Annotated in this window: 378 protein-coding genes, 3 tRNA genes, 1 other RNA gene, 1 pseudogene and 2 riboswitches (1 of these 385 running past the window's edge); of the genes and pseudogenes, 150 read left to right on the top strand and 233 right to left on the bottom strand. The window is 58.8% G+C overall.

All coding sequences use genetic code 11. The features are described 5' to 3' along the window. Positions 1–179 precede the first annotated feature (179 nt). The 8 genes from ACZ495_RS13115 to ACZ495_RS13080 all read right to left on the bottom strand — a co-directional run bounded on the left by ACZ495_RS13115 (position 180) and on the right by ACZ495_RS13080 (position 11796). Positions 180–755, bottom strand: coding sequence for a cytochrome b/b6 domain-containing protein (locus ACZ495_RS13115; RefSeq protein ID WP_296983221.1), 576 nt, complete (start codon positions 753–755; stop codon positions 180–182). Positions 756–1180: 425 nt separating this feature from the next. After that, a complete protein-coding gene (locus tag ACZ495_RS13110; RefSeq protein WP_015939141.1) occupies positions 1181–2395 on the bottom strand; it encodes a bifunctional 3,4-dihydroxy-2-butanone-4-phosphate synthase/GTP cyclohydrolase II in 1215 nt (404 codons plus the stop codon). Between the two features lie 267 nt (positions 2396–2662). Beyond that, the gene (locus ACZ495_RS13105; RefSeq protein WP_015939142.1) at positions 2663–3448 is read right to left on the bottom strand and encodes a YkgJ family cysteine cluster protein; all 786 of its coding nucleotides are present in this window, start codon (positions 3446–3448) and stop codon (positions 2663–2665) included. 146 nt (positions 3449–3594) lie between these two features. Beyond that, positions 3595–6738, bottom strand: a complete 3144-nt coding sequence (locus ACZ495_RS13100; protein ID WP_464262393.1) for an efflux RND transporter permease subunit — start codon at positions 6736–6738, stop codon at positions 3595–3597. A gap of 13 nt (positions 6739–6751) precedes the next feature. Then, positions 6752–7489 (bottom strand): sulfite exporter TauE/SafE family protein, encoded by a 738-nt coding sequence (locus tag ACZ495_RS13095; protein ID WP_015939144.1) that lies wholly within the window; start codon positions 7487–7489, stop codon positions 6752–6754. Positions 7490–7651: 162 nt separating this feature from the next. Next, positions 7652–8806 carry a CobD/CbiB family cobalamin biosynthesis protein gene (locus tag ACZ495_RS13090; protein WP_464262392.1) on the bottom strand — a complete coding sequence of 385 codons (1155 nt, stop codon included), beginning with the start codon at positions 8804–8806 and terminating at the stop codon, positions 7652–7654. Then, positions 8803–9285: a tRNA (cytidine(34)-2'-O)-methyltransferase gene (locus tag ACZ495_RS13085; RefSeq protein ID WP_015939146.1), complete on the bottom strand. Its 483-nt coding sequence runs from the start codon at positions 9283–9285 to the stop codon at positions 8803–8805. Before ACZ495_RS13085 ends, ACZ495_RS13090 begins: the two co-directional genes overlap by 4 nt. Positions 9286–9714: 429 nt before the next feature. Next, complete coding sequence (locus ACZ495_RS13080; protein WP_464262391.1) at positions 9715–11796, bottom strand: hydantoinase/oxoprolinase family protein; 2082 nt, start codon at positions 11794–11796, stop codon at positions 9715–9717. Between the two features lie 224 nt (positions 11797–12020). Between ACZ495_RS13080 and ACZ495_RS13075 the strand changes: the two genes are divergently transcribed. The 7 genes from ACZ495_RS13075 (at position 12021) to ACZ495_RS13045 (ending at position 20099) form a co-directional block, all read left to right on the top strand. Then, complete coding sequence (locus tag ACZ495_RS13075) at positions 12021–12941, top strand: branched-chain amino acid transaminase (RefSeq protein WP_464262390.1); 921 nt, start codon at positions 12021–12023, stop codon at positions 12939–12941. Between the two features lie 44 nt (positions 12942–12985). Then, entirely contained in the window at positions 12986–15241 is a 2256-nt protein-coding gene (dnaX, locus tag ACZ495_RS13070; RefSeq protein ID WP_296983207.1) for a DNA polymerase III subunit gamma/tau, read from the top strand. Positions 15242–15422: 181 nt separating this feature from the next. Further along, complete coding sequence (locus tag ACZ495_RS13065) at positions 15423–15644, top strand: DUF6485 family protein (RefSeq protein ID WP_015939150.1); 222 nt, start codon at positions 15423–15425, stop codon at positions 15642–15644. A 118-nt stretch (positions 15645–15762) separates the two neighbouring features. After that, complete coding sequence (locus ACZ495_RS13060) at positions 15763–16074, top strand: YbaB/EbfC family nucleoid-associated protein (RefSeq protein ID WP_015939151.1); 312 nt, start codon at positions 15763–15765, stop codon at positions 16072–16074. A gap of 4 nt (positions 16075–16078) precedes the next feature. Continuing rightward, positions 16079–16687 carry a recombination mediator RecR gene (recR, locus tag ACZ495_RS13055; protein WP_015939152.1) on the top strand — a complete coding sequence of 203 codons (609 nt, stop codon included), beginning with the start codon at positions 16079–16081 and terminating at the stop codon, positions 16685–16687. A 421-nt stretch (positions 16688–17108) separates the two neighbouring features. Next, entirely contained in the window at positions 17109–17939 is an 831-nt protein-coding gene (locus ACZ495_RS13050) for a ZIP family metal transporter (protein ID WP_296983203.1), read from the top strand. 576 nt (positions 17940–18515) lie between these two features. Continuing rightward, complete coding sequence (locus ACZ495_RS13045; protein ID WP_464262389.1) at positions 18516–20099, top strand: methyl-accepting chemotaxis protein; 1584 nt, start codon at positions 18516–18518, stop codon at positions 20097–20099. Between the two features lie 317 nt (positions 20100–20416). Here the strand turns inward: ACZ495_RS13045 and ACZ495_RS13040 are convergent, their stop codons facing one another. Further along, positions 20417–21256, bottom strand: a complete 840-nt coding sequence (locus tag ACZ495_RS13040; RefSeq protein WP_015939155.1) for a split-Soret cytochrome c — start codon at positions 21254–21256, stop codon at positions 20417–20419. Positions 21257–21560: 304 nt separating this feature from the next. Here ACZ495_RS13040 and dnaK point away from each other — a divergent pair, with 304 nt between their 5' ends. The 4 genes from dnaK (at position 21561) to gatA (ending at position 27307) form a co-directional block, all read left to right on the top strand. After that, positions 21561–23477: a molecular chaperone DnaK gene (gene dnaK, locus ACZ495_RS13035; RefSeq protein ID WP_015939156.1), complete on the top strand. Its 1917-nt coding sequence runs from the start codon at positions 21561–21563 to the stop codon at positions 23475–23477. Positions 23478–23740: 263 nt separating this feature from the next. Continuing rightward, positions 23741–25096 (top strand): type 1 periplasmic-binding domain-containing protein, encoded by a 1356-nt coding sequence (locus ACZ495_RS13030; RefSeq protein WP_015939157.1) that lies wholly within the window; start codon positions 23741–23743, stop codon positions 25094–25096. 229 nt (positions 25097–25325) lie between these two features. Continuing rightward, complete coding sequence (gene gatC / locus ACZ495_RS13025) at positions 25326–25622, top strand: Asp-tRNA(Asn)/Glu-tRNA(Gln) amidotransferase subunit GatC (protein WP_015939158.1); 297 nt, start codon at positions 25326–25328, stop codon at positions 25620–25622. A 224-nt stretch (positions 25623–25846) separates the two neighbouring features. Beyond that, entirely contained in the window at positions 25847–27307 is a 1461-nt protein-coding gene (gene gatA, locus ACZ495_RS13020) for an Asp-tRNA(Asn)/Glu-tRNA(Gln) amidotransferase subunit GatA (protein WP_407843954.1), read from the top strand. Positions 27308–27691: 384 nt separating this feature from the next. Here gatA and ACZ495_RS13015 read toward each other — a convergent pair whose 3' ends face one another. From ACZ495_RS13015 to ACZ495_RS12995, 5 genes are all read right to left on the bottom strand, one after another. Further along, positions 27692–28972, bottom strand: a complete 1281-nt coding sequence (locus ACZ495_RS13015; RefSeq protein WP_015939160.1) for an L-cysteine desulfidase family protein — start codon at positions 28970–28972, stop codon at positions 27692–27694. Then, a complete protein-coding gene (locus ACZ495_RS13010; RefSeq protein WP_015939161.1) occupies positions 28969–30174 on the bottom strand; it encodes a dicarboxylate/amino acid:cation symporter in 1206 nt (401 codons plus the stop codon). The genes ACZ495_RS13015 and ACZ495_RS13010 overlap by 4 nt, the downstream gene beginning before the upstream one ends. Positions 30175–30574: 400 nt before the next feature. Then, a complete protein-coding gene (locus tag ACZ495_RS13005; protein ID WP_015939163.1) occupies positions 30575–30889 on the bottom strand; it encodes a DMT family transporter in 315 nt (104 codons plus the stop codon). A gap of 225 nt (positions 30890–31114) precedes the next feature. Beyond that, entirely contained in the window at positions 31115–32014 is a 900-nt protein-coding gene (locus ACZ495_RS13000) for a M23 family metallopeptidase (RefSeq protein WP_015939164.1), read from the bottom strand. Positions 32015–32071: 57 nt separating this feature from the next. Beyond that, positions 32072–32866 carry a tRNA lysidine(34) synthetase gene (locus ACZ495_RS12995; RefSeq protein ID WP_015939165.1) on the bottom strand — a complete coding sequence of 265 codons (795 nt, stop codon included), beginning with the start codon at positions 32864–32866 and terminating at the stop codon, positions 32072–32074. A 231-nt stretch (positions 32867–33097) separates the two neighbouring features. Between ACZ495_RS12995 and rpoZ the strand changes: the two genes are divergently transcribed. Beyond that, a complete protein-coding gene (rpoZ, locus tag ACZ495_RS12990) occupies positions 33098–33334 on the top strand; it encodes a DNA-directed RNA polymerase subunit omega (RefSeq protein WP_015939166.1) in 237 nt (78 codons plus the stop codon). A gap of 247 nt (positions 33335–33581) precedes the next feature. Next, positions 33582–34688 (top strand): molecular chaperone DnaJ, encoded by a 1107-nt coding sequence (dnaJ, locus tag ACZ495_RS12985; protein ID WP_041724382.1) that lies wholly within the window; start codon positions 33582–33584, stop codon positions 34686–34688. Positions 34689–35675: 987 nt separating this feature from the next. On the opposite strand, the gene ACZ495_RS12980 is transcribed toward dnaJ, so the two are convergent. Both ACZ495_RS12980 and ACZ495_RS12975 read right to left on the bottom strand, forming a co-directional pair. Continuing rightward, on the bottom strand, positions 35676–37517 hold the full coding sequence (locus tag ACZ495_RS12980; protein WP_015939168.1) for a carbon starvation CstA family protein: 1842 nt from the start codon (positions 37515–37517) through the stop codon (positions 35676–35678). Positions 37518–37556: 39 nt separating this feature from the next. Continuing rightward, positions 37557–37727, bottom strand: coding sequence for a hypothetical protein (locus tag ACZ495_RS12975; protein ID WP_464262388.1), 171 nt, complete (start codon positions 37725–37727; stop codon positions 37557–37559). A gap of 607 nt (positions 37728–38334) precedes the next feature. Here ACZ495_RS12975 and thiS point away from each other — a divergent pair. The 4 genes from thiS to thiF all read left to right on the top strand — a co-directional run bounded on the left by thiS (position 38335) and on the right by thiF (position 41427). Continuing rightward, positions 38335–38535, top strand: a complete 201-nt coding sequence (thiS, locus tag ACZ495_RS12970) for a sulfur carrier protein ThiS (protein WP_015939170.1) — start codon at positions 38335–38337, stop codon at positions 38533–38535. Between the two features lie 307 nt (positions 38536–38842). Further along, on the top strand, positions 38843–39646 hold the full coding sequence (locus tag ACZ495_RS12965) for a thiazole synthase (protein WP_464262387.1): 804 nt from the start codon (positions 38843–38845) through the stop codon (positions 39644–39646). A 10-nt stretch (positions 39647–39656) separates the two neighbouring features. Next, entirely contained in the window at positions 39657–40781 is a 1125-nt protein-coding gene (thiH, locus tag ACZ495_RS12960) for a 2-iminoacetate synthase ThiH (RefSeq protein WP_015939172.1), read from the top strand. Position 40782: 1 nt separating this feature from the next. Next, positions 40783–41427: a sulfur carrier protein ThiS adenylyltransferase ThiF gene (gene thiF / locus ACZ495_RS12955; protein ID WP_015939173.1), complete on the top strand. Its 645-nt coding sequence runs from the start codon at positions 40783–40785 to the stop codon at positions 41425–41427. Between the two features lie 460 nt (positions 41428–41887). Here thiF and ACZ495_RS12950 read toward each other — a convergent pair whose 3' ends face one another. The 9 genes from ACZ495_RS12950 to ACZ495_RS12910 form a co-directional block, all read right to left on the bottom strand. Continuing rightward, on the bottom strand, positions 41888–43576 hold the full coding sequence (locus tag ACZ495_RS12950; RefSeq protein ID WP_015939174.1) for an L-lactate permease: 1689 nt from the start codon (positions 43574–43576) through the stop codon (positions 41888–41890). 479 nt (positions 43577–44055) lie between these two features. Further along, positions 44056–45693 carry an L-lactate permease gene (locus tag ACZ495_RS12945; RefSeq protein ID WP_015939175.1) on the bottom strand — a complete coding sequence of 546 codons (1638 nt, stop codon included), beginning with the start codon at positions 45691–45693 and terminating at the stop codon, positions 44056–44058. Positions 45694–45875: 182 nt separating this feature from the next. Beyond that, a complete protein-coding gene (locus ACZ495_RS12940) occupies positions 45876–46850 on the bottom strand; it encodes a glycosyltransferase family 2 protein (RefSeq protein ID WP_015939176.1) in 975 nt (324 codons plus the stop codon). Beyond that, positions 46847–47368, bottom strand: coding sequence for a GtrA family protein (locus ACZ495_RS12935; RefSeq protein ID WP_394027006.1), 522 nt, complete (start codon positions 47366–47368; stop codon positions 46847–46849). The genes ACZ495_RS12940 and ACZ495_RS12935 overlap by 4 nt, the downstream gene beginning before the upstream one ends. Further along, positions 47365–48321 (bottom strand): glycosyltransferase family 2 protein, encoded by a 957-nt coding sequence (locus ACZ495_RS12930; protein WP_464262386.1) that lies wholly within the window; start codon positions 48319–48321, stop codon positions 47365–47367. The genes ACZ495_RS12935 and ACZ495_RS12930 overlap by 4 nt, the downstream gene beginning before the upstream one ends. Positions 48322–48358: 37 nt before the next feature. Further along, entirely contained in the window at positions 48359–49498 is a 1140-nt protein-coding gene (locus ACZ495_RS12925) for a DegT/DnrJ/EryC1/StrS family aminotransferase (protein ID WP_015939179.1), read from the bottom strand. A 590-nt stretch (positions 49499–50088) separates the two neighbouring features. Further along, a complete protein-coding gene (locus ACZ495_RS12920) occupies positions 50089–50589 on the bottom strand; it encodes a chemotaxis protein CheW (protein WP_015939180.1) in 501 nt (166 codons plus the stop codon). Positions 50590–50736: 147 nt separating this feature from the next. Continuing rightward, a complete protein-coding gene (locus ACZ495_RS12915; protein WP_464262385.1) occupies positions 50737–53760 on the bottom strand; it encodes a response regulator in 3024 nt (1007 codons plus the stop codon). Between the two features lie 295 nt (positions 53761–54055). Then, positions 54056–55663 carry a cobyric acid synthase gene (locus ACZ495_RS12910; RefSeq protein ID WP_072311354.1) on the bottom strand — a complete coding sequence of 536 codons (1608 nt, stop codon included), beginning with the start codon at positions 55661–55663 and terminating at the stop codon, positions 54056–54058. Between the two features lie 319 nt (positions 55664–55982). Between ACZ495_RS12910 and ACZ495_RS12905 the strand changes: the two genes are divergently transcribed. The 12 genes from ACZ495_RS12905 to ACZ495_RS12850 all read left to right on the top strand — a co-directional run bounded on the left by ACZ495_RS12905 (position 55983) and on the right by ACZ495_RS12850 (position 68955). After that, a complete protein-coding gene (locus ACZ495_RS12905; RefSeq protein ID WP_464262384.1) occupies positions 55983–58070 on the top strand; it encodes an AsmA family protein in 2088 nt (695 codons plus the stop codon). 515 nt (positions 58071–58585) lie between these two features. After that, positions 58586–59434, top strand: coding sequence for a flagellar motor stator protein MotA (gene motA, locus ACZ495_RS12900; protein WP_015939184.1), 849 nt, complete (start codon positions 58586–58588; stop codon positions 59432–59434). Positions 59435–59870: 436 nt separating this feature from the next. Next, positions 59871–60578 carry an OmpA/MotB family protein gene (locus ACZ495_RS12895; protein WP_015939185.1) on the top strand — a complete coding sequence of 236 codons (708 nt, stop codon included), beginning with the start codon at positions 59871–59873 and terminating at the stop codon, positions 60576–60578. A gap of 366 nt (positions 60579–60944) precedes the next feature. Next, the gene (gene aroL, locus ACZ495_RS12890; RefSeq protein WP_015939186.1) at positions 60945–61553 is read left to right on the top strand and encodes a shikimate kinase AroL; all 609 of its coding nucleotides are present in this window, start codon (positions 60945–60947) and stop codon (positions 61551–61553) included. Next, entirely contained in the window at positions 61546–62616 is a 1071-nt protein-coding gene (locus ACZ495_RS12885) for a glycosyltransferase (protein ID WP_015939187.1), read from the top strand. Before aroL ends, ACZ495_RS12885 begins: the two co-directional genes overlap by 8 nt. 343 nt (positions 62617–62959) lie before the next feature. Then, positions 62960–63379 (top strand): ATP synthase F0 subunit B, encoded by a 420-nt coding sequence (locus tag ACZ495_RS12880; RefSeq protein WP_015939188.1) that lies wholly within the window; start codon positions 62960–62962, stop codon positions 63377–63379. Between the two features lie 101 nt (positions 63380–63480). Further along, on the top strand, positions 63481–64062 hold the full coding sequence (locus ACZ495_RS12875) for a F0F1 ATP synthase subunit B family protein (RefSeq protein ID WP_015939189.1): 582 nt from the start codon (positions 63481–63483) through the stop codon (positions 64060–64062). Continuing rightward, the gene (gene atpH / locus ACZ495_RS12870) at positions 64059–64610 is read left to right on the top strand and encodes an ATP synthase F1 subunit delta (RefSeq protein WP_015939190.1); all 552 of its coding nucleotides are present in this window, start codon (positions 64059–64061) and stop codon (positions 64608–64610) included. The genes ACZ495_RS12875 and atpH overlap by 4 nt, the downstream gene beginning before the upstream one ends. 3 nt (positions 64611–64613) lie before the next feature. Next, complete coding sequence (atpA, locus tag ACZ495_RS12865; RefSeq protein ID WP_015939191.1) at positions 64614–66122, top strand: F0F1 ATP synthase subunit alpha; 1509 nt, start codon at positions 64614–64616, stop codon at positions 66120–66122. 26 nt (positions 66123–66148) lie between these two features. Continuing rightward, positions 66149–67033 carry a F0F1 ATP synthase subunit gamma gene (locus ACZ495_RS12860; RefSeq protein ID WP_015939192.1) on the top strand — a complete coding sequence of 295 codons (885 nt, stop codon included), beginning with the start codon at positions 66149–66151 and terminating at the stop codon, positions 67031–67033. 11 nt (positions 67034–67044) lie between these two features. Beyond that, a complete protein-coding gene (gene atpD, locus ACZ495_RS12855; protein WP_015939193.1) occupies positions 67045–68466 on the top strand; it encodes a F0F1 ATP synthase subunit beta in 1422 nt (473 codons plus the stop codon). Positions 68467–68550: 84 nt separating this feature from the next. Beyond that, the gene (locus ACZ495_RS12850; RefSeq protein ID WP_464262383.1) at positions 68551–68955 is read left to right on the top strand and encodes a F0F1 ATP synthase subunit epsilon; all 405 of its coding nucleotides are present in this window, start codon (positions 68551–68553) and stop codon (positions 68953–68955) included. A gap of 236 nt (positions 68956–69191) precedes the next feature. Here the strand turns inward: ACZ495_RS12850 and ACZ495_RS12845 are convergent, their stop codons facing one another. Genes ACZ495_RS12845 through ACZ495_RS12835 form a run of 3 tightly spaced genes read right to left on the bottom strand, consistent with a single transcriptional unit; the run spans position 69192 to position 70396 of the window. Further along, a complete protein-coding gene (locus tag ACZ495_RS12845; protein WP_296983149.1) occupies positions 69192–69506 on the bottom strand; it encodes a DMT family transporter in 315 nt (104 codons plus the stop codon). Position 69507: 1 nt separating this feature from the next. Then, positions 69508–69819, bottom strand: a complete 312-nt coding sequence (locus ACZ495_RS12840; RefSeq protein WP_015939196.1) for a DMT family transporter — start codon at positions 69817–69819, stop codon at positions 69508–69510. Position 69820: 1 nt separating this feature from the next. Continuing rightward, positions 69821–70396, bottom strand: coding sequence for a TetR family transcriptional regulator (locus tag ACZ495_RS12835; RefSeq protein WP_015939197.1), 576 nt, complete (start codon positions 70394–70396; stop codon positions 69821–69823). Positions 70397–70639: 243 nt separating this feature from the next. On the opposite strand from ACZ495_RS12835, the gene lepA reads away from it, so the two are divergent. Beyond that, positions 70640–72445 carry a translation elongation factor 4 gene (lepA, locus tag ACZ495_RS12830; protein ID WP_015939198.1) on the top strand — a complete coding sequence of 602 codons (1806 nt, stop codon included), beginning with the start codon at positions 70640–70642 and terminating at the stop codon, positions 72443–72445. A gap of 270 nt (positions 72446–72715) precedes the next feature. Here the strand turns inward: lepA and ACZ495_RS12825 are convergent, their stop codons facing one another. From ACZ495_RS12825 to ACZ495_RS12815, 3 genes are all read right to left on the bottom strand, one after another. Beyond that, on the bottom strand, positions 72716–72967 hold the full coding sequence (locus ACZ495_RS12825; RefSeq protein WP_015939199.1) for a hypothetical protein: 252 nt from the start codon (positions 72965–72967) through the stop codon (positions 72716–72718). A gap of 263 nt (positions 72968–73230) precedes the next feature. After that, on the bottom strand, positions 73231–74256 hold the full coding sequence (gene cydB / locus ACZ495_RS12820; RefSeq protein ID WP_015939200.1) for a cytochrome d ubiquinol oxidase subunit II: 1026 nt from the start codon (positions 74254–74256) through the stop codon (positions 73231–73233). Between the two features lie 2 nt (positions 74257–74258). Continuing rightward, a complete protein-coding gene (locus ACZ495_RS12815) occupies positions 74259–75575 on the bottom strand; it encodes a cytochrome ubiquinol oxidase subunit I (protein WP_464262382.1) in 1317 nt (438 codons plus the stop codon). A gap of 241 nt (positions 75576–75816) precedes the next feature. On the opposite strand from ACZ495_RS12815, the gene htpG reads away from it, so the two are divergent. Beyond that, positions 75817–77799 (top strand): molecular chaperone HtpG, encoded by a 1983-nt coding sequence (gene htpG / locus ACZ495_RS12810; RefSeq protein ID WP_394026986.1) that lies wholly within the window; start codon positions 75817–75819, stop codon positions 77797–77799. Between the two features lie 299 nt (positions 77800–78098). On the opposite strand, the gene ACZ495_RS12805 is transcribed toward htpG, so the two are convergent. Beyond that, positions 78099–79172 (bottom strand): M24 family metallopeptidase, encoded by a 1074-nt coding sequence (locus tag ACZ495_RS12805; RefSeq protein WP_296983133.1) that lies wholly within the window; start codon positions 79170–79172, stop codon positions 78099–78101. Between the two features lie 225 nt (positions 79173–79397). Between ACZ495_RS12805 and ACZ495_RS12800 the strand changes: the two genes are divergently transcribed. The 6 genes from ACZ495_RS12800 to ACZ495_RS12775 all read left to right on the top strand — a co-directional run bounded on the left by ACZ495_RS12800 (position 79398) and on the right by ACZ495_RS12775 (position 86819). Then, a complete protein-coding gene (locus ACZ495_RS12800; RefSeq protein ID WP_015939204.1) occupies positions 79398–80207 on the top strand; it encodes an iron-sulfur cluster-binding protein in 810 nt (269 codons plus the stop codon). A 681-nt stretch (positions 80208–80888) separates the two neighbouring features. After that, complete coding sequence (locus tag ACZ495_RS12795) at positions 80889–81815, top strand: dihydroorotate dehydrogenase (protein ID WP_464262381.1); 927 nt, start codon at positions 80889–80891, stop codon at positions 81813–81815. Between the two features lie 3 nt (positions 81816–81818). Further along, positions 81819–82949 (top strand): hypothetical protein, encoded by a 1131-nt coding sequence (locus tag ACZ495_RS12790; RefSeq protein ID WP_072311330.1) that lies wholly within the window; start codon positions 81819–81821, stop codon positions 82947–82949. Positions 82950–82972: 23 nt separating this feature from the next. Next, positions 82973–84181, top strand: coding sequence for an NAD-dependent epimerase/dehydratase family protein (locus ACZ495_RS12785; RefSeq protein ID WP_394026981.1), 1209 nt, complete (start codon positions 82973–82975; stop codon positions 84179–84181). Next, the gene (locus tag ACZ495_RS12780) at positions 84178–86187 is read left to right on the top strand and encodes an ABC-F family ATP-binding cassette domain-containing protein (protein WP_464262380.1); all 2010 of its coding nucleotides are present in this window, start codon (positions 84178–84180) and stop codon (positions 86185–86187) included. Before ACZ495_RS12785 ends, ACZ495_RS12780 begins: the two co-directional genes overlap by 4 nt. Before the next feature lie 206 nt (positions 86188–86393). Continuing rightward, positions 86394–86819 carry a (deoxy)nucleoside triphosphate pyrophosphohydrolase gene (locus ACZ495_RS12775; protein WP_015939209.1) on the top strand — a complete coding sequence of 142 codons (426 nt, stop codon included), beginning with the start codon at positions 86394–86396 and terminating at the stop codon, positions 86817–86819. Between the two features lie 221 nt (positions 86820–87040). Here the strand turns inward: ACZ495_RS12775 and hemW are convergent, their stop codons facing one another. After that, on the bottom strand, positions 87041–88453 hold the full coding sequence (gene hemW / locus ACZ495_RS12770; RefSeq protein ID WP_464262379.1) for a radical SAM family heme chaperone HemW: 1413 nt from the start codon (positions 88451–88453) through the stop codon (positions 87041–87043). Positions 88454–88784: 331 nt separating this feature from the next. Here hemW and ACZ495_RS12765 point away from each other — a divergent pair, with 331 nt between their 5' ends. The 3 genes from ACZ495_RS12765 (at position 88785) to purN (ending at position 92668) form a co-directional block, all read left to right on the top strand. Beyond that, entirely contained in the window at positions 88785–90290 is a 1506-nt protein-coding gene (locus ACZ495_RS12765) for a leucyl aminopeptidase (protein WP_464262378.1), read from the top strand. A gap of 2 nt (positions 90291–90292) precedes the next feature. Then, positions 90293–91813 (top strand): uroporphyrinogen-III C-methyltransferase, encoded by a 1521-nt coding sequence (cobA, locus tag ACZ495_RS12760; RefSeq protein WP_041725061.1) that lies wholly within the window; start codon positions 90293–90295, stop codon positions 91811–91813. Positions 91814–91993: 180 nt separating this feature from the next. Further along, positions 91994–92668 carry a phosphoribosylglycinamide formyltransferase gene (gene purN / locus ACZ495_RS12755; protein ID WP_015939213.1) on the top strand — a complete coding sequence of 225 codons (675 nt, stop codon included), beginning with the start codon at positions 91994–91996 and terminating at the stop codon, positions 92666–92668. Positions 92669–92953: 285 nt separating this feature from the next. Here the strand turns inward: purN and ACZ495_RS12750 are convergent, their stop codons facing one another. From ACZ495_RS12750 to ACZ495_RS12690, 13 genes are all read right to left on the bottom strand, one after another. Further along, a complete protein-coding gene (locus ACZ495_RS12750; RefSeq protein WP_015939214.1) occupies positions 92954–93640 on the bottom strand; it encodes a cytidylyltransferase domain-containing protein in 687 nt (228 codons plus the stop codon). A gap of 300 nt (positions 93641–93940) precedes the next feature. Next, positions 93941–95572, bottom strand: a complete 1632-nt coding sequence (locus tag ACZ495_RS12745) for a cytidine 5'-phosphate N-acetylneuraminic acid synthetase (protein WP_296983114.1) — start codon at positions 95570–95572, stop codon at positions 93941–93943. Between the two features lie 200 nt (positions 95573–95772). Further along, positions 95773–96960, bottom strand: a complete 1188-nt coding sequence (locus ACZ495_RS12740; RefSeq protein WP_072311323.1) for a DegT/DnrJ/EryC1/StrS family aminotransferase — start codon at positions 96958–96960, stop codon at positions 95773–95775. Positions 96961–97286: 326 nt separating this feature from the next. Further along, positions 97287–98366 carry an iron-containing alcohol dehydrogenase family protein gene (locus ACZ495_RS12735; protein WP_015939218.1) on the bottom strand — a complete coding sequence of 360 codons (1080 nt, stop codon included), beginning with the start codon at positions 98364–98366 and terminating at the stop codon, positions 97287–97289. Positions 98367–98480: 114 nt separating this feature from the next. Continuing rightward, the gene (locus tag ACZ495_RS12730) at positions 98481–99128 is read right to left on the bottom strand and encodes a DUF805 domain-containing protein (RefSeq protein WP_394026969.1); all 648 of its coding nucleotides are present in this window, start codon (positions 99126–99128) and stop codon (positions 98481–98483) included. An 85-nt stretch (positions 99129–99213) separates the two neighbouring features. Next, positions 99214–100071, bottom strand: a complete 858-nt coding sequence (gene folD, locus ACZ495_RS12725; RefSeq protein ID WP_015939220.1) for a bifunctional methylenetetrahydrofolate dehydrogenase/methenyltetrahydrofolate cyclohydrolase FolD — start codon at positions 100069–100071, stop codon at positions 99214–99216. Between the two features lie 346 nt (positions 100072–100417). Further along, positions 100418–101716: a phosphopyruvate hydratase gene (eno, locus tag ACZ495_RS12720; RefSeq protein WP_464262377.1), complete on the bottom strand. Its 1299-nt coding sequence runs from the start codon at positions 101714–101716 to the stop codon at positions 100418–100420. Between the two features lie 276 nt (positions 101717–101992). Further along, positions 101993–102784 (bottom strand): type III pantothenate kinase, encoded by a 792-nt coding sequence (locus ACZ495_RS12715; RefSeq protein ID WP_015939222.1) that lies wholly within the window; start codon positions 102782–102784, stop codon positions 101993–101995. Positions 102785–103007: 223 nt separating this feature from the next. After that, on the bottom strand, positions 103008–104789 hold the full coding sequence (locus tag ACZ495_RS12710; protein ID WP_464262376.1) for a translation initiation factor 2: 1782 nt from the start codon (positions 104787–104789) through the stop codon (positions 103008–103010). Positions 104790–104917: 128 nt separating this feature from the next. Next, entirely contained in the window at positions 104918–105937 is a 1020-nt protein-coding gene (locus tag ACZ495_RS12705; protein ID WP_464262375.1) for a mechanosensitive ion channel family protein, read from the bottom strand. A 267-nt stretch (positions 105938–106204) separates the two neighbouring features. Further along, entirely contained in the window at positions 106205–106591 is a 387-nt protein-coding gene (locus ACZ495_RS12700) for a hypothetical protein (protein ID WP_464262374.1), read from the bottom strand. After that, entirely contained in the window at positions 106540–106839 is a 300-nt protein-coding gene (locus tag ACZ495_RS12695) for a phage holin family protein (RefSeq protein WP_015939226.1), read from the bottom strand. The genes ACZ495_RS12700 and ACZ495_RS12695 overlap by 52 nt, the downstream gene beginning before the upstream one ends. Positions 106840–106847: 8 nt before the next feature. Beyond that, positions 106848–107162 (bottom strand): ElaB/YgaM/YqjD family protein, encoded by a 315-nt coding sequence (locus ACZ495_RS12690; protein ID WP_015939227.1) that lies wholly within the window; start codon positions 107160–107162, stop codon positions 106848–106850. Between the two features lie 225 nt (positions 107163–107387). Here ACZ495_RS12690 and ACZ495_RS12685 point away from each other — a divergent pair, with 225 nt between their 5' ends. Beyond that, a complete protein-coding gene (locus ACZ495_RS12685) occupies positions 107388–107693 on the top strand; it encodes a hypothetical protein (protein WP_015939228.1) in 306 nt (101 codons plus the stop codon). Between the two features lie 188 nt (positions 107694–107881). Here ACZ495_RS12685 and ACZ495_RS12680 read toward each other — a convergent pair whose 3' ends face one another. The 3 genes from ACZ495_RS12680 to ACZ495_RS12670 form a co-directional block, all read right to left on the bottom strand. Next, positions 107882–109696, bottom strand: a complete 1815-nt coding sequence (locus ACZ495_RS12680; protein ID WP_015939229.1) for a KUP/HAK/KT family potassium transporter — start codon at positions 109694–109696, stop codon at positions 107882–107884. 337 nt (positions 109697–110033) lie between these two features. Further along, a complete protein-coding gene (locus ACZ495_RS12675) occupies positions 110034–110387 on the bottom strand; it encodes a DUF488 domain-containing protein (RefSeq protein WP_015939230.1) in 354 nt (117 codons plus the stop codon). A 205-nt stretch (positions 110388–110592) separates the two neighbouring features. Further along, entirely contained in the window at positions 110593–111783 is a 1191-nt protein-coding gene (locus ACZ495_RS12670; RefSeq protein WP_015939231.1) for a sugar transporter, read from the bottom strand. A 673-nt stretch (positions 111784–112456) separates the two neighbouring features. Between ACZ495_RS12670 and ACZ495_RS12665 the strand changes: the two genes are divergently transcribed. Continuing rightward, on the top strand, positions 112457–114277 hold the full coding sequence (locus tag ACZ495_RS12665; RefSeq protein WP_464262373.1) for a methyl-accepting chemotaxis protein: 1821 nt from the start codon (positions 112457–112459) through the stop codon (positions 114275–114277). 409 nt (positions 114278–114686) lie between these two features. On the opposite strand, the gene ACZ495_RS12660 is transcribed toward ACZ495_RS12665, so the two are convergent. From ACZ495_RS12660 to ACZ495_RS12645, 4 genes are all read right to left on the bottom strand, one after another. After that, a complete protein-coding gene (locus tag ACZ495_RS12660; protein WP_464262372.1) occupies positions 114687–115250 on the bottom strand; it encodes a hypothetical protein in 564 nt (187 codons plus the stop codon). A gap of 34 nt (positions 115251–115284) precedes the next feature. Next, a complete protein-coding gene (locus ACZ495_RS12655; RefSeq protein WP_464262371.1) occupies positions 115285–116151 on the bottom strand; it encodes a hypothetical protein in 867 nt (288 codons plus the stop codon). A 250-nt stretch (positions 116152–116401) separates the two neighbouring features. Next, a tRNA-Ala gene (locus ACZ495_RS12650) sits at positions 116402–116477 on the bottom strand. Positions 116478–116673: 196 nt separating this feature from the next. Continuing rightward, a complete protein-coding gene (locus ACZ495_RS12645) occupies positions 116674–117867 on the bottom strand; it encodes a pyridoxal phosphate-dependent aminotransferase (RefSeq protein ID WP_464262370.1) in 1194 nt (397 codons plus the stop codon). Positions 117868–118147: 280 nt separating this feature from the next. On the opposite strand from ACZ495_RS12645, the gene sfsA reads away from it, so the two are divergent. Further along, a complete protein-coding gene (sfsA, locus tag ACZ495_RS12640) occupies positions 118148–118954 on the top strand; it encodes a DNA/RNA nuclease SfsA (protein WP_015939247.1) in 807 nt (268 codons plus the stop codon). Between the two features lie 494 nt (positions 118955–119448). On the opposite strand, the gene proB is transcribed toward sfsA, so the two are convergent. The 4 genes from proB to rplU all read right to left on the bottom strand — a co-directional run bounded on the left by proB (position 119449) and on the right by rplU (position 122738). After that, positions 119449–120759: a glutamate 5-kinase gene (gene proB / locus ACZ495_RS12635; protein WP_096152769.1), complete on the bottom strand. Its 1311-nt coding sequence runs from the start codon at positions 120757–120759 to the stop codon at positions 119449–119451. A gap of 17 nt (positions 120760–120776) precedes the next feature. Then, entirely contained in the window at positions 120777–121877 is a 1101-nt protein-coding gene (gene obgE / locus ACZ495_RS12630) for a GTPase ObgE (protein WP_296985213.1), read from the bottom strand. Between the two features lie 137 nt (positions 121878–122014). Then, positions 122015–122284 carry a 50S ribosomal protein L27 gene (rpmA, locus tag ACZ495_RS12625; protein ID WP_015939250.1) on the bottom strand — a complete coding sequence of 90 codons (270 nt, stop codon included), beginning with the start codon at positions 122282–122284 and terminating at the stop codon, positions 122015–122017. Between the two features lie 145 nt (positions 122285–122429). Continuing rightward, entirely contained in the window at positions 122430–122738 is a 309-nt protein-coding gene (rplU, locus tag ACZ495_RS12620; RefSeq protein WP_015939251.1) for a 50S ribosomal protein L21, read from the bottom strand. Between the two features lie 267 nt (positions 122739–123005). Here rplU and ACZ495_RS12615 point away from each other — a divergent pair, with 267 nt between their 5' ends. The 8 genes from ACZ495_RS12615 (at position 123006) to ACZ495_RS12580 (ending at position 130554) form a co-directional block, all read left to right on the top strand. Further along, the gene (locus ACZ495_RS12615; protein ID WP_464262369.1) at positions 123006–124658 is read left to right on the top strand and encodes a class I SAM-dependent RNA methyltransferase; all 1653 of its coding nucleotides are present in this window, start codon (positions 123006–123008) and stop codon (positions 124656–124658) included. 158 nt (positions 124659–124816) lie between these two features. Continuing rightward, positions 124817–125173, top strand: a complete 357-nt coding sequence (locus tag ACZ495_RS12610) for an AtpZ/AtpI family protein (protein ID WP_015939253.1) — start codon at positions 124817–124819, stop codon at positions 125171–125173. Next, positions 125157–125576, top strand: a complete 420-nt coding sequence (locus ACZ495_RS12605; RefSeq protein ID WP_464262368.1) for a hypothetical protein — start codon at positions 125157–125159, stop codon at positions 125574–125576. The genes ACZ495_RS12610 and ACZ495_RS12605 overlap by 17 nt, the downstream gene beginning before the upstream one ends. Before the next feature lie 290 nt (positions 125577–125866). Beyond that, complete coding sequence (gene atpB, locus ACZ495_RS12600; RefSeq protein WP_015939255.1) at positions 125867–126571, top strand: F0F1 ATP synthase subunit A; 705 nt, start codon at positions 125867–125869, stop codon at positions 126569–126571. Between the two features lie 135 nt (positions 126572–126706). Further along, positions 126707–127030 carry an ATP synthase F0 subunit C gene (atpE, locus tag ACZ495_RS12595; RefSeq protein ID WP_015939256.1) on the top strand — a complete coding sequence of 108 codons (324 nt, stop codon included), beginning with the start codon at positions 126707–126709 and terminating at the stop codon, positions 127028–127030. 1317 nt (positions 127031–128347) lie between these two features. Beyond that, positions 128348–128989, top strand: coding sequence for a redox-sensing transcriptional repressor Rex (locus ACZ495_RS12590; RefSeq protein WP_015939258.1), 642 nt, complete (start codon positions 128348–128350; stop codon positions 128987–128989). A gap of 31 nt (positions 128990–129020) precedes the next feature. Further along, positions 129021–129797, top strand: a complete 777-nt coding sequence (locus ACZ495_RS12585) for an adenosylcobinamide-GDP ribazoletransferase (RefSeq protein WP_072311716.1) — start codon at positions 129021–129023, stop codon at positions 129795–129797. A gap of 178 nt (positions 129798–129975) precedes the next feature. Further along, positions 129976–130554, top strand: coding sequence for a nitroreductase family protein (locus ACZ495_RS12580; RefSeq protein ID WP_296985200.1), 579 nt, complete (start codon positions 129976–129978; stop codon positions 130552–130554). Positions 130555–131329: 775 nt separating this feature from the next. Here ACZ495_RS12580 and ACZ495_RS12575 read toward each other — a convergent pair. From ACZ495_RS12575 to ACZ495_RS12560, 4 genes are all read right to left on the bottom strand, one after another. Continuing rightward, complete coding sequence (locus tag ACZ495_RS12575) at positions 131330–132661, bottom strand: sensor domain-containing diguanylate cyclase (RefSeq protein WP_041724419.1); 1332 nt, start codon at positions 132659–132661, stop codon at positions 131330–131332. Between the two features lie 460 nt (positions 132662–133121). Then, on the bottom strand, positions 133122–134357 hold the full coding sequence (locus tag ACZ495_RS12570; RefSeq protein WP_394026947.1) for a glycosyltransferase: 1236 nt from the start codon (positions 134355–134357) through the stop codon (positions 133122–133124). Next, the gene (locus ACZ495_RS12565; protein WP_394027811.1) at positions 134350–136125 is read right to left on the bottom strand and encodes a cobyrinate/hydrogenobyrinate a,c-diamide synthase; all 1776 of its coding nucleotides are present in this window, start codon (positions 136123–136125) and stop codon (positions 134350–134352) included. The genes ACZ495_RS12570 and ACZ495_RS12565 overlap by 8 nt, the downstream gene beginning before the upstream one ends. Before the next feature lie 338 nt (positions 136126–136463). Continuing rightward, a complete protein-coding gene (locus ACZ495_RS12560; protein ID WP_015939265.1) occupies positions 136464–137741 on the bottom strand; it encodes a phosphoribosylaminoimidazolecarboxamide formyltransferase in 1278 nt (425 codons plus the stop codon). Positions 137742–137970: 229 nt separating this feature from the next. On the opposite strand from ACZ495_RS12560, the gene ACZ495_RS12555 reads away from it, so the two are divergent. The 4 genes from ACZ495_RS12555 to ACZ495_RS12540 all read left to right on the top strand — a co-directional run bounded on the left by ACZ495_RS12555 (position 137971) and on the right by ACZ495_RS12540 (position 143884). Beyond that, positions 137971–138321, top strand: a complete 351-nt coding sequence (locus ACZ495_RS12555) for a hypothetical protein (protein WP_015939266.1) — start codon at positions 137971–137973, stop codon at positions 138319–138321. A gap of 296 nt (positions 138322–138617) precedes the next feature. Continuing rightward, complete coding sequence (locus ACZ495_RS12550) at positions 138618–139895, top strand: adenylosuccinate synthase (RefSeq protein ID WP_015939267.1); 1278 nt, start codon at positions 138618–138620, stop codon at positions 139893–139895. A 14-nt stretch (positions 139896–139909) separates the two neighbouring features. Then, entirely contained in the window at positions 139910–140851 is a 942-nt protein-coding gene (locus ACZ495_RS12545; protein ID WP_015939268.1) for a DNA polymerase III subunit delta', read from the top strand. Between the two features lie 99 nt (positions 140852–140950). Further along, a complete protein-coding gene (locus ACZ495_RS12540; RefSeq protein WP_464262367.1) occupies positions 140951–143884 on the top strand; it encodes a diguanylate cyclase in 2934 nt (977 codons plus the stop codon). Positions 143885–144096: 212 nt separating this feature from the next. Here ACZ495_RS12540 and ACZ495_RS12535 read toward each other — a convergent pair whose 3' ends face one another. Further along, entirely contained in the window at positions 144097–144573 is a 477-nt protein-coding gene (locus ACZ495_RS12535) for a hypothetical protein (protein ID WP_015939270.1), read from the bottom strand. Positions 144574–144806: 233 nt separating this feature from the next. On the opposite strand from ACZ495_RS12535, the gene ACZ495_RS12530 reads away from it, so the two are divergent. Next, complete coding sequence (locus tag ACZ495_RS12530) at positions 144807–145598, top strand: class I SAM-dependent methyltransferase (RefSeq protein WP_464262366.1); 792 nt, start codon at positions 144807–144809, stop codon at positions 145596–145598. A 187-nt stretch (positions 145599–145785) separates the two neighbouring features. On the opposite strand, the gene ACZ495_RS12525 is transcribed toward ACZ495_RS12530, so the two are convergent. Both ACZ495_RS12525 and ACZ495_RS12520 read right to left on the bottom strand, forming a co-directional pair. Next, positions 145786–147225, bottom strand: a complete 1440-nt coding sequence (locus tag ACZ495_RS12525; protein ID WP_015939272.1) for an ATP-binding protein — start codon at positions 147223–147225, stop codon at positions 145786–145788. After that, the gene (locus tag ACZ495_RS12520; RefSeq protein ID WP_464262365.1) at positions 147222–147944 is read right to left on the bottom strand and encodes a response regulator; all 723 of its coding nucleotides are present in this window, start codon (positions 147942–147944) and stop codon (positions 147222–147224) included. Before ACZ495_RS12520 ends, ACZ495_RS12525 begins: the two co-directional genes overlap by 4 nt. Positions 147945–148144: 200 nt before the next feature. Between ACZ495_RS12520 and asnS the strand changes: the two genes are divergently transcribed. The 5 genes from asnS (at position 148145) to ACZ495_RS12495 (ending at position 154376) form a co-directional block, all read left to right on the top strand. After that, positions 148145–149509: an asparagine--tRNA ligase gene (gene asnS, locus ACZ495_RS12515; protein WP_394026936.1), complete on the top strand. Its 1365-nt coding sequence runs from the start codon at positions 148145–148147 to the stop codon at positions 149507–149509. Positions 149510–149986: 477 nt separating this feature from the next. Further along, the gene (locus ACZ495_RS12510; protein WP_015939275.1) at positions 149987–151033 is read left to right on the top strand and encodes an aspartate-semialdehyde dehydrogenase; all 1047 of its coding nucleotides are present in this window, start codon (positions 149987–149989) and stop codon (positions 151031–151033) included. Between the two features lie 65 nt (positions 151034–151098). Next, positions 151099–152061, top strand: coding sequence for an aminotransferase class IV (locus ACZ495_RS12505; RefSeq protein ID WP_015939276.1), 963 nt, complete (start codon positions 151099–151101; stop codon positions 152059–152061). Next, positions 152061–153404 (top strand): glycosyltransferase, encoded by a 1344-nt coding sequence (locus tag ACZ495_RS12500; protein WP_464262364.1) that lies wholly within the window; start codon positions 152061–152063, stop codon positions 153402–153404. The genes ACZ495_RS12505 and ACZ495_RS12500 overlap by 1 nt, the downstream gene beginning before the upstream one ends. Positions 153405–153464: 60 nt before the next feature. Continuing rightward, positions 153465–154376 (top strand): PP-loop family protein, encoded by a 912-nt coding sequence (locus tag ACZ495_RS12495; protein ID WP_015939278.1) that lies wholly within the window; start codon positions 153465–153467, stop codon positions 154374–154376. Positions 154377–154624: 248 nt separating this feature from the next. On the opposite strand, the gene ACZ495_RS12490 is transcribed toward ACZ495_RS12495, so the two are convergent. Next, the gene (locus ACZ495_RS12490) at positions 154625–154762 is read right to left on the bottom strand and encodes a hypothetical protein (RefSeq protein WP_464262363.1); all 138 of its coding nucleotides are present in this window, start codon (positions 154760–154762) and stop codon (positions 154625–154627) included. A gap of 108 nt (positions 154763–154870) precedes the next feature. On the opposite strand from ACZ495_RS12490, the gene ACZ495_RS12485 reads away from it, so the two are divergent. From ACZ495_RS12485 to traI, 4 genes are all read left to right on the top strand, one after another. Beyond that, complete coding sequence (locus ACZ495_RS12485; protein ID WP_407845226.1) at positions 154871–155758, top strand: tyrosine-type recombinase/integrase; 888 nt, start codon at positions 154871–154873, stop codon at positions 155756–155758. A gap of 252 nt (positions 155759–156010) precedes the next feature. Further along, a complete protein-coding gene (locus tag ACZ495_RS12480; RefSeq protein WP_464262362.1) occupies positions 156011–156877 on the top strand; it encodes a Rha family transcriptional regulator in 867 nt (288 codons plus the stop codon). Further along, positions 156877–157212 carry a plasmid mobilization protein gene (locus ACZ495_RS12475; protein ID WP_407845224.1) on the top strand — a complete coding sequence of 112 codons (336 nt, stop codon included), beginning with the start codon at positions 156877–156879 and terminating at the stop codon, positions 157210–157212. Before ACZ495_RS12480 ends, ACZ495_RS12475 begins: the two co-directional genes overlap by 1 nt. Next, the gene (gene traI / locus ACZ495_RS12470) at positions 157209–159035 is read left to right on the top strand and encodes a TraI/MobA(P) family conjugative relaxase (protein WP_464262361.1); all 1827 of its coding nucleotides are present in this window, start codon (positions 157209–157211) and stop codon (positions 159033–159035) included. Before ACZ495_RS12475 ends, traI begins: the two co-directional genes overlap by 4 nt. A gap of 64 nt (positions 159036–159099) precedes the next feature. Here traI and ACZ495_RS12465 read toward each other — a convergent pair whose 3' ends face one another. From ACZ495_RS12465 to ACZ495_RS12445, 5 genes are all read right to left on the bottom strand, one after another. Next, complete coding sequence (locus ACZ495_RS12465; RefSeq protein WP_143142630.1) at positions 159100–159663, bottom strand: hypothetical protein; 564 nt, start codon at positions 159661–159663, stop codon at positions 159100–159102. Continuing rightward, entirely contained in the window at positions 159638–159880 is a 243-nt protein-coding gene (locus ACZ495_RS12460; protein ID WP_072312122.1) for a hypothetical protein, read from the bottom strand. The genes ACZ495_RS12465 and ACZ495_RS12460 overlap by 26 nt, the downstream gene beginning before the upstream one ends. A gap of 410 nt (positions 159881–160290) precedes the next feature. Further along, a complete protein-coding gene (locus tag ACZ495_RS12455; protein ID WP_464262360.1) occupies positions 160291–161436 on the bottom strand; it encodes a glycosyltransferase family 2 protein in 1146 nt (381 codons plus the stop codon). Between the two features lie 34 nt (positions 161437–161470). After that, positions 161471–162385: an IS481 family transposase gene (locus ACZ495_RS12450; RefSeq protein ID WP_464262359.1), complete on the bottom strand. Its 915-nt coding sequence runs from the start codon at positions 162383–162385 to the stop codon at positions 161471–161473. Between the two features lie 97 nt (positions 162386–162482). Continuing rightward, the gene (locus tag ACZ495_RS12445; RefSeq protein WP_407845220.1) at positions 162483–162695 is read right to left on the bottom strand and encodes a transposase; all 213 of its coding nucleotides are present in this window, start codon (positions 162693–162695) and stop codon (positions 162483–162485) included. A gap of 211 nt (positions 162696–162906) precedes the next feature. On the opposite strand from ACZ495_RS12445, the gene ACZ495_RS12440 reads away from it, so the two are divergent. The 4 genes from ACZ495_RS12440 to ACZ495_RS12425 all read left to right on the top strand — a co-directional run bounded on the left by ACZ495_RS12440 (position 162907) and on the right by ACZ495_RS12425 (position 165203). Next, positions 162907–163482, top strand: a complete 576-nt coding sequence (locus ACZ495_RS12440; RefSeq protein ID WP_407845219.1) for an anthranilate synthase component II — start codon at positions 162907–162909, stop codon at positions 163480–163482. Beyond that, entirely contained in the window at positions 163479–164291 is an 813-nt protein-coding gene (locus tag ACZ495_RS12435) for a chorismate-binding protein (protein ID WP_464262358.1), read from the top strand. Before ACZ495_RS12440 ends, ACZ495_RS12435 begins: the two co-directional genes overlap by 4 nt. After that, on the top strand, positions 164252–164893 hold the full coding sequence (locus ACZ495_RS12430) for an aminotransferase class IV (RefSeq protein WP_464262357.1): 642 nt from the start codon (positions 164252–164254) through the stop codon (positions 164891–164893). Before ACZ495_RS12435 ends, ACZ495_RS12430 begins: the two co-directional genes overlap by 40 nt. An 85-nt stretch (positions 164894–164978) precedes the next feature. Next, a complete protein-coding gene (locus ACZ495_RS12425) occupies positions 164979–165203 on the top strand; it encodes a transposase (RefSeq protein WP_464262356.1) in 225 nt (74 codons plus the stop codon). A 281-nt stretch (positions 165204–165484) separates the two neighbouring features. Here ACZ495_RS12425 and ACZ495_RS12420 read toward each other — a convergent pair whose 3' ends face one another. The 15 genes from ACZ495_RS12420 to ACZ495_RS12350 form a co-directional block, all read right to left on the bottom strand. Continuing rightward, complete coding sequence (locus ACZ495_RS12420) at positions 165485–166720, bottom strand: EAL and HDOD domain-containing protein (protein ID WP_464262355.1); 1236 nt, start codon at positions 166718–166720, stop codon at positions 165485–165487. An 84-nt stretch (positions 166721–166804) separates the two neighbouring features. Then, a complete protein-coding gene (locus ACZ495_RS12415) occupies positions 166805–168568 on the bottom strand; it encodes a HAMP domain-containing methyl-accepting chemotaxis protein (protein WP_464262354.1) in 1764 nt (587 codons plus the stop codon). 439 nt (positions 168569–169007) lie between these two features. Next, on the bottom strand, positions 169008–169568 hold the full coding sequence (locus tag ACZ495_RS12410) for a phage tail protein (protein ID WP_407845213.1): 561 nt from the start codon (positions 169566–169568) through the stop codon (positions 169008–169010). Positions 169569–169616: 48 nt separating this feature from the next. Continuing rightward, positions 169617–170495: a recombination-associated protein RdgC gene (rdgC, locus tag ACZ495_RS12405; protein ID WP_072312426.1), complete on the bottom strand. Its 879-nt coding sequence runs from the start codon at positions 170493–170495 to the stop codon at positions 169617–169619. A 162-nt stretch (positions 170496–170657) separates the two neighbouring features. Further along, positions 170658–170843, bottom strand: coding sequence for a hypothetical protein (locus ACZ495_RS12400; RefSeq protein WP_464262353.1), 186 nt, complete (start codon positions 170841–170843; stop codon positions 170658–170660). Between the two features lie 2 nt (positions 170844–170845). Further along, positions 170846–171130, bottom strand: a complete 285-nt coding sequence (locus ACZ495_RS12395) for an XRE family transcriptional regulator (protein WP_464262352.1) — start codon at positions 171128–171130, stop codon at positions 170846–170848. Between the two features lie 9 nt (positions 171131–171139). Then, complete coding sequence (gene topA / locus ACZ495_RS12390) at positions 171140–173299, bottom strand: type I DNA topoisomerase (protein WP_464262351.1); 2160 nt, start codon at positions 173297–173299, stop codon at positions 171140–171142. Then, positions 173296–175431, bottom strand: a complete 2136-nt coding sequence (locus tag ACZ495_RS12385; RefSeq protein ID WP_464262350.1) for a zincin-like metallopeptidase domain-containing protein — start codon at positions 175429–175431, stop codon at positions 173296–173298. The genes topA and ACZ495_RS12385 overlap by 4 nt, the downstream gene beginning before the upstream one ends. Continuing rightward, on the bottom strand, positions 175418–175912 hold the full coding sequence (locus tag ACZ495_RS12380; RefSeq protein ID WP_464262349.1) for a hypothetical protein: 495 nt from the start codon (positions 175910–175912) through the stop codon (positions 175418–175420). Before ACZ495_RS12380 ends, ACZ495_RS12385 begins: the two co-directional genes overlap by 14 nt. Before the next feature lie 43 nt (positions 175913–175955). Next, on the bottom strand, positions 175956–176480 hold the full coding sequence (traF, locus tag ACZ495_RS12375) for a conjugative transfer signal peptidase TraF (protein WP_072312422.1): 525 nt from the start codon (positions 176478–176480) through the stop codon (positions 175956–175958). After that, the gene (locus tag ACZ495_RS12370) at positions 176477–178507 is read right to left on the bottom strand and encodes a type IV secretory system conjugative DNA transfer family protein (RefSeq protein WP_464262348.1); all 2031 of its coding nucleotides are present in this window, start codon (positions 178505–178507) and stop codon (positions 176477–176479) included. Before ACZ495_RS12370 ends, traF begins: the two co-directional genes overlap by 4 nt. 39 nt (positions 178508–178546) lie before the next feature. Next, positions 178547–179764, bottom strand: coding sequence for a TrbI/VirB10 family protein (locus ACZ495_RS12365; protein WP_407845207.1), 1218 nt, complete (start codon positions 179762–179764; stop codon positions 178547–178549). Continuing rightward, a complete protein-coding gene (gene trbG, locus ACZ495_RS12360; RefSeq protein ID WP_072312419.1) occupies positions 179764–180657 on the bottom strand; it encodes a P-type conjugative transfer protein TrbG in 894 nt (297 codons plus the stop codon). The genes ACZ495_RS12365 and trbG overlap by 1 nt, the downstream gene beginning before the upstream one ends. Positions 180658–180666: 9 nt before the next feature. Then, on the bottom strand, positions 180667–181410 hold the full coding sequence (locus ACZ495_RS12355) for a VirB8 family type IV secretion system protein (RefSeq protein WP_072312418.1): 744 nt from the start codon (positions 181408–181410) through the stop codon (positions 180667–180669). A 52-nt stretch (positions 181411–181462) separates the two neighbouring features. Further along, positions 181463–181849, bottom strand: a complete 387-nt coding sequence (locus tag ACZ495_RS12350) for a hypothetical protein (RefSeq protein ID WP_407845206.1) — start codon at positions 181847–181849, stop codon at positions 181463–181465. 82 nt (positions 181850–181931) lie between these two features. Between ACZ495_RS12350 and ACZ495_RS12345 the strand changes: the two genes are divergently transcribed. Then, on the top strand, positions 181932–182894 hold the full coding sequence (locus tag ACZ495_RS12345; RefSeq protein ID WP_464262347.1) for a hypothetical protein: 963 nt from the start codon (positions 181932–181934) through the stop codon (positions 182892–182894). On the opposite strand, the gene ACZ495_RS12340 is transcribed toward ACZ495_RS12345, so the two are convergent. Further along, entirely contained in the window at positions 182884–183501 is a 618-nt protein-coding gene (locus ACZ495_RS12340) for a hypothetical protein (protein ID WP_464262346.1), read from the bottom strand. The genes ACZ495_RS12345 and ACZ495_RS12340 overlap by 11 nt on opposite strands. 3 nt (positions 183502–183504) lie before the next feature. Beyond that, positions 183505–184629 (bottom strand): P-type conjugative transfer protein TrbL, encoded by a 1125-nt coding sequence (trbL, locus tag ACZ495_RS12335; protein WP_464262345.1) that lies wholly within the window; start codon positions 184627–184629, stop codon positions 183505–183507. Between trbL and ACZ495_RS12330 the strand changes: the two genes are divergently transcribed. Next, positions 184601–185005, top strand: a complete 405-nt coding sequence (locus ACZ495_RS12330; protein ID WP_464262344.1) for a hypothetical protein — start codon at positions 184601–184603, stop codon at positions 185003–185005. The genes trbL and ACZ495_RS12330 overlap by 29 nt on opposite strands. Before the next feature lie 7 nt (positions 185006–185012). Here the strand turns inward: ACZ495_RS12330 and trbJ are convergent, their stop codons facing one another. From trbJ to ACZ495_RS12270, 12 genes are all read right to left on the bottom strand, one after another. Then, positions 185013–185813, bottom strand: coding sequence for a P-type conjugative transfer protein TrbJ (gene trbJ, locus ACZ495_RS12325; RefSeq protein ID WP_072311986.1), 801 nt, complete (start codon positions 185811–185813; stop codon positions 185013–185015). 18 nt (positions 185814–185831) lie between these two features. Beyond that, positions 185832–188261 (bottom strand): VirB4 family type IV secretion/conjugal transfer ATPase, encoded by a 2430-nt coding sequence (locus ACZ495_RS12320; protein WP_464262343.1) that lies wholly within the window; start codon positions 188259–188261, stop codon positions 185832–185834. Between the two features lie 516 nt (positions 188262–188777). Further along, positions 188778–189353 (bottom strand): lytic transglycosylase domain-containing protein, encoded by a 576-nt coding sequence (locus ACZ495_RS12315; protein WP_464262342.1) that lies wholly within the window; start codon positions 189351–189353, stop codon positions 188778–188780. Positions 189354–189361: 8 nt separating this feature from the next. After that, complete coding sequence (pilV, locus tag ACZ495_RS12310) at positions 189362–190501, bottom strand: shufflon system plasmid conjugative transfer pilus tip adhesin PilV (RefSeq protein ID WP_072311990.1); 1140 nt, start codon at positions 190499–190501, stop codon at positions 189362–189364. Beyond that, entirely contained in the window at positions 190501–190923 is a 423-nt protein-coding gene (gene pilM, locus ACZ495_RS12305; protein ID WP_072311991.1) for a type IV pilus biogenesis protein PilM, read from the bottom strand. Before pilM ends, pilV begins: the two co-directional genes overlap by 1 nt. Next, positions 190920–191882, bottom strand: a complete 963-nt coding sequence (locus ACZ495_RS12300; RefSeq protein WP_072311992.1) for an ATPase, T2SS/T4P/T4SS family — start codon at positions 191880–191882, stop codon at positions 190920–190922. Before ACZ495_RS12300 ends, pilM begins: the two co-directional genes overlap by 4 nt. Positions 191883–191884: 2 nt before the next feature. Next, on the bottom strand, positions 191885–192358 hold the full coding sequence (locus tag ACZ495_RS12295; RefSeq protein ID WP_407845198.1) for a type 4 pilus major pilin: 474 nt from the start codon (positions 192356–192358) through the stop codon (positions 191885–191887). After that, the gene (locus ACZ495_RS12290) at positions 192355–193425 is read right to left on the bottom strand and encodes a type II secretion system F family protein (RefSeq protein WP_072311994.1); all 1071 of its coding nucleotides are present in this window, start codon (positions 193423–193425) and stop codon (positions 192355–192357) included. The genes ACZ495_RS12295 and ACZ495_RS12290 overlap by 4 nt, the downstream gene beginning before the upstream one ends. Position 193426: 1 nt before the next feature. Then, positions 193427–195037 carry an ATPase, T2SS/T4P/T4SS family gene (locus tag ACZ495_RS12285; RefSeq protein WP_407845196.1) on the bottom strand — a complete coding sequence of 537 codons (1611 nt, stop codon included), beginning with the start codon at positions 195035–195037 and terminating at the stop codon, positions 193427–193429. Between the two features lie 6 nt (positions 195038–195043). Then, positions 195044–195661, bottom strand: a complete 618-nt coding sequence (locus ACZ495_RS12280; protein WP_407845195.1) for a hypothetical protein — start codon at positions 195659–195661, stop codon at positions 195044–195046. Between the two features lie 67 nt (positions 195662–195728). Beyond that, positions 195729–196997, bottom strand: coding sequence for a type 4b pilus protein PilO2 (gene pilO2 / locus ACZ495_RS12275; protein ID WP_464262341.1), 1269 nt, complete (start codon positions 196995–196997; stop codon positions 195729–195731). A 2-nt stretch (positions 196998–196999) separates the two neighbouring features. Beyond that, positions 197000–198589 carry a pilus assembly protein gene (locus tag ACZ495_RS12270; protein ID WP_464262340.1) on the bottom strand — a complete coding sequence of 530 codons (1590 nt, stop codon included), beginning with the start codon at positions 198587–198589 and terminating at the stop codon, positions 197000–197002. 56 nt (positions 198590–198645) lie between these two features. Between ACZ495_RS12270 and ACZ495_RS12265 the strand changes: the two genes are divergently transcribed. Together ACZ495_RS12265 and ACZ495_RS12260 are read left to right on the top strand one after the other, a co-directional pair. Further along, positions 198646–198927: a type II toxin-antitoxin system RelE/ParE family toxin gene (locus ACZ495_RS12265; protein WP_407845192.1), complete on the top strand. Its 282-nt coding sequence runs from the start codon at positions 198646–198648 to the stop codon at positions 198925–198927. 9 nt (positions 198928–198936) lie between these two features. Next, complete coding sequence (locus tag ACZ495_RS12260; protein ID WP_407845191.1) at positions 198937–199260, top strand: HigA family addiction module antitoxin; 324 nt, start codon at positions 198937–198939, stop codon at positions 199258–199260. Here ACZ495_RS12260 and ACZ495_RS12255 read toward each other — a convergent pair. The 11 genes from ACZ495_RS12255 to ACZ495_RS12205 all read right to left on the bottom strand — a co-directional run bounded on the left by ACZ495_RS12255 (position 199238) and on the right by ACZ495_RS12205 (position 205619). Continuing rightward, complete coding sequence (locus tag ACZ495_RS12255; RefSeq protein WP_464262339.1) at positions 199238–200422, bottom strand: toxin co-regulated pilus biosynthesis Q family protein; 1185 nt, start codon at positions 200420–200422, stop codon at positions 199238–199240. The genes ACZ495_RS12260 and ACZ495_RS12255 overlap by 23 nt on opposite strands. Before the next feature lie 5 nt (positions 200423–200427). After that, entirely contained in the window at positions 200428–200727 is a 300-nt protein-coding gene (gene trbD / locus ACZ495_RS12250) for a conjugal transfer protein TrbD (protein WP_072312000.1), read from the bottom strand. Then, positions 200727–201038, bottom strand: coding sequence for a TrbC/VirB2 family type IV secretion system protein (locus tag ACZ495_RS12245; protein WP_072312001.1), 312 nt, complete (start codon positions 201036–201038; stop codon positions 200727–200729). Before ACZ495_RS12245 ends, trbD begins: the two co-directional genes overlap by 1 nt. Positions 201039–201049: 11 nt before the next feature. Further along, positions 201050–202006 carry a P-type conjugative transfer ATPase TrbB gene (trbB, locus tag ACZ495_RS12240; protein WP_072312002.1) on the bottom strand — a complete coding sequence of 319 codons (957 nt, stop codon included), beginning with the start codon at positions 202004–202006 and terminating at the stop codon, positions 201050–201052. Beyond that, the gene (locus tag ACZ495_RS12235) at positions 201999–202523 is read right to left on the bottom strand and encodes a hypothetical protein (RefSeq protein WP_072312003.1); all 525 of its coding nucleotides are present in this window, start codon (positions 202521–202523) and stop codon (positions 201999–202001) included. Before ACZ495_RS12235 ends, trbB begins: the two co-directional genes overlap by 8 nt. Continuing rightward, entirely contained in the window at positions 202520–202780 is a 261-nt protein-coding gene (locus ACZ495_RS12230; protein WP_464262338.1) for a hypothetical protein, read from the bottom strand. The genes ACZ495_RS12235 and ACZ495_RS12230 overlap by 4 nt, the downstream gene beginning before the upstream one ends. Positions 202781–202789: 9 nt before the next feature. Next, the gene (locus ACZ495_RS12225) at positions 202790–203518 is read right to left on the bottom strand and encodes a nucleotide-binding protein (protein ID WP_464262337.1); all 729 of its coding nucleotides are present in this window, start codon (positions 203516–203518) and stop codon (positions 202790–202792) included. A gap of 2 nt (positions 203519–203520) precedes the next feature. After that, the gene (locus tag ACZ495_RS12220; protein WP_407845189.1) at positions 203521–203973 is read right to left on the bottom strand and encodes a TraK family protein; all 453 of its coding nucleotides are present in this window, start codon (positions 203971–203973) and stop codon (positions 203521–203523) included. Next, complete coding sequence (locus ACZ495_RS12215) at positions 203974–204987, bottom strand: helix-turn-helix domain-containing protein (RefSeq protein WP_464262336.1); 1014 nt, start codon at positions 204985–204987, stop codon at positions 203974–203976. Between the two features lie 203 nt (positions 204988–205190). Beyond that, an RNA gene (locus tag ACZ495_RS12210) (hammerhead ribozyme type II) lies at positions 205191–205264 on the bottom strand. 278 nt (positions 205265–205542) lie between these two features. Further along, positions 205543–205619, bottom strand: a tRNA-Arg gene (locus ACZ495_RS12205). 223 nt (positions 205620–205842) lie between these two features. Here ACZ495_RS12205 and ACZ495_RS12200 point away from each other — a divergent pair. Both ACZ495_RS12200 and ACZ495_RS12195 read left to right on the top strand, forming a co-directional pair. Next, positions 205843–206499: a UbiX family flavin prenyltransferase gene (locus tag ACZ495_RS12200; protein WP_015939279.1), complete on the top strand. Its 657-nt coding sequence runs from the start codon at positions 205843–205845 to the stop codon at positions 206497–206499. Between the two features lie 185 nt (positions 206500–206684). Next, on the top strand, positions 206685–207377 hold the full coding sequence (locus ACZ495_RS12195; protein WP_394026927.1) for a metal-dependent hydrolase: 693 nt from the start codon (positions 206685–206687) through the stop codon (positions 207375–207377). Between the two features lie 140 nt (positions 207378–207517). Here the strand turns inward: ACZ495_RS12195 and ACZ495_RS12190 are convergent, their stop codons facing one another. Further along, complete coding sequence (locus tag ACZ495_RS12190) at positions 207518–208405, bottom strand: flagellin N-terminal helical domain-containing protein (RefSeq protein WP_394026925.1); 888 nt, start codon at positions 208403–208405, stop codon at positions 207518–207520. Positions 208406–208855: 450 nt separating this feature from the next. Beyond that, positions 208856–209377, bottom strand: a complete 522-nt coding sequence (locus ACZ495_RS12185; protein ID WP_394026923.1) for an Hsp20/alpha crystallin family protein — start codon at positions 209375–209377, stop codon at positions 208856–208858. A gap of 411 nt (positions 209378–209788) precedes the next feature. Here ACZ495_RS12185 and ACZ495_RS12180 point away from each other — a divergent pair, with 411 nt between their 5' ends. Beyond that, a complete protein-coding gene (locus ACZ495_RS12180) occupies positions 209789–210676 on the top strand; it encodes a flagellin N-terminal helical domain-containing protein (RefSeq protein WP_015939283.1) in 888 nt (295 codons plus the stop codon). A gap of 340 nt (positions 210677–211016) precedes the next feature. On the opposite strand, the gene rimO is transcribed toward ACZ495_RS12180, so the two are convergent. Then, positions 211017–212345 carry a 30S ribosomal protein S12 methylthiotransferase RimO gene (rimO, locus tag ACZ495_RS12175; RefSeq protein ID WP_296986522.1) on the bottom strand — a complete coding sequence of 443 codons (1329 nt, stop codon included), beginning with the start codon at positions 212343–212345 and terminating at the stop codon, positions 211017–211019. Between the two features lie 137 nt (positions 212346–212482). Between rimO and ACZ495_RS12170 the strand changes: the two genes are divergently transcribed. Beyond that, positions 212483–214732 carry an EAL domain-containing protein gene (locus ACZ495_RS12170; protein WP_015939285.1) on the top strand — a complete coding sequence of 750 codons (2250 nt, stop codon included), beginning with the start codon at positions 212483–212485 and terminating at the stop codon, positions 214730–214732. 229 nt (positions 214733–214961) lie between these two features. On the opposite strand, the gene ACZ495_RS12165 is transcribed toward ACZ495_RS12170, so the two are convergent. Then, positions 214962–215531, bottom strand: coding sequence for a hypothetical protein (locus ACZ495_RS12165; RefSeq protein ID WP_015939286.1), 570 nt, complete (start codon positions 215529–215531; stop codon positions 214962–214964). A 203-nt stretch (positions 215532–215734) separates the two neighbouring features. On the opposite strand from ACZ495_RS12165, the gene panC reads away from it, so the two are divergent. The 4 genes from panC to recD2 all read left to right on the top strand — a co-directional run bounded on the left by panC (position 215735) and on the right by recD2 (position 221551). Continuing rightward, positions 215735–216583 carry a pantoate--beta-alanine ligase gene (gene panC, locus ACZ495_RS12160; RefSeq protein ID WP_464262335.1) on the top strand — a complete coding sequence of 283 codons (849 nt, stop codon included), beginning with the start codon at positions 215735–215737 and terminating at the stop codon, positions 216581–216583. A 39-nt stretch (positions 216584–216622) separates the two neighbouring features. Beyond that, entirely contained in the window at positions 216623–217795 is a 1173-nt protein-coding gene (metK, locus tag ACZ495_RS12155) for a methionine adenosyltransferase (protein ID WP_015939288.1), read from the top strand. Between the two features lie 396 nt (positions 217796–218191). After that, positions 218192–219286 (top strand): chorismate synthase, encoded by a 1095-nt coding sequence (aroC, locus tag ACZ495_RS12150; protein WP_015939289.1) that lies wholly within the window; start codon positions 218192–218194, stop codon positions 219284–219286. Positions 219287–219301: 15 nt separating this feature from the next. After that, a complete protein-coding gene (gene recD2 / locus ACZ495_RS12145) occupies positions 219302–221551 on the top strand; it encodes an SF1B family DNA helicase RecD2 (RefSeq protein WP_464262334.1) in 2250 nt (749 codons plus the stop codon). Positions 221552–221712: 161 nt separating this feature from the next. Here the strand turns inward: recD2 and ribB are convergent, their stop codons facing one another. The 5 genes from ribB to dsrA form a co-directional block, all read right to left on the bottom strand. After that, positions 221713–222384 carry a 3,4-dihydroxy-2-butanone-4-phosphate synthase gene (gene ribB / locus ACZ495_RS12140; RefSeq protein WP_015939291.1) on the bottom strand — a complete coding sequence of 224 codons (672 nt, stop codon included), beginning with the start codon at positions 222382–222384 and terminating at the stop codon, positions 221713–221715. 154 nt (positions 222385–222538) lie between these two features. Continuing rightward, positions 222539–222687, bottom strand: a riboswitch (FMN riboswitch). 392 nt (positions 222688–223079) lie between these two features. Further along, positions 223080–223655 (bottom strand): AmmeMemoRadiSam system protein A, encoded by a 576-nt coding sequence (gene amrA / locus ACZ495_RS12135; protein ID WP_015939293.1) that lies wholly within the window; start codon positions 223653–223655, stop codon positions 223080–223082. Between the two features lie 271 nt (positions 223656–223926). Continuing rightward, positions 223927–224163 carry a dissimilatory sulfite reductase D family protein gene (locus ACZ495_RS12130; protein ID WP_015939294.1) on the bottom strand — a complete coding sequence of 79 codons (237 nt, stop codon included), beginning with the start codon at positions 224161–224163 and terminating at the stop codon, positions 223927–223929. Between the two features lie 56 nt (positions 224164–224219). Then, positions 224220–225365, bottom strand: a complete 1146-nt coding sequence (gene dsrB, locus ACZ495_RS12125; RefSeq protein ID WP_012624552.1) for a dissimilatory-type sulfite reductase subunit beta — start codon at positions 225363–225365, stop codon at positions 224220–224222. Between the two features lie 18 nt (positions 225366–225383). Continuing rightward, on the bottom strand, positions 225384–226697 hold the full coding sequence (gene dsrA / locus ACZ495_RS12120) for a dissimilatory-type sulfite reductase subunit alpha (RefSeq protein ID WP_015939295.1): 1314 nt from the start codon (positions 226695–226697) through the stop codon (positions 225384–225386). Positions 226698–227255: 558 nt separating this feature from the next. Here dsrA and ACZ495_RS12115 point away from each other — a divergent pair. Genes ACZ495_RS12115 through ACZ495_RS12105 form a run of 3 tightly spaced genes read left to right on the top strand, consistent with a single transcriptional unit; the run spans position 227256 to position 229251 of the window. After that, a complete protein-coding gene (locus ACZ495_RS12115; RefSeq protein ID WP_015939296.1) occupies positions 227256–227525 on the top strand; it encodes a hypothetical protein in 270 nt (89 codons plus the stop codon). Beyond that, on the top strand, positions 227522–228538 hold the full coding sequence (locus ACZ495_RS12110) for a hypothetical protein (protein ID WP_407845185.1): 1017 nt from the start codon (positions 227522–227524) through the stop codon (positions 228536–228538). The genes ACZ495_RS12115 and ACZ495_RS12110 overlap by 4 nt, the downstream gene beginning before the upstream one ends. Then, the gene (locus ACZ495_RS12105; RefSeq protein ID WP_015939298.1) at positions 228535–229251 is read left to right on the top strand and encodes a septal ring lytic transglycosylase RlpA family protein; all 717 of its coding nucleotides are present in this window, start codon (positions 228535–228537) and stop codon (positions 229249–229251) included. Before ACZ495_RS12110 ends, ACZ495_RS12105 begins: the two co-directional genes overlap by 4 nt. 230 nt (positions 229252–229481) lie before the next feature. Here ACZ495_RS12105 and prfA read toward each other — a convergent pair whose 3' ends face one another. From prfA to rpmE, 3 genes are all read right to left on the bottom strand, one after another. Further along, complete coding sequence (gene prfA / locus ACZ495_RS12100) at positions 229482–230552, bottom strand: peptide chain release factor 1 (protein WP_015939299.1); 1071 nt, start codon at positions 230550–230552, stop codon at positions 229482–229484. 213 nt (positions 230553–230765) lie between these two features. After that, positions 230766–231680 (bottom strand): DUF1385 domain-containing protein, encoded by a 915-nt coding sequence (locus ACZ495_RS12095; protein ID WP_464262904.1) that lies wholly within the window; start codon positions 231678–231680, stop codon positions 230766–230768. A 142-nt stretch (positions 231681–231822) separates the two neighbouring features. Beyond that, entirely contained in the window at positions 231823–232035 is a 213-nt protein-coding gene (gene rpmE, locus ACZ495_RS12090) for a 50S ribosomal protein L31 (protein WP_015939301.1), read from the bottom strand. Positions 232036–232430: 395 nt separating this feature from the next. Here rpmE and ACZ495_RS12085 point away from each other — a divergent pair, with 395 nt between their 5' ends. Further along, positions 232431–233240, top strand: a complete 810-nt coding sequence (locus tag ACZ495_RS12085) for a TlyA family RNA methyltransferase (protein ID WP_464262903.1) — start codon at positions 232431–232433, stop codon at positions 233238–233240. A gap of 228 nt (positions 233241–233468) precedes the next feature. Here the strand turns inward: ACZ495_RS12085 and ACZ495_RS12080 are convergent, their stop codons facing one another. From ACZ495_RS12080 to ACZ495_RS12070, 3 genes are all read right to left on the bottom strand, one after another. Then, positions 233469–233813, bottom strand: coding sequence for a hypothetical protein (locus tag ACZ495_RS12080; protein ID WP_464262333.1), 345 nt, complete (start codon positions 233811–233813; stop codon positions 233469–233471). A 4-nt stretch (positions 233814–233817) separates the two neighbouring features. After that, complete coding sequence (locus ACZ495_RS12075) at positions 233818–235530, bottom strand: tetratricopeptide repeat protein (protein WP_464262332.1); 1713 nt, start codon at positions 235528–235530, stop codon at positions 233818–233820. 67 nt (positions 235531–235597) lie between these two features. Next, a complete protein-coding gene (locus tag ACZ495_RS12070) occupies positions 235598–236185 on the bottom strand; it encodes an LPS assembly lipoprotein LptE (protein WP_015939306.1) in 588 nt (195 codons plus the stop codon). A 366-nt stretch (positions 236186–236551) separates the two neighbouring features. Between ACZ495_RS12070 and serS the strand changes: the two genes are divergently transcribed. Next, positions 236552–237826 carry a serine--tRNA ligase gene (gene serS, locus ACZ495_RS12065; RefSeq protein ID WP_015939307.1) on the top strand — a complete coding sequence of 425 codons (1275 nt, stop codon included), beginning with the start codon at positions 236552–236554 and terminating at the stop codon, positions 237824–237826. 203 nt (positions 237827–238029) lie between these two features. Here the strand turns inward: serS and ACZ495_RS12060 are convergent, their stop codons facing one another. Continuing rightward, positions 238030–238320 (bottom strand): putative quinol monooxygenase, encoded by a 291-nt coding sequence (locus ACZ495_RS12060; RefSeq protein ID WP_407845181.1) that lies wholly within the window; start codon positions 238318–238320, stop codon positions 238030–238032. Continuing rightward, positions 238317–239738, bottom strand: a complete 1422-nt coding sequence (locus tag ACZ495_RS12055; protein WP_015939309.1) for an L-serine ammonia-lyase — start codon at positions 239736–239738, stop codon at positions 238317–238319. The genes ACZ495_RS12060 and ACZ495_RS12055 overlap by 4 nt, the downstream gene beginning before the upstream one ends. A gap of 36 nt (positions 239739–239774) precedes the next feature. On the opposite strand from ACZ495_RS12055, the gene ACZ495_RS12050 reads away from it, so the two are divergent. Continuing rightward, positions 239775–240044: a hypothetical protein gene (locus ACZ495_RS12050; protein ID WP_464262331.1), complete on the top strand. Its 270-nt coding sequence runs from the start codon at positions 239775–239777 to the stop codon at positions 240042–240044. Between the two features lie 3 nt (positions 240045–240047). Here ACZ495_RS12050 and ACZ495_RS12045 read toward each other — a convergent pair whose 3' ends face one another. Genes ACZ495_RS12045 through mtnA form a run of 3 tightly spaced genes read right to left on the bottom strand, consistent with a single transcriptional unit; the run spans position 240048 to position 243653 of the window. Then, positions 240048–240473: a C-GCAxxG-C-C family protein gene (locus tag ACZ495_RS12045; protein WP_015939310.1), complete on the bottom strand. Its 426-nt coding sequence runs from the start codon at positions 240471–240473 to the stop codon at positions 240048–240050. A gap of 1 nt (position 240474) precedes the next feature. After that, positions 240475–242520 carry a TIGR04326 family surface carbohydrate biosynthesis protein gene (locus tag ACZ495_RS12040; protein WP_464262330.1) on the bottom strand — a complete coding sequence of 682 codons (2046 nt, stop codon included), beginning with the start codon at positions 242518–242520 and terminating at the stop codon, positions 240475–240477. Then, entirely contained in the window at positions 242517–243653 is a 1137-nt protein-coding gene (gene mtnA / locus ACZ495_RS12035) for an S-methyl-5-thioribose-1-phosphate isomerase (RefSeq protein ID WP_072311655.1), read from the bottom strand. The genes ACZ495_RS12040 and mtnA overlap by 4 nt, the downstream gene beginning before the upstream one ends. 362 nt (positions 243654–244015) lie before the next feature. Here mtnA and ACZ495_RS12030 point away from each other — a divergent pair, with 362 nt between their 5' ends. The 5 genes from ACZ495_RS12030 to ACZ495_RS12010 all read left to right on the top strand — a co-directional run bounded on the left by ACZ495_RS12030 (position 244016) and on the right by ACZ495_RS12010 (position 249945). Continuing rightward, positions 244016–245197 carry an aminotransferase class I/II-fold pyridoxal phosphate-dependent enzyme gene (locus tag ACZ495_RS12030; protein ID WP_015939313.1) on the top strand — a complete coding sequence of 394 codons (1182 nt, stop codon included), beginning with the start codon at positions 244016–244018 and terminating at the stop codon, positions 245195–245197. Between the two features lie 247 nt (positions 245198–245444). Continuing rightward, entirely contained in the window at positions 245445–246794 is a 1350-nt protein-coding gene (locus ACZ495_RS12025; protein ID WP_072311657.1) for a homoserine dehydrogenase, read from the top strand. Continuing rightward, positions 246791–247984 carry an ATP-grasp domain-containing protein gene (locus tag ACZ495_RS12020; RefSeq protein ID WP_464262329.1) on the top strand — a complete coding sequence of 398 codons (1194 nt, stop codon included), beginning with the start codon at positions 246791–246793 and terminating at the stop codon, positions 247982–247984. Before ACZ495_RS12025 ends, ACZ495_RS12020 begins: the two co-directional genes overlap by 4 nt. Positions 247985–248039: 55 nt before the next feature. Beyond that, a complete protein-coding gene (locus ACZ495_RS12015) occupies positions 248040–248417 on the top strand; it encodes a secondary thiamine-phosphate synthase enzyme YjbQ (protein WP_464262902.1) in 378 nt (125 codons plus the stop codon). A gap of 256 nt (positions 248418–248673) precedes the next feature. Continuing rightward, a complete protein-coding gene (locus ACZ495_RS12010; protein ID WP_464262328.1) occupies positions 248674–249945 on the top strand; it encodes a DNA polymerase IV in 1272 nt (423 codons plus the stop codon). A gap of 288 nt (positions 249946–250233) precedes the next feature. Here the strand turns inward: ACZ495_RS12010 and ACZ495_RS12005 are convergent, their stop codons facing one another. Next, on the bottom strand, positions 250234–250710 hold the full coding sequence (locus tag ACZ495_RS12005) for an EVE domain-containing protein (protein WP_015939318.1): 477 nt from the start codon (positions 250708–250710) through the stop codon (positions 250234–250236). 162 nt (positions 250711–250872) lie between these two features. Beyond that, positions 250873–253092 (bottom strand): DNA mismatch repair endonuclease MutL, encoded by a 2220-nt coding sequence (mutL, locus tag ACZ495_RS12000; RefSeq protein ID WP_464262327.1) that lies wholly within the window; start codon positions 253090–253092, stop codon positions 250873–250875. Between the two features lie 189 nt (positions 253093–253281). Here mutL and ACZ495_RS11995 point away from each other — a divergent pair, with 189 nt between their 5' ends. Further along, on the top strand, positions 253282–253587 hold the full coding sequence (locus ACZ495_RS11995) for a hypothetical protein (protein ID WP_015939320.1): 306 nt from the start codon (positions 253282–253284) through the stop codon (positions 253585–253587). 139 nt (positions 253588–253726) lie between these two features. Next, on the top strand, positions 253727–253888 hold the full coding sequence (locus ACZ495_RS11990; RefSeq protein ID WP_157735225.1) for a hypothetical protein: 162 nt from the start codon (positions 253727–253729) through the stop codon (positions 253886–253888). A 158-nt stretch (positions 253889–254046) separates the two neighbouring features. Here the strand turns inward: ACZ495_RS11990 and purE are convergent, their stop codons facing one another. The 3 genes from purE to ACZ495_RS11975 all read right to left on the bottom strand — a co-directional run bounded on the left by purE (position 254047) and on the right by ACZ495_RS11975 (position 257768). Next, positions 254047–254544, bottom strand: a complete 498-nt coding sequence (gene purE / locus ACZ495_RS11985) for a 5-(carboxyamino)imidazole ribonucleotide mutase (RefSeq protein WP_072311659.1) — start codon at positions 254542–254544, stop codon at positions 254047–254049. Positions 254545–254686: 142 nt separating this feature from the next. Further along, entirely contained in the window at positions 254687–255976 is a 1290-nt protein-coding gene (purD, locus tag ACZ495_RS11980; RefSeq protein WP_072311660.1) for a phosphoribosylamine--glycine ligase, read from the bottom strand. 106 nt (positions 255977–256082) lie between these two features. Beyond that, positions 256083–257768, bottom strand: coding sequence for an FG-GAP repeat domain-containing protein (locus tag ACZ495_RS11975; protein WP_015939323.1), 1686 nt, complete (start codon positions 257766–257768; stop codon positions 256083–256085). 379 nt (positions 257769–258147) lie between these two features. Here ACZ495_RS11975 and ACZ495_RS11970 point away from each other — a divergent pair, with 379 nt between their 5' ends. Next, positions 258148–259536, top strand: coding sequence for an NOL1/NOP2/SUN domain family protein (locus ACZ495_RS11970; protein WP_464262326.1), 1389 nt, complete (start codon positions 258148–258150; stop codon positions 259534–259536). 7 nt (positions 259537–259543) lie between these two features. Here the strand turns inward: ACZ495_RS11970 and ACZ495_RS11965 are convergent, their stop codons facing one another. Next, on the bottom strand, positions 259544–262264 hold the full coding sequence (locus ACZ495_RS11965; protein WP_464262901.1) for a carbamoyltransferase HypF: 2721 nt from the start codon (positions 262262–262264) through the stop codon (positions 259544–259546). Between the two features lie 521 nt (positions 262265–262785). Here ACZ495_RS11965 and ACZ495_RS11960 point away from each other — a divergent pair. From ACZ495_RS11960 to ACZ495_RS11940, 5 genes are all read left to right on the top strand, one after another. Next, complete coding sequence (locus ACZ495_RS11960) at positions 262786–263355, top strand: helix-turn-helix domain-containing protein (protein ID WP_015939326.1); 570 nt, start codon at positions 262786–262788, stop codon at positions 263353–263355. 237 nt (positions 263356–263592) lie between these two features. Beyond that, positions 263593–265278: an AMP-binding protein gene (locus ACZ495_RS11955; RefSeq protein WP_015939327.1), complete on the top strand. Its 1686-nt coding sequence runs from the start codon at positions 263593–263595 to the stop codon at positions 265276–265278. A 225-nt stretch (positions 265279–265503) separates the two neighbouring features. Next, the gene (sppA, locus tag ACZ495_RS11950; protein ID WP_407845174.1) at positions 265504–266655 is read left to right on the top strand and encodes a signal peptide peptidase SppA; all 1152 of its coding nucleotides are present in this window, start codon (positions 265504–265506) and stop codon (positions 266653–266655) included. A 382-nt stretch (positions 266656–267037) separates the two neighbouring features. Then, positions 267038–267517: a hypothetical protein gene (locus tag ACZ495_RS11945; protein ID WP_464262325.1), complete on the top strand. Its 480-nt coding sequence runs from the start codon at positions 267038–267040 to the stop codon at positions 267515–267517. Between the two features lie 99 nt (positions 267518–267616). Then, positions 267617–268102: a hypothetical protein gene (locus ACZ495_RS11940; protein WP_015939330.1), complete on the top strand. Its 486-nt coding sequence runs from the start codon at positions 267617–267619 to the stop codon at positions 268100–268102. 177 nt (positions 268103–268279) lie between these two features. Here ACZ495_RS11940 and ACZ495_RS11935 read toward each other — a convergent pair whose 3' ends face one another. Both ACZ495_RS11935 and ACZ495_RS11930 read right to left on the bottom strand, forming a co-directional pair. After that, a complete protein-coding gene (locus ACZ495_RS11935; protein WP_394026892.1) occupies positions 268280–269233 on the bottom strand; it encodes a sensor domain-containing diguanylate cyclase in 954 nt (317 codons plus the stop codon). Positions 269234–269501: 268 nt separating this feature from the next. Continuing rightward, a complete protein-coding gene (locus ACZ495_RS11930; RefSeq protein WP_015939332.1) occupies positions 269502–271214 on the bottom strand; it encodes a 30S ribosomal protein S1 in 1713 nt (570 codons plus the stop codon). A gap of 163 nt (positions 271215–271377) precedes the next feature. Further along, positions 271378–271600: riboswitch (cobalamin riboswitch) on the top strand. Between the two features lie 33 nt (positions 271601–271633). On the opposite strand from ACZ495_RS11930, the gene ACZ495_RS11925 reads away from it, so the two are divergent. After that, positions 271634–272548: a sirohydrochlorin cobaltochelatase gene (locus ACZ495_RS11925; RefSeq protein WP_464262324.1), complete on the top strand. Its 915-nt coding sequence runs from the start codon at positions 271634–271636 to the stop codon at positions 272546–272548. Positions 272549–272868: 320 nt separating this feature from the next. Next, positions 272869–273660: a PAS domain-containing protein gene (locus ACZ495_RS11920; protein WP_464262323.1), complete on the top strand. Its 792-nt coding sequence runs from the start codon at positions 272869–272871 to the stop codon at positions 273658–273660. A gap of 442 nt (positions 273661–274102) precedes the next feature. Here the strand turns inward: ACZ495_RS11920 and ACZ495_RS11915 are convergent, their stop codons facing one another. The 5 genes from ACZ495_RS11915 to ACZ495_RS11895 form a co-directional block, all read right to left on the bottom strand. Further along, positions 274103–274702: a hypothetical protein gene (locus ACZ495_RS11915; protein WP_394026889.1), complete on the bottom strand. Its 600-nt coding sequence runs from the start codon at positions 274700–274702 to the stop codon at positions 274103–274105. A gap of 205 nt (positions 274703–274907) precedes the next feature. Next, entirely contained in the window at positions 274908–278009 is a 3102-nt protein-coding gene (locus tag ACZ495_RS11910) for a hypothetical protein (RefSeq protein WP_464262322.1), read from the bottom strand. Positions 278010–278457: 448 nt separating this feature from the next. Continuing rightward, positions 278458–279738: a phenylacetate--CoA ligase family protein gene (locus ACZ495_RS11905; protein WP_015939337.1), complete on the bottom strand. Its 1281-nt coding sequence runs from the start codon at positions 279736–279738 to the stop codon at positions 278458–278460. A 371-nt stretch (positions 279739–280109) separates the two neighbouring features. Beyond that, a complete protein-coding gene (locus tag ACZ495_RS11900) occupies positions 280110–281168 on the bottom strand; it encodes an asparaginase (RefSeq protein ID WP_296984278.1) in 1059 nt (352 codons plus the stop codon). Between the two features lie 195 nt (positions 281169–281363). Further along, positions 281364–281870, bottom strand: a complete 507-nt coding sequence (locus ACZ495_RS11895) for a GNAT family N-acetyltransferase (RefSeq protein WP_464262321.1) — start codon at positions 281868–281870, stop codon at positions 281364–281366. Positions 281871–282053: 183 nt separating this feature from the next. On the opposite strand from ACZ495_RS11895, the gene ACZ495_RS11890 reads away from it, so the two are divergent. Then, positions 282054–283307 (top strand): MFS transporter, encoded by a 1254-nt coding sequence (locus ACZ495_RS11890; protein ID WP_296984282.1) that lies wholly within the window; start codon positions 282054–282056, stop codon positions 283305–283307. A 487-nt stretch (positions 283308–283794) separates the two neighbouring features. Here ACZ495_RS11890 and ACZ495_RS11885 read toward each other — a convergent pair whose 3' ends face one another. Beyond that, complete coding sequence (locus ACZ495_RS11885; protein WP_072312039.1) at positions 283795–285372, bottom strand: BCCT family transporter; 1578 nt, start codon at positions 285370–285372, stop codon at positions 283795–283797. A 401-nt stretch (positions 285373–285773) separates the two neighbouring features. Between ACZ495_RS11885 and ACZ495_RS11880 the strand changes: the two genes are divergently transcribed. Together ACZ495_RS11880 and ACZ495_RS11875 are read left to right on the top strand one after the other, a co-directional pair. Further along, positions 285774–287660, top strand: coding sequence for an alkaline phosphatase family protein (locus tag ACZ495_RS11880; protein WP_464262320.1), 1887 nt, complete (start codon positions 285774–285776; stop codon positions 287658–287660). A gap of 85 nt (positions 287661–287745) precedes the next feature. Continuing rightward, positions 287746–288297: a hypothetical protein gene (locus tag ACZ495_RS11875; protein ID WP_072312054.1), complete on the top strand. Its 552-nt coding sequence runs from the start codon at positions 287746–287748 to the stop codon at positions 288295–288297. A 140-nt stretch (positions 288298–288437) separates the two neighbouring features. On the opposite strand, the gene ACZ495_RS11870 is transcribed toward ACZ495_RS11875, so the two are convergent. Beyond that, on the bottom strand, positions 288438–289898 hold the full coding sequence (locus ACZ495_RS11870; RefSeq protein ID WP_015939344.1) for a sigma-54 interaction domain-containing protein: 1461 nt from the start codon (positions 289896–289898) through the stop codon (positions 288438–288440). A 181-nt stretch (positions 289899–290079) separates the two neighbouring features. Here ACZ495_RS11870 and ACZ495_RS11865 point away from each other — a divergent pair, with 181 nt between their 5' ends. The 6 genes from ACZ495_RS11865 to ACZ495_RS11840 all read left to right on the top strand — a co-directional run bounded on the left by ACZ495_RS11865 (position 290080) and on the right by ACZ495_RS11840 (position 294131). After that, positions 290080–290517 carry an osmotically inducible protein OsmC gene (locus ACZ495_RS11865; RefSeq protein WP_072312041.1) on the top strand — a complete coding sequence of 146 codons (438 nt, stop codon included), beginning with the start codon at positions 290080–290082 and terminating at the stop codon, positions 290515–290517. Positions 290518–290519: 2 nt separating this feature from the next. Further along, positions 290520–291947, top strand: a complete 1428-nt coding sequence (gene lpdA, locus ACZ495_RS11860) for a dihydrolipoyl dehydrogenase (protein WP_464262319.1) — start codon at positions 290520–290522, stop codon at positions 291945–291947. Between the two features lie 60 nt (positions 291948–292007). Then, positions 292008–292412: a glycine cleavage system protein GcvH gene (gene gcvH / locus ACZ495_RS11855; protein ID WP_464262318.1), complete on the top strand. Its 405-nt coding sequence runs from the start codon at positions 292008–292010 to the stop codon at positions 292410–292412. A gap of 19 nt (positions 292413–292431) precedes the next feature. After that, positions 292432–293460, top strand: a complete 1029-nt coding sequence (locus ACZ495_RS11850; RefSeq protein WP_394026873.1) for a DMT family transporter — start codon at positions 292432–292434, stop codon at positions 293458–293460. A gap of 34 nt (positions 293461–293494) precedes the next feature. Next, positions 293495–293770: a hypothetical protein gene (locus ACZ495_RS11845; protein WP_464262317.1), complete on the top strand. Its 276-nt coding sequence runs from the start codon at positions 293495–293497 to the stop codon at positions 293768–293770. 284 nt (positions 293771–294054) lie between these two features. Beyond that, positions 294055–294131: transfer RNA gene (locus ACZ495_RS11840), tRNA-Met, on the top strand. Between the two features lie 277 nt (positions 294132–294408). On the opposite strand, the gene ACZ495_RS11835 is transcribed toward ACZ495_RS11840, so the two are convergent. The 31 genes and pseudogenes from ACZ495_RS11835 to ACZ495_RS11685 all read right to left on the bottom strand — a co-directional run bounded on the left by ACZ495_RS11835 (position 294409) and on the right by ACZ495_RS11685 (position 335178). Further along, positions 294409–296172 (bottom strand): GmrSD restriction endonuclease domain-containing protein, encoded by a 1764-nt coding sequence (locus ACZ495_RS11835; protein ID WP_092153376.1) that lies wholly within the window; start codon positions 296170–296172, stop codon positions 294409–294411. An 11-nt stretch (positions 296173–296183) separates the two neighbouring features. Continuing rightward, positions 296184–296840: a hypothetical protein gene (locus ACZ495_RS11830; protein ID WP_464262316.1), complete on the bottom strand. Its 657-nt coding sequence runs from the start codon at positions 296838–296840 to the stop codon at positions 296184–296186. 1 nt (position 296841) lies between these two features. Further along, a complete protein-coding gene (locus tag ACZ495_RS11825; RefSeq protein WP_464262315.1) occupies positions 296842–299568 on the bottom strand; it encodes a DEAD/DEAH box helicase in 2727 nt (908 codons plus the stop codon). Then, a complete protein-coding gene (locus ACZ495_RS11820) occupies positions 299565–301259 on the bottom strand; it encodes a site-specific DNA-methyltransferase (protein WP_464262314.1) in 1695 nt (564 codons plus the stop codon). The genes ACZ495_RS11825 and ACZ495_RS11820 overlap by 4 nt, the downstream gene beginning before the upstream one ends. Before the next feature lie 15 nt (positions 301260–301274). Further along, positions 301275–301628 (bottom strand): DUF2513 domain-containing protein, encoded by a 354-nt coding sequence (locus tag ACZ495_RS11815; protein ID WP_464262313.1) that lies wholly within the window; start codon positions 301626–301628, stop codon positions 301275–301277. After that, the gene (locus ACZ495_RS11810) at positions 301625–302134 is read right to left on the bottom strand and encodes a hypothetical protein (RefSeq protein WP_464262312.1); all 510 of its coding nucleotides are present in this window, start codon (positions 302132–302134) and stop codon (positions 301625–301627) included. The genes ACZ495_RS11815 and ACZ495_RS11810 overlap by 4 nt, the downstream gene beginning before the upstream one ends. Further along, positions 302118–302651 (bottom strand): zeta toxin family protein, encoded by a 534-nt coding sequence (locus tag ACZ495_RS11805; protein ID WP_464262311.1) that lies wholly within the window; start codon positions 302649–302651, stop codon positions 302118–302120. The genes ACZ495_RS11810 and ACZ495_RS11805 overlap by 17 nt, the downstream gene beginning before the upstream one ends. Before the next feature lie 3 nt (positions 302652–302654). Next, the gene (locus tag ACZ495_RS11800; RefSeq protein WP_464262310.1) at positions 302655–303062 is read right to left on the bottom strand and encodes a DUF4160 domain-containing protein; all 408 of its coding nucleotides are present in this window, start codon (positions 303060–303062) and stop codon (positions 302655–302657) included. Positions 303063–303064: 2 nt separating this feature from the next. Continuing rightward, complete coding sequence (locus ACZ495_RS11795; protein ID WP_464262309.1) at positions 303065–305866, bottom strand: SNF2-related protein; 2802 nt, start codon at positions 305864–305866, stop codon at positions 303065–303067. A gap of 188 nt (positions 305867–306054) precedes the next feature. Further along, positions 306055–306303, bottom strand: coding sequence for a hypothetical protein (locus ACZ495_RS11790; RefSeq protein ID WP_464262908.1), 249 nt, complete (start codon positions 306301–306303; stop codon positions 306055–306057). A gap of 3 nt (positions 306304–306306) precedes the next feature. Then, complete coding sequence (locus tag ACZ495_RS11785; protein WP_464262907.1) at positions 306307–306843, bottom strand: hypothetical protein; 537 nt, start codon at positions 306841–306843, stop codon at positions 306307–306309. A 346-nt stretch (positions 306844–307189) separates the two neighbouring features. Continuing rightward, positions 307190–307576 (bottom strand): annotated as a pseudogene (locus ACZ495_RS11780) (relaxase/mobilization nuclease domain-containing protein); the annotation flags it as partial. After that, positions 307573–307923, bottom strand: a complete 351-nt coding sequence (locus ACZ495_RS11775) for a MobC family plasmid mobilization relaxosome protein (protein ID WP_464262308.1) — start codon at positions 307921–307923, stop codon at positions 307573–307575. The gene ACZ495_RS11775 and the pseudogene ACZ495_RS11780, both read right to left, overlap by 4 nt. Before the next feature lie 184 nt (positions 307924–308107). Continuing rightward, the gene (locus ACZ495_RS11770; protein ID WP_464262307.1) at positions 308108–310534 is read right to left on the bottom strand and encodes a hypothetical protein; all 2427 of its coding nucleotides are present in this window, start codon (positions 310532–310534) and stop codon (positions 308108–308110) included. Beyond that, a complete protein-coding gene (locus tag ACZ495_RS11765) occupies positions 310531–310743 on the bottom strand; it encodes a helix-turn-helix transcriptional regulator (RefSeq protein WP_464262306.1) in 213 nt (70 codons plus the stop codon). Before ACZ495_RS11765 ends, ACZ495_RS11770 begins: the two co-directional genes overlap by 4 nt. Positions 310744–310962: 219 nt before the next feature. Then, on the bottom strand, positions 310963–311877 hold the full coding sequence (locus tag ACZ495_RS11760) for a hypothetical protein (RefSeq protein WP_464262305.1): 915 nt from the start codon (positions 311875–311877) through the stop codon (positions 310963–310965). Beyond that, positions 311874–313286 (bottom strand): RNA-binding domain-containing protein, encoded by a 1413-nt coding sequence (locus tag ACZ495_RS11755; RefSeq protein ID WP_464262304.1) that lies wholly within the window; start codon positions 313284–313286, stop codon positions 311874–311876. Before ACZ495_RS11755 ends, ACZ495_RS11760 begins: the two co-directional genes overlap by 4 nt. 86 nt (positions 313287–313372) lie before the next feature. Then, positions 313373–314509, bottom strand: coding sequence for a tyrosine-type recombinase/integrase (locus ACZ495_RS11750; RefSeq protein ID WP_464262303.1), 1137 nt, complete (start codon positions 314507–314509; stop codon positions 313373–313375). A 627-nt stretch (positions 314510–315136) separates the two neighbouring features. Then, on the bottom strand, positions 315137–316555 hold the full coding sequence (locus ACZ495_RS11745) for a phospholipase D-like domain-containing protein (protein WP_072312045.1): 1419 nt from the start codon (positions 316553–316555) through the stop codon (positions 315137–315139). A gap of 60 nt (positions 316556–316615) precedes the next feature. Continuing rightward, positions 316616–321820, bottom strand: coding sequence for a 7TM-DISM domain-containing protein (locus tag ACZ495_RS11740; protein ID WP_464262302.1), 5205 nt, complete (start codon positions 321818–321820; stop codon positions 316616–316618). 223 nt (positions 321821–322043) lie between these two features. After that, complete coding sequence (locus ACZ495_RS11735; protein ID WP_015939359.1) at positions 322044–322814, bottom strand: tetratricopeptide repeat protein; 771 nt, start codon at positions 322812–322814, stop codon at positions 322044–322046. 532 nt (positions 322815–323346) lie between these two features. Then, positions 323347–323997, bottom strand: a complete 651-nt coding sequence (locus ACZ495_RS11730) for a tetratricopeptide repeat protein (protein WP_015939360.1) — start codon at positions 323995–323997, stop codon at positions 323347–323349. Further along, positions 323990–324127 (bottom strand): CcmD family protein, encoded by a 138-nt coding sequence (locus tag ACZ495_RS11725; RefSeq protein WP_015939361.1) that lies wholly within the window; start codon positions 324125–324127, stop codon positions 323990–323992. Before ACZ495_RS11725 ends, ACZ495_RS11730 begins: the two co-directional genes overlap by 8 nt. Before the next feature lie 64 nt (positions 324128–324191). Further along, entirely contained in the window at positions 324192–324884 is a 693-nt protein-coding gene (locus tag ACZ495_RS11720; RefSeq protein WP_015939362.1) for a cytochrome c biogenesis protein, read from the bottom strand. Next, entirely contained in the window at positions 324884–325561 is a 678-nt protein-coding gene (locus ACZ495_RS11715) for a heme exporter protein CcmB (protein WP_015939363.1), read from the bottom strand. Before ACZ495_RS11715 ends, ACZ495_RS11720 begins: the two co-directional genes overlap by 1 nt. After that, the gene (locus ACZ495_RS11710) at positions 325549–326259 is read right to left on the bottom strand and encodes an ABC transporter ATP-binding protein (RefSeq protein ID WP_015939364.1); all 711 of its coding nucleotides are present in this window, start codon (positions 326257–326259) and stop codon (positions 325549–325551) included. The genes ACZ495_RS11715 and ACZ495_RS11710 overlap by 13 nt, the downstream gene beginning before the upstream one ends. Before the next feature lie 18 nt (positions 326260–326277). Next, positions 326278–328257: a heme lyase CcmF/NrfE family subunit gene (locus ACZ495_RS11705; RefSeq protein ID WP_015939365.1), complete on the bottom strand. Its 1980-nt coding sequence runs from the start codon at positions 328255–328257 to the stop codon at positions 326278–326280. 125 nt (positions 328258–328382) lie between these two features. Then, positions 328383–328796, bottom strand: coding sequence for a cytochrome c maturation protein CcmE (locus ACZ495_RS11700; protein WP_015939366.1), 414 nt, complete (start codon positions 328794–328796; stop codon positions 328383–328385). 578 nt (positions 328797–329374) lie between these two features. Continuing rightward, the gene (locus tag ACZ495_RS11695) at positions 329375–331039 is read right to left on the bottom strand and encodes a diguanylate cyclase (RefSeq protein WP_015939367.1); all 1665 of its coding nucleotides are present in this window, start codon (positions 331037–331039) and stop codon (positions 329375–329377) included. A gap of 228 nt (positions 331040–331267) precedes the next feature. Then, entirely contained in the window at positions 331268–333094 is a 1827-nt protein-coding gene (glmS, locus tag ACZ495_RS11690) for a glutamine--fructose-6-phosphate transaminase (isomerizing) (RefSeq protein WP_015939368.1), read from the bottom strand. Between the two features lie 164 nt (positions 333095–333258). Then, positions 333259–335178 (bottom strand): peptidylprolyl isomerase, encoded by a 1920-nt coding sequence (locus tag ACZ495_RS11685; RefSeq protein ID WP_015939369.1) that lies wholly within the window; start codon positions 335176–335178, stop codon positions 333259–333261. A 77-nt stretch (positions 335179–335255) separates the two neighbouring features. Between ACZ495_RS11685 and ACZ495_RS11680 the strand changes: the two genes are divergently transcribed. After that, positions 335256–335417, top strand: coding sequence for a hypothetical protein (locus ACZ495_RS11680; protein WP_157735232.1), 162 nt, complete (start codon positions 335256–335258; stop codon positions 335415–335417). Here ACZ495_RS11680 and ACZ495_RS11675 read toward each other — a convergent pair. Further along, positions 335410–337044: a sigma-54-dependent Fis family transcriptional regulator gene (locus tag ACZ495_RS11675; protein ID WP_015939370.1), complete on the bottom strand. Its 1635-nt coding sequence runs from the start codon at positions 337042–337044 to the stop codon at positions 335410–335412. The genes ACZ495_RS11680 and ACZ495_RS11675 overlap by 8 nt on opposite strands. A gap of 338 nt (positions 337045–337382) precedes the next feature. On the opposite strand from ACZ495_RS11675, the gene ACZ495_RS11670 reads away from it, so the two are divergent. The 4 genes from ACZ495_RS11670 to ACZ495_RS11655 all read left to right on the top strand — a co-directional run bounded on the left by ACZ495_RS11670 (position 337383) and on the right by ACZ495_RS11655 (position 341076). Further along, positions 337383–337667, top strand: a complete 285-nt coding sequence (locus tag ACZ495_RS11670) for a UxaA family hydrolase (protein ID WP_015939371.1) — start codon at positions 337383–337385, stop codon at positions 337665–337667. A 4-nt stretch (positions 337668–337671) separates the two neighbouring features. Further along, entirely contained in the window at positions 337672–338832 is a 1161-nt protein-coding gene (locus ACZ495_RS11665; RefSeq protein ID WP_072311848.1) for a UxaA family hydrolase, read from the top strand. Positions 338833–338958: 126 nt separating this feature from the next. Further along, the gene (gene dctA / locus ACZ495_RS11660) at positions 338959–340308 is read left to right on the top strand and encodes a C4-dicarboxylate transporter DctA (protein WP_394026850.1); all 1350 of its coding nucleotides are present in this window, start codon (positions 338959–338961) and stop codon (positions 340306–340308) included. Positions 340309–340398: 90 nt separating this feature from the next. Continuing rightward, positions 340399–341076: an RraA family protein gene (locus tag ACZ495_RS11655; protein WP_394026848.1), complete on the top strand. Its 678-nt coding sequence runs from the start codon at positions 340399–340401 to the stop codon at positions 341074–341076. A gap of 417 nt (positions 341077–341493) precedes the next feature. On the opposite strand, the gene ACZ495_RS11650 is transcribed toward ACZ495_RS11655, so the two are convergent. The 3 genes from ACZ495_RS11650 to ACZ495_RS11640 form a co-directional block, all read right to left on the bottom strand. Further along, positions 341494–342294: a DUF169 domain-containing protein gene (locus tag ACZ495_RS11650; protein ID WP_394026846.1), complete on the bottom strand. Its 801-nt coding sequence runs from the start codon at positions 342292–342294 to the stop codon at positions 341494–341496. A gap of 96 nt (positions 342295–342390) precedes the next feature. Then, entirely contained in the window at positions 342391–344139 is a 1749-nt protein-coding gene (locus ACZ495_RS11645; RefSeq protein WP_394026844.1) for an NAD(P)-binding protein, read from the bottom strand. 860 nt (positions 344140–344999) lie between these two features. Beyond that, a complete protein-coding gene (locus tag ACZ495_RS11640) occupies positions 345000–346517 on the bottom strand; it encodes a sigma-54 dependent transcriptional regulator (protein WP_464262301.1) in 1518 nt (505 codons plus the stop codon). Positions 346518–346710: 193 nt separating this feature from the next. On the opposite strand from ACZ495_RS11640, the gene larB reads away from it, so the two are divergent. After that, positions 346711–347499, top strand: a complete 789-nt coding sequence (gene larB, locus ACZ495_RS11635) for a nickel pincer cofactor biosynthesis protein LarB (RefSeq protein ID WP_464262300.1) — start codon at positions 346711–346713, stop codon at positions 347497–347499. Between the two features lie 518 nt (positions 347500–348017). On the opposite strand, the gene ACZ495_RS11630 is transcribed toward larB, so the two are convergent. Both ACZ495_RS11630 and ACZ495_RS11625 read right to left on the bottom strand, forming a co-directional pair. Continuing rightward, the gene (locus tag ACZ495_RS11630; protein ID WP_012623653.1) at positions 348018–348242 is read right to left on the bottom strand and encodes a hypothetical protein; all 225 of its coding nucleotides are present in this window, start codon (positions 348240–348242) and stop codon (positions 348018–348020) included. 30 nt (positions 348243–348272) lie between these two features. Next, positions 348273–349778, bottom strand: a complete 1506-nt coding sequence (locus ACZ495_RS11625; protein WP_464262299.1) for a M23 family metallopeptidase — start codon at positions 349776–349778, stop codon at positions 348273–348275. A gap of 485 nt (positions 349779–350263) precedes the next feature. Here ACZ495_RS11625 and ACZ495_RS11620 point away from each other — a divergent pair, with 485 nt between their 5' ends. The 12 genes from ACZ495_RS11620 to ACZ495_RS11565 all read left to right on the top strand — a co-directional run bounded on the left by ACZ495_RS11620 (position 350264) and on the right by ACZ495_RS11565 (position 368270). Beyond that, positions 350264–351637, top strand: a complete 1374-nt coding sequence (locus tag ACZ495_RS11620; protein ID WP_464262298.1) for a helix-turn-helix domain-containing protein — start codon at positions 350264–350266, stop codon at positions 351635–351637. A 148-nt stretch (positions 351638–351785) separates the two neighbouring features. Next, positions 351786–352940, top strand: a complete 1155-nt coding sequence (dnaN, locus tag ACZ495_RS11615; RefSeq protein ID WP_012623656.1) for a DNA polymerase III subunit beta — start codon at positions 351786–351788, stop codon at positions 352938–352940. After that, positions 352940–355345 carry a DNA topoisomerase (ATP-hydrolyzing) subunit B gene (gene gyrB / locus ACZ495_RS11610; RefSeq protein WP_072311856.1) on the top strand — a complete coding sequence of 802 codons (2406 nt, stop codon included), beginning with the start codon at positions 352940–352942 and terminating at the stop codon, positions 355343–355345. Before dnaN ends, gyrB begins: the two co-directional genes overlap by 1 nt. A 273-nt stretch (positions 355346–355618) precedes the next feature. Continuing rightward, a complete protein-coding gene (gyrA, locus tag ACZ495_RS11605) occupies positions 355619–358177 on the top strand; it encodes a DNA gyrase subunit A (protein ID WP_464262297.1) in 2559 nt (852 codons plus the stop codon). 14 nt (positions 358178–358191) lie between these two features. Continuing rightward, positions 358192–359106, top strand: coding sequence for a tetratricopeptide repeat protein (locus ACZ495_RS11600; RefSeq protein WP_464262296.1), 915 nt, complete (start codon positions 358192–358194; stop codon positions 359104–359106). Positions 359107–359111: 5 nt separating this feature from the next. Beyond that, on the top strand, positions 359112–360515 hold the full coding sequence (gene purF / locus ACZ495_RS11595; RefSeq protein ID WP_012623660.1) for an amidophosphoribosyltransferase: 1404 nt from the start codon (positions 359112–359114) through the stop codon (positions 360513–360515). 244 nt (positions 360516–360759) lie between these two features. After that, positions 360760–362010 carry a histidine--tRNA ligase gene (hisS, locus tag ACZ495_RS11590; protein WP_464262295.1) on the top strand — a complete coding sequence of 417 codons (1251 nt, stop codon included), beginning with the start codon at positions 360760–360762 and terminating at the stop codon, positions 362008–362010. A 1-nt stretch (position 362011) separates the two neighbouring features. Further along, positions 362012–363913: an aspartate--tRNA ligase gene (gene aspS, locus ACZ495_RS11585; protein ID WP_394026827.1), complete on the top strand. Its 1902-nt coding sequence runs from the start codon at positions 362012–362014 to the stop codon at positions 363911–363913. A gap of 41 nt (positions 363914–363954) precedes the next feature. Next, on the top strand, positions 363955–364473 hold the full coding sequence (def, locus tag ACZ495_RS11580; protein ID WP_012623663.1) for a peptide deformylase: 519 nt from the start codon (positions 363955–363957) through the stop codon (positions 364471–364473). Continuing rightward, positions 364446–365459, top strand: a complete 1014-nt coding sequence (fmt, locus tag ACZ495_RS11575; protein WP_407845158.1) for a methionyl-tRNA formyltransferase — start codon at positions 364446–364448, stop codon at positions 365457–365459. The genes def and fmt overlap by 28 nt, the downstream gene beginning before the upstream one ends. Positions 365460–365829: 370 nt before the next feature. Then, positions 365830–366705, top strand: coding sequence for a DUF116 domain-containing protein (locus ACZ495_RS11570; RefSeq protein ID WP_012623665.1), 876 nt, complete (start codon positions 365830–365832; stop codon positions 366703–366705). Beyond that, positions 366702–368270: a transcription antitermination factor NusB gene (locus ACZ495_RS11565; RefSeq protein ID WP_464262294.1), complete on the top strand. Its 1569-nt coding sequence runs from the start codon at positions 366702–366704 to the stop codon at positions 368268–368270. The genes ACZ495_RS11570 and ACZ495_RS11565 overlap by 4 nt, the downstream gene beginning before the upstream one ends. Before the next feature lie 718 nt (positions 368271–368988). Here the strand turns inward: ACZ495_RS11565 and ACZ495_RS11560 are convergent. After that, the gene (locus ACZ495_RS11560) at positions 368989–369903 is read right to left on the bottom strand and encodes a ParB/RepB/Spo0J family partition protein (protein WP_012623667.1); all 915 of its coding nucleotides are present in this window, start codon (positions 369901–369903) and stop codon (positions 368989–368991) included. Positions 369904–370138: 235 nt separating this feature from the next. Between ACZ495_RS11560 and ACZ495_RS11555 the strand changes: the two genes are divergently transcribed. After that, positions 370139–370546 carry a hypothetical protein gene (locus tag ACZ495_RS11555; RefSeq protein ID WP_012623668.1) on the top strand — a complete coding sequence of 136 codons (408 nt, stop codon included), beginning with the start codon at positions 370139–370141 and terminating at the stop codon, positions 370544–370546. A gap of 114 nt (positions 370547–370660) precedes the next feature. Here the strand turns inward: ACZ495_RS11555 and ACZ495_RS11550 are convergent, their stop codons facing one another. Next, positions 370661–371449: a ParA family protein gene (locus ACZ495_RS11550; RefSeq protein ID WP_012623669.1), complete on the bottom strand. Its 789-nt coding sequence runs from the start codon at positions 371447–371449 to the stop codon at positions 370661–370663. A 296-nt stretch (positions 371450–371745) separates the two neighbouring features. Here ACZ495_RS11550 and ACZ495_RS11545 point away from each other — a divergent pair, with 296 nt between their 5' ends. Both ACZ495_RS11545 and ACZ495_RS11540 read left to right on the top strand, forming a co-directional pair. Beyond that, the gene (locus tag ACZ495_RS11545) at positions 371746–372153 is read left to right on the top strand and encodes a response regulator (protein ID WP_012623670.1); all 408 of its coding nucleotides are present in this window, start codon (positions 371746–371748) and stop codon (positions 372151–372153) included. 21 nt (positions 372154–372174) lie between these two features. Continuing rightward, positions 372175–373005, top strand: coding sequence for a DsbA family protein (locus ACZ495_RS11540; RefSeq protein ID WP_394026816.1), 831 nt, complete (start codon positions 372175–372177; stop codon positions 373003–373005). A 992-nt stretch (positions 373006–373997) separates the two neighbouring features. Here the strand turns inward: ACZ495_RS11540 and ACZ495_RS11535 are convergent. From ACZ495_RS11535 to ACZ495_RS11510, 6 genes are all read right to left on the bottom strand, one after another. After that, positions 373998–374645 carry a MerR family transcriptional regulator gene (locus tag ACZ495_RS11535; protein ID WP_072311950.1) on the bottom strand — a complete coding sequence of 216 codons (648 nt, stop codon included), beginning with the start codon at positions 374643–374645 and terminating at the stop codon, positions 373998–374000. 881 nt (positions 374646–375526) lie between these two features. Then, positions 375527–376024 (bottom strand): C40 family peptidase, encoded by a 498-nt coding sequence (locus tag ACZ495_RS11530; RefSeq protein ID WP_012623673.1) that lies wholly within the window; start codon positions 376022–376024, stop codon positions 375527–375529. A gap of 770 nt (positions 376025–376794) precedes the next feature. Continuing rightward, entirely contained in the window at positions 376795–380319 is a 3525-nt protein-coding gene (locus ACZ495_RS11525) for a UvrD-helicase domain-containing protein (protein WP_464262293.1), read from the bottom strand. Between the two features lie 13 nt (positions 380320–380332). Further along, complete coding sequence (locus tag ACZ495_RS11520; RefSeq protein ID WP_394027804.1) at positions 380333–381340, bottom strand: N-6 DNA methylase; 1008 nt, start codon at positions 381338–381340, stop codon at positions 380333–380335. Between the two features lie 89 nt (positions 381341–381429). Beyond that, positions 381430–383694 carry a peptidase U32 family protein gene (locus ACZ495_RS11515; protein WP_012623676.1) on the bottom strand — a complete coding sequence of 755 codons (2265 nt, stop codon included), beginning with the start codon at positions 383692–383694 and terminating at the stop codon, positions 381430–381432. Beyond that, positions 383691–384707, bottom strand: coding sequence for an NAD-dependent epimerase (locus tag ACZ495_RS11510; RefSeq protein WP_012623677.1), 1017 nt, complete (start codon positions 384705–384707; stop codon positions 383691–383693). Before ACZ495_RS11510 ends, ACZ495_RS11515 begins: the two co-directional genes overlap by 4 nt. Before the next feature lie 144 nt (positions 384708–384851). Between ACZ495_RS11510 and ACZ495_RS11505 the strand changes: the two genes are divergently transcribed. Continuing rightward, entirely contained in the window at positions 384852–385979 is a 1128-nt protein-coding gene (locus ACZ495_RS11505; protein WP_464262292.1) for a hypothetical protein, read from the top strand. A 24-nt stretch (positions 385980–386003) separates the two neighbouring features. Here the strand turns inward: ACZ495_RS11505 and ACZ495_RS11500 are convergent, their stop codons facing one another. From ACZ495_RS11500 to ACZ495_RS11435, 14 genes are all read right to left on the bottom strand, one after another. Then, complete coding sequence (locus tag ACZ495_RS11500; RefSeq protein ID WP_296983326.1) at positions 386004–386696, bottom strand: precorrin-8X methylmutase; 693 nt, start codon at positions 386694–386696, stop codon at positions 386004–386006. Between the two features lie 37 nt (positions 386697–386733). Then, positions 386734–388488 carry a cobyrinate a,c-diamide synthase gene (locus ACZ495_RS11495; RefSeq protein WP_464262291.1) on the bottom strand — a complete coding sequence of 585 codons (1755 nt, stop codon included), beginning with the start codon at positions 388486–388488 and terminating at the stop codon, positions 386734–386736. 311 nt (positions 388489–388799) lie between these two features. Further along, complete coding sequence (locus ACZ495_RS11490; protein WP_012623681.1) at positions 388800–389036, bottom strand: hypothetical protein; 237 nt, start codon at positions 389034–389036, stop codon at positions 388800–388802. 9 nt (positions 389037–389045) lie between these two features. Beyond that, the gene (gene mltG, locus ACZ495_RS11485; RefSeq protein ID WP_012623682.1) at positions 389046–390095 is read right to left on the bottom strand and encodes an endolytic transglycosylase MltG; all 1050 of its coding nucleotides are present in this window, start codon (positions 390093–390095) and stop codon (positions 389046–389048) included. Next, entirely contained in the window at positions 390092–390529 is a 438-nt protein-coding gene (gene ruvX, locus ACZ495_RS11480) for a Holliday junction resolvase RuvX (protein WP_296983318.1), read from the bottom strand. Before ruvX ends, mltG begins: the two co-directional genes overlap by 4 nt. After that, a complete protein-coding gene (trpS, locus tag ACZ495_RS11475; RefSeq protein WP_012623684.1) occupies positions 390530–391519 on the bottom strand; it encodes a tryptophan--tRNA ligase in 990 nt (329 codons plus the stop codon). A gap of 19 nt (positions 391520–391538) precedes the next feature. Further along, positions 391539–392213, bottom strand: coding sequence for a site-2 protease family protein (locus tag ACZ495_RS11470; RefSeq protein ID WP_012623685.1), 675 nt, complete (start codon positions 392211–392213; stop codon positions 391539–391541). Between the two features lie 65 nt (positions 392214–392278). Beyond that, positions 392279–392584 carry a ubiquitin family protein gene (locus ACZ495_RS11465; protein ID WP_012623686.1) on the bottom strand — a complete coding sequence of 102 codons (306 nt, stop codon included), beginning with the start codon at positions 392582–392584 and terminating at the stop codon, positions 392279–392281. A gap of 23 nt (positions 392585–392607) precedes the next feature. Next, positions 392608–393060 carry a C-GCAxxG-C-C family protein gene (locus tag ACZ495_RS11460; RefSeq protein WP_232088776.1) on the bottom strand — a complete coding sequence of 151 codons (453 nt, stop codon included), beginning with the start codon at positions 393058–393060 and terminating at the stop codon, positions 392608–392610. Between the two features lie 38 nt (positions 393061–393098). Further along, on the bottom strand, positions 393099–394088 hold the full coding sequence (locus tag ACZ495_RS11455; RefSeq protein WP_296983314.1) for a hypothetical protein: 990 nt from the start codon (positions 394086–394088) through the stop codon (positions 393099–393101). A 70-nt stretch (positions 394089–394158) separates the two neighbouring features. Continuing rightward, positions 394159–394629 carry a ribonuclease HI gene (rnhA, locus tag ACZ495_RS11450; protein WP_012623689.1) on the bottom strand — a complete coding sequence of 157 codons (471 nt, stop codon included), beginning with the start codon at positions 394627–394629 and terminating at the stop codon, positions 394159–394161. Positions 394630–394871: 242 nt separating this feature from the next. Further along, positions 394872–396617: a HAMP domain-containing methyl-accepting chemotaxis protein gene (locus tag ACZ495_RS11445; RefSeq protein WP_012623690.1), complete on the bottom strand. Its 1746-nt coding sequence runs from the start codon at positions 396615–396617 to the stop codon at positions 394872–394874. Between the two features lie 826 nt (positions 396618–397443). Next, entirely contained in the window at positions 397444–398865 is a 1422-nt protein-coding gene (gene ahcY / locus ACZ495_RS11440; protein ID WP_012623691.1) for an adenosylhomocysteinase, read from the bottom strand. A 102-nt stretch (positions 398866–398967) separates the two neighbouring features. Next, positions 398968–399891 carry an ArsR/SmtB family transcription factor gene (locus ACZ495_RS11435; protein WP_072311941.1) on the bottom strand — a complete coding sequence of 308 codons (924 nt, stop codon included), beginning with the start codon at positions 399889–399891 and terminating at the stop codon, positions 398968–398970. A 143-nt stretch (positions 399892–400034) separates the two neighbouring features. Here ACZ495_RS11435 and ACZ495_RS11430 point away from each other — a divergent pair, with 143 nt between their 5' ends. Beyond that, positions 400035–400565: a DciA family protein gene (locus tag ACZ495_RS11430; protein WP_464262290.1), complete on the top strand. Its 531-nt coding sequence runs from the start codon at positions 400035–400037 to the stop codon at positions 400563–400565. A 520-nt stretch (positions 400566–401085) separates the two neighbouring features. After that, a complete protein-coding gene (locus ACZ495_RS11425) occupies positions 401086–401463 on the top strand; it encodes a hypothetical protein (protein WP_012623694.1) in 378 nt (125 codons plus the stop codon). A gap of 511 nt (positions 401464–401974) precedes the next feature. On the opposite strand, the gene ACZ495_RS11420 is transcribed toward ACZ495_RS11425, so the two are convergent. Next, the gene (locus tag ACZ495_RS11420; RefSeq protein ID WP_012623695.1) at positions 401975–402880 is read right to left on the bottom strand and encodes a hypothetical protein; all 906 of its coding nucleotides are present in this window, start codon (positions 402878–402880) and stop codon (positions 401975–401977) included. 525 nt (positions 402881–403405) lie between these two features. On the opposite strand from ACZ495_RS11420, the gene ACZ495_RS11415 reads away from it, so the two are divergent. After that, positions 403406–406957 carry an FAD-binding and (Fe-S)-binding domain-containing protein gene (locus ACZ495_RS11415; protein ID WP_072311938.1) on the top strand — a complete coding sequence of 1184 codons (3552 nt, stop codon included), beginning with the start codon at positions 403406–403408 and terminating at the stop codon, positions 406955–406957. An 89-nt stretch (positions 406958–407046) separates the two neighbouring features. Here the strand turns inward: ACZ495_RS11415 and ACZ495_RS11410 are convergent, their stop codons facing one another. After that, on the bottom strand, positions 407047–408453 hold the full coding sequence (locus tag ACZ495_RS11410; protein WP_464262289.1) for a glutamate decarboxylase: 1407 nt from the start codon (positions 408451–408453) through the stop codon (positions 407047–407049). Positions 408454–408456: 3 nt separating this feature from the next. Then, positions 408457–409944, bottom strand: coding sequence for an amino acid permease (locus ACZ495_RS11405; RefSeq protein WP_012623698.1), 1488 nt, complete (start codon positions 409942–409944; stop codon positions 408457–408459). Between the two features lie 402 nt (positions 409945–410346). Between ACZ495_RS11405 and gadC the strand changes: the two genes are divergently transcribed. Then, positions 410347–411846, top strand: a complete 1500-nt coding sequence (gadC, locus tag ACZ495_RS11400) for a putative glutamine/gamma-aminobutyrate antiporter GadC (protein ID WP_012623699.1) — start codon at positions 410347–410349, stop codon at positions 411844–411846. 85 nt (positions 411847–411931) lie between these two features. Further along, complete coding sequence (glsA, locus tag ACZ495_RS11395) at positions 411932–412864, top strand: glutaminase A (RefSeq protein WP_012623700.1); 933 nt, start codon at positions 411932–411934, stop codon at positions 412862–412864. Positions 412865–413046: 182 nt separating this feature from the next. On the opposite strand, the gene ACZ495_RS11390 is transcribed toward glsA, so the two are convergent. Beyond that, positions 413047–414015 (bottom strand): GlxA family transcriptional regulator, encoded by a 969-nt coding sequence (locus ACZ495_RS11390; RefSeq protein ID WP_012623701.1) that lies wholly within the window; start codon positions 414013–414015, stop codon positions 413047–413049. Positions 414016–414195: 180 nt separating this feature from the next. Between ACZ495_RS11390 and ACZ495_RS11385 the strand changes: the two genes are divergently transcribed. Continuing rightward, positions 414196–415035: a DJ-1/PfpI family protein gene (locus ACZ495_RS11385; RefSeq protein ID WP_012623702.1), complete on the top strand. Its 840-nt coding sequence runs from the start codon at positions 414196–414198 to the stop codon at positions 415033–415035. A gap of 121 nt (positions 415036–415156) precedes the next feature. Here the strand turns inward: ACZ495_RS11385 and ACZ495_RS11380 are convergent, their stop codons facing one another. From ACZ495_RS11380 to ACZ495_RS11325, 12 genes are all read right to left on the bottom strand, one after another. Then, on the bottom strand, positions 415157–416110 hold the full coding sequence (locus tag ACZ495_RS11380; protein WP_012623703.1) for an SPFH domain-containing protein: 954 nt from the start codon (positions 416108–416110) through the stop codon (positions 415157–415159). A 177-nt stretch (positions 416111–416287) separates the two neighbouring features. Continuing rightward, a complete protein-coding gene (locus tag ACZ495_RS11375) occupies positions 416288–416764 on the bottom strand; it encodes an NfeD family protein (RefSeq protein ID WP_464262288.1) in 477 nt (158 codons plus the stop codon). A 125-nt stretch (positions 416765–416889) separates the two neighbouring features. Continuing rightward, complete coding sequence (locus ACZ495_RS11370; RefSeq protein WP_464262287.1) at positions 416890–417843, bottom strand: hypothetical protein; 954 nt, start codon at positions 417841–417843, stop codon at positions 416890–416892. Between the two features lie 102 nt (positions 417844–417945). After that, positions 417946–420177, bottom strand: a complete 2232-nt coding sequence (gene pnp, locus ACZ495_RS11365; RefSeq protein ID WP_394026798.1) for a polyribonucleotide nucleotidyltransferase — start codon at positions 420175–420177, stop codon at positions 417946–417948. A 168-nt stretch (positions 420178–420345) separates the two neighbouring features. Further along, on the bottom strand, positions 420346–420615 hold the full coding sequence (rpsO, locus tag ACZ495_RS11360; protein WP_012623707.1) for a 30S ribosomal protein S15: 270 nt from the start codon (positions 420613–420615) through the stop codon (positions 420346–420348). A 44-nt stretch (positions 420616–420659) separates the two neighbouring features. Then, positions 420660–421562 (bottom strand): tRNA pseudouridine(55) synthase TruB, encoded by a 903-nt coding sequence (truB, locus tag ACZ495_RS11355; RefSeq protein WP_041724517.1) that lies wholly within the window; start codon positions 421560–421562, stop codon positions 420660–420662. 728 nt (positions 421563–422290) lie between these two features. Next, entirely contained in the window at positions 422291–423400 is a 1110-nt protein-coding gene (locus tag ACZ495_RS11350; RefSeq protein ID WP_072311385.1) for a DHH family phosphoesterase, read from the bottom strand. Next, complete coding sequence (locus tag ACZ495_RS11345; protein ID WP_041724521.1) at positions 423387–423677, bottom strand: DUF503 domain-containing protein; 291 nt, start codon at positions 423675–423677, stop codon at positions 423387–423389. Before ACZ495_RS11345 ends, ACZ495_RS11350 begins: the two co-directional genes overlap by 14 nt. A 415-nt stretch (positions 423678–424092) precedes the next feature. Then, positions 424093–427086, bottom strand: coding sequence for a translation initiation factor IF-2 (infB, locus tag ACZ495_RS11340; RefSeq protein WP_464262286.1), 2994 nt, complete (start codon positions 427084–427086; stop codon positions 424093–424095). Further along, complete coding sequence (locus ACZ495_RS11335) at positions 427079–427324, bottom strand: YlxR family protein (protein ID WP_012623712.1); 246 nt, start codon at positions 427322–427324, stop codon at positions 427079–427081. The genes infB and ACZ495_RS11335 overlap by 8 nt, the downstream gene beginning before the upstream one ends. Before the next feature lie 10 nt (positions 427325–427334). Further along, positions 427335–428684, bottom strand: coding sequence for a transcription termination factor NusA (gene nusA / locus ACZ495_RS11330; protein WP_012623713.1), 1350 nt, complete (start codon positions 428682–428684; stop codon positions 427335–427337). A 108-nt stretch (positions 428685–428792) separates the two neighbouring features. Further along, positions 428793–429569, bottom strand: a complete 777-nt coding sequence (locus ACZ495_RS11325; protein ID WP_072311384.1) for a ribosome maturation factor RimP — start codon at positions 429567–429569, stop codon at positions 428793–428795. A 500-nt stretch (positions 429570–430069) separates the two neighbouring features. On the opposite strand from ACZ495_RS11325, the gene ACZ495_RS11320 reads away from it, so the two are divergent. After that, the gene (locus ACZ495_RS11320) at positions 430070–431638 is read left to right on the top strand and encodes a methyl-accepting chemotaxis protein (protein WP_012623715.1); all 1569 of its coding nucleotides are present in this window, start codon (positions 430070–430072) and stop codon (positions 431636–431638) included. A gap of 39 nt (positions 431639–431677) precedes the next feature. Here the strand turns inward: ACZ495_RS11320 and mutY are convergent, their stop codons facing one another. After that, positions 431678–432985: an A/G-specific adenine glycosylase gene (gene mutY, locus ACZ495_RS11315; RefSeq protein ID WP_407845148.1), complete on the bottom strand. Its 1308-nt coding sequence runs from the start codon at positions 432983–432985 to the stop codon at positions 431678–431680. 121 nt (positions 432986–433106) lie between these two features. Between mutY and ACZ495_RS11310 the strand changes: the two genes are divergently transcribed. The 3 genes from ACZ495_RS11310 (at position 433107) to ACZ495_RS11300 (ending at position 435420) form a co-directional block, all read left to right on the top strand. Next, positions 433107–433616, top strand: coding sequence for a peptidylprolyl isomerase (locus ACZ495_RS11310; RefSeq protein ID WP_012623717.1), 510 nt, complete (start codon positions 433107–433109; stop codon positions 433614–433616). A 330-nt stretch (positions 433617–433946) separates the two neighbouring features. Further along, the gene (locus tag ACZ495_RS11305) at positions 433947–434426 is read left to right on the top strand and encodes a DinB family protein (protein WP_012623718.1); all 480 of its coding nucleotides are present in this window, start codon (positions 433947–433949) and stop codon (positions 434424–434426) included. A 478-nt stretch (positions 434427–434904) separates the two neighbouring features. Then, on the top strand, positions 434905–435420 hold the full coding sequence (locus ACZ495_RS11300) for a YceI family protein (protein WP_012623719.1): 516 nt from the start codon (positions 434905–434907) through the stop codon (positions 435418–435420). A gap of 1079 nt (positions 435421–436499) precedes the next feature. Here the strand turns inward: ACZ495_RS11300 and ACZ495_RS11295 are convergent. The 4 genes from ACZ495_RS11295 to ACZ495_RS11280 are packed head-to-tail and all read right to left on the bottom strand — an operon-like array spanning position 436500 to position 441426. Next, entirely contained in the window at positions 436500–437141 is a 642-nt protein-coding gene (locus ACZ495_RS11295; RefSeq protein ID WP_464262285.1) for a class II aldolase/adducin family protein, read from the bottom strand. Beyond that, on the bottom strand, positions 437138–438046 hold the full coding sequence (locus ACZ495_RS11290; protein WP_012623721.1) for a glycosyltransferase family 2 protein: 909 nt from the start codon (positions 438044–438046) through the stop codon (positions 437138–437140). Before ACZ495_RS11290 ends, ACZ495_RS11295 begins: the two co-directional genes overlap by 4 nt. Position 438047: 1 nt before the next feature. Further along, positions 438048–439118, bottom strand: a complete 1071-nt coding sequence (gene thiL / locus ACZ495_RS11285) for a thiamine-phosphate kinase (protein WP_296983276.1) — start codon at positions 439116–439118, stop codon at positions 438048–438050. A 1-nt stretch (position 439119) separates the two neighbouring features. Continuing rightward, positions 439120–441426 (bottom strand): ATP-dependent helicase, encoded by a 2307-nt coding sequence (locus ACZ495_RS11280; RefSeq protein ID WP_012623723.1) that lies wholly within the window; start codon positions 441424–441426, stop codon positions 439120–439122. Positions 441427–442032: 606 nt separating this feature from the next. On the opposite strand from ACZ495_RS11280, the gene ACZ495_RS11275 reads away from it, so the two are divergent. The 4 genes from ACZ495_RS11275 (at position 442033) to panB (ending at position 445613) form a co-directional block, all read left to right on the top strand. Beyond that, positions 442033–442566: a hypothetical protein gene (locus tag ACZ495_RS11275; RefSeq protein ID WP_012623724.1), complete on the top strand. Its 534-nt coding sequence runs from the start codon at positions 442033–442035 to the stop codon at positions 442564–442566. Positions 442567–442700: 134 nt separating this feature from the next. Then, positions 442701–443363 (top strand): tRNA 5-(aminomethyl)-2-thiouridylate-methyltransferase MnmM, encoded by a 663-nt coding sequence (gene mnmM, locus ACZ495_RS11270; RefSeq protein ID WP_049757341.1) that lies wholly within the window; start codon positions 442701–442703, stop codon positions 443361–443363. 302 nt (positions 443364–443665) lie between these two features. Further along, entirely contained in the window at positions 443666–444550 is an 885-nt protein-coding gene (gene speB / locus ACZ495_RS11265; RefSeq protein WP_296983268.1) for an agmatinase, read from the top strand. Between the two features lie 229 nt (positions 444551–444779). After that, on the top strand, positions 444780–445613 hold the full coding sequence (gene panB / locus ACZ495_RS11260) for a 3-methyl-2-oxobutanoate hydroxymethyltransferase (protein ID WP_012623727.1): 834 nt from the start codon (positions 444780–444782) through the stop codon (positions 445611–445613). A 150-nt stretch (positions 445614–445763) separates the two neighbouring features. Here the strand turns inward: panB and ACZ495_RS11255 are convergent, their stop codons facing one another. The 7 genes from ACZ495_RS11255 to ACZ495_RS11225 all read right to left on the bottom strand — a co-directional run bounded on the left by ACZ495_RS11255 (position 445764) and on the right by ACZ495_RS11225 (position 454519). Further along, complete coding sequence (locus ACZ495_RS11255; protein ID WP_394026785.1) at positions 445764–446696, bottom strand: Dyp-type peroxidase; 933 nt, start codon at positions 446694–446696, stop codon at positions 445764–445766. A 107-nt stretch (positions 446697–446803) separates the two neighbouring features. Next, positions 446804–450064, bottom strand: a complete 3261-nt coding sequence (locus tag ACZ495_RS11250) for a DEAD/DEAH box helicase (protein WP_464262284.1) — start codon at positions 450062–450064, stop codon at positions 446804–446806. A gap of 14 nt (positions 450065–450078) precedes the next feature. Then, complete coding sequence (locus tag ACZ495_RS11245; RefSeq protein ID WP_072311376.1) at positions 450079–450813, bottom strand: acyltransferase; 735 nt, start codon at positions 450811–450813, stop codon at positions 450079–450081. Positions 450814–451002: 189 nt separating this feature from the next. Further along, positions 451003–451548, bottom strand: coding sequence for an NADPH-dependent FMN reductase (locus ACZ495_RS11240; RefSeq protein ID WP_012623731.1), 546 nt, complete (start codon positions 451546–451548; stop codon positions 451003–451005). Positions 451549–451772: 224 nt separating this feature from the next. Beyond that, on the bottom strand, positions 451773–452192 hold the full coding sequence (locus ACZ495_RS11235; protein ID WP_012623732.1) for a thioesterase family protein: 420 nt from the start codon (positions 452190–452192) through the stop codon (positions 451773–451775). Between the two features lie 283 nt (positions 452193–452475). After that, complete coding sequence (locus tag ACZ495_RS11230) at positions 452476–454059, bottom strand: ammonia-forming cytochrome c nitrite reductase subunit c552 (protein ID WP_012623733.1); 1584 nt, start codon at positions 454057–454059, stop codon at positions 452476–452478. Then, positions 454052–454519, bottom strand: coding sequence for a cytochrome c3 family protein (locus tag ACZ495_RS11225; protein WP_012623734.1), 468 nt, complete (start codon positions 454517–454519; stop codon positions 454052–454054). The genes ACZ495_RS11230 and ACZ495_RS11225 overlap by 8 nt, the downstream gene beginning before the upstream one ends. Positions 454520–454871: 352 nt before the next feature. On the opposite strand from ACZ495_RS11225, the gene ACZ495_RS11220 reads away from it, so the two are divergent. From ACZ495_RS11220 to ACZ495_RS11210, 3 genes are all read left to right on the top strand, one after another. Further along, entirely contained in the window at positions 454872–457496 is a 2625-nt protein-coding gene (locus tag ACZ495_RS11220) for an ATP-binding protein (RefSeq protein WP_464262283.1), read from the top strand. Next, positions 457496–458917 (top strand): sigma-54-dependent transcriptional regulator, encoded by a 1422-nt coding sequence (locus ACZ495_RS11215; protein WP_464262282.1) that lies wholly within the window; start codon positions 457496–457498, stop codon positions 458915–458917. Before ACZ495_RS11220 ends, ACZ495_RS11215 begins: the two co-directional genes overlap by 1 nt. A 427-nt stretch (positions 458918–459344) precedes the next feature. After that, positions 459345–459602 (top strand): hypothetical protein, encoded by a 258-nt coding sequence (locus ACZ495_RS11210; RefSeq protein WP_012623737.1) that lies wholly within the window; start codon positions 459345–459347, stop codon positions 459600–459602. Between the two features lie 225 nt (positions 459603–459827). On the opposite strand, the gene ACZ495_RS11205 is transcribed toward ACZ495_RS11210, so the two are convergent. After that, positions 459828–461373, bottom strand: partial view of a methyl-accepting chemotaxis protein gene (locus ACZ495_RS11205; RefSeq protein WP_012623738.1) — the 3' portion only. The gene runs 254 nt beyond the window's last position; the window shows 1546 of its 1800 coding nt (coding positions 255–1800); the start codon falls outside the window, past its right edge; it ends in the stop codon at positions 459828–459830.

Raw genomic sequence — 461373 nt, 5'->3', positions numbered from 1 at the left:
GGTTTTTCGTCTCAGGTCAGGCGCTACACTCTCGTGCAGCGTTAGGGGCAGATTACAACAGAAATAAATGCCTTAGGGGGTGGGGGCGTGGGGGAGGGAACCTTTTGTAAAAGGTTCCCTCCCCCACAAAGCATTTCACGCATAAAATGCGCTCTATTCTTGCCAACGTGCGCTAAGCGCTATTTCTTGGGCGCCGTCTTTTTCTGCCATATGGCAAAATGGGCCAGCGCCATGCCGCCGTGTCCTGCAAGATAGGCAACCATAGCCCAGGCAAAAAACTTGTGTACGCTCAGGGCGGTAAGACCAAGGCGGTCATTGCTCCAGTCGTCAAACCACCACAGGCCGGTAAACACAGCCAGCAGCAGCGCTCCCATGCCAAGGCCCTGGATACATGCGGGCAGGCCTTTGGGGCGGGGACCAACCATCTTGAACTGTGCCGCAGCGCGCATATCCTTGCCAAGCTGCTCCATATCGCCCCACAGGTAGGGGAAAAAGTTGCGCAAGCCGCGCTTTCTGATGCTGAGCGTCACAAGGGCGATACCCAGCAGGCACAGGGCCATGCCTGAGATGATGTGTATCCAGGCCAGGCCCGAGGGGCCTTCCACAGTCACCACCATGACCATGCTGGTCAGGAACTGCAAAAGTACAAATGCGATCACGGCGGCATGGATACAGCGCAACAGGGGCGGCTGGAAAAAACCCAGAAAACGCCACAACAGCGCGCCCTGAGCCACAATCTTTTCCTTTACGGTCATGCAGTACTCCCTGAAGTATGAACCGCTGCCCCGTGCCGGCCTGAGCATCAGGGCGGCACGCCGGGGTCAAAGGGCGGTCCTGTTTTTTTAGGGCAATTTCACGTTGGAATCGCCCTGACGGCTGCACACACAGCCGTCCGCCACAGAGGCGCAGGCACAGTGATCTGTGCGGATAAACGCCATAGTGAGCGTCTTGCAGCTTTGGGAACCCCTGTTCGCAAAGCCGACATGCTCAAAAAAGCAGTCTCCCACAATGCTGCCGGCAGCAGCACCCGAAAACCCTGCGGCTCCACACCGGGAAGCCTGGAATACAGCCGCGGCAGGCGGCATAGCCCCCTCGCAACTTACTGCCGCCAGGCCGCTTGCCTGGCCTGACGGCAATGAATCGTCCGGCATACCCAATGGCAAAACCGGAAAAGAAGCCCTTAACGGCAGCAGGAGCAGTGCAGCATATGCTGCATTTTTTCTTTCTTGGTGCGCAGGTAGTGCTCATTTTCAGGGCAGGCGTCCATTTCAATGGGCACTCTTTCGACAATTTCGATGCCGTAACCGGAAAGCCCCACAATTTTTTTGGGATTGTTGGTCAGCAGACGCACCTTGTGTATGCCCAGGTCAACCAGCATCTGCGCGCCGGTTCCGTAATCCCGCAGATCCGGGGGAAAGCCCAGCTTGCGGTTGGCTTCTACGGTGTCGTAGCCTTCGTCCTGAAGAGCATAGGCGCGTATTTTATTGGCAAGGCCTATGCCGCGTCCTTCCTGGCGCATATACAGCAGCGCGCCGCGCCCTTCTTTTTCTATCTGCCGCAGGGCCGCGCCGAGTTGACCACCGCAATCGCAACGCAGCGATCCCAGGGCATCGCCCGTGAGGCATTCGCTGTGTACGCGGGCAAGCACAGGCTCCGGCCCGGAGAGGTCGCCCTTGACCAGAGCCAGATGCGTACCCTGCTCGGTTTCGCTTTCATAGGCATATACCGTGAAATCACCGAACCTCGTGGGCAGATGGGCCTTGGCCACATTGCGCACAGATACCTGCCCCCGGTTGAGGCGGTGGCGGATGATATCCTTGACGGCCACAATCTTGAGACCGTGCTCTTCAGCAAAAGTTTCCAGATCGGGCATGCGGGCCATTGTTCCGTCATCCCGCATGATCTCGCAGATAACCGAGGCGGGCTTCAGCCCGGCCAGTTTCGACAGGTCCACGCCGCCTTCGGTCTGCCCTGCGCGCGAAAGTACACCCCCGGCTTTGGCGCGCAGGGGAAAAACATGCCCCGGCGTCACAAGGTCATCGGGGCGCACATCATCGCCAACGGCGGCCAGAATGGTGGTGGCACGGTCCGCAGCGGAAATACCCGTGGTAACGCCCTCGCGGGCCTCAATGGAAATGGTGAAGTTGGTGCCGAAACGCGAGCCGTTGCGCTGCGTCATAAGGGGCAGGTCAAGCCGGTCGATCATCTCCGGCGACATAGGCAGGCAGATAAGGCCCCGCCCGTATTTAGCCATAAAGTTGATGGCCTCGGGGGTGACAAATTCCGCGGCCATGGTCAGGTCGCCTTCATTCTCCCGGCCTTCGTCGTCCACAAGAATGACCATTTTGCCCTGTTTGATATCGGCAACGGCTTCCTCAATGCTGCACAATGGCATGATGCTTCCTTCGTTTGGCCCGTGGCGCGGGCTGTGAATATTATAATTTATGTAAGGTAGGACCGTGACGGCCTTCTGTCAACCAAGCGCGGCAGCTCCCAGGCCCTGTGCCGGAGGCTCCGGCATGCCCCGGCACAAGCGGTTACCGGCCGGAAAAGGCTTGACGCTCCGTCGCGCAGTAATCGCATGATCCGCCGCACAGAAAGCGGGTATACACCGGGCTGGCTGCTACGGTGAAACTCGCGCGACGCTGCCGCCGCATGCACCTTACAGCAGAGACCGCTCCGGGGTCGTAGCCGCCGGGCGCAGCCCGACCTCGGCCAGCAGATCGGCCATGGGCCGCCCCAAAAGAAAAGGCAGCATGGCGGCGGGTATGCCTGCGCGCTCCACACACAGATCGCGAAAAGCCGCCTCTGTGCGCACGGCCTTGCTGATACCGTCCAGCAGGTTTTGGCGTTCGCTCTCTTCCATCGTGGTCTCTTCCCCGGTTACGCCGCTCGCCCCCTTGGGCGCGAAGCCAAGACGCACCGCAGCCTCAAGTACGGGAGCCACGGGATTCTGCTCTTCGTGGGCGGTCACAAGGTCGGGCAGAAGGGCGCGGGTCCCATCGGGCATTCCGTAAAAACCTGGTATATGCGCCAGAGAGGCCAGCGCCTCCAGAGCCTTTGCGCGGTCAAGCAGAGGCTCGCGGGCCAGCAGGTCTTCCAGCGGGTCCGTATTCATGCAGAACAGAGCCGAGCACTGCACCGGGCGGTGGGCGTAAATGGCGCAGCCCGAAGCGTCGCGGTAAAAACGGCAACGCCAGGGGTGTGCCTGGCCGCCAAGCCCTGCCACCTTGATGCACTCCCGGTCAAGCGGGCGCAGCTCGCCCCGCGCATCGTCACGCGCCCACTCCCCCGCGCGCAGGCATATAAGCGTCTCAAGGGTAAGTACACCTCCTGTGAGGCGCGGCAGATCCGCCTGCATGAGGGTGGGGCCGCCACGCAGACAGCACATGCCGCAACGACGGCAGACAGGAGCTTCAAGGGGTGAGGACATATCTTGTGAAATCATGCGGTCTCCATTGCGGCATGCCGCCGGGCTTTCATGCCGCCGGTACACAATGCGCAAGGCGCGGGCGGATGCTGTTTTTACCGGACGCCGCGCGCTTGGAGCACGCAGCAAAAATTTCTATGGGCGCTTCGCGCTGTGTACCCGCTTCAGTCCTTTGCGGCAAGCTCCGGCGCGTCCGCCCTGGGCCGCCTGAAACGGCCGCCCCACCGCCTGCCCAGTGAGCGCGACATCTTTTCCATATAATAATAGTACACAGGAGTGATATAGAGCGTGACGATCTGCGAAAAGCAAAGTCCCCCGACCACAGCCAGCCCCAGAGGACGCCGTGCCTCGGCCCCGGCCCCGATGCCTATGGCAATGGGCAGCGCGCCCATAAGCGCCGCCACCGTGGTCATCATGATAGGCCTGAAACGCACATGGCAACCGCGCGTAATGGCCTCAAGCGGCTCCATGTCGGGATTATGGCGCTGCGCTTCAAGGGCGAAGTCCAGCATCATGATGGCGTTCTTCTTCACAATGCCCAACAGCATGATAACGCCCACAAAGCCATACAGGTTCAGGTCCATGCCGAACAGCCACAGGGTAGCCAGCGCGCCGAAACCCGCTGAAGGCAGGCCCGAAAGAATGGTCAGAGGATGGATGAAGCTTTCATACAGAATGCCCAGCACCAGGTAGATGACCACAATCGCCAGCACCAGCAGCCAGCCCATGCCCGTCAGCGAGCTTTGAAAGGCCTGCGCCGTGCCCTGCGATTCGGCAGTGACCGTATCCGGCAGCAGCGGCCTGGCAACGGCCTCCACGGCGGCCACGCCCTGCCCCAGAGATACCCCGGGCCGCAGGTTGTAAGAAATGGTCACTGCCGGAAACTGGCCGTTGTGGTTCACGGCAATGGGACCGACGCCCGGCTCCATTTTTACCAGGGTGTCCAGTGGCACAAGATTGCCGTCTGCCGCGCGCACGTACAGGCGTGACAGGGCCGAGCTGCCCTGCTGGAATTTCTTTTGCAGTTCCACAAAAACCGTATAGTCGTTGGTTGGCGCGTAGATTGTTGAAATTTCGCGCGACCCGTAGGCCGATTGCAGGGCCAGCTCTATCTGGTGCGGGCTTACGCCCAGCGCCGCCGCACGGTTACGGTCAATGGTAACGCGCAGTTCGGGATTTTTCAGTTGCAGGTCGCTGTTCACGTCCTGCACCTGCGGCAGGGCGCGCAGGGCCTCTTCCACTTCCTGGGCGCTGTCGTACAGGGCTTCCATATCCGGTCCGGAAAGCGTGTACTGGTAAAGAGCCTTTGAAGAACGCCCGCCGATATTGATGGCCGGCGGCACACGCACAAAAACCCTCAACGAGGGAGAAATATTCAGTTCACGCCGCAGCTGCTCGGCCACCTGCTCGATGCCGGGGCGCTGGTCGTGCGGCTTGAGCGGCATGAGCAGTATGCCGTTATTCATGCTCGGGCTGCCGCCCACAATGCCCACGATGGAGTTGTACACGGCCAGGTGGGAATTTTTTTCCAGCAGAGGGTCAAGGCTGCGCTGTGCGCTCACCATACCCTCGTATGACACGCCCTGCTCGGCCTCGGTGCTGGCCACCAGCATACCCATATCCTCCACGGGCAGAAAACCCTTGGGCATGACAGCCCCCAGCCACCCGGTGAGCGCCAGCAAGAACAGGGAGGCCATGAGCGTCTTCAGGCGGTGGCGCAGCACCACATCCAGCGAACGCGCGTACAGGCTGTTCAGGCGGTCAAAGCCGCGCTCAAGCAAGCCGTAAAAGCCCTGTCCGGCGGTGCGTCCCACGGCGTGCGCGCCCCGCGCCTTCAGAAAGTAGGCGCACAGCATGGGCGTGAGCGTAAGCGATACCACGCCCGACGCCAGAATGGCCGTAATGATGACTACAGCAAACTCTCTGAACAAACGGCCCACAATGCCGCCCATAAACAGCACGGGAATGAACACCGCCGCCAGCGAAACCGTCATGGACACGATGGTGAAGCCGATTTCCGCCGACCCATCATAGGCCGCCGTAAGCGGATCCTTGCCCATCTCCTGGTGGCGCACGATATTTTCGAGCATGACGATGGCGTCATCCACCACAAAGCCCACGGCCAGAGTCAGGGCCATGAGCGAAAGGTTGTCCAGGCTGTAGCCAAGCACCGCCATGACGGCAAACGTGGAAATGACCGACATGGGCAGGGCCAGGCTGGGAATTATGGTGGCGGGCAGGTTACGCAGAAAAACAAAAATGACCAGCACCACCAGAAAAACCGTAAGCACCAAAGTAAACTTAACATCCGCCACAGAGTGGCGGATGGAATCGGAGCGGTCGTAAAAAACTTCCAGCGCAACGGACGGCGGCAACTGACGCTCAAGGCCCGGCAAAAGCTTGCGGATGGAGTCCACCACCTGCACGGTATTGGTTCCCGGCTGGCGCTCCACAGCCAGGGTGATGCCGGGTGAGCCGCCGTTACCCCAGGTAAGCTGCTTGTCCTGCTTTACGCTGTCCACCACCTGCCCGAGGTCGCGCAGCCGTACCGGCGCGCCGTTGCGGTAGGCCACCACCGTATCCTGAAAGGCGCGGGCATTGAGCAGCTGGCCCGAGGACTTGATGGCACTGGCCCGCTGCGCGCCTTCCAGAGAGCCGGTGGGCAGCATGCTGTTGGCAGCGGCCACGGCATCGGCAACCTCGTCAATGCCAAGCCCGCGCGAGGCCAGCTCATCCGGGTCAAGCTGCACCCGCACGGCATATTTCTTTTGCCCGTACACCACCACCTGAGCCACGCCTTCCACCATGGAAAGACGCTGGCCGATAAGGGTATCGGCATATTCGTTAAGAGCATACAGCGGCAGAGTGGGCGACGACACACGCAGGTACAGGATAGGCATGTCGGCCGGGTTCACTTTGCGAAAGCTCGGCGGCGTGGTCATGTTGGCTGGCATGCGCCGCTGGGCAAGGCCAATGGCCGACTGCACGTCCAGAGCCGCCGCGTCAATATTGCGGTCCAGGGCGAACTGGATGGTAATGCGGGTACGGCCCGTGGAGTTGACCGATGAAATGGAGTCAATGCCCGCAATGGTAAAAAATTCCTTTTCCAGCGGCGTGGCTACGGAAGCGGCCATGGTTTCCGGGTCGGCTCCCGCAAGGTCGGCCATGACCTGGATGGTAGGAAAGTCCACATTGGGCAGATGGTTGACAGGCAGGTTTTTATAGCCCGTTATGCCGAAAAAAAGCATGCCGAGCATGAGCAGCACCGTGGCGACCGGGCGGCTGATAAACACGGAGGCGATATTCATGACATTTTTTACGTTAACTGCATATCAGGCGCAAGAACAAAAACAGTCCCAGCCCGCAGCACAGGCCGCCGATAAGCTTTCTTAGCAATTCCGTTGGAATACGCCTGGCAACAGCCACCCCGGCAAACAGACCCGCCAGGGCCATACCGCAGATATACGGCAAAATGGTAAAATCCACATGCCCGTCAGACATGTTGCCGATAGTGCCGAACAGGGCCGTGGTCACCTGATAGGGCATGGCAAGGCCCACAGCCGTCATGGGTGAAACACCCGCCATGATCATCCAGGGAATGGAAAGCACCGGGCCGCCCGCTCCTGTAAGCCCGGCCATAAGCCCCGTCACTGCGCCGATGCAGAAAAAGCCGCGCCTGCTCTGCCAGAATGCGCTGCCGCTGCCCGGCCGCGGCGGCCGCAGGGCGCACAGGCCCGCAAAAATGATGATGCCGGCCAAAAGGGCCACCAGCGGCCCGGCAGGCAGCCATGCGTTAAGCAGCGCGCCGGGCCAGGCAGCAAGACTGCCCAGCATGTAGGGCAGCGCCATATGCCAGTCCACATGTCCCAGACGGCGGTACATGATTGTGCCTACAAGCCCCACGGGCAGAAAAGAGGCCAGCGCCGTACCCATAGCCATATGGGTTTCCTGCCCGCTGAAAAGGATAAGCGCCGGAGGAATAAGAATGCCGCCCACTCCGGTTATTCCCACCAGAAAGCCCACCAGCAGACACGTGGCGTACAAAACCGCTATCATCATGACAATCGCCTCAGCAATTAAAGCATTGGAACTCTGAAAACAGGGCCTTTCAAGGTTGTTACGGCACCAGCTCCGCCGTTCAGCCGCGCAGATGCATCACGCGTGCGCTTCTGGCGGGAAAAGCATCACGCAGTCGCCCGGGCAATATCGCACAGGGTACTGTCACGCCCACACTGTGCCAGAAAGCAGCAAAAGAGCCGCAAGCCAGAGGGCCAGGCCACCACACAGGGCGCTCCACCACAGCAGGGAGCACAGGGCCGACAGGCGGGAAACATCCCATGCTGCCGAAAGGCCGCGACGTTCCTCATCCTCTGGCGACGGTCCAAGCCAGGGCTTGGGCGTCAGCACTCCAAAATAGACCGACGGCCCTGCCATGCGCGCCCAGCACAGCCAGGCGCAGGCCGTCATGGTCCAGCCGGAATTGGGACTGGGCATGCCCACGGCCTGACGGGCCACCACGCCAAGGCCGGGCCAGCGCCCCGGCCATGCCGGAAGCCTGGCCGCGCAACGGATGAGGCGCTGCAAAGGCTGGCGGGCCGCTACCCGCACGCACCGGCGGCCGAAAGCGCCGGCAAGCCGCGCGCACAGACAGGCCAGCACATGGGCCAGCGCCGTACTCAGCGCAGCCAGGCGGGCCGGAATAAAGGCCAGGGCATCGTCAGCCCGCGCTCCGGCCCAGCCGAGCCAGCGCCACTTGTCAGTGGTGTAGCCCCACATGGAATCCGTGGTGCTGACGGCCTTATAGCACCACAGGGCTACAGGGCCGCCAACCAGCAGCCAGAAAAAAGGCGCGGTAAAAGCGTCTGTGAGATTTTCAGAAAGGGTATCGGCCAGCGTCTTGCGCATGAGCGGTCGATCCATGCTGCCGGTCTCGCGACTGACGAGCCAGGAGAGTGCCTCACGGGCTTCAGGCACGGGCGCATGTTCCACACGTTCCAGCACAGTGCGCCCGGTTTGCAGCAGGCTGCCCATGGCAAGGCCGGACCAGCCCAGGTATACCGCCAGCGGCAGGGCCAACAACGGCAGCGATGTCAGGCTCCAGGCGGCCAGTCCCGTACAGAACGTCAGCACGGCCAGGGCCGCCGCCCCGGCAAGGCGGCCGCGCAAACGCTGTTTTTCTGCCGCGCCGGTCGCCATAAAGCACCGCGCAGGGCCTTCCAGAGCGTCCAGAAACCTGCCCACAATGCAGACAGGATGCCGCCAGGGCAAAGCAGGATCGCCAAGCCACAAATCCAGAACAAGGGCCAGAGGGGCCAGCCACCAGCATTCCCACACAGACCAGGGAAATACCAGGGAAAACCCGTGACCCAGGCTCACGCCCAGTCCTCCATAAGGCCAGTGCATGCCAGGGCCGCATAAAGCACAATACCCGCCGCTGTGGACAGGTTGATGCTGCGCACGCGCCCTTCCAGCATGGGAATGCGCACCCTGTGCGGCGAAAGTTCCAGAATTTCCTGCGGCAGGCCGCGCGTTTCCGGACCGAAAACCAGAAAGTCATCAGGATCAAAGGCAAAATGGTGTACCGGCACACTGCCCCCGGCGCTCTTTGCCGAGGTGAATACCAGCCGCCCCGCGCGCCCGTCCGCCAGAGCCTCCCGCGTAAAGTCACTCCAGCAGGGCCAGACCTGCAAGCGCACATTGGGCCAGTAGTCCAGCCCCGCGCGTTTGAGGTAGCGGTCTTCAAGCTTGAAGCCCAGCGGCTCTATAAGATTGAGCGTTACGCCCGTGGCTGCGCACAAGCGGGCCACATTGCCCGTATTGGGGGGTATTTCCGGCTCGTAAAGAACTATCTGCATGCTTTTTCCATTTCGGCGCATATGCCGCAGGCCGCCGAAATACGGCGGCGCTTCCGGCGGGCGAAAACCTCGGCGGTTTCCGCACTGTTTTTGCCCGGACCGCAAGGTGGCACCCCGGCATGGCGGCCCGGCCCCTCTGCTGTGCGGACGTTTTTTGGGGAGCATGATAGTAGGGCGTATGGCAATGCTTTTCAAGGGGCCATTACCACCGGCCATCGGCCACCACGCTGCGGCGCGCGGCGCCAGACACTGGAAACAGGCATCGTGAATCGGCATCAAAAGCAGACCGCGGGCAGCAGCAACCATCAGGGACGGACGGCGGCAGACAGCCGCAATGACAAGGCGGGCAGGGGTCAGCCAGGTGGCAAGCAGGTTCACCGCTGCCGTCCACTGGCGCACCAAACAGAGAGCATGAGCGCATTTCAGACATTAATGGCTCTGGACCACCCGGCCAGCCAGTCCCGGCACAGCCTGACAGACCACGCGCATGTCCCGGCTGCTGCGGCCGCTGTCGTCCAGCGTGGCGAACGATTCTGCTCCGGTGATCTCCACTGCGGCCCCGTGCGCTCCGCCCCGTTCGAGCTTTTCCAGCAGCAGATCACGGGCGCGTTCACCAAGGGCGTCCAGACTGTAGCCCCGGTGGATATTTTCCGTCAGGTCCAGAGCCGGAACGCGCAGAATGCCGCGGCCGGTATCTGCGTAAATTTCCAGCGAATCCGTGGGCAGGGTCAGGGCCGCGCCCACGGCATTGGCCACCGCGGCGTGGGGCGGGCATTTTACGGGCAGGCCCAGCGCAGCGGCCAGGTGCGTTCTCATGCAGTCTGCCGGGCCGCCCATGAGCCAGGCGTGCAGGGGCCGCGCCTGACGCAGCGCCTTCAGCCCCGCAAGGGTATAAATGGGACGGGCGTTGATGTCCTCTACCAGTTCATGGGCAGCTGCAACTATCCGGGCGAGGGCGTCGTCCACAGCCTTGCGGGCCAGAACCTGGGGTGCAAGGCCGTGCCGCCGAGCCAGATGCCCCATGCTCTCCACCGAAGCAGCCACATCCCCTGCTGTTTTTGCAAGTTGTGCGGTGGCCTGTGCCGCAGCGCCGCTTGCTGCCGGATTTTCTGCCGCGTTGGCCGCCGGGTTTTCCGTTAAATTTTCCAACCCGGAACAGGGTTGGCTGTGCAGTGTGTTGAGGGCATCCAGCAGGGTTGGCAGGCTGCCGCCAAAGGCCACGGCAGGTCCCTGCCGCAGCGGTCCCACGCGCACTACGGCCTCATGGCCGCTGCCCTCGACGCTGACAAGCGAATCACCACCCACGCCGATGGAAACCGAAGCCAGCGCGCGCACCAGCGTACGCCGTCCCTGAAGGACCATGCCGTCCCTGTCCACCACCGGGGAGCCGTCCGCCACAAGGGCCATGTCTGTGGTGGTGCCGCCCATATCCAGCAGCAGCCCGCAGCCCTGGCACGCGGCCGGACACAAAGCCAGCACGCCCATAACGCTGGCTGCCGGGCCGGAAAGGATGGACTGCACCGGCTCCTGCCGTGAAAGGCTCAGCGGCACGGCCCCGCCGTCAGCCTTGAGCAGGCGCACCGCGGCGGATACTCCGGCCCGGGCAAGGGCGCTCTCCGCGGCCTCCAGAAAACTGACGTGCAGGCGCTGCACGGCAGCGTTGAAATAGGCGGTGGCAATACGCCGCGGAAAGCTGAGACGGCCGGAAAGCCTGTGCCCCTCAGTAATGCCCGGCACGGCTGGTTCTGCCTCCGGTACGCGGTCCGAGGGTGCATCCCGGCGCAAGGAAGGGCCGTACGCGCGCGCCACAGCCCGGGCCATGGCCTGCTCGTGCGCCGGATTACGCGGCGAAAACTTGCTCACGCAAGCCACGGCGGTGATGCCTTCCTCTTTCCACAGGGCAGCCTGACGCTCCAGGCCCGCAACATCCAGCGGGCTGACTTCAACCCCCCTGTGATCAAGACCGCCGGGAACTACACATACATGCCGCCCCAGGGCAAAACGGCCGGGAGCAAGCCCCGGCCCGGCAGACAAGGCCAGTCCCACGGCATCAGCCTTGCCCTGCACAAGGGCGTTGACAGCCAGCGTAGCCCCAAGGGTGACCCGGCTCACCCGCCCGAGCAGCGCCGCGCCGCCAGAGGTGGCCAGGATCGGGTCACTGTCCAGCGCGGTTGTCAGGGCCGCCAGCACCTCGCCAATGGACGCGGGCATATCATCATGCCGCGTGGGCGTTTTGGCAGCGGCCAGAATACGCATACGGGGCAACGCCGCGCCCGGAACAGCCTGTTTTTCCGGCTGTTCCGATACATGGGGCGCGTATGCCACATGTATGTCGTCAGCGGCGTTCAGGGCAGCTGCGGCATGCCCTTCGGGTGACGCGTCCGCCCTGCCGGACGGATGCCCCCCGGGGTCCTCCATCAGCAAAACCGCATCGGTATGGGTTCCTCCGGCATCGATTCCCAGCAAATATACGGAAGTATCTGCCGTATTTTTCATGTCTGTGTATTTCATATCTGTCCTCATTGCGCAAAAAGGCAGGCCCAGCATACGGCATGCGCCGCCCCAGGGCCAGACCTTTGCCCGGAGGCGGCGCGCGCCGCTCAAGGCCCGCTGCCGCGCGGTCAGTGCGCTTGCCATATGGGGCGCTTTACAGTAAATTTTTTCTCTTGCGGACTCGACGGCCATGTGTGCCGCCAGTGATGCCGCCCTACTTATGAGTCTTGCGGAGGACAGTCATGCAAAAGATGAAGTACATCTGGGTTGACGGAAAAATGGTTCCCTGGGACGAAGCCCAGGTTCACGTGCTCACCCATGCCCTGCATTACGGCAGCGCCATTTTCGAGGGCATCCGGGCTTATGCCTGTGCCGACGGCACGTCCGCCATATTCCGCCTTGAAGACCACTGCAAGCGTATGCTCAACTCCGCCAAGATCCTACGCATGAACCTCACTCTTACCGTAGAAGAGCTGGTAAAAGCCTGCGTGGAAACGCTTGAAATCAACAAACTGGCCGAAGGCTATGTGCGTCCGCTTTCTTTCGTGGGCTATGGCGAAATGGGCGTCTACCCCGGCAACAATCCGGTGCAGACCATTGTAGCCGCCTGGCCCTGGGGGGCCTATCTTGGCGCCGAAGCTCTGGAAAAGGGCATTCGCGTCAAAACCAGCACCTTTGCCCGCAGCCATGTGAACACCAGCATGTCCAAGGCCAAGGCCGCAGGCAACTACATCAACTCCATCCTTGCCAAGGTGGAAGCCAAGGACGAAGGCTATGACGAGGCCGTCATGCTGGACACCAACGGCTATGTGTCTGAAGCCACTGGTGAAAATATCTTTATCGTGCGCGACGGCATCATCAAGACCACGCCCTGGACCTCCATCCTCGGCGGCATCACCCGTGACTCCGTCATGAAGCTGGCCCAGGACCTGGGCTACACGGTGGAAGAACAGCAGTTCACCCGTGACGAAATGTATATTGCCGACGAGGCGTTCTTTACCGGCACCGCGGCGGAAATAACCCCCATCCGCGAGATGGACCACCGCCAGATCGGCGCCGGACACGCCGGGCCTGTGACCAAGCACCTGCAAACCGAGTACTTCAAGATCGTCAAGGGCCAGAACCCCAAGTACGCCGGCTGGCTGCACCACTATAAAGTCTAGCTCAACAGGCGCGCCCGGCCCGCCGGGCGCGCCGTCAGAAAATCATGAAGCATCTCTCCCTCGCCTCGCGCTACCGCCCCCAGACCTTTGCCCAGGTGGCGGGACAGGATATGGTAAAAGCCGTCCTTTCCCGTGCCGCCGCCGAGGACAGGCCCGCTGCGGCCTATCTTTTGAGCGGTACGCGCGGCGTGGGCAAGACCACCATTGCCCGCATTTTCGCCAAGGCCCTCAATTGCGAGCATTCCCCCGGTCCCGAACCATGCAACGAATGTGCCCAGTGCCGCAAGATCACCCAGGGCGTGCACGTGGACGTAACGGAAATTGACGGCGCGTCCAACAACAGCGTGGAAGATGCCCGCTCGCTGCGCGAAACCATCGGCTACGCCGCCATGGAAGGCCGCTACAAGGTCTTCATCATCGACGAAGCCCACATGCTCACGCGCAACGCCTTCAACGCCCTGCTGAAAACTCTTGAAGAGCCGCCGGAGCGCGTGGTCTTCATCTTTGCCACCACCGAGGCGCACAAGTTCCCCGTGACCATTGTGAGCCGCTGCCAGCATTTCGTGTTCCGCCACCTGAGCGAAGACGCTCTGGTCGAGCACCTTTCCGGTGTGCTGCGCAAGGAAAATGTCACCTTTGAAGACAGCGCCGTACGCCTGCTGGCCCGCCGCGCGGCGGGCAGTGTACGCGACAGCATGTCCCTGCTGGACCAGACCCTGGCCCTGGGCGGCGAACAACTCACAGCCGCCGCCACGCGGCAAGTGCTGGGCCTGGCCGGACAGGAAATGTTCGCTGAACTTTTCGAGGCCCTGCACGCGCAGGACTGCCCCGCCGTGGCCGGACTCTGCCGTCAGATATTGCAGCAGGGCGTGGATATCGGCTTTTTCGTGCGAGAACTGGCCGGCAACCTGCGCAATCTTTTTCTTTTGCGGCAAGGCGGCGCGGCAGTGGCTTCCAGCCTGCAACTGCCCGCTGACGAGGCTGCCCTGTGGCAGGGCCTCGCACCGCGTTTTTCCACGGCCCACCTGCATGCCGCATGGCAGATGACGCTGGACGCCCAGCGCGGCATCGTGCAAAGCCCGGAACCGGCAGCCGCCCTGGAACTGCTGCTGCTTAACCTGGCCCTGCTGCCGCAACTGCTGCCCGTTGGGCAGGTAACGCCGGACCAGATGCCCGCGGGTCCCCCAGGCGCGGCCCCGGCCGACGCAAACCAACCGCCTTCCGGCTCCACGTCCGGTCCCGCTTCCAGCATGCCGCATGGCGGATACAGGTCGGGGCAGCCGCCACACGCAGGAGCAGAAGCGGCCCGCCACAACGCCGGAACGCCGGACGACGCCCCGGCCGCTTCGGGCATGGGCAAAAGCGCAGCCCGCCCACGGGCCACCACCACTGCCGCCCGCCCCACCACAGATGGCGAAGAGGCCGAAACACCCGACCCTGCTCCAGCCTGTGACCACAGCCGGAACCAGCCGTCCGGGCAGGACGAAAATCTCACCCGGGGCCAAAACAGTCCGCACAGCAATCAGGGGCGCCACCCGGACAAATCCCATACAAGTGACCAGCGTGACGTGCGGGCCGAAGGCCGGACAACGCCCCCGTACAGTGCTCACCGTCGCGCCCCAGGCAATGGCTTTTCCACCCCGCCGGACGCGCCCCAAGACGGAGCGCCAGCGCAGACACCCCATACGGAAGCCCCCGGCCCTGATATGGACGGCGCACCCTGGACAGGCCAGGACGAAGATTATGCGCCCTACGAAGATGACGCCCTGACGGAAAGCCCGGTTGCGCAAAACTGGCCGGGCCGCCGGAACGCCACAAGGCGGACGGACAGTTCCGGGCAGAATGCTTCGGACAGAAATGCCGCCGGGCAAAGTGCTACAGGCCAGGACCGCAGGGACAGGCAGACGCAACAAGACGCCCCGGCTGCAGCACCGGCCAGCCCCGGCGGGCGTAGCCGCAACTGGCAGAATTTTTACGATTTCTGCGTGGCGGAACAGGCTGCCTCGCGCCCCGTTCCGGCTCCTTACGTACTGCGCGGCATAGGGGTGGACTGGCAAGGCAGTACGCTGCGTTTGCAGCCCAGAACAGAAACGCAGCTGCATCAGCTTGAAAAACAGGCCAAAGCCCTGTATGCCGCACTGGCCGCCTATGGCGCGCCGGAAACGCAGGTAGAGATTATCGCCCCCAAGCCGCACCGGCCGGAGGCGGACCTTATTGCCGAGTTCAGCCGCAAGGAAGAGCTGCAGCCATGCTTTGAGGTGCTGAACGCCTCGCTGAAAGGCTGCCGCCCCATAGACTAGCCGCATCCCCACGGGGAGAGAAAAGACGACAGGGCATGCTCACAGCCGCGGGCAGCCCGGCGACCCGGGCTGCCCGCGGCAAGGCGGCCCGCAGCGGTTTTTTCTGAAAGCACTTGCGGGAAACGCCGTTTTCGGGGATATTCCGCCGCACCATGCGCCACATGACTTCGGGAGGCCTGCCGTGAACATATCAAGCGCGTTCTGTTCCTGTAAAAACACGGACTGTCCGCTGCATCCGGCCAGGCATGATAAAGGCTGTGCGCCGTGCATACAAAAAAATCTCAGGCTCAAAGAGATTCCCAACTGTTTTTTTGATTTGCTGGAAGGGGCGGAATCACGGGAGGGAGACTCCTTTGAACATTTCGCACAACAGGTTCTCGGCTCCGGAACCGCCTGCCGCTGAAGGCGGACTGTACGGCGCAGCAAGGCCACCGGACGAAAGAACTCCCACAACGGCCCGGCAATGAAAGACAAAAATCTTTCATTCTGATGCAACAATTTGAATATTCAAGGAGAAACATATGCGCAACATGAATGACATCCTGCGCCAGGCCCAGGTCATGCAGAACAAGATCGCCAAACTCCAGCAGGAAATGGGCGAACACAGTTACGAGGCCACCAGCGGCGGCGGTATGGTCAAGGCCGAAGTTTCCGGCAAGCAGGAACTGCGCAAGATCACCATTGACCCCAAGGCCCTGGAAGGCGGCGATGTGGAAATGCTGCAGGACCTCATCCTGGCTGCCGTCAATGAGGCGGGGCGTATCGCCCGTGAAACCATGGACCGCGAAATGAGCAACATTTCCGGCGGCATCAAGCTGCCCGGCCTCTTCTAGGTTCATGAACAAACGTATTCCCGAACCACTCAAGGCCCTGGTGGAGCAGCTCGCGCGCCTGCCGGGCCTTGGCCCCAAATCCGCCATGCGCGCGGCCATGGCCCTGCTCAAATGGCCGGAGGCCGAAACCCGCCGCCTGGGGCGCGGCATCCATGACCTGCGCGACAACCTGCACCTGTGCTCGCGCTGCGGCGGACTTGCGTCCACAGACCCCTGCCCGGTCTGTGCCGATGCCGAACGCGCGCGCGACACGCTCTGCCTGGTCACCGAGTGGGACAGCATGCTTACCCTGGACGAAGGCGGCTTTTACCGGGGGCAGTACATGATCCTCGGCGGTCTGCTGGCCCCCCTGGAACGGATGGACGCTGAAGGTCTCGATACAGACCGGCTGGTGCGCCGGCTGGATGAGGGAGAGGTGACCGAGCTTATCCTGGCTCTCGGGGCTACGCTGGAAGCGGAAAATACTGCTACGTTCATCCGCCGTCTGGTGGCCGGGCGTTTTCCGCATGTGCGCATTTCGCGGCTGGCGCAAGGCATTCCCCTGGGCGCAGAAGTCAAATATATGGACAAAGAAACCCTGCGACAGTCGCTTCAGTACCGGCAGGACCTCTAAAGCAGATCAACGTTGCGAATGCACATTCGCAACGTCACGGCGCTTGCGCCTGCACGCGAACGCCCGCTCGCATAGCCGCCAGGGCAATCTTTCTTTGAAATTGCCCGGAACAGCCGGTATTACGGATGTGCATACACAAGGTTACTGCGCCTTACCACGGCGCGGAACAGGCACATGCACGACGCTGCCGCCTTTGTGCGCAAACCCTGCGCCAAGGCCTCAAGCCGGCTGCCCCCTGATGGTGAAGATGGTGAAAATGTGTTCACACAGACACCAGGGGTGACAGCATAAACAGGCCCTGACACCACGCGCAGGTTTGCCGGACGGCTTGGCCCACGGCAGCACAGGCGCATGGCGCACCGGCGCACCGCGCACCGCGCACATTCAGACAATAGATATCCCCACATTGCAGGAGGTTCTGATGGACCCGGCCGTTTCTTCCGTTATCCAGCATCCCGTGGCACAAGCCACTGTGGCTGGTCTGCTGTCATGGCTTTCCGTCAGCCTCGGCGCGGCATTCATATTTACCCGGCGGGAATTTTCACGCAAAGCCATGGACTGTCTTCTGGGCGCAGCCGGGGGCATGATGCTGGGCGCGTCCTTCTTCGGCCTGCTGCAACCGGCCATGGAACTGACCTCTCACATGGGGCGTACGGGCTTCATCCCTGTAGTGTTCGGGCTGCTGCTGGGCGCGGGTTTTCTGCTAATGCTCGACCGTGTTCTGCCCCACCTGCACCTTGTACAGGATACCACCGAGGGCATCTCGACACGCTGGCGGCGCAGTGTTCTGCTTGTTACGGCCATGGCCCTGCACCATATTCCCGAAGGGCTGGCCATCGGGGTAGGTTATGGGGCAGCCGCTGCGGAAAGCGGCATGGCTACAGGCATTGAAAGCCTCGGCATGAGCACGGCCCTGGTGCTTACCGCGTCCATCATGCTGCAAAACCTGCCCGAGGGTATGGTAGTATCCACCGCCTTGCGGGCCGAAGGCTATTCAGCAAAAAAATCCTTCTTTTATGGTGTACTCTCCGGCGTGACCGCCCCCATCGGGGCCATACCGGGGGCCATGGCCGCAGGGGTAACTGCGGGCATTCTGCCCGTGGCTCTGGCCTTTGCCGCAGGGGCCATGATCTATGTGGTCTTTGAAGAGGTCATTCCTGAAGCCAACGCCTCGGGCAATGGCAATGCCGCTTCTCTCTCCTGTATTTTCGGGGTTTGTCTGGTTATTGCGCTCACCACCCTGCTGGGTTGACCGGCCTTTTCCCTTTAAAAAAACTAAGCAGCGATGTTGCAGCTCCTGCCTGAGCCGGGTTCTTCTGCGGAACCCGGCTCTGCCTTGTTCGCATGGGTTCGCACGATGAGCGCATGATGGCGGCATGATATCCGCCCGCTTTTCTTGCCTTAAAAAATGTAGATAATTTCACTCTTCGCGCTTTTTTTCATCTGCCATAAGCTTTTTTCCATATCATCCGAAGATATAAGCAAGGCGATTTGTTATTTTTTGAAAGTGTATTTCATCGCACTACTATTGATAGTTGCGAATATGGCTTTTTTTATTTACGACTAAAGAACTCGTATTTTTATATAAACAGGTAATGCCGTGATCATCTTTCGGGTGCACTTCATGCACAGGGGGGCGGATATGTCACACAGCATGCATTGACGGGCCGTCCGGAACAGCCCAACCCCGGCCATTGGACACACAAACACAGTCGGTCTGGAGCCGCGGACCAGAACCCGCGCGACACAGCACCGCAGCCATGGGTACACCTGAACGTATTTTCCGCCACCTGTGACTTCGGGAGCGGCTATCTAAGGAAGAACCCTTATGAATCTCACCCTCAGCTTTCGCATTACTGTATTTTTCATCATTGCCCTTGTGCTGGCCTGTGCGGCCATGCTGACCGGCTTCAAGCTTGCCCTGGGCGACGGCCTGAGCGCCGCAGCCATGTGGAAAGCCCTGCTGTTCGGCGCGGGGAGCATTGCGATTCTGGGCGTCGTCGGCGCAATATTCATTAACGGCAGGCTCGCGCCCATCCGCAAATGCGTTCTCTACGCCGAAGCCATCGCCGCCGGGCATCAAGAGGCCAGGCTTGACGTGTACCGCACCGACTGCCTGGGCCATCTGGCTGAGTCACTGCGCATCATGGTCGCCAAGCTGGAAAGCCAGGCACATTGGTACGAGGGCATACTGAACACCCTGCCCATGTCGGTTTCCGTTACGGACAACGACATGATCTGGACATTCTGCAATACCTATGCTCTCGAAACCATGAATAAAACATGTCAAAACGATGTGGTTGGCAAACATTGCTCGGAAAAGCAAGGCAATATCTGCAATACCCCCGAATGCGGCATCGAGCAGCTGCGCCTTGGCAATAAAAAGGTCATCAACCACATGCCCAACGGCAAGACCATGCAGATCATGCTGGACTACTTGAAGGATGCAGAAGGCAAAACCATTGGGCATGTGGAAATAGGCGAAGATATCACTGAAAAAGTCATGCTTGAAAAACAGGCCGCCGAGGCCGCGCACAAGGCAAGAGTGCACACCGTCACACAGCTTGAAGACGTGGTGGCGCACCTGCAGCATGCGGCCGACACGCTCAATGCTTCACTTGGTGACGTGCGTGACAAGGCGGGCGTTGCCGCCGGGCGCATGGCCGAAACCGCCACCGCCATGAACGAAATGAACGCCACCGTACTTGAGGTGGCCCATAATGCCGAAGGCGCCGCCAAGGCCGCAACATCCGTACAGGGACATGCCCAGGAAGGCGCGGGCATTGTGCTGCGCACCATCCAGAGCATGCAGAGCGTGCAGCAGCAGTCCAGCGGACTCATGGGTGACATGGGCGGTCTTGACAAACAGGCCAAGGATATCGGTGCGGTGCTCACCCTTATCCGCGACATTGCGGATCAGACCAACCTGCTCGCCCTCAACGCAGCCATTGAGGCCGCCCGCGCAGGCGAGGCAGGGCGTGGCTTTGCCGTAGTGGCCGACGAAGTGCGTAAACTGGCAGAAAAAACCATGAGTGCCACCCAGGAGGTGGAAACCGCCATTGCCGCCATTCAGGACGGCACTGGCAAAAGCGCCACCACGGTTAGCAATACCGTGTCAGCCATTGACGAGGTGAGTCGCATGGCCGAAGAGTCAGGACAGTCGCTGGAGCAGATTTCAGCTCTGGCCGGGGATTCCAGCTCGCGGGTTTCTGCCATTGCCGCCGCGGCTACGGAGCAGTCCGCCGCCTCGGAAGAAATCAACCGGCATATAGCCGAAGTCAACAGCCTGAGCGCCCACATTGCGGAAGCGATGGATATGGCGGCACGCCAGGTCAACGACATGGCCGGTCAGGTCAGCGTTGTCACAGGCATTCTTGACGCCATACGCAAGGAAGACCACACACAACAGTAAGGCTGCACGGGCGCGCACAGCGCGTACCCCATGCAAGCCTCGCAGCCCGACGCCCTTGACATCGGGCGCGGAAAAAGCCGCCGGACCACAATCCGGCGGCTTTTTCCGCGCCCGCACAGGACATTGAGCCATTTATAACAAACACGGCATAAAGAATCCTTCTCGCTCCATGTGAACTCTTACACCGCCATGCATGCCCGGCGCAAAACGCCATGAAAAAGCATCAGGCGGCCCACCTTTCCATAAAAAAGCAGGTCGCCTGAAACCGTCCGGGCCTTTGTTGCAACGGCCCGGGCAAAGAATAATATCACAATAACTTAGGGATGATTGACAAACTTGTTCTGCGTTGCCGCCGTGCCGCTGTGGCAGGGGGTGCAGTCCATGATGCCCTTGGCCCAGTTGGCGTCATTGCCCTTGGTCATATGGCACTCGCCGCAACTGCTGACGGACGCCTGCATGGGGAAGGTGCTCTTGAAGTCCTTGCCCTGATCGATCTTGGTATTGATTATTTCGGCAGCCTTGAAGGCAGCGTCTGCAGTAAGACGGCCACAACGCTCGCTGCGCTGCTTGCTGGTAGCCTCGATCTTGTTTTCATAACACCACTTGGACACGGAAATGTGGCACAGTACAGAGTCAGAAGCGCTCATGGGCAGATCGCCCTTGACGCCCTGGGCTGCATCACCGGGGTTGAAAATGGGCAGCTTGGTCACTTCGTACCAGCGGAACAGCTCGTTGACCATGGGGTGCACTTCCTTGCGGCCCCAGAACAGCGAAAATGTCGCAGCGGCACCGTAAAGAGCGCCACAGATGGTTCCCCAGTCAGAAATGCCGCCCTTGTTTGCTTCAAGCATGGCAAAGGGAAACTGGTTGTAAGGCGCGCCGTATTTTTCGCCCATCAGGCCGACAATACTGTAAAACGCGCCGAACCCACAGCCGAAGCCCTTGTACCAGTAACCGTCATAGGCCACCTGGGCGCATTCCTTGGGGTCAAGCTTGTGGGGCTTCCAGCCAAAGGCTCCGCCCACCTGGTCAAAGCGACCCGACGCAGGCTGCGCCTGCCCCGCAGCCCTGGCCTCAACACTACCAAGGCCGAGCATAGCTCCGCCCACCGCAAGCCCGCCAAGGCCGCAGATAAGATCACGTCTGCCGATGTTCATCTATCTCCTCCTGATAGTCTGTGTCTGCCGTGACACATTGTAGTTAAAAAAATCACTACCAAGTTTGGGAAAGAAAGGTCAATCTCAAAAACACCCAAAATACATTTTTTTTTCATTACAAAGAGTTTTTTGTCGTTTTTTTTCAGGCAGACTCTGGACGACCCGCGAGAAGGACTTACATATACGAGGCGGCTGGCAGGCCAGTCCGCAGAATTTGACGCGCGCGCCGCTCCGCAGACGCACAGCGTGGCAGGTCGCTGCGCGACCAAGCACAAGACAAGTTTTCCCCGAGGAGGATCACCATATGTCCAAGATTATAGGTATTGACCTGGGTACCACCAACTCCTGCGTGTATGTTATGGAGGGCAAGGACCCCAAGTGCATCACCAACCCCGAAGGCGGCCGCACCACCCCTTCCGTGGTGGCCTTTACTGACAAGGAACGCCTGGTGGGCGAAATCGCCAAGCGTCAGGCCGTGACCAACCCCACACGCACCATTTTTGCCATCAAGCGCCTTATGGGCCGCAAATTTGACAGCCCCGAAGTGGACCGCTGGAAGGAGCACAGCCCTTACGCCATCGTAAAGGCCCCCAACGGCGATGCCGGCGTTGAAGTGGATGGGCGCACCTACAGTTCTCCTGAAATTTCGGCCATGATACTGGCCAAGCTCAAGGCTGATGCCGAAGCCTACCTGGGCGAAACCGTCACCGAAGCCGTCATCACCGTGCCGGCCTACTTCAATGACGCACAGCGCCAGGCCACCAAGGACGCGGGCCGCATTGCCGGTCTTGAGGTCAAGCGCATCATCAACGAACCTACGGCCGCTTCGCTGGCTTATGGCGCCGACAAGAAGGCCAACGAAAAAATCGCCGTCTTCGACCTTGGCGGCGGCACGTTTGATATCTCCATTCTTGAAGTGGGCGATAACGTGGTTGAAGTGCGCGCCACCAACGGTGACACGTTCCTGGGCGGCGAAGACTTCGACCAGCGCGTTATCAACTTCCTGGTGGAAGAGTTCAAAAAGGAAAACGGCATTGACCTGTCCAAGGACAGCATGGCCCTGCAGCGCCTGAAAGAAGCCGCTGAAAAGGCCAAGAAAGACCTTTCCACCTCTATGGAAACCGAGGTCAATCTGCCCTTTATCACCGCTGACCAGAACGGTCCCAAGCACATGCTCGTCAAGATCAGCCGCGCCAAGCTGGAATCGCTGGTGGGCGACCTTGTGGAAAGCACCACCGAGCCGTGCAAGAAGGCGCTTGCCGACGCCGGCATGACCGCCGACCAGATCGATGAAGTCATCCTTGTGGGCGGCATGACCCGCATGCCCCTGGTGCAGCAGGTTGTGGGCAAGTTTTTCGGCAAGGAACCCAACCGCTCCGTCAACCCTGACGAAGTGGTGGCCATGGGCGCTGCCATTCAGGGCGGCATCCTCAGCGGCGACGTGAAGGACGTGCTGCTGCTCGACGTGACCCCGCTTTCCCTGGGCATTGAAACCATGGGCGGCGTATTCACCAGGCTTATTGAGCGCAACACCACCATTCCCACGCGCAAGAGTCAGGTGTTCACCACGGCCTCCGACAACCAGCCTTCGGTGTCCATCCACGTGCTCCAGGGCGAACGCCCCATGTCTGCGGACAACATGACACTGGCCCGCTTTGACCTGGCGGGCATTCCCCCGGCGCCCCGCGGCGTGCCGCAGATCGAGGTCTCTTTTGACATCGATGCCAACGGTATCGTCAACGTGTCCGCCAAGGATATGGGCACCGGCAAGGAACAGTCCATCAAGATCACCGCTTCGTCCGGCCTGTCTGAAGAAGACATCCAGAAGCTAGTGCGCGAGGCTGAAGCCCACGCCACCGATGACAAGAAAAAGCAGGAACTTATTGAGGCCCGCAACCATGCCGACAGCCTCATCTACGGCACTGAAAAATCTCTGGCCGATCTGGGCGACAAGGCTGACGCCGCCGTCAAGAGCGACATTGAAACCAAGATGGCCGACCTGCGCAAACTGATGGAAGGCGAAGACGCCGCTGCCATCAAGACCGCCACGGACGAGCTGGCCAAGGCCTCTCACAAGCTGGCCGAGCAGCTTTACCAGCAGCAGGCCCAGCAGACCGGCGCAGCCGGCGCACAGGCCGATGCGGGCGCCGCCGAAGGACAGCCCCAGGGCAATGCGGCCGATGATGTGGTCGACGCCGACTACACCGAAGTAAAAAAATAGGCGCACAGGGCAAGCCCCGCATGGCCGCGAAACCGCATCGGACTCAACAGTCTTCGCCGGTTGCGGGCCAGGGGCCGGCTCCCGAAGCAAACCGCCCGCCTTTCCAGTATGCAGCAGGCCGCACAACGGCCCGCATGCGGGTGAACTTGCCTCAATGCCTTCACTGTACTAAAAAGGTCTGGCTCCCTGTGAGCCAGACCTTTTGCTTTTTATGGGCAAGGGGCCATCCGGCCCGTGCCAAAACTCTCCTGCCGGAGGATACAGTGCGTACAGCCATAACGTGTCGCCATCCCCTTGCGCGCATGACGCTTGGCCTGCTGCTGCTCATGCTGCTCGGCTGCCTCAGTGCCTGCAAGATGCCTTTTGGCGGAGGCCAGCGCCCAGCGCCCGCGCCCGTTCAAAGCTCCAAGCCAGAAGCCTGCGTGGCTCTGGCCCTGCCCGCGTCCGGGCAATATGCGCCCATCGGCAACAAGATCCGCCAGGGCGCGCAGATCGCCCAGAAAGAAATGGCCGCCAACGGCGTCAACGTGCGCCTTGAAATAATCAACACCGAAGCCTCGGACTGGCTGCAGAAGATTAACGCCCTGCCCGCCGCCTGTGCTGTGGTGGGCGGCCCCCTGCAGGCATCCGGCTACGCCCAGGCCCGCAAGTCCGGCGCTACGGACAAGAAAGCTTTTTTCACCTTTCTGCCCTCGCTGGAACAGGGTGACGAAGGTACGCATGCATGGCGCTTTTTTCCCGGCCCGCAGGACCAGATTGATGCCCTTGTCGGCTTTGCCACCGACAGCCTGAACATCCACAGCTACGGAGCCTTCTACCCCAGCGATGCCTATGGAGTGCGCATGACCGGCCTGCTGGAACAAAGCCTGTACAAACGCAACATGCCTCTCCAGAAGGCCGGCTACAATCCGTCCGATCCCACATCGTGGAGTTCCGCCGCAGCGCCGCTCATCAACGCCCAGACACCTGAAGGCAGCCGCACCCCCGTTCCCCAGACCGCCTTTGAAGCGCTTTTTGTGCCGGATTCGTGGAAAAGTATGGACATGCTGACCACAAGTCTGCTCTATAACGGCGAAGACCGCCTGGTGCTGCTCGGTACGACCCTGTGGGAACAGGGCCTGTACGGCAAGGTGGTCAATTCTCCTGAAAAATTCGCCCTGGCGGTCTTTCCTGCCGCCTGGAATCCGACCCACGCCCCCCGCGCCCTCCAGTCCTCGAGTTCGGACTTCTGGACGGCCCTCGGGTACGATTTTGCCCGTTTCAGCGTCAGCCTCGGCCTGACCTCACGTCTGACCGCGCCGGAAATAACCGCCCGTGCGCAGCGCGCCTCACACATGGTCTGGGGTATGGCTCCCATCACCTGGGACAGCGCGGGCGTGGCGCATCAGAAGCTCTTTATCTTCGGCGTGTCCCCCACGGGCATGGTTCCCGTCAACGTAGACGAATTCCGGCAGACACGCAGCAATATCCTGCAGCAATCCGCCCTGCGCATGCAGGGTCTGCCGCCCGTGGATGCGGAGGGCAACCCCCTTGCGCCCGACGGGCAGCAGCCGACGCTGCAACCCATCGGCACGACTCCCAGGCCCTCGTACAAGCTGAGCCTGCCGTCGCGCCTGTAGGGCTGCCCTATCTTAAAAACTGCTCCCCGCGTGGGTATAGCCGCGCGGGGAGCAGCCGATAACAGCGTTTCGCCGGAACCTGTTACGGCAAAAAATTATCCGGAAACGGCACGGCAGCGGCACAGACGCCCGCTCCGGCAGCCCCGCAGCGCCATGCCGGAAAAATTTACAACATCCCTCCGGAATCGCCGCCCCGGTGCTTCCGGGACAAGGCAAAGGACCTCGTAACATGGCACAGAACAAAGGTATCGGCTTGAAAGAAGTGGCTCATATGGCCGAACTCTCACGCCTCACTGTCAGTGAGGAAGAGCAAACGCTTTTCGCCCGGCAACTGGATGACATCCTCGGCTATATGGATGTGCTCGCCAAGGTGGATACCAGCCGGGCGGAGCCGCTGTACAGCCCTGCGCAGCACCAGCCCGCCCCGCGCGAAGACGTGGCCGCCCATGTCTGCACACGCCAGGATGTGCTGGCAAACGCTCCCGAGGCAGACGGCGAATATTTTATGGTTCCGCGTATTGTCTAGAGCATCCGAGCTTTGAAATATCTATTTTCAAAGCCGTCAGAACGCTCCTTGCAGCGCGCAACAGCCAGGTACACAGCGGTGCTGCCTTCATTACCGGCACTTCCGGCCTTACGCCGCAGTAATATGCGAATGCGGCACAGGCGACGGGCAAAACAGTGCGAGGCAGATCCTGCGGGCAGGTTTCCGTTTACGCCAACACTACAAGCAGAACTTTCGAGAATACCATGACCGACATATGCTCCCTCTCTCTCACGGCTGTGGCCCAGGCCCTGCAAAAAAAAGAACTGAGCGCGGTGGATGTCACCACGGCCTGCCTTGACCGCATCACCGCCACAGAGCCGCATCTGGCCGCCCTGCTTTACGTGAATGCCGAAAACGCGCTGGCCCGTGCCACCACGCTGGACAGCGAAGGCCCCGATGCCGCACGGCCGCTGTGGGGTGTACCTGTCACGCTCAAGGACGCCTTTTCCACCAGGGGCATGCCCACCACGGCCGGTTCGCGCATGCTTGAAGGCTATACGCCCTTCTACGATGCCTTTGCCGTGCAAAAACTGCACGAAGCCGGGGCCGTCATTCTGGGCAAAACAAACCTGGACGAGTTCGCCATGGGCTCCAGCACGGAAAACTCGGCCTTCAAGGTCACACGTAATCCCTGGAACCTCAACAAGGTTCCGGGCGGGTCCAGCGGCGGCTCCGCCGCGTCGGTAACAGCCGGACAGTGCTTCGCTTCTCTGGGAACCGACACCGGCGGCTCCATACGCCAGCCTGCGTCCTTCTGCGGCTGCGTGGGCCTCAAGCCCACATATGGGCGGGTTTCGCGCTACGGGGTCATCGCCTATGGCTCGTCCCTTGATCAGGTCGGCCCCCTCACACGTAGTGTGGAAGACTGCGCCCGCGTACTGACGGCCATTGCCGGATATGATTCACGCGACAATACCTGCGATCCGCGCCCGGCAGAAGACTATGCCGCGACTCTGTCTTCGCGGCCCCTCAAGGGCGCGCGCCTGGGCATTCCCAGGGAATTTTACGGCCAGGGGCTGAGCGACGAGGTGCGGGCAGCCTGCGAGGCCGCCATACAGGCCGCCAGAAACCAGGGCGCGGAACTGGTGGAAGTAAGCCTGCCCCACACGGATGCGGCCATTGCCACCTACTACATTATCGCCATGGCCGAAGCCAGCTCAAACCTGGCCCGCTTTGACGGCGTACGCTTCGGCCACCGCTCGGCAGACATCAAAAACCTTGACGATCTCTATGTACACAGCCGCACCGAGGGCTTCGGGCCGGAAGTCAAGCGCCGCATCATGCTTGGGGCCTACGTGCTGTCATCCGGCTATTACGATGCCTACTACCGCAAGGCCGCCCAGGTGCGCCGTCTTATCCGTGATGAACTGCTCGCGGCTCTCGGCCAGTGCGATGCCCTGCTGGCTCCCGTATCGCCCGTGACCGCGCGCGACCTGGGCGGCAACACCGCTGATCCCCTGCAGATTTACCTTATGGACGCCTATACCCTGTCCCTGAACCTGGCCGGCCTGCCGGGCCTCTCCTTGCCTGTGGGCCTTGGGGCAAAAAGCGGCATGCCCGTGGGCATGCAGATCATTGGCAAGCCTTTTGAAGAAACGCAGGTGCTGGCCCTTGGGCACAGCCTGGAGCAGGCACTGCCCGGCATCGGCAGGCCTGCGCTGTAACAACAGTGCGGTCCGGCCTGGTCTGGCACGGCAGGCAGAAATGCTCACACACGGGCACAGCGAGACGCCTCTGGCAAAAACCCGTTTACGAACCTGCCGTAACGCAGGAAATACGAAAAAGAAGCGTACTCCGCACAAGCGGGGTACGCTTCTTTGTATACCGGAGCAAAACCTGTGCGGCCGGGCCATGCTTGCGTCAGGGCATCGCACAGACTGCATGCCTTGCAGTGCCGGAAACGTTTCAAACAGTCGCTTACGTTGCCAGGCAAAAGTTCATCTGTCCGGAAAGCACACCGGCACATGCATGCCGCAATGCTTTTACCCGTCTGATCGCGTCAAAGGTCCTTTTTCCTGTTTTGGACAGGATCATCTGTAAAAAAGCCCTCAGCTTTTGTGCAGCATAATATCCAGAATAACCTTGTCGGTCTCGCGCATGCCGGTGGACCCCAGACGTCCCAGATTGGCAATGCAGACTTCAATGTCATCATCCACAATACCTTCATTGCCCGGCACTGCGGACCCGCTCATGGCCAGCATGGCGGCCTGTATGCCCGCACCCACGGCCGAGGCTACCTTGAGCGCACAGGAGCTTTTTGCGCCATCACAAATCATGCCGGCCATATTGCCCACCATGTTGCGCACGGTCATTTCCATTTCTTTAAGGCCGCCGCCGAGCAGCATGGCTATACCGCACCCCGAAGCCGTGCCGGCCACCATGGCCCCGCAATGCGCGGACAGCCGCCCCAGATGATGCTTGACGTGAATGGACGTAAGGTGGCTCATGATAAGCGCGCGGGCAAGGGCTTCGTCGCGTATCTGCAGGCGGATGGCGCAAGCCACCACCGGCATCGTGCAGGTAATGCCCTGATTGCCGCTGCCGGAATTGCTCATGACAGGCATCATGATGCCCGCCATGCGCGCATCGGCTGCGGCCGCAGTGAGCTTGACGGCAAAAGAGGCCATGTCGTCCGCGAGAATACGCTGGCGGATCTGCGTATCCATACTTTTGCCCACAGCAAGGCCGTACTGGCTTTTCAGCCCTTCCTCGGCCACTGTGCGGTTCATACGCGCCGCTTCGAGGATAAACGATATATCCTCAATGGGAGCGCCCACGGCAAAGTCATAAATGCCCGCCAGGGTCAGGGGCCAGGGGCGGGCCTGGTCGTCCTGGCTCTCCGCCTGCTCTTTCTTGGCGAACACAAGCTTGCCGTCGTGCCATACCCGCGTGATGTTGGCATGGCTATCCACAAGCTCGGCCCTGGCGCTGTGCCCCTGCGCATGGGCCGTCACGGCGCAGTAAAGCAGCAGGTCATTGTCCGCCAGCTTCATTTCCACGCATCCGGCCTCCACAAGGGCCTTGGCTGCCGCCACCTGGGCCTCATCCATATGGCGCAGGCATTCAAGCCCCAGACTGCTGCGGCCGCCAAGCGCGCCGGCAGCCGCGGCAATGCTCAGTCCCATGCTTCCCGTACCGGGAACCATGACGCCCATGCCGTTCTTGAGCAGATTGGCGCTGACCTCGACTTCAAGCCTTTCCGGCGTAAGGCCCAGCGTTTCCGCCGCCTGTGCGGCGGTAAGGGCCACTGCCACAGGCTCTGTGCAGCCGAGCGCGGGTACTACTTCTTCATGCAACAAATCTATAAATGACTGCCAGTTCTGATTCATGAATGCTCCGTCATTGACGGTGCCTGCAACGCTCCCAGTTGCCCGTTGTCGTTGAAAACACCTTCAAGAATAAGGGCCAGCGCCCCGTCGCCGGTGACGTTGCAGGCCGTGCCGAAGCTGTCCTGCAAGGCAAAGATGGCGATAAGCAGGGCAACGCCCGTGGCGTCAAAACCAAGAACACCTGTAACAATGCCAAGCGAAGCCACAACCGTGCCGCCCGGAACGCCGGGAGCCCCCACAGCAAAAATGCCGAGCAGCACACAGAAAAGAATCATGGTCCCTACGGAGGGCAGGGTTCCGTAAAGTATAAGGCTGATGGTCATGACAAAGAACGTTTCTGTCAGAACAGAGCCGCACAGATGCACCGTAGCCCCCAGAGGAATCATGAATTCCACCATGGTGCGGCTGAGCACAGGCGAACGGCGGGCGCATTCCAGCGCCACGGGCAGGGTGGCCGCGCTGGACATGGTGCCCACAGCCGTGAGGTAGGCGGGCAGATAGTGCCGGAAAACCTGCGAGGGGTTCCGCCGGGAAACAAGGCCGCCAATGCCGTAAAGAACCGAAAGCCAGATAAACTGCCCCACGATGACCAGGGCCACCATAGACACAAATACAGGCAGATGCCTGGTAAGCGAGCCTTCATAGGCCAGCCCCATAAACGAAAGACCGACGAAAAAAGGCAGGATGGGAATCATGACCTTATTGATAAGCCAGCTGACGACCTTTTCAAGTTCGGCAAAAAGCCTGCTCATGGTTTCCGATTGTGTCAGGGCCACGCCCAGACCGAAAAGCAGGGCCAGGGTCAGGGCGCTCATAACACTGAAAAGCGGCGGAATATCAAGCTGAAACACCATCTGGGGCAGCGTGCGCAGCGTTTCTGTGGCAGAAGACACCGTGAGATGCGGGATAATCAGATAGCCTGAAAACGTGGAAAAAAGCGCCGCCCCCAAAGAAGATGAGTAGGCCAGCAGCACGGCCACCAGCAGGATTTTACTGGCCTGCTGCCCCAGGCGGATGATGGCAGGGGTGATAAAGCCCACAATAACCAGAGGCACGAGAAAGAAAATGATCTGCCCCAGAATGTGACGCACCGAAACCACCACGTTCATGACGCTCTCATTGGCTACAAAGCCAAGCAAGGCCCCCACAACCAGGCCAGCCAGCAGTTTGAGCACCAGCGCCATATCACCAATCTTGGCCATTACCTTCTCCCTCTCTGTTTTCGGGCGTACTCATGTCACAGCCCGGTATTCCAAGGTTGGGGAAATGCTGATCAGTAACCCTCTGCACGCTGACTCCAGAGGCGCAGGCCGCGCGAAACGAAATCTATGCCAGGCAGGCATTTCACACGGGGACTGGTCCGGCGCAGGCAAAGGGCAAAAGAGCGTTTATCAGCACGTCCTTAACTCCATAGACAGACCCGTTGACCATATTCCAGCGGAGGGCATTAGGCAACTGCGGCAGGTGCTTATCCGGCGTACTGCTGTCCGGTGCTTTTTCCTGCTGCGGTGGCAGGAAGGCGGCACCAAGGCAGGCAAGGGTGCCCCCCGGAGACGGAGCAGGACGTGGCAAACAGGCCCTGATTGCGGGCTGGACCCGGCCTCAGGAAGAAAGCTTCATGAGCACAAGGCCGGTCACAATAAGGGCAGCCGCGCCCACGCGCATGGCGCTTACAGGTTCGCCCAGCACCATGATGCCGAGCACAAAGGCTCCCACAGCACCGATGCCTGTCCAGATGGTGTAGGCCGTACCCAGAGGCAGACTTTTCATGGCTACGGCCAGCAGACCGAAGCTGGCAATCATGGCCACAATGGTGAGCACGGAAGGAAGCGGCTTGGTGAATCCGGCGGACAGCTTCATAGTGTATGCCCACACAACCTCAAGAAGACCGGCAAAAAACAAAAAAATCCAGGCCATTCGGCTCTCCTTTTTTTCAGAGCCGGGTCGTCCCGGATCAGATGCCCCTGATGGGGGGGAGGTCGTCCTCCCTGTATCTGGATATAAGGCCGCCGTTCCAGCTGTCCAGCCGGGGCGGCTTTTTTGCGACACAAACCTGCGTTACCTGCCTGCGAGCAGTGCGGGCAAAGCGCCCTGCCGGGCAGACCCGCGGGCTTGCCCCGCAAAAAGCCGGCACGGGGGCGATCAGTCCAGAATATAGCGCATGGGATTGACGGGAACCCCATTAAGGCGCACCTCGTAATGCAGGTGCGGCCCGGTGGTTCTTCCGCTCATGCCCACATAACCGATGACCTGCCCGCGCTTGACCCACACGCCCGCGGGTACGGCACAGCGCTGCATATGCCCGTACTTGGTGATAATGCCGCCGCCATGATTGATTTCGATACTCAGCCCGTAGGCCCCATCGTGACCGGACTGGATGACCAGCCCCTGGGCCGGAGCCACAATGGGCGTACCCACGCGGTTGGTGATGTCCAGCCCCTTGTGGAACTGCCCCCGCCCGCCAAAAGGCGACGAGCGCCTCCCGAAACTTGAAGACACAAAACCCACAACGGGCCAGATGGTCGGCATGGAAGAAAGCGCGTCACGATTTTCGCGCAGGGCCAGCAAAAGATCCTGCTGCCGCACTTCTTCAAGCCGGGCAGACTCCGAAAGGCGCTCGAGAAAATCCTGCATCTTGCGGGCTGCCAGCTCCTGCCGGTGCAGCGGCAGGTAGGAACGTGAAAAATCGCCCACAAGATCAAGCCCTCCGCCTGCATCAGCGGGATCTTTTTCCATATTCATCATGATACGAAGCTTGGAGTCAAACCCCTGCACCCGCTGCAGGTCGCGGCTCACCTGGGATATGCGCTCGGCCAGGCTCACAAGCTGGCGGCGCTGCTCGGTGATCACCCGCTGGGCGCTCTCAAGGTCATCGTCAAGATGGCGTGACTCAAGCCACGCCTGAAGCAGCCAGACATTGCAGGCCACCAGGGCCAGCACCAGCGCGCAGACCGAAAAGCCGAACCAGCCGCGCATCCGCAGATTACGGCTGCCGCTACGGCCCTCTTTGAATATGACTATATGGTATTTGCCGAAAAGCATGCGGAGCAACTTTAGGGGGCTGTGGCGGCCCTGTCAATGCGATTGGCGCGCACACCCTCAGCCGTCATCCTGCACACCTTCCCGCATGTCTGCCTGCGCGCGCTCACGCGCGGCCGCGCTGCTTTTATCGAGCTGCCAGCGGGTCAGGCCGTTGAGCACACAGCGACGGCCGTCTTTTGTGATGGCATAAAGATGTTCAAGGGTCTGGGCCATGTCGCTTCTGGCTGTCTTTCCGGCTGAGGGGCAGGCGTTGGCCCATATGGGCAGGCCCCATTGCCGCGCCGCCTGACGTATGTATTTTTTCTCCACCAGCATGAGCGGGCGGATAAGCCGTAACTTGCCGTCAAAAAAAGGCTCGTTCATGCTCATGCCGTCCACACGCCCGTTGCGGCAGATGTTCATGAAAAACGTTTCCACCAGATCCTCGGCATTATGTCCCAGGGCAAGATGGGTAAGCCCGTACTGCGAGCAAAGCTCGAACAGTCTTTTGCGACGCAGCCAGGCACAGCGGAAACAGGCCGAGCGGCGCAGGTTTTTTTCTGAATGGGCGTCAGGCCCGTGGCTTGTAACCTCAACATGAGCAGGAATGCCGTGCGCCGCCAGCCAGGGCAAAAGCGCCGCGTGACTCTGGCCGTCAAAGCCGGGATTAAGGTGCAGGGCCATGATTTCAAAGCGAAAAGGTACGATTCCCTGGCGTATTTTAAGCGTTTTCAGCAATACAAAGCTGTCCACCCCGCCGGAGGCCGCCACTCCCACCCGGCAGCCGGGCCAGAGCATGCCTGTCATCTGCATGGCCTTGCCCGCGCTTTTCACGCATACTTCCTGCGCGAAAGACCGTTTTTCTCTGCTCATGGCTGGCAATCTCCTTAACAATAGTCTATGCTGCGGGCCGCTTTCCCGGCTCTTGACAGGTACAGAGGCGGCCTATATCATATCTTATTTCAGCAGGCAAAGCCTGCAATCAGGCGTATTCCGCGCCCGGCCCCTTTACAAACGGGCGGGCGGTATTAATTCCAAAACGAACTGAGGCGAAGCACTTCGCCACAGACTGGCGGCTCCGGCCGCTCACACTACGGAGGCAGTATGGCCCGTATTACTGTTGAAGATTGCCAGGAGCGCGTGGATAACCGCTTTCTGCTGGTGCAGATGGCTATCAAACGTGTGCATCAATACCGCGAAGGTTACGAACCCCTTGTGGAATCGCGCAACAAGGAAGTGGTCACCGCCCTGCGTGAAATAGCTGCGGGCAAGGTGCTGCCCGATGACGACGCTCTTTACACGCCTCCTGCAGAACAGGCCGCGGCCGTTAACGAAGGCTAGGCGTCCGCCGGAATACACGCCGCAAGGCGGGCTGCACCGGACCGGCAAAGCGGAACGCCCGTGAACAATACGAGGCAGACCTTTTTTCGCCGAAAGCCGGATACAGAACATCAACCTTACGGCATCAGGCCCGGTTGCAGACTGGAAAAAAAGCTACATTTCCGCGCGGCGGTTGCCATAAGGCGGCCGCCGCGCCTGCGGATACAACCTCTAACCCAGGCGCACAAGCACGCAGCCACCGGAACCCATGATGGAGCTTGATTACTACGAGGTGCTGGGCGTCAGCCGCAGCGCCGGTGAAGATGAGATCAAAAAGGCCTACCGCAAGCTTGCCCTCAAATATCACCCGGACCACAACCCCGGCGATCAGGAGGCTGAACAAAAATTCAAGCAGGCGGCGGAAGCTTACGAAATCCTGCGTGACGCGGAAAAACGCGCCCGCTACGACCGCTTCGGCCATGCCGGAGTTCAGGGCGGGGCTGGCGGCTTCGGCAGCAACGAAGACATCTTCGCCCACTTCAGCGACATTTTCGGCGACCTGTTTGGTTTTTCCTCTGCCCGTGGGCCGCGGCCCATGGCCGGATCAGACCTGCGCTACAATCTCACCATTACTTTTTCCCAGGCCGCACGCGGTGATGAGATAACCCTCTCCCTGCCCAAGCACGTCACCTGTGGCGACTGCAAGGGCAGCGGCGCAGCCCCGGGCAGCAAGGCCGAGACCTGCCGACATTGCAACGGCTCCGGCCAGGTGCGCCGTTCACAGGGCTTTTTCCAGATCGCCATGCCCTGCCCGTCCTGCGAAGGCACCGGGCGCGTCATCAGCAAGCGTTGCCCCAAATGCAAGGGCGAAGGCATCGTTACCGACACTCGCGAACTGGTCGTGCGCGTGCCTGCCGGGGTTGACACGGGAACACGCCTGCGGGTGCGGGGCGAGGGCGAACCCGGTGTACACGGCGGCCCCCCCGGCGACCTGTATGTGGTTCTCACCGTAGAACAGGACAAACGCTGGCAGCGGCAAGGCCAGGACCTTATCTTTACCCAGGAGATCAGCTTTGTGCAGGCTGCCCTGGGGCACAGGGTGGAAATTCCGGGCCTGGACGGTCCCATGCCCCTGGACATTCCCAAGGGCGTACAAAGTGGCGCGCTGCTGCGCATGGCGGGCGAGGGCATGCCCTACCCCGGCCGCAAGCAGCGCGGCGACATGCTTGTGGAGGTCAAGGTGCTCACACCCACGCGCCTTTCGGCCCGGCAGGAAGAGCTGCTGCGCGAATTTGAAGCCGCAGGGGAGCAGACCCCGCTACAGAAAGTCAAAAAGGCCGCCAAAAAAATCGGCAAGGCCATGGGCCTGGACTAGGCGCAGTCTCCAGGTCAAACGTTTCGCGTCGGGCGCCCCTTCGGCCAGAACAAGGAAAAGAGGGTAGCCAGGGGGCATGCCCCTGCGACACAGGGCCGGAATAAAAAAGAACACCCGCCGCAACCGGTCGGGCCAAAAAATTCCACAGAGCTGCCCTGGGCATGCTCTGAACCGTGGCTGCACAGTGACGCCCTGACGGCATATTACTGCAGCCCCTGCACGGCAGGCTTGCAAAAGCCACCAGACACGGCACGCCACCTTACCAAACAAGAACCCCCGGCCAACAATTGACCGGGGGTTCTGGCGTCTGATCCAAGCCAGCAGTTGACGCCCAGGGTCTGCAAGGAACCTTGAGCTTCACCGGGGCTGTGCAGTCTGTACGGGAGTGTACGCCCTGCGGTCCGGCCATGCCGTCCCGGGATCCGTCCAGATGCGCCAGCATTTTGAAGGCGCTGTGGCGGCACAGGCCACCCAGGCGCTCGCGGGAATGCGGTCCCGCTCATCAAATCCGGCTCAGTTGCGCGGGCTTGCCCGCCTATGTCTTGCACCGACAGAAGCCGGCGCTTGTCATGTCATAAGCCGCCAGGCGGCTTTATGGTCGTGCCGCTGCGGAGTCCGGTGGGGTTGGGTCCGGTCTTCCGCTTTTTGTGGGAGCAATGCAGCACGGCTATACCGGCAGCACAAAAGCTGCCGGTAAAAACTGTTTGTGCGCTCAAGCTAGCAAACCTCGCACCCCTTGGCAAGTTATATTTTTCACAGAATTGCACATTTTTGAAAAATCCCTTCAGGGCACTGCCTGTCATTGTTCATCTAGCTTAAATTACTCATAATCATAAAACTGTAAAAGTTGTTTCCGCCTGGCATCTTGCCGATGCCAACCATTTTTCCACAGGCAGGCAGCTTTCACAGGCAAAGCGGCTGCTTCAAAAAAGGCCCCGCTGCGAGGCAGCGGAGCCTTGTTCACAGCCCGGGATCAGGAAACAGAAGCTATTCTTCTGCCAACTCGCGGACAGATTCTCCATAGGAATCCGTAACCAGCGTCTTGATGCCCATCAGCTCTGTCCAGCGGCGGAATGTTCCCACGAGGACAAAGACCATCAGCACCATGACAAGGGCAGCCAGGGCGGCCAGCAGGTACTTGCCGTTGGGGATGTAGTCGGTGGTCAACTGCAGGTAGCCTGCCCAGAATGTCACCACAGTCATGAAGATGCCGGGGATGGCCGTTACCAGGCAGTACTTGCCCCTGTTCATGCGCAAGAGCATGCTGGTGCAGACGATAAGGGCGCAGGCAGCCAGCAGCTGGTTGCTCATGCCGAAGAGCGGCCAGATATTGCTGATGTTGCCGGTGTAAACCAGGTAGCCCCACATGGAGGTGAAGGCCAGGCTGGTAATGACAATACCCGGAACCCAGTTCTTGTCGCCAAACGGGGCATAAACCTTGCCGAGCATTTCCTGCAGGAAGAAACGGCCCACGCGCGTACCGGAGTCGATGGCGGTAAGAATGAATACCGCTTCAAACATAACGGCAAAGTTGTACCAGTAGGCCATCAGGTGATCCATGTACGGGATCTTGTGGAAAATATGGGCCATGCCTACTGCCAGCGACACTGCACCGCCGGGCCGGGCATGAAGGTTCAGACCGATCTTTTCTTCAAAAAATGTCAGGTCCACGGTATGCAGGTTGGGGTGGGCGGCCAGCAGGGCATCGTACTTGGCCGGAGCAGCGTTGATGGCAAAATAGTCGCCGGGCATCAAGGTGCAGGCGGCGATCAGGGCCATCATGGCCACAAAGCCTTCGGTCAGCATGGCCCCGTAGCCCACAAAAAGAATGTCACGCTCGTTGCCGATCATCTTGGGGGTGGTTCCTGTGCCGATAATGGCGTGGAAGCCCGAAATGGCCCCGCAGGCGATGGTGATGAAGATGAAGGGCATGACGGGGCCGCCGATAACGGGGCCGCCACCGTTGATAAAGGGTGTAATGGTCGGCATGAGTATGGTGGGCTGCACAAAGATGATGCCCACGGTAAGCATGAGAATGGTGCCGATCTTCAGATAGGTAGAAAGGTAATCACGGGGCACCAGCAAAAACCATACGGGCAGCACCGAGGCAAAAAAGCCGTAAACGGCAATGGCGATGGCAACAGTGTTTCTGTCCCAGTCAAAAGCCCAGCCAAGCACATCCTGCTTCATCAGGTCATGCCCGCTCAAAATGCCCACAACCAGCAAGACCAGACCAAGAAGGCTGGCAAAGAGCACACTGTTCTTCTTGTAGCGCATGATGAGGCCCATAATCATGGCAATGGGCATGGTGATGACCACAATGAACAGCGACCAGGGCGCGTTGTGCATGGCGCTGATGCAGGCCAGAGAAAGACCGGCCAGGGTAAGAATAAGAATGCACAGAACCGCGACACCCGCCACCGTACCCGTGACAGGCCCGACTTCGCGGGTGGCGATGGCCGCAAGGCTCTGGCCTTTATGACGCACGGAGGCAAAAAGAACCACCATGTCATGAACCGCGCCGCCAAGCACACACCCCACCAGAATCCACAGGGCGCCCGGCAGATAACCAAACTGGGCGGCCAGCACAGGGCCTACAAGAGGCCCGGCCGCGGCAATGGCGGCAAAGTGGTGGCCGTACAGAACATATTCGTTGGTTTTCACATAGTCATGCCCGTCGGCAAAGCGTACCGAGGGCGTGCTGCGGCTTGCATCCAGCCGCAAAACCTTGTTTGCCAAAAAGATGCCGTAAATACGGTATGAAATGGCAAAGATGCACAATGCCGCAAACACGAGGGTTATGGCATTTATGTTTTCAAGAGCTTCCATTGCAAATTCTCCCGTCTGGGCTTGAATCGACTTTATCAATCAGGCAACAAGCCATATTCTGCGCAGTTTGATACGCATACGCAGACAATGGTGTTTCACACCAAAACAGTTGCTTATAAATCTGGCCTCCTCAAAGAAATATTCGCTGAAAAACACCAGCAATAAAACCAAAAACTGCATCCAAGCCATGAAATACATGTCTTCAGTCATACTCCTTGTTTTTCTGCTACACCCTTCAGACGCCTCTGTCCATGTCGGTCAGAGCACTTTTTACACACAGCCGACGCAGTGAATGTTGCCCGGCAGGCCAGCGGCAGGCTGCCTCCGATACGCATCACGCTATAACACGCTAAAATATTAATGATTCCTATTCGTGAACACATATATGTTTCAACGGGAGTGTCACGGTCTTTTCAAAATAAAAATTTTGTCCGGTGTACTTTTTTGCGCAAAAGCGAAGAACTGTTTTATCTTTCCGGTTCCGGCGCCGCCTGTATCGCTGGCCTGCCCGCCCCACGTGACACGCAGTCGCTCTTCCGGTGGGCTTGCATTCCTCCCGGCATGGGTCTATCTTCAAAAAACCGGCTGGGGGAGCCATCATGGCTGAGAAAGGGCTTACGCGCCCTGACCCCTAGAATTGCGCAAAAAAACGCGATTCTGCACCTGACGCGGATAGTGCCGACGAAGGGAAGCTGGCCAGCCTGGAAACAGGTTTGTGCTTGCCCGCAGCCGTATTGGTTCTGCGGGCTTTTTTGCGTCCTTGAAAGGCCACATGCCCGCAGCCCGAAACAGGCTCTGTAAGCTATGGAGGTTCTGCATGAACATTATGGTCAACGGGCAGACAGAAAGTTGTACTCCCAATGCCAGCGTGGCCCAGTTTCTGGCCGGACGCGGGCATGAGGCCAACACGGTGGTGGTGGAATGCAACGGACACATCCTCGCCAGAGAGGCATTTGCGCAAACCTTTCTGCAACAAGGTGACAAACTTGAGATTGTGCATTTTGTAGGCGGTGGCTAGGGCAACCTGCCATCAGAAATCTTTGACTGTCTGCGTGCATATTGTGAAAACCTGCCCGGCTAACCCGTAGTGCACAGCCGAACGGCCTGCTTGCGCAGCATGCTGCGCATACAACAGCCGTTGCGGCGAAACAGACGCAAACGTTTCTTCCCCGCCTGCAAAATATTGCCGCACTGACGAGCCGCTTTCAGCCCCGTGGAACAGCAAGGCCCATATGGGCACCCCGCGGTACGGCCTTTGAAAACAGCGGATCGCAATGTTTTGCAGCAGCCCCAATCTTCAGCAGCGCCTTTGCGCGGAGAATGTCATGAATAACAGCGACCCCTTTGTTCTGGGCGGCATCAGCCTTGGCAGCCGCCTTTTCGTCGGTACGGGCAAATACGGTTCCGACGGGCTTATCCCCGCAGTGGCCGAAGCCAGTGGAGCCGAGGTCATTACCGTGGCCATGCGCCGGGTGGACAAGCCCGCCCCCACAGCGCCGGACCACAACGCCTCTCAGGGCATCATGGGACACATTCCCGGCCACATGCGGCTTTTGCCCAATACCTCGGGCGCCCGCAACGCCGAAGAAGCCGTGCGCCTGGCCCGCCTGGCCCGCGCAGCCGGTTGTGGCGACTGGATAAAAATCGAAGTCATCTCCGACACACGCCACCTGCTGCCCGACGGCTACGAAACTGCGAAAGCCACAGAAGTTCTTGCCAAAGAAGGCTTTACTGTACTGCCCTATATCAATGCCGACCTGTACGTGGCCCGCGCCTGCGCCGAAGCGGGAGCAGCTGCCGTCATGCCGCTGGGATCACCCATCGGCACCAACAGGGGGCTGCGTACCAAGGAAATGATCGCCATACTTATTGAAGAAATAGACCTGCCCATCATTGTGGACGCAGGCATCGGCCGTCCTTCGCAAGCCTGCGAAGCCATGGAGATGGGGGCCGCCGCCTGCCTGGTGAATACTGCCATCGCTTCGGCCCATGATCCCGTGGGCATGGCGCGCGCGTTCGGTGAAGCCGTCCGGGCCGGACGCAACGCATGGCTTGCAGGGCTTGGAAATGTGCGCGGCATGGCCGCCGGAGCCGACGCCTCATCCCCTCTTACGGGCTTTTTGCGCTGAGGAGGCAATGATGGAAACTTTTCAGGACATCTTGCAGGCATGGCCCGCGCAACGCCGGACTGATGCGGTACAGGCGGCTACAGAGGAACACGTCTTTTCCGCCCTGCAGAAAAACATCCTTCAGCCCGAGGACTTCCTGGCCCTGCTCTCCCCTGCGGCCAGCCCACATCTGGAACTGATGGCCCGGCGCGCCCACGAGCTGACCCTGCGCTTTTTCGGCCGGGCGGTGCATATCTTCACGCCGCTCTACATTTCGGACGTCTGCACAAACCAGTGCCGCTACTGTGGCTTCAACGCCAAGAACAAGCAGGCCCGCCGCCACCTCAGCGTGGATGAAGCCGCTGCCGAGGCCAAAGCCGTGGCTGATCTCGGCTTTCAGCATATCCTGCTGCTTACCGGCGACGCGCGGCACCTGTCTTCGCCGGAATATATCGCCGCTGTGGCCCGGCGTATCAAGCCCTGGTTCGCCTCTGTAGGCATCGAGGTGTACTCTCTCACCACCGAAGAGTATGCCATGCTTGTGGATGCGGGCGTGGACAGCATGACCATGTTTCAGGAAACCTATGCTCCTGAGCTGTATGGATGGCTGCACCCTGCCGGTCCCAAACGCGACTACGCCTTTCGCCTCAACGCGCCCCAGCGCGCCGCACAGGCCGGCATGCGATCAATGGGTGTTGGTGCGCTGCTGGGCCTGGACTCTTTCGAACAGGACGCTTTTGCCACCGGCTTGCACGCATGGTGGCTGCAACGGCGCTACCCAGGCATGGACGTAAGCGTGTCCATACCGCGCATCTGCCCCCATGAGGGCAGCTTTGACGTGCCGCATGCCCTGGATGACCGCCACCTCGTACAATACGTAACAGCGCTGCGCTGTTTTCTGCCAAGGGCTGGCATCACCTGCTCCAGCCGCGAAAGCGCCTTTATGCGTGATCACCTGCTGCCGCTGGGTGTAACGCGGGTATCTGCGGGCGTGTCCACTGCCGTGGGTGGGCGTGTCACAGAAGACGCCCATAATCCCGGCCAGTTTGAAATCACCGACGGCCGCAGCCTGGAGCAGATGGTCTCGGCCCTCGCAGGCATGGGTTACCAGCCCGTGCTCAAGGATTGGGAAGACCCCGTGGGCGCATGGGCATGACATGAAAGAAAGAACATCCGTAACAAATCCCCTGTGCCAGGGGCTTGCCCGCTATATGGCCCCGGAGCAGCTGGCAATCTTGCAGCAGGCCCGCATTGGCATCGCCGGTGCGGGCGGTCTCGGTTCCAATGCGGCCCTTATGCTGACCCGCAGCGGCGTGGAGCACCTGACTCTGGTGGATGATGACGTGGTGGACGCTTCCAACCTGAACCGGCAGCAGTACTGGCCGCGTCATGTGGGCCGCTGCAAGGTGGACGCCCTGCATGAAATATTGCTGGAGCTGAACCCCCGGATGATGGTGGACTCCCGCAAAATGCGCATTACCAGCGCCAGCCTGCCGGGCCTGCTGCCTCTCTGCCCCATATGGGTGGAGGCCCTGGACAATCCTGAAGACAAAAGCCTTTTTGTTGAAAGCGCCCTGCTGGCCGGGCACCGGGTCGCCAGCGCCTCCGGCATGGGGGGCTTCGGCGGTGCTCCCATGGGGCGACGCAGGCTCGGCAACCTCGTGCTGGTGGGTGACTTTACTACAGATATTCTCATGGCTCCGCCGCTGGCACCCCGCGTAACAGAGGCGGCGGCCCTGCTGGCCGATGCCGTGCTGGAAATGCTGCTCGGCGGTCCACATATGCCGGAAACCGCGCTTTGAACCGGAACAAAAGACCATAGAAACAGGGCCCATCAGATCCAAAACTCCGGCTGCCGCATTCCGGCAGCCGGAGTACAGATCCTTCCCCACCCCTTGCCACGCCTGACACGCCCTGCCGCAATGCAGCGTTGAAGGCATCTGCCTCAAATCCACTCTTGCGAGCTGCAGCATCCAGAAAAGCCGTTCCTGCTTCCCATCAAAAAATTGACCCGTTTCAGCAAAGGCACAGTACTTTTGGTACAGACCTGATCTGAAACGGGTCAATTATGTATTCCCAAAGCTCGCAGGGCACTCGCTTCGGCCTTGCACCGTGCAGACAGGCTGCACGCATGCTTTCGCGTCAACGTATGCCCACCATCGCAAAGCGATGCCAATGCAAGGCGGGGTCGCACGTTCCGGGACGAGGGCGCCTGGGCCGCCGCCCCGGAACAGTAGGTTATAAAATAAACGCTTGAATACCTTAGAACACCGTGGGGTTGACGACCACCAGCACCCAGCAGATGATGCCCACCACAAGACCGTACAGCAGGAAGGGCCAGAACGTGCGGCGAAGCACTTCGCCTTCACGGCCGGAAAGCCCCACAACGGCGCAGGCGGCAACGATATTATGCACGCAGATCATGTTGCCCATAGCGCCGCCCACGGCCTGCGCAGCCACGATGATCTGGCGCGGCAGTTCCAGGGTTCCGGCCATGTTCCACTGGAATTCAGCAAACATAAGGTCAGAAACCGTATTGGAACCGGTGATAAAGGCTCCCAGGCCGCCCACAAAAGCCGCAAGCATGGGCCATACCGAACCGGCAAAAGCACCCACAGCTTCAGCCAGGGCAAGAGGCATGGAGGGAACTTCGGCAGGGTTGGTAGCCGAACCGCGGAAGATGGACACCATAGCCACAGCGAAGACCAGGGCAATGGTCGGCGACTTCATCTTGCGGAAGCTTTCCTTCCAGGCACGGGAAACAGCCTGGCCGGGCATTTTATGCAACATGATGGTCAGCAGCGACACCACGATAAAGAATGTTCCGGGCAGGTACAGGTAATCAATGCTGGCATTGACCCCGCTGAAACCCAGAATGCTGTTGAAGCTGATCTTCTGGCTGGTCAACCAGCCCTTGAGCCCCAAGGAGGGAATGCGCGAGATAACCAGCAGCAGGCAGATGATCACATACGGCAGCCACGCGCGCAGCTGGCTCATGCTGGCGTGAAACTCGGTCTTGGTGCTGGCGGGCACTGTGCCTGTCCAGGCTTTGTCCCACTGGCTGGAAGGGGCGAATTCCCACACGTCCTTGGGTACGCAAAAACCTTTCTTGGTTCCCCACACCACAACACCAAGGCCCAAAAGGCCGCCCAGCATGGCGGGAAATTCCGGTCCGAGCAGCCAGGCACACAAAAGGTACGGCACAAGAAAGCACACAGCGGCGAACACGCAGTATTTCCAGGCGCGGAAGCCCGCGGCCCAGGACTTTTCAGGACCGAAAAAGCGCGTCAGGAAGCCCAGCATAAAGATGGTGAGGATAATAGCCATGGGCGCGTGCATGATGGTAGCCCATTCGCCCACAGCCTTGCAAAAGGCGTCATAACTGTTGAAGGGCAGAGCGGGATTGGCGGCGACCGCCTCGGCAATATTACCCTTCAAAAAACCGAAGCCCACAATAACGGGGGTTCCCACAGCGCCGAAGGTTACAGGCACAGAGTTGAACACAAGGCAGATAACGGCGGCAGCCATGGCCGGAAAGCCAAGGGCCAGCAAAAGCGGGGCTGCCAGGGCCGCAGGCGTGCCGAAACCGGCCGCGCCTTCAATAAAGGCCGCGAACATGAAGCCGATGATGATGGCCTGGATACGCCGGTCCCGGCTGACGCCCTGCATGCCGTGCTGAATGGTTTCCATGCCGCCGCTCTCTTCCAGAGTATACAGGATGAGAATGGCACCAAAAACAATAATCAGAACACCAACTGCCACAACCACGCCCTGCAGCGAGAGGGCCGCAAGGTACAACAGGTCCAGTTTCCAGCCGATCACGCCACTGACGGCACAAACAAGCCACGCAAGCGGCATGGCCCGCGTGGCGGGCCAGCGCAGCCCCACCATCAGGACCAGTGCCACAAGAATCGGAATAACCGCCAGTAAGGCCAACATTCCAACAGACATGCCCACTCCTTTGTTAGCTCGGGTTTCTCATAACTCTAAAAAATCTATGTACACCCTGCTCTTTATTCACTCAACCAAATAAATGATCGAAGCTGCCCGGTAGCGGTTTTTCAGTCACCACAAACGGCGCGCTGCTCACGTAGCAAGAGCTATTGTTCAAAGGTGTACACGGTGCAATCGCGCTGTACCAAGTAAACTCTATACAGCGTTGCTATAGCCGGATCAGATCTGGCTGTATTCGCCGCAAAAACTGTTTTGCTTTACCCTGCGGTTACAAAGATACCGCCTGGAAAAACGCGTAGGGGTTGCACTGCTCTGGCTGACCAAAGTTTCGCCAGTGCCGCAAGGTCGATTACCGCAGTTTTCTGCCAGAAACCTTCGCGGTCGTGCCGGTCAGGTCCGCCCTGGTGATCATCTTGCGGGGTGTAGCCAGCCCCTGCCGCCGCCTGTCGGACAGGCGGCGGCAGGGAAACAAAACCCTAGGAGGGCAGCATCCAGTGCAGCACGCCGGCCTGCAGATAGGTCAGCGCGCAGATAAAGAGGGTCATTGCAATACTGTGACCCAGAGTGAAGCGGAAGAGGTCGCCTTCATGGCCCACCAGGTTGGTGGCAGCTGTGGCCACGCTGATGGACTGGGGCGAAATCATCTTACCGGTCACACCACCGGAGGAGTTGGCGGCCACGGCCAGGTTCGGGTCCATGCCCACCACTTCAGCGGTGGAGCGCTGCATACCGCAGAACAGGGCGTTGGAGGACGTATCCGAACCGGTCAGAAACACGCCGAGCCAGCCCAGAATGGGCGAGAACAGCGGGAACAGCGAGCCGGTCAGGGTAAAGGCAATACCCATTGTGGAACTCATGCCCGAGTAGTTCATGAGATAGGCCAGGCCAAGAATCATGGCGATGGTCAGGATGGGGAAGCGCAGCTGGTAAATGGTGCGGAAGAAGCAGTTTACAGCCTTGCTGAAAGAGTAGCCGGGCATGAAGGGCACGGCAATGAAACCGGCCAGCAGGATGGCGGTGCCGCCGGCAGACAGCCAGTTGAACGTAAACACGGCCGCGTAGTTGGTGTTCTGGGCCACGATGGGGGCGGTCTTTTCAACCATGCCGTCCAGGCCGGGCCAGGAAAACTTCATGATGGCGCCGGGAATGGCGTTCAGCATGTTCTTGAACTGCGGCAGGCCCCACAGGAAGACCATCACAGCCAGAATGATGTAGGGCAGCCATGCGCGGAACACCACACTGAAGGGCGGCGCAGATCCTTCGATCTTGCTTTCCTTTTCGCCTTCAAAGCGCCAGACGCGGGCAGGCTTCCACACGCGCAGCAGCAGCACCATGGCGATGATGGTGACCAGGGCCGACATGATGTCGGGCAGGGTCGGGCCGTGGAAGTTGGAGAACAGGAACTGCGAACCGGCAAAAGCCACACCGGCCACGATGATGGCGGGCAGCACTTCCAGCGAACGGCGGAAGCCGCACATGACGCAGCACAGCCACAGAGGCACTATGATGGACAGGAAGGGCAGCTGGCGACCCACAATCTGGCTCACGGTCATTTCGTTCAGGCCGGAAACCTGAGCGCCCACGATGATCGGAATGCCGATGGCGCCGAAGGCCACGGGAGCGGTGTTGGCGATAAGGCAGATACCGGCGGCGTACAGGGGCTTGAAGCCCAGGCCCACCAGCATTGCCGCGGTGATGGCCACGGGCGTACCGAAGCCGGCCGTGCCTTCAATGAACGAACCGAAAGCAAAGGCGATAAAGATGGCCTGCAGACGGCGGTCGTCTGTCAGGCGGGCGAGCGATTCCTTGATGTACTCAAATTCGCCCGATTCCACGGTCATGTTGTACACCCAGACCGCCGTGACCACGATCCAGATAATCGGAAAGAGGCCAAAGGCTGCCCCGTAGGTCAACGCGCTGAAGGCCGTGCCCACAGGCATGCCCCACACAAAGAGGGCGAGAACAAAAGACAGGCCCACGGCCAGAGCCGCGGCGTAATGTCCTTTGGCGCGGCGTACAGCCAGCATGTAAAAAAGACTGATGAGCGGAATCCCCGCCACCAGTGCGGACCATACGGCTCCGCCCATCGGATCGTAAACTTGCGTCCATGCCATAACAACTGCTCCCTTGCGCTATGGTTTGTATGGAGACACGGCCCCGCAAGCGATTGTGCACCCCACACGCGCTGCGGACCCGACTGTCCCCAAGAATAGCTCTTGGACGGATAACTGTTTCCCGAGTAAAAAACAATGCTTTTTTGAAAGTTGGGAGATGTATAAGTAAAAAAATGTTGCCTCTAGCGGCGAAAAGCCCCAGGCAGGGCAAAATACAGGCGCGCGGCAAGATCAAAGAACGAACCCGGCAGATAGCTGGCAAACCAGAATACTTTATATTTTCTACCGCTGTTTTTCCACGGAGCCACGGCCTTGCGGGCTTCGGCATTTTTTCCTTCACGCCACAAGGCCACCCCTTTCTGGAAAGCGGCCCGCCGCGTAAGCAGCAGCACAAGATCTGCGTGTTCCCGGTCATAGCCCGGGTAAAGCCTGCGGTGCTTTTCCAGTATGCGCAGGGTTTCGTCAGCGAACTGCCCGAACTTGCGGAACGTCGTATTGGTTCCGTGTACGCGCCAGACAGTAAGGGCCTCGTCCACATGGTCCAGCCTCCAGTCGTGGGCGATGCGATAAAAAACATCGGCCTCTTCGCAGACATTGAGGCTCTCGTCAAACCAGCCGCCATTGCTGCCCAGCCCTGTAGCCGTCCCTTCCGCAGAAAGCCCGGCAAGGGCCTCCGCCCTGACCACAGCGGAGGACATGGATATCCACTGCCGTTCCATCAAGGCTGCAAAAACCATCCCCCGCTCGGGCCGCGCTTCGCCAAAAACACGCTTGAGCACACGCCTGCCGTCAAAAATCTCCGTATCGGTGCTGACCAGCCCCACGCGGTCATCGGCTTCAAGCAGGGCTGTCTGAAGCTCCAGCTTGCGCGGGCGCCAGAGGTCATCACAATCCAGAAAAGCGATGTACCGGCCCCTGGCCTGCGCCAGAGCCAGATTGCGCGCCGCTCCCAGGGGAACCGTGGTTTCCCCCCTGAAATAGCGTACTTTTTCGCCGTAACTCCGGGCGATGGCCGGGCTTTCGTCTGTGGAGCCGTTGTCCCAGAACACTATCTCGAAGTCCGTAAATGTCTGGGCCATGACGCTGTCCATAGCTTCGCGCAGGTCGCGCGAACTGTTCAGACAGTTCATGATAACGGAAACAACGGGAGCGCTCATGGCTTTTCCTCACTGTTTGGGAGCTGAGCGGGCGGCGTCGGCCCGCGCGACGACACGGATGCTGCCATGGGGGGCCGCTGCCGGAACACCCAGTATTTACACAGAAAATAGACCAAGACAGGCACAAGCAGTACCGCAGCGGGCATGGCTAGTTCGTAGCCCAGCCCAAAGCGCATGAGCACCCAGATAATGGCGGAATTCAGCCCAAGACCGAGGGTCTGGGTCGCAGCAAAGCGCGGCAGCATGCCCCGATGCGAAAGTCCGCTGCCCGTGCCGCCCGCACGAAACGTCCAGAGGCACTGCCCAAGGTATGATACGGCAAAGCTCAGGGCGTAGGCCAGCGCATTGCCTGCCAGAACAGGAATCCCCGGAATACTGACAAAAAACAGCCCCAAAAGGGCATACGTCAGGGTTGCGGCGCCGCCCACCATGCCGAAACGCACCCAGCGGCGGGCCAGCAATGCCCGTACAAAGGCGGCAAGATCCGCCGGAACAGGCGGGCGCAAGCCTTTGCTCACAACACTTTTTCCACAATATAGCGTGGTTTTCTGCGAACCTCGGTAAAAATCTTGGCAAGATACTCACCCATGACGGCCAGGCAGAACAACTGCACAGAACCAAGCATGAGCACAACGATAATCATGGATGTCCAGCCCTGTATGGTCTCTCCGGCCATATACTTGTACAGGGAAACAAGGCTGTACCCTACGGCAGCCAGCATGCACAGAAAACTCATGATCCCGGCCAGCCGCAAGGGGGCCGCACTGCATGAGGTAATACCCTGCCAGGCGAAGGAGAGCATCTTCCAGAAAGGATACTTGGTCTCCCCGGCCCGACGTGAGAGCCGCGCGTAATAGACCGAGCCGCTGCGGAAGCCCATGGAGGGGAAAAGGCCGCGCAGAAAAAGCTTCTGCTCCTTGATGCCCGGCAGTACGCCGAGTACAGCGCGGGCCACCAGGCGGTAGTCCGCGTGATGGGGAACCAGGGGGACCTTCAGCCAGCGCATCATCCCGTAAAACATGGCTGCCGTCCGGCGCTTGAAAGCTGTGTCCGTGCGGCGGTCATTGCGCACGCCGTACACAATGTCACAACCCCGGGCATAGAGGTCCAGCATTTCCGGCACAACAGATATATCGTCCTGCAGGTCGGCATCCAGACTGATTATGCAGTCTACCCCCCATTGCCGGGCCATATCCATACCCGCCCACAGGGCGTTCTGATGCCCGGCATTGGCCGCAAAACTGACGGCACGGCAAAAAGGATCCACAGCATGCCGCGCCTCGAGCAGTTCCCAGGTGGTATCCCGGCTGCCGTCATCCACATACAGTGCATAGCTGTCGCTTCGGATGCGCCCGGCGGCCTTGAGCTTTTCAAGCAGTGCCGCCAGGGCAGCCAGAGTATCCGGCAAGGTTTCTTCCTCATTATAACAAGGAACCACCAGCGCGAGCAAAGGAACAGGACGGGACGACAAGACAGCCTCCTTCAGGACAGTGCGGGCTTCAGCTCGCTCAACGCGCAAGCGCCTGGGCCACGCCCTCGCATATGGCGTCCACATCTTCAGTGGTCAGGCCGGGATGCATGGGCAGGGTCACCAGTTCGGCATAGAGCTGTTCGGTAACGGGCAGGCTTTGCCCGGTGCTGAAGCAGCTCAGCAGATGATTGGGTTTATAGTGTACGCCCGTTGGCAGGTTCCTGGCCGCCAGGGCGTCTTTTACCTCGTCCTTGCGCCCATGCAGGATGCGCACGGGCATTATATGCGGCACGATAAAATCCTGCGGATCGGTATGCAGCAGGGCCACGCCCGGCACGGAGGCCAGCTTTTCGGCGTAGCGGGCCGCCAGCGCGCGCCGTGCGGGAATAAACTCCGCCTCCAGACGCGAGAGCTGCACACGCCCGATGGCGGCCATGATATTGCTCATGTGGTAGCGCCAGCCCTGCCTTTTCACGTCCGGATCCCAGGAGCGTGCTCCGGCAAAACGTTTCTGGGCGTCATTTTCTACCGAAAGCAGGCGGGCATCCGAGGCAAGGTGCGCCGCTTCGGCCTCAAAAGCCACGAGACAGCCACCTTCGCCGCAGGTTATATTCTTGATGCCGTCAAAGCTGAAGCAGACCATATCGCCGAAGCTGCCGATCTTGCGCCCGTGATGCTTGCAACCAAAGGCATGGGCCGCATCTTCAATCACGCGCAGCCCTTTGCGCCGGGCAAAATCGTACACTTCGTCCAGATGCCAGGGATTGCTGGCATAGTCCACAAACATGACCGCAACGGTATTGGGGGTAAGCCGCTTTTCCGCATCGGCCAGATCAAGCGTACCTGTCTCGGCCAGTACGTCGCAGGCTACAGGTACACAGCCCGCCGCAGTGATGGCCTGAAAAGAAGCCACAAATGTCAACGAGGGAACCAGCACCTCGGGTTTGCCGGGTACACGACTCAGGGCCGCCGCGGCGTCCACGGCCAGATGCAGGGCGGCTGTGCCCGTGTTGACGGTGATGACCTGATCAGGCCGCACACCAAGATACTGCGCCACTTCTTCTTCAAAAAGGCGCACCTCATTGCCCATGCCGAGATAGCCGTCTTCCAGAAGAACACGGCTCACTGCACGGGCTTCCGCTTCACCCACTATGGAACGGGAAAGACGCATGGACATGACAGCCTCCTGCTGCACGAGCATTGGCCCGGCCGGGCCTGACAGCCAGAAGGCATGAGGCACGGCGCAATGCGCCTGTAAGCCGGACGCGCTGCGGTGCCGGTTTCAAACAGGGCGAAAGACAATTTTTTACAGAACCTGCGCGGGCAGGCTTCCAGATACAGACCACCTGCAAGACACGGTTGTTGCCGCATTTGGCCTGACGGCAGACACACCTTGCCCGCATATGCTCACCAACAGGAATTTTCGTAACACATCCTGCGGAGCATGCACATACTTCAGAACAATATTACCTTAGCCACTGCTTCGACGACTGCGCGGGCAGGCGTTCACCACGGAAGCGTAGGCGCAGCATATCTGTGCAGGCAAACGCCACAGGATGCGCTTCAGACACGTTGCAAAACATGCCCTCCAAAACTACGCCGTTCTCTTGGCCGGATGCCCCGGGCTCATTCACGGGGCATACCCCCCCCCACCTCGCCGCGGGGCACAACAGAGCCACCCTGCGGGGACGTATGCAGACACATACGTTTTCAGGCGGTTCTGCCGCAACCGGTGCGGAAGACAGAGGATTCTTGGCGTAAAGCGCCCTAGCCGGCTTCGGCGTTCATGTCGCTCAATAATGTGTCGAGGTCAAGCAGAATGAGCAGACGGTCATCGAGCTTGCCCACCCCCCGAATATACTCCGATCCGATGCCGCACACAACAGGCGGCGCAGGTTCCACCGTGGAGGCGGGAATGCGCAGCACTTCCGAGACGCCGTCAACCAGAAAACCCACGATTTTCTGATTGAACTCCATCACCACAATGCGTGTTTCGGCATTGCGCTCCATCAGGGGCATGTTGAAGCGGGTACGCATGTTGACCACAGGAATAACCTTGCCGCGCAGGTTGATGACGCCCTCGATAAAGCGCGCCGCGTGCGGAACCATAGTTATCTGCATGGGCCGGATAATTTCCTGAACGGAAAGTATATCCACCCCGAATTCTTCTTCGGCAATACGAAACGTGACAAGCTGCAGCCTGTCACCCTCGTGTTCGTCTTCACCCGGGTGCTCAAGAAGGACGGCTTCCGGTGTGGCAGTGCTCATGATCTTACCTCCATACAGTGGCGGATAAACAACCTGCTATCCTTATCGGCAATGCCGCGCCGGACAAAAGGGCGCAGACAAAAGGGCGCATTCACGGCAGGCGGCGCAGGTTTCAGCCGCACCCGCCGGGCGGCGGATGAAGCTGTATTACGCCTTCGTGGCGGATTCTCGCAACAGGCTGTCGCGCAGGTTGTCGGCAAGACACCCCGCTCCGCCCATGTCAAAATCCTTGACTGCCGTCAATATGGCGGCCACTCCTTCGGCGTGGGGGGTGCCGTCGGCCAGCAAAGAAAAATTTTCCATCGCGCTTTCCATCGCGCCCCAATCCGTTTCCATGCGGCGGGGCAGATCCTCCAGAAAGGCCAGCAAGGCCGCGCGGTGTTCCTCTGCCAGTTGCCCGGAACCGCTGGCCGTACGGCAGGTATGCCGCCCCATGCTCCGCACATAGTCGAGCACCCGCCCCATTTCTACCTCAAAAGCCTCCAGCACAGCGTGCTCCGGCAGGTTGTGGGGCAAAAACTCTTCCATCGTGCGGGTAAGTTCGCAGATACGCTCCACGCCCAGGTTGGCGGCTACCCCTTTGACCGTATGCGCCATACGCGCGGCCCCCTTAAGGTTGCCGCTCTCAAGCATTTTGCGCAGACGGGCGGGACTGTCGCCATAGTGGTCAACGAAACGCTGAAGAAGCTCAAAATACAGCTTCCTGTTATCGCCCACAGTAGCAAGACCGGATTCCACATTGATAATGGAAACGGCCTGTGCCGCATCAGGTAAAGCCGCCGTAGCAGGGGCGACCATGCCCCTGCCCGCAGGTGTGCATGCGCCCTGGCTGCCGTTTTCGGGCAGTTCCGCTGCGCCGCCGTCCTCGTGAGCCTGCTTGACAGGGTTGCGCCCAAGACCGCCCACAAGCCATTTTTCCAGTGTGGCGTATAGCGTTTCAGGATTCACGGGCTTGGTAAGATAGTCATTCATGCCCACATCCTTGCCGTCCATACGCGAGGCCATATCTGTGTGGGCGGTCATGGCGACCACCGGCAGGTCAACAGGGCTGATACCCATGGCCCGGATGCGCCGCGTGGCCTCAAGGCCATCCATAACCGGCATCTGCACATCCATAAGCACAAGGCCCAGCGGCGGATGTACGGGATTGTCCAGCAAATCCAGCGCCTCCTGCCCGTTGGCGGCCAGCAGAACCTCAAGCCCGGCCTGCTCAAGCAGCTCACGCGCAATCTGCGCGTTTATCTCGTTGTCTTCCACCACCAGCACGGCAAAAGCCGTGGAAGGCGCCCCCACACTGTCGCCGGCCGGCGCTTCGGCTTGCGGTCCGGCCATGCCAGCCGGGCCGGGCAGAACTGGCATATGGGGCAAGGCAGCCGGGTATGCCGGCCCTGTCAGGCTGGGCGTCTCCGGTAAGCCGGACACGCCGGACACATCGGGCGGGGCAGACCGGATGGAGGATCTATTCCCTGCTGCCCCATCTGCTGGCTGCTCCGCGTCTTCACACCCGCCGGAAGCGTCCGGCTGCTCCATATCCACAGAAAAAGAAAAACGGCTGCCCTGCCCCGGCACGCTGCCCACTTTCAGTTCGCCACCCATAAGGCTGACCAGCTGCCGCGCCAGGGCAAGCCCCAGCCCCAGACCGCTGAAAGAGCGTGTCATGGATTCGTCGCCAAGGGTAAACGGCTCAAAAAGTTTTTTCCACTGCTCCTCGCCCAGGCCCGGCCCGGTATCCGAAACCACAAAGAGCAGTCGTATGGCCCCCTTGCGCATGGGCGGCTCACCCGAAGGCAGGATACGAAAATCCACACTGCCGCTGGCCGTATACTTGACGGCATTGTCCAGCAGAATGCGCAGCACTTCCTCCAGGTGACGCTCGTCGCCCGCCACCACAGCCGGGATGGAGGGATCAAGCACAAAATTGAGGCGCAGGCGCTTTTCAAGGGCCAGCCCCGCCACGCTCTGCCGCAGCAGGTCCATAAGGTCTGCAACGGCAAAAACCTTTCGCTCCGTACGGATGGAACCTTCACTGGCGCTGGAAAAATCCAGGATGCGGTTCACCATATCCAGCAATACACTGCCGGATTTGTTGATCTGCGCCAGGTAATCCCGCTGCACCCCATTAAGATCCGTCTGCAGGCTCAGGTAGCTCATGCCTATAATGGCGTTGAGCGGCGTACGTATTTCATGACTGATACGCCGCAGAAAATCATCCTGCACATGTGAGGCCCTCTGGGCCAGCTCCAGCGAGGTAAGCGCCTGCGACCGGGCCAGCACCGCCTGCTGGCGGCTTCTGCGTGCGCGCTGTTCCGCCTCTCTGAGCTCACGGATACGCGAATAGAGCGTTCCCTTCATGCGCTGCAACGAGGCGAACATGACCGCCAGTTCATCCCTGTGCCGCAGGTGCAGCGGCAGCGGATCCAGTCCGGCGGCGACGCTTTCGGCATACCTGCTTACCCGGTCCAGGGGATTGGCTATGCGGCTCTGGAAAATATAGGCATTGCCCAGCACACTGCTGCCGAGCAGCGCCAGCCCCGCCAGGGCGGCCACAAGCGTCCAGCGCAGCGGGGCCTCGCGTTCGCCAAGGCGGGCCAAAAATTCGGCGCGCTGCTTGTCGCCCAGCCTGCGCGCAGCTTCAGCTATGGAGTCCGGAATACGGGCCAGGCCGTTGTCGTGTACCCAAAGCAGGGCCGCTTGCCTGTCTTGCCGGGCCTGCGCCACGCTCGCCTCCGGCCCGCTTTTAAGGGCATTGCGCACAGCGGCTTCCGTCATTGATTCCAGCAGGACAAGCTGGGCCACAATAGACTGCACCTGGGCGCGTACGGGACCGGTCGTTTCCAGCCCGTCGACCAGCGAGGTCAACGAGCGGCGCTCACCGGGCGCAATCTGGGCCGTTGACGGGCGGGGGGCCTCGCCCCGCTCCATGCGCAGCAGATGCCGCCAGCGTTCTAGATGAAAAGTATCGCCGGTGCTGATGTAATCAAGGGCCGCTCGATAATTCTCGCGCGAAATGCCGCCTATTTCCGCCAGCAGGCTTTCAAGATGATGGTAATTATGCAGGAGGCCGTTGATCTCGTACAGACTGCGGCCAAGCCAGCCCGTGCACAGGCTGAGCAGAAGGACCAGGCACAGTTGCGCCATGTTGGAAGTTTTTATAAGCGCTCTTATACTCATGCCTTGTGTTCCCGTATCCGGGCGGTCCCGCAGGGCAGATTGCGGACGCGACGGCAGTGCGGTTCCAGAATGGTGAGGAGCAGACGGCCTGTTCCGGCGTGCGGCGCCCGGAAACATTTCCGAACAGAGCGGCCGGGGCTGTAGTAAATGTTGACGCTCAAAAACACTTTTCCGCCGGACGGGGCGTAACGTCCGCTCTGTGCCGGGCCATATACGCAGGGCGGCCGCCTTGATTGCTTGTGCTGCGTCGGAAGGAAAGGGCTTTTTGCAGCAGGCGATTACTTGAGAATGAACCCTAACACAGGCCAAGCAGGCCGTAAATGGCCTGCATGTCCAGGGACGCTTCCACAGTGTCGGCCAGGCGGTCCAGTTCCGGCCCAAGACCATAGGACGCTCCGGCAAGGGGGGCCAGACCGGCGTCCTGCCGGAGCGCCGCCAGAAATGCGTGCCTGAAGGCATCCGCATCAAAAAGCCCGTGCATGTAACTGCCCCACACCCGCGCCCGCCCCGCAGCGTCGCACAGCCCCCAGCCCAGAGGTCGGCCCGCCGTATCGGCCATAACCACACGCAGGCCGGGGCCGCCAGCGTCCGCCTCCTGTCCGGCAAGGGGCAGGGTACGGCCGTGGTGTATCTCATACCCGGCCACTTCCTGGGCAGGAAGCAGCGCCCCGGTTTCGCCGGGTATTTCTCCCTTCGGCAGGACCGCGGTCAGGCATCGGCAGGCCCGTCCGCTGACGCGGAGCAACTGCTTTGCTGCTTCCAGCCGGGTTGCCAGCGGCAGCAGGTCAAGACCCGGCTCCTGACCGCCCTCTTCAAGGCCAAGGGGGTCGGCTATGACCCGGCCGAGCATCTGCAGTCCCCCGCATATGCCGGCCAGAACCCCGCGCTGCCGCTCCATGGCGGTACGGGCGAAAAGAACTATGGCGTCCGCCAGCCCCGTTGCCCGCAAAAAACGCAGGTCTGCTGCCGTGTTGCGACTGCCCGGCAGGATTACGGCATGGGGCTGCCCCCAGTCTTCGGCCCGGCGCACGATGCGCACCCGCAGGCCATGCTCCTGGCGCAGGGCGTCAAGGTCCGTGGCGTTACTGATGTGCGGCAGGTCCGGCACAAGCACATCCAGTACGCCGCCAGCCGCGGCGGCCCCACCGTCCATGCCCTTCATACCCGCCATATCCAGGCCGGGAGTGATCCCCAGCTTGAAGCTGACGGAATCCTCTTCGGGCAGGCGCAGATTTTCCAGCATGGGCACGACGCCCCAGAAGGGCTTGCCCGTGCGCCGGGTGAGCATGTGCAGGGCCGGATCCAGTAGGCCCGGGTCACCACGAAACTTGTTGAGAATAAATCCCGCCACCCGCGCCCTTTCCGCCCGGGTCAGCAAGGTCATGGTTCCCGCCAGGGCCGCAAAAGCTCCGCCCCTGTCAATATCCGCCACAAGGGCCACATGTGCGCGCGCGTAACGGGCCATACGCATGTTGACGATATCATGGGCCTTGAGATTTATCTCCGCCGGGCTGCCCGCGCCCTCGAGCACCACCACATCAGCCCCGGACGCAAGGCTGCGGTAGGCACGGCGTACGGCCTTCCAGGCCTCCGGTTTATAGCGCAGGTAGGCCCCCACACGCATCTGCCCCACAGGCTCGCCCAGCACAATGACCTGCGACCCGGTGTGGGACGTGGGCTTGAGCAGCACCGGGTTCATGCGCACATCTGCGGGCAGGCCGCAGGCGGCGGCCTGGAGCGCCTGGGCGCGCCCCATCTCCTTGCCGTCGTGGGTGACAAAAGAATTGAGGGCCATGTTCTGCGCCTTGAAAGGCACGACCCTGAGGCCACGGCGGGCCAGAAGACGGCACAGAGCCGCCGTGAGCAGGCTTTTACCCGCGTTGGAGCAGGTTCCCTGCAGCATGAGGGCCGGGGGCAGATCATCCGGCCCCGCGACGGAACGCACGGCTGGCGGTGTGCCGGACGGCGCAGGCCCGGCCATATGTGGAGAGCGCAAAAAAGACATGCCCCTTCATACGCCCAAGAGGCGATCCGGGCAAGATACGGCACGGCCGCACAGCCCTGCCGGGAACGAACTTGCACAGAGGCTGCCCATTTCGTATAAAGACAGGAAGAAAAACAGGAGCGGCCACGCCCCCGGCCCCTGTGAGGCGGCGCGGAACGGCATGAGCGGCAACAGCGGGCATGCACGGCGGACCGGAATACTCTGGAGATAATAAATTATGAAACGCTTTCTGCTCTGGACAATGGGTATCGTGCTGGCAGCCGTTGCTGTTCTGGCCGTCATGCTCGGCCGGATGGACACGGACTTCGTGATCCGGCAGATCGCCGACGCCACGGCCGGGGCCACAGGCAAGCCCCTTGTGTTTGAAAGTTCGCCGAAAATATCCTTTTTTCCTCCCGGCGTCAGTTTTGGGCAGGCCCGGTGGGGACAGGCGGAGCAGGACGACAGTCTTGCCGTTTCCGTCAAGGGCGGCATGGCCGAACTTGAATTCATGCCGCTGCTGTCCGGCAATGTGGTCCTGCGCGAGGTCCGGCTGGACAACCCCACGGTCACTGTGCGGCAAAACGCGCAGGTCATAAAAAACGGCAAACAGCCGACAGATGCCGCAGCGGCTGAAAAGAATGCTGCGGCGGACAACGGGAGCGCCGGAGAGAACACCAGCCCCGCCAAAAGCGTAAAACCGGACGCCGCGCCCCGTGACGCCGCGCCGCCCGTCGAGCTTAAGCGTCTGGTCATACGCCAGGGGTCTCTGAATATTACCGATACGCAGGGGCAGGACATCAAGATCAGTGACCTGAATATTTCTGCAGAAAATCTGCGCCCGGAGCAGGAAACAACTGCCAGGTGCGACTTTACCATCGCCCTGGGCGACGCTCCGGGAACACCCGGGCATATCTCGGGCAACCTGGCCCTGTCGGCCAAGCTCCGCTATGCGCCACCCATGCTCACCCTGCGCCAGGCATCCCTGACGTTCAACCCGCTTTCCGGCCCGCTGCCCAGAGAAGCCGGTCCCCTGCAACTCAATATTGAAGGCAGCCTGGACCTGAACAGCATGCGGATGCGCGTGGACAAGGGCTGGCTTGCCACGCCCCAGGCGCGCCTGGGCATTCAGGGCGAGGCCGCGTTCAGTCCTCCGGCCTTCACCGGCAATGCCGAAATAGACGGCTCACCCCGCAAGCTTGCGGCCATGGTCGGGCTGAACCTCAAGCCCGTGGCGCAGGGCGTCACAGACGGGCTGAACCTCAAGGCCCGGCTGGCCTACGGCAATAACAGCCTCAATCTTTCAGATATTCACGCCCGCGTGGATGACATCACCCTGCGCGGCCAGTTCCGCCTGGGCCTTGAGCCGGGCGCGCCTCTGTCCATAACTGCCGATGTCCAGGTCGGCGCCATCAATCTGGATAATTACCTGCCCCTGCCTGCAGCCCCAGCAAAAAACAGCAAAACAGACGCAGCACCCGCAAACGCAAGCACCGTCGCCAGCAAAAAAGAAAAAGGCGAGGCAGGCAAAACGCCCATGCCGGACATCAATATCCGCCTGACCCTTGCGGGCCTGAACAAGGACAAACTTCAGTTCCGTGATATACAACTGGCGGCACAAGGCCTGCGGGGCAACTACACCATCACCGCCCTTAGCGCCATTCTCGGCAGCGGCGGCAAGGTGCGTGCCACAGGAGCCGCCCGGCTGGCCGACACCGCCAGCCCCGCCTATGCAGTCAAAGGCACGGCCTCGGATGTAAATCTGGGCAACCTGCTGGAAAGCCTTGGCAAAGGGCGCCCCCTGAGTGGTACGGCCCTGCTTGAGGCAGACCTGACCATGGCCGGAAAAGACGTCACCGCCCTGCAAAACAGCCTTTCCGGCAAAGGGCTGCTCGAAATCCGCCGGATGCGCCTGGAATCCGTACCAACCCTGCCCCAGAACATTCCCGGCCTTCAGGGGCGAGTACCCGACACTTTTGAACTGGTACGCGCGCCCTTCACAGCGCGGAGCGGCGAAATAGACGTCAATCCGTTCAGTGCCAGCGCACAGGGCCTCAATGCACGGGGACGCGCAGCCATAAACCTGCCGCGCCAGCACCTGGACGCCACGGTCAACGTGGAGACACTGGGCATGACCATACCGTTGATGATTCGCGGGCCGTTCGACAATATCTCGTATTCTGCGGATCCGCGCTTCGCTCTGGACGCCGCCAGCAAGCTGCCCGCCATCTTGCAGGGCAAAACCTCAAAAAGCGGCACAGACCCGCAGCGACAGGACGGCATGCGCGGCGCCGGGGACCTTATACGGGGCCTTTTCGGACGCTGATTTCCGGCGCGGACAGCCGAAAACCCTGCACCCCGGCAGGCCGGAGAGCCGTGCAGGATGAAAAGCAGCCAAGGGCGCACTGCCGCAGCCGGGCAAAACGGATGCCTTGCCACCTGTCTTGGTGTTGCGGCGGGAGCAGGTCTGGAGTACCCTTGTGGGAATGCGCGCAAAAAGCGGAGCCACAGGCCTTTCCGACCCGGCACACCGGACGGACGACGCCATACAGGCCGGAAGCGGCGCGGCGACTTTTTCATCCGGCAAGGCTTGCCTTTTCCGCCTGACAGGCTAAAGCTTTTGAGCAGGCGGGCGTTAAGAAATCATGAGGGCCATTTACGGCCCGCTCGCGCAAGAATATCTTGCGGCGCTGCAGGTCTGTCTGCGGCCCGTCACGGCATGTCCGCTGAGCAGAGCTACCGGCCTGTAACGCGGCCTGCGGCAGTTCTCCGGGCGATGGTTCGTCCCGGCACGGCAGGTAAAAAAACGACACAGGATGAATTGAGCCTACAGGCGGCACTATGTATTTATTAATTGGTCTGGCCATCGTCGCAGGTTCGGTGTTCACGGGCTACACCCTGGCCCACGGTGAATGGGGTATCCTTTTCCAGCCTGCGGAATTTATTATTATTCTGGGTTGCGGCCTGGGAGCTTTTTTTGGCTCGCAGACCAAGTATACCTTCGGGCTTATTCTCAAAAGCCTGAAACACCTCTTTGCGGACCCCGGTTCAAGCAAAGGGCGCTACCTGGAAACACTGGCCCTGCTCTATGCGCTTTTTTCCAAGATGCACCGCGAGGGCGTCATCAGTATTGAAAGTGATGTGGAAAAACCCGAATCCAGTCCCATTTTCAGCAAATATCCCAATGTTTCCAAAGATACCAAGGTTGTCAACTTCATAGGCGATACCCTGCGGGTCTACCTGACCACTGGCGACCCCGCAGACATCGACAGTCTTATGGATGTCGACATTACCACCATGCGCGAAGAAGGCATCCTGCCTGCGCATGCCGTGTCACACATGGCCGAATCACTGCCGGGCATGGGTATTGTGGCCTGCGTTCTCGGCGTGGTGCTTGCCATGGGCAAGATCAACGAGCCGCCGGAAGTGCTCGGGCACTATATCGGGGCGGCCCTTGTGGGTACGTTCTTCGGTATTCTCTGCTGCTACGGCCTGTTTGGCCCCATGGGTTCCAAGCTTGAAAACTATGTGGCCGAAGAGCATTTCTACTATCACTCTGTCAAAGAGGCCGTGGCTGCCGCCATTCGCGGCTCCACACCCCTTATTGCCGTGGAGTACGGACGCAGGGCCATCCCCTATCCTTTCCGCCCCAGCTTCGCGGAAATGGAAGACAAGCTGAAGAGCGGCTAGGCAATCGGCGCGGCCTTCGGGCTGCCTGCCATATCTTGCTGAACTTTACACCGCAGGGCGCCCTGCACACTCTGTGGCGCAGGCATTTCCGAGCGTCCGGATCCCGGGGCACAGGCGCATAACAGATGCGGGGCGACTTTTCCCGTCCGGGCATCCGGGACCACCAGGGCGCGGAAGATAAAGACGGGTGCAGCAAGGCCGCAGCCGGGCGCCTGCACCGTGCCGGGCAATGGCGCGGTATGACGGCCCCCTTTCTTCCGCCAGCAATCTGGTGTATCTTTTGTGTCACACAGGGGATGCGGCGCTTCCGGTGCCGGAGCTTTTCCGGCAGGCCGCCCCGAACCGGCAACGCCGCGCCTGCCGCAGGGCAGAACGCACAACGCGGCCGATCCGGCAGCCCGCACCGGGCACGGTATAAACCTGAGGAGTCTGCTTTATGGGCGGCGCATGGAAAGTCGCTTACGCCGACTTTGTTACGGCCATGATGGCCTTCTTTCTTCTGCTCTGGGTTCTCAGCATGGTTCCACCCGAAACACGGGCGGGCCTTGCCGCCTATTTCAGCGGTGACCGCAACTTTGACTCCAGCTCCACATCCCCCGTCTCCAACAATCCCTTTATCCAGAATACAGACAAGATTGACACGCGCGACATCAAGATCAGCGAAGTGGAAAAATCCCACTATGCCATTGCCCAGAAGATCAAGCAGCTGCTCATGGCCGATTCCGTTCCGCAGAGTGCTTCGGGCATCAGCGCTGATGACGTGGGTGTACAACTGCGGGTCAACTCCGACATCATGTTCAAGCCCGGCACTGTTGAACTGCTGCCCGAGGGCGACAAGGTGCTTTCGTCCGTGCTCAGCCTGATGGAAGAATATAATCTGTACCTGGTGGTCCGCGGCCATGCGGATTCCGTCGAAGCGGCTCCGCCCTACGCCTCTGCCTGGGAACTGTCGGGAGCGCGCGCCGCCGCCATGGTCAACTATCTGGCGCAGCGCGGCATCAAGGCCACCCGGATGCGCGCTGTCAGCTACGGCGATACCCGCCCGCTCAAGCCGGGCATTGACGAGCAAAGCCGCGCCATGAACCGGCGTGTAGAGTTTTTCTTCCATCGGCCCGAGGTCATGTCGTACAGCGTGGTTTACTAGGGGCGGATTACCAGACACGGCCTGCAACGGGCGCTCCCGCAGCAAAAACGGGGCAGCCCTGGTCAAGAGACCTGATGCTGCAGCATCCGTTGCCGGGCAGGACTCCCCGCCGGGACGTAAAACACAGCCCGGACACCGCCAGAACCCGGATACGGCCCCCCAGCCCTGCCGCAGACCCTCCGGCACAGTGCGCGCGGCATATCGCGCGCGTTTTTTGTGGCACAGTACAGCCGTGCGGGAACAGCCGGGAAAAGGCCACAGGGCGTCTGGCCCGGACCGCGACCAGTGACCGTCCGGCATACCGACCCGCGCGCGGTCCGATATTTTCTCACTGCGCCACGGGGCGCACAGCCACCAGGAACATTCATGCCGCTCATCTTTCTCGTAGGCCCCAGAGCCTGCGGCAAAACCACCGTAGGGCGCACCCTGGCCCGGCGGCTTGGCCTGCCCTTTGTGGATACGGACCATTTTCTCCATCACCAGACGGGGCGCACCGTGGCCCAGATAGTCGCAGCCGAGGGCTGGCCCGGCTTCCGCCGCCTCGAAAGCGAGGCCCTGCGCGCCACAGCCGGGCTGCATCAGACTTCCGGGGCCGTTATCGCCACCGGCGGCGGTATGGTCCTGGACGCACAAAACCGCGCCTTCATGCGTGAGCAGGGGTGCGTGTTCTATCTGTCGGCTTCTGCGGAAGCACTGGTCGCCCGTCTGTCGGGCAACCCTCTTGCTGCTCAAAGGCCCTCGCTCACCGGAACCGACATCAGGGAAGAAGTTGCCCAGGTCCTGCAGGAGCGGCTCCCCCTCTATGAACAGACCGCCCACCACCGGCTTGATGCGGCGCTTTCGCCCGGGCGCATCTGCGCACAGGCCCTGACCCTGCTGTGCGGGCCGGACGATCCAGCCGCACCGACTGTGCCGGAAAGCGGCAAGGACATCCCACAAGCCCCCGCTCCGGACGGAGGTGCCACGAGTGCATAGCCTCTTTCCGGATGCCTCCGCCCCCGGGCAGCCGCTGGTTACGGTGCTGTTGCCCGCCTACAACGCCGCCCACACCCTTGAAGCCGCCCTGCACAGCCTTTTTACGCAGCGCCCGGCGGAGAGCGCTCTCCTGCCACCCTTTGAAATACTCGTTGTTGACGACGGCTCCACCGATGGCACTCCTGCCCTGCTGCGGCGCCTGGGCCTCTCGCCCCTTGCCCAGGGGCGGTTGCGGGTTCTGCATGTGGCACATGAGGGCATTGCGGCGGCCCTCAACGCCGGACTTGCCTCGGCGCGCGGCAGCCTGATCGCCCGCATGGATGCCGACGATATGGCCCGGCCCGAGCGCCTGGCCCTGCAGACGGCCCATCTGTGGAACAATCCGGAGCTTGATCTTTCTGCCAGCCTGGTGGGCTTTGGCGGCGACCGCCGCCTTGCGCACGGGTTTGCCTGTTTTGTGGACTGGCAGAACAGTCTGCGTTCCCACGCAGAAATCAGCCGGGGGCGCTTCAGGGACACGCCGGTCTGTCACCCTTCTGTCATGTTCCGCCGCAGCGCGGTAGAAAAATGGGGAACCTACGCAGACGGAAATTTTGCGGAAGACTGGGAACTGTGGCTACGCTGGCTGCACAACGGCGCGCGCATGGAAAAACTGCCGCAGGAACTGCTCACCTGGAATGACGCGCCCACCCGCGCCACCAGAGCTGACCGCCGCTATGCGGCCACAGCCTGTGACAGGCTGCGCGCACTCTGGCTGGCTCGCCACCTTGAACAGCACAACCCTTTTCATCCTTACGTATGGGTCGTGGGCGGCGGCCGCGTGGCCCGCAGACGGCTCGCACCCCTGTGGGACCTGGGCGTGCGCCCGATGGCATACATTGATATTGATCCGAAAAAAATCGGCAACGTGGTAGGCGGCATTCCCGTACGCGGGCGCGATGCCCTGCCCGGTCCCGATGCCTGCTGCGTGCTCAACGCGCTTACGGCACATGGCGCGGCGGAAGAGGCCGCTGGCTGGCTGGCGGCACAAGGGTTCCGACGGGAGCAGTGGATACTTGTCTGATCAACCAATCAATTTGATTTATATTGCCATTTGACGCAAGTGTTTTCTTTCATGAGCAGACATGCGCCCAAACGGTGAAATGCGCCTTTCCGGGTGTTTTCTGTCGGCTCCACCGCCATTACGGTGCACGATTTCCAGCATTTCCCACATCCGCAAAAGTCAAAAAGGCTCAGAACTACCTTTTTTTCAACATAGTGTTTTATATATACTTTTTTAAAAATCTTATGGACCTTGCGAAATTTGTCACCAATACCCTTTGACAGAACATGCCCAAGCAGATATGTTGCAAGGGCTTAATGTTTTTTTCATTCCTTCAATCCGTCATCATTCGGGAGGATGCGGCATGCTGGACCTTAACATCACAATGGCCTTTCAGCTGGTAAACTTTCTGATCGCCATCTATGTGCTCAACATCCTCCTTATCCGACCCATCCGCGATATCATCAAAAAGCGCAACGGCATCATGGACGGCATGGCCGAAGAGGCCGAGTCCTTTGAGTATCAGGCGGCTGAACGCCTGACCGCCTACGAGGCTGAACTGACCCGCGCCCGCCAGGACGCCGGCCTTACCCGCGAGGAAGGCCGTGCAGCAGGCCTGGAGCAGCAGCAGACCCTTGTGGGTGAAGCCCAGAAAAACGCCCGCGACATTATTGCCGAAACCCGCGAATCACTGCGGGAACAGGCCGCCAAAACCCTTGACGATCTGCGCAATCAGGTGAGCGATTTTTCTTCCCGCCTGGCCGCCAAGCTCATCAAGGGCTAGTTTTTCGCGCTTTTTCGGTACCTGCCGAACGCCCCCGGGCGATTCGGTTTCTTTAGGCACAGTCTACGCTATTGCATATTCTCGAACAGAGGGGGTGGGCTTTGAGCAAATGGAAACACGCGGGTTATATCCTGCCGCTCGTTCTAGCCTTTGCCGCGATTGTTCTCATACCTGTGGGAGCATTCGCTTCCGAAGGGCATGAGGCGCCGCGCTGGGGCGACTTCGGCTGGCGCGTGCTCAACTTCGTGATCTTCGCGGGCATCCTCTGGTACTTTGTTGGTGGGCTTGCCAAGCGTTTCTTCAAGAATCGCCGCGAGACCATCGGCGGAGCACTGGACAACCTGGAAGAACGTCGCGCCAGGGCCAAAGAACAGCTGGCCGCTGTTGAGTCGCGCATTGCCCGCCTCAACGAAGAGCGCGAAGCCATTCTGGCCGAAAGCCGCAAACAGGCCGAAAACCTGAAAGCGGGCATTGTGGAAGAGGCGCACCGTCAGGCGGCGCAAATTGTGGAGCAGGCGCGCATGACCGCTGAAAATGAAGGCCGCACGGTACTTGCTGAAGTACGCGCCGTCATTGCCGACGAAATCGTGGATGCCGCCGAAAAGGCCCTGAGCGGCAAGCTCAATGCCGATGCCCACGACAAGCTTATCGCCAACTCCCTTAAAAAGGTGGTGCTCCATTGATCGACACCGTGGTTGCACGCAGGTACGCCAACGCCATCTTTGCGTTGGGCAAGAAGGATGGGGACGACGCCCTGAGCTCGCGCGGTGAATGCCTTGCCGCTCTCGGCGAAGCGCTTGCCGCCGCGCCCGGACTTGACATGACCCTTAAAAGTCCCGTGATCGGCGTGGAAGAAAAAAAAGCGGTTCTTGACAAACTGCTGGGCAAGCTCAAGGCCGACCAGACGATGCGCAGCTTCTGCTTTTTGCTGGCAGACAAGGAAAGGCTCGCCTTTCTGCGCGAAATTTCCGCCTGGTATGGCAAACTGCTTGACGAAGCCAAGGGCATTGTCCGGGGCGAACTCGTCACGGCAGTAAAACTTTCTGCCGACAAAAAGGCCAAGCTCAAAGAATCGCTGGAAAAGAAAACCGGCACCGCCCTTGAGCTTACCTTTGCCGTCGACAAAGACATACTAGGGGGGATGGTGCTCAAAATGGGTGACCGGGTGCTGGACGCAAGTCTGCGCGCGCAATTGGGTATCCTTCGGGAGACTTTCAAGAGGGGTGAATAGCACATGCAGATCAAAGCGGAAGAGATAAGCAAGATCATTGAGGATCAAATCCAGAACTACGAGCAGCGCGTAGAAATGAGCGAAACCGGCACCGTGCTTTATGTTGGTGACGGCATCGCCCGCGTCTACGGTGTGCAGAACGCCATGTCGATGGAACTGCTGGAATTTCCCGGCGGCATCATGGGCATGGTGCTCAACCTCGAAGAGGACAACGTGGGTGTCGCTCTGCTCGGTTCGGACGTGGGCATCAAAGAAGGCGACCCGGTCAAACGTACCGGCAAGATCTTCTCCGTGCCTGTTGGCGACGGCGTTATGGGCCGCGTGCTCAACCCTCTGGGTGAGCCGATCGACGGCCTCGGCCCCATCGATGCAGCCGAAGTGCGCCCGGTGGAAATCAAGGCCCCCGGCATCATTGCCCGCAAAAGCGTGCATGAGCCCATGCCCACGGGTCTGAAGGCCATTGACGCCATGACTCCTATTGGCCGCGGCCAGCGCGAGCTGATCATCGGCGACCGCCAGACCGGTAAAACCGCCGTTTGCCTCGACGCCATCCTGGCGCAGAAAGAAACGGGCATCCACTGCTTCTACGTGGCCATCGGCCAGAAGAAGTCTTCGGTGGCCCTGGTGGCCGACACGCTGCGCCGTCACGGTGCGCTTGAGTACACCACCATCATTTCCGCCACCGCGTCCGATCCCGCGCCGCTGCAGTACATTGCGGCCTACACGGGCTGCACCATGGCGGAATACTACCGCGACAGCGGCAAACACGCGCTCATCATTTATGACGACCTTTCCAAGCAGGCCGTGGCCTATCGCCAGATGTCCCTGCTACTCCGCCGTCCTCCGGGACGTGAAGCCTTCCCCGGCGACGTCTTCTACCTGCACTCGCGCCTGCTCGAACGCGCGGCCAAGGTAAACGACAGCCTCGGTGCGGGTTCACTGACGGCTCTGCCCATCATTGAAACCCAGGCTGGCGACGTGTCCGCGTACATCCCCACCAACGTGATCTCCATCACCGACGGTCAGGTGTACCTTGAGCCCAACCTTTTCAACGCCGGTGTGCGCCCGGCCATTAACGTGGGTCTTTCCGTGTCCCGCGTAGGTGGCGCGGCGCAGATCAAGGCCATGAAGCAGGTGGCGGGCACCATGCGTCTGGACCTTGCCCAGTACCGCGAACTGGCGGCCTTCGCCCAGTTCGGCTCGGACCTGGACAAGGGGACAAAAGCCAAGCTCGACCGTGGCGCGCGCCTGGTGGAACTGCTCAAGCAGCCCCAGTACCAGCCCATGCCTTCCAATGAACAGGTCGCTTCCATCTACGCCGCTACCCGCGGCCATATGGATGACGTGCCGGTGGAAGACATCCGCCGTTTTGAGGCCGCCCTGCTCACCTTCCTGCGCGACACCAGGAAGGACGTGCTGGACGCCATTAAAGAAAAGCAAGTCATTGACGAGGCTGTGGAAAAAGCGCTTACCGAGGCTATTGCCGCCTTCAAGCAGGGCTGGACGGCCTAGGGGCCCCCAATATCCGGGAGAAAAGCATGCCTTCACTCAAAGACGTAAAAATGAAGATCGTGGGGGTCGGTAAGACCAAGCAGATCACCAAGGCCATGAATATGGTGGCCTCGGCGAAACTGCGCGGCGCCCAGGCCCGCATCGAGCGCTTCAGACCGTACGCGGCCAAATACCGCGACGTGCTCGCCGAACTGTCGAGCAAGGTGGAGGGCACAGCCCACCCCCTGCTGGCCGAGCATGAGGAAAAGAAGCATTGCGCCATTGTGCTGGTGACCTCGGACCGCGGCCTCTGCGGGAGCTTCAACGGCAATATCATTGCCGCTGCGCTCAAGCTGGCCCGGGAGAAAACCGCGGAAGGCCTTGAGGTAAGCTTTGTCTGCATGGGCAAAAAGGGCCGCGATGCCATGAAGTCGTGCGGCTACAAGATCACACAGGCCTACGCTGACCGCATGGGCAGCATAGACTTTGCCCTGGCAAACTCCGTAGCCAAAGAAGTCATCTACGGCTACGAAACGCTTGCTCTTGACGAGGTGTGGCTGATCTACGGCGAGTTTGTGTCCATGGGGCAGCAGCCCCCGCGCAGCCTCTGCCTTCTGCCCCTCAAAACGCCTGAGGCTGAGGAAATCGCCGAAGAAGCCGGAGAACCGCGCTGCGAATACGTATACGAACCGCAGGAAGAAAAGCTGTTGGCGGAGCTTTTGCCCCGCTACGTCAAGGTACAGATCTACCGTGGCATGCTGGACACGTCGGCCAGCGAGCATGCGGCCCGCATGACCGCGATGGACAACGCCACGCGTAACTGTAACGAAATGACCAACATGCTGACCCTGCTCTATAACAAAACGCGGCAGGCTTCCATCACCAGCGAACTCATCGACATCGTCGGCGGCGCTGAAGCGCTGAAGGGTTAAGGAGCCAACTAATGAGCAAAAACATCGGTAAAATCGTCCAGGTTATCGGCGCTGTCGTGGACGTTGAGTTCAGCGACGGCAACCTGCCGAATATCTTCACCGCCCTGGAGATCAAAAACCCGAACAACACCGACGCCCCGGAACTGATCTGTGAAGTGGCACAGCACCTGGGCGACAATGTTGTCCGCACCATCGCAATGGACGCCACCGAAGGTCTGGTGCGCGGTATGGACGCGGTCGATACCGGCCAGCCCATCATGGTGCCCGTGGGCAAGCCCTCCGTGGGCCGTATTCTCAACGTTATCGGCCGCCCCGTGGACGAAATGGGACCCATTAACGCTGAAAAATACTATCCCATTCACCGCCCGGCTCCGGCCTTTACCGACCAGAACACCAAGGTCGAACTGCTGGAAACCGGCATCAAGGTTGTGGACCTGCTTGTGCCCTTTCCCAAGGGCGGCAAGATGGGCCTCTTCGGCGGCGCCGGCGTGGGCAAGACCGTTATCCTGATGGAGATGATCAACAACATCGCCAAGCAGCACGGCGGTTCTTCGGTCTTCGCGGGCGTGGGCGAACGCACCCGTGAAGGGAACGACCTCTATCACGAACTCAAGGATGCGGGCGTTCTGGAACGCGCCACCCTTGTGTACGGGCAGATGAACGAGCCTCCGGGAGCGCGTGCGCGCGTGGCCCTTACCGCTCTGGCCTGCGCGGAATACTTCCGCGATGAAGAACACCAGGACGTGCTCCTCTTCATCGACAACATCTTCCGCTTTACCCAGGCCGGTTCCGAAGTGTCCGCCCTTCTGGGCCGCATGCCTTCGGCCGTGGGCTACCAGCCCACCCTTGGCACGGACCTTGGTTCGCTGCAGGAACGCATCACGTCCACCAATACCGGTTCCATCACGTCGGTGCAGGCCGTTTACGTACCTGCTGACGACCTGACTGACCCGGCCCCGGCCACCACGTTCTCGCACCTGGACGGCACGCTCGTGCTTTCGCGCCAGATCGCGGAACTGGGCATCTACCCCGCCGTGGACCCGCTGGACTCCACCTCGCGCATTCTTGACCCCAACGTGGTGGGTGAAGAACACTACGCGGTGGCCCGGCGTGTGCAGATGGTGCTGCAGAAGTACAAAGAACTGCAGGACATCATCGCCATTCTCGGCATGGACGAACTGTCGGACGAAGACAAGCTCACCGTGGCGCGCGCGCGCCGCATCCAGCGCTTCCTGTCCCAGCCCTTCCACGTGGCCGAAACCTTTACCGGCACTCCCGGCCAGTACGTGAACCTCGAAGACACCATCAAGGGCTTCAAGGGCATTCTGGACGGCGCCTATGACCACATGGCTGAAGGCGACTTCTACATGCTGGGCGGTATTGAACAGGCCGTGGCCAAGTATGAGCAGCGCAAGCTGCAGGAAGAAAACTAAGAGCGTTGACGCCTGTCATGCGGCCGGGCACGCAGCCCGGCCGCATGACAGCCATAGCTGGCATACAGGAGCGAAGGAGTACCTATGGGCACACTGCAACTGGAAGTGGTGACGCCGGACAAAACCGTGGTCAGCGGCGAAGTTGAAATGGCCGTTTGCCCCGGAATTGAAGGCGAATTCGGCGTGCTGCCCAAGCACGTCTCCCTGCTCTCCGCTCTCAAGACTGGTGGCCTGCGTTACAAGACGCCGGGCGGCAAGGAAGAGTACATTTTCATATCCGGCGGCTTTGCCGACGTAAATAATGATGTGCTCACCGTGCTGGCCGAATCTGCCGAACTGGCGCAGGATATAGACACCGCAAGAGCCATGGCCGCCAAAGAACGCGCCGAAAAGCGTATTGCCGACCATGCCGAGCAGACCGATGTAACCCGCGCTGAAGCGGCCTTGCACCGGGCTTTGATCCGCCTGCAAGTGGCCCAGCTGCGCTGACCACAAGTGTTTCGTATCAAAGGCCGCGTGTTGCGCAAGCATAACGCGGCCTTTTTCTTTGCCCGCCGCACATGCTCCCACACGCCGCACGGAGGGGCAGGCTCAAGCTGGCCTGCCAGCTGACACGGGCTGACTACGTCATATCCTTCTGTATCTGGCCCAGAAGACCGCGCGACTGACACGCAAACAGGCAGCCGGGCATTGACCGATTGCCGGCAGTGCATGCACATATGCCTTCATCCGGAAATTTTAAGCGCGACAATGGCCGCCACGATCAAACCGACATAACACGCCTTACGAAAACTTCTTTTCTCTCCCCAGAACAGCAGCCCCGATGCCACAGTGCCGATGACGCCGATGCCGGTATAGGATGTATAGGCTATGGACACATCAATCTGCCGCAATGCCAGATACAGAAAAAACAGCGAGCTTGTGAGTCCCAGCCCGTAAATCACAAATCCTCTGGCATAACGCCTGAATGCGATATCCCTGACCCCGGCCACAACAACAATTTCCAGCAGCCCGGCCATAACCAGATACACCCAGCTCATGTCAGCCTTCTTCCCTTTTGAGTTGAATAATGGAAAACAAAATAACGGCAATGGCCGTAACCGCCGTGAGCGTTATCCTTTTATCAAAAAAGCAGACATCAAGCAGATAGGTTCCCACCGTGCCGAAAGTCACAAAAAGTACGTAGGCGATGGAAGCCTCCATCCTTTTTGTCGCCAGAACCAAAAAAATAAAACTACCCGCGATGCACGCCAGGGTTACAGCCCATTCCAGGGGTTGTTGGGCATACTTCAGGCCCGCAGCCCAGGCGATTTCCAGACCGCTGGCAACAAGCAGCAGAACCCAGCTCAGCATCTTATTCCCGCCCCCGTGCAACGCGACCGGAAGCAGGCCCCAGCAGGGCGGCAATGTCTTCAAACACGCTCTGCCACTGCCTGTCGTCCATTTCCAGCAAACCGAAATACCGTAAAAGAAAAGCCCCTTCAGCCGCCAGGTAGGCGATACGGGCAGCGCGTTCTTCGTCACTGCCCGGTTGTAAATTTTCAAGACGCGCAGCATGCCAGCGCCGAATCCACTCCCGCAGGTCGTCAGACTCCATCAGCATGGCCAGATGGCATGCTGCCCTGACGTTCAGGCGCTCTTCAGCGGCGGTTATGCGCACATGTGCCTGGACTTTTTCCAGATCAGAAATCTGCTCCACGGGGCGGCCTGTCACCTTCTCCAGGCATTCATCGTAATTTGCGGCCCAGCGCCCGGCCATGGCCTGCACCAGCCCGCTCTTGGTTCCAAAGCAGGACTGAACGCCCCCCTTGGAGATGCCGGCCGCCTGTGCCACCGCGCCGATGGTCAGCGCTGTTGCGCCACCTTCGGTGACAATGTCTTCCGCCATGTCCAAAACCCGGTCACGGTCAATGGAACGGGGCTTGCTCATATTGCACTCCTTTTCAATCAATACATACGTATGTATTTAAACTGAAGGTTCCAGTCAATACGAAATTACACACCTGCTGCCAGCCCTTATGCAAATATGGAGTACACTGCACGGCAGCAGCCCGCTCCGCTGTCCCGGCCTGCTGCGAAGCGCGCCGGGAAACCGCTGGCCTTTGCATGGACTTCATGACAAATTTTGGCTATACAATGCTGCTACGCAACCAGATTTTACGCAGGAAAACACATGGTAAAGCAAGAAAATATACGCAATTTTTGCATTATTGCCCACATCGACCACGGCAAGTCAACCCTGGCCGACCGCATTCTTGAGCTTACCCAGGTGGTTAGCCAGCGTGAGGCGCGGCAGCAATATCTTGACAGAATGGATCTCGAACGCGAACGCGGCATTACCATCAAGGCCCAGACCGTCCGCATTCCCTACATTGCCGCCGATGGTCAGGAATATGAGCTGAACCTCATCGATACCCCCGGCCACGTGGACTTCAACTATGAAGTTTCACGCTCGCTGGCGGCCTGCGAAGGCGCTCTTCTGGTGGTGGACGCCACCCAGGGTGTGGAAGCGCAGACCCTGGCCAACGTCTATCTGGCTCTGGACCACGACCATGAAGTCATTCCCGTGCTCAACAAGATAGACCTGCCCAGCGCTGAGGTTGACCGCGTCAAGGCTGAAATTGAAGAAAGCATCGGCCTCGACTGCTCCCAGGCCCTCCCCGTGTCCGCTAAAACAGGCATGGGCGTGGACGCCGTGCTGGAAGCCATCGTGCACCATCTGCCCGCGCCCAAAGGAGACCGGGCGGCCCCGCTCAAGGCACTTATTTTTGACTCCTGGTACGACAGCTACCAAGGCGTGGTGGTGCTTTTTCGCATCATGGACGGCAGCGTACGCAAGGGCGACACCGTGCGCCTCATGAGTACCGGCAAGGAATACGAAGTGCTGCGCCTGGGTGTTTTTTCGCCCGAGCCTACTGACGTCAAAGAACTTTTCGCCGGCGAGGTGGGTTTTCTCTGCGGCTCGATCAAAGAACTGGGCGATGCCCGTGTGGGTGATACCATCACCCATGCCGACCGCCCCGCAGAAACGGCGGTTCCCGGCTTCAAGGAAGTGAAAGCCATGGTTTTCTGCGGGCTTTACCCCACAGAATCCGAAGATTATGAAAACCTCAAGGCTGCACTGGAAAAACTCCAGCTCAACGATGCCGCATTTTCCTACGAACCGGAAACTTCGCAGGCTCTCGGCTTCGGCTTCCGCTGCGGTTTTCTGGGTCTTCTGCATATGGAAATCATCCAGGAGCGCCTGGAGCGGGAATTTGAGGTGGGGCTTATCGCCACCGCGCCTTCCGTGGTTTACAAGGTGGTGACGATGGACGGCAAAACGCTGGAAATTGACAACCCCAGCCACCTGCCCGACCCTACAAAAATCGACACCCTTTATGAACCCTACGTGAGTATGGATATTCATGTGCCCAACGAATACGTGGGCAACGTCATGAAACTTTGCGAAGAAAAACGCGGCACACAAAAAAACCTGCACTACCTTGCCGCCAACCGCGTGGTGGTTACCTACGAACTGCCTTTTGCCGAAATTGTTTACGATTTCTTTGACCGGCTCAAATCGGCCACGCGCGGCTATGCCTCTATGGATTATCATCCGCTGGACTACCGTGCCTCTGACCTGGTGCGCCTGGACATCATGCTCAACAGCGAACCCGTCGACGCCCTGGCCGTCATCGTGCACCGCGACCGTGCCTATACCTACGGCCGCGGACTGGCCCTCAAGCTCAAGCGCACCATTCCGCGCCAGCTTTTCCAGGTAGCCATTCAGGCGGCCATCGGCCAGAAGATTATCGCCCGCGAAACGGTCTCCGCCTTCCGCAAGGACGTGACGGCCAAATGTTACGGCGGCGATATAAGCCGTAAACGCAAACTCCTGGAAAAACAGAAAGAAGGTAAACGCCGTATGAAGCGCATGGGCAACGTGGAACTGCCGCAGGAGGCATTTCTGGCGGCCCTCAAGGTGGGCGACGAGTAGGGCAGATACACAATCTGGCGCAAACGGAAGGGAATCTTTTTACAGAAAGCTTCCCTTCTTTCGCTTCCTCATGTGGCAGCGTCACGCGCAACTGCCCTATGGCTGGCCCGGTACACGCCTGCCACAAACGCGAAAACCGGCTTCAGCCCGGCCCAAAGAATCAGAAACCGAAGCAAGGCCGCCGAGGCGCGTGTTGCGCTCCGGAAAAGCATGTGCCGAATGCTGTCACGTACTTCCCCGGGATTGCAGGTTGCAATACGCCGCTGCTTTTTACATCCGCATGCGGCGCATGGCGTCTTCGCTGACGCCCATGCGCCGCATGCACATATTGAAATAGGCCCGCCAGGGAAAATAGCTGGTGTCGCCGCGCCATTCAGGATTCATGGCCGTCGCTTCCCGCCGGCACTGGCGGTACGCCTCAATATCCTGCTGTTCTTCAAATGTCAGCGGCCGCTGCTCACGCGGCGCGCAGGAACACAGGCATGCCGCAAGAACAAGGCCGAGCACAAGTGCTGTGCGCACACCGCCCCCTGCCCCCGCAACAGTCGAGAAAAACGCAGATCTCGCATTGCCGGCCTTGTTGGCAGGCCTCCAATCATGAACGTGGCCGGGACCAACACCGTTTCCGCATTCCGCCATATGCCTGACCACATGGTCATGAGGGCGGCTGCCCGCCGGTTTCGTCCTGTTCATGCTTTACTCCCGGCGGTTTTCGCCGCCTGCGCATGCAAAAGGCCGCACCCTCGGGCGCGGCCTTTTGCATTTATCCAGTCATGGGTAACGCCCTAGTACGCATGCTCGTCATCCAGATCCTTGGGCAGCACCGGCGCGGAGAACAGCCGGTACATCCAGAACTGGTACAGCAGTACGATGGGAACCATCACAAGCGCCACACCCAGCATAATCTTGAGCGTCAGCTGGCTTGAAGCGCCGTTGAAGGCCGTGACAGTGGCGGCCGGGTCAATGGAAGAAATGATCATACCCGGGTACATGCCCATAACGCCAAAGAAGGTAACGCCCAGGATGAAAAGAGCGCTGAAGCCCCAGGCCAGCCACAGTTTGCCCGCATGCAGCATTATGCGCGCACCGATCAGGCCCGCGAGGGCCACCAGGGGCAGAACAAGCAGCGCGGGCATGGCCAGATAGTTATCGTACAGCTTGGTGTAAAACGCTGTAAGGATAAGAAAGGCCACCAGCAACACAAGCATGATGGGCCACACAAAGCTGGCCGTGGCCACCGCGCGGATCTGCAGTTCGCCCCGGCTTTTTATGGCCAGCCACAGGGACCCGTGCAGCACGAACATGCAGAGGAAGAATATGCCGCCTGCCAGTCCGTAGACATTGAGCAGGGCGAGCAGATTGCCGTGATACACGCCCTGAGCATCCACGGGGATGCCCATGAACAGGTTGGCAAAAGCCACGCCCAGCAGAATGCAGGGGACGAGATTGGCTACAAAATGGACGCCGTCCCACAGGCTGCGCCATGCGGTATGCTCCACCTTGCTGCGAAACTCGAAAGACACCGCCCGGAAAATCAGGGCAAAGAGCAGCATCAGCAGCGGCGCGTACAGGGCGCTGAACATGACCGCATATGCCTTGGGAAACGCCGCAAAGGTCACACCGCCAGCGGCGATGAGCCATACCTCGTTGCCGTCCCAGAACGGCCCGGCGGCGTTATACATGATGCGCCGTTCATTTTCGTCTTTGCCCAGAAAGGGCAGCAATGAACCCATGCCCAGGTCAAAACCGTCCAGAATAAAGTACACGGCCCACAACAATGCCCACAGCACAAACCAGGTTGTTTCCAGCATGGCTACACCTCCTGGGCGTCCGGGCCCTTGATGGCAAATTTGCGCAGCAGATAGATGTCCAGAATGCCAAGCAGCGAGTATACGCCGATAAAGGCCACCAGAGAAATGACCACATTGTCGGCCGGTATGGGCGAAACGGCATCTGTGGTGCGCATGAGATTATAGACGATCCATGGCTGGCGGCCGATTTCCGTCACGGCCCAGCCCACCATCAGGCCGATGTAGGGCAGTGGAATATTGTACACCAGCAGCCTGAGCAGCAACGGGTTGGGGTTTTCCTTCTTGCGCTGGAAAAAGGCCCATGCCGAAAGCACCAGAAATATGCCCGCCAGGGCCACCATGGTGCGGAATGTCAAAAACACGGGCAGTACCGGGGGCCGGTCTTCCTTGGCAAAAGCCTTGAGGCCCTTCACCTCGGCGTGCACATCGTCAAAGGCGATCCAGCTCAGCAGGCCGGGAATGCCGAGGGCCTGCACGGTATTTGTTTCATTTTCCGGGTCAGGCCACACCAGCAGATAGAAAGGCACGTCAGACTGTGTTTCCCAGTGCGCTTCCATAGCGGCCAGCTTGGCAGGCTGATACTTGGCCACGGTCTTGCCCTGCTGGTCGCCGGAAAGGGCCAGCAGCAGCACGAAGATCAGGGTAAAAGGCGCCACCATCCTGAAAGAACGGCTGAAAAATTCGGTATTGCTCTTGCGCAGCAGATGCCAGGCCGAAACGCCAAGCACAAAGAAACCGCCGAGCGCCCACGAGGCTATGACGGTATGCGCATACATGCCCCAGGCGTAGGGGTTTGTAACGACATCATAAAAGCTTGAAAGCTCGGCGCGGTTGTTGGCTTCGTTGATGTAGTAGCCCACGGGGTTCTGCATGAAGCCGTTGGCAAGAATGATCCAGAGCGCAGAAATATTGCCTGCGATGGCCACAAGCCATATGGAGGCGAGGTGCAGCTTCTTGCCCACACGGTTCCAGCCGAAGTGCCAGACCGCCAGAAAGGTGGACTCGAGAAAAAAGGCCACCGTGGCTTCAATGGCAAGCAGCGAGCCGAAAATATCGCCCACATATTCAGAATACCTTGACCAGTTGGTGCCGAACTGGAATTCCAGTGTAATCCCGGTCACCACGCCCAAGGTAAAGTTGATGACAAAAAGTTTTCCCCAGAATTTGGTCTGTTTTTTCCAGAAGTCGTCCCCGGTCCGTACATAGCGGGTTTCCATCCAGGCAATAATTACCGAGAGGCCCAGCGTGAGAGGCACGAAAACAAAGTGAAAAAACACGGCCACAGCGAATTGCAGACGCGAAAGCATTACGACGTCCATTAGGCCCTCCTTGGATATCCTTACCGCGATTTACTATTTCCAACAAAGAAAGGCAAGTAATTATGAATATTGATACACCCATAACATACTGCCAAACGTGACTTTCTGCCTTTTGGATTTTTTTGTCCAATGGCAAAATGGCCTCCGAAGCTACAATTTTTTCACCTCGCAGCCATCACGCCCCTTGAAAAATCAAAAAGCGGTATTATCTGCAAGGATATCGCTTTTCAGGAGGTTTGTCATGGCAGAGGCAGATAGGAATCCCCGCCAGTTTCGTGCAGAGGTGCGTAAGGTTTTACATATCCTTACCAACTCCCTCTATACCAACCGGGAAATTTTTTTGCGTGAGCTTATTTCCAACGCTTCGGACGCGCTGGACAAACTGCGTTTTCGCATCAACCGCGGCGAAAGCCCCCGCTTGCCCGATCTGCCGCTGGAAATTCGCATCTCACTCGACAAAGAGGCGAAAACCATCACCATTGCCGATACCGGTCTGGGCATGACCGCCGATGAACTGGCGGAGCACCTGGGTACCATAGCCAAATCCGGTTCAGAGCAGTTTTTGGCCGACATCGCGGCCGAAAAGGCTGCCAAGGCAACATCCGCCAGCGGCAAGGACGATACCGCAGACGAAGAGCAAAACGCCGGGGCCGAGGCTGATGCCGCCAATATCATCGGGCGCTTCGGCGTGGGCTTTTACTCGGTCTTTATGGTGGCTGAAAAAGTAACTGTCACCTCGCGCCCGGCATTTGGCGAAGACAGCGCCGCCCACACCTGGACCAGCGATGGCCTTGGAACCTACACGGTCGCGCCGGCGGAAGGCGACGAGCCACAGCGTGGTACGGTTATCACTGCATGGCTCAAGGACGATGCCGTGGAGTTTCTTGAAAAATTCCGCGTAGAGTCTGCCATCCGCAAGCACTCTGCCTTTGTGCCTTTTCCTGTCCTTGTGGACGGCGAGCAGGTCAATACCCAGCCCGCCCTGTGGCGTGAGCCCAAGTTTTCCGTCACGCAGGAGCAGTACGCGGCCTTTTACAAGGCTCTTACCTATGACAGCAAAGACCCGCTGGATGTGCTGCATTTTTCCGTTGACGCTCCCGTGCAGTTCAACGCCCTCTTTTTCATTCCCGACAACGCCCAGGATTTCTTCGGCGCAGACCGCGACTTCTGGGGGCTGGATCTCTACGCCCGCCGCGTGCTGATCCAGCACCGCAACAAGGAACTGATCCCCGAGTACCTGGCATTCCTCAAGGGCGTGGTCGACACCGAAGACCTGCCCCTGAACATCTCGCGCGAAACACTTCAGGAAAACGTGGTCCTGCGCAAGATCAACCAGGTCATCATCAAGCAGACCCTCGGCCATCTTGAAAAGCTGGCAAAAAATGATGCGGAAAAATATGCGGCCTTCTGGCGACTGCACGGGAAGGTTTTCAAGCTCGGCTATCACGATTTTGCCAACCGCGAGAGGGTCACTGCCCTGCTGCGCTTCAATTCTTCCACCCTGGCCGACGCCGAAGCCCTGACCAGCCTGGACGAATACATGGACCGTGCGCCCGAAGGCCAAAAAACCTTCTGGTATGTGGCCGCGCCCAACCGTGAGGCAGCGCGCCTGAACCCGCATATGGAGCGCTTTCGCCAAAAGGGCATAGAGGTTCTCTATCTTTTTGAACCCATTGACGAATTCGTCATGGACGGCCTTGGCCGTTACAAGGAATGGGACTTCAGGTCTGTGGAAACCGCGGCTGATGACGCCCTCAAGGACTTCAGCGACAAGGAAAGCCCGACCCGCGAGGCCGCCGCACCCCTTTCGGACGAAGATAGCGCCAGCTTTGACGGCCTGCTGACCCGCATGAAGGAAGTGCTGGGCGACAAGGTAACGGAAGTGCGCGTTTCGCACCGCCTGGCCGACAGCCCCGCCGTGCTTGTCTCGCCTGACGGCGGCCTTTCCTCGTCTATGGAAAAGCTGCTCAAGGTCATGCAGAAGGACGATTCCCTCCCGGTAAAAGTGCTGGAGGTCAACCGCGACCACCCCCTGCTGCGCAACATGCTGCGCATGTTCAAGGCCGACAGCAGCGACAGGATCCTGGCCGAGATGACCCAGAGCCTTTTTGATGCCAGCCTGCTGCTGGACGGCTACCTCAAAGACCCGCAGGCCCTGGCCGCCCGCACCGGCAAACTGCTGGAAGAAGCCGCAGCCTGGTATACAGAGGTGCGCAAAATATAAGGGCGCGGGGAATGGCTGCTTTTACAAAAGCTCCTCCTCCGCGCCCTGCTCTCAACACCCTTGGCCATGGATCAAAGCCGTCGCCCGGGCTGCCTGAAAGACAAAGACCACCCGCCATGCGGGTGGTCTTTGTCTTTGCGCAGTTCATGTGCACCGGCAAAAAAATGCCAGCGGCTGCTCAAAAAACACGCTGCGCCGGGGCGGCATAAAAACCGTTTCCGCGCAATCGCGCTGAATACAGCAATCCTTCCGTGACAGCCCCGATGGCGTTTTACCAGCCGGGGATTTTGCCACCACTCCTATAGAATGCGCACGCCGTCTTCTTCCACCAGCACGGTGTACTCCCAGCGCACCCCACCCCACTGGCGGTAATACAGGCCCGGCTCCACGGTAACCACCATCCCCGGCTCAAGCACGCCTTCGGCACGCGGTGAAAGGCTGGGGGCCTCGTGGGTTTCAAGCCCCACGCCGTGGCCCAGCCCGTGGGTAAAGGCATCGGCGGTACCGGCTTTTTCAAATACTGCCCGCGCATGGCCGTAAGCATCCCTCAGCGGCTGCCCGGGGCGCATGGATTCTATGGCCGCGGTCTGCGCCTGACGCACAAGGTCATAGGTACGGCGGAAGGCGTCTGTGGGCTGCTGCCCCACCCAGAAGGTGCGGGTCTGGTCCGAGCAGTAATCATCCACCCGGCAGCCAATATCTACAAGTACCGGGCAGTTGTCGATCACAGGCTCATCCCCCGGTATGGCGTGGGGCAGGGCCGCATTCTTGCCTACAGCCACAATATTGGCAAAGGCCAGTTCCGAAGCGCCGTTTTCGCGAAAGAATTTTTCAATAAGCCAGCTTACCCGGCTTTCAGTCCGCCCCGGCTCAAGCTGGCCTTCAATCCACTGCAACAGCTTATGGTTGAGCGCAAAAGATTTTTCCAGCGCCGCCACTTCGCAAGGGTCCTTGATACGCCGCAGATGTTCCACCAGGCCATCGGCAGCCTCGCAGTACAAACCCGGCCCGGCCGCAGCCAGATCACGGGCAAAGGCCAGAGTCGTACCCTGCGCCTCAATGCCGATGCGCCCGCCGCAGTCCCGCAGCAGTCCGTAGATATCCCTGGCTGCGTAACCGCCATAGATAAAAACACGCTCCTCATCCCACAGGCGAACGGCGGCATCCAGATAGCGGGGGTCTGTGGCCAGCCAGTCGCGACCGTCGGCGGTAATCACCAGCCGCCCGGCGCTTTCGTTATACTGCGGATCGTGCAGCTCAAAACCTGAAAGGTAAAAACGGTTGGCGGCCTGGCTGACAAGCAGCGCGTCCAGGCCGCGCCTGTGCATGGCCCGGCGAAGCTGTTCGCGGCGGGCGGCATATATCTGCTTCATGAGTATTCTCCTGCCGCCAGTATAGCGCGTGCGAACAGCCCTGAAAAGTTGAAAAATATCCGCCGCCAGCAGCCCGTCGCGAACAGCAGCGGCCGCAGCATATGTCCCTTTGGGAACAAGCATTGTCGCCCCTGCAAAAGCCACATTAAAAAAGGGGGTTTAATTATCCCGTTTACCCGGCAGCGCCCGGTTGACCAGTTGACCAAGTACGCCTATAGTCAGCGCATGTCGCAACCAACTTCATGCGAGCTGAGTGTCCTGGACCTTGTGCCCTTTGGGCAAACCGGCAACGAAAGCCGCTTCTTCGCACTGCGCCTTACCCGCCCCGAATGGACCAAGTGGCGGCCGGGCCAGTTTGTCATGATCCGTCCCCAGTCTTTCGGGCTTGAAATCCCCTGGGCACGGCCCCTCGGCATATGCCATATGACCGCCCGCCACATGATCTGTTTTTTTCAGGTTGTGGGCAAAGGCACAAAGCGCATGTCCGAACTGCGCCCCGGTGACAGGGTGCGCGCATGGGGTCCCCTCGGCAACGGCTTCGTCACCGAACCCGATACTCCCACGCTGCTGCTGGCCGGGGGCATGGGCATTGTGCCTTTTGTGGGCTATGTGAGCGAGCATCCCAAGCCCTGGAACGTCACGATGCTTTTCGGCCATCGCGAATCCATAAGCTGTTATCCCGTGGACAGCATCAATGAACATGTGCCGCTTGACAGCCTGCGCGAGACCGTACCCGGCGATCTGGACAATTTTATATTTTCCATACAGGAGCGCATGACGGAATACGCCGAACAAAAAGGCCTTGTTCTGGCCTGCGGCCCCACGCCGTTCATGCGGACCGTGCAAAAATTCGCCGCCGAACTGGGCGTGCGCTGCCAGCTTTCTCTCGAAAACCGCATGGCCTGCGGCGTGGGAGCCTGCCTTGGCTGCGTGACCAAAACAACAGAAGCCTGGCCCGTACCCGCCAAACGTGGCAGCCAGGTGCAGGCGTGCAACCACGGCCCTGTATTCTGGTCAGACCAGATAGAACTGTAGTCCGTTGAAAAAGAGCGCACGGGGCATTGCAGCACTGTTTTGCCCCGCAGCGCCGTTTGTAGCCGGAACATGCGTCCCACGCGCCTGCCCGGCGCGACCGGCAGCAGAGCAGGCCTTGCCCCGTTTTCCGGCACGGCACGAGTTTTCAAAAAAATCCGCGCAGAGCGGTTGATGTTTTCAGCTTCAGAGGCCGCGCGCCCTGTTGCAAATATTTTTTCGCAAAGGCTGAAAACGCCCCCCCTGCCGTTGTACCGCGCAAACACCTTGCGCTTTTATGGCCCGCTTCGCCCTTGCGCCGAAGAAATTCGCATGCAGACAGCCTGCGCGGCACATGCCAGACCGTACGGCTGTTGCCGTCATCGGCGGGCCTTGCGGATACCAGTTGCGGTGCGGTGGGCACTTGCCCGCACCAACGCGAGCGCTTTCAATGTGAAACTGCTCGCGTTCTGCACCGTTCCCGGGCGCTTTTACGCCATGAGCATCCCGCTCTCTGCCAGGCACGGCAGGTTCGCCGGAAAACAGGCCGCACAGCCCGCACGTTTTCCCAGCGTTCCCTGCCGCAAAGGCAGCGGCAGAAAAACATGGCGGACACGCCCCGGCGGGCACAAAACACCTTGCCACCCCCGCCCGGCGCATGGATGTGCGCCCCGGCGGGTCTGCGTGGTTACTGGAGAATGCGGTATGGACCTTTCTGTTACGCTGAACGGGCAAACACACGATCTGCCCCTCAAAAACCCCATACTTACGGCTTCCGGCACGTTTGGCTACGGTGTGGAATTCGCCAGCTACGGCGACCTTGCCGGTCTTGGCGGCATGGTGGTCAAGGGGCTTTCCCTCGAGCCGCGCGAGGGCAATCCCACCCCGCGCATCGTGGAGACCGTCTCCGGCATGCTCAATGCCGTTGGCCTGCAAAATGACGGCGTGGATGTTTTCTGCACGCAAAAGCTTCCCCTGCTGCCCTGGCAGGAGACTGCCGTTATCGCCAACATTTACGCCTCTTCTGCCGAAGAATTCAGCCGTCTGGCCGCCCGCCTCAATGACGAGGAAGGCGTGGCCGCCCTGGAGGTGAACGTATCCTGCCCCAACGTGCGCGAAGGCGGCGTGGCCTTCGGCCAGGACCCGGGCATGATCGCCCAGGTCACGTCCATCGTGCGCCACGCGGCCCCCGGCAAGCACATCATGGTCAAACTTTCGCCCAACGTCACCGACATCACGGTTATGGCACGCGCGGCGGAAGACGCCGGGGCAGACAGCATATCCTGCATCAACACCCTGCTGGGTATGGCCGTGGACCTGCAAACCCGCCGTCCGTCACTGGCAAACGTGGTGGGCGGGCTTTCCGGCCCGGCCATCAAGCCTGTGGCCCTGCGCTGCGTATGGCAGGTGGCCCGCGCGGTCAAGATTCCCGTAATCGGCGTGGGCGGTATCTCCTGCGTGGAAGACGTGCTGGAATTCATCCTGGCAGGCGCGCACGCGGTTCAGATCGGCACGGCAAACTTCATGCGGCCGGACTGCGCCTTTGACCTTGTACAGCAACTGCCCGAAGCCTGCGAACGTCTGGGCATCACCTCGCTGCAAGAGCTGCGCGGCAGCCTGCAAGTGGACTGATTTATGGCGCTTAACGTCATTGCAGCCCGGTCCGAGGCGGAAACAGGCCAGTTTCTGGACCTGCCCTGGAGCATTTATGCCCAAAGCCCCCTGTGGACCCCGCCCATAAAAAGTCAGGAGCGGGAACTGCTCACGCCGGGGCAGCACCCCTTTTGGGAAAGCGCCCGCCGCAGGCTTTTTCTGGCCCTGCGCGACGGACGGCCCGTGGGGCGCATAGCCGCCATTATTGACGATAAATACAATGCATACACAGGCGAAACCTGCGGCGCCTTCGGCTTTTTTGAATGCGAAAATGACCGCGAGGCCGCCCATGCCCTGCTGGATGCCGCGAAAAGCTGGCTGGCAGCCCAGGGAACGACCTTTATGCGCGGGCCGTTGAACCCCTCCGCCAACTATACCTGCGGCCTGCTGGTGGACGGCTTTGAACTTGCCCCCACCATCATGATGCCCTGGAACCCGCCCTACTATGCGGAGCTGCTTGAAAGCTGGCATCTGCGCAAGGAGCAGGATCTTTTTGCCTATCTTATAGAAAGAAAAAATTTCAACCCGCCGGAATGGCTCCACGAAGAAGTGGCCCGCCTCAAAAAAGAGGGGCATTTCACCTGTCGCACTTCCGGCAAGGCTACGCTGACCCAAGACATCCGTGACATGTTCACCCTGTACAAGGAGTCGTGGGCGCAGAACTGGGGTTTCTCGCCCTTGTCGGACGCCGAAGCCGAACAGCACGTCAAAGAACTCAAGGCCGTGCTGGACACGGATTTTTTCGTGCTCTTTTTCCACAACGGCAAACCGGCTGCGGGCATGGTTGCCCTGCCCGACATGGCCCCCCTGCTGCGGCGCCTCAACGGCAAACTGGGGATTACAGCGCCGTGGCACTGGTGGCAGGCGCGCTCCGAAATACGCGGCGGCTACCGCATCATTCTTTTCGGCATCCGTGAAGAATTCCGGCTCATGGGCCTGCCCCTGCTTTTGCTGGACTATCTGATGGAAAAAGCCCATCAGAACCCGGACTTTCAGTGGGTTGAAGCCTCGTGGGTCCTTGAAGACAACGTGGCCGTCAACGATCTTATCGAAGATTTTTCAGGCCGCCTCACCAAGCGCTACCGCATCTACCGCAGGGAGATCGGGGCATGAGCGCGGCGGCTCACGGTACAGGTATGAACACATTTTCTGACGTTGCGGGCAAGACCGCCCCCAGCCAGGCAGACAAACCGGCAAAAAGCCAGCCAGACGGCCGGGCAGACCATCAGCCGGGGCAGAATACAGGCTGCGCCGGCACCGGCCATCTCACGGGCGTCCGGGTGCTGCTCACTGGCGGAACCGGCTTTGTGGGGCGGCACCTGTTGCCGCAACTGCTTGAAGCCGGGGCGCAGGTGACCTGCCTCACGCGCTCAAGCTCGCACATTGCCCACCTGCCCCAAGGCGTGGCTGTGGCCCAGGCGGATCTCGGCAGCGGGCGCGGCCTGGCCGAAGCACTTGAGGGGCAGGACATGGTCATACACATGGCCGCACTGCTTTTCGGCCTGGGCTGGCAGGACTACCTGCGCGCCAATGCCCGCGCCGCCCGCAGCCTGGCAGATGCCGTCATGCGGGCCGACAGGGCTGCGTGTACCGGCGAAAATGGAGGGAGCAAAGGCATCCGCCGTTTTGTGCTGGTGTCCAGCCTGGCTGCCACCGGTCCCTGCGGCACAGCCCCCGGTGTGGAAGACGATACACCACCTGCGCCCGTTTCCGCATACGGCTGGTCAAAAATGCTTACCGAGCAGATTCTGGGGCGCGCCCTGGGCGACCGCCTGGTCACCCTGCGACCGCCCATCATTTATGGCTCCGGCGACAAGGGCCTGCTGCCCGTGTTCAAGGGCGTCATGTCCGGTCTGGCTGTCAGTCCCGGCGCGGGGCGGGAATTTCCCGTCAGCGCCATACACGCCCGCGACATGGGGCAGGCCGTCATTTGCGCCTGCCGCCCCGAAGCAACGGGCGTCTACCACCTCAGCGACGGTCAGGAACACACCATGAGCAGCTTTTGCCGCATCGTGGGATCTGCGGTGGACAAGGCCCTTGAACGCGAACCGCGGCGGGTGCGCGTCATCCGCATGCCCCTGCCCGTCATGGCGCTCACCGCCGGGCTGTCTTCGGCTTTCGGCATTATGGCTGACGCCCTGCTGGCCCGGCTGCCCGCCCGCTTCGGCGGACGCCTGCGCCGCGCACCCAACTGGAATATGGACAAATACCGCGAAGCCCGTCAGGCGGGCTGGCTGTGTAACGGCAGCCGCATACGGCGCGAACTTGGTTTCACGCCGTGCATGAGCCTTGAGGCGGGAATGAAAGAAGCTGTAGAAGGCTACCGCCGTGAGGGCTGGTTGTGAAGATAACGATTCAGGAACTTTCCAAGTCATTTGGCGGCCGGGATATTTTCAGCAATTTTTCACTGGAGGTGGACTCCGGCGTGCGTTTGTGCGTGTGCGGTCCCAACGGCACGGGTAAGTCCACGCTTTTACGCCTGCTGGCCGGGGTGGATGCCCCGGACGGCGGCCGTGTCATCCTGCCGCGCGGTTGCCGCATGGGCTATGTGGAACAGGAGCTTTCAGAAGAAGCCCTGGACACCCCCCTGCTGACCTACGTGCTGGACGTGCTGCATGACTGGAGCGATTTTTGGGCGCAATGGGAAGATGCCGCCGCCAGCAAGGACGAAGCCCTGCTGACCGAGCTTATGCACCGGCAGAGCGAGCTTGAAGCGCGCTACGGCTATAATCCCGAGCACCGGGCCAAGGCTGTGCTTTCAGGACTGGGCTTTGCCGAGCGCAAGTGGCACCGCACCCTGCGCGAACTTTCGGGCGGCTGGCGCGAGCGCGCCAAGCTGGCCCGTGTGCTTACCGCCGGGGCCGATGTACTCCTGCTGGACGAACCCACCAACCATCTGGATATGGAAGCCGTGGAGTGGCTGGAGTCCTTTCTGCTGGACTTCAAGGGCGCGCTGGTCTTTGTGGCGCACGACCGCCGCTTTATGGACACGGTGGGCACGCATGTGCTTTACCTCGGCCTTTCGCGACCCGTATTCCGCAAGGCCACCTATACCCAGTTTCTGACCCTTCAGGACGAGTATAACGCCCAGCGCGAACGCGAAGCCCGCGCCCTCAAGGACGAGCTTGACCGCAAAATGGCCTTTGTGGAGCGCTTCCGCGCCAAGGCCACCAAGGCCCGTCAGGCCGGGTCGCGCCAGAAAATGGCGAAAAAGCTGGAAAAAGAGCTGGAAGACTACCGGCCGGAACCCAAGCGCAAAGAGCTGAATTTCACCTGGCCCGAAGCACCGCATTCTGAAAAAATCGTGCTCTCTGCCGCAGACCTGGACTTTCACTTCAACGACGGCAAAAAAATGTGGCCGCCGCTGAGTTTCACCCTGTATCGCGGCCAGCGCATCGCCCTGGTAGGACACAACGGCTGCGGCAAGTCCACCCTGCTCAAACTGCTGGCAGGCAATCTTGAGCGCTGCGGCGGCAATATGGTCACCTCGTCCCAGGTGCGGCTGGGCTACTATACCCAGCACCAGATGGACACCCTGCGCGGCGACACCACAGTGCTTGGCGAAATCCGCCGCCTGTCCGACCCCCGCACCACAGAAGAAGAGCTTATGAGCGTGCTCGGGCTGTTCATGCTGGGGCAGGAATACTTTGACCGTCAGGTCAGCGGCCTTTCAGGCGGCGAAAAAAGCCGTCTTGTGCTGGCAAGCCTGTTTCTGAAGCGCTGCAACTTTCTGCTGCTGGACGAACCCACCAACCATCTGGACCTTGAAAGCCGCGAGGCGCTCGTATCGGCCCTGCAAAAATTCACAGGCACCCTGCTTATGGTGGCCCACGACCGCTGGCTGCTCTCTCAGGTGGGCGCGGAAGCATGGGAGCTTGACAAAAGCGGCCTGACTGTGTTCTCGGATTTTGCCGCATATGATGCCGAACGCCGCTCGCGCATGGCAGGTACGGGGCAAACGGCCCCGGCCGTTTCCGGCGGCTTGGCCTCCGGCCGGAACGCTTCGGGTGATCAGGCGCAGGAGGCTTCGGCACAAAATCTTTCGCGCGAAGAGCAAAAACGCCTCAAACGCGAACAGGCCGAAAAGCGCAACGCCCTGCACAAGGAAATCAAGCCCCTGCAAAGCAAGTATGACTCCCTGGAAAAAGAACTTACCGGGGTGCTTGAAAAACAGGGCACGGTGGAGGCCCAGCTGGCCGACCCCGAAGTCTACGCCGAGCACGAAAAGGCTGCGGAACTGCTGAAGAGTTTTGAAGCCTGCAAAAAACGCGGCGAAGACATCTTTGAGGAAATGACCGCTCTTGACGAGCGCATGGAAGCCGTGCGCGCACGGTGGAATACAGAAGACTGATCCAGGCTGAATACGGCGCATGGCCCGCCTGCGGTTCCGTCCACAGGCTCGGGGCCGCATGGCCGGGTGCAGCAACGTGCCTGCCGCTTGCAGGTCCTGCTACATTGCCCCTTGACGGGCATGCTGCGGCCGGCCTGGGGTACTTGCAAAACACGCCCCAGACCCGGTGCTCCCGGATCAGTCAGGTGTAAAGGAAAATATCCGGAATGGACAACACGCAAACCATTGACGTGGCGGCGGGCATCATCTGGCGCGGCGGACACTTTCTGGCCTCGCAACGCCCCACCAACAAGGTTATGGAAGGCTACTGGGAATTTCCCGGCGGCAAGATAGAAGGCGATGAAAGCCCTGAAGAAGCGCTCAGGCGCGAACTGGCTGAAGAGCTGGGCATAGGCGTACGTGAAGCCAGCTACTGGCAGTGCGTGGAGCATTGCTATGCTGACCGCAAGCTCAACGTACGCCTGTATTTCTTTCATGTTACCGATTTTTCCGGCGAGCCGTGCCCCGCCGAAGGGCAGAACCTGCGCTGGATCAGCCCTGACGAGGCCCCGGCGCTGGACTTTTTGCCCGCGGATTCCGGCGTGCTTGAACAGTTGCTGACCCTCGGCAAGCTGAACGGCGCTCCTGAATGATCGCCCTGAGAAGACCAGAACTGAAGCTCAGGGAATCTCTGTTCTCGAAGGGGTAATACACGCCCGTTACGGCGCCTGACAGTGCAAACAAGCTGGCGCTTGTGTTGCCGCCTCTTTCCGCGCCGATACGCCCGTAGCCCGGCGCAGGCCTTGCCAGCGCCCAGGCCCCGCCACTTCAGCCGCGTCAGGCTGTATTTCCACAATCCACAGGCCCGGTACAGTCAGGCTCTGGGCCACTGTACGGCGCGTATTTCCGGCTCCTTGCGGGCCGGTTTTCTTTTGTGGCCCAGCACTCCGGCCGGGGCCATGACATTTTCCACCGGTCCCTGTCCTTCACCCTGCCCAGGCTGCGACACTGGCGATGTTTGCGCCGCGCTGTTTTCCGCCAGCAGGGCCTCGCCCAGGCTGCCGCTGCCCCCCCCGGCGGATGGCACCGCATCGGGGCGCGCCCCGGGGGCAAGCCCATGCCGGAGCACTTCACGCGTGCGGGCAAAAAGATTGCTCAGAATGGAGTTGGACACCAGCATGCCGCTGCGCGTCAGCCGCAGATAGCCGTTGCGGATGCGTATAAGCCCGTTTTCATGCAAAGCCTGCACCAGCCGCTGGTGGTCGCGCACAAAATCCCTGCCGGTCATTTCCCGGTAGGCCTTCACCCGCAGCCCCCGCGTCGTGCGCAGGCGCAGCATGAGCAGTTCCAGCACTCTGGTCTGCGGTGTCAGCTCCTCCACATCCTGCCCGAGGCTGCCCTCGCGGGTGCGCACGTCCCAGGCTTTCTGGCTGGCCGGATTGGTCCATCGGCGGCCGCCGATGGTGGACGTGGCTGAAGGTCCCAGGCCCAGGTAGTCCTCCCCTTCCCAGTAGCCCAGATTGTGACGGCACTGAAAGCCCATGCGGGCAAAATTGGATATTTCGTAGTGCAGATAGCCGTGCTGTTCCAGCAGGGCCGCGCCCTCCATAAACATGATGTTCTGGTCGCGTTCCGGCGGCAGCATAAGGCGGCCTTCCTCCACGTCCAGCTCCAGCGGCGTACCCGGCTCAAGAGTCAGCCCGTAGGCCGAAATATGGTCCGGGCTCATGCGCATCACATCCTTGAGCGTTTGCAGCCATTGGCGCACACTCTGCCCCGGCAGCCCCCACATGAGATCCACATTGATATTGGCGCAACCGGCCTCGCGCGCAAGAAAGGCCGCATGCAGGCTGTCCTGTGCCTTGTGCGGACGGCCCAGCATGCGCAGCATGCCTTCATCAAGGCTCTGTATGCCAATGGAAAGACGGTTGACGCCCGCCTCAAGATACTGGGCCACGCGGTGCCCGCCGCGCAGGGACTCCGGATTGGCCTCAAGCGTCACCTCGGCTTTGGGAACCAGCGTGAAGTAGCGCCCCAGGCGCTCCATAACCAGAGCTATGACGCGCGGCGGCAAAAGGCTTGGCGTGCCCCCGCCGAAAAATACCGTCTGCACCGGGCTGCCGCCCAGCCGGTCGCCCCAGTGGGCAAGCTCCATAAACAGGGTGTCCACATAGTCGCGCACGGCCGGAGACGACACGGGGTCCACCCCGCGCCCCAACGGGCTGGAATAAAAGGCACAGTAGCGGCAGCGCGTGCTGCAAAAGGGAACATGTATATATACGAGCATAGGATTTTCCAGTGACAGAAAAATGGCGCGGAAATGCGGCACAGGGCCGCCTTACGGCATTATTGCAAAGAACATGCCCCACCATGCCCGCAGTACCACCTCCTGACAAGCCCCATGCAGGCCCGCAACTGGCCGAAAAGCCGTTCACCCTGCCCGGAGCCGCAAAATACCGCGTGTCTTTCCGCCGGGGGGGGCAATCCCGCGCCCTTGGCAAAAAGCCCCCGGCAGCGTATATTCCCCTACCCGGACAGGCCGCCGCATCAGGCAGGCCGTCAGCCGTCAGCCGCATCTTGCCGGCACACATACGGCACATATGAGGAGAATGCAGCCCATGGACATACGCTTTCAAAATCTTGGCCCGGAACACTGGAAAGGCGAGGTCATGCTGGCCCCCGTCTGCCAGGACGAGGTCCTGACAGAAATTTGCCCCCAGATGGACAAGGCCGCCCCCTGGCTGGCCATAGCCCCCGCCCTGCGCGACTTCAAGGGCAAAACCGGTGAACTGGCCCTCATGCACGGCCACCCCGAACTCGCCGTACCCCGTGTACTGGCCGTGGGCCTTGGCCCCCGTGAAAAGGTGGACACCGCGGGCATTCGCAAGGCTGTTGCCGCCGCCGTGCAGTTGTGCCGCCAGAAGGGCTTTGGCTCCATCCTCCTGCCCGAACCGGCCCTAGCCCGCCTGCCCGGCGGCCGTGAGCGCCTGGTAGAAGAATGCGTGTGCGCCTCCCTGCTGGCCCTTTACCGCTTTACGGCCCTGAAAAAGGCCGAAAAAGACGAGCCTGCCGAGCCGCAGTGGCTGGCCCTGGGCTTTGACGGGCAGGAAGTGCCCGACGCCTCGCATGCCGCCGCCCGCAAGGGTGAAAACGCGGCCTGGGCCGTTATGCTTGCCCGTGACCTGGCGAGCACGCCGCCCAACCTGCTGTACCCTGAAAAACTGGCCGAGCGCGCCCGGGAACTGGCCCGCGAAAAGGGCTTTGCCTGCACCGTGCTTGACGAGCACGAGCTTGAAAAAGAAAGCATGGGCTGCCTGCTGGCCGTAGGCCAGGGTTCCGGCCGTCCGCCCCGTCTTGTTATTCTTGAGCACGCCCCTGAAGGGCATGAACAGGAAAAACCCCTCATTCTTGTGGGCAAGGGCATCACGTTTGATACGGGCGGTATCAGCCTCAAACCTGCCGCCAACATGCACCAGATGAAAGCCGACATGACCGGAGCCGCCACAGTGCTGGCCACCCTGGCCGCGCTGGCCCAGGAAGATGCGCCCCGCCGCGTCATCGGCCTGCTGGCCTGCGCCGAGAACATGCCCGGCGGCCGGGCCATGCGCCCCGGCGACGTGGTGCGCGCCGCCAACGGCGACAGCGTGGAAATACAGAATACCGATGCCGAAGGCCGCCTTGCCCTGTGCGATGCGCTGGCCTACGCCCAGAAAACGTGGACGCCGGCCGCCCTGGTCGATATAGCCACCCTTACCGGTGCGTGCGCCGTGGCTCTTGGCACACAGATCGCCGGGCTTTTCAGCGACGATGCAGACCTTGCCGAGCGCATCCGTGCGGCCGGAGGCGCATGCGGCGAGGAATACTGGCCCCTGCCCCTGTGGAAGCCCTATGCGGAACAGCTGAAAAGCGATGTGGCCGACATCTGCCACATGGGTCCGCGTGAAGGCGGAGCCATCAATGCCGCCCTGTTTTTGCAGCACTTCATTCAGGAGGGCGTGCGCTGGGCGCATCTGGACATTGCCGGGGTGGACTGGGTTTCCAAGCCCACGCCCCTGTGCCCCACCGGGCCTTCGGCCTTTGGCGCGCGCACGCTGCTTGAACTGGCCAGGGGAGGCGTTCTGTAATGATGAAGGTGTATCTTATCGGCGCAGGCCCCGGCGATCCGGGCCTGCTGACCCTCAAGGGCCGCGATGCCCTGGCCGCTGCGGATGTGGTGGTGTATGACGCCCTTGCCAATGACAGCCTGCTTGGCCACGCCAACCCCGCTGCGGAAAAGATTTATGTGGGCAAGGTGGCGGGCAACCACGCCCTGCCCCAGCATGAAATCAATGCCCTGCTTGTGCGCAAGGCCAAAGAAGGCAAGGTTGTGGCCCGCCTGAAAGGCGGCGACCCGTACATCTTCGGGCGCGGCGGCGAAGAAGCCGAAGAGCTGGTGGCCGCCGGAGTGCCTTTTGAAGAAATACCCGGCATCACGAGCACCATTGCGGCCCCGGCCTATGCGGGCATTCCGCTGACGCACCGCGACTTCGCCTCTTCCGTCACCATCATCACCGGGCATGAAAACCCTGACAAGCCCGGCTCCGTGCACAACTGGCCCGCCCTTGCGGCCAGCGCCTCTACCCTGGTCTTTGTCATGGGCATGAAAAACCTGCCCGATATCGCCCGCAACCTGCTGGACGCGGGCATGGCCCCCGACACTCCGGCAGCCCTTATCTATCGCGGTACAACGCCCCGACAGCGCAGCCTCGTGTCTACCCTGGCCCAGTTGCCCGCCGCCGCCGTTGAGGCCAGATTCACCAATCCCTCGGTTATTCTTGTGGGCAAGGTGGCAAGCCTGCACAAAACCCTCAACTGGTTTGAGCAAAAACCGCTTCTGGGCCGCGGCGTGGTTGTCACCCGCGCCCGTGAACAGGCCAGCGGTCTGGCCGCCAGCCTGGCCGAACTGGGCGCGGATGTGATTCAGTGCCCCACCATTGAAATCAGCCCCATGGCCGATTATGCGGAACTGGACGACGCCCTGAACCGCCTGGCCGAATACCGCTGGATTATCTTCACGTCGGTCAACGGCGTACGCCACTTCTGGCTGCGTCTGGCGCAAGCCGGAAAAGACAGCCGTGCCATCGGCAGCTGCAAGGTGGCCGCCATTGGTCCCGCCACTGCCGAAGCCCTGACACGGCGCGGCATCACCCCGGACTTCATCCCCGAGCGCTACGTGGCCGAAGGCGTGCTTGAGGGTCTTCTGGCCCGCGAAGGCGGCGACGTGAAAGACAAGCGCTTTCTCCTGCCCCGCGCGGCCAAGGCCCGCGAGGTGTTGCCCGACGAACTGCGCAAGGCCGGAGCCGTGGTGGACGTCATCGCGGCGTACGAAACCATTGCCGCCGCCCATCGCAAGGATGAGGTGCTGGAACGCATCAAGGAAGGCAGGCTGGACTGCGTGACTTTCGGCTCGTCCTCCACTGTGGAGAACTTTCTTTCCCTCATCCCGGCGGACGTGCTCAAGGCCCACCCCGAGGTACAGCTTGCCGCCATCGGCCCCATCACGGCAGACACCCTGACGGCTCATGGCCTGCCCTGCCACATCCAGCCCGAGGAATACACCATTCCGGCGCTGGTGGAGGCCCTGAAAAAGCACTTTGCCAGAGTCTGACCCACAGGCTGGCTTTGTTACGGCGTTGCGGGGAAGGGACCCTTTTGTAAAAGAGCTCCCTCCCCACACCCCAAAACTTTCATTTTCTTTTCAGCATGCCACATGGAGCCTCCTGATCCCAAGCAGGGTACACCAAGGCAGCGACCCCGCACAGAAAAGCTCTAATACAACGGAAACCTCATGCCACTGAATATCGCCATACTGGCCTCGGGCAGCGGCTCCAACGCCCAGGCCATCATTGACAAGGCCGCAGCAGGCGTTCTGGACGTGAACGTCTGCTGCATCATCTGCAACCGGCCCGGCGCGGGCGTTATCGAGCGTGCCGCCAGGGCGGGCATTGCCTGCGTGGTGCTGGACCACAAGGCATACCCCGACCGCGAAAGCTATGACCGGGCAGTGGTGCAACACCTTCAGAAGTACGACGCGAGGCTTGTGGTGCTGGCGGGCTACATGCGTCTGCTCAGCCCGGTTTTTCTGGATGCGTTTTCCGGCAGGGTCATCAACATCCACCCCGCGCTGCTGCCGAGCTTTCCCGGTGTGCACGGGGGCGCGGACGCCCTTGAGTACGGCGTCAGGATATCGGGCTGCACCGTGCATTTTGTAGAAGAAAAAATGGACGGCGGCCCGGTTATCATTCAGGCCGCCGTACCCGTGAACCCCGGCGAAGATGTTGATGACCTCATGCAGCGCATCCACGCCATGGAGCATCGCATCTATCCGCAGGCCATACAATGGCTTGCGCAGAACCGCATCAGCGTGTGGGGCCGCGAGGTACATGTGGCCCCAGGCTCTGCCGTCGCCACTGTTCCCGACGGCCAGTGGCTGGTGTACCCGCCGCTGGAAGAGGGTTTTTAGAAGAATTTTACTTTGCAATGCCTTGTGGGGGGAGGAACATTTTTGTAAAAGGGTCCCTCCCCCACAAAAATCTTTATTCTTGTTTCAATCTGTTACAGGGATTCCCCTACCCAACAGCCCCTTCCAGACATAGCACTGTCTCAATGCTGCCCTGTCTCAAGAGGTGTTTCTAGAACATTTCACACTTGAAATGCCCTACAAGGATTTGTCTCCAATTTCTTGTCGCCAAATGATTATAGGGCGGCTTCGCCGACCGTTAAACAATCATTTGAAGCGTTAATTGCTCTAGCCAAAAATATCCACAATGGCTCTCGCGTCCATATCAGGGCTGATGGGGCGCAGTGCCAGACGGCGGAAATCGTCGGGCCTGTCCATATCCAGCCGCAGATCCGGGCGGCACAGCCATTCCTCATCGGGGTCAAATGTACCGATGCGGAATTTTTTGGCATTGTCCCATATATAGTTGAGGCAGTGCTCGCGCTGCGAAGGCTCCACGGCCTTCTGGTCCAGGCTCTCAAGCAGCTCGCGCGAAAGCACCTCTGCCCCAAGCCCGTCCGGCCAGAGATTGTTGCGTGGAATGTGGTTATAGGCGTAATCCCACCGGCCCGCGCAGTAAAAATCCACCAGCCTGTCCACGGCACCGCCCCAGATAAGGGGGTTGTCTGCACATACGCGCACCACAAGCCCGGCATCTGCCAGTTTCGCCGCCTGGCAAAAACGCGCCAGCACATCGTCTTCCGGCCCGGCCATGCAGGGTATGCCCCGGCGGCGCAGGTGCTCCAGCAGCACCACATCCAGCGGAGTATCGGGCACGGCCACCATGATGCCATCCAGACGGCTTGCCGCGGCAAGGCGGCGCGCCACCCAATCGATAACCGGCAGATCACGCAGGCAGAGCAGGGATTTCAGCGGCAGACGGCTTGAACCCAGCCGGGCCTGTACTATGGCGACAACCTTGCCTTTGCTGGTCATATTTTCCTCCGCCGTGTCCGGCGATAGTGGGTATTCCTGAACGGCATGGCGCCCTGCATCTGGAACAGCGTACCCTTGAGACAATATTGTCTGCCCGAAGACACTGCTTCTGCCTCCAGATCGGCCCCTGTAACAGCCTGAAATAAAAAATTCAGCAGGAAGGGGGCGTGGGCGTCATTCGTATAGGGGAGGCGACCCGTTTGCAAAAGGGTCTCTCCCTCACAACGCATTTCAACCATTCACGCTCTGAAGCCCCTTCCCCCACAAGATATTTTACTAATAGCCTGCTCCGGGCACTGCCTAGGGCCGCTCGCTGAGCAGGCCCAGCATGCGCCGCACCACACGATTCTTGTTGACCGTAAAATCCATGCTGTCCTGCCGTTGCCAGAAACGCTCGCGGCGCGGATTTTTCAGCATTGCCAGAAAGGTGTTGCGAATTCTGCCGTCGCCCACGCGGTCCATAATGCCCACAAAGGCAAAACCGTGACGTGGCCGGGCAAAGGTATGGCGCGCCTCGCGCTCGTGCGTGGCCAGCACAAGGGCAGGCACACGCATATGGGCCAGTTCGTAGACCGTGCGCCCGGCGGAACAGATGGCGAGATCCGCGCCTTCCATCATGCGGCTCATGACATTGGTGGCCCAGGTGAAAGTCACCAGCGGATTATCCAGTTTTTTCAGATGCGCCTCCATGGCGTCCTTGTGGGCGTAGCCCGGTCCGGCAACCAGCCGGATGGCAATATCGTAGGCGCGGCAGACAGGCTCGATGATGTCCAGCACCCGGCGCGAGCAGTCATGCTGGTCTGTGCCGCCAAAGGTGATGAGTACGGTTTTCACCTCGGGGCGGAAAGGATTGCGGGCCGCATTGACAAATTCGTCACGCAGGCAGAAAAAATCCGGCCCGCTGCACAGGCGGTCGGTACTTTCTCCCTCGTACAGGGCATTAACCACAAGACGCGCCAGAGAAGCTCCCGGCCCTTCGTCTTCAAAGTTCACGCAGCGCACCCCTGCCGCGGCAAGGCGCTTCATATAGGCCGTGGTCGTATTGAGAATGTCATTGACCACCAGGTCAGGTCCCAGGGCCAGCACGGTGTCTGCCAGGTCTTCCTGGCCCTGACGGACAATCCGGTAATCCTTGCGGGCAACACTTTCTACGGCCAGCTCGCTTTCACGGGTGCAGACAAAGCTTACCCGGTGGCTTGTGATCTCGTGCGCCAGCATGAGCGCCCGGAACACATGCCCCATGCCGATGGCGGGCCAGCCCGCCACCACAAAGACCACATGCCGCCGCTCAAGCAGGCGTTCGCATATCCACCAGTCCTGATAACCCTGTATTTCAATGGCCCTGTCGTTGAGAAAATAGGGAATGATGCGCCCGCGCCCCTGGTTGCTGTTCCGGCCCAGCAGGCGTGACAGGCGCAGCATGATGAGTGCGCGGCTCTCGACCACAAGGGTTTTTTCGCCCTTGTGGTCCGCATCATCGTCCAGCAGGTCTTCAAGGCCGTCGCCCTGCATGTTCCAGATGCGCTGACGCACGCTTTTCACGGTTACAAGGCTGTCGGCGTCCGCCTCGCGGTATCTTTTCCAGGCGTCTTCCACATCCACCCAGGTCAAGAGCGGACAGGAAGCGCGCAGGATAATGCAGTGTTCATACTGCTCCGCCAGTTCTTCCAGCAGCACACGCATTTCGCTCACGATATCCAGCGTGGTAAAGCGCATGTCCTTGTTGCGACGAAAGCCCACGCCCGCGCGTTCGCAGATGAGGGATATTTCCTGACTGTCGGTAAGCACCACGATATCTTCGCCGGGCAGAACGCCCCGCGCCGTATTGATGGCCCGCTGCACAAGCGTCACCCCAGCCAGCTTTTTGACAAGCTGATCAGGGATGACGGCATTTTTTTTGATGGCCGGTATGACAATACAGCGTTCTTTCACGATATTTCCGGATATGTCATGCGCTGGGCGCGGCACCTGTCATGAGCGGCCGCCAGCGGCGGCGGGCGGCGTAGGTCTGCGCCCCGTTCAAAATGGCGCCGCCCGGCTAACACAGCGGCGCAGGCCAGGCCAGTACCCTTGAGTACCATTCCCGGCCCACGCCGTTATTTCTGACGCGGCCGGACGGCAGATACGCCGCCTTAGCGCAGGCTCGCCAGTACCTCGCGGGTGGAAGCGAGCATATAGTCAAATTCTTCCCCGGTCAGCCAGTGCTGGAAGGGGAAAGAAATCATAGTGTCAAAGAACAGGTCCGCATTGGGGCAACAGGCCTCGCCCATGCCCAGGCGGCGGTAATAGTCGTACCTGTCCAGCGGGATATACTGCACCACGCATTTGACGCCCTTTTCATTGAACATGGCGCGCATGAAGCGATCCCGCGCCTCCACGCCCGTGGTCATGCGGGCCGCAAGCAGATGGTAGTTGTGGCGGGGGCTGTCGACCCGATGGAATTCCAGTTCGGGAAAGTCCGCCAGGGCATCAATGAAGGCCAGGGCGCGGCGGCGCTTCTGCCCGTTGATCTCGTCAATACGTTCCAGCAGCTTGGTTCCGAGGGCGCATTCCACTTCGCCCAGGCAGTAGTTGTTGGGCGGCACCATGCGGCCGTCGATAAAGGGCATGTCCACATTGCCCATGGCGGGCTTCCAGTAATCGGGGCGCTCAAAATCAAAGGCGCAATGCCCGTTGTGGCGCAGGGTGGGAACCATGCCCGCCAGCTTGGGGTCGCGCACATACAGCATGCCGCCTTCGCCCAGGGTGGTCAGGTTTTTGTGCGAGTGGAACGAGAAGACCCCCATATCCCCGAAGGCTCCGGCCTTGATGCCGTTTACTTCGGCCCCTATGGCCTGGGCGGCGTCCTCGATGAGGATAAGGCCGCGTTCCTTGCACAGGGCGGCAATGGCGGGCATGTCGGCCACATAGCCGTAAAGGTGCACGACCACCACGGCCCTGGTACGCGGGGTAAGCACTTTTTCAATGCTTTCGGCGGTGACCACGCGGCTGTGCAGGTCCACATCGGCCCAGACAAGCCTGGCCCCCTTCTTGATGTAGGGATAGGCCGAGGCCGTGAAGGTATGGGAGGGAATGACCACCTCGTCGCCTTCATTGAACAGGCAGAGCTGCGCTGAAAGTTCCAGGGCGGAGCAGCCGTTCATGGTGGTAAAGCAGGTTCCCTGCGGCACCCCCTGGTACTCTGCGAACCTGCTCTCAAACCGGCGCATGTGATGCCCCTGGGTAAGGGGATCGGCGTTGCGCATGGCCTCGACAACCACGGCTATTTCTTCTTCGGTGTACCTGATGGCACGTCCGCTGAAATTGACCTTGATATCCATGGGACTCCTCATAAAGCAGTTTGCGCTTGAAATTGTCGCGTCACAGCGGGCAAGGCCCGGACGCGCCAGTCCTGCAACCGTTGCTGCGCGCGTTCCGCATGTCAGGCATCGGCTGTTGCGGGGTATTTCCCAAAGCCGGAAGAATCTGGCGCCGCGTTGCATCGGCATACCCGTGAAACAGAGACTGCCACAGGCAGAATGCCCCGCAAAGCGGCCGCATGTGGGGACGCTTAGCGACAGATGCCCCGAAAGAGCCTGACGGCGGCGGAGCCTCGCCCACGCCGCCGACAGACTGTATGATCTTGACGATCCGGCGCTGTCTGCGCCTACATGCTTCTGAAACGCCCGATGACGTTCTCCTTGGTGAGGATTTTTTTGAAATCCGGGCCAAGGCGGTTGGAAAGCGGCTTTTCATGCACAATGCTGGCCCCGTAGAGCGCATCGTACTGCGCATCGGTAAGGCCCTGGCAGATACCCTTGGGCAGGTCAATGCCCTGCCGCTCCATCATGAGCATGAATTCCTTATACTGTTCGGGATATATATCTTCCTGCACAGACAGCGAATAACAGTTGGCGATGCCGTGGCGCATATGCAGCACCATGCTCAGCCCGGCGGAAATGGGATGCACCACGCCCACAAAGCCGGCAGCCATACCGCCGAGGTAGGAAGCGATCATCATCTTTTCGCGGTTTTCTTCGCTCATCATGTCTTGCGAAAGGAAAATCTGCTTGCAGAGATCAATGGCCTTTTCAGCCAGAGAATCAACAACCACGTTACGGTAAGAGCCGGTGATGCTCTCAAAGCAGTGCATGTAGGTGTCGATGCCGGTGTAGAAGTACTGGTTGCGGGGCACGCTGGCTGTGAGGTCGGGGTCCATCAGCACCTGGTCGAACATGGTAAAGTCGCTGTTCATGCCCAGCTTGATGTTTTTTTCCTCATTGCAGATGATCCCGGTGCGCGAGGTTTCAGACCCGGTTCCCGACAGGGTGGGTACGGCGATCTTGTAGGGCGCGGGATTTTTTACAAGGTCCCAGCCCTGATAGTCTTCAGCCTTGCCGGGGTTGGTGAGCAGATTGCCCACGCACTTGCAGGTATCAAGCACACAGCCGCCGCCAAGGGCCACTAGGGCGCACGGCTCCGCGCCGTTCAAAAATGTTTTCACCTGGGCGGTATAGCCGTCCACGCTGTCAGTGGTCGGCTCTCCGGTGGTGTCGATATAGAGCACCATGTCGCCGCTTTCCACAGGCAGCTTTCCCGCCAGGTCCTTGCCCTGGAAAAAGTGATCCAGAAAGAAGACAGCAGGGCCGGACACGGCCTTGCGGCGCGGAGCCATAAGATCGCCGAGCTGGCTCAGGCTGCCCTGGCCAATCATATAATAACCGACATTTTTTGCATTACGGTACATAGTTGCCCTCACAGTATGGCATAGGATTTCCGGGCCATACGCTATAGCCGCAGGTCTGGCAAGCGATGCCGCAAAGCGGCGCGCGGCGCGGACCGGCGGGTGTTACAACACAGGTCAGTCTCTCTTGTCGGGCACGGCCCGCTGCCCCGGCCGCATGGCGGCCGGTTTCTTTTCGCCACCCTGCTCACGGGCAGGATTTGAGGCCAGCCTGGCCCAGGCCGCATCGGGACCGTCCGCCCCGCCGCTGCTGGCGGCCACTCTGCCAGAAGCACCTCCAGATGCGTCGGAGGGCATATTCTGCCCCTGTTGGTCCGCTCCCTGAACCGGCGTTCCGCCTTCCAGCGGGTCCGGTCCGAAACGGTTGGTGCCGACGGTTCCCGGCCGGGCATAAACAATGATAAGCCACAGGCCGCTCAGCCCGGCCAGCATGATGCACATATATGCGGATGTGCCGAAGTCAAGGTGTACCGCAGCCCCGCCGAGCAGGGCCAGGCTCACGGGAGCCACCTGCACCCAGCCGGAAAGATTGGCGTCATGCAGGCGGCGGGCGGTTACGGCAAAGTGCGGCAGCAGCAGCACCGCCGTGACCACACGGGCAGCCATGACCCCCTCCTGGGGGGCGGCATTGGTGACCATGCCAAGCCCGGTGTTGACGATGGCCCCGAAGAGCACAAACCACCAGAACTCCGCCCGCCGGGCGCGGCCCCTGAAGTCGCAGTATTTTTGCAGCAGGCAGATTTTCACTGCGGTTTTAAAATCCATGCGTGCTCCTTGCAGGCCTTATGGCGGGTCGAGGTCTCCTGCCCCCTCCGCCGGAGGGGGCAGGGCAAAAATATCAGAAAACGGATCAGGCCGTGCGTTGCCGCCACGACTGCACCGTGTTCACAAGCAGCATGGCAATGGTCATCGGTCCCACACCGCCGGGTACGGGCGTGATGGCCGCGGCCTTTTTACTGACACTTTCATAGTCCGCATCGCCGCACAGGCCATCGTCGCTGCGGTTGATGCCCACGTCAATGACCACTGCGCCCTGGCGCACCATGTCGCCGGTAATGAGGCGGGGCCTGCCCACGGCAAGGAACAGAAAATCGGCCTTGCGGCACTCTTCAGCCAGGTCGGGGGTGCGCGAATGGCAGATGGTAACAGTGGCGTCGCCAAACTCACCGGAACGGGTCAGCAGCAGGGCAAGCGGTTTGCCCACAATGTCCGACCGGCCCACCACCACGGCCTTTTTACCCCTGGTGGGCAGGTTGTAGCGGCGCAGCAGCTCCATAACACCGGCAGGCGTGCAGGAAACAAAGCCCGGCAGGCCCAGTGAAAGGCGTCCTACGTTTTCGGGATGAAAGCCGTCCACGTCCTTGGCGGGATCAATAGCCAGCAGGCAGGCCTGGGCGTCAAGCCCGCGGGGCAGGGGCAGCTGCAGCAAAATGCCGTCCACATCGGGGCGCGCATTGCATTCGGCAATCAGGTCCAGCAATTCCTGCTGTCCGGTTTCAGCCGGCAGGCGATAGGCAAAGGAGGTAATACCCACCTCGGTGCAGGCTTTTTCCTTGTTGCGCACGTATACCTGCGAGGCCGGATCCTCGCCAACCAGAATTACCGCCAGACCGGGGGCGCGGCGTCCTTCGGCCGTGGCTGCGGTCACCTCTGTAGCCAGTTCCGCGCGGATGTCCTGCGCGGTCTTTTTGCCGTCAATTATTAGCATGGCTTACTCCATGTATTTTTTTCTTGGCCCGCAGGAGGGCAACAACGTATAGTCATGCGATGTTAGCAGTATAGACTGCCCCGGCTTCAAGCTCAAGGGCGCATGCCTCACTTTTCACAGCCGCAACAGCATCCCGCGACGTGCCGCCATTACGCCAAAGCCCGCGTCTGCCGATGGCGGACGCGGGCTTTGGTTCTAGTAGTATCCGGTCAGTACCGGGGCCTGCCTGAAAGCGCTGCCGGGAGTATCCCGGCCCGGGCGGATGCGGCCTCTGGCGGCAGCACGCCGCTTTGCGACGGGGCATGGACCGGCACAGCGCGAACAGGCATTTCCGGCAGAACCGGCCTTATTCTTCTGTACTCAGCGAATAGTATTCCGCCAGCATGGGACCGAAAAACTCGGCATCGTCGCCCAGTTCTTCTTCAATGCGCAGCAGCTGGTTGTACTTGGACATACGCTCGGAACGACACAGGGACCCGGTTTTGATCTGCCCGGAGTTGACGCCCACGGCCAGGTCCGCAATGAAACTGTCTTCCGTTTCGCCGGAACGGTGCGAAATAACGGTGGTATAGGCAGCTTCCTTAGCCATTTCAATGGTATCCAGCGTTTCTGTGACTGTGCCGATCTGGTTGAGCTTGATGAGGATGGAGTTCGCCACGCCCTCGGCAATGCCCTCGGCCAGAATGGAGGGATTGGTCACAAAAACGTCGTCGCCCACAAGCTGTACATGATCACCCAGGCTGGCGGTCAGCATGCCCCAGCCGTCCCAATCGCTTTCGGCCATGCCGTCTTCAATGGATATAAGGGGGTACTTGCGGGTGAATTCGGCCATCCACTCGCTCAGTTCGGCACTGTTGAAGGTTTTGCCTTCTCCGGCAAGAACGTATTTACCGTCCTTGTAGAATTCGCTGGAGGCGGCATCAATAGCCAGCGCCACCTCGGTGCCGGGATTATAGCCCGCTTCTTCGATCGCCTTGATGATGTAAGCGAAGGCCTCATCGTGATTCTTGAGGTTGGGGGCAAAGCCGCCCTCATCACCCACGCTGGTGACGTGCCCGTCCTTTTTAAGAATGGCCTGCAGCATGTGGAAGATTTCTGTCCCCATACGCAGCGAATCGCGAAAGGTCATGGCCCCCACGGGCATGATCATGAATTCCTGGATATCCAGGTTGTTGGGAGCATGCGCCCCGCCATTGATGATGTTCATCATGGGCGCTGGCAGCACCTTGGCGTTGATGCCGCCGAGGTACTTGTACAGGGGCAGCCCCAGAAAGGACGCCGCCACCCTGGCGCAGGCCATGGACACGCCAAGCATGGCATTGGCCCCGAGCCGGGACTTGTTGTCCGTGCCGTCCAGGTCGATAAGGGTATTGTCTATCTGCACCTGACGCAGCGAATCCATGCCAAGCAGGGCGTCGGCGATCTCGCTGTTCACATGGTCCACGGCCTTGGTGACGCCCTTGCCGCAGTACCGTGCTTTGTCGCCATCACGCATTTCCAGAGCTTCGCGGCTGCCGGTGGACGCCCCGGAAGGCACAGCGGCCCGCGCTCTGAGCCCGGATTCCAGGGTCACTTCCACCTCGACGGTGGGATTACCGCGCGAATCCAGAATTTCACGGCCAAATACCGAGGCAATGCTGCTCATGTGTGGCTCCTTTGCCCTCTTGGGCTTGTTTTCAATCAGTCAATATGACGCATCTGCGAATCAGCGCATTGTACCGCTGGGAATGGACATTTAAAAATTTTTGCAGCATCCGCTGCGGCCCTCAGGCACCCGGACAATCCGGCCTCTGGCCTTTTGCGCCCTACAGTTGCTGGCGCAAGACCGCTCCATGCACCGATGCGCACAGGTTGCCTTTGCGCAATGCCGCCGCACGCCGGACAAAACCGGAAACAACAGGCCGTACACGCCCGCAGCATATCAGAACGCCGTGCGCTCTTCATAGTACAGGCGGCGTAAACCCTCAAGCAGCAAGGCGGGCAACACATGGTCGAAGACCGGACTTACCCTGGCGATGGACGCCGCAAAACCTCCGGTTCCCAGCACCCTGGCAGGACCGGGCAACTGCCGCTTGAGGCGCTGCGCAAGCCCTTCAACCATGCAGGCAAAACCGAAAACCAGTCCGTGCTGTATGCTGGTGGCCGTACTGCGCCCCGGGGTCGGTTCATCGGCCCGTACGTCCAGGTTGACCCTGGGCAGCTTGGCCGCCTCACGCGAAAGGGCGCTTAACGCTGTACGCGGGCCGGGAAAAATCAGGCCGCCCATATAGGCGTTGCCGTTAACACAGTCAATGGTCACCGCCGTGCCGAAATCAACCACTAGCAGGCCGGGAAATTCCGGATACAGACGGCGGGCCGCGTAGGCTCCCACCAGCCTGTCGGCCCCGACCTCGGCCGGGCGCTCATAGCGGTTTTCAAGCGGCACGGACAAATCAGCGCCAACGCGATACAGGGGGCAGTCCACATAGCGGGCCACTGCCTCGCGCAACAGCGGATCAAAGCCCGGAACCACCGAAGAAGCCACGCAGGCCCGCAGGCTCTGCGGCGTAACGCCCGCGTGCCCGAGCAGGGTCGCAAGCTTCAGCCCCAGGTCATCCGCCGTCTGCCCCGCATCGGTGCGCAATGTGTAGGAAGTGACCACCTGCCGCTCATGCGCCAGTCCGATTTTGATGGAAGTATTGCCGATATCAAAAAGCAGAAGTTCGGGCTGCATGGGAGTCCTCCACATGGAGCTGAAGGTTTCAACCCGCTGATTATGCTCAATCGGGCCGCTCCAGGCAAGCGCCCGGACATGGCATGGCCCGGACATACGCATGGCATCCGGCATGACATCCGGGCGAAACACACGGCGTGACCGATATCTGCGCATGCGCCAGAATCGCGGCCTTTATGGCATATAGCCAGAACAGCCCGTGCCGCCGCGCGCGCTGCGGATTCTACGGCGCGGGCACTGCAACGCCGGGCGTCTGGTCCGGAGTCTGGCCCTCTTGCAGGAGTCCTTCCGTCGGGGCGTTTTTTTCGCCCGAAACAGCAGAGGCGGAATCCCCCCCGGCAGGTGTGCCGCCCTCATGACGGCGGACAATAAGCCAGCCGGAATTTTCCCACACCACGTTCCCGTATTTTTCCAGCATGGCGCGGTCTTCAGGCCGGTCACAAAACAGCCACGGCAGACCGGACTTCAGCCATACATCCACATAGCCGGCAGGACTTTTCAGGCGCAGTTTCTCATTGGCAAGCCACTGCCGGGCCTGCCCGGGATTTTTATTGTAGTACGGGTGATAGCCGTCCTTGAACGTAAGAAAAAGTCCGCGTTGCGCCATATACCTTACACCCAGATCGCCAGAATTGCTGAAGACGGTATCCCCGGGAGCAGTTTTTTCCTTGAGGGCCAGCAGGGCCTCGCGGTGGCTGCCGGCACGGACGGCAAAAGTCTCCGCCCGGCTCATATAGGGCATGGGAAGCCCCGTATGCTCGGCTATGCTGTAGAGCGCAGCCACATTTTGCCGGTCGCCGTTACAGAGCAGCATGAGCAGCACCGCAAGAACACAAAGGCCCACGCGCAGCCAGGCTGCCATACGCGGCCAGAACAGGGCCAGCACCCCCACCAGCATGATCCATGCCAGGGGGATAAGGTAGCGCAACCCGCGCACAAACTCATGCGCCATGGGCAAACGCCCCATAGGCGGCGCCAGAAGAGACTCAAGCCATGAAAAGGTGGACACCAGGGCAAGGGCCAGCACAAAAGCCGGGCACATGGCAGCCAGTTGCCGCAGCCGGGGGCTGCCATTGCGCCGGACCACGAGCCAGCTGGCGAAGCCGGCCAGCAGAATCCAGAAGGTGGGCTTGCCCCAGCTTAAAAACAAGGCCAGCCGTTCGGCGAACCGGCCGTAATCCTTGGCCCAGCGCTGCGAAAACAGCTCGTAAAACATCTGGATGTCTGCCGGGCTGAAAGCCTGTTTCTGCCCAAGAGAAGGCCACAGGAACGTCAGCACCGGCACAAAGAAAAATACCAGGCACAGGGCCAGATTACCCAGATGTTTTGTCCAGCTCCAGCCCTCCGGCCTGCAAAAAAAGAACGCCACAAAAAACATGGCGCCGGTATTGAGCGCTCCCAGGCCGTGCACCCACATGCCCAGCCCCGCGGCCAGCATAGCTACAGGACGCCAGAAGGCATGGCGCATGGCGACCACCGCCCCCATGAGCATAAAGGGCCACAGGGCCGCAAAAAACGTGCGTGGCACCGGGTCGGAATGGGTCACGCCCCAGAAGGTTCCCCAACCCACCCATACTGTGACGCTCATGAGCAGAGCCAGAATGAGCGCAGGCCCGGGGCTGCCGTACAGCCACCGCCCCAGCAGATACATGCCCACAAGGTAGGCAAAAATGATAAACGCCCCTGCCAACAGCAGCCCCACGGCATACCGGTCGCCCGGCGTCAGCAGCTCGGCGGCAAACTGCTGCAGATTCCAGAGCGAGTTGGCCGGAGTAACCTCGTGCAGCAAGGGGTCACCGTGAAAATTCTCCGGCAGATGCTCCCCCGCCATAGCAAAGGCGTAGCACGACAGATCGCTGTCCAGCTCGGCGCCATGACCGGAAAGCGCAACGATCCCCTGTGCAACGGCCATGGCATAAAGGGCGGCCAGCACCACAAAAAGCGCGTCAGCCGCCCAGTTTCTGCCGCGCCTGTTTCTGGCGGCAGGGTATAATCCCGTCTTCATATAATTACCAATAATTATAAATTGATACGATGAAGCAAATACTATTGTCTCCTCCTGCAAAAGTAAAGACCCGGCCCGGCTCTGGCAGAACGTGCATCCGTCGCAATACGGTCACCCCCCGGCTTTGGTTATGCGCCCGGGCCATCGTCTTTTTCGAGATAAAGCGTTTGCGTGGGAAAAGCAAAATCCGCACCAAGGCCGTGCACCACCGAAACGATGCCGAGATACACATCGTGCTGCGTTTGCATAAACTGCGCCCAGTTGGTCGTTTTTGCGTAGCAGTAGATCAGGATATTCAGGGATGAAGAGGCAAATTCGTTAAAAACGACAAGGATTTCCTGCCCCTTGTCAATACGCGGCTCATCGTGGAGCATTTTTTTCAGAGCATCGGCAACAGCCTGAATCCTGTCCGCATCCTCATAGCGCAGGCCTATCTGCAGCTTGATACGATAGTTGGCTATGCGCCCCACATTTTCGATGCAAATGGATGAAAAAATATCGTTGGGCACGTACACGGGGTAATGCTCGAATGTCATGATCTTGGACATGCGCCAGCCGATCTCCACCACCGTGCCTTCAATATTGCGATCAGGCGATTTTATCCAGTCGCCGATATTGAAGGGGCGGTCAAAATACAGCATCAGCCCTGAAAAAAAGTTGCCCAAAATATTCTTGCCCGCCAGACCGATGGCAATGCCGCCGATGCCGCCGAACGTCAGCAGTCCGGCAAAGCTTATGCCCATATATTCGCCGAAAAACAGTATGGCGCACAGGCAGATGGAGGCTTTGAGCAGGCGTGACACAATGCGCGCCGAAGTGGCGTCGCCGCTGGTTCTGGCAAGATGATCGCAAAAGCGGTCGATTCCCAGAAAGGATTCACGGATGAGGATAAGAACAATGGCCACATGCTGGAAAATATTGATGTAGCGCGGGTTGATAAAAGTTGCCCCGAACTTGTCCACCAGTTCCCGCGCACAAAGACTTATGGCCATAACAAGGGCGCAGGCAGCGCAAACGCGCGTCAGATGCATGGCCGTATTGGCACTGCGCTTCTGCCCCCGTATGGTGAAATAGAACAGTATGGCCGTTACCACGGCGGCAATGGCGTAGCCATCAGTGAGAAACTCAAATATCTTTTTTTCGTCCATATGGCCTTTCCGCAACAAACACGGGCGCCTAACATGTTTTCATCGCGCCTGGCAGGCTTTTAAGAAGACGGCATTTTTTCAACGCCCCACACGCTCACGCCAAAAAACGCATGGAACGCATTGAACTTTGCGAGCGGAACTTTTCAGTTTTTTACGGTTTCCCTTTCAACGCCCACAGCAGCACAAAGGCAACGGCATGCTCCCACCCAAGGGCAGACGGTCGGTGGAGTCTCAACCGCCATATCGGGCATTTAGGAGTGCAGCAGCCTATCGTTGCGGCGCAGAGGCATCCGCACCGGACGGAAACACAGGGACAGCGGGGTCTGGCCCGACAGTTCCGGTCGTACTGCCGCTGGCTTCACCGGTAGCGGGTGCTTCTGAAAAAGCGCCTTTAAGGCGCGCAGCCAGGTTTCCGGCCACCATTTTGCTCATACTTTGCAGGGCAAAGACCATTATGCCCGATGCCATACGCCCGGGCTGCACCAAACGCCAACCCAGACCGAGCAGAAAGGCGCTCCCCGCGCAGGTCAGGGGGCGCTTGCGCACCAGAGAATACGGATCAAACCCGGCGGCAGCTTCCCGCAGCCGGCGCTTGGCCTCATCTACTGTGGTACTTTCTTGTGTGGCGCTTCCTTGCGAGGACGAGACCACCATAACAACCCCCCGGCAATTCCCGCACAGACCAGCCCCAGAATACACATGACCCAGGCCGGATGCAGGATGAGAGTCAATGCCTGATACAGGGCCGCGACCAGAAAAGCCACAGCCGCAGCCCCAAAAATCAGGCCAAGGACCAGCAGCACGGCCATGCGTACCGTAAGCAGCGTATTACGCTGCAACTGCCGGCCCTCGGCCTCCAAGAGGTCAAAGAAACGGATTATTACTTCAGTAAGGCCGTTCACGCCCGGTACTACTTGCCGTGCCGGAAGAGAAGAGAAATCGCATAGCCGGCCCCAAAGGCCAGCAGCAGGCTGCCCAGAGGGTTCTGGCGTATACGCTCGCTGACGTTTTCAACGCCGTCTCCGCCGGCGGCCAGAGCTCTTTGCAGCTTTTCCGCTGCAAGCTTCTGATATTTTTCAACCTCATCTTCCAGGTTGGCACTCAGAAAGGCCGCGTGATGCGAGGCCTTTTTTTCGGCAGTCTTGGCAAGGCTTTCAATCTGCTTGCGCAGGGCCTGCACTTCTTCTCTCAAGGCATCCATATTTTCTTCGTTCTTCACGCTCATAGTTTTCTCCTTTTCAGGCACCCGGCCTGACAATAGCCGGAAGCGTTTGCACATACCTGACCATAACCGCAACGTATCCCAATAGCCTCAGGCGCGCAACAGCGGGCGCACTGCCGGGCGCGCCACTGCATGACCTGCGCGCATGTTCCGGCGGGGCCGCTTTACACAGCCGCTTTTTCGGACAACAATCAGCAGCAGTATGCAAAAAATCGAGGCGAGGTTTTCATGCAAGACAAGAAAAAAATGGCCGTTATCATTATCATGTCCGCAATTGTTTTCATCATTACCCTGCTGACACAGATGATGCTTGGGCAGCGCGCCCAGGACGAACAGAGCCACACCCCGGCAGCGCAGACCGAAACCGCCCCTGAGGTCACAGCCCCGGCAGAAATCACCGGCACCCTTCCGACAGGCGCCCCCGGCACGTCCGCCGGGCAAACTGCAGAACAGCCAGCAGAGCAGCCCGCCCCGGAGAGCACTCCGGCAGAAACGCCCGCTTCCCAAAGCCGGGAACAGAACAGCACGTCCTAGAATATTTTTACCTTGAAAATGCTCTGGCGGAACGCCCCTGCACCGCAGGCACAACGAAGCAGCGCGCCTCCGGCTGCCTCGGTATACGACACCAAAAGGCCGGGATTTCCCGGCCTTTTGCAGGCAGCCCCGGGCTGCACGGATAACGGATATCGGATGCCGCCCTTCAAAGGGTGCCCCAAAACGCCCTAAAGTGAAATACGGCTGATAACCCCGTGTACGGAATGCAGCGGCAGCTTATAAAACTGCACAAAGGGCGGAGCCAGCTTTTTGATGACCGCGTAGACTTTCCAGACAATGGAACGGGTGAATATGTCCTCGACACCATAGAAGATAGCACGCGGCTTTATGCCCGTTTTTTCCAGCAGTCCGTCAATATCAATATGTTCCATATATCCTGCGGTGACCGTAAATACCTGGATACCGGCAACATGCGTATCTTCAAAGCGGCATTCCAGCCCCTGCGGCTCATATGTGCGTGAAATGCTGAGCATCACGTTGCGCTCGTAAATAATGCCGTTATCAAACATGGTCTTGCAGATATACGGCGAAATGCTGTCCAGGCTACGCAGAAAAAAGATGGCCGTCCCCTTGATGATGTGGCCCTGCCTTCTCAGCTTTGTAAACCTTTCCATAAAGACATCCCGGGGCATGGGCTGCATGCGCTGGTACACGGCCTTCTGCCCCTGCGTGTAAATGAGGATGATCCCCAAGGGTATCATGGCAATGACCAGCGACCAGTAGCCCCCGTGCGGCAGCTTGTAAAAGTTTGCCACCAGATACACCACGTCCAGCGCGCAGATGCCGGCAGCCGTGGCGCACAGCCAGGGGCGGTTTTTCAGGTGAAATATCCAGACCATAAGCATGCCCGTAATGGTCATGGTTCCGGTAACGGCCAGGCCGTAGGCCGCGGCGAGCCTGTGCGACTCCTTGAAGCCCATAATGACCAGCACCACGGCAAGAAACAGGGCCCAGTTTACAGAGCCTATGTAGATCTGCGAGTGCATCTCCCTTGAGGTGTAATCCACCTTGAAAAGAGGCATGATATGCGTGGCCATGCTCTGGTACATGATGGAAAATATGCCGCTTATGAGCGACTGGGACGCAATGATGGTCGCCAGCAGGCTCAGCACCAGAAAGGGGGCGTAGAGCCAGCGGGCCTGGCTGTGAACCATTTCAAAAAGCACGTTGTTCGCGCCCGGATTATGGACGAGAAAGGCCGTCTGCCCCATATAGCACAGCAAAAGTGCGGTAAAGACCATGCCCCAGGCCGCCAGGATGGGCTTGCGCCCCATATGCCCCATATCGGCGTACAGGGCCTCGCCGCCCGTGGCGCACAGGATGACCTCGGACAGCACAAAAAATCCCGCCAGACCGTTGCGCAGCATGAAGTCGATGCCATACCAGGGGTTAACGGCCTTCAGCACCGCCGGAAACTGGCTGAGCGCCGCCAGGCCGGAACAGGCCAGCACACCGAACCACACGGCCATGACAGGGCCAAAAAAAGCGGAAAGCCTGCTGCTGCCGTTCTTCTGGATGGAAAAAAGAAACACGGCCACAAGCAGGGCCAGTACAACAAGCGTACCTTGCGAGACGTCCTCAAGGCCGGGCAGCAGCACCAGCCCTTCCACTGCCGAAAGTATGGTGATGGCCGGAGTAATGACGCCATCCCCCACAAGCAGTGAAACCCCTATAAAAGCCAGCACCGAAGCCACACCTATTTTCTTTCCGGACTGCAACATGGGCCGCAGGATGGAGAGCAGCACAATTGTGCCGCCCTCTCCGGCCTTGCTCAGGCTCATTGCCAGCCAGGCATACTCTACAGTAACAAGCAAAAGCAGTGTCCATATGATGAGCGAAAGAATACCTATAAAGTTTGCCTCGGTTCTTTCTGTCATCATAAAAATGACTGCCAGGGTGTAGATGGGGCTTGTGCCGATATCACCAAATACAAGCCCCAGAGATTTTATCACACTGGCAGGAGATATTTTTTGCGTGTCCATATGCCTCCATCGGAAGCCGGTTCAGGCAGGGCCGCCCACGCATGCCTGCGGACGGCAGAAAGCAGAAAACAGTTATACATACACGGCTGGCATGCCGGAATCACGTTTGCAAAAACGGCAAAAACGACGTTACAGCAAGCGAATATCCGAAAACATGTTTCGAGCAAAGCGAAAAATGCAGCAGAGAACGTGTACCGGCAATGCCCCCGGCAGCCTGGGTGCATCGGTCAGACTGGCCGAACCGGCAGGGTAACGGCCAGCCCGGGTGAGTGGTCTGTCATGCAGAAACCGGCCGAAAAACATCGTGCTATCAACTGTGAGCCGACGCAGCATGCCGCTACGGCCGGGATTCCAGATAGTTTTTCAGGGCCACGGCATTATTGCAATCCTGATCTTTCGCCGCATACAGAAATACTGCCGTGCCGTGAGCCGCAAGAAGCTCCCGCAGCCTGACGAGCGGCGCTCCGGAAGCGTCAAGCTCCGCAGTATAGCGCTTCTGGAATTCGTTCCATTTTCCCCTGTCGTGGGCAAACCATTTGCGCAGCTCACTGGACGGGGCAATATCCTTCAGCCACACGTCCCAGCTGGCAGCGGCCTTTGCAATGCCTCTCGGCCAGATTCGGTCAACCAGAATACGCACGTCGGCATCGGGCAGGCAGTGCTCATATACGCGGTGCAGAATAATGCTCATCACAGACCTCCCTTTTTCGGGCGAAACGGCGGCGAGCCGTAAAAATTGCAGCACCATCGCAGCGGCGGCCTTTGCACGACCCGGAGCACCCGCACTGGTCATGCCTGGGCATACCCGGATATTGCCGGACATTACCGGATATTGCAGGCTCTTCCGGGTATGAACCAGCCCGGACGGTCCCGGGCAATGTGCCTGCGGGCCGCCCTTAGCCTGCGGCCGGACCTTCGCTGCGCCCGATCCGCGCAGCATACAGGCTGACCAGAATGGTCGCGAAAAAGAACGCCGCGCCCGCGTATCCCGTCATGCCCAGCCCAAGCTTGTTGAACACCATACTGCCGATAAACGCACCGCCGCCGATGCCCACGTTGAAAATACCCGAATATATTGATGTGGCGATATCGGCGGAGTGCGCCGCGATTTCAAGTATCCTGCTCTGAAACAGCAGGCCCAGCACCGCCATGCTGCCTCCCCATACAATGCATAGCGGCACGATAAGCAGGATGCTGTCAATGGAAACGTTCAGCACCAGCAGGCAAAGAAAAATTGCCACAGGCGGCACAGTAAAGACGAATTTTGCCCCGTTGCCCACCAGCCGCGCGGCAAGCATGCTGCCCGCAATGCCCGACAGGCCCATAATCAACAAGAACAGCGGCACGGCCCCTTCCGTAAAGCCGCCCACCTGGATGAGCAGGGGCGCCAGATAGGTATAGGCCACAAAATGCCCCGTCACAGCCAGCATGGTCTGCAAATAGAGCAGTGAAAGCTCCTTGTTGCGAAACAGGGCAGGGACGCTTTTGAACGATCCCGTATCCTTGGATTCAAGCGTCGGCAGCAGTCGCCACAAAATCAGCGCAATGCAGAAGGCCATAGCCCCGATGATCAAAAACGCTGCCCGCCAGCCGAAATGCTGGCCGATGACCGTGCTGAACGGAACCCCCAGCACCGTCGCCAGCGAACCGCCTACAATAATGATGGCAAGCCCCTTGGCCTTGAGTGCCGGCGGCGTTACGCGCACCACGATGGGGCTTGCGATTGACCAGAATACGGCGTGAGCGTTTGCCACGCATATGCGGGCAATCATGAGGGTGGTAAAATTGAACGCAAAAGCCGAAAGCACATGGCCCGCAATGAATACGCCAAACAGGCAGAGCAGCAGTTTGCGCCGTTCAAAACGGGCCGTCAGAGCAGTCAGGGGCAGCGACAGCAAGGCCACAACCCAGGCATATACAGCCACAAGAAGCCCGGTGAAGGCCTCTGTTTCGCCGAGGTCCGCGGCAATTTCCGGCAGCAGCCCGATGGGCAGTATCTCGGTGGTAACAAAAATGAAAGCAGCCAGGGCAAGCGTGAAAACAGGAACCCAGAGGCGCCTTCCCTCTGGAGTTTTTATGGTGGTCATAGTCAGTCCTTATATCTGTCTTATGCCCATATGCGGGCAAAATAACGGGGTGCTGCATACGCCCGCCCCCTGCAGAATGCAACGGACGCAGCCGGTCATTTTTTTGTTTCTGAAAGCATCAGGGGCAGGTTTGCAGAAAAGCCATCCAGAAAGGTCGTCTTTTTCAGCGACCGGAAAGCACAGGAAGAATTGGACAGCAAGAAGTGTGGCAGGACCAGCCTTGCCCTGCCGTAGCGGCAGAACACAGGTGCCATATGGCAGACGGCTCCCGGCGGCTTCGATCAGCAGACGAACAGGTCAGCGCTGTAAATCTATCTTAAAAATTCCACAAATCAAACCGGCACACGCATGAGGTATGTTGCCATAGCCGCCTTGCCCCACGCGCAACCGGATCGCATCAATACCGGTCTTTTTGCTGAAATAACAAGCGGTACGGTGTGCATTGGCTATCTGCCCCGCAGCGCAGCGCAAAAAACAGTTTTGGCTTATTTTTATAATATTATCATATAATTATCCATAATGCGCTGCAGGCGGGCGAGTGTAAAAAATGCTTTACTTTACCTGCATGCTCTAATCAAAACGCGTGCACATCCGTTTTTATATATAGAAAACTTGACATTACTTCTGGCAGCTTTTCCAACCAACAGGCTTAACCAGATCCGGAGCACGCGTCATGACCATAAAAAATGCCACATCCTGTATAAATCTGGCCACTATCGCCGCCATTGCCTTTGTTTGCGGCACCCTGCTTCTTTATGCGCAATCAAGCCAGCGTGTAGAAGAAGTGATGGAAACCAAGGCAATTGTCGTCGCCTTGGGTGACGAACTGCGCCAAAGTTCCGTAAGCCTGACAAGAAACGTGCGGATGTATGCTGTTACCGGTGATAAAAAGTATGAAGATGCCTACAATGCCGTTCTTGATGAGCGGTCGGGCAAAATTCCCCGCTTCAGCAACAGGGGCATTTTTCCCAACGAAAAGCACAACCTGCTTGAACTGCTTGCCAAGTATAAGGTAACCGCCGAAGAAATGGCCTATGTTACCGCCGCCAACAATCTTTCAAACAATCTGGTTCCGCTCGAAGTGGAGGCCATGAACCTGGTCAAGGGGCTTTATAAAGATGCTGGCGGCCAGTATACCGTCAAGGGCACACCGGATAAGGAACGCGCCATAAGCATTGTATACGGCAAGGAATATGAATCCCTTGCCAAGCCGATTATGGACAAGATGGATGCTTTTGTGGCCGCCCTTGAAAGCCGGACACGGCAAGAGGTCAACACTGTTGCCGCAAGAAACGACCTGTATGAAATCATCGTCTTTGCCAGCCTGGCCGCTGCCGCAGGCATTTGCCTGGTGTCCATTATCTATTCCAGAAAAAACGTCATCGCGCCCCTTCTGCTCACAACGGACTTTGCCCAGAAGGTGGCGGACGGCGATTTTGACAGCAGCATCGACCCCTCGTCCGCAAACGAAATCGGCACACTGCGAAATGCGCTGAATACAATGGTCGCGGCCAGCAAAAAGTTCATTCGCAATGCCGAATCCGAATCAAAAAGCGCGCGCGAGCAGGCGGAAAAAGCTACACAGGCCATGCGTCAGGCAGACGAAGCCAGCCGGGAAGCGCAGGAAAAAACCGCTGTACTGCTTGAAATAGCGCAACAGCTGGAGCAGGTTGCGTCTGCTGTTTCTTCTGCAGCGGGCCAACTGTCTGCCGAAATAGAACAGGCCGACCGCAGCGCCGGCGAGTCTGCCCAGAGGCTGTCCGAAGCGGCTACCGCCATGAACGAAATGAACGCCACCGTGCAGGAGGTGGCCCGCAACGCCTCCTCAGCCGCCGCCGTCTCTGCGGAAACAAAAGCCAATGCGGAAAACGGGGCCCAAATAGTGCAGAACGCACTTGCAAGCATTGATGAAGTGCACACGGTGTCACTGGCCCTCAAGGACGACATGAGCCGCCTTGATACGCACGCGCAGGCCATCACCCATATTATGAACGTCATCTCGGATATTGCCGACCAGACCAACCTGCTGGCCCTCAATGCCGCCATTGAAGCCGCGCGCGCCGGAGACGCCGGACGGGGCTTCGCCGTAGTGGCAGACGAGGTGCGCAAACTGGCGGAAAAAACCGTGGCTTCAACCAATGATGTGGGCAATGCCATTGCCGCCATCCAGAGCAGTACAGCACAGAGCGTCAAATCTATGGATTCCGCCCTGAAGGCAGTGGACACCGCCACCACGTATGCAGGACAGTCCGGCGATGCCCTGCGCCAGATCGTAAAAAATGTGGAGACCACCGCAGATCAGGTCAGCGCCATCGCCACAGCCAGCGAAGAACAGTCTGCCGCCAGTGAAGAAATCAACCAGTCCATAGTGCATGTAAATGCCATGTCCGGCCAGACGGCGCAGGCAATGGCCGAAGCCAACCACGCGGTCACCAACCTTGCCCAACAGGCCGAACGGCTGACGCAGCTTATCACCAGGATGAAGCAGAACTGACGAAAAAGAGAGTGCGGGTGAGGGAAAAACACGCGCAAAAAAGGGGCGCATGCAGGACGCGGCTTGCACGGATTTTACCGGCAATAGTCCCCACGCCGCAACGTGGTGTGTACTCGTTCAAACTTGATGTACCGGTCATGCCCCCTGACCGTAATTTTAACGGCGCGTGCGCGCTTGAATGGCATTCAAGAGGCCGTCAGTTCAATTCTGTCCAGCTCCACCAGATTTCTTAAAACCCCCGATCATCACACAGATGGTCGGGGGTTTTGTTATTTGACCACTTTAACTTTGAAATGGAAAATGACAACAGTAGCACTCGCAACAGCACTACTCTGGAATAAGTTGGGAAACTAACATTTTAATATTTCAGGGGAACTATCGTTAAGTGTCTAAAATAGCTTGCGATCTTTTAGCGAAATATATCCCTGAGAGCTTGATATCCATCCGTCTTTGTTGAATTTAGAACATCACTAACAGAAATAGCCGTAAAATAATTCCTTATAACAACAATAAAAGCCATCAGGTATAAAGCAATGAAGGATATTACAGATATAATTTTGATAATTAAAAAGTCTGATGCGCAAGTAAGAAAAAAACTTAAAAATGAAGTATAAACAAATGAAAATAAAAACACTGAAGATGTATAGATTATATTTTTTAATGTTTTTACTGAATATGCAAGGCTAAAGCGCTTTAATTTCAAATGTTGTGCAACATGATTTTTGCGGATTATATTTCGAATAGACTCAAGTTTTACTAAAATAAATTGCCTTGAAAAAAGACACAGCAAGTCAAATATGAATTTAGAAACCCAAATAGAAACTGGTGCAATAATAATTACAGCATAAAAAGTAGGTATTCTTAATGGAAGTAAAATGAACTCCTCATCAAGGGGATTTACTAAAAAATCTTTTATTCCAATTTGTAAAACATATTCGAAAATTACACAAAAATATGCAATGAGCATGTCCACAGATATAATCAAAAGTCGCCTATTTTTTAGTATTTTAATTACCGACTCTATCCACATATAAAATATCACCTCTATTCACATCTAATGTTGCATACTCAGCACAAGGCATACCTATTATAGAAATGAACTCATCATCATTAAATTTATTTCGAGCATTATTGAATGAATCTTTATCTACAAATCTAATTTTTTGTTCAGAGTTATTATTGTCAACATTGTAGGCTATAGCGGTCTTTGTTTTTTCATTCATCTCGAATAGCTTCATGTTATATATTACAGGATTTAAGTAATATAAATCATTTGAAAGGTGATATAAGCTTCCAGCCAATTCTTTATTAAAAAAATAATCCCGCGTATTGCCTGTGGTAATAGACAATGTTATAGAGTCATCTGCGTAAGTAGATTTTTTTAAAGGCGTTAATGCAGTTGAGATGTCCCTTGTTAGTGATCTTGCTGCATAGCTTGGTGCAAATCCCCTGGGAGGATCTTGTTTAAATTCTTCAAATGTTTTTGGCTTAATAGCTCCAAGATCGATTTTTTTTGTAACGTCCTGAACTTGTTCAAAGCTCGAATAGTAATCTCGCTTAAACCCTTTGTTGATTATTTCATATGCTGGATCCAATAGTCTTTGAAATGTTTTTGCTATCTGTAATGCAAATTTGCCGTGTTCTATAAAATCAGCAATAAAGCTACCTTCTCGCGTTGATTGAAATAAAAATGTTGTCTTTTCATAGTCATCTTTTGATAATTTTTGATATTTATATACATGAGAGTTTTTTGCTTCGAGGAAAGCCCGGTTTAAAGCACTTTGAATGTTCGTACATAGACATCCTAGCAGGTGCATCGAAATTTTATTTTCTGGTGCCAACCCACCGGCAACTTTGAAGCTTATGCCTACCATGTTAACCTCGGATTACAAAATAATTAATACTGATCGCTAGCAATTGGTCTATAAACTGTCAATATCCCAGCCAAGCTATTTTAGACACTTAACGATAGTTCCCCTGAAATATTAAAATGTTAGTTTCCCGACTTATTCCAGAGTAGTGCTGTTGCGAGTGCTACTGTTGTCATTTTCCATTTCAAAGTTAAAGTGGTCAAATAACAAAACCCCCGACCATCTAGTGATGATCGGGGGTTTTTAAGATATCTGGTGGAGCTGGACAGAATTGAACTGACGGCCTCTTGAATGCCATTCAAGCGCTCTCCCAACTGAGCTACAGCCCCACGGCGAAAAGCACAATGACTAAAATACGCCTGTTTGTCAACAACTTCTTGCAAAAAAATTATAATTCTTTCAAATCAGCGGCTCAAGCCGTTTGCCGGGCGTCATACAAGTCCGCTTTGTACGCCTTCGGGAACCTGCACCCTTCCGGCCAGCCCCAGTATCCACAGAAAGCCCTGACGGAACAGCAAACCTGTCCTATCTGCCCACCTCTTCGGCCAGCCGGGCCATCTCTGCTCCGGCGTTTTTCAGCGCGTGCGCCAGAACGTCATTGGCCACAGCATAGGAAAGGCGGATGCAATTGTCGTCGCCAAAGGCCGCGCCGGGCACAAGGGCCACATACGCCTTGTCCAGCAGGTGGGTGCACAGCTCGGTGGAGTTGTTCACCGTGCCGCCATAGCACTTGCGCACGTCCACAAAAAGATAAAAGGCCCCGTCAGGCTTGGGGCACACGGCCCAAGGCCAGGAGCCTATGATCTTCATTCCCAGATCGCGACGGCGCATAAAGGCCTCGCGCATGGTGTCGATGCAGTCCGTGGGGCCGGTCAGGGCCGCCAGAGCCGCCTTTTGCGCTATGGAGCAGATGCTGGAGGTGCTGTGTCCCTGCATGGACGATATTTTTTTTATCAGCGTGGGGTGCGCGGCAAGAAAACCCACCCGCCAGCCTGTCATGGCGTAGCTTTTTGAAAGCCCGTTGAGCACGGCCACCTGCTCGGGATAGCGCGCAAACCAGCCGATAGCGCTGGTCATTTTGGCCGGAGCAAAAACAAGCTGGTCATAAATTTCGTCAGACAGCACAAAAATGCCGCGTGCCAAAGCCCAGTCCATAATGGCCGTAAACTCCGCGTTGGTGTACACCGCCCCTGTGGGGTTGCTGGGCGAGTTGAGGATAAGAAGACGTGTTTTGTCCGTAGCCGCGGCATCCAGCATGCCGGGCGTTACCTTGAAGCCCTGCTCCGGCCCGGCGTGCACGGTAACCGGCACCCCTCCCGCCAGCATGACCATATCAGGGTAGCTCAGCCAGTATGGCGCGGGAATAAGCACCTCATCACCCGGATTAACAGTGGCCTGCAAAAAATTGTAGAGGCAATGCTTGCCCCCGGCCCCGATAACAATGGATTCCTGCGGCACGGGCACGCCATAGGCGCGGTCAAAATACGCTCCGGCGGCCTTGCGCAGATCCGGAATGCCGGGCACGGCGGTATAACGGCAAAAATTTGCGTCAATGGCGGCCTTGGCGGCCTCACAGACGTGGGGCGGCGTGGGAAAGTCCGGTTCGCCCACGGCCAGACTGGTTACGGCAACGCCCTGGGCCTTGAGTTCCAGGGCGCGACTGTTGACACTGAGGGTCAGAGAGGGTTTGATGCTGCTCAAACGATCTGAAATCTGCATGAGAGGCTCCTTCACGAAGGGGGACGCAATGCGGCGCATGCGGCGAGATTACAGCCGCTAATTTTATCAGCTTCGCCACGGGGTGTAAATGCGTACCAAACAGAACGACGCCGCGACCATAAAATCCGGCAGCCCGCAGCCGCAGGACTGCGGCCGGATGCACCACCCGCAGCAATCACAACAGACCCGTCAGGCACAGCAAAAAAAAACCTGCGGCCTACAAACAGACCAGGCGGCGCAAGATGCCCCTGCCCACACCGAGGCCCCGGCCGCCGCAAACATGCCCAAGCAGATTCCCCATACGGCACACCAGCCCCTGCTGCCCATGCCGCAGGGCTGCGTGATCGGCAGCTTTGTGCAGCGGCGCAAGCGCTTCAGCGTAGAACTGCGCGTCAACGGCGGGGAGCTGTGGGTACACAGCAATAATTCCGGCAGCATGCTGGGCCTCACCCGGCCGGGCAATCCCGTTCTTGCTTCCCCGGCGGCCAATCCTGCCCGCAAGCTCAAATATACGCAGGAGTGCGTATGGCTGCCCCAGACGGCAACGCCCGCCGCCCCTGATGCCCCTGCCGGCGCCGATCCATACGCCAGACCCGGCTTTTGGGTAGGTGTAAACACCAATATGCCCAACCGCATGCTTGAGGCCGCCTTTCATGCCGGACGCCTTGCCTTTGCGCAAGGCTACACCAGCCTTGTCCGCGAGGCCAGACGCGGGCAAAGCCGCCTGGACGGATTGCTCACAGGTCCCGGCCTGCCGCCCCTGTGGGTGGAATGTAAAAACGTCACCATGATGGAAGACGACGCCGCCTGCTTTCCTGACGCGGCCAGCGAACGCGGACAAAAACATCTGCGCGAGCTGATGGACATTGTGGCCCAGGGCGAACGGGCCGCCATGCTGTACCTTGTGCAGCGCCCGGACGGCAGCTGTTTTGCCCCGGCGGACTTTATCGACCCGGAATACGCGCGCCTTTTTTACGCCGCGCTAGCCTGCGGGGTGGAAATATACCCGTACCGTGCTCTTGTGGATGTAGCGGGCATAGACCTCGGCCCGCTCATTCCCCTGCGCCCTGCGCCGCAAAACGGCTAAACGCGGACCATAAAAAAGGTCCCCTGGGGACCTTTTGAGAGTATTATAATTTGAAAAACCTAAATGCCCCAACGCGGCACAAGAGTGTAACGCGCCGCATCGCCACGTAGATTCTGCCAAAAACTGCATCTCTGGCAGAATGACAACCTTGAGATGCTTCACATTTCAAAGCCATCCACGCCAGAGCAGCTAGAGCAATTACCCCTCCAAATGATTGCTTCCGGTCGGCAAAGCCGCCCTTCAATCATTGGGGGACAAAAATTTGGAGACAAATCCTTATAGGCACTTCAAGTGCGAAATACTCTAGCGTTACCATACCCCGATGCTGCCTGCGGCTCTTCTGAAATAAAGGGTTACGACGCATTTTTGCTGTCCATTCCAGCTTCCCCCGCCCGGCAAGGCCAATCGCCTTACGGCGTTTTGCGCAGCGTCAAGACAGAGCATCATGCAAAATGCGGACGCGCCCGCAGCAGCAGAGGACACGCCCCACGGAATCAGACCGCCGCATCCACCAGCAGGTTATCCCTGTGTATGACTTCGGGGTAATGGGCATCACCAAGAATGGCCGCCACCTCATGGCGCTTAAGCCCCATGATCTTCTTGAGCTCCGGCGCACTGTAGTTGGAAAGTCCCACACCGATGCTTTCACCCTTGTGCAGTACGCGCACAAGGCCCCCCCGCTGAAAGGTTCCTTCCACCGCGCACACGCCGCCGGGCAGCAGACTGCTGCCCTTGTGCAGCAAGGCTTTGGCCGCACCGTCATCCACATGCACGCTGCCCGCAGGGTCAGACTGATAGGCCAGCCAGAACTTGCGCCGCGTGATTGCGTGTTGCCCGGACCGCACCCAGGTTCCGCGCGTGAACGGTTCATGCCCGTCAGGCGCGGGGCATACCCCGGCAGCGGCAAAGGCCCGGCTGATGACCCAAGGCTCACGGCCGGGCAGAATCAGTGTGGGTACGCCCAGTTGCGCGGCACGGCGCGCGGCCAGCAGCTTGGAATACATGCCACCTGTGCCCACCAGCGTCTTGCCGCCGCAAAGCTGCCCCAGATCCAGCGTTGCCACATCGTCGATATGGTCCATAACGGGCGCATCGGGATATTTTTGCGGATCAGCCGCGAGCACACCCGACGAAGAGGTCAGATTGATAAAAAGATCGGCTTCCACCAGATTTATAAGCAGGCTCGCCAGACAGTCATTATCACCAAACTTCAGTTCGCTGATGGATACCGTGTCGTTTTCATTGACGATCGGCAATACATCCCAGTGCAGCAATTCGGCAAAGGTATTACGGGCATTGAGAAAGCGTTGGCGCGCGCGAAGGTCGTCACGCGTCAGCAGCACCTGTGCCGTAGGCATGCCGTGGGCCAGAAAAACCTTGTCCCAGGCCTGCATAAGCTGGCCCTGCCCCACAGCCGCCGCGGCCTGACGCGCAGCCAGGCCCGCAGTTTCCACCACGCGACCCCGGCTTGTCAGGGCGGCACGCCCGGCCGCCACCGCGCCCGAAGAAACCAGCACCAGACGGCGCGCCCCCTGCTGGGGCTGCCCCGCCGGATCACTGACAAGGGGCAGGTCGCGCAAAGCGGCAAGCTGTGCGGCAAGCCCCGCCAGCACAGGGCTGCTCAGCCCGCTGGCATCCGTCAGCACGGCGCTGCCCACCTTGACCACAATTACCCGCGCCTGAGCCAGAACGCGCGCGCGCTCCTGCTGCCAGGTTTCAGACCGCTCTTCTTCAGAGCCACACGTGCCGCACTGCTCCGGCCGTCCGGCTCCGGACGCCGTGCCATGAGGGCGCTGCCTGCTCATATCCGCTCCACATCCCGCTATTCGCGGGTATAGATGACTTCAATTTCGGGAAATTCCTCTTCCTCCACATCGGTGAGGCCTTCCAGACGCACAATCGGCTCGTTGCGTGCGGTGCTCTCGCAAACCTGCCAAAGCTCCTGCACCAGAGGCTCAAGACCCAGGTCATCGCGGGCAGAAATGAAGTAAACCTCGCGCCCGTCGGCTCTGGCCCGCTCTTTCAGGGCTTCCAGCCTTTCAGGGCTTACAAGGTCGATTTTGTTCACCACCTCGATCTGCCTGCGCTCGCCAAGCTCCGCGTCAAACCGGCGCAGCTCTTCATTGACCAGGCTGAAGCCCGCCCAGGGGTCTTCATCGCCCACATCCTCGATGCTGAGAATGTGCACGAGAAAACGTGTGCGCTCCACATGCTTGAGAAAACGCAGGCCAAGCCCCTGCCCTTCGTGCGCCCCTTCGATCAGACCCGGGATGTCGGCAATGACCATGCGCCTGTCCGGGTCGACCTCATCAATCATCACCCCCAGGTTGGGGGTAAGCGTGGTGAAGGGATACGCGGCAATCTTGGGCCGCGCGGCCGACACCTGCGAAATGAATGTGGATTTTCCGGCGTTGGGCAAGCCTATCAGACCGGCGTCCGCCAGAATTTTCAGCTCAAGCCGCAGATTGAATTCCTCTCCGGGTTCGCCGGGTTGCGAAAACCGCGGCGCGCGCATGGTCGAAGACTTGAAATGCTCATTCCCCTTGCCGCCGCGGCCGCCGCTGGCTACCAGCACTTCCGCATCCGGCTCGCTCAGGTCGGCCACCAGCACTTCACCTTCGGGACCTTCCGCGTACACCAGCGTTCCCACGGGCAGATTCAGAACCAGATTTTCGCCCTTGCGGCCATCGCACTGGCTGCCCTCGCCGGGGCGGCCGTTCTGTGCCTCGTACAGGCGCTTGAGGCGAAAGTCGTACAGCGAGAGCAGCCGGTTATCTGCCTTGAGGTACACAGAACCGCCATCCCCCCCGTTGCCGCCGTCCGGGCCGCCTCGGGGTACAAATTTTTCGCGCCGGAAGGACAGGCAGCCGTGCCCGCCTTTGCCGGCACGCACCTGAATTCTGGCTTCATCCACAAATCTCATGCAATATCCTCTGCCCGATGCTTACGGGCTTGTTTTTCAGCGGCATGTTGCGGCCGGCAGGGTCACGGCACACAAACACCGAAAGGGAAGAAGCCTTGCGGCCCCTTCCCTTATCAATAAAATCCCACGCGGCCGCGCTAGCTGGCGGCCGCCTCCACATGCACGCGCGTAAGCACGCGACGCTTGCGGATATACTTTTCAAAGCGCACCACGCCATCAATCTTGGCAAACAGGGTAAAATCCCTGCCCATGCCCACGTTGACGCCGGGGTGCACAGTGGTGCCCAACTGGCGCACCAGAATATTGCCGGCAAGAACACGCTGGCCGCCGAAACGTTTAACGCCGCGCCTCTGGCCTACACTGTCGCGGCCGTTACGCGAAGAGCCGCCTGCTTTCTTTTGAGCCATAATAGCCTCCCTGGTGCGCTGAACCCTGAAGCTCAGCTGGGCGAGTAAATTTTTCGCTCAACCAGACAAACTGGCTCCCTGAGGAACCTGCATGTCCGGACATCGGGCGTTCGCCCTCACGCCCGCCAGAACCTCATAAAAGGTTCTAGCCGTTGATGCTCTTGACGCGAATGGTGGTGAAATCCTGACGATGACCGCGCATCTTGCGCGAGTCATTGCGGCGCCAGCGCTTGAACACCTTGATCTTCGGGCCGCGCCCGTGATCCACCACTTCCGCCGTAACGGCGGCCCCGGCAAGATAGGGAGCGCCGACTTTGCATTCAGCGCCGCCGACCATCAGCACCTTGTCCAGGGAAATTTCGCTTCCGGCCTGCGCCGCGAGCTTTTCCACAACGATCTTGGAACCTTCTTCAACGCGGTACTGTTTTCCGCCGGTTTCGATAATCGCGTACATGATATCAACCTCCAAAAAGAGAAAGGCATATTTGCCCTATTGCACGGCAAATGTCAAGCGCCTTCCGCATTTTTTCGGCAAGGACGCGCCGCCGCCGCCCCGGGGCGGCGGCATGCAGCCGCACGGCGCTTGTACCTCAAGGGCAGTCGCGGCACAAGCGAAAAATCGTCCCACAAGCGCGTTCTTGCAGCATATACAGCCAAACCCATAGTTTTTCCTGCGAGTTTTCCTTGGCATACTGCCCTTGCGCTGCTATGTTTTGCGGCGATGAACGATACCATTACCCTTCAGATAGAAAGCCTGACCCATGACGGTCGCGGCCTGGCCCGCGCCCACGGCGACGCGATTTCCATATCCGGCTCCGCTCCGGCGGGCGGTCGGGCCTCCGGGCGCACCCGCAACCGTGGCACTGTTGTTTTTGTGACCGGCGGCCTGCCCGGGCAGACCGTGCGTGCGCGCATCACCCGCCGCAAATCCAGCTTCTGTGAAGCCGAAATGCTGGAAGTCCTGCAGGATGCCCCGCGCTCTGCACCGCCCGCCTGTACCCACCACGGCGACTGTGGCGGATGCCCGCTGCAGACCATGCCGTACGATATGCAGTTGCAGTGGAAGCGCCGCATCGCCCTTGATGCCATGAGCCGCATCGGCGGCCTGGACGCCGGGCTTGTGGAGAGCCTGTTTACCAGTGTCCTGCCTTCTCCCGCGCTTGAACAGTACCGCAACAAGATGGAACTGGCCTTTGCCGGCAGCGGCACGGAGGGCGACCCCCTGATACTCGGCCTGCGCCGCCGGAACGGGCGCGGCGTGGTTTCTGTGCCTCAATGCGCCCTGCTGCCCGCCGCAGCCCGTGACATTGTCCGCATGGCGGCTGATCTGGCGGCACAAAGCGGACTGCCGGCGCATACCCCACGCGATCAGGCCCGCTACAGGCAAGCGCCCCAGGAAGACACTGCGCACCACGGCAAGCCGGACGGCAAAGGCAGGCGCGGCTCACGCCCGGCCCGCCGTGCACCCGCAAACAGCATCGCAGCAGCAGCTATGGCCGCAGAAGCAGTGCAGAACAACGGCTTCTGGCGTTTCCTCGTTTTGCGGCGCGGGCTTTCCGCCGACCTGCGCACTCCCGGCTGGTGGGCACTTTGCATCACCAGCCCGGGCAGCCATGAAGAGCAGGAAAAAGTACGAACTGTGGGCCAGAAGCTGCTCCAGTCCTTTCCCGTGCTGGCCGGATTCATTCACGAAGAACGCGCCAGTGAAGACGCCCTGGCCCAAGGGCAGAAGCGCATCGCCAGCCTGGACAGGACCGGCGCGCACAATCCGGCCTCGGCCCGCTTTTGGCAGCCCCTTGGCGGGCGCCATTTCGCCCTGGATGCCGCATCGTTTTTTCAGGTCAATACCGCTGCGGCGCAGGTGCTGGCAGACACGGCACTGGGCATGCTCAAGCGGCATGTCAGCCAGGAATCTCCCGCGCTGCTCGATCTCTACTGCGGCGTGGGCGCTCCGGGCCTGCTCATGGCAGACCGCTGCGGCCGCCTGCTCGGCCTGGAACAGGACGCAAAAGCTGTTGCCCTGGCACAGGCCAACGCCGCCGCCATGGGCTTTACCCATTGCTCCTACGTGGCCGGCGACGCCGCCCAGCGGCTGGACAGACTTGCCCCCGCGCACGAAAATTACTGGCACCCCACGGAAACATGGGACGCCGTGCTGGTGGACCCGCCGCGCGCGGGCCTTGCCCCCCGCGCCCTGAATGCACTGCTGCGGCTCAATGCCCACACCATACTTTATGTGTCATGTAATCCGGCCACGCTGGCCCGGGACGCGGCCCGGCTTCGCGGGGCCTACCGGCTGGTGGAAATGGCCGCAGTGGACCTGTTTCCGCATACACCGCATGTGGAATGCCTGACCCTGTGGCAAAGCCTGTAAGGCCATGCGCCATGCATATTTCCGCGTAAAGTCATTGACGCGGCGCGAAGGCTGTGATAATTTACACAGCGTTGGGGTTTATAACGTCCATCCCTGTAACGCGCGAGAGCAAATGCAAATCAGCTGCCTGCGCAGGCAGCCCTGGCGCGGGAGGGGGCATGTCGTTCAAGGATTTTCTCAAGCAACAGCAAAGCGGCCTTGAAGCCATGGCCAACACCGGGGTCATAGGCCTGCACTTGGTCAGCGGCCCGGCAGTGGGATTTGCCATAGGCTATGGCATTGACTACTGGCTGCATACAGGTCCCTGGGGCAAACTGATTTTTCTGCTTATCGGCATCGCCGCCGGCTTTCTGAATGTTTACCGCGACACCAAGGCGCTGCTGAAAAAAATGGCCAGGCAGGACGCTCTGCGCAAAGGGCTGACCCCGCAAAGCGAGGCCGCAAGCGCTCCTTCAGGGGAGCAGGGCAAAACGGATGGCCGTGACCGGCAAAAAGAGCATGATACACAGCCTTGACGCCTGGCTTTGGCGGCGTGGCCTTGACCATCCCGCAGTGCGCGTCATGGTCCGCAATGAAATACTAATTGCTGCCGCCGTTCTGCTTGCTGGCGTACTGACCTTCACGGTACTGCCCTGGATTTTCTGGTTTGGAGTGGGCCTGGCCATCATGGCCTGGACATTCTGGGGGCTGGCACGATTTTTTCTGCGCCGGGGCCTGGGCGATTACAGCACAGCCTTTTTGCGCATTGTGATAATTCGTTGGCTTGGCAGGCTTGTCTTGGTGGGGGGCATCCTATATATATCCCTCATCGTGTATCAGGCTCCGGTGTTTGCCCTTGTGGGCGGCATGCTGGCGGGCGGGTTCTGTGCCCTTGTCAGCTTTGCTCTGGCCGGGCGAGCCGCACGCCGCAGCCCATAGGAGAAGTCGCAGCCGAACCAAAAAAACGGCAACCGTACAGATTTATTGCATAACACCGCAACCGTCAGCCGCAGCCGCCCCATCAGGCCTGTGCGCGGTGAAAAAACGGCGGTACGATGCATGCAGTTCCGGCAGCCCGGCTGAAGCCGCGCGCAGGGCTGTACCCTGACAACGCGCAGGTAGATGCCTGCCGGATCATGACGCGGGCAGCACGAAAATTTTTGGGGAATGGCCTTAGGGCTTTACATCAACGCAGCGCCTAGGCGCGTATCGACCAGGAGGCATGGCTCATGGCAGGTGGTTTGCCGCATCCGGTATTGCTCTCCACATTTATGGGCATGGACGAAATCACCATCGGTGGACAGGTGGTGGAATTCAAACATGTATTCTACTCCTGGGTCTGCATGGCCATTCTGTTTGCTGTGGCCTGGGTCCTGCGAAGACGCCTGACGCTGGTGCCAGGCGGCTTGCAGAACTTTTTTGAGGCCATGGTAGACACCATCGAAAACTTTATCGTTTCCACCATGGGTGAGAACGGGCGCAAGTTCGTTCCCCTGCTGGCGGGCATTTTCATTTACATTTTCGGCATGAACCTCATGGGCCTTGTGCCCGGCTTCGACGCGCCTACCGCCAACCTCAACACCACGGTCTGTATGGCTCTCTTTGTGCTGGTGTTTTACAATGCGGTGGGTCTTATCCGCTGGAAAACGCATTATATCCACCATTTCACCGGGCCTTCCAAGTTCCTTATCCCGCTGATGTTCCCGCTTGAGGTGGTGTCGCACCTTTCCCGCCCGGTTTCGCTTTCACTCCGTCTTTTCGGCAACATCCGGGGTGAAGAAATCGTTATGGTGCTGTTTTTCATCATGGCGCCCATCCTGGGAACGCTGCCCATCTACGCGCTTTTCCTTCTGGGCAAGACCATGCAGGCTTTCGTGTTCTTCATGCTGACCATGTTCTACATCAAGGGCGCTCTTGAGGCTCCCGAACACTAGCCTTGCCACGGGCGGCCCTGCCGCCCTTCCCGCCGGCGGCAACCCGGCGGCGTCTCCTGCCGGACGTAAAACAGGCACGCTATAGTGGGGAATGGTCGTAATGACCCAACAATACAACAGTGCAAGGAGTGTCTCATGCGTAAACTTCTGATGATCGCCCTGAATACCGTGGCTCTTCTGGGTATGGCCACCATGGCTTTTGCTGCCAACCAGCTTGACGCCTCGGCCCTTGGCTACACCTGCCTGGCCGCCGCCCTTGGCATCGGCATTGCCGCCTTCGGTTGCGGTATCGGCATGGGCCTTGGCCTGAAGGGCGCCTGCGAAGGCGTTGCCCGCAACCCCGACGTGAGCGGCAAGATCACCGGTACCATGATTTTGGCCTTTGCCTTTATCGAATCCCTGGCCATTTACGCCCTGGTTATCAGCTTCATTCTGCTGTACGCCAACCCCTACGCGTAAGGCCGGACAGGTTTTGACACAAAAAAAGGAGGCTTCGGCCTCCTTTTTTATTTCCGCTTTTTTCCTCGCTACAACTGCCTTCAATTTCTACCTTCAGTGCCACTACATAGCGCACAAATGCCAGGCATAAACGAAGCTCGCGGGCGCAAAGTCCCTACTCTCACAGCGAGTTCGCGACAAAAAACCAAACAACGCGCAGCCTTTGTGTCTCCTCTCCACTGCCGCAACATGCCACCTATCTACGCTGCGGCTCTATCCCACAAAATAAAACTGGGAGCCTGTGCACCCAAAAGACACCCGACTCTCGCGCAACACGCGCCGGAGGCAGGCAAGGCCTTGCCGGAAAAACCGGGTAGCGCCCGTCCGATGACGCCCCGAACAGGAGCCCATACCGTTGGACGCCCCTCATCCTGCAGGTGGCTGAATATCCGACACGCCCCTTCAGCCAGAGCAATCCAAGGTTACATTGCCGTGGCGCTTACGTGATCAGTCGCCAACCGTGAAGGCGCAGCGCAACCTATTTTCGAGGTTACGTATCGTAGCAAACGTATCTTCACCGTTGCACAGCTCCAAAAAGCATACTGGAACGATTAACCGGCAACTCCGCAAATTCCCCGTCACGAGGCAGGGCCAATGCCCACAGGCACGGCCGCAACCAGCGGAAAAACAGCAGAATTTTCATGCGAGGCATTTTTACAAAAATATTTACCGCGACAGTAAACCTGCACTGCGGCAACCTGCCCTACCTGAACCGGCATTGCGAAAAAAATGACGAAACAGGCGAACCTGTGCAGATAGAAGCACGGACAGATGGATGCCATATGCCCAACTCGCGCAAAAAGTGGCATATTTTTAGAATATTGACCTTTTTTGTTGCACAGAACATATTCTGAAGCTTGGGGCTTAACCTTTGTACCCTTTTATAGTAGCCTTTTGATCACGAAAAATTCTTTTTGTAACATGAGCGCGTACTGGCTGCCCCAACCTGCGGCGAACGCCCACAACCAAAAAGGAATAAGCTGTAACATGCTTTTATAACAACAAAAAACACAAAAACAAATCCATGTGGCATGTTGGCTATCTTGTTACTATCACATTGGGGGGCAACCATCGTCAATGGTTGTGCATGCAACCCAATAGCGCTAAGTTGAGCGTGACATTGCCAGATCATAGAATTACGTATATTTTATATGCTCTTGGCAGTAACCATTGACAAAAGCAGCCCGGCTTGCACATTTGCTGGTTTTTGATAGACACTTTATTTCACGAGACGACATCTTCCCGTTGACAAGCTCGCGGCTTTCAAAAGGTACTTCTATGGCTAACCAACCCAAAAGCAAACACATTCCCCGCGCCACCATCCAGCGCCTCGCCACGTACGTACAGGTGCTGGAGAACTTCTCCCGCGACAATGTGGAGGTCATTTCCTCCAACCCCCTGGCCGAGGCCTGCGGGGTCAACGGTTCGCAGGTGCGCAAAGACCTTGCCTACTTTGGCGAGTTCGGCATTCGCGGGGTGGGCTACCATGTAAAATCCCTGATTGCCGCCATCACCTCTTCTCTTGGTGTTGACCGCGAATGGCGTATGGCCCTGATCGGTGTCGGCAACCTCGGCAAGGCCATCCTTAACCATGGTGAATTCCGCGCTCGCGGCTTCAATATCGTGGCCATATTTGACTGCGACCCCTTCAAGATCGGTGAAATTGTCCACGGCCTTGAAGTGCATTGCACCCGCGATCTCAAGGATATGGTGTCTGACCTGAATATTGAAATCGGCATCATCACCACCCCGCCTGAAAGGGCGCAGCGGGCTGCCCAGCACCTTATGGACGCGGGCATTACCTCCATACTGAACTTCGCGCCCGCGCGCATCAAGGTTCCTGAGCGTATCAATGTGGAATACGTTGACTTTTTCCACCACCTTTATGCTCTGGCCTTCAACCACCCCATGACCCGCTAGGGTTTTGGCCTTGCACCCGCAAAAATGCCGCTTGTCCTGGCCAGGCCGTTGTTATGACGCCCTGGCCTTTTTAACCCGCCTTGTGCCTCCCCGTCGTGACTGCACCGGGCACGACCTTGGCCGCTGCCTGCCTTTTTACGGTCTGGCCGGACTGTGTATTGGCCTCACGCTGACCCTGCCCTGCGTTTCTGTATATTTTCTGCTGCGCCAGACCCCTGAGGCCAACCTTGTGCTGTGCGCCGCCCTTGCGGCCTGGCTGTGGATGGGCCTCGAGGTATGGGCCACACGGGGCCTGCACTGGGACGGGCTTGCTGACCTTGGCGATGCCTGCGGCAGCGGCGCGCCGGGCGAACGCTTTTGGAGCATCCTGCGCGACAGCCGCCTGGGCGCGTTTGGTGCCCTGCACCTTTTGCTGGCTTTTGGCGGCATGTGGCTGGCACTGTGCTGGCATATACATGCCGGACAATGGCTCTGCCTTGTGACAGCCCCTGCCTGGGGCCGGGCCTGCGCGCTCTGGCTGGCCGCATCTGCCGAGCCGCGCGAACCGCAGTCACTGGGCGGTCTGACCTGCGCCGGAGCCAGCCCCGCACTGGCGCGAGGCTACGCACTGGGCGCGCTGCTGCTGTTATGCCTGCTATTTTTTACGGGACAGATAACCTTGTGGCAAGCACCGTTGACGGTCTGCGGGCAGTATGTTCTCATCCGCCGCATGGCGGCTCTGGCCCGTGACCGGGGCGGCGTTAACGGCGATTTCCTGGGCGCAGCCATACAATGGGGCCAGTTGTGGTTTCTGCTGGCAACAGTCTAGAAAACTCGTGCCGTAAACAGCCCTGACGGCTACCAACGTATTTTCCGTCACGAAGGTACCGCGTCTGCGCCAGCGAGCGCCGGAATGGACGGCCTGAAAAGTTTGGGAACATCTCTTCTCAAAAACAGAATATTCTGGACGCGCCTGCGCATTTGCCAGGGCAAGCAAGGAGGAATGCATGGATTTCAGAAAATTAGCTGAAAAAGCGCGTACTTGCCGCCGTTTTGCAGAAAACCGGCCGCTGACCGTTGCCGATCTGGAATGGCTTGTGGATTGCGCGAGACTGGCGCCTTCGGCCAGAAATGCCCAAGACCTGCGATTCAGCCTTGTCACCCAGGGTGATACCTGCAAAAAGCTCTTTGCTCTTACCCGCTGGGCAGGCGCGCTCAAAGACTGGGGCGGGCCGCATCCCGGCGAACAGCCCACAGGCTTTATCACCATTTTTATGCCGCAGGGCGGCACGGAGCTGACGTTCTACGACGTGGGCATTGCCGCACAGACCATTCAGCTGGCAGCCACCAGCCGCGACTGGGGCTGCTGCATCATCAAATCTTTTGATCATCAGGCCGTACCCTCGCTCTTGCAGGCCCCGGCAGACCTCAAGCCCGCACTGGTGCTCGGCCTGGGCGCAGCCAAAGAAACGCGCGTAGTGGCTCCGCTGCCCTCAGACGGCAATACCGCCTATTGGCGTGATGCCCAGGGGGTTCATCATGTCCCCAAAAGAACCCTTGACGACCTGATCATCGGGCGCTTGTAGAACATTTAACACTTGAAATACGCTACAAGGATTTGTCTCCAGATCCTTGTAGCCAAATGATTGCAGGGCGGCGTTGCCGACCGTTAAGCAATTATTTGAAGCGGTAGTTGCTCTGGTGCGTTGCACGTTCAAGCCCTTGCGTAACGGCGCGCAACCAGCTCTGCGGTCTTAAGTCACAGCTTCTTCCGCTGTAGTGGTCGACACCGGCACGCCGGGACGCTTTGGCAGTTACGTGATGCGGACTTTTACAAAAATCCACGCAGGGCTGATAGGCACTTTCGCGGCCAGCCCCTTCAGCACATTGAATTTTGAGGATACAGATTCCCCCAATGTAAAAAAGCCCGCCCCACTTGCCCGTGCGAACCCGCACACATGAGGCTTTGGGGCGGGCGTCTGCCTGTGGCGTCCGGATCTGCCCGGAGGGCAGAACGAAATTCAGGCGAATCATCCCGGCGTATTTTAGGGAATACTGTATTTTTGCGAATGTGCACGTTGCAGGCGCGAGTTTTCGGAAAAAAGTGAGGGCTGCCCCACTACTGACAGCCCTCTTTTTTGTACGTCCTGCATTCCGCGATAATTGACCGCAATGCGGTTATGGCCGCGGCTGCCGGCGCTGCATGCCACGAAATGCAGCACAGTGGCGCTCAACGACACTCTTTCTCACGAACACACCCACGACGCACAAATCCTTGATGCGCAGCAAAGCGCCTTAAAACAGTACGCCTTTGTGCCGCCGGAATCTACCCGGCGCATCAGGCCAGCTCACAACAGCCCGTCAGGCCCCGCTGCCATGCAGACAAAGAATCGCGGTTTGTCCCTTGCCGCCTTCTTTGGCATTGTACAAAGCCTTATCGGCCATTTTATAAAGTTCTTCATAGCTGTGGCGGCCCGACCGGCTGTAGGCAACCCCAATACACGCACCCACGCGCACATCGTCAACAAGCGGTTCTTCCAGCCTTGCCACGATATTTTTACTGACACGGATGATCCTTTCCTGCGGCATGTTCTGCACAAAAACGGCAAACTCATCCCCGCCAAACCGAAAAACAATATCGTCTTTACGAAAGCACTGGCCCAGCAGAACGGCAAAAGCTTTCAGCACCGCATCGCCCGCCGCATGCCCGGCCGTGTCGTTAATTACCTTGAAATTATCCAGATCAAAAACAAGCAGGGCCGCGCTGTGACAGGTTTCGTCCGCTCCGCTCAGCCTGGAAGCAGCGAGGTTTTCGCCGGCAGCCCTGTTATAGATGCCGCAAAGAGGATCTTTTTCTGCCCGGCGCACCAGGGCGTCCCTTTCCTTGATGCTGGCATGCACGTCTTTAAGAAAGCCTATTATACCGATTTCTTTAGAACACGGATCGCTGTAGCCCACAACGGTGAGACTGTGCCAGGTATAGGGAGAACCGGCCTTGAGCCGTGCGCGCACCTCGCAGGTACAGTCATTTTCAGCGCGCAGGGCAAGGTTGATCAAGCTGCTGATTTTATCGTTCTGGCCGGGAGCCAGAAGCCCTTGCATCAGAAGGGTTTCCGGAACTCTTCTGGCTTTGAGCAGGCCGCCGCAGGCAGCCAGCTCCTGGTCAAGATTGCTGATGCCCCCCGTAACCGGATCAATCTGAAACACCATATCAACAGTGCTGTGCAGCAGGGCTTCAAGACGGTTACGGCTTTTTACCAGATCATTTTCTTTATGTACGCGCTCGGTCACATCCTGAAAAAGACAGGTACAGTAGCCGTATTGTGGCTGATGGCAGGTTACAGCGAGGTGTCTGCCCAACGAAGGCCAGAAACCGGTCATTTCCTGCACTTGCCCCTGATAGGCAGTCTTCCGGAAAATTTCCAGCCATTTTCTGTCCAGCTTCATACAGGAGTCAACAAGCGAAACGCCCGTCATCCATTCACGGGGAGCACCAAAAAGTGTAAAAAGCGCTTCATTGCCATAAACAACCATCAAATCACGCGGCCTGCCCATAACATCCAGGTCTACCCGCATAACCGCAAGAGCCTGCGGCAGGCCCTGCAAGAAATCCAGACGATTCCCGCAGACAAGGGATACATCGCGCGGGGGCATCTGAAAAGAATCTGCAGAACACCCATCCACAGCTTTCATCGGAAGCCCCGTGCGCCGTCTGGAACCGGGCTTTGGAAAAACGTGGTACAATAACTTTCAGCGGTCATACCATACATCCAATATATTTATAGCAAAAACTTATATAGCTTTTATCATATTAAAATAGGCCAATACTGTCAATAACTCCTACCAATAATTTTCGGCCAATGCTGCGCCCGCAACAACAAAAAAATACGTCTCCCTAAAACTGGAAAGTGCCGTGCAAAGGCCGCTATGCCAATGCAAATGGTGCATACTTTGCTGAAATGGATGAAAAATTTTCTGTGAACCACAGACAGGACGTCGGTCCGGAAAAGAAAATAAAAAAACGGCATTAATAAAACCAACGGCTGTGGCCGCAGCCCAGCCATGAAAAGTGGGCCAGTTTCTGGCCTTGCTGTCTGCCCTGATGCAAAACAAATTTTGTACTTTCCGGATGCCGTTGCGACAGCATCTGCGCCTATGCCCGCCCATAGCGCAAGAGCCATTGATTGAAAACTTCGGCCAGCAGGGTGTCACCCATGTCGTATGCCGCACGGCGGGTACGCTGTACCCGCGCCTTGGCCGCTCCCGCCAGGTCATCCCCCACAGAGCCAGTCAGGGCTGCCCGCACCGAAGCCGCGTAATCCGGCCCTTCCACGGCCGCTGTAAGATGCAGCAGTTTTTCGCGCGAAACCTCGTCGCCCAAAAACATGACGCAACGGGTGGCACTCAGCAGGGCAGCGGTCATGTCGCCACGGGCCTCAAGCATATCCATTAACCGGTGCCAGCCGCCCCGCCACAAAGGTTCATGCTCCAGTTCTGCCCGGCAGGCTTCTTCATTGGCGGTGAATCGCGCGTCAAAATCCGCGTTGCGCTTTTCTTCCACCGCTTCCGGCAGTTCTAGCCAGTGCCCGAGATTGGGGCCGAGCCGCAACTCGTAGCCGTCAAGCGCAGCCAGGATGTGCAGGTCCGGCCTGAGCCGCCGTGCCTGCCGTTGGCAGAACAGCATTCCATTGGCGTTATCATGATCAAAACGGCCCGGGGTCTGGCTGGTATGGTGTACAATGACGCTGCGCCCTTCCACAGCCAGGGCATACCCTTTGCCGCGCAGCTCAAAACAGAGGTCCAGATCTTCAAAGCCATTGCGAAAGCCTTCAAAAAAGCCGCCGCATTCCCAAAAAACATCTTTGCGCAGCAGCATGGCCGCGCCTGTTATGGCCTGAAGAGGCCTTTTGTTACGCGGCACAGGGTGCCCGCCGGGAAAACCCTCATACAGGTGGCCCACTTGCAGAAAGGGCGTAAAAAAAATGCCGCAATGCTGTATGGTTCCGTTGGGATAAAGCAAAAGCGGTCCAACGGCGCCCATGCACTGCCGGCCAAGGGCCTCACGCAGGGGCGGCAGCCAGCCCGGGGTCACGGTTGTGTCATTATTAAGAAAAAACAGCAGGTCACCTGTGGCAGCGGCAGCCCCTGCGTTGCACCCTCCGGCAAATCCCAGATTGGCGGTCAGCCGCACCGGGCAAAAGGCCGCACCCCACAAGGCGCGGCCCAAAGCTTCCAGTTTCGTGGTGGTAGCATCGGTAGAGCCGTTGTCCACCACCACTATTTCCACATTCTCCTCCCGTGTGTGCATGGCCAGGGAGCGCAGACAGGCGGCGGTCATGTCCCAGAGATTCCAGACAGGAATAATGATGGAGACTTTAGCGTTATTCATGGCATTCTCTCCGGTTCCGTGCGGCAAAGCTGCGGGCCGCGTTCACGAAATTTTCTGCCCAGCCCGGTGCGGCCGGGGCGAAAATATGGGTATATGAAGCCCATACATTACGAAAAACAAGGCCGTCCACCCGAAGCGGTATGTGTACGCCGCCATCCTTGCCCGGCTCCGGATGCAACGGCGAACCGGGTGGAGGTCCCATGCCCTGCCCCTTGTCCAGTTGCATGGCCCAGTGCGCATGGCCGGAATTATGGCTCCAACTGTCCGAAACTTCCCACCGGCAACGGGAATAATGAAATTCGTGTCCACGCAGTTCTGTGCCGGGTGCAAAAAAAGGATTGGGAGCCGTAATACGGCCCCGCACATAGCCAAGCCCCTGCGGCTTCGGGCAAAAAACAGCGGTTACCGGCAAGATGCCGCTCATGGGCCACGCTGTTTCCTGACGCTCAATGCCGCGCGAAAGCACCATAAAACCGCCACACTCGGCATATATGGGCATACCCAGTTCCGCCCATGCCGCAATCTGCCCCAGCAGCGGCGAACGACTTAAAGCCTCTGCATGATCTTCAGGAAAGCCCCCGCCCAGGTACAGGGCATCCACCTGCGGCCAGGGAGCGCGACAGGCCGGGCCTGAAGAAGCCCCCGGCTCCCCCTCTGCCTCGGCAGGCCGATACTCCGCATCCAGGAGCGAAAGCCGCACAAGATCTGCCCCGGCCCGGCGCAGGGCCTCCAGATTCTCCTCATAATAAAACCACAGGGCGGCATCACGCACGTAGCCTATACGCGGCCGCGCGCCCAGGGCGGAAGGGACGCAAAAGACGCAGGGGGAGACCACAGCGCTGCCATCAGGTGTGCATGCGGCGGCCTGCCCGGCAGGTTCTGCCCCGGCCGGGGACGCAAGGTCGTAACAACTGCCCGCGGCATCGGCAGGTTCCGGCCAGAAGGCTTCAGCTTCCAGCGGGGGGGCGCTTGCGGCGGCGTCAAGTACGCGGGGCATGTCCATATGCGCGCTCACAAAATCCGCCAGCCTGTCCAGCACCTGCTGTGCCTGGGGCGAAAGGCTGTCACCGCAGGAGGCAATGCCCATATGGCGTTCAGGCAGCGGATTTTCCGCAAGCCGCGGTAAGGCTCCAAGCACGGGAACATCCGTATGCTCCTCCAGCGCCTGCCTGAGAATGCGCTCATGCCGGCTGGAGCCGACCTGATTGAGCACCACGCCCGCAAAGCGTATCCCCGTCTCAAAATACAGCATGCCGCGCACCAGGGCCGCCGCTGTGCGGGTCATCTTGGTACAGTCGACGCTGATGACCACCGGGCATGCCAGCACACGGGAAAGCTCCGCTGTAGAGCACGAGCCACGTGCGTCCATGCCGTCAAAAAAACCCCGGTTACCTTCCACAAGGCCAAGCAGGCGCCTGCCCGCAGCAGCGGGTTGCCCGCCTGTCGCGATGTCTTCCACACGTTGGGCGGCCGCGCTTCGCATGGCGTGGACAAAAAGAGCGCGCAGGCGCGGCGCCTCAAGAAAATACGGGTCAAGATTGGCGGCGGGCCGCCCGGCGGCCAGGCGCAGCCAGGCGGCATCGATATAGTCCGGCCCCTTCTTGAAAGGCTGCACAACAAGGCCGGACCGGACAAATGCGCGGCAAAGCCCCAAAGAAAGCAACGTCTTGCCGCCGCCGCCGGAAAGAGCTGTAACGCAAAGGCGGGGCATGGACTCCGGGACGGACCGCGAGTTGCGGCCTTCAGAAATATGGCAGGTATGGCTCATGGCGTTTCGCATGGTGACGGGTGAGATCGGGGGGCGCTGGACCATTTCAAGATTGAAAATGCGCACCGGCAATGTTTGCAAGGCGCTCATGCGGGTGCCCAACCACACGACAGCGCTGCCCTTGCGCCCCCGCGGCGGACGGCGGCCTACGCCGTTGCCCGGGCAGCCGCAGCGCCGCGTTGCCCTGAAAACAGACTGCTCCGGGGCAACAAGGAAGGCGGCCCCCCCCTGACAACGCGGGCATGACCAGTCTGCCGCACGGGCCGGGGCAGACCGGGAAAATACAGGCGGCAGGGCCGGACCGCGCCTTGGCGCGATCCGGCCCGATGCCACCGGGCTTAATGCTTGAAAGAACGCTGCCCCGTAAAAACCATGGCTACCTGCGGAGCAGCCTCATTGCAGGCCATGATGACTTCGGCGTCACGCATGGATCCGCCTGGCTGGGCTATGGCCGTAACGCCCTGGGCAATGGCTACATCCACGCCGTCGCGAAAGGGGAAAAAACCATCGGACACCAGGGCCGTCCCGGCAAGGCCGCCGTGGGTTTCCTCTGTGCGCCGCTCGATGTCGGCCAGCTTTTCCGCCAGGGTGCTATCTTCGGCGGCTTTGAGCTTCAGCTCGTAAAGAGTCAGGCCCAGTTCACGGAAGGCAAGTGTATCCGCATACTTGGTGTGCGCCTTGTGTATGGCAAGCTCTACACAGCCCACGCGATCCTGTTCACCCGTGCCGATAGCCACGGTGGCCCCGTCACGCACAAAAATGACAGAGTTGGAGGTGACACCGGCCTCCACGGCCCAGGCAAAGCGCAGGTCATCCAGCTCAGCCGGGCTTGGCGCACGTGCCGCCACAGAAAGGCCGTCCCTTGTGGTGGCGGTGGCGGGCAAAAAATCGTCGCCGGAAAGAACACGGTTTACAAAAGACTTCTGCACTACAATACCGCCGTCGGACAGGCTCTTTATGTCGAGAAACGCCGACGAGGTCAGTTCCTCAAGCCGGCCCAGGCCGGGCAGTTCCATAATGCGCAGGTTTTTTCGGCTTTTAAGAATCTCCACCGCGCCTTCTTCAAAAGCCGGAGCAGCTACCACTTCAAAATAGTTGGCGGCTACCATTTCGGCGGCCTCACGGGTGAAGGAACGGTTGACGACCACCGCGCCGCCAAAAGCCGCGATACGGTCGCACCAGAAGGCTTTTTCGAGGGCGGTGGCCACGCCGTCCCTGCTCCAGGCCGCGCCGCAGGGATTATTGTGCTTCAGAATGACTGCCGCCGGGCGGTCTGCGAGGTACTGAAGAATATTGGCCCCGTTGTCCACGTCCGTCAGGTTGGTCTTGCCGGGGTGCTTGCCCGCCTGGATCATCTGCTCTTCGGTCAGGGCAGAAACAATGCCGTGCCCCGGACCCCGCCACTGGAGGCCGCCGCAAGTGATGGAACCCTCTTTCAGGGCGTACAGGGCTGCGGGCTGATCGGGGTTTTCCCCATAGCGCAGGCCCTTTTCCTCGCCGTCCAGCGTCCAGACACGCTTCTGGAACACGAGTTTTTCATCGCCAAGAATGATGGTCATGGTTTCGGGAAAAGCGTCCTTGCGGACAGTGCTGTACATGGCCTTGAGATCCGACATGCTTGCCTCCAGATGTTCGCCGGTCAGGTAAGGGTTTTGCATAGCACAGAAGAAGCCGCCCCACCAGTCCAAATCCGCAGCCCATGCGGCGCGGCGCGGCTTTGCCGCATGGCTGGCGCCGCCTGCGCGTTGACGAAACACAGGGCAGGCCCTACATTGCCTTGTCGCTCAGGATTCACAAGGCAGGTTTGCGCCCTTGGCGCGCCCTGCACTTATCAGCGGAGGATATATGGAAAAACTGCTTGCCCGGCTGGCGCAGCAACTGGATACGATCGACGAAGCGTCACTCATGTCGCTGTGGAGCAAATACGCCACCGTAAGCAGCCGCTTTGAGCCCACAAGAAAGTGGGAAGAGGCGACGCTCATCTTTTCCCTGATTCAGGCCAAACGCTGGAAAAACCAGCTTTTCAACTACCACTGGTCGCGGCAGAGTCAGGGCCGCGAGGGCCTTGCCCCGCAATTGCCCGGCCTTGCGCCCGAGTTTTCCCTGGAGCCGCCGCAAAAAGACGTTCCCGAGCAACGCTGCCGCGTTCTGAAATTTCATCCCCTCAAAGAGGATGACGAAGACGGCAAGCCGTAGCAGCCCGGCCACTGCGCCATACCCGCCCGCAGCCGCAAGGCATGCAGACGGGCATTTCAGCGGTCACAGGCGAGTCATAGTTTGCGGCGCATACCCCGCAAACGCATGACCTGCGGACGATCCTGTACCGTTATGGACATTTGACTTGCATTTGCATCCGAGATAGGTACCATGAAAGGCTTTGCGTCCTGCTTTTGGCAGTTTGACAAAGCGGTCATTTGTCGCGCCCGCGGGTGCGTAACGCTTCCTCATGACAGTACGCCTCCCCTGCGGCGGCGTTTCAGGCAGGTAAAATCATGGCGAATACGGTCATCATCGGCGCACAGTGGGGCGACGAAGGCAAAGGCAAAATCGTTGACATGCTGAGCGCCCAAAGCCGGGCCATTGTCCGTTTTCAGGGCGGCAACAATGCCGGGCACACCATCAAGGTACAGGGCGAAGAAACCATCCTTCACCTCATTCCTTCGGGCATACTGCACGCTGACAAGATGTGCCTCATCGGCAACGGTGTGGTGCTTGACCCGCACGTTTTTCTTGAAGAAGTGGACCACCTGGCTGCCAAGGGCGTTGACGTTTCCGCGGCCAGGCTCGGCATCAGCAAAAAAGCCCACCTCATCATGCCTTACCACAAAAGCCTGGACAAAGCCCGCGAAGCCAAACGCGCTTCGCACAAAATAGGCACAACCGGGCGCGGCATCGGTCCCTGCTACGAAGACAAGGCCGCCCGTGTGGGCCTGCGCGCAGGCGATCTGGCCAATCCCGACCTGGTGCGGGCCAAGGTGGCCCACGCCCTGCAGGAAAAAAACACCCTGCTGCGCGATCTGTACAAATTTGATCCGCTGGACGAAGCCGCCGTATGCCAAGAGCTGCTGGCCCTCGCCCCGCGACTGCTGCCATACCTTACGGAAGTGGAAGACCACATTCAGAAAATCCAGGCCCAGGGCGGCGACATTCTTTTTGAAGGCGCGCAAGGCATTCACCTGGATATCGACCACGGCACATACCCCTTTGTCACGTCCTCCAACACCGTGTCGGGCAATGCCTCAGCGGGCTGCGGCGTGGGTCCTTCTGCCCTGCACCGCGTGGTGGGCATCGTAAAGGCCTATACCACCCGCGTGGGTTCCGGCCCCTTTCCCACCGAGCAGCTTGACGACACCGGCAGCTACCTGCGCACCCAGGGACACGAATTCGGGGCCACCACGGGCCGCCCGCGCCGCTGCGGCTGGCTGGACGCCGTGGTACTGCGCGAGAGCGTGCGCCTGTGCGGCATGACCGACATAGCCCTGACCAAGCTTGACGTGCTGCAGAACCTGCCCGGCCTTCGCATCTGCGTGGCCTATGAATATGAAGGCCACAAGCTTGATTACATGCCGCAGGAAGAAGGCGCGCTTGAAAAGGTCACGCCCGTATATGAAGACCTGCCCGGCTTTGAGGAAGACATTACCGGATGCACCCGCTTTGATGACCTGCCCGAAACCGTACGGGCCTACATCGCGCGTATTGAAGAGCTTGTCGGTGTAAAGGTGAGCATGGTTTCCGTAGGCGCCGAGCGCAGACAGACCATCGTGCGCTGAGGCGCAGTCGCGCCATGACCGCGCCCATGCTTCCGGCTATTGCTGTTCCGGCCTTTGACAGGCTCAAGGATGCGTTGAACCGCCTTGGGGCGGCCCCGCCCCAGGTGTTGCTGCTTGAAGGCGGCAGCGAAGCCCAGCGGCGCGACATGGCCCTTTATTGGGCCGCGCGCATCAACTGCCCGCAGGCACCCCATTCCGGCGCACCGTGCCTTGCCTGCCCCGTCTGCCTGCAGATCGCGGCCGGAGAGCACCTTGACCTTGCCGCTTACGATGGCCGTATCAGCAACCGCGAAGACGAAGAAAATCCCGGCCCCGTACGCGCCTTCAACATGGAGCGCGTACGGGAGCTTAAAAGCCGCCTGCGCGACGCCCCCCACGGGAACGGACGTCGCGTTGTTCTGCTTATGGGCCTTTCCCTTACCCGTGACGAGGCCGCCAATGCCCTGCTCAAGGCACTGGAAGAACCCTCGGCCACCACAGTTTTCGTCCTGCTCGCGCCACAGCGCGAACAGTTGCTGCCCACCCTTGTTTCCCGTTCTTTCTGCCTTACCCTGCCCTGGCCCGACAGCCGTGCCGCAGATGACGCCATGCGCCCGTGGGAAGAAAAGCTGGCGCATTTTCTGCTGACCGGCCAGGGGCTTCTGGACGCACTGGCCGCCAAGGGAGCACTGGACGCCGCCCAGGCCGGACGCCTTTTACTGTGTTGCCAGAAATCCATAAACCGTATACTTTCTGAAATAATAACTGATAACACTTCTCCGCTGGATCCGGCCCTGGAAAACCTGAGCGCGCAAGACCTGGCCCTTGTCTGCCAGTGGCTGACAGAAGCGCAGGATGCCTTGCAGTACGGGCTTACCCCGGCAAGAGCCGTTGAAGCCCTGGCCGCGCGCATATATGTGCTGCGCCTGCGGAGTGTACGGACAGAACCGCGCGCTGCGACTGCGGCCCGCAACTGACGACAAACATACCGGATTTTCGCTGCCGGCGGAATTGTGCCGGGGGCGGCATGGCCGGGCTGCGTGCTTGCATACGAGTCTTGATGGGGGCAAAGGGACATGCGCAGGAACTTTCGCGTCCTGAAACTTCTGGCCTGGATGCTTTTCTGCATTGCACAGGCTCTCTGGAGTTTGCCGTCCCAGGCTGCCTCCCGCATTGTGCAGGTGGGCATTTTTCCCATGGGTGGTTTTCACGATCTGGAAAACGGCCGTCCCGTCGGCTATGACGTTGACTACCTGGAGCAGGTAAGCAGATACACCGGATGGCAGGTAAAGTTTGTCAGTTTTGACACTTGGCACGCCGCCCTGAGCGCGCTGGAAAAAGACCAGATCGATCTTCTTGGCGGCGCGCTGCACACCCCCGAACGCGCCAGGCGTTTTCTGTATTCTCCATATGCCAGCGGCATCACCTATACCGCCCTTGTTGCCTCAAAAGACACGCCTCTTGTTTACGAAGACTTCAAAAAATTTGAAAGCCTGCGCATAGGCGTCACCAGCGACAGCCCCTGGCGGGCAGACTTTATGGCCTACGCCGCGCGCAACAACTTTACCGCGCCGCAGCTTATTCCTTTCAGGCTTGCCAAAGACTCCCGCGATGCACTGAAAGCCGGGGGCATCGACGCCATACTGACTTCCGTCATCAGCCTTGAAGCTGACGAAGCGGTGCTGGCAAAATACGACCCCAGGCCTTTTTTCTATATCACCAGCCACAGTAATGCCCAGCTCATGAAAGAACTGGAGCACGGCATAGCCCAGTTAAAACTGGAACAGCCCGATCTGGAAAACAAACTTTCGCGCACCCATTTGTGGCGCAGCTACCAGACGCCGCTTACCAAGGCCGAAAGAGACTTCATACGTTCCTGCCCACCCCTGCGCGTGGGCTACAGCCCCATGCGCAAGCCCCTGATCTGGCACGATGAAAGCACAGGCGAGACACGGGGCATCCTGCCCGGCATACTTCGCAAGCTCAGCCGCGCAAGCGGCCTGATTTTCGAATTCGTGCCTATGGATGATCCGGACATGAGCCTGAACGACTATTTCAGGCAAGGCAAAATAGACCTGTGTGCCGGCGTAATGTATTCCACAATATGCAACTCCAGCCCCCTGTATACGCTGACCTCGCCCGTACTGCGCAGCGGGTTGAACCTGTACAGCAAAAAGTTTTCCGAAATTCCACCCGGCGCTCCGCTGCAAGTCGCCATACCCGCCGTCTGGCGCGGCGGGCACGTGTACCTTAATACCAATTATCCCGCCTTGCGCGTGGTTTCTTACCCCGACATCGAATGCTGCCTTGAAGCCGTAGCAGCAGGCCAGGCAGACCTTTTGCTGCAAACCAGCTTTGAAGTGGACTATCTGCTCGCCAGACCCCGCTTTCGCGAAATAGTACCCCTGCAGGAACACAGCGGTTTTGAAGACAGCCGCCTGGCTGTCAGCGCGGCCATGCCGCCGCCTCTGCTGAACATCCTCAACAAGCTGCTCATGAATATCGACGAAAAAAGCAAAAGCCAGATCATTTCTGAAAACATTTCCGCGGTGGCCTCACCCATGAGCCTGTCGGACATGGCCTACGAGCACCGCACCCTGCTGGCGGCTCTGGGGCAGATGCTGCTTTTCGGCCTGGCCTTTTTTGCCTACCTTGCCTATCTGCGGCGCAAGAGCGGCAGAACCGTTCAGGAAAGCGAGCGCCGCCTCACCAATATGGCAAACAATATCAACGGCAGCGTCATCAGCCTCATCAACAATCCCCGCCTGGACATCCGCAACGCCAACAGCGGGTTCTGGCATTTGCTGGGCTATAGCGACAACCCGCCCCCAAATCCCTGCCTTGCCGACTTTCTGAGTCCCGAAGAGTCAGAGAGCCTGTTCAGGCTGCTTGAAAGCCGCCGTGAAGAAAATTCTTCCGTCAATATGGAACTGCACCTGCGCCGTAAAAACGGCCAGCCCATGCCGGCCCTGCTGCGCTGCACATGGTCCAGCGACGGGCAGGCCATAGCCCTTCCCAGCCTGGACTGCGTTGTGGTGGACATTACAGAACAAAAACATATGCAGGAAGAACTGGAACAGGAAAAAGAGCGTTACCGCATTCTGCTGGAGCAGTCTCAGGATATTATTTTTGATATGGATATGGAAAAAAGGCAGTTCACCTGCTCGCCCAATTTTTTCACAAAATTCGGCCGCGACAGCACCCCCATGTTCACCCCTGACGGGCGCCCGCGCAATGATCAGATAGTACACCCCGACGACCTGCCAGCCCTTACGGAAATGCGGCGGCGGGTACGGGGGGGAGAACGTACTGTTTTCAGCGTGATGCGCATTCCCACGGCCCAGGGGCGATACATCTGGTGCAGGGTGCAGACCACCCGCATCAGCAAAAAAGACGCGCCCCTGCATATTGTGGGAAAAATTGTGGACATTGACGAAGAGGTGCGCCGCAGAGCCGAGCTGGAGCGCCTGTCGCAACGCGACAGCCTGACGGATCTTTACAACAAGGTGGCCTTTCGCGAAAAGGTCATGCAGAACATGCCTGTCCGGCCCAAGGGCGACAAGACACACGCCCTGCTCTTTCTTGATCTGGACAACTTCAAGGAGCTTAACGACAGCCTGGGACACATGGCCGGTGACGTCGCCCTGATCGACGCCGCGGACGCCCTCAGGCGCATCTTCCGCAATGTGGATGCCGTGGGGCGCTTCGGCGGCGATGAATTCTGCGTTTTTGCCATGGGCATCACCCGCAACGCCGTGGCCGCGCGGGCAGAATCCGTGCTCAAGGCCCTGGCCATGCATTTCGACCGCGAGGGAAAAGCCGTGAACATCAGCGCCAGCATCGGCATCTATATGTTTGACGGCAGCGAAAATTCCTATGAAGAATCCCTCCAGCGGGCAGACAACGCCCAGTATCGCGCCAAGCAGCTCGGCAAGAACCGGTACGTCTTCTATGATGACCCGCCCGTGGAGCATCCGGAATCAGAACAGGGCCAGCCATCCAACGCCTGAAACAGTCCCTGGCTGTAGCCCCCACTCTGGTGGGGCAGGCTGCCTGCCCCTGTTGCGCGAACCGCAAAAATAGCATGCTCCATAAAGGGCAAAGAAAGGCTCCCCGAGGACGGGGAGCCTTTCTGGCAGAATATTTTTCCAGCCTGCATGCCTGTATAACCGTTCGGCACGTCTGCGGCGGGTACGGCCGTATCCGCCTTGCGGCATTGCCGCTACTTCCACAGGCTGCTGTACTTGGCCGCGATACCGTCAGTGCGCTCCACCAGCCTGTCCACCAGCCCATCCACCTCTTCGTAGTTGACGGTGCCAAGTTCGCGGGCCAGAAGATATCCAAGATACCCCTTGCCCTGCTTGAAAACCCAGCACACCGAATAGACCGAGCCGACGCCCGGGCGATCCGGAAACTCCGCCCTGGTTTCCAGCATGACGTACAACTTGGGCTGATCCTTTTCTTCATCGTCATTCAGGGTAAACAGGCTGCTTTTGTTAAAGCGCTCTTTAAGGCTCGTGCCGAGGCGCGCCCCGATGCTGTCCGTGCCCTCGACGGAGACGCTGACCACAGTCACACGGTCCGCGCCTTTCTCGGGTTTGTCCTGCACGGGCTTGCCTGCCTGCGGCGTGGCGGCTGCCGCCATGCCCGCCACTGCCAGAACACAGATCAGGGCCAGAATGCCAAATATTTTGTTCATGCCTTCTCCCTCAACGGTACAGAATGTGGGCAGGCTACGTCTTGCGGCACCAAGGCCGCAAATGCTGCCCTGCCGCAGCCAGTCTATATAAAGTTTAGAAAAATGAAAAGTACAGCTTCGGCCCGTTGCGTGAACATACGCGTTTTTGCATGCCGCAGAAGCTGCAACACTTTGTTACAATTTGTCATACTGGGCACACAGTTTGCCGTCCACCCGCTGCTATATATGGAACCATGCATAATGAAACTGCTTTTTCACGGATACAGGTTCCTGTTCCCGCACCGGTCACAAAGGGTCTTTTTCAACAGGGCATGGACTACCTGCGCGACAGGTGGCCCCTTGGGCACTCCCTGCCCGTTCCCTTGCGTTTTCTTAAAGAAACCGGCAGCCAGTGTGATTCGCCGCCATGGCATGTAGAAGCTGTGGCGCACAGAACGCCGCGCCGTCATGTATGCATCCCCTGCGGCTGGATTGCCCGCTACCTGCCGCAGGATACTCCTGTTTTTGAGCCGGGCTGCGGCAGCGGAGCCAACCTGCTGTGGCTGGCCCTCAAGGGCTTTACCCAACTTTCGGGCAGCGACATTGACCCCCGGGTGCTGCACTTCAGCGAGCATTTGCAAAAATATCTGGGGCACAGCCTGGAAACCTGGCAGGACAACGCCCTGTCACCCACCCGCCTTCCTGAAAATCAGGGGGCCATACTGTCGGTCAACTGGCTGTACCACCTGCCCGACACATCGCTGGATGCCTTTATGGAAACCTACAGGCCCTGCCTGAAGCCCGACGGCGTTTTTGTTTTCGACGTCATCAGTGACAGGTATAACAGCGTGCCCAACAACCGGTACCATACTGAAGACTGGCGCAAGCCCGAAAGCCAGCGGCGGCCCTCGGAATATACATTCCGCCTGTCGCATGCAGATGTGGAATGCCTGGCCCGCAAGCACGGCTTCCGGATTCTGCGGCACACCCTTATCCACAGCCGCCCGCAGCGTTACGCCTATATGCTCGGCAGGGCAGGCCTGTAAGACTGCAACGGTCCGCCAGCCTCCGCGTTGCCCCTGTTCCGGCAGGCCGTTGGCGCACAGCTTACACGTGCGTGGCCCGGCAGGCCCGTTCCCGCCGGGCGGGCGGTTCGCCCCGTCAAGACTGCCGGACGCCCAGCGCACCTCGTTCGCCCAAAACGTCTTTCCGCCAGTGGCGGGCCTTGTGGTCTCAGGCGCGGCGTTCATCCATCAGCGGCAACTCCAGCCGCGCCCTGAGACCGCCCTGGGGCAGATTTTCAAGAAACAGCGCGGCCTCATGCAGGCCCGCCATGCTGCGGGCAATGGAAAGCCCAAGGCCATGACCGCCCGTATGCCTGTTACGCGAACCTTCCACACGAAAAAATGGTTCAAAAACCTTTTCGAGCAAGGCCGGGTCCATGCCCGGCCCCTTGTCGTCAATATCCACGCGCAGCACGCTTTTTCTGCCGGGCAGCGTCTGCACTGAAGCGGAAAGAACAGCCTCCCGCCCATAGCGCAGGGCATTATCCAGCAGATTGTCCAGGCAGCGCCGCAGGGCCACGGGATAGACAAGGGCCAGCAGCTCAAGCTCCGGACCGGCCAGCGTTACATCCTGCCCCATTTCGCGGCGATCCTCCACAATGGACTCAAGAAAGGCCTGCATGTCTACCTTGACGCGATCCTCCGTGTGTCTGCGGCACTGGGTCATGGCCGTACCCATTTCCACGGTGGAATGCAGGCTCTGCACATCTTCAAGCATTTTCTGCCGGAACGTCCCGGGTGGCGTGCTTTCAAGCCGCAAACGCATGCGGGTGAGCGGCGTGCGCAAGTCATGCGACAGGGCTGCAAAAACCCGTTCCCGTTCTTCCATGATGCCGCTGATACGCTTTTGCATGGCGTTAAATGCCTGTGCCGCGTGACGCACTTCACTGGGGCCTTCGTCGGGGACCATGTGGGGCAGGCGTTGTGAAGAGCCGAATTTTTCCGCGGCCCGCGCCAGGGTGCGCAGAGGGCGCACCAGCCTGTACACAATGAGCAGCAGCAAGGCCGCAAAAACAATGAATTCCAGGCCAAGCACCACGAAAGGCATGTCTTCAAGATGGGCGCGGTGGGCGGGGCCGTCGTAACTGATGCCCAGCCAGGAACCATCGGCAAGCTCTATGGTCAGGCGGGCGTCGAACGAGCCGGACACGTCCCACAAGGAAAAAAATCTTTCAAAAAGCGAAGCCCATTGCCCGGCCTCTTTGCCGAGTATGATCACCCGCACCTGAGCCTGCATGGCCCGCGGCTGCTGGCCGGGCGCGGCCAGGTCGTCCAGCGCCTCACGGATATGCTCCAGAAAAAAGCGCGAAAGCGTATCGGTTCCCTGCGGCATGTCGGGTTTTTCATCCAGCATTTTCACACGCACATCTGAAAACCGCGCCAGACCGCTCATGAGCGCAGGCCTGCTCTGCGCGGGTTCCGCTTCAAACATGCGGACACACAGGGCTATGGTGGCGCTGTGGTTCGCCAGCATATTCTGCACCATATGGCGTTCAAAAAAGTCGGCCACGGTCAGGATGGTCACGGTGTGCAGGATAAAAAAAGCCCCGAGCAAAAAAAGGCTCAACCGTGAAAACAGGCTTTGGGGCAGATGGCGGTCGGTATTCATGCGTTTTCCCGGCGCACATCCGCCGTCCAGATATAGCCGTCGCCGCGCACAGTCTTTATGAGCGCAGTCTTTTCACCGCCCTTGTCACGCAGGCGGGTACGCAGACGGCTCACCTGCACGTCTATGCTTCTGTCAAACGCCCCGGCATTGCGGCCCTGGGTCAGGTCCATAAGGGCGTCGCGGCTCAGCACTGTTTGCGGGTTTTCAAGAAAAGCCATGAGCAGGCGATACTCGGCGCCGCTCAGGTTCACCATAACCCCACAGGGAGATTGCAGACAGCGGGACGCCCTGTCCAGACGCCAGCCTGAAAAATGCATGCTGCCGCTTTCTCTGGCCGGCACAGGCAGACCCTCGTTACGCCGCAGCACGCTGCGGATGCGCGCCAGCAGCTCGCGCGGTTCAAAGGGCTTGGCCATGTAGTCGTCCGCGCCCAGCTCCAGCCCCACCACGCGGTCTGTGCTTTCACCCAGCGCGCTCAGAAAGATAATGGGGATGCGCCACTGCTTCCGCACCTCACGGCAGACCATAAAGCCGTCCTGCCCGGGCAGCATGACATCCAGCACTATAAGATCCGGCCTGTCACAGCGCAGAATATCCATAAGCGCATCACCGTTTTCGGCGCAGCTTACCTCAAAGCCGTGCTTCTTCAGATAGCCGGACAAAAGGTCCAGGATTTCCCGGTCGTCATCCACAAGACATATGGTCTGTCGGCGTTCCATATTTCCCCTGCATGTCTGTTCCGCATGTTTTCGGGCGTACCCGAGGGTACAGTAAGCCCGCGGCCGGGAACTTTCAATGGCGTGGCCCGCTCGTCAGCGCCGCAGTCAGAGGTGGCGCACGCCATGCGGCGGCTCCGCTCTTGAGCCTGCCTCACGGAAGCGCTACACTTGCACAAATTTCATTCACCGAGGAGCCTGCCATGCAGCGAACCCTGATTATCGACGCTCTCAACTCCACATCGGCCCAGCCCACCATAGTCCTGTGTGGCTGGATACGCACACGCCGCGACGCCAAGGATTTCAGCTTTGTGGAAATCAACGACGGTTCCTGCCTCGCCAACATGCAATGCATCGTGGACGCGGGTACGCCTGCCCATCAGGGCCTCGGCGATGCGGCCACAGGCGCTGCCGTGCGCGTGACGGGCGAACTTGTATCCTCGCCGGGCAAAGGGCAGCAGTGGGAGGTGCGCGCGCATGACGTGCAGGTTTACGGCCTGGCCGACCCCGAAAATTTTCCTTTGCAGAAAAAACGCCATTCCGACGAATTTTTGCGCACCATTGCCCACCTGCGGCCGCGAACCAACAAGTACGGAGCCGTATTCCGCATCCGCTCCGAGGCTGGCTTTGCCGTTCACGATTTTTTCCGCGGCCGCCGCTTCGCCTGGGTGCATACCCCTGTACTTACCGGCGCGGACTGTGAGGGCGCGGGCGAGATGTTCCGCGTGACCACACTTGAGCCGGGCGCAAAAAACCTGGATCAGGATTTTTTCAGCCGCCAGTGCAACCTGACGGTTTCAGGCCAGCTTGAGGCTGAAGCCCTGGCCACGGGCCTTGGGCGGGTGTACAGTTTTGGCCCGACCTTCCGGGCAGAAAATTCCAACACGCCGCGCCACGCCGCCGAATTCTGGATGATCGAGCCGGAAATGGCCTTTGCCGATCTGGAAGACCTTATGGAGCTGGGTGAAGGGCTTACCCGGCACGTAGTGGACCATGTGCTCACCCGTTGCGAAAGCGACGTGAATCTTTTTGACAGCTTTGTGGACAAGGGCCTGCGCCAGCGCCTGCAGGACATGCTGGCTGCGCCCTTTGGTCGTGTGTCCTACACGGAGGCCGTGGAAATTCTGCAGAAAAGCGGCAAGGATTTTGCCTTTCCCGTTGCTTTCGGTACAGACCTGCAAACCGAACATGAGCGTTACCTGGCGGAAGAACACTTTAAAAAGCCTGTTATCGTTTATGATTACCCCAAAGATATCAAGGCGTTTTACATGCGCCAGAATGAGGATGGCAAAACCGTGGCCGCTATGGACATGCTGGTTCCGCGCATCGGCGAGCTTATCGGCGGATCGCAGCGCGAAGAGCGCCTGCCCACACTTGAGGCCCGCATACGCGAAATGGGGCAGAACCCGGAAGATTACTGGTGGTATCTCGAACTGCGCCGCTTCGGCACTGTGCCTCACGCCGGTTTCGGCCTGGGCTTCGAGCGCCTGCTCATGCTGCTCACGGGCATTACCAATATCCGCGATGTCATCCCCTTCCCCCGTACGCCGGGCAATCTGGAATTTTAGGCCATAATGGCCTGAACTGCAGCAGCTATCCATCTTCGTCCTCGGCAGCGTAAAGGTACAAAACTGTTCCGCCGGGCAGCATCGCCCGGCGGAACAGCCATATGGGCAGCCGCCCCTGTGGGCAGATGCCCCCCCGCGTTCCGGCAGGTGCGCTCCGCCGTTGCCTCGGCGCGTGCCACACCTCTCTCCCCTACCCACCCCCTTGTCTGCCTGAAGTGCAGGCAGCGCAGGCCAAACAGTCCCATCCCGTACCCGCCCGGTGCTGTTCCGGCGTTACCTGACGCATGCCCGGCAGTTTTCACGCTCGTTATCCACAACGGCGATTCCCGCGTAAAACTTCGCGCGCGGCGCACAACGCGCCCTTCACATTTACCGCGATCAGGACTATACTGTCGCCTCACCGCGCGCATTTGCCGCGCTCTTTTTATCGGCGGCCCCGTAAGGCCGACGTGCATCGCCCAAGGAGAGCGAAAAGCCATGAGCAAGAAGCTGACTGTTGCCGTTGTTGGCGCCACTGGCGCCGTAGGCCGTGAAATGCTCAAGACCCTTCACGAGCGCGACTTTCCCGCCACCGAAATCCGTGCCTTTGCTTCCGCCCGTTCGGCGGGAACCAAGGTTCCTTTCGGCGAAAAGGAACTGACCGTTCAGGAACTTAAAGAAGACGTCTTTGAAGGCATTGACCTGGCCATTTTTTCCGCAGGCGGCGCCGCTTCGCTAAAATTTGCCCCCCATGCGGCCCATGCCGGCTGCGTCGTGGTGGACAACTCCTCCACATGGCGCATGGATGACCGCTGCCCCCTGGTGGTGCCCGAAGTCAACGCCCAGGCCCTGGAAGACCATAACGGCATCATCGCCAATCCCAACTGCTCCACCATCCAGATGATGGTGGCGCTCAAGCCCCTGCACGATGCGGCCAAAATCAGGCGCGTGGTTGTTTCCACCTATCAGGCGGTTTCGGGCACCGGGCAGAAGGGTATTGAAGAGCTGGAGCGCCAGGTGCGCGACCTCTTCAACGGGCGCGATCCCGAAAACAAGACCTACCCCTACCGCATTGCCTTCAACTGCCTGCCCCACATCGACGTTTTCCTTGAAAATGACTACACCAAGGAAGAAATGAAGATGGTCCACGAAACCGTCAAGATTTTCAACGATCCGTCGGTCAAGGTCACGGCTACCTGCGTGCGCGTACCCGTTTTTTACTGCCATGCCGAATCCGTCAACGTGGAAACGGAAAAAAAGCTTTCGGCCAGAGATGCCCGCGTTATGCTTGCGCAGGCTCCGGGTGTGCGCGTGTTCGACAATCCCCGCGAGCTTATGTATCCCATGCCCGGCTACTGCGTGGGCGATGACCACACCTATGTGGGCCGTATCCGTGAGGACGAAACCATTGCAAACGGCCTCAACATGTGGATTGTGGCCGACAACGTGCGCAAGGGCGCGGCCCTCAACACGGTGCAGATCGCCGAAGAGCTTGTGCAGCGCGGCCTTGTGCGCGTGACGGACAAAAACGTCTTTATGTCCTGATATTGAACGCATGCAGCAAACGTGCGGGGCGTTCTGCGCCCCGCGCGCCTTTTGAGGAGACGCCCTTGAAAGCAGTCGATGCCCATACCTATCTTGCGGCCCTGCTGGCCGCTCCCCGGCCCGGTTCTGAAAACGTGCTGGCGTTCTATGATCACAGGGTGGGGCATATCTGCACTGACGCGGCCCTTCTGCTTTTGCCGCTGGATGATCACATCTGCCACAGGGGCGACGGTCTTTTTGAGAGCATCAGCTACCGCCAGGGCAGGCTGTTCAGCTTTGACCAGCACCTTGCGCGCCTCAAGGACGGAGCCGCGGCTCTCGGCATCCCCCCTCCCTGTCCGTGGGATACACTGCGCCGCATCATACTGGACGTGGCCCGCGCCTCGGGCAGCGATCACGGCGACATGCGCATATTCCTGAGCCGAGGCCCTGGCGGCTTCGGCATCAGCCCGGCTGAATGCCCCCAGGCAGGCCTGTATGTGGTGGCCCTGCGCAAAAAATTTGCGGGCCAAGCCTTTTATGAAAAAGGGCTCACCGCCTTTACCAGTGACATCCCGCCCAAGCAGGAATACCTGGCCCGCATAAAAAACACCAATTATCTGCCCAATGTGTTCATGGCTATGGAGGCCGCCCGCAAGGGCATGGACGTTGCCGTGACCTTTGATGAAGACGGCTTCATGGGCGAAGCCGCCACAGCCAACGTGGGCCTTGTGGACGAACGGGGACGCCTGCTCTGCCCCGAACTCAGACGCATCCTGCCCGGCACCACCATGCTGGCCGCCCTTGAACTGGCCGCGCGCCGCCACCCCGGTCCCATGACGGTAATAGAGGCCCCCATAGCCAAAGAACAGATCAGCACGGCCAGTGAAATGCTGCTTTTCACCAGTTCCACCCTCTGCGTAGGGGTGACCCATTTTGACGGAAAGCCCGTGGGCTGCGGCGAGCATCTGGGCAGGCCGGGTCCGGTGGCCCGGTGGCTCAAGGATGCCCTGCTGCGGCATTTGATGGAACAAGGTACTCCCTTCTGATGCGTGTTCTGCTTATTGCCCTGCAAAATACGGTTCCCGGCCCCGCCTCGCCGGAAGAGCAGGCCCGGTGGGCCGAACTCGGCTCGCCCATGCGCACCGCGCGGATGGAAGAAGAACACGTTCTGGCCCTGGCCCGCGCCATGCGTGATGGCGGCCGTCTCGCCCCCATGCTGGCCTGCCGTGAATCTTCGTACCTTCATGCCCGGGCATGCCAGATCAACCTGCCTGTTCTGACCGTAAACGGGGCAAGCCCCGGCAATCCTTTCAATTTCTGGTGCTTGTGGCGCTGGCAGCGCAGACATCAGAAACTGCTTGTGCAGACAATGGGGCAGGACGCCGTGGCCCTGGGCCGCAGCGTACTGCGCATGCGCCCGGCAGGAGGCACCCTGCTGGCCCATGCCTTTCCTCTCCGCCCCCCGCAGGGGCAGTGCGCCGCAAGCAGGGCCTTCAGGGCTGCCCACAAGGTGCTGTGCGGCTCGCGCCATGTCATGGAGCGCCTGGCCGCCGCAGAAGCCCGGCAGGCCCCAGACACCCCGGTCGAAAAGAAGGGCAAGAGCAAAAAAAACAGTACTGGAAACACCGGTTCCCGTCCGGAATGCGGCGAAAAACCCCGCACCCTGCCCCTGGGACATGCCCCCCTCACACTGCTGGCTCCGGGCATGAGCCTTGACGATTTTTTACCCGCCGCAGAATGCGAAGCAGGCCGCTCCGCAGTGCCTGATTCCGGCCTTTCCGGGCCGGACCGCTTTGTTTTTGGCCTGGCCGATGCCCTGACGCCGCGTTCCGGTGCGCAGGTGGTCATGCGGGCCATGTCGGCCATCTGGCAGCGCGACGACCTGCCGCCGTGGGAAGTGCGCGCCCTGGGAGGCGGCCCCCGCCTTGCCGAAATCCTTGACGAAGCCGAAAGCCTTGGCGTGGCCTCACGCCTGAGCATACTCAACGAGCAACACCTGCCCGATGTCTTGCCCCGCTGCCATGCCTGGATCGCGCCCGGCTCTTCCCCCGAGGAGCTGCCCGAGAACCTGTGGGCCGGTGTGGCCGCGGGCCTGCCCCTGCTGTGCAGTCAAAGCCCCCTGCACCTGGAACGCCTGTCTCTGGAAGGCGGCAAACCGCACAACGCGGCCCTGCTGGTGGAAGAAAACGATCCGCAGGCCCTGGCAAAAGCCATGATCGACCTTATGCAGAACGCGGACCTGCGCCGGGATCTTGTACGCGGCGCGCAGACGCTGCGCCCCCATGTGGGACTGGAAGCCTTTGCGGCGCGCGCCTGCGCCCTGTATACCCAATGGTGCCGCGAACTGGGCTGGCTTGAGCCGGACCATGATGACGCCCACCGGTCTTGAATATAATTACGTACTGAAATACTCTGGCATACCGTTTTCAAATACAGCCCAGGAACAGCGATGAAGTGTAAAATCTGCAAAGCCGAGGCCGCAGTAGCCCTGCGCAGCCACAATGCCGCCTTTTGCCCCGACTGCTACAAGGACTTCTTTTCCCGCCAGGTAACCAGGGGCATTGAAGGACAGAAGCTTTTTACCCGTGACGAGCGTGTGCTCGTGGCCCTTTCCGGGGGCAAGGATTCCCTTGCCCTCATGCTCGAACTTTCCCGCCAGGGCTACAATGTCACGGGTCTGCACATTGACCTGGGCATTCCCGTATCCTCGGCCGCGGCGCGGGGCGTCGTGGAACGCTTTTGCGCCAAGCACGGCCTCAAGCTCATGATCAGGGAAATGGCCGCCGAAGGCCTTGCCATTCCTGCGGTCAAAGCGCGCCTGAACCGGCCCGTCTGCTCGGCCTGCGGCAAGATCAAGCGTCATTTTTTCAACAAGGTCGCGCTGGATGAGGGCTTTGACGCCCTGGCCACCGGACACAACCTTGATGACGAAGTGGCCCGTCTTTTCAGCAACACCCTGCGCTGGGACACGGCCTACCTTTCCGATCAGGGACCGCGCCTCGATAGCGAACACGGCTTTTCACGCAAGGTCAAACCACTGTGGCGGCTTACGGAATTTGAAACCGCCAACTATGCCTTTCTGATGGGCATAGAAAACCACTATGCGCCCTGTCCTTACAGCCCCGGGGCCAGCTTCACCACGCTCAAGGGGCTGCTGCAAAATCTTGAAGCCGCCATGCCCGGCCGCAAACTGGACTTTTATCAGGGTTTTCTGGCGCGGGGGCGGCCTGTTTTCGCACGGCGCGAAGCTGAAGAGGGGGTAACCCTTGCCCCCTGTACGCTGTGCGGCTATCCCACATCTTCGGGGGATACCTGCGGCGTCTGCCGCATACGCGCAGCCCTGAGCGGGGACAGTGCATAACGCACCAGAGCAATTTCACTTTATAACTGCCCTGACAGCTTCAAACAAAAATCCCGACCAGTGTTACATGGGCCGGGATTTTTTGCGCCTGAATGAAGGGGGGACATCCGTTATCACCCCTGCATGACAATGGATAGTGTGTGTGCTCCACAGTGGGGCCAAGCTGTTTTTTGGCTCAAATATGCGCATAACTACATATATTTGTTATATTAGATTCGAAGCGCCGACCTGGGCTAAGCTTTTTATGGTCAGAAGATGAAATACCCCGCCAGTAGGAAGAACTTTTCATCCGTATTGGGAACGGTGTTGGGACCGAAAAAGCCCTCACGGTATTTAAACCATGAGGGCTTGATTTTAATGGTGCGCCCGGCGAGATTCGAACTCACGACCTTTGGCTCCGGAGGCCGAATCCCTGTCGCGCCGACAGATGTAAAGAGGTATTCGAAAAATCCCGAAGAAGTCTAATCTCCATAACACCTTCTTCGGAGGAACTTATGACAGCCAACGAGGCCTTTGAAATCTACGCTGCCCTGCTCCTTGTTTCAACGCGCAACAAACAAATTGAGGTTGGGCGTTGGGCAAACCACATCGAACCGATTCTTGGGAATCATGAACTCAGTTCAATCACTTCCCTAAAAATTCTCTTATTTGAAAAACACCTTATTGGCAAGAAGCAGGCACCACAATCGATACATCACTGCTTGTCACTTTTACGTCGAGTGCTCAATCGCGCCTGCGAATGGGAGCTATACCCTGGCCCCGTTCCAAAATTCCACATGCCAAAATTTGATAACCGTAGAATACGGTTTCTGTCACCAACTGAAGCGGAAGCTGTGCTACTTGACCTAAAATCCCGTTCCGAGTTGTGGCATGATCTTGCGCTTTTTGCACTTTCAACCGGCTTGCGGAAGGGGGAACTTCTCGCATTAACACCAAGTCAAATTAATCTATCCGCCAACCTTTGTAGCGTTCTCGACTCAAAGAGCGGTAAGGGGCGATCAGTCCCGCTGCATCCAGAAGCATTAAAAGTTGCTCAAAAGTATCTCAAACAACCTAGTGCGACTCTTTTCACTGACAACGGGCATCGCATAAACCCACATTCAAAGCACTTTCACAACGCAGTAAAAGCTTGCGGTCTCAATCATGGAGTCATGGACCGCCGAGCCAGAGTCTGCTTCCATACATTGCGGCATACTTTCGCATCATGGCTTGTGCAGGCTGGCACACCACTAAGCCTTGTAGGTCAATTTTTGGGCCATTCCAACTATGAAATGACACTGCGCTATGCCCACCTAGCACCAGGGCAAGGGCAAAAAGCTATTCTGCAGTTACCCTTAATGAAGAGCAGAATGTCTGATTGTCTAAAAGTTGTCAACTCATAACCAAGAGGTGCCAAGGATCAGCATATTCATGCGATTTTGGGCGATTCTATAAAATTCCATACACAGACTCTACCATTCCATAAAATTCTTTAATATATTGCATAGATGCGTTGTAATCTGATAGAGTCTAACACAAAGCAAAGAAGGCAGGACAGGTAAAGTGGTACCACTTTACGTCCTGCCCCCTCAACCGCCGGGGGTGGCTTGCTTATTCGCCTTCGGCTCAACGCTAAAAGACAAGGAGCAAAAAACATGAAAGACAGCCAGAACAATGAACAGGATATTACAACGCAACACATTGAAAACATTGTTGAGATCGACGGCGGTAAGATGTTCACCACCTCGCTGATCGTCGCAGAGGCTTTCGAGAAGGAGCATAAGGACGTGCTCAAAGCTATCTCCAATCTGGAGTGCTCGAAGGAGTTCCATGAGCGCAATTTTGCGCCAATGGTCTATGAGGCGGAAATCGGCAGCGGAGCCAAGCGAGAGTTCCCCGCCTATCGCCTGACCCGAGACGGTTTCGCCTTCCTGGCAATGGGCTTTACGGGGAAGAAGGCGGCGGCATGGAAAGAGAAGTTTTTGGCAGCCTTCAATGCGATGGAAAAGGCGTTACGTCGTCAGGTCTTGCCGATTCCCCTGCCCCCGTTGAAACCGCAAGAAGAGGTGCTCATGCGCAAATGCAAACTTTTGCGCGGGTTCACTGCATACTGGGCTTTCGTGGAAAAGATTCCTCTGGTAATCGCCGAGTTCATCGTCTGCGCCCGGTTTCGGAAAAGTCATCTGAGTGAACTGACCGCGGAGCAGCAGAACGAGGCCTCCGAGTTTGTCTACTTTCTGATCAACCACCCGGCATATGCGGAAGATGGCCAGGACTCCGAACCGGAGCAGGTAATCATGCTGCGCAATATGCTTACGGCCTGCTCGCAGTTTAGACATACGTTGGACTGGGATCTTGAAAGGGATTTTGAAGATATGAGCGGCGTGTCCCTCAATGAGCTACCCTCATTATCACCTCACGCCATGCAAAAAATGCTTTCTCTGGCTGGCTGCCTGTTGCACAGGGTATTCCAGCGGACACGGGACTGGAACTACCTGCTAAAGATGGAAGAACAGGCCTGATGCAGAACACTCCCCAATCCACAAAACCCAGGCGCACAGAACAGATCAAGGCCTACGTAACTCCGGAAGAATTTACTCGTATCATGGAGTCCAGTGACCGGGCCGGGCTGAGTATGTCAGAGTTTGTCCGGCGCGTATGTCTGGGCTTTCGGGTGAAGAGCCGGGAGGATCAGCAGGCCCGGCGGGAACTGCTGAAGGTCAATGCCGACCTGGGGCGGCTGGGCGGCCTGCTCAAACAGGCCCTGGTCAGTGGGCACAAGGAACAGATTTACGGGCTACTGCATAAGATCGACCAGCTTCAGGCAAGCCTGAAGGCCAGAATCAGGGCATTATGATCAGCAAACGTATTTCCTGCGCCCCACAAAACGACAACTACGCCCGGCTGGCGGACTATATCGCCGCCGGGCATCATCATGATATGGAGCTGAGCGTTGGACAAAGATTCCATGATCCGCAGCGCCACGTTGAAGCAGGTCAAGGCATTGCCGGAAACCGCATGCGTCAGCTGTCCGAATGCCGTCTGGCATCTTATTCTCAAGGGAAAAAAAGAGGAGTTGCGAGCTTTCTGTCTGTTGATGCACGCACTGATCGACGAGCCGCTGACCGCGTGCGACGGGACACAGATTTTTCCAAAGATGTAAAGCCAGAAAAATGCCTTATGAACTGGTGTGCCGGATGTTGGGCCGGGGATGACTATGAGTTGGCCATCCGGGAAGTGGCCGATACCCAGGCGCTTAATACGCGCACCACGCAGGAGAAAACGTATCATATGATCGTCAGCTTTCATCCGGAGGATGAAACGAAGCTGACACCGGAGCTATTCAAAGTCATTGAGAAACGTTTTGCCCAGGCGTTGGGGCTTTCGGAACATCAGCGTCATTGCGGCGTCCATATCAATACCGAAAATATGCACATGCATATTGCCTACAATCTGATCCACCCGGAAAAACTGACGCGGGTGGAGCCCTGGCGGGACTATATCAAACGCGACAAGCTGTGCCGGGAACTGGAGAAAGAATACGGCCTTGTCATTGACAACGGTCGTGATCAGGCGCGGGAGAAAAGCCTTGGGGGGAAAGCTGCGGCCCTAGAGGCCCACACGGGTCGCCAGTCCTTTGAGGGTTACGTACGCGACCAGGGCGAGGTTATTTTAGCCATGCTGGAAAAAGCGCGAACCTGGGAAGACGTACACCAGGCCTTTGCAAGGCATGGCCTGGAGCTGAAGCGGCGCGGGGCCGGGCTTGTGGTCAAAAACCGACATGGACGGCATGTGGCCAAGGCCAGCGCCGCACATCGGGAGTTATCTTTGAAGAAGCTGGAAGCCCGGTTCGGAGCCTTCCAGGCATCCAGGGAGACAATGCCGGAAAGCGAACTGAGCTATGGCGCGGCTCCGTTGCAGAAAGCGCCAAACCGGAATCAGCTTTGGCAGGAGTTCCAGCAACAGTACATGAGGCGAAAATCTTCTCTGGAGGCTATCCGTCAGAAGTGGGCGGAAAAGCGCAAAGAGTTGGAGCACAGGCCCATAGCGCGCAGAACCAGAACAAATCTTATGAAATTGACCCGTCAATACGAGGCTGAAGAACTCCATGCTGCGCGCATGCAGGCGGGAGGAGGCAACTGGCTTGATTTTTTGCGGCAAGAGGCTACCAAAGGCGATGATGCCGCCCTGGCTGTCCTTCGGTCCAGGCAGGAAGAAGTTGCGCCGGAGACACTTCAGTTCGTCCATGAGCGGCAGCAAGCCCGTTCCGCCTATCTGGCCAGCAAGACCGCAGTTCTGGAGAAGACCGACCTTTCGGCCAGAGCAAAAAACCGTCTTGTCAGCATGGCACTGATGGACAGCCTGGCCAGTGGAGCCACTGCCAGGATCAGCAAGCACGGCAGCGTGATTTATACGCTGCCCACCGGCGGAAAGATTTGCGACACCGGGCGCAGTATCAGCTTCAGCCCCGAAGCCAGAGCAACGGCCCTGGCCTATATGTCGGCCAAGTGGAATGTGAAGAGTCGGTCCCTGGACAGAGCATCAGGAGATACCGTGTACACGCTGATAGGTGGACAGAAGGTTTATGAACGGAAGGGACAGGATATTTTTGAGCGGCCCGCCGTTATACGCCGCCATCATCAACTGGAGCGGGAGCGGAACCAGAGCATCGGACGATGAAAGAAAAAGAGGAGCGACCTTGCCGACTGGTTGGCCGTCTGCTCATTTCTTCTTCACAGAAAAGTCAGCGCACCAGTGAGTTATCCCTGTCCCTTTCCTGAGCCTTGCTTTGTCCCAAGGCCTGGGAGATATGCAGCATATGCTCTTTGTACACAGCCTTCAGACATTCCTGACGCCGCGAGAAGTAGAGCTTTTCCGCCGGAGTGGCATTTCCTTTGGCATAATCGGATAAACGCCTGCATTGGGTTTTAATCAGGCTTTCCATGACGGTATCCATGACGCGGGCTTTAGGCAGGTTCTCCGGCGCATAGGTAGCCTGGAAATCTTCCCTGGCCTTTTGGGGGTCGCAGCCGATTCGCCAGCGCTCCATGATTTGCTTATGGCCATTTTCCGATTTTTGGGCCAACTCTGTTTCATACACTCTGAAGTCACGCTGAACCGCAAGTTTTTCCATAGCCAGCAATGTGTCAAAATCCTTGGCCTTCAGCGCAAGGGCCATCTCTGAAGCTGTTTTTTGCAGGGCTTTCGCATATCGAATACCACTAGGACCTTGAAACAGCTCCTCTCTGATATTATCAGAGCGCTGAAGGAATTTGACAAAATTAAGAGGCAAGCCAGTTTTGACCATATTTTTCCACCGCTTTGGAAAGGTTAACACCTTCCTCTATCAATGCATCAAGCCCCATACATTCTTTCAAGGTTTGAAGGTATTCTGCGGGCATCGGCAGTGAGTCAAGTAAAGAATCTCCCTCTTCATCGCATCCCTGATCATACAAAGCCATTGCACGCTGTCTGACGGACTTTTCTTCTTCCTTGGAAAAATATTTCAAATTTGGTTCCCGCATTGCTTCCTCCAAGCGTAAAAACTCTTGACTGAACAAATATACGTGAAGGCCTGAAGCGCTACAAGTACCAGCTTAAGCAGGCAGCCGTATCCACTCCTTATATCTTGATTTTCCGCGCTCGGCAACGCTTTGCCAGCCAGCCCGCCCCCGGAACTGTTTGCGCTTGTAGGTCCCAAAATGCCGGATCTGAGGGGGCTGTTTCTGCGTGGGTACGGTTCGGCGGAAAAGCGCAAAGAGTTGGAGCACAGGCCCATAGCGCGCAGAACCAGAACAAATCTTATGAAATTGACCCGTCAATACGAGGCTGAAGAACTCCATGCTACACGCACGCAAGCGAAGGGAGGCAACTGGCTAGCATATCTATACTATAGCCTATTTAATTATACTTTTTAGTTTTATTAACTTTAATATCAATATGAATTCAATTTGATTTTTTCCTTTATAGTCATCTGCACTTGTTCTTGGCTACAACACAATGATTGAAGCAGTTTCTTTTGTTGTTCGTGCAGCATATTGCTGCTGAGCATTGAAAGCTGTGGGTAGCGATATATAATAAAATCAATAGATTGCTGCAGCTGCTTGACGGCTACGTGAGAAAATTTTTTAGCCATCAGAAGGAACGATGCGCTAAAAAACTGTTCTGCAAGGATTAGATGATGATCCTCTGTTTTTACCATCGCCGTTAATGTCGCGGCTTTCAGTATCGCTTGAATTGATTCTTCCAGAAGTTTCAGTGCGAACTGTGACGAGCTGGAGTGAATATCATACGCACTGCGAATAGTTCCAGCAGCATGTGCCAGCCATCCAAAAAATTTTCCTGCCTGGGGAAATTGGGGATTGTTTTTTAGCAATGTGCTGATCTTAAAGCGAAGCGCAGCGCTGTGAGCAAGTTGTTGTGATTTGAAATTTATCATGCTTGAACCGTGTTGTCGGTAAATGACCAGAGCATGGGGATTGATTCCAATGCGTTGTCCCTGAGTTGCACAACGCAACCAGTAATCATGATCCTCACAGGCTTTGAGGTCTGTATTGAAGAAACCGATTGCCTGCACAGCTTCTGCACGCAACATAAACGTGTGTATGGGCGAAACAGTGCTGTGACAAATATGCATATCAAGATGAGCGCATTTGAGGGGCCATAGATAACACGAATATTTTTCTGAATTATCTTTGTGTTGAACAGTCTGAAGACTCAGGCAGACACTGAGGTCTAGCTCTGGATGGGCCGTAAAGTTATCCAGCTGACTTGCCAGTGTTCCAGGGGTCAACAAGTCGTCAGCATCAAGAAAAACAAGATAATCACCGCGCGCTGCTCGGATACCAGTATTACGCGCTGCTGAAAGCCCCTGATTACTTTGGTGGATATAACGAATTTTGCCAGCGAAGCCTTGGGCAACTGCGGCAGTGTTGTCCGAAGAGCCGTCATCTACAATAATAATTTCAATGGGCTGTCCATTTTTTTGCTGATTCAACACACTATTGATAGCATCAGGTAAAAAATGGGCATAATTATAACAGGGGATAATAACTGAGATGAGAGGCATTAGAGGTGCCATTATTATTCCTTACTTTAGTTGATTTGATCAGAGTTCACCCTCCTAGCCTCGAAGCTGGAGGTTTTCTGCCAAGAGCCGAGTGTGGTCGCAAGAAATTATACCGATGCGTCCATATCGGCAGATAAGCTGTTCTTTTCCATGAGTGGGTATACGTTTCGGCGTATGCCCACTCATTCAATGCTGTTCGAATGAAGCGCTCTGCCTTGCCGTTGGTTTGTGGTCTATAAGGCCGTGTGCGTTTATGCGTTATCCCAAACTCACGGCAAGCGTCTCGAAATTTCCAAGACCTATAGCAAGCGCCATTGTCCGTCAGAATTCGTTCTACTTTGATGCCGTGCGAAGCATACCACGCGATGGCAAACCACAAAAACTCTATGGCAGATTCCGCCGTTTCATCCGGCAGTACTGCCGTATACGCGGCCCTGGAAGCGTCATCCACACATACATGTAAATATTCCCAACCTAGTCGACGCCGACGGACTTGCCGTGTCCCCGTCTTCCTATGACCAACTCCATCAATCTTGCCGAGACGCTTGATGTCCAGATGAAGCATCTGCCCCGGCTTCGCCCATTGATAACGCTGTACCGGCTCTTTTTCTTCCAAAGAAGAAAGCCGGGAGCAGCCGAGTCTGCGCAAGGCACGAAACACAGTGCTGCGGCACAGGCCAAGGCGTAATGCGATTGCGTCGCCAGTCTGTCGCTTTTTCCGCAACTCAAAAATTCTGGAAACGTCCAGCTCCGTCAGCCGATTTCTGCAATGTCGAGGCCGAGAAGAGGCGTCTGCTAAAGAAGCAAGACCTCCTTCACGGTATCGCTTCATCCATTTTCTGGCGGTTCGCAGGCTTACTCCAAATCCTGCCGCCACCGTAGCGGCAGGATTGTCCCGCATCCGCTGTATCATTTCTTCTCGACCTCTTGCGGTCAGTTTGGCATTCTTATGGCTGTTCACCTTCTCCCTCGATCGGTTTGCTGTTGTCTGTTAACTCCAGCTTTACCGACTTGGGGGAGGGTGAACAACCTATTGGAACACTACACCTAGGCCTTGGCTAAAAAATCGCGTCCCACAGTAAGCTGACCGATTTTGGCATGAAGTACCTGGAGCTGTTTTCCTTCCTGGCCTCTTCAGTCTTGATTTCTCCGGCAAAGATGCCCGCTGCCGACTCCTTGAGCTGCTTCACCCATTTATGGATCAGTGTCTGGTGGACGCCAAACTCGGCGCTGAGTTCGGCAACGTTTTTCTCGCCGGAAAGGGCGGGCAACGCCACCCTGGCCTTGAACGCCGGGGCATGGTTTTTTCTCTTGGATATAGGTACTCTCCTTTGCTGAATAACTAGCTATCATACCTGTCCAAATTTGGGGGAGCACTTCTCTTTGCCTTTAACGGTCAGTCGTGCGAGGCTTCTACAGCGCTTCATATCAGCCACGTTTGAGCAAATGACAATTCAATTTACTTAAAGGACCACAGATATAATGCGCATCCTGCTGATCGATAACTATGATTCGTTTACATACAACCTTGTTCAGTTGCTAAAAGGTTTATGTACAATCAGTGACAGCCTGTGCATCGCCAAAAATGACGAGCTTACAGATGAACTGGCAGACAAAGCCAATGCCGTTATTGTTTCTCCAGGCCCGGGGTTGCCGGAAGAAGCGGGAGGGCTCATGGACTTCTTGCGCCGTCATATGCATACTAAACCTATTCTTGGTATTTGCTTGGGGCACCAGGCATTAGCCCTTTGCTGCGGTGCGCAACTTGTTAATCTTCCAAAAGTTTTTCACGGCGTTGAGTCTACCATAAATATCAAGGAACAAAGCGGCCTGTTTTCCAACTTGCCCGCACAGATACAGGTCGGTCGGTACCACTCGTGGTGTGTGAGCAGAAATACCTTTCCCGCAGAGTTACGCATCACGGCAGAAGACAACAATGGACACATAATGGCTTTTTCCCACAGGCAGTACAATGTACACGGCGTCCAGTTTCATCCCGAATCTTTTCTGACCCCGCACGGGTGCCGCATGGTTTCAAACTTTTTGGCAAATCAATGATGTTTTACAGTGATATCAGCTTAGTACGAGAGTTGATTAACAAAGCATCCCCCGAGGGGCGTCCCTACCTGTTTGCTGTTAATTTTGAGGGGGATGAAGCACTATTCATTGAGAATCCCCTGCATCAACAGGCCATAGGATTCTGCACGCCCTCAGCGGGCAACAAAAAAACACGCCACACAAAAGACCAGAAAGGTGACATCGCACCTGAGCCGTTGCCCCCTGAGCTGTACAAGCGCAAATGGGATATTGTGCAAAAGGCACTTCTGCGAGGCGATACCTATCTAACAAATCTTACGGTGCGCACCCCTATACATTGCACAACTTCGCTTGAATCCATCTTTTTACAGAGCAGTTCGCCCTATCAGCTCTACATTCCGGAACGATTTGTCTGCTTTTCTCCAGAGCGTTTTGTTAAAATCAGTTCTACCGGGCGTATTTTCACAAACCCGATGAAGGGAACCATAGACGCGGCGCTGCCAAATGCCGAGCAGTCGCTTCTCGATGATATAAAAGAGACTGAAGAACATAACACCATTGTTGATCTATTGCGAAATGACATCAGCATGTGGGCTGATGACGTACATATAAAACGCTTCAGATATGTAGAAAAGATTACAACAAATGCGGGGGAGCTTTTTCAGGCCAGCTCAGAGATTGAGGGGCAGCTTCTTTTTCAGAAGCGGGGGGGGGGTTACGGCGCGCAGCAACTGGAAGAACGAATATCAGGAAACACTGCAGAAAATTTATTTACCATTGTGAGAACAATATGTTTTTTGAAACCATTAAAGTGTTCGACGGCAACATAATAAATCTTGACCTGCACATGGCAAGATTAACAAAGACCGTGCAACATTTTTTTCCAGACTGCCCCCCTCCTGTGTTCTCCATAAGCGTTCCCCCAATGTATAAAAATGGCCTGTACCGTTGCCGTGTAACGTATTCTCAAAAAATAGAGAGTGTTGAATTTATCCCATACGTGCGCCGACAGATCACAACCCTCGCGCTGATTGAGGCTCCAGCCATAAGCTACGGCTGGAAATCCTGCGACAGGTCAGCGCTTGAAGCGTTAAAAAAAGCATCCGGCCACGATGGAATAATTATTGTAAAAAACGGAGCCATCACCGATACGACTTTTTCAAATCTGGTATTTGAAAGTGACGCAGGGCTTTTTACACCAACAACTTTTCTTCTGCCGGGCGTACAACGATCAAATCTGGTAAACAAAGGAATTGTACGTGAAACCACTATTACTGTTGATGACCTTTACAACTATCGTCGTGTTTTTCTGATCAATGCCATGCTTGATCTGGATGATGCAATTTCATTTACAATAATCACCCAAAAAAACACAGAAAATTCGCATTCGCCTTCATTACACACATTTTCATTTTTGCCAGATTTACCTTGAACAAGGATGATGCTCGCCCAGGCAGAAGTGCCCCCCAAAATTCGGACAGGTATGATAGCTACTCACCTACACAAGGAGTACTACCGTGTCCAAGCGAAAGAACCATGCCCCGGCATTTAAGGCCAGAGTGGCCCTAGTCGTCCTTTCCGGAGAAAAAACCATTACTGAACTCAGCGCCGAGTTTGGCGTCCACCAGACGCTGATCCATAAATGGGTGAAGCAGCTCAAAGAGTCCGCGTCGGGCATCTTTGCCGGAGAAATCAAGACTGAAGAGGCCAGGAAGGAAAACAGCTCTACAGCTAGAGCTTAACAACGTCGCCAACCTGTCCAACTAAACCGGACCACCTCAACAACTTTCTGCGGCCACATTCAGCTCTTGGCAGAAAACCTCCAGCTTCGAGGCTAGGAGGGTGAACAACGCGTTGATACTCTACACCTAGATACTTGCGACCGGGAAGTGATGACCTATTCCGCGCATTGTTGACCAGTCCGACACATACCCAGAACTATTTGTGCTTGTCGGCCTTTCAAATTTTCTTAGGCAAACAGATAGTTAAAGTATACTTGTAACCTCACTAGGCCTTGAGCTTGCTACACATCAGCAAGCTGGTTCATCATGGCGTCGGATTTTTCTATGGCCAGTTCAAAAGACTTCGAGACTATGTTCTCTGGCAGACAAAGCACTCTGGCCAGTTTGTTTGCGCGGGTAAAATCCAGAAGCTCCATGGCTACGGCAAGGGCAAGGTAGTCGGCATACATGCCGGGTTCGCCCCGAAGAGATCTCTTGATTTCATCACTCAGGGGCAATTCTCTAAGGAGGGTGTTCATGGGCATGCCTAGTATGGCCTCAAGGGTTGAAAACATGCCCACAAGAAATAGACTCTCATTTTTTGATGCGGTAAAGTTTGAAGCGACGCCCAGCTCACCCAGAAAATGTGCGCGCTGCAACGCCATACGGAGAATTTCAGGATTGGCATCGGGGCTGAGCATGTCTGCATACAGCATGAGGCGTAGCCAGTACTTTGCTTTTATTACGCCTAGCAGGATCAACGCCTGACGAATGGAAGTAATTTTATTACTGAACGAAAAAGTCGTGGAATTAATATATCTTAATAACCTGTAGCTGAGCGAAACATCAGATTGTACTATAGCAAGGATGCTCCTTATATCTGGCGTGTCTTTTTCAGTTTCAGCAGCCAGCTTGAGACGCACCGCCGTAAAGCTCGTAAACCTCTTGCCTCGTAGTATCTGAGGTTTTGCAAAATAGTAGCCCTGAAAAAAAGAAAAACCATGCTTTCGGAGCGCTAAAAAATACGCCTCAGATTCCACTTTTTCAGCCAGAAAGTGGCATTTAGTGCCTGAAAACCGCTTTTTTATATCTATGACCTCGGCGACAGAGTGTCCCAAACAATCAAGCTTGATAATATCAATATACGGGAAGATATCCTTATAACTGGGGTCTCCTACAAAATCATCAAGGGCAATCATGTAACCTTCTGCCTTTAATTCCCTGAGGCGCTCCACCAGTTTTGGAGTGACAGGGACATTTTCCAGAATTTCGATAACTGTTTTCTGGGGAGGCAGCGCCAGTGGAAAGCGCTGGAAAATCAGTTTTTCAGTGAAATTGATGCATAGTTTGATGTTGTCGGGGAGTCCCGATGTGGCACGTAAAAATCCACCAGAGGCTACCAGCATGGTGGCCGCATCGGGATTATCAATTATTGCCGCATGTTCAGAAAGCCCAGTGCGAAAAAGCAGCTCAAAGGCCCAAAGCTTACCGGAATGGTCAAAAATAGGTTGGCGTGCAACAAAAAAATCTTTGAGCATACCTATCTCATCCCGTTACTTAGGTAGCTGGTAATCTCTTATTTGGAGGATTACCAACTACCTAATCAAGTAGAAGCTGGACAATTATGCATTTTTCAGATTCTGAATAATGCTAGTGAGTTCTTGTGCCTGGATAGCCAAATCTGATACAGCCCTGGCCGCTTCATGCATGGCATCCGCAGTTTGCCCTGCCATGTCATTCACCTGGATAATTGACTGGTTGATTTCCTCACTGGCAGCGGATTGTTCTTCACTGGCTGTGGCAATGGCCTGTACCTGATCTGCTGTGACATCAACCGTGGCCACAATTTCCTGGAGAGCCTGACCGGACAGCCCGGCAAGCTCTGTAGCCTGGCTTACCTGTTCCATGGCATCATCCATACTGATCATGCTTTTTTCAGTACTGTCTTGTATGGCAGCAATGGCACTACTGACATCCGTTGTAGAGGCCATAGTTTTTTCAGCCAGCTTGCGGACTTCATCAGCAACAACAGCAAAACCACGCCCGGCTTCTCCCGCTCGGGCAGCTTCAATTGCTGCGTTCAAGGCCAACAAATTTGTCTGGTCAGCAATATCAGAAATGACCCCCATTATTCTGGTAATATTTTGCGCATGCCCATGGAGCTGACTCATATCTTCTTTAAGTCGGGAAGAAATATGGCGAACGCCTTCAATGCTCTGCAAGGACTGATCTACAATAGAAGCGCCATGCTGTGCTTTTTCCCTGGTTTCTGCCGAAGCGCTTGAGGCTGCAGCGGCATTTCTTGCGACCTCTTGCACCGTAGCATTCATTTCATTCATGGCGGTAGCTGCCTCGGAAAGACGTTGTGCAGATTCCCCGGCACCACGATCAGATTGTTCAATCTGGGCCGCGAGTTCTGCGGAGGCTGAAGAAATGACACTTCCTGCCTGCTCCAGCCGATCTGCCACTTGTAACATTGTTTCAGTCTTCTTTTGAGCTTCCTTGCTTGCAGCTTCGGCTTGCATCATCGAAGCCTGAGCTTTAGCTGACTGCTCTTTGGCATTTTCTGATTCTTGTTCAGCATGTTCAATATGCTGCTTCAGCGCTATAACCATTTCTACAATGGAACCGTAGATGCCTTTCTTTATACTATCATCATCAATTGCGTAATCACCATCAACTACTCTTTGCGCAATGATAGCCAGCTCGCCAGGATCCTTACCCAGTTGGGTATTAACAGAACGAATAATTAGGCTGGCCATTATCGCGCTTATGAAAAATCCGACTACCGTCAGGCTGATGGCCAAAATACGAGAAAAGTGTCCAGTCTCATCAATAGCTTCCAAAGCACTTTTTGTGCCCTGAACATTCAAATTCACTATTGTTTCATATACTTTTCTCAACTTTTCATACAATGGACGGTATTCTGTATTAAAAATTTGTCTCGCTTCCTCATGCCGTCCTTCTTTGATAAGAGAAAAAATGTGTGCTCTTAATTGGATAAAGAGGGGAGAAAGTTTTTCAATCTCATCTAATAGACGCATGTCTTCAGGATCAATTTCTTCATCTGCTTCTAATATTTTTTTATAAATAGCACGATTTGACTCGACGACTTGCAATCTTTCCTTGATGTATTCTTCGTAAAATTTAACAATATTATTATCATTTTCACCTATACTACCGGACACAGCAAATCTAATGCGTGCCAATTCAGTATTCATTGTCATGATTGCAACTAAAGATGGATTCCATGACCCATTAATATAGCTGACGTCTTTTTCAATTTTTAGCAAATTGTTGATTGTGATACCTGACGATATAATTAGTATTAATAAAATTCCTGAAAATGCACAAATTAGTTTTGTTCTCAATTTCAAGTTACCCATAACGCCCTCCAACGGTGTTTTTGTATTTTTTAAGTTTTCTTTGGCAAAAATACAAAAAACAGCTAGAACGCGTTATCAGCACGCTCTAGCTGAACAAATGCCAGCACCGCGCCTAAAGCGCGGTCATACAGTGTCAAGAGAGAGAGAGAGAGAGAGAGAGAGAGAGAGAGAGAGAGAGATGCAAAAAATGTGCAAAAAATGAACAACCTGCATCTCGATTAATATTTTTTGCTTCTAACATATTGAATCTCAATTGATTTGTATTTTTCCGAGCTAGCCCTGAGAATTAAAGGCTCTATTTAGTCAGCATTGCAATTCTAATCTTATTCCTAGCTAAATAATTTTCTATCCTTTTATCGGAGTAAATAAAAGATCTATTACCCTTGTGACCCAACATTTTTGCGCAACCTAGACGCACGAAATCCCAAAGCCAGCTAGATTACAGCCGGGCGCGCATGAGATACCGCACGGCCGTGTTTACAGGACGGTTTTCATCAGCTGTAGGGACAACGCGGCTGGCATCAAAGCCCCATGATGTCCCTTGTCCGTTGCCTCCTGACCCTCTATCTCCAGAGTTCCATGAATAAAATGGGCCACTACCCCACCCGCCTTTCCAGCCAATGGCATGCCCACCAAATGTTCCAGTTATATTTCGTATTGCATCTCCCTGCTGGACGCCGAGCGCTGCGCTATTGCCACCCAGACCGCGTAGGAACAAGCCTCTCAGATCCGGCACCTGCGGCCCTACAACCGCAAACAGTTCCGGGTAAACTGACTGTGATATGGATTGTCCGTTACATTCCAGCCAGTTGTCCATATCGTCCGGATTCGTCGCAACTGGCCATGAAATGATGGTTCCAACCGGGACGCCGCCAGAGCCTTTGGCCTTTACAGCGACCTTTGTGGGGTCAAAGCTGGTGGAGTCGGCACCAAGCGCAGGTTGAAAAGCCAACAGCAGGAAAAAAAACAGAATCAGCGGGTAGGCGCGATTTTTTTGCATCTGGAACCTCTAGAGGAATGGGCTGGCCAAACGCCAGCCCATGTAAGATTACTTGCTCAGGGTTTCCACGATATGGGCCACATGCGCGCAAGCCTCAGCCTTCAGGAAAAACGTAACTTCGGCGTCATCGCCTTTTTCCCCCTTGGGCAGCTTCAAACCCGAGAGGGTCAGATCATCAGCCAGGGTAAAGGGCAGTTCCTGCTCCCCGTTCACAGCAAGCAAAGCCATTTTGGTGATCCGCAGACCTTCTTCCAGAGCCGTCGCCACGGCTCCCTGATTGTTGACAACAGCGACGTGGGCCTTGTTTTCTTGCTGTTCCGGCGTAGCCAGCGTCACGGAGTAGCCATTGGCGCTGACTTCAGTGCCGCCATCCACGGAAATACTTTTCTGGAACACCTTGGCGAACAGAGTGGCCATATCTGTCTTGGGCGATATGGGAAAGGGAGTGACACCAAAGGTTTTGTTAAACAACTCCAGCAGGATGGTCAGGACCCCATCTGAAGCCGTGGAGACATAGAAACGCTGCGCGTCCAAATCCCAGATGCAGTCAGTCAGGGACGGAATGAAATCGGTCTTGGAAGTGACCATAGCTATAATGGCCTCTTTCAATTCTCTCTTACGTTTGCCCGACACCTTGCCGTCGCTGTCGGCCTCCTCCTTGAGGGCTTCCGCCAGGCGTATTTTGATAGCCGCACTGGAGGGCTTGCGTTCGTCGATTCGCAAAGAAAAAGCCATGAATCGGCCGAAGTTGATGCCGAAGCTGAAATCCAGGTCAAGCGGATCACCGAGGCCGACCCAGCCGATGCGTTTGCCATCAGGGCCGGGAGCAGGCCTAAAGGCGTATTTCCGCAATTTGTCAAAGTCAGGTTCTTTGGCTTGGGCCTCAAAAATTTTCATTGCCGTGCTGGAACTCATGAAACCGGACATACTCTCTCCAATCATAAAGGAATCATCTCTTCCGCAATAGCAAGTAGGTTTTGTTTGCGGTGAGATTTTTCCGGTGGCAGATTGACAAGATTGTGAAAACGCATGGGGTCAACTTCGAGAACCTTGTTGAATACGTTTTCATTTCCCAATGAAACAATAAATTCAATGCTCTTTATACAATGCAATGATTTGTATCGGATTGTCACAAGCTGGACAGACTGCGTATTGAACCATTTCATCCCCATTTTTCTGATACCAGGGAGACTGTTTGCCGGTATCTCGCTCAAACTGCTCTTTTTCGATAAGCTTGATAGGTTGCAGTCCTGTTTTCAGCTTGTAAACGTGCATGTCTACTCCCTTTTATGCTGCAAATGATTCCGAACGTCCGGGATAAAAGCGTAACGTCTGCTTGCCGACACCCACCAGTCATCTGGGAATGGGGGAACATATCCCATGTGTTCCGCGACAACCAGACACTCAAGGATTTTTGTCAACCCTATGGAAAACTCATGCGCATTATCTTTCATACCAAAAACCAGAGGTTCGTCGCAATGCGGACAAAGTACTTCTTCATGCGCCCCGTCCTGAATGGCAACACTGTTTTCAAACATTGCTGAAAGACGTTTTTTTTTCACATTACCCTCCTACTTCGTTTTGACGGGATTTTCATAGTCTGGCGTACCGTCATCCTTTCCCCAATAACTTTGCCGGCAACGGGGGTAACCAGAACAGTTGAATTTTTTGTAAGGCTTGCCCGCCCGACTTGTGCCTTCAAACAACGCCAGAGGCTTGCCACATTTTTTGCATTTGTGTTCGGACAGCGCCGGAAGTTCATGGACAACGGGCTGACCGTTCACATTGGCATATTTCGCGCCGCACTCCTTGCCGGAGCAGACGAAGAAGTCATATTGGCCGGAACCATTTTTTTTCGTACCCTTGAGATGCTGAAGAGGCTTGCCGCACTTTTCGCACAAGAAGTCCGTCAGATCGCTGGTCCCCTTTTCCCGTTTGGGACCAGGCCGGCCGTTGTCATCGGCAAAAGTAGCTCCGCAGACCTTGCAACCCCAGAAATTCCAGCCTTTTTCCCTGGAGTAGATATGACGGAACTGCTCTCGATCACCGCAGGCCGGACAAGGGACGGTATGCGCCTGGACGAACTTGTCCAGTTCTTCCATGAGCTGGGTGTGAAACACGCCGATGCACTCCGCATAACCGACTTTACCTCCGGCCACGTCATCAAGGCGTTCTTCCATATGGCTGGTGAAATCCAGGTCCAGAAAGCCGAATGCACCCACCAGGGCGTCCACCAATTTTTCCCCGCGCGGCGTGGGTACAAGAAAACCTTTTTCTTCTTTCACATAGGCTCGTGACGTGATGTTTTCCAGAATGGCGGCATAGGTGGCCGGCCGGCCGATACCACGCTTTTCCATTTCTCGGATCAGCGAGGCCTCGGAGAAACGGGAGGCGGGTTTTGTCTTTTTCGTCTTCACTTCGCCCTGGATAGCCGTTGCCTGGCATCCGACCTTGAGGTCCGGTACGGCGTTGTCAGGCTCCACCTCTTCCGCGTCGGCCAGGGAAGCGTCCGCAGCCATGGCCACCTTCCAGCCTTGTTCCCGAAGCGTCCGGCCTTTGGCCTCGAACACGGCCTTTCTGCCGTCCACGTCGCCGGCGAGCCGAGCCACGCGCACGTCAAAGACGGCATCCGCAAGCTGGCTGGCCAACGTCCGGATGCGGATCAGCCGGTACAGGGCTTTCTCATCGTCAGTTTCTCCGGCCTCTTCCACGTCCACATGCGTGGGACGAATGGCCTCATGTGCCTCCTGTGCGCCGGACTTACTCTTCCAGGTGCGCGGCATGGCCGACAAGGGCCAGCCCTGTGCGTCGCAATAAGCCCGGATTTCGGTAATGGCGCTTTCGCTCAAGTTGGGGCTGTCCGTGCGCATGTAGGTAATATGCCCGGCCTCATAGAGTTTCTGCGCCAGCTCCATGGTCTTCTTGGGCTTGAATTTGAGCGCATTGCTGGATGCCTGCTGCAAGGAAGAAGTTGTGAAAGGCGCAGGCGGCGGTGTGCGGCTTTCCTTCTCTTCGCAGGAGAGAATATCCAGAGTCCGCAGAGTGGCTATCTTCCCGGCAGCGGTCTGGTCCAGGAAATATTCCTGCCCCTCTTCCAGCCAGCCTTCCTTGGGCAGCCAGGCCGCCTTCCAGCCATTGGAAATATTTTCCACGGCTTCAAACAGCAGTTCCACCCCGTAATGGGTGGTAGAGACAAAGGACCGGATCCCCCGTTCCCGCTCCACCACAAGCCGGACAGCCGGGCTTTGCACCCGCCCCGCGGACATTTTTTCTTCCTGTACCGCCCGGCCCAGAGGCCCGGAAACCTTGTAGCCGCACAAACGGTCAAGAGCTCGACGCGCTTCCTGGGCGTGGACGAGGTTCATGTCGATGTCGCGCGGATTGTCCAAGCCGGCCCGGACATCCTGGGGAGTGATAGCCGTATAGGTCACGCGCTTGTAGGTCCTGAGTCCCAGCGCATCCTTCAGATGCCAGGAAATGGCTTCTCCTTCCCGGTCCGGGTCAGATGCCAGAAACACTGCCTCAGCTCCCCTGGCCAGAACGGCCAGCTTTTTGAGTACATCCGGCTTGGTTTCCGTGTATCGGAGAGTGAAATCCGGTGGCTCCAGACCATAGCCTTGGTTTGGCAGATCGCGCACATGCCCGCAGCTGGCGGCAACGCGCCATTCCGATCCTAAAATGTCCTGCAATTTTTTGATCTTGCCGGGACTTTCCACAATCAGCAGCTTCATCGGCTCAACTCCCTGTCCTGATTCCTGCCGCGCTCCATGCCGACCTGCCGCCGGACGGCCTCAAGGCCGCGCGTCATGTGTAGATCATTGAAGTCGGTCAGGCCCTGGGCCTTTTCCTTATCGGTGAACGTGGGAACCTTGATCTTGGCGTTGACCTTTTGCGCCGCCTGTCTGGCCTTTTCCACCCCCACATTGTAGGGATTGCCGTCCCTCTTCATGGAGTGATCATTATCCGCGCAGATGGTGATGGCGATGTTGGAAAACTTGTTGCGGATGGCTTCCGCCACGGAAATCAGGTTGCCGGAGTCAAAGGCGACCGCTACGGGCTTGCCCGTGGCCATGTACAGGGAAGCGCCGGTGGCGTAACCTTCACAGAGGACAATCTCTCCTTGAAACAGATCCTTGCCTTCAGCACCGATCAGGTGAAAATTGCCTTTTTTCTCAATGCCTGTTGCAAAGGCCTTCTGCCCATCCGGCGCGATGGCTTGAAAACCACGTAATTCACCGTCGATGTTCCGCAGAGGAACGATCAGGTTGCCCTGATCTTCCCTGAGGCCGAAGGCTTCTACGCCCTTTTTCTCCAGATAGGGAGACGAAGCGGCCGGGCTGAAGCTGTCCCACATGCCCTGACAACGCCGGGCGGCGACATCATGCGCTCTGGCGCGTTCCGCTTCCGCCGCCTGGAGCCGTGCTACCCGTTCACGCTGCTGACGTTCCCGTTCCGACGGCGAAAGTACGATGCCGGTAGCCACGAGCTTCACCTTCTCGCCGGTAACGTGGTTTTGCGCCCAGCCGGCGGGGACGCCGTCGCCGTGGAGGCAATACGCCCCGTCAAGGCCGCGACCGTTTTTGGAAAGCAAGGGGACTCTGTGCGTTTTGCCGTCCAGTTCCGGGAGCTGGCCTTTGAGATCGAGGCCCATGCCCGCCAGCTTGCATGCGAACTCTTCCTGAGGAGAAAGGGTTTGCACCGATGTAATGACTTTGGCATCCGCAAAAGCCTGTTCAAGCGGCGTCATGAAACGCCGCAAAGGCACAAGATCCGTGCCTTTCGGCACGTACCACTGCTTTTCTTTACCATCCCATCTGGCCCCCAAAGCTTTAGCAGCTTCTTTTTCCTTGTAAGGAACATGAAGATAGGTTTTGGCCAATGCAGGATCCTGAACGGGAGCGCCGGAAGGCGCAGCCATGCCGATGGCGTCCGTTCCGTGCTCCACACTCTGCTCATGAGTCTTTTTCTTTTGCATTTCCAACCCCAGAACATAATCGCGGATATGTTCCGCATCCCGGCAGGCACGCATAATTTCCAGCGGATCATCCCTGAGTGCCTTGACCCAGGACTTCACATAGGCAGCATGTTGACCGGGATCGTGTCCTACCCCAATGTCCTGACCCACCATCCATGAACTGATTTCCGCACGCAGTTCTTCCTTGGCATAAGTGGCTGAACCAAAGGGGCCAAACTCCCGGTTCATACGATATGGATGGCCGGTCCAGTGTCCCAGCTCATGCAGGGCCGAGGCATAGTATTTTTCGCCCTGATCAAAACTACCCTTGGGTGGCAGGTGAATTTCATCGTTCAACGGACGATAAAAAGCCCGGTCATGTTGATCATGTTTGATGACAGCACCGGATTTGGCCAACACTGCCTCAGCCTTTTCCTGGGGATCCCATGCAAAGGCTTTTTCGTGTTCCGGAAGCGGAGGGAAACTCTCCACCTGCTGCGCGTTGAACACGCGCGCCATGCGCATGATAGGCCGTTCCAGCGACACGGTTTCACGCACAGGCTTGCCGTCTTCACCCAGGACCGGCTGTTTATTCTCATCCAGCTTGTCCTGTTCCTTTGTGAACTGGTAATAGACCACAGCCGTGGAACGGCTGCCCGCCTTGATACGGTAGCCAGCGTCATTAGCCTGTCTCAGCGTCATCCAGCGCGGATCTTCATAGCCGGCCATCGCCAGATGCAGACGATTCACACCCTTGTAGACCGTGCCGGAAAGAGGATTACGCGGCGCAAGGTTCTGGGCCGGCGTCCAGGGCTTCTGCCAGGGAGCCGTACCTTCCTCCAGCATTTTGATGACCTTGCCGGCGAACTCTTCATGGAACGGGATCCGCTCTTTCTTATCCCCGGCCATCTTCCCCCCCTTCCGCCGCAAGAAGGGCGTCGTCCAGAATATCCTTCAGCGTCAGGGCGTCTTCCGAGAAAGCGCCCATGCCTTCCGCCAGTTCAGGATCAAGAGGCACGGCCAGATCGTCCTGGGCCTGGTTGAAGGCATCCGTGGCCGCAGCGTTCAGTTCTTCCTTGTTCATGACATCCTCCAGGGCTGAAGATATCCACTTCAGAAGTTGATTATTAATCGTTGCGAGAATACCGTCCTGTTCCCGATCATCCGCTGCGATACCCAAATCATGGTTACGCAGGGCAGCAATAAGATCGGACCACAGCAGCGGCCTGTTTTCTTCCTCACATTGCCACATCAGGCGGGATAACATATTGTGAAGCAGTTCCCTTGCCTGCTGCGTCCAATAATCATCCCCGCTTTCCCTGAAAACTTCGTCCATAAACAGCGCAATATCCTCTTGCTCATGGGCGGTTCCAATGCGGATGAAAGACATCTGGTCACGATTTTTTCCCGCCATATACAGAGTTCTCCACTGGTTAAGGTTCAAAGGTGCATACGAGATCTACCCTGACCATACCGGCCAGAGGGATGAGTCCGAAGAAACGACTGTCAAAGCTGCCCGGATGGCCGGACAGCGCCAGAGCCATGCCGCCGGGAATTTCGCCGGCGCGCAGTGCGCTTGCCGGCAATGGCCGTCCCATAGAATCTTCGTGCCGGATCGGAACGGGCCAGGTACTGGCCGATCCGGAAACTGGCTCGACCTGTATGCCGTCAGGCGTCGCCGTGACAGTATCGCCGGGCAGGCCGGCCAGACGTTTGAGTAAAGGTTGAAGTCCAGAAGGACAGAAGCCCGCCCCAAGGTAGCCGCGCTCTCTGGCCAGAGATGTCCAGACCGGAGACTCCAGGCAAAAGGCGACGAGATCGCCGCGCTCCGGAGCGCCGGGCGCGATGCGGTAAATGCCTTTGGGCAGGGATGGCGTCGGATTGAAACGGAACCCCGCACGATGCAGCAGCGGCAAAAGCAGGAAGAAAGCGGTAACCACGGCCAACAGTGCCTTCATGGCCGCTCCTCCAGAAAACTCTCGAAGCTGGCGGGCCGAACCTGCGTCGGCACATCCGGCATTTTTTCCTCCTGGGGTGTTCCCGCTGGCGAAAACAACTCCGTAGGGCGGGGAAAATACAGGGAATCCGTGATGCCGGCGGGATACTTTTCTGAAACGCCCGGTGCGGGCATTCTGGAGCGTTGCGAGAACGTGGGATCCTTGAAATAGAGGATCTGCATCCCATAAATAGGGTACTGGCCTGCGGTGAATATCAGCATATGACCTGGCTTGGTGATCTTGCCATCAGCGTCCTTTTCCGCGCCGGGAAGACGGCCGCATTCATCCGGGGTCAGCAGGGGCCGGGCCGTCTCTACCATGTTGATGGAGCGGGTACGCCCGCCCTTGCCGATGGAAATGGAAGTTTTCTTCTCCACCACCGTAGTGTTGCCGGCCATCTTGGAAAGCAGTTCCGCTGTGTCCGGATCATTCGGCGCATAGGCAATACGCACATGGCAGTTGCCAAAAATTGCATTGTCCTTGCCGTATACCTCGTTGAGTTGCTTCACGTCTTGGACTATGATGTACAGCTTGACGCCGTAACCGGCCATGTAGGCAATAGCTTTCTCCAGAATGGGCAGTTTCCCCAGGCTGGTAAGCTCATCCAGCATCAGCAGGAGCCGATGCAGATAGCCGACCTTGCTCGCGCCGTCGGCAAATTCCATCTTGGCGCAGACGCGGCGGATAATCAGATCCAGCATAAGGCGCATCAGCGGCCGCACCCGGTCTATACCGTCCGGTGGAGCCACCAGATAGAGATCCACCGGATTTTCGTCATTCATGAGATCATGGATGTGAAAATCCGACCGGGCCGTGTTGATATTGATAATCGGGTCACGGTAGATGGCCATGTTTACCAAAGCCGACGAAAGAACGCCGGAGGCCTCATTTTTCGCCTTGGAGGACATTTCCCGCGCAGAACTGGCAATGAAGATATGGCAGGCGTCGCCCACGCGCACGTCAGCGTCCGGGGCGAACTCCCGGAACAGCTCCGCGTGATCCGTGGCCATCATCTCATCCAGCAGCTCCGCAGAGGTACGATCCGGATCAGACATCATGATGGTCAATTCCTGGAGCGTGGGCATGCGGCCCTCTTTATGCCGCACCATGACGCAGCAATGCAGGATCAGCCCGGAGAAAAAGGCAAAGGCCGCCTTGGTCCAGTGGTCCGCCATGCCCTTGCCGTCAGGATCCACCAGCATCAGCGCCATGTTCTGCACGTCCTGCACGGCTTCCAGTTTGGTCAGGCGGATTTCATCCAGGGGATTGAAGGCGCAACCGGAACCCGACGAGTCCGCAGGCGCAAAGCGCAGCACTGTATGCCCCTGAGATTTACGCCAGCCGGATGTCAGCGCCCAGTTTTCCCCCTTGATGTCCAGCGTCAGGCTGGAGCCTGGCCAGGACAGCAGAGTAGGCAGGATCAGGCCCACGCCTTTGCCGGAACGCGTGGGCGCGAAGCAGATAACATGTTCCGGGCCGTTATGCCGGAGATAAAGCAGCTCATCATCCGGCTTACCTAAAAGTCTCCGAATCAGCAGGGCTATCCCGACATATCTTTTGAACCAGCCGCCCACATAGACGCCCTTGCCCTCGAAATAGCCCATGCGCTTGATCTCGTTTTCCCGCGCCCAGCGCGCCGAACCATGCAGATATTGATTCCCCCTGAGCCGACGGAAGGTCACTGTGCAAAGCATGGCAAAGAGCAAGGGCAGGATGAAAAAGGCCTGTCCGACGGCCATGGCCCTGTCCATAACCGTCGGGGAAATGCCTTCCCAGGTGAAGATGCTCCAGGGCGCGTAAATCGGAATGCCGAAAAGATGAAACCACGGCTGCCCCAGAGCAGACTGGAAGCCATAGTCCGAAGCCGCCTTCAGCGTGGCCATGCTCATGCCCAGAAGCGCCAGCGCCGGCAGCAGGAGCAGCAGCCACCAAGGCGCGGCTTTGCGCCTGAGCGTTGATTCCTGAAGTCCGTATTCCTGTTGCGCCATGATGGAGTTCTCCTGTGGCAAACGGATTCGTGTTACGCATCAGCGCCGCCAGCGGGCATAGGGTTCCCTGAAGATCACGTCCTTGGTGACGACAATATTGAACTGGTAGCCGGGCCGGATCTCCAGCGTTGGCTTGATACTCAGATTGCGCTGGAGCAGCGTTGTCGTCGTCTGCCCAAGCTGCTGGGCCAGCGCGGCCGTCATCTCATCGGTCATGCGCGTTCCGTTCCTGCTTTCCGTGCTGTCGTTCATGCCGTCCATCGCGTAGGCCATGCCCCCGGAAACCAGAGACATCATCAGCGCCGAGCCGAATATGCGCATGTAGTGATTGTTTACGTCGTCATTGAGGCCGGCCATGCCGCCCATGTCCGCTCCTGGCATGGCGCCAAGGGAGATGGATGAGCCGTCCGGAAAGATCAGGCGGTTCCAGGCGATCAGGACGCGCTCCTGGCCGTACACGATACGGGAATCATAGACGCCGTAAATTCTGGTGCCTTGGGGAATGAGCAGGTTCCGGCCGGTGGCGGAATCAAAGACGTGCTGCGAAACCTGGGCGATCATGTTGCCGGGCAGATCCGAGTTCACGCCTGTCAGCATGACGCCAGGAATGACCGCGCCGGTTTTCAGCTCCAGCGGCATGCCGGCCGTGCGCTGCTCCTGAAGCTGCCAGGAAGTGTCCTTGCGGGCGCGGTCAAAAAAGGCTTCCTTGTCCCGATCAGCGGCCGGGTCATAGTAGTTGTCGCTTCCGGCTGAAGCCGTGGCGGAAACGGCGTTTTGACCGGCGGCCGGCGCGGGGCCGCTTCCAGGTGCGCTGACAGCTACGGCAGCGGCATTGGCGTCGGTCATGCGCTTGGCGACCAGGGGCGCGGAGAGCGCGCTCATATACGCCTGGGTCTTGACGCGGCGAATGTTTTCCGCCTGCTGATCCGGTTTTTCCTCACGCTGGACAACTACCAGGGGTTCCGGCTTTGCCGGTTCAGGAGGCATGGCAACTCCGCTCGTTTGATCCTTTTTCGGATCAAGCGCCAGACCGCTCCCTTCTACCAGCCAGACCGGCTTTTCCTCTTCACTTGTAGATGGCTTTTTGATCTCTTCTTCCTTCTTGCGGTCAGGGTCATGCACGAAGCTCACGCTGTAAATCAACACTCCAAGCAGGAACACAAGCACGGCCAGTAACGCATAAAGCGGCCAGCGCCCCATTCTGGCAACTAACGGCTTGGGTGACATGACAAGGGCGTTGGGGGATTCGTCGCTCATCACTGAACCTTCCTGATGATCCGCACTTCTTCTTTTTTGGAACCCACGCCCAACAGAAGGGAAATATTGTCAAACAGACCGTCTACAACCAGAGTCTTGCCGTCCACTCGGTAGTTGACCAGGACGTTTTCTCCATTCTTTTTGGCCAGCAACACGGGCATTTCCGTTGTTTTGCGCGGCAGGTGGATATAAATCTTCTGCCCGTCGTCAAAGACCCGCTCAGGCCTCCAGGAAGCCTTGCCTTTCACCTCGAAATTGAAATTCAGGCCGGAGATATCGACCTCTTTCCCCTCAATGGTGGCCGTATTGCGCTGGATTTCCTGTTCTCTGGCGGCCTTCTTTTCCGCAAGCTGGAGCTTCATGGCATCGGCATAGACAAAACCCACATACGGAGTATGGCCGGAGCGCTGGGAAATCAGCCGCAAATGATAAACCCGGCGGTCCGTAGTGACCACGGCTGTTGTCTCAAGACCGGCGTCCACGGGCTTGATGAAGAGGTGTGTAGTATTGCCGGCCGTACCTGTCTCCACCATCCAGCGCGCGGAATCGCCAACGATAACTTCATTGACCTTCTCCCCGGGCTGGAGTTCCACATCGCAGACTTGCATGGGGCTGGCCAAAATGGTGGGCAGAGATGCACCGTGTACATAGGTCAGCTTGCCGGAGTGCGAGAGCACCGGAGCCGGACCCCGCCCAGCCCAATCGCGGGTAAGGCTGAGAGACTGACGTTCGCGTTTGCTCAACGGCACAGTGTCATTGCTCAAAAAATCCGGCATATTCAGAAAGTCCGGCGGCAGTTCCGGAGCGCTTTGTCCCGCGGGGGCCGCGTTCGCTCTGACGCCAGAGACAAGGCAGCAGGCCAACAGCAGGAAAACGGCAAAACCTCTTCTCATGGAAAACTCCTATTGCGCCTGAGCCGGAGACGGGCCAGGCCAGTTTTTGAAAACACGACTGGCCGACAGGCTTGTGACGTACACGCCGCCGGGATTGTGCAGCAGCACGGCTTCCGATGTGGGAGGGTTGATCTGAACTCCGACCGTAGCCTCGTAAGAATGGCTTTCCAAAGCTACACCGGAATGGGCACGGACGGTTTCCGTCCATTCCACTCGGTAGGAATCCGCACTTACGGGCAAGGGCAAACTTTTGATTTCCACATGGACCAGTTTTCCGGCCTTGGCGATTTCATAGGGGTTGTTGGTAGTAAACCATTCCTTCAGCACACCCTTGGCACTGCCGGCCACAAAAAAGCTCAGGCGCTGGATCATCTGCTTCTGAAGCTCTATGTCCGCGGTGACAGTGCGCCAGTTCGTTATGCAAGCGGCAATTTCCGCCTGGATCAGCCGCAGGGGAGTAGCGCGTGCCTGGTCTGCGCGGGCAGTCACAGCGGACTTGCCCAGCTGATCCACCTCAATAATGTACGGAATGGTTTTGACCTGGTTGGCCTGAATCACATTGCCTGTGATGGAAACCCCCAGAAGCATCAGGACGATGAAGGCCGTCATGCGCCATTGCGCCGCACGGCTGATGTACGAGCCGTAGCGTTCCAGCCATTCCTGGCGGGCATTGAGGTAGGGGTTATGGCCGTCTGTGGGCTTGGGTGTGGACGCGGGGGCGTCGGTTTTTACTTTCTTCCTGAACAGGCTCATTGTAAAACTCCATATGGATGTTTGATCATGGAGTGAAATCTTTTCCCGTACTTTACCCGAAGGCAGTTGTGACGGAACTCACGGAGCGTGCCGGTGTTTGATATTTCAAGGCATATGAGCCGGGCCAGGGGCGCGGAAATCTTCCCATCCCTGGCGCCGTGTCCGGCAAGTCGAGGAGTCGAATCAGATTGACCAGGAACATATCCGTTCGCGCCAGCCAACCCTCAATCCACGGGCAGCGCTGCAAAGTCTCTGAGGAGTGAGTCTGTAAGCATTCAAGAAGTTCTCGTTGTTCATCAATAACCTTCCAGATGCCGCGTAGCTCATTGGAATCAACGCAAAACTTACGTATCTCCAGCAGTTCATTTTTCTTGCTCATGGGGTAGTGCCCTTTGTTCTGACCTTTAGAGGTTTTTTCTTTCTTCTTGAACAAGCTCATTGTAGAGTCCCTCTCATATTGATCAAAAAAGCGAGGCCGTATGCCTAAATTCCGTTATGCGTGGCACGTAGAGAGCGGGAGGATGCTGGAACCGGATGACGTGGCGGATTTCATCATGGAAACCGGTCGCACCCCTGAACTGATGTGCCCGGATGAGAACTGCCGCCTGGCGATGCCGCGCACTCGAATCGCCGCTGTCTGCTGCGATCCGCGTAATCCAGACTGCGGTGTTACGCCGCATTTCCGAACCAATCCCGGCCATAGGCATGCTGAAAACTGCCAATATGAGGTTTTGGGACGACATACTGACTACATCCTTGGGCACAAAGATGAGTTCGTCGCTGAGTTCCCTGACGCCAATCTCTTGAAAAAAATAAAAGGCATTGATACCGAATTGTTGCCCGATGAATATGCGGAGGAAATTGCTCCGCGTGAGTTTATGGAGGCAGTCACTCGCAAGGCACGGGAGTACAGACAAAATGGAGCTTCCGAAAAGCGGGCTTTTTGCAGGGCTCGTTGCGCTGTGCCGCAAAAGACAAGCCGCCTTGGGCTTGTTGTGGACATGGCGATAAAGCTTGCGGATCAAGGCGGTGATGAACTCCGCAAGAAAACCATTCTGGCATTCCCGAGGCGTCCAAAGGCAAATTATCTTAATGCATTTCTGATGATTTCCGCACTGAAACACCACTATACAACTCCGTATATTTTCTACGGCGAATCCGTTGTTCATGAAGCTTCCACCGGATACATCATCAAGTACAAAAAATTGTTGAAAGGATATCATCCTGACCACCCTGAACTTCCTGCATGCACAATAATCAATCCTGACCGCCATGCGGCAGCTTTTTTGGATGAACTGAACCGCTACGCCTCTTCTGGAGAAATCTGCTGCGTATACTCGTTCAGCACGCATGAGTTGAGAGAAAGCTCTTGCCCCATGCTGAACAAAAAGCACTGCGTTGTGATTGAACCCAAATTCTTGAACGCCATCACCATTAAAAAAGCCTGCGTAAAAAGAGGTATACCCCCCCTTTCTACCTCTTGAGAGCGCAGGCTCTGAAAGAAAAAACCTGACCTGTATACGGCAAAAAGCGTTTTGCCGTGATCCCACCCAAGGTGGCAGAATCCGTGGTCATCAAAAAGCGCTGCCGAAAAATCGGATTGAACAGGACGCGCTGCACAATGGGCATGGCATCTTCCCAGGAAACCCGCATATTGTAATACCGGCAAATAGCATCGTAATAGTCACGCCTTTTGATAATATCTGTTTTTACGTCCATGAGATGAGTTTTCCGCGCAAGCTGGAATTCAAAACAATCCTCAACTCGTTCAAACGGTGTATTCATGGAGACGGCCTCGATAATGATTTTTCCCTTTTTATTAGCTCGTCTGTTGACGCCAAAATCAGGCATATACACGATGCAGATGTCGGAGGCTGCGATCTCCCCCTCAAAAAAACGATAGAAGGCATCTGAAATCGTTCCATCACTTTTTTCAAAAGCTTCTTCCATCCTCCCACGCACAGTCTCCCTGCGGTGTAATTCCGCAAGATGTTGATCATGATGTTCAGCAAAATATTCCTGAAGCAGGCGCGTATTGTTTTCAGACATTGAATGTCCCCTTCCATCTGAACGTTCATTTTTCTTGCTCATGGGTTAGTGCCCTTTGTTCTGACCTTTAGATGCTTCCAGGCGAGCGGCCTCGATCCTCTCTCGCAACGACGAAGCAACGGTGTTGTTACGCTGCCCTCTGTTGTGGCTGGCTTCACGGGTGGCGTTCCAGAGGTTGCTTGCCGTGCCCTTGAGCATACCGCCCACGCCTTGCGCGCCCTGGGCCTTTGCAGCTTGCGCCGCACGCCCTAGATTGGCCATGCCAGAGCCAGCTGCCATGCCCAGCCCGGCAAGGCCGGCGCCCATCGCTGTAACTGTGGAAGCAAGAGCATTGCCCGTGCTGACGTGTGAACCATTGATAATTCCGGCCACTACATCGGGGAGAGTTTTGACAAGGCAGTAGAAAATGACGCAGAAAGAAATGGTGACGCCGATCTGCATCCAGTTCTCTTCTATTTGAAGCTGAGAAAGAAAGTTTATTCCTATGCCTAATACAAGATACATAGTCATCAATTTAAATCCTACAGATAGTATATATCTCAATACGTTTATTGCGTAATCACGGAAAAATGATGTTGCTCCAAGGCCAAGAAGAATGGACGACGCGCACATGGCAACAATGCATTCACATTTAATGAGGATTATCTGCAAAGTGATGAGCGTAAAACAAAAAAGGATCGCCATGCCTGCCAAAATATATGTCAATGAGTCTATTGGTGTTAAATAACTTGTTTTTGTTAGTAATCCTTCTGCTAAATTCAGCCCGATAGTAAATGGCTTGTCTGAAGCATTCACAATATTTGTTGCTTCTCCAGCTATTGACTTTAACCCATTGATGACGTTCCATGTCCATGTATGGTAGTTGTTGATGACTGCAAGGAAAAAGCCGGCAGCCAGCAACACGAAGCAGAAATTTTTGATTGTTTCGCGCATATCAGAATTACCCAGAGTCATTTTTACGCCAAGCCAGGCAACTTCAAAGACTGCGCACCAATAGAAAATAATCTTGGCATACTTGAGCATGACGGATTCATATCTGGACAATTCGCCATGAAACATATTGACGATTTGTGATACTGCTGTACCATTAGCGGCCTGAGCTTCTTGAAAATTACCAATAACAATAAAGAGGAGTAGGAAAATGAAAAAATACTTTTTATTGATTCTCATTTTTGCTTTCTCATCTTTTTTAATTGTTGGTTGCAATTCCACATCCAAAGAAGATTTATATGGGTGGTGGAAACCAGAAAAAACAACGTTAATGAATAATAAATGCATATATATATCTGAAAAAATTTTTAAAGATAGTAAAGAACATCAAATAATACAATGGGACAAAAAAGAAGATTCGTTTGTCATATCATTTGATGGTATAACTGCTATTTTAAATATAAATAAAGAAGGCATACTTACAATTACTCCCCAAGTATTTGGTGGTGGTAGATATACTTTTATTCGCACAACTGAAGATGAAGTAAAAAAAATTAACGAAGAAAAAAATCAGAAATGGAAAAAACTTACGACCTCACATCCCGATCCTTTTTAGCCAATATCTAAAACGGGTCAGGATAAGAATTTTTATCTATCTGTTCAAAATTATTTAACATTTTTCTGTGTAGTTCCCGTTCTATCTGACTTTCCTTTTCCGCCTTTGTTTGGCTCGCCAGATCCGATTGAATCTTGGTTGCAATGAGTTCACGGAGTTGGCGAGCCTCTTGTATTTGCAGGGCGGCAAGCTGGTTGCCGGCCATGAGGGCCTTTTGCTGCCCGTCCGGGGTGGAGAGCAGTTCATTCATGTAGCTTTCCAGTTCGCCGGATTCTTCCAGGTCCTTGAGCTGCTGGCCGGAGAGCTGGAATGTCGCCCGGGTGGAGTCATCTACTCGACGGCTCCAGCCATCCCAGTTCGTGCGGTAAGTCATGCTCCCCTGCCCCAACATGCTTCGAGGCATGTTGGCCAGGTCTTTCAGTTCGCTTTGCGCCTGGTACAGACCGTCAAAGACATTCCCCAATCCCACGACGTCATTACGCATCGTAGTTAGAGCACCCGTGATCTTTCCGACTTTGGAGAGTTCGGAAGAAATTTTCCGGATGAGATTCGCGGGCAGCATCACGGTGTTTTGGACCATATTGGTATATTGCTCGATATTCTGCTGTACCATCTGAAGTTGTGCAGCAGTCTGCTGAATGGCCTCGTCATATTCCTTGAGCAGTGTTTTGAGCTGTTCTATGCTGGTGGCCTTTTCAATGGCCTGCGTCACTCTGTTGCTGCAATTGGTGCAGTACACAGCCTTTGCTTGAGAAACAGCAGGCACAGTCATGGACAGGATGCAGACAAGAGACAGTAACATACGCATATCTTTTCCCCTTTGGAGTTAAGCGGCAGTGACGTTGCGTTCCTTGAGCCAGATCCAGGGCCAGTCTTTGCCGTATTGCTGCTTGAGGAACTTGATCCGGGCAATGCTTTCTCTGTCGGAAACGCCGGTGAAGGACAGCGCCACCGGACCGAGCCCAAGCTGGAAGAGACGGCGGCCCGAGGGGTTGACCATGTAATAATCCCGCTTGGGGGTGGCGTTGGCCAGAATTCCGATCTGGCGATCATTGAGACCGCAGCTCCGGTAGAAGGCGTACTCGTCGTCGTTACGGGCCTGCCTGTTGGGCAGATAAATGACCGTGGGGCAGGACGTGAGGATCACATCCATAATGCCGCTGTTTTTGGCGTCGGACAGGTTCTGTGTGGCCAGGATCACACCGCAGTTGGCCTTGCGCAGCACCTTGAACCACTCGCGGATCTTGTCGCGGAATACCGGATGGCCGAGCATGACCCACGCTTCATCCAGAATCAGTAGCGCGGGTTTGCCGTCCAGAGCCTTCTCAATGCGATGAAAGAGATACGTCAGCACGGGAATCAGGTTACGGTCTCCCTTTTTCATCAGTTCCTCCATCTCGAAAACGACGAAAGGGGATGTGCCAAGATTGTCCGTCCGGGCGTCCAAAAGCATGCCCATCGTGCCGCGCTGCGTATAATAGGCCAGGGTCTGGCGGATGGAGATGTCCTGCACCGCGTCCATGTAATGCGACAAGGTGCGCATGTGTTCCGGCTGCGTGGCCAGTCCGGCCATCGCATTGTGGATAGCCTCACGGTGCGCCGGCAGCACGGCCATACCCTGAAGTTCCAGCAGACTTTCGATCCAGTTTTCCGCCCAGGCCATTTCTGTACCGCTTTCGTAAATGCGCTGAAGGGGCGTGAAACACAGACTGTCTTCCGTGGCGATCTCATAGTGATCGCCGCCCGTGGCGTCGCAGAGCGGAAAAAGGGAATTGCCCTTGTCAAAGGCAAAAATCCGTCCATGCTCATAGCGTAGAAATTGCGCGGCGATAGTGGCCAGCAGCGTGGATTTGCCTGAACCTGTCGGCCCAAAGATGGCAGTGTGAGCCAGATCCCCTTCATGAATATTGAACCAGAACGGCGTGGAACCATCTGTCAGAAAAACTGCCAAAGGCGGGGAATCTGGCGGATAGAAGGGACACGGATTCACCGGAGAGCCTGTCCAGACCGACTGCAGAGGCAACAGGTCCGCCAGATTCAGGGTAGTCAGCAGGGGCCGCCGGACATTGGCATAACTGTTGCCGGGCAGACTGCCCAGCCAGGCTTCCAGAGCATTGATGGATTCGATACGGCAACCAAAGCCCTGAGTCTGAATCATCCGGCGCAGCTCACGGGCATTGTCTTGCAAGGCATTCACATCCTCATCAAGGAGAATGACCGTAGAAGACAGATACCCTGCACCCAGACCGGACTGTACTGCCAGCTTTGCTTCTTCCGCATCCTCTCGCATGCGCAAGGCGTCACGGTTGATTTTTGGGTTGGGAGTGCTCATGAATTGGTCCAGAAGTCCCACAACGCGCTGATTCCAGCCCTTGACATAGGTTGTGACTTCTTTTTCCGCATCATACTGGTCCAGACATATGAAGCGCGTGGAATAGCGCAGCTCAAACGGCATAGAATCCAGACCCGCAAGCATGGCGGGCCAGGATTCTTGCGGCAGGCCGTCAATAGAAATGACGGCCATATGCTTTTTCTCCAGCCCGTCTTCCAGACGCGGAATCAGGCCGCCGACGAGATCGCGGCTGCCCAGTATTGCATCCAGGTACATAGGGACAGCAGGGACCCGCACAGGTTGCAGGACGCCGGCAATGCAGAATTCCAGGTGGGCCAGCAGGTCAGAATGCAGAAAGGCCCTGTCTGAGCTGTCATATAACTCATATTCCTGAAGGCGTGTCATGCGTAATACGGCCGCGCAGCCGTCCTCGAACTCAAGGAGCGCGTCCTTGAAAATCTTGAGGCTTTTTTCCAGGACCGGCATGTTTTCCACACCAACCTGAGCAGCGCCCGCCATTTTGGTCACAGTGTAATTGGGGAGAAAAGTGGCGGTCAGGAAAGTGGCCGTGTTGTAACACAGACCTTCGCCAAAAAAGGCGCGGCGCTCGTCTTCGATGGCCTGGGAAACAGGATCCGGGAAATGTGAGCGAGCAGCGTCCGGGTATGCCCGCTGCCTTGTCCGGCAGGCGTCCACATGGAGCATCCAGCCGGTGCCGAGACGGGCCACGGCATTGCTGAACTGCTGCGATACATAGGCAAGTTCATCCGGCGTGGCGCTGTCCATGTCTTCCCCACGGATCTCCCAGGCGGCCAGGAAGGAGCCGTCCTTCTGGAGTATGATGCCCGGCTCGATCAGAGCCGCATACGTCAGAAGGTCAGGCAGGCCCTTGGCCTGGGAGCGGAAGTCCTGTAGTTTCAGCATTATTCAACTCCACAATAAGAGGTGGAAATATTTAATTTTCTTCAAAAAGCTGTCAGGATCATCAAATCTTTCTTTGAGGTGAACTTATAAACTATTCAAAAGAAGAAAATATAGACTTTAAAAATATATCATTCTCAACAGAAAATAAGATGTCATCATATATTTCATTTATGTTTATGGCTGCAATTTTCTTCTTTTTTAGCTTTCTTTTATTATTAAAATCTATCATTGGATAATATAAGATAAATTGAATAAAATATTGTACAAAGTAGACCAAATGAAAATATCTTTATTATTATACTTTTCGCTATTGATGAATAAATATATATAATAACAAATGCTCCAATTTTGAGTGATATTAAAAATATTACTGTTAGTCTTAATAATGAAAAACTATTCAAGCAATAATTCAAAATACATAATGCAATAAAAGATATAAAAAATACAAACAAAAACAATCTTTCATATCTGACATGCATATTAGTGCTATGGTAACGACATTTATCAGTTGACATTCTATTTTTTCTCCAAAATCTTCTTCACATGCCCAAGAATCAGTTGCGCGTACTGCCTGCCCCGTTCCGGGTTACGATGAAGCGGCGTATGGTAGTAGGCGACGGCCTTCCAGTTGAGACCGTGACGCCGGATTTCCTGGGCCAGGATCCAGACGCCGATCTTGACGTTGTTGGCCGGATCCAGCACCTGTTCCAGCGGCCAGCCGTGCTTCCGGATCCAGTAGGAATTCACCTGCATGACGCCTACGTCGAAGGAGCGACCGGCGCGCATTGCCCACTGCGCATAACGCAGGGCTTCTTCTTTGGAGCGGGGCCGCACGTCGCGGCCGGAGATATTGAGTATCCAGGGATGGCAGCCGCTTTCCTGACGGGCGATGGCCAAGGCCAGCACCTTGGGCACCTGATAGCGGGCGCAGGGTGCGTCAAACAGCGGCTCCAGTTCCTGCTGGCGCTCATGGAGTGCGGCGGCATGGGCCGGGACGGCAAAGAGCAACGCGAAAAGCAGCGTGGCATGCTTGCGAAGCGATAGAAGTTTTCTGTAGTATGCCATGTAAATTTTTTTATTTGAGGACTTCATTCTACTCCTTACGGCGTTTCCGGTTGCTTAATGCACATGGCCAGCACCATGATCCGACCATAGTCGTCAGCCGGATAGACCCAGCCTTCGTCATCGGACCCATCCAGTCTCTTGTTCCCGGTCTGGACGCGCATGTGGACCTGCCATTCTGTGTCAGAAAGGGACGTGGCCCAGGTCTGGAAGGACGTCAGAGGCGGCGCTTCCGGCCCGGCTTCAGCAATGGAGGGGGAGGTAAAAACGGCCGGAGCCGTACCTGTGCCGGGAGCGCAGACCGGTTTTGTGATCCGGTCCCCGTTTTTGGCCACAGTAACGTTTTTTAGCAGTGTGGAATTGCCGGAGTCCCCGATGAGTTCCAGAGAGTTGTTCCGGCAGAGATAGAGGCCCTGGACGCGATCCAGAAAAACACGGCCCTGTTCGTCGGCGCTGGCGCAGGACTCGCCGGAAATCTCCCGTTCTTCAAACTGGAGTTCCGAAACATTCCGGATCGCATGATCCGTCATATCCAGTTCGGTCTGCATTGCGTTCAGTTCCGGATGTCCCGGGACCGCAACACGATAAAGAAAGTCTTGGCCAAGAGCTGTGGAGTCAAAACTGGTCAGGACTCCGAGATGACCAGGGCCAGGAGAAGGAATCCCCATACCGGTCAGGGAGACAGCCCAGCCTCCTCCGGCACCCTGCAAGATGTCGGCTGCCTGCCCAGGCACAATACCGGTAGGGACAAAGCCGCCGGAGCCGCCCAGCAGCCCGGCAGCGCCGGGGACGATCACATTGAGAAATCTGTCAGTCTCATTGCCCCGCCCCCCCGTGGTCAGCACCACGGCGCGCAAGTGTCCACTGACAGCATCCTTACGGACGTAAATGTCATATGATTGCCCCCAAACATTACGGCCTTTGAAGCCATCCGGCAGCAGCCCATCGCTGACCAGATCCGCCACGGAAACCATTGGGCCGGATGTGGCCGAAGCCTGCGCGTTCAGGGTCGTCTGATGTTTGCGCACGTAGCCGGCCGAAGCCCGGCTGATCAAGCCCAGATGATCGGCCGCCTGGCGCTTCTGCGTGTCCACAATACCCATGAATGCCATGTCCGACAGTCTGGGTATGAGAATAGACATAAGCAGCAGCACACCAATAATCTCAAAAAGCTTCATCAGTTCACCTCCACCACGCTGACCAGACTGCCAACAGGAATGAAGGCCGGCAGTGACGTACGCCCATCCGGCATCAAACGCCCGTTTTCAGCCCGCCCCACGGCAAAACTCCCCTGGAAAAATTCCCAGGTGGCCGAGATTTCTTCCGCTGAAGCCGGACCCCATACATAGCAGCGCCCACCTTCCACCCGTACATTCCATGTGCGCATGGCATGCCAGCCGGCAGGCAACTCCAGTGACGTCCGAGGTATGCTCCCATTGGGCTTGTGCTTCAGGGCGTAGAGGAAGGCCGCATTACGATAGACGGCGTAATTCAGCGCTATGCTCCGGGCCGCAGGGGCATATTCATCCCTGTAGCTTACGGATGGCGAAAGAATGGCCATAACGCCAAGCAGAAGCGCAAGCACCGCCATAATCTTCATATGGCCTGCTCCCCCTTGTTCGCGATCCGCGCTTTGAGTTCACGCATGTCGTCCGTCAGTGTGCTGAACTGTCCGTTTCTCAGTTTGACCCGGATGCCACGTGACGAGTCTTTGAAGGGCAGCAGGAGAAACTGTGGTGAAGTCAGGCAACAGCTACCGTCCGGGCCGATTTCCAGGGAAAGATGGACCGCTGCCAGCAGGGCGTCCGCCAGATTCTGGCCGGCATTGTCGCCGTCCAGTTCCCGCGCCCAGGTGACAAGCCGTTCCAGGGCCGTGATCACGTCCTGTCCGTGGATGGTGGCCACCACGAGCTGGCGGCTGGAACCCAGAGAGACGCGCAAGGCTTCCAGAGCTGCATGGCGCGTCCGGATTTCTCCAATGAAAATAATGTCCGGTGAGGCATAACGGTGGGCACGTTCTATTTCCTGAGCAAGTTCTGTTTCGCTGGTGATTTCCGTCTGGAAACAGTAACCATATTGGCCCCAGCTTCCGGCCAGAGGCAATTCCGCTGGATTTTCAAAGGTGACGGAATGCCCGCCGTAGACCTCAAGGCGTCTGGCCACAAAAGCGCTGGCCGTGGTCGTCTTGCCGGAGGCCTGCGCGCCGGAGAACAGGATCAGTCCCTGGCGCTGTTCCGCGCCCATCAGCCAGGAACAAAGTACCGGCAACAGCCCAAGGGATTCAAACGACGGTACTGTCTCCGCAAGCCGACGCAGGAACCATATCCGTTGACCGTCCACGTCATCGATCCTGGCCACACGATAGGTGATGTCCCTATGCCGGTAGCGCATGGCGGCCTGTCCATGTTTTCCAAGCAAATCCGGCAGATCAGCCACTTCCGATGCGCAGGCCTCCGGCACGGGAACGAGTTGTGGCCCGGCACCGGGGCAGCCTTTCAGGCGCGCGGAGCCGTCAGGGAACAGCAATAGATCGCTGAATTGTATCTCCGTCAAAGGCATGGCTAGCGGGCCTCGTAAGCGATCGTGTTGCTTTTTGTGCAGGCGTTCACGATGTCCGTAATGGTGTTGTCGCTATCCAGGATATTGCCGTTCACACTCACCGAGAGCCATGCGTCCGTCTGGAATTTGGCCAGTTGGGTGCATTCATTCTGAGGAATGCCGGACAGCTCAATGGTAAAGCTGCCGTGGGAGTCGTTGGTGGACAAGTTGATTTCACCACCCCAGGGGGTTTTCAGACGACTTCCCTTGATCAGATTCGTTGGCACCACACCAGCCTTGATGGCTGTGGTATCATCCAGGCCGCTATAGTCCGATGAGCTGGCAAAAAGCTGCTGGATCTGCATGCGCATGGTCACAATATCCTGTTCCAGGGACGCCACCTTGGACTTTGAAAAGCCGGAGTTAAGGTAAACCGCGGAGCCGGCAATAATTATGAGAGCTATTAAAAGCACCCCAAGCATCTCCATCATATTCATCGGATATCACCCATTGTTTGTGTTGAAAGTTGTGACTGGAGATCCATGACCGACAGGGCGATCAGGAGCATTTGCCCGATAATCAGCATAAGAAAGACAATATTGAGCAGGCGAGCCTTGGACTGGATGGCGGCAATGCCTTCCTGAAGCCAGTCGCGGGCAAAATCCTGAAGTTGGTCCTTGAAATGCGGCAGGCCGGCATAGGCGCGGAAGTCGTCGATCAGCTCCCGGTCCGGAAAATCCAGGCCGGCGAGATACATGGCTTCCCCGATGTTCTCGCCCCGGCCCACCTGATTGCTGATGGCCCGGATCCGCTCGCGCAGGTAGGGGCCCGTATTTTCCGAGGCCAGCATGGTGTTGAGGATATGCGAAAGCTGCATGCCGGATTGCATCAGCGTGGACAAGGTGAACAACCAGACGCCGCCAACCGTCAGGCGGTACATGGACCAGGGGGGGAATCTGTCGGCTATCTTCCGGGCCGGGCCGGTCCAGAGCGGCAGCGTGCCCACAAGGCCCACGCATCCGCCCACCAGGGCGGCAAGCAGGACAATGCCGCCCCAGGAGCCGATGAATGTGCTTATGAGATATAAACCGCGCGCGAAACCGGTCCAGTTCCCTGGATCAGAGAGCTGCACAAGTTCCGGCATGACATACAGCGCCACAATGGCCAGCATGCCCATTGCCATGAAGAAGAGGAAAAGCGGATAGGCCAGAGCCCCGGTCACTGCCCCGACAATTCTGCGGCGGGCTTCCAGCAGTTCGGCAGCCATACGCAGGCCATCAGGGAGTTTACCGGCTTTCTGCCCGGAAGCGATCAGCATGATTTCTTCCGGCGAGGCATAGCCCGTCAGGGCCGTATCCAGATGATGCCCACTGCCTATATGCTTCAGCACCTGATCAAAAACCCTGGACAATACCGGATTACGACGTTGCGTCTGATCTCGCAGATTGTTCAGGCAATCCTTGAGCGGCAGGCCATATTGTGCCTGCATGGCCAGTTTTTTCCAGGTCCGGATGCGGGTTCCCGCATCAAAAGACAGGCGGGCGAGAATATCCTGCATATCCATCTCACATCACCCGTTGGTCAAAGAACTTGTTGAATGTCCAGGGAACACCCAGGCGGCTTTCCGTCCACACAGGATCCACAAGGCCCTGGCGAACATGCTGGAGGGCATGTTCTATATAGGTCATGCCACCTTTTTCCCGCCAGATCGTATGGGCTTCCAGCAGCTTGCCGGCACGCAGAGGGCCGAGAATGTCCATGTCCAGTACAACCACTTCCGCAGCCACGGTCTGGTCTCTCAATCCGGCCAGACAGTGGGGGCAGCCATCATGATTCTGAACGAAAATCCCCTCGTGCCGGGAATCGCCCTCAAGTTCCTCCAACTCCAGAACGCTGGAAAGGCGTTGATATACATCGTCGGGAATGTGCAAGGTGCGTTCTTCATGCTTGATTTCACGCCAGGGAATCTTGCAGTGCGGGCAAAGTTTGGGGATCAGGCGCTGATATTCCAAACCGGCCAGCACGTTGGGATCGCAGAGCACATCCAGAGGATCAAGATAGCCGGCGGACCTCAACATACTTTCAAAACGGGTGACAATGCCGAAGGCATTGTTGGCGTGTACCGTCGCCCAGACGGACTGACCGGTCAGGGCCGCGTCAATGGCTGCCACAGCAGCTTCCGGATAACGTATTTCACCGATCATCAGGACGTCGGAGTCTGAGCGCATGGCTCCGGCAATAGCGTTGATGTATGCGGTGGCCCGTCTGCTCCGGTCATAATCGCCTTCATCCTTGGTCGTGACCTTGATCTGGTTCACGTCGCGCATATGGAACTCCGGTGGATCCTCCACGGAATGATAGGCTTTTTCGGGCGTGTTTTCCGTCTGGGCCTCCATCGTATGCTTCAGAACTGTAGATTTACCGTGCCCCGTGGGACCGGAAATCACCGTCAGGCCAGTACGTTTGGTCAGGAAGTCCATGTCCCGGCAATGGCTTTCCGCAAATCCCAGAGTGGTAAGCCGCTCTGTTAGCGCGCCCGTGGCCTGCGTGGAATCATACAGCAGACGCAAGGCCATGAACGTGCCTGTACCGCTTTCCGCATGGGCACATTCAGTGGGTTCCGTATGAATACGCACGGAATGCACACCTTCCGGCAGGTAATCCCGCTTGACGATACGCCCGTCCAGACGCTCAACGGCATTGAAGCCAGGTGAATCGGCCGTCTTGCCCAACACACCGGCAATAGTGGAAATCATCTGGCGGCCGGTTTCCGCTTCCAACTGTGAATCTTCCCGCATCAGCCCCAGAATGCGAAACTTGATGCGGGTATAGGTGCCCGTATCCACAATATGTATGTCCGATGCGCCAGCCTTATAAGCGCGGGCGATCAGGTCTATGGCGAGTTGCTGGATTTCATTTTCGCCCAGAGCACGGCGTACCGCGTACTTGGCATACTCTTTCTCAAATTCACTGGGCTTGTGGAACTGCAACGAAGAGATACCCCGGCGCCGTAGTCGGGACACCAGAGCGACCATATCCAGATTGCCCTTGAGGTCTTCAGAAATATGTAGCACTCCATCGATCAGGGCCACCTTGCCGCGGACTTTTTCCGAAACCAGTTCAAAATCTTCGAAAAAAATGGCTTCAGGGGCTGTGCTGCTGACACTGGTCTTCATGGCGTCTCACTCAAAAGGAAGTGTGCTGGTTTTCCCGCCACGGCGGATAGTCACGCCCTGGCGGGATATTTCCGTCACCACGGAGTCGCCCAGGCGGGATCCCCTATGCACGACTGTCTGGCCGGATCCGGTACGTACCGTGGCCGAGAGCCGGTTATCTACGCCCTGCACGGAAATTACCCGCAATCCGCCTGTGCTGGCAGCGCGGCGTTCTGTTGCCGGAGCGGGTGACGGAGACGCCGGCGGCGTCAGAGCCGGCAGAGAAAGCGTGGGGACCGGCGCGCCGGAACGCTGGAGTTCCCTTTTTCTGGCCCTTTTTTCTTCAATCTGGACCTCCAGTGTTTCCTCCTCCAGTGTATTTCTAAGTTCCGAAATCTTCCCCAGATTCCCGGCGATGACGGGCATGACGGCTATGCCGGCATCAGTAGGTGCGACAGCGCCTTTGGCAGGTGTGTCCGCTTTGTCCGTTTTCGCGGGAGCCGCTTTTTTCTTGACGGGCACATCCCTGGACACGGGAGGCTCGGAGGAGACCGGCATTAGCCGCATCCACAGCAGGCCGCCTAACGCCAGCAGCAAGACAAGGAAAATGCCCCAGATGATTTTTGCTCTTTTCGTGATTTGCATGGTATTATCCCCTTGTACTTGCACGGAATGCTTGCACCTTGATGACATCGGATTCTGCTTCAGACCTTCATTTTTCCTTGGCGTAGATATTTCCCTGAAGCATCCAGACTTCATTTTTGAAGCTGATCCGCTCCAGCGTCAGGCCCGGCAAGGCAGACAAGGCACGCCAGAGTGCGCGCTCTTGCAGCAGGGAACCGGGAACAGCGCTCAGACTCCATTCTCCCCTGACCCAAGGAGACGATAGCTCCACCTTGTCAATGCTGCGCTTTTCCGGCTTATGAAAGGTTAAACGCAGACGGGCCCCCGCCTTCTGGGTAATCTGGTAAAGATACCTGGTGGCACTTTCCTGCGTCAGGATGCCGGGATATTTCTGGCCGGCGCGGGCCTTCCGCTCTGTAGCCAGGGGCATCCGTGATACGGCGAGCTGCGGGCTTTTTAATGTTGCCTTTGCCGGCAGGCTCAGGAAATCTGCCTGACTCTGGTGCGCCCAGGTGACGCTGACGGTACGCCCCGCGCAGGAGGCTTCAGACAACATCCAGCCATTGGCTACCGTAGGCTGGGCCAACAGCGCCTCCATGCAGGGTACGGCCACGTCCACGGCCAGGGGAACTTGCGTCCAGATCTGCTCGAAATAGTTCTCCGGATGGGCAAGCAGTTCCTGACGGCGCTGCTCTTTGTTCAATTTTGCCAGCCGGGCCGACTCCAATGCTATCTGCTGCGCCTGGTGCTCCTGCCATGCATTGAAAGCCAGACCGCCGCCGATCAGCAGGCCCACAGTCAGACCCGCGCCAAGGACCGCCGGCGAAACTCGTCCGGGCGCTTCATGGAGCGATTCAAGGCAGCCGCGCCGACGCAGCACCGCGCCCGGTCCCACATGCACCAGAGGTTCCAGCCAGGCAAGGCTCCGCGTGGGGTCATCCTGTGTGACGACTTCCGCGATGCTGTTGTCCAGCAGTTCATTCAGGCTTTTCAGTTCCTGTTCCGCCTCTTGGCGCGTCACATAGACCGCGTCGCCCTGGCCCACATTCTGGCCGTTCTGACGGCCGATGACCCACCAGAAAGATTCTCCCTGCACATCTTCCAGGGCGAACAGCCCCAGGAAGGACGGCGGGAGCTGGATGAACGCCGCCAGGGAACGGGCTTTACTCCAGTCTTCAGGCTGGCCGCCGCTGGATCCAAAGCCGTACAGGCGCTGCTGTACGGCAACCATGTCAAAGGACCGATCTATTCGTTGTGCCATATCCAGCAGACGCCGACGGGAGAGCTTTTCCATCCGGGGAGAAGACCAGTCCAGTCCTACGGCCCAGGAGCGCTTGTTGATGAGCACCATACGCATAATTAGTCCTCGGTCCCGCCGCCGGCGGCTTCCAGTTGCATGGTGACTACCAGCAGGGTTTTGCCGTACTTGGTGCCACGTCCGAAGTTCAGCAGGCCCAGTGAATTGGCCAGTTTTTGTGACTGATCCTGAAACCCGGCCAGCACCAGCGTCTGACCCATCTGCATGGACGAACGTTGCGTAAAGGCACGGGTGCTGGTTTTTGGCAATTGAATGGCCAAATCTTTGGTGGAATATTCCTTTAACTCATCCAACAGGACCAGATTGATGGTGTACTGGAGGAGCACACGCCGTCGCTCCAGAATGTGCGGAATAACCGTCATCGAAAAGCCGGTCGTTACTTCGCCGGGCGTAATTTCTGTTGTCTGGCCGTAATCCGACTGCGACGTGGACGAACCGGCTATGTAGTTGGTCTTATGGATAGCCTGTGCGGACAAGGGCTGATTGGAAACCACCAGACCGCCGCCTGATGTTGCCTGAGTGGCGTTGCCCCACTGCTTGAGAGCCTTCAGGACGCCCCTGCTGTCCTTGAGCTTGCCGGAAACGATAGTGGCGCTGGCCGTACCTGGTCCGCCCAGAGCAGACAGACTGCCCGCCACAATGGAAACGTCGTTATTGGCAAAAATGGCTTGCAGATCCAGGCCTGCCTCATTCTCGTCCGAGACTTCCAGCGCCCACACATTGATGAGAAGCGCAATCTGGCGGGACAGCCGCTTATTGGTTTCGGCAATATAACTGGCGATCTGGCGGACATTTTCTGCACGGTCACGGACCGTAATGGTCCCGGCGGCCTGGTTGCCCACCACGCTGCCTTCCGCCGAAAGCAGGGCCTTGACGGCTTTTTCCGTATCCGCCCAGATGTCAAATCTGTATTCAGTAGTATTGGATTGCGCTGTCTGGCTGGAGGTATCCGCCGTGGCTACCGTCTGGTTGACATTGGAACCACCTATACTGGAGCGCGTTGTCTCACGGGATTTGTTGGTGATCTGGTCCGTATATTTTTTCGCGCCTGGGATACCCAGCAAAGTGAATGTACGGACCGACAGCCGGGAAAAGACAACGGTATTTGTTCTGGAGTCAAAATCCCAGCCATAGCCCGATGCGATGGCCACATGCTCCAGCAGGCCGCGCAACGGACCCTCATAGGAAATATTGAGCATCCGCAATGTACCGCCTGCAGGCACATCCAGCAGATCAGGCAAGGCAAGGCCGCTATCGCCTGATCCGGATTGACCGTCGCTCTTTTTCTGCCCGCCGGTCAGGGGCGCGGGATCCGCGCCCACCTGCACCGTCAGCGGCGTCATGTCCGCTATGGTGGCGGCTATGTCAGACAGAGTTCCGCGCTTGCGCAGGGTGACGCGGGTATTGAGTGCCGCTTGGGATTGCTCATCCGCCCGGATGGGCACGGCCTTGACGCCCACATAGGGTTCGGCAACCACGTCCACGGCCCTGGAGCGCGAGAGCGTCGTGAAGTCCCGCCCCTTGCCCTCTATGAGTTCCTGGTCCGGCGCGCTTTTATGGGCGCAGCCAAAAAGCATTACTCCAAGGAAAATAAGGAGAAAGAGACTACGCGATATATGGTTGCAATTCATGAGGCTACCCCAACTATACGCTTGCAGTAATACGTTTTTAGTGTTATCTTATTGTCATGATAATGAGCCCTAAAGACAGTAGGGCAGAAAAACTGTTCTTGGGATTTCGTGTCGTTGGCTTGCCCCCAGACATCCAACGTGTTGCCATGCGCAAGCTCAAAGTCCTGCACAACGCCGTCTCTTTGAATGACTTGCGCGTTCCCCTTGGGAATAGGCTGGAAGCTCTCAAGGGAAATCGAGGCGGGCAGCATAGCATCCGCATCAACAGCCAGTGGCGAATTTGTTTTGTTTGGAAGGATGGGAATGCTCATTTTGTTGAAATTGTTGATTATCATTAGGAGGACACCATGAGTGACCGCATGTTGCCCGTGCATCCAGGTAAAATTTTGGATGAGGACTTCTTGAAGCCCATGGGAATAAGCCAGACTCGCCTTGGGCTGGACACTGGAATGCCGCAGAGCCGTGTTCAGGGCATTATTGCTGGCAAGCGTGGTATCTCCGCTGATACGGCGGTGCGCCTTGCTGCCTACTTTGGCAACAGCGCGGAATTCTGGCTCAACTGCCAAGTCTCTTACGAACTTGACATGGTGGCCTATTCCGGTAAGCGCGACAAAATTCTGTCTCGTGTTCATCCTCATCCTGCCGCGTCTAGTGTTCCGACACTTCCATGACCTTGTTGCCCTGGTAGATGGTCACACGCAGGGCAAGGCCGTTGGCCTGAAGAGCCGCAAAGAAGTTTTTCACCGCGTCCACGAAGACGCCGGAGAAGGTTGCGGAGCTCCGCATTTCGTAATCGTTATGAGCATTCCAGATCACACTGTAGCCCGCGATGGCACCCCAACCTTCCATCAGATTGCGCAGCATCGCGCCTTTGTGGATTTCCCAGACAGGGACGGCCTCGATGACGGGAGCCGCAACAGGCGGTTCAGCACTCGGCGTGACTGCGGACGGGGTAACTTGTGTAGTCGGCGTGCTCACGGCAACCGGCGTATAGGATACTGGGGTACCAAGTCTGCTTGTTTCCAGCGCCGGTGAGGCTTGGGTGCGGCTGGGCAAAGATCCCGGCACGGGTATGGGCGCAGGTGTTGTGCCCCGAGGAGCGGACTGCCCATTGGGAAGATCAGCAGGCACGGGAGCTGCGGAAGCTACGGGAATGGCATCAACCGGCGGCTCTGACAGATGGACCGGGGTACCTTTGGACAGCGTTGTATTGGGGAAGACATTGTTCCAGCGACAAAAATCCTTGACCGGAACGCCGCTGCGCCTGGCCACAACGGCGGCAGTAGCCGCTTTTCTTACGGGGTATACCTTGACGCGGGGAGTGGCGGCCGGCATGGTCGCTACGGATACATGATCAGGAGCGATCGCCATAGGCGAACGCTCCGGAAGCGGGCGGGATTCCAGCGGATGATCTTCCTGCACCGGCGCTGAAAAGGGAGGTTCTGTGCCTTTGAACACTTCGCGCGTAAGGCTGAACATCTGTCCGTCAGAACAGGCTACTTGTACATAGCCCAGCGCTGGAGAGCCGTCGGCGTCTAGCACATCCAGTTTGTAATTAACTCCAAGGCCAGAAGAACCCAGAGAAAAACCGTCTGCGCGAAGCTTTTGCTCCAGGACCTCACCGAATACACCCGGTACGCGGTCCAGAGATACAGAAGTATGTGTGGGCGCATGGCGTTTACCCAGCTCAAGTGCCGTCTGAGCCGCGAGGGCCTGCGCATCGACGGAATATTCGCTACTCAAGCCATCAAATGAGACGGAAGTGCTCTTGTGCATGACACAGCCAGAGACACAAAGCAGGCAAAAAATCAGAACGCTCTTAGCTTTCTTCATTGGAATCACCTTGCCTTGAACCCTTCCAGGGGCCGCCAGCGGCTTGATCTGGCACTGTAAAAAACCTGCTGTTTCACATGCCGCATCCACACTTTGCTCATAAGTGGATCCGCCTTGGCCATGCGCTGAAGCAGGAACATGGACACAAGCCAGAATGCAAAGGCGGAAACCCCGGAAAAGAACGTCACACCACTACCGACAAGCAAAGCAATCAGGGAACTGCCCATGGCCAGTTCGCGCTCCGCGCCAAGCACAAGGTTGTGTCGGTGCAGTGACTGATATAGGGGAATACGCCGGACTTCCATCAGACCACCGCTCCCGAAAAACTGAAAAGTGAGTTCATCATGCTTACAGCAAAAGCCAAAAAACTGATTGCAAACACAGTATTAAGCGCATATTTAAAGCCGCCGGAAATATCATCCTTGTTCACGATCATGTAGATGCCGCAAAGTGCCATACCAACTGCGCCTATGAGCTTACCCGCCGGGCCGGTAATCGTGTTAACGACCTTTTCAAGAGGGCCGGTGAACTCCGAAATACCGCCGCTGGCCAAGGCCAGATCCGGGCAGACTCCAAAAAAGAAAATCAGAGCAATAAAGAAAAAGCCCCTGTACATTGTCGCTCCCATCAGACAGCTGAATAGAGAGGCGTTGTTTCGTAACGTCCCTCTTTCGCATTGAATTTGTTTACGGAAATGATTGAAGCAAGACGGCGCCTGTTTGCGGGCGTCTTTTCCATATAGACAATCAGGTCAACGGCGCGGCCGATCAGCTTTTGCTTGGAACCGACACCGGCCTCTTCCACGAGTTCTTCCAAGCGCTCCAGAGCCTCTTCCGCGCTGTCCGCATGGAAGGTGCCGATGCCCCCCGGATGCCCCGTGTTCCAGAGCTTGAGTAATTCCAGAGCGGCCGCGTCGCGCACCTCGCCCACAAGAATGCGGCGTGGCGCATAGCGCATGCTGACCTTCGCCAGTTGGCGCATGCCGATGCCGGCCAGATCCGAAGTGAGGAAAAATACGGTGTTGGGACTTTTGGACTGAAGTTCCGCCGTGTCTTCCAAAATCAGCAGGCGGTCATGAGGACAAAGTTCATCCAGTTCATGAATAATGGCATTTACAAATGTCGTCTTGCCACTGGAGGTTCCACCCACCACAACAATATTTTTCCGGTCCAGAATGGCGGAACGGATAATAGGCGGCACTTCAGGCGTTATTACTCCCTGCGCCAGATATTCCTGCATGGTAATGAGCCGTGACGCTTTCTTTCGGTTCGAAAAAGATGCGCCTGGTCCAACCAAAGGCGGAAACGTACCCTCAAAGCGGGAGCCGTCCAGTGGAAAGCTCCCTTCAACCACTGGATGAAGCGCGTCTACCGTGCTGCCCAGGGCGCTGGCAACCAGCGAAAGGATCTGCTTTCCCTGCACCAGTGGGAGATCGCCAATGCATTCCTGTTCCTGGCCATAACGCTCAATCCACAGTTTTCCGTCCGGGTTGAGCATGATTTCAATCACCGTCTCATCCCGTAGCGCCTCCATGATCAGAGGGCCACAGTTGTATTCCAGGCTCTCCAGCAGGCGATCATCCATGTTGCACCGCCTTCAGCACAAAGACGGCCACATTGACCAGAGCGGAAAGCGCCATGATGGCCGTGCAAAGATAGAGCGTGGTCTTGAATCCGGACAGCGCGGCCGCGAAGTCCGAGACTGCATCCCGGATGCCGTTGATGGTCACGTCGGACAGAGTTTTCTCTAATGCGGACACACTGGTTGCTACGCTCCTGACATAGACATCCGTCTGCTCGCCCATGAAGCCTGCCAGTGCCGTTTCGTGCTTTTTCTGGAGCTTGCTTTGCTCCTGCAAAAAAGCATTCTGGATTGTGACCATCATCAGCAACGGATCGTCCTTGGGCACTGCCAGGTCGTGTTTTCTGGCCAGCATGGCACGCACGTTCTCCACGGACAGGCCTATGCCGTCCGGCAGACATTGATCCGGTTCGGGGACGGACGGAGATTGCGGCGTTACGACAGCAGCACCGGCGGCGAGACCAGGCGCTTCATTCGGCCAGTCCTGCAAGCTTTCATCAGGAGGCAGATCGTCGCTCATGTGTTCGCCTCCTTTTCTTCCGCAGGTAAATTGTCAGAAAAACGAAACATTAATTCAGCTAGTTGCTCATCAAATTCAGGATTTCTCATAAGAGAAACAAGGTGGGTAATACGTATACCTGTCAGTAGAACTATATAGTTTTTTTCAAATTCCTGTACATTGTAGGCAGGAGTGAATTTAGATTCGCAACGCACGTTATCGGACCCTTCAGTCCCGAAAAGCTTCAGTGTAAATTTGTATTTTCCAGCTCTGGACATGTATGCCTCCTACAGAAGATCCGCCTGCTCGACACAAGCAAGAATCTGGTTCCAGTAGCGCCGCAGGCGCGCCTTCACTGCAATGGAAGTGGAGCTGCCGTTGATGCCCGCGGCAAAGCTCTGGCGCTTGGCCAGCAGTTCTTCCAGGTCCTTGCCGATCAGCGTTTTGTTGCCTTCCGGCAATCGGATCAGGGCATGAAACTGAGGGGAATATTTTTTGTAGATTTGAAATTCTTCGAATTCCTGGCCATCCAGAGCGATTTCGCCAAAATAGGGATTCAACCAGACTACTAGAGGCGATTCAGGGAAATTCACCGCCAGGCGGGCCAAACCTTTCAGCGTATCACCTATGGCCTGGCCGCCGGCCACAATTGAATGAAAAAAAACTGCATGTCCGGCCTCGGTCAGAATAGGCAGCACCTCGGATTCTTCCATGTATCTGCCCAAGGCAAGAAAAGAGGATGCGCCGTTGTCCACAATGACATGCGATCCTTCCGGGGCATTGGCCAGGTATTCCAGAAGCGCGTCAAACATGCGGGCGTTGATATTGCCGTCCTTCATGATGTTCAGCGCTGTCACGTTAAATTCCCGGAATGATGCCAACGTCGTGTTGACCGGATCTGTGTCATAGGCAAGCACCTCTTTCTCGAAATGCTCAAGGGCCTGATATAGCAAAACGGCGACCATGGATTTTCCCACCCCGCCCTTCCCTTGCAGTATAAAATGTATTGTGGCCATGATTACTCCCTGGTAGGGCCAAGTTCATTGACATCAAAGTCGTTTGAGTCGAATTGTGAGTTTTTGCTAGCTACCCGAATGGGCCCGTTACGAATTGCCACAGACGTCTGATGCACTGAGCCGGACTCCAGTAGGGCGGCTGGCTCGATTCCATGATTTGCGAGGGGCGCCGGAGCTGCTACAGCTGAAGGTTGTAGGCTTAATGAGTTTTTCACCGGAGATTGCTGCACCGGAGCCGAAGGAACAGAACCGTCCAGTGTAGCACGAGGCTGCAAATATTTGTGGATATGTTTCCTAAAGGATTGGTAGGACATGGACACTTTTTTCTGATCCTTGAGCATGTCGTAGGCGCTGGCATAGGTGTGCCCCTGCTCCAGCAGCGTCTTCACTTCGTGCTGAACGGCCAGAAATTGCACACGAGCCATACCCGGCCTAAGTCCCTTTGCCTCTGCCATTTATGCCGCCTGCCCTATCAAGCGGCTTCGCCATTGGGTGAGAAAGTCCAGAATGCCCATCGACGTATCCACATCTTCCTCATGCGGCGCTTTGCCCTGGCTGTGGAGCAGACTCCACAAACCCCAGGCGGGGCCGCGTTTGCGCTGTCCATCGGCAAAACACGATAAAAACGCCTCAAAACGTGGTCGAGCAGCCTCAATGGCCGGATCAGGCCGATGCCGCTCCTCCAGACGTTCCACACAGTGCCGGACCTCTTGCTCTCTTTCTGGAGTAGTGGCCGATCCGGCCTCCGGCGCGTCCTCCAGCCAGCGCTGCCCACGGAGCCAGTTGACAAGGAACGGTACGAATCGACCGTGCTCCTTGAGCCACTGCCTTGACGTCCTGAATCTCTCCAGCGAGGCCAGCAGCTCGGCCAGAGCCGGAAGGGCACGGCAGCGCCAAAGCCGATGCCATACGGCCCGGGCAGATTCTTTCGCTTCTTTCCGGGGATAAACTGCCCACAGGCGTTCAAAAATGGAATTTGCTGAAATAAAATCCCCCCCACCCCTCTTGCGGCGGGCATGAATTGCGCAGGGGGGCGTTGCGCAGTCCTTGGGGGGTAAGGGGGGATATATTTCTAGATTTACTTTAGATTCTTTTCTGTAGCCAAACTTTGGCTGGGGGTAGCCAAAGTTTGGCTCCCTCTTGCTGGGCGAAGGAGTGGCCCCAGCGCCCCTCGAAGTGGCCTCAGTCCGGGGCCGCAACAGCACATAGGTGGAAGAACTGTAGGCCGTACGCCGGATCGCCAGCAGCCGGGCATGCTTCAACTCGCGCAACCAGTTCTTGATGCTTGAAACGCAATATCCCGTTTCCTGAGCCAGAGTTTTGTGCGAGGGCCAGCAGTGATCTTTGTCAAATGCGTAATAGCAAAGAATAGAGTACAACAGTTTTGCTCCAGCCGAGAGCTTTTCTCGCAACACAAAAGAGGGCAAAATGGGACCAGTAATCTGGCCCTTTGGGACAAAAGATTCCATGTCCGATCACTCCAGACAGACCACGAAAAAAGAGCGCAAAACAGAGATGCGGAGCTTGACGCCGCTAAGCCTTTCGGCTAGAGTTGATCCATAAAATATTTGCGGATCACTCCCGCAGATGAGCCTGACTGGTGAGACAGTCAGGCTTTTACTTTTTCCGGCCTATGTTTTTCTCAACAACGCTCCTGCGCTTGAGTCGATCCGGGCGGCTGGCTCGTCAGGCCGTGGGCACCTACCCCACGACGACGCTGGACGCAAAAGCACCAGCGTTTCGCCTTACGCAATTTTCATTCGTAATCAGCCCGCAACCTTCGCACCTTTGCTTCCGGCGTGATTGTGGTCGTCGTGTCAGTCATGGCTCCCCCCATTTATTTTTATATGGACCCCATATGCACAGAAACACGAACTCCCCGGCCAGCATAAAAAAAGATCATGCTGTCCGGGGAGTTCGTGTATGGTGAGCAAGCCAAGCACCAAGACCCAGATTGCGAAGGCAATCCGGGTTACTTTAGTGCTGGGGGTACTCGGGATTTTTTTGAGGCTCTTTTTTCTTGCTGGCGCGCCCGACAAGATTCGAACTTGTGGCCTTTGGCTCCGGAGGCCAACGCTCTATCCGGCTGAGCTACGGGCGCATTAAGAACTGTCTTGATATGCCGACTCGCCTTCCCTGTCAAGGCCGCAAGCAACACAGAGCGTGCCGGAGGACTGCTGTTGGCTTGCCTGTTCTTTAGCCCACGGATGCCTTCATTCTATCGCCTCCCGCGGGCCGACCTTGCAGCAGGCCGGCGCCGCAGGACTTTTGCCAGTTTGCGTGCAACCTTCTTGTCAGGTATGCAAGCAGCAGGGAGAATAATCATGACAAGCGCCATATCCCCAACCGCTGCGGCAGACCAGACAGACAACCGCGCCGCCATGCCCGCTCTTTCGCCCGGCACCCGGCCGCGCGACATTCTGGTGGGCGTCAGCGGCGCCAGCGGCATGCCGCTGGCGGCATGTCTGCTGCGCAGCCTGGCGGCCATGCCCCATGTGCGTGTTCACTGCATCATTTCGCAAGGCGCGCATGCGGTCTTGCGCGCCGAGTGCGAATCCGGCCCGGAGCTACTCGCCCAGTACGCGCACCACGTTCACGACGCGGAAAACCTGGGGGCCGGGCCCTCCAGCGGCTCATGGTGGCGGCGCGGTCCTGAGCCTGCGGCCATGATCCTTGCGCCGTGCTCAATGGGTACACTCGGGGCCATAGCCTCGGGAGCCACACGCAACCTCGTGCAGCGTTCGGCGGATGTGGCCCTCAAAGAGCGGCTGCCGCTGGTGCTGGTCCCGAGGGAAAGCCCGCTTTCGGCCATTCACCTGCGCAACATGCTTGCCCTGCATGAAGCCGGAGCAGTTATCATGCCCCTCTGCCCGGGCTTCTATCTTAAACCCCAAAGCGTGGATGACCTGCTGCTGCACCTGTGCGGCAGAATTTTCGACCAGCTAGGCCTGCCGCACAATCTGGGCCGATGGCCGGGCTAACTGCAACACGTACGGAACACCGCACTCCAGCCGCCTCAGGCTTTCCGCCACCCCAAACAGCAGCAGACCTGCGCAGGCTCCGCAATATTTACAGTTTGCGCGTCGGGACGCATATACTGCGCGGCGGCTGCCACTTTTCGCGACAGGACAGAAACAACGGCAAAACAACAGCAAAGGAGGTGCGCATGAGCGATATAACCTGGTTTGGACACTCGGCCTTCAAGATCAGCAACCATGACGTGCATGTGGTTATTGACCCCTTTCTGGCTCCGCAATACGGACTCGGCGTGGATGATGTGGGCCGCGCCGACCTAGTGCTTCTGACCCACGACCACGGCGACCATGTGGGCGAAGCCGTAACCATATGCCAAAAAACCGGGGCCATGCTCGGGGCCATCGTAGGCACGGCGCAAAAGGCTGCGGCCGGCCTGCCCGACAGTCAGATACTCAACGGCATCGGCTTCAACATGGGCGGCACCCTCGCCTGCAAGGGCGCCAGCATTACCATGACGCCGGCATTCCACACCACTGATTCGGGCTGTCCGGCGGGCTACATCGTGCGTATGCCCGACGGCCTCACCGTCTACCATTCCGGCGACACATGCGTTTTTGGCGACATGGCCCTGTGGGGGCAGCTCTACTCCATCGATGTGGCCCTGTTGCCCATTGGCGGCGTTTTCACAATGGACGCGCCGCAGGCGGCCCTGGCCTGCAAGCTGCTCAACTGCAAAAACGTGATCCCCATGCACTGGGGAACCTTTCCCGTTCTGGCGCAGGACACCCGGGACTTTGAAAAGGAACTGGCAAAACTGGATCTGCCCTGCTCCTGTGCGGTTATGGCTCCGGGGCAGACACGCGCCTTTTCTTCGTGCCGCTGACAGCAGCCACAACCATCATAAAAAGTACAAGGCCGGCCCGTCATCTGACGAACCGGCCTGTTCTGCTTTTTATAGCCGCGCAGCACTCCCCTGCCGCAGGGCTGTTCCGGGCAAACGCCCTCCACCACCTGTTTTCAGCCCTACCTCGAAATAAGCGAAAGCGCCATCTGGGGCATGCTGTTGGCCTGCGAAAGCATGGCCACAGCGGACTGGGTGAGGATCTGGTTGCGTACGAACGCCGTCATTTCCGTGGCCACGTCCACGTCGGAAATGCGGGATTCGGCAGCCTGCAGGTTCTGCGACTGGGTGGTCAGGTTGGAAATGGTGTTTTCCAGCCTGTTCTGCAACGCGCCAAGGTGAGCGCGGATCTTGTCCTTGGAGATCACGGCGTCGTTGAGGCCCACAAGGGCCTTCTGCGCGGCTTCCTGCGTGGAAACCGTGTAGGCGGCAGATGTCTTTTCGGCCTGATTGCCCACACCCAGGGCAGAGGCGGTGCTGTTGCCGATCTTGATGTAGTAGTAGTCTTCAGCCGAGTCGTTCATGCTGCCGAAGTGCACCTTCAGCTTGCCGGTGGCTGTAAGATCGCTGCCGTTGTGCGTGTCGCTCGACAGGTTGCCGTTCAGCAGGTAGATGCCGTTGAAGTCCGTGGCATTGGCGATTCGGGTAATTTCCGAAGCCATGGCCTGGTACTCCGATTCGATCATCAGGCGCTGTGTGGAGTCATAGGTGCCGGTGGCTGCCTGTTCGGCCAGTTCCTTCATGCGTATGAGCTTTTCGTCAATAACGGCCAGAGCGCCGTCGGCGGTCTGGATGAGGGAAATGGCGTCGTTGGCGTTGCGGACACCCTGCTGCAGGGCGGCGATGTCGGTACGCATCAGTTCGCGGATGGCGAGGCCGGCGGCGTCGTCGGCCGCGGAGTTGATGCGCAGGCCCGTGGACAAACGCTGCACCGAATTTGACAGGTTGCCATAGTGCGATGTCAGCGTGTTGGCCACCTGGGTGGCCATCTGGTTATGATTGATATACATACATTCCTCCATGAATGCTGTACGTCATAGGCGGCGCGAAATGCCAACGCGTCCTTGCGTATACCGCCTTTGCTTGTCCTATCGGCTGTTCCCGACCATACATTAGGGAGAGAAAAAAATTGTGCCGCCTGCTCCCTTGAAGCACGGCAACTGCCGAACTCCCCAGGCAACGGCGTGGGCAGGCGCCCGCCAAAGGGGCGAAGCGCAATGCAGTTGCCGTATTACTGCTGAAAAAGCATGTGAAAAAAATTTGAGGATATATATTCTCAAAGGCAACCGGCTCCTGGCAGGTCAATCAGTGTTGCGGCAGATAAAACAAGGTCCCCGCCATAACGGCGGGGACCTTTTGCGGGCCGGAGCGCTTGACCCGCTGGAGGAGGATGGACACCGCCCACAACGCGGCTTTGCTCCCGGGGCACAAGGCCCCGCAATTTATTGCCTCATGGGTAATCAGCCCTTGGTGATCTCTATCTTTTTCGTTTCCGGCAATGCTTCCGGTTTACGCGGAATGCAGACCGTCAGCACGCCATCCTTATGGTTGGCGGTTATGCTGTTCACATCGGCATCTTCCGGCAGAATCAGCGTTCTTTTGAAAGAACCGAAAACGCGTTCCGTCACATGGCTGTTTTCATTTTCCCCGGTTGTCTCGCGCTGTTTTTCGCCACTGACGACAAGCTCGCGATCCTGCACCGAAACGTCGACATTTTCTGGAGCCACTCCCGGTAATTCCATGCTCAGGGCATAGCCTTTTTCACTGCTGGTCAGGTCCATGCAGGGCGTGAGCGCGTCGCCTTCTTTAGGATTCGAGGCCCATTCTCCGCGCATGATCCCCCATGGCGTCAGCATTCCCTGAAACAGCCCCTGAAAAAATCTGTCAATGTCATCCACTGATTGGCCCGCACCTTCGCGGCGGCGCAGGGCTTCGCGCGGCACAAACCAACGATTGGGGACAAGTCTGAGAGCGTTACGCATATGCAAAACCTCCTGTGGAAAACGTTATATCTATTAGTTAAGTATGGCATATATTATCGTCAATACCCTGTGCAAAAGTTTTTGTGAAAGGGCATTTCCGGAGCACACATTTTGCTGCAGGCTCAAAAGCCCACGCGACAGCAATTTGACGCCGCTGTCCTTACAGATAATGGCATGATTCCTGCTGTATCCTCGGGCACAGGTTTCCGGGCATTTTTTGCCCATAGCTGCCACGAGGCTGTGGGAGCAAAAAACCCGTAGTTTTGGGGCTTCGCAGCGGCGCAGGGCCGTTACGAAGAAATCAACAACCGTCATCCGTTCGTCAGTACGAACACTGTGCGGCGACAGCCCGCAAGGAAGCGGGCGCGCGCAAGCATCGCCGGGCATGCAGAACATTCAGGGAGGAATGTCATGTATATCAATCACAACCAGATGGCCACCCAGGTGGCCAACACGCTGACATCGCACTACGGCAATCTGTCGTCCTCGGTGCAGCGCTTGTCCACGGGCCTGCGCATCAACTCCGCGGCCGACGACGCCGCCGGCCTCGCCATCCGCGAACTGATGCGTACCGACATCGCCGCTCTGCAGCAGGGTGTCCGCAACGCCAACGACGCCATTTCCCTCATCCAGACCGCCGACGGCGCTCTGGCCGTTATTGACGAAAAGCTCATACGCATGAAGGAACTGGCCGAACAGGCAGCCACCGGCACCTATGACTCCACACAGCGCCTGATGATCGAATCGGAGTACCAGGCCATGGCTTCGGAAATTACCCGAATCGCCAATGCCACGGACTTCAACGGCATTCATCTGCTGAACGGCAACCTGTCGAGCGATACGCACAACGGCAGCGATCTGACCGCCACCGGCAAGATGAAGATTCACTTCGGCAGCATGAACGACTCGGCTGAAGACTATTACTACATCCAGATCGGCACGAGCACCGCCTCTGCCCTGGGTGTGGGCAATCAGGCCGACAAGACATCTGCCGCCTACACGGTTTCCACGCAGGAAGCCGCGCAGAAGGCCCTTGTGGGCCTGAACGACGCCGTGGTCTCCAAGGACAAGATCCGCGCTCACCTTGGCGCGTTGCAGAACAGGCTGGAAAACACCATTTCCAACCTGACCACCCAGACGCAGAACCTGCAGGCTGCCGAATCCCGCATTTCCGACGTGGACGTGGCCACGGAAATGACGGCGTTCGTACGCAACCAGATCCTCACCCAGTCCGCTGTGGCCATGCTTTCGCAGGCCAACAGCATGCCCCAGATGGCTATGCAGCTTATCGGCCGCTAAATCGCCACCAGGCAACTGGTTGAGGGCGTGCCACAGCACGCACACCAAATATCCCCGGAGGAAACCCTCCGGGGATATTTATTTCGGGACATGCCCAGGCCGCAGCCACTCCAGATTTTTTCTGCAAAGGCAGTCCTGGAGCATTTTTACCTTGAAATATCTGCTTGGCGGCGAAACGCGTTCGTGCCTTGCAGGCAGGGAGTTGCTGCCTGTTCGCCTACCCCGTTTCGCGGCCCAAAGGGATGCCCGGCAAGCCGGTCACGCTTCGCACAGCTCCGTGGTGTGGATTTTCCGAAAAAACCGCACCGGGCAACCAGACATTTTCAATGGCAGACAGCCCTTAGGCCAGTGCAGTCAGATCATATTCGGTATTTTCCACAATGTCGCATTCCACCAGCGCTCCGGGCGCGACGCCCGGCCCGCTTACATAGGTGATGCCGTCCACCTCCGGGGCCTGAAGCCACACGCGCCCGCTGTGCAGGCCCGGCCACTCGGGATGCGGCGCATCCACCAGCACCTGCATGCGACTGCCCACATGGGCCGCCAGCAGGCGTTCGCTGATATCTGCCTGTATGTCCATAAGAGTATCGCGCCGCCACTGCTTGACCGCATCCGGCACCTGATCCGGCAAGGTCGCCGCTTCTGTGCCGTCTTCAGCCTGATAGGCAAATACCCCCACATGCTGAAAAGCGCTTTCTTCCACAAAGCGGCACAGGCTTTCAAACTGTTCATCCGTCTCGCCGGGGTAACCCACAATAAATGTGGTGCGCAGGGCCGCGTGCGGCAAAATTTGCCGCACGGCATCCAGCACGCGCCGGGGGTTACCCGCAAAAGGCCTGCCCATGCGCGAGAGTACATCGGGGTGGGCATGCTGCAGGGGAATATCCAGATAGGGCAAAAGCGGTGCCCCGGTATCGCGTATGAGGGCAAGAAGTTCCGGGGTCACTCCGCTGGGGTACAGATAGAGCAGGCGCAGCCAGGCCAGACCGTCCAGCGCGGCAAGTTTTTCCAGCAGGGAAGGAAGACCGTTTTTCATGCCCAGATCCGCACCCCAGGCCGTCAGATCCTGAGCCACAAGGGCCAGTTCGCGAACTCCCTGCCCCAGCAGGGCGCGGGCCTCGTCCACAATATATTCGGCAGGCAGCGAATGCAGCCCCCCCCTGATGGAGGGAATGGTGCAAAAGGCACATTTGTGCCGGCAGCCTTCGCCTATCTTGAGCCATGCGTAGGAAGGCCCCGTGGAAAGCAGCCTGCCGCCGCCGGGCATACGCACAGGCGGCGTGGGCAGGGCCAGGGCCTCGGCCACCATGCCGGGCCAGCGGTCCAGATCAGCCGTGGGTAGCCACAGATCCACTTCGGGCAGATCTTCAGCCAGGTTTTCCGCACCGTAACGGCCCACCATGCAGCCGCCCACAGCCAGCAGAGGCTTTTTGCTGCAACGGCCCAGACGCTGCCCCGCATCCAGAACGGCGCGCACGGATTCGCGCACGGCGGGATCAATAAATCCACAGGTATTGATGAATACAAGATCAGCGCGGCCCATGTGCTCCACATGGCTCACAGGCGCACCCAGCGAACCGAGCAGGCGCTCGCTGTCGACCCTGTTTTTGGGACATCCCAGGCTCAGCGACCAGACCTTGATTTTTTTCTGTTTGTTTGCACTTGTCATGAGGGGCATCCTACAGATGTGCCCGCGGCTTGTCACCAGTGCAGCTCATTTGCAAAACGCCGGGTCCGGTGCTAGGCTCAAGACTTGACAGTCCGGCGTCAGCGCCGTATCCGTGCGCAACCAAACAAGCGTTGCTTATGAAAAACAAACCCGCCCCAACCGACATCAAAAAAAATTTCGCTGTAGCCCCCATGACATGCCTCGCAAGCGGCAGAATGGAAGAGCAGTGCTATTCAGGCGTGCTGCGCAGCGTCTACGCCGAAATATATCTTCTGGACTTTGAAAAGGACGAAGCGCGCGAACTGTACAGGGGCGATGACACGCTTCTGGGACCTTCGGGCGAATTCACCCTGTCGGAGCTTTTTACCGAGGCTCTGACCAGGCTCGTCCACCCTGACGACCACAATGCGCTGCTGCGCTTCTGGGACCCTTTGTCCAGGCAGGATCTTGAAAAAAACGGCCTGCCGTTCTCAACGCTTGACGTGCGCAGAAAATGCCACGACCTGAGCTACCGCTGGACGCGCATTACCGCATTTCCCGTCCGTCAGCCCGGCGGGCATTTCGTATACCTTGTCTGCGTGCAGGATGTGGACGACCTCAAGCGCGCGGCCACCATTGTGCGTGAAAATGAGCTTCTCCAGCAGCAGAAGCTCGATAACCTGCGCTACAAGGCCGTGGTGGACCATACACGCACGCTGGTATTCGAGTGGCGCAATAATGATCTTACCTACATCAGTCCCCGCATAGGCGAACTGCTGGCCGGAAATTACGATGGCCGCATTCCCTTTGATGTCTGGCGTGAGGACAATGTGCTGTACAGCGGCGACAGCGCCGCCTTTGACACCTGCCTTTCACGTCTGGCCCTGGGCATACGCTCCGGCGAAATGACCCTGCGCCTGCGCCGCCGCGACGGGCAGTTCATCTGGTGCAAGGTCACCTATACCTGCCTGGCGGACGACAGCCCGGGTGAACGCTACATCGGCACCATCAACGACGTGGATGCCGCCACCCGCACAGAGCAGGCCCTGCGCCTGCGAGCCGAGCACGATCCCCTCACAGGGGCGTACAATACCCAGACATTTTTTGAAAAGGTAGAAGCGCTGCTGCGCGAGTATCCCACAGAGCCGTACGCCGTCCTGCGCTTTGACGTGGCGGGCTTCAAGGCCATCAACGAAGCCTTCAGCCTGGAAGAAGGCAACCGCCTGCTGCGGGCCATCGCCCGCCTCATCCGCCAGCGCATCAACACCCAGTGCGAGGCTTACGCCCGCCTTACGGCCGATGTGTTTGCCGTGTGCATCACTGGCGATATCAACCGGATAAAAAACTTCATCCACTCCCTTTCCCGCAGGCTCGAGCATTACTCCGACACATTCAGGGTCAAGCTTTTCTTCGGCGTCTGCCAGGTGGAAAATCGCCGGACTCCTGCCCACGTGCTCTGCGACTGGGCCTATCTGGCGCAAAAAACCATCAAGGGCAGCGACCTTGCCAACTATGCCTTTTATGACAACGCGCTGCGCCAGCGCCTGCATGACGAAAGCTACATTACCGATCAGATGTACCGCGCACTGGAGCAAAAACAGTTCAAGCTCTACCTGCAGCCCAAGGTGGAGCTGTCGAGCGGCCGCATCGTGGGGGCCGAGGCTCTTGTACGCTGGCAGCACCCGCACGACGGACTGATCCTGCCAGGCCGCTTTGTGCCGCTTTTCGAGCGCAACGGTTTTATCGTGCGTCTCGATGAATACATCTGGGACCTCACCTGCCAGAACCTGCGCATGTGGCTGGACAAGGGCTACAAACCCATGCCCGTCTCGGTAAATATGTCGCGCCTGCACTTTAATGATGGCGCTCTGACAAAAAAACTGGTTCAGCTTGTAGACAAATACCGCCTGCCGCGCCACCTGCTCGAGCTGGAACTCACCGAAAGTGCCTTTTTCAAAAATGAAAAGGCCCTCATTCACATCATGTGTGAACTGCAGGCCGAAGGTTTTATTTTTTCAATGGATGACTTTGGTACGGGCTATTCTTCGCTGAGCACCCTGCGCGCCCTGCCGTTCAACATCGTCAAGCTGGACCGCGCCTTCATCAGTGACGGCACGGACAACGAACGCGGCCAGATTGTGGCCCGCAACACTATTGCCCTTGCCAAAGACCTGCACATGCAGATCGTGGCTGAAGGCGTTGAAACCCTTGATCAGGCCCGCTTTCTGCTCAGTTGCGGCTGCAACTGCGCCCAGGGCTTCTACTATTCCCAGCCGCTGGACCAGGACGCCTTTGAGGTGCTTTCCTTTATTCAGGAAAAAGCCTTCTGGGTGGACCCCCAGCTGGCCAACGACGCCCGCAATCTGGGCCTGCCCCTCAGCGACGAAAAGCCTTTTTACGATTTCTAGCCCACCCGCCGTTGAGACGCGCAGTCTCCAATCCTCCGCTCTCAAAAACATTGCCATGCCCGCGCAGCGTTTGACTACACAGGTTTGCGGCGCTGTTTTCCAGCCACAAGCCTTTTGTCGGCGGCTCAAGAGCCTTGCGGCCTCTGCGGCGGGCGTCTGCCCTTATGCCCTGCGCACAGACCGGCCCGGGCAGGCCCGGCCCGGAGGCGCAGCCCCGATGGAATGCCCTTTACAGGGGCAGCCGCATGAGCCGTATGGTATTGGGCTGTATGTAAAGAAGTTTTTCCCGGCAGATATCCCGCGCACTGGTCACAAAGCTGTCTTTGCGCACGTTCAGGACAGCCTCGGCCTCATGGCTGCAGTCAAAAAGGCGCAGTACGTTGTTTTTCAGGCTGTCGGCAGTTGTCCAGTGGCGGTTCATGGGTGGTCCGTCAGGTGTAAGATGCCGCAAAAACCGGAAAACAAGCGCACGGTTGCCGCCGCCGTTAAGCCACTGGTCAAAACAGTCCCACACCTGGTCCACCGATGGGTCCTGATCTGTGCCGAAAGGCTGGCGCACGTCCAGTGGAAAGATGCGGCTCTGGGTCCTGAGCATGCCGTCCACCAGGTCGCAGTAATCTGTTTCCTGCTCCAGTGCGGCCCGGAACGCCGCGGGCGAGGCCGCGAGGGCCATAAGTGTGTCATTAAGGATTTCGCGCGCCTTGAGCACCCGGATACTGTGGGTAAGCCGCAGGGCATTAAGCACGGCGTAAATGGCGCAGAAGGTGTCGAGTTTGCCCTGATAAAAGGGTTTCAGCATGAATATCCTCCCGTAGTTCTTATGCCCACTGCCGCCCCGCCGGTCAAGGCAGAATGCGCCTCGCGGCCCTTGGCCCGCGCCGCCTGCGCGCTGTCCGCCTTCCCGCGCTGCGGCGCGCTTTCCGCAAGGCCGAGTTTTCCTTTACAACCATGCCCTGTACGTGTATAAGAAATCATTCATAAACCATATCACAATACCTTGATATGCAGATATTTACTACGCCTCAGCAACTTGCGGCCCAATGCCGCGCCTGGCATGCGGCCGGGGACGATATCGCCCTTGTGCCCACTATGGGCTACTACCACGCCGGCCATGAAGACCTCATGGCCCATGGCCGCACCTTGGCCAAACGCCTGATGGTAAGCCTTTTCGTCAACCCTGCCCAGTTCGGCCCCGGTGAAGATCTGGCCGCTTACCCGCGCAACGCCGAGCGCGATACGGCCATTGCCGCAAGCCACGGCGCTGACGCCATTTTCATGCCTGAACCGGGGAGCATGTACGAAGCCGACCATGCCACCTGGGTTGAAGTGCCGGACCTTGCCAGGGGCCTGTGCGGGCAAAGCCGCCCCACGCACTTTCGCGGAGTCTGCACGGTGGTGCTCAAGCTCTTTATGCTGAGCACGGCAGACGTGGCTGTTTTCGGCCAGAAAGACTGGCAGCAGCAGGCCATCATCAAACGTATGGTCCGCGATCTGAACCTGCCCGTGCGCATTGAAACCCGGCCCACCGTACGCGAAGCCGACGGTCTGGCCCTGTCTTCGCGCAACGTCTACCTTTCGCCGGAAGAACGCGCACAGGCGCCGCAAATCCGCCAGGCCCTGCTCCACGCCCAGAAGCTGGCGCAAGAAGGGGCAGGCAGCGCAACACTGCTGCGCGAGGCCGTATTGCGCCGCTGGGCAGAACTTCTGCCCCTTGGCCGTCTGGACTACCTCACCATAGTGCATCCGGAATCACTGGAGCCGCTTGACGAGGTAGCAGGCCCGGCCCTTATGGCCTGTGCCGTGCGTATGGGCAAGGCACGCCTTATCGACAACATTCTTTTACGTTCGTAAACCACCGCGCCTGCCGCGCGTCCCTTCAAGGAGAACAGCATGCAGACCAAGGGCAAATATTTTTTCACCTCTGAATCCGTTACCGAAGGCCACCCCGACAAGGTGGCCGACCAGATATCAGACGCAGTCCTGGACACCCTGCTGGCGCAGGACCCGGACGCTCACGTGGCCTGCGAAGCACTGGTCACCACGGGCATGGCTGTTATCGCCGGTGAAATCAGCACCACCGGCTATGCCGACCTGCCCACCGTGGTGCGCGAAACCATCAAAAACATCGGCTACAACAGCTCCGAAATGGGCTTTGACTGGCAGACCTGCGCCGTCATTTCCACCATCGGCCATCAGTCCCCGGACATTGCTCAGGGCGTGGTGCGCTCAAAGCCCGAAGATCAGGGTGCGGGCGACCAGGGCATGATGTTCGGCTTTGCCTGCAATGAAACCTCTACCCTCATGCCTGCCCCCATTTACTGGGCGCACCAGCTTTCACAGCAGCTTGCCAGGGTGCGCAAGGACGGCCTGGTGGACTTTTTCCGCCCGGACGGCAAGACCCAGGTGTCTTTTGAATACCAGGACGGCAAGCCCGTGCGCATCAACAACGTGGTGGTCTCCACCCAGCATGCTGCCGGCGCAAGCCAGGACGATGTGGCCGAAGCCGTGAAAAAACACGTCATCCGCCCCATTCTTGAGCCTTCGGGCTATTTCGACGAAAAAGACTGCGAAATCTTCATCAACACCACCGGACGGTTTGTGGTGGGTGGCCCCATGGGCGACTGCGGGCTTACCGGCCGCAAGATCATCCAGGACACCTACGGCGGCAGCGGCCACCACGGCGGCGGCGCGTTCTCCGGCAAGGACCCTTCCAAGGTGGACCGTTCCGGCGCATACATGGGCCGCTACATCGCCAAAAACGTGGTGGCCGCTGGCCTTGCCCCGGTGTGCGAAGTGCAGATAGCCTACTGCATCGGTGTGGCCCAGCCCGTGAGCGTGCTTGTTTCCTCGCAGGGAACCAGCGAAATTCCTGATGAAGTCCTCACCAAAGCCGTGCGCGAAGTTTTTGACCTGCGCCCCTACTTCATCACCAAGCGCCTTGATCTCAAGCGGCCCATCTACCAGAAGAGCGCCTGCTACGGCCACTTTGGCCGCGAGCTGCCCGAATTCACCTGGGAAGCCACCGATGCCGTGGCCGACCTGCGCACCGCCGCCAAGGTGTAAACGGAAAAGCAGCAACGCTTCAGGTTGCGTTATCAAGAGTTGCAGTGAGCGCCCTGTGAACTTTGCGCATGCAGACGTTTAAAACCAGCGTGCTCTGACTGATACGGGAGGGGGGACTTTTTCCAGAAGTTCCCCCTCCCGTATCGTCATCTTCCACAAAAATCTTTTTCGGAACCATTTGACAACCTTCTGGCTGCGCGACCTGTGTACGGTCAGCGGCCTACCGGAGCAACGCACCCGGCAAGCAAGGGGTGCCCCTGCCCGCACGCGCATGGCTGCCGCCGGCATCCTTTTTATGCCGCCTTGCCAGCCGCGCCGCCCTTTCCTATACTGAGCGGATTACAGCCGCCCGCATGGCGGCCCGAATCCCATTTTCTGTCCAGCGCGAGGTACACCATGGCCGGAAACACCTTTGGGCGCGCCTTGCGCCTGACCACCTTCGGCGAGTCCCACGGTCCCGGCCTCGGCGGTATTATTGACGGCTGCCCTGCCGGGCTGGAGCTGACCGAGGCCCATATCCAGGCAGAACTGGACCGCCGCAAGCCCGGCCAGGGACCCACAGCCACCAAGCGCAAAGAAGCTGACACCGTGCGTCTGCTTTCCGGTGTTTTCGAGGGCTGCACCACGGGAACCCCCATCGCCTTTTTCATCGCCAATGAAGATCAGCGTTCCCGCGACTACGGCAACCTGGCCGAAGCCTTTCGTCCCGGCCATGCAGACTGGGCGTATTTTCAGAAATACAACGGCCTGCGCGACCACCGGGGCGGCGGGCGCTCTTCGGGCCGCGAAACCGCTGCGCGTGTTGCCGGAGGCGTCATTGCCAAGAAGATTCTGGCGCGGCGCGGCGTGACCATTCTGGGCGGCTGCGTTGAGCTGGGCGGTATTGCCGCACCCCTTTGGGGGCTGGACATGGACGGAGCCGCAGCGCGGCCGTATTGCGCCGCAGCACCCTCCGTCGTCAGCCAGTGGGACGCGCTGGTGGCCGAAGCACGCAAGGCCGGGGAAACCCTGGGCGGCATTGTCCGTATTGAAGCACACAACGTGCCTGCCGGTCTTGGTGAACCTGTTTTTGACAAGCTTGATGCCGTGCTGGCCCATGCCGTCATGAGCGTGGGTGCGGTCAAGGGCGTAGAGGTGGGCGAGGGCTTTGCCGCAGCAGCCCTGCGCGGCTCGCAAAACAACGACCCCCTGCTTCCGGCGGATGCGCCGGAGCCGGGCAGGGCGCGCTTTGCCTCCAACCATGCAGGCGGCATCCTGGGCGGCATATCCAGCGGACAGGATATTGTGCTGCGCGTCGCCGTCAAACCCATAGCCTCCATAGCCGTTACGCAAAAAACCGTGGACAGGCAGGGCCAGCCCGTGGACATACTCATTGGCGGGCGTCACGACCTGTCCGCCATTCCGCGCATCGTGCCCGTTCTTGAGGCAATGACTGCCCTGGCCCTGGCAGACGCTCTGCTTTTGCAGCAGCGCATGGGCCTCGGGCTTTAAGGACATAGCATCGCCATGAAGGACATGCCCCTGCTGCAAGACCCGGATGCCGTGGAAATTTCCGGCACTGTGGAGCGCGTTATCTTTCATAATGAAGAAAACGGCTATACTGTACTGCGTCTTATGCCTGCCAGCGTCAACAGCGGCGGAGGCGACGGAGGCCTCACGCGCCCGCGCGACTCCGTAAGCTGCGTGGGTCACATGGTCAATCCGCAGGCGGGCGTACAGATGAAACTCGGCGGCCGTTGGGTCAATAATACCCGTTTTGGCCGCCAGATAGAGTTCAGCCACGCTGAAGAAATGCTGCCTGCCACTAGTGAGGGCATACGCCTGTATCTGTCTTCAGGGCTTATCAAGGGCGTGGGCGAAGAGATGGCCTCGCGCATCGTCAAGGCGTTCGGCACAGACACCATACGGGTACTGGACGAAGAGCCGGAGCGCCTGCTCAAGGTGCGCGGCGTGGGGCAAAAAAGCCTGGAGCGCATCCGCGCATCGTGGAGCGAACACCGCGGCATACGCGACCTGCTGCTTTTTCTGCAACCTCACGGCATCACCCCGGCCTATGCTGTACGCATCTACCGCGCCTACGGGGCGGACGCCCTGGGCATCGTGCGTGAAAACCCCTATCGCCTTGCCATGGATATCCACGGCATAGGCTTTGTCACCGCCGATGCCGCGGCCCGCAAGCTGGGCTTCGAGCACGACCACCCCTTGCGCGTACAGGCAGGCACACTCTACGTGCTGCAAAAAGCCACGGATGACGGCAACGTGTACCTGCCGCAGACCGCGCTTATGGAGGCCGTATGCGCGCAACTGGGCGTTGACGAGGACCTTGTTTCCGACGCTCTGGCCGCTCTTGAGGCGGACGAGCGCATCGTGCGCGAAGATATGGACATGCCCGGCCCTGACGGCACACAGCCTGAAACAGGCGTGTACCTGCGCCGCTATTTTCACTGCGAGTCCAAAACCGCGTTCTACCTGCAACGGCTCATGCGTTCGCCCAAATCCATTCGTTTTGAAAACCCCGACGCCCTGGTGGACAAGGTGGTGGGTGAACTCAACATATCCCTTGCGCCGGAACAGCTTGAGGCCGTGCGTACCTCGGCCCGCAGCAAGGTTATGGTGCTTACGGGCGGCCCCGGCACAGGCAAGACCACCATCATCAATGCCATTATCAGGCTTTTTGCCGAGGTGCGCGCCCGCATCCTGCTGGCTGCGCCCACAGGACGCGCCGCCAAGCGTATGGCCGAAACCTCGGGGCGTGAATCCCGCACCATTCACCGCCTGCTGGAATACAGCCCCAAGGAGGACGGCTTCGCCCGCAACGAAGACAGTCCTCTGGCCTGCGGCCTGCTGGTGGTGGACGAAGCCTCGATGATGGACACCCTGCTTTTTTACCACCTGCTCAAGGCCGTTCCCCTGGGCGCGACCCTTGTACTGGTGGGCGATGTGCATCAGCTGCCCTCGGTGGGTCCGGGCAACGTGCTGGCCGACATAATAGCCTCCGGTGTGGTTCCTGTGGTAGAGCTAACCGAAATATTCCGCCAGTCGGCAGAAAGTGAAATTATCTGCAACGCCCACCTTATCAATCGCGGCGAGGTTCCTTCGCTGGAATCCAGCAAAGACCGCCTTTCGGACTTTTACTTCATCCACCAGAATGATCCGGAAAAAGCCGCCGACCTTATGGTCGACCTGGTGCGCAACCATATTCCGCGCCGCTTCGGGCTTGACCCGGTGGACGACATCCAGGTGCTTACCCCCATGCACAAGGGAGCTGTGGGCGCGGGACATATGAATACGCGCCTGCAGGAGGCCCTGAACCCCAACGGCCTTGAAGTGCGGCGCGGCGAACGCGCCTTTCGCCTGCACGACAAGGTCATGCAGATACGCAACAACTACGATAAGGACGTGTTCAACGGCGACATGGGGCGGATCAGCTTTCTTGACCTTGCCGACCGCACCCTGAGCGTCGCCTTTGACGAACGCGTGGTCCCCTATGAATTTGATGAGCTGGACGAGCTGGCCCCGGCCTACGCCATATCCATTCACAAATCCCAGGGGTCGGAATATCCCGCCGTGGTCATACCCATCATGATGCAGCACTACGTGCTGCTGCAACGCAACCTTATCTATACCGGAGCCACGCGCGGCAAAAAGCTTGTCATTCTGGTGGGCGAATCCCGCGCTCTCCACATGGCGGTCAAAAACAACAAGACCCGCAAGCGTTACACCCGGCTGGCCGAACGGCTGGCTCCCGGCGAGTAACGCCAGGCCGCTTCCGGGGCAGCCACAAGCTGCCACAACCAAACCCGGCTGGCTGAAAACATTTCAGGCCGTCCGCATAATGCGGACGGCCTGTTTATCATGTATGCAGAGATACAGCTTTCCGTCCGGTACCATATTTCCGGGAGCTGCCTGCCCGCGATCTACGCAGAAATGGCGATGTTTTCCTCCCCAAGGCCATGCCGCCAGGCCACCAGGTCTTCCACACTGCACAGGGGAATGGCATGAGCCACAGCAAAGGCCGCCACCTGCGGCAGGCGGGCCATGCTTCCATCATCCAGGGTCAGTTCGCACAGTACGCCGCAGGGTGCATGCCCGGCCAGACGCATGAGGTCAACCGTGGCCTCTGTATGCCCGCGCCGCTCCAGCACCCCACCGGGCTTTGCCCGCAGGGGAAACACGTGACCCGGACGGCGTAAATTCTCGGGGCTGGCGTTTTCCGCCACGGCTGCCTGGATGGTAGCCACGCGGTCAGCGGCGGAAACTCCTGTGGTCACGCCTGTGGCTGCCTCGATGGAAATGGTGAAGGCCGTCTGCTGGGTATTGGTATTACGCTCTGTCATCATTGGCAGATCAAGGCGGCGGGTGTACTCGTCTGTAAGGCACAGGCAGACAATACCGCTGCAATGCCTTATGAGCATGGCCATTTGCGGTACAGTGATGGTCTGGGCCGGAAAAATGAGGTCACCTTCATTTTCGCGGTCTTCGTCGTCGACCACCAGAACGCCGCCTCCGGCGCGCAGGGACGCCAGAGCCTTCTGTACCCGCTCGTGCGGGCTGCCAAAGAAATCAAGGGAAAGTGAGGACTGATGCATGCCGTTCTCCTTTTCCGGCTGGTGCCGGGAGAGGGTGCATCAGGGCGTGGACGGGCCGCTCAAAGGGATGCCACCGGAAACTTCAGCCCGAAGGCAAAAGTTCACACGCGGCAGCAAAAACCCGGCGCACATGCGCAAGGCCATTGGCGGCTGCAACCGTTCTCTTCCATCCGGACTATTACCGTCGGCTTCGGATTCACACCGAATCTGCTGACCCCAACATGGGCGCTCGCGGGCTGCCGCCGGCCATAAGGCCGCCGTATCACCGCCGGTGGGGACTTGCACCCCGCCCTGAGAAACATGAGCAGCATACGCTTTCACTCCCGGCTGCGCAAGATGCCGGAGCCGGAAAAAAGATATGATGCCGGATCGTTTGCCGAAAAAGCCGTAAAACGCCACCCAAGATGCAGGTCAATGACGCAGACAAGTGCAGACAGACCAGAAAGATACGGACGGCTCAAACAACAATGGATCAGGCCGGAGAGGCCACAGCGGGCAACTTCGCAGCAGGCTGCCAGGCTGCACTGCACAGGTTCAGGATACAAAAGACAAGACGCAACCAGCGGACGAAGCCCGCAGCTACTGATTTTTCCAGGGCCAGCCCCGGCACACCTTCAGGGTGTGCCGCGGAACAGGCGCTTCATTGATGGCCCCAGCGTCCCTTGCAGGCGCATCACTGCCGGTGTTTCTCCATATCAGGCCGGAAAAACAAACGCCTCAAAACAAAACAGGTCCACGCCCGGCGCTCGCCAACACCCCTTGGGCAGCCCGGCCTTGAGGCAAAGGTTTTCCAGATATTCCAAGCGGTCCCAGCCCTGATCCACAGGAACCTGCGGCAGAAAAACGCCACTGTGCCCTTGCCATTGCAGGACAAGGCCGTGAAGCCCCACCGTTATTTTTTCTGGGTTCGGGCAGGACTGCAACACGCCCAGCACCGAAATATCCAGTTCGGCCTTACGCCACTCTTCCAGCGTCAGGGGAGAAAAACGGGGATCACTGAAAGCGGCCGCTGCGGCCAGATGCCAGACGCTCTTGTACAACGGTTCCCGGCCGACAATATTGCCGATGCAGCCCCGCAGGGCACGGTGGAGGGTAATGGTTACAAAGGCGCCAAGAGGCCGCATCAGTGGGGCCTGGGGTCTGTCCAGTGTATCCGGCGGCTCGGGGATGGAAGGTACAGCCTTGCCCAGCAGACCGGCTTCAATGGACATCCTGGCCTGGCGGCTTAAAAAGTTTTTCTCCGCATCCGTGAGGCTGAACGAAATGCCCATGTTCACTCCTTGCCGTATCAGTTTTGCGATATAGTGCAAAATAATACTGTACAAAGCAAGAAATGCCGCAACTGTTGTTGCGGCATTTCTTTTATAAGGCTTTCACGCAAAGGCTGACGCGCCCCGCGAAGGCCATGAACGGGTCAAACCCAACGCTTGGAAATTTTTAGCCGCAAACAAGATACACAGACTTTTTATTGCGGAAACGAACAGGCCGGTTCCGCAATAGCGAGCCGGTTGTGACGCTGCATGCGGCTAAAAAGGCCAAACGCTAGTCTTCGCCTTCAGCGTGGGACTGCTTGCCAGCACCCTTCAGGCCATACATGGTGGTGGAACCGGAAGACCAGAACTCCAACACTTCTTCGTTAACCAGTTTGGTGAGGATCTTCTTCACGTCGCGGGGACCTTTGTCGGGGAACAGGTCCGTAAAGTCCTTGAAATAAAACTTGGACTTGGAGGCGGCTTTGCTGTTCAGAAAATCAACAACAATATCTTTGTCGTCAGCCATGGTGATTCTCCTGTCCCGGCGGCGCTGATGCGCCGCCGGGGTTAAACAAGATAGTCCTAGAACTTGAACTGCGTGCTCTGCCGCCAGGTGTAGTAGGCAGGGTCACGGAAGTCGTCGATAAGGTGGTGGGTGAACTCAAGGCCGGTCATCTTGAAGAAAGTTTCCCAGCCGATGCGCTCGGCCCAGTCGCCCAGGCGTTCGTACTTGTTGGCATTGGCCGCGTACACTTCAACGATGTGCTTCACGGTCTTGGTCAGCGAAGGCCAGCGGGGCGGTTCGTTGGGGATGTAGCCCACAACGACCTTGGAGAACTTGGGCATGCTGATGCGGTTGGAAACCTTGCCGCCCACCATGATGGCAATGCCATCGCCTTCGCCGTCCGAGATGGGCAGCGCAGGGCACATGGTGTAGCAGTTACCGCAGTACATGCAGCGTTCGTTCTTGATGGCGATGGAGTTCACCTTCTTGCCGTCAAGCTCCACCTTGGTGGGGCGCACGGCGGCAGTGGGGCAAGCGGCCACGGCCAGGGGAATTTCGCACAGCTGGTCGGTCCACTCGTGGTCGATCATGGGCGGCTTGCGGTGGATACCCACAAGGCCGATGTCGGAACAGTGCACCGCGCCGCACATGTTGATGCAGCAGGCCAGGGCTATGCGCACGGGGGCGGGCAGACGCATGGACTTAAAGTCCTCAAACACAACGTCCATCACAGCCTTGACCGGGCCGGAGGCGTCGGTGGCAGGCGTATGACAGTGCACCCAGCCCTGGGTGTGCACCATGTTGCTGATGCCGGCGCCGGTGCCGCCCACGGGGAACTTGAACGAGCCGCCGTCAAACTTGCGGCTGTTCAGGTCATCGCGCAGGGCCTTCATGCCGTCTTCGCTGTCCACCATGAATTCAATGTTGTTACGCGTGGTCCAGCGCAGGTAGCCGCCGCAGTACTTGTCGGCGATGTCGCACAGTTCACGGATCAGCGTGATGGACATGGTGCGGGTGCCGCCCACGCGGACGGTGTAGCACTTGTCGCCGCTTTCGGCCACGTGCAGCAGCACGCCCGGCTCAAGAATCTCATGATAGAGCCACTTGCCGAAGTTGTTTTTGATGATCGGCGGAAAGTATTCATCATACTTGTGGGGGCCGATGTCAGTGATACGGCCTTCCATCGGTTTTGCGGGATTGTACCCGGAAGAAATAAATGCCATGTTTTTCTCCCCCTTTGACTAGCGTTGATGGCGTTTGCGGTAAGCGGCGAGGTCACGGTCCCAGCCACCGGTAACTTCTTCTTCCTTGAAGAAGATGTACGGGTTGGAACGGGGTTCCTTGACGTGGTAGGCGGCAGCAGGAGTGTCGGTGACTTCCAGCAGTTTCTGGAAGGACAGACGCTTCATGGTTTCACCCACGCGTTCGCGGTTTTTGCCTTCTTCCATCCACCAGTCCCAGATCTTTTCGATGACTTCTTTGACGTCATCGTAGGGAGCTTCACAGGAAACGAAGGGCACGAGCAGCGAACCCATCTGGGCACCGTCAACCACGGGAGCCTTGGCGCCCACGAGGATGCTCGCACCGCGCTCGTCGCCGATGTGCAGGGCGCGGGGCATGGTGTTGATGCAGTGCATGCAGCGCACGCAATCAGCGGTCTTGATGGAAAGCTTGGAGCCGTCCCACTTCATGCACTGGGAGGGGCAGCGGTCCACCACTTCTTTCTGCAGGTCGAACTTGCCCCAGTCGCGACCGGAGTGAGCACCGGCGTTGGGGGCAAATTCACCGGCCACGTAAGCCTTCACGGCTTCCTGGTCGATTTTGATGTCGTCCTTCCAGGTGCCGACCACGGCAAAGTCGGAGCGCGCCATGGCGCACACGCAGCCGTTGGGGCAGCCGTCGAACTTGAACTTGAACTTGTAGGGGAACGCGGGGCGGTGCAGTTCGTCCTGATAGTCCATGGTCAGCTGGTAGCACATGTCCTGCGTGTTGTAGCAGGCATATTCGCAGCGGGACTGACCGAGACAGGCTTCAGGCGTACGCAGGTTGGAGCCGGAGCCGCCAAGGTCCACGTTCATCTTGTGGGTCAGCTCGTGGAAGATTTCTTCGAGCTGGGCGGTCTGGGTGCCAAGCAGCACGATGTCACCGGTGGAGCCGTGCATGTTGGTCAGGCCGGAGCCGCGCAGGTCCCATATGTCGCACAGATCACGCAGGAATTTGCTGTGATAGTACTTGGCAGCGGGCTGGGCCACACGCATGGTGTGAAAGTGGGCCACGCCGGGGAACATTTCGGGCTGGTCGCAGTAACGGCCGATAACGCCGCCACCATAACCGAACACGCCCACGATGCCGCCGTGCTTCCAGTGGGTTTCCTTGTCATTGTAGGAAAGCTCAAGCACACCCAGCAGGTCTTCAGGGCAGTCCACGGGGATCTGATAATCAAGCCCCTTAGGATTCTCGGCCCGGTAGGCCGCTTCCAGCTTGATGTCGGACACAAAGCTCGGCCAGGGGCCGCTTTCCAGCTGGTCCAACAGGGGGGTTGCATGTTTCGCCATTGCCATACCTCCACATGGTTTGTTTGTATCACGCAGCGCGTGATGTACCGGTCAAGTGCGGCGATCCGGGGCTGGCGCCTGAGCGCACTCCGCACCGGGCGCGGGTGGAAACAAAAAAAGTTTCCTGCCGACGGGTATTGCCTCCCGCCGCAACGCGCCCGCCCCGTGAAATACGGGACGCCCCAAGGAATCGCGTAAGACGGGCGAGTCAAAACCTCGGCCCCTCTAGGCCGCAACGCGGTCAACTCACTACATAGCGCAATTTTGCGCCAATGACAACCTGGGCGGGATTATATGCGCAAATTATGGGCGCAAAGCCCGGAGCGCAAGCCCTTGCGCCCTGAGGCGCAAATATCGCCCCGGTGTGCCCCGTCTTTATATGGCTTGTTAATACCAGTTTTTTTGCCATTTATGCAACTTTTTTTCGCTATATGTACATTTTTTCACATATACGACACCTCCGGCCTTGGCAAATCTTCTCTTTTCAGCGTACACTGCGCTGCATATTATCGAACAGCCACCGCCATTCCGGCGCTATTTTCAAGGAACCCTCCCATCATGAAAGACGAACTCGGTTTGTACTACCACCCCCAGGCGGGCAACAGCCTTTCCCGCGTCTATGTGCGGCGCGGCGAGCACGGCGAAGTGGAATTTCGCCTCTGGCGCTCCGACATGCCCGAGGTATGGGACCGCCACCCCTGGCTCAGCATGAATATCGTGCAGGACGCCGCCCAGCTTTACCAGCAGGAGCGGAACTCCGAGGCTGATCCCCTCAGGCTTTACGACCTGGCAGTGGCGCGGGCACTCCTCAAGGAGGACGAGGCGTGAAAGGGCGCTGGCTGTTAGCCAACCGCGACTTTCTTGTGCGTGACCTTGTGCGTGACTACTGCACTGTCTATCACGCGCTTTCTGCCCAGCGCCGCCGTTTTGAACTGGACGGGGCCGTGTCGTACACGGCCCTGCGCGACCTTTTGGGCGAAGCCATGCGCAAGGGCGTGTTCTGGCGGCTGAAAGACACCGCCCATCTGCTTTTTCGCAACGGCTCGTCCAACGGCGATGTGGCCCCTGTGGACACGCCCGCGCCTGTGGCCGCCAGCCCCGGCCCATCCGGGGGCGATCCGGCACCGGACACCGCGGCATGCCAGGGCGCGCAGGCCGCCCGCGCAGAAACGGAACAGATCGAGAACCTGCACCGTCATGCCCGGAACATCCTGCCTGACGGCACCGAGGGCATAAAAGCGCTTGAGGCCCTTATTGACTGGTGCATCGGCTATGCCTTTCATGAATGCGTCAAGCTGAAAGAAGACGCCTTTCAGAACCAGCACTACGCCAACCGGCTCATACAGATATCGCGACACGATGCGGTTACGGCCGAAATGTACAATCCTTTGCGCGGCCTTGGCGGGCAGACTGCGGAAAGCTCTTCCCGCGAACTTTCACGCATAAGCCACGTGCTTTCCCACGGCCTGCGGCTGCTCGCCCAGTATCTGGTGGTCGAAAAGCACAATACCCACCTGGCGCGCTGGCTTGCCAGCGAAGAGCACATGGCCGAGCAGGCCTTTGGTGCGGGCTACGAGATCCTTCTGGATGCCCTGTACGGCCCGGGCCATGAAAATCTTTACCTGCTGGCCGCCCGTGATTTTCTTGAGGCAGGACGCCGCGAACCGGCCATTGCCCTGCTTGAGGACGCCCACAGGAGAGACCTGCTGCGCGGGCCGGGGCAGAACATGCTGTGCCGCCTGCTCAACGAAGGCACCTCCGGCATCTGTGCCAGCTGCGGCAAAAGCGCCCAGTTCCCCTGCCTGCCCTACCTCGCCCCTGTGGAGATTGACAAAGTATGACACCGGCCCTCCGCACCCTGCGGAACTGCCTCATCCTTGCTCTCTGTGCCCTGCTCTTTTCCGGCTGCGGCTCACGCGGAGGCGGCTCGTGGCGCAAGGGCGGCGTTACCGGCACCAAACCCTACACCGTACGCGGCAAGACCTATTATCCGCTCAAGTCTGCCCACGGCTTTGTGGAAGTGGGCGTGGCCTCGTGGTACGGCCCGGGCTTTCACGGTAAAAAAACGGCCAATGGTGAACGCTACAATCAGTATGCAATGACCGCCGCCCACAAGCTCTTGCCGTTAGGTACAAAGGTGCGCGTGACCCACCTGGGCAACGGGCGCAGCATCATTGTGCGCATCAATGACCGTGGTCCCTTTGTAGGCGACCGCGTTATCGATCTTTCGCGCGCCGCGGCAACACGTCTTAATATTGTGGGACCGGGCACGGGACGGGTACGCATCCAGAGCCTGGGCGGCGTGCCGCAGATGCGCGACGACGGCGATTTTACAGGGGCCTATTATGTGCAGGTGGGCGCTTTCGCCAACAAGAGCAATGCCGCCCGTCTGACCCAGACCCTTGCCAAGGCGGGCCACAAGAGCCGGATGCGCTACGGCAGCAACAATATGTGGAACGTGCAGGCAGGGCCGTGGCCGGATTCTTTCGGGGCGCAAAAGCAGCTTGAAATTTTCAGCATTCTCTATCCCGGCTCATTTGTCGTGGGCGACTAGAACATTTCAACCAGTAACCGCTCTGGCGCGGGAGACCTTGCAACTGTTCCGGAGGCTGTGCGGCCCAGACGCCCATCATCACTTTTACGTTCCAGCAATCCCGTTTTGCCGCAAAAAAGCCCTCGCAAGCATAAGATACTTGCGAGGGCTTTTTTGCGGCAAACAGCACATGGCTCAGCGCGGAAACGCCGATCCCCCCCGTGCCGGACAGGGGGGAAATGCCCCGGGAACTATTCGGAGGCCTGGGCCTTGAGGGCTTCGGCCTGGGCGGCTGTGCCCAAAGCCTCCACCAACGATTCCAACTCGCCTTCCATAATCCTGTCCAGGGAATACAGTGTCAGATTGATGCGATGGTCCGTGCAGCGGCCCTGCGGAAAGTTATAGGTACGGATACGCTCCGAACGGTCGCCGGAGCCGACCTGTGCCTTGCGGTCTGCGGAAAGCTCCGAACTCTGGCGCTCGCGTTCGGCAGCCAGAATACGCGAGGCAAGCACCTTCATGGCGCGGGCCTTGTTTTTATGCTGCGAGCGCTCATCCTGACAGGTAACCACGGTATTGGTGGGCAGGTGGGTGATACGCACGGCCGATTCCGTCTTGTTGACGTGCTGTCCGCCCGCGCCCGAAGCCCGGTAAATATCTATGCGCAGGTCTTCGGGGCGGATTTCAACGTCGACCTCTTCAGCTTCGGGCATAACGGCCACGGTAGCGGCCGAGGTGTGAATACGGCCCTGCGCCTCGGTAGCGGGTACGCGTTGCACACGGTGTGTTCCCGCCTCGAACTTGAGGTGGCTGTACACGCGGTCGCCGGCGATAAGGCAGATGATTTCCTTATAGCCGCCGTTTTCGGAAGGGGATTCACTCATGATCTCCACCTTCCAGTTTTTAAGCTCGGCATAGCGCGTATACATGCGGAAAAGATCCGCTGCAAACAGGGCAGCCTCTTCGCCGCCCGTACCCGCGCGGATTTCAAGAATGGTATTTTTTTCGTCCAGGGGGTCGCTGGGCAGCAGCATTACCTTGAGTTCATGCTCAAGATTTGGCAGTTCGGCCTCGCCCCGGTGCACTTCTTCCTGCGCCATGGCACGGATTTCGGGGTCTTCATCGTGCAGCAGCAGCCTGTTTTCGGCCAGCTCTTCGCTCACCGCGCGGTGACGGCGAAAAAGCTCCACCACGTCGCTCAGGTCGGCGTGGGCTTTGGTCAGCTTGCGGTACTGATCCTGATCGTTGAAAACATCAGGCTGGGCAAGGGCCTCTTCAAGCTCCAGATATTTCTTTTCCAGGCCTTCCAATTTGGCGAACATAAACGTCTCCGACTGGCAGTGGACAAAAACAACTCATGCGGCGGCGAACCGCCCCAACCGCACAGGCAGGACGCTTTCGCGAAAATGTCATACTTTCAATATGGTCGGCGCGGGGCCAGTATCGTGGCCTGCGCGGACGGCGGCCATACGGCGGCCTGTCACAGCCAGCCGCCCGGCACGCCGCGTTGCGGCGGCAATGCTTATATTGCCTGCTTACTGCCTGATGTAGGGTACAGGGCGCACCCGTTCTCCGGCGTCAGGTCCCAGCGCCTCGCTCAGGGCCACCACCGCCACCTCAAGCTGGCTTTCGTCCGGCTCGTATGTGGTCAGTTTTTGCAGGGCCAGGCCAGGCGCGCGCAGCACCTGGGCCAGCGGTCCTTCCGGCAGGCGCGCGGCATAGCGGATAAGCTCATATGCCAGAGCGCTGATGGGCGCCATAAGCAGCAACTTGAAAAATATGGTCAATGCGTGCTTGGCCACGGCGCTTTGCGGCGTATACAGGGCCAGCAGCATGGGTACGAGTACCGCATGCAGCACAATGGAAATGCAGATGACGAAAAGCAGAAATGTTGTGCCGCAACGCGGGTGCAAACGGCTCATGCGGGCAGCGTGTGCCGCGTCAACCGCGCCCCCGGATTCGAAGGCGTGTATGGTTTTGTGTTCGGCCCCGTGGTACTGAAAAACGCGACGGATATCAGGCACATATGAAATGGCCTTGATATAGCCCATAAAGATGCAGCACTTGAAAAAACCGTCCCACAGGTGAAAGCTCAGGCCTTCCACATCACCGCCCAGATGCAGCCACAGCATAAGCAGGGACATCAGGTGCGGCACAACCACAAAAAGACCTATGGCCATAAGCAGGGCCGCCGCCAGCGTCAAAACCAGATGCCAGCCGGAAATTTCCTCTTCCTGCCCTTGGGCTACGGCTTCCACAGAACGGTTGAGAGCTTTGATGCCGTTGACCAGCGTTTCAAGCAGAATGGGAAAACCCCGCAGAAAAGGCCTTTTGAGCCAGGGCCGGCGCAACAGGGAAAACCACGGCAGACGATGGGCGAGAATGCTCCCGTCCGCCTGGCGCACGGCAAGGCCATAGGCATCGCCGTTGCGCATCATCACGCCTTCCATGACGGCCTGCCCGCCAACAGTGGGGCAAGCCGACGTCAAAGCACAAAGCGCCATCGTGGCCCACCGGGATTTTGCCCCTGTGGCCGTGCGTGGCGCTCCCTGCCGTGCGTCGCTCATGTGCGGCATGGTCTGCCGCCCGCGATTACTTCTGCTCAAACTTGGCGTACTTTTTACGGAAGCGGTCAATGCGGCCAGCCGTATCAAGGAAGCGCTGCTTGCCGGTGAAGAACGGATGGCACGCGGAGCACACTTCCACGTTCACCTGCTCACCCTTGGTGGAGAGCACTTTTTCTTCATTGCCGCAGGCGCAGGTGATGGTGGCGTTGAACACTTTGGGATGGATATCTTTTTTCATGACAGCTACCTCATGGAACGCGGCATAATCCGGCAGAATCATCGCCGGACGCCCGCGCGTTTTTCCTCTGGCGCGAAAACATATCGCACAAGGGCAAGCTATATAGCGCTTCTTTAAACCTTTGGCAAGGGGAAAGCACAAAGGAAAAGCCGTACCGCCGGAAGCCGCACAACCACAATTCGGCCAGCAGGCCCCTGCCCTGCCGCAAACAGATACAGCCGCACACATCTGCCCGTTTTTTGCAACGGACCGGCATGTCCATAAAAAATACCTGCCTGCTGTGGGCATGCCGTCATGCCACCTCCTTGGCGCAGCAGGCCCGGTCCCTGTCTGCACACGTTGAGCGCACCGCATATCGCATTGCCAGCCGCCGCCTTCGGCGCTATATAGCCCGCATGGCAAAAAACCCACGTCAACGCGCAGACCAGCTTGTTTTTGAACAGGGCCTTGCGGACAGCCGCGAGCAGGCCCGCCGCCTCATCATGGCTGGCAAGATAGCCCTTGCCGCCGGTGTACCCGGTGCGCCGCCACAGCTTGTTCCCAAGCCGGGGCATCCGTATCCGGCTGACACGGCCTTTGCCCTGCTGCAGCCGGAACCCTACGTCAGCCGCGGGGCATACAAGCTGCTGACCATCCTCGACCAGTTCAAGCTGGACGTGACCGGCCTTGTGTGCCTGGATGCCGGAGCCTCCACGGGCGGCTTCACGGACTGCCTGCTGCAAAGGGGCGCGGCCCGCGTTTACGCTGTGGACGTGGGGCGCAACCAGCTGCATGAAAAACTGCGGACCAATGCCCGCGTTATCAATCTTGAAGGCGTGAACCTGCGCCACGCCGAGGCCGGGCTTATCCCCGAACCGGTGGACATGGTGGTAGCCGACGTTTCCTTTATATCGCTCACTCTCGTGCTTCCCGCCTGCATGACCTGGCTCAGGCCCGGGGGCCTTGTGGGCACGCTTATCAAACCACAGTTTGAACTGGGACCGGGCGAAACAGTCAAGGGCGTGGTGCGGGACGAAGAAGCACGGCAACGAGCCGTGGACAAGATACTCGCATTCGGCCGGGCCAGCCTGGGCCTGAGCTGCCGTGGCGTACTGCCTGCGGCCATCAAGGGTCCCAAGGGCAATCAGGAGTACATGGCACTTTTCGAACGCGGCAACGCGGTTGTGGAAAACGACACAGCCCGGAACCGGGCCTTTACCCCTTGAAGCAGCCCCCTTGACTGGTCCCGCTGCCACCCGCCGCGCAGGCGGCCCGAATAAAGACAGCCTGGGGCCTTCAAACGCGCATTGGCCTGTTATTTTTCTACAGCGAGAGCAGATGGCCTTTGAGAATGTACATTCTCAAAGGCCGGAACACGCCCGTTACTGCGTTTGCGCCTCCACGGCGGGCGTCTGCCCGCACAGCCGTCAGGGCAATTTCAAAGACAAGCTGCGCTAGTGTCCGGAATAGTCCAGCACGTTGTTCAGCGAGGCGCTGCTGCTTTTGATGTGCCCCGTATCAAAGACATGGCGGGTCAGGCGCCAGCCTTCCATGTCCAGCACATCGAGTTTGCCCTTGTGGTCTGGCTGCAGCCCGCGGGCCAGCGCCTCCAGCGTTTCGTCCACAGGAAAATACGTGCCCTCAAAGGATATGCGCGCCATGTCCCCGTCCATCTCGATGACCGGAATATCCGTTTCGTCAGGCAGGGCATCCGCACAGGCGTGAGCCAGAGCATCATAAAATTCCCGGTCCACAGGGTATACATGCCCATAGACCTTGAGCAGAGGGTTGCGGCTCACGCTGTCACTTCCTTTTTTCAATGCCGCCGGGCAACGGCGTATCTGTTTTCTGCGGCACAGGCGGCATTTCCTGCGCGGCTGCGGGCGGCTCCTCCCCGTTCGCAGATGATGATGCGGCTTCCCGCAGTTTCACAACGGCAGGAGGCAGACACTGCCCCTGTGCGCGCACCAGAACAAGCCCCTCGCAATCGCCAAGGGCGCAGGCCGCGCTGAAATCTTCACACATGCCCGCGGTATCCTGCCGCTGCATGCGCACCGCGCCGCGGGCGCGTAAACGCCGCGCCCGGTCTTCGCCTTGTGGCTCGATGCCGTGCCGGCGGGCCAGGGAAACTGTCAGGTCAGCCTCGGCAAGCGCCAGCTGTTGCAGGCGCAGATGCCCGAGCGCCCGGATATAGCGCGCGCGGCTCAACCCGGAATCCAGATCAAGGGCCGCGTCACAGGAGGTTACGCTTTGCAGGGGCAGATCATGGCGCATCTGCGCTTCGGCCAGCAAAAGCCATACCGAGGGACTGTCCGGCACGAGCAGGGCCGCCTGTTCCAGCAGGGGCAGATCCCCGGCCTGCACAAGCCAGCCGTCCGGATCGGCATCCACCAGCATGTCCTGCACGTCAAACATGGCCTGCAAGCGACGGGCGGCAAGGCTCCAGTGGCTTTGCGCCCACACCTCGTCCGACAGGGCTGGCGGCGTCTGCAGGGGCGGAGCGGCTTTAGGCACAGTATTTGCCGAAGCAACGCTGCCGGACGGCACAGGTTGCGCATCCCTCTCGCCTGCGGCCGTTGCCGCGGCAGCCCCCTCGGCAACGGCTGAAGCAGGGACCAAAGCAGCGCCAGAAACGCCGCCCGTGAAATCTGGCTTGGCCTCGGTCCGCCCGGGGGATACGGCAACGGCGGGCGGCGGGCGGCGGGCGCCCATACCCGTACCGGCCCGGCCGGAAAAAAGCTCGTCCAGGGCATTTTTGTGCGCGTTACCCCGCTGCTCTCCGTGTCCCCCCACGTCGGGCAGGCTGACAGGCGCGCGGAAGGTGCTGCGGCCAAAAACGGACCAGTCTGATCCGTCTGGACTGGCCGACATGGCCGGACCGCCCGAGCTGTCAGGATTGGCCGGACCGGCCGCCCCCTGCCTCGTTTCCGGCAAAAGACGACTGTTCATAAGCTGCAAAAGGGCCGCGCTTTCCCGCAACAGTTGCAGACGCATCTGCATAAGGTCAAAGCTGTGCAAAATATGCGACATGCCTGCGGCTGCCGCCGGGCGTACCTCAAGGCTCACTTCCGCCCGGGCAAGACCGTTGCCGGCAGAATGTGGCGTGCCCACAGCTTTGGGCGTGTTCACGGCTCTGTAAAGGTGGGCGGCCAGCGCCAGACGCTCTTCTGCCCTGACCGCGCCCATGCGGATGTCGCGCCGGTTGGGCAGGGCCTCAGCGGCGGCCCGCAAGGCCCGCAAACGGGCGCGCCCCCCGGCCAGAACCAGACCAGACGCATGACTGAGGGGCGGGCGTACCACAACGGTTTCACTGCGCTCAATGGGGCTGACAAGAACCAGTGGTGCTGATAACGCTCCTTCTTCCACCGGGTTTTCTCCGGCAGCCCCCCCGGCACCGGCCGTTACAGCGAGGGCGCCCCCAGATGCCGGGGAATGAGCAGGCAGGGCCTCGGCACCTTCGGCTTTTACCGGGCGTGCCAAGACAAGACCGCCGGCCACAAGGGCCGGCGGCAGCATGCAAAATCCCGGCACAGCCAGTGTCATGACTGTGCAAAAAAACAGAAGATTCAAAGCCCGCAGGGGCTTACTTCTTGGCCTCGATAGCCTGGACAATCTTTTGCGCCATGGGTTTGATAAGTTCACGCAACGTGTCCAGCATGAGGTTATCAGCCGTGGACCCCAGGGGCATGACCGTACGCGACTGCGAGGCATTGAGCGTTTCGCTGTAGATGCGCCCCTGCCGGTTGGCCAGGGCGTAGTTCACGCGCATGTTGGTGGCAAGGTCTGTGGCGGAATTTTCCTTGAGCCAGACCTGATCCACGTCGCCGGTTACGAGGTAGTCGGGATTGCCCGCCCGCGCCTGATTGACGCTGTCGGCATAGGAAACCTGCAGGCCGTTACGGGCCAGTTCATCAGCCAGAGCCTTGCTGATCCACTGGGTAACGCTGTCGCTGGTGACAAAGGCGCTGTTGTCGCGGCGGGAACCGATCACGGTCTGATCCTGCCGCTTGTCCTCAAAAGCCACCACCGTCACCCGGGGGGCCTTGGGACCGGGCAGCACGCCGCCTTCCATAAAGGGCGGCGGCATCAGCCGCACATTGTTGGCCGGGCCGCAGGCAGTTGCCAGAAAGGCCAGCAAAACAAGATATAAGACGTTGCGCACAGGTTTCATGACAGCCTCGCGTTTTATAGAAATTCTCGAGAGTATTCCCGTGAGCTATATACGGAAAAAGCCAGCCTTGCAAGGCGGCATACCCCCATGCTAAAGGAATAATATTGTCGCGGGCGGCCCAGTGCTGTACCGGCATTCGCACCTTCCGGCCCTTGAGGCTTCTGCTTTTATCCGCAAATATGCTGCGGTGAGTACAGCGAAGATAAATGCGCTTTTTTGTTCCTGTCCGGCGCGCAAGAGCGCGTTTTCGTACAAAAGGCACATTTTTTCTGCCACAGGCCGGACCATACGCATGCCACTACAGCCTTGTGCCGCAATTTTTACCGCGAATCCGGCGCAATACAGCGCAGATTTTCAGGAGCGGTCATGATTGATCTTAAACTGGTGCAGAGGCAGCCCGAAGTTTTAGCCAAGGCCCTGGCCGACCGGCATTCGGGTATCAGCGTAGACGCATTTCTTGAGCTGGACGGCCGCCGCCGCTCCCTGCTTACGGAAGTGGAAGGGCTTAAAAGCAAGCGTAACGAGGCTTCAGCCCAGGTGGCCGCGCTCAAGCGCTCCGGCCAGGACGCTGCCCCCCTGCTCACCGAACTGTCTTCCCTGTCAGACCGCATCAAGGAACTGGACGTGGAAACGACGCAGGTCAAGACTGACGTGGAAAACCTGCTCATGAGCATGCCCAACATTCCCGACAGCACCGTGCCTGTGGGCGCCGACGAAAACGAAAACGTCGAGGTAGGCCGCTGGGGCGAACCGCGGCAGCTTGACTTTGAACCTCGCCCGCATGACGACATCGGCACGGCCCTTGGCGGACTGGACTTCGAGCGTGCCGCGCGTCTTACAGGCAGCCGCTTTGTCGTGTCCCTGGGCTGGGCCGCGCGCCTTGAACGCGCCCTGGTGAACTTTTTTCTCGACAGGCACACCCGGCACAATGATTACCTTGAGGTAAGCCCTCCCTATATGGTCAACCGCGCCTCAATGACAGGCACGGCCCAGCTGCCAAAATTTGAAGAAGACCTCTTCAAGCTGGCCGAGTGGGACTATTTTCTCATCCCCACTGCGGAAGTGCCGCTGACGAACCTGCATGCGGGCGAAGTGCTTGAAGAGTCCGACCTGCCGCGCGCCTACTGTGCGGCCACGCCCTGCTTCCGTTCCGAAGCGGGCAGCGCGGGCAAAGACACGCGGGGCATCATTCGCCTGCACCAGTTCACCAAGGTGGAGATGGTACGCTTTGCCCACCCCGAAGACAGTTTCAACCAGCTTGAGCTTATGCGCGGCCACGCCTGTAACCTGCTGGAACTGCTTGAACTGCCCCACCGTGTCATCACCCTTTGCACCGGCGATATGGGCTTTGCCGCTGCCAAGACCTATGATGTGGAAGTATGGCTGCCCGCCCAGAAAACCTACCGTGAGATCTCTTCCTGCTCCAACTGCACGGACTTTCAGGCGCGCCGTGCGGACATCCGCTTCAGGCCCAAGGGCGGCAAAACGGCTTTTGTCCACACGCTCAACGGCTCCGGCCTGCCCACCGGGCGCACCATTGCCGCCATTCTGGAAAACGGCCAGCAGAAAGACGGCAGCGTGGTGCTGCCCAAGGTGCTGGTTCCCTATATGGACGGGGTGGAAAGCATCGAGCCGCGCTAATAACGCTTTTCAGGGTACGGCAAACTGCCCTGAAACTGTTTTGACGGCTTTGCATTGATAAAAAACGGGGCTTTGGCGCCAGGTGCATACCTATAGGGTAGACCTGACGGCAAAGCCCCGTTGCATGATACATGATGCACAGCCGCTGAAGCTATGAGCCTGCAACGACACGCAACCGCCACCGGAAAAACCGCCTATCCAGTCTAAAAGACTTTTTTAAGAAGAGTTACGTTCATATGCCGGAGCTTGCCCTTTGCAAACGCGCCAAAGGCCGTAAAGTGCGGCGAAACATTGTGCGCGTCCACCGCCTCTTGTGAGGCCCAGGTTTCAAGCACAAACAAACGGCACATGTTCGAGACATCCTCGGTAAGCTCATACCCCCGGTTGCCGGGTTCTCCGCGGCTGCCGTCCACCAGAGCGCGCAGCTCGGGCATGAAGGCTTCGCGATACTGCGGCAGCACTTCCAGTTCGGCCACTATATGTATTTCACTCATGATACTGCTTCCTTCCTGCCGGACGGCCCCGCGCCGCCCTGCTTTTTGCGTTCAAGCCCCTCGGCCACGGCCTGAGCCAGGCCGCCCAGCGAGGTTTCCTTGTAGCGGGACTGCAAATCAAGGCCCGTGCGGTACATGACCTCAATGATGGCATCCAGAGAAATAACGCGCTGCCGCCCGTCTTCCAGCCGTGAAAGCTGGGCGCAGTTGACCGCGCGTTCCGCAGCTACCCCGTTGCGCTCGATGCAGGGTATCTGCACAAGGCCGCCCACAGGGTCGCAGGTAAGGCCCAGGTTATGCTCCATACCGATCTCCGCCGCCACTTCCACCTGCTTTACGCTGCCGCCCGTTACCGCGCAGTAGGCTCCGGCAGCCATAGAACAGGCCACGCCCACTTCACCCTGGCAGCCCACCTCAGCCCCGGAGATGGAGGCATTGATCTTGTAAAAAAGCCCGATGGCCCCGGCCGTAAGCAGAAAATCCAGTGCGCCGTCTTCCGTGGCATGGGGGTAGAAATTCTGGTAGTAGGTCAGTACCGCGGGTACAATACCGGCCGCTCCGTTGGTCGGAGCCGTCACCACCCGCCCGCCGGAGGCGTTTTCTTCGGCAACGGCAAAAGCATACAGCGTGGGCCACAGACTCAGATCACGGCGGCCCTGGGCCTGAAGGGCACTGACCTTACGCAGCAGATTGGGCGCGCGACGGCGCACGTTGTAGCCGCCGGGCAATACGCCGTCGGTATAACAGCCGCGCTCCACCGAATCACGCATGACATCCATGACGGCCTGGGCACGGCGGCGCACCTCAGCCTCTGAGTGCCAAAAACTTTCATTGACCATGACAATCTGGGCCACGGTCTTGCCTTCCCGTTCGCAATGGGCGAACAGTTCTTCGGCTGTTTCATAGACGTACGGCGGCGCGGGGTATTCTTCCGGCCCGGTTTCAAAGTCCGCATCAGTGCGTATAAAACCGCCGCCGATGGAATAGTACACGCGGGAATGCAGTTCCGTGCCGTCAGCGGCGTAAGCCACAAGCTTCATGCCGTTGGAGTGCCGGGGCAGAAACAGGCCCTTGTGCAAAAGCATGTCGCGTTCGTAGATAAACGGAATGCGATGCGCGCAAATAAGATTCAGGTCCGCATTATTTTTCAGTTCTGCTGTGCGCCGCACCAGATGGGCGGTATCCACCGTAGCCGGTTCCTCGCCCTCAAGGCCACCCAGGATGGCTCCGGTAGTGCCGTGCCCTTCGCCCGTAAGGGCCAGAGAACCAAAGAGATCCACGGTTACACGTCCGGTCAGGGGCAGCAGCCCCAATACCGCCAGTTCGCCCGCAAAGGCCTTGCCCGCCACCATGGGACCCACAGTGTGCGAACTGGACGGCCCGATGCCGATTTTGAACAGATCAAAAACGCTCAACATGACGTCCCCCGCGAAAAAAATGTGCAGCGCTGCACAATGGCGCGCAACTCCGCCTATTCTCTTGTGACACAGGAGGCCCCGCCACGCAACGTGTGGCACGGCGTGGCGCGTGAAAACGCATGGCTGATGGACAATCAGGAAAAGCTTGTCCTTCGGGAGGATGTTTTTATGGCCCTGCGGGCGCGAGGGCTTTTTCTTTGCTCTTTATTGGACGCCTGCGCGGCGGGCGGCCAGGCGGGGCCGGTTATGGGGATACGCCCCCTTCGCAGGCACACTCCCCCGCACCAGCAGGCCACACACCGATAAAAATTACTTCAGCGTAATAACGAAGTCATGAATGCAGGTCACGGCTCTGACCGTGAAGCGCTCGCACATGTGCGGCGGATCATCGGGGCGAAAGCCGCCGGGGCGCAGGTCGCGACAGTCGAGGCTGCCGAACTGCCTGGTAAACACAGCGGCATAACGCGCGCAGAGGGCCACGACCTCTTCGTCGTTTTTGCCCAAAACCTCTCCGTAAAGGCCGAGAAAAAGCAGTGCTCCTTCTACCAGCCCGCACTGGCCGCCCATGCCCCCGGCTCCGTGGCAGCCCCGCACAGCCTGATACAGTTGCGGATGCACGGGCTGCCCCGTCAGGTGCTCCAGACAGTACAGGGTCGTGTAGGCGCAGTTGGCGTTTCTTTCCCAATAACAGCGATGCACCAGGTCAACAATGCGTTCTTGTGTGCCCATGCTCATGTCACACTCCGAGCAGCTTTTTCCAGCGCGGCAACGCCGGGTCCAGATCCAGATAGTCCGGGGGCAGATGCAGCGGCGCTGTGCCTGCCAGGGCCAGCGCCACATCCTCTACATTGCCCGTGCGCGGCAGGGCCGCCACATCCTGCAAGGGACAAAGGTCAAAGTCGTCCACGGGCAGCATGCTTATGACGGGCAGGCCCTTGAGCGCCGCCTCCAGAGCTACCGTTGTGGAGTTTGAAGACCAGACAACAACGCCGGAAGCAAGCTCCTCGGCAATGGCTCCCCGGGCCACGCGCACCTCGTCGAAACGGCGACCCAGCAGAGCGCGCAGGCGCTCCTCCACCGGCAGATAAGGGTGGGGCTTGACCACGATCTGCCAGCCGTCCAGCAGACCGGCATGCAGGGCACGGGCCAGCAGAACCAGGTGGGCTTCTGTTTCATCCCTGAAAAAGCTTGTGACCGCCAGCAGGCGCTTCGACCCGGCAGGTACGGCCGCCGCATCTTCTGCCCCGGGCGAACGGCCACTTTCATGCGGCTTTTTTTCTTCCACAAGGTACAGGTAGCGCAGGGCCTCGACTGTTCCCAGTTTTTCCGGCGGCAGACCTGCTTGCAGCCACTGCCGGCAGGCCGAATCGCCGTTGCCGCGCACGAGGTCGGGCTGAAATTCGTCGCACGGGGGGCCAAAAGCGCGGGGATCATCAAAATAGCGAAAATCCGTGGGCCGTACGGTGGAGTGCTGCGCGCCGATAATCGCCCCCGGGGCCGCATGCCCGTTATGGGCGGCAGTGTCGCCGTGCGCAACCTCCTGCGCGGCCGGTTCCGGCGTGGGCGCGGCGGAACGCACGGCATGGGCAAGCATGCGCTCCCAGGGGCAGTTTTCAAGGGGGAAAAGCGTCCAGCGCTGCGGTCCTGCCGCCTGCGCGTACACATCAAGCGCCCTTTGCTGCAAACAGCGCTCAAGCCCCCTCCAGCCCCTGAACGATTCGGCCCAGTACTCGCCCATATACGGCCAGAAATTGACATGGGATCCGGCAAAGCGAAAGGCCGGGCGAACGGCCCGCTCCAGCCAGAGGCTGCTGACGCACAGACGCAGATGACGCCACAGGGCGGCCCACAGGTCACGATGGCGCAAGAATTCTTCAAGATAATGAAAGCTCGCGCCATCTCTGTTTTTTTGCCGGAAACGGTCACGCAGGGCAATGCACTGTTCAAGACTCAGCTGCGGCGCGGGAAAGCGGATAAAAAGCCAGCGCACCCACGGCGCGCCCTCTTTTTTAAAAGCTCCGTCAAGGGCGTCGTGCAGACTCTCCCAGTAGCGGGAGCGAAACCGCCCTTCTCCGGCGGCCTTCATGTCCACATTGGGAAAATAGGTGGCAATGGTGGCGGCCTGCACCGGCCCGTCCGGCCCCTGTACCGGGGGCAGCGCCCTGCCCGCATCCGGGGCGGCGGGCAGCCTGCGCCGCACTGACCACAGCCAGTGGGCGTAGCGCACCAGGGCGCGCAGCGGAGCCGGCGCCGCGTTGTACAGGCGGCGTGCCAGGCTCATGGCCGGCTTGAGGTTTACCCCGCTTTCGTGCTGCTCGATAAAAGTCCGGCCGGAAGAGGCGCACATATCCGCCAGCACCTCGCGCAGGGGCGCATCGCCGCCGCAAAGGCGCAGGGCGGTATAGCCCCCTTCGTCCATAAGACGCTCAAGGGCGCGCAGCTTGTACACCGTGTACAGGCCGGGCGTCATCTTGGGATGGCGCTCGTACAGCAGCGAGCACCACCACATGGAAAGGCCGTGGCCGCCCTTCAGGTATTCCTGCGCTTCCTTGCCGCCGACCACAAGACGGCCAAGATCGTAGGCCCAGGCCGCGTGCTCGGCGCGTATGGTCTCAAGGTCCTTGCGCAGGCGGGTTGCCAGGGGAATATGGCCCTCGGGAGCCTCCCAGCCTTCCCACTGCACAACGGTCTGCGCGGCGCCGCCCCTGAAGCTTTCGGGATTGACCGGGCATGGTCCCAGATCAGGAGCAACCGGTCCGGCTATGAGTATAAGCTCCTTCATGAGCGCTCCCGGCTCCGGTCAGGCTCCGCATCGGGGGCGTCATCCTCGTCCCGCAGGGGTCCGGCGCTGATGCCCGCGCTGCGCCCCGTGCTCAAATCGTTGAGCGCCGCCCATATGGACAGACCGTAAGGCGGATAGAGAACACCTTTTTCTGTAATGATGCCGCTTATATATTCCGCAGGCGTCACGTCAAAGGCAAAATTGAGAACAGGGACGTTTTCCGGACACAACCGCGTTTCTCCCATATGGGTCACCTCAAGCTCCGGGCGCTCTTCAATGGGAATGCCCGCCCCGTCAGGCGTGGCCGGGTCAATGGTGGAAAGCGGCGCAGCCACATAAAAAGGAATATGAAAATGCCTGGCCAGCAGCGCCACGCCATAGGTTCCTATCTTGTTTGCGGTGTCGCCGTTAGCGGCGATGCGGTCGGCCCCCACCACCACACGCTGCACCAGCCCGCGGCTCATGAGCAGGGCGCAGGCATTGTCGCAGGCCACTGTCACGGGGATGCCGTCCCGTTCAAGCTCCCAGGCGGTCAGGCGTGCGCCCTGAAGAAAGGGGCGGGTCTCGTCAGCGATGACGCTGACCTTCTTGCCCGCCTCCACCGCAGCGCGGATGACCCCGAGGGCAGTACCGTAGCCTGCCGTTGCCAGCGCCCCGGCATTGCAGTGCGTAAGTACACAGTCGCCGTCTTCAATACAGGCCGCGCCGTGACGGCCCAGAGTTTTGCAAACGGCCACGTCTTCATCCTGCATGGTCTGGGCCGCGTGGGCAAAAGCCGTCAGCAGGGGCGCGGGATCACCCGCCTCACCGCCCGCCGCAAGCCACACGCCGCGCATGCGCTCAACGGCCCAGCGCAGGTTGACGGCCGTGGGCCTGGCCGCGGCGATGCGCTCCATACCCTGCTCAAGCCTTGCCGCCCAGTCCGGCCCCTGAGCTTCCCTGAGCGCCAGCACGCAGCCCCAGGCCGCCGTAACGCCAATGGCGGGCGCACCGCGTACCACCATAGTTTGCAGGGCGTAAACCACGTCTTCCACCGAGCGGCAGACAAAGTCGGCCTCCTGTGCGGGTAGAAGCCGCTGGTCCAGCAGGTGCAATTCAAAAGTCTGGTGGTCAAAACGTATGTGGTCGTCCATGCTTTCCTCCGGTGGCGTACCCTCGGATCATACACCACAATAGCCTGAAAGCAAAGATGATAGGGTGCGGGTGGACCTCGGGAACGGCATGCCAGCACCCCCGCCAAAAGCAATGTAACAATGTGAAAAGAAGAGTTTAATTATCTTTTACAGCACCCTGAAGCTTTACAAACAGGCTTTCTGCTGGCTATGCTGCATCACACTGAAGAGGCCGCACCCACAGGTGTTCGCCGCGCCCGCGCCTGAGCGCGACAGCGCGCGTTTTTTCAGTACGCGCGGCCAGGCAGCACAGCAGGCCGCCGCGCCAACGCAAGGGCGCTTTTGCCTTTGACGAGACAATCATCATGCTCCGGAGCAGGACAATGGAAGAGTTTTCACGCATTCGCCGTCTGCCCCCCTACGTTTTCGCCGTGGTGGGGGACCTCAAGATGCAACTTCGTCGGCAGAATATCGACATCGTGGACTTCAGCATGGGCAACCCGGACATTCCCACGCCCGCCCCCATTGTGGAAAAGCTCACCGAGGCCGCAGCCAAGCCCATCAACCACCGCTACTCCCTTTCCCGTGGCATCCCCAACCTGCGCAAGGCCGTCTGTGACCGCTACAAGCGCCACTTCGGCGTGGAGCTTGACCCGGACAGCGAAGCCATTGTGACAATGGGTTCCAAGGAAGGGCTGGCCCACCTTTCGCTGGCCATGCTTGAGCCGGGCGATGTGGTGCTTGCACCGGACCCCACCTACCCCATTCACAAATACGCGCCCGTCATCGCAGGCGCGGATGTGCGCAGCGTACCCATTGGTTCCGGCCGCGACTTTTTTGAAGACCTTGAGGCCGCCATGCGGCATGCCTGGCCCAAGCCCAAGCTGCTTTTCCTCTGCTACCCGCACAATCCCACCACCGAGGTGACGGACCTGGCTTTTTTTGAAAGGATTGTCGACTTCGCCAAGGCCAACAACATCTGGGTCATCCACGATCTGGCCTACGCGGACCTGGTGTTTGACGGCTACAAAGCCCCGAGCTTCCTGCAGGCCAAGGGGGCCAAGGACGTGGGAGTGGAGTTTTACACCCTGTCCAAAAGCTATTCCATGCCAGGCTGGCGCGTGGGCTTCTGCCTGGGCAACAAGCAGCTTATTCACGCTCTTGGCCGCATCAAGAGCTATCTTGACTACGGCATCTTCCAGCCCGTGCAGATCGCTGCTACCGTGGCGCTCAACGGTTCCGAAGACTGTGTGAACAATATCTGCAACATTTATAAGGAGCGGCGCGACCGCCTCGTTGACGGCCTGAACCGCATAGGTTGGGAGGTTCCCTCGCCCAAGGCCACCATGTTCGTATGGGCGCGCATACCCGAAGCCTTCCGCAAGATGGGTTCGGTGGAGTTTTCCAAGCTGCTGCTTACAGAGGCCCATGTGGCGGTTTCTCCGGGGCTGGGCTTCGGCTCTTACGGAGACGAGTTTGTCCGTTTTGCCCTTATCGAAAACGAACACCGCACACGGCAGGCCATCAGCAGCATGCGCAAACTGCTGTCGGGCACGTCCGACTAGCGCAGATCAACCTTGAAAAAGTTTACATGTGCTAACGCTGCACGGGCGTGCAGCGCGCCGTAATACGGCGAACGCCTGCTCGTGCAGCCCTTAGGGCTGCGGCCGGGGCCTCATGAAAACTGAAAAAACGGGCGGCACATGCCCCCGGATAGAAGATAAAACACGAAGTCCGGGCCACGCGCCCGGACTTCGGCAAAAAGGTGCCTCATCAGTTACGGCATGGCGGCCGGGCACTTCAGGAGACATCATGACCAAGAACAGCGACAAGCCACTTGTAGTGGGTCTGGCCGGATTCGGCACAGTAGGCGGCGGCCTCGTGCGCCTGCTTGAAGAAAACGCGGACCTCATCCGCCGCCGCTCGGGTCGGGATATCCTGATCAGAAAGGTGCTCGTGCGCAATGCCAAAAAGGCGCGCAGCGTCCCCCTGCCCGAAGGGGCCGAACTGACCACCAATCCGCGTGATCTTACGGACGATCCGCAGATAGACGTGCTGGTAGAGCTTATGGGTGGCATTGACCACGCCCGCGACCTCATCGACCGCGCCCTGGACCAGGGCAAGCACATCGTCACGGCCAACAAGGCGCTGCTGGCCGAAGAAGGCCTTTCCCTCTTTCAGAAGGCTGACCGCAAAAAACGCATTTTGCGCTACGAGGCCAGCGTGGCCGGAGCCGTACCCATTGTGGAAGCCCTCAAGGAAAGCCTCACAGGCAACCGCATCCAGTCTCTCATGGGCATTCTGAACGGCACGAGCAACTACATCCTGTCCGAAATGACCTCCAACGGGCTGGATTTTGACGTTGCCCTCAAGCAGGCCCAACAACTGGGGTATGCCGAGGCCGATCCCACACTGGACATTGACGGGCATGATGCGGCCCACAAGCTGATTCTGCTTATCCGCCTTGCCTTCGGGGCCAATTATCCCTACACAGCCCTTTCTGTACGGGGCATTCGTGGCCTTTCAGCCCTGGACATCCGGCTGGCCCGGGAATTCGGCTACCGCATAAAGCTCATCGGCCAGGTGCGGCAGGTTCCCTGCCCCGAAGAAAAAATCGGTGGCAATGACTGCGGCGAAGGCCCGGTGCGCCTTGAAGCCGGTGTTTTTCCGGCCCTTGTGTATCACAAGTACCTGCTGGCCCGCGTGGGCGGCGCGTACAATGCCGTGCGGGTGGATGCCAACGCCTCGGGACCTCTCTTTTTCCACGGGCGCGGCGCGGGCGACATGCCCACCGCAGGGGCCGTGCTGGCCGACCTGCTGGCCGTAGCCCGCGATGAGCGCCCCAACAATACGGGCTTTGTGGGCAAGGAACTGCCCAAGGCTGCCATTGTGCCGCCCGAAGAATGGCGCTCGTGCTACTACGTGCGCGTTATGGTGCAGGATGCCCCGGGTGTGCTGCGCGATCTTTCGGGCTGTATGGCCGCAGAAGGCATCAGCATGGCCCAGGTCATCCAGAAATCTGACGAGGGCCAGGGTGTGCCCCTTGTTTTCATGACTCACGAAACTACAGCCCAGGCCATGAGCGACGCCCTGCAGCGCACTCTTGACGCCGGGCTGCTCAAAGAACCCGCGGTGTATTTCCGTGTGCTGGGTGGTGAATGATAATTCTCGATCAACCGTATGTTTCGCCGGAGCTGGCGGCCTATGCCGCCAACCGGCAGGAACCTGTGCTGGATAACGAAATGGCCCGCGCCTGCGCGGCCGAGCTTGAAGCCCAGGGCGGCCCTGCTCTCAATATCGTGTCTGAAGACCGTTTTGCCGCCCTGCTGCGCGAGGGGCAAGACAGCGAAGCCGCCGCCCCTCCACGTCTGTACACCTGCTCTGAAAATTCCCTTGCCTGGGTCACGGACCACTGTGCGCCGCCTTTGGCCCGCGCCATTGAAAAACTCAAAAACAAGGCCCTTACCCGCGAACTGCTCCGCCCCCTGGATCAGGATTATTATTACCGCCGCCTTGATTTCGCGCAGATGCAGGCCCTGCCCTTCGACGAACTGCGTACGCCCTGCATCCTCAAGCCCGCTGTGGGCTTTTTCAGCCTCGGCGTTTACCGCATCAACAATGCGGACGACTGGCAGGCCGCAAAAGCAGCCATTGCCGAAGAATCCTCCCGCTGGTCCGAGCAATACCCGCAGTCTGTGGTTGACGGCGATGACTGGCTGCTGGAAGAATACATCGAGGGCGACGAATTTGCCGTTGACGTGTACTTTGACCAGAACGGCCGCGCCGTCATCTGCAATATCCTGCACCACGAGTTCGCCAGCGCCGATGACGTGAGCGACCGCCTGTACTACACCAGCGCGTCCATCATCCGCGACCGTCTGGAAGAATTTGAAAACTGGTTCAACAGGGTCAACGCCATCCTGGGATTGCGCAACTTTCCAACGCATGTGGAGTTGCGCCGCAGCGATTCCGGGCGCATTCTACCCATAGAATTCAACCCGTTACGCTTTGCCGGCTGGTGCAGCACAGACGTGAGCCTTTTTGCCTGGGGCTTCCACTCCTACGGCTGCTTTCTTGAAGGCACGCGCCCCTGCTGGGAAGAGGCCCTCAAGGGCAAAGAAGGCAGACTCTATACCTTCATGGCCCTGAACAAACCCGCCAACTGCCCGCCAGTGCGCGATTTTGATTATGAAGCCCTGTGCCGCCGCTTTGCAAAGGTGCTGCGCATGCGCAAAAACGACTATTCCCGCTACGGCCTGTTTGGCTTTTTGTATACCGAAACCCCCGAAAACCAGCGGGAAGAACTGGACTATATCGCCAGTTCCGACCTGATGGAATTCGCGAGTTTCTGACAGCAGGAGGCTGCCTGTGCTGCATCTGGAAATTGAAACAACATGCCGCTGCGACATGCGCGACATCACAACGCAGCTACGCAGCCTGGTGCGGCGCAATGCCATTGAAAAGGGCTGGCGCAACGGCGTGTTGGCCCTTTTCTGCCCGCACACCACCTGCGGCCTGACAGTCAACGAAGGGGCAGATCCCGACGTGCGGCGCGACATGTTGACCTTTTTCAGCGACCTTGTGCCGCGCCACGGCGATTACCACCACGCCGAAGGCAACAGCGACGCCCACATAAAGGCCACCCTGCACGGGCCGTCCCTGACACTCTTTGTGGAAAACGGCCAGCTGTGCCTCGGCACCTGGCAGTCTGTGTACCTGTGCGAAGGCGATGGCCCGCGCTGCCGCACCATCTGGCTGCAATGGCTTGCCGGGCAGGAAGAATAACCCCACAGGCACACTGCTCCTGCCCGCACCTGTTTTCACCAGCCATGCCGGACACATGCCGTACAGCTGCGCCAAAGGGGCCTGCCCCACGGCGGCGCCACGACAGCGGGAAACCGTCCGGAAAAAGGACCGACGGGCAACTCCAGCGCCACCACTGCGGTCCGGCCTTCAGTATGAGTTTCCGGCCTTGCCGGAAGCGGGGCCTGTGGGGTAAAACAGCCCACACCCTTTGACCAGCCCCGCCGGGCCGCCCGCCATGATCATTCACATCGATATGGACGCTTTTTTTGCTTCTGTGGAGCAGATGGACAACCCCGACCTGCGGGGCCGCCCGGTTATTGTGGGTGGCAGCAGCGACAGAGGGGTGGTTTCCACCTGTTCCTACGAAGCCCGCACCTTTGGCGTACACTCGGCCATGCCTATGGTCGTGGCGCGCCGCCTGTGCCCGCAGGCCGTGATCGTGCGGGGGCGCTACCAGCGTTATGCCGAGCTTTCCCACGCCATCATGTCTGCCCTGAAAGATTTTTCCCCCCTTGTGGAACCGGCCAGCGTGGACGAGGCCTATATGGACGCCACAGGCATTGAGCGGCTTTTCGGTCCGCTGGAAGAACTTGTGGCAGGCATCAAGACCCGCGTCGTGGATGTGACCGGAGGGCTGACCTGCTCTGTGGGTGCGGCTCCGGTAAAATTTCTTGCCAAGATATGCTCGGACGTCAACAAGCCCGACGGCGTGTTCATCCTGCGGCAGGAAAATATGGACGCCTTCCTGTGCGCCCTGCCTGTAGGCAGGATACCCGGGGTCGGCAAACGCACGGTGCAGAGCCTTCAGGACCTCGGCGTCAGGACAGTCGGCCAGCTACGCCGCTTCAGCCCGGATTTTATGGAGCGCCGTTTCGGCAAGTGGGGGCTTGCGCTCTATGAGCGGGCGCAAGGGCGCGACAGCCGCAAGGTGGAAACTGAACGCGAGGCCAAGAGCGAAAGCGCGGAGTGTACCTTTGCCGAAGACACGCGGGACAGGGATTTTTTACAGCGCATGCTCATGGCCCACGCCGAGCGCGTGGGCAGCTCCCTGCGGCGCCACGGCTACAGGGGGCGCACCATCACCCTGAAGGTAAAATTCTGCGATTTCAGGCAGATCACGCGCTCCCGCACACTGGAAGAAGCCGTCAGTGCTACAGAAACCATTTTTGAAACAGGCTGCCGCCTGCTGGCAGAACTGCCCCTGCCGCAGCCCGTGCGCCTTATCGGCCTTGGCGTGTCGGGCTTTGACGCGCCCCCCGGCCAGCTTTTTCTGCCGGGCACTGGCAAGGCCGCAGGGCAGAAGCTCGATCCGCAGGTGGAAGCCAAAAGGCAGAAACTTGACGCCGCGCTGGACAGCCTGCGCGAAAAATTCGGCAAACAGGCTGTCCAGCGCGGGCGGCTGTTTACTCTGGCCCGCCAGCAGGACGCGCCGGAGCGCGTCAACAACGGCAAGGGTGATGGTGTGGAACAACCGCATGCCCGCAGGTGGCCCACACGAAGACAGTAAGGGCATTGCAACCGCCGGCTGAATCTATGGCATTTTACCTTTGGGCGAGAATGTATACTCTCAAGGGCAAGGCCCGCACGTTCCGGTGCTTGACAGCGCAGATACACGGCGCTTGCGCCGCCACGACGGGCGGCCGTGCCAGCATCTGCCAGAATATTTGCACGTGAAATGCTCTGGAGCAGATTAACTTTTACTTCGGCGTTTAACCGCGCAGATAAACTGCGCTTACGCCTCCGTAGCGAACGTCTGCTCACGCAGCCGTCAGAACAATTTAAAAGTTAAATTGTTCTAGCTGTCTTCCGCGTCACCCATCTTGCAGATGACAGCAAATTCTTCCTTGCTCACGGGCATAACCGAGAGCCTGGACCCCTTACGCAAAAGCTCCATGCCGAACAGCGCGGGAACCATACGCATGGCCTTGAGCGGCACGGGGTTGGCGAATTTTTTGACAAAACGGATGTCTACTGCAAACCAGAGCGGCTTTTCCGGGGTCGACCTGGGGTCAAAGTGTTCGTCTTCCGGCTCCCAGGCTGTGGGGTCAGGGTACCCGGTCCTCACTACGCGGGCCACACCAACCGCCGAAGGCGCGGTGACGCTGTGATAAAAAATGGCCATGTCGCCCACAGCCATCTGATCGCGCAGAAAATTGCGCGCCTGAAAGTTGCGCACACCGCCCCAACTGGTGACCTGATCAGGCTCCGCCGCGAGGTCGTCAATCGAATAACAGCCCGGCTCCGACTTCAGGAGCCAATACTTCGTTTCCATAAAAATCTCCAGGCTACAGGCTTCGGGCAGCGGATCCAGCACAGCAGCAGGTATTTCCTGCCGGTACCGGCCCGTGCACCCACGGCGTCAGTGCAGTATGTTCCCGCAAGCGGTTTCAGGCTCTCTTCACCCTGCGACAGAGACCGGAGTGGGGACCAAGCATCAGGATTGCCGCCGCTTGAACATTTTTTCCAGCTCAGGGCCATCCCAGCGCAGTACGCAGGGACGCCCGTGCGGGCAGTATTCCCTGTCCGGAGCCGCAAGCCACTGGCGCAGCAGCCCGGCGGCCTCATCATCCGTAAGGCGCTGCCCGGCCTTGATGGCCGCCTTGCAGGACATGGAAATAAACATGCCCGCCAGATCGTCCTTGCGCCCGGCCAGCGCTTCACGCAGAAAATCTCTGGCCTCGGCCCGCGAAAGCACGGGCGGCATGCCCCTGACCTCAAGCCCCGCGCCGGAACTTTCAAAGACAAAACCCAGGGATTCCAGATTTTCCCGCAGCTCAAACAGCCGCTCGCGCTCCGCCGGATGCAGCGACAGTTCCAGCGGCAGGGCCAGCAGCTGCCCGGAGCCGGCAAAGCCGCCCCGGCGCATGCGGGTATAGAGCACTCGCTCATGGGCCGCATGCTGGTCCAGCAGGATCAGGGCGCCGTCCCTGTCGCGCAGCACCAGATAGGTATTTGCCACCTGCCCCAGGTATTCCATATTTTCAACGCGCAGGGGCTGGCGGCTTCCGCCATGCCCGGCAGCGACATCACCCCGGTCATCCGCTGCATCGCCTGCACCGGCGGCATATGTGCCGCTGTCTTCCGCCATGCGGCCGCAGGCGGCGTCTTCCTGCTCCAGAAAAAAACCTTCCTGCGCGGCAGTGGCCAGACCGGCGCTTCCCGCAGGGGCAGACGAAGAAGAAAACTGCGCACCAAAAGCGGACGCATCAGAAGCGCCATCCGGGCCAGGCAGCCCAGATGGAGCGGACAAGCCAGCCCGGCCGGTAAATCCCGGCAAAGTGCCGTACGTGGCATGCCCGGCCTCTCCTTCCACAGATGCGGCGGGCGCGCTCACATGCCATTCGCCCTGGTCAGCGGCACTGTCCCGCTCCTGCCGCTCCACAAGCGGGGGATTATCCAGCCGCCCCCAGAATCCCTGCGGACGGGGCGCGGCACCCGCCGGGTCCCCCGGGTCCCCCGGGTCCGCGCCCGGAGCATAAGACTTGTCAGGAGAACCGAAAGTACCAGACGAATCTGAAGCGGGCGAATCTGAAGCGGGCGAATCTGAAGCGGGCGAATCTGAAGCGGACGAACCGGCCTGACCATACGCCCTGCCGTCAGCGGCAGGCGTTGCCCCTTCGTGCCAGGCGGCCTCGGCCACGTCAAACGATGTTACAAGCGCCCCTTGCACGGCGTGCAGCACCGCGGAAAACACCGCGGATTCATCCCTGAACCGCACCTCGCTTTTGGCCGGGTGCACGTTCACATCCACCTCGGCCGGGTCCATTTCGACAAAAAGGGCAATCTGCGGGTAGTCCCTGCTGGTCATACGCCCTTTGTAGGCCTGGCGCACGGCGGCCAGCAGGCGCTTGTCCGTCACCGAGCGGCCGTTGACATACAAAAGGATGCGGTCGCCACGCGGCTGGCTCACATTGGGCAGGGCCGCCAGACCATGCGCGCGGATGCCATGCCGCCGCCCGTCAAAGGGGCGCAGGGCATCCACGATGAGGCGCGGCCACAGCACGGCAAGGCGCTCGGCAAGGGTTTGCCCCGGCAGAAACCGCAGGGCTTCCCTCTCACCCGAATACAGGCAAAAACCCACCTGCGGACGTGTCAGGGCCAGACGGGCCAGCCAGTCCTGAGCGCGCCTGAACTCTGTGGAGGGGGTCTTTAAAAACTTCAGCCGGGCTGGTATGTTGGAAAAAAGATCACGCACTTCCACCAGCGTGCCCTTGTGCAGGGCCGCCGGGCCGGAGCTTTTGAGCAGGCCATGTTCCACCTCTACCCGGTGTGCTGCGGCCTGTCCCGCAGCGTCCTGGCTGGCTGAAGTGATGGTAAAGCGCGATACCGAGGCGATGCTCGGCAAGGCCTCGCCCCGAAAGCCGTAAGAAAGGATGCGTTCAAGGTCCTCCAGGCACCGTATCTTGCTGGTGGCATGACGTGTGACGGCCAGCTCCAGATCTTCCGCAGGGATGCCCCGGCCATCATCCTGTACACTGATGCGGCTTTGCCCCCCATTTTCAAGGCAAACATCAATCTGGCCGGCCTGGGCGTCCAGGCTGTTTTCCACCAGTTCTTTCAACACGCTGGCGGGCCGTTCAACCACCTCGCCGGCGGCGATCTGGTTGCGCAGCTCGGGTGGCAGCAGGCGTATATGACTATTTTTTTCAGACATGGTTTCAGTGTATGCGCCCATGTGCGGCATGGCAAGCGGCGGCGCAGGCCGGGAAAAAACACCCCCGCAAGGCGCCGCAGGGCTTGCCTTGCCGCCAGGGGTGCTTATGTATGGAAGGCAAGGCTGAAAAGGCGCGACGCCAAAAACACACATGTAAAGGCAGCGCGCCGGATGCTGAGGGAGGAAACAATGCACGACAACATCATGAAAGCCATTGCCGAACCCTTGCGCGGCCCTTTGTCGCCCAAGGGCTATGACCCTGAACTCCTGTACGTGGAATGCGGCCGCTGCGGCTCGCCCGTCATGTGGGAACAGGGGAAGGCCACGGATATTCTCGGAGTAGCGGGCATCGACCCGCTGGAACTGGATTCGTCCTGCCTGCTGGTTACAGATGCCTGCCCCCTTTGTGGCGGCAAGGGGCATTACACCGTCCAGATTTTTCGCGTTAGCGGCGATACGCAAACACGTCGCCCGCCCTATTTCGGCAATGCGTAGACTGCGGCGGGATACCCCACCCGCCCGATCCCAGGCCGCCGGTTCATGTGCCCGGCGGCCTTTCTGTTTTCTCCGGCAGGGAGCTTCGGCCACCCAGATTCCCAAGCGTCTGGCCCGGGCCGGCAGATCTCTTGCCTTCATGTGCGCGCAAAGCCTGTTTTTGCCCTGCGTTTCCACTGTGGGCATACTTTACAGCGAGGCCAGATCATTGACGCTACTGGCCGCTGTTGTTGTCTATTCCCTGGTTCTGCCCTTTGGACTCGCCATACTGGTCTATCAGGCTGCCCGGCTTTTGTCCTGATCCAGTGCAACTGCACGGCGCCACGGCTGGCAGTCTCTGGACCTTGTTGAAAAAAAGATGCCGCCGGAAAAATTCCCGCGGCATCTTTTTTACGACAAAAGCAGTGTTACACAGATGTCGCGAGATCACATGACAGGCGTGACCTGCGGCACGGTGATTCAGGCATACTTTCGGGTAATCTCGTCACCGGCCTTTTCCACATCCTCGCGCATTTTTGCACGGGCGGCGGCGAGCTTACGGCTGAGATCAGCGTCCGCCAGGGCCAGAATCTGGGCCGCAAGCCAGGCCGCATTGCGCGCGCCGGCCTTGTCGAGGGCCACCGTAGCCACAGGAAATCCCGGAGGCATCTGCACCGTGGCAAGCAGGGCATCCATGCCGCCAAGAGCCACGCTGGACACGGGAATGCCGATCACCGGGCGTGTGGTGCGCGCCGCCACGGCTCCAGCCAGATGGGCGGCCATACCGGCGGCACAGATGAAAACCTGCGCACCGGCGGCTTCGTGTTCGCTCACCAGCTTTTCCGTGCGTTCAGGGGTGCGGTGGGCGGAGCTGACCGTGATGACACAGCTTATGCCCAGGCTTTTCAGCACTTCAACACAGGGGCTGACCTTGTCTTCATCAGACTGGGACCCCATCAGTATAACCACTTGAGCCATGATATATCCTCTGCTTGCTGCCCCGCTCCGGCGCATTGCGCCCACAGCATTTTTGCGCGGTGATGGTTCACTTTCATATGGCTGCGTTGCAGCTTTAGCCGCAAGCCCTTGGGCCAACGGCTGAAATTATGTTACGCCCCGGCTACTTTATGCCTTTCAGGCGATTGATGCCCTTCTGCCCGATATCTGTGCGGTAAAAGCCGTCAGTCATACGAACTTTTTCCACAGCAGCGTAGGCGGCTTTTTTTGCGTCCTCCAGATCATTCCCCAACGCCGTGACGCAAAGCACGCGCCCGCCGCTGGACACCAGCGCGCCATCCCTGATGGTCGTGCCGCTATGAAAAACCTTGACTCCGGGCAGACTGTCGGCCTCTTCAATATCCGCAATGGCAAGCCCCTTGGAATACGCGCCCGGGTAGCCCTTGGCCGTCATGACCACGCCGAGGGCCGTCTTGTCGCTCTGGCCGATACTTGTGGGGTCGAGCCTGCCTTCCACGCAGTCGAGCATGATGCGGGGCAGATCGCCTTCGAGGCGCATGAGCATGGGCTGGCACTCCGGATCACCGAAACGCACGTTGTATTCCAGCACCTTGGGACCGTCCGCGGTCATCATAAGCCCTGCATAGAGCACGCCCACAAAGGGGTGCCCGTCCCTGGCAAGCTCGCGCAGAATGGGGCGCACGGTAAGGTCGGCCATTTCTTCAAGCATGTTGTCGGGCAAAATGGGAGCCGGGCTGTACGCGCCCATGCCGCCGGTATTGGGACCTTCGTCATTGTCGAAAACACGCTTGTGGTCCTGGGCCGAAGGCAGAGGAACGGCGCGTTCGCCGTCGCACAAGCAGAGAAAAGAAGCCTCTTCGCCCACAAGGCATTCCTCAAGCACCACAAGGTCGCCTGCGGCGCCAAAGGCGCGGGCGCTCATGATGTCGTTGACGGCCTGCAGGGCTTCCTGAGAATCGGCGGCCATGATGACGCCCTTGCCCGCGGCCAGGCCATCGGCCTTGACCACTAGGGGACCGCCCACCTTTGCTACATGATTTCTGGCCATTTCCACATCGCTGAACACGGCGCTCTGGGCTGTGGGAACATTGGCCCGCGCCATGATCTCCTTGGCAAAGGCCTTGCTGCCTTCAAGCCGCGCGCCGTAGCTGTCCGGCCCGAAACAGGCAATGCCCGCCTCGCGCATGCGGTCGGTAATGCCCAGAGTCAGCGGCAGTTCCGGCCCGGGAACCACAAGATCTATTTTTTCCCTGCGGGCCAGATCAACCAGCCCGTCCAGATCATCCACGGCCACAGGCACGTTGACCGCGCCTTCCCTGCTGGTGCCGCCGTTGCCGGGAGCGACGAAAACCGCGCTCACACCGGGGCTTTGCATGAATTTCCAGACCAGGGCGTGTTCCCGCCCACCGGATCCTATTACCAGGATGCGCATGCTCACTCCTTGCCGTGTGCTGATGAAAAGCAAAGCCCCATAAAGGGGCTTTGCCGGGGGCGGGCTGCCGCCGCAGTGCGCGTGGGCCGCCCGCGCCCGTAAACGCCTAGTTGGGATTTACCTCAAAGTCGCTCATATCCGCAGGGGTATTGGGGTCCGTGGCCGACACATCCAGCGGGTACGCCGTGATCATGCACTGGCGGCTGCCGATGCCGAGGTCGGGCGAGGTATTCAGGCCCACCACCAGATCAAGAACGCCGTTGTTGGTGGCGTCGGCCAGGTCCACAGCCGCTACGGAGCCGCGAATACGGCGCGTCTTCCACTTGAGGCCGAGGCCCACGCCGTCCCAGTACAGGGCATGGATTTCGCCCTGCGGGAAGTAGCGGTAACGGTCAAACATCTGCGAAGCTGTGGATATGGGCTTGTTGACCAGCATGACGTACTCGCCGGTATGGCCGATATCCGCGGCAATAAGATTCATGGGGGCGTAATACTTGCTCGGCAGCTGGTAGTTCTTGTCTACGCCAAGGCCGGGCATGCCCTTATAGTGATCCATGCCGGTGGAGGAGCCGGAGAAGCGCTCCATGGTGGTATGGACAAGAGTGTTGCCGTTGCCCTGAAAGACTTTGAGCCGTTCATCATCAGTGAGCATGACAAGCTGGTCGCCTTTGCCGCTTCTGCCGCCCGGCAGCCAGGCCACGTTAAAGACCGTGGCTCCGGTGGGCAGGTCAAGCCGCGCGCCGAAGGTGTATTTGCCGCCGGTTTTCACCATTGTGTATACACCGGGGGCAAAAAGCTTGAGCGAATCCCAGCCCTGGCCCACAAGGGTGGGCGTGAAAGTGGGGGGCAGGCGCACCACGCTGACAAAGTAGGGGATGCGCTCGGCCACCTGGGTGAACTTGTTGCCCTTGAAACTGTAAAAATAGCTGTAGGGGCGATTGCTGTCGTCCTCAAAGGTGGCGACCACGAGATCCATAGAGCCATCGCGGTTGAGGTCGATGGCCTTCATGGAGAAGTTTTTGTTGGAGCGGGAAATGAGGGTTTCGCCCAAAAGCTTGAGCTTGCCGTCATGGTCCCACATATAGATGCGCAGGTGATTTTCGCTCAGCAGGGCGATTTCGTTCTTGCCGTCGCCGTTAAAGTCACCCACGGCCATGCTGACCATAGTAAAGGGCAGGCGCTGGCTGCGCAGGCGTGAGCCGTCACTGGCCCCCGACCCCTGATAGCGGAACTGCGGGTTCAGGTACATCTGCTGCTGGCCGGTCTCATTGGTGATGATGTCACCCCCGGGAGCGGCGCTGCCGCCGCGCGGTCCCGCTGCAGCCGTGCTGCCGGGCGCACGTACGCCTGCAATGCCGAAAACTTCCTGCCCCAGGGCGGCGCTCAGGGTCTGCACCGCGCCGGTCAGGCCGCTTACCGTGCTCTGGGCGGTCTTGCTCCAGGTTTTGCCGGCCTTGTCCACGCTGTTGACTTCAATGGTGCACTCGTTGCCCATCACGTTGACAGATCCCCAGATGGCGTGGCCCGCCCCGGCGGAATTCATAGCCTTGGCGGCTTCGGCCTGTGAAGAGGCCTTGCCCTGGAGGGAGCGTACATCAAGAACTCCGGGGCGATTCAGGCGGCCCTGGATGGTTGCCGGAACGGCCTTGGAAAGATAGCTGTAACTTTGCGGCGCGTTGACCGTGAAGGGCAGCACAACGGCACTTCTGGCCGCCGCCTGCGTTGTCGTGGCCAGCCCGGCGGCGAACAGCGCAAGGCAGACCGCAAAAGTCAGTCGCATGGCGAATTTCATTCCGTTCTCCTTGGGCATCTGGCAAGATGCCCGGTAAAATAAGGGAAGCGCCGACCAGGCGTTTTTCGCTTCCGGCAGGCGGGGCATTTCCACTAAATGGGACCGTCCTGGGACGGTTCACGCGGAAAGGCCGCATGCGGCCAAAAGGCCAAAAAAACCGGTCAGAGGTTCCCGCAGCCCGCCAGCGAAAAGCACACAGAAACAGGCGCACCCTTGAGAGCGCCCACGCGGGCACGGATGGGCGAAACCGGCACGGCCGCCACATCCACCTACTATACGCGCACTTGACGCGCCGCGCAATATCTAAGCCGGGGCAGTCGCCACAGGCGCGGACAAAGGCATAAAAAACCGCTTGCGGCTGAAACCACATCTCCATATTATGCCGCCCATGCAAAAAACTGCTGCCCGTTCGTTCCGTATTGTCTGCAAAAACACGCACACCGCCTCGGTGGAAGCCCTGCTGCGCGCCCAGGGATATGAGTTTGAAGCCGAGCCTTTTTCTCCCCTGTGCCGCCGCCTTGTGGCGGAGCCGCGCCCGCTGGGCAGTTCGCTGGCAGCTTTTTTCGGCTACATCTATATCCAGGACCGTTCCTCCATGCTGCCGCCTCTGGCGCTGGCCCCGGCGGCAGGCTCGGCCGTACTGGACATGTGCGCCAGCCCCGGCAGCAAAACGGGTTTTCTGGCCCAACTTGTGGGCCGCACCGGCTTTGTGCTCGGCAACGAGCCTTCCCCGTCGCGGCTGGCGACACTGCGGGCCAACCTGCACCAATGCGGCTTCATCCATACAGGAACCTGCTCCTACAGCGGCGACGCCCTGCCCCTGCGCCCCGGCTCGTGGAAAAACATCCTGCTGGACCCTCCCTGTTCGGGCTGGGGAACAGTGGAAAAAAATCCACAGGTGCTCAAGCTCTGGCAGGGCGACAAGCTCGACAGCCTCACAAGCCTGCAACGCCGTCTGCTGCGACATGCAGAACGCCTGCTGGCACCCGGCGGGCACGTGGTTTTTTCCACCTGCACCACCAATGTGGCAGAAAATGAAGATCAGGTACGCTTTGCCGAAGAACATCTGGGGCTTGTGCGTGAACACATCAACCCTTTCCCCGGCTTTGTGTGGGAAGAGCTGCCCGGCGGCGAAGGCACATTGCGGGTAGACGGCGCGCGCTCCCAGGCCCAGGGTTTTTATGTGGCGCTTTTGCGCAAGCCCGAAAATGCGTCTTCCCATCACAGAGAACCGAAGGCTGAGCAGGCGACGCATTTCGGGCCTGCCCGCGGTTCCGGCGGAGAGACAGCAGGGGATTTTCTGAACGGAGGAAGAGCGCGCAGCAAAAACGGCAGCCGTACGGATGCGCGTACGGGCAGCCGTGTTCCGGCAGGCACCCCCCTGCCCCGGTCATGCCTTCACGGTCCCACGTGCGATCCGGACATGCTGCCGCCGGGACAGGCCATGCTGTACGGCGAACATGTCCGCTTCATCCCGGAACAGGCCGCCGCACTACTGCCGCCGGACTGCGCCTGGCAAGGCGCGCTGCTGGGCAAGTTCAACGGCGGCAAGCTGGATGCGGCCCCGCGCCTGCGCGCCCTCATGACGCCGCAGCCTGACCGGGAAAAGAGCCTTGTTCTTGAAGATATTTCTGATATTTCGGCCCTGCTTAGCGGACAGAGCCGCCAGACGGGCCTTCAGGGCCGCGAGGCGGCGCTGTGGTGGCGCGACCTGCCCCTGGGGCGGGTGAGCCTCAAACAGGGCCGCGCTCTGGCGGGATTCAAATAGCGCACTCTTACTTTGAACCTGCTCTGGTACCGGCCGCCAGCATCCGTCTGCCCCACACGGCCTGCCCCAGAGACAGCCCTCCGTCTCCGGGCGGCAATTCATGATGGCACAGAACCTTCAGCCCCTGCCGCTCCAGCAGGAAGGGCAAAAGACGGGCCATAATCCCGTTCTGCATAACCCCGCCGCTCAGAGCCGCCACTCCCACGCCGCGCTTACGCGCGGCGCGACCGGTCATGCTGGCAAAGGCCGCCGCCAGGCTCAGATGAAAACGCGCCGCAATATCTTCCGCAGGCATGCCGCCCAGCGCGGCCTGGACCACACGCGCATAAAGCCCGGCGCTGTCCAGCGTGAGCAGGCCATCGCGCAAGGCCATGCCCACGGGCCAGACCAGTTCCGCCACACGGCGCAGGTCTTCCACACGGCCCGTCATGGCCCCGCCCAGAGCGCCTCCGGCACGCAGGGCCGCATCTTCCAGACGAATGGCCGCCTGCCCTTCATAGGTAATGCACAGGCAGAGACCAAGCCGGGCGGACACGGCGTCAAAAAGCCTTCCACAGCTTGAAGTTGCAGGGCAGTTGATCTGCCGCACCAGCATTTCTTCCACCGCCCGCGCGGCTGCCGCATGTCCGTCCGCCCAGGGTGCTGCCGCCTCTATGTCTTCCGGCAGGCAATGCCCGGCATCAGCCGCCTGCCGCCCGAGCGCCATGGCGATACGCCACGGCTCGCGCACGGCCGCATCCCCACCGGGCAGGGCAAAGGATGACAGACAGCCCACACGTTGCCATTCGGGCGTATCAAGCTGCATCAGCAGCAGTTCGCCGCCCCATATGGTTCCATCGTCTCCAAGGCCCGTGCCGTCCAGGCACAATGCCAGCGCCGGGCCAAAGCAGGCGTTTTCGGCCAGCACCGAGGCCGCATGAGCCGCATGATGCTGCAAGCGCCACAAAGGTATACTGTCGCGCGCGGCGCGCGCTTCGGCATAACGGGTGGAAAGAAAATCCGGATGCAGATCACAGACCAGCGCACTGGGCCGCACCTCCAGCAGTTTTTCCATATGAGCCGCCACTTCTTCGTAAAAAGCCAGGGTGGCGGGATTTTCCAGGTCACCGATATGCTGCCCCACAAAGGCCTCGTTGCCCCGCGTCAGGCAAATGGTGGCCTTGAGTTCGGCCCCAGCGCCAAAAACACAGGCAGCGTCACTACGCCCGGACGCGCAGGGCTGCCCGCCGCCGACCTTTTCGCCGTCATCGGCCAGAAAAACAGGGCGGGGTACATAGCCACGCGCCCGGCGGTAAAAAAACGGGGCGGCCCTGTGTGGCGGCCCGCTTTCATCCACAACGTCAGCACGCGGGCGCAGGCTGATCACGCTGTCATCCACGCGCACCAGAATATCCCTGTCGTGCAAAAGCCAGGCATCGGCCAGACCCGCAAGACGTGCAATGGCCTCGCGGTTGCCGAGGCAGATCGGCTCGCCCCCGGCATTGGCCGAAGTCATGACCAGCACGGGTGGCAATGGTGCATGCACTTGCAACCAGGCAAAAAGCACACTGTGCAGAGGGGTATTGGGCAGCATGACGCCCACCTGACCCGCATCAGGCGCCACCAGAAACGGCAGTTCCGGGCGGCCGGGCGTATCCGCGTCGGCCTTTCCAGCCGGGCCATTCAAGCCATCCACACCGTTCGTAGCATACGGGCCACGGGCCTTGCCCGTGCGGAGCGGGCAAAGCACAATGGGCTTTTCCGGACTGGTCAGAAGGGCCTCATGCTCCGGGCTGAGGTCGCAAAAGGCGCGTACCGTCTCAAGGCAGTCCGCCATAAGGGCCAGCGGCTTGTGCGGACGGTTCTTGCGCTCGCGCAGCAGGGCCAGGGCGCGCTCGTTACGGGCATCGCAGGCCAGCTGAAAACCGCCCAGCCCCTTGAAGGCCAGAATGCCCCCGTCAAGCAGCACGCGCCCGGCACGGCGAATCGCCTCGCGGGCGGCTGTTTCCGCGCCGGGAAGGCGCCTCTGGCGGGCAGCATCCGCATGGTCATGAGCATCCGCGTTATCCACATCCGGCCCGCTATCAGCCTCCGCCCCGGCAAGGCCGCAATCCGCCCGGAAATGTTCCACGCCGGTACGCCCGGCCACTGCCGCGGCCTTGTCCACAAACCACAGGCGCGGTCCGCAGTCGGGACAAGCAATGGGCTGGGCATGAAAACGCCTGTCCGCGGGGTCGCCGTATTCGGCGGCGCAACGCGGGCAAAGGGGAAAACAGCTCATGGACGTGACGGCCCTGTCATAAGGAATGGAGCGGGTGATGGTATAGCGGGGGCCGCAATTGGTGCAGTTGGTAAACGCGTAGTTATGCCGGGGATTTTCGGGGTCGGTCATATCGGACAGGCAATCCGCGCAAATGCCCACATCCGGGCTGACAAGCACGCTGTGCCCCGCGTGCCCGTCGCTCGCCACAATGGCAAAGGCCGCCTCGCCGGGTACAGCAGCCATATCTTCATGGCGCAGCGCGGTCAGGCGTGCCAGCGGCGGCAGCTCTTTTTGCAGGCGCATGCCAAAACGCTCCACTTCTTCCGGCATGCCCTGTACCTCCATACGTACGCCGTCCGAAGTATTGCCCACGGTTCCCGTAAGGCCGCCCTCGTGGGCGAGCCTGTAGACAAAAGGGCGAAAACCCACTCCCTGAACCTGGCCGGAAGCCACAAAGGCGCGCCGTATCATCTGTTTCTCGCTCATGCGGCAAGAGTAGCGCACAAGGCCCGGGCTGTCAGCAGGGCCGGAAGCGTTTTCTGCAACGGACCCGGCACGACCCGATTCACACGGCATTGGCCGCTGCCGTAAAAGCGCTGCGGGCGCACCGCCTTTTGCTGTGCACGGCACAAAATCGCCCGCAGCATTCCCGTTGCCTGCGGCGCAAAAAAATCCGCCGTGCGTGCATGATCCCCACACGCAGCCCGGCCTCCGGAGCAGGGGGAACAATACCGCGGCCCTTGCGGCTTACGAGGCTTTTCGCTAGGGTCTTTCTCACATATTCCTTTTGTAAGGCAACTGTGTCAAAGCGGGGCGTCATCTTCAGCCGCATACCACAAAAGCATGCGCCCGCTGCCAGAGAGACCTGGCCTTTCCCTTGCCGATGCAGAACCATTACCGAAAACAGCCCCCAGGCCAGGCGGAATACCGCTTTTTTTCACTGCACCATCAAAAAACGCCCGGACGGCGCGTCACCGTTGCGCCGGGCTTACAGCCAGGAGCCTGCCATGCCCGCTGCCCGTACCATCGGTTCGCGTATCCGTGCCTTTCGCGAAGAGCGCGAGGTCGACCTCGAAACCCTGGCCCAGAATACCGGCCTGGACCAGTGCTACCTGCAAAAGCTTGAAAGCGACACCATCTATCCGAGCATCGGTCCCCTGCAAAAGGTGGCCCGCGCCCTTGGCGTACGCCTGGGGACATTTCTGGACGACCAGTTCACCCGCGACCCCATCATGGGCTGCATCCACAATTCATGCGAAGGTGAAGAAGCCCTGCACACAGGCCGCATCCCGCGGCCGAGCTATACCTACCAGCCTCTGGGCAAGGGCAAGAACGACCGCAACATGGAGCCGTTCCACATCCGTATTTTCCCCGACAGCGGCGAACGCAAAACCAGTTCGCATCAGGGCGAAGAATTCATTCTGGTGCTCAAGGGGGAACTGCTGGTTGTTTACGGGCGTGAAAACCACGTGCTCAAGCCCGGCGAAACCATCTATTATAATTCCATCGTTCCTCATTATGTAGGCGCGGCGGGCGATGAGCCGGTGGAAATTCTGGCCGTGGCCTACAACCCCTAGGCAGCCGCACGGCCAACGTGCGGCTCTCGGGCGCCCCGGGAGCGAAACAGGCCCACCGCCGTATCATGTGAAAAGCGCCTGCCGCTGCCCGGCCGCAGACAGGGCTTGACGCAGACGGGTTTTGGCCGCCGCCGGGCGGCATCATCAGGGCAAAGCCGCTCCAGCCGGTGACATGCCTGCTTTCCGGAAGGACTCACGGCAAAAACGCATCTGCCCCGCCAAGGCACAGGAGAAAATATGGAAGAAAAAGTTCGCCAGCGCCAGGCACAGTTTGAACTGCGCGAATGGACGCTGGGCCAGATTCTTGACCATACGGTAAGCCGGTTCCCCGACAGGGAAGCCCTTGTTTACGCCGACCGCGACTACCGTCAGACCTGGCGGGAATTTGGCGACATGGTGGACCGCTTCGCCAAGGGGCTGATGGCGATGGGCATCCAGAAAGGCGAAAAAGTGGCCGTATGGGCTACCAACGTGCCGTACTGGGTGGCCCTGCAATTTGCCACGGCCAAGATCGGGGCCATACTGATTACGGTAAATACCAATTACCGCGAGCATGAACTGCGCTACCTGCTTACCCATTCAGAATGCGAAAACATTTTTCTTATCGACAGTGTGCGCGACCATGACTATCTGGAAACCCTGTACCGCATCGCGCCCGAACTGCGCGTACAGGCCCGACGGTCCTTTGTGTGCAACAGCCTGCCGCACCTGAAGCGCGTATGCTTTCTGGGCATGGAAAAGCACCGGGGCATGTATTCCGTACCGGAAATACTCTCCCTGTCGGTCATGGTGGATGACGAAGAATACAAGGCACGGCAGGATTCACTGCATCCCTGGGATGTCATAAACATGCAGTATACCTCGGGCACCACGGGCTTTCCCCGCGGGGTCATGCTGACCCATGTGGGCGTAGGTCTCAACGGTTACTGGATAGGACGCCACCAGAACTTCGGCCCTGAAGACAGGGTCTGCCTGCCCGTGCCGCTCTTTCACTGCTTCGGTTGCGTGCTGGGGGTTTCGGCCTGCGTCAACCACGGGGCCGCCATGGTGATTCTTGAGTCCTTCAACCCGCTCAAGGTGCTGGCCGCGGTGGATTCCGAACGCTGCACGGCCCTGTACGGCGTACCCACAATGTTTCTGGCGGAACTGGAGCACAAGCTCTTTCACCGTTTTGACATGTCCAGTCTGCGCACGGGCATCATGGCCGGCTCTGTTTGCCCAGAACCGCTCATGCGCCGCGTCATTGACGACATGAACATGAAAGAGATCACCATCTGCTACGGGCTTACGGAAGGCTCGCCCGTCATGACCCAGTCCGACAGCCACGACAGCCTGCAACTGCGCTGCGAAACCGTGGGCTGCGCCATGCCCGGCATTGAGGTGCGCGTGGCCGATCCCGAAACATGCGAAGAACTGCCGCGCGGACAGGTGGGCGAAATTCTCTGCCGGGGCTATAATGTCATGAAAGGGTACTACAACATGCCCGAAGACACGGCCCGCGCCGTCAGCCCTGACGGCTGGCTGCACTCCGGGGACCTCGGCGTTATGGATGAAAACGGCTACCTGCGCATCACGGGGCGCATCAAGGATATGATTATCCGAGGCGGTGAAAACGTCTACCCGCGTGAAATAGAAGAATATCTCATGGGCATGCCCGGTGTGCTGGACGTGCAGGTGGTGGCTGTGCCAAGCTTCAAGTATGGCGAAGAGGTGGCGGCCTTCATTATTCCCCGCCCCGGCGTGGAAATCGGCCCGGAAGACGTGCGGGCTTTCTGCCGCGGCAAAATCGCCTGGTTCAAGATACCCAAGTATGTCGCTGTAATAAGTGGCTTTCCCCTTACTGCTAGCGGCAAGATACAAAAATACAAGCTGCGTGAGCAGGCTGCCCAGATGTGGCCTGAAGCTATGGAACCCAAACAGTAGGGCGCGTTTGCCCATAACCCCGGCACGGAGATGTCGTGCCGCGAAATGCCTGCAAGACGCCTTTTACGTCTGGCAGGCGCTTCACCACAAAAAATGCCCGGGACAGCCCGCATATGCCTGCCCCGCGCCCGCCCGGCAGGGAAACGTTTTGCTGCCCACCTGCACGTGCGTTGCGCTTAACGGCAAAACAGGCAAAACGGCCATGCCCGGTGCAAAGGATCATACGTGAGCGATAAAGACTTTTCCTATGACGAACCGCTGTCAATGACAGGCTCTCCGGCCTCTGCCGCCAACGGCAAGGTCACGAATGAGCATGGCCCGCAGGCGGAGCCTGTCCGGGCACAAGCCCCGGTCGCAGCCCCGGCGGGCGCACCGGGCGCAACCCCCTGCGCCACGGCCTGCCCGCTGGCGCAGATCCCCGCATCCGTGTGGAAAACACTGCTGCGCCGCCCCTTTCGCAAACGCCATCCCGTACTGTTCTGGGCCGCCATAGTGATTGTCCTGGGCGCTCTGGGCGTTGTGGCCGGAAGCGCGGGCAAGGACGGCGGCCTCATGGGCGGCGACCGTATTGCCCTGGTCAGTGTAACCGGCCCCATCATGAATGTGGAGCCTACCCTGGAATGGCTGCGCACGGTGGCCCGCAATCCGTCGGTCAAGGGCGTGCTTGTGCGGGTGGATTCGCCCGGCGGCGGAGCAGCTGCCTCGCAGGAAGTATATGACGCCCTAAAAAATCTGGCGCAAAAAATGCCCGTGGCCGTCAGCATGGGGTCCATGGCGGCCTCCGGCGGGCTGATGGTCAGCATGGCCGGTCAGCGGGTATTCGCCAATCCTTCCACGGTTACCGGCTCCATCGGCGTACGCATGGACGTGCCACAACTGCAGGGCCTTATGGACAAGGTCGGCGTGGGGCAGGAAACTCTTGTGGTCGGCCAGTACAAGGACGCCGCCTCCTACATGCGGCCCATGACGGCCGAGCAGCGCGCCTATTTTCAGGGTGTGCTTACCAACATGTATGACCAGTTTGTGGACATTGTGGCCCAGGGGCGCGGCATGCCCCGCGACCGCGCACTCAAGCTCGCCAACGGCAAAGTGTACACCGGGCAGGAGGCCCTGGGGCTGGGCCTTGTGGATGAACTGGGCGGACGCGGGCAGGCCCTCGCCTGGCTGGCCCAAAAGACCGGCGTGCCTGCCGAGCGCAAACTGCTGACGCGCCCGCGTGAAGACGGCCTGCTCGGGCGCGGGCTGCGGGTCATGCTTGGCGCTGTGCTCGGGCCTGAGGCCGATACTCTGGGCGGGCTGGCCTCTCTTGCGGGCCTTGCGCGGGGCGGCAGCGGCCATGCCGGCCCGCAAACTCCGGCTTTTCTGTACCAGTTTTAAGATAATGCTGCGTTAACATTGCCCTGGCGGCTGCGTGAGCAGACGCTGCCTGCGGAGGCCGCAGGTCTGCACACCTGAGCACCAGCGTGAATGTCTTGCAACCGTTGGAAATACAGACTTTCAACGGCAGAATGGGGCAAGTACGCCACCGGCAGACCGTTTACCCGCCCTTTTGCAGGGCGGGTAAAATAGAGAGGCAACAGCCTTGCGTACCAATGCAACAATGTGTCTTGCAGGCATTACCGACGCCTGCCGGAACCGCTGCTGGCCCCACACCGCAGCCGGTTTTTCGCTGCCGGGCGATGCAACGAGCGCCGTTGCCGTGTAGTGCAGGCGTTCAAGATCAGTTCAGCCCATACCCGGCCCCGCGCCCTGGAGAATAATGATGTACCCGCGTTTTGTTTTTTCCCTGCTGGCCCTGTGCCTGACCGTTTTTGCCGCCCCTGCGGCCGCCAAAACCTATGACCTGGCTTTCATAAGCGCCGACATCCCCGATGCATGTCACTTCATGACGCGCGATGGGGCGGTGTTTGTGGTGGATGACGAAGACCACTTTTTCACCATAAATGTTGTCGAACGCGACAAGAACACGAGCCTTAAAGAGTATGCCCAGAAGCTCTCCCGCTCCATCAACGGCGGGCCTGTAAGCAAGGCAGGTGAAGACGCCTGGACTTTCATAGTCAAGGTGGCTGTGGTTCCCTTTGACGTTCTTGTCATGGGGGATGACGAGCATGTTGTGGAGCTTTTTACCGACCAGAACCGGGCGGATTGGCCCAAAGACATAAAGGGCGCCCTTGATTCCATCAAGGGCAAAACACCGGCGCTGGACAGCCTGGTGCAAAGGGTTCTTGCGCCGCGCTAGCCGCGAAAATCCTCTTGCCGGAGCGCTATTTTTTTATGGACAAACAGACAGGCCCGTGAGAATTTCTCACGCATCGAGGATCATACACAGGAGATCACCATGTTGAACAGATTTTTCCTGCTTTCCCTCTTCTGCCTGTCGCTTCTGGCCCTGTCGTGCCCTGCCCTGGCCAGGGAGATGAAGTTTGCCCACTTCAGCATGGACGTGCCTGCCGCATGTACCGTGCAGGAGCGTGAGGGCAAGGTCACCGTCAGGGCCACGCCAGAGATTTTCTTTACCATCGCCATCTTCACCAGAGGCGAGGCCGGAAATCTTTCGGACAAGGACTTTGCCGCCAAGCTTGCGCAACAGCTCAAAGGTTCGGCCCCCATAGCTACCGAGGACGGCGGCTGGAGCTTCACCGTCAGGGCCGGGGCCGTTGCGGCCAATGTGGATGTGATCGGCGATGCTGATTACGTCATGATGTTCATGAGTGACGCCGGTGACAAGGAGTGGCCCGAAGCGCTTCAGGCGGCCTATGACTCCATCAAGGGCAATAACGCCAAGATTGACGATTTCTTGCAAAAAACCCTGTTTGCCGAATAGCGGCAACAGCAAAACTGCCCGGCCTTTGCAGGCGGCGGCACAGCCCGGATATCACAGCCCGGCCCCTGAAAAGGCCGGGCATGTTTTTTATGCCAGGCCCGTACAGAATTCTGCCGGGCCATTCTTCAGGGCGGGAACCGGCCTGGGCAGAACAGGACCGCGCACAGCAACCGGGCGTCAGCGGCAACCTGGCCCGGCATGCACGGCAGCAACCGGATTGCGCCGCGCCACCCACACCCGGTTGCGTCCGGAGCGCTTGGCGCCATAAAGGGCCTTGTCTGCCCGGTGCAGAACCTGCAGGGCGTCTTCATCCATTTCGTATTCGCTGCACCCGAGACTGACGGTCACAGGCCGGCTGTCAGGCCCGCTTATCATGCCGGAAACAGCCCTGCGAATCCGCTCCGCAGCCTGTTCAGCCTGTTCCAGAAGGCTGCCGGGCATCAGCACCACAAACTCTTCGCCGCCATAGCGACATACCGTATCCATTTCACGCACACAGCGACGGATAACCTGCGCCACGTCTTTCAACACACTGTCGCCCACAAGATGGCCGAAACTGTCGTTGATCTGCTTGAAATGATCCACATCCAGCATGATGCAGCAAAAAGGCTTTTTCTCCAGCCGGGTGTACCGCTCCAGCACCATGTCCAGATATTTGCGGGTATACAGCCCGGTGAGTGCGTCTGTCAGGCTGCTTTCGTCAGCCTGCCTGACCCTGGTGATCATAGAATCAAGCTGGCTGCGCAGCGCGCCGATGGTCTGGCTTTGCTCCGCGATATCCACAATGACACCCAAAAGGCCGCGCACGCCGTTTTCGTCTTCAAAGCCGCCGCTCCAGTAAAGACAGGTGTGCTCCTTGCCGTCTGCAAACAGATAACTGCGCACGTGGTGGCTCACCTCTTGCCGGCGGACCATCTCCCTGTCTTCAGACTGGTACATTTTCCTGTCTTCTTCCGGCAGGTATTCCAGGTCCAGAACAGTTTTTCCCAGAACGTCCTTTCTGCTCACGCCGAACATTTTTTCATATGCCCTGTTGATGAACGTAAAACGCAGGTCGGCACCCTTGACAAAGACGGCATTGGGCAGCGTGTCCAGAACGGTCATCAATGTGGCAAGACTGAGGCTGCTCATAGTTTTTACACGGCCCATCATGCGCGGCGCGGCCAAAGGCCCGAAGCCGCAGCAATGGCGTTAACAGGTGACAGGGATCAGCAATGTGGTTTTCCTGACTGTAAACGACATGGCTTCCTCTTTCCACTGGTAAAAAAGCCCGGAATAAACCGGACTGCCGAGCAGCAGGCAGTACCTCGCGGAGCCAGCCAAAACGCGACTGCGTCATATACCAATACAAAAGGGCGCCCCCACGGGGGCGCCCTTTTGCAGTATCTGGAAACAGCGTTTAGCTGTTTTCGCTTTCTTCAAACTTCTGCTTGAGCAGATCGCCCAGGCTCTGGCCGGATTCTTGCGGCCCGGAATGGAATTCCTTGGGCTTGCGGCGGTCTTCCACTTCCTGAATCTGCTTGATAGACAGACCCAGGCGGCGCTCTTCAGCGCTGACATGGATAACCTTGGCCTGAATTTCCTGGCCTTCTTTGTAGATTTCAGCCGGGGTCTTGACCTTTTTGCTGGACAGTTCGGAAACGTGCACCAGCCCTTCAATGCCTTCTTCCACTTCAACAAAGAGGCCGAAGTCGGTGATATTGGTCACAATGCCCTTGACGGTGCAACCCACGGGATAGGTGCTGGGCACATGGCCCCACGGATCGTCCACCAGCTGCTTGACGCCCAGGGTGAACTTTTCGTTCTCCTGGTCAACGGTCAGCACCTTGGCCTGCACGGTATCGCCCACCTTGTACATTTCGTTGGGGTGGCGCACCTTCTTGGTCCAGGAGATGTCGGACACGTGGATGAGGCCGTCAATGCCGTCTTCGATACCGATGAACATGCCGAATTCGGTGATGTTCTTGATAACGCCCTCAAGAATGGTGCCTTCAGGATACTTTTCGGCAACCAGTTCCCAGGGATTGGGACGAACCTGCTTCATGCCGAGGCTGATGCGCTTCTTTTCCCCGTCCACGCCCAGGATGACCACTTCGACTTCGTCGCCGGTGTGAACCATCTGGGAAGGATGGCGCAGTTTGCGCGTCCATGACATTTCAGAGATATGCACAAGGCCTTCAACGCCAGGCTCCAGCTCCACAAAGGCGCCGTAGTCAACCAGGTTGGTGACCTTGCCGGAGCATTTGGCCCCTTCGGGGAAGCGGGCGGAAATGTCCTGCCACGGATCGGGCACAAGCTGCTTGAGCCCCAGGGAAACCTTGTTGTTGTCGCGGTCAAAGGAAAGAACCTTGAGGGTCAGTTCCTGACCGATGGTGATCATTTCCTTGGGATGGCGGATGCGCTTCCAGCTCATGTCGGTGATGTGCAGAAGCCCGTCAAGGCCGCCCAGGTCAACAAACACGCCGTATTCGGTGATGTTTTTGGCCTTGCCTTCCACGGTCTGACCCTCTTCAAGGGTGCGCAGCAGATCCTGACGCTTGGAATCGCGCTCTTCTTCAAGCAGCACGCGGCGGGAAACGATAACGTTGCTGCGGCGGCGGTTGATTTTGAGCACGCGGAACTCGAACTCCTGGTTGACCAGGGCGTCCATGTCCGGCACGGGGCGCAGGTCCACATGGGAACCGGGCAAAAAGGCCTCTACTCCGCCGATATCCACAGTGTAGCCGCCCTTGATGCGACGCACAATGTGGCCCGTGATGACCCTGTTGTTTTCCTGCACGTCTTCGAGCTGGTCGAAAACCTGCATGCGTTTGGCCTTTTCAAAAGAAAGGGTGATGGTTCCGTCGTTTTCGTTCTTGCGAACAACGTACACGTCCACCTTGTCGCCCACGGCAACGCCGATGTTTCCGGCGGCATCGCGAAATTCGGCCGTGGGGATCTGCCCCTCGGACTTGAAGTTCACGTCCACCAGCACATTGTCGTCATCCACACGAACGATCTCACCCTTGGTGATAGAGCCTTCTTCAAGGTCGCCAAAATCGGAAGTGAGGTAGTTTTCGAGGGCACTCTCGAAATTCATTTCGGTTTCGTGCCCGGTTTCCAAACCTGCCATATGTCCAGCCTCCAAACATGATTTCCCTAATACAAGGGAGGCCGCATAAGTACCAGAATTCTGCCGAAAGAACAAGGAAAAATCCGCCAAAAATGGCCTCCGGAGCCGAAAACCGGTTCCGAAGTCCCTGTATTTCCCCGGCTGGCGCAAGCCACCGCCTGCCTTGACATTTACCGCGCCCTGTTGTCCTCTGTCGTTTTGGCGGGGAATTTCGTGCAAATCGAAAACAGTCGCGCTGCGGTAAGAGGGGACAAAGCTTCTTCATGCTGTTCTGAAGAGCGGCATGCGACAGCCAGTCGCATATGCGGTGAAGGCGAAGCCAAGGCGCGGGCCATATGGCCCCACAGCCCTCAAGTCCGAACATCCGCCGGGGCCGGTGCCCTTTGCGAACCTTTCAACGCGAAATTGAGGAGGTTGCCATGCCGCGTATCCTTTCACATGCGGGGTTTCGCCCGCTGCTTTTCGTTCTGCTGCTGCTCGCGAGCCTGTGCCTGCACGGCACAAGCCATGCCGCCGATGCCCCCAAGGAAGGGGTGCTGCTGGTGGCCTTCGGCACCAGCGTTCCCGAGGGCATGCCCGCCTTCAATGCCGTAGATGCTGAATTTAAAAAGGCTTTTCCCGGATCGCCCGTGGTGTGGGCCTATACATCACAGATCATTCGTAAAAAACTGGCCGAACAGGGCCAGCCCGTGGGCGGCATCAGCGATGGCATGGCCCAGCTTGCCAAAGACGGCGTAAAGGTTGTGCGCGTGCAGTCGCTGCATGTGCTTGGCGGCGAAGAATTTTCAGCCCTTGAACGCGCAGTTCTGCTTGACGTGAGCAAACATCCGGGCCGTTTCGACGCGGTTTTCCTGGGCCGCCCCCTGCTGGAATCCAGGGCCGATGCGCAGGAACTGGCTGCGATCCTGCTGGCTGACACCAAAAAAGCCCGCGGCAAAAATACTGCCCTTGTGCTTATGGGCCACGGCCAGAGCCACGGGCGCGCCGACCTTGCCTTTGAAGGCGTATGCGCCGTGTTCAAGGCTGCGGACAAAAAGGTCCACATGGCCACAGTAGAGGGCGCGCGCACCTTTGAAGACCTGCTCAAGGAACTCAAAGCCGCCAAGGTCAAGCAGGTGGTACTAGCCCCGCTGATGCTGGTTGCCGGAGACCACGCCCGCAACGACCTTGCCGGCGACGAGGAAGACTCGTGGGCCAGCCAGCTCAAAAAAGCGGGCATCAAGGTTGACGCCCACCTCAAAGGCCTGGGCGAGATGCCCGGCACGGCCGCCATTTTCGTGCGCCATGCCAAGGAAAGTGCCGACGACCTGACCAGGGAACCCAGAAAGCCGTAACAGGCCGCATAAGCGCCTGCTGGCTGCCGTCCCGCACGGGCGCGTTACAACAATGTCAGGTGCGCGGGCCGGGCCATGCCCCGGGCCGCGCACCTTTTTTGCATTTCCCGCCCATGCCGGACGGCCGGGCCTGCCACGGCAGACAGGCCTGCAAGGCAGATGCCCCCGATGCCGCCAGCAACTCTTCTGCCCGATTGTGGGATCTTGGGGTACACAATATCTGTTTTTTTGTGTAGCATGCCTTAAAATTTCATCCTTAACACGCCGGATGGCCTTTTTTCGGCCACAGTCCGGTTCCCTGTCCGCCGGGGGAGGCCCGCATGCCCAAGCAAAGTCGCAAGATATCCCCGCCGCGCGCCGCCGCACAACCCCGCCGCACAGCCAGAAGCGGACGCGCCTACCCGCAGGATACGGAAAAAACCGCCAGCCACAAGGCCGAGGCACAAGCCATATTCGCCAATGCCAAACGCATGGCGGCAATGATGGCCCGCACTCTTGGCCCCTTTTGCGAGGTGGCCGTGCACGATTTTAGCGATCTTGAGCACTCCATCATCCACATTGAAGGCGCCCTTACCGGCCGTAACGTAGGCGCTCCGGCCACAAACATGGTCACCAAGGCCTGGCGGCAGGGCGGCGACAATGTGCAGGACATCATTGCCTATTCCGCCGCAACCCCCTCGGGACGGACACTCAAGTCCTCCATCAGCTTTTTGCGCAACAGTGAAGAACAGGTCATCGGGGCGGTCTGCATGCATTTTGACCTGACAGACCTGGAGCGCTTTCAGGGGGTTCTGCATGCCCTGCTGCGTTTTGAAAGCGCCCCCGGCAAGGAAATGAGCGAGGCCTTTCCCTCCTGCCTCGGCGAGACAAGCGATGCCATCATTGAAACGGCCATCCGCCGGGCGGGCAAACATCCTGCCACCATGACGCGTGAAGAAAAACTGCATTTTGTGCGCATTATGGATGAAGAAGGGGCTTTTCTCATCAAGGGTATGGTGCAGTACCTGGCAAAGGCCATGCGCGTGTCCATCTACACCGTGTACAATTACATGCGCCAGATCAAGGAAGACGCCAGCCGCGAGGCGGCCTCGGGCCAGAAAAAGGCTGATTAGAGCCTTTTTAACGTGAAAATGCTCTGGCGCCTGCGCGCGCAGGCGCTCACCGTGGGGATACGAGGGCAATTTTTTGGTGCTGTTACACGCCGGAACGGCGTGCCGTCACTTTTGAGAGTGTACATTCTCAAATGAAAATACTGTTGCGCGCCCGGGCGCTGCGGAACTGGCAGCGTGGGGCAGATATGGCCGCAGGAGCGCAGCCCAACGCCTGCCGCGCCCGAAGGCTCCGAAGCCCCCCGCCATGCAGCACTGAAACAACGCAGAGAGCGGCGTTACCACATTGAAACCATTGTTTTTCAGTCAGCATCGGCTCGTGTTCATGAAAAATCCGGCCCGGGTCCGGGGCCTTCAGAAAATCAGGGGTGCGCCGTCCGGAACAGGCATTTTTCAGGCATGCGGCCATGCCGTGCCGCGCAGACACCATCGTCTTGCCGCAGGCTTACTGCCAGCCGCCCCACAGGGCAATCCGCTGCAAACCCAGCATTGCAACAAGCATCCCTGCCTGAACGACCAGGGCCGCAATAAAAGCAGCACCCTTGCCCCGCATGCCACAACGCGCCGGAGATTGCCTGGCCACCATGCCCCACACGCCCTGCAAAACGCGCTTGAGGGGCCATACAAGCGCCAGCCCCATCCACAGCAGGCCGCCCCAGGTGAAATACCTGATGTCGGAAATAGCCCAGAAGCGCTCCAGAACAGCGCCCAGACCAATATTGCCCGCACTGTAGGCACTGCCTATGGACTCCACGGCGTCCAGGGCTTTTCCATCGCTGAACAGCACCCCCACTGCCCCGAACAGCGCCACGAGGGCAACAAGCAGCATGAGCAGCAGCCAGAACGTGTTCATCTGCCACCGCGCATGCCCGAGCAACACCCTGTCGCCCTGCGCCCCGGCAACACGGCGTAGCACAGGGGCCAGCACGAGCACGGGCAAAGGCAATCCCCCCAGTACGGGCAGCCACAGGGCAAAAGCGCCCCCGGCCAGACAGAGATAGCCCGCCCAGGCCAGGCCCGGAGCCAGCAGCTTGCCTGCGGACATGAAACCTCCTGTGCTGAATGTGTCACTCGCATGCAATGTCGATCCATAATCGCACGGCCGCCTGACACGGGCAAGGCCTTATCACTTCTTCAGCACAACTGCTGCCGCCATGCGGCACGGGCAGGGGATGTTACGCAAAAAAACGCGGGACCGCCCCCCTTCAGGAAACGGCAGCCCCGCGCTTGCATGTTTATATTTTTACGGATTATCCGCCAAATTCAGAGGCTATCTGCTGCTGGGCCACAAGCGTACCGGTGTCATCGCTCACGCTGTCGGTATGCACGCTTTCATAGCTTTGCTCTGTCTGGCCGGATACTCCGCCACCCGAATCATGTTCATTGCCTGTAAGCCCGGCCTCACGGTACGCATCGGGCATGTCGTCAGCCACGTACGCAGCGGCAGCCGCGGCACCGTCAACAAAACCGACCTGGTAACCGTTGAAGTGATCACTGTTAAAATAGTCTTCCAGGCTGGCCCGGTCGGCATCACTCAGGCCGTTGACGCTCACATTGATTTCCTCAACCTGGATCTTGCTGATATTTCCCTGCAACCAGGCATCATACTTGTCCATGAAGTCGTCAAAGGAGTCGGCCTTGAGCACCAGCAGGTCATGGCCTTCGCCGCTGATGATGGAAAGGCCGCCCTTCACGTGGCCGTCCAGCACTACGGTGTCATTGCCGGTTCCCAGGTTGATGGTGGTGGAGCCGCCCGTGACGCTGCCGTTGATGACCACCCGGTCGTCGCCATCGCCCATCAGTATCCTGTTTGCGCCGCCGGTAATATTGCCGTTGAGCGTGAAGGCGTCATTGCCGCCCCCCATATTGAACGTATTGTCCGCACCTCGCAGATCACCGTTGATTTCAATATGGTCGTTGCCGCTTCCGGTATTGATAACGTTGACATAGCCGCCCACGTTGCCCGTAAGCGTGATGTTGTCGCCGTGTTCATCGCCGGCCTTGCTGCCACCCTGAATAAGGTTCAGCCCGCCCGCATTGCCGTACATGGCGTATGCCTCGCCGGCCGTTCCGGCCTTGGCCGTAATGACAACCGTAATGGGGCTGTCCGAATTTTCAATAATATTCTGGGTCGAGGTTCCCCATCCGTCACGGGTGAACATACCGTAGGCCCAGCCGTTGTCGCTCCCGCTGGCATCGGCAGTAATGTTTACATTATTGACATTGGTAATCTTGTTGACGGCTGTTCCCCAGGCCGCATTCATGCCGAACGCTCCGCCCTTGACATCCATATAGTCGGTCGAAAGCGTTTTCGTGCCGGTAAAGGTGGCGTTTATGTTCACCGTATCGTTACCGCCGCCGCCATCAATGACCGTCATGCCGCCAGCCTGTGTGGCAAGGCCGATGGCCGCCGCCCCGTTGTGCGCGGAAGCGTTGATATTGATAACATCATCGCCATCGCCGGCATTGATGTGGGTGATGCCGTGGTTGGTGGAGGTGATGCCCACCCCCCAACTGGGCGCGTGCCCGCTGATATTCAGCTCGTTGCCGTTAGCCGAAGTATTGATGTTGACGTTGCCGCCATACCCCGCATAGATGCCCGCAGCAGTTCCCTTGCCTGAAGAGGCATCTACCGTGGCGCTGATGTTCACATCACCGGTCTTGACGTTGAGATGGGATTTGTTGCCCCACCCGCCCTGATCGACATTGCCGGACGCCGTAAGCCCCATGGAGGTAAAGCCCGCAGCACGCCCGCCTGTCCAGGAAACGCCGGAATAGGGGCTGTCATACGGCGATGTCTCCTGGTATGAAGAAGCGTTGAACGTGCCGTTTTCAGCCGTGGTGATGTTCAGACTGGTACCCGCGGAGGTGCGGAAGCCGCTGCTTGTCACCGTGCCGTCGGCGCCGCCGCCCGCAAGGGCCTTGGCTTCACTGCTGACATTCTGCCCGCTGATGTTCACAATGGCCTGGTCCCGCGTGTAAACTCCTGTGGACATGTTGTCCACGGTGCCGCCCTTGGTAACGCTGGAAAAATTCACATCACCCTGGGCTTCCACATTCACTGTGGTCTTGCCGGAACCCCATATGCCCGCAGCCATTTTTTCTGTGGCATTGGCGCTGAAGCTGATATCACGCCCACGCACAACGGCGGAAGTTTCATACATGCTGCCGTCAGCAGCCTTCTCGCTTGAGGTAGCCATGGCCATGGCTGTTCCCGTACCGGAAGAGGCGCTGATGTGCACGTCGGCCTTTGTGCCTGCATCGATGAGTCCGGCGGCGTTGCCGCCATAACCCTGGATATAGTTGCCGTAAGCGCCGCCGCCTTCCGCCTTGGCGGCAATATCGACCCTGCCCACTGTATCGTGGGCAAACGTCATCTCGGTATTGTGTGTGGCGTAGGCATTGCCGGAATCTCTGGCATTGACCACAAGGATGTTGTTGATGCTGTCACCGCCCAGCGTGATCGTTTCTCCACTGACAATCTTGCCGTGTGAAACATACCATTCGCCCTTCAGGGGGCCGTCCATGCCCGCCTCGGCTTCACGCTGCGTGTAGTCATAGGTGGAAGTTCCGCCGCTGCCCAGCAGATCCATAGTGTAGGTCTTGCCGCCGATGCTCACCTCAAGCGTGGAGGCAAACTTGCCCCCTGCTGCCAGCGCCGCCTTGCCGGCCTCGGTAAGCGTAACGGTAACAAGGCCCGTGGCCGGGTCAACGGAGGGGGGATTGAAGTATTGCGACACGCCGCCGGCAAAAGCAAAACTGAGCTTGGACGCATCCGTAACCAGATGGCCGTTTTCATCCACAGCCTGAAAAGACAGGGACTGCCCGCTGCCGTGGCTCATCACAAGACGCGTATGGTAGGTACCCCCATCGGGGTCGGGACCGGGGCCGGGCGTATCGCCTCCGCCACCGGAGGCGGCAAGAAGCCCCTCGGCGGGAAATTCTGTTTCGGATGCAAACAGCGGCTGCATCTGCCAGTCCAGACCATCAAGGTGATCCACACCTTCGGCAAGGCTGGATTCTGCAAATTCATTATATCGGGCTCCACGTTCCACCCCGGCGGGACCAGCGGCAGGCATCAGGTCGTCATGCCCCAGTGCCGCAAAAAATTCCTTGCCGGAAAGCGCCTGTCCGTCCACCAGAAATTCAGGCACGTTTGAGCTGGTATAGGTGGTATAAAATCCTTCAAGGGCCAGTGTGCCGCCATCGTCAAACGTAAAGGTCAGCGCCTCGCCCTCGCGACCAAGGGTCGCTTCTCCGGCCGGGAAATTCAGAATGACTGCTTCATTGCCCGTGCTGTGAAAAACACTGTGCTGGCCGCTTGACGGGCGGAAAAGATTCAGGTTTGCCATGGGGTTCTCCGTCATGTTCGCTGAAAAATATGTCGGGAAGGCGAAGATGCCCGTGTGTCGGGAAGGCAGAAATACCCGCCGCGCCTTCTTCACAGAGCGGCGGCAAAAAAATGCACAGGCAGATCGCGAGAGGGTAATAAGTGGTCAGAAGAAGAATCTGAGCAAGCAATATCCCTGGAGATATTGCCGTGACCAGTAGCTGGTCAGAGGGAAAAAAGGCGGCTCCAAAAGCAAGTCGCGTGGACTTACTCCACACAATTACTATTAACTCTAATATCGGACTTGTCAAACTATTTAGGAAAACAGATATGTGTTCACGGCAACACGTACAGTCCATGCGGCTGCGACGCAGCCCAACAGCTTTCAGGGGCCACGGTCACGGCAGGCCTCACAAACGGCCACTATATGGGCGACTGAACGGACCCGGCAGTCCTTTGCCCATCGCAGATCAGCGCCTGTCCACCACGCGACGGGACTTGCTGAACGTGCGCGGCAAGGCGGCATAATCCACAATACTGACATCCATACGTGCCATGATGGCCTTGTGCAGGCGTTTTTCCAGCGCAGAAGCCAAGGCGGAATCATTGCCCCCGCAGGCGTTCTGGGCGCGCTCCACTGTGAGCGCCAGATGGTCGAGACCGCGCTCGTCGCGGCTGAGGTCCACCTGATACTCGCCGCCCAGTTCGGCAAATTCCCCGATTACAGCCATGAACTGGCCGGGGTAGATATTGACGCCCCGGTAGATGAGCATGTCGTCTGAACGGCCCAGAATGCGGTCATGGCGCGGCATGTTCAGGCCGCAGGCGCAGCGCCCCGGCAGCAGGCGGCACAGGTCATGGGTGCGGTAACGCAGCAGGGGTACGGCCTCCTTGCGCAGGCTGGTCACCACCATCTCGCCCACTTCTCCCTCCGCCACCGGCTGCAACGTGACGGGGTCAAGTACCTCGATGATGAACAGGTCCGCCCAGTAATGCAGACCGTCGTGGGCGTCGCAGTCTATGGCCGTACCGGGACCATACATTTCGGTCATGCCCGCTATATCGTGGCAACCTTCAAGCCCCAGCTTGCTTTCAATGGTTTGTCGCATTTTTTCGCTGCGCGCCTCAGACCCGCAGATCATCTTGCGCAGCTTGAGCCGCCCGCCAAGGCCCGACCGCTCCACCTCTTCGGCCAGTAGCAGGGCCATGGAGGCTGTAGCGCCGAAACAGGTGGATTCAAGGTCCTGCAAAAGCTGCAAATGCATCTCAAGGTTGCCCGGCCCCACAGGCACGGTAAGCATGCCGAGCTTTTCGCTGCCGCCCTGAAAACCCACTCCGGCCGTCCACAGGCCATACCCCACGGCTATCTGCATGCGGTCGTCAGCGGTCAGCCCGGCCAGCTCGTAACAGCGGGCCATCTGCAGATTGAATGTTTCCACGTCCGCCGCGGTATAGGCCAGGATCTTGCGCTTGCCCGTCGTGCCGCTGGAGGCGTGAACACGCACCACGGCAGCGGGAGGCACGCACAGCAGGGGCAAGGGATAGCCCTCGCGCAGATCGTCCACATCCACAGTGGGCAGGCGCGGCAGATCGTCCAGGCAGATGGCCTCGCCAGGCTCAAGCCCACAGGCGCGCAACTTGCTGCTGTACTGGGGTGAGTTCCAGGCGCGGCGCACTGTCCGGCACAGGCCTTCCTCCTGCTGGAGGCGGATTTCCTCATCCGCAAGCTGTGGAATGAAGCGGTATGACATGCTTCTGCGGCTCCTTTACCCTTGAGGCAGGTTCATCTGCAATGCCTGGTGGCAATAACCTCATGTATTTTCTGAAAACAGGCACAAACCGGCTGCACACTGAAACTGCGCTCTGACGGCTGCAAGGACAGACTCCCGCCACGAAGGCCTGACGCAATTTCAGCCGTTGCCCGAAGACTTGCGAGAAAACCGCCGTGCTGCGCATCTGCCCTGTTTCACATCGCAATGAACACCTGAAACGGTAACTCCAGAACTGCACAACCCGGCAGCGCAGGGCGATTGTGCGTCTTTTCAATCTCTCAGGCAAGTCAAATGGTCCGGCGACGCAACATGCCCGGCGCAGTCAGGAAAAAACATCATGTTTCGTTCCGTCATGCCTCGTGGCAGCATTCAAAAGCCCGACGCACGCCTGCAGTCAGCGCCTGCGGACTCTGCGCCCCCTGCCGGGCGGCTTCGGCCAGCGCCAGCATGAGCAGCACCCGCGCCTTGGGCGCGGAAAGCATGCCCGAGGCTATAAAGGGTGCGTATCCGTCCAGATCCGTCACAGGGCCGCCGCCCGTGCGGCTGGCCCGTACCACGGGCCTGCCCGCAGCAACAGCCCCGGCAAGAGCCTTGCGCACATCTGAAGGCATCGAGCCATTGCCCATACCAGCCACCACAAGCCCGGCCGAACGCTCCATAGAAAAGAGCACCGCGTCCAGAGGCATTCCGGCACAGGCATAAAGCACGTCCACGCGGGGCAAGCGCTCCTGCCCCGCATGGGCCGCATAGGTCCCTGCCAGAGGCGGTCCATCCTCGCCCTTGTGGTAAAAAACAGGGCGGCCGTTGATGACCCGGCCGAGCAGCCCTGATTCCAGAGCGCAAAAGGCCTCCACATCAAGTGTTCCGGCCTTCACCGCCGTGCGCGCCGAAAGAATTCGCCCGTTCATCACAATAAGGGCACCACGCCCGCGCGCCCCGGGGCTGGCCGCCACGGCCACGGCATCGCGAATATTGATGGGACCGTCCGCACTCAGGGATGTGGCCGGACGCATGGCCCCGGTAAGCACCACAGGTTTGGGGCTGCTCATGGTCAGATGCAGGTAAAAAGCCGACTCCTCAAGCGTGTCTGTGCCGTGGGTCAGCACCACCCCACACATGGATGCGTCATCCAGAGCCGCGCCACAGTCGCGCCCGAGCTTGGCCCAATGACAGGGGCGCATATCCTCGCTGGGCAGGTTACCGCACTGGCGGCTGGCGATGCGGGCCACGCCGTCAATACCCGGCAGGCTTTCCAGCATGCACTCCACAGAAAGCACACCCGCCTGATAACTTATCTGTTCCAGCGGGGTGTCGGCCACCCCGGCAATGGTTCCGCCCGTCCCCAGCAGGGCCACCTGGGGCAGCGGCGCGCCGCACGGAGCAGCAGCGGAATCAAAAGAACGGCTCATGACGGCTCCCGCCGCGCAGTCCCCTCCTGTTGCCGGGGAGCAGCCGCGCGGACTTGCAGTTTCAGGTTGACCCGCATCCGGCCGGAAGCTGCCCGCCGCACCTGCCCAACGCAAAAACGCTGTGTGCCGCGTAACACGTATCTGCCGGAAAAAATGCCTTGCGCAAAAATGACCGCCGACCCGCTGGCGAGCGCTTCAGCCGTTGCCCGCCCCGGGCTGCGACATATGAAGCACAGGCGTGCGCCACAGCATTTCCACCACAGGCTGCCCCGTATGCCCGCACACACTTTCACTCACCGGCTTGAAGCCCATACGCTCATAGAAAGCTCTGGCACCGATGTTGGCGTGATATACATCAAGGCGCAGGCTGTCGCGCCCGGCCATGGCATGCCGCAGCAAAATCGTGCCCAGCCCCATGCGCCAGCACGAAGGCCGGACAAAAAGCGCGGCGATAAAATCCACACCATCAGGACAGCAAAGGGCGGAAAAAGCAACAGGGGCACCTTGCCTTTCCAGCATGACCAGATCCGATGCCGGCAGATAGTGCTGCTGCATGGCGTCACGCTGCCGCTGCCACAGGGCCGGATCCACAAAATCGTGGGCCAGCAGTGATGCTTCAAGCCAGAGATCCGCGCAGGCCGCATGGTGTCGGGTGCTGACGCCGCGCGTCAGTGTTATGCCGGCGGGCATACTGTTCATCATGACAATCCTCCTCCCCGGCAGGCAGGTGCCACGCACGGCCTGGCCGAGAAAATTCAGTTACTCCCCTACATGTTTATGCAAGACGGGACGTTGCGTCAACGCGGCCCGGTCCCGGCCGCGCACTGAAAGACGGGCGTTTCCGGGCCACTTGGTTTTGTCATTCCCTTGGTGTAGCGTGCGCGCATGGACAAGAAAAAAATATCCCTTGTATCGCTCGGTCACTTATCGTGCGACGTCAATGGCGGGGCATTACCCGCCATTCTGCCCTTCCTGCGCACCCACTACGGGTTGACCTACCAGGCCACGGGCGGCCTCATGTTTGCTTACTCCTGCCTGTCGTCGATCATACAGCCGCTTTTCGGCCTTATGGCAGACAGGCTCTCCAAGCCCTGGCTCATCCCCCTCGGCGTGTTTCTGGCAGGCATGGGGCTGGCGGCAGTGGGCTTCATGTCCAGCTACTGGGCCATTTTTGCGGCCATCGGCCTGAGCGGCGTGGGCGCAGCCCTTTTTCACCCCGAGGGAGCGCGCTTTGCCAACAAGGTGTCCGGAAAAAGCAAAGGCACCGGCATGAGTATATTTTCCATCGGCGGCAATGCGGGCTTTGTTATCGGGCCGCTGCTGGCAACCTTTTTCCTGAGCTGGCTGGGCATGCCCGGAACCTTTATTTTCGGCCTGCTGGCTACAGTCATGGCCTCCATTCTGCTGCTGCTCATCATGCGTATGGTTGCGCCAGAAGCTGCTGCCGCAGCCCAGAGAACCGCCGAAGCCGCTTACGGAACGCAGCAGGCCGGGGCACAGGGCAAAGGAGTCCAGGCGCACCGGGGCGGCATGCCGGTGGCAGACGCCGGGACCGAAGAAGCCCCACAAAACAACTGGCATGAATTTTCAAAGCTTACCGGGGCCATCATTGCGCGCTCCGTTCTTTTTGTGGGGTTCAACACCTTTATCCCGCTGTACTGGATAAACGGCTTTGGGCAGAGCAAAACCGCCGGAGCCATTGCCCTGACCATTTTCTGTACCTTCGGCGTCGCCAGCAACATATTGGGCGGAGTACTGGCCGACAGACACGGCTTCAGGGCCATCGTGCGCATGGGCTTCGCCCTTATGACGCCCGCGGTGCTGGCTTTCGGGCTGCTGCCCAATCTCTATGCCGCCTACGCCCTGCTGCCCCTGCTCGGCTTTGTGCTGTATGCGCCTTTCAGTTCTCTGGTGGTTCTGGGGCAGACATATCTTGCCCGCAATATCGGCTTTGCTTCGGGCGTTACCCTGGGGCTGGCCACCAGCCTGGGAGGCGTGTTCGCGCCGCTGCTGGGCTGGATTGCCGACAACCACGGTCTGCCGCGCACCTTTCAGTGCCTGGCCGTGGTAGCTTTTATCGGCACGGTATTCGCCTTTGCCCTGCGCGAATACACGGCAAAAACTCCGGCCAGGGCATAGCCCCTCCGCCAGCCGCAGTTACGAACATTCAAAAGGCCCCTGCTCCGGAAATGCCGGTGCAGGGGCCTTTTTTGCGTCCATACCGGCAAAATCCCATCCATTGCGTTCGTAATGTCAGTGCTTGTGCAAAACATGATGTACTGTTTGTGCATAACATAATTAATATTTTGTAATTATTAACTTTATTATGAATTTATATGTTCTTTTCCATCAAGGCGCAGCCTCCGTGAACAATATTTGCGGATATGGCCGCATGCACGCCGGAGCTACGCCAGATATGAACTATGTTCCCTACATGAAAAAACAGGTGCGCAAACTGTGCGTATCTTACTTAACAATTTAAAATATAATACTATTTTATGAGACAAATTGTTTCTTTCGTGTGCGCCATAAAGACAGTCCGGAAACCGGCAGGAAGGAGAACCGCCGATTTCCGGACTGTTTACACGGGCTACGCCCTTGGGCCGCTCGGGGTGCGGCCGTGTTCTCAGAGCTTTGTCTGGTACTTGCGCAGCACCGAAGGCCCGTCAGTGCGGATAATCTTGAGCCAGCAGAAGGTCAGCAGCAGCGAAGGCAGGGCCATGAGCGCGCCGGAAAAATTGCCGAACATCTTGGCAACGCCAAGGCCGCCCATGCAGATCATGCCCAGGGCCAGAATGCACTGCACAAGGCACCAGAAGGTACGGTGCAGGCGATGAGGCTCGGAATCGGGGCTGAGGCGGCGCGTGGCCGTACTGGCGACCACATAGGAGCCGGAGTTGACCGTGGTTGCCAGAAAAATGGTGGACAGCAGGCAGTACGCCACCAGCACCACCTCCTTGAACGGCAATGTGCCGAGCACGGCAATCATGGCGGCTGGCCCGCCCTCGGCCTTGAGAATGCTTACGGCATCCAGAATGCCGGCATGCTGTACATAGAGGGAATAGGAGCCAAAGATGCCGTGCATCAGACAGCCGCCGGAGACCGTTCCCGTCATGCCCCACAAAATGATTTCACGCACGGTGCGGCCGCGTGAAATACGCGCAATGAACAGGCCCATAAAAGGACCAAAACCCGCCCAGAACAGGGCGTAAAAAATGGTCCAGTCCTGCGGAAAGCTGCCACCGCCCCAGGGGTCTGTCCAGAAGACCATGTTGGGGTAGTTGCCCAGCCATTTACCGAAGGCATTGGTGAAAATGTTGAAAAGCTGCACGGTCGGGCCGGCGAAGAAACAGTAAGCCGCCAGCAGCAGGGCCAAAATGACGTTGACGTCGCTCAGCCACTTGATGCCCTTGTCCAGCCCCCGGTACACGGTATAGCCCGCCACCAGACCGCTGAAGGCCAGAATGACGACCTGCGTGGTCAGGTTGGGACTGATGCCGAACACGCTTTGCAGTGCATAGGCCACTGTGGGCAAAGAAAGGCACATGGTCACGGCCGTACAGAACATGAGCCCCAGGATAAAGAACACGTCAATGCACAGGCCCAGCCAGCCGCGCGCCATGCGCTGGCCGATAATCATTTCTGTGGCCGTGCTGACCCGCAGGAAAGGCTCCTTGCGGATGTAGAACATGTAGGCAATGGGTAGCGCCGTAATCAGATAGGTGCACCAGGCGTTGGGTCCCCAGTGCATCAGCAGGTAGGCCAGCGCCCAGTCATAAGCCTGCGTGCTCATGGGGTCGGCGTACTGCGGCGGAATAAGTATGTTCCAGAGTGGCTCGGTAATGGCCCAGAACATGATGGCGCCGCCCACGCCGGAACAGAAAATCATGGCTATCCAGGACGGCAGGGCAAACTGGGGCTTTTCGTCAGGTTCGCCAAACTTGATGTCGCCCCAGCGGCTGAAGGCAAAGTAGAAGCAGAGAAAGATCAGGCCAACGGTTATCCAGAGGTACAGCGTGCCGAAGTTGGCCGCAAAAGGCTGGTAAATTGCCGTAAGCACCGATTCCGCAGCCTTGGGCACAATTACTGCGGGCAAACTGATGAGCAGCACGATAAGCAGGCCCGGAACAAATATCTTCCAGTCCGGTCGCAGGTCCTCGGCGCTGTTTTCGCCAGATGCGCCAGTGGGCTTGATTTCAGCCATGTTGCCTCCCGATGAGCAGACAGTGAAAAAGATTTTCACCCATTCTGCAGTAGTCGTGCCAAAATTCACCAAGCTGAAATACTTGTATTATTTTATAATGCCAAGCCCAAAGGCCCTTCTGCACGACAAACATGTCGCCTTTTACGACAAAAATGTCTTTTTAGAAAACCCTTTAAATCAAGTAAGTTAAATAGAAACCCCCACATATTACGCCATTTCGGTCGCCTTTGGTCGCCCGTGCAGGCCAAAAAGGTTTGTGCTCATTGTGTCATGCTCAAGAATATTGCATATATATCCATGTAAAATGAGGCGTTATCAACGTTGGCATACTTATTGATTAAACTGGCGGCATCACACGGCAATCTTATGCTCGTCATGCATTATCAAGGAGGTTTATAGTTATGTCCGCCAAAGCCAAACGCGCCGCCCTTATCGGTTATGACTGCCTTATTCCCAAAAGGCTTGAACATATGCTGGCCCAGGGAGGGCTGGAAAATTTCCGCAAGTTCATGAACGAAGGCAGCTACATTCCCGAAGGGTTCAACCTGCCCACGGTCACCCCGCCCTCGTGGGCTACCATCTGCACCGGCGCATGGCCCCGCACCCACGGCGTGGAAGACTATTATTACTATCATGAAGGCCGCAGCCTGGACTATAAAGAAACCACCCAGGCTTTCGGCTCCGACATCCTGACCGCCCAGACCATCTGGGACGCCTGGGACAAGGCGGGCAAAAAATGTCTTGTGATCAACTATCCCATGTCCTGGCCGTCCAAGATGGACAAAGGCGTCATGATCATGGGCGAGGGCCTCAGCCCCGCAGAAACGCGCTGGCCCCTGCACGGTAACGAACACAAGGAATTTCTCTGTTCTGAAAGCGTGATCTCCACCGACTACTATCCCATGGGCGCTCAGGGCGTTTTTGACGACGCCAAAGGCTGGAAAAACCTGCCCGAAGGCGATGAGCCGCTGGAAATGACCGTGAACATGACTTTCAAGGAATCCATCGAACCCATTGAAGATCAGGTATGGCACTGCCTTGTCTGGCAGAGCGAGGACGACGGCTATGACCGCATGGCGCTGTGCCCTGAAAAAGACTATGCCAAGGCCTTTTTCACCATCACCCTGGGCGCGTGGAGCGAACCCGTGCAGCACGACTTTACCGTAAAGGCCGATGGCCGCACGGAAAAGGGCGTGTTCCGCTGCAAGCTCATGCAGCTGTCTGACGATGCTGAAGAATTCAAACTCTACGTATCCGGCATAGCGGGCCGCTGCGGTTTCGTGTCGCCTGCCGGGGCCGCCGCCGACATTGATTTTTCCAAAGACATCACAGCCAACGACATCGGCCTTGTGGCCTACCTGCACGGCATCATTGATACCGACACCGTGTGCGAACTCGTGGAATTTCACAGCGCGTGGCTCTGGAACACCATCAGCTCGCTTATCAAGGCCAATCCGGACTGGGATCTGCTCTACATGCACTCCCACCCCATTGACTGGTTCTACCACGGCTGGCTCAGCGATCTGGACAGCAAGGACGAAGCCGTCCGCACCCGTGCCGAAAAGATGGAACGCCACATCTACGAAGTGGAAGACCGCCTGCTGGGCCGCCTGATGGACATTATGGGCGATGAGACCCTCATGTGCGTCTGCTCCGACCACGGTGCAACCCCCATGGGACCCATCCTCAATACGGCCCACGCGCTCAAAGAGGCCGGACTGTGCTCCTACGAGCCAAAAAAATCGGAAAATTACTGGGACATCTACGAAGAAACCGAAGGCTTCAACTACGTGCTTGACGTGAGCAAGTCCGTGGCCGTGCCCCAGCGCTACATGTTTGTCTACGTCAACCTGAAGGACAAATACCCCGGCGGCATTGTGGAAGCCGAGGATTATGAAAAGGTGCGCGACCAGATCATCGATGCCCTGCTTGACTACAAACACCCCGAAACCGGCGAACGTCCGGTGCTGCTGGCCGTGCGCCGCGAAGACGCCCATGTGTTCGGTATGGGGGGTGCACAGGCGGGCGACGTGGTGTACGTGCTCAAGCCCGAATACATGGCCGAGCACGGCTATGGCCTGCCCACGGGCGAATCCGGCTGCGGCAGCCTGAAGAACCTGCTCATGTTCCGCGGGCCGAACATCAAAAAAGGCTACCGCTACACGCGCCCGCGCTGGCTGGCCGATATCGTACCCACCTTCTGCTACGTGACAGGCAACCCCATTCCTGAAGACGCAGAAGGCGCGCCCATTTACCAGATCATGGAAAACCCCGACCTGGTGGACTAGCCAGCCCGCATTTGCAACCGGCGGGGCACGCCCCGCATCAGCCGCGCCCGCCCTCATGGGCGGGCGCGAAATAAAGGAAAGTATTATGGCAGAAAAAAAAGCAATACTGCTCCTGGCGCCGGAACTGAACCTGAACGCCGCGTCGGAAGCGCTCGACAAGCTGCGCAAAAAGGCCGCCCTGCTGCCCAACGCCTGCAAGGACGGCCTTGAGGCCCGCGCCGCGGCCCTTGGCGCAAAAACCGTAGACACAAGCGCCCTGACAGAGCAGAACGAAGAAGCCTTTTTGCTGCTCAAGGGCGGCGAGACCGAACTGGCCGCCATCCTTGAATATGCCGACAGGCGCACCCTTGTAGTGGTTGCCGGGGCCGACGCCGTGGCCTTTTACGGCCTGGCGGTCAACGGCAAGGCCGGCGCGGTAGAGCGTGCAGTCAGTGCCGAAGACATTGCCCTCACCATAGCTACCATCGCAGACCTGCCCATCACGGCGGAGTGCACCGGCGGCATCGTGTACCAGGTCATGAAAAATCCCAACCTGAAGCTCGACGAAATCCGCAAACTCAAGGAAGCTCTGCTGCGTATGGAATCTGTCATCCAGCGCGACAACCGCGAACCCTGGGACAAGCACGACTGCGCCTGATCTCCCTTGCCAGGAGACGCGTCCATACCCCACGTTGGGCGACCCGCCGCAAAACATGCGGCGCGGTCGCCCGCGCCGTTTCATGCCCGGCACGATCCGCATCCCCGCGCACAGGGTAACCGGAAGCGCCACGCAAACGCTTACTGTTCTTTCCGTGGCGGGCCGCCCTCAAGCATCAAGGTGCCCGTTCTTGGTTCGCTCATGCCAAGCCGCTTCATTTTACGTTGCAGTGTGCGCAGGTTAAGTCCCAGTGCATGTGCCGCCCGGCCCTTCTGCCAGCGACACTGGTCCAGGGCCTGCCGGATCATGCGTTCTTCCAGGCGCATGACGGCCTGATCCAGGGTGGCCGCCTCTGCCTCCACGGTAAGCACTAGCCCGGCATCGGCATGCAGGTCGCCCAGCGAAGACAGGGCTTCTTCGCCAAAGGCCATATACCTGTCCAGAAAATTGTAAAGTTCGCGCACGTTGCCAGGCCAGTCGTAACGCTCCATGGCCAGGCGCACATGCCGCGGCAGCACCAGAAACACCTTGCGCCGTTCCATCCAGGCATCCACAAGCAGGGGAATATCACCTTGCCGCTCACGCAGCGGCGGCAGGGTAATGGAAAGCACATGCACCCTGTAATAAAAGTCCGAGCGCATTTTCTTTTCGCGCACCATGCGCGCAAGATCCTGGTTGGTGGCCGCAATAAGCCTGAATGAAGACTTGCGCGGCTTGTTGTCGCCCACAGGGGTGTACATCTTGTTTTCAATGGCCCGCAGCAGCTTGACCTGAAGATGCAGCGGCAGTTCGCCTATTTCGTCCAGAAACAGCGTGCCGCCGTGGGCCGCCCCGATATAACCGTCCTTATTGGCGTGCGCACCGGAAAAAGCCCCTTTTACGTGGCCAAAAAACTCGCTTTCCAGCAACTGCTCGGGAATGGCGCCGCAGTTGACAGGCACATAGTTGCCCTTGCGCCCGCTGTATTCATGAATGCTGCGTGCCACAAGGTCTTTGCCACAGCCTGTTTCACCGTAAATGATGACGTTTGAATCCGTTTCCGCTGCCCGCAGGATCTGGCTGTAAAGCTGGCGCATGGGTTCGCTCTGCCCGACCATTGAACCCAAGCCGCGCAGGTTGACCACAGATTCCCGCAATGCGCGATTTTCTTCACGAAGGGCCAGTTCCTGAAACTTCTGCTCGCTCACGTCCATGATCAGGCCTTCCAGATATTGCGGACAGCCCTCCTCATCATCCACGCATTCGCCCTGGTCCCAGAGCCATTTTATCCGGCCCGACGGCAACAGAAGGCGGTACATCACCTGATAGGATTCCCGCGCGACAATACTGTCGCGTATGGTTTTTCGGGTCCGCTCAAGGTCATCGGGGTGGGTCATGCGCTCAATGGTGTTGTTATGCCCCATCAGCATGTCCCCGGCAGTGATGCCCAAAAGGTCGTAACAGCCCCGGCTGACGAATTCCAACTCGTAAATCAGGTTTTTCTTTTCATCACGGGTATCGCCCAGAATGCGGCAACGATAGGCCATCCCCGGTAAATGATTGAGTAAACGGCGATAACTTCTTTCCACGTTTAAAAAAAGAGGTTGAGAGGACAATGTCATGGCATCACCTTTTACAATTTTTGTCGCCATACGCGACAAAAATGTCGTGTTTCGTAAGCGATAATCGCCCGATGTGCCAGAAAACACAAGCTCCGGCGTGGGCCTCGCGCGCAAAGACCTCTGGCACCATTAGTGCAATAGGCAGGCCAACTGCTCCAAACCCCATTCCGGAGGACTCAACATGTCGCATAACCTCAGTGTTTCTCTTTCCCGCAAGGGGGCCAGGGTCGACCTTGATATGGATGTGGCCGCCATAGGCATGATCTCCATTGACGGAGAGGCGGTCCCTTCCGAAGAGCGCGCGGGCGTAGCAAAAAAGATGCTGGGGGCCTCGGCCCTGTACTGCTATTGCGCCGCTCTGGACAAGGCCCTGGATACCCGCAACGCCAAATACGACCGTATCGAAGGCTCGGCCACGGTGCGCACCGGCACTGACGAACTGGGCCGGGGCCGCGTCGTCGGTATTGATATTGACGTGACCGTTCATATGGACGAGGAATTTGCCTTTATTTTCGACCGGGTTGAAAAGGTCATGCGCAAGGGCTGTCTCGTGACGGGATCGCTGGAAAATGCCTTTCCCGTGACCTATAAGCTCACCCTTGCCGAAGACGAGGACTAGCCATGACTGCCGAAACCAAGACCCTGACAGTCATCGGCGGCGGTCCGGGCGGCTACACGGCGGCGTTTGCGGCTGCCCGCGCCGGCATGCGCGTAACGCTGGTGGAATGTGAATCTCTTGGGGGAACCTGTCTCAACCACGGCTGTATCCCCACCAAAACCATCAAGTCCTCTGCCGAGGCGCTGGAACTGGCCCAGAACGCGGCTGCGTTCGGCGTACGCATCGAAGGCGGCATACATATAGACCCCGCGGCCGTGCTCCAGCGCAAGGAACGTGTGCGTTCCATACTCTGCTCCGGCCTGGAAAAGACCTGCGCCTCCCTGGGTATTGACCTGGTGCGAGGCCGGGGCCGCATACTGCGCGCCGGGCTGGTTGAACTGATCGGGACCGGCGGCCCCCGCACCGTGGAAGCCGACAATATTATCATCGCCACCGGTTCACGCCCGGTAGAACTGCCCGGTCTGCCCACAGACCACACGCATATCCTGAACAGTGATGACGCCCTGCGGCTGGAATCCGTGCCGTCTTCGCTCATCATTGTGGGCGGCGGTGTTATTGGCTGTGAAATGGCCTGTATTTACCGTGCGTTCGGCGCCACCGTAACTCTTGTGGAAGGGCAGGACCGTATTCTGCCCCTGCCCTCGGTGGATGAAGATATCAGAGCCCTTTTGCAGCGCGAGATGAAAAAGCGCCGTATCGCCTGCGAAACCGGCTGCACGCTCACCAATGTGACCATCGGCCCGGACGGCGTGCATGCGGCGCTGGCGGCATCGCCCTTTGCGCCTGCCGGCGCTGTTCCCCGGCCGGAAAAAACCGTGCGGGCCGAAAAAGTGCTGGTAACCGTAGGGCGCGCGCCCTGTACAGACGGCCTCGGCCTTGAAGAAGCCGGAATTGCGGCGGACGCGCGAGGCTGGATTACGGCGGACGCGCGCATGCGCACGTCTGTGCCGCATATTTACGCCATTGGTGATGTGCTTGGTCCCGGCCGCGTCATGCTCGCCCACGCGGCCTCGGCGGAAGCGCTGTGCGCCGTGGCAGACTGCCTCGGCAAGGATACGGGCCGGGATATGGATTACCGCCACATCCCTTCGGCTATCTTTACGTCGCCCGAAATAGGCTGCGTCGGCATGAGCGAGCGGCAGGCCAGGGATGCCGGGCATGAAGTCAAAACATCTGTGGTGCAGATGCGCGAACTGGGCAAGGCCCAGGCCATGAGCGCCCTGCCCGGCTTCTGCAAACTGGTGGCCGATGCGCGCACAGACGCTCTGCTGGGTGTGCACATGGCCGGTGCGCACGCCACAGACCTTGTAGCCGAGGGCGTTCTGGCCCTGCACCTTGGGGCTGCGGTTGCAGATGTAGCCGCGGCGGTTCACGCCCACCCCACCCTTGCGGAAGCTATGGGAGAGGCCGCCCTGCGCATGCCCCAGTAATCCACGCCCAAACGTCGCTGAACAGCGCAAGAGAACAGCAACAAAGCTCAGGAGAACAGCATGAAAGATCTGGATCAGGTGGAATTGCCCGAAAACATCCGCTACACCAGCGAGCATGTCTGGCTGCGCATGGACGGCGAAGCGGCCCTTGTAGGCATCAGCGACTTTGCCCAGGACCAGCTCGGCGAAATCGCCTTTGTGGACCTGCCCGCCGAAGGTGCGCATTTCAAGACGGGCGAAGAGTTCGGCACGGTGGAATCCATCAAGTCCGTCAGTTCCCTCTACATGCCTGTTTCCGGCACGGTACGCACCGTAAACAGCGCCCTTGAAGATGCGCCCACCCTTGTCAATGTGGAACCGTACACCGAGGGCTGGATGATCTGCATCACCCCCGACAACCCCGATGACGCCGCAGCCATGACGGACGCCGCAGCCTACCGGGCGCTGCTGGCTGATAACGCATAAGACAGGGCCTGGAGCAGCCATGACGGACGCATCTCTGGCGCTCAGCCACCGGAAAGATCGTGCCTTTGCCCGCAAGGGCCTGACCGTTGCCGCCATAAATGGCATCTTTTTCAGCCTCGACAGTATGCTGCTGAAAACAGGCCTTGGCGGAAGCCCTTTTTGCGATCCGTTGTTCTGGCTGCTCGCCCCCCTCTTTGCCGCGGGTTGCCACGACCTTGCGGCCGCCTGTCTTTCCCTGGGTATCAACACTGCCCAGGGAAAGCGGCGCGAGGTCTTCCGCACCCTGCGCAGCAAGCCCGGCCGCTGGTGCATACTGGGCGCGCTTATCGGCGCGCCTCTGGGCATGGGCGGTTTTCTGCTGGCTCTGGCGCTGGCCGGGCCTGCCTACGCCCTGCCCATCACAACCCTGTACCCCGCCATTGCCGCTGTGCTGGCGCGGGTGTTTCTCAAGGAGCGCATTTCACGACGCACGGGCCTGGGCCTCCTATGCTGTGTTGCCGGAGCCGCCGTCATAAGCTGCGCCCCGGCAGCGGCTGTGCAGGACAGCCCCCATCTGTATCTGGGCATCGCCTTTGCCTTTGTGGCCGCGCTGGGCTGGGCAGCCGAAGGCGTATGCGCTGCATCAGGCATGGATTTTATTGAACCGGGCGTGGCGCTGAACGTCTATCAGATCGTTTCCGCGGCCCTGTATTTCTGCCTCATCATCCCTGTGGCGGCCGCATGGCTTGTGCTGCAGGGGCATGGTTCCGTCCTGGCAGACATGGCAGTCCGCGCTGTGCACAGCCGTGAACTATGGCTTTTTTTCGGCGCTGGCTGGCTCGGCTGCCTGTCTTACCGCTGCTGGTACATGGCCATGAACATGATCGGCGTCAGCCGTGCCATGGCCCTGAACATCACCTACGCCCTGTGGGGCATACTGTTCAGCGTTGTTTTCATGAATGCGCTTGTGACAGGACGGCTGCTGGCAGGTGCGGGACTTGTTTTTTGCGGCGTGGTCTTTGTTATACGCAGCCGCCATGAGGGCATTACCCTGCGCCATGCAGACTGATGACGGACCGCCCGTGAAACCGACAGGATGCCGTATGAACAGACCCCCTTCGCGCACCGTGCGCCTGAATATAGGAGCCATGCTGCTGGACGGCCTGCCCAGAACCGCGGAAGAAATCCGCTCCGGCCTGGCAGGGTTCTACCCCGGTGAGCGGCATCTGTGCACCGAAGCCGTTGAACTGCACTTGCAGGCACTCAGAGCCGTTGGCGTAGTGATGCTGGCAGATCCGGCAGATGACGAGGCCAGACAAGACCTGACCTATGTTCTGAGCGCTGACGGCAAAGCACGCGTACAGCGCAACCTTGAATAAAAGCAGAGGCAGAACGGTACGGCTCAGTGCGCGGAGGCAGAACACCCCTGAGGGCCAAAAAGCACTTATGCCCGACAGGCATACAGCAGGTAAAGGCCCAACGCGCAACACGCACGAACCCGGGCAACATATCCCCACAGTGAATCCCGGCAGATATTTTGCCCAAAAACCAAAACCCTGCACGCTTTTTTGCACTTTTAAAAATAATTCAACTTTTATGCTTGACACCATCAGGTCAAAGGGCTACATATCTACTTCGCAACAACATGTTGTTGCAGACGTGTCGCGGGGTGGAGCAGCTCGGTAGCTCGTCGGGCTCATAACCCGAAGGTCGTAGGTTCAAATCCTGCCCCCGCAACCAGATAATTCAAGCCTTTAGAAGTAATACTTCTAAAGGCTTTTTCTGTTTTTCTAACCTATTTCTAACCAGAAGGCCACAATGCCCTACCCCGTGGGGCGTGGATTGACGCGGCTTTGCTGGGGGTGATGGGGCTTGCGGCGCGGGGCTGGGAATGTGGTGGGAAGAGGAATTTTTGTGCGATTCTCCTCCTCTGGGATGGGGAGAAAAATCGGCTGAGGGACGCGTCCTAACCACGTTCCTAACCATTTTCTAACCAGCGTTTCTAACCAGACACTCCTCAAATACGTTCAAACCCTTCACGAATAACGTGCGCCATAAGTTGTCGACGTTGGGGAAGAAATTCATCGTAGCTCATTTTTTCCCAGCCTTCCGGTAGTGCGTGCCAGTGCGCAAAGCACCGCAGTTCGTCATCTGTAAACTGGCCGCTTTGCATGATCCTTGGCACATAGTCTGACGGTGCGTCATCTTTGATAGTAATATTCTGCGGCCATTCAAGCAGGGCCATGTTGGCGATCTGGTTGGTCTGTCGCACAGCGGTGATGCCGTGTTTTTTCAAAAAACCCTTGGGGAAGAGGTGGTGCCTGTCCAAAAGGGCTTTGCGCGGCTGCAAGCCAGGCTCCATCAATTCCGATATTTTTACCTTGGAAAACAGGACGCGGGCATCGAGCAGGTTGAGCGTGGCAAAATAGGCAGCGAGTTCAGGGCTGCGGGCCGCCGAAGTCGCCATATTGCCGGGCAGTGTAATGTTCCAATAGTCCTGAGTCAGGGTCAAGGCCATCTGGCCTTCCAGATAGGTGACAAACTCCTGCGCGGTGCTGATGTCGCGCAGGGCGGCCATATCTTTTTCCATAACGGATTCAGGGGAGGTGCTGTATCTCGCTGTCAGGGCGCTGGCAAAAAACCAGCGGGCAATGACCTTACGCAATTCTGGCTGTGCGACGCCAAAATTGTGCTTGCCGATCAGAAAGAACGCATAGGCATACACCGCCGCCATGTTGGAGATGAGCAGGTCTTCGCGACGGTAGCCTGCCTGGGTGAGGCAGGTCAGAAAGGCGAACCAGTCAGTCAGGTTCAGAACTTTTGCCTGGGCCTGCTGAAGTTTGTCAAACTGCTCATCGCGTCGTGCCGGGCTGAAGGCGTCGGTTTCCATATCCTTGCCACGCAGCACGGCGTATACGCTTTGCAAGCGGGCACGACGGAAGGCCAGCGCCACGCCAACGCGCAAAAGGTGATCCGGTTCCGGCCTGAACTGGAAATTGAAAGGGACTTTTGCGCCTGCTGCCGGTGGAATGCGGCTTTCACGGGCAAAGCGTTCCAGCTCATGCCGTCCGGTATCCCAATAGACTGACATGAGGGTAAGGATAAAATCTGCCTGGTTCAGGCGTTTACCCATGCTGTTGACCCGCACGAATACCTGCGAGACCTCTTCTTCCGTCATATCCGGCACCAGTTGCAGCACGGTAAAGCTGTATGTGCCCGGTAGGCTGTACAGCTTGTTCAGGGCATTTTTGATATGGGTTTCGTCTTCCGGGCTCAGACTGTCTTCTCCTCGCGCGGCTCTGTACCGGGCAAGGTAGTCCGGCACGATGCTGAACAAGTCCGCCCCCGGTTTCCAGATAACAGAAATATCGGGCAGCCAGGCCGGGTCTTTGGGAGTGGAGGCGTCCGGCACCATGAATTCGTCTTTCAAGGGGTTGAAGGCGATGCGGATGTGTTCGCGTTCGTAGTTGTTACGCAGTACAGCCACGCCTTTGATGACGGCATACAGACCTGTCAGGCGTTGCTGCCCGTCCACAATAAGGCTATGGGGCACGGTCTGATTGGCTTCCCCGATACTGCGCCCGGCCTGGGCATTGTTGCTGGTCAGCCAGAAAAGCAGTGTGCCTACAGGATAGCCCCGGTACATGGAGTCGAGCAGGTCACGCACCTTGGCATTTTCCCAGACAAAGGGGCGCTGGATTTCCGGCAGGGCCAGAATGCCGGAATCAATATTGGCGATGAGCGTTTGCAGCGTATAGGGAATCTGTGTGAAGAGGGACATGGGGGCTCCAGTTACTCATTTTTATCCAAATATGTATGGAGGTTGGCCAATAACGGTATTGTTTCTGCTCTAGTTGAAGCAACTTCACGCGCCAGCTTTTCAATGTTCTTCTCAATGTTTTTCAAGTGCGTTACGGCTTCTACTTGAGGAGTACTAGAGGCGTCAGTCCCTTCAAATGATGTCACTTCTAAAAGACATGTAACAGGAGGCATCCTTTTTCCCTGCCGCTGAAATGAACATATGATTTCAAGTGGGGCATCCCCTAACGCTTTTGCAAGCCCACCATATTGTCCCCAAGTGATCTCACGGGTTTCTCCTGGGCCAAGGCATGGAATTCCTGTAATCAGCGGCCCATTTTCCATCATTGGGGCATCGTCGGCATCTTCAGGGCTTATCCCAAACGCTCTTTCGGGTATGGGCCTATCGGATTGGAATTTAACATTTTCAGCAAGCCCTGGCCCTATATTTTTTACAATCAGCATAAGTACGCTGGGTCTGTCCTTATCATGTGTAACTGTAACAACAACATATGGGTCAAAACGCCCCGCAAAAATCTTCCAACTGATCCAAACATAGGCTCCTGTAACCAACATGAGCACTAAACTGGATAGTGCCGTAATCCACTCACTTTTGATAGATTGCAGTGATGTAAGAACGCAATCCCACATACTACCCCTCCAACCCCTTCAGCGTCATGTTCTCCTGAATCCGGTCATGCGCCACAAGCATATAGCGCCAGGGCTTGCCGCCGTATTTCTGGGCGTGTTCGGTGGCGTGTTGGCACCATGTAATCGCAGCGTGGGCTTTGGCCTGCACTTCGTCTGTGGCGACATGGTCGGCGCGTTTGGGTTCGCACAGGTATTTGCAGTCGGTGGTTTCCACCACAAAGTCCGGCTCATATCGTTCTTCGTGGCTATAGTAGATGCGCAGATCGTTTTTGTTCGGCCTGCACCATTTGAGCACGTCCGGGTCGTTTTCCAGAATCACGGCAAAGCGGCGCTCCGGGTCGGAGTCGAACTTCTGCACGGTAAACAGGCACTTGGTGAAGGTGTCAAAGAGCATAGAGCGAATCTGCGAGCGCTGTCCCTCCGGCAAGGAAATACGAAAGTCGCGCACATCACCGTCAATAGTGTAGCTGCCCTGCTTCAAGGTAGTAAATCCCTTGGTCACATGGGCCTCGTAGCGGGTGGCTTTTTGCGCCCTATGGTTGCGCATCTGGCTGTACACCAAGTCTACCAGGGTTTTCTGGTGGTACTGCAGCACGTTAATCACGGCATCTTCGCTATCCAGATAGCTGCGCAAATGGTCCACCACTTGCCCTGCCAAGTCGCGCCACAGTTCCGGGTTTTCATCATAGCGCACATACTGCATGAGGCCACGCACGATGTAATTTTCCGGGTATTTTTCTTCCGCCAGGGCAAAGCCAGTTTCCAGCAGATAGCGCTGCCCCTGATCGTGCAAATGTTGAATAAGAATTTCCAGCGCCACGGGCTGCAAGCGAACCGCCGACAGATCGAGCGTAAACGGTTTCCAGGTCGTGACCACTTCACCGGCAGGCACCACGACAATGCGCGGAATGTCGATGGAAAGTTCCTGATACAGGCGCGTGGTTTTTTCCACCACATCCAGCGTATTAACCTTTTCCGGTAGGAGGCTCCCCTGAACCGGAGGCAGGATGGTGCTCACTTTACGAGCTATTTCTTTCTGGATTTCGGGCTTCTGCAATTCGTGGCTGCCTTCCAACCGTTCATACTGACGGATGACCTCAAGGGTTGCTGCAGCAACGCGGGCTTCGGCCCCGCTGAAGTCGGCAAAGGGCGTTTTTTTGGCCGTGGCCGCCAGTGACGGCGGTAGAGGCGGCAAATCAAGGGCCTTGACTTCGCCCCCTTCCATCACCGTGGGCACAGCCCCGGTCAACAAGGCGTCCATTGTGGTGGGAGCTGTGACCGCCTTCTTGCCTTCCAGCGGAATGTCCACGCCCAGCACCACCTGCTTTCGGATGACAGAATTCGGGTCATTGGCGTGATCCACAATATCCTTGAAGCGGTCGTGTGAGACGATGGTCAGACGATCCACGGCAGGCACACCGGTGCGGCGGCCATAGGGCAAGCGTAGACCGCGCCCGATGGACTGTTCTACCAATGTACGCGAGTTGGCAGCACGCAACGGTACAATGGTGTAAAGGTTGGTCACGTCCCAGCCCTCTTTGAGCATGTTGACGTGCACTACAATTTCCACCGGGTTAGTTGGGCTTTCCACTGTGAGCAGCTTTGCCACGATGTCGTCACCCTCGCTGCCCTTGCTCTTGGAATGAACAGTGATGACCTTACCCGCGTACTGCCCCTCGAAAAAATCTGTACTTTCCAGCAGGCGCTGCAACTCATCGGCATGGGTTGTGTCTTGGGCCACAACCAGCATGAAAGGTTTGACCACCGCCACATCGTTGTTGCGGGCGTATATTTCCAGCTCGACTTTAGTGTGCTCATGGATGCGCACGCCATCTTCCAGCTTGATGCGCTCAAGGCCGTCTGCTGAATAGTTTTCCGCGTGGAAGTTCTGGCGCGTGGCCACAGCAGGTTCCTTGACAAAACCATCGCGTAGGGCCGCTGCCAACGGGTAATTGTAAATGACATTGCCGAAGGGTTCAGCCTGTTTTGCGCCGCGCTCCACCTGCGGGGTGGCGGTTAGTTCCAGCCCCAGCAATGGCTTTAAATCATTGATGGCGGCAAGCCCCGCATCGGCACGGTAACGGTGCGATTCGTCCATCAACACCACAAGGTCGTCCAGTCCTGCAAGATAGCTGAAGTAGCTCTCGCCAATATATTCGTTGAGCCTTCTCATACGAGGTATCGTGCGACCTACATCGTCTTTGGCGAGCTTGCTGTCTTTGTTGTCCCTGGCGGTAATTTTGGCAATGTTGAAGATATTGATCTGCGCGGTTTCTTCGCGCCGGGTGGAGCGTTGCAGGGCCACGCCGTCTTCGTAATTGTCGCCGGTGATGATGAGCGGCGGATGCGCGGCAAACTCCATGATGCCCTCAAACACATATTTCGGCGTGTTGGGCGAAAAGTCTGTCTTCAGCTTGTCATAGATGGTGAGGTTGGGCGCGATAACAAAGAAATTGCGGATGCCGCGCTCACGATACAACCATGCAATGAAAGCACCCATAAGCCTGGTTTTGCCCACACCGGTGGCAAGGGCGAAACACAGAGAGGGGAAATCTCGGTCAAAACTCTGCACATGGGGAAAGACCGCTTGCACAGCGGCAAGGACACTCTCAAGTTTGGCGTCCCTGCCCAGAGGGGCGGCTTCCCACACGCGGGATAGAATATCCAGCGCTTCGCGTTGCGGCGAGCGCAGGGCAAGGGCATTGGCAATGGCTTGAACGGCGCTCATTCCGCACCCCCTTGGGGAAGATCAAGCAGGGAAATTTGCCCGGAAGCCTCGGCCTTTTTGCCCCTTGCCGTTCTGACCGTTCGTTCTGCGGGGGCAGATGGTTGCGGTTCCACCTGGGGCAGGTTCTTAACATTCAGGCTGTAGTCGTCGTGATCCCATTCATAGCGTTTGAGCAGAGCATTAGGCATGATGCTGAGGTTGATATTTGGAAAAAGCTCTGCATTCGCTTCCGGGCAAGGGGGGCAGCAGATGAGCAGCGAGCGCGATTCCCCCACCTGATCGCTGATGTATTGGAGTATTTCTGTGGTCAGCGTCTGGGTGGTGACGTAGATGTGGCTGTTTTTGTGGCCTTCGCCGTGCATCCAGAACCAGTCTGCGCTGGGAGCGTAGCGGTAGCCGTGGAGTTTGCACACGGCTTCGGCCAGCATTTCGGCGTTGAAGGCCGGATTGATGATAGGAATATCCCACGGATCGAGTTTGATGAGGCTGGGGGCCAGCTCATAAAAGCGGAATCCGCCGCCACCCTGCCAGTTTTGCGCCTTGGTGATGCCACCGGGGTCTTCACCGTTGATGACCTTTTGCAGACGCGGGATGCAGTGGGTATAGCAGTGCTCGCCCAACTCAATGCCAATCCAGCGGCGGCCCATTTTGTGAGCCACGGCAGCGGTGGTGCCGGAACCGAGGAATGAGTCGAGCACGATGTCGCCGGGGTTGGTGGCTATTTCAATAATGCGAGAAGCTAGCCTTTCTGGCTTTGGCGTATCAAAAGGAATTACATTATGAAATAATGCTTGTATTTCACGTTTAGCTTCTTGCGAATGGCCTACTTCAGTATGAGGCCACCAGCTACGTGGAACGAGACCTGACTGTACTTCAGACAGAAAAAGTTTAATTGCTGGTACGTTGTTGCCATCGGGTCCAAAAATAATTCTACCATCTTGAACCAATTTCCAGAAAATATCTTCAGTCATACGCCAGTGGCTTCCCTTTGGCGGACTTACTTTACGCCCAGAAGGGGTTGTTATGGTGTACATAAGCCCTTCATGCCGTTCTTCCGCAGCAAAAATAGGGCCTGATCTCCAAGGACCGCGATGGTCATTGTCGGGATTTGTGTACTTTGAAGAGCTCTTTTCATCTCTCGGTAGCAACCTACGTATATTTTTCCACTCCAATCCCATTGGAGAGTATACAAAAATATAGTTGTGTGCTGGAGAAATCGCCGCAGCATTACTTCTTCCATAGAAATTTTCCCACACAATAGAGGAAACAAATGATTTTCTGCCAAAAATTTCATCACACATTACTTTCAGATAATGCGCCTCATGGTCATCGATAACTATCCATATTGTGCCATCTGGCGTGAGCAATTTCCATAAAATATCCAACCGATCCCGCATCAAGCTCAACCACAACGAATGTTCTACGCCATCATCATAATGTTCAAAGGCGCTGCCGGTATTGTAGGGCGGGTCAATATAGATACACTTGACCTTGCCAGTGAACTCCTGCTCCAGCGCCTTTAGGGCCAGCAGGTTGTCACCATGGATGAGCATGTTGTCGAAAATATCTTTGTCGGACACCCGTTGCGGTGCGTGATATGACCTGGCCGGGTCTTCGAGTAAAATGCGCGGCTCAAGCTTGGAGCGAACGTTTTTGCCAATCCAAGTAAGTTCAAGGCGTTGTTTGGGCATGATGGATTCCAGAAATTAAGAGATTGCGTTGATAAGCGTTGTAGCAATTTTCATGACTACCTCGAAGCTCAAGTCAACACCCTTATCTACAGATTTTTCCTTAACTTTTTCCCAAATTGAGGAAGATTGAATGTGCGCCAGCAGGTCGTGTCCTTTCCAAGTTAATTTCACATTGAGAAGCTCCCAGTGTGAAAATGATACGGCTGGCATGCCAGTAATGAACTCGGCATCGAGCAACAGTTCAATATGATATTGTTGTATTTTTTCTTCTTGTTTTACAATTGGAAGCTCAAAAGTATATCCATCGCCTTCCTGTGCTTGCTCAATTTTAATGAGCAATCCTCTGATAACTTCCCAGTCTCTTTTCATGACCCTGCCCCCAGTCGCAGCATCACTTTCTTGGCAGTCTCTGCCTGCACAAATATCCCGGCCCCAAGCCAGTCATCAATGGCTTTGCCTGCCAGCACGAGCAGAGCTTCTTTGCCCCCGGCCGCTTTGACAAGAGGTTTGTCAATTTTATCAATACATACATTCATGGCTATATCGGTAGAAATTTGTTGACCTGGGCGTTGGCGAATTTCCCGTATTAAGATGCCAAGCATGCGCCCTATGATCTCTTCTTGAATATCTGAAAGGTGGGAATTGCCGGTGGAGTCTGCCATAGGGGGGACAGCTTTTGATGCTTCAGAGTTTGGAGTATTTCCTGCGCTTAAAAGCGACAAAAGTTCCTTGGGTACAGCGGGTTGTGTGGATTCAATCCGTATTAATCTGGTGCCAGTGCTACGGGCAAGGCGCTCCGCTTCTTTGGCGGATGCTTGCAGGCTGCCCTGCACCAATTCTAAAAATGCGCTATCCGCTTCAGTTTGTGTGCGCATGGCTTCCTCCTGAGGCAAGCAAGATTGGGCTTGCCCCCTTATTGTCATAAACAGCCCACTGGTCAACAAGCGCCGTATAGTGGGGCAGATTGGCAAGCCCGGCATGGAAACGGCGAATGATGACCTCGTCCGGAATATGGTGCCCGCCCTGACTCACTCGCGCAGCCACACGAGCGATGGCGGTTTGGGCATCCGGCAGTGTCAGAAACACCAAGCTGATATGGTAGCCCAGACTTTGCCAGTACGGTATTTTGTGCAAGTAACCTTTGCCCGCCAGTGTGGTTTCAAGGCAGAAGCTTTCCCCTTGGGCCACCAGCTTTTCAATTTGCCGCAGCATAATCTTGCCTGCCTGGACGGCTTCCAACTCTGGCGCAAAGGGTGAAAGGCCGCTGGCAATGAGATCGGCATTCACAAAATGCACCAGAGATTGCGTTGCCGGGATGAAAGAGCGGGAAAAGGTTGTTTTTCCTGCTCCGTTTGGCCCGGCAATGAGAATGATATGCTTGGTGTGCATCATGAGCTACTCTTTATACATCCCTACAGGACAATCACTTGGACGAGAAAGATTCCACTTCTGAATTAAAAGTGGTTTATTTGGCTTCCACCATCCGTAAACAATATTTTGCGTTCGATTAGACAAAAGTCCGTCTAGTAAGCTACAGTCTGCAATCGTTAATAAGCCATTTTCGTTTCCATATGAAACATGAAAATGGGGCGGGGCATGTTCTTTTGAATTTATCGTCAGTTTTACGCCCTTAGTAACGGAGACTAGACCTTTTATTTCGTAAAATTCGCCTGTTTCAGTTGCTGAAAAAGGCCCTGTAAGAAGCTCCTGTAAAATACTACAAGCGTCTTCAAATGTCGCACAAATAGCCAGGTCTCTTTCTAGTTCATCTAAATATCGCCTGCGGCTGGTATCTTGTTCCATAGCTACACCACCCTCCACCGTGCCACAAACAGCCGCTCTTCTTCCACCGCCTGACGCAAGCGGGCTTCCACGGCGTTCAGAAGCTCGTCTTTGCGATCCTCCACGTTGTCCTGCGCCTCAAAGAGGCGTTTGCGCATGTCGTTGCGCTTGGTCTCCAGCACCTTGATGTGGCGCTGCGCGGCAACCTTGGCATCCAGCGAGGCAGCTTTGCGGGCATCGGCCTTATGCTGACGGATGGCGCGATCCATGTCTTCGATCTGGTATTCAAGGTGTTTTTTGCGCTCATCGGCCCAGCGTTCGAGCTTGTCCATTTCTTCTTCAAAAAAGACAGCGTTGCGTTCAGAGGCAGCGGCCAGAATGGCGGATTGTTGCGCCGCCAGAGCCTGTTGCAGCGGGGCAGGGGGCTCGCAGGGAGAATACAGCGGGTTCATCTGTGCAGGCAGTTCAAAAAGGCGTCGCGTCAGTTCGGCGTCCAGGGCTTCATCTTTATCGGTGTAGCCAGCAAGTAGTAAGTATTCTTCAACTTCCAGAGCGGTGAGGCGTAAACGATGCACAGCCAAAAAGCCGCCACGGCCCTTGAAAGGCTCCAGCACGGCAATATTTTTTCCTGAGCCGGACAAATTGAACACCAGTTCCGCAGGTGGCAGGGCCGTAGTCTTGGCGTGTTCGAGCATCCACACAGCCAGGGGGTGCCCGCAGTGAAAGTGCTCGCCTTCTCCGCCAAGTTTGAGGGCATAGCGCCCGGCGGGCAGGGTTTTCGCAGGAGGCGCAGCCAAGGTGAAGGCAAGCTGTGCCTCGTTGAACGTAGCTTGGCGACTCTCTGCAAACACTGCCTTTGTCAGCTCCCACAAAAGCCGTTCAGCCCTGTCCAGCCCGGCAGCCACTTCGGCCTTGTAGACATGCAACTTTTCCGCAACTTCCGCGTCAAAATGCTCCAGCAGTTTTTGCCGGGCCGTTGACAGACCTTCTTCAATATCCTGCGAGAGTGAGGCTTGCAGGGCATCAAACGAAGCCTGGATGGCATCCTGCGTGCGGCAGGTCTGGTAGATTTCTGCGATACGCTTTTCAAAGTCCACACCGGATTCGATGCTGCCCAGCACCTCGTCACTGGCTCCAAATACGCCGCTGAACAGTTGGAATTTTTCCGAAAGGATTTCAAATACCCGCTTGTCCGCCGCATTGTTGCGGTTGAGGAAGTTGACCACTACCACATCGTGCTTCTGACCATAGCGATGGCAACGGCCGATGCGTTGTTCGATGCGCTGGGGGTTCCAGGGCAGGTCATAGTTGATGACCAGAGAGCAGAATTGCAGGTTCACCCCTTCACTGGCCGCTTCCGTGGCGATCATGATGCTGGCGCGGTCGCGGAACTCTTCCACCAGGGCGGCGCGCACATCCACATCTCGGCTGCCGGTGCTTTGGTGCCGCGCTTTCCAGGCTGTATAAATGTCCGTGGTGCGCCTGTCGCTGTTGCTGCCGTTGAAAAGCAGCACCTGACCAGCATAGCCGTTTTGGTTCAGCAAGTCATAAAGGTATTTCTGGGTACGGCGCGATTCGGTAAAAATAATGGCCTTGGCCGCGCCGCCAAGCTCCTGCGTCATGCCAAGGCCTGTGGCAAGGGCCTGCAACAGAGCCTTGCCCTTGGCGTTGTCCGTAATGCTCTCCGCCCTGAAGAGCATGGTACGCAGGGTGTGTATTTCGTCCCGGATGGCTTGCTCTTCATGGGGCAGAGGAATGGTCTGACCGGGGATGCCGTAGAGGGCCGGTTCTTCTTCCAACGTCAGCCCCGCGCCCTCAAAATCTTCCAGAATGGGGTTTTCCGGTGCATCGCCGTTTTTTCCGGCAGCCCATATCGCGTAGTTATGCAGGATAAAATCAAGCCGCTCCAGCATGGTCTTGAGTGCCCCGGCAATGGCATAGCTGGATGAGGCCAGAAGCTTGCGCAGCACCAGCACCATGAGAGAACGCTGCCCGGAAGGCAAAGCCCAGAGCTTTTCCTGCTGCAAATACGCTGAAACCCTTTGGTACAGGTCTTCTTCTTCAGGCGAGAGGGTAAAATCCTGCGTATGAGCGCGGCGTTCAGTATAGCGCACATATTCGAGCACCTGCCGCCGCAGCGTGCGCTTGCACACCGGGGCAAGGCGGGCTTTTAGATCGGCAAAACCAGCCTCGTCCAACACGCCGGGGTGAACGTATTGTGCCCGAAAGGTTTTGATGTCGCTGAAAATATGCGGGTCAATAAAACTCACCAGGCCATAGAGTTCGTTCAGCGAGTTTTGCAGGGGGGTTGCCGTGAGCAAGAGCTTGGGCGCGTCGATGAGGGCACGCTGCAAGTCTTTGGCCACGGCATTATTTTTTTTGTACACATTGCGCAGTCGGTGCGCTTCATCAATGACCACCAAATCCCAGGCAATGAGTCGCAGCAGGTCGGCCTTTCTGCGGGCAAAGTCATAGGACGCGATGACGATTTTTTTCGTACTGAACGGATTGGGATGCCCGGCATTCTGCACGGTTTCAAAAAGCTGTTTGTCGAGAATAACCGAGGGAAGCGAAAATTTTTCCCACAGCTCTTGCTGCCACTGGCTGCGCAGGGACGCAGGGGTGATGATACAGATGGCGCGTTTGCGCTCTGCCCATTTCTGGGCCAGCACAATGCCTGCCTCGATGGTTTTGCCGAGCCCCACTTCATCTGCCAAAATAGCCCCTTTGGACAGGGGCGAGCGAAAAGCAAACAGTGCCGCGTCGATCTGATGGGGGTTCAAATCCACCCGCGCACCCATAAGCGTGGGGATAAGATTTTCCACATTTGACGCTGTTCGACGAAGGGTGAGTTCGTGAGCAAAAAGATTGGCATGGTATGGCGTTGACATGCTTTAATTTTATACGAAAAGTCTTTATCGCGCAATGCAGCCAGGGCAAACGGGATAGGTACGGCCAAAGTGTTATCGCCCCATGCCCGGCCCCCTTTCACGCTGCCGCTCCCGCAATTTCTCTACTTGTCGGGCAACAGCGCGTTCAGCCGCATTAACAAGGGCTGCAAGCTCTCGTACACAGCGTTCAAGCGCGTCAAGTGCCCGGTTAAGGCCGCTTGTTCCGCTTGCAGGGTGCGGACTGCGTTCTTGAGGTTCGTCAACTCCCCGCTGTGTTGTTGCAAGGTCTGAGAATGGGCTCTCTGATCGTTGCGCAGAAGCTGTTCTGTTTGCGCCAGGGATTCTTTGAGCATGCGTTCTAGTTCCGTCATGGCTCACTTCCTCACGATTTTCCAGGCGTCGCGTTTGCCCAGGCTGCCGCCATAGATGATTTTCCAGCCCTCCGGGGTCAGCAGATAGTCCTGGCCGCCAGTCCGGTAAGGCTCCAGGCCCTTGAAGGTGCCCCATAGCTGGGAGCTCTGTGCCTCCAGGGATTCTTTCCGTTCCGTGAGCGTCGCTATCTCGCTCCGCAGTTTCGAGACCTGTTTCCCGGCCAATGTCAGCAAGCCCCAGCCCCCCAGACCAGCGCCCATCAGGATGCTCAGGCTCAGGAGCAGGCTGCGCAAGCATGTCCAGCAAAAGGCGCGGTTCAGCGTCCGGCTGCGGGAGCTGAGGCTGTTTTCCAAGTTCCCAAGCTGGGCGAGGATAGCGGCTTCGGTTGTACTGAGCGCGTTTTGCGATGACTGCCGCAAGCTCTCGCTCAAGGCGCTGAATTGTTGCCGGGTCAGGTTCTCCATCTCTTGCCGCTCCTGTTCGGCCCTGGCCCTCACTCGTTCTGCCAAAGAACTGGCTGAAGTTCCAATGTTCTGCATACATGCCTCCTTTCAGGCGAAGTTTTTCCCCGCTGTCGGGGTCTTTGACGGTAATGTACTCCTTGCCTACCCTATTGATTTCTAGCCCGGCCTCCTGCAAGGCGGTGAGCACCTCGGCGCGATTTGACGCTTGCCCGTGCTCCACTTTGTCTTGCATGTATTCGTGGATGACCTCCTTGGCAGCGGCTCTATCGTCCGGCTTGGGCGTCTTGCCCCAACGAAGCAGCCGTGCTCGGTGCAAATCCGCATGGGCGGGCGTGTACATGCGGGTGCGGGCCGGATCGTCCGGTCTGGCCCAGCCTGCCCGGTGGTTGTGCAGGTCGCGGAATACATCAAAATGTTTCTGCCAGCCGGGCGGGCAGGGGTTGAATGCCTTGCCGCTGACTAATTCCACACGCGGAATCACAAAGTGCAACTCGTGGTGCCCGGCATGAGCATGGCGCACCCAAAGGATATTGCGCTGATCCGGCGCAAGCCCCGCGAAGGCCAGCCGCTCGAAATCATCCATAACGCGCTGTTCTTGTTCCGGCGTTACCTTGTCCTCCGGATGCCAGGAAAGCACCCCGGCGGTGAATTTCCATTTGGTATCCAACGAGTCAATGAGGCCGCGAGTGGTTTCCACATCCCCGCGCAGCACTTCTGGCGGCGATTTGTCACGGCCCGGATAATCTGGGCGCACAAGGTAGTTGGTCGGCCCTTCGCCCGCGCCCTGGCCGTGAGGGAAGACTTTCATGTACATGGCGAGTCCTCTGGAGTGGATGCGGGCGGCGGGGGTGTGCCTGTTCGGACAGCATTTTCGAGGCTGACCAGGGTGGCGAGCACGTCCAGAGCTTCGGCGCGGCTCTTGTGGATGTTGGCCCAGCGGGCAAGCTGATTGAGGTTCGCGCCGATGCGGGCGAGCTGCCGGACGCGTTCCTTTTCCAGAGGCGTCTGCCGCAGGCGATAGTCCAGGGCGCGCTGGCGGATGAAATCCGTCACGGTCTGGCCCTGGACAGCGGCCTTGGCGGCGATGGCTTCCTTCTCCGCCGGAGTGACGCGCAACTTAATCCACGCGCTGCGGGTGTCGCGCTCCGGCTTCATGGCTTTGGCCTTTGGGTTTTGATGGGGGTCGAGGGGGCGAAGCCACTCGCCAGCCCCGGCAGTGGGCACCGCGTCAGCGTGTGCCCACAACGGGTAGGCTGGCCCTCGCCTTTAACGCCATAGGTCGGCACGCAACGCTCTACGCCTGCGAAATATGAAAAAAGCGAAAGAAGCGAAAAAAGCCTCATGAGCGGGCCTCCCTTTTTTCGCTAAATTCGCCTTTTTCGCTTTGTTCGCCCCCCTCTCGTAATTCGCGCAACGCTATTATGAGCCGGGGGCGGCCTGCATTTTTCTGTTTCTGAATGCTGATGTGCTGTTGCCCCTCCAGTTGTTGCAGCAGCGGTTGCAGACGCTTGCGGGGCACATGGCGGTTGAGGGCGGCGCTGAGTTCTGTGGCTGTGAGCGGCCCGGCCTTGAGTGCCGCCAGCACCTTTTCCTCCAGCGGATCAGCCACGCGGTCGCCAAAAATATACAGTGCCGATTCCTGCGCATAGTTCCACATGGCCAGGGCGGCTTGCAGATGATTTTCGGCAATCCGCTCCGCGCCGTCCAGCAAGGTGTAGATGAGGGCAAGCCGCAAGGTCTGGGCCTCGGCGCGGTTGATGATGCTCCCGGCAAGGCCGCTGTGCTCCCGCGAAAGCTCGGTGTACAGGCTTTCCCACAGCGCCACAGCGGGCGGCGTCATGGTCATGGTTCCGCGTCGCTGGGCAAGGCCCACCAGCCGCCAGAGTTCGCGCTGCAACGGGGCCAGCTCCGCGTCCGGCATCCGTGCGGGCAACGGCACCAGCTTGGCGCGGCGGGCACAAATCCACAGGAAGCGGTTGCCGAAACCGTTGACGGCCTGCACCTCGCCCAGGCACACGGCCAACTCCTGCATGGTGATGTGGGTCAGAATACTGATGTGCGCCGCCCGCACGGTCACGGGGTTGTTTTTGGTGAGCGGCGCGTAGTCGCCAGAATCCCAGAAGCAGCGGATGCCCATAGAGAGCGTGTTGCCCTCGCGCTTGGTGCAGGCCAGCCCGCTGGCGAATTCTTCGTCCAGAATGATGAGGCGCTTGTCACCCTTCTCGCGGATGGGCTCGTTGGGATTCTGGCGCTGGTGGCGCTCGCGCTCTTCGTCGGATTCGTCGCGCACATGATGGGCCAGCCCCTCGCCGGTGGAAAGCGGGCCGCCGCTCTCCCTGGCGGGCAGGGCCACGCCCCAGCCTTTGAGGTCGGCAGGTTGGCAGTAATCGCGGGCAAAGAGTTTGGCCACGGGATGGCGCGACGTGCCCTTACGGGCCTTGCTGGAATTGCCGCAGATGACGGCAAAGAGGCGCGGCGGGTGGACGGTCTCGCCGATATAAAAGTGCGGACCGAGGCTGGAGCAGCCGCCATAGCTGTAAACCTCCGCGCCGAACCGCACCAGGGCGGTGACGCACACCGCCGCCGGATCGGCTTCGCTGTCGCGGGTGGCAAGACGCACAAAGTCGCCCAGCAAGCCGGGGCAGGCATCCCAGGAGAAACGCGGCCATTCTCTCAAGGTAAGGTCGTCGGTGTCGGGCGCGGGCGGTGGGGGATCGACCGAAGGCGGCGAAGCCGTGCCCTTTGGCAAATCTTCGAGCCTTACGGGCATCGAGAGCAGAGATGTGTCTGCCTGCATTGCGGCCACATGGCCGCCCACGCGCGATGCAACGGAGCGGTGGAAGTCTTCCACCGTCAACGCCTCCTGCAACGTGGCGTGTGGGTTGAAGCCATCCGGGGCCGGGTCGGCCACATCCCATTTCTTAGGAAAATTCGCTGGCGGCAGCACCACACGGATGCTGGCGGCCTTGCTGCGCAGCAAAGTAACTATTTCCAGCGCGGCCTTAAAGCCCGGCTCGTCGTTATCTGGCCAGATGATGACGGCACGGCCCGCCAACGGCGACCAGTCCGCCTTGCCTACGGCATTGGCTCCGCCGCTCCAGGTGAGCACAGCGTGCTGTGGGAAGAGAGCTTGGGCTGCGTCAGCCGTCTTTTCGCCCTCCGCCAGCAGCACGGGGCCGGTTGTGCATTGAAGGCCGGGCAAGCCATACAGCGGGCGCGGCTCCGGCAGAGCCTTCCATGCCCATTGGGCATGGCCCGTGCCGTACTGCCCGAAGCACAGCGGCAGGATAACCTTGCCATCCGGGGTTTCAAACCGGGCCACATAGCCAAGGGTTCGGCCCTGGCCATCGGCATAGCGCCACAAGGCAGAGGCCTGTCCGTGCTGTGCATGCCAACGCGGGGGCTGAGGCGCGGCATCCGGCACGGGCAGGATCACGCTGAACGCGGCGGGCTGCCGGAGCGGCTGCGGCACGCTCTGGCCTACGCTTAGATGGTACAGCCGCGCCAACTCCTGAGCGGCCTCGCCCTGGCGCATATTCCAGATTTTGGCAGCCAGGGCGATGACATCGCCCCAGCTTTCGCCCGTGGCAAAGTCGCTGCCCTTGGCTGTTTCCAGATTGGTGGCGCAGGACGTGCCCGCGCCGCCCTGCAACGATGCGCACACATACTCCCTGCCGAACACTCGCCCACCGGGCAGAAGCGCGGCCAGCACCTCCGGCAGACGTGAGGCAAGGGCGGCTTTGACCTGCTCGAAGATGCTGGTCATTGGCCACCACCCAGTTGAGGGGCGGTGTCGGTGGTATGCACGCCCCGCGTGGCGAACCAGGCTTCCAATTCGGCCAGATCATACATGACGCGGCTGCCGAGCTTGAAATAACGCGGGCCTTTCTTGCGGCAGCGCCACAGTTCCAGGGTGCAGGGTTTCACGCCGAGATAGGCGGCTGCTTCTTGGGTGTTGAGCTTTTTGCTGGGCATGGTGAATCTCCTTCTATGGGGTTGCATGGTTCTCGGTGCGGACAAAACAGCCCGGATGCGAAAACGTAGCCCGTCATCAAAGGAGAAAAAATTGACCTATCAGAAAAGCCTAAACAAAACCTCCCTGTCTCAGCTTGAGATAGGGAGGTTTTCTGCTTTGTCGTTTTTATTCAGACAATTACCATAGGAAAAGTCCATCGCGCAACAAAGCTGACCCACTCAGGTTTCCGCGTTTTCCCCGCTCTGGCAAGGCGCGCCTCCATGGTTGATGTATTCCTTGGGCATTGCCTCACGGAAAAGTTCCACATAAGCGGCAGGAGCGGTTTCTATGCCACGCAATTTGCCAATAGCCAGGTATTTGCGCTTGATGTCTTCGCGAGAGAGGGTGCGTGGCGGTTTCACCTCGCGGGTGACGTTATGGGCAAGCGCAATAAGTACAGCCATGTGCTTTTGCACGTCTTCAAGCTGCAATTTCAAGCGCCCTGCGCTCCCTGAGGCAGATGTGTATTGGCCCTTAACCTTCTTGTTCTCTTGGCGTAAGTCAGCATTCATCTTTTCGAGAACCGCTAGTTGGGCAGCGCTGCTGTCACTACCCTGCGCAGGGTAGCCCCATTTACTTTGCTCCGCCTGGATGATGGATTGAATTTCATCATAATCGCAGCAGTAATACGCTGAGCCAAAAGCGTTTAGCCGGTCAGAACGAAAAAATAGCGGGGAAAGGAACGTTGAAATGATTTTACAGGGCACACCGTCTGTGGCGTCTTTCCCAAGAGGAATTCTTGACCGGTACACGTTAATATCGTGGTGCCTAAGCACCTTAATACTTTCCTTATGGGTAGTGGCGTGCAACAAGCGCATGGCTTCGTTGAGGCGAATCGCCTTTGGCAGTGTCGTTGTCCCCCAGAGAGAAAAAAAGTGGTACACCAGCAAGCAGAAAGGAGCTGTCACCAAAGCTCCCCCAAGAAGCACGATTATTGCGAGCGCACCGAGGTCGTACATGGATGCGTCTACGACAGCCTGACGCAAAAGAGTAGCGCATATGATGGCAGTCGCATATAGCCCCAATGCAGCCACGATTGCCACTGCCATAAAGCGAATGGTGCTGATGGCATTACGGTTTTGTGCAGGGTTCATACCAGCACTTCCCACTTGCCGCCCTTGGCCGGGCCGACACGGCGGATGGTTTTGGCGCGGCGCAGATTGGCAATATGCTTTTCGACAGCCCGTGAGCTGATGCCCAGCGTCGCGGCGATTTCAGGTATGCTGATAGAAGGTTGGCCCTGCATGAGTTCTATAATTTTCCCCGAACTTTTCCCCGAACTACCACCAGAAAAGTTCGGGAAAAATACTGGCGCAGCAGCGGCCGACACCAAGTCTTCCGAGGCCTTACGCCGAACCGTCGCCTTGAACAAACACCCGTCATGATCGTCCAAAAATTCGATGTCCGGCCAGTTCTTCATGGCGCGTTTGATACCGGAACCAAGCCCGTGATACGGCAGGAGCCCCTTTGCCACATAGGACACCAGGATTGGATTGCGGATATTGGAGTTTCCGGCTTTGATTTTTTCCACTGTCAGGTTGTTGGGCAGGTGACCGGGGCTGATGATCTCAATGCGGTTGTCAAAAATGAAAATGCGTATGGCCGCGCTGACCAGATAATCACGATGCACAAGGGCATTGACCAACAGCTCTTCAAAAACGCTTTCGGGAATTTCTGGCTGACCCGGCGAGTTCACGCCGCGCCCCGCCTGCACTTTATGCAGGTTGCGCATGATGAACGACTGTGCCCCGTCAAACACCTGCCGCAGTGGGCCGGAAAAATCTTCGGCATCCACATAGGCGCTGGCATGAATCGCATTGCCGGGGTAGCGTATGGCCTTGACCACAAACTGCGGCACAATCCATTCCGGTCGCTCGGCAAACATGAGCACCCCGGCAAGGTTCAGAACGCCGTTGTCCGTGGCAAGGTTCATGTTCTGAAGCAAACGGGTCAGATCTTCCGGCGCGTCGGGGAAATCCTGCTTGTACACGTCCCGCAAAAAATCCCGAAAGCGCAGCCTGTCCAGCTTGTCAATGCTCGCTTTGGTGGGCAGCTCGTCAGCGTGGAACTGTGAACTGATCTGAAACAGGCGGCGTAACTCCTCTTTGGAGTTCACCCGGCGCTTGTCGGAGCCTGCTTTCAGCCAGATGACACCATTTTTGTCAAAATACGGCTTATCCAGCCCCTTGGGCACGCTGAGCACGATCACCAGATTGCCGTTTGCCAGCAGCACGTTTTCGGTGAGAACGGTCAGCGGGCTGCGCACCAACCGGCTGGCGGCATTGCTGATAAGCTGATTGATGCGGGCCACATCCTCGCGGGGAAGACCCGGCATGTTGCCGTGATCCGACACGCCAAGGTAGATGGTGCCGCCGTCTGTATTGGCAAAGGCCGCCATTTCGGCCGCCAGGGATTCGGCATTGTGGATGTCGGCTTTGAATTGGCGAGAACTGTCTTCGCCGAGGGCAACCTGAGCGAGCAAGTCATATTCGGTAAGGGGCATGCGGTCCTCACTGCGTAGATTCTGTTGTATTCTGGCGGCATCATACTGTGCCAAAGCATAGCTGCATAGTGGCGAGATGGAGGGGGTCACAGCCCGGCCAGGATTTTCGCCGCCGCGTTGCCCGCTGCCGTCATGGATTCGGGCAGAAACTGGCCGTATTTCTTCTTGGTGAACTCGGCGTTCTTGTGGGTGAGCATTTCCGCGATCATGTCCAAGGTAAATTGGCCGCTGTTGGCCAAGGTCACGGCGAAGTGATGCCGCAGCCCGTGGAATGGCCGGAACTTGGGCGGCAGGTTGGCGGCCTTGCGGATGGTGTCCACGGCGCTGCAATCCTTGCGTAGGGCACCATCCTTGCCGGGAAAAACATAAGGGCTGCCGGGAAAACGCTCATCCTTCCAGGCCAATTGGGCTCGAATGACCTCTTCAGCCACGTTACTGAGGCCGATGGACACGGATTTGCCGCCCTTGGGGTCGCGGATGCGGATAAGCTTCATATGGAAGTCGAGGTCGCCCACTTCCAGCTTGAACATCTCACCGCGCCGCATCCCGGTGAAGAAGGCCAGCAAGAGCATGTTGGCCACGTCGCGCACGGGCCATTCCCTGAGCACGGCCAGAAAGCGCTGGGCCTCCTCCGGCTTCAGGTATTCAATGACCTCGTTATCCTTGACGGGCATTTCAATCTGAAAGCTCAGGGCCGGGCAGCGATTGGTCTTGTAGCCGAAGTTGACGATGCGCCGGAGCAGCTCAAGGACATTCCACACGGTGGCGGGCTTACGGTCGCTCAGGGACTTGCGCAGTTCCTCAATAACCTGGGGCGTGATCTCACTAACAGTACGCTTGCCGCAGAGCGGGAGCAGGTGGTTCTGATAACGATTTTTGTCGGTGACAATGCCCTTGAGCGCAGGGCCTTTGATTTCAAAATAAGCGTCACCAATTTCTTGAAAGGGGCGGTTCTTTTCGCTCTGCTCCCGGCGTATCTCTTTGGCGGTTTTGACTTCTTCACCGTGCCGCACAGCCTTGACGCGCTTGGCGCGGATTTCCGCCGCCACTTCCGCGCTATAGCCTTCGGAGATTCTGCCGACTTTTTCCCAGATCAGGCGTCTGCCCGAACGGAAGTTGATGTAGAAGCAGAGGTCTGGTGACCCGTTGTGCATTTCTGTTGTCTCGTAGACATATACCCCGGCCCATTTCTTCGGATGGTAGCGTCTTTTCTGCGTGGCCATGTCGTTTGCCCGGCGGAAATAGTGCGTTTTTCGGTTTTCTAACCACCGATTTCTTTCTAACCTATTTCTAACCACGGCGTCAAATTTATCCCATTTCGTTCGGGTTCAATCGAAGATTTACTATTTATAACACGCTGGAAATAAATGAATATCAAAGTTCATTCTAACCAATCAAAGCCCTTCTAAAGCCATCAAAAAGGGCTCATAACCCGAAGGTCGTAGGTTCAAATCCTGCCCCCGCAACCAGATAATTCAAGCCCTTACGGAGACGAACCGTAAGGGCTTTTTCTTTTGTCAGCGGTTCACAATGTGCTCCCTCAGGGGGTGCTACTTCTTTGCCTGCTGGCGTGCCACCGCCGGATCATCCCCTAAGGTCGGCTGCGAGCCTTACCGCCTGCGCAGCCTGCCCGCCGATACCCACAAGACAGGACGAGCCAAGCTGTCCCCACGCTGTACAACGATATCCATGCTCCGCGCTCTGAGGTTTTTCATACAAAAGCTGCGCACTGCACCTCGGTGCAGTGCGCAGGCTTTTCCATATGCGGGATGCCCTTGCTGTGGCGGGCCTTCACACACGCTTCGCAGTTTACGGCCTACAGGATTCGCTCCTGGCTGTTTTTCGCCCTCTTACAGATAGGGAGAGAATATCCAGCAGCCCGCATTGCGCAGCTTCGCGGGCAGGGACAGGTTTTTCAGTTCTTCTGCCGTAATTTCCCTGCTTTTGCCGATGACCTGATCAATGTAGCCCGCGACCTCCCCGCAAAAACTCGTGTCGAATATTTCCATATTCAGTTCAAAATTGAGCCGCAGGCTGCGTGTATCCAGATTGGCCGAACCTATCTGGCTGTAGTAATAGTCGACAGTAAGCAGCTTGGTGTGCGCAAAGGGTGGTGGCTGATACCAGACGCGCACGCCCGCCTCAAGCAGGGTGGGCAGCAGGCGGAACTGCGCCCAGTGAACGTAAAAAAGGTTGTTCTTGGCCGGAAGCACCACCTGCACATCCACGCCGCGCTGAGCCGCACTACGCAGGGCCGACACAAAACCGTGCGACGGCAGAAAATAGGGCGTCATTATACGCACGGACTGACGGGCCGCGTTGATCACGCCGCAGTAAATATCGTTAAGTACATCGGCTTCGGAACCCGGCCCATCCATAATAATGCGGCAGCGGCTTTCACCGGCGGGCAGGGTGCTGGCCGGAGGCAGGGGGGTATACCTGCCTGTGCAGAACCCCCAGTTGAGCAGAAAGGCCCGCCGCAACTGGTCCACAATGGGCCCCTGACAGTGGAAGTGCACGTCCTGTACATACTTGGTCTTTCCGGCGGAAATATTGTCGTCTGAAATATTCATGCCACCGGTAAAGGCAGTATTGTCGCAGACAAGCATCTTGCGGTGGTTGCGCAGATTGATGCTGAAATTTGGCGGAAACAGGCGCGGCGGAAGAAACATGGCTACGTTTACTCCACGCTCAGCCAGTTTTTTCCAGGGCTTGCGCCAGGAGTAAAGCATGCCGATACCGTCCACCAGCAAACGCACGTCAACCCCGCGCTCTGCGGCTTCGGCCATGGCATTGCCGAAATCCGTAGCGGTTTTGCCTGCATTAAAGATGTAGGTGCAGAGAAAAACCTGCTCCTTGGCCTCGCGTATGGCCTTGAGCATGGCAGGATAGGCTTCGTCGCCATTGTGCAGAGGAGTCAGGGAATTACCACTGCACAGGTGCTGCTCTGTCAGGCGGCGGCCGATGCGCTCCATGCTGATGATGTACTCGGGCACGTCCTCCGGCGGCAGTTCGGGAAAAGGAGGGTGAGCATAATCCGGCTCAAGAGGTTGCTGCTGACGCATCATGCGGCTGGCATGACTTTCTGCCCTGCTGATGCCGAATGTGGCGTACAGCAACGGTCCCACAAGGGGCAACAGCAGGGCCGTCACCGTCCAGCCCAAAGCCGCCCGCGGGTCATGCTTGGTAAGCAGGGCATGACAAACCGCAACCCAGGACAGCACATGCACGCCTATGAGAACCAGTGTTTCCAACACTCCGATAATCATTCAGTATCCTTTGCAAATTTTACACGCCAGCCTGTCGCCGTGCATGGCGGCGCCAGCAAACTACCTGCCCTGATGGTGCGGATTGAGCGCAATGCGGTTGCGCTCTACAGCCACGGCCAGTTCCGGCAGCAGATCGCGCAGAGCGCTCATGTCATTGGCCCGGGCGGCGCGTTCCACACAACGGGCCATGCGCGCCAGCACACGGAAACCAAACCCGTCAGATTCATTGGCGATACGTCCTGATGCCTCTGCCACGGCAGGGCAGTTATGCCCCTTGTAAGCCCGCTGCGCATCTTCCATGGCAGCGTCCAGACGCTCCACCAGGCGCAAAAGCGTTTCGTCCTGCTGGGGCCGCTGGGTCTGCACAGGCGACATGGCCGGGGCGGTATATGCGGCAACCGGGGTGGGAGCGGCCTGTACGGCAGCTTCGGAAGCGTCCACACCGGGCGTCGGGGCATTGCCGCCGGAGGGTGGCGTTGCCCCTGCGATGAAGTCCACGATGGACGCCTCGTCCGTGATGTTGCGCCCTGCAGAGGCAGGCCTGAAGGACGTATCGCCGCCTTGCGGGCGGGTGGCCTCACTGCTTCGGCGTGGCTGCTCTTGCGCGTTTTCCACAAGCGGCGGGGTATCGGCCGTGCTGCCCAGCAGCTTGAGTATCAATCTGCCGGTGGCTGTACGCGGCATTTCACGCTGATTCGAAGAGGGTTTGCTGCTCCGGTTTACGGCAGCAGCGTTCTGCCCCGCAGGTGCATCTCCCGGCCAGGGAATGGCGCGCCTTTCAGACGCCGCGGGCATCGACCGGGCAACGGCAGGCTCGGGCCTTGCCTCTTTTATGGCGTTTCTGTCTATGGGCATGGGTTCACCAACCCATTCCCCCGGACCCGCAAGGCTCGGGCTGACATAACCGCCAGCTGCTGCGGGCAGGGGCGTATCGCTTGCCCGGGCGGGCCTGCCCGAAGATACGGGCGTACCCACAGGCATAGGCTCACCAACCCATTCGCCGCCCCAGTCAAGCTTATCGTGCGGTACCGCATCTACCGGGCCAGGATATGTGGCATCCAGATACCCCTCCGGCTTGCGGGCTTCCTCAGCGGGATCTTTTTTCGCCAGAACCGTGCCCTCGGGCATGTCCGGCGTGGGCGAAGTTTTTTCTTCGGGGAAAGACCCGGCGGCCGGTGCGCCGGACAAACCGGGCAGGCCGGATAGACCGGACAGACCGCCGCTCGCCGCAACAACAGAAACATCGGGACGCGGCGCATTGACCGGCCTGAGAACGGCCTCGCCAATCCTGCCCCGGACACTGATAACAGGCTGCCCAGCCTGCGTGCCGGAACCGCTCACGGCAGCGGCAAGCGTAGCCGCCGCGGGGACATCTGCCCCGGTGCCTTCCGCATGCCCGTCGACAGCGGCTTTTTCTGTATGACTGCCACCCTGCTGTTCGCCGTTGTCTTCAATGAAAGCAGGCACATCAGCGGCCTGCACGGCGGCGGCTTCAGAAGACGGGGGCGCACTGCCCTCTGCGGGCTGAGGCTGTTCTGCAACGGCAGCATCGCCTGCGGAAGCGAAAAGCTCCTCTTTTCGCGGCCCTTCAACTTCTTCCGCTTCTTCCTGCTCTTCCTGCCTCTCCGGCTCTTCTGACACAGAAGCCTGCGGGTCTTCTTGCGCCTCCACGTCAGAAACATCCTGCACCATGCCCGGACCGGTTCCGGCTGCGTCGGGCGCAGCCGCACTATCCGCAACGGCCAGGGGTTCTTCTTCCTGATCCGGGGCAGCGGCATTGCCTGCCCCACCGTCATCGGGCCTGGCCTCGACCCCGGATGGAGCCTGGCCGCCCCACGCGGGGCCTTCCAGCCCGGCAGAGGCAATAAATTCAGCGGCATCGCCGGGCGCGTCAGTCGTATTTTCCCCTTCCGGAGTGTCCGAGGATTGCTCCACAAGAGACGGCGCTACGGCGTCATCCACCGCCAGCAACTCTGCGGACGGCATAACGTCTGTAGCGTCCTGGCCATCTGCACGCATATCTACCTGTGCGGGCGTGTCTGCAGCGCTATCCAGCCCGTACGCCGGGGCATGTTCCCGCGCAGTCTCCGGTGCGCTTTCCTGTCCGGCAGCAACGCCGAAAAGATCCGGCACTTCCTGTGCAAGGGGCTGGTCAAATGTATCGGACACAGAATGCTCGTGCATAGGCGGCACATGAGGCAAAAGTACTCCGGCATCCGCGGCCAGCACGGCCGCATGGAGGTCAGCTGTTTTATCCACAGTATCATCCGCGGCCTCGGGCGAAACCGCAGCATTGGCTGTGGCAGTCGTGCCGGGGCTGTCGGGCAAGGCCAGGCTGTTTCCGCCCAACTGGTCGGCAAGGCCCAGGATCTGCGGCAGGGCCGTGAGGTCAGGCAGGCGCGGGGCGGCGTCATTGTTGACGGACCACGCCTGATCCGTGCCAAAAAGATCAGGTAGGGGCGAAGAAGGAGCGTCCGCTCCCTGTGCTTGCAGCAGCAGGCCCGTACCCAGGACGGTTGAAGGGGCCACATCCTCCGGGCCTGCAGGGACACCAGGAACCTGTGCCCCGCCCTCTGCAGGAGTATGGTCGGGGTCGGACGGGACATCATGACTGTCCGCATCCTGCCCGGCATCCGGCACAGCAATGCCCGCTTCTTCCAGAATTTCATGCACAGTAGCGACGAAAACGGCCTTGTCGACAGGTTCCAGCAGGGCATGTGTATAACCGGTATCGGCCAGGGCGTCCCACCGGCTGTCGTCAGATGTGACGGCCAAAGCCTTGCAGAGTGGCAAACCGGCCTCGGCAGCCTGCTGTTTGAAGCGTTCAAGCATAGCATATTCCGCCGGACCGTCCATAGGCGCATGCGCCACAAGCAGCAGGGCGGGATTTTCCCTGTTCAGTTCCAGGGCTTCACGCATGGTGCGGGCCTCTGTGCTCGACAGCCCCATAGCCGCCACCATATGGGCAAGCCCCTGGCGTTCCACGGCTCTGTCCGCCACAACGGCCACATGGGGGCGCAGATCCTCAGCGTCAGCGGCATCATGCTCCAGCGGTTTAAGGCGCAGGGTAAAGGAAATGCTCGTTCCCTGGGGGGCACATTCCACATTCAGGTAACAGTTGTTGGTCCCGGCCAGTTCCCAGGCCCGTGCCAGAGCAAGGGTGGAGCGGTTGCGCGGCGGAATGCCGGTTCCTGAATCGGTCACCGTAAAAAGCAGGTGCCCGGGGTCGGCACTTTCCGGCACACGCCGTACCGAGAGATGCACGGCTCCGCGCGATGTGGCCCGCACGGCGCTTTCCAGCAGAAGGCTGAGGGTTTCGCGCAGGGCCTGTGCCTGGCCCTCGTACATGTGTCCCAGCAAGGGGGGCATATACCATGCAAGGCCGATGCCCGCATTCTCGGCAGCGGCGCTGACGGCATCGTGCGCCTCACGCACCATATGCTGCAGATTGAACGAACTGCGGGTTTCGCCTATACGGCTCTGATCAAGCCCCTTGCCGGGATTGTCCAGTGCGTGGGCCATATCGGCGGCGGCCTCAAGCATGTTCTCGGCATACTGCCGCACCGCCGGGGGCAGGGCGCAATTGCCGAGGGCCGCTCCTTCACGCAGCAGCCGTTCCAGCGGCGGACGCAACACATTTTCCCACAGGCAGGGATCTGCCCCTGCCGGAGAATGCTGCATCGCTGTTGCAGCGCGGGCAGCAGGGGCGGAACCTTGCGGCCAGGCCGCTTCATCAGGGAGTGCCGCGCCCAGGGGAGCGTTACCGTCAGCACTGTTCCAGCCGCCCAAGCCGAAATTATCCGGTCGGGAATTATCCGGCCCGGGAGCAGGCGGCAGCAGACGCAGATTCGGGTCATCCAGAGGCTGGTCAAGATTGATGACACCGCCGTCCATAGAAAGAGAGGTTTCCGCGTTCTTGTGGCCCACGGCCTTGCCCGCCCCGTTGCCGGCAGAAAGCGAAGCAAGACTGTCCAGACCAGGCAGGGATTTTTCTTTTTTCCTGTCGCCGCGCGCGGCATCATCGTGGGCCATGTCGCGCGGAGCCCCGGTTCCCGCAATGATCAGAGCGCTCAGGGCCGTTCCCCACAGGGGGGCAGAAGCCATAAGGTTGGCCGCATAGCCGCTGTCCAGACCGAGAACTCCGGCAGCCACAAAAGCCGGGGGCAGCAGGCAGCCCAGAAGAAAGCGCCGGGCGCCCCCAAGGCCCATAACAGCCCCTCCGACCGCGCTGGGGACGAATATGAGCGTACACAGCGGCCACAGGGCAAGGTAGCGTATAAGCCAGCCAAAACCCGGCAGCAGGGGCAGCAGGGCCAGAACCGCCCCCGGCAGCGAAAGCAGCACAAACTGCATATCCAGCAGGCGCGACCGCCCCTTGGTGCGCAACAGGTGGCGGCCCACATGCGGCAGCAACATGAGGGCCACGCCGGGGCTGAGCACCGCGGCGGCCTCCATAAGGGTTATATGGCCAGAGCCGTAGGCGGGCATGCCCATGATGGCCTGCGCCAGTGCCGCGGCCACATAAAGTGCCGTCCATATGCGCCACTGCCCCCGTTCGGAAAGACCGCGCAAAAGACAGAGCAGCATGACCACGGCCAGAGCCAGCACTGCCGCCGTCCCCGCCAGACTGCCCCAGTTGTTGGCGGCATCCTGCGGGGTGCGCAGCATCGGCTCAAACCACAGACCGGGCAACCCGTCAAGACGGATATAGCAGGTGAGCGGCTCACTCCCCGCCTCGGGCAACAAAAGAACATCACGCTGGCTGGGGGTTATTTCGCGCCATTCCACGGCATCGGTCAGAAGGTTTGTATGCGGCTCGTAAAGAACCGGGCCGTCAGGCACGCTGGCTCCCATATCAAGCAGCATGGCTCCGGGCTTTACCCCCTGAGGCAGGGGGGCCAGGATAAAACGCAGCCACATGATGCCCGCGGAACGCGGCAGATCTTTCATCTGCAACGGCTGAAAAGCGCTGGCATTGGCCGGGGCGGCCACCTCTTCCACATCCATAGTTCCGGTATGATCGATGAAATACTGAAGCCGGGGCAACAAGGGAGCGCTCGGCGTAAGCAGAACCGGGGGAATCATGCTCTTTTGCGGATTTGCCGGAGCGGGCATGAGCATGGCCTCGGTGGGCGCAGCCCTGAGCGCGGCCACGGGCGACAGGAGCCAGCAGCACGCCAGGTACAATAGCAGGATGCAAAAGCGCGGGGCGGAAGCGCAAAAAAGACCTTGCCCGGAGCAGGGGCCGGAATGGGGATGTGTCATTGGTATTTCCTACCTGTATTCTCTGGTCTTGCGCGGCAGGCCCGCTGCCGGGGTGCATCGTGCAAAACGGGCGGGCGCGGGTTGCCGCGCCGCCGGAAAAGCTCGCCCGGGTGCCTGCGCCCTGTGGCATTCAGGCATCTCATGCGGCCGGGAGCAGCAGCTTTCGGCCGCACGGCGCCGCATCCGGAGCCGGACGTATTCATATTTTCAATGGCGGTTCACTCTAATGCAGGTGCTGTATAAGCTCGGAAACAGGCTGGCCGTCAGGCGCGCGAGCGTCAGGATTGACCCGCAAAAGCCGCTTCCAGGCCGCCTCGGCTTCGTCCTTGCGCTTGAGGTCGTAATACAGCACCACACCTTCATTGAAAATGGCGTTTTCAAGGTCAGGCTGAAGCGCTGCGGCCTTACGGAAGCTTGCCACGGCATTTTCAAATTGCCCCAGCTCACGCTGCATAATACCGAGATCAGTGATCACATGAGCATTGCCCGGTTCAAGGGCCAGGGACCGTTCATAGGCGGACACCGCCTTCTGGGCCTGCCCGGTATCAAAATACAGATTGCCCAGACCAGCCCAGCGGGAGGCATCCCGGGGGTTTTCCAGCACAGCCTTTTCCAGTTCGCCGATGCGCGCCGCCAGTTCCGGTGAAACCTGCGGCATACCCGCCTGCGGGGCAGAGCGCATGCCATCGGGGGCCTGCGCTGCCGGAGCCTGCGCCTGTGGCGCAGGCGCGGAGCCGGGGGCTGAATCGTGCATCAGGGACGGAATAAGGCTGCCCAGGTACAGGCCAAGCACAAGGGCGATGATCACTCCCATGACAAAAACGCCCTTGCGTACCGTACCCTGGGGTGCGGCCTCCTGCTGGGCAGCAGGAGCGGCCGACGCGGCAGCGGCCTGTTTCGGGGGGCGTTTTTCGCGCGTATCCTGTTCGATGGATGGGGACTGGGCCTGCTTCGGAGCGGGCGAACCTTTGCTTCTGCTTTTACGACGGGCCATATGGTCCTCATTGGGGCATTTTCACATTGAGCGTGCGGCTGCAACGTGGGGAAAACACCTGTCCGGCAGAAAACCGGACATGTATGCGGCGGCAATCAGTGAACCTTGCCTTAAAGCTCCCCGGCCAGCCGCGTGGGCGGGCCTTCGCCAGGAAGATCCACCGTGCCGTGCCTGCGCGGTCAAACACCGCAGTGAGCGCCTGTAACTCTTTGGGAAATTACCCCAATACAAAACACACTGACATAATATGACCGCCGGCTTTCCGCCTGCGGCGCGGCTGCACGGCGCACAGCCTTTCACGGCAAAAACCGCCGGAGCGGAAAAATTCATGCAATAGCGACGGCCCGCACCCGATGGCCGCGCTCTTTGCGGTAAAAGGTACAACCTGTAAAAAAAAGAGGCAAGCCCGCAGCTTGTGTAGAGGCTGCGGGCTTGCCCGGAATATATGCCTGAGATGGGCCAGTCGATGCGGCACAGCAGCGCCGGAGTCCGGGGACTGCCGGTGCGCCCGCTCCGGACAGGGCAGCAGCGGTTACTGCGTTTTCGCGGGAGCAGCCGCCTTGCCTTTTGCCTTGTCCGCAGGAGCCGCCTTGCCCGGCTGATCCGGCTGCTTCGGAAGTGGCGTTTTTTCCAGTTCCTGCATAATGGCTTTTTTCAGCTCTTCCGGTGCGTTGGCATCATGCAGCCCCGCGCTCAGGTGTTCCACGCCCTTGGCAGGGTCCTCGAGGTAATGGATATAGAGCACCCCAAGGCTGTAGCGCACCGAAGCCTCATCCTTGATAGCCAGCACTTTTTCAAGAGCCTCGGCGGCTTCCTTGTTGCGGCCCTGATTGTGCATGATGACGCCAAGCAGATACAACGGCTTTGAATTGCCCGTATCAAGAGTTACGGCCCGTTGGGCAAAAGTTTCTGCGGCCTCCCAGTTCTGTGCGCCGATAAGGTGCTCCACAAGGTGAACCATGGCCGTGCCGTCATTGGGATTTTCAGCCACCTGCCGCATGAGCTTGCCTATCTGCTGCGCCTCGCTGTCCTGAGCGGTTGCCGCGCGAGGCTGCCGCTGCTCCGTAAGCCCGGGGCTTTCAAAGCGCTCCTTGAGCGATACGGCCAGCATGACCACCAGGCCCAGGCCCAGCAGGATAATGAGCGCGCGGGATGAAGTATTGCGCTTTGAACTATCAGTCATTGTTGAGAATCTCCCATTGGGCCAGGCGTGCTGCAAGGGAGCGCTGGCGCGCGCCCATGAAGGCCAGGTAAGCGCCAAGGCCGATCCAGACGGCGGCATTGGCCATGATTATCCAGGTCAGGGTATCCATATATCCTCCGGGAATGCCTTACGGCCCTGCGGACCGGCGGCGCATGACGGCGCAGGCCGTGCGTTTACAGACCTTCCGGCGTACAGTGGCTCTGCTGCAGCCTGTCCAGGCGGGCGGCCAGATCAAGCTGACGCTTGCGCAGCCACACCAATCCCGCCCATAACAGGCCGAACGAAAGCACACAGGCTATGACGGTAAGGCGCATCTCCGGCTCAAGGCCGCCTTCCTTGCTGGCAAACACAGAAGGATGGATGGAGCGCCATATGCGCGCGGATAAAAAAACCAGCGGCACATCCAGAAAAGCCACCACGCCCACCACCGCGCAGACCATATTGCGGCGCTGCGGCGGCAGATCCAGCCCGCGCAAGACCAGATAGCCCGCGTAGACGAACCACATGATCAGCGTTGTCGTGAGTCTCGGGTCCCACGTCCACCAGACGCCCCAGGAGCGGCGCGCCCACAGCATGCCCGTCACAAGGGCCAGGCCGCTCAACAGCACGCCCACTTCGGCGGCGGCGGCGCACAGGCGGTCGGCGGCGGGATTACGCCGCCACAGGTAGGCAACGGAACCGGCAAAGACCGCCAGAAAGCTCATGAGCGCCCACCACGCCAGCGGAAGGTGGATGTAAAAAATTTTCTGCGCCAGCCCCAGGGTCTGCTCCACCGGGGCATAGGCATAAATGAGCCACTGGCAGGCGGCAAAAGCCAGGCCACCCAGAAATACCAGCAGTTGCGGCAGCGCCGAAAGCTTGGGCATTATTCGTCTCCCGCGTAGATATGGCCGAACAGCAAAAGCCCGGCGCCCAGAAATACCGCGTCAAAGGCGGCCGCAACCCCAAGCCACGCGCCCGGCCCATCGGGATTGGACGCACCCAGGGCCTGCGCCCCCACGCTTATGCCCGCGAGCAGCAGGGGCGTCAGCAGGGGAAAAAGCACAATACTCAACAGTGATTCGCGCGCAGCCTGTCCCTGGGCCAGTGCCCCCAGCAGGGACCCCATGGCGCACATGCCCACATCCGTGAGCACGAGGGCAAGCAGGGCTTCGGGCAGCGGCCCGGCAAGTTCCTGCCCCAGAAAAACCACCCCCGCAGGCAGAAATACCACCTGCGCCAGCAGCAGCAGAACAAGCCCGGCGCAGCCCTTGCCAAGCCAGACGGCCTGCACGGGCGCAGGGCAAAGCAGCAGCCCCAGCCGGGCGCTGTTGACCTCTTCCAGGGCGTACAGCTGGTTGAACACAAGCACCTGGCAAAAGGCGGAACTGAGCCAGAACACGGCCGCTGCGCTTTGCGGCGTCATGCGCTCGCCCACCCCCTGGGACAGGCTGAACACAAAAAGCAGCAGCAAGCCCAGCAGCAGGGCCTGCACAAGCCCGCTGCCGCGGGCCAGCGTCAGCGAAAGGTCTTTGCGGGCAATGGCCAGGGTCATGCGCAGCATTGCGGCCCCTCTACGGGCATGCCGGGCTGCCGCCCCACGCCACTGTCCCCGGCCGCCGAAACGCCCGCCACAGGCCCGTAAGCTCCGGGCGGGCCGTCATAGGCCAGCTTGCGCCCCTCAAGGGCAAGCAGCCTGTCGGCCAAGGGTGCATCGCCCGCAAAATCGTGGCTGATAAGAACAATACAGGCCCCCCGGGCACGGGCAGCCACAACCTCGCTGCGCAAAAGTGACAGCGAGGCCGCATCAAGCCCGGTTCCCGGCTCGTCCAGCAGCAGCAGGTCCGGCGTCTGCATGAGCACACGGGCCAGATTGAGTCGCTGCGCCATGCCGCGCGAAAATACGCCAGCCCGCTCGTGGGCGTGGGCCTGCAGCCCAACACGCTCAAGAGCCGCCACAAGATCCTTGCGCGAAAGCGCCAGACCGCACGCGGTCCGCCAGAAATCAAGATTTTCCAGCGCCGTGAGGCCGGGATACAAGAACGTGGCGTGCCCGAGGTAGCCCAGACGCGCCTGCCCGCCCAGCCGGGCTTCGCCCGCGCTTGGCCGGGAAAGCCCGGCCATTATACGCATAAGCGTACTTTTGCCCGCGCCGTTACCACCCACCAGCATGGTGATGCTGCCCCCGCTAAAGGCGCAGTTCACGTCCTTGAAGATAACCTTGACCCCATAGGTCTTGGCAACACGCACAAGTTCCAGCACTAAGGGCGCTCCGGCGGGCTAGGCCGCGCCATGTTTGCCGTCGGACCCGGGATCATCGGGCACGGCGTCATCTTCGTCCAGGCCATCGGCCAGTTCCGCGGCCTCGGCAGCGTCGGCGGGCTTGCGGCGGCGCAAGCCCAGCAGGGGCACAAGACACATGATGGTGCCGCCTATCCACAGCCAGTTGACAAGAGGTTCCACGCTGAGCTTGACCACCACATGGGAGTCTTCATCAAGCCCCAGCAAAGAGGCGTAAAGCTCGTCCCCAAGGCTCGGGATCACGTCCACCTCGGAAAACTGCATGCTGCCGAATTTTTCGTACAGGCGGCGCTCTGGCGCCACAACACCAAGTTCCTTGCCGTCCTTGTCTGTAATGCGCACCTTGGCGGCGATGTACTCATAGCCGGGGCGGCGGCCTTCTTCCAGTTCCAGCAGGGTCGCCTTGTACCCGGCCAGGGTCTGGGTCTGGCCCACGGTAAAGTGGATGTCGCGCTCAATCTTGTACGGCCCGGAAAAGGCTATGCCGATAGCCATCAGCGCCATGCCCAGATGTGCGCCCAGCGCGCCCAGGCTGTTGGGCTGACGCCGCACGGATCTGTCGGCCAGCTGAAAAACGATGCCTGTCAGGATGGCTACGGAAGATGCGGCCCCGAGCAGGGCCGTAGGCTGGCGGTATCCCATAAGCCAGATGGCCGCGCCGCTGACGGCAAAGGTAGCCACCACGGCGAAAAAGGCTTTTTTGTTGCGTACACCCCCACCCCAGCCAAGCCAGGGACAGGCCGCCATCATGAGCATGAGCAGCGCCCCCAGGGGCAGGCACACGCGATTGTAGAAATTGGCGTCAAGGCCGCGGGGAGCGGCGGACCACAACTTGCTGATGACCGGCCACATGGTCGCCACCAGAATAATGCCCGCAAGCGCCAGCAGCACCCAGGCCACGAGGGTAAGAAAGCCCTCACGGCTGTCCAGGCCCGACAGGGGGCGGCCACGGCAGGGGCTTGCCAGCGGAACCCACAGGGAAACAGCCAGCCCCGCCAGGATGAACAGGGTCAGGGGAGTCCCAACACTGCCGTCGCCAAAAGCGTGTACGGAGTCGATAACACCGCTGCGGACAAGATATGTGGCAAAAAAAGCGGAAATCGTGGTCAGGGCCATCATGGCCACGTTGACGCGTCCGAGTTTGTTGCGACGGTCCTCAACAATAAGGGTATGCAGGGCTGCGGAGGCGATGAGCCAGGGAATGAGCGAGGCGTTTTCCACCGGGTCCCAGGCCCAGTAGCCGCCCCAGCCAAGCTCCATATAGGCCCACCACGCGCCAAGCACAATGCCCGCGGTAAGGAACAGCCATGCGAGAATAATCACCGGCCTCGAAATGCGGAACCATTCCCCTTCGGTATCGGCCTTGCCCGAAAGCGCCTGGGCCAGGGCAAGGCAGGCAGGAATGGTAAAACCGCCGTACCCGAGAAAGAGCAGGGGCGGGTGAATGATCATGCCGGGATTTTGCAGCAGGGGGTTCAGGCCGTTGCCATCGGCCGGAACAGGGGTCTGAAGCATGAAAGGATTGCTCCAGTTCGTGAGAATAAGGGCAAAAAAGGCCATGATCGTGTAAAAAAAGGCCCAGTACCACAGCCGTGTGGGACGGCTGATGCCCTTATAGGCGCGCGTACATGCGAAAAGAGAGCCACTGACGCCAACGGCCAGCGCCCAGAAAAGCATGGAGCCGGGCTGTCCGGCCCAGAAAGCCGTAAGGCGGTAAAAGACCGGCAGGATGCGGTCGGTATAGCTGGCTACATACTGCACCTGAAAATCAAACCAGAAAAGCGCGTGCAGCAATATGGCCGAAGCAACAAGCAGAGCGCCGCTGACGACTATATGGGTTTTTTCCACAAGGCGCAGGGAGTCTTCGCGTCCTTGCCACAGTTGCAGCAGGGCCAGACCGCCGCCGCCCAAGGAGGCGAGCAAGGCCAAAAGAAGGAGGGCAAAGGCAAAAACGTACATGTGACTCCTTTTACCGGCCTCGTGGACCGTGCTGCGGGGTCATGCACCATGCCGGACCCGGCAGGCGCGCCCCATGCGCAATATGTCCGGCAATGCCGGGCCTGTTGTTCCATCAGGGGCTGACGTCAGCTCTGGCGGTTTTCTTTCTGGTACTTGGACGGACACTTGGTCATGAGGGTTTTGGCCACAAAATGGCCCTGGGCGTCCATGCCGCCCTCAACAATAACCTCGGCCCCGGCCTTGAAGGTATCGGGCACAGTGCCGCTGTAGCGCACCGCAATGGCCTGACCTGCATTGTCCTTGTCTGCAAGAAGAAAATTGACGCCGGTTCCGGCCGAAGCCTTTTCAATGCCTTCAGGGGCGACAGTACCGAAAAGCCGGGCAGAAGCCAGCTTGTCCGGCGTGGCGGCCTGAGCTTCGGAAACATTCAGAAAATAGACGCTGTTTTCCGAAAAGCCGGAATACACCAGATAGCCCACGCCGCCAAGAAAAAGCAGCAGCGCCGCTACATAGATGCCGGTATTTTTTTTGCGGGCCATGATAACCTCATTGCTGCGGCAGACGCGCTTTGCCGCATGATCGGCTTTTGCAGCGCCGAACTCCGGCGCCGCAACCATACCCGCATGGCGCGGGACGGTATGCGCTGTTTTACGGCTAAGAACCTAGACCATTTCCATCATTCTGACAAGGTGATAATATTTCCTGTTAAAAGGGCAGGGCAGGTACTGGCGCGGTTTTTGTGATGCCGTCACATCTAAAAAGCTGACCCCGGCACGGCAGGTTCGCGCAGGCTGCAAAGTATACCTTAAAACTCGGATAGATGCGTAAAATTCACGCGGCAGGCCTCCACACCAGACAGGCACACGGCCGGGGCAGACGTACGCTCTGCCCCGGCCGTGTTTATCTCATTGCCGAAAAAATACGGCATCAATAAAGCTGCCGATCCAAAAATCTCAAGGGTTGCCCCAAAGCAAACGGTCCCGGGCTGCGGGAGAGTTTCTGCCATTAACCGGCCTGGATGTAGAACATTTCACACCAGAGCTGCTCGCCAAGGCTTTGTCGCCACATGACTGTAAGGCGGCTTTGCCGACCGTTAAGCAATCATTTTAAGCGGTAATTACTCTAAGGGTTCCTTGGCTGTGCCGGAACTGGACATGACACAGTTTCTCTGGCGCTTGCCCTCGTAAAGATAAAAATCCGCCTCTTTGATAAGCGTGCTGAAGGATTTGCCCTTGGTGTACTCTACCACGCCCAGCGTGATGGTGACATTGATAATTGCGGCTCCGATGCGGATGGGAGTATCCTCAACGGCCTTGCGCAGCTTTTCCGCCAGCGACAGCCCGTCTTCAAGCCCGCAGGAAATTGCCAGAATCAGAAATTCCTCGCCGCCCCAGCGGGAGGCGCAGTCTTCCTGCCGTATATTGTTCTGAAAAATTTCCGCGATGGATTGCAGCACCACATCGCCCGCATCATGTCCATAAGTATCGTTCACAACCTTGAAATGGTCGATATCGGCCAGCACCAGGCAGAACTGCAGCCCCTCGCGCTGCGCGCGCGAAAATTCCTTTTCAAGACGTTCATACATGGCCCGCCGGTTGAGCAGACCTGTAAGAAAGTCATAATAGGCAACACGTTCCAGTTCCTTGTAGGCATCATCAAGCTTGTTTTTTTCTTCCCGCAAGGCGGTTTCGTCATCCTTGAGCTTGAGAATAAAGCCGTTGACCATGCCCGTAAGGTGGCGCTCGAAAAAAATCATCAAAACGGCGTACAGCAGGGCCATGATGGAAATTATTCTGGCAAAGGAAATAATCTGGTCCTTGAATGCACTGCGGAAGTCGTCCTCGCGCTTCTGTATGATGACTTCCATATCGTTTGTATAGATGCCCGTGCATACAATCCAGTTAAACGGTTTGTAGAGTTTGGCATACGTGAGTTTTTCGCTTATTTCGTCAGAATCCGGCTTTTTGAAATAGTAGGTAAAAAATATGTCGCCGTGCGCGACAACGCCTTCCAGTTCTTCCTTGTACGGCAGGTTGCCCCTGATGTCCGCCATGTCTGTGGACAGGGGCATGCCCTCGGTTTCCGGCTCGGCAACATGCACGGCCCGCACGGCATAGCCCGGGCCGCCGCTGTAGTTACGCACCTCATTGATCCATACATACTGGTTAAGAGGAAAGCGCAGGGTGCGGATAATGGCCTTGCAGCGGCTTTTGGCTATCTCATCCACAGCCCAGTCCGTGCCAAAAACAACAACTTCCTGGGCGCCTCCGAGCTGCCCCACGGCCCATACAGGAAAATCCGCCGAAGGCTCGACCCGCCCCTCCACAAGTCGCTCACGCAGTACATGGGCGAGATCTTTTTCATCCGTCCACAGAAGCTCGCTGGTAGCCCTGTTAAAAACGGCCACCCCCATGCCCGCCATATGCAGGGCAAACCGTGTGGTACGCCTGGTCACCTGGGGATCAAAGGCATCAATGATCTTTTCAGGCTTCATGTCCAGAGTGCCGAGCATGGCGCTCAATGCCTTGGCCATGGCCTGGTATTCCGCATATACGGTGGCGCGCATGGCGCTGATCTCTACGCTGACCCTTTCCACCCTTTCCACAAGGGTCTGCTTTTTTTCTGCAAGAATACGGACCTTTGATTGCTCGATCATGCTGTCAAACTGGGTGCGCACAGAAATAAAGTACGGGATCGCCAGGGCCACTGACATCAATATCAGTGCCAACAACCCGGTAACATAATAAAAAATACGAATTTTTCTTTTTGCCAGTTTTTCCATGACGTGTCTTTGCCGGAGACGGCAGATTGGAGGCTCCAGACAAATCTTTCAGAATGTTCTGGAGGCACAGACAGTATAGCCAATAATCTGTACATAGGAAAGCAATCTTGAGGGCTTCTGCACGAGCGCGCAAAGAGAAATTTTCATAATCCATTAGAATAACAAAAAAGCCGACCCGGAAAACTCCGGGCCGGCAAATAGGATTTATAATATTTTAATATCTATATGCTATTCAACCGTTACACTTTTGGCAAGATTTCGGGGCTGATCCACATCCTTGCCGAGATAATCCGCGGTTTCGTAGCTGAAAAGCTGCAGCGCAGGCAACGCCGCAAAGGCGGAAAGCGGCGCGGGCAGCTCGGGAATATCCCACCTGTCTTCAGCATCCAGCTCCACCCCTTTGTTGGTCAGGGCAATAACCTTGCCCTGCCGGGCCTGCACCTCTACCATGTTGGACTTGACCTTGGGCAGCAGTGCGTCATTCAGGGCCAGGGCAAAAGTGGGAAAATCCGGATCAATGAGGGCGATGGGACCGTGCTTCATCTCGCCCGCGGCATAGCCTTCAGCATGGATATAGGAAAGCTCCTTGAGTTTGAGCGCCCCCTCCAGAGCCAGCGGATAGCAATGCCCCCGCCCGAGATAGAAGAAGTTGCGCACCTGGGAGTACTTGCGCGCGATTTCTTTAGCACGTTCGTGCAGGGCGGGCAGGCTGTCGTCCAGCAGGGCGGGCAGGTTTTCAAGAACCGTAAGATGTTCACGGCACTCCCCGGCAGACAGGCAACCCCTGCGCGTACCCCAATAGAGCGCCATGAGGGTCAGCATGAGCATCTGGCTGCACATGGCCTTGGTGGATGCCACGCTGATTTCAGGCCCGGCCTGGGTGTAAAGCACGGCTGAGGCCTCACGGGCAATGGACGAGCCTACCACATTGCACAGGCCGAGCACGGTGACGCCGCTCTGGCGCGCAATGCGCAGGGCCGCAAGGGTGTCGGCCGTTTCACCGCTCTGGCTGATGACAAGCACCATGTCGTCCTTGTCCAGCAGCAGGGTATCGCGGTAGCGGAATTCCGAGGCTATTTCCACCTGCACAGGAACACGCGCCCAGTGCTCCAGCAGGTGCCGTCCCCACAGGCCGGAGTGGTACGACGTGCCGCAGGCCACAATGTGCAGGCGGCGCGGCACAGGCAGTGCATCCAGCTCGGGCAGGCGCACCTGCCCTTGCTGCGCATGTGCGCGGCCGGTAAGGCCATCGGTGATGACGCGCGGCTGCTCGAAGATTTCCTTGAGCATGAAGTGGCGGTACCCGCCCTTTTGCGCGGCCTGCATATCCCACTGGATGGTCTGCGTTTCGTGGCTTACGGGGCTGAGGTCCTCAAGCCGGAGTATCTCGTAACTGTCGGCCGTGGCACGCACAAGATCCCCGTCCTGCAAAAAGACCACCTGCCGGGTGTACGGCAGAAATGCCGGAATATCCGAAGCCACAAAATTTTCGCCTGTTCCCTGGCCGAAAATAAGCGGGGCGGACATGCGGGCCGCATAGATAACGCCGGGTTCCGTCCTGTCCATAAGGCAGACAGCGTAGGCCCCGTGGGCCTCGCGCAGGGCGGCGGCAAAAGCGTGCAGAAGGTCCGGCTCGGTCTTGCGGCGTTCGGCAATAAGATTTACCAGCACTTCCGTGTCGGTTTCAGAGCTGAACGTATAGCCCTTGGCCGAAAGGTCCGCCTTTATTTCCTGATAGTTTTCGATAATGCCGTTATGCACGAGGGCCAGGGAGCCGTCATTGCTGCGGTGGGGATGGGCGTTGCGCTCGGCGGGTACGCCGTGCGTGGCCCAGCGGGTATGCCCCATGGCGCAGGTAGGCGTGGTCACCGGCTCATGGGCGAGTTTTTCTTCAAGTGCGGCCAGCTTGCCCATGGCACGCACGACATGGATGTCATTCTGGCGCACAAAGGCCACGCCGGCGGAATCATAACCCCGGTATTCAAGCCTGCGCAGCCCTTCCACTACAACGGGAACGGCCGGCCTGTGTCCTGCATAACCTATAATACCGCACATAACGTGCCTCCTTGTATACCGCCAAAGCTTCCGGCCGGGTGGCGCGGGCAGGGCGGCACTGGAACGTCTCCGCCTTCGGGCGGTCTGCCTTGCTCTGACAAAGAAGGCCGGAACCGTCAAGCGGCCCCGGCCAGTATATTCCTGTTCCAGGCGCGCGGGCCTTGCTACATATTTTTTCTGTCTATGAAATCTTCGTTGTATACTTCGACCTTGGCGCCGGAAGCCAGACGCTGCATGAATATTTCAAACAGGCCGTCCGCGCGGTCACGAGCCACGGCGTTGGCCATGATGTCCTTGACCATATCCCATTCGGCGGCATCAGGGGGCTGAACGCCCTTGACGCGCACCACAACGGCACCGGAACCGCTGCCGTCTTCCACGGCATAGGCCACAGGCAGCCACTGCCCGGCGCGGGCTTCAAACAGGGCCTCGGCCATGACCGGATTGGGACCGAACGAAGCCAGTGCGCCGTTGCGCTCCATCCCCTTGACGGTCTTGACCGTGCGCCCCTTGAGGCCTGCGGCGCCCAGGGGGGCGTTTTCAAGCTCCTTGCGCAGGGCGGCGGCAGATTCCAGGGCGGCTGCAAGCGCTTTTTCTTCCACAAGCCCGGCCACAATACGCTCCTTGACAGCTTCAAGTGACGCTGTGGACGCGGGTTCGGACTTGATCACGCGGGCAACCACGTAGGCTTTTCCGGCTTCAAGGGCCGTATCGACAGGATTGCCCGCCGGGGTTGCCACAAGAGTGGCCGCGCCCTGGGCCGTGACTCCCAGCGTTTTTTCAAGCTCGGCAGCGGAAAGCAGACCGGTTTCACCCCACTTGAGACCGTATTTTTCCGCGCTGTCCTTCAGGGAACGGCCCAGAATATTGTCTTCAATCAGGTTGTCGACCACGTCATGCAGCTTGTCCGCCCCCTGTTCCTGGGCCATGGCCGCAAGAACTTCAGCTTCAACCTGCTTGAAAGGCGGCAGGCCGCCGTCCTTCTTTTCTTCAACCTTGATGATATGCAGGCCAAACTGACTGCGAACAGGGGCGGAAACCTTGCCGGGAGCAAGGGCGAACGCCGCGTCCTCAAAAGGCTTTACGGTAGTGCCGCGCTTGAGCCAGCCAAGCTCGCCGCCCGGCCCTGCGGCATTGGGACCGTTATGCGCATCGGCCACGGCAGCAAAGCTTTTTCCGGCCTTAAGTTCGGCTTCAATGGCGGCGGCCTGTTCCTGCGCTTTTTTCACATCGGCCTCAGAGGCATCTTCAGCCAGAGGCACAAGAATGTGGGCGGCCTTCACTTCTTCCTGCTGTTCGAAACGGGCGGCATTGTCTGCATACCATTTTTCGGCAGCGGCGGAACTGATGCCACTAGCCTTCACAAGATCCTGCGGGCTTACAAGCACGTACGCAACATCCGCCCTGGCAGGAATGGCAAACTGCGCCTTGTGGCTTTCATAATAGGCCTGCACCTCTTCATCCGACGGCTTGACGGAAGCGGCAAAATCCGAGGCAGGGATAAAAATATAGTCCACATCACGCTTTTCGCGCAAAAATTCAAACCGCTTCTGGGATTCGGCGGGGTCAACCCAGGCGGGGGCCGTTACCATGGCAAAAATCTTCTGACGCAGCAGATCGCGCGACATATCCTGCTCGAACTGGGCAGGAGCCATGCGCTGGGCAGCAAGAACGCGGGTATAGACCTCGGGGTCAAACTGCCCCTTTTCGTTCTGGAAGCCCTTGATGTTGCCCACGGCCATGCGCAGTTCCAGCGGGGTGATGCTCACGCCCGTGCGGGCCGCTTCCTGCGACAGCAGCACCTGGGTAATAAGGTCACGCAGAATCTGGCGACCCAGCTGTTGCTGCTTCAGTTGCTCGCGGGTCAGGCCGGGATTGCTACGCAGCAGGTTTTCCTCTGCGTTGCGGTAGGCCAGCTCAAACTCCCGCATGGAGATGGGGTCGCCGTTGACCACGGCCACAAGCGTACCCGAACTGCGGTCGTTGAAGTTGCCAACGCCCCAGAAAACAAAGACAAGGATGATAAGACCAAAGGCCAGTTTGACACCCAGGGACTGCGATTTGTCGCGAATATACTCAAGCATGCGAACTCCGACTGCGTAATTGCTCTTGACGTAGAGCGGCATCATATGCGCAATCCAGCGGAAACTCAAGAAAGGTCATGGCTGATTTTGACGTGCTGCTGTGCAGCCCTCTGGCGGCATCTTCGGCCATGCGTCCGACAGGAGCAGGCCAGATGGAGGCCTGCCTTCTGTCCGGGGCGGCACACTCCGGCGATTCCGGCCAGAAGGCCTGCGCGCGGGCCGCCCGCGCGGCTATCTGATGCCAAGCTTGCGGATGCGGTGCTGCAACGTCGAGCGCGGAATACCGAGCATATCCGCCGCGCCGCCAGGACCGGACAGCTTGCCGCCGCAAAGACGCAGGGCTTTTTCTATATGCGCTCTCTCATTGTCCTCAAGCGAAAGAAGGCCGGGCGGGGCTTCCTGCCGGGCGGGGGCAGGCACAGGGGGACTGTTTGCGGCATTACCCGCAACAATGCCGGACGCCGGCGCTGCGGGAGCGGGCGGCGCTGTTCCGGCCGGGCCTTTCCACAGGTGCAGGGCTTCATCCACAAAACTGCCGGTTATCTGCCCGTCCAGGGTCTGGAGCAGAAGGCGGCTCACCACATTGCGCAGTTCGCGTATATTCCCCGGCCAGACGTGTTCCTGCAGGACATCCATAACCGGACGTGAAAGCCGGGGCGGGTGAATTTCGTACTCTCTGGAAAACTGCCTGACAAAATGCTCCACAAACAGCGGGATGTCGTTTCTGCGTTCCCTCAGGGGCGGCATGCGCAATACCACCGAACCAAGGCGGTAGTACAGGTCGCGCCGCAGACGGCCCTGATCCATTGCCTCGGCCATGTCAATATTGGTGGCAGACATGACGCGCATATCCACGCCGATGGGCGCGGCCTCGCCCACACGCTCAAAAGAATTTTCCTCCAGCACCTGCAAAAGCTTGCTCTGCATCTCCGGCGCGAGTTCCCCTATCTCGTCCAGAAAAAGCGTGCCCCCCTGGGCCAGTTCCACCCGTCCCACCCGCTTGCTGGTAGCCCCGGTGAACGCCCCCTTGGCATAACCGAACATTTCACTCTCAAAAAGCGTGGGAGGCAGGGAAGGGCAGTTGACCTTTACAAAACTGTTCTTGCGCCTGGGGCTGTGCAAGTGCAGCCAGCGGGCCAACATGCTCTTGCCCGTCCCCGTTTCGCCCAGGATCATGACGGGGATATGCAGCTTTGCCACCTTGCGGGCCAGCGCCATGAGCTTTTTCATGTCCGGCGTTTCCAGCAGGCTTGAGGCCAGCAAGATGCTGCCGGTGACATCTGCCTCCGGGCTGCGCGGGGAACCAGCCTGGGCCGCGCGCATTTTTTCAAGCCGCTCTTCGGAAAGCACGGCAAAAAGAAATGTGGAAAGCACGGGGCTTAGTTCCAGCAGCACATTGAGTATCTGTACGATATTTTCGGGCGGCTGCATGAAAGACACGTGCAGTGTGCCGATGACCTCGCCGTTGATGATGAGGGGCAGGGCGATGGTGGAATTAAGGCCCACGGTGGAAAGAGGCATGGGCGAATCGCCGAAATCGTGTTTTGCCAGATCGTTGATGACAACGGGCTTACGTGAGGCAATGGCCAGTCCGGCCACCGTGTTCTGGGCAATGCGCGTATTGGAGAGAGACTCTACCACCGTGCCGTCGGCTGCGGTGAACAGGTTGAGAAACTCCCTTTCCGCATCATACAGGTTAATGCAGAAACGGTCATAGTGAAATAAAACACGAAGCTGTTTTGAAAGCATACGGAAAAAGGCATTGCGGTCCATCTTGCCCACCACAAGCCGCGCCAGATGGTGTACTACCTGACCTACCGTCTGCGAAGGATTGTTTAGCCCGCTGGCCGAAAGTTCATATGGCATAAATCCTCCTGCCCAACATTAGGCATTCTCCTGCCCAAAAACAAGCATTATGCCCATATTTAATCAAAACAGACTGATCAATCAAACAATATTGTGAAAAAATATCCTTAAATAGCGAAGGCTAATACATGTCACGCATATTTGGCACGCACATTGCTCTATACTCTAGCAAGCCGGTGGAGATACAAGCAAAGCATGTCTTGTCTTATACCTGATGCAATATTTACTACTGCATTAGAACGCAAAATATATGCGTGTAAACAGATAACGCATATAAGAGAGACTGCTTGTGTATTACATCGCGTTCTACTACCAACATACTATCCAAGGAGAACAGTATGACAACCCACTTTGTGGTGCATGAGCCCGGCGACAGCGTTGGCGTGGTCGTGGTTGAAGGCGTCAAAAAAGGCGACCAGCTCAACGGCTGGGTCATGGACGGCGACACCACACTGGAGTTTGAAACCCTGAGCGACATTCCGATCGGTCACAAGATCGCGCTCAAGGATCTTGCCGTGGGCGATACCATTATCAAGTACAGCACGGATATCGGCAAGGTGGTCAAGCCCATCAAGCGCGGCGAACACCTGCATGTACACAACGTCAAAACCAAAAGGTGGTAAACCGATGAACAAGACATTTATGGGCTACCGCCGCGAAAACGGACGTGTGGGTATTCGCAACCATGTGATCATTCTGCCCCTGGATGACCTTTCCAACGCCGCCTGCGAGGCTGTGGCAAACAACATCAAGGGAACCATGGCCCTGCCCCATGCTTACGGCCGCCTGCAGTTCGGTGAAGACCTCGACCTGCACTTCCGCACCCTTATCGGCACGGGCTGCAACCCCAACGTGGCCGCCGTAGTGGTTATCGGCATCGAGCCGGTGTGGACCCAGCGCGTGGTGGACGGCATTGCCAAAACCGGCAAACCCGTGGTGGGCTTTGGCATCGAGCAGCACGGCGATCTGGAAACCATCCGCGCCGCTTCCCTCAAGGCCAAGGAATTTGTGCACTACGCCAGCGAACTGCAGCGCACCCAATGTACGGTGGATGAGCTGTGGGTTTCCTGCAAGTGCGGCGAGTCCGACACTACCTCCGGCATCGCCTCCAACCCCACCGTGGGCAACGCCTTCGACAAGCTGTGGGAAGCCGGGGCCACCACCCTGTTTGGCGAAACCACTGAAATTACCGGCGGCGAGCATCTGGTGATGGAACGCTGCGCCAACGAAGAAGTGCGCGCCAAGTTCAAGGCATTTTTCGACCGCTACGCCAAGGTGGTGGACGACCACAAAACCAATGACCTCTGCGACTCGCAGCCCACCAAGGGCAACATTGAGGGCGGCCTGACGACCATTGAGGAAAAAGCCCTGGGCAACGTCCAGAAGATCGGCCGCAAGGCGCCTGTGGTCGGCTGCCTCGACAAGGCCGAGTCTCCCACCGGTCCCGGCCTGTGGTTTATGGATTCCTCTTCCGCTGCTGCCGAAATGGTTACCCTGTGTGCCGCTTCGGGCTTTGTGGCCCACTTCTTCCCCACCGGCCAGGGCAACATCATCGGCAACCCCATTCTGCCGGTCATCAAGCTCTCGGCCAACCCGCGCACCGTGCGCACCATGAACGAGCATATCGATGTGGACGTTTCCGGCCTTCTGCGCCGGGAAATAAACATGGACCAGGCGGGAGACATGCTGCTTGAAATGCTCATCCGCACCTGCAACGGCCGCAATACCTCGGCTGAAGCCCTGGGTCACCGTGAATTTATCATGACCCGGCTTTACGAAAGCGCGTAAGAACCATAAAGAGCTGGCGCCGGTCTGTACCCGGCGCCAGCTCTTATGGCCCTGGGCGCTCGCCCACTCATGCCGTGCAGCAAGCCGGTGGCGCCCCCCCATACACTACTTGTGTCTGAGGTAATCATGTCAAAGAAAATTTTTTCTACGCTTTATTTCAAGGTGCTTCTGGGCATCGCCCTCGGCATTGCGTTCGGTTTTATCGAACCTGACATTGCAGTCAAGTTAAAACCTCTCGGCGACGCGTTCATCAACCTTATCAAGATGATCATTACGCCGGTCATTTTCTGTACTGTTTCAGTGGGTATTGCTCGCATGGACAGCCTCAAGGCTGTTGGCCGTGTCGGCGGAAAAACTCTGCTTTATTTTGAAATAGTCACAACACTGGCCTTGATTATTGGTCTTATTGTTGTGCATGTTTTTCAACCCGGCGCGGGCATTCATGCAGACCCCGCCACCATGGATGCCTCGGCTCTGGGCAGATTTGCCCAGGCCAAACAGCAAACCACACAGGAATTCATTATGGGCATTATACCCCATAGTGTGGTGGGCGCTTTTGCAGAAGGCAATCTTCTACAGGTGCTGCTGTTCTCTGTGCTGTTCGGCATGAGCCTTTCGCACATGGGCGACAAACCCAAGCAGGCCATACTTGGCACGCTTGACCGCTTCAGCAACGCGTTTCTGGGCGTGGTCAACCTGATCATGAAGCTTGCGCCCATCGGCGCGTTCGGGGCCATCACCTTTACTATCGGCAAATACGGCGTGGGCGCGCTTGCCTCTCTGGGCAAACTCGTGGCCTGTCTCTACATCACAAGCGCCCTGTTTGTCATTATCGTGCTCGGCTTCATCTGCAAAATGTCCGGCGTCAACATCTGGCAGCTTATCAAATACATGAAGGAAGAAATCTTCATCACTCTCGGCACTGCCAGCACTGAAGCCGTTCTGCCCCGCAGCATGGAAAAAATGGAAGCTCTGGGTATCAAAAAATCCGTGGTCGGCCTTGTTTTTCCCACGGGATATTCCTTCAACCTTGATGGTGCGGCCATCTATCTTACCATGGCGGCCTCGTTCATTGCCCAGGCTATGGATATCCACCTGGACCTGCAGCATCAGATTACCCTGCTTCTTATCCTGCTGCTGACCTCCAAGGGCGGCGCGGGTGTTGCGGGCGCGGCGCTCATTGCCCTGGCAGCCACGCTTTCAGCCACCAATATCATTCCGGTTGTAGGCATGACTCTGGTTATCGGCATTGACCGCATTCTTAACGAAATGCGCGCCGTGGTGAACCTTATAGGAAACTGTGTTGCCACTGTCGCCATCGGGAAATGGGAAAAATCCATTGACCTTGAGCACGCCAACCTTGTTCTGAGCGGAAAAATAAACGTAGAAGACATGCTGGAGAAAAATGAAGATCTTGACACAATAAAAATCGCCTCTCCGGCTCCTGTACCCCAGGTCGAAAAATTGGGCGCATAGTACTCCTCCATGCCCCACATGGCGCCCATCCGTATCATTACGCCATTATTACGGATGGGCGCAAATTTTTTCAAAAACTGAAGGTTTGCCATGCGCTACGCCATCAACAGCAGTTTTTCCCGGCCACATCCTTCCATCATTGCCCAGTACAGGGATCTGCCCGTGGCCGACATCTGCGATGCCCTGGGCCGCAATGCCGCCCTGCCAGCGGCCCTGCGTCCTCTGGGTGCGGCCCGTATGCTGGGCACGGCCTATACCGTCAACCTGCCGGCCAGCCAGAACCTGCTGCTCTATTACGCTGTGGACAATGCCCGGCCGGGCGATGTGCTGGTTGTTTCATGCGCGGCGTACGAAGATCGTGCCGTATGCGGCGAAATCATGGCCCATCTGGCGCTCAGGAGCGGCCTGGCGGGCTTTGTCATCGATGGGGCCGTACGCGATGCCCGCGCCCTGAGCGAACTGTCCTTTCCGGTCTACGCCCGCGCCGTAACTCCCAACGGGCCGTACAAAGACGCCTGCGGCGAAGTAAATGTTCCTGTAGGTATGGGCAATGTGGTCATAACCCCCGGAGACATCATCGTGGCTGACGACGACGGCCTCGTGGCCGTGCGGGCCGCAGAAGCGGAAACCGTGGCCGCCCGGGCGAAGAAAATCACAGATGAAGGGATGAAAAAACTCCGCCGGATTGAAGAAAACGGCACTCTGGATTTTTCCTGGCTGTATGAAAAGCTCGACAGATCCGGTTGCGCTATTCGCGGCGGCCGTTGATCTTGCAGCACCTCGCAGGGTACAGGCCCTCGAACACGCCTGCCCGCCAAGAGTGCATCGCACCCCTCCGGAGACCGTGAAGTCACCTGTGCCGCTGCCAGCCGCAGCGGCACAAACACGCTCAGACGTTCTTCAAATGTTTACGCCTGAAGACCGCGCCCGCATGCATGTGCTGTACACGCGCTGATGAACGGCTAACAGCTTTGAAAAGAGGTATTTCCCCAAAGGCCGCATGCGCTGAAACCCATGCGGATACTGCAAAAAATCTGCGCAGCATCTTGGAAAACCACCTCAGGATATTGCCACAACCGGACACAGGGCTGCACAACCCCAGTCCGGCATAAAAAAGACGGGCGGGCCTCTGCCGGGCCGCCCGTCCATTTCTAGGCTGCGCTCAAAGGGCGCGCCATTTGCCGATCATTGTGCCGATTCCAGACATTCCCCGCGTTTGTACACGATCATATTGCAGTTCTTGCAGATGGCCGCGCCGGGGAAGTTTTCTCCGGTCCGGGTTATGGCCCCGGTACCGTGTTCGTTGATGCGCGTTATGAGGCGTTGCACCAGAGGTTCAAGCTGTTCACCGGGAACAAAGAAGTTCAGCTCGCCGCGTTCCGTCTTGCCGGAGTTATAGCTGCCGCTGCACGCGGTGCATATGTTGGCGGTCTTTTCCAGGTAGGTATACACGTTTCCGGCACAGGCCGAAGAATTCATCGTGATATTGGTGCGCAACGGGTGCACGTCCATAGCAGCCATATAATCCACGGCCAGATGATAAGCCTGCATGTTGTCACAGTAAAAATGCACGGTATCAGGCGGAAAATACGTGTCCGCAAGGGGCGACACGGCTATGGCCTTCAGCGTGCCCTCGGGCAGACGCGGCTTGGATTTCACAAAGCGCTCGGCCTGCTCAAGGTCTTTCGCATATTTTTTGTGACTGAGTACCTCTGCCTGGTCAAAACCTTTCCAGCCAAAAGAATACAGCCCGTTGGGGCAACCCAGCTTCTCCTTGCGCACCAGCAGGGTCTGCCCGGTCATGCGCGGTCCTATTTCATACTGGCAAAAGGTAAGGTTGCGGTCAGAGGTAAAGAATTCCACATTTTCCTTGAATTCTTTCAATTCGCCGTCATCAAAAAAGAATTTGACGGCCACGGGAAAGTGGGTGAGGCGAAGCGCGTCCATAAGGACATCGTGCATTTCCGCAAACGAAAGCTTGGTCATGAAAAGCTCCTGAATATGTTCTTTATGAACCGGTTGTGTTTGCAGGGGCGGCTGCTGTTATGGCGACAGTACGGAATCCCGATATTTGCCGCGCACTCAGACCAGATAGCTGTTATCCATGCTTGCCCGTACGTACTTGCCCGTAGCCGGATCAATCATCTCGATGAACCCACATGGGCATTCGTCCATGCAATGGCGGCAGCCCTTGCAGTCTGACGTGGCAAGCCCCGCGCTGTCACCCTTGAGACGGCCCTTGAGTGGCATGACGTTTTCACCGCAGACATTCCAGCAGTTGCCGCAATCAAAACAAAGCCCGCAGCTCATGCAGCGGGCGCATTCCTCAACAATACGGCTTTCATCAAGGGTTGCCACAACTTCCCTTTGCAGATCGGCCATACGCTCCGCAAGGGGCAGGGACGCAGGCTCGTTACGGCTGCTCGCGGCATAGTGGTCGTAATAAATACTGAACCTGTTGGCGATAACGGTTTTTTCCTCAACAGGCAGGCGCACACCGCGCAATCTGGCGTCAATGGCCGCTGCCGCTATCCTGCCCTGATAAATGGATGTGGTGACAAGGCTCAGGCCCAGAGCATCTCCGCCGGAGTATACGCCGTCTTCGACCGTGATTCCCGTGCTGTCAGCCCGTATCCACCCCCTGCCCGAATCCACGCTTTCAAAACCCTGCATGCAGGGAACCTGACCAATGGCGGCAATGACAGCCGTGGCGGCAAGCTCCGTAAAATCGTTTTCCACAGGTTCCGGACGCCTTCTGCCGGAAGCGTCAGGCCTCCCCAGGCGCATGCTCTGGCACCTCATGCCCGTGATCATGTCGCCCGCGCGCAACAACTCTACCGGCGCGGCAAGAAAACGGAATTTCACTCCCTCTTCTTCAGCCTCGACGATTTCACTTTCTATGGCGGGCATTTCATTGCGGGTACGGCGGTAAACCATGGTCACATCCGCCCCCAGGCGGCGGCAGATGCGTGCGGCGTCAATGGCCGCGTCACCCCCGCCCACAACCAGCACCTTGTTCCCCACATTGACGGTACAGCCCGAATTTATGCGGTTGAGAAAATGCGTCACCGTAAAAAAATTGGCTGCATCTTCGCCGGGCAGGCCAAGGGAACGTCCCGCATGAGCACCGATGCCAAGAAAAACGGCAGCATACTCCCTGCGCAGGTCGTCCAGCAAAATATCCCTGCCCACAGCGACATTGCAGCGAATATCCACCCCAAGGCTCCTGATGCGGTCTATTTCACTGTCCAGCACATCCTGGGGCAGCCTGTAGTCCGGTATGCCGTAGCGCAGCATGCCGCCGGGCCTGGCAAAAGCCTCAAAGACCGTAACCGCGTAACCGCGCCGTGCCAGTTGATACGCGGCGGACAGGCCTGCTGGACCGGAACCCACAACGGCTATTTTTTCTTCACGCCTGCCAGCAGGTTCAGCAGGCAGCGCAAAGCCGTTTCTGAGGGCGTAGTCGCCGATAAAACGTTCCACATTGTTGATGGCCAGGGAGCCGTCCTTGTACTGCCGGTTGCAGCCGGACTCGCAGGGGTGCGGGCAAACACGCCCGCAAACTGCGGGGAAAGGATTGTTGGCGGCAATGATTTCAAAGGCCTGCCGGAAAGAATCGTGATAGGTTCTGCCGTCCCTTTCGGTATTGGCAATGGTTGTAAGAACGCCCCGGATATTGGTCCCGCTGGGACACTCCCCCTGACATGCCGGTGTTTTTGTTACAAACACAGGAATATAGGGACTTTCCTTTTTTGAGGCATTGCCTGTTTTTGTTCTGAATTGTGCGATTTTTTTTCGCGAGTTGCGAAGCCTCTTTAACGCAGGAGTCATCAGCATACCTCCCATGTTGCGCCGAAAATTATGCATATGTACAGACGTCACCTGATCATGCACAAAATATTACGGCATACAATGAATAAAGCACTTTAGAGAAGCTGTTACGTCACACAAAAAACATATATTGTATATAAAATACATACCCATTATTGTGATTGTATTTATAATCACAATCAATATGTGAAATTATACACAAAATATTGTACATATTATTAAATTTTCACAATAAATAAGTCAACAATGTCTGTATAAAAAACTGATACGCATACATTATACATCATTACTATTTGTAATTATTGACTATGATATTTATATACACTTTTAATTACATTTCTTTTACCAGTATATTGCCAGTAAAAATATATTCCATAATATGCGCAATATCCCTTGGTTACACAAAATTTCCACGTAATTCTCCGGAATCACGTTTTGCACGCGATTAACGCTTCAAATGATTGCTTACTGGTCGGCAAAGCCCCTACAATCATTTGACGACAAGGATTTGGAGACAGATCATTGTGGAGCATTTCAAGTATGAAATGCTCTGGCCGCGTGAGGCCGAGTGCAAAAAGCCATGCCGGATCAACCCTTGTGCGGGCCGATCCGGCATGGCTTTTTGCCTAACTGCTTCTGAAAAACGCATGCAGCCGTTACCATAAAACCGGCAATGGCTGCATATGGGAATATCCTGATTATGCTCTATTGATGCCTGCACGGGCAGGCATGGGGCACGAGGGCGCAAGTACAATGTATCTGCGCGGGTCACCGCCGAAATGAACGCCCTGAAACCTTGAGAATCTGTATCCTCAAGCCCAAAGCGCTCTCCACAGGCAAGGCGATGCCTCAGACGCCAATCAGTCTACAGGGTGGCCGGCAGCGCGGTATTCGTTGAGCTTGTTGCGCAGGGTCCGCACAGAAATGCCAAGAAGGTCGGCGGCCTGTGTGCGATTTCCGGATGTTGCTTCAAGCCCCTTGAGGATCATGATCCGCTCCATCTCATGCAGGGGGATAACCGCACCAGGCATACCACCGGCTGAAGGCAACACCGCAGGCCCACCACCAGCGGCGGCACTTCGCGGCGACGTGTCTGCGGCAAGCGCCACGCCACCGGAAAAGTCCGGCACAGCCGCGGCCCCGGAATGTTCGGGGGCAAAGTCCGCGCTGTCATCCTCAAACAGCGGCCAGTCGTCATCTTCCAGCAAAAAATGGCGCGGCTCTACAGGTCGGCCATTGGCAAGCAGGACAGCGCGTTCCATCAGATTCTGCAGTTCACGCACGTTGCCGGGAAAATCATACTCGCGCAGCCAGTCTATGGCGCTTTGCGAAAGCACTGTCGAAGCAAGCTGGTATTCGCGTATATACATGTCCATAAAAAATCCGGCCAGCTCCAGAACATCATCGCCACGTTCCCGCAATGAAGGCAGGCGCAAAGGAATAACATTGAGCCTGAAATACAGGTCCTGACGAAATTTTCCCTGCTTTACCCAGTCTTCAAGGTTCCGGTTGGTGGTGGCCAGTACACGCACATTAACCTTGAGCGGTTCTGTGCCGCCCACTCGGTCCACCTCACCCTCCTGCAGGACGCGCAAAAGCTTGGCCTGAAGGGAAAGGTCCATTTCTGAAATTTCGTCCAGCAGCAGTGTGCCGCCGTCAGCAAGCTCGAATTTACCCGGCTTGCGGGCAATGGCGCCGGTAAACGCGCCTTTTTCATGCCCGAAAAGTTCGCTTTCAAGAAGGTGCTCCGGCAGGGCGGCGCAGTTGACGGCCACAAAGGCCCCGTCACCACGTTTGCTCATGGCGTGCAGATACCGGGCAAACATTTCCTTGCCCGTGCCTGATTCGCCGGTAATCAGTACCGTTGCCCGCGAACCGGCCACCTGACGCGCCAGATGCAAAACTCTGCCCATGGCCGGATGTTTGCCCACAATACGCGGCCCGGCGCCCTCTCCATAATGGGCCTTGCGCCCTCCAAAGGTAGAGGTGGCAGGCGCAGCCGCCTTGCGCTGCCCGGCCCCGTTGCCCAGCGACCGCGCCACGGCCATGATGCGCTCTACATCCAGCGGTTCAAGCCAGTAATCCTGTGCTCCGAGACTCATGAGGCGTTCGGCCTCATCGGCGGTTCCCCTGTCCGTAATGACAATAACCGGGGGAAAAGCAGGGTCTTCAGCCCCTACAGCCAGAAGATCCTCAACGCGAAAACCAGGCAGGCTGGGCCGCGCAAAAATAATGCCCGGTCCGGACTTGCGAATGAAGACGGAAGCGCCCTTGAGATTTTCCGCAATGCCAAGTTCATATCCGGCATCACGCAGGGCAGGAAAGACCGAGGTCACGGCCTGAGCGGGGGTGAGAAATAGCAGACGGCGCGTCAACATGAAATTTTCTTACCGTGTCAGGCGATACAATGCAACCAACGGATGTTGAAATACACTGGAACAGGAGCTTTTTACGCCATAAAACGACCAGTTGGCCCATATGGCATGGAAAACATGTTTTCACGGCCGTATCCGGCGGCGTTTACCGGCTTGCCCCTGCTGACAAACATGCCTGCCTGCCGTATAAAAAGGCATGTCCAATCCTCATCTCCTGCACATCCTTTCTGAAATTGCCGAAGGCCGCATGCAGCCCGAAACAGCTCTTGAACTTCTGGGTTCGCAAACAGTGTGCGATACCCTGAACGGCCTGACCCTGGATACACAGCGAGGGCTGCGCACCGGCCTTGGCGAAGTTGTTCTGGCTCAGGGCAAAAGCGATCAGGCGCTGGTGGCCGCTGTTGGCGCCCTTGCCAGGCACGGTGCTGTTCTGGCGAGCAGAGTCGACCAGGCACAGGCCACCCTGCTGGAAAAACATTTTCCCACTGGCCGATACTGGCCTTTGCCGCGGCTGTTTTCAGTAGGCGGCGCACCGGATTTTGCGCAGGCCATGCAGGCCCCCTGGCCGCAAAGAGGCGAAGCGCTGGTGGTCACTGCCGGGGCAGCGGATATCTCCGTAGCTCTTGAGGCTTACGCCACCCTGGCTTTCTGGGGCAAAAACTGTGGTCTTGTTACCGACGTGGGCGTTGCAGGCCTGCACAGGCTCGCCACCCATACAGAAGCGTTGCGCGCCGCCAGAGTGATCATTGCCGTGGCAGGCATGGAAGGGGCGTTGCCCGGTGTGCTGGCTGGTCTTGTGTCCTGCCCCGTACTGGCCGTTCCTGCCTCTGTGGGCTACGGCATCGGATCAGGCGGTTTTGCGGCCCTTGCCACCATGCTTGCCACCTGCGTGCCGGGCGTGGCTGTTCTTAATATCGACAACGGCTTTGGTGCCGCCGCGTTTGCAGCAAAAATGCTGCGCCGGGAACAGCCCGAACAAGGCTGAGCACGAAATAAACATGCCACCCTGAAAAATACATGCCGCGGAAACGGCGGCATGTATTTTTTGCGGCTGCCCGGGAAAACATTTTTGTTCCTTTCTTTATTAACATGTTTAAATATATTGTTTTTTTAGTAACAAAACTCTTTGTTACCACGCCTGTACACGGAGCAGAAAGAGAATCAGCCAGCGACCTGTCCTGTCCATGCCTCGGGTCGCCACGGCTGCTCGGGCCTGATTGCGGACCTACCCAAAATGCGGGCACAAACGCAGCAGCCGTGCAGGGCTTTCAGGCGGTCCCTTCAGTCAAAACAGGCAAAACGGCCCCAGAGCGTGACACTCACTCTCACCATATTGCCATGCTAACTGTGCGGAATCACAGGGCAGACGGCCTTGCCCTCAACGCCGGAACAGCTTCGCCTTAGCGCTGCTCGAAAAATAACATACGGGCAAGCTGCAATGCGCTTGCCCGTATGTTGACATAACTGTGGTATATAACGGGTTCAAACAAAAGAGTGCGGGCCTTATGCCCACCCTCCGGTAACAGCCCCGATCCCCAGCATGTTGGCGGCTGCCATGCGCCACTGCGTCTGCATGAACGAACTGGCGCTGTCCGCAGACTGAAGCTGGTCAATGGCGGCAGTAATGTCATTGATGACAGAGGGAAGGTAAGCAATGACATCCGTGGTATCGGGCGGAGTATTCTGGGCGACCAGAGCAATGCCCGAAAGTGGCTGAAAGTACATCATGACGGCCCTCCTTGCGAGAGCGGCGTTACTTCAGCGCCGCCCTTTTTTGGCGGGTTTGCTTTTTTCTTTTTCCGCGGGTTTTTCAGGCGCGGGAATGGGCTTATCAGGCACGATACTGCCCGGCTCATATTCAGAGAGGGGTTTTTCTCCGTTAAGATACGCCAGCTCAAGAACCACGATTTTTTCAAATTCAGCCATGGCCTTTTTGGACACCGGCTCACCGCGCGGGTTGATGGCCTTGGCCGGGTCAATAAACTTGCCGTTCTGGCGCAGACGAAAATCCAGGTGCGGGCCGGTAGCCAGACCGGTACTGCCCACAAAACCGATAACCTGCCCCTGGCGTACACGCTGCCCCTTGGCAAGGCCGCGCGCATACCCTGAAAGGTGCGCGTACATGGATTCCAGCCCGGCAGTATGCTTGACGATAATCTGGTTGCCGTAGCCTCCGGCCCAGGAGCGCTGTGTCACGACCCCATCACCCACAGCCTTGACCGGAGTACCTGTAGGCGCGGCATAGTCCACACCGTGATGGGCGCGTCTGTAATTCAATATGGGGTGCAAACGGCTGTTTGTAAAGCGCGAGGTGATGCGCGTAAAGGCCAGAGGGGCCTGCAGCAGGGTTTTGCGCAGGCTTTCGCCCTTGCGGTTATAATATTCAGCCCTTTTGCCGTCCTTGAAAATATAGGCTTCGTAGGTTTTACCCTTATTGGTGAAGTGCGCGGCAAGAATACGGCCATAGCCCTTGTACTCGCCCTCCCGGTAGCGTTTTTCCACCAGCACGGCAAAAGAATCGCCCTGTTGCAGGTCACGGATAAAGTTTATTTCCGCACCGAAAAGGTCTGCCAGCTTGAGGGCCATTTGCGGGCTTTCGCCCATATCGGCCACAGCCTGAAAAAGATTGTCGTTGATGGTTCCGGCAACAGAATCCAGCAGCACGACATACTCAATGGGTTCCAGCCTGGCGGCAGGGGCATCCGTACCCTCGACGACAAGCCGGTGATGGCTGTCTATCTCGTATTCAAAACGTTTTACCTTGCCGGATTCCGTATCGGTAACCACAACATAGGGCTGTCCTTCACGAAAGGAGCGCATGGAAAAAACCTGACGCGCCGCACTGACATACTGATGTGTTCCCTGCCCGCCGGAATTTTCAAGAACCTTGCTTACGGTGTCACCCCGTTCAAAAGTACCGCGTACTACAGCCTCACCGGGCGCTGCCCCGGCATCCGCCGCATCTGCGGCTGCGTCAGCGGCCAGATCTGCATGATCTGCATTGGTTGAATCACTGGAAGGAGAAGAAGCGGAGGAAGAATCTGGTTCGCCGGAGCCGGCGGGATTGTTTTCTGGGTTCTGGAGCGATGGATTGCCCTGGGAGCCGTCATGTTCCTGCGTTTGTTCGCTGTTCGGAACTGCAGCCTGCTCCTGCGCGGATTCCGGCCCGCTAACGGCCGAAAGACCGGGCAATCCCGCATGGCGGGCCACAACAAAACCCAGCACCGCCAACAGCAAGACCCCTGCCAACCATAGTCTTTTCATCTTTGATCCCATGAGGAGCTTATACGCATGGGCAAGGGCCTTGTCCAGTTCAACGGGCAGACCCACAGTCAGGGCCGCATTACTGCACGTTTTTTTCCTGTTCCAAAATCGGTTCGGACATCATGCCCCTGTGGCTGCCTGCCGCATGTGCCGGATGAAATGAAAATACAGCTGAACCCGGCAGGGTACAGGCCGCGGCGAAAGCAGGACAGGGGCAGGCCCGTGCCGTCACATGCCTTATGGGCACAAAATTGCCCGCATATTACGCCCAAAAAAAGCAGACGGCGGCACAGCCTTTTCCACAGACATCCACAGCAAGCAGTATTTGCGGGCAATGGCGGCCCTCTTGTTTGAAATCAACTTTTATGCTACGAGTATCCCTTGTTCCTGTGCGGCCGGGGCCGCGAAAATCGAGCCTCACGCCGAACCTGCGGGCAGAGCCTTTATCCACAGGGCGTGCCTGCGAGGCCAATGAATCGTATATTATGCTGAAAAAAGAATTGCGGGAAATACTGGCGGAGAATCGGGCCACAGCGGGAGAAACCTGGCTGGAGAGCCTTACCCTGCGCCAGGAAAAAGACACCCTGAGGGTGGTTTTTCCGCACATGTATTTTGCAGACTGGTTCAGCCTGCACCAACGCGCTGCCTTTGAAGATGCACTGCGCAGACATTTTACACGGCTGCACGAAGATTCCGTGCCCAGGATCGTCTACGAAAGCGCCGCTCCCGGCGCTTTTGCCGCCAGAACTCTGCCGCAGCCCGTCAGCCCGCCCCCCGGACCTGACTGCCGCAGCAACACAATGGCTGAAGCGGAAGACCCCTTTGCAGGCTTCATCTGCAATGACAAAAACGCTTTTCCTCTGGCAACGGCCAGAGATCTGGCCGCCGACACCACATCCACGGCCTATAACCCTTTTCTGGTCTGCGGGCGTAGCGGCACAGGAAAAAGCCGCCTTCTTCAGGCCATGACATGCGTGATGTCCCGCACCGCCGATCCCGCCCGCATGATATGCTCCAGCGCCGCCCGTTTCTGCTCTGAACATCTTGTGTGGGCCAGAAGGCCGGAACTGTTCTGGCTGCGCTATGACGTGCTTGTTCTGGACGACATTCAGGACCTTGCCGGGCATGACGCCTGGCAACGCAAGCTTGTAACCATTATAGACACCTGCCCCGGCAGACAGAAAAGCTTGCCGGGTATCCCCTCCGGGGAAGATATCCCGCCTGCGGGCGAGCAGATACACAGAGCCGCCCCACGTATGATCTTTGCCTGCTCCGGCCAGCCGCAGGCCCTGAAAGCGCTTGACGAGCGCCTGCGTTCGCGCCTTGAAAGCGGCCTTGTGGTGGAACTTATGGAACCGGACCTGGATGTCCGGCTGCGCTACCTGCAGGTCATGTGCAAGGAACGGCGCCTGCCGCTCACACGTGAACAGCTGCTTTTTCTGGCCCAGCGCTGTTCGCAGTTCCGGCTTTTACAAGGCCTCATGCTCAAGGTGGGTGCGTATTGCGCTGTAAAGGGTAATAACCTCACGCAGTCTGATATGGAAAATATCGTGCGCACCGGAGTTGCGGAAAAAATGCCCGGTTGCCGGGAAATTCTGGGCGAAGTAGCCAGAAGGCTCAACCTGAGGCCCGAAGATGTACTGGGCGCCAAACGGCGGCCGGACCTGGTACTGGCACGGCAGGTATCCATGTATATATGCCGCCGGAAACTGGGGCTTTCCTACCCGGAACTTGGCCGCGCCTTTGGCGGACGTGACCATAGCACGGTCATATATGCCATTAATAAGATTAAGAAATTGATGGTTAGTAACAAAAGTGTACACCAACTGGTAACAGAGATTGAAATGAAAACACCCTGACCTCGTAAATCAGGGTAAAAGCTTTTGGGCTGTTACCGGTGTTCCCATAAAACACGTCGGGCTGTTCCATAAAAAATTCAATCTTTACAAGGCGTTTAAGCCGATACGAACATAGAAACACTGCCAATAATAGTTAAGGAAAGAATGTATGAAACTTACTGTTAATAAAGAGCAGATCATCGAAGGGCTGTTGAAGGCTGTTGCCATTATTCCCGCCAAGGCAGGGGCGCAGTATCTGCGTTCCATCTGGCTCAAGGCGGAAGACGGCGGCCTTTCGGTCATGTCTACTGATGCCAACATCGAGTTTACGGGACGTTACCAGGCAGAAGTGGCACAACCCGGGCTGATCGGCGTACAGGGCAGGGCCTTTGTGGATCTGGTACGCCAGCTGCCTTCAGGCGTGCTGCATCTTTCCCTTGACGAGGCTTCGGGCAACCTGCTGGTAGAGCAGGGTCGCCGCACGTACAAGCTGCCTGTGAGCGGCGCCGAGTGGTTTCAGAACTTTTCCAGTTTTCCTGAAGAGAACACGGTGACCTGGTCCGGCGACTTTCTTCAGGACCTTCTGGACAAGGTGGCCTTTTGCATCAGCGATGACGATGCTATGGATGCCATTGCCTGCCTGTGCATGATGCCCAAGGGTAACGGGCGTATAGACGTCTGCGGGCTTAACGGCCACCAGTTTGCCCTTGTTTCCTTTACGCACGACGAACTTGCCGAGCGCCTGCCTGAAGAGGGCATTCTCATCCAGAAAAAGTATCTTCAGGATATCAAGAAGTGGCTGGGCGTGGATGAGATTGAACTGAGCATCACCGGAAAGCGCCTGTACCTGCGCAGCATGAGCAAGGCCGAAACCCTAAGCCTGCCCCGGGCCACGCATCAGTATCCCGACTACAGCATCTTCATGAGCAAGCTGGCCAGCGAAGACATGCATCCCATGACGCTTGACCGCAAAGAAGCCATGGAGGCCCTTGGCCGTATTCTTATTTTCAATACGGAAAGCGACCGCTGCACCTATATGGACCTTTCCTCCGGCGAAGCCCTGCTTTCCGCCCAGGGGCAGGACGTCGGCTCGGCCAGCGAAAGCCTGGAAGTAACCTACGGCGGCGACATCAAGCGCATCGCCTTTCCCACCCGCAACCTTATGGACGTGCTGGCTCACTTTGTGTCCGGCAAGACAGACATGATGCTTACGGGCGCTGAAGGCCCCTGCGGCATACGCGGGGCCGATGACCCGGACTACACCGTTATCATCATGCCCATGAAGGTTTCGGAAACGACATATTATAGCGAGGAAGACGTTTAATGGCTCTCCAAAACCCCGTCGACGGCGGCTACACCGCTTCTTCCATCACCATTCTGGAAGGGCTTTCGGCCGTTCGCAAGCGCCCGGCCATGTATATCGGCTCAACGGACGCGCGCGGCCTGCACCATCTTGTTTACGAAGTGGTGGATAACTCCATTGACGAGGCCATGGCGGGCTTTTGCACGCGCATCACCGTCATTCTGCATGCCGACAACAGCGTTACCGTGCGTGACGATGGCCGCGGCATTCCCGTTGATATCCACCCCAAGGAAGGCGTACCCGCCGTTCAGGTGGTCATGACAAAGCTGCATGCCGGCGGCAAGTTTGACAATACAAGCTACAAGGTTTCCGGCGGCCTGCACGGCGTGGGCGTTTCCTGCGTCAACGCGCTTTCCGAAGACCTGACGGTCACTGTGCGCCGTGACGGTAAGCGGTACCGTCAGCGGTATTCCCGCGGTCTGCCGCAGGATGAGTTGACCGTCATCGGTGAAGGCGTGGACGGCCACGGCACCACCGTGCGCTTCAAGCCTGACGAGGAAATTTTTGAAGTCTCAGAATTTTCTTACGACACGTTGAAAAAACGCTTTGAAGAGCTGGCCTATCTCAACAAGGGCCTGTTCATCGAATGCATTGACGAGCGCATCGGCGAAACACACGTGTTTCACGCCGAGGGCGGCATACGCCAGTTTGTGAGTGATCTTAATTCCGGCGAGCAGGGCATCCATTCAATTATCTTCGGTGAAGGCGTCGTGGACAATGTCACTGTGGATTTTGCCCTGCAATACAACGCCGGCTACAAGGAAAACATCCTCACTTTCGCCAACAATATCCGCACCAAGGAAGGCGGAACCCACCTTGTGGGCTTTCGCACGGCCCTTACCCGCGCCATCAACGGCTATATCAAGGGGCAGGCCGACCTGGTCAAAAAGATGAAAAACACAAGCCTTTCCGGCGACGACGTGCGCGAAGGGCTTACGGCTGTCATCAGCGTCAAGCTGCCGCAGCCGCAGTTTGAAGGGCAGACCAAAACCAAGCTGGGTAACAGCGAAGTGGCCGGTCTTGTGTCCGGCGTGGTGTATGATCGTCTGAACATCTATTTTGAAGAAAATCCCAAGGACATCAGGCTGATCATTGAAAAGGCCGTGGACGCTGCCCGCGCCCGCGATGCCGCCCGTCGCGCCAAGGAACTGGTACGCCGCAAGGGCGCTCTTTCTGACAACGCCCTGCCCGGAAAGCTGGCAGACTGCCAGAGCAAGGATCCTTCGGAGTCCGAACTGTTCATCGTGGAAGGTGACTCGGCCGGCGGTTCTGCCAAGCAGGGGCGTAATCCCCGAAACCAGGCCATCCTGCCCCTGCGCGGCAAGATCCTGAATACAGAGCGCACCCGCTTTGACAAGATGCTCGCCAACAAGGAAGTAAAGGCCCTTATCACGGCCATGGGCGCTGGTATCGGTGAAGACGACACCGACCTTGAAAAGCTGCGTTACCACAAAATCATCATCATGACAGACGCCGACGTGGACGGCGCACACATCCGTACCCTGCTGCTGACCTTCTTTTTTCGTCAGTATCAGGAGATGGTGGAGCGCGGTTTTGTCTATATTGCCCAGCCGCCGCTGTACCGCGTGCACAATTCGCGGATGGAAAAATTCATCAAGGACGATGCGGAGCTGAACAGCTTCCTGCTTTCGCGCGTCAGCGAAGATGTCATCGTAACGGCGACTAACGGCAAGGAATACACGGGTACGGCCCTCAGCAACCTTGTGGAGCGCATTGAAACCCTTGAACTGCGTCTTGACGATGCTGAAATGACCGGGACCCCGCGTGATCTTTTTCTGGCGCTCACCACGTATCCCGAACAGGTGGATGCGGCCATGCTTGAACGGCAGGACGCCGGACTTACAGAGTGGCTTAACGAGCGCGGCTATATGCTCACACTGGAAACCGAGCAGAGCGAAGATGATGAAGAGCGCCTGTTTGCCATTTTCGAGAATACCGGGGGCCACCAGTCGCGCCGTGGTATGGAATTCTTTGCCTCGCGGCTGTACCGCATGACCTGGCAGCTTTTTTCCGAGTTGCGCGAGGAATGTGGCGGCCTGGACTTTGTCATGCGCCGCAAGGATGGCGAAACGCCCGCGCAAAACCTGTTTGATCTCATGCGCATGGTGCTGGACGAAGCCCGCAGGGGCATCAATATCCAGCGCTACAAGGGCCTGGGTGAAATGAACCCGGAGCAGCTCTGGGTAACCACTATGAATCCGGAAAACCGTATTCTGCTTCAGGTTTCTGTGGACGATGCCAACGAGGCCTCAGATGCGTTTATGGAGCTTATGGGAGACCGCGTGGAGCCGCGCCGCGAATTCATCGAGCGCAACGCCCTGGCTGTACACGATCTGGATATTTAGGAAGGTTTTTTGGGCAAAGCAGGGGGGGAGCCTTCAGCTCTGCTGTTCGCTTGGCGGCCGCCTTGCGGTCAGGAAAGCGCCCTGCCGGAGAGTGCCGCACGGCAGTCTGAAAAGAACCCTTTCCCGGGGTATCCCAAAAAACTTTTATAGGGAGTGGCATGAACAGTTAGGGCAGTTCCGTACGGAACTTCGGGGGGCACAGCGTCCCTGAACCGCCGCAGACAGTTTGCATCCACCCAACATCATTACTTAGCGAGGCCAGCAGTGGCAGAAATGCAGCAGCCGCAGATAAGCATAGAAACTGAACTCCGCAAGTCGTACCTGGAGTATTCCCTTTCGGTCATCATCGGCCGCGCCATTCCTGACGCCCGTGACGGTCTCAAGCCCGTTCACAGGCGCATCATGTTTGCGCAGTACGAACTTGCCAACAACTATAACCGTCCACACAAAAAGTCCGCCCGCATCGTCGGTGACGTGATCGGTAAATATCACCCGCACGGCGACTCGGCTGTGTATGATGCCCTGGTGCGTCTGGCGCAGGATTTTTCCATGCGCGACCCCCTGGTGGACGGGCAGGGAAACTTCGGCTCCATTGACGGCGACGCCCCGGCGGCCATGCGTTATACCGAAGTGCGCATGTCCAAGCTGGCTCAGGAATTTCTGGGCGATCTGGACAAGAACACGGTGGATTTTCGCCCCAACTACGACAATACCTTGCAGGAACCCACGGTTATGCCCAGCAAGGTTCCCAACCTGCTGCTCAACGGCAGCTCGGGTATTGCCGTGGGCATGGCCACCAATATTCCGCCCCATAATCTTGGCGAACTGTGCGATGCCCTGCAACTGCTTCTGGACGATCCCCAGTGCAGCATTGATGACCTTATGGAGCATGTGAAAGGCCCGGACTTCCCCACCAGCGGCTATGTTTACGCGGGCAAGGGGCTGTACGACGCCTACCACACCGGACGCGGCACGGTGAAAGTGCGCGGCCGCATGGAAATCGAAGACCGCAAGAAAAGCGCACAGTCCATCGTCATCAGGGAAATCCCCTATGGGCTGAACAAGTCTTCTCTGGTAGAAAAGATCGCGGCTCTGGTCAATGACCGCAAGATTGACGGCATTACCGACCTGCGTGACGAATCCGACCGCAGGGGCATCCGCGTGGTCATCGATCTCAAGCGGGGAACCATTCCCGAGATCGTCATCAACGCGCTTTACAAATTCACGCCGCTGGAATCGAGCTTCGGCATCAATATGCTGGCCGTGGTGGACAACCGTCCGCAGCTTTTGAACCTTAAAAGCGCGCTTACCTGCTTTGTGGACCACAGGCGTGAGGTGGTTATCCGCCGCACCCGCTATGATCTTGAAAAAGCCGAGGCCCGCGCCCATATTCTTGAAGGCCTGCGCGTTGCCATCGACAATATTGATGAAGTTGTGGCTCTTATCCGTGCTTCGGCCAGCCCGGACGAAGCGCGCGCTGCCCTCATGAAGCGCTTTGAGCTTTCCGAACTTCAGGCCAAGGCCATTCTTGAAATGCGTTTGCAGCGTCTTACGGGCCTGCAGCGTGAAGAACTCATGGCCGAGTACAAGGACCTTCTGCAAAAGATCGAATTCTACCGTTCGATTCTTGAAAATACCGAAGTGCTGCGCGGCGAACTCAAGCGCGAGATACGCGAAATCCGCGAAACGTTCGCCACGCCGCGCCGCACAGAAGTGCTGCGCGAAGCTCTTACCGACATTGACATTGAAGACCTCATTCCTGATGAAGACGTGGTCATCACCCTGTCGCGTCGCGGCTATATGAAGCGCACCGGGCTTGAAAACTACCAGCAGCAGAAGCGCGGGGGCAAGGGTATCGCCGCCCTGTATACCTCTGACGATGACTATGTGCAGGAGTTTTTGAGCACTACCAACCATCAGTTCCTGTGCCTCTTCACCAACAAGGGCCGCATGCACCAGCTCAAGGTGCATCAGGTTCCTGAAGGCAGCCGCACGGCCAAGGGCGTACACATCAACAACCTGCTGCCTCTTGAAGACGGTGAATGGGTCACAACCGTGCTTGCCCTGCGCGAATTTGCCGAGGACAAGTACTTCCTCTTTGTGACCAAGCGCGGCATGGTCAAGCGCTCTTCGGCCTCTCTGTACGCCCGTTGCCGCAAGACCGGACTTATGGCCGTGGGCCTGCGCGAAGACGACGAGCTTGTGGTGGTGCGCCCCATACGCAACGACAGTCATATTGTGCTGGCTACGGCCGACGGCATAGCCATACGTTTTTCCTGCAAGGATGTGCGCCCCATGGGCCGTGTGGCCACGGGCGTCAAGGGCATTGCCCTGCGCAGGCAGGACTTTGTGGTGGCCGGGGTCATTGTGAAGGAAACGGACCAGACCACCGAAATCATGTCCATTTCCGCCAACGGCTTCGGCAAGCGTACCAGCATCGAGCTGTATCGCCTGCAGTCGCGCGGGGGCAAGGGCATCATCAACTTCAAGGTTACCGGCAAGACCGGGCCTGTGGTGGGCGCCATGCCCGTGCGTGATGATGACAGCCTGATCCTGCTCACTTCAGCCAACAAGATTGTGCGCATAGGTCTGGATGAAGTACGCAGCAAGGGCCGCGCCACAATGGGCGTGATGCTCGTGCGCCTGGACGAGGGCGCGCATGTGGTGGGCTTTGACCGCGTGGATGAAGGCGGCCAGACCGGCCGTGACCTGAGCGAAGATATGGACGAGGACGCCGTGCCGGAAGGCAGCGCGCCCGTGGCTCAGGACGCGCCCTCTTCCGCCCTTGCAGACAGGGGGGCAGGTGAAGGCGGGACAGGCGAAGACGCCTGAGATGGATCTGCATAATGTTTTTCACTGCTGAAAAACGTGGTTTCAGGGGGGCACTGCCCCCCTGTCCACCTGAAGGACGGCAACGTCCCTCGGGCGGACGCGGTTTTTTTCTTTTTCCGCTGGGCGGCAGTGTGCGCGGACTTGCGCTGGCCGTGGCTTTTTGTTTCTGTCTTGGCCTTGCAGGCTGCGACAACCCGGTATTGCAGGGCGACGATCTTTCCCAGGCCAGGGAGGCTGTGGCGCAGCGCCAGTGGTCCCTTGCGGAAAGGCTGCTTGAGCGTTATCTGCGTGAGGCACAGGACAGCCAGAATGCGGACGACCGTTGGGAAGCCTGGCAGCAGTTGCTGCTGGTCGTCAATGCCGCGGGGCAGGAACCCCGCGCCAGCCTGGAATATCTTGAAACCATGCTGGAAGAGTATATGGACGACGACGCCCGCAGCGCGATCGTCCTGCGGCGCATGGCTGAGGTCAATGAAAGCCTGCATCGCCATGAGCGCGCCGTGGATTTATGGAACGCCTACATAGGGCTTGGCGGCCTCGGGCCGGAGCAGATACTTGAAGGACACCGGCGTCTGGCGGCCATGCAGTTCAGCCTGCGGCGTTTCGATGCCGGAGAGGACACGCTTCAGCAGTGCCTGGGCCTGCCCCTGCCGGACCATGACAAGATCATGTGCATGTATGATCTTGCTGACCAGAACATGGCCCGGGAGCGCTGGCAAGATGTGGCCGATCTTTCACAGCAGATACTGGACAGCGACCCTGACCAGAATCTGCGCGGGCTGGCCGGCTATCTGCTGGCCGATGCCCTGGAACAGCTGGGCAAGGGCACAGAAGCCCTGAAACAGTTTGAACTGGCGCGCGACGCATACCCCAATCCGTCGGTCATCGACAATCGCATTGCGCATTTGCGCAAAAAACTGAAGAAGTAAGGCTTATGATTAAGCACGAATGCGGTGTTTTCGGCATTTATGACCATGACGATGCTGCCCGTCTGGCCTATTTCGGCCTTTATGCCCAGCAGCACCGGGGACAGGAAAGCGCGGGCATAGTCACTTTTGACGGCAAGGCCGTCAATGAACACAGGGGTATGGGCCTTGTACCCGACGTGTTTTCCGAAGCTGACCTCCAGCGTCTTGTGGGGCGTCACGCTGTGGGGCATGTGCGCTACTCCACCACAGGCAGTTCGTCCAGCGGCAACGCCCAGCCTTTTCTTGCCAATTACAAGGGCAGGGCCATTGCGCTGGCCCATAACGGCAACCTGGTCAACGCCGCCCAACTGCGCGAAGACCTGGAAAACGAAGGGGCCATTTTTTCTACCAGCAATGACACTGAAGTGTTCATGCACCTTCTGGTACGCGCCCTGCGCCACAATGATCTGCCTGGGGCCGTCAAGGAAGCCTGTTACAGGGTGCAGGGGGCCTATTGCCTTCTGGTCATGGCTGACGGCGTGATGGTAGCCGTGCGCGACCCCCACGGTTTTCATCCGCTTGCCTTCGGCCGCATGAACGGCAGCCCTGTCTTTGCCTCTGAAACCTGTGCCTTTGACCTGCTTGAAGCCGAATTCGTGCGTACGGTTGAACCGGGCGAAGTGGTTGTGGTGGAAGGCAACAGCGTGCGCAGCGAGCGCCTCATAGGTCCCATGCCCGAAAAGCCCGCCCAGTGCATTTTTGAGCTGATCTATTTTGCCCGGCCGGACTCGTATGTTTTTGACGAACAGGTGTATCAATGCCGTAAAAAAATGGGCTGGAACCTGGCGATGGAATCCGCGCCGGATGTGGATTTTGTCATGCCTTTTCCTGACTCGGGTATTTACCCGGCCCTGGGGTTCGCGCAGCGTTCCGGCCTGCACTACGAGCATGCCATGATACGTAACCACTATGTTGGGCGCACGTTTATCCAGCCTTCGCAGAGCATGCGCAGCTTCGGCGTACGGGTAAAGATCAATCCCGTGCGTGAAATGATAGAAGGAAAGCGCATCTGCATTATCGACGACAGTATTGTACGCGGCACAACCATGATGACCCGTGTAAAAAAACTGCGCGAGCTGGGGGCAAAAGAGGTGCACATACGTATTTCTTCGCCGCCGGTCATGTCACCCTGTCACTACGGCATCGACTTCTCATCGCGGGGAGAGCTTATTGCCGCGCAACACAGCCTGGAAGAGATACAGCGCAAACTGGATGTGGATTCCTTGCATTATTTGAGTATTGAAGGGCTCATGGGGTCTGTGAGTAAACCGCAGCACTACTGTATGGCCTGTTTTACCGGAGAGTACCCCGTGCCTTGCGAGGAATGCGGCGACAAGTTTAAGCTTGAAGGCTCCTGCGGTTCACGCTAATTTCTGGCCCCGGGCCGAAATTCAGGGCCGGGAGCGCCGGAACATTTTAGTTTTGGGATGTATATGCTCAAATAATTACGGCGCTCGCTGTGGCCTTGACAGCGCAGATACACAGTGCTGCCGCCTTTATCCGTACACCTTTCGGCAACGGCTGAAGCCGCGCACCTTGCAAAGACGTCTGCCTGTGCAGCGTCAGGGCAATGTTAAGGCGAAATTTTCTTATTGCGCCACTATTGAGGACGACATGAGTATTGCACGTATCAAGGGCTTTGCGGACATGTTTCCGCCGGACAGCGACATCTTTACCCGCATGGAAAACACCGCGCGGGATATTTTCGGCCGCTACGGCTTTGTGGAACTGCGTACGCCCATAGTGGAGTTTACCGAGCTTTTTCAGCGCTCCATCGGTGAAGAAACCGATGTGGTGCAAAAAGAAATGTATACCTTTCCCGACCGCAAGGACAGGTCGCTTACCCTGCGGCCGGAGGCTACGGCGGGCGTTATGCGTGCCTACATTGAAAGCGGCCTTGCCAACAGGGAAGCGGTCAGCCGTCTGTTCACCACAGGTCCCATGTTCCGCTACGAGCGGCCGCAAAAGGGCCGCATGCGGCAGTTCCACCAGATCAACTGCGAGTGCCTGGGTTCGCACAGCCCGTACGCCGATGCCGACCTTATCAGCATGCTGCTGCGTTTTCTTGATGCCCTGGGGCTTGAAGATCTGACCCTCAAGGTCAACTCCCTGGGCTGTTCGCAGTGTCGTCCAAAGTTCAAGGACGCACTGCTGGCCTATCTTGAAACCGTGGACAGTGCCGCCCTCTGCGCGGACTGCGCCCGTAGGGTGCACACCAATCCCTTGCGTGTGCTGGACTGCAAACAGCCCGGCTGCCGGGCCATCACCGATGCGGCCCCGAAACTGCTGGATTATAACTGTCCGGAGTGCAGGGCGCATTTTGATACGGTGCTCGGCCTGCTTAACGGTGAAAAGCTGCCCTTTGAGCTTGACCACAGGCTCGTGCGCGGGCTTGACTACTATTGCCGCACCACCTTTGAGGTGGTAAGCGGCAGTATTGGCGCACAGGCGGCGGTGGCGGGCGGCGGCCGTTATGACGGGCTTATCAGGAGCCTCGGCGGTCCTGATGCCCCTGGCGTGGGCTTTGCCGCCGGTATGGAGCGCCTGGCCCTTATGATGGGTGCCGGGGCGGCTGTTCCGGCTGATTTTTACCTTGTGGGCATGGATGCGCAGAGCAGGGCGCAGGGTTACGCCCTGGCGCAAACCCTGCGCGCCGCCGGCCTGCGGGGCGAGATGAATTTCAGTGAGGCGGGCTTTAAAAGTCTTATGCGGCAGGCCGGAAAATCCGGCGCGCGGTATTGCCTCATCATGGGACCGGACGAAGCGGCCCAGAACACTGTGGTTGTAAAAAATCTGGAAAGCGGAGAACAGACCACTGTGCCGCAAGCCCAGGCACTACACATTTTGCAAACGGGAACCAACTGACATGACTGAAGAAAGCCAGATGGCGGAGCAGACGGCCCAGGCGGCCGCGCAGGGCCAGGACGTACAGCAGGAACACCAGAAGTATATCACCGGCCTTGGCGACTGGCACCGCAGCCAGACCTGCGGTGAACTGACCCTTGCCAATAACGGGCAGGAAGTCTGCCTGATGGGCTGGGTGCAGTACCGGCGCGACCACGGCGGCCTTATCTTTGTAGACCTGCGCGACCGTTCGGGGCTTACCCAGGTGGTCTTCAGCCCTGATGCCGCCCCAGAAGCCCATAAAAACGCGCATATCCTGCGTTCGGAATACGTGCTGGCCATAAAGGGTCTGGTGCGCCCGCGCCCCGAGGGTATGGTCAATCCCAACATGGTCACCGGCGAAATCGAGGTTGTGGTGACGGAATGGAAGTTGCTCAATACTTCCAAAACCCCGCCCTTTACCATTGAAAACCGTTGTGATGCGGGCGAGAACCTGCGCCTTGCCTGGCGCTATCTTGATCTGCGGCGCCCGCGCATGCAGGACAACCTGCGTCTGCGCCACAAGGTGGCCCAGTGCATACGCCGGCATCTGGACGAAGACGGTTTTGTGGAAGTGGAAACACCCGTGCTTACCAAGTCCACGCCTGAGGGCGCACGCGATTTTCTGGTTCCCAGCCGTCTGAATACGGGCGAATTTTACGCCTTGCCGCAATCGCCGCAGCTTTTCAAGCAGTTGCTCATGGTGGCGGGCATGGACCGCTATTTCCAGATAGTGCGCTGCTTCCGGGATGAAGATCTGCGCGCCGACCGCCAGCCCGAGTTCACCCAGGTGGACATCGAAATGAGCTTCGCGGACGAAGAAACAGTTATGGGCATGGCAGAAAAGCTCATGGCCCGGGTATTCAGGGACGTTATGGGCAAGGAACTTTCCCTGCCGTTCCCGCGTATGCCCTGGGACGAGGCCATGGCCCGCTACGGTGTGGACAAGCCCGATACCCGTTTTGGCCTGGAGCTTGTGGACATCACCGAAATTGTGCGCGGCTCGGGCTTCAAGCTTTTTGCCACGGCTCCGCTGGTCAAGGGCATGAGGGTTCCCGGCGGCGAAAGTATGACCCGCAAGGAAATAGACGCCTTTACCGAATTTGTGAAAATCTACGGTGCGCAGGGTCTGGCCTGGATCAAGATCAAGGCCGACGAATGGCAGTCACCCATTGCCAAGTTTCTTTCCGACGAGGAGCGCAAGGGCATTGCCGCGGCGCTGGATCTTCAGGTGGGCGACATTGTCTTTTTCCAGGCGGGCGAACCGGGCATGGTCAATGCGGCACTGGGCAACCTGCGCGTGCACCTGGCGGACCATATGAACCTCATACCCGAAAACACCTTTAACTTCCTTTGGGTTACAGACTTTCCCCTGTACGAATACGATGAGGAAGAAAAGCGCTACGTGGCCTGCCATCACCCCTTTACCTCTCCGGCCCCCGGGCATATGGAGCTGATGACCAGCGACCCCGCCCGCGCCCGTGCCCGTGCCTATGACATGGTGCTCAACGGCAGTGAGGTGGGCGGCGGCTCCATCCGCATCCATTCCGGTGAGGTACAACGCCGCATGTTTGAAGCTCTGGGTTTTACACCCGAGCAGGCCGAAAGCCAGTTCGGCTTCCTTATCCAGGCGTTGGAGCACGGCGCTCCGCCGCACGGCGGCCTTGCTTTCGGGCTTGACCGCCTTATCATGTTATTGGCAGGGGCCAGCAGCATCCGCGACGTCATTGCCTTCCCCAAAACGCAAAAAGCCACCTGCCTCATGACGGACGCGCCTTCGCCCGTGGCGGCCAAACAGTTGCGTGAGCTTGGGTTGCGCCTGCGTGAGCAGCCCGGCGAAAAAGGCAAGACCGACAAGCCCGGCGAGGCGGAAAAGGCGGAATAAAATCCGCCCGGCCGGAAGGCCTTGAGCACAAGGAAGCAGCTATGATTCTTGATATTGTTACCTATCCTGATCCGCGCCTCAAAGAGGTGTGCGAGCCTGTTGCGGAAGTGACGGACGAAATCCGCCAGCTTGCCGCTGACATGCTCGAAACCATGTATGAGGCCCCCGGCGTGGGACTTGCCGCGCCTCAGGTGGGGCGCAATATACGCATGCTGGTTATGGACCCTTCTGCCCAGAAAGATGAACGCAACCCCCGTGTGCTTATCAACCCTGTGCTGACGCTCTCTGGCGAAGAGATCATCAGTGAACAGGAAGGATGCCTTTCCGTGCCCATGAACTACCGGGCAGACGTGAAGCGCATGAGCAGGGTGCACCTGAGCGCCACCGACCTTGACGGCAATGCCATTGAGGAAGATCTGGAAGACTTTGACGCCATTGTCATGCAGCACGAATACGATCATCTTGACGGCATACTCTTTATTGACAAGGTCAGCCGCCTGCGGCGCAGCCTGTACGACAGCAAGGTAAAAAAATGGCTCAAGAGAAAGACTGCCGTATAGTGTTTATGGGTACTCCCGGTTTTGCGGCCGCCAGTCTGAGGAGACTGGCGGCCTGGCCGCGTGCCCATATTGTCGCTGTATATACGCAGCCTGACCGTCCGGCGGGGCGCGGCCAAAAGCTCGCCATGTCCGCCGTGAAAAAACTTGCGCTGGAACTGGGCATTCCCGTCTGTCAGCCCGCCAGCCTTAAAGGCGCCGAAGCCCAGGCAGAGCTGGCGGCTTTCAGGCCCGATGTGCTGGCTGTGGCCGCGTACGGGCTTATTCTGCCTGATGCCGTGCTGGACATGCCTCGCCTTGCGCCGGTCAACGTGCATGCCTCCATCCTGCCGGGCCTGCGCGGCGCGGCTCCCATACAGCGCGCAGTTATGGAAGGCTGGCAGCCTGGAGCCAGGGCGGGTATATCCATAATGCGTATAGGCAGCCGGCTTGATGCAGGGCCTGTATATGCCATGGGTGATACTCCTATCGGCGAGCACACTTCGGGCAGCCTGCATGACGCCCTGGCGGAACTGGGCGCGGAGATGCTTGTTACCGTTCTGGACGACCTGATGGAGGGCAGGGCGGTGGCTGTGGAACAGGATGAAAGCCTTGCCACCCATGCGGCCAAGCTGGGCAAGCGCGACGGCTATATAAACTGGACGCGCAGCGCGGCCGAGGCCCATGCGCAGATACGCGGGGTTACCCCCAGGCCCGGCGCGCGCACGGTACTGCATCTGGATGCAGGAACAGACTTTGAAGCCCGGAGCATGCCGCTTATTGTTTCACCTGGAACAATCGGAGAAACCGCCGCAGGTACCGCGCCGGGAAGTGTACGGCATGACGGGCAGGACATCAGCATTGCCTGCGGCGACTGCTGGTATACCCTGGGCATGGTGCGGCCTGAAGGCCGCAAGGACATGCCGGTGCGTGACCTGCTCAACGGCAGTTTGAAAAATCTGCCGCAGGGTGTGTGCGGGGAGGCCCGATCGCCGGAAGAGTCGTTGTAGCGGGTGTCGTCAGCATATTTTATTATTGAAATTTCTTGTGGAAAAGACTCTCTTGCCAAAGGGCCTCCCCCTTCCACGTCACAGTCTCAAAAAACTTTTTTCTTGTTTTTGTCTGTGACAGGGGTTCTCCTGTTCTGAAGCGGAGGAGACTGGAGCCGGACCTTCAGGTCACGCCGCTGCCTCAAAGTTGATCTGCCCCGGTGAGGCTCATTTGGGCCTCTTTTTTTTCTTTTTCGCATGGTGGGAAGGGTAAAGGCTCTTTATTGCGCCTGACCCTTGTGAGGCGTAAAAAAAGCCATATGCCCATTTTTATTCAATCCGGGCCTTTTTATCGGCCTTTTTCATGTCCGCTATGCTCCCCCGAGGTTTCATGAAGCTGCGTAAATCCCCCTTCTCGCTGCCGCCCGAACAATATGGAGGCGCACGCAAGCGCATCTTTATCGGACTCATGCTGGCGTCCTGTCTGGTGGTCTGTCTTGGGCTGGCTGTTTTTCTCATCCTGCCCTGGTCCGACCTGCTGGACGGCATGGTCTGGCTTGAGCGCCTCAGCATTACTGTGGGCCTTGTGAGTATAGGGGGGCTCATGTGGCTGTGCCTCATGCTGGTGTTTCACATCTATACCGGCAAAGCCCTGCCCGGCGCGCGCAGTGTGCGCCATATCACCATCCGTCTGTTTTTTCCGCTTATGGAGCTGCTGGCGAAATTTGTGGGCATAGAACGCGGCAAGGTGCGCCGCAGTTTCATCAAGGTCAACAACGAGCTGGTACTTTCCTGCCGCAGGGCGGTGCAGCCCGGAGAACTGCTTTTGCTGCTGCCCCATTGTGTGCAGCGTTCGTCATGCCCGCACCGCCTGGTGCACAATGCCGACCTGTGCCGTCGTTGCGGGCAGTGCCCTGTGGGGGATCTGCTGCACCTGCGTGACAGGTACGGCATACGGCTTGCCATAGCCACCGGCGGAACCATCGCACGTCGCATCGTGGTGCAGACCAGACCGCGCTGCATCATTGCCGTGGCCTGCGAGCGCGATCTTACCTCGGGCATACAGGACAGCTATCCCTTGCCGGTTTTTGGCGTGCTGAACATGCGGCCCAACGGTCCCTGTCTGGATACCCTTGTTCCGCTGGCGGCTCTCGAGGATGCCGTGCGGCTGTTTCTTGGGCTTGAACATATGGCGGCACACGGACAGGCAGGCGAAAAATGCCCGTCTGTCGATGCGGTAATACCTGATGGAGAGGGCCGAGCATGAGCATATCGTTGCGTAAGCTGTCGTGTAACGGCCGCACGGCTGCCCTGCGGGCGCTGTTGCTGGTTGATGACGGGCTGAGCGCCCAGCAGGCCCTTGCAGCTGTTCTGGACGCCCCTGTGGCGCACGGGGCTTCAGGCAACTCGCGCGAAAAGAGCCGCACCGCAAATGCCGGCAGATGCCAGGGGCTTTCAGCGCAGGACAGGGCGCTGTGCACCGAGCTTGTATATGGCTGCCTGCGTACCGAACTGCGCCTGAATTTTCTGTTGGGCAGGGTTTTGCCACGGCCCCAGGGTCTGCCGCGGCCCATGCAGATACTGCTGGCGCTGGCAGTATACGGCCTGCTGTTTCAGGACAAGGTTCCGTCCCATGCTGTGGTTTATGAAGCCGTGGAACAGGCAAGAGCACTTTTTGGCCAGGGGCTGGCCCGGGTCGCCAACGGCGCATTGCGATCTTTGCAGCGCATGGGGGAAGAACCGGCGCAGCCATCCTTTTATGCGGGGCAGTCGGGTGTAAAAAAATACCGGCATGGCGCGGGCGGCACAGACAGTTTTTTGGGAAAATGTATCTTTTATTCCATCCCCTTGTGGATTGGTGAGCTTTGGCGTTCCGCCTATGGTGACGAGGCGGCCTTGAGGCTTATGCAACGCTCTTTTGAACGTCCCTGGGCCGCATTGCGGATCAATGCCCGCCATACCGATGGTGCAGCTCTGCACGCGGTTTTGGCGGCTCCGCAGGCGGAAGGGCGCGCATCTGCGATAGCCGGATTATCCGGCGCGGCTACAGAAAGCGGTGCTACAGAACAAGATTCTTTACAATATCATACTGATATTGCAGATAGAGTAGATAAGAATGAAAATAATGAGGGTCAGGGCAACGGCCATAAGCCCGTTGCCATTGGGCAGTGGGGTCTTGCCTTCGCACCCGGAACCATGCCGCGCGAGGCCCTTGGCCTTGACCTGAGGCAATGGCTGGCACGGGGCGCATTAAGCTGGCAATCAGCCGGGTCTCAGCAGGCTTTGCTCGCTCTTGGGCTGGACCGCTGGCATGAACCTGTGTGGGATGCCTGCGCCGGGCATGGCGGCAAAAGCACGGCCCTGATGGAGTGGGGTGTGCCGGTGAGTTTGTGTACAGACCGTTCTTTTGCGCGTTTGCGGGGGCTGCCCACCCAGTGCACAACACTAGGATTGCCAGTGCCGCCGCACTGCCTGGCTGATGCCATCCGACCTCCGGTAGGGCAATGGCCCGGCCATATCCTGGTGGACGCGCCCTGTTCCGGTCTGGGAGTGCTGGGCCGAAGGCCGGATATCCGCAGGCGGGAACCGCAACATCTTGCTGAACTTGAAGTCCTGCAACAAAACATGCTGCGCGTGCTTGCCGACATATTGCAGCCCGGCCGGGAACTGGCCTATATAACCTGTACCCTCAATCCGGCTGAAAACGAACGTGCTGTGGACCAACTGCTTGAAAATAATTCTGATCTGACAATTGAACGCCAGTGGCAGACAGGGCACAGCCATCCCTGGCTTGAGGGAATGTTTGGCGCTGTACTGCGCAAAAAAGGCTGAAAGGTAAAAATGGGGCAGGGCATTCGGGCTGTTACAAAAAACGTAAGGCGGATTGTGCTATAAGCCATAACTGGCGTAGGTATATGGCAAAAAACAGGCTCCTTCCGGGACAATCCCGGAAGGAGCCTGTTTTTTGCTATGCGCAATGCGGTTTTTGAGTATATTTCAGGGGATGTTGGCGCAATGCGTTTACCGTCTTCTTTTTGATCCGCCTCTGCGGTCGAGGGGGCAGGCTTGGAGCCGGTATTCTAGATGTACTTGCCTGGCTTGGTTTTGGCCGCCCGCCGTGCAGGCGGCAGAGGGTCAAGGGCTGCGCCCCTGCGCGGCAGATCAGCACTCCCCGGGCTAGCCCGGGGTAGCCGGTTATCTTGTGGTCGTGGGGGCCGTGCGGCTTTTGCCGCGGGAGCTTCCTTCTTCGCCTGCTGATTGCCGCTGCGCCGCACAACGTCATCCGCCGCTTTCGTCTTGCATGAAAAATTCAGGGCCTTTTGTCCCATCCGCCCGTGTACAGATTACATCAGCATTTTTACGGGCAACCTGCTGTCCGCAGCGCAGAAGTCCTCTTCTCAAGGGGCAAGCATTTTCTTAGCCCGGCGCACAGGAGTTTATCCATTTATGAGGCCAGATAAGCCGTAAAATAGTGTCCGGGCAAGCTGTGCATATTCTTGTAATGCCACCAGCGTGTGGGGAGACAGCGCCAGTTCAAAGTGCGTTTGCGCTATTGCCCCTCAAGAGCCACACCAAATTTTTCCAGCAATGCGTCCAGCTCCTGCTTGTTAGCGTAATTCAATGAAATGCGCCCGCCGTTTTCGTCGCCGCTTATTTTGGCAGCGCAGCCCAGGGCGCTGCTCAGGTCTTTTTGCAGTACCTTGAATGCCGGGCTTTTCTTGCGTGAAATTTTTTGCGGCGCGGGCTTGCGATCCTGTTTTTCCTCTTCCAGCCAGGGGAGGGCAGAGTTGCCGCGCCAGAAGGCCGCGGCGTCTTCAGCCTCGCGCACGGTCATGCCGTGGCTTTGTATGCGCAGGCGCAGGGCTTCGGCAGCGGCAGGCTCGTCAATGCCAAGAAGGCAGCGGGCATGTCCGGCGCTGATACGCCCGGTCTGAAGGTCTTCCCGCGCGGCGGCGCTTAACTGCAATAGGCGCAATGCGTTGGCAACGGCCGGGCGGCTTTTGCCAAGACGTGCCGCCAGTTCTTCCTGCGTCAGATCCAGGGCCTCGCGCAGGGCCTGAAGGGCCTCGGCTTCTTCAATGGGGTTGAGATCTTCGCGCTGCAGGTTTTCAATAAGCGCGGCGGCCATAACCTCTTTATCGCTCAATTCACGAATATATACAGGTACATTGTCAAGACCGGCCATCTGCGCGGCACGCCAGCGGCGCTCGCCGGCCACTATCTGGTAGGTTTCGCCTCCTGCGAGGGGGCGTACCAGCAGGGGCTGGATAATACCCTGAGCCTTGATGGAGGCCGCCAGTTCGCGCAGGGCGACCTCGTCAAAGTGTCTGCGGGGCTGACCCGGGTTGGGGCGCAAAGAAGAAACGGGCAGACTGCTGCTTGCCGCTTCCTGTTCACGTTTGGGTTCAGAACCGCCAAAAAGCGCGTCCAGACCTCTTCCCAATCCCTTCTTGTTGCCGCTCATATGTATCACCTCATATGTTCTCGCGCCCGGATGCGGGCGCTTTCAGTTGCTGTTTCATCATGAAAAGTGCTTTGCCCGGCCGTGAGCCTTGACAAGGCCGTCCGCGACACGGCAACCTGCGGCATGCCACGGTCATAATAGTTTCCCGGCGTGAGCCGCCGGGGCATCCAGCCGCATGTATTGCGGCCCCAAGCCCGCGCCCGGCCGTGCCGCAGGCAAGCAAAAGGACAGGTCAATGTTTGAACATCCCGAGCTACGCTATGTCACTGACGCCAAAGGCAATGTGGAAGCTGTGCAGCTTTCATACAAACTTTGGGAACAGATCGAGCCAAAGATCCGCAGCCATATAAGCTGCCAGCCAGCGGACAAGCCCCTTGTGCAGGCAGAAGCGCCTCTTAAAGGCTTTGAACAGCTTTTGCAGTACTGGGACTTTAAATATCCCTACACACCTGACGTGGCCTGTCCCCATTGCGGTGCAAAAACTGACGACTGGCGGACAGACCCTGCGCAGCCTTTTTTGCTGACTAACGCCAATATCGGCGGACTGCTTGTTTTTCTTTGCAAATGCTGTCGCACGACAATCAGGAAAAAACACTTTCATAAGCATGTGGCGGTGGAGCATACCACGCCCAGGGCGGAGTAGACCCCATTTCACCATAAGGATCTGTCGATATTCATTTCCGACTGCCAGGACCCGCATGTGTCAAACCTGCGGGCCCTGCTTTTTTGCTCTCAATGCCGTAAGCACTGTGAGAATCTATTGCAGCACAGTGCTTTTTTTTGAAGGCCGCCGCAGCACCACTTCTTTTGACAGTCCAAGGTAGGCGTCCGCGCCCTTGGATTTGATGTCGTAGTGGATGATGGACTTGCCGTGGCTCGGCGCTTCGGACAAGCGCACGTTGCGCGGAATGACCGTTTCAAAAAGATGGTCGGGAAAGCAGCGCCGCACTTCATTTTTTACTTCGCGCGTAAGGCGGTTGCGCGTGTCATACATGGTCAGCACCACGCCCAGCAGCGAAAGTTCCGGGTTCAGCCGTTTTTTTACCTGTTCGTAGGTCTGCAACAGTTTGACTATGCCTTCGAGCGCAAAAAATTCGCACTGCAGAGGAATAAGCAGTTCCCTGGAGGCGCACAGGGCATTGAGGGTAAGCAGGCCCAACGAAGGAGGGCAGTCGAGTATTATGTACTCATAATCTTTCTGAACGGCCTTGAGGCATTCGTCCAGGTAAAATTCGCGCGCCATCTTGTCTACCAGTTCCAGTTCAACGGCGACAAGGTTTGTGCTGGCAGGCAGGATGTCCAAAAACGGTGATCGGCTTTTGGCTATATTTTGACGTACCTGTTCCGGCTCATAAAACGTGTTGTACAGGTCGCCGTGCAGGTTTTCCTGTTGCAGGCCAAGTCCGCTGGTGCTGTTGGCCTGTGGGTCACAGTCAACAAGCAGAACTTTTTTTTCCATAACGGCCAGCGCCGCGGACAGGTTGATGGCCGTGGTGGTTTTGCCCACGCCGCCTTTTTGGTTGGCAATGGAAATAATGCGAGCCATGAAAGCCTCCCCGCCGAAAGGGCAGTGGTGTAAAGTTGCCGTCTGCCGGTCTCTGCGGGCAAACAGGCCATGTGACGCGTTTGTTTTTTTGAACGTTTCACATGAAACATTTGTAAAAAACACGTCAGCACATTGTGTAGTTATTAAAAGAGAGCGCGTGTACCGTCAAGGTATAAAAAAATAAACTGCAAAGCTAAAAAAGTTAAAATTTTTATGGCCGGAGCCTTGCCCCCCAACGTGTTTGCAGGGTAAAATAAGGACGTTTCTGAACATACTGAACATGATGGTAGGCGTGTATGGGGTTTAAAAAGATCCTTCTGGTTGATGACGAGGAAGAAGTCACACGCATCCTGGCCAAACGGCTGGGCCGCAGGGGCTACGAATGCGCCACGGCCGCGAATGGGCAACTGGCCCTGAACGCGATGGAAGACACGGCGTATCATGTTGTTATCATGGATGTGAAAATGCCTGTTATGGACGGCATGAGCGCCCTGCAAAAAATCCACAGGCTCTGGCCGTGTACGCAGGTCATTCTTCTTTCCGGACATGCAGATATGCAGTTGGCCGTGCAGGCCATGAGCGAAGGGGCTTTCGGCTATCTGATGAAGCCCGTTGACCTCGATGAGCTGCTGTTTAAAATCGAAGATGCCGCAACGCAATGCCGCCTTGAGGCGGAGCAGGGTGGCGCCAATAATCCGTCTTGATAGACGTTGACAGGATGTTTTATGACAGTATTTAAAAAAGCAGGGGCCGTAGCCCTTTTGGGCTTGATGACTTTTGGGGGTTGGGCGCTGCTGGCGCAGCAAGGTGCACGGGCCGCTTCTGTTCAGGTGACGGAAGAAAATCTGCCGCAAATGCTGGAAAAACTTTTTCAGGAGCGGCCGGATCTTGTTATGGACGTGCTGCGCAAACATAGCGAAGCCGTGCTTGATATTGCGCAGCAGGGTTCAAACCTGCGCCGCCAGCGCAGCCTTGAAGCGCAATGGAACCAGGAAATGAAAACGCCCAAGCCCGTCAAGGTGGAGGGGCGCCCCGTGCTTGGGGCAAAAAACGCCAAGGTGCGTATAGTGGCGTTTTCTGACTTTACCTGCCATTTCTGCCAGCAGGCCGCGGGCACAGTGAGCGGCATCATGAAAGAATATGGCAAGGACGTGAGCCTGGTATTCAAAAACCTGCCGCTGGACGAAAAGGGTCCGGCCAGTATCGCGTCCAGATATTTTCTTGCTGTAGCCCAGCAGAGCGAAGAAAAAGCCTGGAAATTTCATGACGCGCTTTTTGCTGACAGAAACCGGCTCGTCACCGAAGGCGAAACTTTTTTGAAAAAGACCGCCCAGGACCTCGGCGTAGATATGAAACGCCTTGCCAAAGACGTACACAGCAAAAAAGTTTCTGATATTATGGACGAAGATCAGCAGGACGCGCAAAAACTGGGCGTGGAAGGAACACCGTATTTCTTGGTCAACGACCTCGTGGTACGGGGAGCGCTGCCGCCCGATCTTTTCAAAAGAGCGGTGGATATGGCTAAAAATCAGGCAGACAACAAGTCCGCAAAATAAAGCACAGAGCTGCTTGTCAATATGTCATGATGTTCCGGATAATTTTGTTTTTTGCTCAAAGAAGAGCAGAGCGGGATAGAGCGGGCATAAAGCCGGGTAGGCGTGACCAGCTCATATCTGATGCAGGCGCCCCTGCCGCGGATGTCCGGTAAACGCCTGATGCAGGCGCTTGGCGCAAACGCCTGGTGCAAGCAAAAAGACATCGGCTCTTCATAAAGGCCCTTCGCAGAAATGCGTGGGGCCTTTGTTTTTTGGCGGCGTGCAAGATGTCTGTGAGCTGCCCGATACGACATCGGGGGCGTTGAAGTCTCAGGGATGCGGAAAAACCGTTTGGCCCAATACTGTTGCTGCCCGTTTTGGCTGCGGAAGGCTGAAGTTTGTGTCCTGTCCTTGTTTCCGGGTATTGTCACGGAGTGCCCCGAGGTGCTTGCTGTGCTTGTGCAGATTTGTGCGGCGCGCCTGGCTTGCGGCAAGGCCGGAGAATGCCCCACGGCGCGAATGCCGGCGTGAAGGATGATCGCCTGTCCGGCAGTGGGGTCCTCGTGAGGAACGGGTAACAGAATGGCGGAGTTATGAAGGCGCGTTTTCGCCTTCACTGTGTGTCAGGTGTAGAGCGCACAAGGGGATGGTCGGGAGCGCGAGCTTGCCCCTGTTGCGCTGCATCCAATACGGTTTGGCAGAACAGGATTCACGGTGCCATGTACAGGATTTATCGCTTGCTGCCTCTGTTTGTGTTGCCCGTGTGGCAGGGGATGGCGCGGTATGGCTTTTTATGTGTCGCTGACCGGGGGCAGAGAAGAGAAGCATGTTGCGCACAGTGTCCGTAGAAACGCAAGGCGCACTGTCACACCCGCTTTGAAACAGTGCGGTACCGGCACAGCGGGCAAATGGTGGGGAGTCGGCTAAGCGGGGGGCGGTGTTCTTTGCACATGGGCCGGGTTTGCTGCGGGGCCTGTGGCATATGGGTTGTAGCGGGATTTGCCTCTGGTCAGTTATGACTGTCCGGAACCGGAAGCGGCTTTTCCCTGCTTCAACGATGGTTCTGTGGCATCAGCCGGGTTTTCCGCAGCGCCTTTGCTGCGGATTATGCGTCCCATCCATTGCCGTAACTGTTCAAGGTCAGCCTGTTGCGTTTTTTCAGATGAATGGAGTAAAAGGCGCAGGGTATCAAGTTCTTGTCGCAAATCCGCATTTTGTCCGGAAGCTCCGGGAGCAGTCTGGCCCGCCTGCGCAGGCAGACGTTCCACAACGGCGTGCAGCAATTGCGCAATCCCTTCCAGTGCTGTGGTTTGCCGTTCCATCAACTGCAATGCTGCTGAGGGAAAAAAATCCTGGGCGGGCGGCTGAACAGCCTGAAGCGGGGCATTGCCCGCAAGGGCCACAGCATTACGCGGAAAACGCGCCAGAAGGGCGTCTTCCACAGCGGCCGCCGTGCGGGATTTTTGCATCTGCTCAAGTATGGCGGCGATAACTTCAAGCGTTTCGGGGCGGTAGCGCCGTCTTCTGCCTTCGCCCACACTGGGAATAAAGGCGGCAAAGCGCTTGCAGTAATAGCGGGTTGTGGATTCCGGGAGAGAAAAATGGCGGGATATGTCCGCAATGCTCAGCAGACTTTCACTAATAGCAGTTTTGCGCGCCATGTTTCCTCCTGTGCGAAGCGTGAACTTACATATTGTTGCGTTGTTGCCCGGACCCATAAGGAAGTGTGCTTGAAAAAGAGCAGGGCCGCAGGAGACGTCATAACCGCAACAAGGAAACTACGCTGCGCATTTTCTCACGGGTTACGCGAAAACAATAATAATGGCAAGCAAAAGCGGTAAAAAAGAGGGGTGCTGGCAGGGATATTGCGCAATATCGATATTGCGCGAGTGAAAAACTGTCGCCGGTGCACTGCCATGTGTCGAATTTGACGCAGTTGTTGCCGCAAAAAAGGAATGGCAACACGCATGAAACTGTAGGAAAAAGAAGCTAAAAATAGCCGCAAGCCGCGAAAAGATGACGTATTGCATATCGGAATTGCCTGACAGCGGTCCCTGGCGGCAGACGTGCATGCATCTGTGGCTCACCGGCTTTGCATGCAGGTACCTGCGGAAAAAAACGATACTGTCTGGCACTGCGGTACTGGCAATAACAGGGTGCTGCGTAAGGCAGTCTGTTTGCCGTACCCCATAGTCAGGCGGAAGGGACTGAGAACCGCAATATCAGTTGCGGCATTGCGCAGTGTGAGCGGTCGGTTGTTGTGTTCCATATCGCCGGATGGGAATCTCTGACAAACGGGCATCTCTGATAGGCTGGCTGGCCGGTGTCGCGCTCCGGTAGAGCAGGGGAATGCAAGCAGCACCGGGATCAGTGTATGGCACCACAGGTGTTGGGAGCAGGGGCTGGGAGAGATCAGATTTCTGGTCGTGCATACCCACGGTCAGTGCCGTTGACTGCTCACCGCCGCATTGAGGCGGCTGGGGAGGCAGGCCGCCTGCTAGGGGCTTGCGGCCTGCATTCATAGACCTCGCCAGTCGGGCCGTCAGCGCACCACACGGCGCACGGCGATGAGCTTGCTGCGCCAGTAGGGGATGGTTATGCTTTCCATACGCACCTTTTCACCCCGGCGCGGGCTGTGGATAAAGCTGTCGCCCCCGGCGTAGATGCCGGTATGCAGGCCGCGCGGGCTTGAGCCGGTACGGAAGACAACGATGTCTCCGGGCCGCGCCTGATCCTTGGGCACAGCATACCCGGTCTTGGCCTGGTCCACGGTAATGCGGGGAACCTTGTAGCCGTTCTGTTTGTAGACCCACCAGATGAGTCCGGAGCAGTCAAAACCCTTTTGCGGCGAGGCGCCGCCGGAACGGTATTTTTTCCCCATCTGGCTGTAGGCCGTGCGCACTACCTTGTGGGCGGACTCCGGAGCTGGACCGGGATCTACCGGACGTTGCAGGCCGCACCCGGCAAGCAGAAAAAAAGCGAGCATGAGCAGCGCAGCCCACGGCTTTGAAAAAATATGTATGTCGGTCATTCCTTTCATGGCAGCCTCATGCACAGAGACCCTTGCGGGCAGGTGGTTTTCTGTGCAACCCATGCCTTTTATGGCAACAGGGCAAAATACTTGATAACCCGCAATGTTACCCAAGCATAATGCGTGCCAGACGGTTTTGGGCAGCAAAAGGGATGCTATTTCAACTGGTAGAAATTGTTTAGAAATATCAAATTGTTTCGGCAGCAGCTTCTGCCGGGCCTTGTGTCTGCATTCTGACGCGGCCCCTGTACAGGCAATCCCCATGCGGTCTGTGTACAGTACGCCCTGCGGCAACGGAGAAAAAATCCGGATTTTTGTCCGTAACTATGGGTTTGCACTGCCAGGCCAGCTGCGTAATATCTTTTAGCGCAAGTAACGCTTCGACTGATTGCTTGACGGTCGGCAAAACCGCCTTACCGGCTGGCTACAAGGATTCGGAGGCAAACCCTTGTAGAGCACTTTTAGCTGCTCTGACCGCCACGTGAACAGCCGCCCCCGGACGGTATATGCGCAATTCGGTTACACCGTTAGATGCCGTAACGAGCGCTCTTTCAACCTTGAAAATACATGTTCTCAAGGCTGAAATATTCTTATGCGGTACAAGAGTGCGGAGCGCCGTTGGTAATATCTACGTTATTACCTGTGAAACAGGACAATGATCAGTAAAGATATTGCCAGTTCGTTGGGCGCAAAAGTTCAGGCAGACATCAAGGATTGTTTCAAGGTTCGCTTACCCTGCATCTCTATATTTTTAATGCCAAACTACGTCAGTTTCCGGCTCAGGATTTGCCCCTTGGTTTTTCCTCCGGCCCTGGCGGCAGCAGGGAAAGGGAGCGCACAAGCGTCTGCCTGTGCGGGGTCAGGACGCTCTGGCGGCAGCAATGGCGTATCTGCTCAAGAAAGGGCGAAGGCGGCAGGGCAAGGCTTTTTCCGTACAGGGTGCGCCTGGCGCTGTGACTCACAAAAAGCGCGCGGGCGGCACGGGTCAGGGCCACATAAAGCAGGCGGCGTTCTTCATCTTCCTGTTCCGGGGCCTCATACTCGTTTGCGGCAGGCCCGGCGTCAGTGCGTGCGGTGTCAGCTACGGTCGGGGCGATGGCATCAGCGGTGTCGGCGTTGCTGTTGCCCGTATTCCTTGCCGCCCCCGTGATCGCATCCGTGGCCGGGCCGAAAAGCATATCACGGCGCAAAGGCAGCAGGCCGTCCTCAAGGCCGGGCAAAAAGACTGCCTGGAATTCAAGTCCTTTGGATGCGTGCATGGTCATGATCTGCACATGCTCGGCCTTGTTGCGCACCATCTCTGTTTCCTGCAGCCATGCCAGATGGTGCAAAAATTCCTGCCAGCTTTCCTGTTCTTTCCAGCTTCGTTTCAGTTCGCGCCAGGCCCGCCCGGTAAGCAGTACCTCGCCTGCCCAGTTTTGTCCGGCCAGCCAGCTTTCCAGATCGCCCGGGGGGGGCAGGGGACCGGCAGCGGCAAAGGGATTGTCTGTCGCGGTGTCCAGATCTTTTTGCAAGCTTTGCTGCGGCGTGGCTGCATCAAATACCTGTGCCAGCCCGGAAAAACCACAATACACCGCGGCCAGTGCAAGCAGCCGGGCGCAGGCGGCATCCTGCCAGAAGGCTTCTTCGACCGGGGCCGAACAAGGAATGCCAGCCTGCTCCAGCGCGGCCTTCAGCGGGGGTATCTGTGCGCGCAGGCGCACAAGAACGGCAATATCGCCGGGGGCAAGCGTTCCGTCCAGTTCGTGCGCTTCGGCGCTGTTCTGCTGCTGATCCAGCAGAGTATGGCCTGTGGCCCCAAGCAGGGCCTGCACCCGGCGGCTTATCCAGCGCAGTTCGGCTTGCTGGTCCGGTGCGGAAAACAGGCGCAACTGCGCATTGAGGCTCTGTGCCGCGGTGAGGGGGCCGCATTGCCCTTTGTGGAGCAGCAGGTTGTGCGCCATGTTCAGCACTGCCTGGCTGGAGCGGAAGCTGCGGCCGAGGCAGTAAACAGACAGCCCGGGCCATATGGAGCGCAAGCTGGCCTCGCTTTGTCCCGACACGCCGCGAAAGCCGTAAATGGCCTGATCCGGATCGCCGATGCCGAAAAAGCCGGAACCGTCAGGCGGCAGCATGCCTCGTATGATATCAAGCTGCACGGGTGAAAGGTCCTGCACTTCGTCCACCAGCACATGTTGCGGCAGCATGTCGCGCGGCAGGTCATCCAGATGGTCCAGCCACCAGTCCAGCAGGTCTGCGTAGTCGACATAGCGAAAGTCCGGCCGTTCGGCCTTGCGGGCCGTATAGCGGGCGGCAGCCAGTTCAAGCGCGGCATGCCCTGCGTGCAGGGTGTGACGTGTTTCGCGCGCCAGAGAAAGCTGGCGCCACAGTTCGCGCGCCTCGCGTGCCTGCAGTTGCGGGTTGGCAGCCATGAAAAAACGCAGGGCGGCGTCTTCGCCAAGCAGCAGGCATTCTTGCCCCTGAGCCTGGGTGACAGCGCGCATTCGGCCCCATGCCAGGCCGTGCAGGGTGTCGCAGCAGGGCAGGTCCTGCATGTGCGGCAAGACAGCGGCAAGGCGCTGGCGCATTTCATTGGCGGCGCGGCGCGTAAAGGTAACGGCAAGCAGTTTGTGCGGCGCTGTACCCTGATCAAGCAGGTGCTGGATGCGGCCCACAAGCACACGTGTTTTACCCGCGCCGGGACCGGCCTGCACCAGCACCGGACCGGGTCCGGCCACAAGGGCCTGATACTGTTCTTCGCTGAAGGACCCTGTGCCGCCTGATGCTGATGTGCCGTGCCCCGGCTGGCCGGCTTGGGAGGGCGAGGCTGCGGCGGGCCGTTCTTTCATGAGGTCCAGCATGTTCATCGAGGCTGCCCTGGTCCGGCGCATTTTGACTGCTGGGGCTGTACCGGTGGCACTGTCGCCGGTGATTTTGGCGGCGTCAGCCGCGCTCGGCCCGGCCTTGCGGCTTTTGACAGGGGCAAGGCCGGGCAGGGCGCCGCGCCTAGCGCCACGCCAGGTATTGCGTATGTCGTCCAGTTCTTCAGGCGTAAAAACACGCACCACACCGTATTCGCCGTCGTATCCGCCCTGGCGGAAGACCTGCCCCCGGCGCATGCGGGCCACGGCTTCGCCCAGCGGCTCCCAGTGGTCGCGTATTTCCTGCTCGGGCATGCGGCAAAGAATGTCCAGCTCCGGGCCAAGCTCGCGCAGCAGGCTGCCATAGCGCTCCTGCACCCTGCGTGATGCGATGCCCACGCCCAGAATTTCTCCCACCACTTCGGGCAGAGGTATAAGCGGCCGGGCTTCAGGTTCATGCGGAAGCTGGGGTGACTCTTCCCTGTCGGCCAGTTCCCATACGCGGTGCAGCACGCCCACAGTGAGCGGTTTGCCGCATACAGGGCAGATATTGCCGAGCTTGCGTGATTCTCTGGGTTCCAGAACCACGTTGCAGGCGCGGTGCCCGTCCAGATGGTATTTGCCTTCGTCCGGGTAGAATTCCATTGTGCCGAGAAAGCGGCAGTCCAGGGCATCCTGCGGCTGACGGCGAGCCGCCGTGCGTAACGCTTCAAACATGCCCGCATAGGAGGGACGCCCCGCAAAAAGATTGGCCTCGCGGCCCAGGTTGGCTCCGGAATGCGCATCTGAATTGGATACAAGGGCGTAGCCATCGAGCTGACTGACCAGGCGGTTCATCTCCGGGTCGGAAGAAAGGCCGGTTTCAAGGGCAAAAATATGTTCCGAAAGGTCGCCGTAGCAGTCGGTCAGGCGATCAAAGCCGGACTTGGAGCCAAAAAGCGCGAACCAGGGGGTCCATATATGGGCGGGAATCATCACGGAATCTTCGGCGCATTCCAGCATGATCTCCAGCAGGTCGCGCGAGTCAAGGCCGAGAATGGGCCTTCCGTCCGAGTGCAGGTTGCCGATCTGCTCGAGGCGCAGCGAAAGCCTTTCGGCATCTTCAAGCGTGCGCACAAAAATGAGATTATGTACCTTGCGCACCTTGCCGTGCCGTTTGTAGATGGAGCTGATCTCGGCCTGAAGCATGAAAAGCGGCTTTTCGGCACTGCCGTCGCCCATATGCCCGCCGGCCATGACATCAAGCTCTTCCGGCTCTCCTTTGAGGCGGTACATGCCGCTGGATTCGTCCAGCTCAAGCTGCTCTGAAAGTTCCGCCCGCCACTGCGGATGGGTGAAGTCGCCCGTGCCAAGAACGCCGATGCCTTTGCAGCGCGCCCACGCGGCCAGATGGCGGGCATTGAGGGCCTTGCTGGTGGCACGGGAAAAACGGGAATGAATGTGCAGGTCGGCTATGAAATTCATATGCGGTTCTCTGTCATGATGCGGTGAAAAGAGCACTGTCGCCGGCATCGTTCCGGCTCAGCCAGGGGCAAAAGCGCAGCGCTTCGGCTGTCCACAGCGGCTTGGCATCGGGAGAATCGCCGTGCAGGCACAATGGTGCTTCAAGTACCGTGTCGTGGGCCGCATTTTTGCGTGATTCTACCAATATTCGCAGGGCAGGGCCGCCCGCGCGGGCATGCACGGGCAGAATACGCCTGATCCCAAAGCGGGCCGCCTGCATGGCGGCGCAAAGCTGCGGCAGGGCGCGAGCGTCATGAATACAGAAGAAATATCCCTGATGGCGCAACAGCATGGCGGCGGCACGGCAGAATGTATCCAGCACCTTTTCTCCGCCGGCGGTGTTGCCGTTTCCGCGCAGGGCGCGCTCTCGCATGGCCCGGGGCGAAGGGCGGCCCCCGGTATCGTACGGGGGGTTGGCCATGACGATGTGCTGGTTTCCGGCCAGTCGTCTTGCGCCCGCCGGGCTGGCTTGCGTATGCGGTAGCGCAGGAACGGCAAGGGCGGCCAGAGCTGACCTGTCGGCGATGTCCAGCATGGCAAAGCGCGCTTGCCCGGACGGAGCGGTCACCCCGTCAAGCCCGTCCAGACTCGCCGTCATATCTGGCAGATCGGATACATCGGGCAGGCCGACATGGCCGGACAAGCCCAACAGGCGAGCATTGCGCCGCGCCGCCTGTACCAGCGGCTCTTCACGCTCAAGACCCAGCCCCGCCACCTGCGGGCAGCGCAGGGCCAGGGCCAGCAAGGCCGCGCCACAGCCGCTGCCAAGCTCCGCAACAGGCACAGGGGGCAGTCCGGGAGACCGCGCAAGGGATCCGCCAGCCGCGTATCTGTGTTTTTTTGCTTCCAGATGCCGCGTAACAAAGGCTGCCAGCAACAGCGCGTCCGCCCCAAAGCGAAGGCTGCCCTCGGGCTGTTCCAGCCCGGCCGGAAAGCGCGCCCGGGCGCTCATGACATCATGTGGCGCGGCATATTGCGTCATCGTCACTGTGTGCCGCCGTGTTGCGGACGTACCTTGTGTTGCGCGCCGGGCAGCGGCCTTTGCTGCCGCCCGGGCATATTCCATATTGCTTACAGCAATGAGCCGTCCCAGTTGAACAGGCTTTCGCGCCGCATGTCGGGCAGGCTGGCTGGCGGGTTTTCCTGCATGTGCGCAAAAAATCCGTAGCCCGCGGCGGCCATTTCCTGCCTTTTGGCGGTGAGGTCAAGAGGCCAGCCGGGATATATCCAGATATTGCCGCCGTACTGCCGCGCCCAGAAAGGCTCGCCCTTGGGACTCAGGAACGGCTCGTTGGTCTTGACGCCAAGCAGGCCGAAACGGCTCAGCCCCACAGGCCAGAAGCCGGAAAGCACCGCGCCAAGGGGCAGGGGGCTTTGGCGGGGCAGGGCCAGCATTTCTTCACGCGGCAGTTCCGGGCTTACAAACGCTCCTGTAAAGCCCATGCCTGCCAGTATGCCCAGGGCAGGGGCATTGGCCGCGTTGCAGAACGGCCCCACCAGCAGATCGGCGTTTTCGTCCAGACTGTCGGGGAACAGGCCGCGCTGCCACGGCTCGTTACAGACAAAGTGACGCGCACCGTCACGCCAGAGGCGCGCAACGCTGCGGCGCAGGGTTTCTTCTTCGCCGGGCCAGACCACGGGCGGCAGCCACCAGCAGATGCGCTGCACCACCGTGCGCGAGATGTCGGCGCTGCGGGGCGAAAGCCAGAGGGCCTGCAACTGGTTTTTACCGCCGCGCATGTCTTTGCCCTGCGGAATGCTGGAGCGGACGTACATGTCCGGGCGGGGTCTCGGCCTGACGGGTGCAGGCATACGCGGGCTGGATTCCACGGCCTTGCTCTGGCGGCCGGGAAACTGGTCAAGGCGTGCCTGCCAGCTTTTGAGAATGCGCATAAGCTCCGGCTCGCGCCGGTCAATAAGAAAAACGGACGTGCCCGCTTTGGGCGTTTTGTGCTTGGGCAGGCGCATGATGAGGCTGCCGCCTTTGGGAATACGCCTTGTCACGGGCAGGGTGGCATGCCAGCGCTCGTCTTCCACGCCCACGCGCAGGTAGTCCTGCGGCAGCAGTTCCAGGTGGGGTTTCAGCACCACGCTGCCGTCCTGCTCGATGCGCAGTTTGCCCGCCAGAAGGCCGGAACTGGTCTGGCCGTCGGGCGTGGTAGGCACGGTATTGTCTTTCTGCGGCAAAAAACGTGCCCGGGTGGCCGGACGGCCCAGGGCCATCTGAAGGATTTCTTCAGCGGTCTTGCGGGCCTTGGGGTCGCCGGGATTATCACGCAGCATGCGATAGGCCGTGACCACATGATAAACGTAGTGCGGCCCTTTCTTGCGTCCTTCAATCTTCCAGGAAACGAGGTGGGGGATGTCCAGCAGTGTTTTGGCAAGCACGTCAAGGGAAAGGTCAAGGCAGGAAAACCAGCGCCCGCTGTGTTCCTTGCGGCCGGGACCGCGCATGCTTCCCTGCCGGCCGGAGCGCCCCCGGCCATGGGCAAGGGCGGCGGCTTCATTGCGGTCATGTCGTCCATCACGGCGGCCGTCGCCACGGTCGCGGGTGTCACGTGAACCCCGGCGATCCTTGCGCGCGATATCCATGCGGGACTGTTCCTGCCGGGCGCGGTCCATTTCTTCCCGTTCCGCATTGCGGACAAGGGCCAGCGCAGCGGGGCCGCCCTGGCGGTAGACGCGGCGGCAAGGCTGCACACAACGGCCGCGCAGGCCACTTTTGCCGCCCATATAGCTGGACCAGTAGCAACGGCCGGAAACGCAATAGCACAAAGCACCGTGCACAAAGCACTCAAGGTCAAGCCCTTCGGGGCAGGCTTCGCCCATGAGGCGTATTTCGTCAATGGAAAGCTCACGCGGCAGGATAACGCGGCTGGCCCCAAGCTTTTTTGCTTCCACAAGGGCGTCGGGATGCGTGAGGTTGGCGAGGGTGGAAAGAAAAATGCCGCCCTCAAAACCGGCCTGGCGCGCCAGATCGAGTATGGCAAGATCCTGCACGATAAGGCCGTCCGGGCGCACCTGGGTTGCCAGCCGCTTGGTGAGGCGGTAGGCGGCGGCAGGCTCGTCCGGCTTGATAAGCGTATTCATGGCCACATAAACGCGGGCATTTTCGGCATGGGCCAGGTCGGTCAGGCGTGAAAGTTCGGTCAGGCCGAAGTTTTCGGCCTGCATGCGCGCCGAAAAATGCTTGAGGCCCAGATAGATGGCGTCTGCCCCGGCAGCCAGTGCTGCCAGAAAAGACGGAGTGTCTCCTGCAGGGGCCAGAATTTCCGGCCGGGCCGGAGTGGGAACAGTAACAGCGCCAGACGCCGGAATAATTGAAGAATCACTCATATTTTATAATACTCTTTATACCATTCCACAAAGCGGGCGATGCCCTCGCGCAAGGGCGTCGACGGGGCAAAACCCGTAAGGGCGGTGAGGTCGTTGATGTCGGCCCAGGTGGCCTTTACGTCGCCGGGCTGCATGGGCAGCATGTCCTTGCGGGCTTTCATGCCCAGCGCGTCTTCAAGGGTGGCGATAAAATCGTTGAGTTCCACCGTATTGTTATTGCCGATATTATAAATGCGCCAGGGCGCGGAACTGGAAGCCGGGTCGGGCGCTGCCGGGTCAAAGGCCGGGTCTGGGCCGGGGGCCAGGGGCAGCAGGCGTACAATGCCTTCCACTATGTCGTCAATATAGGTGAAGTCGCGGCGCATGCGGCCTTCGTTAAAGACCTTGATGGGTTCGCCGCGCACAATGGCGGTGGTAAAAAGGTGCAGGGCCATGTCCGGCCTGCCCCACGGGCCGTATACGGTGAAGAAACGCAGCCCGGTGCAGGGGATACCGTAGAGATGGCTGTAGGAATGGGCCATAAGCTCGTTGCTTTTTTTGGTGGCCGCATACAGGCTAACCGGATGGTCCACATTGTGCCGTACAGAGTAGGGTTGGGCCGCGTTGAGCCCGTAGACCGAAGAAGATGAGGCAAAAAGCAGGTGGCCGACCTTGTTGTGGCGGCAGCCTTCAAGCACATGACCAAAGCCTGTCAGGTTGGAGCTGAGATAGGATTCGGGATTGACGAGGCTGTAGCGCACCCCGGCCTGCGCGGCCAGATTCACAACATGGCTGAAACCTTCGCGCGCGAAAAGGGCGGACATGCCCGGCCCGTCGGCCAGGTCCAGCGGTTCGAAACGAAAGCACGAGGCCTGGGGCAAGGCGGCCAGTTGCGCCAGGCGGTCTTTTTTCAACTGCACGTCGTAGTAATCGTTGCAATTGTCAATGCCTACCACGCTGTGCCCGTCGGCCAGCAGCCGTGCAGCCAGGTGATAGCCGATGAATCCTGCCGCGCCGGTTACCAGAACGTGCATATGATTTTCCTCCAGTTGTGCATGCAGGCAAGGTAAGCCAGATGCCGTCCGTGAGCAAGCAAAGGCCGCAGGCCCGGGATGGCTTTGATGAAAATCTGCCGCGCCCGGCCGTCCGGAACGGGTCTGGGGCTTGCGGGATGGCCCGTGGCAAAGTATGCTGCGCAGCCAGAGGTGAGCATGCACATATCCGACAAGAAAGAGCGCCGCGCCCCGGCCGGCAGTGCTGATGGAGCGGGCGCGGAACGCCCGGCTGACGACCGCAAGCCCGCCGGAAAGCCCGGTGAAGGCGCTTCCTCCGCCAGGGCGGGCAAAAGCTCAGCGGGGCGTCCGGCTTCCGTGGCCGCGCAACCCTGGTACGCCGGGCAGCACAAAGACGCCCTTTTATACCTCATGATAGCCATTTTCTTTGTGGAACTGGCCGTGGGCGGCGTGGCATTTTTTTATGGAGTCATGCATGCCGCGCCGGAAGTGCCGGGCGGGCCGCCCATGGCGCGCTTTCCCTGGCTTGGCTGGGTGCTGGCCGCCATTCTGGCCCCGGTGGGCCTCATACTTATCGTGCACCTTGCCGGAACCTGGGTTTCGCGCTTTCTCGGGCGTGAAGCCGGGGATGTGGCTGCATCCGGCGGAGGCGGCCATGCTGCCGATGCCGATCAGGTACCTGAACGGTTGCAGCGTTTTTACGCCATCATCCGCAATGCGCCCACGGTGGTGGTGCTGCTGGGCATTCTGCTGCTCGGGGCCGCGCTTTTTTTTGTGGACGGGGCATTCACGGCCCTTGTGGCTCTGGGCAGTTCCCTTGTTCCCTATATTCCCTGGATCGCGGGCAGCGTGGCGGCCATGATTGCCGTGTGCTATCTTGTGCACCGCCTGTTTATCTATCGCCATCACCGCATGCAGCAGGAGTTTGCCTACCGCCGCGAAGTGCTGGAGCGCACGGGCATAGTGCTGGTGGACAAAAACTGTATTCCGCTGCCGCAGACGGAAGAACAGCGCCTGGCGCTGGGTGAGGCCCGCATTGTGGACGCCCGGGCAGCCTTGCCGCCGGCGGACGGTGCGCCGCCTACGGAAAACCGGGAAACCCGGGAAGCCGGGAAACACGAAGAGTATGGTCAGAAGGGCCGCAATGCTTCGGGCAGTGAGGGTTTTTCATCTGCCGGAAACGCTGAAGACGAGATTACGGATGCTGAAATAATCTCGCCCGAAATATCTGCCGAAGTTCCTGCAGATACCGGAGACAATGAGGCCAAAAGCCGGTCAGCCGGAAAGGTCTGAGCAAACGCAGTTTGACAAAGCAGGTTATAGTGCCGCCGCCTGCGTCAGGCCGCGCCGTGCCAGCGCAATATCTGCCAGGGCGTTGACGCAGGCCGCCGCCACCGCCGAGCCGCCCTTGCGCCCCAGCAGGGTAAAGTGGGGCCACGCAGTGCGGCGGAGCAGTTCTTTGGACTGCGCCGCATTAACAAAACCTACGGGCATGCCCACAATAAGGGCCGGGGGCGGCGCGCCCTGTTCCAGCACGTCCAGCAGGCCGAGCAGGGCTGTGGGCGCGTTGCCGATGACCATGATATGTCCCTGCATCTGCGCGGCGAGGGATTCCAGCCCCGCGCGGGAGCGTGTGGTTTTTTTTGCCCGCGCAAGCGCATCAAGCCCGGGCAGGGCCATGATGGGCGTAACGGTAACGCCAAGGGGTGTCAGCCGCCGCAGGGGCAATCCTGCCGCAGCCATGCGTGTGTCGGTGTACACAGTGCAGCCCGCCAGCAGGGCGTTTACGCCCGCTTCAAGGGCAGTCTGGCTCAGACGCAGGTCATGCACAATTTCTGTATCGCCCAGTGTATGCACGCAGCGGCGCGCCACCTGCCACAAAAGCCCTTCAAAAAGGCGCGGGGGCGGCATTTCTTTATCAATAATGGCAAAAGAGCGCTCTTCGATGGTCTGGGGGGTGCAGGCCGGGTCCAGTTCTACGGAATGTTCCGGCGCAGGAATATACGTCATGGGTAAGCCTCGGTTGGTCGTGTGTGCGCTCGCGGCGTTACATCGTTCTGCCATTGTTTTTTACCGCTGCTTCGAGCCATGTACGCCAGAAGCGTCGGGATCCCTCAGGATAGCAGTGCAGCCATGTTCCGGCCACGGAGCCGTGGCGGCAGCCCTCCTGCCGTAAAAAAATTCCCTTGCTGTCATACAGGTTCCACAATGGCGCGCAGTGTGCGGGCAAAGGGGAATCGTCTTCACGGGCATAGTGAAATTCGTGTCCCCGTACCCAGATGGGGGCAGGGCGGCTGCATTCTGCGCCTGCCCCGGTTTTGGCGCGGTCCTGGGGCCGGTCTTGCGGCCAGCCCGGCAGGGCCAGAGCGGCCCGGTAGCCCAGGGCTGCACGCTCCTGCCCCAGGGTGCAGTGTATGGGTAAAAGACCGGCCATGGGATGTTCTGTTGCTCTGTCCGCCCCGTCATGCGTCTTCAGCCGCAGGGAGTGCATAAGGTAGATGTAGCCCCCGCACTCACCATATATGGGAAGGCCGTTCCGGGCCAGTGCGCGCAGGGCGTCAAGCATGCGGACGTTGGTTGACAGTTGCGGGGCATGCAGTTCTGGGTAGCCGCCGGGAAAGTACAGGGCGGAACAGCTGGGCGGCGGCGCGGCATCGCGCAGCGGTGAAAAGAAAACAAGCTCTGCGCCCAGTTCTGCGAGCAGGGGGGGCAGGTCGGCATAGCAGAAACTGAAGGCCGCATCCCAGGCCATGCCCACACGGGGGCGGCGGGTGCGTTTGGGGGTGGAAGTTTTTTGGGGGGCAGCGGGAGCGTCGTGCTGCCCCATTCCCGCACCGTCAACAGCATTTTGAAGAACATGCCGGCCACCGGGCGGGCGCGGCATAAAAAAGCGCGCGCCCCAGGCTGTTTCCTCTGTGGCAGGGCTGCCTTTCTCCGCATTTGCCATAAAAAAAGCGGCCGCATCTGGCGTATTGTGCAGACTGCCTGCTGTTCCCACCAGACGCAGCAGGGCATCCAGGCGGCAATTTTCTTCAAACCAGTGTGCCAGCGCGGGGCGATCCAGGGCGGACAGAGCCTCCCGTGCTTCCACAAGGCCAAGATGGCGGGACTTGAGGGCAGGTGCTCCAGCGCGGGGCAACAGCCCCAGCAGGGGCAGGCCGTCTGTTTTTTGCAGCGGCTTCAGGGCATCTTCAATAATTTCTGCATGGCGCGGACTGCCCACATGTGTGCAGATAACGCCCAGAAAGCGCGGGGTTGGACCGTGGACGGACAACCAGTGCGGCTTGTGGCGGACATAGCCTTCCACCAGCGGCGCCACTGACTGCCCAAGCCCTGCCGCACTGCATATGAGCAGAATGGGCAGGTCCAGCAGGGCCGCCAGCTGTGCCGTGCTGCCCGCGCCGCCATGTCCGCCGTCATACAGGCCCATGGCTCCTTCAACCACAAGAAGGGCGGGGGCGGGCGTGCCGAAGGAATGTTTTTGAGAGTTTTCAGGCCCGGCCATGCGGGCAAAGACGCTGCGCAGACCCCTGGGCAGACGTTTTCTCGAAGTCAGCGGGCTTTCTCCGGCTTTGGGCAGAGTTTCGCGACACATCCACGTGTCAAGATTGGCGGCGGGCAGACCTGTGATGGCGGCGTGAAAAGCGGCGTCTATATAGTCGGGACCGGTTTTGGCGGCGCGCACGGGAATGCCGCGGGCAGCCAGGGCGCAAAGCAGGGCCAGGGTGGCCGTGGTCTTGCCCGTATTGCTGCCAGTGCCGGCGATGATGATGCCGGGAATGCGCGGCTGTTCGGTGTGCATGACGTCTCCGGCGGATCAGGGGGTTCCAGACGGAAGCAGCTTCTGCATCCAGCTTTTCACTTTTACGAGATGTTTTGCCACATGTCAGCGTTGAGCATACGTATTTTCAACGCGTATACGGCGCTTGTTGCGATTTTTGTCCAACCAGGGAGTAGCCGTGCTTTGCCGTGTTCAACGCTTGCCCTATAAATACCAGAAAGGCGTAAAAATAAAAGTTTTTGAGGGGATGGAGGGCTGGGGGCAGGGGAACTTTTTACAAAAAGTTCCCCTGCCCCCAGAAAAGCCTTCTGCCTCCCTGCCTCACCATCACCCTACCGTTGCCGCAGGGCCTCGGCGATGATGGCGGCATCCTCCCGGGGCCGGGCCTTGAGGCCCAGCTCGGCGTGGCCGCCGGAGCAGATAAAGCCCTGGGGACCAAGCTCCAGAAAGCCCGCGGAAAGCACCTGGCCGTAGGGCAGTTGTTCGCGCATGTCGCTGTGGTCAACGCGGCGGGGAAAGACAAAGGGGACGGGCTGGCCGGAAAAATCTTCAACGATGAGGTATTTCACGGGGCCTCCTTAGCGGCTCTGCTGGGCTTTGCGCCTGTTTTGCAGGTACTGGCGCACGGCCTTGTTATGGTCCGCAAGATTGGTGGAAAACGCATGTTCACCGCCGTCAGTGACGGCCACAAAATAGAGAAAGTCATGTTTTTCCGGATTGATGGCCGCCTTGAGCGCCGCCATGCCGAACGAGCATATGGGACCGGGCGGCAGCCCCGGCCGCTGGTAGGTATTGTACAGGTTGTTGGGATCGTCCAGGTGATTGCGGCGCAGATTGCCGTCAAAGCCGGGACCAAGGCCGTAGATGACCGTGGGGTCGGCCTGAAGGATCATGTTACGGGCCAGGCGATTCTGATACACCCCGGCCACACGCGGGCGCTCGGCATCGATGCCTGTTTCCTTTTCCACCACCGAGGCCAGGATCATCCAGGTTTTCAGTTGGTCCACGGCGGGTTTTCTGCCATCGGGCCACACAGGGGCAGCCTTGCGCCAAAAATTGTCCACCATACGCCCGGCAACGCTGCGGGCCTGAGCCATATCCGGCTCGTCAGCTTTTTTCAGCAGATAGGTATCCGGCATGAGAAAACCCTCGGCCGTGGCAAAGGGGATGCCATAGTGGCGCAGAAAGGCCGGGTCCGTGACGACCTGACGGAAATCGTCAAAGCGCACAAGTCCGGCTTCTTCCAGCAGTTTGCCGGTCTGCCACCAGGTGAGTCCTTCGGGGACAGTAATGCGGAAAAGCACTGGCTGGCCGTTGACGAGCGTGTCCAGCACCTTTTCGGGCAGCCAGCCGGAATTGAGGGCAAAGCGCCCGGCCTGAAGGCGGCTGTCCCATTCCTTATAGCGGGCGAGCAGGGCGAACCTGCGGGCGTCGGTGATAATGCCTTTCTGCTCAAGCCCTGCCGCCACCTGGGCAAAGCGCGCGCCGGGCGGCACATCAAAAAAAACATCCTGCCCCTCGCTTTGCGCCGGGGTATTCAGGAAGGTATGAGCCTCGTAAGCAAGCCAGCCGCCACCGGCCAGGGCCAGCAACAACAGCAGTCCGAGCAGGCGCAGCAGTGTTTTCATGCGGGACTCCGCTCTTGCGGGGCAAGGGCTAGAAAGGACGAAAGAATGCGCACGGCAGCCTGCTGGTCAAGTACGGCCTTGCGCTTGCGCATTTTGAGCCCGGCCTCGCGCAGGTCAGCCCAGGCTTCTTCAGAACTCAGCTCTTCAACCATATAGTAAAAGGGCAGGGGGATACGGCGCTTGAGGCGCTGGGTAACATTGCGCACCTGCCTTGTGGTCAGGCTTTCTTTTCCGTCCTGCGTGAGGGGCAGGCCCACCACAACCGCTTCCGCCCCGGTTTCAATGATTTTTTCCGTCAGGGCGGCGAGAAAGAGCTTGCGGTCAGTGTAGTCCTGCAGGCGCACGGTCGCCAGGGGGAAAGCCATGCGCCCGTCAGGGTCTGACACGGCCAGGCCCGTGCGGGCCAGGCCGTAATCCACACTTACAAATTTCAACTACACCCCCATTTTTTCGCGTACCAGGCTCATGGTCTGGCAGGCAAAGGCGCGGGCGCGCTCATTGCCGTGGGCAAGAATTTCATCCACCCGGGCGGGGTTGGCATCAAGCACGGCGCGGCGTTCCTGAAGAGGCGTCAGGAATGCTTCAAGATTCCTGAGGAATATTTTTTTGCAGTCCACACAGCCCAGGGTCGCGCCGGTGCAGCCCTGGCGGATCTCTGCCTGCTCTTCGGCGCTGCTCAGGAGCACGTGGTAGGGAAAGAGATTACAGACATCGGGATTGCCGGGGTCGGACTTGCGCAGGCGGGCTTTGTCGGTAAACATTCCGCGCACTTTTTCCTGAATATCCGCCATGTTGTCGGAAAGGAAAATGCCGTTGTTGTAGCTTTTCGACATTTTGCGCCCGTCAAGGCCGGGGCATTTGGCTGCCGGGGTGAGCATGGCCTTGGGTTCGGGCAACAGGTCGCCGCCGTAAAGATAGTTGAAGCGCCGGGCTATTTCGCGGGTCAGCTCCATATGGGGCAACTGGTCTTCGCCCACAGGCACGCCGTGGGGGCGGTACATGAGAATATCCGCCGCCATGAGCACAGGATAGCACAAAAAGCCCGCATTGCCGAGATCCTTGTTGCTGATCTGCTGCTGCTGTTCCTTGTAGGTGGGGTTGCGCTCAAGCCAGGATACGGGCGTGATCATGGAGAGCAACAGCGAAAGTTCGGCATGTTCCTTCACCGCAGACTGGCGGAAGATCACGCAGTCTTCGGGGTTGAGGCCCGCGCCCACCCAGTCCTTGACCATTTCGCGGATATTCTGGCCGACTTTGGACGGGTCGGCGTAGTCGCTGGTGAGGGCATGCCAGTCTGCCACAAAAAAGTATGCCTCTTCTGTGTGTTGCAGTTCAACCCAGTTTTTCAGCACGCCGAAGTAATGGCCGAGGTGCAGGGGGCCGGTGGGCCGCATGCCGGAAACAGTGCGCAGTTCTTTGCTCATGAAAAACAGTCCTTTGAAATTATAAAATGCCCAGCAGAGACAGCAGGCCACGGGCGCTGCCGCTCACCAGCGGACCCAGTACCATGCCCAGCAGGCCGGTAAACAGCAGGCCAAGCAGGATGATAAAGCCGAAGCGTTCGACGCTCAGGTAGCGCAAGGCCGCATTGAATGGCAGAAAATAGGCTACAACCTTGCTGCCGTCCAGCGGTGGAATGGGCAGCAGGTTAAGCCAGCCCAGGCCGAAATTGATGATGACCCCCGCCTGCATGGATTTGAGGGCAAAGATGTAGACATTGCTGTACTGCCACTCAATGGGCGGAAAAAAGTTCAGTGTCAGCCGCAGCAGCACGCCGAAAATCCCCGCCAGAATAAAGTTGGTCAGAGGACCCGCCAGAGCCACCAGCATCATGCCCTTGGCCGGATCGCGAAAATAGCGCGGATTGACGGGCACGGGTTTGGCCCAGCCGAAAACAAAGGAGCCGCTGAGGCTTGTCAGTCCGAAGACCATAAGCCCCATAGGGTCAATGTGCGGCAGCGGGTTGAGGGTCAGCCGCCCCATCATGCGGGCTGTGGGGTCGCCGCAGCGGGCGGCAACCCAGCCGTGGGCCACTTCGTGCAGAATGATGCCCAGCAGGGCGGGAACCGCCGCGATGGACAGGGTGTTCAGGGCCTGGGATATATCTATATTAAACATGGCTGGCGGGTACCATTTTCCCTGCGGCGCAGCAAGCGGGGCTGCGCCGGTGAAGGTTGGGCGGGTTAGCCGGAAGACGCCACCTTGCGCACCAGCACCTGGTCGCCGGGCCATATGCGCCTGTCGGGTGTGAGCAGCTGGCCGTCACGGGCCACAAGGGCGGTTTCTTCCGCAAGCCCCAGCGCCGCAAGCAGCTGGCGCGAAGTTTTTGGTCTGGGCAGGGAGAGATGTTTTTCTTCAGGCTGTAAAAGCACAACGATGCGGGCGCCCGTATGTTCGGGCTTGACGACCTGGCAATGGGCGGGAATTTCCACCGGGGCGCGTTCGTAGCGGCGGCCTTCATCTTGCGGTTTTGCGGATGCTTCTGTCATGGGAACTCCTTGTGCCCGTAGTCTTAAAGATATTCTTCCAGCAGGCCGCAGGCGGCGCAGACCAGCGGAGCGCATACTGTGGTAAAAAGATCCTTTTCCATAATAAGGGTGCGCTCTTCAGGTATGGTAAGGTCGTACCCCAGTATCTCCCGGCAAAGAAGACCGCCGTGGGAACCGGCAAAGGCCGTTATGAAGGCGTCGCGGCGGGAGTAGAGATTCCGTTTGCGCTCGCGTGAGCACGGGCCTGCACATCCGTGCGCCAGGCCAAGGACCATGAGGGCGCCGGTAACACAGCCGCAGGTGGCGGCTTGCCCCATGCCCGAGCCGAAGCAGGCCGCTGTGCGCATGGCCTCTTCGGGTTGCAGGCCAAACCGCCCGGAAAAATGGGCAAAGACCTGCTGGGCACAGATAATGCCCATACCGAAGTTTTCCTGTGCCTCGGCAAGCTCCATGTGTTCATGTGCGTGCTGTTCCATCAATATACCCATACGCGATACTGCCGTGTAGTCCGGGATCAGGCCCCGGCATAATAATAGAGCGCGGTGACAGCTGTCATGCTGGCTGCCCGCAGCCCCTGGTTGGCCAGGATAAGCCGCAGGGCCAGCGTCGGGCGGAAAAAGCCGGAATAGGACGGCAGCTGATGGCGTATGGCACGCATGGGTGTGGAAAGGATATTGCCCACCATAAGGGCCAGCACCACATCGCGGGCGGAAAGGCCGCCCGTCTGCAATACGCTGCCTGCCGCGCCCAGCGCTGCGCCCAGTTCCGCCGCCAGGTGCAGTACAATAATGCCCATAGCCTGCGGCTTCAAGAAGGAAAGCCATGCCATATGCTGCGAAAGCCACTGTTCGGCCAGGGCGAAGTATCCGAACTGCTGCAACAGATACATAAGCACGTAGATGGGTGCGGTAAAGTAGACGAGTTTGGGCAGGCGGCGGGTAAACCGCTTCCACGCCTTGTGCATGGCCGCGGCCCAGTCGGTTTTTTCGTTGTTGTCGGCCTTGCAGGCCGCACAGCCCGGCGGCGGGGGCGGGAGCAGACGCCGGGCCAGCACCACGGTAAAGGCCGTGCGCCCCACGGCGGCCAGCAGGGTAAGCCCCACATAGATAATGGCGGGCGTACCCAGCACAGGCCATGTAAGCAGAAAAATGGTGGGGGTGTGCACCATATAGGCGGGTAGGCTGTTGAAAAGATTCGCCAGCATAAGTTCCCTGTCTGACAGTTCACCCATGTTATGGCTGTCGGACAAAAGGCCGTTGGCCGCCGCAGGAGAAACAAACGCCAGGGAAAATCCGGCTCCGGCCACTTCGCGCAGGTGGGCCAGCCGTGCCAGAGGGGCCGCCAGCCGTGCCAGATGGCGCGTCCAGCGCAGAGCCTCCAGCACGTTGGCGATGAGCAGGCCGGCGGCCATGCCCAAGAGCAGGCGTAAAAGTGGCCAGCCCAGGGCATGCCAGAGGGCTGCCAGGGAAAAGGCGTTTTCTGCGGCGGAAGGACTTACGGGCATGATATTGCGGTTTTGCGGCTTATGCCCGGAGCGCGGCGGCAGGCCTGCACCCGGACACGGTGGTTATCTGTCAGGGTTTATAGCCTGTATCCGGGGGGAGGTCACGGCGGCTTGCCTGGGCGCGGGCCAGAACGTCACAGCGTTCGTTTTCGGGATGCCCGGCGTGTCCTTTCAGCCAGTGAAAATTTACCTTGTGCTGGCGCAGGAGGGGCAGCATGCGCTGCCACAGGTCTACATTGAGCACAGGTTTTTTGTCGGACTTGATCCAGTTTTTTTTCACCCATCCCCACAGCCAGCCCTTGCTCACGCTGTCGCACACGTAGCGTGAGTCTGTGTACAGGTCCACGGTACAGGGGCTTTTGAGCAGGGCCAGGGCCTCAATGACGGCCAGCATTTCCATACGGTTATTGGTGGTCAGGGCGTACCCGCCGGAAAATTCCTTGCGGTGGTCGCCCTCGTCCAGCCTGAGGATGGCGGCCCAGCCGCCGGGGCCGGGATTGCCGAGACAGGAGCCGTCAGTGTGAATGGTCACGTTTTGCATTGTATTCCTTGAAAATCATGAATTGGCACACGCCGTTCCGGCCCCAGCACGGATGCGCCACAGTGTGAGGCGGGTAGCGCGGAGCAGGAGGTGTCAGCTTTATGGCGCGGGCACGGCACGGCGCAGCATACACGGCATGGGGGCGGGGGGCAATGCGCCTGCACGGCATCCGCAGCACGAAAAACCGGCCTTTTCCTGTACAGGAAAAGGCCGGGCTGTTTGGGGGCAGTGCGGCAGGCGAATCAGGCCCGCTTGAGAGATTCGATTATCCTCGCCAGCTCCTGGGCCTGGGCTGCCAGGTCGGAAACGGCCTTGCTGGCTTCGCCCATGGCCTGGGCGGTTTCACCGGCAATGGTGTTGACGTGTTCCACAGAGCGGGCGATTTCTTCAGATGAGGCAGACTGCTGCTCGCTGGCCGTGGCGATGCTGCGTACCTGGTCAGCCGTCTGTTCGGCCAGACCGAGGATTTCTTTCAGTGCGTCTCCGCTGCGCAGGGAGAATTCCGTAGCCAGGTTTACCTTGTCCACCGCGGCATCCATACGGTGCACCCCGTCCCGGGAGCTTTCCTGGATGGCGCGGATGGCCCTGCCCACATCCTGGGTGGAGGCCATGGTTTTTTCTGCCAGTTTGCGCACTTCATCGGCCACCACGGCAAAGCCGCGCCCGGCATCTCCTGCTCTGGCCGCTTCAATGGCCGCATTGAGGGCCAGCAGGTTTGTCTGGTCCGCGATGTCGGAGATGACAGTCATGATTTCGTTGATGGCTTGCGCATGTCCAGAAAGCTCGTCCATGCCGGCTTTAAGCGCCATAGTGTCGTTTTGCACATCGCTGATGGCGGTCTGGCACTGGGAGGTTATCTGTTCGCCTTCACGGGCTTTCTGTTGTGTAGCGCCGGAAAGGTCCGCTCCGGACGAGGCGTTTCTGGCGACCTCAAGCACGGTGACATTCATTTCTTCCACTGCGGTGGCCGTGTCTGCAATGCGGCCTGCCTGCTGTGCCGCGCCGTGAGAAGACTGCTCGATCTGGGCCGAAAGCTCCTCAGAGGCGGAGGCAATGATGTTGACCACGCCCTCAAGCTGGGCTGCGGCGTCAAGCAGACCTTCGCGGCGGGCGTTTTCTGCCCTGGCCTGGGCTTCTTCAGCGGCATGCTGTGCTATCCCGGCCTTTTCAGCGGCATCCTGCGCCCTGATCGATTCTTCCTGCGCCCGTTCGATGTTTGACTTCAGGGCGCTGACCATGGCTACAATGGCCTTGTATACGCCTTCTTTGGCGTTTCCATCGTCCACATTATAGTCGCCCTGCACAACGCGGTCGGCAATGCTGTTAAGTTCGCCCGGGTCTTTGCCTAGCTGTTTGTGTGTGCTCCGTATGATGAAGACCACGGTAAGCGTGCCGGCGATAAGTGCGGCCGCAAGCAGGATAATAATCAGTTTTTTTGACGTGGCGTACAGGTCATCACATTCCTTGCTGGCCGCATTGCCGCCTTCGGTATTGATGCGCACCAGTGTCGCAAGGGATTCACGCCCCTGCTCATAAAGCGTGCGGGACTGTACACGGAAAAGCTGCAGGGCCTGATCCAGATTGCCGCTGTCGGCCAGTTGCATGATGCGGCCGCTGAGGTCCGAATATTCCTTCCATTGCCGCGCAAAGGTTTCATATGCCTGGCGCTCCTGCGCTGAGCCGATAAGGGGCATGTACCGTGCGGCAACCGCAGAAAGGCTTTTCTGGGTGCTTTCCATGCGGGTTTTGTATACCTGCCGGTATTCATCCGTGGGGGGTGTTGTGATGAACAGGGCTTCGGCCAGCCGGTAATCAGAGGCGATGATATTGAAATCCATGGCACAACGTGTTGATGGCAGCCATTCGTAGCTCAGCTCTGTTGAACCGTCATTGATTTTTGACATCTGCATGAGACTGAACGTACCAAGAATTGCAGTGAGCAGCAGTAGAAAAGCAGACATCAGAGAAAGTTTTACTCCGAGCTTCATTTATTCCCCCAAGTAATGTGACGATTGGCTGTTTTTGTTTTATGTTTTGTATAAAAAAGAATAGTATAATTTTATTTTCCCATGCAATATTCTTTTTTATATGCCGATATTTTATTATATTGACGATGCTCGCAGTATCTTTTGCGTGCTGCTTTTTATCATCTTTGTGTATTATCGGCATAAGTAATATCGACTTATGGGCTATAGCAATATAAAAATTGTTTTCAAAAAACATTTTTTACTGCAATAGAATAATATAATATATTTATAAAAGTATTATTTCTTATGAATCAGCTATATAAATATAAAATTATTTAAAATAACAGTACAAGTATGTTTTTTGTCTGAAAAAAAATTTCCGAAGATGTATGTCTCGTTCTGCCTGTACGGATAGATACAACATCGCAGTGATATTTTTTTCAAAATGGGTTCATGTTGCCGTCATTAACCATGCGCTGCTGTGTCATCCGTTTCCGGAAACTGTCCGGGAATGAAAAATGCGGCGTGCTGATAAAGGGGCGGGAGCGGAGAGAGGCGGGCGGAAAATAAAAATGGCCGGAGATACACTCCGGCCATTGTGTACAGGGGCGCGGCGGGCGGGCCGCCCCGTGCGTTCGCCAGTGGGTAGGTATGCTCCCCGCCATGGCGATTTTTTCAGGCACTCCGGCTTGCGGGCATGTTTCCTGACCGCAGTACGGCCAGGAAAACAGGCAGCAGTGCCATGCTTGCAAGACGGACCTGATCCCGCCGTTACGGTGCATCAGGGTGCGGACGCAGACAGCAGAAGTGTCTCGCCGTCAGGCAGGCATTTCAGAGTGGGTATGTTCTAGTAGCGGTAGTGGTCCGACTTGTAGGGACCGTCCACGTTAACGCCGATATAGTCGGCCTGTTCCCTGGAAAGTTTGGTCAGTTTTGCGCCGAGGCGGCCAAGATGCAGACGGGCCACTTCTTCGTCCAGCTCCTTGGGCAGGGTGTAGACCTTGTTTTCCAGCTTTTCAGTGGCCAGCTTGATCTGGGCCAGTGTCTGGTTGGTAAAGCTGTTGGACATGACAAAGCTGGCGTGGCCTGTGGCGCAGCCAAGGTTTACCAGGCGGCCTTCGGCCAGCACAATGATGCTGCGGCCGGACTTGAGGGTCCACTTGTCCACCTGCGGCTTGATGTTCAGGCAGGTGATGCCGGGCGTGTTTTCCAGATAGGTCATTTCGATTTCGTTATCGAAGTGGCCGATATTGCACACGATGGCTTCGTCTTTCATGCCTTCCATATGTTTGCCGCTGATGACATGATAGTTGCCCGTGCAGGTCACATAAATGTCACCGTAGGGCAGGGCGTCTTCAACCGTGGTGACTTCGTAGCCTTCCATGGCGGCCTGAAGTGCGCAGATGGGGTCGATCTCGGTCACCAGAACGCGCGCGCCGAGGCCGCGCATGGACTGGGCGCAGCCTTTGCCCACGTCACCGTAGCCGATCACCACAACCACCTTGCCGGCGATCATGACGTCAGTGGCACGCTTGATGCCGTCTGCCAGCGATTCGCGGCAGCCGTACAGGTTGTCGAATTTGGACTTGGTCACCGCATCGTTGACGTTGATGGCCGGGAAAAGCAGTTTGCCCGCGGCCTCAAGCTGGTAAAGGCGGTGTACGCCAGTGGTGGTTTCTTCCGACACGCCCTTCATGCCGGCGGCAACCTTGTGCCAGTGCTGCGGGTCTTCCTTAAGGCGCAGTTTGAGGCGGTCAAGGATGCACTGAAGTTCCTTGTTATCGGTCTTTTCGTCAAGGATGGCGGGATTGTTTTCAGCTTCCACACCCTTGTGGATGAGCAGGGTGGCATCGCCGCCGTCGTCCACGATAAGGTCGGGACCGGAGCCGTCGGGCCAGGTAAGGGCCATTTCGGTGCACCACCAGTAATCTTCAAGGGTTTCGCCTTTCCAGGCAAAAACCTTCGCCATGCCCAGGTCGGCAATGGCGGCGGCGGCGTGGTCCTGAGTGGAAAAGATATTGCATGAAGCCCAGCGAAGATCCGCGCCCAGGGCGTGCAGGGTCTGAATAAGCATGGCCGTCTGGATGGTCATGTGCAGCGAGCCGGTAATCTTGAGCCCCTTGAGAGGCTGGCTGGAGCCGTATTTTTTGATGCACTCCATAAGACCGGGCACTTCCCGCTCGGAAAGCTGCATTTCTTTTTTGCCGAAGTCGGCCAGGGCCATATCCGCAACTTTGTGCGCCAGGCTCAGATCAAGAGCTTTGGTCATGTGTTTCTCCTATCCTTTGACATGGTATGTTTGTTTGCATTGTGTCCGGATGTGCGCCGGGCGCGCTTCTGCTGCCCGGAAAACCCCGCGGCCTTGCGGCGTTCAGCGGGCCTCGGCGGTAAGCAGGAACAGTGTCAGCCCACGGCCCACCGGCTGTTTTGCACAGGAAACCGTGCGAAAGCCCACGGCATCAAGGTCAGCGGCCAGACCGCCTTCTTCAAAGCCGAGCCAGCGGTCGCCATAACGGTTGCGCATGGTTTCATCAGTATGGCGCAGAAAGTCCGCCACAAAAAGACGGCCGCCCGGAGCCATGATGCGGTGTATCTCGCGCAGGCCCTCAATGGGTTCTGAAAGATGGTGCAGCACAAGGTTGATACAGGCAAAGTCAGCCTCGTGGTCGCGCAGGGGCAGGTGGCTCAACTCGCCGATACGCAGGGAAACCCTGTCCGCCGAGAGGTCCTCGGGCGTAAAGCGGCGGCGGCAGATTTCGAGCATGCGGGCCGAGCCGTCCACACCGATGACGCCGCGCGCCAGCGGCAGCATGCGGGCCAGCACCGCGCCCGTGCCGCACCCGAGGTCCACGGCCATGCCGCAGTTCTCGGGGATGGCCGCGCACACGGCGTCGGGCAGGTCAAATGTGCCCAGAACCTCGCGGTTCAGCTCGTCCCAGTCTTCGGCAATGGCATTGAAAAACTGCCGGGTCTTCAGGGCGCGTTCTTCCAGCATCTGGGCGGCCATGTTCAGGTCTGCACGCATGGCTGCATCGGCCTGCACAAAAGGCATGGCCGCGCGCAGGAACTCCCTTTCTTCGCCCGAGCGGGGAACCGCATAAAAAACCCAGAGGCCGTCGCGCCGCGAGGTGAGCAGCCCGGCCTCGGTGAGGATTTTCAGGTGGCGGGATACGCGCGACTGGCCCATATCAAGGATGCGCACCAGTTCGTTGACCGATAGCTCGTAATGCAGCAAGATGTGCACAAGGCGGAGCCGTGTTTCATCAGAAAGTGCCTTGAAGTAAAGAAGTGCCATATGTTTTTCCGTAGTAAATCAATTTATGCTGATACAAGTATCAAGTTATCCGCATATAGTCAACAATGGCCATAGAGCCTGTGCGGATGTTGTTGAATGTATTTTCTATAAATAATCAAATATATTACAGTGATTTTTTGCCTATGTACCCCAGAGTTTTTCGCAAAAAAGACAAAAATGCCGAGCCGATAGCCGCAGGTGAGGTGCTTGCGTCGGTCTTGGCCGGGCTTGGCGTGGAGCCGGGGCAGGCGCAAGCCCGCCACCGTCTTGCCCACCTCTGGGAAAACTGGAGTATGGTGATGGGGCCGGATCTTGGTATGCTGGCGCGCCCCTTGGGCCACCACAGGGATTTGCTGCTCATCGGGGCGGAGGATGCCATGCTGGCTCAGGAGCTGCACCTCATGAGCGGCGAACTGCTGGAGCGGGCCAATGCCTTTATGGAAGAGCCTTTTTTCGGCGGCGTAAAGGTTTCTTTGCTTATGGGTAAAGTCGGTCTGGATGTGACGGCACGTAAGCCCCTGCCCGAAGAAGAGCAGGGCTGGCGTGCTCCCCGGCGGCACATGCACGAACCTGTGCACGCCAACGGTGCTTTTCTCGGGCGTATGGACCCGGCCTCTCCGGTGGCCCGAGCCTACGCGCGCTTTGCGGAAAAAGCAGGGCATAGCGGAGTTTGATGCCTGTAATATTTTGTAAAAACAGATTGATACGGATATAACCGCAATGCGCACAACAGGGCTTGCGCCGTTGCAGCCACGCCGGACTGTATGCCGGGCGATGTTTATGCCCTGTGTTTCCCTGCCTTCCGGGGCCTTTGGGCTGCGGCTTTTTCTTTATCCCCCTTGCAGCAAGCTGTGTTTCTCGTCTGTCCGGCTCCGATCGTGCCGGTCGGACGTGCAGATTTTGTGCTTTGCAGCGCCCGCAGCCCGGCCCTGTTTTTTTGTTGCATCCGGCTTGTGCTGTTCAGGCAAGGCCTTGCACAAAGCTGTGGGGCGAACCGCAAGGCTGTTCTACAAAGCCATGTTGTATATTTTTCTTTTTATATCAGCATGATATAAGAAATATATGTTTTTTGTCCATGCGATTTTGTTGTTTACTTGCTGCTGTTATTGACAAGCATTTGTGTGCAATGCTAGCTTCCATAAAGCGCAGCCCTCTGGCGCGCATAGTAGCGGGCAAGAGCACGCGGAGGATGGAATGAACGTGCAGAAATCTATGGAAGACATTTGTCTGAAGCACGACAACGGCGGCGATTTCAGCTTTCGTGGTCGGCTTTTTTCTGAGTGCTCGTGGTATGACGAGGCTCTTGGCATGCTCACCCGTCAAAAGCTTTATGTGACCGACACCAACGACCAGGTGTATTATATCGTGCGTTCCTCTGGTCAGGAGCGCAGCCGCCATGCGTACCGCCTTGCCGTGCGCGGCGACAATTGCATCATTCATAACGGCATGGCCGAAATGTCTTTGCAGTTCGATATGCTAATGCTGGCTGTACGGGGTCTTTGCGGGCTTGAGGCGGGCGCAACGCCCACGCTCTCAATGGTGGAAGAAATGCTCAAGGCTGCCAATGCCTGAGCAGGCAAACTCCCGATAAAGTAAAGGGCGGTCTTTTCAGGCCGCCCTTTTGCGTTCTTGTTGTCTGCCTTGCTGCGGCTGTACTTTTTCAGGCGGGGCGGGCTGCCGGGCCTATTGCTGTCCTGTGGACTGCCCTGTGCGCAATGGCGGCCTTGCGTCTTGCCATGCCTCCGTGGCGATGACCTCTGTAGCTGAAAACATCTGAAAACGGGCATTGCCGTACTCTCGGTGTGCAGCGACATCCCGGATTGCAGCAGGGCTGCTGTCCTAAAACTGCCTGCAAATTGCCTTTGGAGCAGTTGCCGCTTGCAATGGTTGCTTAACGGCGAATCATCGTTGCTGTCTTCGGCCGTGGCTTCCTTGGCGGAAGCTTCCGCGCTTCGTCCGGTGATTCCCGCCGTGCGCGTCATCGAGATGGGCCGGGAAGCTGGGGCCGGACAACGAAGACGCTGCCGGCGCGTTCCGTAAGCGTCACAGGCATGAACCAGAGGCTGTTTCAAGCGCCGGATGCCTAGTCAGTGGTTTCTGGCAGGGCTGGCTGGCTTTGTTCCTGGGCGCCGTCAGGCGGTGGCGGGGGTGTAAAGTAGTTGGTTACCCAGGTAAGGGCCAGTACAAAAAATGCGGCAAAAAGGCCGATGACCGGACTCCACAGCGGGGCTGCGGAGAGGGCCAGGCGCATGAGCAGGGTGCCGATAACAAAGCCCGAGTTGCGGAACACCGCATGAAAGGCGGGCATGTAGCGTTGGGCAATAAGCACCATGGTGATGTCTGAAAAGATCAGAATGGTGTACAGGGTTTCAAAAAAGTTCTGGTCGCCACCGGTGGTGACAAAAAGGGCAAAATCGCGCAGTGCCGTACCCATAAAGATGATAAAAAGGGCCAGCGCCAGCAGTTTTTTGCTCATGACATAGCGCATGCGCATGTCCGGCGACTGGATGAAATGCATGTGCCGACGTGCAATGCGCTTGTACAGGCCGAGGCAAAGATAGACCAGCAGCGCGCCTGTGCCGGATATGGCGATATAGAGCACAGGCGTCATGTCGCCCGCAACACTGACCGGTTCCGGCAGATGGGCCAGCTCCTTGAAGGCGTTTCGCAGCAGGATGAGGGTGAGGATTTCAAACTGCTTGCCCATAGACTGGGACAGGGAGCTGGGGATGATGAAAACAAGACTCATGACCTCCAGCACCAGTATGAGCGTGAAGGCCAGGTGTATGGCGTAAAAATGGCTGGTGGGCGTTACGCCGGCCAGCCAGGGCGGCAGCATTGCCTGACGGTTCAGTTCCACCCCCAGCAGGGCCAGCAGGTAGACCCAGAGAATAAGAAGCGCTACGCGCCGCTGGGTGGTGGCACGTTCCCAGCTATGGTGCAGCCAGTCAAAGACGTCTGTCAGCGGTTGTAGCTTTTCGATAAGCATGCGTGCAGCACTCCGTCGTGTGGCGGGGAGCAACTGTGCGCCCCGGCCGAAAAAGCATATCTACACATGGCCAAATGTCAAAGGCGGTCTTATGTCATATGGGTGACAGCACGACAACGTGACGGAACAACTGCGCGTGCTTGCCGCAAACTGGTGGCATGAGGCCGCCGTTTTGTGTCTTGCCGTTGTGGGCGGCTGATGTTCCGCTCCGGTTCCGGGCAGCGCAGACAAGGAGGAGTGCCGTCTTTACATGCCGACCATTGCTCCAGGCATTGCTTCCGGTACTGGCGCTGTCCTGCGGTTTGGGCTGCGCTGTTCGCCGCCTGTTCAGGGGGTGTGTGGTAGCAGGCCCCGGTTTTTTATGCGGCTGTGCAGGGCCGGAGTATTCCGCTGAGACTGTGAAAGAGCGGCATTTTTCGTACCCCTTGCCTTCCGGGCATATTGAACGTAGAAAAAGGGCTTCCCATATAACCCGCTGTCTGTCATTGTAACAGATTACAACAGCGCTCATGAGGTTAGAACGCCATGCCCCATAAGGGTCCGCATATTTCCATTTCTCCTGACTATGTAGTGAATCGTATTCTGCGCATCAATATTGATGACTTTGCCGAATGGCCCGAGTCTGTGCGCAACCTTGCCATTGCCATCGCAGAAGAGCTTTTTCTGATGGCTTACAACCCCTTTATCGATGCGGATACCGTACGCAGCAGCGTACGTGACAGCTTCGAAAAGGAGTCTGTCTCTCTGGCGCATTATTATGCCACGGCCATCGGTGAAGGCATTACCATGTTCTGGTCGGCCCATGAGGCCGAAATGGAGTTCAGGGAAAAGCTCATCAGCGCTCTGGGCGACATCCTGCCTGCAGAGTGCATCCTGACCAATCCGGGCGCACTGGTGGAGTCCGCCACGGACGCCACGGACCTGCGCATGGAGCTGCCTCTTCTGGTGGTGGAGCCTGATACAACAGAGCAGGTGGCCGAGCTTGTCAAGCTTGCCAACGACATGAAATTTGCCCTCATCCCGCGCGGCGGGGGGTCGGGTATGACCGGCGGGGCTGTACCCGCACGCAAGCGCACCCTTATAGTGAGCCTCACACGCCTTACCCGCGTGGGACCTATTGATATGGAAAACATGTCGGTCACCTGTGAGGCCGGAGCCATCACCCAGACCGTCATCAACGCCGTTGACGCCGCAGGAGCGCTTTTTTCCGTAGACCCGGCCTCCAAGCAGGCCTCGTCCATCGGCGGCAATATTTCTGAAAATGCGGGCGGCCCAATGGCCTTTGAATACGGAACCACGCTGGACAACCTGCTGTGGTGGCGCATGGTGACCCCTACGGGTGAGATCATCACCGTAGAGCGCGAAAACCACCCCCGCCACAAGATACTGCCCCATGAGACCGCTGTTTTTGTGGTCAAGGACGTCAGCGGCGGTGTACGCAACGTGGTGCATCTGCGCGGTGACGAAATCCGCCTGCCGGGCCTTGGCAAGGACGTGACCAACAAGGCCCTCGGTGGTCTGCCCGGCATGCAGAAAGAAGGTGTGGACGGCATCATCACCGAAGCCGGTTTCATTGTTCATCCCAAACCCCGTCACAAGCGGGTGATGGTGCTGGAATTTTTCGGCCGTTCAATGCATCCGGCCGCCGTGGTGGTGCGCGAACTGGTGGCCCTGCGCAACCGTATCCGCGAAGAGGGCGATTACGCCCATCTTTCGGCTATGGAAGAATTCAACGCCAAGTACGTGCAGGCCATCGAATACAAGCGCAAGTCCGAAAAGTACGACGGTGCGCCCATTTCCGTCATCATCCTTCAGGTGGACGGCGATGACCCCTATCTGCTGGATACCTGTGTGGGCGACATCGTAAGCGTGGTCGAGCAGCAGGAAAACGTGGATATCATCGTGGCTGCTGATGACAAGGAAGGCGAGCGCTTCTGGGAAGATCGCCACAAGCTTTCAGCCATCGCCAAGCGTACCTCCGGCTTCAAGCTCAATGAAGACGTGGTCATTCCCATGGACCGCATACCAGATTTTGCGCTTTTTCTTGAGCAGATAAACCTGGAATGCACAGCCGCATCCTACCGCCATGCCCTGCAGGAAGTGGGGCGCCTGCCCGGCTTTCCTATGGAAGACAAGGACTTCAACCGGGAGTTTTCGCAGGCGTCCAAGGCCGCTTCCGGCGATGTTGCCGCCGCGGATGTTTCGGATGTGGAAATGGCCGAGCGGGCCGAGGCGTTTCTTGAAGTCCTGAAAGAAAAATATTCGCACCTTGCAAAAAAAATCAGCAAGATACGCGACTATATGGAAGCCAGCCGCATTGTGGTCGCCAGCCATATGCACGCTGGCGACGGCAACTGCCATGTGAATATTCCTGTGAATTCCAACGATGCCCAGATGCTGGAAGAAGCCGAAGAGGTGGCGGCCCGCGTCATGGCTGAATGCCAGGAAATGGGTGGCGAGGTTTCGGGCGAGCACGGCATTGGCATTACCAAAATAGCCTTTTTCAGCAAGGAAAAAATGGACGCCCTGCGCGCGTTCAAGGAACGTGTGGACCCGCGCGACGTCATGAACCCCGCCAAGCTCGTCTATCGCGACCTGCCCGTGCGCCCCTTCACGTTTTCATTCAACCGCCTTATCCGCGATATCCGCGAGAGCGGCCTGCCGGATAAGGACAAGCTCATCCACCTGCTCACCTCCATCCAGGTGTGTACGCGCTGCGGCAAGTGCAAGCAGGTATGCTCCATGTGCTATCCCGAGCGCTCCATGCAGTATCACCCGCGCAACAAGAATATGGTGATGGGCATGCTGCTTGAGGCCGTTTATTACAGCCAGGTTAACAAGGGTCGTATTGATGACCGTCTGCTCAAGTGGATGCGCGACCTTGTGGAGCACTGCACGGCCTGTGGCCGCTGCATGGCCAACTGCCCGGTCAAGATTCCCTCTGGCGAGGTGGCGCTTACCCTGCGCGCCCTGCTGGAGCACGAAGGCGCCAGCGGGCATCCCATCAAGGGGCGCGCTCTGGAATGGCTTGTGCGCGATATTGCCCACCGCGCGCCCAAGGCGGCCAAGGTGGCCTCGCTGGGCCAGAAAATGCAGAACAAGTTTCTGGGCTTCGTCCCCGCTGTGTGGAAGCGCCGCATGCAAAGCCCGCTTTTTTCCGGGCGAGGCCCCAAGATGGGCTATACCAACCTGTACGAATCCCTCAAGCTGCACAGGGGTGCTGTGTTTACCCCGGCCGAGCCTGCACCGGGCATGCCCCTTGCGCTGTATTTTCCGGGCTGCGGCGGCGCGCTCTTTTATGACCGCATCGGCACTTCTTCCATCATGTTGCTGCTCAAGGCGGGTTTTGCCGTGGCTGTGCCGCCCAGGCACATGTGCTGCGGGTTCCCGCTGCTTGCGGCCGGTATGGATACGGCTTTTGAAGACAATATGGCCCAGAACAGGCAATACCTTGCCTCCATGCTGCGCAGCCTCGTCAAGCAGGGTTTTGACTGCAAATACCTGGTTACGGCCTGCGGCTCCTGCCGCGACGGGCTGGAGCGACTGAACATACAGGCTCAGTTTCCCGATCTGGTCATGCGTGACGTGGTCCAGCTCACCATGCCACTGCTTTCCCGCGAAGACCTGCGTGCCCCTGTGGCCGAAGGCTCAAGGCTCGTGTACCACGGGGCCTGCCATTGTGAGTGGGCTGATGTGCACAAGGTCAAGGGGCAACGGCAGGTTGTGCGCGCCCTTGGCGAATTCAGCGGGGCGGATGTGGTTCTCAGCCCCGGCTGCTGCGGTGAATCCGGCATGGGCGCCATGACCTCGCCCCAGATATACAATCTTTTGCGGACGCGGAAGCAGCAACGGCTTGAGGACGCCATGGGCGAAAACTATGACGGCCCCGTGGTGGTGGGCTGCCCGTCCTGCAAGATCGGTATCGCGCGCTGCCTCATCAACATGCACGACAAGCATTCTGTCCTGCATGTGGCTGAGTGGCTGGCAGGGCAGATTGACGGTGAAGACCGCCGGCAGAGCTTCCGCAAAAAAGTTAATGAAACTCGCGGAGATGTGCGTGTAATTGACCTGAAATAGACGTTGCGCAAAGCGCATTGCGGTTTTGCCAATACTGAAGGGCCGCCCCCGTAAGCACGGGGGCGGCCCTTATCATTGTGCGCAGGAGGTTATTTTTTTGCAGCGCGTCCGGCGTGGCTGTTGCTGCCGGCTTCGGTTTCGCTCAGGGGTTTGCTGACGGGGTGTGCATCAAAGTGGGCCATGGCCCGCTTGAGGTCATCGACAAGCAGGGAGCCGAGGTCACGGCTGAAGCCGTGGCGTACCAGTACGCGCATGACCACGAGGTCTTCGCGGTGAGCGGGCATGGAGTAGGCAGGCACCTGCCAGCCGCGCGAGCGCAGACGGTCCGAGAGGTCATAGAGGCTGTAGCTGGTCTTGGCATTGGCCTTGAAGGTCCAGCACAGGGCCGGGATGCCGCCGCGCCCGTTGTACAGCACTTCAAAGGGACCGAGCTTGGCGATTTCGTCGCCCAGGAAGCGGGCCGTATCGTAGCAGTTCTGGTGAATGCGGCGGTAGCCTTCGCGTCCCAGACGCAGGAAGTTGTAGTACTGGGCGATGATCTGGCCGCCGGGGCGGGAGAAGTTGAGCGCAAAGGTGGGCATGTTGCCGCCCAGGTAGTTCACATTGAAAATCAGGTCTTCGGGCAGGTCGCTTTTTTCGCGCCACACTACCCAGCCCACGCCAAGCGGGGCAAGGCCGAATTTGTGACCGGAAGAGTTGATGGACTTGACGCGGGGCAGGCGGAAATCCCAGAGCAGGTCCGGCTCGATGAACGGGGCAAGAAAGCCGCCGCTGGCGCCGTCCACATGAATGGGAATGTCCCAGCCCTTGTCCTTCTGCAGTTTGTCGAGGGCTTTGCTTACTTCTTCCACCGGCTCATACTGGCCGGTAAAGGTCACGCCAAGGGTGGGCACAACGCCGATGGTATTTTCATCGCAACGCTTGATGACCTCTTCGGCGGTCATGATCAGGCGGTCTTTTTCCATAGGAATTTCGCGCAGTTCCACGTCCCAGTAGCGGGCGAATTTTTCCCAGCAGACCTGCACGGGGCCGCACACCATGTTGGGTTTGTCATAGGGCTTTCCGGCGGCCTTGCGCATGTTGACCCAGCGGCGCTTCATGGCAAGCCCGCCAAGCATGGCGGCTTCGCTGGAACCGGTGGTGGAGCAGCCCAGGGTTCCCTTGGGGTCCGGCGAATGCCACAGGTCGGCCAGCATGTGCACGCAGCGTGTTTCTGTTTCGGCAGTCTGCGGGTATTCGTCCTTGTCGATCATGTTTTTGTCAACGCACTCGGCCATGATCTGGTTGATCTCGGGGTCTACCCAGGTCTGGCAGAACGTCGCCAGGTTCTGGCGAGAATTGCCGTCCAGCATAAGCTCATCATGAATGGCCTGGTATACGTCGCGGGGGCGGCTTTCCTGTTGGGGCATCTCATGGCGCGGCATGGCATTTGCCATATCCGCCGCGGCATAGGTGTCATCAAGTACCGTATTGCGCAAGGTGTTTTTCGCAGTCATGCTTTAATCTCCATTGTTGCCGTTAATTGAAAAATTGTTTTCCGCACTTGTTGTGCGCTTCCATTGAGGCTTTTTGAAGGCCTGGATGATGAGCGGAATGGCAATAAAGATCGACAGACCGCCCGCCACAAGGGCTACATACAGGGCAGGATTGCCCACAGGCAGGTTGTGCGGCGGGAAAAATCCCGCCGTAAAGGCAAAGGCCACGCCCAGCAGACCCGTGCCGCCGATCAGAAACATGCCCACAAGACCGCCGGGCACGCTGTATGTTCGCGGAAGATCGGGTCGGGTGATGCGAAGGCGTATGGCCGCGCCGAACATGAGCAGATACATGGCCAGATAGATGCTGGCCGTAAGCGTTGTCAGAATGAAAAAGGCGATACTGACATTTTTTACCAGAAAGTAGATGGAACTCAGGGCAAGAACGATAACGCCCTGTATGGCAAGCAGGGCCACGGGCGCACCGGCCTTGTTCACCTTGCCGAAAAACGGCGGTGCTTCGCCGTCGCGGGCAGTCTGCAGCATACCTTTGCTTGGGCCGGAAACCCAGGCCATCACATTCCCCACGCCGCCGAAGGTGATAAGCAGGGCGATCAGCGGCACAAGAAAATCCAGATCAAACTTGTGCAGCATCAGGGAAAAGGCCTCCATCAGCCCGGCCGTGAGGCTTATTTCTTTGGGTGTAAGCACCGTTGCCACGGCAAGCGACCCCATAAGATAAATAAGAAAGGCAATAGCCGAAGCCAGCAGCATGGCAATGGGAAAATCCCGGCGCGGGTTTTTCATGCTTGCAGCCTGAACCCCCTGTACTTCAATACCTGAAAACATAAGCAGAATGCCCGCAAGAAAGGTCACACTGCCAAGGCCCGTGAAATGCGGAAAAAAGCGCGGATGCACATGTTCGCGCACCATATGCCCGTCTATCTGCGTGTTTTGCGTCAGAAAGGCCACGGCATTGCCCTGGTCAATCCAGAACAGGCCGAGAATGATGATGAACAGGCTTGGAACAAGAGTTCCCATAAAGACGCTGTACTTGGTCAGCGTGTTGACTGCGCCGGTGCCGCTCAGCGCCACGCCGGTGGCGCAGGCATAAATGCCTATGCTGACAAGTCCGGTGTACACGCCGCTTTGCGACAGGTGCGGGTCGCCCAGGCAATAAGCCAGAGAGGCTGCGGAAAAGCCGAGAATGGTGGGGTACCAGGCCAGGGTCTGCACCCACTGCAACCATATGGCTACAAAGCCCCAGCGTGGGCCGAAAGCCTCTTTTACCCATATGTAGACGCCGCCCTTGCGTTCGGCAAAGGCGCTGCCCAGTTCGGCAGACACCATGCCGGCAGGCAGAAGAAAAACAACTGTAGCAAAAAGAATATAGAAAACCAGCGAAAGCCCCTCAAGGGCCATCATGGGCAGTGCGTTCAGACTTACAACTGTGCCCAGCGCCATCAGGGCGAGGGTTGAAATGGCGACGTTTTTTGGGGGTTGTTCGGGCATCCGTATCCTCGAATGGCAAGAGGAAAAAAAGAAATCTGAATTCAGGGACTCGCCGTTCTTCAGGTAAAATGAAGAATCGTTTTGATTAGTAAAAAGCCAAACATATTTTATCTCTTTTGACAACCCGTTTGTTCATAATCAACAGATGCATTGGGTACATGAACACTCTTTTGCAAGGGCGTGTACCGATGGGCTGGAAAACTGGAAAAATGGCTTGTTGCGAGCATAAGCTGCAATATGCGTTGCCAATAGTGGAAAGGTGTATTGACGTGATAAGTAATTTTTACTAGCTTCGTGCTAATTAAAAGTGATTATTGATCCCCGCTGCGTTTTCTGCTTCGCGGCAGCCCGTGCATCAAACACAGTGGCGTTAATCGACTCTGTTAACATAGGAGCGTCATTATGGGAGAAGTGAAAGAACAAACTTCCGGTTCAAAGATGACTATTACGACCATAGTTATTATGAATATTACTGCGGTCGTCAGCCTGCGTTTTCTTCCTTCAGAGGCTGAATACGGCTTGGGCGCCATTTTTTACTATGCCTTTGCGGCCCTGGTCTTTCTGGTTCCCATGGCGCTGGTAGCGGCGGAACTGGCTACCACCTATCCTGAAAAAGGCGGTGTTTTCCGCTGGGTCAGCGAGGCGTTCGGTCCGCGCTGGGGCTTTTTGGCCATGGCCATGCTGTGGATTGAAGTCATTCCCTACTTTCCCACAGTGCTCACCTTCGGGGCCGTATCTATCGCCTTTATGGACCCGAACGTAAGTATGGCAGAAACGATGGCGGCCAATAAATGGTATATTACGGGCTTTGTTCTGCTTGTGTACTGGATATCGGTATTCATTGCCCTGCGCGGCGTCGGCATATTTGCGCGGGTGTCAAAATGGTGCGGTATCGTGGGTACGATTATTCCCGCCGCAGTGGTGGTGGTGCTGGGTTTCGCCTATCTGTTCTGCAGCGGAAAGCCGCCGTTGATTGAGCTGAGCTGGGGAGCGCTGATCCCCGACTTTACCAATTTCAGCAACGTGGTTCTTGCCGCCAGCATATTCCTGGCTTACGCGGGTATGGAAATGAACGCCGTGCACGTTAAGGATATGGACAATCCCACGAAAAAATATCCCATAGCCATTACCATCGCCTCGGTGGGCACGGTCGCCATTTTCCTGCTGAGCACCCTGGGTATCGCCTTTGTTGTGCCCAAGCAGGACATCAACCTTACCCAGAGCCTGCTGCTGGCCTATGACCTGCTGTTCAAGTGGATCAACGCCGAGTGGCTGGGGTCCGTGCTGGCCGTCATGCTGGCTTTCGGCGTGCTTGGCGGCGTGGTCACCTGGATCGCCGGTCCCAATACCGGTGTGCTTGCCGTGGCCAAGGCCGGGTATCTGCCCCGCTGGTTCCAGAAGACCAACCGCTTCGGCATGGGCAGCCATCTCATGATCGTGCAGGCGGTGGTTGTTACCATCCTGTCCATCACCTTTGTGGTCATGCCTTCAGTGCAGGCGGCCTTTCAGATTCTGTCGCAGCTTACGGTGATCCTGTACCTGGTCATGTACATGCTCATGTTCGCCAGCGGCATCCGCCTGCGGCTGAGCCAGCCCAACCGGCCGCGGCCCTATCGGGTTCCCGGCATGTACCTGTGGGCTACGCTGGGCTTTCTCGGCTCGCTGCTGGCCTTTACGCTCAGCTTTGTGCCTCCGAGCCAGATTTCCATCGGCAGCCCTGAAACCTACATGATGTACCTGATCGTGCTGGTGGTGATCTTTGTGGCTATCCCGCTGACGATCTTCGCCCTGCGCAAGCCTGAATGGCGCGACCCCAATTCAGACTTTGAGCCGTTCACCTGGGAAAAGGAAAAGGCCCAGGCCGCTGCGCAGCCGCAGACCGGAACGCAGGCCGGAAGCTAGCGCCCGGTATTTCATGACAACATAACAGTTTGTAATAAAGCCGTAATAGCTTTGCTATTGCGGCTTTATTTAAAAGGAAAACACCATGCCTGCTATTGAAAAAATCCAGTCTGTGGTGAACAGCGCGTACGCGCAATTCAGCAAGGCCTCCGGCGGGGCCAATGCCGATTACATACCTTTTCTGGCAAATATACCGAGCGACCTTGCAGCCGTGGCTGTGGTGACGGCCCAGGGGCAGGTGGCGGCGGCTGGCGATGCGCAATACCGCTTTGCCATCGAATCCATTTCAAAGGTCTGCACGCTGGCGCTGGCGCTGGAAGACTTCGGCCCGCAGGCCGTACAGGAAAAGATAGGCACCAGCCCTACGGGGCTGCCCTTTAATTCGGTTATGGCGCTGGAACTGCACGGCGACAAACCCCTTTCTCCGCTGGTGAACGCCGGGGCCATGGCCTCGGCCAGCCTTGTGAAGGCAGGCTCCACAGAAGAGCGCTGGCAGCGGATATTGGACATGCAGCGCAGGCTAGGCTCAAAGGAAATAGCCATTTCTGACGAACTGAACCAGTCGGAGCAGACCACAAACTTTCACAACCGGGGCATTGCCTGGCTGCTGTATTCCGCAGGCTATATGTACTGCGACCCCATGGAAGCCTGCGATGTATACACACGCCAGTGCTCGACCCTGCTCAATACCGTGGAGCTTGCTACTGTCGGCGCTACCATTGCCGCACGCGGGCGCAACCCCGTTACCGGCGAACAGGTGCTCAAGCCCGAGCACTGCCCCTGCATCATGGCTGAAATGACCATGGAGGGCATGTATGACAGTTCTGGCGACTGGGCGTACAAGGTGGGCCTGCCGGGCAAGAGCGGCGTTGGAGGCGGCATATTGACGATTGTGCCGGGCATTATGGCCATCGCGGCCTTTTCGCCGCCTCTGGACAGCGTGGGCAACAGTGTGCGCGGGCAGAAGATGGCGGCCTTTGTGGCCAATGAACTGGGATATAATCTGTATAAAGCCTGATAGGCTGGCTCACCGCGCGTCGGGCACAGCTTGTGCCTCCGGCGCTGGGTGTTTGCCCTTTTCGGCCCCCCGGCAGGTATGCAGGGGGGCCGTTTTTTGCATGCTGTTTCCGGGCGCACCGCATGCAGCATCCGTGGCAGAAAGCCTGCACTCCCCGGCATGGCTGCTCTGGCTGTTGCGGGTTATTCCCGCATGTCCTGACCGGTATAATAACGCTTGAATGTCTTACGCCAGGCGGTGGGGCTTGTACCCACCGTGCGGCGGAAGTGATCCCTCAGCGAGGCTGCCGAACCAAAGCCGGTGCTGGCGGCTATTTCTTCCACCGACATGGAGCTTGATTCCAGCAGGGCCTGAGAACGGCGCACACGCGCTCTGGTCAGCCATAACATGGGCGGCGCGCCCACCTGTTCAAGAAATCTTCTGTTCAGGGTACGGGAACTCATGTGGGCCTGCCTGCATATGCTGCTCAGGGTAAGGTTTTTGTGCATGTTTTCCTGCATCCACAACAGCAGGGGGGCGAGGTTGCCGCCTGATTCCGGCCCGGTGCGACGTATAAACTGCCTCTGCCCGCCGTCGCGTTCCATAGGGACCACAAAAAATGCGGCAAGCTCTTCGGCGGCGGCAGCCCCCAGGTCCTGACGGATCATGTGCAGGCAAAGGTCAATGCCCGAGGCAAGGCCTGCGGAGGTAAGCACCTGGCCGTTATCCACAAACAGGATGTCGGCCTCCACATCTATTTGCGGATACCTTGCGGCCAGTTCTTCGGCAACAGACCAGTGCGTGGTGGCCTGCATGCCGTCCAGCAGCCCGGCGGCAGCCAGTATGCAGGCTCCGGTGCATATGGAGGCCATGCGGATTCCGGCATCCCGGGCCTGTCGCAATGCGTCCAGAACCCCTTGGGAACATACGCCGAAAGACGGCGTGACGCCTGGTACAATAACCGTATTCATTTCCTGCATGGCGGCCAGGGGCAACGCGCCCTCAATGCTGAACTGGCCGGATGAAACACGTCCTGTATCGCCGATAAAATTCAGGTCGTAGGCATGTTCGCCGCTTTTTCCACAAGCCAGGGAAAAAAGCTGAAAGGGGATGGAGCAGTCAAAAGGCACAAAACCGGGCAATGCCAGGATACCGATGTTATGCATGTTCATTTCTGGTTCACCGGGCGGAAAAAGGTTGGCGGTACGCTTTTATTACCCCCAAAGAGCCTCCGCGCCAATACAGCGGACCCTGTATGGCAGGATCCCGCCGCTGTTTGGCAAGGCCGGGGCTTTTGCGATGCAACGGCCGTGCTAGTCTGGGCAATCATAACCACTACAGAGGACGTACCCATGACAAGACGAGATTTTACCGTGTCCGCACTGTCCGCTGCCGCGGGCATGGCTCTGGCTGGCAATGCTTCCGATGCCCTTGCTGCCGGCACTGCCGGGGAAGGCCAGAAGCCGCGGCAGGATGCGGACAAAAAGCCGCATATCGCTTTTGTGCTTTACGAGGGAATGACCGTGCTGGATTTGATCGGCCCGGCGGAAGTTCTGGGAGGGCCGCAGTTCCGTGTGGACTATGTGTCGCGGAGCATGGCTCCGGTGTATGCCGAAAGCCGGGCCGACAAGAGGCTTGGCTTTATGCCCACAGCCACATTTGCTAATGTGGCTTCAGCCGATATTGTGTGTGTGCCCGGTACGAGTGATCCCTACTTGCAGATTCAGCAGCAAGATATGGTGGAATGGCTGGCGGCGGTGGGGCAGAAGGCGCAGTGGGTTACCAGCGTCTGCACCGGGTCATTCCTGCTGGGGGCGGCCGGTCTGCTGCAAGGTTATAAGGCCACCTCACACTGGACGCTGGTGGACGAGCTTGCCTGGTTTGGGGCACTTCCCGTGCAGGAACGTGTGGTGCGCGACCGCAACCGTGTCACCGGAGCGGGTGTCACCTCGGGGATTGATTTCGGGCTGGTTTTGCTTGCACTGGTGGCTGGTGAGGAAACGGCAAACATCAAGCAGCTTCTCCTGGAGTATGACCCGGCCCCGCCATTCCGAAGCGGTTCGCCCAGATCCGCATCGCCTGCACTGGTTGAAACCGTCAGAAACCAGTACCAGGCCCATATCAGGGAAAATATGCCCTATGCCCGCAGCAGCCTTGAGGCTGCTGCCCAGCGGCTTGGCGTCCGACGCTGACGCCGGTAAACAGGAACGGCCCTTCTGCCCGCTGGCGCGGGCAGAAGGGCCGTCGGCGGCCGTATTTTTATATGTTTTTCCGCCGGGCGGCAGCCACCGTACCACCGGGAACACAGGAGGCTTAACCCTGGGGACGGCTGACGTTCTTGCTCAGACCTTCGCCGGGCTTGATGATCTTGCTCACAGCGGCCACCATGCCCGCGGTATCGGCAATATCGGCCGGGATTATCAGGCTGTTGCCCTGCTTGGCGATATGGCCGAACTGGGTAATGTAGGCTTCTGCCAGACGAAGCTGGGCGGCGGCCACGCTGTCGTTGCCCAGCGGCTCGCCCACAATGCGCAGGCCTTCGGCAGTGGCCTGCGCCACCGTGCGGATCTGCGCGGCTTCACCTTCGGCCTGGTTGATAATGGCCTGTTTTTCGCCTTCAGACTGGGCAATGGCAGCGGCCTTGGCACCTTCGGCCAGGTTGATGCGTGACTGCATTTCGCCTTCGGACTGGGCGATGGCGGCGCGCTTTTCACGTTCCGCACGCATCTGTTTTTCCATAGCTTCCATAACGGTAATGGGCGGCGTGATGTCGCGGATTTCATAGCGCAGCACCTTGACGCCCCAGGGAGAAGTGGCAGCGTCGAGGGCTTCCACCACTTCCTGATTGATGCGAGTACGTTCTTCAAAGGTGCGGTCAAGCTCCAGCGTGCCTATGACCGAACGCAGCGAAGTCTGCGCAAGCTGGATGGCCCCCCACTCGTAATCCGAAATGCCGTAGGCGGATTTTTCGGGCGTGATAATCTGGAGGTAGAGCACGCCGTCGATATCCACACTCACGTTGTCGCGGGTGATGCAGGTTTGCTTGGGAACGTCCAGTACCTGCTCCTTGAGGCTGCGCTTGTAGGCGATAACATCCACAAACGGCACAAGGATGTGAAAGCCCGCGTACAGGACCTTACTGAATTTGCCGAGCCGTTCAACAATGAAAGCCGACTGGTTCGGAACCACCACGGCGGTTTTGACCAGGATGATGATAACCAATACGGCCAGCAGAAAAAGCCATCCGAAACTGTTCACGATTTCCATATATACCTCTGTATGCGTATATGCGCTGCGGTTTGCGCGCAAAGATTGCAGATGCGACGGCCCGGCTGAAGTGCGGGATATGCGTATGCCGGACCGTAATCCGGGTTCCTGCGGGCCACGGCCTTTGCCCTGGGGCTTGCTGTCGCGGGCAGGCGCCTACAGGCGCGTGTTTGCGGTTCAGGATTTTGTTGCCGGGCTTACATGCAGAACCAGTGCGTCGCCGGGGTCTGCCCCCTGTACGCGCACCGGACTGCCTTCAGCCAGTTTTTCATGGGCTGTGGCCCGCCAGAAGCTGCCGTCAATGCTTACTTCTCCGATTTTTCCGGGGTGAACGGCCTTGCTGACGACGCCCTGCCTGCCCGTAAGGGGATGCGGGTAGCAGGATTCTTCACCGTGGCTGTTGCAGTTTCCGGCAGGTACGCGGTGGGCGCGCCCGCCGAAGACCGCCCGCAGGCGGCGGCGCAAAAAGAGCAGGGTAAGCAGGGAAAGGCAGATGAAGGTGATGAGCTGCCATGCAAGGCCCAGGCCCATAAGGGCAGTCAGGGCCGCGACCCAGGCGCCCACACCGAAAAAGAGCAGGACCATGGCCGGGGTCATGAGTTCGGCCACAAAAAAGGCCGCCCCCAGAATAAACCAGAGTAAAGGCGCGTTCATAGTATGTTCCGTGCGGCCAGCCGTGTGCGCCGGGGCGGTGTGCCGCTGTTTTTCTTGTCTTGCACGGCGGGGGCCTTAACCGTGGGGAAAGGCCCCTGCCGTGCAGTGTGAAAACACCGGGACCGCTATTGCTGCGGACCCTGATCAAAGTCGATAACACGGCCCTGAAGCCAGATGTAGGCATCAATGGCCTGTCCCGCCTCAGGTTCAAAGTCGCCCAGGATCATCTTTGACGCATAGATGACAAGGCGTATGGACGGGCGGTTTTCAAAGGGAAAGGTCACGTACAGGGCTTTGACGGGCATCTTTTCCAGCTGGTAGTCCTGTACTTCTTCGATCACGGCGCGCATCTGGTATTCGCAAAAATTGCGGCCAGGCATGATCATGTGGCGGTCGCTCACATCAACCTGAAGGGGCGGCACGTCCAGACGGCCCTTGCCGGGGTTGGCTTCAAGCCAGGCTTCGGCGTGGGCTTCGTACTGTGGCCCCTGGGTGATGGTCATGTGGTCCAGCAGGGCCTTGCGCACGGCAAAGGCCAGGCCTGCCAGCAGAAAGGTGTGCGTGATCTCCGGGGTGAGATCGTTCTTGTCGCGGCCATAAAGGGGGTCAAAAAACCACATGGGGTTCTTGCCCTCGATCATGCTTACCGCCACGTTGGCCCCAAGGCCGTTCTGCCAGGGAAAAACGCCTTCGACCGTAAGGTCGTTGGGCAGGCCATCCAGCAGGGGAACGGCAGAAACCGGATCCAGTTTTTCGCCTTCTTCTCCTGCCATAAGCACAGAGGCGCGCACGGGCTGATCCTGCGGCCAAGCCATCATGATATGGTCTTTACCGCCATGCTTCCACTGCCATGAGGGGCGCGTGCCGCCCTCATGCAGGACGGTGCTCACAATCTGCCCCATAATCTCCGCCGGGTTGCGGCCCGTCAGCACTGCCCAGGCATCGCCCAGGCCTTCATGATGCACTCGGGCATTCTCTTCGGCGTGGGCTTGCGTTTCTGCCCCGTCAGCGGGCTGCTGCTTCACGGAATTTTCCTTGTCAGCGGTTTCGGGCGCGCCGCTTTTGCTCTTTTTGGACATGGGAATTTCCTTTATCACTCTTTCAGCGCCCGGCCGGGCCATAGGCCCGACCGGGCCGCTTCAATTCAGGCTTCAATGAGCGGCGTTAAAGCCATCCGGCGTCTAGCGCCTGTCACCACGATCACGGCGGTCACGTCCGCCGCGGTCGCCGCGCCTGTCACCACGGTCACCCCTGTCGGAGCGCTGCGGGCGGGCGGTGTCTTCAGGATTCCAGGGATGGCCCTGTTCTTCCAGCAGCACCGCCTTGCGGCTGGCGCGGATGCGGTCGCCGTTGATTTCGATGACCTTGACCAGCATGTCTTCGCCCAGGCGCGCCACGTCGCCGGGTTGCTCCACGCGGTTCACGTCAAGCTGCGACACGTGCACAAGGGCTTCCACGTTGGGCAGCACTTCGACAATGGCGCCGATTTCCATGATTTTGCGCACCTTGGCATTGTAGTTTTTGCCAAGATCGGGGCGCTGGTCGTAGTAGGAAACCATTTCGCGGGCTTTTTCCAGAGCTTCGGCCGTGGGGGCGAAGATGGACACGCGGCCCGAGTCTTCAATGTCCACAGAGGCGCCGGTGGCCGCGGTGATGGCCTTGATGTTCTTGCCGCCGGGACCAATGATCAGGCGGATGATGTCAGGGTTGACGAACACTTCGGCATGCTGCGGGGCGTAGCGCGAAAGTTCCTTGCGCGGCGCGGCGATGGCCTTGGCCATTTCTTCAAGGATATGCAGGCGGCCTTCGCGGGCCTGCTGCATGGCGGTGCGCATGATCTCGGTGGTAAGGCCCGTGATCTTGATGTCCATCTGCACGCCGGTGACGCCTTCAGCAGTACCGGCAATCTTGAAGTCCATATCGCCCAGGGCGTCTTCATCACCCAGAATATCGGTAAGAACGATGAACTTTTCGCCTTCCTTGATGAGGCCCATGGCCACACCGGCCACCGGGGCACTCACAGGCACGCCGGCGTCCATGAGGGACAGCGAACCACCGCACACGGCAGCCATGGACGAAGAACCGTTGGATTCCATCGTTTCGGCCACCACGCGCAGGGTGAAGGGAAAGTCGGCGTCAGCGGGCAGCACGGGGCGCAGGGACTTTTCCGCCAGGGCGCCGTGGCCGATTTCGCGGCGGGACACGCGCACGGGCTTCACTTCGCCCACAGAGAAGGGCGGAAAGTTGTAGTGCAGCATAAACCGCTTGGTGACATCGCCGGTGAGGGAGTCCATGCGCTGCTCGTCTGTGGAGGAGCCAAGGGTGGCGACCACAAGAGACTTGGTTTCGCCGCGGCGGAACAGGGCAGAGCCGTGGGCGCGGGGCAGAAGACCGGTCTGGATCTGGATGGGCCGGACGGTGGTTGTGTCGCGGCCGTCAATGCGCGTGCCTTCGTTGACAATGCGCGCACGCACGAGCTTCTTTTCAAGCCCGCCCAGGATGTCGGACACGGCCTTGAGGGCAGCTTCGTTTTCGGCCCAGGCCGGGTCGGCCTTGAGGGTTTCCATGACCTTGTCTTTCACGGCTTTGCGCGCGTCTTTGCGGGCCATTTTTTCGGGCACGCGCAGGGCTTCTTCCATGCCGTTGGCAAGGGCCAGCTCGTGCACGCAGGCCACGAGGGCTTCATCGTCCTGGTGGGGCGTGAAGTTCATCTTGGGCTTGCCGCAAAGTTCACGCAGCTTGTGCTGGATTTCCACCAGGGGCAGAATCTGCAGGCGACCCCATTCAAGAGCCTCGATGATAACATCTTCGGAAATAAAGCGGGCGTCGCCTTCCACCATGGTGAGGGCGTCGCCGGAGGCGGCAAAGACGATATTGAGGTCGCTCTGGGCCTGCTGCTCAAAGGTGGGGTTGAGCACAAACTGACCGCCCACGCGGGCGATGCGGCCACCGGCCACAGGGCCTTCAAAGGGCAGGGGCGAAAGCATGAGGGCCGCCGAAGCGCCGGTGAGGGCCAGCACGTCGGACTCGTTTTCCTGGTCAGCAGAAATAACGCTGGCCAGCACCTGCACGTCCTCGTTCAACCCCTTGGGGAAAAGCGGGCGGATGGGGCGGTCGATAAGGCGCGCAACCAGGGTTTCGCGCTCGGACGGGCGGCCGATTTCGCGGCGGAAAAAGCTGCCGGGAATGCGTCCGGCGGCGTACATCTTTTCAGAGTATTCAACGGTAAGGGGAAAGAAGCCCTTGTCGAATTCAAGCGGCTGGGAGCAGACGGTGACAAGCACCACGGTGCCGCCGCACTGAATCCACACTTCGCCGTGGGCCTGATTGGCCATGCGGCCGCTTTCGATGATGATTTCCTTGCCGCCCACCTGGCAGGTGACGCGGGTGGGGGTGAAGATATCTTGTGACATGTGATTTCCTTTGCACAGGCGAAGGGGATTCCGGCAAAAGCGGGCAGAGCCGCACGTCCCTGCCTGATTTTCCCGGACCCCCCTTCTGGCGTTGCGCCCTCTAGGGGGCAGTTTGCATGTATATGTGGCAAGGGGGAGCCTCAGGCTCCCCCCTTGCAGCCAAAAGCCTTACTTGCGCAGGCCAAGTTTTTCGATCAGGGCACGGTAGCGCTGAACGTCTGTTTTCTTCAGATAGTTGAGGATGTTGCGACGGCGGCCCACGAGTTTCAGCAGGCCGGTGCGGGAGTGAAAGTCCTTCTTGTGCTCTTTGAAGTGACCGGTAAGGTCTTCAATACGGGCGGTAAGAAGGGCCACCTGCACCTCGGGGGAGCCGGTGTCGCCCTCGTGCTTGGCGTGGGCATCAATGACGGACTTTTTCTGAGTAGGATCCAGTACCACAGCAGTTCTCCTTGGGTAAGGCAATGTTACGGGCCTTGACGGCCCTAGTTCCAAAGTCCCCTCATTACGGCCCAGCACGGCCCGGCGGGCGTGATCTCGCGTTTTGCCAAGGCCAGGGCTTGCCCCTGATCCATCAGAAATGCGAGTTCGTCGCCGGGGGCGGCGTCAGCCTGTGGCGTACGGCAAGACACAGCCATGCCATTACGTACGCGGGCGGCTTCTTCCGGCGTGAGGTCCACCCTGGGCCAGTGAGGCAGCGCATCCGCAACGGGGATAACGCAGCCGGGCAACAGGGTGGGGTCAGCCGTGAAGTCCGCGGGATCGCGGGCCACATCAAGGCCGAAGGGGTGACTGTACTCCCGGGTCAGTTCCGTGAGCACGGCTCCGCATCCAAGTCGCATCCCCAAGCTGTGGGCCAGGGAGCGTATATAGGTGCCGGAACTGCATGCGACCCGAAAGCGCACAAGCGGCAGGCTTATTTCAAGCACGTCCGCCTGTGAAATTTCCATAAACTTTGTCTTTTGCGGGGCATCAAGCCCTTTGCGGGCCAGCTTGTACAGGGGCTGCCCTTCGTGTTTTGCGGCGGAATAGGACGGAACAGGCTGCTCTGTCAGTTGCAGCCATGCCGTGACCTCTCGCCGCACATCGTCTTCACTGATGTGCTGCCAGGGGGCTTCAGCCGTAACCTGGCCTTCGATGTCCCAGGTGTCGGTGGTTTGCCCGAGGCGCAGCACGCCGTTATAAACCTTGCCGCCCCCGCTCATGAGATGGCCGGAAAGTTTGGTGGCCTGCCCGAGCAGCACCAGCAGCACACCTGAAGCCAGAGGGTCCAGTGTGCCGGCGTGGCCGATCTTTTTTTGTCCCAGCCGCTTTATGGCGGTGAGGCAACGGGCCGAGGTGGGGCCGGAAGGCTTGTTGAGCACAAGTACGCCATGTTGCTGCGGCAGGGGAGGCGTACGACGGGTTTGCCCGTGCGTCGCGCTGTCGGCGTTTTGTTCATGCTGCCCATAAGCGCTCGGCCCCGAACCTCCCGCAAGGGGACTGTTCGGCGCCGGACTTTCCGGGCATTGAAAAGGGCGGGCTTGTGCCACGTTATCTTTTTTGACCATACGCAAGAGCGTTACATACCCTTTGCCGGGGTATAAGTCAAAAGATATACCCTCGATAATGCCCGGCCTGACCGGCTGTGCAGCAGATTTTCTGGCCGGGGCGCAGAGCTGTGGCGTCCGTCCTGCCGGGCGCCCTTACGGACAGAGCATTTTTCCCTTGAGAGTACTTAGGCGGCTGCGCAAACAGACTCCCGCCGTGGCGGCACAAGCGCAATGCAGTGCGCTGTCAAGCGCCGGAGCGGGCGGGCCTTACTTTTGAGAACGCATATTTTCAAAAGTAAAATGTCATAGGACAACTATCGCTTGAAATGCTCTCATTGACGTCGTTTGGGCGGCAGGGGACCTGTCAGGGGCTGTGCCCCTCCGAGGCCCTTTCTGCACTCCCCGGAACACGCACAACGTTTTCAGCTACCCTTGGAGGTGCGAGGCAGCGCGTTTTTGTTGCGGAAGCTGCCTTGCTTCGCTCGTGATGGTTCTTCACGCCGCGCAATACCACCAGCAGAATCGCCTGGGGATCGGGACAAAGGACCCAAATATGGTGTCAGCCTGCGCTGCCAGGGGCGGTTTCAAGAGGTCGTTACCTGGCTCTGGTCGTTGTTTCCGGCTGCGGTTTCATCGTCCGGCGTGTGCCGTTCTTCCCCCGTTCCCGGTGCTTCCGGAATCTCCGGCGCACGTCCGTCCAGGCGGAGGGCGATACGCCGCAGGAGTTCTTCACCGGCTTTTTTCAGCGGCAGGCGCAGGGTTCCCCCGGCGGCATTAAAGTGCCCGCCGCCACCCATATCGGCCGCCATGGCCCGCACGTCGATGGAACCGTAGGACCGCAGGCTGAACTTGCAGAGCCTGGGGGACTCTTCGCGCAACAGGGCTGCCACCTTGACGCCGCGCAGCCGTCTGAGCTGCTCAACAAAGCCTTCGAGGTCTTCCTTGAGGGCCTGGCAGCGGCCAAGGTCTTTCAGGCTCACAGGGCAAAAGCCGATCTGCCCGTGGTGCTCCACAACAGCGCGTTCCATAAGCTGGCCCCAGAGCCGCCAGCGGCCCAGGCTCCAGTCGTTATCCATTTTTTCCCGCAGCCAGTGCAGGTGGCAGCCGTTGGCAACCAGGTGCGAGGCCAGGGCCAGCACATCGGCACTGGTGTTGCCGTGGCAGAAGCCTCCGGTATCCGTCAGCAGCCCAAGGGCAACGGAAAGTCCCAGATCGCCCGTAAGGGGCAGGTCTGCGGCCATAGCCACATAGGCCATGAGCTGGGCTGTGGCCGCCGCTTCGGTGACCACCCAGTTACCCAGGCTGCCCATGCCGTCGCCGCCGAGGTGATGGTCAATATTTACGGTATCCAGTTGCGGCAGCAGGGCCGCCAGCTCCGAGCCCAGGCGTTCGGGTTCGCCGCAATCCAGCAACAGCGCGCACTGGGGCGTGAAGGGGGTATGAGCGAGGCTTGTGTGCACCACTGCGGGCATGGGAAAAAAACCCAGGTAGCGGGGCAGGCCGGGGGCGGCGTAAAGCATGAACTCCTTGCCCATGGCCCGCAGGATATGCCCGGCGGCAGCTACGGATCCGGCGGCGTCGCCATCGGGATTGACATGGCCTGCCACCACGATGCGGTCCATGCCCTTCAGGGCCTCCACCATGCGGAGGGCGCCCTGCACGTAGGGGGCGGGAATAAAATCAGTCGGCTGCATATATTTCCACCTGACTGTCCACCATTTCTTCCGGGCAAACGGCTTCCATCATGAGCGCGCATTTGTCCATGCGGCTACGCAGGTGTCCTTCGCTGTTGGAAATGGAGACAACGGCCAGCCGCAGGCGGCTGAGACTGTTCTCAGTGCCTGCCTCGGCGATGGCCACGTTGAATTTGTTTCGGGTCTTCTGCTTCAGGCTGTTGGCAACGCGGCGTTTTGCCTTAAGATTGTCGTTGCCGTGCAGACTGAATTCCACGGTAAGAACAGCCATGAACATGGTCATATGTATGTGTTTGCGCTTCATGCGTCGGCAGGCGCGCTTGCTGCCTGTTGCGGAGGCCGCTTTTCCGCCCGGCCTGTGCCGGGTTATGCGTGCCGTGCCGGACATGAAAGCCGGTTTTTATAAACAGCCCTTAATAGGTTCCGGAACTAATACTATCTGCACCGGTCAAATAACACCAGTTTTTTATTGCCTCATACGAAATGCCTTGAACAGCGGCTTCCGATCCTTGCCCGGGAGCCCATTGCGCCTGCGGCGCCGGACTTGAGACGCACGGACGTGTGCTGTTCTACGGGCGTGCTCGAGCAGGGGGCATGCCGGAAGCTTGCCAAGCGTCAACGGGGGAGGCTTCTCTGTAAAGAAACCTCCCCCGAAAACCAGTGATTATCAGCCGTGCGACCGGCGCACGTAACTACAGCGTAGCTGCTTCTTCAACTGTTTCAAAGGCTTCAATGATATCGCCAATCTTGACGTCATTGAAGTTTTCCAGGCCTACGCCGCATTCGTTGCCCTTGACCACTTCCCTTGCGTCATCCTTGAAGCGCTTGAGGGAAGAGATTTTGCCTGTGTAGACCACCACGCCGTCGCGCAGCAGGCGCACGCCGGCATTACGGGCGATCTTGCCGTCGGCCACATAGGAGCCGGCGATAAGGCCGATCTTGGGTACACTGAAGGTGTCGCGCACTTCGGCCTGGCCGAGGTAGACCTCACGCTGCACGGGGGCCAGCAGGCCTGCCATGGCGCTCTTGATGTCGTCCACCAGCTTGTAGATGATCTCGTAGAAGCGGATATCCACATTTTCGTGCTCGGCCACATCCTTGATCTTGGCTGTGGGACGCACGTTGAAGCCGATGATGATGGCCTGCGAGGCGGAAGCCAGCAGAATGTCAGATTCTGTGATCGCGCCGGTGCCGCCATGCACCACGTTGATGCGTACCTTGTCGGTGCTCTGCTTGAGCAGCGCTTCCGTGATGGCTTCAAGGCTGCCCTGCACGTCGGACTTGAGCACCAGGTTGAGCGTAAGTGTTTCCTGATCGGACTTGCGTTGCGACAGGAATGTTTCGAGTGTAACGCGCGATTCGGAGGCCAGTTCGCGTTCGCGCTGTTTGATGGCGCGAGAGTCGGCGATGCGGCGGGCCAGCTTTTCGTCGCTGACCACAAAGAACTCTTCACCGGCTTCAGGCACGCCCTCAAAGCCCTGCACTTCAACAGGCAGGGACGGCCCGGCTTCCTTGACCTTTTTGCCCTGGTCGTTCATGAGCGCGCGCACCCGGCCGGAGAAGGGGCCGCACACAAAGCTGTCGCCCTGGCGCAGGGTTCCTTCCTGGATGAGTACGGTAGCCACGGGGCCGCGGCCCTTGTCCAGTTTGGCTTCCACGATGTGGCCTTTGGCGGCCTTGTCGGGATTGGCCTTGAGCTCCATAATTTCAGACTGCAGGGCCACCATTTCAAGCAGATCGTCAAGGCCCATGCGGGTCTTGGCGGCCACCTTGGCAACAATGGTGTCGCCGCCCCATTCTTCGGCCTGCAGGCCCAGTTCGGCCAGTTCGCGCAGTACGCGGTCAGGGTCGGCGCTGGGTTTGTCCATCTTGTTGACGGCAACCATGATGGGTACACCGGCGGCGCGGGCATGGTTGATGGCCTCGCGGGTCTGCTCCATCACGCCGTCGTCGGCAGCTACCACAAGGATGACAAGGTCCGTCACCTGGGCACCGCGGGCGCGCATGGCTGTAAAGGCTTCGTGGCCGGGCGTGTCAAGGAAGACAATCTCGCCGCGCTTGGTCTTTACGTGGTAGGCGCCGATATGCTGGGTAATGCCCCCGGCTTCGCCGCTGGTGACGTTGGACTTGCGTATGGCGTCAAGCAGCGAGGTCTTGCCGTGGTCGACGTGACCCATAATGGTCACAACGGGCGGGCGCGGCTTGAGGGTTTCAGGCGCGTCCACTTCCTTGGGGGTCAGGTAATCGTCTTCGGAGAAGCCGGCCTTTTCCACTTCGTAGCCGAATTCGGAAGCCACCAGAGTGGCCGTGTCGAAGTCCAGGGCCTGGTTGATGGTGGCCATAACGCCCAGCCCGAAGAGAACCTTGATGATCTCGTTGGCTTTGAGGCCCATCTGGTGAGCCATGTCGGCCACACGGATCGCCTCGGTAACACGGATCTTGCGCTTTGCGGCCTTGAGCGGCTGGGTGGCCTGCGAGGAAGTGGGCTTGCCGCCCTTGCGGCGGCCCTTGCCCCGGTTCAGGCGCTGGCTGTCGTCGTCGTCGCGGCGTCCGCCGAAATCTCCCTGCTGGAAATCCACGGTGCGGCGGCCCTTGAGGCGCTTTTTCTTGCTCTGGCCATCGCGGGTGTCAGTGGGGGATGCGGGCGCAGCAGGCTGCTGGCCGAATCCGCCGGGACGGGGACCACCTGCCGGTCTGGGACCGCCGGGACCACTGGGACGGGGACCACCGGGACGCGGGGGCCTGCCGGCGCTGTCGCCGCGGGGGCCACCCGGAGCGCCGGGACGTCCGCCAGCGGGCCGCGTGCTGCGGTCGGGCTGGCTGCCGGGCGCAGGCCGTGAAATAATACGCACCTGAGGCGCGGCAGAAGGCGTCTGACCGCCATCCGCCCGGGGGGCGCGGCGAGGAGCGGCATCGGCCGCAGCGGAAGCGTCGGCGTCTTTCCAGGCTTCTGTACGGGCTTCGGGCGCGCGCTGGGGCAGGGTGGGCGCCGATGAGCCTTCGGGCATGGCTGAAGCGTCGGGACGGGCCAGGCGGGCAGCCTTGGCGCCTTTTTCTTCGCCTTTTTCAGAACTTTTTTCTTCGGCCCTGGCGGCGGCTTCACGGGCAGCAAGAGCCGCGGCCACGGGCGAAATTTCCGCCACAGGCTCGGGCTTGCTTTCCACCACGGGTTCGGGCTTTTTTTCTTCTTCTTCGCCGGGGCGGCTGATAACGCGAGCCGCAGACACAACCCTGGCCTTGGAGCTTTTTGCTTTTTCGGCGGGTTCGGCCTTTGCGGCTTCAGGCGCGGCCTTTTCCTCGACCTTGTGCGGGCTTGCCGCAGGAGCTTCGGCCACAGGCTCGGCCTGGGCGGGGGCTTCAACCGCCGCGGGCTTTTCCTCGGCCGGAGGAGCGACCTCTTCCCTGGCGGCGGGGGCCGCTTCTGTCACTTCGGGGGCATCGGCCTTATCGGCATCCTTACGGCGACGGCGCACGATGACATTGGGGTGTGAGCCGGAACGCTCGGCATCCGCCTGTTTTTGTTCGGCAAAATGTTCGCGCACGCGTGCCGCCTCCTCAGTGGTCAGGGACCCGGCCATAGATTTTGCCGACGCGCCCAGCTCGCGCAATGCGCGCAGCATATCCTTGTTGGGCACTGCCGGAAATTCCTTGGCAAGTTCCGATACTTTAATTTTTTCTTCAGACATGTTTACCCCCCTTGCGCCGTGCCCCGGGCCTGAACCTGACGAATTTCGCCATGCATGCGGCATCGGAACAGAGATACCAGCCCCTGCCAGGTCTGGTTTTTTCAGCGTCAATAGTCAAAATTCCCTGGGGCGTCAGCACATGGCGGGTAAGCTGGGCCTTGGCGAAGCGGCGGCGGCACATAACGCACATGCGCACCGGCCCTTCAACGGCCACGGCAGTTTCTTGCCTTTCCCCCATGCGGCTGCCCCTAATCTTGCGCATCCTCGCGGGGACTGTCGCCGGTCTGGTCTTGACCGGAGTCTTCCTCGTCGGCATGCGTCCGGCCCAGTTCCACAGCGGAGGATTCGGGCGTTTCTTCTACCACGGGAGCCAGGAAGTTGATGGCCGAGCGAAGGTCGGCAATGCGCGACGCGCTGATGGTCAGCTTGTCGGACAGTTCCTGGTCCGTGGCCTGGCGCAGCTGGTCAAGCGAGCTGTAGCCCGCGCCAAGCAGAGCCTCAATGGACACTTCGGCCACACTGGCCACCTGCTCGAGACCGTGGCCGATGGCGTTGGCCTCGTTGTAGCGGGTCTCGGTGAATATATCGACTTTCCAGCCCAGAAGGCGAGCGGCCAGCTTGACGTTTTGCCCTTTGCGCCCGATGGCGTTGGTGAGCTGGTCGTCCGGCACGATGACTTCGAGCAGATTTTCTTCTTCATCCACCACAATGCGCGATACCAGGGCCGGGGCCAGGGCGTTGCGGGCGTAGGTGGCAATATCGGCGCTCCACACAACAATGTCGATGCGCTCTCCGTGCAGTTCCTGCACGATATTCTGGATGCGCGAGCCGCGCACGCCAACGCAGGCGCCCACGGGGTCCACGTCACGCTCACGGGAGAGCACGGCAACCTTGGCGCGTGAGCCGGGATCACGGGCAACGCCCATAATCTGCACCACGCCGTCGTCCACTTCCGGCACTTCGCGGCGGAAGAGGGCGGCCATGTAGTCGCGGTGCGCACGGGATATGACCACCTGCGGACCGCGCCCTTCCTGGCGCACTTCGATAATGAGGGCCTGAACGCGGTCGCCGCGCTTGTAATGCTCACGCGGGATCTGCTCTTCGCGGGGCAGGATGGCTTCGGTGCGGCCCAGGTTGACCACCCAGCCGCCCTTGTCGCGGCGCTGCACGATGCCCGAAACGATTTCACCCACGCGATCCTTGTATTCCTCGTAGATAATTTCCTGTTCGGCGTCGCGCATACGCTGAATGATAACCTGCTTGGCAGACTGGGCGGCGATGCGGCCAAGGTCTTCAACCTTGACGCGGAAGCCCATTTCGTCGTCCACCTGAACGGAAGGATCGTGCTCGCGGGCTTCGGCAAGTTCTATCTGCGTATCGGGATTGGCCACGTCGCCGTCGGCCATCACGATTTTGAACTGGTAGACCTCAATATCGCCCGTTTCGTCATTATAGGATACTTCCACATCCATATCTTCACTGAAGCGGCGCAGCACGGAGGTACGCACCGCGTCTTCAAGCGTGTCGATGAGCATGTTGCGGTCAAGGCCCTTGTCTTTGCTGATCTGGTCAATGGCCTTTTTAAGTTCAAGATTCATGGATCCCTCCGGCTGCCGCACAGGGCGGCGTAAAATCGCTTGTTCCGGCTGCGGCTCACGGGCGGCCCGCCCGCCGAGGCGGGGGCGCGGCCTGCCCCTGCGGGCCGTCTAGTCGTTTTCGGCAGCGGTTCTGCCAGCTTTCTTTTTGGCTGCGGCCTTTTTGGGGGCCGTACTGCCGCTGCCGCCCTTGGGGGCTTCTTTGCCTTGGGGCTTGCCGGGTTTTTTGCCCGGCTTCTGCGGCTTTTTGAAAATATACATACGGGTGGCCCTGCGTACCGCCTCCCAGGGCAGGCGCACGGGCGGCTGGTTTTCGTCTTCCACTTCGCCTTCGGGGCTGACGGTCACGGGCGCGAGCACAAAGGCATCGTCCTCAACTGCGACGAGCGTGCCGCGCCACACGCGGCGCGGGCCACCGTGGGCTGCGGGATCAGTGGAGGCGACAGGCGTGTGCAGCCGCGCTTCCACCACGTCGCCCACATAGGGGAGCATCTGCTCAAGGCTGAAGAACAGGCGGCTCAGGCCGGGGGTCGAAACCTCCAGCACGTAGGCGTCCGCGATGCTGTCCTCCACTTCAAGAGCAAGGGCCAGATGGCGGGAAATTTCTTCGCACTGTTCAATGGTAGCGGATGTGGGGGCGGCCGGCGCTTCAGCGCCGGAAGATTCTTGCGGATCATGAGCCGGAGCAGGCGCGGTGATGGCTGATGATGGCTCTTCAGACCCTTCGGGCATGCCGGGCCGTTGCGGTATCGTCGGCACGTCTACAAAGAGCCGCACGATGGTGCGCCCGGCGCGGGCTGTTTCCACCCCCCAGATGACAAGTCCGAGGGTGTGCACCACGGGTTGGGCCAGGCGTATGATGGTTTCTCTCAGGGCGTTATCAGTCATTCTTTCCTTTGTGCGGGCAAGCGCCGGCGCAGGGACAAAAAAAAGGGGGCCTATTCAGGCCACCCCGCTGGAACTGCGTTCCGCATCAGGATGTAGTGGCGACAGGGTATGTCATCCACATTGAATGCACCCAATTAGCTCACCATATAGTGCTTGTCAAGTAATTTGTCCAAAAAAGAAAAGCTTGTTTTTTACACTGAAATAAAGAAAATTGGAAAACTGCCGTAACAACAAGAAGATAGGAAGTCTTCGCAAAAGCATGGGCGTAAAAAACGCTGCTGTGTGCCGCGTCATGTATGCGAAGCTGTGCATGCAGTATGCCTGTTGCGGAGGGGCCGGGCAATTTTATCTTGAAGTTGTCCTGGAGACTGCGCGGGCAAACGTCCGCCACAAAGGTGTAAGCGCTGTTCATTTGCGCTGGTAAGCGCCGTAGTGAGCGCCGGAAAGCTCTGGGAGTAATATTCTCGAAGTTAACATGCTCTGTAGTTTAAGGAGGAGCCATGTCGCTGCAAAGAAAAATCTGGGTTCTGGGCTGTATTGCCCTGGCCGTGGCTACAGGTCTTGCCTGGGCTGCGGTGCTGTTGGGGGGCATGCCGGCGGGCACGGTATGGGGCGCGGCAGCCGGGGGGCTGCTGGTTCTGCTTGTTCTGGGCTTTGGGCTGGGGCAGGCTTACGGCAGGGCCATTCCGGCGCTGGCGCAATGCCTGCGTGGTGGCGCAGAAGGCAGGGGTGATATGCCCGCATGCTGTTCGCCGCAGGCAGTCCCCGGCGACCTTCAGAAAATTTACGCGGCGGCGTATGACATGGCGGCCAGCCTGCGGCGCACGGACGGCGTACTGCACGGAATTCTCACGGGCATGCCTTTGCCCTATCTGCTGGTGGACGAAAACGAGCGCGCCACCAGTACCAATCAGGCCTGCCTGGATATGCTTGAAATCGACGGCCCGGTAAAAAACTGCCTGGGTAAAACCCTGGCCGAGCTTTTTTATAATGACGCCAGCCGCGATACGGCGGTGGGCAAGAGCATACGCACGGGCCAGTATTTCCATAACCTGTCGGTAACCATCGCGGGGCACAAGGGACGGCGCATAGATGTGCTGGCCAATGTTTTTCCCGTGTATGACAAGCAGAAAAACTGCCTTGGCGGCCTGTGCCTTTATGTGGACATGACCGCCCTCAAGGAAGCCGAGCAGATGATCAAGGACAAGAACGAGCGCATGCGCGCTGCCGCGCAGGAACTTGATGGCGCGGTGCAGGAGCTTGCCGCCATTTCTGAAGGGCTTGTGGCGGGCATAGGCCGTTCCGACAACGATGCCGCCCGCGCGGCGCGTTTGCTGACCGAAGCCGCCACGGCCATGAATCAAATGACGGCCACCGTGCGCGAGGTGGCCCATAATGCGGCCGACGCTTCCACCGCCTCTGCCCAGACCCGCGACAAGGCTCATGAAGGCGCTCAGGTGGTAAGCAACGTGACGCAGAGCATCGACGAAGTGCATGAGGTGTCCATGGCGCTCAAGAGCGACATGGCTCTTCTGGACCGCCACGCCAGAGACATCACCGAGATCATGAACGTCATCTCCGACATTGCTGACCAGACCAACCTGCTGGCCCTCAATGCCGCCATCGAGGCTGCCCGCGCCGGAGACGCCGGACGCGGCTTTGCCGTGGTGGCCGACGAGGTGCGCAAGCTGGCCGAAAAAACCATGACGTCCACCAGCGACGTGGGCAGCGCCATCGGGTCCATCCAGCAGAGTACCGCCAAGAGCATGACCTCGATGGACAGTGCGGTAACCCAGGTGGAGCAGGCCACGGCCTATGCCGGAAAATCGGGTCAGGCGCTCAACGCCATCGTGGGTACGGTGGAAGACACCGTGGCCCAGATCAGCGCCATTGCGGCGGCCAGCGAGCAGCAGTCCGTCGCCAGCGAGCAGATCAACCGCTCCATTGATGAGGTCAACAACGTCATGGCCGGCACTGCCAGATCCATGGCCGAGGCCCGTCAGGAAACGGACAGGCTCGTGGCCCTCATTGAGCGGCTGGCCGACCTGACGGCGCGTCTGCAGGAATGATCTGCATCTTTTATCGCCAGTCCCTCGCGGGCGGTCCGGTCAGTCTGTGTCCGTTCCGTCCGTGAGGCGGCCCTGGCGCGGCATTGTTGATGCCCCCGCCGTTTGCCCGGGCTGGCTGAAAAGACTGTCTGCCAGCTTGCGATGGGCCGCAGGCATGGCGAGGTCTTCCAGTTCCTGCGGGCTTGCCCAGCGGTATTGCGTGGCAGCGGTGAGCACCGGCGGGGCCGGGCATGTCTCCGGCGTACAATCCTTGCCTGGCGCGGCCAGATCAAGGCCGAAGCAATGCAGGGTGAGCCGGTAGGTGGTATAGCCATGGCGGATGATGCCATGACGGGCTGCCACGTTTACGGTAAAGCCTGTTTCTTCCATAAACTCACGCACAACGGCCTGTTCAGGGCTTTCGCCTTCTTCTACGCGGCCGCCGGGAAATTCCCACAAATTGCCCCACACACCCGAAGCCGGGCGCTTTTGCACAAAAATTTTTTCTCCGCGGCGCAGCACGCCGGTGACGGCGTTGACAGGGGTAACCGTGGCCCGTTTGCCCGGAACCGGGCGTTGATCCTCAATGCCCAGGTGGTGGCTTATGCAGAACGCCCCCAGCGGACAGGACGCGCAGCACGGTTTTTTACGGCATACAAGCGCGCCAAGCTCCATCATGGCCTGATTGTGGGCGCGGGCCTTGCCCTCGGGAACGAGCCTGAGTGCCCACTGGTGGATGACGCCCGCGGCAGGCTCCTGCTTGACCGGGCTGTCCACATCAAAAATGCGTGAAACAACACGCTCCACATTGGCATCAACGCAGGGCAGCTTTTTTTCAAAGGCAATGCTGGCAATGGCTCCGGCCGTATAGGGGCCGACACCGGGCAGGGCGCGTATGGCCGCAGGATCGCGGGGGAATATTCCGTTGTGCTCGGCCATGATTTTGCGGGCCGCCGCAAGAATGTGGCGCGCGCGCGAATAGTAGCCCAGCCCTTCCCACATGCGCAGCACGTCCTCCTCATGGGCGGCTGCCAGCGCGGCAATGTCGGGGAAGCGCTCCATCCAGCGTATAAAATACCTTACCCCGCGTTCCATCTGCGTCTGTTGCAGCATGACCTCTGAAATCCAGACTTCATAGGGTGTGTAGCTGTTCCGCCAGGGCAGGGCGCGCTGATGCACGGCAAACCAGTCCAGCAGGGCATTTTGCAGGGCGGGAATGTGTTTTTCCGGCGGAAGATGCCGCGGCGGTCGGCCCGAACAGCCCTGCGCCGCGGCGGCCGTTTCCAGGCCGGGCAGCGGGTTGGGAGTGGTGCGGGATTTTTTGCCTGTTTTTGGATCTGTGGGGAATTTTATGGCTTTTTTGGGCATGCGGGCAGTCTATACCCGGTGGCGGGCATTGTCATCTGCCGGGGCATGGCCTATATTCCGGATCGGGCGCATTCCGGCCTTTGCCGGAGCGCGCCGCCACCACAAGTAGCAAGGAGCTGTCATGGCTGATAATCCCACGGTTTTGCTGGAAACCACGTCCGGCGATATTTTGCTGGAACTTTTCCCCGACAAGGCCCCGAAAACCGTTGCCAACTTTCTGCAGTATGTGGATGATGGTTTTTACAACAATACCATTTTCCACCGCGTTATCCCCGGCTTCATGATCCAGGGCGGCGGCCTCGGCGCACGCATGGATGAAAAGGCCACCCGCGAGCCCGTTGCCAACGAGGCCGACAACGGCGTGAAAAACGAGCGCGGCACCATCGCCATGGCCCGTACGCGCGACCCGCACAGCGCCACCGCCCAGTTCTTCATCAACCTGGTGGACAATGATTTTCTCAACCACAGCGCACCCACCCTTGATGGTTGGGGCTACTGCGCTTTCGGCCGCGTGACCGAAGGCATGGAAGTGGTGGAAAAGATCGCCAAGGTCAAAACCAAGAGCATGGGCATGCATGAAAACGTGCCTGTGGATATGGTGCTCATTACCGGGGCCAGCCGCTTCGAGTAATATTTCGCCGCCGTAAGGCGCGCAGCCTGTCCTCAAGAGACGCGCCCCGGCCTTGTCGGCCGAGGGCGCGTCCTGTTTTTTTGCCTGTATCCGCCGGGCGAAAATTATGCCGCCCTGTATCCGCACTTTTTTACGCAGCCTGGGCAAGGCACGAAACGCTCCGTAATATCAGGTCAAAACTGGGTAAAACGGCTGTCGGGCCTCTGTTGAGTCGCTTTGCACAAGGCAGGGGCTTTGCTATGCTGGTTCTGACCGGCGCGCCCGGCGGCCCTGCCGCCGTAGCGGACCGACGCGCCGGGGCATCTCCACCGCAACCGTAAGGAGACACTCATGTCCCGTGATATCATCAATGCCGTTCAGGCCCCTTACCGCCACTCCTGGAGCCTGCTCACCCAGTTTATTGATGTCTGCCCCGAGAATATCTGGAATGGAACACGCGGCGGCTGGCCTGTATGGCAGCAGGTGGCCCACACCATTGCCGTGCTGAATTTTTTTACGCTGGGCGAAAAGGATGCTCCCCTGCCTGCGCCCTGCGATCAGGCCACGCTTATGCTCAAGGTGCAGGGGGCCTGCGCTGTCGGCAAGGATGCCATGCGTGACTATGCAGAGGCTGTGCGCATCTGTGTTGATGCCTGGCTTGACGGGCTTTCAGACGCTGATCTCGCCCGGCTGCATGCCGTGCTGAGCCAAAAAATCGGGATGGACGTCACCTACGGGGCGGCCGTGGCCATGCTTGCCAGCCATACCTGCTACCATATCGGCTCCTGTGATGCCGCCCTGCGAGATAGCGGCCTGCCCGGGGTATTTTAGGCATTGTTTTTAGAATATTTTTACGGTGAAAAAGCTCCGGCGGCTGCGCGAGCGCACGTTGTTTACGCCGCCAAGTGCCAGAGCAGACGCGCCTTGACTTTGAGAGCACACTTTCTCAAAGATAAAATAGCATAAAGGGCGTTCGGGCCGCCAGCCGCATTGCAACGGGTTTGCCGCCGGTCTGGCAGCAGCGCGGAGACCGGCGGTTCGGGCATTGTCGGGCCGAGGCTGCTGGCTACTGCTGGCGGATGGTGTACGCCCGGCTGCCGTTTGTGTTCTTGCTGCGGTCCCGTTGTGGTTCCAGTTATGTATTTGTCTCCGCCGTCTCTCTGCGCGGTCTGTGGTTCTGCACCCACGCCTGCCGTAACATTTTCCGACACTGCTCCGATGGGGCTGCCATAATGGCCCGGCCTGCCCCGCATGCATGAGCGCAGCGGCACTCTGACGGATGCCGGGCCACATAAACCAGGAGAAAACCATGACCACATGGAAGAGTGATCCCGACCATTCCCGCCTTGGTTTTGTTGTCAGGCATATCACGATTACCGATATAGCCGGCAGGTTCGCGGAATTTACGGCTTCGGCCCAGATCGGCAAGGACGATCTGTCCGACGCAACCTTCAGCATGGCTGCCCGCGTGGCCAGCATTGATACGGACGTGGCCGCGCGGGATGAACATCTGCGCAGTGCCGATTTTTTTGAAGCCGGAACATATCCCGAGATCACCTTCGCCAGCAGTCATGTGCGCATGGACAGCAAGGGGGAGGGGAAAATCAGCGGAGCGCTGACCATCCACGGTGTTACAAAAGAAGTGACATTCAGCATACAGGCCAGCGAGGTGGTGACCAATCCGATGAACAATGCGCCTACCCGCGCCTTCAAGGTGTGGGGCAGCGTAAAGCGGAGCGATTTTGGACTCGGGACCAGCATTCCTGCCCTTATTGTGGGCGAGGAGGTGCATGTGGCGGCTGATGTGGAGTGCTCGCCCGTCTAGCGCATATGAACGCTGAAATACTTCATGTTTTAATTGGTGCCATTCTGCCCGGGAATGTACTTTTCGACAGAATCCACGCAGCGTTAGCGCATGAAAACGTTTTCAAAGGTAAGATGGGCTAAAGCTGTTGCCGTTTGAAGCGCTCTTTTTGGCTTTATATATTCCCGGCGGCTGCAAGAATCAGGCTCCAGTGGTAACGGGCGTAACCAGCACGTGATATTTACCATCCGTAGCTCCTTGCAGCGGCGTAACGTCAAATGCCCGCTCCGGTTCGCCGGGGCGGGCATTTTTTTGCAGACGGATAGAAGTCCGGGGCAAAATCGGGGCGTTCTGAACCCGATAGGGCATCTCGCATTTGAAATGCCCTACAAGGATTTGGAGACAAATCCTTGTCGCCAAATGATTGTAGAGCGGCTTTGGCGACCGTTAAGCAATCATTTGAAGCGGTAATTGCTCTCGTACCTGCGAAAAACCGAGACCCGCCCACAGGGGCGGGTCTCCGGCCGTGCTGCCAACCTTGGGCGCATAGTGCGCTCCACAGCATGGCCGTATTTTTATGGCGCGTTGATAGCGCAGTATTCTAAAATATTCGGACGGCGGCGTCTGCCGTGGGTGAAAGACGCCGCCGCCTGTCTGCTCCGGCGGTTTCGTGCCTTCCGGAGCTTACGGCCATGCCGCCTGCACAGGTCTGGGGCAATAGGCCTGCGAGGAACGGTTGGGGCATGTATGGCCGTTCGGGAATTTTTGTGCAGCCGTGCCGGAACTGCCGGATTCTGCACGGCCTGTTCCTATTGTGTTACGAACATGAAAAAGATGCTACACACGGAGGGTGGCTTTGGCAAGCAAAAAAGCACGTTTTTAAAAAACGTGCTACGAAGCGTGGGGATTATTTTATTCCTGTGATGGTTGTTTACGTTTATAGTCAGTGATTTAGTATCGTTAGGTGGTACTTCTGACGTTGTTTCATCATGGGGCGCGAACAGCCCACGTATCGCCTGTGTGGAGCGGGCATCTGCGCCCTCTGTGAATAATATCCACGTTGTGGCGCTCTGCTGCGTCCGGGCTTCGGTATGCCGTCTTTACGGCATACTCAAAAGCTGTATGGCGGCAAGGTGCTCCAGTTCTTCGGTCAGGCACAGGGCTTCGGCCAGGCTTGCCCCTGTACTGCACAGGCCATGCCCGGCCATCCATACGGCGGGGCTGGTGCGGGCGGCTTCGGCCACCGCCTGGGCCAGTTCTGGTGTGCCGGGGGGCAGGGCCGGAGCAACACTCAGACGGGCGCGCCATACTTCGGCTTCAAAAAGGGGCAGGTTCAAAAAATCTTCCATAGTGCCGCCAAGGCGCAGGCTCAGGGCCAGCAGACGGCGGGGGTGTGTGTGCAGTATGGCGGCGCAGTCCGGCAGGGCGCGGTAAACGGCCAGATGCATGCCCGATTCGGTGGAAGCCGGGCCGCCGTGCAGGGTTGCGCCGTCGGCAAGGCTGACAAGACAGCAATCCTCTGCTGTGAGCCGCCCCTTGGCCGCTCCAGATCGAGTGAGGCACACCGTATCGCTATGGGGCGTGGGCAGGCGCAGGCTGGCGTTGCCGTTACAGCCGGAAAGCAGCCCCTGCCGCCATGCGTCGCGGCAGACGGAGCGCAGGTTTTCTACCATATGCGGCGTCAGCTCCCCGGCTGAAGCAGAAAGAGAGGCCTTGTCCGGGCAGTGTCCGGGTGCGGTCATGACAATCTTCCTTTTTTCTGCCACGCACTCAGGTCCAGGCAGGAAATATCGCCGGTCTGGCTGGTTTCGACAGTCTGCACCAGGCGGGTAAGCAGGCGCTGCAGGGCTTTGTGTTCCGGGTTGAGGCTGAAGACGGTTCCGTCCGGTCCTTCCACAGGCAGATATTTGCGGCCGACTTTAAGCGGAATGATGCCCTTTTCAAACAGCAGCAGATACATGAGGTATGCCTTGGTTCCCGAAAGGGCGGCCGTGCGGCTGGAAAGCTTGCCGTTTTCCATGTTGGGATCGCGCTGCTCCGGTTCCGCGCCAAGATGACGCACAGCGTCTTCCTGAAGGGCGTAGGCCAGCAGGTACCCCGCCTGCCGTGCACGCCAGCTGTATTCCAGGTCTTCATAGCCGTAGCGGCCGTAGCTCTCGTTCCAGAAGCCCAGTTTTTCATGCACGGCGCGGGGGATGCAGGCGCAGGCCCCGTTGCAGCACGCTACGCTGAGGGCGGGCGTGCTGTCAGCCAGCCGCAGGGGCGTGCCCTCATGCCACGGACACAGGCGGTAGCCCGCCATGCCTACGCGGCCATCGGCGGCCAGCATGCCCGTAAGGCGCTCAAGCCAGTGCGGGTCGCAAATCTCCACGTCGTTATCCAGCTTGACAAAACAGTCCGCCGCGCCCGCATCGCCCCAGGCCAGGTTGGAGGCCACGGCCACGCCCATATTGCGTTTTAGCAGGTGCAGGCGCATGTGCGGGTGTGCGTCGGCCAGCTCTTTCAGATACCGGGGCGTGCCGTCTGTGCTGCCGTTGTCTGTCACGGTAAGGCTGTAGCCGGGCGGCGTCTGCGCAAGCAGGCTTGTGAGGCACCGGCGGGTAAGGTCCAGCCGGTTCCAGGTAACAACGCCGATATGGGCGCGCATGTCAGGCGTCCTGCCCGGCATCAAAGTGGTCAAAACCGCCGCCGAGTTTTTCCAGCGGTTCGTTATTGCATACAATGCCGCCGCCGGAGGTGACGACGCCGATGCTGAACAGCCCCGGTATGGCCGCATGCAGGGGCGGCAGCATGTCGGGGGCGCATGAGCCGAGCAGGGCGTAATCCTCGCCGCCGAGCAGGGCCTCATAAACAGGATTTTTACCCGTAGCCGCCGCGTAGCGCAGTACTTCCGGGTGCAGGCGGCCTCGCGGCAGCACGATTTCGGCTCCAAGGCCCGTGCATTTCTCCGGGCAGGTGGCGCTCAGTTCGCCGCTGAGGCCCAGCAGGCGGGGCAGGTCGCGCAGTATCCCGTCCGAAAGGTCCATAAGGGCCGGGGGCCGGGCATTGTACCCTGCTCTGGACAGCATGAGTCCCGCATCCACCTGGGGAACGGGGCGCAGATGCGCGGCGCAGGCGGCGGGCCAGTGGTGCAGGGCTTCGCGGCCCTGCTCCTCAAGCAGGGCAAGGCCTGCGCGGGCAAGACCCAGCGGCCCCACAAGAAAAAGAATGTCGCCTGGCATGCTGCCTCCGCGCGCCAGAAAACTGCCGGGTTCTGCCGCTTCGCCCCAGACAGTGATGGAGATGTGCAGGCTTGTGCTGCGGGACAGGTCGCCGCCGGCCAGGGCGATGCGGTGCTTGCCCGCCAGTTCGGCCATGCCGCTGAAAAACCTGTTGAGCCAGTCCATGTCCACCCATGCGGGCAAGCCCAGGCAGAGGGTAAAGGCCAGGGGGCGGGCGCCGCAGCCCGCAAGATCGCTCACGTTGACGGCCAGCGCCTTGTAGCCCGTGTCTTCGGGGGTAAAGTAGTTTCGCCGGAAGTGGATGTCTTCCAGAAAAAGGTCGCTGCTCACGCAAAGGGGCTTTTCCGCCTTGAGCACAGCGCAGTCATCGCCACGGCCAAGCAGCAGGGAAGGGTGCGTCTGCGGAAAGTATCCCGCCAGGCAGGCCAGGATGCGATCTTCTGAAAGTGGGACCGCGCTGGTGGCGGCAGAGCCGCCCGGAACAGGGGACGGGACCATATCAGTTCTCCATGAGCAGATATTCGCTCAGAATGATCTTGAGTCCAAAACCGGGAAAATTCACCTGCACCTTTTCGGGCGAGATGTGCCTGATTATTTTGCCCCGGCCAAAAATGCGGTGCTGGCAGTAGCACAGATGCCCCTGACCGGGAGTGTCCCCGCCCTGTGAGGACGTTGCGGCTGGGGGCGGTACTTCGGGCCTGCTGTATCCGCCATACCCGCCATTCCCGGCAGGCCCGCCGGCGGCAACGGGGCGCCCGCCTGCGGCATGCTCCGGCGGTAACTGGCAGTCGTCATAGGCTGCATGCTCCTGTGGGGGCTGCATGCCTTGCGGCCGCGTGGCGGGCCGGGGCTGGAACGCGCCCGGCGAGCCGAATCCACCGGCAGCCCGGCGTGAAATGCCGCCGCCGAAGCCTTCTACCCATTCTTCCACCAGGCCTGGGGCCAGTTCGCGCACAAAGGGGCTCTGGTTCACATGCTGGCTGCCGCGCTCGGCCCTGTTGTACAGCGAGGCCGGAGCGTAGAGGTCGAGGCACTGGCGGGCGCGGGTGCAGGCCACGTACATGAGGCGGCGTTCTTCTTCAAAGTCTTCGGGCCGGGCAAGGGCATGGCGCGAGGGAAAACGGTCTTCCACAAGGTCAATGATGCACACAGCGTTCCATTCAAGGCCTTTGGCCGAGTGTACGGTGGAAAGGGTGATCTTGCCCTCGGCGTCGTTTTCATCCTCTTCGGGTGATTCCAGTGCCAGGTCGGCCAGAAAAAGGTCCAGGTGAACATAGCCCGAAGCCATCTGGATGATTTCTTCAAGCCCCTGCTGGCGGCGCGGCCAGTCTTCGGGGTACAGGCTCTCCAGGCGCGGGCGATAATGCTCCAGCACGGCGGCCAGGGTGGAAGACGGCGCCATGGGGCGTGTGCGCAGGTCATTGATGAAGCGTACATCTTCCAGAAAGCCCGTGTGGCGGGCCAGGGCCTTTTCAGTGGCGGCAGCGTCGCCGCTGCGGATCACGTTGTACAGCTTTTCTACCGTCTTTGGGCCAATGCCGCTGTGCTGGGCGGCCACACGGGCAAAGGCGGGCAGGTCCAGCGGGTTGAGCAGCAGCCGTGCATAGGCCATCACGTCCTTGACGTGGGCCGCCTCGGTATAGCGCAGGCCGCCGTATTTGCGAAAGCCTATGCCGGCCTGGTTGAGCGCCATTTCAAGGTTGTACGAATGAAAGCCCGCGCGAAAAAGTACCGCGATTTCATGAGGCATGTGGTCGCGCAGCAGTTCTTCAATGCGGCGTACCACAAGGCGCGCCTGGCTGGCATCGCTCAGGGGGGTTACCAGCCGGACCGGTTCGCCTCCTTCCTTGCGGGTGAACAGTTTTTTGCGGAATGACTCCGCCGCGTGGGCCAGCAGGCTGTTGGCGACCTCAAGTACGGGCCTGGTGGAGCGGTAGTTCTCCTCCAGGCGGATGACGCGCGCACCGGGAAAAAGCTTGGGAAAATCAAGAATATTACGCACGTTGGCCCCGCGAAACGCATAGATGGACTGCGCCTCGTCGCCCACGGCCATCACATTGCCGGGGGGGGCGTCCTCCGGCCCGGCCAGCAACCGCACAATACGGGCCTGCACCAGGTTTGTGTCCTGATATTCGTCCACAAGGATATGGCTGAAGCGCTGCCGCAGACTGGCGGCGGCAACTTCATTCTGCCGCAGCAGGGCCTCAAGCTCAAAGAGCAGGTCGTCATAGTCCATGAGGCCTTTTTCGCGTCGGTAGGTATTGTAGGCCTCGCCCAGCCTGCTCAGGCTTTCGGCGTGGGGCAGCAGGTGAAAGGCTTCGCGCCTGAGCACCTCGTCCAGCGGCAGCTCCTTGTTGCGGGCCTTGCTGAGCAGCCCCACCACGGTCTGTGTTTTAGGAAAGGACTTGTCGCCCTTGCCGAGCTTCAGGTCGTCGCGGCAGTGCTTTACGGCTGAAGTAATGTCTGCCGCATCCATGACCGTAAAGGGGCGGTCGGCCAGCCATGCGGGTTTCCAGCGGCGCAGCACGCTGAAGGCAAAGGCGTGAAAGGTTCCCCCCTGCACGCCGGAAAGGCCGTGGTCCAGCAGCAGTCCCGCGCGGTGCAGCATTTCCTGCGCGGCCTTGCGGGTAAAGGTAAGCAGCAGCATGGATTCGGGCGAAACACCGTTTTCCGCCAGCCATGCCAGACGGTAAACGATGGTGCGTGTTTTGCCGCTGCCTGCCCCGGCTACCACCAGCACTGGGCCGTCGCCGCTGGTGGCGGCTTCATATTGGGCTTCGTTAAGCGCTTGAGCGTAATCAATCATGGTACAACCTTGGAGTAAGTCGGCAGCCGGACCGGGGTGCGGCAAAAGCGCGGCCATGCGCGGCTGAAGCAGCACTGCCTGGCGTTCGTGAACTTCTGTGGGTGCGGATGCCTCGGCAAGTCTAGCATAAGGGCCGCCGGGCCGCCAGAGTGCCCGGGGCAAAAGCCGCGCCGGGCAGCGCGTTGTCCCCGGTGTTTTGGGCCGGATGTTCAGGAGGATATCCAGCCGCATATGGATATGCAGCCGCCGGGCCTGTGGAGCGTACGCCTTCGCCGGGTCGCGCTTTTTTTGTGTCGTATGGGCAGGCAGTACGCGGATGCTTTTGTGACCGCACGCGCCCCTGCACTGATGGCTGCCCGCAAAGCGATATTCTGCGCGGCTTCACAGCGTTTCACATTGACGCGGCCGGCCCCTGGGAGTACATATAGACACTCTTGCGACATTTTTCGCATGGCTGCGGGACGGCACGTCCACTATGCACCCGCACGAGCACGGCGCGCCCGCACCCACTGCGCGGCATCCTGCCCGCACGGGCGGCGGAGCGGCAATTTCCACGGCGGCAGATCGGCCTTGCCCGGCCATGCCGGAAAACATGAAGGAGTTTTCATGCCTGAAGAACAAAGCCAATTTCAAAGCGCCGTCGCCAGCGTGCTTGAATCGGTCATGTTTGAAAACTGGCTGCGCTTTTATTTCATCAGCGAAAAGCCCGAATCCGCTTCGGACGAAGGTGAAACGCCGCTGTTCATGGCAGTGCCTGTCAAGGGAATGGAGCGTATAGCCGAGCTGTACCCCCACCTTCTGCCGCTGGCCGACGAGATGAACGGCAAGGAAGTGACCTTTGAAATGTCGCAGCGCGCCATCTGCAACTACATTGCTGCGTATGTGGACGGCAAGCTCATTGCCCGCGACAGCGCGGCCATGATTTTTAACAGTTCCACGTTCCAGGTGCAGATGCAGCTTTTCAACACCTGGGTGCAAATGCACGAAGACCAGCTTGACCGCGGGTTTACGGAGTTCGGCGCGTGGCGCAAGCTTTTTGATGAGTGGCGGCAAAGCCCCGGCGCCCGTGAACTGGCCGAAAAGATGACATTGAGCCTGCACAGCGCCTCGGCCGGGAGCGACAAGGATACGGTGCAGTAGCCGTGCGCGATGTTTGCCGCAGGGGCTGGCCGGCGGCGCGGCTGTCATGAATACTGTGGACAAGACGAAAAAAGCGCCCGGATGCAGGGCATGTCGCATCCGGCAAGGTTGCTTACCCGGTGCGGCGACTTTCTTTGCTTGAGCATCTGGCCCACGCGGCTCTTGAACGCGCTTTGGTGACCTGCGCTGCGGACGCATCTTCTGTGCCGCATGGCGGGCAAGGCGCACAGGCTGCCGTGGGTGCGGCGCCCGGTCTCCTGCTGGTGGATGCCACGGCCGGCAACGGGCATGACAGCCTGTTCCTGCTTGGCGCAGCACCCCGCAACGCGCTGCTGCTGGCTATGGATGTGCAGGCTCAGGCCGTGGCAGCTACGGGCGCCCTGCTTGCGGCTCACGGTTTTGCGCATGCGGCGCGGGTGCTGCACACGGGTCACGAATGCCTGGCAGACGTGCTGGCGGCGCTTGCGCCGGAAGACCGGCAGCGGCCCCTGGCGTGTGTTGTTTTTAATCTGGGCTGGCTGCCCGGCGGCAACAAGGATCTGGTCACCACCCCTGCTACATCGCTGCCTGCCCTTGAGGCTGCGCTGGAAGCTCTGGCCCCCGGCGGCTGCATCAGCCTGCATTGCTACACCGGGCATGAAGGCGGTGCGGAAGAGGCGGCCGCCCTTGAGGCGTGGGTACGCAGCCTGCCGCCACGGCGCTGGCGTGTGCTGGCGCTGGCCGACGCCAACAGGGAACGGGCTGCCGAAAGCCTGTTGCTGGTGGAGCGTCTGCCGGTGAGAAAAAATAGGGCGTGAACTGACCCTGCGAGCGCGGGCGGCAACGGTGCGAGATAATTTTTTGTACAAATACTGGCGGACAATGTGGGCCGCAGGCGGAGGCGGTAAAAGTTTTTAAACTAAACAGGATTTGTTCCTGAAATTAATAGTATTGAAATACAATGTGTTGAGAGATTTTTGCGTAACGCATTCATTGGCACGGCCATTGCACAAAAGAAAGTACCTTCCTTTCTTTTGCTGACAGCCTCCTCCAAAATAGAACGGCCTGCCTCCCCAAGCGGGCCGTTTTATTTTCACACAGCGCAGACATGAGGACAGTCATGCAGCATTTTCTGGCATCAGAATACAGCCCTGTTTTGCCTGAACAGGCGGGTTTTCATATCATCCCCGTTCCGCTTGAGCAGAGCGTTTCTTACGGCGCGGGTACGGCTGGCGGCCCTGCGGCTCTGCTCGAGGCCTCGCAGCAGCTTGAAGCCTGGGAATGCGGACATGCCCCGGGCGAGACAGGTTTTTATACCGCGCCGCCTGTGGACTGCGGCGGCCCTGTTGAAAAGGTGCTCGACCGCATCGAGGCTGCCACGGCCCGCGCCATTTCGTGTGCGGCCCTGCCCGTGCTGCTCGGCGGCGAGCATACCGTTACCCTTGGCGCACTGCGCGCCCTGGCAAAAGAAGCGCAACGCAGTGGCGAGCCTCTCGGCATCGTGCAGTTCGACGCCCATGCCGACCTGCGGTCTTCGTATGAAGGAAGCCCCTATTCCCACGCCTGTGTGATGCACCGTGCCGTGGCCGATCTTGGCCTGCCGCTGGTGCAGTTTGCCGTGCGCGACTTTTGCCGCGAAGAGGCCGAGGTGCGCAAGGCGCATAATGTTACGCATTATGATGCCTATTTCATGGCGCGTGTGGGCCTGCCCGAGCAGCCCCTGCCCGAGGATTTTCCCCGGCGTATCTATATCACCTTTGATGTGGACGCGTTTGACGCATCACTCATGCCTGCCACAGGCACACCTTCGCCCGGCGGCATAAGCTGGCGCGAGGCCCACTTCATTCTTGAGCGCTGCGTGGCCGGGCGCAGGGTAATCGGGCTTGATGTGGTGGAGCTGGCGCCCATACAGGGGCTGCACCATTGCAACTTTACGGCGGCCAAACTGACGCATCTGCTTATGGGGCTGGCCCATGCGGCCAATACCGGCCCGGATGGGGCATGATCAGAAGCGCTGTGGCAGCCGCCCGCCCGCAGGCGGCCCCAACGGCTAACTGTAAGAGTGTTTCAGGCGGTCTTGCCCTAAATGCAGTAATGGCGCTACAATAACTTGAGATGTATATTCTTTAAGGTACAAGGCGCTGGCGGGACGCTCGTGTCCGGCAGGGCGGCATTTCCGGCGTTCACGACGCCCTCGGCATCTCCGGCAGGATTTTTTTACAAGGAGCAAAGAAATGAAAAACACTGTGGTCACCTTTCGTGCCGCCAAGGGGCAGGACAAGCTTGTTGTGCTTACCGCCTATGACTACAGCACGGCCCGCGTCATGGATGCCGCCGGGGTCAACGCTCTGCTGGTAGGGGATTCTCTCGGCATGGTCATGCTGGGGCATGAGGATACGCTAGGCGTCAGCATGGACGACATGGTCCGTCATTGTGGCGCAGTGGCACGCGGCGCGGAGCAGGCCCTCGTTATCTGCGACATGCCTTATATGAGTTACCACACAGGAATTGATGAGGCTGTGCGCAATGCCGGAAGGCTGGTGACGGAAGGGCGCGCCCAGGCCGTCAAGCTGGAAGGCGGCGCGGAATTCTGCGATGTGGTGAGGGCCATTGTACGGGCTTCCATTCCTGTCATGGGGCATCTTGGCCTTACGCCCCAGTCTGTGAACGCCATGGGTGGCTTCAAGATGCAGGGTAAGACTCCGGCAGCGGCCCAGAAACTGCTGGACGACGCCCGCGCCCTTCAGGAGGCCGGAGCCTTTGCGCTGGTGCTCGAATGCGTACCCGCCCCGCTGGCTGCCCGTATTACAAAGGAACTTGCCATTCCTGTCATCGGCATCGGCGCAGGGGCCGACTGCGATGGCCAGGTACTGGTCTGGCAGGACATGGCGGGCCTCAATGCCCGTCCGCTGCCACGCTTTGTAAAATATTTCGGCTCGGTGGACATGGCCCTGCGCGATGCCATCGAAGCCTATACCCGTGAGGTGCGCGTGGGGGCTTTTCCCGGTGAGGAACATTGCTATCCCCTGCCCGAAGGTATGGAAAAAGCCCTGAAAAAGCTTAAATAGGCCCGGCATGCGGCGGCCTGCCGTACAGGCGCCAACAGGCGCTATGCACCAACTGCATACACAGAACCCCGGCACTGCCGGGGTTCTGTCATTTCTTTCGCTGTCAGCTTTTTTGCCTCTGGCACGAGAACTTTCAGTTGAAAGCGGTTTCTAGCTCTCTCCCAGCGCTTCAAGCATTTCCAGCGGGGGAACAAAAAACAGCGTGCCGGTAGCTGCGGTGCTGAAATCAAGAAGGCGGTCCGTATTGCCGACGGGTTCGCCGATAAACATGTTTTCAAGCATTTTGCGCGTTGTGGAAAACGTGCCTGCGTAGCCGATGAAATATGTGCCGAATTCGCTTTTGGCAGGATTGGCAAAGGGCATGTTTGCCCGCACGATTTTCAGTTCATTGCCGTCCGCGTCTTCAATGTTGGTCACGGCATTGTGTGCGTTTTCCGGCTTTTCGTCGTCGCTGAGTTCAACGTCGTTGAATTTATGCCTGCCAATGGCTTTTTCCTGCTCCTCTGTAGAAAGGGCGTTCCAGGCATCCATATCGTGCAGATATTTTTGCACAAAAGCGTAACTGCCGCCCTTGAACGCCGCGTCTTCGTCGCCAATCGTGGCGGCTGTCAGCCGTGCGTCGTCTTCGGGGTTTTCCGTGCCGTCAACAAAGCCGATGATGGAGCGGCCGTCGTAATAGCGGAAGCCCTGCACCTCATCAATGGCGTATACCGCTCCCTGCAGCTTGGCGCTGATGATGGATGCCGCTTCAAGGCATACGTCAAGCCGTGCCGCGCGGATGTGGAAAAAAATGTCGCCCGGGGTGGAAACGGCGGTGTGCCTGTTCCCTTTGATTTCCTTGAACACTTCCAGTTCACCGGGTTTGCCGCGCCCGGGAAAGAGCCTGTTCCAGGCTTCCGCGCCGAAGCCCATTATGCAGCTGATTGCCGAGTCAGGCAGGCGGGTGCGCATGCTTCGGGCAACGGCTGAAAAGTCGGCGCACAGGTCTTTTACTTTTGCCGCAGCCCCGGCCTCGTCCTGAAGGCCGAAGACCATAAAAATAGCATGTTCGCCTGGAGTATTGGTAACGTCTTGCGGTTTCATAATCTTACCTTTATTTTTATATCATACTGTATTATTTAAAGTTTGCGCAATTATTTGCAACGCAGCGGCTATTGCGGCCAGCGCTGCCGCAGGCCGGGTCGTGCGCTTCACAAGGGAGAAAAGTTGACGGGAACACGCACACGTCCGCCAGCCTTGTTGGTAAAGAGCAGGTGCCCATGCTCAAGGCCATAGAGATAGAGGCGACGGGTCAGGTCCACATCCTTGCGGCAATAGGCGGTGATTTCTTCCACCTTGCCTTCTTTCCACCAGCGCAGGGCTTGCAGTCCGTCGGCGCTTTTGGGTTCATTCAGGGTGGCCTGGCCCAGATTGTCAAGCGATATGCGGTAGCTCAGCCGCTCCTTTACCCGCTGTAAAAGGTCCAGGCTCGGCAGCCCGCGCAGGTCAAACGGCGCAAAGGGTGTCAACACGGCATAGTCAAAACGCAGGCTGTTGAAACCCACCACCAGGCCCGCAGCCCGCATGCGCTCAAAAAGCGCGGGCAGTTCGTCCTGGCTGTAGGAAAAAAAGCCATCAGCGCGGCTGTCGTAAGCCACAGCTACGCTCACCCCCATATCTCCGGCCTTGTGCCAGCCGCCGACCTCGGCGGCGGCGCGGCGGGTTTCAACGTCAAAAACCAGAAAATGCGCGGGCGGCGCTATGGGCGTATGGGGCAGAAGGCCAGTCATACTGTTCACCTCGCTTCTGACGGCAGAGGGTGCGCAAGCCGCGTCATGCTGCCGGATGCGTTTCCGGGGCGCGGTAATGCCGCTTGCGGGGGATGTACCCTCCGCAGCAGCCGGAAGCATACCCGTATCCTTACCGGCATGGCGCGGTGCAGCGGCATGTGCATCCGTGCCGGCTGGTTCCGCAGTGCCGGAGGTTTGGGGGACAGGAGCCGCCGCAGCGCCGTTTGCCGCAAAAAAATCCAGCTTCTGTTCCAGTTCCGGACGCGGTGGCGGCGGGCTTGTAACCAGCGTCTGCAACAGATGGTCGCCCTCGCTGCCCGGCGCGAGCAGCCGGCGTAACAGTTCCAGGGCGGCCAGCTTGCTGATGGGCCTGTTGCCAGAGCCGCATTTGGGCGAGTGCACGCAGGAGGGGCAGCCGTCCTCGCAGGGGCAGGAGGCCACGGTTTTGCAGGTGGCTTCAAGCAGGGCGCGCGCATCGGAAAAGGCCTGGCGGGTTAGTCCCGCGCCACCGGGAAGCCCGTCGTAAATAAAGACGGCGGGCAGGCCAAGCTGGATGTGCATGGGCGTGGATATGCCGCCAAAGTCATTGCGGTCGGCCATGATGAGCAGAGGCAGCATGCCGATGGCCGCGTGCTCCAGCGCGTGGATGCCGCCCATAAAGTGCATGAAGTTTTCTTCCAGCCCGGCGCGGATATTGTCCGGTATGACAAACCACAATCCTTCGGTTTCAAAAACCTGGGGCGGGGCGTCCAGCGGGGCGATGGTGAGCAGGCGGTTGCCCGTGGTGGAGCGTTTTTCGTAGCCTGTGATGGTATCGATAATGCGCAGCCGCCCACGGCATACCAGAACGCGGCCCAGAGAAGTGCGCTCTGCTTCTTCAAGGATGTCCGTTGATTTTTGCCCGCGCGTACGGGTAAACCAGCTCACTCTGGCCTCTTTGGCAACAATGCGGGCGCGGCCGGAGTCTATTTCTTCAATGATGTAGCTGCGGCCCCGGTGCAGGTAGACCGCGCCGGGATGCGTCTCGCGCCATGCGCGAAAGCCGTCCACCGAGCCGATGATATGCCCTTGCCCGTCCTCAATGCTGAAGGTCTGTCCTGTGCCGCGCAGGTCCACATGGCGCTGGGGGCGCTTGCGCGAGGCCATGAGCTGCCCGCCCTCGGCGGACTGGAGCAGCAGCCCCTGCGCGTTGAGTGCGCGGGCGGCGTTCAGTGCCGCGGGGCTTGCCAGCATGGCTTCGCCGAGGCGCAGGGGCATTTCTGCGGCGGCGCATTCCAGATGCCGGGCCAGAATAACCTCATTGTCGGGATTAACCACGGCCTTTTCCGGAGGGCGGTTGAAAAAATCGTCGGGATTGCGGGCAAAATACTGGTCCAGCGCGTCTTCGCCCGCAACCACGATAACGGCGGACTCCTGCTGCGCACGGCCCACGCGCCCGCCGCGTTGCAGGGTGGCCATGACCGTACCCGGATAGCCCACAAGAATGCAGACATCAAGGCCGCCGATGTCTATGCCCAGTTCAAGGGCGCTGGTACTGACCACGGCCAGCAGTTCGCCGCTGGCCATGCGTGATTCGATGCTCCGGCGTTCTTCGGGCAAAAAGCCCGCGCGATAGGCGGAAATGCGGCTGGAAAATGAACCGGACTGCCCGGCCCACAGGCTGATAAGCTCTGTCATGCGGCGTGAACGGCAATAGACGATGGTGCGCAGGTTGCGGGCCAGAGCCGCCTTGAGCAGGTCAATGGCCGCCGTGGCCGGGCTTTGTTCGGGATTGAGAAAAACAAAATGCCGTGGTCCCTGCGGCGCGCCGGACCTGTCAATGACCACGGGCGGCGGCAATGCCGCAGGCTGCTGCGGAAAAAATCCCCCGGCTTCGACGGTTTGTGTGGCAGCGGCATCTGTTCCGGACGGTACGGGGCTTTCAGGATGCCTGCTGTCTCCGGTTCCGGGCCATGCCGCGCCGGTGAGCGCCGCGCCCAGTTCGCCGGGATTACCCACCGTGGCCGTGCACAGCACGTAGACCGGATTTGCCCCGTAACGTCCGGCCAGCCGGTTGAGCCGCCGGAAAACCTGCGCCATATGTGCGCCGAATACGCCCCGATAGGTATGGGCCTCATCCACCACCACATGGGTCAGACCTGCCAGAAAGGCCGCCCACTGCTCGTGATGGGGCAGGATACCCAGATGCAGCATTTCCGGGTTGCTGATGAGCACCGCGGGCGGGTCGCGCCGGATCTTGCGCCTGAAATGGTCCGTGGTGTCGCCGTCATACAGGGCGGCGGCGGGGCGGGCGTCCTTGGGCCATGCGGCGGTGAGGGCGTTAAAGGCCGCAAGCTGGTCCTGGGCCAGGGCCTTGAGCGGAAAAAGATACAGGGCGCGTGCGTCGGGGTCGCGCAGGTGGCGTTCCAGCACGGGCAGGTTGTAAATGAGGCTCTTGCCGCTGGCCGTGGGCGTGGCTGCCACAATGGAGTGCCCGGCGCGGATATGGTCTGTGGCCAGGGCCTGATGGCTATAGAGGCCCGGGATGCCGCGCTGTTCAAGGGTACGGCTTATGGCCGCGGGCCAGGGCAGGCGCGTGGGGGCATACCGGGCTTCGGACGCAGGCAGCAGACGGTGGCAGGTAACCTGCCCACCCAGTTTTTCCGAGGCCAGCAAGGCGGCGATGTAAGAACCCACAGACATGATACGGATACGTCCTAAGCCCGTGCGGTTTCGGGAAAGCTCTTGTCTTCGGCCGGGACAGTCCGGTCCGCGGCCGCAGTGCGATCCTCGCCGGGGGCGAGATGCCGCAGCACGCGGGCAGGAGAGCCAGCGGCCAGGCAATGGGGCGGCACATCGCGTGTTACAACGCTGCCCGCGCCGATAATGGCTCCTTCACCAATGGTGACGCCTTTGAGGATGATACAGTTCAGGCCGATCCAGGCGTAGTCGCCGATGGTTACGGGCCTGTCGCCTTCCATGCCCGGTTCCGTGGCGCGGGCTTCTGGCGGCCAGTGAGCGTGAAAGTCCGAATCCACGATAATGCAGTTTGGGGCCAGCAAAGCCTGGCGGCCGATGCTGATGGTGGTGGAGCGGGCCGTTATGGACGTGCCGCTGAGCTGCGCGCCCGGACCCACGTCTATACGCGCTCCGGGGCCAAAGGTGCGCAGGCGCACGGGGCTTGCCAGAGCAGCGGCCGTGGCCCGCCGCCAGGAGGATATGAGGCTTGCGCCCGCGCCGATGGAAATATGGCTGCCCGGCCAGCGCATAAGGCCCACAGGCCCGTGCGCGCTGACGCCCTGACCTACAGGCACGCCCACAAACACCGCCTTGCAGCGCAGGCGCAGGGTCCCCCAGAAGCGGCCCCAGCGCGTCATGGCCTGAAGGCACAGGTAGCTGATGATATTGGCCGGGGTAAGGCCCCGTTCCAGAGCTTTGCGCAACATGTTCATGCCATGTTCCTTTGTGCGGTTATCCTGCGGTCTGCGGCTGCATGCCGCCGCGCGGCAGCGGATATGTTCTGCGGTTTTTTCAGGCAGCCGAAAAAGGGTTGCCGCCGCTGTCTGCTCCCGGCTGCGGCGCAGACAGGAGCAGACAGCGGCGTTACAGGTAGCTTCAGGGCACAGGCAGTAATGGCGTTTTTACTTCCGCAACTGGCGCGTCCACTGGGCAAGGGCCTGCATGACGTCCGTAACCTGTCTGGTCAGGCCATCGTCCTGCACATCGCCGTTGTCGTCAAAGCAGGCGCTGAAAGCATTGGAAAACAGCTCGGGCCTGTTCAGTACACGCAGGTTCAGGTACACGCAGACCTGGCGCAGGTGGTACTGGCTGCGGCTTGTACCCATGCCGCCCCCGGCGCCGACAATGCAGGCGGCCTTGCCGGTCAGCGGGGCGAGATCCGGCTCGCGCGAGAGCCAGTCCAGCGCGTTTTTCAGGGCCGGGGCCAGCGAGTAGTTGTACTCGGGGCAGGCCAGCACCAGAGCGTCGGCCGCAGTGACGCGGGCCACAAGATCCTTGACGGCCTGCGGCTTCTCGATGTCCTGATTGTAAAACGGCAGACCGGAAATGTCCGCCATTTCCATACGCACTCCTTCGGGCAGGTGCGCGGCGCAGCAGCGCAGCAGGCCGGTATTGCGGGAGGCGCGGCGCAAGCTGCCTGATATACCGATAAAGGTAAGGTCGCTCATGGTATTCTCCTTGTGTCCGGCTGTGCGGACAAGGCAGGATAGCAATTTTTATCGCGAAAGCATACTGATTTGCAGGTCCATTCCGTGCCGGAAAATGGCAGCAGGCTGTGCATGTTTCTGCACCGCGCGGCCAGGCAATAGGGCATCCTGACTTTGAGGCTGTACATTCTCAAAGTTGAGGCGTACCCGCTCCGGCGCTTGCGCCTTCACGGCAGGCGTCCGCTCTAGCAGCCGCAGAGCTTGCGGTCGCGAGTGCGGCTTTCAAACTTTTCTTTATGTACCACCACACGCTCGTGCAGCCCTTCGCCAATAAGCCCCACTTCGTCGCGGGCGCTGACCTTGAACGTCAGTCCTTTGCCGTTGGACGACATGCCCACAAGCTCGGCGGTAAAGATTACCTTCATGCCGCAGGGGGTGGCCGCCATGTGTGAAATGTCCACTTTTGTACCCACAGTGGTCATGCCCAGACCCTGATGGTCGAGAATTTCCTGCACCGTGGCCACGGCCGTGGCCTCCATCCATGCGATCATCATGGCTGTGGAAAAAACATCTACCAGCCCGCTGCCCACGTTACAGGCCAGCATGGCCTCGCTGACCGTGATTTCTAATGTACCGGAAAGGCCGGGTTCCAGTTTTTTTTTCATTCTTTTTGCCTCACTTGCGCGCCGCCCGCGTAAAGAGCGGTGGCAGTACGGTGGTTGAACGCGGGGCGTTGCGCCTGTTCTCGGGTTGCCCTTGTTCTGTATAGAAAAGATGGCGGCAGCTAGCAAGGCCCGCTGCCTGGCGGGCATGCTCGCCGTAACTTTGGCGCGGCAGCCGGGGGATCTGCCCTGGACGGTGCCGGAAAGCAGGCCGCCCGGCGATGCGGTGCATCGCCGGGCGGGGTTGCGCGGGCTTTGCCCGCAGGAGGTTATGGCTGGCTGAAGCTTATTTGTCCTGACCGGCCTGCGAGGTCAGGCGGTCCTGACCTTCCCATACCTGTTCGGCCTTGGGCAGAGCGGGCAGCAGTCTGGTCCAGGGGTTCTGCTTGAGGAATTCCGGGTCCTGCTGGAGCTTGCGGCTCAGCGTAAGAATGGGCGGAACCAGCTTCTTGATGTCTCCGGCAAGGGCGGGGGCGATGCCGAAGTCAGTGGCCTCGGTGGCCAGGTCAACGGCCTTCTGGCTGCACTCCATACTGGTCATGAGCGTATCAAGAGCCTTGGCCGGGTTGTGGAAGCCCACGCTGTTTTCAGCTGAAACGTAGTCCCAGAACAGCTGGCCCTTGCGTACCATTTCGCGTGCTTCGGCCATAAGGGCTTCGTAGTTGGCGGCGCGGTGGCCTTCATAGGCATTGGCAAGCCGCACGGCCTCGTGAGCCTTGACGGACATTTCCTGAGCCTTGAGCAGCTGGTCAAAGGTCTTCTGCTGGGTGTACAGCACGCGCTGGCGCAGGTATTCGCCGGTCTTGTCGGCGTGGCACTGGCGGCAGGCGCGCATTTCAGGATCCTTCATGGGCGAGGTCATCCAGTGGCTGGAGATCTTTTTGCCGTCTTCACGCACGTACTGCATGTGGCAGTCCGCGCAGGAAACGCCGGCCGCGCCGTGAGGACCATCCTGGAAGGTTTCGTATTCGGGGTGCTGCATCTTGATCATGGGAACCTTGGAGGCAGCGTGTACCCAGTCCACAAAGGGACCGGGCTTGCCGTCGGGGCCCTTGGCTCCGTGACCCTTGTAATACTGGTACATGTCTTCGGGGTTGAAGCCGTTATCCCAGGGGAATACGGGCTTTGCGGCCGGGCCGTTGTCCTTGTGGGTAAAATAGTATTCCACGTGGCACTGGGCGCAGACCAGGGTGCGCTTTTCGTTGCGGCTCATCTTCTGCCAGTCCTTGCCGCTGCGCTTGAGCCAGTCCTTGAGCGGTTCGGAGTAGAGGCGCAGTTCCATAGTGGCCGGATCGTGACAGTTGGCGCAGCCGATGGTTTCATCATGCGCGTTGATCTTGTCTTTGGCGCGGAACTCGTTGACATCCATAGACCAGAACTTGTCGCCGTACTGGGACACCCATTCCATCATCTTGGGGGTTTTGCAGTTCCAGCAGGTGGCTGGCAGGTTGCCCTTGCCGTCGGCCGCGAAACGGTTGATGCGGTCAATATTCAGGAAGTCGTCAATGGCATAGGTGTGGCCGCGCGTTTCATTATATTCATACATGAACGGATAGCCCAGCCAGAGGTTTTTCAGGTAGGGCTGGGCATGTTTGAAGCCCTTGGGCAGGGGATTCACATTGTCATTCTTGTGGTAGGGAACCGAGCCTTTATAGTCGGTCATGATCCTGTCTTCGTTATTTTTCATGTACGAAGCATACTGCTGCGGAAACTGGCCCTTGAAGGCCGACATCTTGGTTTCCGTTTCAGCAATGCCCGTTTTGTACTTGGGGGCCTTCAGCTCTGTGGAAACATCCTGACAGCCGCTGAGCAAAGCTACGCCCAGCAGCGTGGCCAACGCCAGGGCCGTGGTCACAATTCGCTTATTCATAGGCTACCGTCCTTGTGCTGATGGGCTTCATGCGCATGTGGGCCACGCCCTTGTGGCAGTCCACACAATAAGGCTTGGCATCCATGCTGGCCACGTTGATGTTGGTCTGGGTATGGCATGCCTTGCAGTTCGCGTTCACCACGTCTCGGGTGCGCAGGCTCAGGGGACGCGGAATGTCGTGTCCCATAATATTGCCCACCACGTCGCGCAGGCCTTCCTGCGCCTTGAACGGCAGCTTGACCAAAAGATTGTGCGGGGCATGGCAGTCATTACAGGCAAGGTTGGCGTGCGTTCCCATTTTCTGGGTCACGGCAGCCTCCTGCATGATATGACAACTGGCGCAAAACGGCCGTTGGTCAGTGGTTGTCATGGCATAGGCCAGAACTCCCATTAGTACCACGCCCGCCGCAACGCCTCCCAACAGCCACTTCAGCCAGGGTCCATTGCGGGGTGTACCCATAGAGCCTCCTTCGCTCGCTCCTAGTGCAGATGCGCCCTGAAGACCGCTCTTCAGGGCCGGATTTCGCCCGGGTGGGGCGCAGGCAGCCGCTCGTGGCCGCCGGGCAGTCGTTGGATTCAGGCAGACCGCCCTTCCGTGCCGCCACTGCGGCGGACGAAATATTTCTTCAGCTTTTCAAGAAACGTACCAGGGTGTATAAAAAAGCACAAATAAAAGTGTTTTTATTTAAACGTGTTACGTGAATTTATTTTTTGAAGGCGTTTGGCGGGATTGAGTTGTTCAGATAAACATGACAGAATTCAGAAAATTATGACAACTCTGTGAGAGTGCAACACCTCTATCCGAGGTCTTTATGATTCCTGTATACAATAAAAAAAATCGTTCCGCTATCTGGTTGCCCTTGCTGGCGTGCTTTTTATGGCTTGTTTTTACAATGGGCCTGTACCGGCAGGCTTCGCGCGTTGACGAGGCGCACCGGCTGGAGCTGGAGCACACAAGGCTTTCCACTGTGGCGCGCCAGCTTATGGATGCGCGCAACTGGAATGCGGCCCACGGCGGCGTATATGTTCTTGAAAGCGAGTACGGCAAGCCGAATCTCTGGTTGCCGGAAGGTGAGCGCACCGTAACCACGGGGGACGGCCGCACCCTGGTGCTTATGAATCCGGCCTATATGAGCCGCCAACTGGCCGAGCGCAACTCTGAACCCGGAATAGAAATCAGCGTTATCAGCAACATGCCCCTGCGGCCGGAAAATATGGCCGACACCTGGGAGAATGACGCCCTGAGCCAGTGCACCGCGGGCGCGCGGGAAATATTCAGCGCGCCGCAGCCGGGCAGCCACGGAAAGCTGCGCCTTTTGAGCGTGCTTGTGGCGCAGCAGAGCTGTCTGCGCTGTCATGTCAGCCGCAAGGTGGGCGAGGTGCTCGGCGGCATAAGCGTCAGCCAGGACGGAGAGGCCTATGTGCACAATGCGGCCTTGCAGCAGCGCAATATGCGCATGCTTTACGCCTTGCTGGCCCTTACCGGTGTTCTGGCCGTCGGCGGCCTGACGCTCAATCTTACACGGCGGCGCTGGCTGGCTGAAGAGGCCAGCCGCATGAAAAGCGCCTTCATGGCGCGCTTGAGTCACGACATGCGCACGCCCCTCACGGCCATTCTGGGCATGAGCGAGCTTTTGCAGCAACAGAACGTGTCGGAGCGGGACCGGAAAAAAGCCCTGCGCTATCTTACCCAGGCGGGCAGCGCCCTGCTGGAAATGGTACGCGACATCACAGATCACGCAACCCTTGAGCAGGGCGTCCTGCATCTGCGCACGGCACCGTTCAGCCTGCGCGCCTGCCTGGCTGACTGTGTGGCCCTGTACAGCCCCGTTGCCGAAGCCAAGGGGCTGGATATTGATCTGGACGTGGATAGCGGCCTGCCGGACGCCGTGGCGGGCGACAGTTTTCGCCTGCGCCAGGCCCTGGGCAACCTTGTCAGCAATGCCGTAAAATTTACCGATATGGGCCGGGTGCGTATTTGTGTGGAGCCGGGTCCGGTGCAGGCCCGCAAGAAGGGCGAAGACGGTTCCGCCCGCCTGTGCCTCAGGATTCTTGTGCAGGATACCGGGCCGGGACTGCGTGAAGAAGACGCCGAGCGTATTTTTGAAAGCTTTCAGCGCGGCAGCGATGCTTCAGGCGCACCGGGTACGGGGCTTGGCCTGTATATCGCGCGCACCATTGCGCGTCGTATGGGTGGGGATGTCAGCGTGGTGTCTTCGCCGGGCAGCGGGGCCTGTTTTACCCTTGAGGTCTGTTTGCATCTGCCCGGAGACGGTTCGGGACCGGAATCCGGATCAGGGCCGGGCTTGCCGCCGGATGGCGAAAACAGGGCCGGGGCCGTCGGTCTGCCGCCAGGCCTTGCGTCGGGGGCTGCTGCTACGCCGTATACGGAATCCGTGCCGCAATATTCCGGCAGCGCTGCCGGCCTTGCTGCGTCCGGGGGCGGCAGTCACACTGCCGGAATTTCCTGTACAGCGTGCAGTCCCGACGAACAGCCTTGTCCCGGCAGTCTTGCGAAAGATCACGGCAGCGGTCCGGCGGAAAGGCCGGAAGCCCCCTGTTTTGAAGGTTGCCGCATTCTTGTGGCCGAAGACAACGAGGCCAACAGATACATTATGGAGCACATGCTCAAGGCCGAAGGCGCGCGCGTATGTATGGCAAAAGACGGCAGTGCCGCGCTGGCAGCCCTGTGCGAAAACCCCTGGGATATGGTTATCCTGGATTCGCGCATGCCCGGCGTAAGCGGGCTGGATGTTCTGCGGGCCGTTCGTGAAGGCCGTACCTGCGCCCCGGCGGAACAGCGGACTGTCATCTACACTGCCGCGCTGAACGCCGAAGACAGGCGCATCTGCGAAGACCTGGGGGCAGATCGTATCCTGCTCAAGCCCCTCACCTTTTCCGGGTTGCGCAGCGAACTGGCCGTCCTGCTTTTTGACGGGCAGAAAGCTGCCCGCGCGGCGGCTGCCCCGAAGCAGGGGAATGAAGCCGGTGGTTCTTTGTCGGAGCCGGCATCCGCACCGGCGGAAATTGCGCCTGCGGTCTGGAACCGGCCGGAAGCCCTCGCGGCTCTTGACGATGATGAGGACCTGCTGCGCCGTCTGGCGCGGGTGCTCTGCGAAGACCTGCGCAGCAGGGAAACCCATATGGCGGCGGCCCAAAACGCGGGTGACAGCGCAACGCTGCGGCGTCTGGCCCATGCCGTTAAAAATTCCGCCGGGGCCATGCGCCTTGACCTTCTGCGGGCGCGCGCCGGGGAGGCGGAACGATCTGAAGACAGTACCCTTCCGGCGTCCGTGGAGCGCATGCGCCACGCCATGCGCGAGGCCCTGCTCCTGCTCGAGGCTGAACCGGGCTGCATGCAGAGCCAGGAAGTATCCGTACACAGCGCCGGGGCTGCCCTTTGCTCCAGCGCGGCATCACAGAAAGGAGAGTGCTGATGGCCCGTATTCTGGTGGTGGATGACGAAGCCCTTATGCGCACCATGGCTGAAGTGGTGTGTACGCGCATGGGTCATGAGGTGCTGCTGGCCGAGAGTGTCAGCCAGGGGCTGGAGCTTGGCCGCCAGGGTGTGGATGTGGTCCTGCTTGATGTCTGGCTGCCCGATGGCAACGGCCTTGAGTGGCAGGGCGACTTTGCCCATCTGCCCGGTATGCCCGATGTGGTCATCATCACGGGACACGGCGACGGCGATGCCGCCGAGGCGGCCCTGCGTTCCGGAGCCTGGGAGTTTCTGACCAAGCCGCTCAAGGTGCGGGATATAGAGCAATGTCTGCGCCATGTGCTGACTTTTCGCGAAAATCGGGTTCCGGGTCCGGAGTCGCTGCTGGTGGACAGCGGCCATGTGCTGGGCACGGGCATGGGTATGAGCCGCGCCCTCAAGCTTCTGGCCCAGGCCGCGCAAAGCGAGGTCAACGTGCTTTTGCTGGGCGAAACGGGTGTGGGCAAGGAAGTTTTTGCCAAGGCGCTGTACCGCAACAGTGCGCGTGCCGCCAGACCCTTTGTTACCGTAGACTGTGCCTCTCTGCCGGATAACCTTGTGGAAAGCCATCTTTTCGGCCACAGCCGTGGGGCGTTTACCGGGGCCGACCGCGCCCGGGAGGGGCTTTTACTGTCGGCAAACAAGGGTACGCTTTTTCTTGATGAGGTGGGTGATCTGCCCCAGACCATACAGGGGGCCTTTTTGCGGGCGCTGGAATTGCGGCGCTTCAGGCCGGTGGGTGATGTACGCGAGGTCAGCAGCGACTTTCGCCTTGTGGCCGCCACCAACAGGGATATTGAAAGCATGGCCCGGGAAGGGACATTTCGTGCCGACCTGCTCTACCGGCTTCAGGGCATGACCATTGTCATTCCGCCCCTGCGCGAGCGCAGGGACGAGATCCCCGCGCTCACACGGCAGGCCGCAAGCCGGTTTTGCCTGCATAATGACCTGCCGCCCAAGGCTGTGTCGGACGCCATGCTGGATGTACTTATGGAATATTCCTGGCCCGGCAATGTGCGCGAGCTGATTCACAGTGTCGAGCGCGCCTGTCTTGCGGCCGGGCAGGGGGATGAGCTTTTGCCTGCACATTTGCCCACGCGCATGCGTGTGGATGAGGCCCGTCGCCGTATGGGGCGCGGCCCGGACAGCGGCCCTGCCGATGTTGCGGGCGGCTCTGCGGCCTCTGTCCTGCATCCGGGGCTGCCCCCTGTGGCGGCGGGTGACGATCTGCCGGATTTGCGCCAATGGAAAGCACGCGCTGAAGAAGTTTATGTGCGGAGCATCTGGGGCGCCAGCAACGGCGACGCGCGCACGGCTGCCGGAATGGCCGGAGTCTCGCGCGGGCACTGGTATGAGCTTATGAAAAAGCACGGTCTGTAGCTGCAGGGGCATCCGGCGCTCAAAGGTCGTACGTCGCCCGGCGGCATACGGACGGTCTGTCGGCACATGTGCTGCCAATGCCCTGTGCGGTCGGGCGGGCCATGCCGCACAGGGCATTGGCCTTGGCTGCCTGCGATGTTTGTGCGTCGGGGCGACGCCTGCGGCTTTGGGGCCGAGAGGCAGGCGGTTCATAAACGAAACGGGCTGCCGTACCGTGTGGTGTCCCAAGGGGAACAGCCGGGGGCCGTACTTCTGCACGTTTCTGTTGGCCCGGTTTGCCGGGATGAAGTTGCCGAAAAATGGCTGTATACGCCATTATCCGGGTGCTGAAAGAAAGGCGGGTGCTGCGGGGCAAGAGTTCTTGCATCGCGGCATAAAAGGCGCTATAGCGAAAAAAACCGGATTATTAAAGGCAATATAACAGCGTATGAACAAGAATTCCATTACCATCAAAGGGTACGTTACGGCGATGCCACGCTCCGTGGATGCGCGGCAGGCCAGGGTGGCCGTGGTTCAGGACGATGTGGAATACCGCATCGTGCCGCGCGGCGCTGGCGTGGATCTGGATGATGCAGTGAGTCTTCCCGTGGAGGTTTTTGGGCTGCTCGAAGAGGCGGACGGCGTAAGCTATCTTGTTGTTCGCGGCTATACGGTGCTTGAAGACGACTCCTGGCTTGAAGAGTAGGTCTTTTTCCGTATCCGCCCGGACCTGCCGGAAAGCTTCCGGCGGACGTTCCCGGCTCTGACGCTTGTTTTTGGGGCGGCATCTGTTGTCTGTTTGCAAAAAGGCGGTTCAGGCCCGCTGCGGGCGCATGCGCGGATCGGGTACGGGCAACACGCACTGACACAGAAATGAAAAAATCCCGCCGGCTGCGGATTGCAGCTGGCGGGATTTTTGCATCGGGCGCGGTTATTTTTTCATGTCACCGATGAGGCTGCTCAGGTTCTGTGCCTGCCGGGCCAGGTCACTGACGGCAAGGGCCGCCTCGTGCATGGCTTCAGCGGTTTGCTGCACCACATCGTTTACTGTGCTGATGGAGCGGTTGATCTCTTCGCTGGCAACGGACTGCTGCTCGCTGGCCGCCGCAATGGCGTTGACCTGGTCGGCCGTGGCTTCCACCGTACTGACGATTTCTTCCAGAGCCTGACCGGACTGATGGGCGAATTCCGTGGCCTGGCTCACCTGTTCTGTGGCAGTTTCCATCGCGGTCATGCTTTTGGCCGTGCTCGCCTGGATGGAGGTGATGGCTGCGCCCACATCGTGGGTGGAGGCCATGGTTTTTTCGGCCAGTTTGCGCACCTCGTCGGCCACCACGGCAAAGCCGCGCCCTGCGTCTCCTGCGCGGGCCGCCTCAATGGCGGCATTAAGGGCCAGCAGGTTGGTCTGGTCCGCGATGTCGGAGATGACGTTCATGATCTTGCTGATGGCCTGGGCCTGATCATTGAGCTGCCCCATATTTTCCGTCAGGCGCTGCGAAACTTCGTGCACCTGGCTGATGCTGCGTACGGCCTGCTCGACAATGTGCGCCCCGGCTACGGCCTTTTCGCGCGTGTCGTGGGAGCTTGCGGAGGCCTGGGTTGCGTTTTGGGCCACACTCTGCACCGTGGCGTTCATCTGGTTGATGGCTGCCGCGGCCTCGGTGAGGCGCTGGGCCGAATCCATCGCGCCCCTGTCGGACTGCTCGATCTGGGTGGAAAGCTGGGTCGAGGCGGTGCTGACCGCATGGGCCACCTGCTCAAGCCTGTCGGCAGCCACAAGCATGGCGGCAGCTTTGGCCTGCGCGTCCTGCCCGGCCAGTTCGGCCCGGCTTTGGGCGACTCTGGCCTCATTGGCGGCCTCGTCGGCCTGGCGGCTTTTTTCTGCCGTTTCATTGATGAGCTTTTTCAGTTTGTCCACCATATCGCGCAAGGCCCGTTCCAGCAGGGCCACTTCGTCTTTGCCGTCAGGCGTGATGGTTACATCAAGATTGCCTGCGGCCACGGCGCGAGCCTGTCCGGTGATTCCGGCCAGGGGGCGGGTGATGGAGGTGGCCAGGCGATAGGAAAGCGGCACGACAATGAGCAGCAGCGCCGCAAGAAAACCGCCGCCATACGTGCCGAGGGTTCGGGTAAGCAGGCTGCCCATGGTGCTGTGCAGCCTGTTTTCTTCCCTGTCTACATTGTCAATGTACACCCCCGTGCCGATCCAGTAGGGCGTGCCTTCTATTTTTTCCGCATAGCCAAGTTTGAAAACGTCACCGGCGCCGGGTTTGGGAAAGACAAAGTCCACAAATCCACCGCCCTTTGCCGCAGCTTTGTGCAGCTCCACCACGTAGTGTACGCCCTGTTTGTCGGCGGTGCCGGACAGATCCTTGCCGACAAGCTGTTTTTGTGTGGGGTGGGCTACGTTGACGGTGCCTTCATAGACATAAAAATAGCCCGAAGCATCGTCCTCAAAGCGGGATTTTTCTATGTAG

The organism is Desulfovibrio sp. GTC20076 (assembly GCF_055385905.1).
This window is presented reverse-complemented; position numbering and strand designations above follow the sequence as displayed.

Coding starts and splice junctions, on each gene's coding strand:
- ACZ495_RS13115 (WP_296983221.1), bottom strand. CDS start 755: ATGACCGTAAAGGAAAAGATTGTGGCTCAGGGCGCGCTGTTGTGGCGT.
- ACZ495_RS13110 (WP_015939141.1), bottom strand. CDS start 2,395: ATGCCATTGTGCAGCATTGAGGAAGCCGTTGCCGATATCAAACAGGGC.
- ACZ495_RS13105 (WP_015939142.1), bottom strand. CDS start 3,448: ATGATTTCACAAGATATGTCCTCACCCCTTGAAGCTCCTGTCTGCCGT.
- ACZ495_RS13100 (WP_464262393.1), bottom strand. CDS start 6,738: ATGAATATCGCCTCCGTGTTTATCAGCCGCCCGGTCGCCACGGTGCTG.
- ACZ495_RS13095 (WP_015939144.1), bottom strand. CDS start 7,489: ATGATGATAGCGGTTTTGTACGCCACGTGTCTGCTGGTGGGCTTTCTG.
- ACZ495_RS13085 (WP_015939146.1), bottom strand. CDS start 9,285: ATGCAGATAGTTCTTTACGAGCCGGAAATACCCCCCAATACGGGCAAT.
- ACZ495_RS13080 (WP_464262391.1), bottom strand. CDS start 11,796: ATGAAATACACAGACATGAAAAATACGGCAGATACTTCCGTATATTTG.
- ACZ495_RS13075 (WP_464262390.1), top strand. CDS start 12,021: ATGCAAAAGATGAAGTACATCTGGGTTGACGGAAAAATGGTTCCCTGG.
- dnaX (WP_296983207.1), top strand. CDS start 12,986: ATGAAGCATCTCTCCCTCGCCTCGCGCTACCGCCCCCAGACCTTTGCC.
- ACZ495_RS13060 (WP_015939151.1), top strand. CDS start 15,763: ATGCGCAACATGAATGACATCCTGCGCCAGGCCCAGGTCATGCAGAAC.
- recR (WP_015939152.1), top strand. CDS start 16,079: ATGAACAAACGTATTCCCGAACCACTCAAGGCCCTGGTGGAGCAGCTC.
- ACZ495_RS13050 (WP_296983203.1), top strand. CDS start 17,109: ATGGACCCGGCCGTTTCTTCCGTTATCCAGCATCCCGTGGCACAAGCC.
- ACZ495_RS13045 (WP_464262389.1), top strand. CDS start 18,516: ATGAATCTCACCCTCAGCTTTCGCATTACTGTATTTTTCATCATTGCC.
- ACZ495_RS13040 (WP_015939155.1), bottom strand. CDS start 21,256: ATGAACATCGGCAGACGTGATCTTATCTGCGGCCTTGGCGGGCTTGCG.
- dnaK (WP_015939156.1), top strand. CDS start 21,561: ATGTCCAAGATTATAGGTATTGACCTGGGTACCACCAACTCCTGCGTG.
- gatC (WP_015939158.1), top strand. CDS start 25,326: ATGGCACAGAACAAAGGTATCGGCTTGAAAGAAGTGGCTCATATGGCC.
- gatA (WP_407843954.1), top strand. CDS start 25,847: ATGACCGACATATGCTCCCTCTCTCTCACGGCTGTGGCCCAGGCCCTG.
- ACZ495_RS13015 (WP_015939160.1), bottom strand. CDS start 28,972: ATGAATCAGAACTGGCAGTCATTTATAGATTTGTTGCATGAAGAAGTA.
- ACZ495_RS13010 (WP_015939161.1), bottom strand. CDS start 30,174: ATGGCCAAGATTGGTGATATGGCGCTGGTGCTCAAACTGCTGGCTGGC.
- ACZ495_RS13005 (WP_015939163.1), bottom strand. CDS start 30,889: ATGGCCTGGATTTTTTTGTTTTTTGCCGGTCTTCTTGAGGTTGTGTGG.
- ACZ495_RS13000 (WP_015939164.1), bottom strand. CDS start 32,014: ATGCTTTTCGGCAAATACCATATAGTCATATTCAAAGAGGGCCGTAGC.
- ACZ495_RS12995 (WP_015939165.1), bottom strand. CDS start 32,866: ATGAGCAGAGAAAAACGGTCTTTCGCGCAGGAAGTATGCGTGAAAAGC.
- rpoZ (WP_015939166.1), top strand. CDS start 33,098: ATGGCCCGTATTACTGTTGAAGATTGCCAGGAGCGCGTGGATAACCGC.
- dnaJ (WP_041724382.1), top strand. CDS start 33,582: ATGATGGAGCTTGATTACTACGAGGTGCTGGGCGTCAGCCGCAGCGCC.
- ACZ495_RS12980 (WP_015939168.1), bottom strand. CDS start 37,517: ATGGAAGCTCTTGAAAACATAAATGCCATAACCCTCGTGTTTGCGGCA.
- ACZ495_RS12975 (WP_464262388.1), bottom strand. CDS start 37,727: ATGACTGAAGACATGTATTTCATGGCTTGGATGCAGTTTTTGGTTTTA.
- thiS (WP_015939170.1), top strand. CDS start 38,335: ATGAACATTATGGTCAACGGGCAGACAGAAAGTTGTACTCCCAATGCC.
- ACZ495_RS12965 (WP_464262387.1), top strand. CDS start 38,843: ATGAATAACAGCGACCCCTTTGTTCTGGGCGGCATCAGCCTTGGCAGC.
- thiH (WP_015939172.1), top strand. CDS start 39,657: ATGGAAACTTTTCAGGACATCTTGCAGGCATGGCCCGCGCAACGCCGG.
- thiF (WP_015939173.1), top strand. CDS start 40,783: ATGAAAGAAAGAACATCCGTAACAAATCCCCTGTGCCAGGGGCTTGCC.
- ACZ495_RS12950 (WP_015939174.1), bottom strand. CDS start 43,576: ATGTCTGTTGGAATGTTGGCCTTACTGGCGGTTATTCCGATTCTTGTG.
- ACZ495_RS12945 (WP_015939175.1), bottom strand. CDS start 45,693: ATGGCATGGACGCAAGTTTACGATCCGATGGGCGGAGCCGTATGGTCC.
- ACZ495_RS12940 (WP_015939176.1), bottom strand. CDS start 46,850: ATGAGCGCTCCCGTTGTTTCCGTTATCATGAACTGTCTGAACAGTTCG.
- ACZ495_RS12925 (WP_015939179.1), bottom strand. CDS start 49,498: ATGTCCATGCGTCTTTCCCGTTCCATAGTGGGTGAAGCGGAAGCCCGT.
- ACZ495_RS12920 (WP_015939180.1), bottom strand. CDS start 50,589: ATGAGCACTGCCACACCGGAAGCCGTCCTTCTTGAGCACCCGGGTGAA.
- ACZ495_RS12915 (WP_464262385.1), bottom strand. CDS start 53,760: ATGAGTATAAGAGCGCTTATAAAAACTTCCAACATGGCGCAACTGTGC.
- ACZ495_RS12910 (WP_072311354.1), bottom strand. CDS start 55,663: ATGCTGCAGGGAACCTGCTCCAACGCGGGTAAAAGCCTGCTCACGGCG.
- ACZ495_RS12905 (WP_464262384.1), top strand. CDS start 55,983: ATGAAACGCTTTCTGCTCTGGACAATGGGTATCGTGCTGGCAGCCGTT.
- motA (WP_015939184.1), top strand. CDS start 58,586: ATGTATTTATTAATTGGTCTGGCCATCGTCGCAGGTTCGGTGTTCACG.
- ACZ495_RS12895 (WP_015939185.1), top strand. CDS start 59,871: ATGGGCGGCGCATGGAAAGTCGCTTACGCCGACTTTGTTACGGCCATG.
- aroL (WP_015939186.1), top strand. CDS start 60,945: ATGCCGCTCATCTTTCTCGTAGGCCCCAGAGCCTGCGGCAAAACCACC.
- ACZ495_RS12880 (WP_015939188.1), top strand. CDS start 62,960: ATGCTGGACCTTAACATCACAATGGCCTTTCAGCTGGTAAACTTTCTG.
- atpA (WP_015939191.1), top strand. CDS start 64,614: ATGCAGATCAAAGCGGAAGAGATAAGCAAGATCATTGAGGATCAAATC.
- ACZ495_RS12860 (WP_015939192.1), top strand. CDS start 66,149: ATGCCTTCACTCAAAGACGTAAAAATGAAGATCGTGGGGGTCGGTAAG.
- atpD (WP_015939193.1), top strand. CDS start 67,045: ATGAGCAAAAACATCGGTAAAATCGTCCAGGTTATCGGCGCTGTCGTG.
- ACZ495_RS12850 (WP_464262383.1), top strand. CDS start 68,551: ATGGGCACACTGCAACTGGAAGTGGTGACGCCGGACAAAACCGTGGTC.
- ACZ495_RS12845 (WP_296983149.1), bottom strand. CDS start 69,506: ATGAGCTGGGTGTATCTGGTTATGGCCGGGCTGCTGGAAATTGTTGTT.
- ACZ495_RS12840 (WP_015939196.1), bottom strand. CDS start 69,819: ATGCTGAGCTGGGTTCTGCTGCTTGTTGCCAGCGGTCTGGAAATCGCC.
- ACZ495_RS12835 (WP_015939197.1), bottom strand. CDS start 70,396: ATGAGCAAGCCCCGTTCCATTGACCGTGACCGGGTTTTGGACATGGCG.
- lepA (WP_015939198.1), top strand. CDS start 70,640: ATGGTAAAGCAAGAAAATATACGCAATTTTTGCATTATTGCCCACATC.
- cydB (WP_015939200.1), bottom strand. CDS start 74,256: ATGCTGGAAACAACCTGGTTTGTGCTGTGGGCATTGTTGTGGGCCGTG.
- ACZ495_RS12815 (WP_464262382.1), bottom strand. CDS start 75,575: ATGGACGTCGTAATGCTTTCGCGTCTGCAATTCGCTGTGGCCGTGTTT.
- htpG (WP_394026986.1), top strand. CDS start 75,817: ATGGCAGAGGCAGATAGGAATCCCCGCCAGTTTCGTGCAGAGGTGCGT.
- ACZ495_RS12805 (WP_296983133.1), bottom strand. CDS start 79,172: ATGAAGCAGATATATGCCGCCCGCCGCGAACAGCTTCGCCGGGCCATG.
- ACZ495_RS12800 (WP_015939204.1), top strand. CDS start 79,398: ATGTCGCAACCAACTTCATGCGAGCTGAGTGTCCTGGACCTTGTGCCC.
- ACZ495_RS12795 (WP_464262381.1), top strand. CDS start 80,889: ATGGACCTTTCTGTTACGCTGAACGGGCAAACACACGATCTGCCCCTC.
- ACZ495_RS12790 (WP_072311330.1), top strand. CDS start 81,819: ATGGCGCTTAACGTCATTGCAGCCCGGTCCGAGGCGGAAACAGGCCAG.
- ACZ495_RS12785 (WP_394026981.1), top strand. CDS start 82,973: ATGAACACATTTTCTGACGTTGCGGGCAAGACCGCCCCCAGCCAGGCA.
- ACZ495_RS12775 (WP_015939209.1), top strand. CDS start 86,394: ATGGACAACACGCAAACCATTGACGTGGCGGCGGGCATCATCTGGCGC.
- hemW (WP_464262379.1), bottom strand. CDS start 88,453: ATGCTCGTATATATACATGTTCCCTTTTGCAGCACGCGCTGCCGCTAC.
- ACZ495_RS12765 (WP_464262378.1), top strand. CDS start 88,785: ATGGACATACGCTTTCAAAATCTTGGCCCGGAACACTGGAAAGGCGAG.
- cobA (WP_041725061.1), top strand. CDS start 90,293: ATGAAGGTGTATCTTATCGGCGCAGGCCCCGGCGATCCGGGCCTGCTG.
- purN (WP_015939213.1), top strand. CDS start 91,994: ATGCCACTGAATATCGCCATACTGGCCTCGGGCAGCGGCTCCAACGCC.
- ACZ495_RS12750 (WP_015939214.1), bottom strand. CDS start 93,640: ATGACCAGCAAAGGCAAGGTTGTCGCCATAGTACAGGCCCGGCTGGGT.
- ACZ495_RS12740 (WP_072311323.1), bottom strand. CDS start 96,960: ATGGATATCAAGGTCAATTTCAGCGGACGTGCCATCAGGTACACCGAA.
- ACZ495_RS12735 (WP_015939218.1), bottom strand. CDS start 98,366: ATGTACCGTAATGCAAAAAATGTCGGTTATTATATGATTGGCCAGGGC.
- ACZ495_RS12730 (WP_394026969.1), bottom strand. CDS start 99,128: ATGGATTTTAAAACCGCAGTGAAAATCTGCCTGCTGCAAAAATACTGC.
- folD (WP_015939220.1), bottom strand. CDS start 100,071: ATGCTAATAATTGACGGCAAAAAGACCGCGCAGGACATCCGCGCGGAA.
- eno (WP_464262377.1), bottom strand. CDS start 101,716: ATGAGCAGCATTGCCTCGGTATTTGGCCGTGAAATTCTGGATTCGCGC.
- ACZ495_RS12715 (WP_015939222.1), bottom strand. CDS start 102,784: ATGCAGCCCGAACTTCTGCTTTTTGATATCGGCAATACTTCCATCAAA.
- ACZ495_RS12710 (WP_464262376.1), bottom strand. CDS start 104,789: ATGAAGACGGGATTATACCCTGCCGCCAGAAACAGGCGCGGCAGAAAC.
- ACZ495_RS12705 (WP_464262375.1), bottom strand. CDS start 105,937: ATGGACGAAAAAAAGATATTTGAGTTTCTCACTGATGGCTACGCCATT.
- ACZ495_RS12700 (WP_464262374.1), bottom strand. CDS start 106,591: ATGGTGGTCTCGTCCTCGCAAGGAAGCGCCACACAAGAAAGTACCACA.
- ACZ495_RS12690 (WP_015939227.1), bottom strand. CDS start 107,162: ATGAGCGTGAAGAACGAAGAAAATATGGATGCCTTGAGAGAAGAAGTG.
- ACZ495_RS12685 (WP_015939228.1), top strand. CDS start 107,388: ATGCAAGACAAGAAAAAAATGGCCGTTATCATTATCATGTCCGCAATT.
- ACZ495_RS12680 (WP_015939229.1), bottom strand. CDS start 109,696: ATGGACACGCAAAAAATATCTCCTGCCAGTGTGATAAAATCTCTGGGG.
- ACZ495_RS12675 (WP_015939230.1), bottom strand. CDS start 110,387: ATGAGCATTATTCTGCACCGCGTATATGAGCACTGCCTGCCCGATGCC.
- ACZ495_RS12670 (WP_015939231.1), bottom strand. CDS start 111,783: ATGACCACCATAAAAACTCCAGAGGGAAGGCGCCTCTGGGTTCCTGTT.
- ACZ495_RS12665 (WP_464262373.1), top strand. CDS start 112,457: ATGACCATAAAAAATGCCACATCCTGTATAAATCTGGCCACTATCGCC.
- ACZ495_RS12655 (WP_464262371.1), bottom strand. CDS start 116,151: ATGGTAGGCATAAGCTTCAAAGTTGCCGGTGGGTTGGCACCAGAAAAT.
- ACZ495_RS12645 (WP_464262370.1), bottom strand. CDS start 117,867: ATGCAGATTTCAGATCGTTTGAGCAGCATCAAACCCTCTCTGACCCTC.
- sfsA (WP_015939247.1), top strand. CDS start 118,148: ATGCCCAAGCAGATTCCCCATACGGCACACCAGCCCCTGCTGCCCATG.
- proB (WP_096152769.1), bottom strand. CDS start 120,759: ATGAGCAGGCAGCGCCCTCATGGCACGGCGTCCGGAGCCGGACGGCCG.
- obgE (WP_296985213.1), bottom strand. CDS start 121,877: ATGAGATTTGTGGATGAAGCCAGAATTCAGGTGCGTGCCGGCAAAGGC.
- rpmA (WP_015939250.1), bottom strand. CDS start 122,284: ATGGCTCAAAAGAAAGCAGGCGGCTCTTCGCGTAACGGCCGCGACAGT.
- rplU (WP_015939251.1), bottom strand. CDS start 122,738: ATGTACGCGATTATCGAAACCGGCGGAAAACAGTACCGCGTTGAAGAA.
- ACZ495_RS12615 (WP_464262369.1), top strand. CDS start 123,006: ATGAACGATACCATTACCCTTCAGATAGAAAGCCTGACCCATGACGGT.
- ACZ495_RS12610 (WP_015939253.1), top strand. CDS start 124,817: ATGTCGTTCAAGGATTTTCTCAAGCAACAGCAAAGCGGCCTTGAAGCC.
- ACZ495_RS12605 (WP_464262368.1), top strand. CDS start 125,157: ATGATACACAGCCTTGACGCCTGGCTTTGGCGGCGTGGCCTTGACCAT.
- atpB (WP_015939255.1), top strand. CDS start 125,867: ATGGCAGGTGGTTTGCCGCATCCGGTATTGCTCTCCACATTTATGGGC.
- atpE (WP_015939256.1), top strand. CDS start 126,707: ATGCGTAAACTTCTGATGATCGCCCTGAATACCGTGGCTCTTCTGGGT.
- ACZ495_RS12590 (WP_015939258.1), top strand. CDS start 128,348: ATGGCTAACCAACCCAAAAGCAAACACATTCCCCGCGCCACCATCCAG.
- ACZ495_RS12580 (WP_296985200.1), top strand. CDS start 129,976: ATGGATTTCAGAAAATTAGCTGAAAAAGCGCGTACTTGCCGCCGTTTT.
- ACZ495_RS12575 (WP_041724419.1), bottom strand. CDS start 132,661: ATGAAAGCTGTGGATGGGTGTTCTGCAGATTCTTTTCAGATGCCCCCG.
- ACZ495_RS12570 (WP_394026947.1), bottom strand. CDS start 134,357: ATGAATAACGCTAAAGTCTCCATCATTATTCCTGTCTGGAATCTCTGG.
- ACZ495_RS12565 (WP_394027811.1), bottom strand. CDS start 136,125: ATGAGCCATACCTGCCATATTTCTGAAGGCCGCAACTCGCGGTCCGTC.
- ACZ495_RS12560 (WP_015939265.1), bottom strand. CDS start 137,741: ATGTCGGATCTCAAGGCCATGTACAGCACTGTCCGCAAGGACGCTTTT.
- ACZ495_RS12555 (WP_015939266.1), top strand. CDS start 137,971: ATGGAAAAACTGCTTGCCCGGCTGGCGCAGCAACTGGATACGATCGAC.
- ACZ495_RS12550 (WP_015939267.1), top strand. CDS start 138,618: ATGGCGAATACGGTCATCATCGGCGCACAGTGGGGCGACGAAGGCAAA.
- ACZ495_RS12545 (WP_015939268.1), top strand. CDS start 139,910: ATGACCGCGCCCATGCTTCCGGCTATTGCTGTTCCGGCCTTTGACAGG.
- ACZ495_RS12540 (WP_464262367.1), top strand. CDS start 140,951: ATGCGCAGGAACTTTCGCGTCCTGAAACTTCTGGCCTGGATGCTTTTC.
- ACZ495_RS12535 (WP_015939270.1), bottom strand. CDS start 144,573: ATGAACAAAATATTTGGCATTCTGGCCCTGATCTGTGTTCTGGCAGTG.
- ACZ495_RS12530 (WP_464262366.1), top strand. CDS start 144,807: ATGCATAATGAAACTGCTTTTTCACGGATACAGGTTCCTGTTCCCGCA.
- ACZ495_RS12525 (WP_015939272.1), bottom strand. CDS start 147,225: ATGAATACCGACCGCCATCTGCCCCAAAGCCTGTTTTCACGGTTGAGC.
- ACZ495_RS12520 (WP_464262365.1), bottom strand. CDS start 147,944: ATGGAACGCCGACAGACCATATGTCTTGTGGATGACGACCGGGAAATC.
- asnS (WP_394026936.1), top strand. CDS start 148,145: ATGCAGCGAACCCTGATTATCGACGCTCTCAACTCCACATCGGCCCAG.
- ACZ495_RS12510 (WP_015939275.1), top strand. CDS start 149,987: ATGAGCAAGAAGCTGACTGTTGCCGTTGTTGGCGCCACTGGCGCCGTA.
- ACZ495_RS12500 (WP_464262364.1), top strand. CDS start 152,061: ATGCGTGTTCTGCTTATTGCCCTGCAAAATACGGTTCCCGGCCCCGCC.
- ACZ495_RS12495 (WP_015939278.1), top strand. CDS start 153,465: ATGAAGTGTAAAATCTGCAAAGCCGAGGCCGCAGTAGCCCTGCGCAGC.
- ACZ495_RS12485 (WP_407845226.1), top strand. CDS start 154,871: ATGACAGCCAACGAGGCCTTTGAAATCTACGCTGCCCTGCTCCTTGTT.
- ACZ495_RS12480 (WP_464262362.1), top strand. CDS start 156,011: ATGAAAGACAGCCAGAACAATGAACAGGATATTACAACGCAACACATT.
- ACZ495_RS12475 (WP_407845224.1), top strand. CDS start 156,877: ATGCAGAACACTCCCCAATCCACAAAACCCAGGCGCACAGAACAGATC.
- traI (WP_464262361.1), top strand. CDS start 157,209: ATGATCAGCAAACGTATTTCCTGCGCCCCACAAAACGACAACTACGCC.
- ACZ495_RS12465 (WP_143142630.1), bottom strand. CDS start 159,663: ATGGTCAAAACTGGCTTGCCTCTTAATTTTGTCAAATTCCTTCAGCGC.
- ACZ495_RS12460 (WP_072312122.1), bottom strand. CDS start 159,880: ATGCGGGAACCAAATTTGAAATATTTTTCCAAGGAAGAAGAAAAGTCC.
- ACZ495_RS12455 (WP_464262360.1), bottom strand. CDS start 161,436: ATGGCACCTCTAATGCCTCTCATCTCAGTTATTATCCCCTGTTATAAT.
- ACZ495_RS12440 (WP_407845219.1), top strand. CDS start 162,907: ATGCGCATCCTGCTGATCGATAACTATGATTCGTTTACATACAACCTT.
- ACZ495_RS12435 (WP_464262358.1), top strand. CDS start 163,479: ATGATGTTTTACAGTGATATCAGCTTAGTACGAGAGTTGATTAACAAA.
- ACZ495_RS12430 (WP_464262357.1), top strand. CDS start 164,252: ATGTTTTTTGAAACCATTAAAGTGTTCGACGGCAACATAATAAATCTT.
- ACZ495_RS12420 (WP_464262355.1), bottom strand. CDS start 166,720: ATGCTCAAAGATTTTTTTGTTGCACGCCAACCTATTTTTGACCATTCC.
- ACZ495_RS12415 (WP_464262354.1), bottom strand. CDS start 168,568: ATGGGTAACTTGAAATTGAGAACAAAACTAATTTGTGCATTTTCAGGA.
- ACZ495_RS12410 (WP_407845213.1), bottom strand. CDS start 169,568: ATGCAAAAAAATCGCGCCTACCCGCTGATTCTGTTTTTTTTCCTGCTG.
- rdgC (WP_072312426.1), bottom strand. CDS start 170,495: ATGTCCGGTTTCATGAGTTCCAGCACGGCAATGAAAATTTTTGAGGCC.
- ACZ495_RS12400 (WP_464262353.1), bottom strand. CDS start 170,843: ATGCACGTTTACAAGCTGAAAACAGGACTGCAACCTATCAAGCTTATC.
- topA (WP_464262351.1), bottom strand. CDS start 173,299: ATGAAGCTGCTGATTGTGGAAAGTCCCGGCAAGATCAAAAAATTGCAG.
- ACZ495_RS12385 (WP_464262350.1), bottom strand. CDS start 175,431: ATGGCCGGGGATAAGAAAGAGCGGATCCCGTTCCATGAAGAGTTCGCC.
- ACZ495_RS12380 (WP_464262349.1), bottom strand. CDS start 175,912: ATGTCTTTCATCCGCATTGGAACCGCCCATGAGCAAGAGGATATTGCG.
- traF (WP_072312422.1), bottom strand. CDS start 176,480: ATGAAGGCACTGTTGGCCGTGGTTACCGCTTTCTTCCTGCTTTTGCCG.
- ACZ495_RS12370 (WP_464262348.1), bottom strand. CDS start 178,507: ATGGCGCAACAGGAATACGGACTTCAGGAATCAACGCTCAGGCGCAAA.
- ACZ495_RS12365 (WP_407845207.1), bottom strand. CDS start 179,764: ATGAGCGACGAATCCCCCAACGCCCTTGTCATGTCACCCAAGCCGTTA.
- trbG (WP_072312419.1), bottom strand. CDS start 180,657: ATGAGAAGAGGTTTTGCCGTTTTCCTGCTGTTGGCCTGCTGCCTTGTC.
- ACZ495_RS12355 (WP_072312418.1), bottom strand. CDS start 181,410: ATGAGCCTGTTCAGGAAGAAAGTAAAAACCGACGCCCCCGCGTCCACA.
- ACZ495_RS12350 (WP_407845206.1), bottom strand. CDS start 181,849: ATGAGCTTGTTCAAGAAGAAAGAAAAAACCTCTAAAGGTCAGAACAAA.
- ACZ495_RS12345 (WP_464262347.1), top strand. CDS start 181,932: ATGCTGGAACCGGATGACGTGGCGGATTTCATCATGGAAACCGGTCGC.
- ACZ495_RS12340 (WP_464262346.1), bottom strand. CDS start 183,501: ATGAGCAAGAAAAATGAACGTTCAGATGGAAGGGGACATTCAATGTCT.
- ACZ495_RS12330 (WP_464262344.1), top strand. CDS start 184,601: ATGAAAAAATACTTTTTATTGATTCTCATTTTTGCTTTCTCATCTTTT.
- trbL (WP_464262345.1), bottom strand. CDS start 184,629: ATGAGAATCAATAAAAAGTATTTTTTCATTTTCCTACTCCTCTTTATT.
- trbJ (WP_072311986.1), bottom strand. CDS start 185,813: ATGCGTATGTTACTGTCTCTTGTCTGCATCCTGTCCATGACTGTGCCT.
- ACZ495_RS12320 (WP_464262343.1), bottom strand. CDS start 188,261: ATGCTGAAACTACAGGACTTCCGCTCCCAGGCCAAGGGCCTGCCTGAC.
- ACZ495_RS12315 (WP_464262342.1), bottom strand. CDS start 189,353: ATGAAGTCCTCAAATAAAAAAATTTACATGGCATACTACAGAAAACTT.
- pilV (WP_072311990.1), bottom strand. CDS start 190,501: ATGAAGCTTTTTGAGATTATTGGTGTGCTGCTGCTTATGTCTATTCTC.
- pilM (WP_072311991.1), bottom strand. CDS start 190,923: ATGAAGATTATGGCGGTGCTTGCGCTTCTGCTTGGCGTTATGGCCATT.
- ACZ495_RS12300 (WP_072311992.1), bottom strand. CDS start 191,882: ATGCCTTTGACGGAGATACAATTCAGCGATCTATTGCTGTTCCCTGAC.
- ACZ495_RS12295 (WP_407845198.1), bottom strand. CDS start 192,358: ATGAATATGATGGAGATGCTTGGGGTGCTTTTAATAGCTCTCATAATT.
- ACZ495_RS12290 (WP_072311994.1), bottom strand. CDS start 193,425: ATGGATATGCAGGATATTCTCGCCCGCCTGTCTTTTGATGCGGGAACC.
- ACZ495_RS12285 (WP_407845196.1), bottom strand. CDS start 195,037: ATGAAGACCAGTGTCAGCAGCACAGCCCCTGAAGCCATTTTTTTCGAA.
- ACZ495_RS12280 (WP_407845195.1), bottom strand. CDS start 195,661: ATGCAAATCACGAAAAGAGCAAAAATCATCTGGGGCATTTTCCTTGTC.
- pilO2 (WP_464262341.1), bottom strand. CDS start 196,997: ATGCGTATGGTGCTCATCAACAAGCGCTCCTGGGCCGTAGGACTGGAC.
- ACZ495_RS12270 (WP_464262340.1), bottom strand. CDS start 198,589: ATGAATTGCAACCATATATCGCGTAGTCTCTTTCTCCTTATTTTCCTT.
- ACZ495_RS12265 (WP_407845192.1), top strand. CDS start 198,646: ATGATAATGAGCCCTAAAGACAGTAGGGCAGAAAAACTGTTCTTGGGA.
- ACZ495_RS12260 (WP_407845191.1), top strand. CDS start 198,937: ATGAGTGACCGCATGTTGCCCGTGCATCCAGGTAAAATTTTGGATGAG.
- ACZ495_RS12255 (WP_464262339.1), bottom strand. CDS start 200,422: ATGAAGAAAGCTAAGAGCGTTCTGATTTTTTGCCTGCTTTGTGTCTCT.
- trbD (WP_072312000.1), bottom strand. CDS start 200,727: ATGGAAGTCCGGCGTATTCCCCTATATCAGTCACTGCACCGACACAAC.
- ACZ495_RS12245 (WP_072312001.1), bottom strand. CDS start 201,038: ATGTACAGGGGCTTTTTCTTTATTGCTCTGATTTTCTTTTTTGGAGTC.
- trbB (WP_072312002.1), bottom strand. CDS start 202,006: ATGGATGATCGCCTGCTGGAGAGCCTGGAATACAACTGTGGCCCTCTG.
- ACZ495_RS12235 (WP_072312003.1), bottom strand. CDS start 202,523: ATGAGCGACGATCTGCCTCCTGATGAAAGCTTGCAGGACTGGCCGAAT.
- ACZ495_RS12230 (WP_464262338.1), bottom strand. CDS start 202,780: ATGTCCAGAGCTGGAAAATACAAATTTACACTGAAGCTTTTCGGGACT.
- ACZ495_RS12225 (WP_464262337.1), bottom strand. CDS start 203,518: ATGGCCACAATACATTTTATACTGCAAGGGAAGGGCGGGGTGGGAAAA.
- ACZ495_RS12220 (WP_407845189.1), bottom strand. CDS start 203,973: ATGGCAGAGGCAAAGGGACTTAGGCCGGGTATGGCTCGTGTGCAATTT.
- ACZ495_RS12215 (WP_464262336.1), bottom strand. CDS start 204,987: ATGGAATCTTTTGTCCCAAAGGGCCAGATTACTGGTCCCATTTTGCCC.
- ACZ495_RS12200 (WP_015939279.1), top strand. CDS start 205,843: ATGACAAGCGCCATATCCCCAACCGCTGCGGCAGACCAGACAGACAAC.
- ACZ495_RS12195 (WP_394026927.1), top strand. CDS start 206,685: ATGAGCGATATAACCTGGTTTGGACACTCGGCCTTCAAGATCAGCAAC.
- ACZ495_RS12190 (WP_394026925.1), bottom strand. CDS start 208,405: ATGTATATCAATCATAACCAGATGGCCACCCAGGTGGCCAACACGCTG.
- ACZ495_RS12185 (WP_394026923.1), bottom strand. CDS start 209,377: ATGCGTAACGCTCTCAGACTTGTCCCCAATCGTTGGTTTGTGCCGCGC.
- ACZ495_RS12180 (WP_015939283.1), top strand. CDS start 209,789: ATGTATATCAATCACAACCAGATGGCCACCCAGGTGGCCAACACGCTG.
- rimO (WP_296986522.1), bottom strand. CDS start 212,345: ATGACAAGTGCAAACAAACAGAAAAAAATCAAGGTCTGGTCGCTGAGC.
- ACZ495_RS12170 (WP_015939285.1), top strand. CDS start 212,483: ATGAAAAACAAACCCGCCCCAACCGACATCAAAAAAAATTTCGCTGTA.
- ACZ495_RS12165 (WP_015939286.1), bottom strand. CDS start 215,531: ATGCTGAAACCCTTTTATCAGGGCAAACTCGACACCTTCTGCGCCATT.
- panC (WP_464262335.1), top strand. CDS start 215,735: ATGCAGATATTTACTACGCCTCAGCAACTTGCGGCCCAATGCCGCGCC.
- metK (WP_015939288.1), top strand. CDS start 216,623: ATGCAGACCAAGGGCAAATATTTTTTCACCTCTGAATCCGTTACCGAA.
- aroC (WP_015939289.1), top strand. CDS start 218,192: ATGGCCGGAAACACCTTTGGGCGCGCCTTGCGCCTGACCACCTTCGGC.
- recD2 (WP_464262334.1), top strand. CDS start 219,302: ATGAAGGACATGCCCCTGCTGCAAGACCCGGATGCCGTGGAAATTTCC.
- ribB (WP_015939291.1), bottom strand. CDS start 222,384: ATGCATCAGTCCTCACTTTCCCTTGATTTCTTTGGCAGCCCGCACGAG.
- amrA (WP_015939293.1), bottom strand. CDS start 223,655: ATGGGCATTTCGTTCAGCCTCACGGATGCGGAGAAAAACTTTTTAAGC.
- ACZ495_RS12130 (WP_015939294.1), bottom strand. CDS start 224,163: ATGGCTGACGACAAAGATATTGTTGTTGATTTTCTGAACAGCAAAGCC.
- dsrB (WP_012624552.1), bottom strand. CDS start 225,365: ATGGCATTTATTTCTTCCGGGTACAATCCCGCAAAACCGATGGAAGGC.
- dsrA (WP_015939295.1), bottom strand. CDS start 226,697: ATGGCGAAACATGCAACCCCCCTGTTGGACCAGCTGGAAAGCGGCCCC.
- ACZ495_RS12115 (WP_015939296.1), top strand. CDS start 227,256: ATGAAAGACGAACTCGGTTTGTACTACCACCCCCAGGCGGGCAACAGC.
- ACZ495_RS12105 (WP_015939298.1), top strand. CDS start 228,535: ATGACACCGGCCCTCCGCACCCTGCGGAACTGCCTCATCCTTGCTCTC.
- prfA (WP_015939299.1), bottom strand. CDS start 230,552: ATGTTCGCCAAATTGGAAGGCCTGGAAAAGAAATATCTGGAGCTTGAA.
- ACZ495_RS12095 (WP_464262904.1), bottom strand. CDS start 231,680: ATGGAAGGCGTGATGATGCGCAACGGCGATGCCTATGGCCTTGCCGTG.
- rpmE (WP_015939301.1), bottom strand. CDS start 232,035: ATGAAAAAAGATATCCATCCCAAAGTGTTCAACGCCACCATCACCTGC.
- ACZ495_RS12085 (WP_464262903.1), top strand. CDS start 232,431: ATGGCAAAAAACCCACGTCAACGCGCAGACCAGCTTGTTTTTGAACAG.
- ACZ495_RS12075 (WP_464262332.1), bottom strand. CDS start 235,530: ATGCTGCCGCCGGCCCTTGTGGCCGGCGGTCTTGTCTTGGCACGCCCG.
- ACZ495_RS12070 (WP_015939306.1), bottom strand. CDS start 236,185: ATGAAACCTGTGCGCAACGTCTTATATCTTGTTTTGCTGGCCTTTCTG.
- serS (WP_015939307.1), top strand. CDS start 236,552: ATGATTGATCTTAAACTGGTGCAGAGGCAGCCCGAAGTTTTAGCCAAG.
- ACZ495_RS12060 (WP_407845181.1), bottom strand. CDS start 238,320: ATGAGTGAAATACATATAGTGGCCGAACTGGAAGTGCTGCCGCAGTAT.
- ACZ495_RS12055 (WP_015939309.1), bottom strand. CDS start 239,738: ATGTTGAGCGTTTTTGATCTGTTCAAAATCGGCATCGGGCCGTCCAGT.
- ACZ495_RS12050 (WP_464262331.1), top strand. CDS start 239,775: ATGGCGCGCAACTCCGCCTATTCTCTTGTGACACAGGAGGCCCCGCCA.
- ACZ495_RS12045 (WP_015939310.1), bottom strand. CDS start 240,473: ATGAGCATGGGCACACAAGAACGCATTGTTGACCTGGTGCATCGCTGT.
- ACZ495_RS12040 (WP_464262330.1), bottom strand. CDS start 242,520: ATGAAGGAGCTTATACTCATAGCCGGACCGGTTGCTCCTGATCTGGGA.
- mtnA (WP_072311655.1), bottom strand. CDS start 243,653: ATGGACGACCACATACGTTTTGACCACCAGACTTTTGAATTGCACCTG.
- ACZ495_RS12030 (WP_015939313.1), top strand. CDS start 244,016: ATGGAAGAGTTTTCACGCATTCGCCGTCTGCCCCCCTACGTTTTCGCC.
- ACZ495_RS12025 (WP_072311657.1), top strand. CDS start 245,445: ATGACCAAGAACAGCGACAAGCCACTTGTAGTGGGTCTGGCCGGATTC.
- ACZ495_RS12020 (WP_464262329.1), top strand. CDS start 246,791: ATGATAATTCTCGATCAACCGTATGTTTCGCCGGAGCTGGCGGCCTAT.
- ACZ495_RS12015 (WP_464262902.1), top strand. CDS start 248,040: ATGCGCGACATCACAACGCAGCTACGCAGCCTGGTGCGGCGCAATGCC.
- ACZ495_RS12010 (WP_464262328.1), top strand. CDS start 248,674: ATGATCATTCACATCGATATGGACGCTTTTTTTGCTTCTGTGGAGCAG.
- ACZ495_RS12005 (WP_015939318.1), bottom strand. CDS start 250,710: ATGGAAACGAAGTATTGGCTCCTGAAGTCGGAGCCGGGCTGTTATTCG.
- mutL (WP_464262327.1), bottom strand. CDS start 253,092: ATGTCTGAAAAAAATAGTCATATACGCCTGCTGCCACCCGAGCTGCGC.
- ACZ495_RS11995 (WP_015939320.1), top strand. CDS start 253,282: ATGCACGACAACATCATGAAAGCCATTGCCGAACCCTTGCGCGGCCCT.
- ACZ495_RS11990 (WP_157735225.1), top strand. CDS start 253,727: ATGTGCGCGCAAAGCCTGTTTTTGCCCTGCGTTTCCACTGTGGGCATA.
- purE (WP_072311659.1), bottom strand. CDS start 254,544: ATGGCTCAAGTGGTTATACTGATGGGGTCCCAGTCTGATGAAGACAAG.
- purD (WP_072311660.1), bottom strand. CDS start 255,976: ATGCGCATCCTGGTAATAGGATCCGGTGGGCGGGAACACGCCCTGGTC.
- ACZ495_RS11975 (WP_015939323.1), bottom strand. CDS start 257,768: ATGAAATTCGCCATGCGACTGACTTTTGCGGTCTGCCTTGCGCTGTTC.
- ACZ495_RS11970 (WP_464262326.1), top strand. CDS start 258,148: ATGCCGCCCATGCAAAAAACTGCTGCCCGTTCGTTCCGTATTGTCTGC.
- ACZ495_RS11965 (WP_464262901.1), bottom strand. CDS start 262,264: ATGAGCGAGAAACAGATGATACGGCGCGCCTTTGTGGCTTCCGGCCAG.
- ACZ495_RS11960 (WP_015939326.1), top strand. CDS start 262,786: ATGCCCGCTGCCCGTACCATCGGTTCGCGTATCCGTGCCTTTCGCGAA.
- ACZ495_RS11955 (WP_015939327.1), top strand. CDS start 263,593: ATGGAAGAAAAAGTTCGCCAGCGCCAGGCACAGTTTGAACTGCGCGAA.
- ACZ495_RS11945 (WP_464262325.1), top strand. CDS start 267,038: ATGATGTACCCGCGTTTTGTTTTTTCCCTGCTGGCCCTGTGCCTGACC.
- ACZ495_RS11940 (WP_015939330.1), top strand. CDS start 267,617: ATGTTGAACAGATTTTTCCTGCTTTCCCTCTTCTGCCTGTCGCTTCTG.
- ACZ495_RS11935 (WP_394026892.1), bottom strand. CDS start 269,233: ATGAGCAGCCTCAGTCTTGCCACATTGATGACCGTTCTGGACACGCTG.
- ACZ495_RS11930 (WP_015939332.1), bottom strand. CDS start 271,214: ATGGCAGGTTTGGAAACCGGGCACGAAACCGAAATGAATTTCGAGAGT.
- ACZ495_RS11925 (WP_464262324.1), top strand. CDS start 271,634: ATGCCGCGTATCCTTTCACATGCGGGGTTTCGCCCGCTGCTTTTCGTT.
- ACZ495_RS11920 (WP_464262323.1), top strand. CDS start 272,869: ATGCCCAAGCAAAGTCGCAAGATATCCCCGCCGCGCGCCGCCGCACAA.
- ACZ495_RS11915 (WP_394026889.1), bottom strand. CDS start 274,702: ATGTCCGCAGGCAAGCTGCTGGCTCCGGGCCTGGCCTGGGCGGGCTAT.
- ACZ495_RS11910 (WP_464262322.1), bottom strand. CDS start 278,009: ATGGCAAACCTGAATCTTTTCCGCCCGTCAAGCGGCCAGCACAGTGTT.
- ACZ495_RS11905 (WP_015939337.1), bottom strand. CDS start 279,738: ATGTCATACCGCTTCATTCCACAGCTTGCGGATGAGGAAATCCGCCTC.
- ACZ495_RS11900 (WP_296984278.1), bottom strand. CDS start 281,168: ATGAGCCGTTCTTTTGATTCCGCTGCTGCTCCGTGCGGCGCGCCGCTG.
- ACZ495_RS11895 (WP_464262321.1), bottom strand. CDS start 281,870: ATGATGAACAGTATGCCCGCCGGCATAACACTGACGCGCGGCGTCAGC.
- ACZ495_RS11890 (WP_296984282.1), top strand. CDS start 282,054: ATGGACAAGAAAAAAATATCCCTTGTATCGCTCGGTCACTTATCGTGC.
- ACZ495_RS11885 (WP_072312039.1), bottom strand. CDS start 285,372: ATGGCTGAAATCAAGCCCACTGGCGCATCTGGCGAAAACAGCGCCGAG.
- ACZ495_RS11880 (WP_464262320.1), top strand. CDS start 285,774: ATGTCCGCCAAAGCCAAACGCGCCGCCCTTATCGGTTATGACTGCCTT.
- ACZ495_RS11875 (WP_072312054.1), top strand. CDS start 287,746: ATGGCAGAAAAAAAAGCAATACTGCTCCTGGCGCCGGAACTGAACCTG.
- ACZ495_RS11870 (WP_015939344.1), bottom strand. CDS start 289,898: ATGACATTGTCCTCTCAACCTCTTTTTTTAAACGTGGAAAGAAGTTAT.
- ACZ495_RS11865 (WP_072312041.1), top strand. CDS start 290,080: ATGTCGCATAACCTCAGTGTTTCTCTTTCCCGCAAGGGGGCCAGGGTC.
- lpdA (WP_464262319.1), top strand. CDS start 290,520: ATGACTGCCGAAACCAAGACCCTGACAGTCATCGGCGGCGGTCCGGGC.
- gcvH (WP_464262318.1), top strand. CDS start 292,008: ATGAAAGATCTGGATCAGGTGGAATTGCCCGAAAACATCCGCTACACC.
- ACZ495_RS11850 (WP_394026873.1), top strand. CDS start 292,432: ATGACGGACGCATCTCTGGCGCTCAGCCACCGGAAAGATCGTGCCTTT.
- ACZ495_RS11845 (WP_464262317.1), top strand. CDS start 293,495: ATGAACAGACCCCCTTCGCGCACCGTGCGCCTGAATATAGGAGCCATG.
- ACZ495_RS11835 (WP_092153376.1), bottom strand. CDS start 296,172: ATGTCCCTCTTCACACAGATTCCCTATACGCTGCAAACGCTCATCGCC.
- ACZ495_RS11830 (WP_464262316.1), bottom strand. CDS start 296,840: ATGTGGGATTGCGTTCTTACATCACTGCAATCTATCAAAAGTGAGTGG.
- ACZ495_RS11825 (WP_464262315.1), bottom strand. CDS start 299,568: ATGAGCGCCGTTCAAGCCATTGCCAATGCCCTTGCCCTGCGCTCGCCG.
- ACZ495_RS11820 (WP_464262314.1), bottom strand. CDS start 301,259: ATGCCCAAACAACGCCTTGAACTTACTTGGATTGGCAAAAACGTTCGC.
- ACZ495_RS11815 (WP_464262313.1), bottom strand. CDS start 301,628: ATGAAAAGAGACTGGGAAGTTATCAGAGGATTGCTCATTAAAATTGAG.
- ACZ495_RS11810 (WP_464262312.1), bottom strand. CDS start 302,134: ATGCGCACACAAACTGAAGCGGATAGCGCATTTTTAGAATTGGTGCAG.
- ACZ495_RS11805 (WP_464262311.1), bottom strand. CDS start 302,651: ATGATGCACACCAAGCATATCATTCTCATTGCCGGGCCAAACGGAGCA.
- ACZ495_RS11800 (WP_464262310.1), bottom strand. CDS start 303,062: ATGGAACAAGATACCAGCCGCAGGCGATATTTAGATGAACTAGAAAGA.
- ACZ495_RS11790 (WP_464262908.1), bottom strand. CDS start 306,303: ATGACGGAACTAGAACGCATGCTCAAAGAATCCCTGGCGCAAACAGAA.
- ACZ495_RS11785 (WP_464262907.1), bottom strand. CDS start 306,843: ATGCAGAACATTGGAACTTCAGCCAGTTCTTTGGCAGAACGAGTGAGG.
- ACZ495_RS11775 (WP_464262308.1), bottom strand. CDS start 307,923: ATGAAGCCGGAGCGCGACACCCGCAGCGCGTGGATTAAGTTGCGCGTC.
- ACZ495_RS11770 (WP_464262307.1), bottom strand. CDS start 310,534: ATGACCAGCATCTTCGAGCAGGTCAAAGCCGCCCTTGCCTCACGTCTG.
- ACZ495_RS11765 (WP_464262306.1), bottom strand. CDS start 310,743: ATGCCCAGCAAAAAGCTCAACACCCAAGAAGCAGCCGCCTATCTCGGC.
- ACZ495_RS11760 (WP_464262305.1), bottom strand. CDS start 311,877: ATGAACCCTGCACAAAACCGTAATGCCATCAGCACCATTCGCTTTATG.
- ACZ495_RS11755 (WP_464262304.1), bottom strand. CDS start 313,286: ATGCCCCTTACCGAATATGACTTGCTCGCTCAGGTTGCCCTCGGCGAA.
- ACZ495_RS11750 (WP_464262303.1), bottom strand. CDS start 314,509: ATGGCCACGCAGAAAAGACGCTACCATCCGAAGAAATGGGCCGGGGTA.
- ACZ495_RS11745 (WP_072312045.1), bottom strand. CDS start 316,555: ATGATTATCGGAGTGTTGGAAACACTGGTTCTCATAGGCGTGCATGTG.
- ACZ495_RS11740 (WP_464262302.1), bottom strand. CDS start 321,820: ATGACACATCCCCATTCCGGCCCCTGCTCCGGGCAAGGTCTTTTTTGC.
- ACZ495_RS11735 (WP_015939359.1), bottom strand. CDS start 322,814: ATGGCCCGTCGTAAAAGCAGAAGCAAAGGTTCGCCCGCTCCGAAGCAG.
- ACZ495_RS11730 (WP_015939360.1), bottom strand. CDS start 323,997: ATGACTGATAGTTCAAAGCGCAATACTTCATCCCGCGCGCTCATTATC.
- ACZ495_RS11725 (WP_015939361.1), bottom strand. CDS start 324,127: ATGGATACCCTGACCTGGATAATCATGGCCAATGCCGCCGTCTGGATC.
- ACZ495_RS11720 (WP_015939362.1), bottom strand. CDS start 324,884: ATGCCCAAGCTTTCGGCGCTGCCGCAACTGCTGGTATTTCTGGGTGGC.
- ACZ495_RS11715 (WP_015939363.1), bottom strand. CDS start 325,561: ATGCTGCGCATGACCCTGGCCATTGCCCGCAAAGACCTTTCGCTGACG.
- ACZ495_RS11705 (WP_015939365.1), bottom strand. CDS start 328,257: ATGTACGTTTTTGCCTTTGCCCTCCTTCTTTTGGCCTTGCTCGCCTCC.
- ACZ495_RS11700 (WP_015939366.1), bottom strand. CDS start 328,796: ATGGCCCGCAAAAAAAATACCGGCATCTATGTAGCGGCGCTGCTGCTT.
- ACZ495_RS11695 (WP_015939367.1), bottom strand. CDS start 331,039: ATGGAAAAACTGGCAAAAAGAAAAATTCGTATTTTTTATTATGTTACC.
- glmS (WP_015939368.1), bottom strand. CDS start 333,094: ATGTGCGGTATTATAGGTTATGCAGGACACAGGCCGGCCGTTCCCGTT.
- ACZ495_RS11685 (WP_015939369.1), bottom strand. CDS start 335,178: ATGCTTGAGTATATTCGCGACAAATCGCAGTCCCTGGGTGTCAAACTG.
- ACZ495_RS11680 (WP_157735232.1), top strand. CDS start 335,256: ATGGCTGATTTTGACGTGCTGCTGTGCAGCCCTCTGGCGGCATCTTCG.
- ACZ495_RS11675 (WP_015939370.1), bottom strand. CDS start 337,044: ATGCCATATGAACTTTCGGCCAGCGGGCTAAACAATCCTTCGCAGACG.
- ACZ495_RS11670 (WP_015939371.1), top strand. CDS start 337,383: ATGACAACCCACTTTGTGGTGCATGAGCCCGGCGACAGCGTTGGCGTG.
- ACZ495_RS11665 (WP_072311848.1), top strand. CDS start 337,672: ATGAACAAGACATTTATGGGCTACCGCCGCGAAAACGGACGTGTGGGT.
- dctA (WP_394026850.1), top strand. CDS start 338,959: ATGTCAAAGAAAATTTTTTCTACGCTTTATTTCAAGGTGCTTCTGGGC.
- ACZ495_RS11655 (WP_394026848.1), top strand. CDS start 340,399: ATGCGCTACGCCATCAACAGCAGTTTTTCCCGGCCACATCCTTCCATC.
- ACZ495_RS11650 (WP_394026846.1), bottom strand. CDS start 342,294: ATGACCAAGCTTTCGTTTGCGGAAATGCACGATGTCCTTATGGACGCG.
- ACZ495_RS11645 (WP_394026844.1), bottom strand. CDS start 344,139: ATGACTCCTGCGTTAAAGAGGCTTCGCAACTCGCGAAAAAAAATCGCA.
- ACZ495_RS11640 (WP_464262301.1), bottom strand. CDS start 346,517: ATGTTGACGCGCCGTCTGCTATTTCTCACCCCCGCTCAGGCCGTGACC.
- larB (WP_464262300.1), top strand. CDS start 346,711: ATGTCCAATCCTCATCTCCTGCACATCCTTTCTGAAATTGCCGAAGGC.
- ACZ495_RS11630 (WP_012623653.1), bottom strand. CDS start 348,242: ATGATGTACTTTCAGCCACTTTCGGGCATTGCTCTGGTCGCCCAGAAT.
- ACZ495_RS11625 (WP_464262299.1), bottom strand. CDS start 349,778: ATGAAAAGACTATGGTTGGCAGGGGTCTTGCTGTTGGCGGTGCTGGGT.
- ACZ495_RS11620 (WP_464262298.1), top strand. CDS start 350,264: ATGCTGAAAAAAGAATTGCGGGAAATACTGGCGGAGAATCGGGCCACA.
- dnaN (WP_012623656.1), top strand. CDS start 351,786: ATGAAACTTACTGTTAATAAAGAGCAGATCATCGAAGGGCTGTTGAAG.
- gyrB (WP_072311856.1), top strand. CDS start 352,940: ATGGCTCTCCAAAACCCCGTCGACGGCGGCTACACCGCTTCTTCCATC.
- gyrA (WP_464262297.1), top strand. CDS start 355,619: ATGCAGCAGCCGCAGATAAGCATAGAAACTGAACTCCGCAAGTCGTAC.
- ACZ495_RS11600 (WP_464262296.1), top strand. CDS start 358,192: ATGTTTTTCACTGCTGAAAAACGTGGTTTCAGGGGGGCACTGCCCCCC.
- purF (WP_012623660.1), top strand. CDS start 359,112: ATGATTAAGCACGAATGCGGTGTTTTCGGCATTTATGACCATGACGAT.
- hisS (WP_464262295.1), top strand. CDS start 360,760: ATGAGTATTGCACGTATCAAGGGCTTTGCGGACATGTTTCCGCCGGAC.
- aspS (WP_394026827.1), top strand. CDS start 362,012: ATGACTGAAGAAAGCCAGATGGCGGAGCAGACGGCCCAGGCGGCCGCG.
- def (WP_012623663.1), top strand. CDS start 363,955: ATGATTCTTGATATTGTTACCTATCCTGATCCGCGCCTCAAAGAGGTG.
- fmt (WP_407845158.1), top strand. CDS start 364,446: ATGGCTCAAGAGAAAGACTGCCGTATAGTGTTTATGGGTACTCCCGGT.
- ACZ495_RS11570 (WP_012623665.1), top strand. CDS start 365,830: ATGAAGCTGCGTAAATCCCCCTTCTCGCTGCCGCCCGAACAATATGGA.
- ACZ495_RS11565 (WP_464262294.1), top strand. CDS start 366,702: ATGAGCATATCGTTGCGTAAGCTGTCGTGTAACGGCCGCACGGCTGCC.
- ACZ495_RS11560 (WP_012623667.1), bottom strand. CDS start 369,903: ATGAGCGGCAACAAGAAGGGATTGGGAAGAGGTCTGGACGCGCTTTTT.
- ACZ495_RS11555 (WP_012623668.1), top strand. CDS start 370,139: ATGTTTGAACATCCCGAGCTACGCTATGTCACTGACGCCAAAGGCAAT.
- ACZ495_RS11550 (WP_012623669.1), bottom strand. CDS start 371,449: ATGGCTCGCATTATTTCCATTGCCAACCAAAAAGGCGGCGTGGGCAAA.
- ACZ495_RS11545 (WP_012623670.1), top strand. CDS start 371,746: ATGGGGTTTAAAAAGATCCTTCTGGTTGATGACGAGGAAGAAGTCACA.
- ACZ495_RS11540 (WP_394026816.1), top strand. CDS start 372,175: ATGACAGTATTTAAAAAAGCAGGGGCCGTAGCCCTTTTGGGCTTGATG.
- ACZ495_RS11535 (WP_072311950.1), bottom strand. CDS start 374,645: ATGGCGCGCAAAACTGCTATTAGTGAAAGTCTGCTGAGCATTGCGGAC.
- ACZ495_RS11530 (WP_012623673.1), bottom strand. CDS start 376,024: ATGAAAGGAATGACCGACATACATATTTTTTCAAAGCCGTGGGCTGCG.
- ACZ495_RS11525 (WP_464262293.1), bottom strand. CDS start 380,319: ATGAATTTCATAGCCGACCTGCACATTCATTCCCGTTTTTCCCGTGCC.
- ACZ495_RS11520 (WP_394027804.1), bottom strand. CDS start 381,340: ATGACGCAATATGCCGCGCCACATGATGTCATGAGCGCCCGGGCGCGC.
- ACZ495_RS11515 (WP_012623676.1), bottom strand. CDS start 383,694: ATGAGTGATTCTTCAATTATTCCGGCGTCTGGCGCTGTTACTGTTCCC.
- ACZ495_RS11510 (WP_012623677.1), bottom strand. CDS start 384,707: ATGCACGTTCTGGTAACCGGCGCGGCAGGATTCATCGGCTATCACCTG.
- ACZ495_RS11500 (WP_296983326.1), bottom strand. CDS start 386,696: ATGACGTATATTCCTGCGCCGGAACATTCCGTAGAACTGGACCCGGCC.
- ACZ495_RS11495 (WP_464262291.1), bottom strand. CDS start 388,488: ATGCACACCGAACAGCCGCGCATTCCCGGCATCATCATCGCCGGCACT.
- mltG (WP_012623682.1), bottom strand. CDS start 390,095: ATGAAAACACTGCTGCGCCTGCTCGGACTGCTGTTGTTGCTGGCCCTG.
- trpS (WP_012623684.1), bottom strand. CDS start 391,519: ATGAGCAAAGAACTGCGCACTGTTTCCGGCATGCGGCCCACCGGCCCC.
- ACZ495_RS11470 (WP_012623685.1), bottom strand. CDS start 392,213: ATGTTTAATATAGATATATCCCAGGCCCTGAACACCCTGTCCATCGCG.
- ACZ495_RS11465 (WP_012623686.1), bottom strand. CDS start 392,584: ATGACAGAAGCATCCGCAAAACCGCAAGATGAAGGCCGCCGCTACGAA.
- ACZ495_RS11460 (WP_232088776.1), bottom strand. CDS start 393,060: ATGGAACAGCACGCACATGAACACATGGAGCTTGCCGAGGCACAGGAA.
- ACZ495_RS11455 (WP_296983314.1), bottom strand. CDS start 394,088: ATGCCCGTAAGTCCTTCCGCCGCAGAAAACGCCTTTTCCCTGGCAGCC.
- rnhA (WP_012623689.1), bottom strand. CDS start 394,629: ATGCAAAACGTGACCATTCACACTGACGGCTCCTGTCTCGGCAATCCC.
- ACZ495_RS11445 (WP_012623690.1), bottom strand. CDS start 396,617: ATGAAGCTCGGAGTAAAACTTTCTCTGATGTCTGCTTTTCTACTGCTG.
- ahcY (WP_012623691.1), bottom strand. CDS start 398,865: ATGACCAAAGCTCTTGATCTGAGCCTGGCGCACAAAGTTGCGGATATG.
- ACZ495_RS11435 (WP_072311941.1), bottom strand. CDS start 399,891: ATGGCACTTCTTTACTTCAAGGCACTTTCTGATGAAACACGGCTCCGC.
- ACZ495_RS11430 (WP_464262290.1), top strand. CDS start 400,035: ATGTACCCCAGAGTTTTTCGCAAAAAAGACAAAAATGCCGAGCCGATA.
- ACZ495_RS11425 (WP_012623694.1), top strand. CDS start 401,086: ATGAACGTGCAGAAATCTATGGAAGACATTTGTCTGAAGCACGACAAC.
- ACZ495_RS11420 (WP_012623695.1), bottom strand. CDS start 402,880: ATGCTTATCGAAAAGCTACAACCGCTGACAGACGTCTTTGACTGGCTG.
- ACZ495_RS11415 (WP_072311938.1), top strand. CDS start 403,406: ATGCCCCATAAGGGTCCGCATATTTCCATTTCTCCTGACTATGTAGTG.
- ACZ495_RS11410 (WP_464262289.1), bottom strand. CDS start 408,453: ATGACTGCGAAAAACACCTTGCGCAATACGGTACTTGATGACACCTAT.
- ACZ495_RS11405 (WP_012623698.1), bottom strand. CDS start 409,944: ATGCCCGAACAACCCCCAAAAAACGTCGCCATTTCAACCCTCGCCCTG.
- gadC (WP_012623699.1), top strand. CDS start 410,347: ATGGGAGAAGTGAAAGAACAAACTTCCGGTTCAAAGATGACTATTACG.
- glsA (WP_012623700.1), top strand. CDS start 411,932: ATGCCTGCTATTGAAAAAATCCAGTCTGTGGTGAACAGCGCGTACGCG.
- ACZ495_RS11390 (WP_012623701.1), bottom strand. CDS start 414,015: ATGAACATGCATAACATCGGTATCCTGGCATTGCCCGGTTTTGTGCCT.
- ACZ495_RS11385 (WP_012623702.1), top strand. CDS start 414,196: ATGACAAGACGAGATTTTACCGTGTCCGCACTGTCCGCTGCCGCGGGC.
- ACZ495_RS11380 (WP_012623703.1), bottom strand. CDS start 416,110: ATGGAAATCGTGAACAGTTTCGGATGGCTTTTTCTGCTGGCCGTATTG.
- ACZ495_RS11375 (WP_464262288.1), bottom strand. CDS start 416,764: ATGAACGCGCCTTTACTCTGGTTTATTCTGGGGGCGGCCTTTTTTGTG.
- ACZ495_RS11370 (WP_464262287.1), bottom strand. CDS start 417,843: ATGTCCAAAAAGAGCAAAAGCGGCGCGCCCGAAACCGCTGACAAGGAA.
- pnp (WP_394026798.1), bottom strand. CDS start 420,177: ATGTCACAAGATATCTTCACCCCCACCCGCGTCACCTGCCAGGTGGGC.
- ACZ495_RS11350 (WP_072311385.1), bottom strand. CDS start 423,400: ATGCAGCCGACTGATTTTATTCCCGCCCCCTACGTGCAGGGCGCCCTC.
- ACZ495_RS11345 (WP_041724521.1), bottom strand. CDS start 423,677: ATGTTCATGGCTGTTCTTACCGTGGAATTCAGTCTGCACGGCAACGAC.
- infB (WP_464262286.1), bottom strand. CDS start 427,086: ATGTCTGAAGAAAAAATTAAAGTATCGGAACTTGCCAAGGAATTTCCG.
- ACZ495_RS11335 (WP_012623712.1), bottom strand. CDS start 427,324: ATGGGGGAAAGGCAAGAAACTGCCGTGGCCGTTGAAGGGCCGGTGCGC.
- nusA (WP_012623713.1), bottom strand. CDS start 428,684: ATGAATCTTGAACTTAAAAAGGCCATTGACCAGATCAGCAAAGACAAG.
- ACZ495_RS11325 (WP_072311384.1), bottom strand. CDS start 429,569: ATGACTGATAACGCCCTGAGAGAAACCATCATACGCCTGGCCCAACCC.
- ACZ495_RS11320 (WP_012623715.1), top strand. CDS start 430,070: ATGTCGCTGCAAAGAAAAATCTGGGTTCTGGGCTGTATTGCCCTGGCC.
- mutY (WP_407845148.1), bottom strand. CDS start 432,985: ATGCCCAAAAAAGCCATAAAATTCCCCACAGATCCAAAAACAGGCAAA.
- ACZ495_RS11310 (WP_012623717.1), top strand. CDS start 433,107: ATGGCTGATAATCCCACGGTTTTGCTGGAAACCACGTCCGGCGATATT.
- ACZ495_RS11305 (WP_012623718.1), top strand. CDS start 433,947: ATGTCCCGTGATATCATCAATGCCGTTCAGGCCCCTTACCGCCACTCC.
- ACZ495_RS11300 (WP_012623719.1), top strand. CDS start 434,905: ATGACCACATGGAAGAGTGATCCCGACCATTCCCGCCTTGGTTTTGTT.
- ACZ495_RS11295 (WP_464262285.1), bottom strand. CDS start 437,141: ATGACCGCACCCGGACACTGCCCGGACAAGGCCTCTCTTTCTGCTTCA.
- ACZ495_RS11290 (WP_012623721.1), bottom strand. CDS start 438,046: ATGCGCGCCCATATCGGCGTTGTTACCTGGAACCGGCTGGACCTTACC.
- thiL (WP_296983276.1), bottom strand. CDS start 439,118: ATGGTCCCGTCCCCTGTTCCGGGCGGCTCTGCCGCCACCAGCGCGGTC.
- ACZ495_RS11280 (WP_012623723.1), bottom strand. CDS start 441,426: ATGATTGATTACGCTCAAGCGCTTAACGAAGCCCAATATGAAGCCGCC.
- ACZ495_RS11275 (WP_012623724.1), top strand. CDS start 442,033: ATGCCTGAAGAACAAAGCCAATTTCAAAGCGCCGTCGCCAGCGTGCTT.
- speB (WP_296983268.1), top strand. CDS start 443,666: ATGCAGCATTTTCTGGCATCAGAATACAGCCCTGTTTTGCCTGAACAG.
- panB (WP_012623727.1), top strand. CDS start 444,780: ATGAAAAACACTGTGGTCACCTTTCGTGCCGCCAAGGGGCAGGACAAG.
- ACZ495_RS11255 (WP_394026785.1), bottom strand. CDS start 446,696: ATGAAACCGCAAGACGTTACCAATACTCCAGGCGAACATGCTATTTTT.
- ACZ495_RS11250 (WP_464262284.1), bottom strand. CDS start 450,064: ATGTCTGTGGGTTCTTACATCGCCGCCTTGCTGGCCTCGGAAAAACTG.
- ACZ495_RS11245 (WP_072311376.1), bottom strand. CDS start 450,813: ATGAACATGTTGCGCAAAGCTCTGGAACGGGGCCTTACCCCGGCCAAT.
- ACZ495_RS11240 (WP_012623731.1), bottom strand. CDS start 451,548: ATGAGCGACCTTACCTTTATCGGTATATCAGGCAGCTTGCGCCGCGCC.
- ACZ495_RS11235 (WP_012623732.1), bottom strand. CDS start 452,192: ATGAAAAAAAAACTGGAACCCGGCCTTTCCGGTACATTAGAAATCACG.
- ACZ495_RS11230 (WP_012623733.1), bottom strand. CDS start 454,059: ATGAATAAGCGAATTGTGACCACGGCCCTGGCGTTGGCCACGCTGCTG.
- ACZ495_RS11225 (WP_012623734.1), bottom strand. CDS start 454,519: ATGGGTACACCCCGCAATGGACCCTGGCTGAAGTGGCTGTTGGGAGGC.
- ACZ495_RS11220 (WP_464262283.1), top strand. CDS start 454,872: ATGATTCCTGTATACAATAAAAAAAATCGTTCCGCTATCTGGTTGCCC.
- ACZ495_RS11215 (WP_464262282.1), top strand. CDS start 457,496: ATGGCCCGTATTCTGGTGGTGGATGACGAAGCCCTTATGCGCACCATG.
- ACZ495_RS11210 (WP_012623737.1), top strand. CDS start 459,345: ATGAACAAGAATTCCATTACCATCAAAGGGTACGTTACGGCGATGCCA.